This is a genomic window from Bradyrhizobium sp. GW821-FHT12B03 (assembly GCF_058807535.1).
This window is the reverse complement of sequence record NZ_JBXAQU010000003.1, coordinates 115,344-539,692: the sequence shown is the minus strand read 5'-3', so window position 1 is coordinate 539,692 and position 424,349 is coordinate 115,344. Positions and strand designations below refer to the sequence as shown.

Genomic DNA, 424,349 nt, shown 5'->3' with positions numbered 1-424,349 from the left:
ACGGAGAACCCAGCCGCTAGGCCGCTTCGGAGCTGGCGCCAATACATCGGACTACTGCAGCCTTTTTCAACGAAATCGGTCACAATCGGCAATGCGCTGGCCCACCAGAAGATTGATTCGTCCCTCAGGCGCCGACATTGTTCTTATGAGCCACCCTCTAGGTCCTCTCGGCCGACTGCGCCTCGACCGCCTGCACGGCCACATCAGCCACTTGCCGCAGCGCCTTGCGATCCGAGCCCGAGGACGCCATCACGCCCATGCCGACCGCAACCGCCGAGACGTAGCGCGCCAGCGCGGCGGGATCGGCGCTTTCCTTGAGATCACCTTCCGCCTTGGCGCGGACAAAACGTTCGCGGAGCTGGTCTTCGTTCTGGGCTCTGCGGGCTGCGAGCTCGAAGGGGACGTTTTCGGAGCCGGTGCCGCAGGCGATGCCGCCCTGCACCAGCAGGCAGCCGGGCGGATTGGCCGGATCGGTCTGCTTGTCGGCGATGCCCATCAGCATCCGCTCGGCAACCTCGCGAGCGGTCGGCGCCGCCACCACCTCGTCCATCCAGACGCCGCGCAGCTTGGTGTAACGGTCGAGCGCGGCCTTCAGCAGGCCTTCCTTGTTGCCGAAACAGGCGTAGAGGCTGGGCGGATTGATGCCCATGGCCTCGGTCAGCTGGGCAATGGTGGCGCCCTCATAGCCATGGCGCCAAAACACTTCCATCGCCTGATCCAACGCCACATCGGCGTCGAACTCGCGGGGGCGTCCCATGCCCATGTGCCTGTTCTCCTCGAAATCGGCGTCGTCCCTCAACCTAACGCCTGATCCTATCTACTTGTTCTCGCTTTATTTTCTCTTCCGCTTGCCAATTCTTGCGGTAAGCAGCTACAATTTTCTTAGTGAATGGTACATAAGTATCTTGCACTGCGGCATCCAGCTCCACATCTGTAGTGAACACTACATATCTGGAGCGCGCAAATGCATCCCTCGCAAAACTCCCCCCACACCGGCCGTTTCCGCCGCCTTCTCGGCGGCGTCGCCATCGTGGGCGCCCTTGCCGTGGCCGGTTTGATCGCAACCGGCCATTACTTTCGTGCCGCGCAGGCGACCGCAACCGCAGCCAGCGCCGAGCAAGCCGTCTCCGTCACGGTCGCGATGATCGAGCCGCGGCAGACCGTGCTGTGGGACGATTTCTCCGGCCGGCTCGAGGCCATCCAACGTGTCGAGCTCCGCCCGCGCGTGGCCGGTGCGATCCTCAGCACCAACTTCACCGAAGGCGCGCTGGTGAAAGCCGGCGATCTGCTCTTCAAGATCGACCCGGCGCCCTATGCGGCCGAGGTCGACAAGGCCAACGCGCAGCTCGAAGCGGCGAAGGCGCGCGTCGTGTTCACCCAGAGCGAGCTCGAGCGCGGCGCGCAGCTGGTCGGCAACGCGGTCGTCACGCGGCGCGACTACGACCAGCGCGACAATGCCAGTCGCGAGGCCATCGCCAATGTCAAGGCGGCCGAGGCGACGCTCCAGACCGCAAAGCTCAATCTCGGCTACACCGAGGTGCGCGCGCCCGTGGACGGCCGCGTCGGCAAGATCGAAATCACCGTCGGCAATCTCGTCGCCGCCGGCACCGCCTCCCCGGTGCTGACCTCGCTGGTCTCGGTCAATCCGATCTACGCCTCGTTCGATGCGGATGAAGAGGTCGTGCTGCGCGCGCTGAACTCGATCGCAGATAGCACCGGCAAGCGCGGCAATCTGGACCAGATCCCGGTGGAGATGGCGACCTCCGGTGGCCTTTCGGCGAAGGGTCACATCCAGCTCATCGACAACCAGGTCAACGGCCAGAGCGGCACCATCCGGGTCCGTGCGGTATTCCCCAACGAGGACGGTCGTCTGATCCCCGGCCAGTTCGCCCGGGTGCGCATGGGCCAACCGAAGCAGCAGACGCTGGTGATGATCGACGAGCGCGCGATCGGCACCGACCAGGACAAGAAGTTCGTGATGGGGGTCGGCGACGACAGCCGCGCGGTCTACCGGCCGATCACGCTCGGCGGCTCGGTCGATGGTCTTCGCATCGTCACGGCGGGGCTGAAGCCCGGCGACCGCATCGTCGTCAACGGCCTGCAGCGCGTGCGTCCCGGCGCCCTCCTCAAGACCGAGATCGCAGCAATGGGTGCGCGCGGGCAGCAAGCAGCCTCCAACCACAGCAACCAGGACGTGCTGCAACGCTAGTTACGTCATTCCGGGCAGCGCTACGCGCAAGCCCGGAATCTCGAAGGATGGAAACTCCGATCACTTCACCTCTGGATTCCGGGGTCGCGGACGTCGCCCGCGACCCGGAAAGACGGCGGATCGGTCGGAGAGCCGCAAAATATTGCCCAGGGGCAAAGCCATGAATCTCTCGAAATTCTTCATCGATCGTCCGATTTTCGCCGGCGTGCTGTCGGTCCTGATCTTCCTCGCGGGCCTGATCTCGCTGTTCGCGATGCCGATCTCGGAGTATCCCGATGTCGTGCCGCCCTCGGTGCTGGTGCGCGCGACCTATCCCGGCGCCAATCCCAAGGTGATCGCGGAGACGGTGGCGACCCCGATCGAAGAGCAGATCAACGGCGTCGAAGGCATGCTCTACATGTCGAGCCAGGCCACCACCGACGGCGCCATGACGCTGACGGTGACGTTCCGCCTCGGCACCGATCCGGACAAGGCGACGCAGCTGGTGCAGAACCGCGTGCAGCAGGCCGAGCCCCGCCTGCCGGCGGTGGTGCGCCAGCTCGGCATCATCACCAAGAAGTCCTCGCCCGACCTCACCATGGTGGTGCATCTCTTGTCGCCGAACGGCCGCTACGACATGACGTATTTGCGCAACTACGCGGTGCTCAACGTCAAGGATCGCCTCGCGCGGATCGACGGCGTCGGCGACGTCCAGCTCTATGGCGCCGGCGACTATTCGATGCGGGTCTGGGTCGATCCACAGAAGGCCGCCGAGCACGGGCTGACCGCGAGCGACATCGTCAAGTCGATCCAGGCGCAAAACGTCGAGGCCGCCGCCGGCGTGGTCGGCTCCTCCCCGAACGTGAAGGGCATCGATCTCCAGCTCTCGGTCAACGCCGAGGGACGGCTGGCGAACGAGGAGCAGTTCGGCGACATCGTGGTCAAGACCGGCACGCGCGGCGAAGTGGTGCGCTTGCGCGACGTCGCGCGCATCGAGCTCGGCGCGTCCGAATACGGCCTGCGCTCGCTGCTCGACAACAAGCAGGCGGTGGCGATCCCGATCTTCCAGGCGCCCGGCTCCAACGCGCTCCAGATCTCCGACCACGTTCGCGCCACCATGGCCGAGATCAAGAAGAACATGCCCGAGGGCGTGTCCTACCAGATCGTCTACGACCCCACCCAGTTCGTGCGCTCCTCGATCGAGGCTGTCATCCACACGCTGCTGGAGGCGATCGCGCTGGTGGTGCTGGTGGTGATCCTGTTCCTGCAGACCTGGCGCGCCTCGATCATTCCGCTGCTGGCGGTGCCGGTGTCGATCGTCGGCACCTTCGCGGTGATGCATGTGTTCGGCTTCTCCATCAACGCGCTCAGCTTGTTCGGCCTCGTGCTCGCGATCGGCATCGTGGTCGACGACGCCATCGTCGTGGTCGAGAACGTCGAGCGCAACATCGAGGCCGGGCTGTCGCCGCGCGATGCCACCTATCAGGCCATGCGCGAGGTGTCAGGTCCGATCATCGCGATCGCCATGGTGCTGATCGCCGTGTTCGTGCCCCTCGCCTTCATCTCCGGCCTCACCGGGCAGTTCTACAAGCAGTTCGCGCTGACGATCGCGATTTCGACCGTGATCTCCGCGGTCAACTCGCTGACGCTGTCGCCGGCGCTGTCGGCGCTGCTGCTCAAGGGACACAATGAGCCGAAGGACCGGCTCACGATCATCATGGAAAAGAGCCTTGGCTGGTTCTTCCGCGGCTTCAACAAGGCGTTCACGCGCTCCTCGGAGAATTACAGCGGCACCGTCACCAAGGTGATATCGGGCAAGGCTGCGGTGATGGGCCTTTACGTGGTGCTGGTCGGCCTCACCGCCCTGCTGTTCCAGCAGGTGCCCGATGGATTCGTGCCCGGCCAGGACAAGCAATATCTGGTCGGCTTCTCGCGGCTGCCCGACGGTGCAACGCTCGACCGCACCGAAGAGGTGATCCGCAAGATGAGCGACATCGCGCTGACCCAGCCTGGTGTCGAGAGTTCGGTCGCCTTCCCGGGCCTGTCGATCTCGGGCTTTACCAACTCATCCAACGCCGGCATCGTGTTCTCGACGCTGAAGCCGTTCGACGAGCGCAAGGGGGCGGCCCTGAGCGGAAACGCCATCGCGGCCGATCTCAACAAGAAGTATGCCGGGATCCAGGAAGCTTTCATCGCCATGTTCCCGCCACCGCCGGTCAACGGCCTCGGCACCATCGGCGGCTTCAAACTCCAGATCGAGGACCGCGCCGGTCTCGGCTATGAAGCGCTGAACGAGGCGACGAAGGCGTTCATGGCCGCGATGCAGAAGGCGCCGGAGATTGCCGGCGTGTTCTCGAGCTTCCAGGTCAACGTGCCCCAGCTGTTCGCCGACATCGACCGCACCAAGGCGCTCCAGCTTGGCGTGCCCGTGACTGAAGTCTTCAACACGCTGCAGATCTACCTGGGGTCCTACTACGTCAACGACTTCAACAAGTTTGGCCGCACCTACTCCGTCTACGTCCAGGCCGACGCGCCGTTCCGCGCCCGCGCCGACGACATCAGGCAGTTGAAGGTGCGTTCGTCCTCGGGCGACATGGTGCCGCTGTCGGCGCTGCTCACGATCCGCCAGAGCGCGGGGCCGGAGCGCGCGATCCGCTACAACGGTTTTCTGTCCTCCGACATCAACGCGGCGGCTGCGCCCGGCTATTCTTCCGGTCAGGCGCAGGAGGTCGCGACGCGGATTGCGGCGGAGACGCTGCCGCCCGGCTTTGCCTTCGAATGGACCGACCTGACCTATCAGGAGTTCATCGCCGGCAATTCCGGCCTCTGGGTGTTCCCGCTGGCGATCCTGCTGGTGTTTCTGGTGCTCGCCGCGCTCTATGAGAGCCTGACCCTGCCGCTCTCGATCATCATGATCGTGCCGATGGGCCTGCTGGCGGCGATGTTTGGCGTCTGGATCTCGAAGGGCGACAACAACGTCTTCACCCAGATCGGCTTGATCGTGCTGGTCGGCCTCTCCGCCAAAAACGCGATCCTGATCGTCGAATTCGCGCGCGAGCTCGAATTCGCGGGACGCACGCCGATCCGGGCCGCGATCGAGGCAAGCCGGTTGCGACTGCGTCCGATCCTGATGACGTCGATGGCGTTCATCATGGGCGTGTTGCCGCTGGTGCTCTCGACCGGTGCCGGCTCGGAGATGCGGCGGGCGATGGGCGTGGCCGTGTTCTCCGGCATGATCGGCGTCACCGTGTTCGGCCTGTTCCTGACGCCGGTGTTCTACGTGCTGCTGCGGACCGTCACCGGCATGAAGCCGCTGGTGCATCACGGCAGCGGCTCCAGTGTGGCACCGGTCCAGGGGCTAGGCCATGAGGCTGGGCATTAACGCTGGAGCATGATCTTGTCGGAAAACCGCTTCACACTTTTCCGGATCATGCTCTAGATCAGGGAAATCCCCGAGACCAGCAGCAGAACGAGCACGGTCTTGCGAAAGACCGTCTCGTTGACGCGGTGAAAGGCGATCACGCCAAGCGCGGAGCCCGCGAACAGCGCCGGCAGGCTGACCGCGAGGTCGACGAAAACCTTTGACGACAGGTCCTGATGCCCGACCAGCAGCGCGATGGCAAAGAGCTGCATCGCGGCAATGAACGGCTGCACCAGCCCGCGCTGCTCGCTCTTGGGCATGCCGCGCATGTCGCACCAGATCGTCGGGATCGCGCCCGGCATGGCCGTCAGACCGCCGACCAGCCCTCCTCCGAATCCGATCAGCGCGACCCAGTGCCGGCCGACGGCCTCGCCGGCCGTGACCAGCGTCGGCCGCAGCAGCATGTAGGCGGCATAGAGCGCGACGATGATGCCAAAGCCGCGCCTGAGCAGATGCGTGTCGGTGGACTGCAACAACGACACCGCGATGGGAACGCCGATCAATCCGCCGACGATCAGCAGCAGGCTGCCTTCCCAGCGGATGCTGCGCCGAAGCGCCCACAGATTGGTCGCCTGCACGCCGATGCTGCACGCCATCATCAGCGGCACCGCCTCCAGCGGCTGAAACACCCGGAGCAGAATGGCGCCCGCCACCGCCGAAAACGCAAAGCCCGACAGCCCCGAGACGAAGGCTCCGGCGAACACGGCGACGCTGAGCAGAACCAGTGTCATGACATCGGGCACGGACCCTCCTCCGGTCAATCGTAGGGAATTTGCGAGACGGCAGCGTCGACGTTCTCGGAGCAAACCTGCGGTTCGCGCGGAAACGACACATGCATCGCGTGCGCGTGAGAGCGTTCCAGCATCGCGAGGCCGACCAGTTGGAGAGTGACGAGTGCCGCGGTCGCGGCGATCGCAACGATGTTGACGTTACGCACGTTCGAACGTGGGGTGGCCGGCGGCGCGCTCGCACGCATCAGATCCGTGGGCATTTCCTGAAATATCCTCTTTGCTGCTGACCGGAATGATTTCATTCAAAGTCGATGTGTCGTGCGGCTGCGCCAGCAGATGGCGATAGCGCTGCAACGCGCGCTGCGCGTCGATCGCGCGCTGGGCGCGGAGCGCCGCGCCGATGCGCGCGACGATGTCGCGGAATTTGCGAGCCAGAACCGGTGACGTCGTTCGCATGACAATCCCCTCTCGACCTGCACCAGAGATTGACGGAATTCACTTCCGCGAGCTGTGAGTTGCTTCACAAAAAATACGAACGCGTCGAACAACGGAACGTGTGACATCTCCTAGAAGAGATCGCGGCAAGCCGCGTCACCCGAACGAATGACCCGCGATAACTTTCTAATGATGTCTCTGATTGAACCTATTGCCGCCTGCAGCGACTCGTCCCGCGCCTCGAATGCGCGTCAGTGCACGAGCGGATTGGAAAATCCCGCCGCAAGCTTGACGAGATCCGCCTGCCGGGAAACGCCGGTCTTGGCGAACACCCGATGCAGGTGCGTCTTCACCGTCGTCTCCGCGATGCCGAGCGCAACCGCCGTCTCCGGTACGCCGCCGACATCGACAATCGACTGCACGACCCTCAGCTCCGCCGGAGTGAGATCGAACGTGCGGTCGATGAGGTCGGCGCACGAGCGGCCGTCGAGTTCCGCCTTCCAGATGAACAGGGCTCCGACCGCCGACGTGCGCTCCGTCGCTCCTTCGCGCAGCAGCGACGGCAGCGCGATGACGTTGGCGACGTAGTAGGACCCGCCATCCGATATCAGGGGGATCTTCCGGCCGGCAGCCGCGGCGACTGCAACCTCGCCTGCGCCGCGGAAGATATCCCGCAGGGCAAGATTGGCCTCGGAGGATCGTGCCACGAGCCGGCCCGAGACCGACCGCAGGACGTCGGCCGCGGCCAGGAGGGCCTCCGCAGCAGGATTGCTGTGGACGATGTTGCAGGCGGCATCGAGCAGGATGACGCCGGCATTGAGCCGGTCCACGACGTCGGCCAGCGCGATCGCCCGCTGCTGCTTTCGTTCGATCGCCCGGTTGATCAGCAACGCCCGGCTGGCGTGCGCGACCAGCGACTGCATTCGCGCCCGCTGCCCCGCATCGAGCATCTCCCTGCCCGGGATCACGGTCAGCAACATCGGACACGACGACTTCGACTGCTCCAGCACCACGTTCGCCACGTCGACATAGCCCTGGGGACGCAGCCATTCCTGATAGAAGCGGCCGCGGCGATATTCCTCGAAATTCACCAGATCGGGGATGTTGCGCACCTCGCCATACCGGGGGAGCCGGGCGAGAGGATCGTAGCGGGCGTAGGTCTCGGAATAGAGCTGGATGTAGTGCGGATCGACCCCGCAATAGAAATGCGTCGCACCGGACTTGCTGACCGGATCCTTCGAGATCAGGCCGCAGGCCTGGCTGCCGATGAACGCATTGAGCATGACGACTACATCGCCCCACAACTCAGGGTGGAGACCCGCGTCGTATATGCTCTCGATCAACTCGGAATGTTTGGGAGGTCGGGGCATTGGAAGAGTCGATTGTCAAACATGCAGATTGCGAAATGGTCTTCATGCCCGGCGGCTTCTGTGAGTCCATTGCGGCAGCAAAAGGTTCAACGCCGGCGGTGATTTCCCGGTCAGCTGACGCGCGGATTCGAGAATCCCGCAGCGAGCCCGACGAGGTCGGCCTGCCGGGACACGCCGGTGCCGGCGACGATGCGACACAGATGCAAGAGCTGGAGAACTTGCAACCTGGCCGTGTTGCAAGAGCGGATCGAACTTCGCGTCGGTCCTGGAATAGAGCTGCATGTCGTGCATATCCGCTCGGAGATGGATTCGACCGGGTCGGGCAGCTTCGGCGGTCCATGCATGGCTGTAAATGGCCTGAGTGATCAATGTCACCAAGCGTACCATAACCGCCGCACGCGGCATCCTCCGATCGGAGGAGGCGCCGGCCGGGCGGATGGAGCCCGGCCGGCGGGCGTCGCGTTCAGCCGTCAGGGCTGGGTGCCGGCTCAGAACGCGACGCGAACGCCACCCTTTGCGGTGCCGGTGCGGCTCTGGTCGAACATCATCATGCCCTCGACCGCGCCGAACACGGACACGTTCCTGATCGTGCGGTAGTCGAACCCAAAGCCCGCGACCGCGCCGACGGTGCTGCGGCTGCCGGGCGTCACGAAGGACAGGTTCTGGCCGAGCAGCACGGAGCTGATGCTGGTGTCGCCGACGCGCTGGAGCGCGATCACGCCGCCATGGATGTTGGCCTTGAGCTCACCGCCGGCCAGACTGGTGACGCGCGACAGATCCACCTCGCCGCGCTCCTCAAAATCCTGCAGCGTGCGGCCGCCGACGGACAGTCCTTGCGCTGACCCCGTCTCGCTATAGCCATCGAACCGGCCGGCGACGTACCGCAGCCGCGCAGTCGGCGTCAGCACGTAGCCGTTGCCAACGCTCAGACGATAGCCGTAGGCAATCTCGGGACTGACATACCAACCGCTGTAACTGGCAGTCGCTGTCTCCATGCCGCCGACCGCGGCATTGTTCAGCACCAGGCGGCGCGATTTGTTGTCGGCGTTGCCGCCCTGGATCGTGAAATCGAAGAACTGTGCGGCCCATTCGAACCGACTATAGGCGCCGGCAAACACGTAGTTGGTGTCGACCGACTGCGAGTTGAGATCGACCGAGAGCCCGCCCTGCCCGCCGCCGAGGAAGGCGCCGACCAGCCAGTCCGGCCGCACCTTGCGATCGAGGCCGATCGCCCCGCCCCACGCCGTCGAGGTCGCGCGCAGCGTTGACGCCGTCTCGTCCTGGATGCGCTGGCCGCCGAAGCTGTTGGCCCAGACCGTGATCGGCGCCGGATCGGTCCACAGGCTGCGCGGCGCCTTGGTGAAGGGACCCGCCTGCGCGGTCTCCGGCGCATAGGCCATCGCCATCATGTTGCTGCCGGCCGGACCCGCACCACCGCTCAACCGGCCCTGCACCAGCGAGGACACGCCGCCGGTAAAATCCATCAGCGTGCGATCGGTCTGCGCCAGCGCGGTGGAATCGAGCGTTGCGAGCGTGGTGCCGGACACGACCGACGGACCGTTGAAGCTGCCGCCGGAGACGTTGGTGTTGATGGTGCCGTTGAAGTTGATGAAGGTCGGCAGATTGACCGTCGTCAGCGACGACACCCTGCTGCTGATCGGCGACAGGTTGACGTTGACGACGTCGGCGCCGAACCCGAAATCGACCACGCCGCTGATCTTCGAACCCGGCCGCAGCGTCAGCGTGTCAGCCGCACTCGACAGCTTGATCGCGGTACCGCCCGTGCCGGTAATCGTGCCGGAGTTCGTGATCGCCGCCGCGTCCACTGACGTAATGCCGAAGTTGCCAGTGATTGTTCCGGAATTGTTGACGTTGGCATTGAATGCCAGAATGCCCGCGCCGTTGCTCGCCGTGGCTTGGACAAGGCCCGTATTGGTCACGTTGGCTGTGTTCGCGTTGATTGCAGCGCTAGTCCCGATGATCGTGCCTGAATTATTGACGTTCCCAAGGCTCGCGTTGACCCCGCGGCCGCCGCTAACGGTCCCGGCGTTGTCGAGGTTGACGGTGGCGCCACTCAGGGCGAAACCGATCGGCGACGAAATCAGTCCCGTATTGGTGACGTTGACCGTACCCGCAAAGATCGCGACTCGCGTGCTGGAGATCGTGCCGCTGTTGACCACGTTTGCGGTGAGGTTTGCACGGATGCCGGCATCAGCTCCGGAGATCGTGCCGCTGTTGCGAACGGTCGCGTTGCCGGAATCGGCATCGATGCCAACGCCAGTACTTCCGTCGGCGGCGATGATCCCGGCATTGTCGACGACTGCGGACGCACCGAAGACTGCGCTATTGTGTGCGATCACGGTGCCGCCGGCGAGGTTCGTCAACTTGACGTTGTAGCCGGAGATACCGGCTGAACCGCCTTGAATGGTTCCGGAGTTCGTGACGTCGGCAAGGTTGCTGGCGGAGATCACGCTCGCTAGCGACGTGGTCGTCCGGATCAGGCCAGCATTGTTGATCGTGATGTTGCCCTTCCCGGTCGCCCGGTTGGCATTTGTCGTGATGGTGTCGGCGGAAGCGGAAATCGTGCCGGACGCCGCATTGGTCAGATTGATGTCGCCAGTCCGCGACACGATGGCGTTGCCGCTCGACTGGATCAGTCCTGCATTGCTGACGGTCGCGGCTTCATCCGCGATCACGGCATTATCGCCGCTGACGGTGCCGGAGGCCAGATTCGACAGGTTGACGCTCTGGCCGGATACGCCAAACGCGTGACCGGCGATGTTGCCCGCGTTTACCACAGTCGCCAGACCGGTGGCCTGGATGGCACCTCCGCTTGCGGCTATCTGCGAGATGACACCGGAGCCATTATTGGTGATGTTGAGGGTACCACCGGTAATGCCGCTCGCATCTCCCGAGATCGTCCCGGTATTCGAGATCAGGTTCAGCGTGGTTGCTTCGATTCCGATGGTGTCGGGGCCGACTCCGGCGATCGTGCCGGAATTGGTCACGGTGACGTTCCTGACATCGATCCCGCTCCCGCGCCCGCCCGCCTCGCTCTTGATCGTGCCTGCATTGTCGATGATCCCGGAGAACCCCGTGATGCCGTGGAAACCCACGATCGTGGCACCGGCAAGATTGGTGACGGTCACACCGCTCCCCGACGCGATCCCGGCCGAAGTAGCTCCGTCGATCGTACCGGCGTTGATAAACACGCCGCCGTCGCGCGACTTGATGCCAAACGAAAAACCGTGAACGTTGGCACCAGTTTCGATCTTGTAAGTATTGTTGTCGTCAGTAAACGTACCATAGCCGGCTTGGCCGCCCTGCTGCGTGTCGACGTCGCCCGAGCAGACAATCGTCGCGTTGCTGACAGGCGCCACCGGCGTGCAAGCCGCCACAGCCCGCTCGACCATGAACAACGGCATAGCCAGCACGGCCGGCACCAAGAGGCGCGTCGACCGCCGCGCCAGATGCCATCGTGCGATACCGCTCAGAGCCTTCACATTCATTTTTAGTTCCTTGATCGCCGACGCCTCGCCCCACCGGCGACAGGCACGTTGCCACCGGCCTCCTCTGATCGGAGGAGGCCGGCTCGCGCGAATTGGATTCGCTGAACGCCAAGGTAGAAAGGATCGTCGCTTCCGACTTGGACGGCAGCGACCGGGTTTCGGCTCAGAACGAACCGATGCCGTTTCGTGGAGCACTGATGCAGAGTTGCGACACCACGGCCGCAGCTACGCCTGATCCCAGCCTTCCTTGTCCACGGACTCGGACCAGACCGCAGCACGATAGATCTCGTTCCCGCCGGCGTCCCTGACGCGGATCCAGGCATCACGGTCGCGCAGATCGTCGCGCCAGACGAACAGATGCCGCGCCATCTCGTCGGCCACCACGATCGTCGCCCTGGCATGCTCGAACACCATGCCGCCCGGATCGATCTTCACGATATTGCCGACCAGGAGGTCGAAGAAGAAACGGTGCATTCCCAACTCGCGTAGATGAGATGGCAATTGGTTGAATTCAACCGAGGTCCGCTACAGCAGCCCGCCGCTCCTGACGTCGCTTGGTGTCGCGCCATAGGCCCGCCGGAAGCAGCGGTTGAAATAGGAGAGATCGCCGAAGCCGACATCGTAGGCGATCGAGCTCACCGGCCGCTCGGCGAAATCGGGCTCGCGCAACATGCGATGGGCACGCTTGAGGCGCTGCTCGGTCAGGAAGGACGAAAAGGTCTTGCCGTCGGCCTCGAACAGCCGCTGGAGATAGCGCGGGGTCACGCCGAGCTCGTGAGCGACGCTTGTCACCGACAGATCCTGCCGCCAGCAATTATTGACGATGAGGAATTTCGCCTTCTGGAGTCGCGCCGCCTTGACGCCGCGTCGTCCGGTCACTTCCCGGGCATGATCGGTTGCACCGAGAACGAGCGCCAGCAAATCGTGCAGATGCGCGACGCCGAACTGGCGCAAGGCGGGTACCTCCAATGCCTTTTCGCGGACCAGTGCCGTCGCATAGTCGACGAGCAACCGAAGCCCGGTGGCATTCTCCGGGATGACGCGCATCACGGCATCGTCGACATCCACGATCATCGGCGCCAGCACGCGTCTCGGCACGCGCAGCGAGAAGCAGCTGCCCAGCGACAATCGCTCGAACGTCGTGACATCCTCCGCGCTCGTCAGGATCGCCTCTCCTGTCTGAAGCCCCAGATCGTGTCCGCGCTCGGATATCCCGAGAACGCCGGACCTGTTCACGATCAGCGCGAGGCTGTCGTCGCCATCGGCGACCAGTTGCTTGGTGCGGATCACTCGCGCGCCGCACAATCCCCCGATCAGCAACTGGGCTTCCGGCAAGACGTGCGACGTGAAGCTCGCCGCGGCCGGCTTTCCCTCCCTCGGCTCGACCTCCGCCTTCAAGACCCCGCGGCAATAGAAATCGCGAAGCAACGAAATGCGCTCGCCTTCGGGAATCTCGTTCGTTGAAACGTTGAGAACGGAAAAATCAATCATGCTGCTCAATGCAATATCTCCAGCCGACGAGCAGGACCGGTCATGCGCCGTCGTTTCCGCACATGCGCGTTCGACGCCGTCTGCGGGCATGTCTTCGCGGCGCGGGCTGCTCTTTCAGAACCGCCGTATACGAAAGTCTCAAACGACTCGCGTCCTGCGTTCGGAGGACCCGGGAGCCAAGCTCATCACAATGGATTGAGATCGCGGTGCGGTTCAGCGAACCAGGTGAAATGGATCACACGGCATCCGCGTCGTCGCTCGTTCGCCGCGCGAACGGCACGGCAAAGCCGGCGGCGATCTTCACCAGATCGGCCTGCCTGCCGGCGCCGGTCTTCTCGAACAGGCGTCCGAGATGCGTCTTCACCGTCGTCTCGGCGATTCCGAGCTTGGCCGCGATGTCTGGAACGCCGCCAATCTCGACAATGGCCATCAGCACGCGCAATTCCGACGGCGTCAGCCTGAACGCTGCGGCGATCGCATCCGGCACGAGCGACGATGCGATCGCAGCCCTTTGCACGAACAGAACGGTGGCGGCCATATCGCGCGGCAGATGGCGCTCCCGCTTCAGCGCAAAGGCATGGAGCAGATAATGATGCCCGTCAGACGATGTCACGAGTTCGATTTGACGGCGAGCGGTTGAATGAGTTCCGGCGTCCGCAATATTTTCGAACAGGCCGCGGAATATCTTGTCGGCCTGGGTGTTGCGGGCGACGATTCTGTCGCCGACCATCGCGAGGAGATTGGCATCGGCGAAGAGCTGACGGCACGCGACGTTGGCATGCACGACTCTCCCCTCTGCGTCGAGCAGGCAAATTGCCGTGCTCAGTACGTCCAGGACATCGGCAAGATCGTTCACGGTATGCGAGCGCGCCCTGATCTGCCGCCCCATGACTCGCGACCGCTGGATGTGAGGCGCGAGCAGGCGCATCCGCTCGCGCATCGCCTCGTCGACGGTTCCGCGGGACCGGTGACGCAACACCTGCAAGACCGTGGTACGCGCGTCCGACCTCTCGAGCGTAACGGTCGCGAGGTCTATCGCCCCCTGTGGCTCCACCCACTCTCGATAGAAACTGGTCGCCACGAAGTCCGAGTGGGACATGATGTCGGTCACGCCGACCGTCTGTTGCGGGGCGAGCTGGAGCTGGCGGTCGAGCAACGGATCGAGTTCCACATATCTGTCGCGATAGAGCTGGCGGAAGCGAGGGTCCGTGCCGAAATGCTGATGGATCTCGATCGAAAGCCGCGCTGAATCTCTCGACAGGATGGTCGCAGCACATCCGCCGACAAAACTCGAGACCTGCTCCAGCACCGCGCTGCGCAGCGCGGGATTGGCCGCCGCATCGTAAATCTCGCCGACGAGCGACGACAACCGGTTTGCCTGCAGGATCGTCATCGGCCGGACGGCGCGATCTGCGTGTTGCCCGGGTGGAGAGAGGGGCGAGCGCATCGGGAACTGGCGACGTTGACAGACCGGCCAATCGCCACCTTGGACGGGAAAAAAGCACAACAGCGCAATGCTGGAATATCGAACATCGTCCTTGCGTAACGTCAACCGGTGGATGCGGCTTGGACGTTTTCGCCAAAGACTAGGATTAATGCGAACAGCGGCCGGGCTGCATGCCGTGGGTCACAGGCGCTCGCTGCGCGCAGGCTCCGTCGCCACCATATTCCGCCGAGGCCAACGGTCAGGCGCCGGCGCGATTTGCGTTACCATCAACTCTCATAGGGTGGGCAAAGGCGCGAAAGCGCCGTGCCCACCATCTCATGCCGAACGCGAAAGTTGGTGGGCACGCTTGCGCTTTGCCCACCCTACGAGAGCTACGCCCGGCGCGGGCTTCCTACAATTTACTTCCGGTTCTCCTCGCAGAACTTCAGCGCAGCGAGCGCCTCGCCGGCACGCGGGATCTGCATCTCGATGCTGTCGTCGTCATCGTCCTCGAAATCGAGCGTGAGGCGCTTGGCCTTCGAGAGCCGGTCCATGATCGACTGGTCGTACTCGAAGATGCCCCGCACGGTGGTCTTGTCCATGACCTCCCACTTCGCCTTCTTCATGATGTCGGCGTCGTCGGTGCCGACATCGGCGCGGAGGACCTCGCCGACCGTTTCCCATTCCCAGCCGTCGTAGATCATCACGATCACGATCGCCTTCTCGGAATAGGTGATCACGATGACGTAGTCGCGGTTCTCGTCCTCCTTGTCCTTGTAGCCGCGGCTCGCGTTGCAATGGGTGTCCTGCGTACGCTTCTCGATGGTCCAGTCACCGACCTTGGACTGTTGCGCGAGCGCGGGCGTGGTGCTCAAGGCGCCTGCGAGCATTCCGGCGGCCAGAACGAATCGTCTCATGTCAGCCTCCAGCGTGTTCCCCGGGGCCGAGATGACCACCTCTCCCTGCGGCCCGCAAGAGCCTCAGGCCGCGGGCAAGGCCAACGGCGAGCGGCTCGCGTCCTATCCCCGCCGCGGCACGATCGCGATCGGGGTGAAGGTGTAGACCTCTTCGCCGTTCTGGTTGAACATCGTCCATTTCACCAATGCGATGCCCTGTGGCTTCGACTTCGACGGCGTCAGGCTCATGACCTCGCCGACCAGATGCAGGCGGTCATCGGGCCGCACTGGAATGGTCCAGCGCAGGCCGTCGACGCCCGCGCCGATCAGCGGATGCGGGCCGAAGGGCCGGGTCTGGATCGCGAGGTTCATGGCAATCGCGGCGGTGTGCCATCCTGACGCGGCGAGCCCCTTGAACAGCGTGTCCTTGGCGGCCTCGTGGTCGAGGTGCATCGGCTGGGGATCGAACTCGGCCGCGAAGCGCTTGATGTCGGCTTCGGTGACCCGAACCTCGGGGGATTTGAACCGCATTCCGATGCTGAGATCGTCGAACCACTCGACCGGCGCCATGTTTTTGCCTCGCAATGTAGGACCGCCCGCGCAGACGCCGGGCCAAAGGGATTTGAGCTGAAAGCGGGATGTAGCGGGCCGGCGGCGCACAAACCAGCCCAGGGGTTCCCCGCGAAACCTCTTTCCCGGTGCGACGAAACACGCCTGAAACGAATGGCCGGTTATCTGGTTGTCAAAATTATACAGGGACGGCCACCATGCAATTCCTTCTCGACCTGATCCTGGACTATTCCTGCTGCCAAAGTCTCGTCGCCCAGCCGCCACGGGAGGATGAGCTATGATCGAGCTGATCTGCGCGCTCCTCGCCCTTTGCAGCATCGGCGTCTTTGCCGCGCATGCGCTGGATGCCTATCGCACCATGCATTCCTGAGCGCCCTGCGCTGCTCGCGTCAGAACGGCCGCCGGTAAAAATGCTCCGAATGCGTTGCCGGCGGAAACCTGTTGGCCAGCGACAGCGCGGACTTTTCGTCGGTCTCGAGCGCGATCTTCTGCGCGAGCATCACGTCGCCAGGGACCAGGAAGCCTGACGGGACGAAGCACCAGCCCATCGTCGCGATCCCGGCGTCGTCGATCTCGTGGACGTTGGCGGCCGTGCCGTAGTGAATGCGATACCTCTTGCCGCTATCGCAGCCGATCACGTCGAAATACCTGTGCTGCTCGAACTGGACGCGCTGCGCCGGTGACAGCCACTCGGCCAGAAGCCGGCGGCCGCGCGCATCCGGCGTATTCTCGCCGAAGAAGCGACGGTAGAGTTCGCGCAGCGCATGCAAGCGCGCACGCGCCGGCGCGCGGAACCAGAGTGCCGCGAACATGGGCAGCTCAGATCAACCGCCGACCAGGCGGGGATAGAACAGCGTTTCCTGCGCGGTCGGGTCGAACGACTTGATACGGGTCACTTCGCCGGGCCCGGTGCGGAAGGCGGCGGTGAAGCCGGCTCCGGTCAGCTCCCGAAAGCGCTGTTCGGCCCGCGCCAGCGCTTCGGCATTGTCGGGATCAAACTCGTGGCGTGTGTCGCCCGTCTGGTCCATCACGATCTGGGTTGCCATATTGAGTCTCCTCATGCCCAGCCCTGAATCTGATCAAAGCAAACCTCATGCCGTCAGTTCCTGATAGCAACAACTTTCTCGCGCGAGCGCATCACGCCTTGCTGAGCACTTCAGCGCGAGGCAGCGGCCCCGCCCTCGTCGATCTGCCGTCCCATCAAGGCAATTGCCTTCTGATAGACGCCGGCCGCATTCCAGGCCTCGATCGCGACGAAATTCGGCTCGCCCGGCTGGTAACCGGCTCCCGCACGCCAGCCATGGGCCTTCAGGAAATTCGCGGTCGAGTTCAACGCATTGGCGGCAACCTCGAGATTGCCGGTGCCATAGGCCAGGATGTTCTTGGGCATGAACTGGGTCTGGCCGACCTCGCCATGCATAGAGCCGCGGGTCGCCCCCGACAGGGTGCCGCGGTCGATCAGCTTCAGCGCGGCATAGAGCTGGTCGGTGAAGAACTCGGGGCGGCGGCAATCATAGGCAAGGGTCGCGATCGACGACAGCATGTTCTGGTTGCCGCGCTGGCTGCCGAAGCCGGTCTCCATGCCCCAGATCGCGATCAGCGGCCCGGGCGGGACTCCGTAGCGCTGCTGGATCGAGGCGAACAGGGCAGCCTGCGATTGCTTGAGCTGCCGCCCCTTGGCGACGATGGTGGTGGCCCCGCGCTTGGCGAGGAATTGGTCGAGCGAGAGCGAGAAGCTGCGCTGGCCGCGGTCGGCCGCGATGGTGGCGCTGGCGTAATTGGTCTGCATCAGGGCCGAGATCGCGGTCTGGCCAATGCCCTTGCCCTGCGCCTCCGTGCTGAACTCGCGCTTCCAGGTCTCAAAGCCCGCCGGCGAGCTGCCGCATGTGGCAGCGTGGGCGGCGGGTGCCAGCGAGAGAAGCAGCGCAGCAGCGCCAATCATGGCCGTCGCAACGGTCCTGCCCTTGGTCATTCCTCGTACCTCTCGCTTGACGTGCGCGACCGGCTCGCGCGGGCGCATGATCCTACGTCGGCCCTGATGGCTCAAGCCCCACAAGCCGCTCTGGGTGGCTTGACACAGGGGCGATCGCCTACCCTTCGCCGTCCGTTCCGAGCAGGAAATCCACCATGATGCTCTGGTGCTGCTGGTACATGTCGGTGCCGGTCCCTGTGACACAGCCGAGCTTGCGGGCCGCTGCGATAAAGGGCGAGATGTCCGGCTTGGTGATCACGCAGCCGCAATAGGCCGACGGCGCAAGCCGCGCGACCTCGACCGGCAGCGGGTCGCCGTCCTTCATCCCGGCGGGCGTCGCATTGGCGACGAAATCGAAGCCGGCGGGGTCCATGGTGCCGACCCGCACCGGCGCTTTGCCGAGCCCGTTGAGCTGGCCGATCAGCGCATCGCGGCGCTCGGCCGCGCTGTCGTGAATGGCAAGCTCGCGAACGCCGCCCTCGACCAGCGCAAGTGCAATCGCCGAGCCCGCACCACCTGCACCGACAAGGAGTGCCCGCATGCCTCGGGGATCAATCCCCTTCGCCCGCGCCGCACCGACGAAGCCGAGGCCATCCACCATGTCGCCATGCCATGCGCCATCGGCGCGCCGGCGCATCAGGTTCACGGTGCGCAGGACATGCGCGCGCTCGGTCGCGCTGGCGCAGGCCTGGTAACAGGCAAATTTGTGCGGGATGGTCACGACGATGCCGTCGAGGTTCTTCAGCCGCCCCGCCACGGAGAGGAAGTCGGACAAATCCCCCGGGGCGACTTGAGCAGGCACGAGAATGCCGTCGTGCCCCCGGGCGGCGAAGGCGGCGGACACGCCCGCGGGCGAGCGCACCTGTGCAATGGGATCGCCGACGATGACGTAGAGTCGCGTCGCCCCTGTTGGCGCCGGGATCATGCCGCTCAAGCCGGGACCGGGGCGCCGCCCGCCTCCGCGGCGGCCCCGTAAGTCAATTCCAGTCCGTCCAGATTGCCGTCCTTGCGCCATCTGTCGAGCATCCGCAGGAACGCCACCGGCCCGCGCCAGTACTGGCTGTTTCGCGCTGCGACCGGATCGAACACGCCTTCATTGTTGTAATAGCCGGGCGTGCATTCGGCGAGATAGGTCTGGCGGCCGATCGCGGCCTTGACGACCTCGTCGACCCAGGCGTTCTCGGCCGCAAGCGTCGGCTCGAGCGTCCTGGCCCCGCGCTTGCGCGCCTCCGCAATCACATAGGCAATGTGCTGCGACTGCTCGTCGATGATGTGCGGAAAGTTGGCGCTCTGGCCGGCCTGCACCGTGACGATCAGGAAGCAGTTCGGAAAGCCGCGGCTGTAGAAGCCGTGCATCGTCTTGACGCCGTCGCGCCAGCGCTCGGACAGGCTGATGCCGTCGCGGCCATGGATCTCGAAGCCCATGCGGCGAGCGTAATCGGTGCCGACCTCGAAGCCGCTGGCATAGATCAGGCAGTCGAGCTCGTAGGCCTTGCCGTCGACGACAACGGCATTCCCGGTGATGCGCTCCACGCCCTGCCCCTTGGTGTCGACGAGATGCACGTTGGGGCGATTGAAGGTGTCGAGATATTCGTCATGGAAGCAGGGCCGCTTGCAGAACGCCTTGTACCAGGGCTTGAGCGCCGCCGCGGCCGCCACGTCCTTCACCACGGCATCGACGCGCGCGCGGATCTCCTCCATCTTGCGATAGTCGGCCTGCTCGATGACCTTCAGCGCCTCCTCCAGCGAGGTCACCGGCTGTGGCTGGCGGCGCGGCGCCAGCAGGATCTCGCCAAGCAGGCCGGTCCAGCCGTCCTGCACCAGATCCCGCTCGAACGGCTCGCCCGAGATCACGGCGGTGAAATTGTCCATGCGCTCGCGCTGCCAGCCGGGCTTGAGGCTCTGCGCCCAGCTCTGATCCGTCGGCCGGTCGTCGCGCACGCCGATCGCCGACGGCGTGCGCTGGAAGACATAGAGCTCCTTTGCGGACCGGCCGAGATGCGGCACGCATTGAACGGCGGTGGCGCCGGTGCCGATGATGCCGACGCGCTTGTCGGCGAGACCCGTGAGATCGCCCTCGGCGGTGCCGCCTGTGTAGCCGTAGTCCCAGCGGCTGGTGTGGAAGCTGTGTCCTTTGAAGCTCTCGATGCCGGGAATGCCCGGCAGCTTCGGCCGGCTCAGCGGGCCTCCGGCGAGAATGACGAAGCGCGCGCGAATGCGATCGCCGCGATCGGTCTCGACCAGCCAGCGTGCCTCCCGCTCCTGCCATTCCATGCGCGAGATGACGGTCTGAAACAGCGCGCGCTCGTAGAGACCGAAGTGACGGCCGATGCGGCGGGAGTGTTCGTAAATCTCCGGCGCCCGCGCATATTTGCGCACCGGCATGTAGCCGGTCTCCTCCAGCAGCGGCAGGTAGATGTAGCTCTCGGTATCGCAGGCAGCTCCAGGGTAGCGATTCCAGTACCAGGTGCCGCCGAAATCGGCGGCCTTTTCCACGATACGAAAATCCGCGATGCCGGCTTCGCGCAGGCGCGCGCCGCAGAGCAGGCCACCAAAGCCGCCGCCGACGATGAGCACTTCGGTCTGTTCGCTGACAGGTGCGCGCGCAAATCCGGGATCGGCCCAGGGATCGTCGAGGTAACGGCCGAAATCGCCGGCTACCTCGACGTATTGCGCCTTGCCCTCGGCGCGCAGACGGCGATCGCGCTCGTCGCGATAGCGCGCGCGGATTGCCGCAATGTCGACCGTAGCTTCGCCTTCAGCACCGGTCTTGTGTCTTTCCGCTGACATGCATTTCCTCCACGGCGGACGCTGCTTCGCCGGCAGCTCAGCGCAAATTAGCCCTGAAAAAGTGACGCATGCAATCACATCCCTCGCTTTTTGCGTGAACGCCGCATGACGTTCCGCTAACCTCGCGCGCAAATCACCAGCGCGCCATGCAACGACATGGCAATCCGGAGGACACGATGCAGGGATTGATGATGGACATGCCGCTGCTGATCAGCGGCCTGATCCAGTACGCCGCCGACTATCATGGCGAAGCCGAGATCGTCGCGCGCGAGATCGAAGGCGACATCCATCGCTATACCTATGCCGACGCCCATCCGCGCATCAAGCGCATGGCGCTGGCCTTGAAGCGGCTCGGCATGAAGCAAGGCGACCGCGTCGGCACGCTGGCCTGGAATACGCACCGCCATTTCGAGATGTTCTATGCCGCGCCGGGCATGGGCTATGTGCTGCATACCGTCAATCCGCGGCTGTTTCCCGAGCAGCTCGTCTACATCATCAATCACGCCGAAGACCGTCTGCTGTTCGTCGACCGCGCCACGCTGCCGATCGTCGAGGCGATCGCGCCGCAGCTCAAGACCATCGAGGCTTACGTGGTGATGTCCTCGCACGAGCGGATGCCGGAAACCAAGCTTGCGAATGTCCATTGCTACGAGGAGCTTGTGGCGCAGGAGAACGATGCCGGTTTCGCCTGGCCGGCGTTCGACGAAAGGTCGGCTTCCACGATCTGCTATACGTCCGGCACGACGGGCAATCCGAAGGGCGTGATCTATTCGCACCGCGCCGCGATCCTGCAGACCATGACCTGCAGCAGTTTCGACTTCCTGCCCGGACATGCCGAAGGCGTGCGCGAGGTGATGATGCCGATGGCGCCGCTATTCCATGGCAATGGCTGGAACATGCCGTTCACCGCACCCTATACCGGCTCGAAGCTGGTGCTGCCCGGCCGCAACTACGAGCCCGACAAGCTCTATGAGCTGCTCGAAGGCGAAAAGGTCACGCTGTCGGCGGGCGTGCCGAGCTTCTGGCTGATCCTGCTCGACTGGCTGGGACGCACGGACAGCAAATTCTCGACGCTGCGCGCGACGCTGTCGTCCGGGTCGGCCCCGCCGCGCGCGATGGTCGAGAAGCTGAAGCGCGAGTATGATGTCGACTACATCCAGGCCTGGGGCATGACCGAGGCCCTGGGTTGCTCGATGCCGAGTCTGCGGCCGGGCTCCGAGCACCTCAGCGACACCGAGAAGTTCGACCGGCGCCAGGTGTCGGGCCGCGCCTGTTTCGGCACCGCCTTGCGCATCGTCGACGACGGCGGCGTTGAGCTGCCGCGCGATGGCAAGACCGTCGGCCATTTGCGCGCCAGGGGTCCCTGGGTCGCCTCCGGCTACATGAAGTTGGAGGAAGGTCTCGACCGCGACGGCTGGCTGATCACCGGCGACATGGCCGTGATCGATGCTCAGGGTCATGTCACGCTCACCGACCGCTCCAAGGACGTCATCAAATCCGGCGGCGAATGGATCTCCTCGATCCAGCTCGAAGACGTCGCTCTGTCTCATCCCGATGTGCTTCAGGCCGCGGTGGTCGCCATCAACCACGAGAAATGGCAGGAGCGCCCCCTGCTCCTCGTCGTCCGCAAGAAGGGTGCGACCGTCGACGGCAAGGCGCTGCTCGACCACATGCGCCCGAAGATCGCGAGCTGGTGGATGCCTGACGCCGTCGAATTCCTGGACGAGTTCCCGATGACCGGCACCGGCAAGGTGCTCAAATCGGCGCTGCGCGAGAAGTTCAGGGAGTACCGCGTCGCATAAGCCGGCGCGCGACTGCGCAAGGGCCTTTCCGTACGCGATCGTCTTCATCTTTTGGTAGATGCAGGAGCGATATATCTCGGTATCGCTAACCCCTTATCGAGGACACCATGGCGTTTTCCGGATTGGGCCTGCATCTCGGCAATCTGTCGCGCCTGTCGAACGCGCTGACGCGCTCGATCAGCCCCGAGAATTTCACCGGCGAGAAGGGTAAGGGCGGGATGTCCGTCGACGGTCCTGCTGCGCGCCAGGCCCGCGATCTCGGACAAAGCTGGAAGGTCTCGCCCTATGTCGTGATCGAACCCGGCGCGACCTTCACGCTTGCCGACATCCAGGGCCAGGGTGCGATCCAGCAGATCTGGATGACGCTGGCGCGCGGACGTCTGCGCCATTCGATCCTGCGCGTCTACTGGGACGACCAAACGCTGCCGAGCGTGGAATGTCCGGCCGGAGATTTCTTCGCCTGCGGATGGGAGGAGTTTGCGCAGGTGTCCTCGCTCGCGGTCTGCGTCAACCCCGGACGCGCCTTCAACTGCTACTGGGAAATGCCGTTCCGCAAGCGCGCGCGCTTCACGCTGGAGAACCGCAGCGACGAGCAGATCACCATCTACTACCAGATCAACTACGCGCTGACCGACGTGCCCGAGGACTGCGCCTATTTCCATGCGCAGTTCCGGCGAACCAACCCGCTGCCCTACAAGGAGGTCTACACCATCCTCGATGGCGTGAAGGGCGCGGGCCACTATGTCGGCACCTACATGGCCTGGGGCGTCCACAACAATGGCTGGTGGGGCGAAGGCGAGATCAAGTTCTTCATCGACGGCGACGGCGCATTCCCGACGATCTGCGGCACCGGCACCGAGGATTATTTCTGCGGTGCCTATAATTTCGATCCCTACGTCGCCCATTCCGGCCAGGCGCCTTTCCAGCAATCGCGCTACCAGGAATTCACCACGCCCTATGCCGGCCTGCCGCAGGTGATCCGCCCCGACGGCGTCTACAGATCGCAGCAGCGCTTCGGCCTGTATCGCTGGCACATCCCCGATCCCGTTCGCTTCCGATCCGATCTGCGCGTGACGATCCAGGCGCTGGGCTGGCTGCCCGGCGCGAAGGACGGGAAATATCTTCCATTGCAGGACGACATCGCCTCCGTCGCGTTCTGGTACCAGACGCTACCGACGGCGCCCTTCCCGGAGCTGCCCGGGCCGGATTATCTCGAAATCGCATAAGCCCGGCCGCTACTCGTCGATCAAGGAGACGCAAGATGCTCTACCCGATGTCACCCAAGGTCGTCGAGCTCAAGCGCAAGCTCGAAAACTTCATGGACCGGCACATCTATCCGAACGAGGAGCGGTTCTATCGCGAGGCGGAAGAGCTCGGGCCGTGGAAAGTCTATCCCGTCGTCGAGGAATTGAAACCGCTCGCCCGCGCCGAGGGCCTGTGGAATCTGTTCCTGCCGGAGTCCGGCCACGGCGCGGGGCTGACCAACCTCGAATATGCCCCGCTCTGCGAAGTCATGGGCCGCTCGCATCTGGCGCCCGAAATCTTCAACTGCTCGGCGCCCGACACCGGCAACATGGAGGTCCTGGAGCGTTACGGCACCAAAGAGGACAAGGAGCGCTGGCTGAAGCCGCTGCTAGCAGGTGAAATCCGATCCTGCTTCGCCATGACCGAGCCCGCGGTCGCCTCGTCGGATGCGACCAACATCGAGAGCTCGATCGTGCGCGATGGCGACCATTACGTCATCAACGGGCGCAAATGGTACACGACGAACGCGACCGATCCGCGCTGCAAGATCTGCATCTTCATGGGCAAGACCGATCCTGACAATGCCGACCGCCACAAGCAGCAATCCATGATCCTGGTGCCGATGGACACGCCGGGCATCGAGGTGAAGCGTCCCCTGCCCGTGTTCGGATTCTACGGCGTGCCGGACCGCGCCTCCGAAGTCGTCTTCACCAATGTGCGGGTGCCGAAGGAAAACATGCTGCTCGGCGAAGGCCGCGGCTTCGAGATCGCGCAGGGGCGGCTCGGCCCCGGCCGCATCCACCACTGCATGCGCCTGATCGGGCTCTCCGAACGCACGCTGGAAAAGATGTGCCGCCGCGTGCGCAGCCGCGTCGCTTTCGGCAGGCCGGTCTCCGAGCAGACGGTGACGCAGGAGCGAATCGCCGAGTCTCGCATCATGATCGAGCAGGCCCGGCTGCTGACGCTCAACGCCGCCTACGCGATGGACACGGTCGGCAACAAGGTCGCGAAAGCCGAGATCGCGATGATCAAGGTCGCCGTGCCCAATATGGCCTGCCAGATCATCGACTGGGCGATCCAGGCCCATGGCGGCGGCGGCACCTCGAACGATTTTGGTTTGACCCAGGCCTATGCGACGGCGCGCTTGCTGCGGCTTGCGGACGGACCGGACGAGGTGCACCGGAACCAGATCGCACGGTTCGAGCTGAAGAAATATTCGAACGCGTAGAGCGAGTGTTCGCCGAGTACGCAGTACCCTCTTCCCTTCTCCCCTTGCGGGAGAAGGTGGCGCGAAGCGCCGGATGAGGGGTATCTATCCGCACGGTAAGCGCGGAGGCATACCCCTCACCCATGCGAGTATTTGTCGACCAGCGGGGCTGCCCTCTCCCGCAAGCGGAGAGGGCACAATAATGCGCAGCGTCGTCGCTGCAGCCTAGTTCAACACTTCCACCGTCGCCGAGCGTCCCGCAACCAGCGACAGCGCGTCAGGCACCGGATCCAGCGCAATCCGCACCGGGACACGCTGCGCCAGCCGCACCCAGCTGAAGGTCGGGTTGACGTTCGCCAACATGCTGGCACCTTCGGCGCGGTCGCGGTCCTCGATACCGGCGGCGATGCTCTCGACACGGCCTGACAGCGTGACCTTCTCGCCCATCAGGCGGACCTGCACCTTGTCGCCGACGCGGATGCGCGCGAGCTTCGTTTCCTCGAAATAGCCTTCCACATGCAGCGTGTCGGTGTCGACCAGCGCCATCACGCCCTTCCCGGCCGTGACATAGGCGCCGGGGCGCAGATCCATGTTGGTGATCACGCCGTTCACGGAGGCATGAACCTCGCTGCGGTCGAGATTGAGCTGTGCGACGGCGCGGTCGGCGACAGCTGCATCGAATGACGCCTTGGCCTGGAGCTGGGTCGCCAGCACCTGCTCCTGCTTCTGCTGCGACACCGCATCGGTGGTCAGCGCGCTGTAGCGCTTCAGATCGGCATTGGCCTGATCGAGCGTGGCCTGATGGCCGGCCACCGACGCATCGGCCTGCCGCAGCGCCAGCGCAAAGCGCTCGCGATCGATCCGGAACAGCACGTCGCCGCGACGGACCTTCTGGTTGTCCTTGACCAGCACCTCGGTGACGAAGCCAGAGACGTCAGGCGCGACCTGAACCACGTCGGCCCGCACACGGCCGTCACGTGTCCAGGGCGACTCCATGTAATAGACCCAGAGCTCACGGCCAACGCCGAGCGCCGCGACGACGGCAAGGACGGTCAGCGCGATGCGGGCAAGCCAGGCAAAATTCCCCTTCATGAGAGATACTCCGAGAGATAGACGACGCCGCCGAGCAGGCAGACGAAAATGGCAAAATCGAACAGCGCGCGGTGCCAGACCAGCCTGTAGAGGTCGAAGCGCTGCATCAGCCGGCGCAGGATCGCGCTGAGGATGTAGGCGATAATGATCCAGAGCAGCAGCGCCGGCACCAGCACGCCGTAGATGTCGATCACATATCTCATGCCGCAACACTCTCTGCACGCGGCCGATAGGCCGGCGCGTCCGGGAACAGGCCGCGCCTTATGCCGACGAGGCCGATCAGGGCGTCCTCGCGCGCGCTGTCATTTGGATCTTTCACTGCCTGGGCCAAAGCCTTGTCAACGCTTGTGAGCAGCTCGGTCGGCATGCCGTCACCCGCATAGTTGCGGCAGGCGATGGCGAGCCGGTCGAGCATGTCGTCGATGACAGCAATGGTGGATGCCGCGAGCCCATAGCGCGCGCGGCGCAGATCGATGATGTTGATGCCGATACGGAGCTGCACCAGGCTGTCAGCGTCGCGGCGGTCGCTCTCCGAGAGGAAGGCGATGCGCTGCACCAGAAGTCCGAGCCGGTGCAGCATCAGGCCTGCGAACTCCGCCCGGTCGCCCTTGCCGCGGCGCTCGGCGGCGATCGCGATCGTCTTCCAGCTCGACAGCACCAGGCGATTGGCGATCCACTCGGCACCGACACCACGCGCGATCCGCGTCACGATCTCGGCGATGACGACGCCGACGAAGAAGGCGACGGCGGAATTGGCGTAGGACGCAAAGTCCGCGCTGTAGGTCGACTGGATCGCGAGCAAGGTCGCGGTGTTCGCCGCAAGCGCCATGCCGGTGCCCGCCGTGGCGGGACGGCCGATCAGGAAACCGTAGAGCAAAAAGGTCGGCGCCAGCGCGACGATCAGGACCTCGAGATGGGAGATCGCCGGCACCAGCGCAAACAGGTAGATTGCGACGACGACGATGGCGACCAGCGACCACAGGCCAAAGCTGCGGATGAAGCGCGCGGGCTCGTCCTGGGCGGCGAAGAACGAGCAGGCGACCGCCGCCATCATCGGCGCCGATGCACCGTCCGGCCAGCCGGTGCCGATCCAGAATGCGCAGCAGATCAGGATGGCCGTGGCGGCGCCGGCCGCAGACCACAGCGCAAGGCCGCGATCCCTGTGGCGCACGGGCGCGGCGCCGGCTTCGGAGTGAAAAGCCAGGTCGAGGGTCGCAACGTTGCGGCTCTCGGCGATCGCCTCGGTCAGCTCACGGCAGTCGCGCGAGAGGTTGATCAGCTCACGCAGACGCGACAACAGGCTGGTGGTGATGACCCGCTCCCAGTCGGCGCTGCCGTCGAGCACCGCCTGCTGCTCCGCGATCATGGCGCGGATTCGCTCGGCCGGCTGCCGTGCGCTGACGTCGCTCGCGATCCATTGCGCGAGGTTTTCCAAAAGACGTTTCAGCTCGGGTTGCCGGCGCAGGGCATCCTCCCCGAGCGCCGCCAGCCGATCCTCGAGCGAGGCGATCACCGGCAGCAGCATCAGCATGCGCAGCCGGATTTCGCCGAGGCCATTGACGACATTGCGGTCGGTCAGGCGGTCATAGGCAAGATGGGTAGAGAGGGTGTCGATCTCGACGATGTCGGTCGCAAGCTTGAGGCGTTTGCCGCGGCGGGTGTCGCCGGTGCCCTCCCGCAGCAGCACCACCTGGCTGAGGCGGCGCGCATCTGCCAGCCAGGTGTCGACGCGGTGGGCCACCGCAGGCGCGACGCTGCGCGGAAGCACGATGGTCGAGACCAGGCTGGCGCAGATGATGCCGAGCGAGATTTCCTCGAGCCTTGCCACCGCGGTGTCGAAGATGGCGCCGGGCTCGGACACCGAGGGAAAGCCGATCAGCGCCACCGTGTATCCCGCCAGCATGAAGACATAGCTGCGCGGCGTGCCGTCCAGCAGCGAGAGATAAAGACAAAGCCCGACCCAGAGCGCAATCGCGAGGCACAGGAGCTCCGGCGCGTCGATCAGGTTCGGCACCAGCGCGACAGTCATGGTCGCGCCAACCAGCGTGCCCATCACGCGGAAGAACGCCTTCGAGCTGGTCGCGCCGGCCAGCGGTTGCGAGGTGATGTAGACGGTCGCCATCGCCCAATAGGGCCGCGGCAGGTCCATGGCGAGCGCGATGACGAGTGCTAACATCGACGCGGCGAACGTCTTCAACGCAAAAATGAGGTCCGCGTGGCGGACCAGGAACGGCTCACCTTGGCGCATGACTATTTCGCCTCTGGCGTCTTGGCTTCATGCAGGCGATTGGCCCGCTGCTCGATGCGCTGGAGCGTCTCGAAGGTTATCGCAAGTTCATCGGCGCCGATATCCCTGAGCAGGCTCGCCCGCACCCGCCGCAGCACGCGGTTGGTCTCCTCGACCTTGGCCTCGCCCGCCTTGGTGAGATGTAGCGTTTTGGCACGCCGGTCGGTCGGGTCCTCGCGGCGCTCCACCAGGCCCTCGGCCTGAAGCAGGTCGACCAGCCGCACCAGCGATGGCCCCTCGATGCCGAGCTCGTCGGCGAGCACGCCCTGGCGCAAATTCTCGCCCTGACGCGACAGCAGCAGCAGCGGAATTGCGGTCGCATAGGACAGGCCATGATCGGACAGCGCCTGATCCGCCTCGCGCCGCCAGATCCGGGCCAGGCGCGCGATGAGCCGGCCGATTTCGCCGTGGATATGAGCCTGGGACGGAGCCATGCAAATTAGATAGGACACGAACTATTAGCCTACAACTATATAATCCGGCATATTGCGATAGATCACGCAAATGCGAACGAGGACAACGCTGGATGGGACCGGGTTCCACGACCGAGGCACCGGAGACGATCGCGCGCGAGAGCGCGCTGACGCTCGTCCCGACCTTCGTCGTCGTGGCCGTGGATGCCACGGGCATGGGAATCATCCTGCCGCTGCTGCCGTTCTATTCGCAGCGGCTCGGCGCCACACCGTTCCTGATCGGCGCGCTGATCTCCGCCTATGCGGTCTGCCAGCTCATCGCCGGCCCCGTGGTCGGCATGCTCTCGGATCGCTACGGTCGAAGGAAGGTTTTGGTCGTCAGCCAGATCGGCACCTTCATCGGCTTCGTCCTGCTCGCCTTGGCAGGCAACCTGACGCTGGTCTTTCTGGCGCGCATCATCGACGGCCTGACATCGGGCAACATCTCGGTCGCGCACGCCTATGCCGCCGAGCACAGCGCGCCCGCGACTCGCAAGCAGGCGCTCGGCATGACCAGCGGCGCGATCGGGACCGGGCTCTTGCTCGGCCCGGCGCTCTCAAGCTTTCTCGTCCACTACGGCCAGACCGCGCCGGTGTGGGCCGCGGCCGCGCTCTCGCTGATCAGCATTTTCGCGACGATCGCCCTGCTCCCACCCGATCACCCGGCCTCCGAGCCGCTGTACCAGCACCGCGTGCCGGAGCCGACGCTGACCCGCAGCCTGCTCGACATGCGCTACGCCTGGCGCCTGCTTGGCCTGCTCATCGTGTTCTTCTTCGTCAACTCGATGTTCCTGTCGCAGATCGGCCTGTTCCTGGCCGCGCGGTTCTCCTGGGACGGGCATCCCTTCGGTGCGCGCGAGCTCGGCTGGATGTTCGCCTATGCCGGCTTCATCAACATGGTGGTCCAGGGCCTCTTGATCGCACGCGCAAACCTGATCGCCTCCGACCGCAGCATCGTGATGGCGGCGTTTGCCTGCATGGGCCTTGGCTTTGCGGGACTGGCGGCCGGCAACACCATCAGCCTGCTCGCGCTTGAGCTGACGCTGATCATCGTCGGCACCATGTTCGCCCGCAGCACGCTGACGGCGGAATTGTCGCGCGCGACCGCGATCAACCGCCAGGGCATGATCATGGGCCTCAACCAGTCGCTGATGTCGGGCGCGAATATCAGCGCACCGCTTTTAAGCGGCGCGCTGATCGGTCATCGGCTGTTCGCGACCTGGGCACTGGCGATGGCCGTGATTGCGGCGATCGGCGCGGCGCTGGCAGGCCAGTTGCTGGATATGCCTCGGACGCGCTAAGGCTGATCGAACCGAGCTCGCGGCGCATCCTTCGAGATACCCGTCTTCGGCGGGCCCTCAGGATGAGGACGAAATGCGCAGCACTTTCGACAGGCAAACTGCCGCTTAGCCTCATCCTGAGGAGACCGCAGAGCGGTCGTCTCGAAGGACGAGGCGCTTGCTCAGATAGCCCGCGATACCTTCGGGAGAGGTGGAAAAACCGCCCTCGCCTCAGTTCACCACGTAGACGTCAGGATCGAAGCTGGAGCTCGGCTTCTTGAAGGCGCTGCGCAGGGCCGGCGACATCGGGACGTTGTAGTTGAGGCCGTTCGGCGGCGTCGGCGACTCCAGCCACCTCTTGTAGAGGACCTCGATCTCCGGGCTTGCGTAAAGCTCCGCGGTGGCGCGATCGGCCAGCGCCTTGAACGGCGCGTCCTCCCGCCGCAACATGATCCCGAAGGGCTCGGCCTTCGAGAACGTCTCGTCGCTGATCATGAACAGCGCCGGCTCCTTCGAGCGGGCAATCGCCACCGCGAGCTGGACGTCGTCGAGCGCATAGGCCTGGGCGCGATCGGTTTCCAGCAGCAGGAATGCCTCGGCCTGATCCACGGCCGGCATGATTCTGATGCCGAGATTGCGCTCGGTATTGACCTTGGCGAGCTGATTCAGGTTGACCGAGCCGGCCACTGCCGTGACCGCCTTGCCTTTGAGATCGTCGATGGTGTTGATCTTGGCGGCTTTCTTGGCCGCAAAGCGCGTCGCGCTGAGGAAGTGCGTGTTGGTGAACGCGACCTGCTTCTGGCGGTCCGCGTTGTTGGTGGTCGCCGAGCAATGCAGGTCGAGCGTGCCGTTGACCATCAGCGGGATCCGGTTCGACGACGTCACGGCGAGGTAATCGACGGCAATGTCGGGCATGCCGAGCTGCTTCTTCACGGCATCGACGATCTTGAGGCAGATATCCATGGCAAAGCCGATCGGCTTTTGATTGCCGTCGAGATAGCTGAACGGGACCGAGGCTTCCTGGTAGCCCAGCGTGATCTTCTTGGTCTCCTTGACCTTCTGGAGCGTGCCCGACAGGTCTTGGGCTGAAGCTGCGCCCGCAAGACATGTCAGGGCCAGGAGAACGGTGGGAAGACGCATCGGGGGCTCCTTGAGGGGTTACCGGCGGCGCCGGCGCGCAGCCGCGCACGGTGTAGCCCACGGCAGAACCAATCGCCAGACGAGGTTCCGCCTATCAGCTATCGCGGTTTTATATCGGCCGGACCAAAGGCGGCGTCGCACCCTATTCGCAGGTGAGCTGCTGCTCGAACCAGCCGGATAGTCGCTCCGACAGCGGTGGCCACACCCGCTGAAAACTTCCGAGCTTGCCGACATTGGCGCGGTACATCGCCCGCAATTCCTGTTCGATCGCCGGCAAGTCAACGCCAACACAAGCCCCGTCTCTCGCGACCGTCTTGCCGTCGACGACCACCTCCTTCACCAGGGATGCATTGCCGCGCGCGAACAGCAGTGCCATGGGATCGATCGGCATGATCTGGTCGCGGTCGAGACGATCGAGATCGATCACGACATAGTCGGCGGGATTGCCTGTGACGAGCTCACCACTCCCCGGCGCGCCGGTGGCGCGGCGCCCGTTGCGGATGGCGAGAGCGAACACCTCGGCCGGTGTCCATGTCGCCTTGAAGCCGAGGCCGCCGTGGGCCATCTGCACCAGCCGCATCTCGCGCAGGATGTCGTCGTCCTCGTCCAACGCCAGACCATCGACACCGACGGCGATGGCGCAGCCGCATTTGTGCGCGGCCGCAATCGGAGCAAGGCCCGAGCGCAGATGCATGTTCGAGCTGAAATTGGTGACGATGCGCGCGCCCGAGGCCGCGATCATTTCCAGCTCATCGGGTCGGGCGTGGATGCAATGCGCCAGCGTCAGCCGCTCCGAGAGGAAACCGATATCGCGGAGCCAGCGCACCATGTCCGGAAAGTGCTGGTCGGCCCAGGCACGCTGGTACACGGTCTCCAGCAGATGCATGTGGATGCGGCGGCCGGTCAGCGCCGAATTCTCGGCCACCGCCTCCAGCAGCGGCTTCGAGCACCATTGCACACCCGCAGGCCCGAGCTGCACATCGACCATCGGGCCGGCGATGGCGGCGGCAATCGCATCGGTCAGTTCGACATAGGCCTTCGGCGACATCGGTGCGCGAACGAAGAGATCCTCGATGGTCTTGCGGTCGCCACGCGAAAGACCGGAAAACACCGGCTCGGCATCGCCATAGACGATCGGATTCTGGTCACGCACGGCAAGCGCAAAGGCGATGCGGATGCCGACGTCGGATGCAGCCCTCGCAATGGCCTTGGCTTCATCGAGCAAAGGCATCGTTCCGCTCGGGCGGGTGTAATGCACCATCATGGCGGCGCAGCCGGCCTTGGCCGACCGCGCCAGTGCGGAGGCCGCGGTCAGATAGGGATCGACCGGCGTGCCGAGCGCAGTCCGCAGGATCCAGCTTTCCAGCGGCATGCCGACCGCACCGAAGGAGGATGCGGTCGCGCGGGCGTGGTCATGAGCGTTGACGAAGGCCGGAATGACGAAGGAGCGAGGACCGGGTCCCACTCCTTCCGAGATGTCGGTGATGACGCCGCCATCGTGCCGCAGCACGACATTGTCGCTGACGCCGCGGTCAGGGCCACGGAACAGGCTGGCTGCCGAAATCTCCGTGGCCATGACCGTCGCTCCACAATCAGTTGGCGGTATACACCAGCTCCCGCTCCGCGCGCGGCGGCAGGAATTCGCGCGAGAACACTTCGGCCGGCGTCGGCGCGCGGGCGAGCTGATAGCCCTCGACCACGATGCCGATGGCACGCGTCATGCGGTCGTCCTTGATGTCGCCGATGCCGATCTCCTTCATCTCCGGCGAGACGATCAGCTTCTCGAAGGAATATTGCAGCCGGCGTTTCTCGACGGCGGCATCGATCAGATTGTCGTAGTTCAGCGCGGCCTTCATGCCGGCGTTCTGGTCCTTGGCGACCGCGATCGCACCCTTGTTGATGGCGCGCACGAGGCCGGCGACCGCCTTCGGGTTGGAGGCGAGCAGCTTCTTGGAGACCATCACGCCGTTGGAATAGAGATCGAGGCCGTACTCCCCGAACGAGAACCATTTGAAATCCTTGTCCGGGTCCTGGCGGTTGAGCACCAGGTTGAAATAGCTGGTGATGTTGAAGACGAGCGCGGCGTCGATGTCGCCCTTGATCAGCATCGGCTCCTGGAGGTTCGGCGCCATGTTGGAGATCTTGATCTTCTCGCCGTCGAGCCCGTTCTTGCGGGTGAACACCGGCAACAGGCGCGTCGTCGGCGTGCCCTGCGCGCCGCCGAGCGTGTGGCCCTCGAAATCCTTGATGGTGTTGATGCCGCTGGTCTTCTTGGCGACGATCGCGAACGGCGGCTGGTTCCACATCATGTAGACCATGACGGGCGCGTCCTGAGGCTTGGTCGAGGCGTTCTGGATGATGGCGTTGACGTCGCCGAAGCCGGCGTCATAGGCCCCCGACATCACGCGCGTCACGGTGGCGCCGGAGCCCTCACCCTGGTCGATCACGACGTTGAGGCCCTCTTCCTTGAAGAAGCCGTTGTCCTTGGCATAGAAGAACGCGGCATCGCTGCCTTGCGTCTTCCAGCCCAGCGTGAACTTGATCGTGGTTTCTTCGGCCATGGCGGCGCCCGCAGACAGGGCCAATCCCAGCAGCGCGGCAGTTACTTTTCTCAACATCGAGACCTCCTCAAGCTTCGTTGCGTGACGGTTGAAAAATCAGGTGGCGATCACGTCGTTCTTGCGCGTGGCCCAGCCGGTGACCCGCCCCTCGATCAGCGAGAACACGACGTAGAGCGCGACGCCGAGACCGGCGAGCACGAACAGGCCGGCGAACACCAGCGGCACGTTGAAATTGGAGGACGCTGTCATCATGACGTTGCCGATACCCCGATTGGAAGCGACGGTTTCCGACAGCACCGCACCGACGAAGGCGTAGGAAATCGCGACCTTCAGCGATGCGAAGAAGAACGGCATCGTCCGGGGCAGACCGACGTTCCAAAGAATGTCGAACTTGCTGGCGCCGAGTGCCTTCAGCACGTCTTCGAGCTCGGGTTCGGTGGTCGCAAGTCCCGTGGCGATGTTGACGACGATCGGGAAGAAGCAGATCGAGAGCGCCGTCAGCACCGCCGGCACGGTGCCGGAGCCGAACCACAGCACGAAGATCGGCACCACCGCGACCTTGGGGATCGAGGAGAAGCCGATCAGCAGCGGATAGCAGGTGTCATAGGCCGTCTTCGAGACGCCGATGATCGCGCCGAGGGCAACGCCGAGTGCGACGCCGAGGACGAAGCCGAGCATGGTGGTGCTGAGCGTCTGCACGATATGCGGCCACAGCACGGGGAAGCGCTGAAACAAGGTCACGAACACCTGCGAGGGCCGCGGCAGCACCAGGTCGGACATACCCGTCATCAGGCAGAACAATTCCCAGGCGACGAAGAACAGCACGATCAGTCCGGCCGACCACGCCTTCTGCCTGATATCGATCCCGAACATCATGGGCCTGTCCCCTGCTGGGCTCCGCTGCGCGCATCCTCGATGAAGGCGCGCAGCTTCTGGTTCAGCGCGACGAAATCCGGCTCGAAGGTCATGGCGACGGTGCGTGGCCGGGTGAATTCGACGCGGCTGTCGTCGAGGATGCGGCCGGGACGCGCGCTCATCACGCAGATGCGGCTCGCCAGAAAACCGGCCTCGCGCAGATCGTGCGTCACCAGCAGCACGGTCGGCTTGTGCGTGATCCAGAGGTTCTGGAGGATCGCCCACAGCTCCTCGCGGGTGAACTGGTCGAGCGCGCCGAACGGCTCGTCGAGCAGGAGCATGCGCGGCTCGTGGATCAGCGCGCGGCAGAGATTGGCGCGCTGGAGCATGCCGCCGGAAAGCTGCCAGGGGTAACGGTTGCCGAAGCCCTTGAGCCCGACCTGCTCCAGCAGCGCGTTGGCCTTGTCGCGGTATTCGGTCTTGCGCAGCCTGCGAAAATTCGAGCGGAACGGCTCGACGATCTTGAGCGGCAGCATGATGTTCCGCTCGATCGTCATCCACGGCAGCATGGTCGGGTTCTGGAACGCCATGCCGACGCGCAGCGCCCGCGCCGCGACCTCGCGGCCGCCGACGATGACGACGCCGCTGGTCGGCTGCACCAGGCCGCTGACCAGACGCAAAATGGTCGACTTGCCGCATCCGGACGGGCCGACCAGCGCGACAAACTCGCCGTCGGCGATCTTCAGCGTCGTCTTCGACAGAGCCGGCACGGCCCGATCGCCGCGCCCGAAGGTCACGGACGCCTCCGACAACTCGATGGCGGTCGGGGCGGCCGCTTCCGGAACGGGTTGGCCGTCAAACTGGTCGTGGGGCTGCATGCGCATCACAGCAAAAGTGCATGCAAGCTGAGTGCCAGCCGCCAACCTCTGCAAAATCAGGGGGCTGGCCGAACACCGGGTCGGATCGCGGGATTCCATTTAGGCAACTTGAGCGCCAAACTGCATGCAATTGGAGCGCTGGATTGTCGGAACCCTGTGCTAAAGGAGGGTGACGATCCCACTCCAAGGATTCGCCGATGGCGGCGCGTGCAAGCAGCAAGACTTCAGAATCGTCGGACAAGGTCAGCGTGATCTGCCGCGCGCTCCGGCGCGCGATCATCGAGCAGGCGCTCGAGCCCGGCGCAAAGCTGCCCGAGGACGCGCTCGGCGAGCGCTTCGGCGTCAGCCGCACCATTGCCCGCCACGCGCTGGGGCAGCTCGCCGCCGAAGGCCTGGTCGAGCTCCGCCGCAACCGGATCGCGGTGGTGGCGACGCCGAGCTGGCAGGAGGCGCGCGATGCCTTCGATATCCGCATCGAGCTCGAACGGCTCGTGGTCCGCCAGCTCGCGGGCAAGCTGAGCAAGAGCCAGATCGCCGAGCTGAACGCCCATGTCGATGCCGAGGACCGCGCGCGCGGCGGCACGGATGCGGTCTCGATCCGGCTCGCCACCGAATTTCACATCCTGCTCGCGCACATGACCAACAGCCCGATCCTGGTGCGCTATGTCAGCGAGGTCGCCTATCGCTGCTGCCTGACGCTGTCGCTCTACAGCCGGCCGCACTCGACCGAATGCGCCATCAACGAGCACCGCGCCATCATTGCCGCGCTCGCCAAAGGCGACGAAGCCAAGGTGATGGACTTGATGCATCATCACCTCGATTCCGTGGCCAATCGCGCGTTGGTGGCCCCCACCCCGCAGCGCGGCCGCGACCTGCTCGATATTCTCGCGCCCTATGCCGACGAGGTGACGAGCGATCGCGTCGTCAAGCTGCCGAAAGTGGCCCGCAGAGGTTAGGCCTCAATGCCGCGCTGAACCAGAATGCGCTCGGCGCTGTCGTTCCAGACGTCCATCTTCACGATCTGCCCGCCCCTGACGACGAAGCGATCGACATAGCGGTTGCCTTCGAACGGCGTGCCGTCCATCCACTCGCCATAGAGCGTACCGACGCTGTAGACCACGGTCTCGTCCGCACCGGGGCAGACGTCGAACCGGTCCATCCTCTTCTTGACCCAACGATAGCGCTTGGCGTTGAAGCCGGTCGGCCCGCGCGGATGATCGAACTCGCGTCCGCCCGTGAACGTGATCACGGTGCTCGGCTTCATGTAGGCCGCAGCAGCATCCGGATCGGGTATCATCGAGGCCGTCAGGTAGGCCTCCACGATCTCGGCGTCGGTCATGGGGCCTTCGGCTTTGGCGGGAGCGGACATGCTGGGATCTCTTGGCGGGTTCTCCGGAAGCCCCGGCATACTACAATTCGCGACCCAAAGTGCATGCATATTTTTTGGACAATTGACGCCAGAACTGCACACAATCTGGAGCTGCCCGCTCCCGAAGCTTCCGCTAGGCTATCACAGCTGAATTCGATGCCATGACTACTCAGAGCGCCCTCGACCTGATCTTCCGCAACGCGCTGTTGCGATCATCCGCCGCACCCGTCGATATCGGCGTGAAGGGCGGCCGCATCGCCGCGATCGCGCCGCAGCTCGCCTGCGAGGCCGTCGAGATCGACCTCGGCGGACATCTGGCCCTGCCCGGCTTCGTCGACACCCACATCCATCTCGACAAGGCCTGCCTGCTCAGCCGCTGCGGGCACAATCACGGCAGCGTCTCGGAAGCCATCCGCGCGGTTGCCGGAATGAAGAAGGATTTTACGGTCGAGGACGTCTATGCGCGCGGCGCCCGCGTGCTCGAACGCGCCATCGTGCACGGCACGACGCGGATGCGCACGCATGTCGAGATCGACCCGCGCATCGGCCTGCGCGGTTACGAGGCGGTCAAGTCGCTGAAGCGCGACTACGCCTGGGCGATCGACCTGTCACTCTGCGTATTCCCGCAGGAAGGCCTGACCAACGATCCCGGCAGCGACGAGCTGCTGGTGCAGGCGCTGCGCGACGGCGGCGAGGCGATCGGCGGCTGTCCCTATATGGACACCGACCCGAACGCCCATCTCGAACGCGTCTTCGATCTCGCCCAGGAATTCGACGTCGACGTCGACCTCCATCTCGACTTCGATCTCGATCCCTCCTGGTGGCACCTCGACGAGGTCTGCCGGCAGACCGAGCGGCGCAACTACGGGGGACGCGTGGCGGTCGGCCATGCCACGAAACTGTCGGCCCTGCCGCCGGAACGGCTGAAAGCTGCCACCGCGCAACTGGCAAAATCAGGCGTTGCCGTCACCGTGCTGCCCGCGACCGATCTTTACCTCATGGGGCGCGAGGCCACCCACAACGCACCGCGCGGGCTGACGCTCGCCCATAAGCTCGCTGGCGACGGCGTGCTGTGCTCGGTCGCGACCAACAACGTGCTCAATCCCTTCACGCCCTTTGGCGACGCCTCGCTGCTGCGGATGGCGAATTTCTATGCCAATGTCGCGCACGCCTCGGTCAGCGACTTCGACACCTGCCTCGATCTCGTCACCGAGCTTCCGGCGCGGCTGATGAACCTCGGCGATTACGGCCTCAAGGTCGGCAATCCCGCCGATCTCATCGTGCTCGATACCAAGGACAGCCGCTTCGCGATCGCCGAGCTGCCTGACATTATGATGGGCTTCAAGAGCGGCCGGAAGACGTTTGAGCGGCAACGGCCCATGCTGTTTCCGCCACGGAGCTGAGCGGCGCCAATCGTCCAACGGAGGAACCGGATGGCCTTCGACAAGATCTTCCTGAATGCACGGTTCGACGGCGGGGCTCGGCATCACATCGCTGTCAGGGACGGCCGTATCGCCGCGATCACGTCCGTTGACCAGCCACCAGCCGGCACAGAGACAATCGATCTCGACAATGCCCTCGTCGTTCCCGGTTTCGTCGAAGGCCATATCCATCTCGACACCAGCTTCTATGGCGACGCCTGGCGCCCGCACAAGCCGTGCACCAACGGTTTCAACGTGCATGAGCGCGTGGCCTTCCAGGCCCAGAACATGGCCGTATCAGCGCCGATGGACGTGCGGGCGCGCAGCCAGCTCGATCTCTGCATCGCCCACGGCACCACACAGATGCGCAGCCATATCATGGTGGACGGCTCGGTCGGCCTGAAATCGCTCGAGACGATCCTGCGCGTGCGCGAGGAATACAGCGGCCTGATCGACATCCAGTTCGTCGCCTTTCCCCAGAGCGGCATCCTGTCGAGCCCCGGTACGCCGCAACTGCTCGACGAGGCCATCGGGCTCGGTGCCAACCTCGTCGGCGGGCTCGATCCTGCGAGTTTCGATCGCGACGTCGAAAGGCATCTCGACGTCGTGTTCGGTGTCGCCGACAAGCGCGGCGTCGATGTCGACATTCATCTGCACGACATGGGCACATTGGGCGCGTTCGAGATCGAGCAGATCGCGGGGCGCACGCGCGCGCTCGGCATGGAAGGGCGCGTTGCGGTCAGCCATGCCTACGGGCTCGGCGACATCCCGGCGGAATATCTCAAGAAGCTCGCCGACATCCTGGCCCGCTCCGGTGTCGCGATCATGACCAACGCACCCGGCGCCCGGCCGTTTCCGCCGATCCTCGCCCTGCGCAACGCCGGCGTCACCGTGTTCAGCGGCAACGACAACATCCGCGATTCCTGGTGGCCCTATGGCGACGGCGACATGCTGCGCCGGGCCACGACGCTCGGCTATCGCTCCGGCTTCAACATCGACGACGAACTGCGCGCCGCATTCGACGTCGTCACCGCATCAGGCGCACAGGCACTCCGGCTCGAAGACTACGGCCTGCGCGTCGGGGCGAAGGCCGACCTCGTGACGCTGAATGCGGAACACGTGCCCGAGGCCGTCGTCGCGGTGCCGCAGGGACGTTCCGTCTACAAAGACGGGCGGCTTGTCGCAGTGAACGGCAGGGTTGTGGGAAAGTCCGGCTGATATCGGCCACATCCGTTCGATGTTACCGCTCAACGTTCCAAAAATCCGAATCCGGTACTATCCCGGATAGTAGATTCGCTCCGATTCCCGATAGCTGCGCGCATTGCAAGTCCCGCGGTGCCGGTCATAGTGAGACCCGCACTGATGTCTGCAGTCAACGGGGAAGCATGGACATGTTCAGCGCATTCAACAGCATCGACTATCATTCCATTCGAGCGGGAACGCCCAGCGAAGCCGCCGTAAAACGGCTCGACGGCATCGGGCATGTGCTCTCGGACCTCGATCTTGCTGATATCAAGACGCAGGATGATCTCACGCGCGCGCTTCTCACGCTCGATACCGCCGACAAATGCATCCGGGCGATCCGGGCGGAATTCCGCACCGAGATCGCCAGCGATCGGCTGGTCCGCAAGGCCGAGAACCTGATGACATTGATTGAACGCGCCCGCGATGAACTCACGGGCAGTCGCACCGCAAGGTCCTGAACCGGCGACGCCTACTTCGCGCGACTGATCTTCGCCAGGATCCGATCCGCCTCGGTGCGCCAGTCGGCGTTGCGGGCAAACTCCTTGGTACCCCTGACGCCGAACAGCCCTTCATCCGCGAGATCGGCCACCCAGGCCTGCCGCTCGGCCGTGCCCTGCGCCGACCATGGCGTCAGTCCCGCCTCGCGAACCGTCTCGGCAACCTCGCGCACTTCTTCCGCACGGCGGCGGCCGTGCTCGATCACGCGCTGGAAGAAATAGGCGCCCTGCTTCTCCCAGTCGATGGACGGGAAGGTTTCTGCGAGCGACGCCAGCACCGCGTCCTCGACGCCATAGGCGCGTGCGGTGGTGAAGCTTTCGATGACCATGGCCTCGAGGCCCTTGATCATGATGCTGCGGCACATCTTCACCGCCGAGGACACACCGAGCTTGTCGCTGGCGACCTTCGCTGCAAAACCGATCGCATTCAGCAGCGGCTCCAGCTCCCTCGCGCCGGGACCGCCGAGCAGCAACGGCACCTTGATGCGATACGGCGGCACCGAGGTCATGACCGCGCCCTCGACATAGCGCCCGGCAGCGCCGTCGATCAGCGCGGCCGCGCGCTGCTTGGCCCCTGGAGAAGCCGAATTGAAATCGAGGAACCAGGTGCCCTGATTGATCGCGGCGGCGCACGCCTTTGCCACCGGCACGGCCTGGCTCGCCGTGACTGCGGAGATGATGAAATCGGATTTTGCGGTCAGCGCGGCGTGAGAGGCCGCAAGGCCAACACCGAATTTCGTCGCATGCTCCTGCAGCGGCGCGCCCTGCTTGCCTCCGAGCTTGATGTCGTAAGCGGCGACCTTGATGTCCTGCTGGCGCAGATCCTCAGCCAAAATCCTGCCGACCTCGCCATAGCCGACCAGCCCGATCTGCCAGCGCCTGGGATCTGCCATCAGTTCAATCCTCGTGTCGTCGCGTCGAACAGCTCCTCGACCGCATAGCGGCGCGGGATCAGCGCCTGCTGGAACGCGTAGTCGACGATCAGCTCGAGCGGCTTCCTGTTGGCCTCGATCCCGAACGGAACGAGATCGGGCGTCGCCGCCGGCCCCACCTGCACCTTGTTCCGCTTGAGGAGATCATAAACGCCCGCGACCACATCGGGGCGCGCTTTCGCAAGCGTCTCGGTCACGACCACGAGATGATTGACCGGCACGACGCCGCGACGCGCGTACCACTTTGCTGCTTCCGCCGCGGGATCGGGGAATAGCGGCTTGAGCTTGGGATTATCAGAGGCCTCGCCGAGAACGGCATCGAGCTCGCCGTCGATCAGCATCTGCAAAACCTTCTTGTCCTTCGGCGCCCGCTCGGTGGTGTCGACATATTCGGCGACATGCGGGTCCTCGAACGTCACCCATTCGATCCTGTCGAGATTGACGCCATAGTCGTTGGCGAGGATGCCCCTGATCCAGGCGCCGGTCGTCGTCGTGAAGGAGCGGATGCCGACGCGCTTGCCTTCGAGATCACCCGGCCCGAGCATTCCGTGCGCTGGATTGTACAGCGCATAGGAATGCTGGAAGCGACCGAGCATCGTCGCGGGCAGCAGCACCAGCGGCTTGCCGTGCGCCTTCGCCATCAGATAGGTGACGATCGCCATCTCGCAGACGTCGAAGGCCTGCTCGCGCACCATCGGCTTGAACGCCGTGTTGGTCGGCGTGTACGCGATGAAATCGAGGTCGAAAAGATCGGAGCGGAGTGCGCCGCTCTTCACCGCCTCGACATGGGGGTGACTGCCGAGCACGGCCTTCAGCTTGAGACGATCCATCCGCCCGCTCCGCTTCTAGACGTCCTCGGGATTGTCGACATAGACGAGCCCGGCTTTCGCCAGCGCCTCGCGCATGCTGTACATGTCGAGGCCGAGTTCGCCCGAGGCCAGCCGCTTGCGCTTGCCGCCTTCATCCGCGTTCCGCTTCTTCGCCTTCTCGGCGACCTCGGCCGCATAGCGCTTCGGCACCACCACGACGCCGTCGTCATCGGCCACGATGATGTCGCCGGGATCGACGTTGACACCGGCGCAGACCACGGGGATGTTGACCGAGCCGAGCGTGGCCTTGACAGTGCCCTTGGCCGAGACCGCGCGCGACCACACCGGAAAATTCATCTCGTGCAGCGCTTTGACGTCGCGGCAGCCGGCGTCGATGATCAGCCCCTGCACGCCACGCGCCTGGAGCGAGGTCGCAAGCAGCTCGCCGAACATGCCGTCGGTATTGTCGGTGGTGCAACCGACGACGAGGATGTCGCCCTTCCTGCACTGCTCGACCGCGACGTGGATCATCCAGTTGTCGCCGGGCTGCGCCAGCACGGTGACGGCCGGACCGGCAATTGACGCGCCGGCCCAGACCGGGCGCAGATACGGCTTCATCAGGCCGATGCGGCCGTAGGCCTCGTGCACGGTCGAGACGCCGTACTCCGCCATCCCTGCGGGATCGGCACGCCTGATGTTGCGAACGACGACGGGCTTCATGCCAGCTCCTCCGCAACCGTCGGGAACAGCCGCTGATAGGCCTCGCCATAAGTCATGGGCACGCCGGTGTTGCGGCTGCCCTGGATGCCGCGGTTCAGCGCGACGCGCTCGTAATAGCCCCAGAGATGTTTTTGCGCGGCGAGGATCTGGAATGCCTCGTACTTCTCCTTCCAGACCTCGTCGATCTTGAGGAGCAGGTCCGGCTTGTAATTGCACTGCTCGGGCTGGTGCGGCTCGAACAGGAACACGGGCGGGGCCGAATATTTGTACTGCGCGCCGGGCTTGTGGCCCATGGCCTGTGCGACCACGCGGGTCTCCTGGACGAAATGCGCGGCGTTCGGATGGTCGAAATTATAGGGGTCTTCCAGCGCGTGCGTCAGCACGAAGCTCGGATTGAGCTCGCGGTAGATGTCGACCATGCGGTCGAAATGCGCCTCGGTCAGCTTCAGCGGATAATCGCCGCAATCGAAAAACTCGATCTCGGCACCGAGCAGCTTGGCCGCCCGCTCCGCCTCGTCCTTGCGCCCGGCCTTGACCGATTCCAGCGTCGCGCCCTTTTCCTTCCAGGCGAACTGGCTCTCGCCGCGCTCGCCGAAGGACATGCAGACGATCTTCATGCGGTAGCCCTTCTTCGCATGCAGCGCGATGGCGCCGCCGGCGCGCCAGACGAAATCGCCCGGATGGGCCGTCACCACGAGACCTGTTTTCATGGGATCAACTCCCCTCTCTCATTCGTAAGCAGCACAGGCTCCCTGCCTCATGCAGGAAGCCAATTTCATCAGGCGGCAGTCGCCGCTTGTTCCTCGCCGTCGAGCACGCGCTTCAAGCGCTCGCTGTCGAGCGCGCCTTCCCATTTGGCAATCGCAATGGTCGCCACCGCGTTCCCGATCAGATTGGTTGGCGTCAATCCCTGCGACATCAGGCGGTGGATGCCGAGCACCAGCGCGACGCTGGTCACCGGAATGCTGCCGGTGGCCGACAGCGTCGCCGCCAGCACGACGAAGGCGGCGCCAGCGATGCCCGCGGCGCCTTTGGAGGTCACGAGCAGGATCAGCAGCAGCTCGACCTGCTCGGCAAGCCCGAACGGCGTGTTGGTCGCCTGCGCCAGGAAGACCGAGGCCGCAGCGAGATAAAGGCAGGTGCCGTCGAGATTGAAGGAATAGCCTGTCGGGATCACCAGCCCGACCACGCTCTTCTCGCAGCCTGCCTTCTCCAGCTTGGTCAGCATCCGCGGCAGCACCGTCTCGGACGACGTCGTGGCGATGCAGATCAGCAGCTCTTCCCAGATGTAGCGGATCAGCTTGAGCAGCGAGAAGCCGCAGATCCGCGCGACGGGACCGAGCGCCACGATAATGAAGATCACGCAGGTCAGGTAAAAGCCGCCGAGCAGCTTGCCGAGCGAGGCAAGCGAGCCGACGCCGAACTTGCCGACCGTGAAGGCGATGGCTCCGAACGCGCCGATCGGCGCCGCCCACATCACGAAGCCGACGACGGCGAACACCATCTTTGCGGCGATGTCGATCAGATGCACCAGCGGCGCGGCGCGCTCGCCGAGTTGCACCAGTGCAAAGCCGCAGAGCACTGAAATGAACAGCACCTGGAGGATGTTGCCTTCAGCGAAAGCGCCGATGAAGGTCGCGGGCACGATGTTCATCAGGAACGGCACGAAGCCGATGACGCTGGTCTGCTTGACATAGGGCTCGATCGCGCTGGCATTGATGCTGGCGGGATCGATGTTCATGCCGACGCCGGGCTTGAGCACATTCACCGCGATGAGACCGATGATCAGCGCGATCGTGGTCATGATCTCGAAATAGACGATCGCCTTCACCGCGACGCGCCCCACGCGCGCCATGTCGGCCATGTGCGCGATGCCGTGCACGACGGTGCAGAAGATGATCGGCGCGATCAGCATCCGGATCGCCTTGATGAAGGCGTCCCCGAGCGGCTGCATCTTGGCGCCCGCCTCCGGGCTTATGATCCCAAGCGCGATGCCGGCTGCCATGGCGATGAGCACCTGGATCCAGAGCTCCTTCCACCAGGCGCGCCCACGCGGCTTGTCGATCGCGAGCGCCGTCATCGCTCGAACTCGAACAGGCGCGCGGGATTGTCGACGAGGATTTTTTGCTGGAACTCCGGCTCCGGCGCGAACTGCGGGATCAGGTCGACGAGGTCGCCGTCGTTCGGCATCACCTTGACGTTGGGATGCGGCCAGTCGGTGCCCCAGATGATGCGGTCGACCGCGGTCTCGACGATTTTTCGGGCGAACGGCACGGCGTCGGTGAAAGGCGGGCCGGCCGAGGACACCCGCTCCGAGCCGCAGATCTTGACCCAGCACTTCTCGTCACGCTGCATCAGCTCGATCAGGATCTTGAATGGCAGCTGATCGAGCCCCTCGGAGGCCTTCACCCGGCCCATATGGTCGATGGTGTAGCTCAGCGGCAGCCTCGTCAGCATGTCTGCATATTCGGGCAGGTCGATCGCATCGAAATGCAGATCGATGTGCCAGCCGAGCGGCGCGACCATTGCGACGATGCGGTCGAACACGCGCTTGTCGGGAACGCCGCCGAGATGGCGGACGAAATTGAAACGGCAGCCGCGAAAGCCGCCCTCGTGCAGCACGCGCAACTCACGCTCGGTGATGCCGTCGTCGATGTTCGCGACCGCGCGATAGGCGCCATTGCTTTGCGCAATGGCATCGAGCGCGACCGTGTTGTCGGTGCCGTGCACGCTGGCATTGACGATGACCGCGCGCTCCACGCCGAGCTTGGCATGCAGGATGCGGAAATCCTCCAGCGGCGCATCCGGCGGCGTGTAGGAACGGTCAGGCGCGTACGGGTATTTCGCGCCGGGGCCGAAGATGTGGCAATGCGCGTCGCATGACAACTTCGGCAGCTTGAATTTTGGCGTGCGCGTGTTCGGATCGGGCGGCGGAATGGTCGGCGTGTACATCATTGTCATCAGGTGAACTTGAACAGGCGTGCGGGATTGTCGACCAGCAGCTTTTGCCGGACCTTCGCATCTGGCGCGTAGAGCGGGATCAGGTCAACGAGGTCGCCGTCGTTCGGCATGATCTTGACGTTGGGGTGCGGCCAGTCGGTGCCCCAGATGACGCGATCTGGCGCGTTATCGATCAGCGCCTTGGCGAACGGCACCGCGTCGTGGAACGGCTTGCCGGTGCTGGAAGCGCGCTCCAGGCCCGTGATCTTGACCCAGCATTTCTCGTCCTTCTTCTGGAGGTCGAGCAGCGCGGTGAAGCCGGGATCATCCAGCCCCTTCCCCGCCTGCACCGTGCCCATGTGATCGATCACGTAAGACGTCGGCAGCGCGGTGAGGATGGGCGCGAATTCGGCGATCGTGCCGGGCTCGAAATAGACGTCGATGTGCCAGCCGAGCTCGGCGACGCGATGCACGATGCGCTGGAATTTGTTCATGTCGCCGACGCCGCCGAGGCGCTTGAGGAAGGCGAAACGGCAGCCGCAGATGCCGGCCTTGCCGAGCGCCGCCAGCTCCTTCTCGCTCATCTCGTCATTGACGTTGGCAATCCCCTTGTAGGCGCCTTCGCTCTGGGCGATGGCATCGGTGACGACGCGATTGTCGGTGCCGTGCACGGTGGCATTGACGATGACGCAGCGCTCGACGCCGATCCTCTCGTGCACGCTGCGGAACGTCTCCAGCGGCGCATCGGCCGTGTTGTAGGGCCGTTTTTCCGCGAAGGGATAACGGGCCGCCGGTCCGAAGATGTGGGTATGGGTATCGCAAGACTTCGGCGGCAGCTTGAACGACGGCACCTTCGGATCTGGATCCGGCGGCGCGATCGTCGGAATCGCCTTTGATTCGGCCTTGGGGTCGGCCGATTGCGCGCGCGCTTCGCTCGCGAGCGCGGCGCCGGCCAATCCGGTCAGGAGATGCAAACACTCACGCCTGTTCATTTCCTCAACACCCTGTCACACGGTCCGCTTGCGAGCGAAAGCGCTGTGACGCGCCTCCTCTCGGGCGGTTTCTTTAAGTCTTGCTGCTGACGACCGGCCGCCGCTTTGCAGGCACGGCCTGATCGAGCGCCGGCGCCTGGAACGCGGCAACGGTCGCCTGCACCAATTGCTCGATGGCACTGGCCGCATCGCTGCCGTCGGCTTCCCCGCGCGACAGGCGCGAGACGCGGTCCGGCGTCACCAGCGAATAATAGAGTGCGCCGAGCAGGAAGTGGCTGCGCCAGACGATATCGGTGCGCGGAATGTGCGGCAGGCTTTCGTGGACCGCATCGATGAAGGCGTGGCTGGTGTCGTCGAAGGTCTGCGCGATGATTTTTCGCGCGACCTCGTTGCCCTCGGCCGACATCACGGCGCGCAGCCGCGTGAAGCGCGCGCCACCGCCGGCGAGATCGCTGCCCGAGGTGAAGGCCGGCACCACGTAGGCGCGCACGATTGCTTCCAACCGATCCTGGAGGTCGCGGACGCGCTTGGCTGCCGCGAGCAGCTCGGAACGGCGCAGGTTCATCGGCCCGCAATGGCGCCGGTAGATCTCCAGCAGCAGGCCGTCCTTGGTCTTGAAATGATAGGTCACGCTGCCGGGATTGGCCCCGGCCGCTTGCGCGATGTCGCGCACGGAGACGGCATTGAAGCCGTTGGTGGCGAACAGCTCCTCGGCCGCCGCGAGGATCGCCTCGCGCATGTTCGGCTTGCGGGCCGTTTCCTTGCTGGTGGGCTTGCGTACCATGTGATTTGTACTATCGTACAAAAGATCAGGTCTCGTCAACAAAAACCATGGGCGACGTCCGGGACGGCCGAGAGACCCGCCGATAGGCCGCCATTGCCCTCAAGGAGTGCTGGGAAATGCTGGGTTTGAATACGACGATCGGCCGCCTCGCGGTCGGTGCAGGCTTGTTGCTGGCGGCGAGCGCCGCGCACGCCGCCGACACTTATCCGAGCAAGCCTGTCCACATCCTCGTGCCCTACGCGGCCGGCGGTGCGGTCGACGTGCTCGCGCGCACGCTGGGCCAGGCGCTGGCCAAGACCTGGGGCCAGCAGCCGGTGATCGACAATCGTCCCGGCGCCGGCGGCATCGTCGCCTCGCAAGCGCTGACGCAGGCCGCGCCCGACGGCTACACGCTGATCCTGGTCGCGAGCGGTCATCCGCTCAACCAGTTCATCTATCCGAGCGTGCCCTACGACACCTTCAAGGATTTCACCGCGATCACCGAAGTCGCCTCCTCGCCGCTCGCGATCGTGGTGGCCAAGGACAGCCCCTACAAGACGCTCGGCGATCTCCTCGCTGCCGCAAAAAAGGACCCGGACAAGCTCTCTTACGGCATGTCCGGCAATGGCACATCCGCGCATCTCGCCGGCGAGCTCCTGAAATACATGTCCGGCACCAAGATCGTCGCGATCCCCTACAAGGGCGGCGCGCCGGCGCTGACCGCCGTGATCGCCGGCGAGATCCCGCTCAGCATCAATCCGCTCGCGGAAGCCATCGGCCAGCTCGAAGGCGGCCCGGTGCGGGCGCTCGCGGTGACCTCCGCCGAACGCTCCAAGGCGCTGCCTGATGTTCCGACCATCGCCGAGGCCGGCGTATCAGGCTACGACGTCTCGGTCTGGTGGGGCGTTCTTGGGCCGGCAAAGATGCCGCCGGAGATCGTGGCCAAGCTCGAGACCGACCTGAAGGCGGCGCTGCAAGACCCCAGCGTGCTGTCGACCCTCGGCAAGATCGGCGCAGCGCCGGTCGGCTCATCATCCAAGGATTTCGACGCCTATATGCGCGCCGAGGCGGCCAAATGGGAGCCGGTGCTGAAGGCCGCCAACATCCGCGCGCAGTGAGGTGCTTCACATGAGGACCTCTGGACGCTTCGCGCGCACCGCCCTGCTCGCGGTCGCAATCGTCAGCCTGCTCGGCGCGCCGGTGCGCGCCGATGGCGAAGCAAGGCTGCTGGCGCCGGGCGGCACCTTGCGTGTCGGCATCTATCCGGGCAGCCCGACCTCGATGGTGACGGACGCGGCCGGCAAGCCGCACGGGCTCGCCTACGATCTCGGCGGCGAGCTTGCGAAACGGCTCGGCATCGGCGTCGACTATGTCAGGTTTCAGCGCGTCGCCGACATCGTCAGCGCGATTCACGCCGGCCAGGTCGATTTCACCGTGACCAACGCCACACCGGCCCGTGCGAATGAAGTCAGCTTCAGCCAGCCCGTGCTGGCGATCGAGCTCGGTTTTCTCGTCCCCGCGAATTCGCCGATCGGCAAGGTCGAGGACATCGACAAGCCCGGTGTGAAGATCGGCGTCACCAAGGGCTCGACCTCGGAGCGCACGCTGCCGGCGAAGTTCAAGACCGCAACCATCGTTCCCGCCGAAAGCGTCAAGGTCGCCATCGCCATGTTCGGCCGCGGCGAGATCGATCTCTACGCCACCAACAAGCCGACGCTGTTCGAGATGTCCGACCAGATGCCGGGCGCAAAAATCCTCGACGGCAATTGGGGCCTGGAGCACATGGCCATCGCGATCCCCAAAGGACGCGAGGACGCGCTCCCCCTGCTCAACCGCTTCGTGACGGACGAGCAATCCTCCGGCGCGCTGGACACGATCCAGCAGCAGGCCGGCTTGCGCGGCGCGACCAAGGCGACGCGCGAATAGGCCGGAGGCGCCGTTGCTCACCTCTCCCTACGGGAGAGTTGAAGCTAGAACTCAGCTCGCCGCCTGCTCCGCGGTCCGCCAGATGATTTCCGGCGGGTCGCGGAAGGCGAAGCGAACGAGATGCCGTTCGACGACACCTTCGACCTGAACGAGCAGGTCCGCGTTCTCGGCTTCCGCCCTCAACGTGAGCTTGCCGCCTGCCGCCTCCAGCCGGCACGTCCCCATCGAAAACGGGATCGTTCCCTGCTCCGGCGTGAACTCGACCGCCAGCTTGTGCGCAAAATGCTTGCAGAGCTGCTGCAGGTAGATGCTGGCCCGCTCGGTGGTGATCTCTGCCACTGAATGATTCATGTTCCCTTGCCTTTCAGGCAGATTGGTCCGGCGCCCCGACTTGCCGGACCACGTAGCCGGCTTGTATCTTTCCAGCAAGCTATTCGCTGCCAACGATGCCGTGAGAGACCGCCGATGATGCCGCCGTCCGTTGACCTTACCACGCGCCCGGCTGGGCGGGCGGACGGGCGACCGCAACGCCATCGGCGGAGTTCGCCGCGCCATAGGTCGGCACGGCGCCGAAGGCCTGCCGCGCGGCCGCCTGCTTCGTCGTGGTCTTGGCTGCGGCGCTCGTCTTGCTCTGGCCGCCCTCTGCGAAAGCGGCTGGCACGGCGAGGATTGCCGCCGCGGTCAAGGTCAGCGTCAGATATCGCTTCAACATCGATCGTCTCCATTCTTGCAAAAGCCTTCCCGCTCGCGCGCTGGTCCACAGCGCGCGTCGGGCCCGTTTCACAGACTTGCCGGCCGGCGATTGCCGGTCAGATATCTTCCTAGAAAGATATATCGCAACTATCTTTCTGGCAAGACATCCAGGGATGAACTTTACGTAAGGAGGCCCGTCCATGACCGAACCGCGCTATCCCGCGGACAAGCTTCTCGCCATCAAGAAGAAGCATTGGCCCGAATCCGTCACCCCCGTCGGCGAGTTCATGGTGCGCATCTACCGCCTGAACAGCCTGATGCGCGACAACGTGGCCGAGCAGATCGCCACGCATAGTTTGTCGTTCATGGAGTTCGAGGTGCTGATCACGCTGCGCGGCGTCGCCCCGCCCTACGAGATGATCCCGACCGAGCTTTATCCCGCCATCCTGATCTCGTCGGGCGGGCTGACCAAGGTGCTCAATTCCTTGCAGGAGCGCGGCCTCATCACGCGGGCCGAAGGCGCGGCCGACAAGCGCAGCAAGCCGGTGCGGCTCACGGCGAAGGGACGAACGCTTGCCGAACGCGTCATGGCGGAGGTTCTGCAATCGGGCCAGAAGATGATCCTCGGCGGACTCTCGGACTCCGATGTCGAGCGTGCAACGCGGCTGCTGCACAAATTGCTGGTGACGCTCGAACCTGCGAACGATTAGCATTCGCTGCCATTGTTGCGATGCGCGTCGATTCCATTTGCTGCACATCAACGCAACAACATGGAGAAAGCGTCATTTGTCTTCGGCGCCGTGTTGGGCAACCAAAGCGGCGCATCACCGGAGACCGAAAATGAGCAAGCCCGTCCTGTTGACACTGCATCGCTGGATCACACTGGTCTTCGCCCTGCCCCTGCTCGCAATCATCGCCACCGGACTGATCCTGTCCTTCGAGCCGCTGGTGCAAGTCAATGGCGTCAACGGTCCGGCGGTCGACTCCGGGCGCATCGTCGAGCTGGTGAAGCGATATGATCCCGATGGCAAGGCGCGCGGGCTTTCGATCAATGCCGCCAGTCAGCGCATGACACTGCAAGGCGCCGGCGCCCCCGCGATCGACCTCGCAACAGGCGCGCCCGCCGCTGCGGGCTCCGGCCTCCCCGATCTCTTCCGGTGGGCCCGTGTCACGCATGAACGGTTGCTCGGCCAGGCCTGGCTGGTGACGAGCTCGACCGTCGCCATGGTGGCTCTGATGGTGCTCGGCATCCTCATGGGACTGCCGCGGCTGCGCAACACGCTCTCCGGATGGCACAAGGGCACCGCATGGTTCGCGTTGCCGCTGATCCTGCTGAGCCCGCTGACCGGCCTGTGCATGGCGTTCGGCCTGACCTTTCAGAGCGGAGCCGCTCCAGCCGGCGCCGGCCGCCCCGTCGCCCTGCCCGACGCGGTTCGCATGGTCGCGGATTCGCACGAGCTGTCGCATGTGATCTCGATCGGCGTGCGCGGCGGTCGCGTGATGGCGCGGATCTATGATGACGGTGAACTGCGCGCCTACGCCGTCAATTCATCCGGCGTCACAGCGCTGCCGCGCAACTGGCCGCGCCTGATCCATGAGGGAAACTGGTCGGCCCTGATCGCTTCGCCGCTCAACATCATCACCTCGATCGCCCTTCTGACGCTGCTATCGACGGGCCTCCTGATCTGGGCGCGGCGGAAGCTGCGCAAGCCAAGGCGGCGCGTCGGCGGACAGGCCGACGCAGCCGTGGTCGGCGCCGGCTAGTCGCGGCGAGATTCAATTGCGTGCGCTCGCCCGTACCTGCTCCGGCGTGACACGCCGGAGCAAATCGGCATCATCGTCGGCTGAGGGGATCAGGATCGCGCGCTCGCGTGGCAGCGCTTCGGGCATCTCGTCGCGAATGAAGGCGATGAGCCTCTCCCTCATCTCGCAGCGCAGGTCCCAGGATTGCGGTGCGTTCCTGGCGCTGACCAGCGCACGCAGCTCGATCGTGCGCGAATCCGCATCGATCACCTGGAGATTGACCACCGCCCCATCCCAGAGCTTGGACTCCTTCACCGCCCCCTCCAGCCAGCACCGGATGCGCGGCACGTCGGCGCGATAATCGACATGGAGCGCGATCACGCCGATCAGGGACGCGGTGTCGCGGGTCCAGTTCTGGAACGGCTTTTCGATGAAGTAGGACAGCGGCACCACCATGCGGCGCCAGTCCCACAGCCGGATCACGACATAGGTCGACGCGATGTCCTCGACCCAGCCCCATTCGTTCTCGATGATGACCGCATCCTCGATCCGGATCGGCTGGGTGATCGCGATCTGCAAGCCCGCGATCAGATTGCTGAGCAGCGGCCGCGCCGCGAGACCGACGATGATACCGGCGGCGCCGGCGGACGCGAACAGGCTGACGCCGTATTGCCTGACCGAGTCGAACGTCATCAGCGCGGTCGAGACCGTGATGATCACGATGATGATGTCGGCGACGCGCTTGAACACGCGCACTTGCGTGACGTGCTTGCGCGCGACGAAATTCTCGGTGACGTCGCGAAAATTCTGCAAGTACCGCGCCGCGCTCATGTCGACGATCCGGATCGAGATCCATCCGATCAGCGAGATGAAGGCGACGACGAACAGGCTCGTCAGCGGCGTGCGAAACGCGTTGTCGAGCGGCGCAAGCGGCAGCACCAGCGCCACGGCGGCAAGACAAAGCGCCAGTTGGGCCGGGCCGGAGGTGCGCTCGATGAAGACACTTAAGAGCGGAGCCCGGGTCCCGAAGGCGCGGTTGAGCAGCCAGACCGCAAGCCGATAGAACGCCAGCGCAAGCAGGATCGCACCTGCGACCAGGCTGAGCCCGACGAACCATGACGGTATCCACCCGAACATCCTGTCGATGTCGGCCATGAGGGCCTGCCGATCCATTCACGTCCCCGGAATTGCATTCGCTATTGGCCAACGCCTTGCAGCGCGCTTGGCTCCGCCCGCCCAGTGCAATGCAGCATTCCGCTGGTGCAACAGCTGCCAAACTGCGCTAATTTGAGGCACACATGACTCGACGTACCGGCAGCGCCGATCTTCCTCTCCACACCGGACGGGTTCCGCCGTGGCTCGCGAGCCGCATGGCCTCGCTGGGCGCGATCGTCACGCAGGCGATCGTGCATCATTACGGCCGCGATGCCTTCCTCCAGCGCCTGTCGCACCCGTTCTGGTTCCAGTCGTTCGGGGCCGTGATGGGGATGGACTGGCACTCCTCCGGGATCACCACTTCCGTGATCGGCGCGCTGAAGCGCGGGCTCGGACCGCTCCAGGACGAACTCGGCATCTATGTCTGCGGCGGCCGCGGCCAGCATTCGCGCAGGACGCCGGACGAGCTGTTGCAGCTCGGCGAGCGCGTCGGCTTCGACGGCGTGAAGCTCACCCGCGCCAGCCGGCTGGTGGTCAAGGTCGACAGCGCGGCCGTGCAGGACGGATTCGACCTCTATCTCCACGGCTTCTTCGTCACCGCCGACGGGAAGTGGACGGTGGTGCAGCAGGGCATGAACGGCGACAAACGGCAGGCCCGCCGCTATCACTGGCATTCCGAGGCCTTGAAGAGTTTCGTCGACGCGCCGCACAGCGCGATCGACGGGCCACAGCAGGGCGAGATCGTCAATCTCACCGACCATCGCGCCGACATCTCGCGCAGCGCGCAACTCGAACTCCTCGGCGATCTCGGCCCCGATCGCATCGTCTCCGAATTCGAGCGGCTCACCGGGACGGCGCCCGAACCGGCGCAGGGCATGCTGCCGCACCTGATCATGCCCGCGCATCACGATGTCCGTCCCAAGGACGTGTTCGCGCGGCGCCTGCACGGCACGCTGGCTGCGGCAGCCGAGCGCGGCCCGGTCGACTTCCCGGAGCTGTTGCTGACGCCCGGCGTCGGCGCGCGCACGGTGCGCTCGCTGGCGATGGTGGCCGAGGTCGTGCACGGCGCACCCTATCGCTTCGACGATCCCGCGCGCTTCTCGCTCGCTCATGGCGGCAAGGACCGGCACCCCTACCCCGTGCCGATCAAGGTCTACGACGAGACCATCCGCGTGCTGAAGGGCGCGATCCAGAATGCAAAGCTCGGACGCGAGGAAGAGATGCAGGCGCTCAGGCGCCTCGACGACCAGGCGCGGCGGCTGGAGCGGACCGCGCATGGACCGTCGGTCGAGGCTTACATCGCCGGCGAGCGTGCGGCCTCGCCCGATCTCGACGGCCGCTCCGTGTTCGGCTGGGAGCGCGATCTCGTCGCTTCGAAGAAGTCGACCGGCTCCTGAGGCTGTCGCCTAGTCTTCGGCCTCCTCGTCGTCGAGCAGCCGGTTGGCCGCATGATCCTGATACTGCTCGGTCTGAATGAACTTTCCGTCCATGCCGCGAATGTCGGAATGTTGCGCCTTGTCGCGGTTCGACAGGATCATGTTGTCGCCGACCTTGTCCTTTGGGATGTCCGTGAGTGCGCCGGTCCCCGCGCCCTTGCCGTGCGCGCCCGATCCGATATGCGTCTTGCCGCCGTTGGGCATGGACTGCTCCCTTGCTGTTGCGTCATCGGGGCAACGCATGCGCGATGGAGATTGTTTCGCACCTCACGCAAGATGATCCGGGCCATTGTTCCCGGCACGGCGTGCGCGATGTCAATCCGCCAGCAACGGTTCGGCGGCAGCAGCCGGGTTCGGCTCGCGGTTTCCGCCGGCGATCACAGGCAATGTCGCGATCGCACGCATGCCCGGACGCTTGCGCCAGTGGACTTGCGCGGGGTCGACGGCGAGCTCGAGCTTCGGCCATCGCGCAAACAGCGCCTGCAATGCGCAAGTCGCCTCGATCCGCGCGAGCTGGTGGCCGAGACAGAAATGAATTCCCGTTCCGAACGACATGTGGCGGTTCGGCTTGCGCGTGAGGTCGAGCCGCTCGGGCTGATCGTGCACCGCCGGGTCCATGTTCGCCGCAGCAAGCATGACCATGACGCGGTCGCCCTTCTTCAGCCGTACGCCCGCAAGCTCGACGTCCCGCCGCAGATAGCGCGGCTTGGAAAACTGCACCGGCGAGACGAAGCGCAAAAACTCCTCGACGGCGAGCGAGACGCGGCTCCAATCTTCCTCCAGCCAGTCGCGCAGGCCCGGTCTCCTGAGCAGCTCGTAGACCGAGCCGCTGATCAGATGCGTCGTGGTCTCCGAGCCTGCCGCGAGCAGCAGGAACACCATCGACACCATTTCGTCCGGCGTGATCTGGCCGCCCTCGCGCTCGACCTGGACCAGTTCGGCGATTAGGCCCTCGCCGCCCTGCTCGCGCGCGACCTGCAACTGCTCTCCGAGGTAGGCGCGCATCTTGCGGAATGCAAACAGCAGGCGGAAGAAGCTGACGACGTTCGTCAGCGACGACATCTTGTTGGCCCAGGCGATGAAGCGCGGGCGATCGGCCGCAGGCAGGCCCAGCAATTCGCAGATCACCGACACCGGCAGGATGCGGGCGTATTGCTGGACGAGGTCGGCGGGGCTGCCATCGGCAAACAGGTCGTCCGCCAAGCCGTCGGCGATGGCGCGAATGCGCGGCTCCATCGCGACGATCGCGCGGCGTCGGAAGGCTTCGTCCACGATGCTGCGCAGCCTCGTGTGATCCGGCTCATCCATCGTCAGCATGTTGTTGGCGATGGTCGTGACGAGCTTCGGCATCCACCAGCGCAGGCCGGCGACCTCGCCGTCCTCCTTGCGCAGCGTGAAGGTGGTACTGTCCTTCAGCACCTCTGCCGTCGCGTCATGCGTGGTGGTGACCCAGACATCACCGACCAGGGGAAATCGCGTCGCAACCACCGGGCCGGATGCGCGTAGCGCCGCGATCGCCTTGGGCGGATCGCGGAAGAAGGCCTCGCTGGTAAAATCCAGGCGCAGTGCCATGGGATCACCGGATTGGTTGGTGGCGTCTCAACCAGATGGTACGCGCGGGCCAAGGCGCAAGAGCTGGAACCGGCGCGAGGAGACGCGAGCCTATCCCCCTGGCGAGCGCTGGCCGGTCTTGCGCTGCTGCTGACTGGTATAGGCGTCCCAATGGCTCCAGCTGCCGTTGCTGAGGCTCTGCAGGTCCGTCGTGAGCGGACGGCGCGTGCGCTTGTCGTGGTCGGCGATGGCACGCTCCGACTGTGCGATCTTGCGCTTGAGTTCCCCGATCGCCTTCTGGGTCTGGCCGTTCCGCTTCGACGAGGCAATCTCGCCCATCGTGAAGCGTGCGGTCTCGAGCGCCTTCAACTCGGCACGGTTCTTCTTCAACTGGACCCGGTGCCAGGCGATGTTGCTGTCGCTGTCCGCAACCATGTGGGAACTCCGCTGATTCGCACCCACAGTGTATCGTGCGCCGAATCGGCGCCGCAACGCCCATGCGAGGGCGAAAATGCGGTCTTCTTGCGCAAGAATTCCGAACTTACCGCTCGGCGAAGGCCTTTTCGACCACGAACTGGGCCGGCTCGCCATGATTGCCCTCAATGAGGCCGCGCTCGCCCAGGAGCACGCGGGTGTCGGCGACCAGCGCCGGGCTGCCGCAGATCATGACGCGGTCGTGGGCCGCTTCCAGCGCCGGCAGGCCGATATCGGCGAACAGCTTGCCCGAGGTGATGAGGTCGGTGATGCGGCCGCGGTTGCGGAACGGATCGCGGGTCACGGTCGGGTAGTAGATCAGCTGATTGCGGATGTACTCGCCGAGCAGCTCATCCTTCGGCAGATGCTCGGTGATCATCTCGCCATAGGCGAGCTCCTTGACGTGGCGGCAACCGTGCAGCAGCACCACCTTCTCGAACCGCTCGTAGGTCTCGGGGTCCTTGATCACGCTCAGGAACGGCGCCAGGCCCGTGCCGGTGCCGACCAAATAGAGGTTGCGGCCGTCCTCCAGATTGTCGATCACCAGCGTGCCGGTGGCCTTGCGGCTGACGATGATCTCGTCGCCTTCCTTCAGGTGCTGGAGCCGCGAGGTCAGCGGGCCGTCCGGCACCTTGATCGAGAAGAACTCCAGCGTGTCCTCGTAATTGGCGCTGGCGACGCTGTAGGCCCGCAGCAGCGGCTTCTCGCCGACCTTGAGCCCGATCATGGTGAATTCGCCGTTGCGGAAGCGGAAGGTCGGGCTGCGGGTGGTCTTGAAGGAGAACAGCGTGTCGGTCCAGTGGTGGACGCTCAAAACGCTTTCCTGGTTGAAATTGCTCATCTCACCCTTCCGTGTCGCTTGCTTGCGGTTTTCGAGGCGGTCAGCTATGCGTCGTTTGTACACGATCATTCGTATACTAATGAATAATCCGGCTTGATCCCGCGGTCAAGGCTGCCCAAGATCGGAAGCGTTGCAGTTAAGGACAAGGACCCCCTTCCATGGCGCATGACGCACCCCAGGCCACCGGACCCTCGAAGCTCGTGATCCGCAATATCGGCCTGATCCTGTCCGGCGCGCTGGAAAAGCCGATCCTGGACGGCGACACCATCGTCGCCGAGAACGGCAAGATCACCGCGATCGGCCGCTCTAGGGATCTCGACACGGAAGGCGCGACCACCATCGTCGACGCCAACGGCACCACGGTAACCCCCGGCCTGATCGACAGCCACGTCCACCCCGTCGCCGGCGACTGGACGCCGCGACAGAACCAGATCAACTGGATCGACAGCTCCCTCCACGGCGGCATCACCACCATGATCTCGGCGGGCGAGGTGCACATGCCCGGCCGTCCCCGCGACGTGGTGGGACTGAAGGCGATGGCGATCTTCGCGCAGCGCGCGTTCTGGACCTTGCGTCCGGGCGGCGTGAAGGTGCATGCCGGCGCGCCCGTGATCGAATGCGAAATGGTCGAGGAGGACTTCAAAGAATTGGCCGCCGCCGGCGTCAAGCTGCTCGGCGAGGTCGGCCTCGGCGGCGTGAAAGACGGACCGACTGCGCGCAAGATGGTGGGTTGGGCGCGCAAATACGGCATCCAGAGCACCATCCACACCGGCGGCCCTTCGATCCCCGGCTCCGGCCTGATCGACAAGGACGTGGTGCTGGAGGCCGACACCGACGTGGTCGGCCACATCAATGGCGGCCACACCGCGCTTCCCGACGACCAGATCCGCTGCATCTGCGAGGGCTGCAAGCGCGGGCTCGAGATCGTTCACAACGGCAACGAGCGCTCGGCGCTCTACACGCTGCGCATCGCGCGCGAAATGGGCGACCTGCACCGCGTCATCCTCGGCACCGACGGGCCGGCCGGCTCCGGCGTGCAGCCGCTCGGCATCCTGCGCATGGTCTCGATGCTGTCCTCGCTCGGCGAGCTGCCGGCCGAGATCGCGTTCTGCCTTGCCACCGGCAACACCGCACGGATGCGGCAGCTCGATTGCGGCCTGATCGAGGTCGGCCGCGCCGCCGATTTCGTCATCATGGACAAGGCGCAGCATTCACCGGGCAAGAACATCCTGGAGAGCGTCCAACTCGGCGACCTCCCCGGCATCGGCATGACCATCATCGACGGCATCGTGCGCACCCAGCGCAGCCGGAATACGCCGCCGGCCGGCAAGGTGCCGGAGGTGGTGGCGAAGTAGGATTGGACGAAAGCCAGACCCGTCGTCCTGAGGTGCGAGGCATGGGACGCAACGCGTCCCATGGGGAGCCTCGAAGGACGAACGGCCGAGCTGCAGCCGGGCCGTCGCCCTTCGAGGCTCGCCCTGCGGCAAGCCGCAGGACGAGCACCTCAGGGTGACGGTGAGAGAGCGGAATTCATGAAAAAGGCTGACATCCTTCCTCAGCGCTGCCTCGGAATTTCACACCGCACGTAGACTTGCCGCTTGGCCTGGCCCACCGGGCCGTTATCCATCACCAGCCTGCCATCCGCGGCGATGGACACCCGGGGGTTTGAGCGAAACTTCTCGCCCTCGCCTTCGCAGGCGAGCTTCATCTTCCAACCGAGCTTCCCATCCGCGGTGATCTCGCTGGCGCGGCACCGCGTCTCGTACCAATAGAGCCGGTTGCCGCCTTCGATGCTCATGCGGTTGGGGCTGTCATCGTCGCGGCAGTCCTTCCTGGTCGACGCCCAGAAGCCTTCGTAAGGCTGGGCTGCAAAGGCCGGCGCGCATTGGCTGGCGAGCGCCACGCCGAAACCCAAGACGAATGCAAACCGCGTCGCTCTCATGCTGCCAAACCTCGACCAAGCCTTCATCGAGGTTAGTCGTCCGATCCTCCATCATGTTCAACAGGTGGGCAAAGGCGTGAAGCGCCGTGCCCACGCTCTTTTCCTGATTGAGAGAGATGGTGGGCACGCTCCGCTTTGCCCACGCTACGGCACCGTCGTTACCGCAGCTTGTTCAACAGCGCCATCAGTGTCTCGCGCTCCTTGGGCTCGAGCGGCGCGAGCGTCTCGCGGGTGATGGCGATCGCGTTCGGCGCCAGCTTCTCGGCAAGCTGCTGGCCGGCGCGCGTCAGGCTCACCAGCAGGCGTCGTCCATCCTCGGGATCCTGGCTGGTTTCGGTCAGGCCGCGCGCCGTCAGGCGGTCGATCACACCCTTGATGGTCGCGACATCCATCGCGGTCAGCCGTCCCAGCTGGTTCTGCGAGCACGGCCCGGTCTCGGCGAGCTTTGACAGCGCCGCCCATTGGGTCGGCGTCAGATTGGTGCCGATGTCACGGGAGAAGATCGAGCTGTGGCGCTGCCAGACCTGGCGCAGGATGAAGCCGACCTGCTCGTCGAGCACGTAAGGCGGTTTTGCCGGTTTGACGCTCTTCTTTGCCGCAACGCTTCTCGCCATCCGCTCGCCGCCCTTACCTTTGCCCTCACAACGACAGATGCGCGTCGCGGATGTCCGGACGTGCGTCGAGCTCGGCCATCGTGCCGCCGAAGCAGACGCGGCCGCGCTCGATGATGTAGGCGCGATCGGAGATCAACCGCGCGAAATGCAGATTCTGCTCGGAGACGACGATGCTGACGCCCTCCTTCTTCATGGTCAGGATGGCATCGACCATCTGCTCCACGATCTTCGGCGACAGGCCTTCGGAGGGCTCGTCGAGCAGCACCAGCGACGGATTTCCCATCAACGTGCGCGCGATGGTGAGCATCTGCTGTTCGCCGCCGCTCATGCGGCCGCCCGGGCGGTTCTTCATTTCGCCGAGGTTCGGAAACAGCGTGAACAGCTTGTCGCGCGTCCAATAGGGCGCGTTCGGCCGCTTCGGCTGCCGGCCGACTTCGAGATTCTCCTCCACCGTCAGATCGGTGAAGATGCGCCGCTCCTCCGGCACATAGCCGAGCCCCTCGCGCACGATCTCGTGCGTCGGGCGCACCGACACGTCCTTGCCTTCGAACATGATGCGGCCGGTGCGCTGCGCCACCAGGCCGACGATCGAGCGGAACGTCGTCGACTTGCCGGCGCCGTTGCGGCCCAGCAGCGCCACGACCTCGCCCTCACCGACTTCGAAGCCGATGTCGAACAGGATATGCGCCGGGCCATAATGACTGTTGAGACCCTCGACCGTGAGCTTCATGCCGATGCTCCCTCGCGATGACGGGCATCGTAGACGAGCCCCTCGCCGAGATAGACCGCCTGCACCTGCGGATTGCCGCGCACCTCGGCCGGCGAGCCCTCGGCGATCAGCGTGCCGCGGTTGAGCACGATGATGCGGTCGGCATGCTCGAACACCACGTCCATGTCGTGCTCGGTGAAGAGCACGCCGATCGATTTCTCCCGCGCGATCTGCGCGGTCAGGCGCATCAGATCGACGCGCTCGCGCGGCGCCATGCCGGCGGTCGGCTCGTCCATCAGCAAGAGTTTCGGCTGGTTGGCGAGCGCGACCGCAAGCTCGAGCCGCTTGAGGTCGCCATAGGCGAGCTCGCCGCAGGGCCGATCCGCATAGCCGCCCATGCCGACGAGTTCGAGCAAGCGGCCGGCTTCGCCGCGATCGAACTTCGGCGCCGAGCCGAAGAGATTGAACAGCTGCCTGCCGTGCGAGATCAACGCGACCTGCACGTTCTCGCGCACCGTCATGGTCGCGAACGTCGCGGTGATCTGGAAGGTGCGTCCGACCCCGAGCCGCCAGATCTCGCGCGGCTTCTTGCCGGTGGTTTCTTCGCCAAGCAGGCGGACCTGGCCGGTGTCAGGTTTGTTCTGGCCGTTGAGCATGTCGAAGCAGGTGCTTTTGCCGGCACCGTTCGGGCCGATCAGCGCCAGGATCTCGCCGGCGCGGAGCGAGAACGAGACACCGCGCACGGCATGGATGCCGCCATAGGATTTGGTCAGGCCTTCGACCGCGAGAAGTGGGGGTGCGACGCTCATTCGGCGGACTCGATCGGCTTGGCAAGCAAGGGGGATCCCGGCGGCGATGCCTTCCTGCGACGCTGCGCCAGCATCTCGAGCATGCCGACGATGCCTTTGGGGAAGACGACGACGATCAGCACGATGAAGCCGCCGAGCACGAGCTTCGACAGGTCGGTCTGGCTGACCAGCCAGATGTTGAGCGCCTTGTAGACGATGGCGCCGATCACCGCGCCCGACACCGTCTCGACGCCGCCGAGCAGCACCATGACCAGCGCATCGACCGACAGCGAGATGCCGAGATTGTCAGGGAAGACGCTGCCCTTGAGATAGGCGAACAGCGCGCCGCCGATGCCGGCGGTCGTGCCCGCGATCACGAAAGCCGTCCACTGGATGCGCTTGGCGTTGATGCCGATCGCCTCGCTGCGCAGGAGCGAGTCGCGCGTGGCGCGGAGCGCATAGCCGAACGGCGAGAACACCATGGCCCGCAGCGCGATCGTGACGAGCGCCGCGACGCCGAGCGCGAGCCAGTAGAAATGCGACGGGCTCGCCGCCCACTTCTCGGGCCAGACGCCCAGAATGCCGTTGTCGCCGCCCGTGACGCTCACCCACTGGAACGCGATCGACCAGACGATCTGCGCGAAGGCGAGCGTCAGCATCGCAAAGTAGACGCCGGAGAGCTGCACGGCGAAGAAGCCGAACACGGCGGCGCCCATGCAGCCGAGCAGCGGCCCGAGCAAGAGGCACACGATCATCGGCAGCCCCGCCATCTTGGCGAGGAAAGCGACGCCATAGGCGCCGAGCCCGAAATAGGCGGCGTGGCCGAAGGACGCGAGGCCGCCGACCGACATCAGGAAATGCAGGCTGACGGCGAAGATCACGAAGATCGCGATCTCGGAGCCGACCGTCAGCGCGTAGTTGCCGGCGAACAGCGGCAGCGTCGCGGCAACGACCAACGCTGCGAGCGAGGCGAGCCGCTCGTTCGGCGTCAGCGGTCGCCAGGGATTGACGGTGAGACCCGGCGTCTTGCGCGCGGCTGCCTCCGGCTTGCCGAACAGGCCCCAGGGACGCACGATCAGCACCACCGCCATCACCAGGAAGACGAGGATGATGGAAATCTTCGGGAAGATCAGGATGCCGAAGGCGTTGAGCTCTGAGACCAGCACCGCCGCGACGAAGGCGCCGACGATGCTGCCGAGGCCGCCGATCACGACCACGACGAAGACCTCGACGATGATGCGCAGATCCATGGCGTGATGCACGGCGTCGCGCGGGATCTGGAGCGCGCCGCCGAGGGCTGCGAGGAAAACGCCGACCGCGAACACCGATGTGAACAGCCATTTCTGATTGACACCGAGCGCCGCGACCATGTCGCGATCCTGCGTTGCCGCGCGTACCAGCACGCCCCAGCGCGTGCGCTGGAACAGCAACCAGAGAATACCGAGCACGACCGGGCCGAGCGCGATCAGGAACAGATCGTAGCTCGGGATGTTCTGGCCGAAGAAATCGATCGCGCCCCTGAAGCCCGGCGCACGGCGGCCGACGAGATCGTCGGGGCCCCAGATCAGCACGACGAGGTCCTCGACCATCAGGGTCAGGCCGAAGGTCGCGAGCAGCTGGAACAGTTCGGGTGCATGATAGATGCGGCGGAGCAGCACCATCTCGACGAGGACACCGATCAGCGCCACCGCCAGCGCCGCCAGCACGATCGCGCCCCAGAAGCCGAATGCGCCCGACAGCCGCTCCGTCAGCGTGAAGGCGATGTAGGCGCCGATCATGTAGAAGGCGCCGTGCGCAAAGTTCACGATCCGCGTCACGCCGAAGATGATCGACAGGCCCGAGGCCACCAGAAACAGCGACGCTGCGCTGGCGAGACCGGTCAGAAACTGTACGACATAAAAGGCCATCGGCGGTCCGGTTGGTTGAAATCGTAGGGTGGGTTAGCGAAGCGTAACCCACCACCTTTCTCGTGTGGCACCGAAAGTGGTGGGTTACGCCCCGCAGATGCGCTTTGCGCATCCGCAGGGCTAACCCACCCTACGGCAGCGGAGATCAATCCTTCGGCCGCAGCTTCTCGACTTCGGCATCGCTCGGCAGATAGTCGGCGCCTTTCTTGTAGACGGAGTCCACCATCACGCCCTTGCCGTCCTTCAGCGCGGTCTTGCCGACATAAGCGCCGAGCGTCGACTGATGGTCGATCTTGCGGAAGGTGATCTCGCCGAACGGCGACGGCATCGAGAGCCCCTCCGCCGCAGCGATCAGCTTCTCCGGATCGGTCGCGCCAGCCTTGGCAAGGATCGCAGCCGCCGCCTTGATGGTCTGGTAGCCGACGATCGAGCCGAGACGCGGATAGTCGTTGTACTTGGCCTGGTAAGCCTTCAGGAACGCATCATGCTCGGGCGTCTTGATCGAGTACCAGGGATAGCCGGTGACGATCCAGCCCTCCGGCGTCTCGTCCTTGAGCGGGTCGAGATATTCGGGCTCGCCGGTCAGGAACGACACGACCTCGCGCCCCTTGAACAGGCCGCGGGTGTTGCCTTCGCGCACGAGCTTGACGAGGTCGGCGCCGAAGGTGACGTTGAGGATCGCCTCGGGATTGGCCGCGGCAACCGCCTGCACCACCGGACCCGCGTCGATCTTGCCTTGCGGCGGCCACTGCTCGTCCACCCACTGGATGTCGGGGCGCTTCTCCGACATCAGCTTCTTGAACACGGCAACTGCCGACTGGCCGTATTCATAGTTCGGCGCGATCGTCGCCCAGCGCTTGGCCGGCAGCTTGCTGGCGGCTTCCACCAGCATCGCGGCCTGCATGTAGTTCGAGGGCCGCAGACGGAAGGTGTACTTGTTGCCCTTCGACCAGGTCACGGCGTCCGTCAGCGGCTCGGCCGCGAGGAAGAACACCTTCTTCTGATTGGCGAAGTCGCTGACGGCGAGACCGATGTTCGACAGGAACGTGCCCGTGAGCATCGCAACGCCCTCGCTCGAGACGAGCTCGTTGGCCGCGGTCTGCGCGTCCGCCGGCTTGCCGCCGTCGTCCTTGGAGACGACGACGAGCTTCTTGCCGTTGATGCCGCCGGCCGCGTTGATCTCCTCGACCGCGAGCTGCCAGCCCTTGCGATAGGGCTCGGTGAAGGCCGGCAGCAGCGAATAGCTGTTGATCTCGCCGATCTTGATCTCCTGCGCCATGGCCGAATGAGCCATGCCGCCCGCCAGAAGCGCGAAGGCCGCGCCGACGAAAATGTTTCTTGCTCGCATCCCAACCTCCAGTTTTGAACTCTCTTGCGTCTTCAGCGTGATCTTATCGAAGAAGCCGTGCCCGCCTCCCCGGTTCAAGCTCTATCTCAGACCGTCTTCGCCCTTGACTTCCGCAACCGTCAGTCCGCCGACACGCGGCAGCGGACGGCCGCTGTCGGTGACGGCGACCGCAACCATGATCTCGTTGGCGCGCGGCGCGTCGCTGATCTGCACCTCCATGCCGTCGAAATGGCTGCGGACGAAAGCTGCATCCTTGTGCCCCAGGGGAATGTCGAGCGTCGTGCCCGGACCGCTGCGCTTCTTCGACGACGGGATCAGCGCCGCGCCCTTGCTCAGCACCTTGCGCACCGGCGCACCCATCTTCGGGTGAAGGATCGCGGCCGCATGTTCCAGCTCGCCGTTCTCGCCGACGGCCGCGGCCTTGCCATAGCTCTGCGCCTTCGCGCCGTCGATGCCGAGCGCCGCCACCGCGCGCTTCGACAGGAGCTCGCCGAGCTCCTCGCCGATCGCGATCAACGGTGAGAGATCCTCGACATATTTTCCGGCGAATGGATTTTCGATCACGGCGATCGCAGCGGCCCGCCGGGTCGGCGGCGAGACCTGGCGGCCCATCTCCATCTGCGTCTCTTCGACGACGGTGACGATCTTGCGGATGATCGCGCTCATGATTGTTTCCCTTGGGCTCTTCCCTGCTCAGGCATGAACCGCGTTCTCCAGCACAGGCGGGCGCGATCGTTGCCGTTCAATATCCTTCGGTCCGACGACAAGCATATCACCACTGAGCTGCAACACGGCCCCCTCGATCAATCCGCGATCGAACAATTGCCGTGCACATTCCGCGCCAGATTCCAGCGCAGCCGTGACATCAACTTGCGACAATTCACCAACGTCACGGGTGACGAGACGCGCACCGAGATCGCTGTCGGGTTGAAGCTCGTTCGCGGGCCGCCTGACGATGGCGGGATGCCCGGGCAGATCGACGGCATTGGCGATCACCGTCGCAGCCGCATCGGCTTGCGATGCCGTTGCCGCCAGCACCGTCACGGCATCCGCGATCCCAAGCGAAAAACTGCGGCCGTGGCGCCCGCTGGTCGCGATGCCGCGTACGGGATCGTCCGCATCGACCTCCATCGTTCGCATCACGCCGTCGCGATCGGGCCGGTCCATCAGGCCAACGGAAAAATGCTCACCCTTGCCGAGATGCAGCGCGATGTCGCCGCCATTGTTGACGTAGGCCCGATCGAGCGATGCGGCGTTCAACATCGCGCCAAGAATCTCCTCGGCCACACTGCCGGCCACCGCGGCCATCGGCGTGATGAAGCAATCGGGGGCATAGGGCGCAACGGCGGCATACATGCGGCGGGCAACGATGCCCTTCAGTGCGCACGTTCCGGATTCCGCCGCCATGCGCAGCTCCGTCAGCTCCACGCAGAGCTCGTCGAGCAGCCCGGTGAAACGGCGCGCCGCAGCTTCATAAGCCGCGCGCACCTCGCTCACGTCTCCCCTCGCTTCGACGATCAGATCAATCGGACCATCCTGCAAATGCAGCCGCCGACCATCAGACAGCCATGCAATTTGCGGGAGCCGTGTCATGCCCGGGGCCCCGGAATCGGGTTCTGCCAGGGCAACTGCCTGACATCGTCGCCCCCCTGCACCTCTGCGAGCGGCTTCACGTAATCCATGTGCCCGCCGAGTGCGGCATAGTCGGACAGCTTCATCGTGAACTCGATCGGCGCGACCAGCGCAGGGGTCGGCACATAGCCGAACGCACCCGCCGGCATCTGCGTCACATCGACCATGTAGGTGATGCCGCCGCCCGGCCAGACATAAACCGGCGCCCCACCACTGGTGACGCGTGTCAGCGCGTCCTTCACCGAGCGCGTCAGCCGCACCGGATTGTCGGTGACGCCGGCGCGCAGCGATCCGCCGGCACCGGCCATGAACAGCACGGTGCACAGCGCCGGCTCGCAATTTTCCTGGATGCGCTCGACCGAGAACTTCAGGTCATCAGGCATCTCGGTCTCGACCGGCGTCAGGGCCTGGTCGAGCACGTAATAGGACGAATGCTCGCCGGTCGTGGAAACCATCAGCATGGAGAGGCCAGGCTTGGCCTCCTTCGCATCGAACGGCCCGAGGATCGCGAGCGGATCGGAGATATTGGTGCCGCCCCACCCGGTGCCGGGATCGGCGACCTGGAAATAGCGACCAGGCGTCGAGCGCCGGCCCTTCATCTTGATGCCGGTGTCGGCGATGTCGAGCAATTTTCCGGCCTGGTGCTCGCTGAGCACGCCGGTGATGTGGTCGTCGACCACGACGACCTCGTCGACCTTGCCGTGCCATTGCTTGGCGAACATGCCGATCGTCGCCGAGCCGCAGCCGACGCGCATGCGCTCTTCTTTCATCCCGTTGACGATCGGCGGCTGGCCGGCCTGCACCACCACGGTCGCGCCACCGTCGATGGTGAGCTCGACCGCCTTGCAGTTGGCGAGATCCATCAGCATGTCGCAGGTGACGCGGCCCTCCTTCTTGGAGCCGCCGGTCAGATGATGCACGCCGCCGAGCGACAGCATCTGCGAGCCATATTCGCTGGTCGTGACGTGACCAACCGCCTCGCCCTGCGCACGCACGGTCGCGGTTTCCGGGCCGAGATAGCGGTCGGTGTCGATCTTCACCTTGATGCCGCAATAGGAGAAGATGCCCTCGGTGACGACGGTCACCATGTCGACGCCATCGACTTCCGCGGAGACGATGAACGGTGCCGGCTTGTAGTCGGGATAGGTCGTGCCCGCGCCGATCGCGGTGACGAACGTCGAGGGTTCGTGGACGATCTTGCCGTCCCAGTCTTCCGTCCGGCTGAACGGCACCAGCTTGCCGCCATGCGAGACGGTGCGCTCCAGAATCACGTGAGGATCGACGCGGACCAGCTTGCCGTCGTGGTTGGCATAGCGGTCGCAGGCGCCCGCCGCACCCGGCTTGATGTAGCACATCACCGGGCAGGCATCGCAGCGGATCTTGTCGGTGGCGGCGCTCGTCGTTTCAGTCACCATGTGCAAGCCGGCGGACACTGCGGTTATCATTCGTATACGAACGATGTTGCGCGCGGTCCCCTAGGGCTGTCAAGCGGCGGCGCATGTGAAAAGACATCCCTGCCGAATAAAACCTCATTTGCCTCCCGCCCTTGTCCACAAAGCGGGCAGTCGCGCTGCACTGCGGCATGGCCGCTTGCACGTTTGTGTACAAACGGTATCGTCGCGACGTAGATTTTGAGCGACTTGGAATTTCCGCGATCGCGTGGTCGCCAGGACTTGATCAAGCGGCTGGGAAACGAGGATGACGCAGACACCGATCCGCCTCACCGTGAACGGCAGGATCCACGAGATCACCGCGGAGCGCCAGACGCCGCTGCTCTACGTGCTGCGCAACGACCTCGCGCTCAACGGCCCGAAATACGGCTGCGGCCTCGGCGAATGCGGCACCTGTACTGTCCTGATCGACGGCGCCGCGGCGCGCTCCTGCGTGATTCCGATCGGCGGGTGTGCCGGACGCGACATCGTGACGCTCGAAGGGCTTGGCACACGTGACAAACCCGATGTGGTGCAGCAGGCCTTCATCGACGAGCAGGCCGCGCAATGCGGCTACTGCCTCAACGGCATGATCATGACCACCAAGGCGCTGCTTGCGATCAACCCGCAGCCGACCGAACAGGAGGCGCTGGCTGCGCTGCGCTACAATCTCTGCCGCTGCGGCACGCATGTCGAAATCCTGCGCGCGGTGATGCGCGCGTCAGGCCAGCTCGCCGGGGCCGTTGATTGATGGCCTCCCCTGTTTCGAACGGAGCTGAGCGGCCGTCGGGTTCGCTCGTCGTCGTCCGCACCGTGGACGAGATCACATCCGAGACTTTTGTCCGCATCACCGCGGATGGCTCGGTCACCGCCTATAACGGCCATGTCGATCTCGGCACCGGCATCCGCACCGCGCTCGGCCAGATCGTCGCCGAAGAGCTGGATGTCTCCTTTGCGCGCGTCGTCATCGTGCTCGGCGACACCGCCTTGGTGCCGAACCAGGGCGCCACGATCGCCAGCGAAACCATCCAGATTACCGCCGTTCCCCTGCGCAAGGCCGCCGCCCAGGCGCGACACTTCCTGATCGCGCGTGCGGCCGCGTGGCTGGAACTGCCGGCAGCCGATCTCAGTATCGAAGACGGCCTCGTGCGCGGGCACGACAACCGCAGCGTCAGCTATGGCGAGTTGATCGGCGGCGAGACGATCCGTCTCGAGCTTGCCGACGATGTTACGGTCAAGCCCGTCGGCGAATACGCCATCGTCGGCCAGTCGACGCCGCGCGTCGATCTGCCGGCGAAGGCCACGGGCGAATTAACCTTCGTGCACGACATCCGCGTGCCCGGCATGCTGCACGGCCGCGTGGTGCGCCCGCCCTATGCGGGCGTCGATGCCGGCCCGTTCGTCGGCACCAGCCTGATCGCGGTCGACGAATCCTCGGTGCGCGACGTTCCCGGCATCATAGCTGTCGTGCGCATCGGCGACTTCGTCGGGGTCGTCGCCGAGCGCGAGGAGAATGCGATTCGCGCCGCCGAGCAGCTCAAAGTAAGTTGGAAGCCGACGCCTGTTCTCACCGACCTCGCCGATGTCGAGACCGCGCTGCGCGCCAATCCGTCGACGCCGCGGACGCTGATCGACAAGGGCGACGTCGACAAGGCGATATCAGGCGCGGCCAGGCCGATGCAGCGCACCTACGTCTGGCCGTATCAGATGCACGCCTCGATCGGCCCCTCCTGCGCCGTCGCCGACGTCCAGGATGGCAACATCCGCGTCTGGTCGGCTACGCAGAACCCGCATCTGCTGCGCGGCGATCTGGCACTGCTGATCGAGCGTCCCGAGAGCGAGATCGAAGTCATCAGGTTGGAGGCCGCCGGCTGCTACGGCCGCAACTGCGCCGACGACGTCACCGCGGACGCGCTGCTGCTGTCGCGCGCGGTCGGCCGGCCCGTGCGCGTGCAGCTGACGCGCGAGCAGGAGCACGCCTGGGAGCCCAAGGGCACCGCGCAGCTCATCGACGTCAATGGCGGCCTGAACGCCGACGGCGGCATCGCCGGATACGACCTCGCCACGCGCTATCCCTCGAATGCCGCCCCGACCCTGGCGCTGCTGCTGACGGGGCGGATCTCGCCCGATCCGGCCGTGCTCCAGATGGGCGACCGCACCGCGATCCCACCCTACGATTACGACCACATGCGCGTCGTCGCCCACGACATGGCGCCGATCGTGCGTGCGTCCTGGTTTCGCGGCGTCTCGGCGCTGCCGAACACCTTTGCGCACGAATCCTACATCGATGAGGCCGCAACGGAAGCCGGCGTCGACCCGATCGAATACCGGCTGCGCTACCTCAAGGACCAGCGCGCCGTCGATCTCGTCCATGCGGTCGCCGAGCGCGCCGGCTGGACGCCGCGACCGGTGCGCGAGGAGAAGGACGGCGAGGTCGTGCACGGGCGCGGCTTTGCCTATGCGCTCTATGTCCACAGCAAGTTCCCCGGCTATGGCGCGGCGTGGTCGGCCTGGGTCGCCGACGTCGCCGTCAACAAGTCCACCGGCGACGTCAGCGTGACCCGCGTCGTCGCCGGGCAGGATTCCGGCCTGATGATCAATCCGGACGGCGTGCGTCACCAGATCCACGGCAACGTCATCCAGTCCACCAGCCGCGCGCTGATGGAGGAGGTCTCGTTCGAGCGCGGCGCGGTGGCGGCACGGGAATGGGGCGCCTATCCGATCATCCCGTTCCCCGACGTGCCCAAGATCGACGTGCTGATACTGCCGCGGCCGGACCAGCCGCCGCTCGGGGTCGGCGAGTCCGCTTCGGTCCCGAGTGCGGCGGCGATCGCGAATGCGATCTTCGACGCCACCGGCGTGCGCTTTCGCGAGCCGCCGTTCACGCCGGAGCGTATCCTGAGGGGATTGCACGGTGACGCACCGGCGACGCCGCAGGCCCTGCCCGCGCCCGCAACGCCGCCTCCGTCTCGCATCTGGGACAATCCTTTCGCCAAGCGCGCCGGCATTGCCGCGACGATTGCAGCTGTCTGCACCGCCGCAATCGGCATTGGCGCAGCGATGCTGCCCGGACGTGCGATCGCGCCGATCGCGCGTCCCGATGCATCGGTCTATTCTGCCGCAACCATCGCCCGCGGCCAGCAGCTTGCCGCGCTCGGCAATTGCGCGGAGTGCCACACCAGCCTCACGGGCGCGCTCAACGCCGGCGGCCGCGCGTTGGAAACGCCGTTCGGCACGATCTATTCAACCAACATCACGCCCGATGTCGAGACCGGCATCGGCGGCTGGTCCTATCCCGCCTTCGAACGCGCGATGCGCGACGGACTGCATCGCGACGGATGGCAGCTCTATCCCGCCTTCCCCTACACGCATTTTGCCAAGACCAGCGAGGCCGACCTCCAGGCGCTCTATGCCTATCTGATGGCACAGCCCGCGGTGCGCGCGACGGCGCCCGCCAATTCGCTCGCCTTCCCGTTCAATCTGCGTCCATTGCTGGCGGGGTGGAATGCGCTGTTCCATCAGACGCGCGAATTCAAACCCGATCCCGCAAAGTCGGAGCAATGGAATCGCGGCGCTTATCTCGTCGAGAGTCTCGGCCATTGCAGCGCCTGCCATTCGCCGCGCAATGCGCTCGGCGCCGAGCAGCGCAACGCCTATCTCGCCGGCGGGTTTGCGGAAGGTTGGGAGGCGCCGCCGCTGACGTCGCTGTCGCATGCGCCGATCCCGTGGAGCGAGGACGAGCTTTTCGCGTACTTGCGCACCGGCCATTCGCGCTATCACGGCGTCGCCGCCGGCCCGATGGCGCCTGTCGTCAGGGATCTCACGGCCCTGCCCGACCAAGACGTTCGCGCGATGGCGGTGTATCTCAACTCGTTCAACGACGCCGCGACCGAAGCGCAGGACACGCTTGCGGCCCGTCTTGAAAGCGCAACGCAGGTCGCCATCGCCGCCTCAACCGGCGCGCGGCTCTATCAGGGCGCCTGCGCCGTCTGCCACGAAGTCGGCGGCCTGCCGCTGTTCGGCAGCCGGCCCTCGCTCGCACTCAACAGCAATCTGCACAGCAAGACGCCGGACAATCTCGCGCAGGTGATCCTGCACGGGATCGCTGAGCCCGTTTCAAGCGATCTCGGCTACATGCCCGCGTTCAAGGCCAGCATGAGCGATGCGCAGGTCGAGGAACTCGTCGGCTTCCTGCGCAAGCAGTTCGCACCTAGCAAGCCGGCATGGACCGGCGTGCGCGAGACCATCGCGCGGGTGCGATCGTCGGCACACTAAAGGCCTGATGACTTTTGACGGACTCGATCTGGAGGCTGGCTCGGTCACCTCTCCCGCTTGCGGGAGAGGTCGGTGCGCCCCGGGCGATGCGAAGCATCGTCCCGCGCGCCGGGTGAGGGCTCTATCCTCTTGGGGAATCCCACCGCGGAGACACCCTCACCCCAACCCTCTCCCGCAAGCGGGAGAGGGAGCGCACCGCCCTCGCCGTGTGCCTCATTTCATCATGCGTTAGATCAACCGTGCTTCTTGACCTCCACCGGCGGCGTGCCGTGGGTGTGGAAGGATTCGATCGTCTTCAATCCCCAGGCCTGGCCTTTCTTGCGCTCCTCCTCCGTCCACACGATCGGCTTCCAGTCGGGCGCGAGGATGAGGCGGGCGCCGGCGTTAGCGACCTCGACGCGGTTGCCGCCGGGCTCGTAGACATAGAGGAAGAAGGTCTGCTGGATCGCATGCTTGTGGGGGCCGGTCTCGATGTGGATTCCGTTCTCCAGGAAAATATCTGCAGCGCGAAGAATCTCCTCGCGGCTGTCGAGCGCGTAGGTGACGTGGTGGAAGCGGCCCGGCGTGCCTGAGTGGTCGAGCGAATAGGCAAAATCGTAGCTCTTGTTCGACATGGTCAGCCACATCGCGGCTTCACGGCCGTCGTTGAGCACGATCTGCTCGGTCAACCGGCAGCCGAGATAATTCTCGAAGAACTCGCGGTTGGCCTTGATGTCGACGGCGAGGCAGTTGAGGTGGTCGAGCCTGCGGACATTGACGCCGCGCGCGGGAAAACGCTGCGCCTGGTTCTTCAGCGCCGGCTTCAGCTCCGGCGGCGCCTGATACCATTCGGTCTCGTAATAGAGCTCGACGATGTGGCCATCGGGATCGCGGCAGCGGAAGGTCGGCCCCTGCCCCATGTCGCCGTCGATCCAGCCGATGTCGAAGCCGGAGCCTTTCAGCGCGGCAACGCGGCGCTCCAACGCCTGCTGGCTGCGCGCGCGCAGCGCCATGTGCTCCATGCCCGAGGTCTTCGAGGCCGTGAGCTTGAGCGAATAACGCTCGTAATCGTCCCAGCCGCGCAAATAGACCGACTCGCCCTTCTGACCGCTGACGGTCATGCCCATCACGTCGACGAAGAATTTCAGGCTCTCATCGGGTTTTGGCGTCAGCAGCTCCATGTGGCCGAGATGGGCAAGATCGAGGATCGGTTCGGGCTGCATGGGTTCCTCCTGGCACAGCAAGCGATCCGCCGGCCGGATCGCGCATTCGGGCACAGGGCCGCAATTGGCTGAGGCGCCCGGGGGGCGGCATCGAGGCCGCGGGTTCATTTGTACTAATGTACAAATGATTAGGTCCCGTCAACAAATTAGGCCTTGCCGGCCGGACCGAATGGCGCCCGCCCTCGAGAAGACCCGATCTCCCGAACGGCCGACGGACTGCCCGGATGGTAAAGTCTTCCTTAATGCCATTCGGAGGCCGGCGGCCCAGAAAAGCAGCATTTTCCGTCCGTTTCCGCCCACAAGTATGCATTAGGGACAAACCTCTTAGCCGAATTGTCGCGGATTTAACGAAGCGGCCGCGCCCGCCGTTTAACCGTTTATGCAGCCGCGGCCGCGCATAGTCGGGGTTAGATTTCTCGCTCATGCCAGGTTCATTCATCGTGACATCCTTTGGACGCGTGATTTCGGTTCGCGGATCGCTCGCCCGGGTCGGGCTTCTGGCGGCCAGCCAGATGCCGATCTCGGAGGTTCGGGCGACCGTCGGCCGCTTCGTCAGCATTCGCTGCGCCAGTTCGGTCATCGTCGCCATGATCACCGAAGTCTCCTGCGAGAACCTGTCGAGCGCCGACAATTACATCGCCATCGCCTCGGTCGACCTGCTCGGCGAGATCCTCAACGCCGCCGACAAGGCAAAATTCCAGCGCGGCGTCACCAATTATCCGACCATCGGCGATTCCGTCGACCTGATCACCAGCCAGGAGCTGCGCACGATCTATGCGCCGACCGGGTCGGACCAGATCAATGTCGGCTTCCTCCAGCAAGACCGCTCCGTCATCGCCTATGTCGATATCGAGGAAATGCTGTCCAAGCATTTTGCCGTACTCGGATCGACCGGCGTCGGCAAATCCACCGGCGTATCGCTGCTGCTCAACGAGATCCTGAAAGCGCGCCCGAACCTGCGCATCTTCCTGCTCGACGTCCACAACGAATATGGCCGCTGCTTCGGCGACCGCGCGCTGGTGCTCAACCCGCGAAACCTGAAGCTGCCGTTCTGGCTGTTCAATTTCGAGGAAATCGTCGACGTGCTGTTCGGCGGCCGCGCCGGCGTGCCCGAGGAGCTCGACGTCCTCGCCGAGGTGATCCCGATCGCCAAGGGCATTTACACCCAGTACCAGAACACCGATCGCGTCGGCCTCAAGCGCATCGATCCCAAGCAGATCGGCTTCACCGTCGACACGCCGGTGCCCTATCGCCTCGTCGATCTGATGTCGCTGATCGACGAGCGCATGGGCAAGCTGGAAAACCGCTCCTCGCGCATCATCTATCACAAGCTGATCTCGCGCATCGAGGCGGTCCGCAACGACCCGCGCTACGCCTTCATGTTCGACAACGCCAATGTCGGCGGCGACACCATGGCCGAAGTGATCAGCCATCTGTTCCGCCTGCCCGCCAACGGCAAGCCGATGACGGTGATGCAGCTCGCCGGCTTCCCGGCCGAAGTGATCGATTCCGTCGTCTCGGTGCTGTGCCGCATGGCGTTCGACTTCGGCCTGTGGAGCGACGGCGTCTCGCCGATGCTGTTCGTCTGCGAGGAGGCGCATCGCTATGCCTCCGCCGACCGCAATGTCGGCTTTGGTCCCACCCGCAAGGCGGTGTCGCGCATCGCCAAGGAAGGCCGCAAATACGGCGTCTATCTCGGCCTCATCACCCAGCGTCCGGCCGAGCTCGACGCCACCATCATCTCCCAGTGCAACACGCTGTTCACGATGCGTCTTGCCAACGACCGCGATCAGGCGCTGCTGCGCGCCGCGGTGTCGGATGCGGCCGCGAACCTGCTCTCCTTCGTGCCGTCGCTCGGCACCCGCGAGGTGCTGGCGTTCGGCGAAGGCGTCGCATTGCCGACCCGCCTGCGCTTCAAGGAGGTGCCGCCGCACCAATTGCCGCGCGGCGAGGCCACCATCTCGAGCGTGCCGTCGGTCACATCAGGTCACGACATGCATTTCGTCGGCGCAGTGCTCGAACGCTGGCGCGGCGCGACCTCGAATCGCGACGCTGCACCGAACGATCCGATATTCCCGACGCCCCCCGCAAAGACGCTCAGCACCGCCGAAGCCCCGATGCTGCAACCGTCGATGGGGCTGGACCCGGACCGCTTCTCGCTCTTGAAGAAGCCGCTGCGATAATAGCAGAGACCGCTTCCGCAAATTCCGCTGTCATGCCCCGGCTTGACCGGGGCATCCAGTACGCCGCGGCTTCTCGATTCAATCACGGCCGTCTCTGGAATACTGGATCGACCGATTAAATCGGGCGATGACAGCGAGTGTGTGGCACGCGCCCCCTGCATACTTCAGCACATTGAGCCCCAAGCCCGCATCGACTATGGTTGCCGGCCCCAAGCCGGAATCCATGCTCATGACAAGAACCGCCGCGCAACGCTTCCCCGCTCCCGCCCTCGACGCGCTGCCCGACGACATCCGCACACGTCTCCTTGCCGTGCAGGAGAAGAGCGGTTTCGTGCCGAACGTCTTCCTGACACTGGCCTACCGGCCCGACGAGTTCCGCGCGTTCTTCGCCTATCACGACGCGCTGATGGAGAAGGACGGCGGCCTCACCAAGGCCGAGCGCGAGATGATCGTGGTGGCGACCTCTGCGGCCAACCAGTGCCAATATTGCGTGATCGCGCATGGCGCGATCCTGCGCATCCGCGCCAAGAATCCGCTGATCGCCGACCAGGTCGCGGTGAACTACCGCAAGGCCGACATCACGCCGCGGCAGAAGGCGATGCTCGATTTCGCGATGAAGGTCTCAGCCGACGCGCAGCGCATCGCGGAAGAGGATTTCGTCGCGCTCAGCCCGCACGGCTTCAGCGACGACGACATCTGGGACATCGCCGCGATCTCCGCCTTCTTCGCGCTGTCGAACCGCCTGGCGAACTTCACCGGCATGCGGCCGAACGAGGAGTTTTACTTGATGGGACGGCTGCCGAAGAAGTGACCGACGCGCCATGACCGAGCTGGACTGGCCCGAAATCCTGCTGCGCCTCGGCGTCGCGACGCTGGCCGGCGGCGCGATCGGGCTCAACCGCGACCTGCACGGCAAGCCGATCGGGCTGAAAACGCTCGGCATCGTCGGTCTGTCCACCGCAACTGTCGTATTGCTGGCCGGGCAATTCGCCGAAGCCGGCAAGATCACGGATGCAACGAGCCGCGTCATCCAGGGTATTCTCACCGGCATCGGCTTTCTCGGTGCCGGCGTCATCGTCCACGAGAGCGAAAGGTTTCGCGTCCGCGGACTGACCAGCGCCGCCTGCACCTTCCTCGCCGCCTGCCTCGGCATCGCCTGCGGCGTCGGCCAATGGAAGATCGTCGCAGTCGCGCTGACGCTCGCCTTCGCACTGCTCACCGTCGGCCGCCGCATCGAGCGTCGGCTGCACCGGATGCTCGGCGGCAAGGAGGAGCAGCACCCAACGAAGACGGGCTCCCCGGATGGGGGCTAGAATCGAAGCCGCCGGCTCCACAGCGGCTTCAGCAATTCGAGCACCGTGAGCACCAGCAGCCCCGCGCCGAGCGTGATCATCAGATCGTCCGCATGCAGCGGCCCAAAGCGGAACAGGCTGGAGGCCGGCGGCCAGAGCAGCGCGGTGGCGAGAACCAGGGCGACCACTCCGAAAATCCAGGCCAAGGCGCGATTTGGCCGAAAGAATGCGGACGCGAACGACGCGCTGAAGGACCGGTTGACCAGCACGAGCGCGACGATGCAGACGACCAGTGTCACGAAGGCGAGCGTCCTCGCCTCGTCCGCTGCAAGGCCAGCACGAAGCGCACCGATGAATATGACGGCGGTCAGGGCGAATGCGAGGGCGCCCTGAAGCACGCTCCAGCCGATCAGGGCCCACGAGAACAGCGCGGAATCAGGCCGCCTCGGCGGACGCGTCATCGCATCGCGCTCGTCCCGCTCCGCCTCGAACACCAGCGAGCATACGGGGTCGATGATCAGCTCCAGAAACGCGATGTGCACCGGACTGAAAATCAGCGGCAGCCCGAACACCAGAGGCAACAGCGCGAGCCCGGCGATCGGCACATGAACGGCGAAGATGAAGGCCATCGCCTTGCGCAGATTGTCGTAGATGCGGCGCCCGAGGCGAATGGCCGACACGATCGAGGCGAAATCGTCATCGAGCAGGACGATCGACGACGCCTCTCGCGCGACGTCGGTCCCGCGCCCTCCCATCGCGATGCCGATGTGGGCGGCCTTGAGCGAGGGCGCGTCGTTGACGCCGTCCCCGGTCATCGCCACGATCTCGCCGTCACGCTTCATCGCCTGGACGATGCGCAGCTTCTGTTCCGGCAAGACCCGGGCGAACACGTTGACATGCTGGGCGCGTTCCGCGAGCGCCTGATCGTCCGCCTGCTTGACCTGATCGCCGGTCATGACGTCGTCGACATCGAGCCCGGCCTGGTTCGCGATGGCAACGGCCGTTGCCGGATAGTCGCCCGTGATCATGACGACCCGGATCCCGGCGGCGCGGCATTCGCGAACCGCCTCCGGAACATGGGGCCGCAGCGGATCGGCAAGCCCGACCAGGCCGACAAATCTAAACGCGAAAATCTCCTGGGACGCCGGAAGTGCAGCGTCATCGCAGGCGGCAACCGCCATCCCCAGCACGCGAAGCCCATCCTTCGCCATCGCGCCGACAGCTGCTTGCATCGCCCCTTGATCAGCAGCGTTCAGCCTGCACAGGCGCGCGATCGCTTCGGGCGCGCCCTTGGCGCATACGAGGAGGTCCGGCCGGCCGGATGTCCGCCAGACTTGGGACATGGCCAGCAGTTCTGGACGCAGGCCATAAGTGCGCACCAGCGTCCGCTCGCCACCCAGCACATCGCCGTGACGCGCGACGTCGTGCGCGAACAGGTGCAAGGCCTTCTCCATCGGGTCGAACGGTTCCGGCGAGCTCGCCAGGGCGCCGCAGCGCGCCAATTCGACAAGTTCGGGCCTGATATGATCCTGTCCAGCCGCCGCCGGACGCATGCGCGACCCATCGAGCAGCCGCAGTTCGGCAACCGACATCTGGTTCTGCGTCAATGTTCCCGTCTTGTCGGTGCACAGGACGGTCGCTGAGCCGAGCACCTCGATGGCCGCGGCTCGCCGCGTCAGGACGCGGGCTTGCGAAATCCGCCATGCCCCCATCGCCATGAAGACGGTAAGCACGACACCAAATTCTTCCGGGAGCATCGACATGCCGATCGCGATGCCCGCAAGCAGCGCTTGCAGCCAATCCCCGCGCAAGACGCCGTAGAGCGCGACGGCGGCAAGGCTGACCACGGCGCCGCCGAGGAAACAGAGCCGCACCAGTCTTGCAGTCTGTTGCTGAAGCCGGGGCGGCTCGGCCTGCAAGCCGCGCAGCGACAGCCCGATCTTCCCGATCTCGCTGCGCGGCCCGGTGGCCTCGACCAGCGCCAGTCCCTCGCCGCGCACGACGAGCGAGCCGGAATACACGAAGGGCTGGTCCTCGCCGCCGGGCCGGTGATCGACCGGTGCGTTTTTGTCGGCGACCTGCTTGCGGACGGGCACCGACTCGCCGGTCAGCAGGGACTCGTCGATTTGCAGATCGCGCGCGTCCACGAGTGCGGCGTCAGCCGGAATCCGGTCGCCTTCGCCAAGGACGAGGAGATCGCCGCGCACCACCTCGCGGCCCGGGATGCGCCGACGCGTGCCGTCCCGGACCACCAGCGCACGCGGGCTGCTCAGGTCGCGCAAGGCTTCCAGCACGCGCTCGGTCCGGGTCTCCTGCACCACCGTGATCACGATGGACATCGCACCGAATGCCAGGAGGATCAGCGCTTCCCTGAGATCGCCGAGCACGAGGTAGACCAGCCCGCCGCAAAGCAGCAGCACGAGCATCGGCTCGCGCAGCACTTCCATCACGATACGCATGGGGCTGCGTCGTTCGGGCCGGGGCAATTCGTTGGTGCCGTCCTCTTCCAGCCGCGCCCGTGCTTCGGCCTCGCTCAGCCCGGCAGGTCTTGCGCCCTCCGTGCCGCTCACGTCTTCCGCCGCAAGCTCCAGAGACTTCCGGCGAGCAGGACGGCCGTCACGAGCAGGATGGCGACGAAGGTCTGGATGATGGTGAAGTTCAGGGCATCACGCGCAACGAACAGCGCGGTGATGGCTCCGGCCATCACAAACAGAATGCGAAGGATCAGGCTCATCGTGGTGTCTCCAGGTCGGCATGATCCGGAGCCCACTTGGCGAGGCGGGAATGCAACGCAGGTTCGGCAGTCATGCCGGAGAACCATAGCGACCGGCACCAGCGTCGATTTGCGATACGTCAAACTCGCCTGCGCCGTCGGGCCGCAGGTTCGCGCCGGTCCGCCGCCTACGCCTCCTCGACCTCCAGCGTGATCGACACTTTCAGGAACGGCGCGCCCTCCGCGCGGACGTCGACGATGACACGCTACGCGCTGCCCGAGACGAAGACGTCGCGGGCGATGGAGGCGCCGGTCAGCACCGCCTCCTTTCGCGCGTCGCTGCCGTTCAAGAGCTCCTGCCCGTTCTCATCCCGAACAAGACGGCCCTTCTCGTGGATGTCGAAATGGAATCGTGGCATCGGGCGCCTCACAGTCCTGGAGACTGATGCAGGTAACGACCGTCGAAATCCGCAAGTTCCAAAAATCGGGCTTCGTCGAGCACGGTGACGCGACCGCGCTGAAACTCGACGATGCCGTCCTGGCGCAACTGCTTGATCACCCGGTTGGCGTGGACCGCGGTGATGCCCAACGCTTCGCCGATCTGCTCCTGGGTCAGCGGCATCTCGAAACTGTTGCCGTCGGCGCGCCCGATGACCCTGAGGCGTTCGCGCAATTCGATCATGACATGGGCAAGGCGCGCAGGCGCCGGACGCTGTCCGACATTGACGATCCATTCGCGAAACATCGCGGCATCGATCAGCGTGTCCCGCCAAAACATCTCGGCGACGACCGGCCTGCGATGGTGCAATTTTCGCAGCGTGTCGTGGCTGATGAAGCCGAGCGTACAGGGCGTCAGCGTCGCCAGATCGTGGTCCATCACGTGCAGGAACAGGCTCATCAGATCCGGGATTTCGCCGGGGATATGGATGGAGAGGATCTGCCGCTTGCCGCTCGCAATCGTCTTGGAGCGCGCGCAGAAACCATCGGCGATCAGGCAGCAATCGGTCGCACGCTCGCCATCGCGCACCACCGGCGTCTCCGCCGGGTAGTGCCGGACCGCAATCGGAATGGCCTCGATCTCTCCGGCGTCCTCGTCCGAAATACCGGAAGACATGCGCAAACGCCTGACGAGCGCAGCGCGGATCGTATCGCTGGGCACGCGACGTCGCTCCGTTGGCATGAATTGGAACCATGGCGCGCCGGGCGCCGCTGTCATGGAAAACCCGCGATCCGCGCCGCCGGTTCCAACAAAAGTTAAGGACGCCGCTCACGTTCGCATGGTTGGTTTCGCGCCGGAGAGGCCAAGCCATGACCAAGAAACGCAACCGTACGCGACCGGACCTGTCGCTCCAGGAGCGCCTGAACAAGTTCACGCAAGAGGCGCGCGCCGCCGCCAGAAAGCTGCCGGCCGGCGCCGAGCGCCATGCGCTGTTGCAGAAGGTGCGCGACGGCGAGGCCGCCGCCGAGATGGATCGCCTGCTGTCCTCGCCCGGCCCGCAAGCCCCGAAGTGACTTGCGTTGCCCGCGGCCGCGCAGCGCTATGCCGCTAGCGTTTCGCCATCAACTCGAGCGCCGGGGCAAAGCGCTCGGAAAATGTCAACGTCTTGGCGTGGTGAACTGCGGCAAACGAGGCCGAGATCCCTGCTGAAGCGACCGCAAGCAAGGCAACGGCGAAAATCAAACGGCGCATTCCTGCCTCCTGTGTAAGCTCGATCACCAAGAGATGGGACTGCCGTGTTTCAAGACCGCTTCATGGGTCCGGAAAATGATGTCGCTCAAGCAGCTGTGATGAGGTCCGGACCGTTGGGCCGCGTGCCGTCCTGAAGCCAATACCGCGCCTAGTCGTCGTCCGCCGGCCCGCACCAGCCAGGTAGATAGACCGCATCCTTGCTCTTGGCGGCCGACATCGCCTTCTCGAGCGCCTTGTCGAAATTGGCATCCACCGCCTTGCGCGACAGTTTTCGGCGCAGATAGTCGGCCCACAGGAATTCGGAGAACGGCGTGGTGTCCTTGGCGAACCCGCCCATGCGGCGGAGCTCGCCGGCAAGGCTGCGATACGGATCGTCCTTGAGATCGACGACCGATTTCGGCAGGTCGCGGAACGGCCGCCGCTCGCCCTTGGAATCGTAGGGGTAGACCCAGCGCTTGTTGTCCATCACGCCCCAGAAGGCCTCGCGCTCGACCATCCGGAGGTCGCCGACCACGGTCACCAGCACCTTCTTGACGCCCTCGTCGTGCAGTGCGCGGCCGAGATGATGATGGTCGATCACGTAATAGCGTTCGTCGGGTCCGTAGACGACGGGGATCATGTGCTTGCCGAGCAGATCGGCCTGCTTCTCCCCGTCGTGCTCGCGCCAGCGCTTGCGCTTCTCCTTGACCTCGCGCATGCCGACCGTCATCTGCGTCGGCCGAAGCGACAGGATCGGCACCGGATGCACTCTCGGCTCGCGCGCGTTGGTGGTCATGGTCGAAGGGCCCTTCACATTGTTGCAACCGTCCAGGTTCCCATGGACTATGCCACGGGCCCTGTGGCGGCAAAATGTGTTCGGCCCGGACTGAAGATCACAAGCCGATGTTCACGGGGCCGGGGCGATGCGGGCGCCATGGCCGTTGTTGCAACGCACCCCGTTGCATCCTGACGCCGGCGTGACGACCGCCGTCGCGATCCGTCGCGGGCTCCCGTGAGAGGTCGTGCAAAAGCGCAATGCACGGTCGCGTTGAGAAGATTTTCTGCAACGCGTTCATCACGTGTGCTATCAAAATTCGCTGCTTCGGAGTGATCCTCGCACCATGAAAACCCAGCGGCCCATAAGCTCTGATGAGGAGCACCGGGTGCTCCAGTTCAGGCCGCGCACCTCGCCCTCCCCGACGGTCCCCCGGGGCAACGGTACCGTGCAGCCGCTGCGCGTCGCGCCCAAGCCGCTCGACCTGTCGCGCTACGAGCAGCCTCGCACCGAACCGGACGAATTCCGCCACCGCATGCTCGCCAACATTGCCGCGCTCGCCTTCACCATCGCGCTGACCGCGATCGGAATCTGGCTCGCCGTGAGCATCGCCGACCTGCGCCGGACCCAGGATTGCGTGCTGATGGGCCGCCGGGACTGCGCCAAGATCGCGACGCCACTCCTCTAGGCCCGGCCTGCCGTCCGGAGGCCCTGCGGGCGGTATCCCCGGCTTCATCCCTTGCCGTTGCCTTGGCCTGTTAGGCTCCATTGAACTCAGGGCGGCGCTCCGATATACGGGCTCTCGACCCGGCCAGAGGGGGGTTGAGGGCGTCATCAGGGGCGCGATGCCCACCCGCCATACCACTCTGGAACATCTGACAAATACCCGCAATATATCAAAGGCTTAGTGATGTCCTCCACATTCGATCAGGTCGCTACGATCATCGCTGAAACCTGCGACATCCCGCGCGACACGATCACGCCGGATAGCCACGCCATCGATGACCTCGGTATCGACAGCCTCGATTTCCTCGATATCGCCTTTGCGATCGACAAGCAGTTCGGCATCAAGCTCCCGCTGGAAAAGTGGACCCAGGAGGTCAACGACGGCAAGGCGACCACCGAACAATATTTCGTCCTGAAGAACCTGTGCGCGCGCATCGACGAGCTGGTTGCAGCCAAGGGCGCGAGCGCCTAATCGGGCGGTCATGCAACTCGAATACTTCCACATGATCGATCGCATCGTCGACCTCAGGGTCGACGAGAAGACGATCGTCGTCGAGGCCCAGGTCCCCAAGGAGAGCACCATCTTCGAGGGGCACTTCCCGGGCTATCCCCTGATGCCCGGCGTGCTCCTGATCGAATCGATGGCGCAGGCCTCGGGCTTTCTCCTGCTTGGCGTCTTGAAGTTCGAGCGCATGCCGATTCTCGCCGCCGTGAAGGAAGCCAAGGTGCGCGGCTCGGTGTTTCCGGGCGACCTCATGACCCTTGAGGCGAGCCTCACTTATGAGGGCTCGGGCTACGCCATGACCGAAGCCAAGATCCGGGTCGGCGGCAAGCTGCGCGCGAATTCGGCGCTCACCTTCACGCTGATTCCCTTCCCCAATGCGGACATGCGCGGGTACATGACGAAGGTCGCCGAGCGCGTCGGCTTTCCGCTACAGGCCGTATCGCCATGACCGACACCGCTGCGAAGCCCGGCCAGACGGAAGTCTGGATCACCGGCATTGGTCTCGCCACCTCGCTCGGCGAGGGCCTCGACGCCAACTGGGCCGCGCTTCAGGACAAGCGCATCAATGTCGACGAGAAGGGCTTTGCGCCCTACATCGTGCATCCGCTGATGCCTGTTACCTTCGACAGCCAGATCCCGAAGAAGGGCGACCAGCGCCAGATGGAAGCCTGGCAGCGCATCGGCACCTACGCCGCGGGCCTTGCGCTCGACTCCGCCGGGATCAAGGGCAACAAGGACATCCTGTCGAAGATCGACATGGTGGTCGCCGCCGGCGGCGGCGAGCGCGATCTCAACGTCGACACCGGTGTGCTCACGGCCGAGGCCAAGGGTGCGAATGCGCCGGGCTTCCTCAACGAGCGCCTGATGAGCGATCTCAGGCCGACGTTGTTCCTGGCCCAGCTCTCCAATCTCCTCGCCGGCAACATCGCCATCGTTCACGGTCTCGGCGGCACCTCGCGCACCTTCATGGGCGAAGAGGTCGCGGGCGCCGATGCCGCCCGCATCGCGCTGGCGCGCATCGCCTCGGGCGAGAGCGACATTGCGCTCGTCGGCGGCTCGCATAATGGCGAGCGCAAGGACCTGATGGTCCTCTACGAATTCGGCGACTTCAACCTGAAGGACAAGTTCGCTCCGGTGTGGGCGCGCAAGGACCACGCCGGCTTCGCGCTCGGCTCGGCCGGCGCCTTCCTGGTGCTGGAGTCGCGCGCGCACGCCGAAGCACGCGGCGCAAAGCCGTTCGCAAAACTGTCGAGCGTCGTTGCCGATCTCGCCCGGCGCAAGCAGGGTGGCGACATGGCCGCAACGCTCGAGAAGCTCTGGGCCAAGCTGCCGAAGCGCGAGGGCAAGGGCGCGATCATCACGGGCGCCACCGGCGCGGAGCCCGCGACATCCGAGGAACGCGGTTTCCTGAAGGGCCACCCCGACTTCCCGGTGCGCTCGACGGGCACGATGTTCGGCCACACCATGGAGACGCAATTCCCGCTCGGGATTGCGCTCGCTGCGCTCTCGATCTCGCGCGGCGCCCTGTTCCCGCCGAACGATTCCACGGGGACCGAGATTGAAATGCAGGGCGCGCCCACCCAGATTGTCGTGGTGGGGGCTGGACACTGGCGCGGCGAAGGCATGGCGCTGGTCGAGGCGGTCAGCTAATTCTATCGGGGGATCCATGACTGCACCACGCGACAAACTCGGGCGTCCCGTCGTCGTCGTCACCGGCATGGGAATCATGACCTCGCTCGGCGCCGGCAAGGCCGACAATTGGGCGAAGCTCGTCGCCGGTGAATCCGGCATCCGCACCATCACGCGCTTTCCGGTCGACGGCCTGAGAACCACGATGGCCGGCACGGTCGATTTCGTCAGCGTCGATCCGTTCTCCTCCACCGGCCTGTCCGAGCGGATGGCAGAGCTGGTCACGGAGGAAGCGCTCGACCAGGCCGGCATCGGCGCCAAGGGCGACTTCCCCGGTCCCCTGTTCCTTGCGGTCGCGCCGGTCGAGGTCGAGTGGCCGCAGCGCCGCGAGCTTGGCCGCGCCGTCGGCAAGCCCGACTTCACCTATGACGATCTGCTGCGCATCTCCGGCGGCGGCAAGTACAGCGCCTATCATCACCGCTTCATGTTCGGCTCGGTCGCCGCGTATCTCGCCGAGACCTTCGGCACCAAGGGCTCGCCGATCTCGCTGTCGACGGCCTGCGCTTCGGGCGCGACCTCGATCCAGCTCGGCGTCGAGGCGATCCGCCGCGGCGAGACCGACGCTGCGCTGTGCGTGGCAACCGACGGCACGGTCAATCCGGAAGCCCTCGTGCGCTTCTCGCTGCTCTCGGCGCTGTCGACCCAGAACGATCCGCCGCAGGCGGCTTCCCGCCCCTTCTCCAAGAACCGTGACGGCTTCGTCATGGCCGAAGGCGCCGGCGCGCTCGTGCTGGAAAGCTATGAAGCCGCCACGGCCCGCGGCGCAAAAATCCTCGGCGTGATCGCCGGCTGCGGCGAGCTGACCGATTCCTTCCATCGCACCCGCTCCTCGCCCGACGGCAAGCCGATCATCGGCTGCATGAACAAGACGCTGGCCGACGCCGGCATGGAGCCGGGCCAGATCGACCACATCAACGCGCACGGCACCGCGACGCCCGAAAACGACAAGATGGAGTACAACACGACATCGGCCGTGTTCGGCGAGCTCGTCTCGAAGATCCCGGTCACCTCCAACAAGTCGATGGTCGGCCACACCATCTCGGCCGCCGGCGCGGTGGAAGCGATCTTCTCGCTGCTCACGCTCGAGCATCAGCGCATCCCGCCGACGATCAACTACGAGACCCCGGATCCCACGATCCTGTTCGACGTGGTCGGCAACAAGGCGCGCGACGCCCGCGTCACCGCCGTGATGTCGAACTCGTTCGGCTTCGGCGGCCAGAACGCCTCGCTGATCCTGACCCGCGAACCGGCCTGACCGGACGCATGGCGCTGCTTCCTGCGAGCATCAAGGCCCGCGCGCGGGAGGCCGCCAAGTCGATCGGCGGCGGCCTGATCGGCGCGGCCACCGTCGGCATGCTGCGCACCACGCGCTATTTCGATCCGGTCAAGACCTCCGATTTCTTCGCGCGCGTCACCAAGACGATCGGCCCGCGGCTGCGCGAGCACCGCATCGGCCGCGCCAACCTCACCGCGGCCTTTCCGGAAAAATCGCCCGAGGAGATCGAAGCGATCCTGATGGGCGTGTGGGACAATCTCGGCCGCGTCGGCGCCGAATTCGCCCACATGGACCATGTCTGGGATTACGACCGCGCCCATCCGGAGAACAGCCGGATCGAATTGCCTCAAGCCAGCATCGAACGGTTCGACCACATCCGCGACGACGGCAAGCCGGCGCTGATCTTTGCCGCGCATCTGGCCAATTGGGAGTTGCCGGCGCTCGCTGCCGTCGCGCACGGCCTTGATGCCGCGATCCTCTATCGCCGGCCGAACATCGCCTCCGCCGACCGCATCATCCAGGAGATGCGCCAGGTCAATATGGGCACGCTGATCCCGGCGGGCCGCGACGCGCCGCTCCGGCTCGCGCAGGCGCTGAGGGACGGCAAGCACGTCGCCATGCTGGTCGATCAGTATCTGACCGGCGGCGTCGAGGTCACCTTCTTCGGCCGCAAGACCCGCGCCAACCCGATGCTGGCGCGCCTCTTGCGCCAGGTCGAATGCCCGATCCACGGCGTCCGCATCATCCGCAAGCCCGGCGGCCGCTTCGCCGCGGAGCTGACCGAAGAGGTCCAGCCGGTGCGCGATGCCGATGGCAAGATCGACATCCAGGGCACGACCCAGGCGATCACGAACGTGGTGGAAGACTGGGTGCGCGAGCATCCCGAGCAGTGGCTGTGGCTGCATCGCAGGTGGCGGTAGCCGCGCCGTCACTGCGAGGAGCGAAGCCACGAAGCCAATTCAGACTCTCAACGCGGAAAGATTCTGAATTGCTGCGCGTCGCTCGCAATGACGACCGCAGCGCCTCAGCGCCCCGTCTTCACCTTCGTCCACAGCCGGTTGATGACGCGCTGCGTCGCCGGCTCGCGCGCCGTGATGACGAACAATTTTGAAAGCGTCGCCTCGTCCGGATAGATGTTCTTGTCACCAAGGATCTTTGGATCGACCAGCTTCTGGCTGGCGAGGTTGCCGTTGGCGTAGGACAAGAAGTCCGAGTTCTTGGCCGCAACGTCCGGGCGGTAGAGATAATTGATCAGCTCGTAGGCTTCCGCGACGTTCTTGGCATCCGCGGGGATCGCCAGATTGTCGAAGAACATCTGCGCGCCCTCCTTCGGAATGGTGTAGCCGATCTCGATGCCACTCTTGGCCTCCGCCGCGCGGGCACGGGCCTGCATGATGTCGCCGGACCAGCCGACCACGAAGCAGATCTCGCCGGTCGCAAGCGCGCTTAAGTATTCGGACGAATGGAACTTGCGCACGGCGGGGCGGACCTTCGCCACGATGTCAGCGGCCTTCTCCAAATCGGCCTGCTTGGTCGAGTTCGGATCAAGCCCGAGCCAGCTCAGCGCCGCCGGGAAGATGTCGTCGGCGGAGTCGAGCATGTGGACGCCGCAGTCTTTGAACTTGGCAAGGTTCTCCGGCTTGAAGACGATGTCCCAGCTGTCGATCCTGGCGTCCGCGCCCAGGATCTGCTTCACCTTGGCGATGTTGTAGCCGATGCCCGTCGTGCCCCACATGTAATTGGCGGCATAGACGTTGCCGGGGTCGTAGATGCCGAGGCGCTGCGTCACCACCGGCCAGGCATTGGCGAGGTTCGGCAGCTTCGCCTTGTCGAGCTTCTGGAAGATGTTCGCCTTGATCTGACGCTGCAGGAAATAGGCCGTGGGCACCACGACGTCGTAGCCGGACTTGCCGGCCATCAGGCGTGTCTCCAGCGTCTCGTTGGCATCAAAAGTGTCGTAGACCACCTTAATGCCGGTCTCCTTGGTGAAGGCCTCGAGGACGTCAGGCGCCATGTAGTTCGACCAGTTGTAGAAGTTGACGACGCGCTCCTCGGCCCCCGCGGGAGCAGAGAGCAACGTCAGCGCGGCGGCGATTGCAAAACCAAGGCAAAGCCTGGAGCGGCTGACGTTCGTCATCTCAGATCTACCTCTTGCGTCCACGCACCGCGTCCGACAGCCGCTCCAGCGCGGTGTCGAGCGTCTGGTCCTTCTTGGCAAAGCAGAAGCGCACCACCGACGTCACCGGGTCCTGCTCGTAGAACGCCGAGACCGGGATCGCCGCGACCTTGTAGTCCTTCACGATCCGCCAGCAGAACTCGGTATCGCTCTCGTTCAGCCCGAGCGGCGACAGGTCGACGGTGAGGAAGTAGGTGCCCTGCGACTTCAGCACGGGGAAGCCGAGGCTCTCCAGCCCCCTGGTCAGGCGGTCCCTGCTCCGCGTCAGGTCTTTCCGCATCGACAGGAAGTAGTCGTCGGACTTGCCGAGGCCGTAGGCGACGGCGGCCTGGAGGTTCGGCGCGGTCGTGAAGGTCAGGAACTGGTGCACCTTGGCGGCCACCCGCAGCAGCGGCGGCGCGGCGCAGACGAAGCCGATCTTCCACCCCGTCAGCGAGAATATCTTGCCGGCGGAGCCGACCTTGATGGTGCGCTCCCGCATGCCGGGGATGGTGATCAGCGGGATGTGCTTGTGCTCGTCGAAGGTGACGTGCTCCCAGACCTCGTCGCAGATCGCGATGACGTCGAACTCCTGGCAGTAGCGCGCCAGCAGCTCGAGATCCTCGCGCGGATAAACCACCGCGGAAGGATTCAAGGGGTTGTTGAACAGCACCGCCTTGGTCTTTGAATTGAAGACGCTTTTCAGCATGTCCTCATTCAATCGCCAGTGCGGCGGCTCGAGCCGGACGAGCCGCGGAATGCCGCCGGCCTGGCGGATGATCGGCAAGTAGGAATCGTAGACCGGCTGGAAGCAGACCACCTCGTCGCCGGGCTGAACCACCGCAAGGATGGCCGAGGTCAGGGCCTCGGTGCCGCCTGATGTCACCATCACCTCGCTCATCGGATCGAGCTCGAGGCCGTGCCAGTGGCCGTAATGGGTCGCAATCGCCTGGCGCAGCTCCGGCAGGCCCATCATCGAGGGGTACTGGTTGTAGCCGTTCAGCGAGGCCTCGGCCGCGGCGCGGCGGATGTCCTCGGGGCCGGGATCGTCAGGAAAGCCCTGGCCGAGATTGATGGCGGCATTGTCGCGCGCGGCCTGCGACATCGCCTCGAAGATGGTGACGGGAAGGTCGGCGAAGACCTTGTTCAGGGACGAGCTCTTGGTCATCGTGTTAGACATTGGGCCCGATCAGCCACCGACCTTGCTGGGAAGACCCGCCGCCTTCCAGCCGAGCATGCCGCCGGCCAGATGCTTGTCGTAAGGCAGGCCCGCCGCCTGCGCCGCCAGCGAGGCCGTCACCGAGCGCTTGCCGGAGCGGCAGGCGAACACGACCTCCTTGCCTCGTGGATCGGGGATCGCCTTGGGATCGAAGGTCGAGAGCGGCACCACGACGCCATAGGGATAGGCCTCGGCTTCGACCTCGTTCGGCTCACGGACGTCGACGAGCAGATAGCGCCCTTCCGCGACACCCTTGGAGACCTCGTCCGGGGTCAGATCCTGCACCTGGTTTGCCACTTCATCCTCCAACGTCCGAGCCTCGAGCCGGGGCGATCCCGACGGGGCGCAACCTCGCCTCTCGGCAGGCGAAAATCAAGCGCTACAAAGGCTTGAGCCGCACAGCGCAAGTTAAAGCTAAATCGCAGCGACTTGAAGCGCGACCTTCAAACGGAGGATCAGATCGTCACCTGCGTTCCAACCTCGACCACGCGGCCGGAGGGGATCTGGAAATAGTCGGTGGCGTCGTTGGCGGAGCGGCTGAGCGAGATGAACAGCCGGTCCTGCCAGCGCGGCATGCCGGAATGGGCGGCGGGCTTCAGCGCCCGGCGCGACAGAAAGAACGAGGTCGACATGATGTCGAACTGCCAGCCGAGCTTGCGGGCGATCGCCAGCGCCTTGGGCACGTTGGGCGATTCCATGAAGCCGAACTTCAGCGTCACCTTGGAGAAGGTCGGTGAGATCTGCTCCAGCCGGACGCGCTCGGCCGGATCGATGCGCGGGGTCTGCGCAGTCTCGATGGTGAGAATAACGTTCTTCTCATGGAGCACTTTGTAGTGCTTCAGACTATGCATCAGCGCAGTCGGCGCGCTGAGCGGGTCCGAGGTCAGGAACACGGCGGTGCCGGGCACGCGCTGCGGCGGCCGCTTCTCCAGCATCGCCACGAGGTCGGCGAGCGGGAACTCGAGCTTGCGCGACTTCTCGAACAGCAGCCGGCTGCCGCGCCGCCACGTGTACATCAGGATGATCATGAGCGCGCCGAGCGCCAGCGGCACCCAGCCGCCCTCGAACACCTTGAGCAGGTTGGCGGCGAGGAAAGTCAGGTCGAGGAACAGGAACGGCGCGATCAGCGCGGCCGCCGCGAGCGGCGACCAGCGCCAGACCTTCCAGATCACGACAAAGCCCATCATCGCGGTGACCACCATGGTGCCGGTGACGGAGATCCCATAGGCCGAGGCCAGCGCGCTCGAAGAGCGGAACAGCAGCACCAGGAGCACCACTGCGACCAGCAAGAGCTGATTGATGCGCGGGATGAAGATCTGGCCGGAATGGGCTTCAGACGTATGGCGAATTTCGAAGCGCGGCAGCAGCCCGAGCTGAATCGCCTGGCGCGTCAGCGAATAGGCGCCGGTGATGACGGCCTGGCTTGCGATGACGGTGGCGGCGGTGGCGAGCACGACCATGGCGCCGCGGATCCAGCCTTGCGGAAACAATTGGAAGAACGGGCTCTCGATCGCCCCGGGATCGCCGAGCACGAGCGCCCCCTGCCCCAGATAGTTCAGCGCCAGCGAGGGCAGCACGATGAACAGCCAGGCGGTCTGGATCGGTCGCTTGCCGAAATGGCCGAGGTCGGCATAGAGCGCTTCGGCGCCGGTGACCGCCAGAAACACCGCGCCCAGCGTCACGAAGCCGATGATGCCGTGATGGAGCATGAAGGATATGGCGTAGAGCGGGTTCAGCGCGAACAGCACCTGCGGCTGCTCGATGATCGGATGGATCGCCGCCACCGCAATGACCGCGAACCAGACACACATGATCGGACCGAAGAAGGCGGCGACGCGGGCGGTCCCGCGCGACTGCACGGCGAACAGGCAGACCAGGATCACCACGGTCAGCGGCACGATGTAAGGCTCGAACCGCAGGGTGACGTCCTTCATGCCCTCGATCGCCGACAGCACCGAAAGTGCGGGGGTGATGACGGCGTCGCCGTAGAACAGCGCGCCGGAGATGATGCCGAGCAGGACGATGGTCGCCCCGCCGGTGCCGACCGCACGCTGGGCCAGCGCCATCAGCGCCAAGGTGCCGCCCTCGCCGTTGTTGTCGGCGCGGAGCAGGATCACGACGTATTTCAGCGTCACCACGACGATGAGCGCCCACAGGATCAGGGAGAGCACGCCGAGCACGGCCGCCGGCGTGGCGAGCCCGTCGGTGCCGGAGGACGCCGCCGTCACCGCCTCACGGAACGCATAGAGCGGGCTGGTGCCGATGTCTCCATAGACCACCCCGATGCTGCCGAGCGTCAGCGCACCGAAACCGGCTGTGGTGTGGGCCTCGCCATGCCCATTGGCCGCCGCCGTTTCCGGGGCGGGAACTGCTACGTCACTTGTCATGGGGAGAGCCCAATGGCCTCTAAAAATGCTTCACTGCACAACGGCGGAAGAGCGCGGGCTTATAGCCCTGCGCTGCCGGCATAGCCTAGCCCGATTTTGGGCCCGTGCCATGCGCATATTGCATGGGTCCGCCAATCGCGTTCAAATAATGACCTGAGTGCCAACTTCAACCACCCGTCCGGTCGGAATCTGGAAATAATCGGTGGCGTCGTTGGCGGACCGGCTCAGCGCGATGAAGAGATGGTCCTGCCACAGCGGCATCCCCGAATGTGCTGAAGCCTTCAGTGACCGCCGCGACACGAAGAACGAGGTCGACATGATGTCGAACTGCCAGCCCTGCTTGCGCGCGATCGCGAGCGCCTTGGGCACGTTCGGCTGCTCCATGTAGCCGAAGCGCAGGCGGACCTTGAAGAACTTGTCGCTGATCTTCTCCATCCGGAAACGTTCCGACAGATCGACCCGCGGCGTATGCGCGGTCTCGATGGTCAGGATCACGTTGTGCTCGTGCAGCACCTTGTTGTGCTTGAGATTGTGCAACAGCGCGGTCGGCACGAAAGAGGGATCGCTGGTCAGGAACACCGCCGTGCCCTTGACGATGTGTGGCGGCCGCTTCTCCAGGCTCCGGATCAGATCGTCGAGCGGCACCTCGATCCGGCGCGTCTTCTGGACCAGAATTCCCGAGCCTTTCCGCCAAGTCCAGATCGTTCCCGCCATGGCCGCGCCGAACAGCAGCGGTACCCAGGCGCCCTCGAGCAGTTTCAAGAGATTGGCGCTGAAGAAGCTCAGGTCGACGACGACGAAGGGCAGGATCACGGCCGCAGCCGTCGCGGCGCGCCAGTTCCACAATTTCCAGATCACCACGAAGCCCATGATGCCGTCGGCGACCATGGTGGTGGAGACCGCAATGCCATAGGCCGAAGCCAGATTGCTGGGGGTGTGGAACAGCAGCACCAGCAGCATCACGCCGATCAGCAACAGCCGGTTCACGCGCGGCAAATAGATCTGGCCGGCATGGGTTTCGGAGGTGTAGCGGACCTCGAAGCGCGGCAGCAGGCCGAGCTGCACCGCCTGATAGACCAGCGAATAGGCGCCCGTGATCACCGCCTGGCTCGCGATCACGGTCGCCGCTGTCGCAAGTCCAACCAGCGGCAGCACCAGACTTTCGGGCACCATGCGATAGAAGGAATGCTCGATCGCGCTCGGATCTGACAGGACCAGCGCGCCCTGCCCGAAATAGTTGATCAAGAGCGCGGGCAACACGAAGAACATCCAGGCCGACTGGATCGGCTTGCGGCCGAAATGGCCGAGATCGGCATAGAGCGCCTCGCCGCCGGTGACCGCGAGGAACACGGCGCCCAGCGTCACAAGGCCGATCGTGCCATGCGAGAGCAGGAATTGCAGCGCGTAATAGGGATTGATCGCCGCCAGCACCGACGGATCGTCGGCGATGTGGACGGCGCCCATCACCGCAAGAACCGTGAACCAGACCACCATCACCGGCCCGAAGGCCGAGGCCACCAGCGCCGTCCCCTTGCTCTGGACCGCGAACAGCAGCACCAGGATGAAGACGGTGAGCGGCACGACATAGTGCTCGAACGCTGGCGTCACCAGCTTGAGACCCTCGACCGCCGACAGCACCGAGATCGCCGGCGTGATCATGGAATCGCCGATGAACATGGAGGCGCCGACCACGCCGAGCGCGAGCAGGAACCAGCTTCGCCGCCCGAGCGCGCGCTGGCCGAGCGCCATCAGCGAGAGCGTGCCGCCCTCCCCGTTGTTGTCGGCGCGGAGCAGCAGCAGGACGTATTTGGCGGTGACGACGATCAGCAGCGCCCACAGGATCAGCGAGAGCACGCCGAGCACCATGACCCGCGTGACCGGCTCGCCATGGGCCGCGCCCCGCACCGCCTCGTGGAAGGCGTAGAGCGGCGAGGTGCCGATGTCGCCAAAAACGACACCGATGCTCCCGAGCGTAAGCGCCCAAAAGCCTGAGGTGACCGGCCCTTCCTGGGTCTCGGCCTGTGTGATGCTCGCCGTCATGAAGATGGAAAACGCTTCGTCCCTGAATTTGATCCGGCGCCTTTTGACGCTTCCGGCGGGCGTGTCAATCGGCACACCACCTTAGCAGGCGCGGAGCCGAATGCTGTGACGGCGCGGCCACGCTCGTCGCCAGCGCGACGACATGCCTCAGGTAAGATGGTAGCGCAAGAGGCCTATCGTTTGGGCATGATCCCCGCGCGAGCGCGTTTCGCGCTTGTCGCGTCGGAGAACCGGTACCCACTTCTCCGGATCATGCCCTAAGGCTTCAAATTCGGCGGCAGCGGCGGGTCTTCGCGCATCAGGGTGATGGTCACGCGCCGGTTGGCGGCCAGCGAGGGATCGTCCGGAAACAGCGGCTGGGTGTCCGCCTTGCCGGAGACGGCGAAGATGTGCGAGGCCGGCAGGCCCTCGCGCTCGAGGATCTGGCGCACCGCATTGGCGCGGTCGGCCGACAGATCGAAAGCGCCGTAGTCGCTGCGGGTCGGCACGAAGCCGGCCGCGGTGTGGCCGGCGATGGAGACGCGCAGCGGCGTGGCCTTGAGCGGAATCGCGAGCTTCTCGACCAGGCGGCGGGTGCGGTCGTAGGGCACCTTGGAGCCGTCGGCGAACATCGAGCGGCCGTCCTGGTCGACGATCTCGAGATTGAGACCCTGCTTGGTCTCCTCGAACATGATGTGCTTGGACATCTCGGTCAGTTCCGGCATGTCCTGCAAGGCCTGGCGCAGCGAGGCCGCGGCGAGTGCGAAATTGCGGTCGACCTTGATCTTCGCGCCCGACGTGCGGTCGCGATCCTCCTGGTCCGGCGTCGGCGTGTTGGAGGAATCCTCGGGCTGGATGTGGTCGACGTTCTTCAGCCGCGGGCGCGTCGGCAGGCCGTCGGATTCGACGATGCCGGCGTAGCGAGCTTCGCTCTGCACGCCAAAGGCGTCGCGCATCGAGCCGGCGACGATCTTCAGCTTGTTGGCGTCCTGCGTCGAGAATGCGACGAGCATCACGAAGAAGCTCATCATCAGCCCCATCAAATCGGCGAAGGTCACGAACCAGCCGTGACCGCCTCCGTGAGCATCGCCGCGTTTCTTCTTGGCCATCTCTGATTATCCCGGCGGGCGGCGTTAGGCCGGCACCGGCTCGCCTTCGGCGTGACGATGCTTCTCCGGCAGATAGGCCAGCAGCATTTCGCGCACCAGCGTCGGGCTCTTGGAGTCGCGGATCATCAAGATGCCGTCGATGATCAGGGTGCGGTTGGTTTCTTCATCCAGCAGCTTGCCGTGCAGCTTGTCGGCGATCGGCAGACAGAACAGGTTCGCAACCAGCGCACCGTAGAGCGTCGCGAGCAGCGCGGTCGCCATGAACGGGCCGAGCTTGGAGGGGTCGGTCATGTTCGCGAACATCTGCACCATGCCGATCAGGGTGCCGATCATGCCGAAGGCCGGGGCGCAGTCGCCGATCGCGCGGTAGATCTTGCTGCCCTCGTCGAGGTGCATCAGGAAGTTGTCGCGGTCGCGCTCGAGATTGTCGCGGATGAAGTCGAGGTCGTAGCCATCGGCGACGTAGCGGATGCCCTTGGCGAGGAACGGCTCGTCGGTCTCGACCTTTTCGAGGCCGACCGGTCCCTGCTTGCGGGCGATCTCGGCGATGCGGGCGAGCTCGTCGACGAGGTCGTGCGCCGACAGCCGGCTCATGGTGAAAGCGAACTTGGCGCCGAGCGGAAGGCCATGCAGAAGCGCGCTGAGCGGAAAGCGGATCATGGTGGCGGAGATCGAGCCGCCGAAGATGATGATCATGGCATGTTCGGAGATGAACATGTGCAGGTCGCCGCCCATGAAGATCATCATCGTGATGACGATGATGCCTGCAATGAGGCCAACGCTCGTCATAATATCCATGGGATACTCCAACGCGTACGCAACAACGACCGTCCTGGCCGCTGGCGCGGCCCAACCCCGAACCGCATCGGAAACCCTAGAGCGCCGCCCTTAAAGCCGCGTAAAGGTTAAGTTGAGCCGTCGCGCCGGACCGGCGCAACGCGCCGAAAGTCCGCCGGACTTGCCGGCTTCCGGCAGGAATCTCAACGCTTTGATAACCATAACGGGCGCGCTAGGGCGACAGGCCAGTCAATTCCAGGCTGAGCGCACGCAGGCGTCTGCGCGCGTCGGCATCATAAGCCTGCGGATTGGCGCGCGCCTCGTTCATGCCGTTGAAGAACAGGCCGCTTCGGCCTGCGACGTCGTCGCCCTTGACCAGGTGCAGGATCGCCGCGCCGCCCTGCTCCACTGTCGAGATCGGCGCGATGCCGCCGGCACGCACCATCGTCGTGTTCATGTAGGTCGCCGGATGCAGCGAGTTCACGGTGATGGCGGCGCCCTGGAGCTCTTCGGCGAAATCGACCGTGAACATGATCTGCGCGAGCTTGCTCTGCGCATAGGCGCGCGATCCGCTGTAGCCCTTCGTGATCATGACATCTTCGAAATCGATCGGATGCTGGCCGAGCGAAGCGACATTGACGATGCGCGACGGCGCCGCGGTTTTCAGCAGCGGCAACAACAGATGAGCGAGCAGAAAGCCGGAGAGATAGTTCACCGCAAAACGCAACTCGTGACCGTCGGCGCTGACTTGCCGCTGCGGCCCGTCGTTCTGCGAGCCGATGCCGGCGTTACTGATGAAGACGTCGAGACGCTGGTGATCACGCTTCACGGCCGCGGCGAGCGCGCGCGTAGCTGCCATCGACGACAAATCGGCCTGGTAGAAGGTCGGCGCGGCGTGGCCGGCCTTCACGATTTCGTCGATCAGCGTCTTCGCGCGCGCAGCGTCGCGGCCGTGGATCAGGAGCGTTGCGCCGTCTTCGGCCAGCCGGCGAGCGACGTAGCGACCGACGCCATCGGTCGACCCGGTGATCAGGACCGTCTTGCCATTCATCTCCATTGTGCACCCTCCGACTGCGGCCCTGCGCCACACCCGTGACGAGAGATCATGCAGTATTCTATCGCCGTACGGCATGCTCCATCGCAGGAGCCGATTTGCAATGTTGACGTTGTTCAGTCTTCTCACCGCGCTGCCCGCGATGTTGGCGCTCCATCTGCTCGAGCCGGAGCTTGTCCTGCCGGCGTTCAGCCTGCTGCTGTTCGTCGAGGCCGCCTTCGCCGTGATCGCAGCGCGCTTGCTTCACGTCCCAGGCAACGCCGAAGGCATCACGCTGTGGGATCTTGCTGGCGGCTTCACCCTGATCGGGTGCGCCGCCGCAATGTTCGGCGAGCCGGACCAGGCCGCCCTGTTCCTAACGGAACAAGGCGACCCACGGCCGGCGTCGCGGCCGTAGATCGTGCAGTCGCGCCGTCAGTGAATCTCCGCAGAGCGCTTCAGCGCGGCCTTGAGCTTCTCCAGCGAGAAGTCGGGGCTGCGGGCGATCTCCAGAATCGGGGTCTCGCGTCGGCCGCAGAGTTCGGCGGCCTCGGGGAGCTTTGCCGCGACGTCGAGCGGGATCACGATCGCGCCGTGCTGGTCGGCATGGATGAGATCATCGGACTTCACGGTCATGCCGGCGACACGCACCTCGCCACCAAAACTCTCGGCATGCACCCAGGCATGCGACGGGCCGATCGAGCCGGCCAGCGCCTGGAAGCCAGGGGCCCATTGCGGGATGTCGCGGATCGAGCCGTCGGTGATGACGCCGAGACAGCCGAGCGCCTTGTGCACGTTGCTCTGCACCTCGCCCCAGAACGCGCCGTAGCCGACGTCGGGACCGTCGATGTCCTGGATCACCGAGATGCGCGGACCATGGCCGGTGCCGACATATTCGTAATAGTCGATGCGGCGCCTGGACTGCTCCTCCGCCGGCAGCGAGGATTTCAGCACCGAGCGGATCGCAACGGTGCGGGCATAGCCGACGATCGGCGGCAGGTCGGGAAACGGGCAGACCAGTTGCTTGGTGGTATAGCCGATCAGCCGTCGCTCGGGCGCCACGATCTCCATGGCGTTGCAGATCGTCGGGGTGTCATAGCGGCCCAGCGCTTCGAGGACGGAAGCGGGCAGCGGCCCGGTCGCTTTTTCAGTCACAGCGTTCTCTCCCAGATTGGCGGCTGATTGACGCGATGCCGCCGGCACAGGGCGATATAGCCGAGATCGGGCCTCAACCCAACTCAGCGCGCTTTCATGGCAGATATCCGCTGGAAACGCTCAGTGCAGCCGTCCGGGCCGGTCGTCGTCGTCGTGCGGCGGCTCGGACAGGTTCGCCAGCGTCGGCGCCGAAGGCGGCGAGGAGACCTCGCCTCCGGACGGTGCGGCCGCTTCCATCGCACGCGCCTGGTCGCGATAGGATTTGTAGCCGAGCGGCAGGCAGAGCAGATACAGCACCGTGCCGGTCGACAGCACATGCCAGGGATAGGCGATCAGGAGCGCGATGAAGACGATCACCGCGACGAACGCCGGCAGCACCAGCTCGGGCGGTACGCGCATGCGCTTGGTCTTGCCGGAGAACACCGGCAGGCGCGACACCATCAGGAAGGCGATCAGCAGCGTATAGGCCGCCGTCACCGCTGCGGGCCAACGGCCGAGATCGAGGAACGCCGCATAGATCGGCAGCAGCACCGTGATCGCGCCCGCGGGCGCCGGAACGCCGGTGAAGAAATTGGCGGCGAAGGCCGGCTTATTGGGATCGTCCATCGTGGCGTTGAAGCGCGCAAGACGCAGGCCGCCGGAGATCGCGAACACCATGGCGGCGATCCAGCCGGCGTTGCCGAGCTCGTGCAACTGCCAGAAATACAGCATCAAGCCGGGCGCCACGCCAAAATTGACGAAGTCGGCGAGGCTGTCGAGCTCGGCCCCGAACTTGGACTGGCCCTTGATCATGCGTGCGATGCGGCCGTCGATGCCGTCGAGCGCGGCCGCGAACACGATGGCGTAGACCGCCAGCGTCATCCGCCCCTCGATCGACAGCCGGATCGACGTCAGGCCGGCGCAGATCGCCAGCAGCGTGATGACGTTGGGCACCAGCATCCGCACCGGGATCGGACGGAACCGCCGGCGACGGACGTCTTGATCTTTGAAGTCGTAGGGCGTCATTGGCTCGTCCTCACCTTCAGGCGAGATATAGCAAGCCCCATCCCCCTCCGCCATTGCGGCGGAAGGCCCTCAAGGACCGGCTATTGGTTAATTGGCGCGGTAGGCGCGGCTCGGGTCGTCACCTGCAAGGTCGGCCAGGATCGTCTCGCCGGCGATCGCGGTCTGCCCTTCCGACACCAGCGCCTTGGTGCCGACAGGCAGATAGACGTCGAGGCGCGAGCCGAAGCGGATCAGGCCGAACCGCTCGCCGGCGCCGATCGCCTGGCCCTCCTTGACGAAGCAAACGATGCGCTTGGCGATCAGGCCCGCGATCTGGACCACGCCGATCCGCGCATTGGGCGTCGTGATCACGAGCGAGTTGCGCTCATTGTCCTCGCTCGCCTTGTCGAGCTCGGCATTGATGAACAGGCCGGGCCGGTAGGCGATGCGGTCCACCCTGCCCGCGATCGGGCTGCGGTTCACATGGCAGTTGAACACGCTCATGAAGACCGAGATGCGCGGCAGCGGCCGGTCGCCGAGCCCGAGTTCGGCCGGCGGCAGCGCCATGGTGATCATCGAGACGCGGCCGTCGGCCGGCGACACCACGAGGCCCTCGCGCACCGGCGTCACCCGCACGGGGTCGCGGAAGAACAGCGCGCACCACACCGTGAGGATGGTGCCGATCCACCCGAGCGGCGACCACAGCCAGAACAGGATCAGGCTTGCCAGCGCAAAGCCGCCGATGAAGGGATAGCCCTCCTTGTGGATCGGCGGGATCTGACGCTGGATCGAATCGAGAATGGACATCGCTATCTGCCGCTCAGGGTTGATGGCGCAGGTCGTCCCGCGCGGTGGGCTTGTTTAGGCCAGAGTTGGGACCGGAGACAAGGTCACTCCGCAGCCGCAGGCGTCGTCAAGGCGTCCTGGACCGGCGGCGGTGCCCGGTTGGGCGCCTCGCTGGTATCGGCCATCTTGGCCAGCTTCTCGCGCGCGGCCTCCGCCTCGCGCTGCCTGTTCCACATGCTGGCATAGAGGCCGCTCTGCGCGAGCAGCTTGGCGTGGGTGCCGCGCTCGGCGATCCGGCCCTGATCCAGCACGATGATCTCGTCGGCCCCGACGATGGTCGAGAGCCGGTGCGCGATCACCAGCGAGGTGCGATTCTTCGCCACGCGGTCGAGCGCGCCCTGGATCTCGTGCTCGGTATGGGTGTCGAGCGCCGATGTTGCCTCGTCCAGCACCAGGATCGGCGGCGCCTTGAGCACGGTGCGCGCGATCGCAACCCGCTGCTTTTCGCCGCCCGACAGTTTCAGGCCGCGCTCGCCGACCTGGGTCTCATAGCCCTTCGGCGCCATGCGGATGAAATTGTCGATCTGCGCGAGGCGTGCCGCCTCCTCCACGTCCGCATCGCTGGCGTCCCAGCGGCCGTAGCGGATGTTGTAGCGGATGGTGTCGTTGAACAGCACGGTGTCCTGCGGCACCATGCCGATGGACGCGCGCAAGCTCGCCTGCGTGACCTCGCGAATGTCCTGGCCGTCGATCAGGATCCTGCCGCCGGAGATGTCGTAGAGGCGGAACAGCAGCCGCGAGATGGTCGACTTGCCCGCGCCGGACGGGCCGACGATCGCGACCGTCTTGCCGGCCGGCACCTCGAAGCTGATGCCCTTCAGGATCGGCCGCGCCGGCTCATAGGCGAAGCGCACGTCCTCGAAACGCACGATGCCGGCGGAGATGACCAGCGGCTGCGCGTCGGGCGCATCCTTGATCTCGGCCTCGCGCCCCAGCACGCCAAACATCTTCTCGATGTCGATGATCGCCTGCTTGATCTCGCGATAGACCATGCCCATGAAATTCAGCGGCTGGTAGAGCTGGATCATCATGGCGTTGACCAGCACGAAATCGCCGACCGTATTGGTGCCGTTGCGCACGCCGATCGCGCACATCAGCATGGTCGCGGTCAGCCCCAGCGTGAAGATCACGGCTTGTCCCGTGTTGAGCACTGCGAGCGACGTATAGGCCTGGACGCTCGACTCCTCGTAGCGCGCGACCGAGCGGTCGTAGCGCTGCGCCTCGCGCGCCTCGGCGCCGAAATATTTCACGGTCTCGTAGTTGAGCAGCGAGTCGATCGCCTTGGTGTTCGCCTCGGTGTCGGAATCGTTCATCTTGCGGCGGATGCCGATCCGCCACTCGGTCGCGATGTAGGTGTAGTACATGTAGACCGCGACCGTGATCAGCGTCGCCACCACGTAGCGCCAGTCGAACTGCCAGAGCAGCACGGCGAGCAGCAGCGAGACCTCGACGATGGTCGGGATCAGTTGCAGGATCACCATGCGCACGATGACCTCGATGCCCTCGCGGCCGCGCTCGAGCACGCGCGTCAGGCCGCCGGTCTTGCGCTCGAGGTGGAAGCGCAGCGACAGCTCGTGCATATGGATGAAGGTGATGGTGGCGAGCTTGCGTACCGCATGCATGGCAACACGCGCGAAGAGGCCGTCGCGCCATTGCGTCAGCACCGCCATCAGGATGCGCGTCGCACCGTAACTGGCGGTCAGCAGCAACGGCGAGGCGATCACCCAGAGATGCCAGTTGTCGGGCAGCACCGGCGCCGTGTTGGCGCCGGTCAGCGCGTCGGTCGCCCATTTGAAGCTGAACGGCACCGTCAGCGTGATCAGCTTGGCGGCGAGCAGCAGCACCATCGACCAGACCACGCGCATCTTCAGGTCGAGGCGGTCGCCGGGCCAGATATAGGGCCACAGATGCGCCAGCGTGCCCATCAGGGTGGCCCGCTCGAGCGGCCCGGCAGAGGGATCGGGCGCGTCGGGGACGTCTGGCGAATGAGGTGGGCTCATCAAGAAACCTGAAAGGCCTGCCGGATGCGGGCGCGGTGCGATTAACTGTTTTCGCCCGTCATATAGAAGCTTCCAGGGGCGAGCGCACCCCGCCAGATGGCGAATCTTTGATTGTTTGTCGCCATTTACCGGTAGATTTCCGGAAGGTCCGAATCACCGATTGGGCTTGACGCCTCTTCGCTGCAATGCATCATGGCACCAATGAGCACGATCAAAACCGTCTGTGTCTATTGCGGCTCCGGCCCCGGAACCAATCCCCGCTTCACCGAAGGCGCCAAGGCGTTCGGCAAGGCGCTCGCCGAGAACAACATCCGCCTGGTCTATGGCGGCGGTTCGCTCGGCCTGATGGGCTCGGTCGCAACCTCCGTCCTCGATCACGGCGGCACCGTCACCGGCATCATTCCCGAATTCCTGCGGATGCGCGAGAATGCGCTGACGCGCGTGCAGGAGATGATCGTCACCCCCGACATGCACGAGCGCAAGCGGCTGATGTTCGAGCGCTCCGACGCCTTCGTGGCGCTGCCGGGCGGCGTCGGCACGCTGGAGGAACTGGTCGAGCAGCTGACCTGGAAGCAGCTCGGCCGTCACGCCAAGCCGGTGCTGCTCGCCAATATCGACAATTTCTGGGAGCCGCTGTTCTCGCTGCTGTCGCACATGCGCCAGACCGAGTTCATCCGCGCCGGCCTTTCGGTCGACATCCTCAAGGCCGATCGGATCGAGGAGATCCTGCCGAAGCTGAAGGCCGCCGTGGCACAGCTCGCCGAGGCGGAAAAGGAACTCGCCCCGGAAGTGGCGCGCAAGCTCTGACGGTTGGTTCGTTCGATCTGGCCGCGGGCTCTGTCACCTCTCCCGCTTGCGGGAGGGGTCGCCGCGTAGCGGCGGGTGAGGGTTCTCTCCTCATTGGGAATCTCTCTGCGGAGATACCCTCTCCCCAGCCCTCTCCCGCAAGCGGGAGAGGGAGCGCACCTCCGTCGTGGTGACATTAGCCAACTCAATGTCACGCTCTATTCGCTCGGAAACGTCACCGCCTCGATCCGGTTGCCGTCGGGATCTGTAACGAACGCCGCGTAATAGCGCACGCGGTCGTGCGGACGGATACCCGGCGCGCCATCGGAGGCGCCACCGGTCGCAAGCGCGGCAGCATGAAATGCATCGACCTCGCTCGTCGTCTTCGCCCGCAGGCAGATGTGCACGCCGCTCTCCGGCGCGACGGGCGGCATGCCCTCGCGCAGATTGATCCAGAATTCCGGATAGGCCTTGCCGAAACCGACCGTGCGCGGCCGCGTGACGAGGCGCGTGAGACCGAGGGCGGCGAGCGCCGCCTCGTAGAACTTCGCGGAGCGATCGAGATCGCTGACGCCGACGGAAATGTGGTCGATCATTGCTAACGCTCCCCTCCCCAACTGTCATCGCCCGGCTTGACCGGGCGATCCAGTATTCCGAGACGCCCGGGAACTACCGAGAAGCTGCGGCGTACTGGATACCCCGCTTTCGCGGGGTATGACAGCCGTAGCGGATCTTACGCCGGCGCGCCCGACTTCACGAGCTTGTAGATCACCGAATCCATCAGCGCCTGGAACGAGGCGTCGATGATGTTCGGGGAGACGCCGACCGTGGTCCAGCTGTCGCCGTTCTCGTCCTCGCTCTCGATCAGCACGCGCGTGACCGCGCCGGTGCCGCCGTTGAGGATACGCACGCGATAATCAATCAGCGTCAGGCCCTCGATATATTTCTGGTACTTGCCGAGGTCTTTTCGCAAGGCGACGTCGAGCGCATTGACGGGGCCGTTGCCTTCGGCTGCCGAGATCAGATGCTCGCCGGCGACGTCGACCTTGACGACCGCCAGCGCCACCGTGACGCGCTCGCCGTGCGAATTGTAGCGCTGCTCGACATTGACGTCGAACTGCTCGACCTCGAAATAATGCGGCACCTTGCCGAGCGTGCGGCGCGCCAGGAGCTCGAAAGACGCGTTGGCGGATTCGTAGGCATAGCCGGCCGCCTCGCGCTCCTTCAATTCCTCGACGAGCCGTGTCAGCTTCGGATCGCTCTTCTCGTAAGGGATGCCGGCGCGGTCGAGCTCGGCGATGACGTTGGAGCGGCCGGCCTGATCGGATACCAGCACCTTGCGGTGATTGCCGACCAGCTCCGGCAACACGTGCTCATAGGTCTGCGGATCCTTCAGCACGGCGGAGGCATGGATGCCGGTCTTGGTGACGAAAGCGCTCTCGCCGACATAGGCCGCATGCCGGTTCGGCACGCGGTTGAGCATGTCGTCGAGCGTGCGCGACACCTTGACGAGGGTCGCGAGCTTCTCAGGCGTCACACTGACCTCGAAAGCGTCGGCAAATTCCTTCTTCAGTTTCAGCGTCGGGATCAGCGAGCACAGATTGGCATTGCCGCAGCGCTCGCCGAGACCGTTCAGCGTGCCCTGGATCTGCCGCGCGCCGGCGCGCACCGCGGCGAGCGAATTCGCCACCGCCTGCTCGGTGTCGTTATGGGCATGGATGCCGACGTGATCGCCGGGGATGTGCCTGGTCACCTCGGTGACGATGGCCTCGATTTCGTTCGGCATGGTGCCGCCATTGGTGTCGCAGAGCACCACCCAGCGCGCGCCGGCCTCATAGGCGGCTTTCGCGCAGGCGAGCGCGAAGCTGGAATCTTCCTTGTAGCCGTCGAAGAAATGCTCGCAGTCGAGCATGACCTCGCGGCCGGCGGCCTTCGCCGCGGCAACGCTGTCGCGGATCGAGGCGAGGTTTTCTTCCCTGGTCGTCTCCAGCGCGACGCGCACCTGATAGGCCGACGATTTCGCCACGAAGCAGATTGCGTCAGCCTTCGCTTCCAGCAGCCCGGCCACGCCGGGATCGTTGGAAACCGAGCGCCCGGCCCGCCGCGTCATGCCGAAGGCGGTGAAGCGCGCGTGATTGAACTTCGGCTTGGTACCGAAGAACTCGGTGTCGGTCGGATTGGCCCCGGGATAGCCGCCCTCGACATAGTCGATACCGAGCTCGTCGAGCATCGCCGCGATGATCTGCTTGTCTGCAAGCGTGAAATCGACACCATTGGTCTGCGCGCCGTCACGCAGCGTCGTGTCGAAGAGATAAAGGCGCTCCTTGCTCATGGCGTGGCTCCGAGCGTCTTCTTCATGGTGGTGTTGGCGAGCCACTCATCATTGACGGTGATACTGTTGCGCTGCATGGCGACATAGCCGCGCTTGGCGAAAAAGTCTTGCGCGGTGTCACTGGCATCGACCGAGAGGCTGGTCGCGCCACGGCCACCGGCAAGCTTTTCCAGCGCATCGACCAGCATGGTGGCGATGCCCTGCCCGACGACGGCCGGATGCACGTAGAGCATGCGGATGTGATCGGCGCCGCGCAGCGAGGCGAAGCCGACGGGCGAGCCCTCCAGCGTCGCGATCAGCGTCAAATCGGCGGCAAGCCGCTTGCCAAACTCCTCCGTTTCAGCAGCCTCCATCCAGGCCTGCTGCTGCGCCTCGGTATAGTCTTCGCCGGTCAGCTCCTCGATGCTGGCGGCGAAGATCGCGGCGAGCACCGGCACGTCATCCGGCAGGAACGGCCGCAAGCCGGGCTTTGGCAAAGTCTGTCCCATCGTCCTCACCACATCCCATAGAGTTTCAGCGCCAGCGCCACGGCGGCCGCGAGCAGCAGGATCTTCAGCGCGATGTAATAGAGCCAGTGCCGAGGGAAAGGCGTGTCGGGCCGCTTCATCGCACGATCTCCCAGGTCGTTCCGTCCTTGGAGTCCTTGATCGCAACCCCCATCGCGGCGAGCAGATCACGGATGCGGTCGGACTCTCTAAAATCCTTGCGGGCACGCGCCGCCGTCCGCTCGGCGATCAGACGCCCGACCTCCGCGGCATCGACGCCACTCGCCTGTTGCTTGCGTCCCTCCCACTGCGCAGCGCTTTCGGAGAGGAAGCCAAGCAGGCGCAATGACCCGGCCAAGGCGCCTACATCGCTGCTGCGCAGGCCGTGCAGCGCCGCGATCGCCAGGGACGTGTTGAGGTCGTCGAGCAGCGGCTCGACCACGGACGCGGCCGGCTGGCCGGGCGCGACGTCGGCCGCGATGCGATACCAGTCGTCGAGCGTCTTGGCGCTCTCCTCCAGCGACTTCATGGTCCAGTCGATCGGCGAGCGATAATGCGTCTTCAGCATGTTCAGACGCAGCACCTCGCCCGGCCAGTCCGCGAGCAGCTCGCGGATGGTGACGAAGTTGCCGAGCGACTTCGACATCTTCTCGCTCTCGACCTGCAGGAAGCCGTTGTGCATCCAGTAGTTCGCCATGCGCTCTCGGTGGAAGGCACAGCAGGTCTGCGCGACTTCGTTCTCGTGATGTGGAAACACGAGATCGATGCCGCCGCCATGGATGTCGAAGTGCTCGCCGAGATGCTTCCAGGCCATGGCCGAGCACTCGATGTGCCATCCCGGGCGGCCCTCGGCCTTGATGCCGGCCGGTGACGGCCATGACGGCTCGCCCGGCTTGGACGGCTTCCACAGCACGAAGTCGGTATTGTCCTTCTTGTAGGGCGCGACATCGACGCGGGCGCCGGCAATCATCTCGTCGAGCGAGCGATTGGACAGCGCGCCATAGCGCGGCAGGGAGGAGTTGGCCGCGTTCATCGCCTGCGGCGAGAACAGCACGTGGTCTTCGGCGACATAGGCAAAACCGCCCTTGACCAGCCTCTCGATGATCTCGCGCATCTCGCCGATATGCTCGGTCGCGCGCGGCTCGACGCTCGGCCTGAGCGCGCCGAGCGCATCGACGTCGGCGTGAAACTGCCTGCCGGTCTGCTCGGTGACCTGCCGGATCGCCTCGTTCAGCGGCAGCCCGGGAAAATCCCGCGCGGCGCGATCGTTGATCTTGTCGTCGACGTCGGTGATGTTGCGGACATATTTGACGTGCGCCTCGCCATAGAGATGGCGCAGCAGCCGAAACAGCACGTCGAACACGATCACCGGCCGGGCGTTGCCGATATGGGCGAAGTCGTAGACCGTCGGTCCGCAGACATACATGCGGACGTTGTTCGGATCGAGCGGCACGAAGGTGCGCTTCTCCCTCGTCAGCGTATCGTAAAGGCGCAATTCCATATGGATACCCGTCGGCTGTTGGCCGGGCGTCCAGTGCTCTCAATGTTTTTGAGAAAAGACGGCTCCAGCCAGCGAATCGCTAGCTCGTAATCTCGCAAATAGCGCAAATGGCGAGGAGACCGTTCATACGGGAACATATGGGCCACGAGAGGCCCTTGCGTCAAGGGAGCCGCGAAAATGCCGCCTCCTGTCCGCAAGGCGCGGGCGCCCGCCATAACGGTTCCATTATCCTTAACCTTTTGAGCCCATTCTGGAACTGGCGGTTCCTTCTATTTGCCCCCCGGTGATTTCATGCGATCCCTGTTCGCGCTCATTTCCTGCGCCTCCATCCTTGCGGCATCCAGCGCTTTCGCCGAGACCCGCGTCTTCATTATCCCGAACCAGGCGGACGGCTACGGCGTCGACCAGTGCCTGGCCAAGGGCGACAAATGCGGCGCGCAGGTCGCGCGCACCTATTGCCAATCACGGGATTTTGCCCATGCCTCGGCCTATCGCCGGGTCGATCCCGACGAAATTACCGGCTCTGTCCCCAAAACCGGCGCAAACTGCTCCCATGGCCATTGCGACGAATATGTCGCAATCACCTGCCAGCGCTGAATTCGCTCGGAGCTGGCGGACCTTAGGACCAGTCTTTGGCCCCTGAAACGACGTGACGATGCCGCAGGAAGCGGCTATGGGAGGGCGCGCTTCGGCCCCCCAGGTCACGCTGGAAAGTCGCATTGGGCCGTGACCTCGCTAGAATGGCGGATATGCCTGAATTTTTGACTCGCTCCCGTGCCCGCTCGATCCTTGCCTGCACCGTGCTCCTGAGCACCATGGTGCTCGCCAGCAGCGCTTTCGCGCAGGTTGGCCCGCCCGGACCGCCGCCTCAGCCCGGCCAGAATGGGCTCGGGCCAAATCCGATGTGCTCGCGGCTGGAAGGCCAGCTCGCCGCGCTCGATCGCGGTGGCGGCGGTGATCCTGCACGCGAAGACCAGATCCGCCGCTATCAGGATTCCCAAGCCAAGCAGCAGGCCGAACTCGACCGCGTCACCATGCAGGCCAAGCGCATGGGCTGCGATTCCTCCGGCTTCTTCTCGCTGTTCAACGGCCAGTCTGCGCAATGCGGTCCGGTCAACACCCAGATCCAGCAGATGCGCGCCAATCTGGACCAGATCACCGGCAATCTCGAACGCCTGCGCGGCGGCGGCCCCGGCGGCTTCAGCCCGGAGCGCGACAACCAGCGCCGCTCGGTGCTGGCGGCCCTCGCCCAGAACAATTGCGGCCCGCAATATGCCAACGCCGCGCAGTCGCAGGGCGGCGGCAATTTCCTGAGCAATCTGTTCGGCGGCAACAACGCGGGCAATCCGCAAGGCGTCCCGCCCTCCGATCTCGGCCCGCAATCCGGCACCTTCCGCACCGTGTGCGTGCGCACCTGCGACGGCGCCTATTTCCCGGTCTCGTTCGCGACCGTGCCGGCGCGTTTCGCCGACGACGAGAAGACCTGCAAAGCGCTGTGCCCGGCTGCGGAAGCCGTGCTCTACACCCATCGCAATCCCGGCGAAGACATGAACTCGGCCGTGTCCATCAGCGGCCAGCCCTACACGGCGTTGCCGACCGCGTTCAAATTCCGCAGCGAGTTCAACCCGTCCTGCTCCTGCAAGGCGGCGGGACAGACCTGGGCGGACGCGTTGAAGTCGGCCGACGACAAGGCCGCGGCCGAGCAGCAGGGCGACATCATCGTCACCGAGGAGAGCGCCAAGAAGATGCAGCAGCAGCGGCTGGGCAAGGGCGCGCCTGCGAATGCCAAGAAGGGCGCAGCACCTGCGCCGACCACGGCGACCGCACCGGCTGCGACGCCGCCTGCGGATACCGGCACCGCGACGACTTCATCCGAGAACAAGCCGATCCGCTCGGTCGGCCCGAGCTTCCTGCCGCAGCAGCAGAAGTAGGTGTCCGCTGTAAACTCGGCAGCCCGCTCCAAACTCAACTGTCATGCCCCGCGAAGGCGGGGCATCCAGTACTCCGCGGCGGAAATCGTTTCCGGCAATCTCCGCCGCGGAGTACTGGATCATCCGCTTTCGCGGATGATGACGGCGTGTTGTGTGGCAACAGCGTCCGTCTAATTGGCCGCGCCACCCCTACCCTTCAAAAGCATCAATCGACGCCCGGCTCCCGCGCGACACCAGCGTCTCGTCCGGCGCCGCCAGCTGCTCGCCCCTGTCGCGAAAGCGGTTGGTGATGGGATAGCGGCGGTCGCGGCCGAAATTCCTGGCCGTGACCTTCACGCCGGGCGCGGCCTGGCGGCGCTTGTATTCGGCGACGTTGAGCAGATGCTCGATGCGGGTGACCGTGTCGCGGTCGAATCCGGCGGCGATGATCGCCTCCAGCGGCTCCTCGCGCTCCACCAGCCGTTCGAGGATGGCATCGAGCAATTCGTAAGGCGGCAGCGAATCCTGGTCGGTCTGGTTCTCGCGCAGCTCCGCCGTCGGCGGACGCGTGATGATGTCGGGGGGAATGACCTCCCCCGCAGGCCCGAGCGCGCCATCGGGCTTCCAGCCGTTGCGCAAGCTCGCCAGCCGGAACACCTGCGTCTTGTAGATGTCCTTGATCGGATTGAAGCCGCCGTTCATGTCGCCATAGAGCGTGGCGTAGCCGACCGACATCTCCGACTTGTTGCCTGTCGTCACCACCATCAGCCCGGTCTTGTTGGAGATCGCCATTAGCAGCGTGCCGCGGGTGCGGGCCTGGAGATTTTCCTCGGTGATGTCTGGCGGCAGGTTCTTGAAGATGCCGGACAGGATGGTCTCGAAGCCGGTCACGGCTTCGGCGATCGGCAGCACCTCGTAGCGGATGCCGAGATGGCCGGCGAGCTCGCCGGCGTCCGCGATCGAGTGTGGTGCGGTGTAGCGATAGGGCAGCATCACGCCATGCACCTGGTCGGCGCCGAGCGCATCGACCGCAATCGCCGCGCACAGCGCAGAATCGATGCCGCCGGAAATGCCGAGCAGCACGCCGGGAAAACCGTTCTTGGCGACATAGTCGCGCAGGCCCAGCACGCAGGCCGCATAGTCGGCCTTGTCGCCCTCGGGCTGCTCGGCGATCGGCCCGGTGCAGCGCCAATCGTCACCGTTGCGCGTGAAGCGCAAGGTGGTGATGCTCTCCTCGAACGCCGGCAATTGCGCCGCGAGCGAGAGATCGCCGTTGAGCACGAACGAGGCGCCGTCGAACACCAGCTCGTCCTGGCCGCAAGTCTGGTTGAGATAGACCAGCGGCAGGCCGCTCTCGGTGACCCGCGCGACCGCGACCGACAGGCGCACGTCGTTCTTGCCGCGGGCGTAAGGCGAGCCGTTCGGCACGAGGATGATCTCGGCGCCGGTCTCGGCCAGCGTCTCGACCACGTTCTCGTAGTCTTCGGACTCCTCCAGCCAGATGTCCTCGCAGATGGGAACACCAATGCGCACGCCGCGCACGGTCACCGGCCCTGCAGCCGGTCCGCGCGCAAACAGCCGCTTCTCGTCGAACACGCCGTAATTCGGCAGATTGCATTTGAAGCGAAGTGCGGCGATGCGGCCGCCGTCGAGCAGTGCGCAGGCATTGTAGAGCTTGCCCTCTTCGACCCAGGGGGTGCCGACCAGCATCGCCGGCCCGCCATCGGCGGTCTCGCGCGCGAGGCTTTCGATCGCGGCGCGGCAGGCGGCCTGGAAGGCCGGCTTCTGCACCAGATCCTCCGGCGGATAGCCGGCGATGAACAATTCCGGAAACAGCATGAGATCGCTGCCGTCGGCGGCGGCCTGCGCCCGTGCCGCACGCGCCTTGGCGGCATTGCCCTCGATGTCGCCCATGGTCGGATTGAGCTGGGCGAGCGTGACCGCGACTGCGTTGAGACGTTCGGTCATGACCGCTTTGTCCGATCCTGAAGGCTAGAGGAACCCCAAACGCTCGATGATGGCGATGATCCAGAACGCGCCGGCCATCAGCAGCGCAACGCCGACCGCGGCCGAGCCCATGTCCTTGACCCGCCCGATCTGCTTGTCGTGATCCATGGTCAGGCGGTCGGCAAGCTTCTCGATCGCGGTGTTGAGCAGCTCGACCGTCAGCACGAACGCAACAGCGCAGACCAGCTCGACCGCGCGCATCGCGGTCGCACCGATGAACCAGGCCAGCGGCACCGACAGCAGGAGCGCGAAGATCTCCTCGCGGACGGCCTGCTCCGAACGGAACGCAAAGGCCAGACCGTTACGGGAATTGATCGTGGCCTTCCAGATCCGCAGCAAGGTTTTAGAGCCCCGCGGCGGCCGGCATCGGCTTGGCCTTGCCGGCGCGTTCCTGCTTGAGCAGCTCGGCGACCAGGAAAGCCATGTCGATGGATTGCTCGGCATTGAGGCGGGGATCGCAGACCGTGTGGTAGCGGTCGTTGAGGTCCTCGTCGGTGATCGCGCGGGCGCCGCCGAGGCATTCGGTGACGTCCTGGCCGGTCATCTCCAGATGAACGCCGCCGGCATGGGTGCCTTCGGCGGCATGGATCGCGAAGAACGACTTCACCTCGGACAGGATGCGGTCGAACGGCCGCGTCTTGTAGCCCGACGTCGAGGTGATGGTGTTGCCGTGCATGGGATCGCACGACCAGACCACCACCCTGCCCTCGCGCTTCACGGCGCGGACCATGTTCGGCAGATGCTCGCCGACCTTGTCGGAGCCGAAGCGGCCGATCAGCGTCAGCCGGCCCGGCTCGTTGTCGGGATTGAGCACGTCGATCAGCTTGAGCAATTCGTCGGGCTTGAGCGACGGGCCGCACTTCAGCCCGATCGGATTCTTGATGCCGCGGAAATATTCGATGTGGCCGTGGTCGAGCTGGCGGGTGCGATCGCCGATCCAGATCATGTGGCCCGAGGTCGCGTACCAGTCACCCGTGGTGGAATCGACGCGGGTCATGGCCTGCTCGTAGCCGAGCAGCAGCGCCTCATGGCTGGTGTAGAAATCGGTGGCGCGCAGTTCGGGGTGGCTTTCGAGATCGAGGCCGCAGGCGCGCATGAAGTTGAGCGCGTCCGAGATGCGGTCGGCCAATTCCTTGTAGCGGCGGGACTGCGGCGAGTCCTTGAGGAAGCCGAGCATCCATTGATGCACGCTGCCGAGATTGGCAAAGCCGCCGGTCGCAAACGCGCGCAGCAGGTTCAGCGTCGCGGCCGACTGGCGATAGGCCATCAGCTGGCGCTGCGGATCCGGCACGCGTGCTTCCCTGGTGAAAGCGATGTCGTTGACGATGTCGCCGCGATAGCTCGGCAACTCGACGCCGTTGATCTTCTCGGTCGGCGATGACCGCGGCTTGGCAAATTGGCCCGCGATACGGCCGACCTTCACCACGGGGACGGCGCCTGCGTAAGTGAGCACCACCGCCATCTGGAGCAGCACGCGGAAGAAGTCGCGGATGTTGTTGGCGCCGTGCTCGGCAAAGCTCTCGGCACAGTCGCCGCCCTGGAGCAGGAAGGCTTCGCCGGCCGCAACGCGGGCCAGCGCCTTCTTCAGGTTGCGCGCCTCGCCCGCGAACACCAGCGGCGGAAAGGTCGCAAGCTGCGCCTCGACGTCGGCCAAGGCCTTGGCGTCGGGATAGTCGGGCACCTGTAGCACCGGCTTGCTGCGCCAGGACTCGGGCGTCCACCGCTCGGACATCGCAATCTCTCCGTGAAGCAAAAAGCACAACCTGATCTAGGGGTTGCGAGGGCCGCCTTATACACAGGCTGGCAAAGGACCGCCAGTTGTAAATCCGTTTCGCATTGCAAACCCTTGCGGGGAAAGCCAAATTCGCATTTGCTTGGGATGGCTTGAGGAAACTGGCAGGACCTGGGCTGCCCATGGACGCGGCGCGCGACGACGTTTTCATCGACGAGATCAGCTTCCCGGCGACCGACGGGTATGCGCTGAGCGGCACCCTGTTCCTGCCGCGCGGCACCAAGCGCCACGCCGTGCTGATCAATTCGGCCACCGCCGTGCCGCGAAAGATCTATCGCGGCTTTGCCTCCTATCTCGCCCATCGCGGCTGCGCGGTGCTGACTTACGATTATCGCGGCATCGGCGACTCCCGGCTGCCGGCGATGGTCGGCTACAACCAGCCGAAATCGCTGGTCGGCTTCAAGGCCTCGATGTCGGACTGGGCCGCGCTCGACGTCACCGCCGCGGTGAGCTGGATGCGCGAGCGCTACAACACCCTGCCCCTTGCCTATGTCGGCCACTCCTTCGGCGGCCAGGCGCTCGGGCTGATCGCAAACAACAGCGACATCTCGCGCGCCGCCTTCGTCGCCTCGCAGGCCGCGACCTGGCGGCTGATGACCTCGCCGGAAAAATACCGCGTCTTCGCCTTCATGAACCTTGTCGGCGTGCCCCTCGCCCACGCACTCGGCTACGCCCCGGGCTGGGCCGGCATTGGCGAGGATCTGCCCAAGGGCGTCTTCCTGCAATGGGCGGAGTGGGTCTCGAGCCCGCGCTATCTGTTCGATTCAAAGCTGCCGGCACTCAACAACTTCGCCAAATTCAAGGGCGAGCTGCGCGCGCTGTGCTTCTCCGACGATCCCTGGGCGACGCGTCCCGCGGTCGAGCTGCTCGCCGGCGGATTCACCGCGATCAAGCCGGAGGTGTTGACGGTCAAGCCGTCCGAAATCGGCGCCAAGGCAATCGGCCATTTCGGCTTCTTCCGCCCCGAGCACCGCGACACGCTGTGGCGCGGGGTGGCGGAATGGATTCAGGGGGAGTGAGACGCGCCTTCGCGTCCTCGCGGACCGGAAGCGTGGCCCGTGAGCCGGGGCGTAACCACACATGTCGGCTCCCATCGCCAAGCCGAAGTCGACCAGCTTGAGCGTGATCTGCGGCTGGTAACCCCAACCCGACCAAGACGACGGCGGAGCAGCCGCCATCGTCTCATCTACGCCGCTTAGTCGGCAGGTCCAGCGAACAAAATGAGATTGCCATCGGGATCAAGCACGATGAAATTCCTTGCTCCCCAAGGCTCCTTCTTTAATGCCTGATGAAAGCTGACGCCGGCGGATTGAAACTCTAGGAAGAGCTGTTTGATCTCTGCTGCGCTATCGACCGTGATCGAAGCGGACAGAAGGTTTTCGCGCTGCCGAATGTCCCCGACAAAGACCGGTTCGCAAACCAGCCGCAGGCAAAGCCGCGCCTGGTCACGCTTGACGATGCCATAAAACGGCGGCTCTCCGTAAACAAAGTCGACTGCAAATCCGAGCTTGGATGTGAAGAAATCGCATGAGGCTTTGACGTCAGCGACGTACAATTGAGCTTCTGTTCCGCTCAAGATCGGCGGTGTGGGTGTTTGCTTGACTTGAGTATTCATGGCTAGGGCTCCTGCCTTGAGCGCCTGCCATCCTTCGAAACCCGACTGACGCGCGACAAGCTCCTGCGCATCGCCGAGCTTAAACGATGCCTCTAGCACCTGATGATCATCGAGGTGCCGAAACCGAGGCAGCGCAGCTCTGATCTCAGCGGCGACCGGATGGTACCGCTCACGATGCCAACGCAGATACTGCTTGGCCTGCTTCTTTAGGTTTTCAAGGTTCGGCATGGGCGCAATTATGGTGCACGAAACGTAGGTGGGCATTGCCCTTTCGGCTTCGGCCGATGCGCCCTACTGCAACCCTTGTAAAATGCCCTTCCCGGCCCCCGATTGTCAACGGCGGCCATCGCCGATGGCGCGGCCGCCGGACAGCCGATGAATGAGACCAGGCCCTAACGGATGATCGTCGTCAGCGAGGAGTAGCGCTTGTTCGGCTTGGCTTCGCCCGGCGCGAACTGCGCAAAGGCCTCGCTGACGCGGACCGCCGGCGGCGTGTCGCCGGCGAAGCGGAATTCCTTCGGCCGCGGCGCGTAGAAGCTGGCGCTGTAATAGGCGTCGTCGAAGCGGGCCTCGCCGACGCCGAACACTGCGTCGCAGACGAACAGGAGTGCATAGACTCCCGCGACCGCAGCGACGATCTCCCTGAGAATAGACATGCTGATGCCCCACCCTTTTGCAGGCAGCATGCGCATCGGTTCCAAAGCTCTGGTTTAAAGCGCCGTGCTTCTTGTCCGCAGGGTTTGCCGCTGCTGAGCGGAATGCAGACAATTTTATCGATCCCGAAAAGAGAGCCCGCCTGAATGATCAGGCGGGCTCCAGGCGCGGCCGCTCGGGAGGTTATCAGACGGCCAGATCAGACGGCTAAGTTCATCCAGACAGCCTTGGGCTCGGTGAAATTGTCGAGCGCGGCGGTGCCGTGTTCGCGGCCAAGGCCGGAGTCGCGTTCGCCGCCCCAGGGCAGGCGCACGTCGGTGTAGCCATAGGTGTTCATCCAGACAGTGCCGGCGCGAGCCCGCTTGGCAAAGCGCTGGAGCTTGCCGATGTCGCGGCTCCACACGCCGGCCGCGAGGCTGTAGGCGGTGCCATTGGCGATCCGCAATGCGTCGGCCTCATCCCTGAACTTGATGACGCTGACGACGGGGCCGAAGATTTCCTCCTGCGAGATCCGCATCTCGTGCGCAACATTTGCGAACACCGCGGGGCTGATGAAATAGCCGCGATCGCCGACCCGCGTCCCGCCGGTGACGAGGCTCGCCCCTTCCTGCCGGCCGACGTCGACGTAGTCGAGGATCGACTTCATCTGCTTCTCGGAGATCACAGGGCCGAGCACGGTCTTGCGATCGAGCGGATCGCCCATCCTCAGCGACTTGGCGCGCGCGGCGAGGCGCTCGACGACCTCGTCATAGGCTCGCTCCTGCACCAGCACGCGGGAGCCGGCCGAGCACACCTGGCCGGCGTTGAAGAAGACGCCGGAGGCCGCAGCCTTGGATGCCGCTTCGAGATCGGCATCGTCGAAGATGACGTTGGCCGACTTGCCGCCCAGCTCGAGCGAGACGCGCTTGAAGTTGCCGGCCGCACCTTTCATGATTCCGCGGCCGACGCCAGGCGAGCCGGTGAAGGTGACCTTGTCGACATCAGGGTGATTGACGAGGGCGTCGCCGACGACGCGGCCGGGTCCGGTGACGACGTTGAAGACGCCCGCCGGCAGGCCGGCCTGAAGCGCGAGCTCGGCGATGCGCAGCGCCGACAGCGAGGTCAGCTCGGCCGGCTTCATCACGATCGTGCAGCCGCAGGCCAGCGCCGGTGCGAGCTTCCACATGCCGATCATCAGCGGGAAATTCCACGGCACGATCGCCGCGACCACGCCGACCGGCTCGCACACGGTGTAGGTCAGGGCATCATCGCGCACGGGCACGACGTCGCCGCTGATCTTGTCGGCCCAGCCGGCGTAATAGATCAGCGTGTCGACCGCGGCCGGGAAATCCTGGCGCGTCGTCGCCGAGATCGGCTTGCCGGCATCGATCGACTCGAGCTCGATGATTTCGTCGGCGTGCTGCTTGAGCAGGTCCGCCCAGCGCAGCAGGATCAGGCCCCGCTCGGAGGCGCGCATCGTGCGCCACGGGCCCTCGAATGCCCGGCGCGCGGCCGACACCGCATGCGCGACATCGCCCTCGTTGCCTTCGGCGATGGTGGCGATGACCTGCCCGGTGGCGGGATTGAGGGATTTGAAGGTGCGGCCGGAGCTCGCGGGGACGCGGCGGCCGTCGATGAGCAGATGCTGCGGCCGGGCCATGAACTCGGTGGCCGGCGAATGCGCAAAGTCATATGCAACTGACATCATATTCCCTCCTGTTCTGGCATACCAGACTAGGCGCCTATTTGTCGGAGTAAATATGATATGATGTGCCGATGGGCGCCCACTATATGAAGTACACTTCATAAGGATGATCGATGCTTCAGATCGAGATCGAGGCCGTCTGGCGGTTTCGCCGCGACGGCAATCCGCGCACCGCCGTCATCATGCTCGGCGTTCTCAACGAAATCCGGAAGACCGGAAAGATCACCAGCGCGGCCGCCGACGCGCACCTGTCCTACCGGCACGTCTGGAATCTGATCGAGCAATGGTCGGAGTTCTTCGGCACGCCGCTGGTCGAGACCCAGCGCGGCAAGGGCTCGAAACTCACGCCGTTCGGGGAGCGGCTGGTATGGGCCGGCGAGCGCATGCAGGCGCGGCTCGGGCCGCAGCTGGAAAACCTGGCGCAGGAGCTTGCCAGCGAGATCAAGCCGTTCCTCGAGCAGCGCCCCTCGGTGATCCGCGTCCATGCCAGCCACGGCTTTGCGGTGGCCAAGCTGCGCGAATTCCTCGACCGCGAGCCCGGCATCGGCGTCGACCTGCGCTATGTCAGCAATCAGCATTCGCTGGTCTCGCTGGCGCAGGGCGCCTGCGATCTGTCCGGCCTGCATCTGCCGCACGGCGCGCTGCGCGCCCAGGGCATCAAGGCCGCGCGCGAATGGCTCGATCCGCGCGAGGACCGCATCATCAGCTTCGTCACCCGCGAGATGGGGCTGATGGTTGCGCGCGGCAATCCGCTGCGTATCGCCTCTCTGAGTGACCTCACCAATCCAAAAGTCCGCTTCGTCAACCGCGACCATGATTCCGGCACGCGCCTGCTGTTCGACCAACTGCTCGCGGCAAACGGCATCGACGAAGGCAAGATCAACGGCGCGCAGCAGATCGAGTTCACCCACGCCGCGGTCGCCGCCTATGTCGCCAGCGGCATGGCGGATGCGAGCTTCGGCGTCGAGGCGGCCGCCCGGCATTTCGGCCTCGATTTCATCCGCATCGTGACCGAGGATTATTTCTTCGTCTGTAAGCGCGCGTTTCTCGACACCGAACCGATGCAGCGCATCCTCGAGATCATGCGCAGCGCCGATTTTCGTGCCGCCGTTGCGAGCCTGCCCGGCTACGTCCCGTCCGAGACCGGCACTGTCACCGGCGTGAAGGCGTTTCTGGAGATGCATGCCGTGCGATGATGAAGGACGACTCGCTCGCCTTGTCGGTCGCGGGCAAGAGTGGCAATCTCGCCGGCGAACAGATCAAGAGACCCAATCATGTCGCGCGCGAGCGCCAAATCGCTTCCCCAACTGAGCCTTCGCATCGACCTCGACGGCGACGATCGCATCGGCCCCGGCAAGATCGAGCTTCTGGAGCAGATTCGCGAGCACGGCTCGATCTCCGCGGCCGGCCGCGCCATGGACATGTCCTATAAGCGCGCCTGGGATCTCGTGGACGAGATCAACCGCATCTGCGGACATGCCGCCGTCGAGCCGCAGGCCGGCGGCAAGAACGGCGGCGGTGCGATGCTCACGCCGTTTGGCGAGAAACTTGTTGCGCGCTACCGCAAGATCGAGCGCGACGCCGCACGCGCAGTGCACAAGGAGCTGGAAGCGCTCAGGAGCGACATCGCCCGTTCGCGCAAATCGTGAACGGAGCCGCCCTCGGCACCATCGATCAGATCAGCGGCTCGTCCTTGAGCGCCGACACCACCTGCTCGCCGCGATCGGTGAGGCGATAGGTCACCAGCGGACGGCTCGACGGCGGCTTGCGGTCGATCTCGACGATGTAGCCGCGCACCATCAGCGCTTCGAAACTGCCGTAATAGCCGAACATGCTGATCTGGTTCTGCTTGAGCAGCTTGAACTCACGCAGCAGGCGGATCTCGTTGCCCGAGAGCAGCGACCTCCGCACGCGCTGCACGAACCGCGCGCGCTGCTCGAACCACGCCTGGTCGGGCAATTCGTACACGACCGGCGCAGGATCACGCTCGCAGGGACGCGCCTCCGGCACGCCCTCGACCATGACCGGCGGCAGGCACGGCATGCTGCCGACGACGGCGTCCTTGGCGACGTCGAGCAGCGCGATGGGCCAGCGCCGCTTGTTGTCCACCATGACCGGCGGCGGCACAACGTTGTCGCGCACCAATTGCTCGAAACGGCCGGCGGTCACGCCGACATAGGCGGCTGCCCGACGGCGATCGACCAGACGGGTGTCCGGCCCGTGCTCCAGCTCGCAAGCGATATTCTCGTTCACCCCGAAATCCCCTGGCGCGTCGTTGCGCGAGGCCCGGGCGGCCCAATTGGGACCGGCCGAACCGGCGGCGAACCTAGGGGGGACCAGCGCTCTCGAAAAGCAGAGAATTTCGTACATGTTGCTGCCGTTTCGGCAGCGGCTATAGTCGTTGCCGGGGGACCCATGCGCTTTCATTCACCGGCCATCCAATACTTCCACGCTGTCCGCCGCACCGGCTCGATCCGGGCCGCCGCACGCGTCCTGAACGTCGCCTCCTCGGCGGTTAGTCGCCAGATTCTCAAGCTCGAGCAAGAGGTTGGGTCACCCCTGTTCGAGCGCAATGCGCGCGGCCTGACGCTGACGACGGTCGGCGAGATGCTGGCTCGGCACGTCATGAACGTGTTCCAGGACCTCGACCGCTTCCGCTCGGACGTCGCGTCCCTGTCGGGCAACTGGCGCGGCACCGTCAGCATCGCCTGTATCGAATCGCTGACGGAATCCGTGCTGCCGGACCTGATCGCCTCGCATCGCGGCCGCGCCCGCCGCGTCAGCTTCACCACCGAGGTGAAGGGATCGTCGGACGTGCTGGAGGCCCTCAGCCGCGGCGAAGCCGACATCGGCATCGCCATGGCGCTCCGCCATCCGCCGGATTTGCGCCAGGTTGCCCTGAAGCGGTTTCGGCTCGGCGCGGTGGTCTCGCGCGAGCACCCGCTGGCGCGCCGCAAGACGGTGACGCTGGAGCAATGCCTCGCCTTCCCCGTCATCAACGCTCTGCCGGAGCTGTCGATCTATCATCTGCTCCAGCCGCTGATTGCGCAGCTCTCCGAGACGCCGGAGCCGGCGATCCAGGCCAATTCGATCGACCTGATGCGCGAGCTCGCCGCACGCGGCGTCGGCGTCGCCTTCCAGACCCAGCTCGGCATCAACAGGCTGTCGCGCGACGGCCAGCTCGTCTTTCTGCCGCTCGACAACGCCGGCAGCCCGGTCTGGTCCGACCTCGGTATCTATGTGCGCGCCGAGCGCACCCTGCCCGCCTACACCGACTCCTTTCTCCAGGAGCTGGTGCGCGAACTGGGCGAGCGCGAGCGGCGCGAGAACGCGGCCTATCCGCAAACGCCATAGCATCTCGACACAGCACTGCAGTGGCCATGCCCGTGGTCTTGCGGACTTGCGTAAGGCACGGTTGCTCCGGCAACGTTTCCGGCCGATGTCGCACGCGCGAGGTCGAGGACGCGCCGGCACATGCCGAACGCCGCAGACCCCCTGGGACCCCAAGATGCCGGTACGTTGGCTCAAGCCGTCACGAGTCCTGAGCATCGAGCGCTACAGCGACTTCGAGGCTTTTCGTCCGAGCGAGGTGCTGGGCGGCGGCATCAGCACCCCGCTCGAGCCGCGCGAGTTCTCGCTGCACCGCGCCGTCCTGCCGCTCCAGGACGGTCTGTTCGTGCTCCAGCGGACGTTCGCCCGGCGCCTTCAGGCCAATATCGGGATAGACCAGGGCGTCGGCCTCGTCATCCCCCTTGCCTTCCACTCGATCGCCAACGGGCGCGAGATCGACAATTCGATGATCGGAATCGTGCGCGGCAAGGTGCCGACCGAGGCGGTCGAGCATCACGCCAACACCTACCTGATGCTGCGCTTCAACTCCGACATGCGCCATCGCGGCTGGGCGGACTACGAGACCGGGCTCGAATTCGCGCGTCTCAGCGACGGCACGATGGCGCGCCTGCGCGCGACCATTCTCGACATGTTCTGCCTGGCCTCGCAGTGCAACGATCCCAGGCAGTTCGAAGCCATCGACCGGCCGATCCAGGAAAGGCTGCTCGCGAACCTCGATGCCGCCCTTGCCCCCATCGACACGCGCGACGTCCGGCGCGGGTCCTTCGACAAGCATCGCAAGCTGGTCGCAAGGCTGGACGAGGCGGCCACGCTGTCCGGCGGCGTCCCGCTCTACAGCGGCGACCTCGCCAATACGCTCGGCGTCTCCGTCCGCACGCTCCAGAGCGCGACACAAACGGTGCATGGCGTCAGCCTGCATCAGCATCTCAGGCTGAAGCGGCTGTGGTCGACCCGCACGCAGCTCATGAGCGGAGGTAGCGGCATGATGGTGAAGGCCGCGGCGCTCGCGAACGGCTTCTGGCACATGGGCGAGTTCTCGACACTCTACAAGACGACGTTCGGCGAGACGCCATCCGGGACGCTGGCGCGGGCCCGTGATTTTGCGGGCGAGAGTCCGCGCCTCTGAGAGAGCTACGGTCAAACACGGGCACTTTGCCGGTTTCCGACGACTGCCTGCACGCGCCGTTAATGACACGGCGAGTTGCCGGCCTGCGCAGCTGCGGAAATTAGCTACTCGGAAACACCGCTTGGCGATCGTGGCCGGGATCAATCCGGAACAGCCCGATGCCGTCGAAACGTATTCATGCCGAGATCCAGCGTCACCCGACCATGGTCGTCTGGGCCTTCGTCGTGCTGATGAGCGCATGCGTGCTCGGGCTCGTGGCATGGAAGGCGACGCTCGGCCGCGACGCGACGCTGACGCGCAACGAGGAGGACATCCAGAACCTCGTGCATTCGCTCGCCCAGCATGCCGTGCATTCGTTCCAGGCGCCCGACGTCGCGATGAGCGGCATCGTGGATCTCCTGAAATACCGCAAGCCCGAGAGCGCCGCGCGGTTCACGGCCCACCTGGCGAGCACCGTGCGATCGCTGCCCCAGCTCCGCGAACTCAAGGTGCTCGATCGCAACGGCGATACGATCTATTCGAGCGCGACGACGCCTCCGTCCCACAACAATGCCGACCGCGACTATTTCCGCTTTCACCGGGACAATCCGGACTCCGGCCTGCACATCAGCGGACCTCTCGACTCGCGAACCACGGGACAGCCCACCATCGTGCTGTCGAAGCGCATCAGCGACGCCGCGAGCGGCGCGTTTTCCGGCATCGTCATGGGGTCGATCCCCTGCGACTATTTCGGCGAGTTCTATCGTTCGTTCTGGGTCGGGGAGCACGGCGCCATCAGCCTGATCACCGGCGACGGCACTGTGCTGGTCCGCTGGCCGTCGGGCTCCGCCGGCCGCGACCTCTCCGGCACGCCGCTGTTCCAGACCCGCCTGAAGCAGACCCCCGTAGGCTATTACAAGATCACTTCGCCCTTCGACGGGATCAGCAAGTATTTCGGCTACGAGCAGAGCCAGCGCTATCCCATCGTCGTCACCGTCGCACGATCGGAAGCGCAGATCCTCGACGGATGGTACCAGAACCTGCAATGGGACGCCCTGGTGGCCGCGTTCTTCCTGCTCGTGGTCGCCGGGACCGCGGTGCTGCTGGCGCGGCAATTCCGCTACCGCTCGCATCTCGAGCAGTCGCTGCGCGAACGCGAGGAGCGCTACCGCCTGCTCGCCGACAACATCGCCGACATCGTCGTCGTGCTCGATGCCGAAGGGGTCTGCCGCTACGTCTCGCAATCGGTCCATACGGCACTCGGCATGACCGAAGATATGGTGATCGGCCGCTCCTGCCTCGCACTCGTCCATCCCGACGACCGCGAGATGGTGGCGAGGAGCGCGGAATTCCTCGACGACAGCGGCCGTCCGCGCTCGATCAGCTTCCGCGTCAGGCGGCCCGACGGCGCGGTGGTATGGCTGGAATCCAACTTCCGTCCTGCCCACGGACTCGGCACCGGCGGCATCGAGACCGTAGCGGTGCTGCGCGACATCACGCAGCGCAAGCTGCTCGAGGAGGAGCTATCGACGGCGAACCGCCGCCTCGCCCAGCTCGCCACCACCGACGGCCTGACACGGCTCGCCAATCGCCGCAGCTTCGACAGCTTCCTGCGCGAGGCCTATGCGCGCAATTCGATTCTGTCGGTGCTGATGATCGACATCGATCATTTCAAGGGCTTCAACGACACGCTGGGACACCAGGCGGGCGATGCCTGTCTGCGCCAGATCGCGGACGTGATCGAGAGCGTCACCGCCAGCACCAACACCGGCGGTCAGGCCGCTCGATATGGCGGCGAGGAATTCGCGATCGTGCTTCCGGGCATGACGGAGGAGCAAGGGCTGGAGATCGCCGAGCAGTTGCGGCAGTCGATCAGAGCGCTCGACATCCGCCATCCGGCGGCGCCGCGCGGCCACGTCAGCGTCAGCATCGGCGTCGCCGCCAGGGACGCGGCCTGCGACGACGACATCATGCTGGTTCGCGAGGCCGACATCGCGCTCTACCACGCCAAGGACACCGGCCGGAACCGCGCGGTCGCGAGCAGCTCTCTCCGCACCGGTGAAACCGCCTCGCCGCCCCTCGCCGACCTGGATCTGGCCAGCTAGACATTCAAACTCAGCCGTGACCGGCCTCCTTGCGGTGCCCGGTCTCGCCGAGACGGTCGACCCAGGCGATGCCGATCGCCGAGACGATGAAGGTCAGGTGGATCAGCACCTGCCACATCACGCCGGTCTCGGTGAAGTTGCTGCGCGTCGTGCCGAGATTGCCCGCCTCGATGAAGGTCCTGAGCAGCGAGATCGAGGAAATGCCGATGATCGCCATCGCCAGCTTGATCTTGAGCACGCTGGCATTGACGTGACTGAGCCACTCAGGCTCGTCCGGATGGCCGCTCAGATTCAGGCGCGAGACGAAGGTCTCGTAGCCGCCGACGATCACCATGATCAGAAGGTTCGAGATCATCACGACGTCGATCAGCCCGAGCACGACCAGCATGATCTGCTGCTCGCTGGCGTCGAACGAGTGGAGAACCAGGTGCCAGAGCTCTTTCAGGAACAACAGCACGTAGACGGCTTGCGCGATGATGAGGCCGACATAGAGCGGCACCTGCAGCCAGCGCGAGCCAAAGATGACCTGCGCAAACAGGCCGATCGGCGGCGGCACAGGCGCCACCGAAGGTGCTTTGGGTTCAGACGTCATGGATCACTCCGCAGTGCGGGCAAGGGGCGTCGCTTTAGAGGCTTGCGATGACCGGCGCAAGCTCGAGCGAACCGCGATAGATCATCTCGAAGGCAACGTAAACGATGATGGCGAGCCCGATATAGGCGATCCAGCGCTGCTTCTGGAGCACGCGGCCGAGCAGATCGGCGGCGACGCCCATCAGGGCGACCGACAGCAACAGGCCGAAGATCAGGATGTAGGGATGCTCGCGCGCGGCGCCCGCGACCGCGAGCACGTTGTCCAGCGACATCGAGACGTCGGCAGCGACGATCTGCGCGGCGGCCTGGCCGAAGGTCTTTCGCGGCGCCGCTGCGGCGCTTCCGCCGCTGCCATGGCTGAACGCGAGCTCGGTGGAATGCGCGGCCTGCTCGCGCAATTCGCGCCACATCTTCCAGCACACCCAGAGCAGCAGCACGCCGCCGGCGAGCAGGAGGCCGATCACCTGCAAGAGCTGCGTCGCGACGCCGGCAAAGACGATACGCAATGCGGTGGCCGCGACGATGCCGACGACGATGGCGCGCCGGCGCTGCTCGGCAGGAAGACCGGCCGCGGCTAGTCCAATGACGACGGCATTGTCGCCGGCCAGCACGAGGTCGATCAGGACGACCTGAAGCAGTGCGGACAGCGCGTCGGCGGTGATGAATTCAGTCATGATCGATCATTTTTTCGGAGCGGACGGATCCAGCCAATGCGGCTTGCGCCGCTCGATCCAGTCGAAGACCTTTGAACGGGAGGAGCGCAGCGCCGGCACGTCCTCGGCAAGCAGCGCGAGACCGAGCGGCAGCATCCAGACGCCGAGCACCGGCAGGATGGACAGCACGCCGCCGACGACGAGCAGCGCGCCGGAAGGAATTCTCACCCAGCGACTGGACGGCTTGAGCAGGTAGGAGACGGTGTCGCCCATGCGCGGCGGCAGGCGATGGACGAGCTTGTCGAGGCGCGGGTCGCCGCCGGCCATCTGGCCGGTGGCGTCCTCGGTTTTCGCCGTACGCTCGTCCGATGCTACGCTCATGCCTACTCCTTTGGGACGGCGCCTGGCGCATGCGGCCCGACCTGTTTTGCCCGCGGCAGCACCAGCGTCAGCAGGCGCAACAGCTTGATTGCCTGGACTTCATGGGGATGCACATCCTCGTCCGCGGCCGCGACGCGCTCCGACAGTTCCATCAGATGCGACGAAAGCGGAAGATTCGAGACGGGGCGCAGCGTGTCGATCACCACATTGGCAAAGTCCGGCTCTTCCAATCGTTCCGCCAGTTCGTCGAACATCGCGAACAATCGGTCGTCGTCGATATGCGGCGCCAATCCGCGATCCCTGATGAAGCGGATCACCTCGTCGCGCTCGACCGGCGAGACGCGGCGGTCGGCGACCGCAACGAGCGCGCCGGCGATGACCAGCGCCACCGCAGCCTGCTCGTTCAGGCTGGACGGCTCGGTGATCTCGATTTCGATCGGATTGGAAGTGGCAGCGTCAGACATCATAGCTCCTCAAGCTTGCGAAATGACCGCGCGGAGCTGCGATGGGGACGATTGGGTCGGAAGGAACTCGAGAGGGCCCGACGATCGGCCGATCCATCGCATTCGCGCGGGACAGGTCATCCGACATCGCGAGGTTGGCCGACATTCGTCGGCGGCCTCGCCAGAGGGGCCCGGATTCTTGTTCGCTTCACAGATAAAGACGGGCCTGTCGGAATCAAGGCGAGAGGACTGCGACCAGCCGCCGCATCGGTTCCATGTTGTCATTTACGGAGACCGTTCGCTGTCGTTTCGCTTACTCCGTCATCCTTCGAGGCTCGCCCAGCGGCGCGATTGCGCCGCAAGGCTCGCGCCTCAGGGTGACGGTGATCGATTGGTGGCGACGCTTCCTGACGCTAACCCCACCCGCTCCGCAAGATGCGCGCGCGAGGGGGGCGGATCGAACCGGTCGCCGAGATATTGCGTTTCGTGCGCCACCAATACGTCGCGGATTTCCATGATGCTCACGACGTAAGACGGCACGCCGTCACGCGTCAGCACGAACTCGCTGACCCAGAGATCGCCGCCGATCGATCTTTGACCGGCTTCGACACGCCCGCCAAACAGGTGTCACGCAGTCGCTGCGGCTTCTGTCGGGAACACAAACGCCGTCGGGTTTGTTGGTGCACTTCAAATGTAACCCTCGACAGGGAACCTGCATGTGCCGCTGGATCGCATACCGGGGCGAGACCACCTCGTTCGAACCTTACGTCACCGAGCCCGAGCATTCGCTGATCGCGCAAAGCATCCGTTCGCTCCAATCCACTGCGGGATCGAACGGCGACGGGTTCGGGCTCGGCTGGTATGGCGAGCATCCGGAGCCCGGCCTTTATCGTGAGACACGACCGGCCTGGTCGGACGAAAACTTGCGCTATCTCTGCCGCCATTTGCGCTCGCACCTGTTCTTCGCCCATGTGCGCGCCGCCACCGGCACGGCGGTGACGCGGCAGAATTGTCATCCTTTCGCCTGCGGCCACTGGATGTTCATGCACAACGGATTCGTCGGCAGCTGGAATCGCCTGCGGCGCAAGGTCGAGGCGCTGATCCCCGATGCCTATTATCCGTCGCGGCTGGGCACCACCGACTCGGAAGCCGTGTTCCTCGCCATGATGGGCGCCGGTCTCGACGGCGACCCGCTCGGCGCGACGCAAGCCGTGCTGCAATCGCTCGTCGGCTTCGTCAACGAAGGTCAGCTCCGCGAGCGGCTGCGCTTCACCAGCGCGATCGCCAACGGCCGGGATCTCTACGCGTTTCGCGTCTCGGTCAACGACGCCGCCAACACGCTCTACTACCGCGAGGCTGGCGACCAGGTCATTGTCGTCTCCGAGCCGTTCGACAAGGAAACGGACTGGGCGGAAGTGCCTGCGAATCACGCCCTGATCGCGCGCGCGTCCGAAAGCGTGAAAATTGTTCCATTCAACCTTGCGATTTCCAGCGGGGCCGAGGCGGAACCCGCCCCTGTCAGACGGATTATTGCCCGCAGGTAACCACTGCCGGGTGGCGCGATGACATTTGCTTCTGACGTCTTGAAACTGCTGCGCCTCGATTCCTCCGACGACAAGCAGCACCTCGTCATTCGCTCCGCCGGTGGCCGCGGCAGGGCGGCGGAATATTCCTTCGGCATCGAGGAGGAATACTTCCTCGCCGATCGGCGCAGCCTGGAGGTCGCGATCCAGACTCCCAACGCGTTGTTCGAATCGGCGAACTGGTCGACCGGCGGCCAGGCGATGCGGGAGATGCTGCAATCCCAGCTCGAGGTCGCCACCAACGTTCACGTCGACGTCAACGACGCGCGCGAGGAGCTGCGCTTTCTCCGCCGCGAAGTGGCGAACGTTGCCGCCCAGTACGGCTTCGTGATCATGGCCTGCGGCACGCATCCGACCGCCGTCTGGCGCATGTCGCAGCCGAGCCCGAAGCCGCGCTATGAGGAGATGATCGAGGATCTGCGCAGCATCGGCCACCGCAACATGATGTGCGGCATGCACGTGCACGTCCAGCTGCCCGATCCCGAGAAGCGGATGGCGGTGATGCGGGCGATGCTGCCGCATCTGCCGCTGTTCATCGCGCTGTCGGCGTCGTCCCCGTTCTGGAATTCGCACAAGACGGGCCTGAAGGGCTACCGCCTGGCGGCCTATTCCGAGCTGCCGCGCACCGGCCTGCCCGAACTGTTCGAAAGCCGGCAGGATTACGACGAGTATGTCGGCGCATTGCAGCGCTCCGGCGTGATCCCCGACGAGAGCCACATCTGGTGGGCGATGCGCCCCTCCATGAAGCATCCGACCCTCGAGCTTCGCGCGCCCGACACCTGCACCTTCGTCGACGACGCCGTTGCCATTGCCTCGCTGTATCGCTGCCTGACGCGGCGTCTGTATCGACGGCCCCATCTGTCGAAGGAGGTCACGGTCGTCGAGCGCGCGATCGCGGTCGAGAACAAATGGCGCGCCCAGCGCTACGGCACCGATTGCATCTTTGCCTCGAAGGACGGGCCAGTCACCATCTCGGAGATGCTCTCCCGCCTGATCGACGGCATCGCCGAGGACGCGGATGCGCTGAATTGCGTGGCCGAGGTCGAGCATTGCCGCACCATCGTGGAACGTGGCAGCTCGGCGGAATTCCAGCTTCGCACCTACCGTGAAAACGGCGATGACATCACAGCCGTGTCACGATGGATCGCTACATCGACGATATCCGGAACGAGCGCTCCGATCGGACGCAGTGCTCAAGCGCCGACATAGCGCCCGCACAAGCTTTGGGAAGGACAACGGCATCCCGGAATCTGCCGTGCCGTGTCCTGGAGGAATGCATGACCGACATCACCTGTTGCAACGGCTGCGGCCACGGCCTGGTGCCCATCCTGTCCGAGAAGGGCGCGACGGCATCAAGCTGCTTCTGGTGCGAAAGTGTCGACGCACGCACGATGGAGATGGCGAAGTGGGCGGACAGCCCCTCCGGCAAGCCCGAGCGCAGCGCGCATCAGTCGTTTGAATGAGCGGCCTCGGGCGTTTTGCGGAATTCGCCTCCCTCGGCGCTGCAATGTCGTCCGGCTTGCAGGATCACCATGCTGAGCAGGTGAGCCAGGAACGAAAGTTCGGCCGTATGAGCGATCTCGCGCAGCTCGGTGCAGATCTCCGCAATGTAGCGGGCGGCCTCCTGCGGCCTTTCGTAGCCATCTTGCATGGAAACTCCCGGGTTAGGGCCGGACGAGAGCTTCTGTCTCGGTTCAAAAGGACAGCTTAGGACGCCTAATCCCGCCGAGCCGAATGCGTTCCGCGGCAGCCTCGGGAACATCCATTCGCTGCACGCTGGCCGCCAGGGCTTGCCGCCAAATTAGACAGCCTGCGTCAGGTTCGCGAGATCGCAGGGTTTGGCCGGACGGTCAGGCGACCCCGGACAACGTGCGGTCTAACCTTCGGCGGAACCACTGGATTTTCTACATCCCGGTCTCGCCATCCCGAGCCGTGAAGGCCGTTTGTTGCTCCGCAACCGAACTGGCCCAAAATTCGCAGAGCAGCATCAGGCCCTGAGTCCCCGCCCCTCGCCACCAGGGAGAGCCGGGACGAACGGATCAGATCGGAGAATGCCATGAACGTGCATGCTGCGGGCGATCTCAAATTCACCGGCCTCACCCGACCGAATGGCACGCCCCTTCGCCTGAACGATCAGGACTTCGTCGCGATCGACCGCGACAAGAATGCGAAGTTCGAGGCGACCTACCGGCCGCAGGCGCTCTACAATCGCGCCAACGAGGGCTTTCACGCCAACAACGAAACCTTCCTGCTGCACGAGGTCGCGACCAACCTGCCGATCTACCGCCCAGACACGGGCCCCACCGATTTCCACCTGCATCTGCCGCCGGGCGGCTTTCAGCTCGTGCTGGTCACCTCGGGCGCCTTCACCTTCGACTATGACGGCCGCTGGTACAATGTCGGCCCCGGCGCGGTGATGCTGCAAAGCGCGATCGTGCACCGCCAGCTGTTCTACACATGGTCGGGACTGTCGACCGAAGAGAATTTGAAGACGCCGCAGACGGTGGTGCCCGATCCGATCTCGATGGGCTATTCCGGCAAATTCCTCGAAGCCTTCATCACCGATCCCACCACCTTTCCGAACCCGACCATCGTCGGCCCGGAGCAGATCAACGAGGACGAAACGCCGCGCGTGGCCTGGAGCCATCCGCTGCACGACCGCCCGGCCGATGCCGGCTTCTGGCTTCAGGATCCCCTGGCGCTGGATGCGCTGTTCAAGCCGCTCACCGATGGTTCCGTCAAATCAGCCTCGCCCGTTTACGTGCGCGACATCGGCGTCGAGATTCCGAGCGGGCATCTCGTCACCGGCCACATCATCGCGACCGACCCGCGTGGCCACGCGCTGTTGCCGAAGAGCACGTCTGCCGCAGCGGAGGCGAGCTGCTTTGCCAAGGGTGAGGTCGTGATCTATCGCGTCATTCGCGGCACGGCCGAGTTCAAGAAAAAGTCGGGTGAGAGCTTTGAACTCTCTGCCGGCGACGTGGTGACGGCAGGCAAGGAGTCGATCAGCCTCATTGGCGTTGGCGAAAACACCCAGGTCCTCCGCCTGGGCTTGCTCAAAGGCATGAACGAGCTGCGCAGCTGGACCCCGACGCAGCGCGACGAGATCGACGGCCTCGCCGGCCAGATCATCACCCACAAGGACGTCCGCCCCCTCCGCACCGAAGGCAGGCCGGTCGGATATCTCTACGGCTGAGCGCCCGCCCTGCTCCGCCGCCCGACGCACGTGGCGCGCGGTCGGATGCGGCGCGATGGTCGCATCGACATCAGCCCTGGTCGCCTTCATCTCAAGGTAATCGCGACCGCCTGGGTGATCGCGGCGGCGCGATCGCCGACGATGTGGCGCCGGCGGAGCAGAGATCTTTGGCGCGAAGGTGCCTCTTCCGCCCGACAATCCTTCTTTCGACTTCGCCATTCCAGAGGACGGGTCTCTTCCCCTCGACGGCGCAGCGCCTTCGATCATCGACAGGCGCGGCAAGCCGCGCTCCATGGCCGCGATCGCCGATCTCGGTGCACGACTGCGATCCCTCGCGCTCGAGCATCCGGACCCCGCTGCCCTGGAGGCGCTGTACCGCAGGTGGCCCGTGGACCGGGCGCCGGACATCACGCCGGGTGCCAAGCTGCGCTATCGCGCGCAGATCGAAACACCTGCCGGGCTGCGGGAGCTCACCTGAATGCCGCAAGCGACCGCCATGCGTCCTCGGAGACCTGCCCCCGAGCCATGGCCGCTCGTACGCTGCTACTCTGCCGCCTGACGCACATGGCGCGCGGTCGGCGTGCGCATGGTGACGAGCTCTTCGGCCGCGGTCGGATGCAGCGCGACCGTCGCGTCGAAATCGGCCTTGGTCGCCTTCATCTTCACCGCGATCGCGACCGCCTGGGTGATCTCGGCGGCGGCGTCACCGACGATGTGGCAGCCGAGCACGCGGTCGGTCGAGCCATCAACGACCAGCTTCATCAGCACGCGGGTGTCGCGGCCCGACATCGTCGCCTTGATGGGACGGAACGTCGTCTTGTAGATGTCGACATGGCTGAACTGGGCGCGCGCTTCGGTCTCCGTCAAACCAACCGTGCCGACCTCCGGCTGCGAGAACACCGCGGTCGGAATGGTGGAATGATCGACCTGCACGGTGCGCTTGCCGAACACGGTGTCGGCGAACGCATGGCCCTCGCGGATCGCGACCGGCGTCAGATTGTGGCGATGGGTGACGTCGCCGATCGCATAGATGCTGTCGACCGAGCTCTTCGAGAAATGATCGACCGCGATGCCGCCGTTGTTCGGATTGATGGCAACGCCGGCCTTCTCGAGGCCGAGATTGGCGACCGCCGGATGGCGACCGATCGCGAACATCACCTGGTCCGAGGCGATGCTCGACCCGTTCGACAGATGCGTGGTGAATTCCTCGCCGTGACGATCGACCTTCGCCACCGTGCAGCCGGTGAGGATGGTGATGCCCTGCTTCTCCATCTCGCTACGGACATGGGCGCGCACGTCCTCGTCGAAGCCGCGCAGGATATTGTCGCCGCGATAGATCACGGTGACGTCGGAGCCGAAGCCGGCGAAGATGCCGGCGAATTCCAGCGCGATATAGCCGCCACCCTGGATCACGATCCGCTTCGGCAGCTTCTTGAGGTGAAACGCTTCGTTGGAGGAGATCACGTGCTCGATGCCCGGGATCGAAGCGCCGTGATTGGGCGCGCCGCCGGTCGCGATCAAGATGTACTTCGCGGTGACCTTCCTGTCGTTCTCGAGCAGGCGGACGGTGTGGGCATCCTCGATCACCGCACGGCTCTTGACGATCTGCGCACCCGACTTTTCGACATTCGTCGTGTAGGCCGCCTCCAGCCGCGCGATCTCCTTGTCCTTGTTGGCAATCAGCGTCGCCCAGTCGAAGCTCATCGCGGGGATGGTCCAGCCGAAGCCGGCGGCGTCCTCGATCTCGTGACGGACATGCGAGCCGATCACGAACAGCTTCTTCGGCACGCAGCCGCGGATCACGCAGGTCCCGCCCATGCGGTACTCTTCCGCGATCATCACGCGGGCGCCGTGACCGGCCGCGATGCGGGCGGCACGCACGCCGCCCGAGCCGCCGCCGATGACGAAGAGGTCGACGTCGAATTCAGCCATTGTCCACTCCGACCTCTTTCAAGAACGACCCTTCAAATAGGTGCGCTCAGATCTCCTTGCCACGCTTGCGCATCTCGGCGCGGAAGGCACCCATCACGGTCTCGGAGAAGTTCTGGGCCCAGGAGTTCATGAAGGCCATGCTGAGCCCGATGGCGCGCGGCTCGGCTTCGATCAGCTTCTTGCCCAGCGGCGACTTGTAGAAGGTGACGAGATCCTTCAGCTCCTGCTCGGTGAACTCGCTGGCATAGACTTGCGCCATGCCTTCGCCGATCTCGTTCTGGCGGCCGTTGAGCTGCTGGGCAACGACCTGGGCGACCTCGGTGAGATCCTTCTGGTAGTTGAGGTTCTGCTGGATCAGCGCGATCTTGGTCTTTTCGACGAGGCCCGGCACGGCACCGGCATACATCGCGCTGGCATTCTTGATCGTGAGAATCTCCTTGGCCGCCGCAATCGCCGCCGGAGAGGATTTTGGCGGAGCCGCCTGCTGGGCGACAGCCGGGGCGGCCGAGAGGGCCAGCCCCACCGCGAGGGTCGCGGCCGGCAAGAATTTCAAGACGCTCTTCATTCCTAGTCTCCTTTCGGCTTTCGCCGTTCAATCACGCGGATTCCCTCGCCACCCGCCAGAACAGCCGAGCTGGCCAAGCCGATGAACAACCCATGCTCGACCACGCCGGGGATCGTACTCAACGCCGCCGCGAGACGGGCCGGATCCGCGATCCGTCCGAGCTGGGCATCGAGGATCCAGTGGCCGCCATCGGTGACGAAAACGTGGCCGTCCTTGTCCCCACCCCTGGCCTTGCGGACCGCCATTTGCCCGGAAACGCCGCAGTCTGCAAATGCCGTCTCGATCGCCCGGCGCGTCGCCCCGAGCCCGAACGGAATGACCTCGATCGGCAGCGGAAACTTGCCGAGCGTCGGCACCCATTTGGTGTCGTCGGCGATCACGATCATGCGATCCGACGCGGCCGCCACGATCTTCTCGCGCAGCAGCGCGCCGCCGCCGCCCTTGATCAGGTTGAGCTCGGGATCGATCTCGTCGGCGCCGTCGACGGTGATGTCGAGATGGTCGATCTCGTCGAGCGTGGTCAGCGGCACCCCACAGCGCATCGCATCGAGGCGCGTCGCCTCGGAGGTCGGCACGCCGATCACCCTGAGCCCCGTGCGCACCCGCTCGCCGAGCAGCTCGACGAAATGCTTGGCGGTCGAGCCGGTGCCGAGCCCGAGCTGCATGCCGTCTCGCACCTCTTCCAGCGCGCGCGCCGCCGCCTGCCGCTTCAACTGGTCCATGTTCACGTGTGCGCCCGCCTTTGGATTCACGAATGCGCCGCCGGGAGTGGCCGCTTGCGGCGGCCTATGTAGCCTCGTTTTCCGCGCGGGAACAGGCCTATAAGGTGATCTTATGGGCCCGCCCCTTGCGCCGGCGCGGCCGGACCGATAGCGCTGGAATATGACCTCCCCCTACACCCTCGTCTTCGATCTCGACGGCACGCTTGTGGATACGGCGCCCGACCTGATCACCGCACTGAACTATGTGCTCGACCGCGAAGGCCTGCCCCCCGTGCCGATGGCCTCGGCCCGCAACATGATCGGCGCGGGCGCCCGCAAGCTGATCGAGCGGGGCCTGGAGGCCGAGGGCCGATCCGTGACGCCCGCGGACATGGACAGGATGACGGCAGATTTCATCGCCTATTACGCCGAGCATATCGCGGTCGAATCGCGCCCCTTCGAGGGGCTCCTGGACGCGCTCGACCTGTTTGCGGCGCAGGGCCATCGGCTGGCGGTCTGCACCAACAAGCTGGAATGGCTGTCCAAGCGGCTTTTGGACCAGCTGGACCTTAGCAGGCGCTTTGCAGCGATCTGCGGCGCCGACACTTTTGGCGTCCAGAAGCCGGATCCGACCATTTTCCGCGAGACGGTGGCCCGCGCCGGCGGGGAGGTGAAGGCCAGCATCATGGTCGGCGACGCCGGAACCGATGTGGGGGTGGCCCGGCGCGCCGGGGTGCCCGTGATCGGGGTCAGCTTCGGCTATACGGACGTGCCGATCGCCGAGCTGAAGCCGGACCGGCTGATCCATCACATGCGCGACCTGCCGGCCGCAGCCCACAGCCTGATGTCGGCGTAGCCGCCACAACGCATTGACACGCCTTGGTTATTCCAGGGAACCCTGCGTTAACCAACTATTAACTATGCGCCGCCCGCCGGTTGCTTGCCCCAGATGACGCTCCTATGGTCGCGCCGGGGTGTGTGGCGGTTCGTCGCAGTAGAAGTGGATGGTCATGCGTCGTGTCATCGCGATTGCGTTAGCGGGGGCAAGCCTGGGTGGCTGCTCCTCGATGTCTTCAATGTCTTGGGACATGTTCAAATCGACCCCGCCGACCGTCCAGGTCCAGCTCGAATCCAGTCCTCCGGGCGCCGATGCCAAGACCTCGCTCGGCCCGGGCTGCAGGACCCCCTGCTCGGTCTCGGTTCCCGCTCCCGACGCCCCTTTCACGGTCGCTTTCGCGCTGCCCAAGTACCAGCCGGCGAGCGTCCCGGTGAACGTCATCAAGAACCCCGGCGATCTCACCACGCCGGCCTCAGTCACCACCGATCCGAATCCGGTGTTTGCGGAACTCCAGCCGGCCACCCCGCCCAAACCGGTGAGGAAACCGCACCGGCCGAAGAAGCCGAAACCGGCCGCAGCCACGCCCGCAGCAGCCGAACCGGCCGCCGCCGGCTCGCCCTTCCCCGATCCGGGCACGGCCAAGCGCTGACTTCCGTTATCGTCCCCAATTGTCCTCGGGCAGCGCGATGCTTAGATTGATTTCGGAGCACCGCTGAAGCAAAAGCAAAGGTGCGCCCGTCGCCGTAAGTGACAAGGCAGTTGATATGAACGGATCTTCCGTGAGCCCCCGCGCAGCGCTGTCGAGCGCCATGACCGATCCGTTCGGGCGGACCATCAGCTATTTGCGTGTCTCGGTCACCGATCGCTGCGACCTGCGCTGCTTCTACTGCATGTCGGAAGACATGACGTTCCTGCCCAAGGCGGACCTCCTGACCCTCGAGGAGCTCGACAGGCTCTGCTCGGCCTTCATCGCCAAGGGCGTGAAGAAGCTGCGCCTCACCGGCGGCGAGCCGCTGGTCCGCCGCAACGTGATGACGCTGGTGCGCTCGCTCTCCCGCCATCTGACGAGCGGCGCCCTGAACGAGCTGACACTGACCACCAACGGCACCCAGCTGGCGAAGCATGCGAAGGAGCTTGCCGATTGCGGTGTCCGCCGCATCAACGTCTCGCTCGACACGCTCGATCCCAAAAAGTTTCGCGAGATCACCCGCTGGGGCGAGATCGACAAGGTGCTGGAAGGCATTGAAGCAGCGCGCGCCGCCGGCCTCGCCGTGAAGATCAACGCGGTCGCGCTGAAGAACCTCAACGAGGACGAGCTTCCCGAATTGATGCGCTGGGCCCACGGCAAGGGCATGGGTCTGACCTTGATCGAGGTCATGCCGATGGGCGAGATCGGCTCAGGCCGCATCGACCAGTATCTGCCGCTGTCGCTGATGCGCGCACGCCTCGCCCAGCAATTCACCCTGACAGACCTCGCCGAGTCCACCGGCGGCCCGGCGCGCTATGTCCGCGTTGCCGAGACCGGCGGCAAGCTCGGCTTCATCACGCCGATGACCCATAATTTCTGCGAATCCTGCAACCGGGTGCGCATCACCTGCACGGGCACGCTGCACACCTGTCTCGGCCACGAGGATGCCTCGGACCTGCGCAAGCCGCTGCGCGCATCTGACGACGACATGCTGCTTGCCGATGCGATCGACCGCGCCATCGGGCTCAAGCCCAAGGGCCACGACTTCATCATCGACCGCCGCCACGACCGACCCAGCGTCTCCAGGCACATGAGCGTGACCGGCGGCTAGAGCATGCGCCGAACCCGGAGAGGCACGCCAGCACATGTCCTCATGATGCGCCTAGCAGACTGATGTCCGGTCATGCTCCGGCAGCGGCTGAAGAGCGGATATTCTCTGAGGTCGCAGATGGGGCCAAAACCAAAACCGGAAGTGACCATTGCGGCGAAGTGAGCGTGGGGCTAGTTTTACACCTCAGGTTCTGAGCCAGGTCCGGGCTCTTCACTCCGATTATTCCGGTTTCGGATCGTCTGAAGGGTACCCCAGTCAAAATCGTCTGGTCATCATGCATAGCGGCGGACGGTGTGTCTGGCGGCGGGTGTGGCGCTTGCCGACGGTTTGCAGACCGTCGGCAATTCGAACAGTCTCGGCTTTTCGGCGCGGCGGTCGAAACACATTACCTCTTGGTTTGAGGCGCAGCACCTCCAGTTCGCCGCCGCTTCGAAATCATCCGCCGAGTCGCATCGGCTACGTCAAGGGCGTCTGAGCGAACCTACGCGGCTTGGCGTCAACAATGGCATTCGGAGTATTTCCGGTCGTGGACACCGGCGGTTTGATGTCGATCGATCTGGGGTTACGGGGCGCCGTCGTTGCACTGTGCCTGCTGATCGCAGGCACAGCGCTGCGCGATCGCCGCGACAGCACGGCCGCGCTGCTGGGCGCCGCGCTCGCGATCGGCGCCGCGGCTTCGATGATCTGCTCAGCGCCGACGTTCCCGCGGCCATATGCGTGGTGGGGCCTGTTGCTGCTGGCGTTGTCCAGCGCGAACTGTGTCGTGTTCTGGCTATGGGCGCGTGCCGCCTTCGATGACGATTTCGCGCCGCGGCCCTGGCATGGCATCTTGTGGACGGCCGTCGCCGTCGCGCAATGGCTGGACGCCAGCGGCGCCACGCGATCGGCCGCGCTCGAGCGTGCGATCGAACGCACGCTGTCGTTCACCTTTCTCGGCCTGGCGTTGTTGGCGGTGGCGCAGACGCTTCTCACCTGGCGGGCGGACCTCGTGCAGGGCCGGCGCCGGCTTCGGCTGGTCGTCTTGATCGGGGCGTCGGCCCAAATCGTTCTCAACTCTTACTTGAGCTTCTTGCAGCAACCCTCGACTCCCACTTTTTCCTTGGCTAGCGTCGCCAACGCCTTCGCTCTGTTCGTGTTGGTCGGCTTGAGCGCATGGAATCTGCTGGAGGCGGGGACGCGTAAAGGTTCGATCCTGCCGCCCGCGACAGATGTCCCCTTAAGCACGCCAGGGAAGGCGTCTGACGATCAGGGCGAGCCTGCCGCGATCGAACCGGCTCTCTTGCGCCGGTTGGAACAGCTTATGACCGTCGAGCGCATCTACCGGCGCGAGAGGTTGACCATTGGAGCGCTAGCCGCCGAGCTTCGCGTGCCGGAATACCGACTGCGGCAGCTCATCAATGAGGGCCTCGGTTACCGCAATTTCAATGCGTTCCTCAATCATTACCGGATCGGGGAAGCCAAGGCGGCGCTGGCCGACCCCGAACAAGTTGAAGTCCCGGTGCTGACAATTGCGATGGACACAGGTTTCCAGTCGATCGGGCCGTTCAACCGCGCCTTCAAGGCGGCGACAAATTTGACCCCAACTGAATTTCGCCGCCTCGCCGTGGCGGGAAATGCGGCCCCGGTAAACGATCGATTGAAGATCGGCCAGTCGAGTTGAGGATTCGGCCAGCCGGTTTACGGGAATCGGCGAGAAGGAATCGAAAACATTCGACAGACTGATGGCGATCCTTCCTCGCAACAGCTGGGACACGGGGCTGCCCATGCAATATCAGCGATTTGCCGTTTCATTGACCGCGTTGGCGGCGCTCACGCTCTGTCTGACGGGTACGGCGCTTGCCGACGATTTGCAGACTGTCGGCGATCCGGACAGTCTCGGCTTTTCGGCAAAGCGCCTGACGCGCATCACCTCCTGGTTTGAGGCGCAGACCAAGAAGGGCGATCCCTCCGGTTTTGTCGTTGGGATCGCACGAGGCGGAAAGCTCGCTTATTTGCAGCCCACTGGCTTTGAGGACCACGACCAGAAAATTCCGATGCGGCCGGATTCGATCTTTCGCATCGGATCGATGACCAAGCAGATCACCAGCGTCGCCACCATGATGCTGGTCGATGAGGGCAAGCTCGAGCTCGACGCCCCCGTGGCGCAGTATTTGCCCGAGCTCAAGAACATGCAGGTCGTCAAGACCGACCCGGCTACGGGAGATGCGATCCTCCTGGAGCTTGAGCCGGCCAAGCGGGCGATGACCATCCGGGACCTTCTGCGCAATACGTCCGGCCTCGTTTATGCATCGCCCGATTATGCCGATCCCGGATATGGCAATACGGCGATCCACTTGCTTTACGGCGTCAAGGCTCCGTTCCGGCGCGACAAGCCCATCGCCGACTTCGTTGCGAGCCTCGGCACTCTCCCGCTTCTGCACCAGCCCGGCGAAGTCTGGGAATATTCCATCGGTTACGATGTTCTCGGCCGCGTCATTGAGGTCGTATCAGGCCAGCCTTTCGACCGGTTTCTGCAAAACCGCCTCTTCGCGCCGCTCCATATGGTCGACAGCGGCTTCTCGGTGCCGGGGGATAAACTCGACCGTCTCGTCGCCGTGCCGGGCGCGCAGCCCAAACCTCTTTCGGATGGGGACGTCGGGAAGCCGCAAACATTCTTTTCGGGTGGCGGAGGGATCGTCTCGACGGTTCCCGACTTCCTGCGATTCTGCCAGATGCTGCTCAACAGCGGCGAGCTCGATGGCGTGCGTATTTTGAAACCGGAAACGGTCCGGCTAATGATGACAAATTCAATGCCGCCCGATATCCACTTCGCGGGACACGAAGCCGGGCCAGCTTATGGGACGGGTTGGGGCCTCGGCTTCGCCATTCGCACCAATCCGGATTTCAGCTTAATCCCGGGCGCGATCGGCAGCTTCAACTGGCAGGGAAGCTGGGGCACATTTTTCTCCGTCGATCCGGTACAGAAGCTGATCCTTGTCATGATGATGCAGCGGCGGCAGCACAATAACAACGGCCTCTACTTCAACGCCATCCGCCGCCTGCCCTATGCGGCATTGAAGGTTCCCGGAGCCCCCGCGCCGCTCACGCCGGAGCCATTGGAAGCCACCGCTCTCACCGACTACGTCGGACGTTACGGCTTCGGCGGCTCCGTAAGTTCGCTGGACAGACAGGCTTTGGTCGCCGACGGTCACGGCTGGATCGGTCTTGAGTCTGTTGTCGTGGAGACCGCTGGCCTCAGGGTGATCAGGCTGGCCGACACAGGTCCCGCCGCGAGGGCGGGCGTCATGGCGGGAGATGTCATAGCCGCTATCGATGACAAGCCGATCAAAGGCCTGACCCTGGAAGCGGCATTTGGCCGGATTTCAGGTCCGGTCAACGCCGCCATCAAGCTCAAGATCATCCGCGCGACGCAGAGCGATCCGATCGTTGTCTTCTTTGCCCGGGAGGCGGTCCCCGAGCACAGTGTTGCGCTTCAAGTCCGTGTCGCGGACGGCAAGCTCGTCGTCGAGGCAACAGGCGGCTGGTCAATCCTCGATTTCGACAAGGGCCGGCCTATGCCTGTGGCGGTTCGGTCGAAAGATGAATTCTACGTCGAGAGCGGCGATCTTACGCGGATCGCCTTCACGCGCGACGCCGCCGGCAAAGTCAACGGCGCGGTTCTCAATCCGGGACCATGGGAGCAACGCGGCGCGCTCGCCCAATAGGTACACTGATAGCTGATGAAATGGAGGAGGCTTGCGCGGCCCAAACATTAAGGCGTCCGACGATCGCCCAATTTCCGGACCGTCCCGGCCGGTCAGGTCACGTCTGCTATGCCCCCGAAAGCGGGCAATCCGGGATTTTTGAGTAAAGGCCCCAGCGCAAAGTGCGCAGCGGTCTTTCGAAAAGATCATGCTCAAACAATAACTGAAAACCTCACTCCCGAATTCCCGGCGCATAACCGAATCCGACGGCCGGCTCGGCCGCGGTCTCGACCCAGACGCTCTTGACCTGGGTGTATTCGAAGAGCGTTTCGACACCGCTCGAACGGCCATAGCCGCTCATGCCGTAGCCGCCGAAGGGCGATGCGACGCTGATCGTCTTGTAGGAATTGATCCAGAACGTCCCGGCCCTGACCTGTGCGGCGACCCGATGCGCCCGCGCGACGTCGCCGGTCCAGACTGCGCCGGCCAGACCAAAATCGCTGTCATTGGCGAGTGCGATCGCCTCCTCCTCGGAATCGAACGGGATCGCCGCGACGACGGGCCCAAAGATCTCGTCGCGGGCCACGGCCATGCTGTTGCTGACGTCGCGCAGCACGGTCGGCGCGACGAAGAAGCCGCCCTGCGCGGGGCTGCCGTCGCTGCCGGTCGCAAGCGTTGCACCCTCCGCGAGCCCCTGCTTCACCATGGCGAGCACGCGATCATACTGCCTGATATTGTTGATCGGCCCGACCTCGGTCTCCGCCGCATCGGGCGCGCCGACCCTCAGCTTCGCGGCACCTTCTGCGACCATCTTGACGAAGCGGTCGTAGACGGAGCGCTCGACCAGCAGCCGCGAGCCTGCGACGCAGCTCTGGCCGGCGCCGGCGAAGATCGCCGACTGCGCACCGATTGCCGCGCGTGCAAGATCGGCATCGGCGAACACGATGTTGGCGGACTTGCCACCGAGCTCGAGAACGCAGGGCAACAGCCGCTTGGCGGCAGCCTCCGCGATCAGCCTGCCCGTCGGCACGGACCCGACGAACACGATTTTCTTCACGACGGGCTGGCCGAGCGCGGCCTGCCCCGTCGTGTGGCCGTAGCCCGCGAGCACGTTGACGAGACCGGCCGGCAACCCGGCTTGTTCGGCGAGATGCGCGAGCGCCATCGAGGTCAGCGGCGTCAGCTCCGAAGGTTTCAGCAGCACGCCATTGCCCATGGCGATGGCGGGCGCGACCTGCCAGCCGCAGGTGAAGATCGGCGCGTTCCAGGGCGTGATCTGGAGCACGATTCCAACGGGCTCGCGCCGCGTGTAGTTGAGATGGCTCGACGGCACCGGGATCACGTCGCCGTGGAATTTGTCGGCCCAGCCGGCATAGTACTCGAACATCTCGGCGACCTTGGCGACCTCGACGCGCGTGTCGCGGATCGGCTTGCCGGCCGAGAGGGATTCCAGGCGCGCCAACTCCTCCGCTTTGCCGTGAATGGCCCGCGCGATTGCCTGCATGACGCGACCGCGCGCAGCACCCGTGAGCCGTGACCAGCCGGCTTGCGCCGTGACAACCACTGCTGCCGCCTCGGCAACGACCGCCTCGCCGGCATCAGGATAGGCGTAGAGCGGCGCGCCGGTTGCGGGATCGTCGATCGTGACGAGCTCGCCCGTACCAGGAACGATACGACCCGCCACGTAAGAGCCGATCGCCGCGCAGTCGGGCCAGAAGGGAGCGAGCGCTTCGCGCAGCCGCGGGTCGATGAAGGGGGGCATGGTGTCGCTCACATCCTGCCGAGCTGAAGCTCGACGATCCTGTTGAAATCCTCGCCATCGCCGATCGAGCCGGCGCTCTCAGACCAGATCCGCGCGGCCTCCCCGGCGATCGGCAGATCGAGCCCGAGCCCGGCGACGAGTTGTGCGGCGAGGCGCACGTCCTTGCGCATCAGGGCCATCGTGAAGCCGGAATCGAAGGCGCCGTTCAGCACCCAATTCGGCAAATTGACTTGCGTGACGCCGGACCTGCCCGAGCCGGCATTGAGGCCTTCGAGCAGCCGGGCCGGATCGACCTCGGCCGCGCACGCAATGCGCATTGCCTCGGCGGCGGTGAGCAGATGCGCCGCGCACAACAAATTGTTGATCAGCTTGCAGACGTGACCGGCTCCGACCGATCCGACATGGACGCGCTTCGCACTCATGTCGCTGAGGACCGGCTCGACGGCGGCGACGTCGGCATCCGAGCCGCCGATCACCATGGTCATGGTGGCGGTGATGGCGCCCTTCGGACCGCCGCTGACGGGCGCGTCGATCATCGCCATGCCCTGTGCGGCGAGCGCCGCGGCCAAGCGGCGGGTCGTATCAGGGTTGGACGTCGAGGTGTCGACCACGCGCAAGCCCGGCCGCGCATGGGCAATGATGCCGTCCTTGCCGGCCACGACGGCATCGACGATCTCGGCGGTCGGCAGCGACAGGATGAGCAGGTCCGCGCGGGCGCAAAGCGGTCCGACGCCTTCGAACACCGCGATGCCCTCCGATGCGAGCGCGCTGCGGGCCTTTTCCGACGCATCGGTCCCAAGCACCTCATGCCCGGCCCGCATCAGCGAGAGCGCCATGCCGCGCCCCATGTTTCCGAGCCCCACGACGCCGATCACCGCCATAAGCTGTCCCCCGTCCTGATATCGCCGGGACACCATACGGATCGGGCCCGGGCCGGGGCATCAGCGGCGCGGTTGCCTAATGTTGCCTCATGGGCAACACTTGGGGATGATCAATGCACTCGACGAGCACCGGCTTCGCTATCTGTTCGAGGCCGCGCGCTACGGCGCCGTCCGCGCTGCGGCCGACGCGCTCGGGGTCAACCCGTCGGTGGTCAGCCGGCAGATCGCCCTTCTGGAGCGCGAGCTCGACGCCGCCCTGCTCGACCGGCACAGCCGCGGGGTGCGGCCGACCGAGGCCGGCGCGCTCCTGATCGAGCATTATCGCCGCCACACGGTGGACCGCGACGACACGCTGGCCCGGTTGCGGGAACTCCAGGGACTGCATCGCGGTCACATCGACCTCGTGCTGGGCGAAGGCTTTGTCGCCGATCTCATGGGCGGTGCGCTCGACGAGTTCTGGCGCCGGCATCCGCGGCTGACCATGTCGCTGGAGCTGGCGGGCACCAGCGGGGTCATTCGCGCCATTGCCGACGACCGCTGCCACATCGGGCTCGTCTATCACCCGCCGCAGGATCCGCGAATCCGCTCCTGCGCCGCCATCCGGCAGCCGATCTGCCTGATCGCGCGCCCCGACCATCCGCTTGCGAAGCTCCGCCGCCCGATCAAGCTCCGGGAGATTGCCAGGCACTCGCTCGGGCTCATGCATGCCGGTTACGGCACGCGCCAGTTGCTGACGATGGCCGAGACATCCGAGAAGATCGGTCTCTCCCCCAAGCTTACCACGACCTCGATCAGCATCCTCAGGCATTTCGTCCGCTCCGACCTCGGCGTGACCTTGCTCCCGGCCTTCTCGGTGGCGGCCGACCTCGCGGATGGATCGCTGATCGCCATTCCCGTCGACAATGTGCTGCTGGCCTCGGCAGAAGCCCACATCGTCACCCGATTGGGCCGCGAACTGCCGAATGCGGCAAGCCAGCTGCTCAGGTTCTTGAGCGGCCGGATGAAGGCCTTCCAGGCCGGCCGCCGCGACCTTAAGCTTTTGCGATCTTAAGCTTTTGACTCGGCGTCAATTTGTCCATTTTCCGATTGACGGCAGGTGAAGCCGCTGGTTTGGTGCACCCGCCTTTGCTTGCCCGGCAGCAATAAGCCGGCCCGCCCCATTGGCGGTCGCGGTCAAGACGGCAAGGCACGAGGGGAGGACTGACGCCGCAATCGCTTCGGAAAACGAGCCGTGCGGTCGTGTGCTTCTTGCACGCGGGCCGAGCGATGCGTGCTGATGCCTCTCATGAAGTGTTAGGCCGCGACGGAGATGAAGTAAAATGCGTCCATTGCTGGCGGTGAGCAACGCCATCGACCTCCTCAACGAGAAGATCGGGTACGTCTGTAACCTGCTCGTGCTGCTGGCCTGTCTGGTCAGCGCAGCCAACGCCATGATCCGCTACGCCTTCAGCAACTCCTCCAACGGCTGGCTGGAGCTGCAATGGTACATGTTCGCGATCCTGGTGATGTTCGGCGCATCCTACACCTTCAAGCGCAACGAGCATGTGCGGGTCGAGATCTTCTATTTGACGCTCTCGGAGCGCGGCCAGCTCTGGCTCGACATGATCGGCACGCTCTGCTTCCTGATCCCCTCCTGCCTGCTGCTGGCCTATTTGTCGTGGCCGTTCTTCATGCAGGCCTATAGCGTCGGCGAGATGTCCGGCAATGCCGGCGGCCTCGTCCGCTGGCCGATCAAGTTCGTGATCCCCGCCGGCTTCGTCCTGCTGGCGCTCCAGGGTATTTCCGAAGTCATCAAGCGTATCGCGGCTCTCAAGGGCTATGTGACGATCGACGCCAAGTACGAGAGGCCGACCCAATGATTACGCTGGAAATGATGCCGCCGCTGATGTTCGGCGGCCTGGTTCTGGCGATGCTGATCGGCTTCCCCGTCGCGTTCACGCTCGCGGCAGTCGGCCTCTCCTTCGGCTTCCTGGCCATCCATCTCGGCTTCTTCGACCTCAACTTCCTGCAGGCGATTCCCGGCCGCGTGTTCGGCAGCGTGCTCTCCAACGAGCTGCTGCTCGCGATCCCGTTCTTCACCTTCATGGGCGCCATATTGGAGAGATGCGGGCTCGCCGAGGACATGCTGGATTCGATGGGCCAGCTGTTCGGCCCGATCCGCGGCGGCCTCGGCTATTCCGTGATCATCGTCGGCTTCATCCTCGGCGCCATCACCGGCACGGTGGCGGCGCAGGTCATCGCCATGGCGCTGATCTCGATGCCGGTGATGATCCGCTACGGCTACAACATGCGCTACATCACCGGCGTGCTGGCGGCCTCCGGCACCATCACGCAGCTGGTGCCGCCCTCGCTGGTGCTGATCGTGCTCGCCGACCAGCTCGGCAAGTCGGTCGGCGACATGTATCTCGGCGCCTGGGGCCCCTCGGTGTTCCAGATCATGCTGTTCGCCGGCTACACCTTCATCCTCGGCCTGATCAAGCCGGGCCACGTGCCGCCGGTGCCGAAGGAAGCGCGCACACTGACCGGCTGGCCGCTGTGGAAGAAGTGCCTGATGGGCATCATCCCCTCGGCCGTCCTGATCTTCGTCGTGCTCGGCACCATGATGATGGGCCTTGCGACCCCGACGGAAGCCGGCGCCATGGGTGCGATCGGCGCCATCGTGCTCGCCGCGATCCATCACAAGGACTTTTCCTCGAACGACCGCAAGGTGCTGATAACGGGCGTGATCGCCGCCGGCATCGGCACGATCGTCGCGATGCTGTTCACCGAGAACCTGATCTTCAAGCTCGCCTTTGCAGTCACCTATATCGCCGTCGCCTGGGTCTGCATCCGGGCCGCACGCATCCCCGAGCTGCGCGACCTCATCAAGCAGGGCTACGAATCCACCATGCGCCTCACCTGCATGGTCACCTTCATCCTGATCGGCTCGACCTGCTTCTCGGTGGTGTTCCTGGGCGTCTCCGGCGGAGTCTGGCTCGAGCACCTGCTGACGTCGCTGCCCGGCGGCGTGTGGGGCTTCCTGATCTTCATCAACCTGTTCATCTTCTTCCTGGCCTTCTTCCTCGACTTCTTCGAGATCGCCTTCATCATCCTGCCGATGATCGCGCCGATCGCGCAGAAGGTCCTCGCCCCCGTGGTCGGACCTGACGCGGCGCTGATCTGGTTCGGCGTGATGCTCTGCGTGAACATGCAGACCTCGTTCCTGCATCCGCCGTTCGGCTTCGCGCTGTTCTACCTGCGCGGCGTCGCGCCGAAGGAAGTCAAGAGCTCCGACATCTACTGGGGCGCGATCCCCTGGATCGGCCTCCAGATGATCATGGTGCTGCTGGTGATCATCTTCCCGGTCACGGTGACGGGCCTCCTGGACAAGCCGCTCAACGTCGACCTCGACAAGGTCAAGATCGAGGTGCCGCAGATCGACCTGCCGCCGCTGGATCTGGGCCCGCCGCAGAAGTAGCGGCCATCGCCATCGCCGTCATGTCCCGTCCTGGCGGGACATGACCCGCGCGTGACAAGCGGCGTAAACACGGGCATACCGGGCCATCCTCCAGTTGATGGACCGCTGCGCATGCCCCGATCGTACTTTGCTCTGTCGCTGCTCGCCTCGCTCTGGCTGGCATGTGCAGCAACCATGGCGCATGCGGAACCGATCGCCGATATCCATGCGCTGGCGCAAAAGGAGCAGCAGCCGCTGCTCGATACGCTGCGCGATCTCGTCAACATCGAATCCGGCAGCAAGGACATCGACGGCCTGAACCGGATCGCCGAGCGCGTCGCCGGCCAGCTCAAGCAGCTCGGTGGCGCGGTCGAGATCCTGAAGACCAGCGACGTCTATCGCCTCGACGACACCCCCGAGACAATCGGCCCGGCCGTGCATGCCGTCTTCAAGGGCACCGGCAGCAAGAGGATCATGCTGATCGCCCATATGGACACGGTGTACCTGAAGGGCATGCTGAAGGACCAGCCGTTCCGCATCGACGGCGACAAGGCCTACGGCCTCGGCATCGCCGACGACAAGCAGGGCGTCGCGCTCATTCTCCACACCGTGGCGTTGCTGCAGAAGCTGAACGTCAGGGACTACGGCACGCTCACGGTGCTCACCAATGGCGACGAGGAAATCTCCTCGCCCGGCTGGCGCAGCACCATCACCAAATTCGCCGCGGATCAGGACGCGGTGTTCTCGTTCGAGGGCGGCGGCACCGACGGCACGCTACGCCTCGCCACCTCCGGCATCGGCTCGGCCTATCTCACGGTGCAGGGCAAGTCCTCGCATGCGGGCGCGCGTCCCGAGGGCGGCGTCAACGCGCTGTACGAGCTCTCGCACCAGCTGCTGCAGATGAAGGACCTGTCCAGACCCGAGCAGGGCCTGAAGCTGAACTGGACGGTCGCCAAGGCCGGCACCAACCGCAACGTCATCCCTGCCGAGGCCACGGCCCAGGCCGATGCACGTGCGCTCAAGGTGGCGGATTTCGACGAGCTGCAGAAAGCGCTGCAGGACAAGGTCAAGAACCGCCTGCTGCCCGACTCCAAGGTCGACCTGAAGTTCGAGGTGCGTCGCCCGCCGCTCGAGGCCAACGACGCCTCGCGCCGCGTGGCCTCCCACGGCAAGACGATCTATGGGGAGCTCGGCATGTCGCTCAGGGTCGACGAGAAGGCGACCGGCGGCGGCACCGATGCCGCCTTTGCCGCGCTTGGGACCAAGGGCGCCGTGGTGGAAGGCATGGGCCTGTCGGGCTTCGGCGCGCATTCCAACGACGCCGAATATGTGCAGATCAACAGCATCGTGCCGCGGCTTTATCTGACCACCCGCATGATCATGGACTTGTCCACCGACAAGCTGAAATAGCGCGCCGCTTCTCTTCCTTCTCCCCTTGTGGGAGAAGGTGGCGCGAAGCGCCGGATGAGGGGTTCTCTCCGCGAACTTAGATGAGAGTGGGACTCGCGGAGACAACCCCTCACCCGTCTCGCCGCTAAGGCGGCGAGCCACCCTCTCCCACAGGGGGAGAGGGTGCAGCGTCAATGCCGCGCGACCTTCGCTTCCATGTCGCCGACCTTCTCAGCCAGCCTGAACCGCAGCGTGAACTCCGCACCGCCGCCCGGAAGGTTCTCCACCGCCACCGTCGCGGCGTGATCGTCCGCCACGCCGCGCACGATCGAGAGCCCGAGGCCCGCGCCGTCACTGCGCTGGCGGTCGCGGCGCCAGAAGCGCTGGAAGATCAGCTCGCGCTCGGCCTCCGCGATGCCGGGGCCGCAATCGCGCACGCGCACAACTCCGTCGTCGCCGACCTCGACGTCGACCGAGGTGTCCTTTGCGGTGAACTTGATGGCGTTTTCGGCGAGGTTGAAGATCGCGCGCTGGAGCATCTCGGCATTGCCGTGGACCAGCACCGGCGCATCGATGCCCTTGAGTGCGATGTCCTTGTGCTGGGCGAGCGCCAATGGCGCGATCGCGCCGACCACCTCGGCACAGACGGCGCGTAAGTCGGCGGTCTCACCGGGATCGAGCACCAGCGTGTCGAGCTCGGCGATCTCCAGCAGCTGGGCGACGATGCGGCTCATGCCCTCGATGTCGGCATGCAGCGCCTGCCTTGCGGTGCCGTCGCCGAGCGTCTCGATCCGCGTGCGCAGGATCGTGAGCGGCGTGCGCAATTGATGCGCGGCGTCGGCCGTGAACTGCCGCTGCACGCGAAAACCGTCCTCGAGCCGATCGAGCGCCTGGTTGACGGCGATGACGAGCGGCATGATCTCGCGCGGGATCTGCTCCGTCGGCAGGCGGATGTCGGTGCGCGCCGGGCCGATATTGCTGGCCTCCTCGGAGGCCTTCCACAGCGGCGCGACCGCGCGGCGGAAGATGATGATGTCGGCGGCGAGCAGGATCAGCAGGATCGGGATGGTGATCCATCCCACCCGCCGGAAGAAGTTCGAGATGATGTCGTCGATGATGACGTCGCGATGCGAAAGGTCCTCGGCGACGCGGATGCGCACCATCTTGCCCTCGATCACGCGGCTGACGCCGGCGCCGGAAATCGTCTCGGACAATCGCGACGCCGGCCCGGTCTCGCCGGTCTTTCGCCGCGAGGAGAACAGCACGCGTCCGTCGGCATCGCGAATATCGTACTGGTAGCGGCCATAGGCCTCGGAATAGAGCCCCCTGAGACTGTCGGGGAGATTGAACGTCAACGTCCCGTCCACCTGCGGGACGATGCGCTCGGCGAGCACCTCGGCCTGGGCCCGCATGGCGTCGCGATGGAGCTGGTCCACCTCCGAGTTGAGCAGCCAGAACAGCACCAGCGGCAGGAAGATCGCGACCACCGCGACCGCGACGATGTGCATGAACACGATGCGCGAGATCAGCGATTTGAACGTCGGCCTGGCGAATGACCCGGCGCGAAATCCGCCTTGGCCCACGCTACTTCTCCTCAGCCATGAGATAGCCGACGCCGCGGATGGTGTGGATCACGACTTTGGCGCCGTGCTCGGCGAGCTGCTTGCGCAGCCGCGAGACGTAGACCTCGACGGCGTTCGAGGCGACCTCGCCTTCGAGGCCGAAGATGTGGTCCTCGACGTTCTTCTTCGGCACCACCCGCCCCTGCCGGCGCAGGAGGATCTCCAGCACCGACGTCTCGCGCGCGGACATGATCCGCGGCTGGTCGTCGACGAAGATCTGGCGGCTCTCGGTATCGTAGACGAGGTTGGCGAGGCGCAGCGAGCGGCCGAGCAACTGTCCCGGCCGGCGCAGGATCGCCTCCAGCCGCGCCACCAGCTCCTCCATCGCGAACGGCTTTGCGAGATAATCGTCGGCGCCGCTGCGCAAACCGTTGACGCGGTCCTGCAAGCCGCCGCGCGCGGTCAGCACCAGAACCGGCAGCGGTTCCATCTGCCGGCGCAGCTCGCGCAGCACCGACAGGCCGTCGCCGTCGGGCAGGCCGAGGTCGAGGATCATCGCGGCATAGTTGACGCTGCTCACGGCCTCGCGCGCCTCGGCGGCGCTGCCGACGATATCGCTCTCATAGCCCGCCGCCGACAGCCCGCCGGCCACGAGCCGCGACAGCTCGACATTGTCCTCGACGATCAGAAGGCGCATCGCATGTCCGCGGGTGGTCAAATCTTCACACGGCTCGCGCCGTATCATCGCTCTCTTCCACCATTCCGGGCGCCTCGGCCAGCGAAAAAGCACCCGGCGGGCAGATCGTTCCGACGTGTCAGGCTCATGTAAGCCAGTCGGGACACGTCTCACAAAGCTGAGATTGGTCTCCGTTCCGTTGACGAGGCTGCGATCAAACAGCTAAATTGGTTACGTCGGAAAAGGCAGACTTGGTCTGGTGAGCCCAAGTCCTTTCGCTACCAAGTCCTTTCGGTAACGAAAGCTCTGGTCTTTGGCCTCAGGCCTGAGATCCCCACGACGAACACGGTCGCTGTTCAGGCGATCACAGGTTCGTCCGTGAGGTCCTCGGGTCAGGGAAACGCTCCGGTCGAACATCGATAGTCGATCATCGACGACGGAGCATTTCATGCAGACCCCCGACACGATTCCCTATGACGTCATCATCGCCGGGGCCGGTCCCGTCGGCCTCTTTCTGGCTTGCGAGCTGCGCCTTGCCGGCTGTTCCGTGCTGGTGCTGGAGAAGACGCAGGACCCTCGTTCACCGCTGAAGTGCCTGCCGTTTGGTTTGCGTGGCCTTTCGGTGCCGACCATCGAGAGCCTCGACCGCCGCGACCTGCTGGATAGTCTGAAAGCCCGCGCGGCGAGCCGCGACACGCCGGTGGGTGCGCACTGGATGCAGCAGCAGCGTCGCCCGGGCGGTCATTTCGCCGGCATCCAGTTCTTCTACGATCAGGTCGACAGCACGCAATGGCCGTACCGCCTGCCTGGCCCGATCACCAACATGGCCGCCGACATGGTGAGCATCGAAGCCGTCCTTGCGATCCGTGCCAAGGCACTGGGTGCGGAGATCCGGCGCGGCTGCGGCGTCGAGGCGTTCACGCAGTCCATTGATGGCGTTGCCGTTGAGCTGGCCAGCGAAACCGTCCGTGGCCGCTGGCTCGTTGGTTGCGACGGCGGGCGCAGCAGCGTTCGAAAGGCGGCCGGTATTGCTTTCACCGGCACCGAACCGGAATTCACCGGCTATTCGGTGCAGCTCGAGCTGGCCGATCCCGGCACGTTCAAGCCAGGCCGGCATTACACGCCTTCGGGCATGTACACATATGCTGCGCCCGGGACGATCGCGATGGTCGATTTCGACGGCGGCGCCGCCCACCGCGCAGAACCGGGGCGCGACCACGTCGAGGCAGTGCTCCGCAAGGTCTCAGGTCTCGACGTGACGGTGACTGCCCTCTTGCTTGCCACCACCTGGACCGACCGCGCCTATCAAACAACCGACTATCGCAAGGGCCGCGTCTTGCTGGCGGGTGACGCCGCGCACATCCATTCACCGCTGGGCGGCCAGGGCCTGAATCTCGGCCTCGGCGATGCCATGAACCTCGGATGGAAACTCGCGGCGACCATTCGTGGTGATGCGCCGGCCGGCCTGCTCGACAGCTATTCGGCCGAACGGCATCCCGTGGGCGCAAAAATCCTCGACTGGTCGCGCGCACAGGTCGCGCTGATGCGCCCCAGCAAAAGCTCCCGCGCGCTCGAAGCGATCATCCGCGATCTCATCGACACGCGCGACGGTGCGACCTATTTCGCCGAGCGCGTGTGGGGCGTTTCTCTCCGCTACGAACTCGGCGGAGGCCATCCTCTGGTGGGGCGGAGTACCCCCGACTTCGAATTCGCGGACGGGACAAGACTGAGCGAGTTGCTCCAGACAGGGCGAGGACTGCTGCTCGATTTCAGTACCCCGTCACCGCTCCAGGCGCTTGCAAGCCGCTGGGACGGCCGCATCACCTATGTCGCAAGTGACGCCAAGGACCGCCTCGGCCTGAGCGCGCTGCTGGTGCGCCCCGACGGCATTGTGGCCTGGGCCAGTGAGGATGCTCACGACCAAGAGCACGCATCTCGCGCCGCCGCGCGATGGTTCGGCGCGCCAGATGCCGAATGAGCATGACGATAGCAGCGCCTCATCCGGAATAGCAGTGACCTTTAGTGCCGTAGTGTATAGGCTCCGGTCGATTCACCCGGAGGGTATATGAAGAGAGCCCTGCTGACCATCCTCGGCATCTATCTTGTCGGCGTGATTGCGCTGGAAGCGTTTATTTTGGTGTCCGACTACAGGGACGGACTGTTTCACAGCCCTGGCGAATTTCTAAGCCTCGCACTTCATGAGCTTCGCGTGGCCGCCCTCTGGCCCGTTTTTCTGGCAATGATTTTACTGAACGAACTCGGACTCATTGGCCCCATAGAATAGCCTGTTTAATTCAAGTCCTATTCGTCCGAGCCCACCTGTGGCCTGGAGCGGGCGTATCACGACCAAAGGGCAAATATCGCCAGCAATCGCTGGGTGGTCCTTACGCCAGATCCTTTTCGACCCTTTTCCAAGTATGCCAACCCTGCCCCAAACGCTTGGCCCTGTAAAAATCCATGGTGATGACTCCGACGAAAGCGCCTACGCCGAACCCACCAAAACCGGCGAGCGCAAAGAAAAATGGAACGAGAAGGACGTGACCCACACTTGAGCATGAAAGTCCCAAGAACCAGCAGGACTCCGCCCAGAGCATCGCCAACGGCGGAATGACCGCGAATACGGTTATCGACCAAGCCAATGCGGAGCACTTGCGGTCGATCCACGAGATCAGCACCAGTCCGATTAGCAATCCGGCAGTGTTGAAGGTAATGACAGCCATGATCACAAAGCTATGCCAAGTGATTTTAACAACCGTAAATCGCAACGAATGCTGTTGAACAATCGCAGGCCTTCTCGAGGGGCCGAACAGGGCTTCGATGGCGCAAGCGCGGCCGTTGCTCAAATCCGGCCCACCCGTCTATAAAACGAGCTTCCGTCACTGCGATCGATGGCCGCAATCTCTCACATGCGCCACGATCGAATGCCAGCGCGCCGCCAAGGCGGGGATCGACCGGTGTTTCCGTTATGATGTCCCATCAAGACGACAGCCTTGAAGTCCGATGCCAATAGGAAACGGGAAAAGCTTGAAGACGAACTAGCGGAGCTTGGCTAATGAGCGCGGGTATAAAAGTTGGTTGGAGCTTCTTCGGGCTACTCGTGGTCTCGCTGTTCGGCTACGGCCTGACGCGCGGGATCTTCGTGGGATCGATGACAGATTACCAAGCGAGCATGGGTGGTTTCTATACCTACAATTGCCGCTACCTTTATCCGGATGGCGTGAGGCTGAGGTTCGGAGGCGGAACGGGTAAGAGTCCAGACGAAGCTATCACCAGCGCCAGCAGCGTCTGTCCCCTCCTAGACCGCTAGTGGCCCCAAGCTGATACGAAGGCCTCTTCGCTGAACGTCCGCTTTCGGCTGGGCAGTTGCGGCAGACCCGAGGGATCGCGGCTTCCGTCGTCCAACGGGGCTCCGCCAGCCTTGGCGTGGCTGTTGCTCAAATCTGGCTCACCCGTCTAATATAACGAGTTTCCTTCACTGCGATCGATCGCCGCAATCTCCTGCTTACGCCCCGTCGTCGAGCGCAGTCGATCGACAGCCAGCGCTCCGCCGAGGCGGGGGTCGACCGGAGTTTCCTTAAATATGTCCAATCAAGACGACAGCCTTGCCGCGAAGATCGAAGCGTTCATCCGCACCGATGTCATCCCCTACGAGAAGGATCCCCGGACAGGTCCACATGGCCCGAGCGACGAGCTGGTGCAGGAGCTGCGCGCCAAGGCGCGCAAGGCCGGCGTCCTGACGCCGCATATTCTGCCCGATGGATCTCATCTGTCGCAGCGCGAAACCGCAAAGGCCTTGATCAAATCCGGCCTCTCGCCGCTAGGCCCGCTGGCGTGCAACACCATGGCGCCGGATGAAGGCAACATGTATCTGCTCGGCAAGGTCGGAAGCAGCGAGCAAAAGACGCGCTTCCTCGAGCCGCTCGTGTCGGGCAAGGCGCGCTCGGCGTTCTTCATGACCGAGCCTGCGGATACGGGCGGAGCCGGATCCGATCCGTCGATGATGCAGACGACGTGCCGTCTGGACGGCAATCACTGGGTCATCAACGGGCGAAAGAAGTTCATCACCGGGGCCGAAGGCGCCAAGGTCGGGATCGTCATGGCGAAGTCGGACGACGGCGCCTGCATGTTCCTCGTCGATCTGCCCAATCCCGCGATCCGCACGCTGCGCGTGCTTGATACGATCGACAGTTCGATGCCCGGCGGGCATGCCGAGATCGACATCGAAAATCTTCGTGTGCCTGCCGATCAGATGCTCGGCGCGTCCGGCGACGGCTTCAAATATGCCCAGATTCGCCTGAGCCCCGCGCGCCTGTCGCACTGCATGCGCTGGCTGGGCCTGGCGATCCGCGCCAACGAAATCGCCACCGACTATGCCTGCCGCCGCCAGGCGTTCGGAAAACCGCTGGTCGATCACGAAGGCGTCGGTTTCATGCTGGCGGAGAACCTGATCGATCTCAAGCAGTCGGAGCTGATGATCGACTGGTGCGCGGGTGTGCTCGACACCGGCTCCCTCGGGACGAGCGAGAGCTCCATGGCGAAAGTTGCCGTGTCGGAAGCGCTGATGCGCGTCGCCGATCGCTGCGTCCAGGTGATGGGCGGCACCGGGGTCTCGACGGAAACCATCGTCGAGCAGGCTTTCCGCGAGATCCGTGCGTTTCGGATCTATGACGGGCCGACCGAGGTTCACAAATGGTCGCTGGCCAAGAAGATCAAGCGCGACTGGACAGCAGGACAACACTGACCGGCGCGCGGGCGGCTATCGCGGCTCCACGAGCCGCCCGTTGCTAAACCCGTTTGTCTGGGCCCTGTCCATTTGCCTCGTCTCCACCATTGCTTGCTGGATTGTCGCTCGGCTTTGCAATGCCTTGTGGAGAGCATCTCGAAGCTCGCAGGAACGGTAGAGCGCAGCGCAACTCATCACCCGGCGGCCCCGGAGCCTTCGCTCCGGGGTTCGGCATGCGATCGGTGCCGCGCTCAGCCCTGCGAGTGACGCGCCATGAAGATATCGTAGCCGACTTCTCCGACCTGGAACCAGGAATAGCTGTCGTTGGAGAATTTGGTCAGGGACTCGTAGACCTTCTTGAAGTTGGGATTGGTCGCCGAGACCTCGTCGTGCAACTCCTTCGCCGCCTTGTAGCAGGCGTCCATGATCGGCGGCGAGAAGGCGTGCAGCTTGGTACCGTTGGCGAGCAGCTTCTTCAGCGCCAGCGGATTGGCCTGGTCGTAGCGCGCCATCATGTAGTTGTTGGCGCAATGGCCGGCCTGCATGAGCACGCTCTGGTAATATTTCGGCAGCGCGTTCCATTTGTCGAGGTTGACGAAGGCGAGCAGCATGGGTCCGCCTTCCCACCAGCCGGGATAGTAGTAGTGCGGCGCGATCTTGTAGAAGCCGAGCTTCTCGTCGTCATAGGGACCGACCCATTCGGCGGCATCGATGGTGCCCTTCTCCAGCGCCGGATAGATGTCGCCGCCGGCGAGCTGCTGCGGCACCACGCCGAGCTTCTGAAGCACGCGGCCGGCAAAGCCGCCGATGCGGAATTTCATGCCCTTGAGATCATCGGGCGTGTTGACCTCTTTCCTGAACCAGCCGCCCATCTGGCAGCCGGTGTTGCCGGCGAGCAGCGAGATCACGTTGTAGCTCTTGTAGAACTCGTTGAGGATTTCCCTGCCCCCACCCAGCATATACCAGGCCTGGTTGATGCGCATGTTCGGGCCGAACGGCACCGACGAGCCGAAGGTGAAGGTCGGGTCCTTGCCGAAATAGTAATAGGACGCGGTGTGGCCGATTTCGCAGGTGGCATTCTGCACGGCGTCCAGAACCTGAAGGCCCGGCACGATCTCACCGGCCGCAAAGATCTGGATCTGGAATTTGTTGTCGGTCGCCTCGGCAACCATCTTGCACATCATCTCGGCGCCGCCAAACAGCGTGTCGAGCGATTTCGGCCAGCTCGTCGGCATCCGCCATTTGATTTCCGGCATCGACTGCGCGATCGCGGGTGCCGCGAGCGTGGCGACACCGGCCGCGCCAAGTCCTGTGACCTTGATGAAGTCTCTTCTCTTCATGATTTCCTGCCCTGATGGATTGCGATTGTGGGCCTTCTTGCCGAGGCTTGCGGACAAGCATGACGCAAGGGGCTGGCGATTTCCATCGTCATCGCACTGCGTCAAAGAAAAAGCCCGGCTTCCCAGAGGGGCATGCTCGGCCTCGTGGATCGAGACGCGCGGTCAGCAGGTAGGATGGGTAGCGCGGAAGCCAACCCCATCAGCGGCCTGATCCTAACCCGGCTTGGTACGATGCCCCTGAAAAGCGGCTCTGAGTCCAGCCAGTTGGTCGCCTGTTGCTCCCAGTTCCGCGTCCGCCCGATCTGTTGCCACGTCCACGTAAGCGATCGGCCGATCGAACTGGCTCGCCGTGAAGTCGTACCTTTGACCCCCGATCCGATTGTAAAAGTGGTCACCGGCCGGCAGAGGCGTCTTCAGTAACTCGCCGCCGAAGAGCTCGTGGATCAGCAGCGCAGTGACGTTGCATTGCCCCGCCGCGGGATTGTCCGCCGTCCATTGGCTCGCCGTCAACAGCGACCACGCCTTGCGCAGCGCGCGTTGGACGTCATCGGGATCGAAGCTCATCGACAATTCCAGGGACCGGCGCCGCGCGTAAATTTCGGATTATTCGATAATCGCTTTATGCCACTGTTTTGCCCGACGGGTCAAATGCTTTCGTCGAGCATCCATCATCGCGAGCGTAGCGACTTTGTCCGTCGTAGCCTCGGCGAAGGCGGAAGCTGCGCTCGCCATGACGGTGCAAAAACAGCTGCGCCATGATTGCGCGGTCCCGCCGATTTGCCCCGCCCCATCAAACTGTTGGCAGCATCCGCCGAGCAAAGCGCCCTCACCCTGCGTCTACTGTGCATGGGGTTGTTTTCGACATTTTTTGTTTCGGCACCTTCGGACGCGCCCGCGGCAACGAAAAAGCCCGGCCTCTTCTGGAGGCCGGGCTCTGTCGTCTTGCGACCTGCTCGAAGGATCAGCCGCGGGTGCGCGAGCGGATCATGAAGCTGTCGTAGGTGTATTCGGCGACCTGCCACCACAGATATTCGTCGGAGCGGTAGGCCTGCATGGCGTCGATCGACTTCTTGAAGTCGGCGTTCTTGGCCGAGATCTCGCCCCACAGCTCGTTGGTCGCCTTGAGGCAGGCTTCCAGCACCTCGTTGGTGAACGGACGCAGCTGGGTGCCGCCGGCGACCAGACGCTTCAGCGCCGACGGGTTCTGCATGTCGTAGCGCGCGGCCATCCAGCTGTTGGCGTTGGCCGTCGCGTTGGTGAGGATCGCCTGGTAGCTCTTCGGCAGCGCATTCCACTTGTCCAGGTTGGTGAAGGCATGGACGGTCGGACCGCCCTCCCAGAAGCCCGGATAGTAGTAGTACTTGGCGACCTTGGCGAAGCCGAGCTTCTCGTCATCGTACGGGCCGACCCATTCGGCGGCGTCGATGGTGCCCTTTTCCAGCGCCGGGTAGATGTCGCCGCCGGCGAGCTGCTGCGGCACCACGCCGACCTTCTGGAGCACCTGGCCGGCGATGCCGCCGATGCGCATCTTCAGGCCGGAGAGATCGGCAACGGTCTTGATCTCCTTGCGGAACCAGCCGCCCATCTGGGTGCCGGTGTTGCCGCAGGGGAAGCCGATCACGTTCGACTTCTTGAAGAACTCGTTGGCGAGCTCGTTGCCGCCGCCCTGGTAGAGCCAGGAATTCTGCTGGCGCGCGTTGAGGCCGAACGGCACCGAGGCGAAGATCGAGAAGGTCGGGTCCTTGCCGACGTAGTAGTAGGACACGGTGTGGCACATCTCGACCGTGCCGTTCGAGGTCGCATCGAGCGCCTGGAGGCCGGGGACGATTTCACCGGCGGCGAACACCTGGATCTGGAACTTGTTGTCGGTCATCTCGGCGACGTACTTCGCCACCTGCTCGCCGCCGCCATAGATGGTGTCGAGCGACTTCGGGAAGCTCGAAGTCAGACGCCACTTGATCTCGGGCGAGGACTGCGCGATCGCCGGCGAGGCCACCGCGGCGGTCGCCGCCGCGCCAGCTGCCGACACTTTCAGGAAATCACGACGCTTCATCTTAAGTTCTCTCCTTGCTGGGGCGTTTCCCCGAACTTCCTCTTTGCCGCCGCTCATTCCGGCGACGCGTTTGGCTCGCGTCGAACCGAAGGGGCTTGACTGCCGTGGGCGTTTAACACGGAAGCCCGCCTTTCGAAACGCGACAATGGCATGACGGGGCGCTACGAAAGTCGCATGTCCCCAATGGATTGGCCTGAAAACCTCAGGTCGCGGCGATGACGCCCTTGAGCTGGTCCCGGACCTGTCCCGCAATGGAGCGATAGATCGCCGCATGGGGGCCGTCCGGCTCGCTGTCGACGACGGGATTGCCGGCGTCCGAGGTGGCGCGAATCGCCATGTGCAGCGGGATCTCGCCCAGGAACGGTACCCCGAGCTTCTCGGCCTCGTGGCGCGCCCCGCCATGGCCGAAAATGTCCGATTTCGTGCCGCAATGCGGGCACTGGAAGTAGCTCATGTTCTCGACGATGCCGAGCACGGGCACGTTGACCTTCCTGAACATCGCAAGCCCCCGCCGCGCGTCGATCAGGGAGAGGTCCTGCGGCGTCGAGACGATCACGGCGCCCTTCAGCGGCACGTTCTGAGCCAGCGTGAGCTGGGCATCGCCGGTGCCCGGCGGCATGTCGACGACGAGCACGTCGAGGCTGCCCCATGCGACGTCGCGCAGCATCTGCGTCACCGCCGACATCACCATCGGGCCGCGCCAGATCATCGCGGTCTCTTCTTCCACCAGGAAGCCGATCGACATGATGGCGAGGCCGAAGCGCCGGAGCGGAATCATCTTGCGCTCGGCATCCAGCTCCGGCTTCTCGTGCAGGCCGGTCAGCCGCGGCACCGAGGGGCCGTAGATGTCGGCATCGAGCAGCCCGACCTTGAGGCCGAGGTCGCGCAGACCCAGCGCAAGATTGAGCGCGGTGGTCGACTTGCCGACGCCGCCCTTGCCGGAGGCGACCGCGATCACGGCGGCCACGCCCGGAATCTCCGACTGCCGCGCCATCGGCGATTGGGCGCCGCCCTGTGGCGGCGGCTTGTGGGCATGGACCGGCTGCACGCCCGGCGTGCCGCGGCTCGGCTGCGGGGGTGGCGGAGGCGCGGAGCCCGGCTTGCGCTCGGCGGTCAGCGCCACCATCACGGTGGTGACACCGGGAATGGCGCGCACGGCGGCCTCGGCCTCGGCCCGGATGGATTCCCAGGCGCGCGCCTCGGCGGCATCGACGTTGATCGAGAAGAACACCTTGCCGTCGGCGGCGCTGATCGCGCTCAGCACATTGGCATTGGTGAGCGCGACCCCGCGGGGCGACTTGATCCGGGCGAGGCTGTCGAGAACCTGTTGCTGCGTCACGCTCAAAGCGCATCTCCTGACTTCAAGATGTGCCCCATTAGAGCGGAAACGGCCAAAAGGCTACTGCCTGCCGATATCGTCAGCCATCTCCGCGGGGGCGGCCCCCTGCTCCGCGGCCGCCTCGTAATTCAGCTCGATCATCACCCCGTTGGGATCGTGGACGAAGATCTGCCAGAGGTCGCCGCCGGGCACCTGGCGGGAGTCGAATTTCATCCCCTTGGCCGTCAGCCGCTGCTTCATGCCGTCAAAACCGCGGCTGACGAAGGCGACGTGATGGACAACGCCGGAATCCGGCTTTTGTGGCTCGGCGGTCGGAGAAATATCGACGAGGTGCACCACCGGCTTGCCCTCGCTGTACATCCAGGCGCCCGGGAAGGCGAAATTCGGCCGGGCGCCTTTTTCCAGGCCCAACACGTCCTCGTAGAAGCGGACCGTCTCGGCCAGATTCCGGGTCCGGATGTTGAAATGATCGAGGACGCCAACGCTCACGCTGCCCAAACCCACAGCCATGTTTCGCTCCCTTTTTTTGAAGTCCTTAAGTCCTGCCATCCTAGCACAGGGGGCCGCCAAACGAAGCCGTTGCCCTCTGCCCTCAAGGGTTTATGGTGCGCCCCGATCCGCCCTCACGGCGGAACCCGGCGCCCCTCGCCCGGCAAGAACCGTAAAACCCAAGCTACGGACAAGGTACACAATGGCTAAAGTCGCTTTCCTCGGTCTCGGCGTGATGGGCTTCCCCATGGCCGGACACCTCGTGAAAAAAGGGGGCCATGAGGTCACCGTCTACAACCGCACCGCGGCCAAGGCGAAGGAATGGGCGGACAAGTTCGGCGGCAAGACCGCGGCGACCCCGAAGGCCGCTGCCGAGGGCCAGGATTTCGTGATGTGCTGCGTCGGCAACGACAATGACCTGCGCTCGGTCACGATCGGCCCCGATGGCGCCTTCGCCGGAATGAAGAAGGGCGCGACCTTCGTCGACCACACCACCGCTTCGGCCGAAGTCGCGCGCGAGCTCGACGCGGCTGCAACCAAGGCCGGTTTCAAGTTCATCGACGCCCCGGTCTCCGGCGGCCAGGCCGGCGCCGAGAACGGCGTGCTGACGGTGATGTGCGGCGGCGCGCAGGACGTCTATGCCGGCGCCGAGCCGATCATCACAGGCGCCTATGCGCGGATGTGCAAACTGCTCGGGCCCGCCGGAAGCGGCCAGCTGACCAAGATGGTCAACCAGATCTGCATCGCAGGCCTCGTGCAGGGTCTCTCCGAGGGCATCCATTTCGCCAAGAAGAGCGGCCTCGACGTCGCCGCGGTGATCGAGACCATCTCGAAGGGTGCTGCGCAATCCTGGCAGATGGAAAACCGCTACAAGACCATGAACGAGGACAAGTACGATTTCGGCTTCGCGGTCGAATGGATGCGCAAGGACCTCTCGATCGCGCTCGCCGAAGCCCGCCGCAACGGCGCCAATCTGCCGGTGACCGCACTGGTCGACCAGTTCTACTCGGAGGTCGAGAAGATGGGCGGCAAGCGCTGGGATACGTCGAGCCTGCTCGCGCGCCTCAACCGCTGACACCTGACGATCTGAAACGACCTTGCTGATCGCGATCGCCGCAATCTTCGTCCTCGCCTATGTGGCGATCGCACTCGAGCACCCGCTTCGCGTCAACAAGAGCGCTTCCGCGCTGCTCGGCGCGGGGCTGCTGTGGACCATCTATGCGGTTGCGACCGGCGACCACGCGCAGGTCGGTCGCCAGCTCGACGAGTCCGTCGGCTCCACCGCGCAGATCGTCTTCTTCCTGATCGGCGCCATGACCATCGTCGAGGTGATCGACGCCCATGACGGTTTCGAGGTCATCACTTCGCTGATCCGCACCACCAGCCAGGTCGCGCTGATCTGGCTGATCGGCTTCGTGACGTTCTTCCTGAGCGCGATCCTGGACAATCTGACGACCACCATCGTCATGATCTCGCTGATCCAGAAGCTGATTGCCCGCCGCGACGACCGTCTGTTGTTCGCCTCCCTTATCGTCATCGCGGCGAATGCGGGCGGCGCCTGGACCGTGATCGGCGACGTCACCACGACCATGCTGTGGATCGGCGGGCAGATCTCGCCGCTGAAGATCATGAGCGCGGTGTTCCTGCCCTCGCTCCTCAATCTGCTTGTGCCGCTCGCCTTCATCAGCTTCTCGCTCAAGGGCAAGACCATCGCGCCCCCGCCGAAGGACAACGGACTGCTGGCCGTCGACCGGTTCGAGCGCAACCTGATGTTCTATCTCGGGCTCGGCACCCTGATCGCGGTGCCGGCCTTCAAGGCGATCACGCATCTGGCGCCCTTCATGGGCATCCTGTTCGGGCTCGGCGTGCTCTGGCTGGTCGGCGAGATCGTGCACCGGCACAAGGACGAGCACGTCCGCCAGCCCCTCACGCTGGTGCACGCGCTGGCACGGATCGACATGAGCTCGGTCGTGTTCTTCGTCGGCATCCTGCTCGCGGTCGCCTGCCTCGAACATGCCGGCCTGCTTTCGATGCTGGCCAAATGGCTGGATGCGACCATCGGCCGCCAGGACGTCATCGTCGTCGTGCTCGGCCTGCTCAGCGCCATCATCGACAACGTGCCGCTGGTTGCCGCGACCATGGGCATGTACGACCTCGCCCATTATCCGCCGGACAGCTTCCTCTGGGAGTTCATCGCCTATTGCGCCGGCACCGGCGGATCGATCCTGATCATCGGCTCGGCCGCCGGCGTCGCCGCGATGGGGCTCGAACGGATCGAGTTCCTCTGGTACGCACGCCGCATCGCCGGCCCCGCTCTCGCCGGCTATCTGGCCGGCGCGGTGGTGTACATCGCGCAGCATGCGTGGCTGCATTGAGCGACGCATCCCAGGTCCAATCCGGATCCGAATTAACGCCGGGTTAACGTAATTCTTTAGCTCCTTAAGTCACCTCTTAAGGATTTCTTGCCAGAGATAGACAATGCAGAAGGCCCGCGTCCGGCGCGGGCAGGAATCGTGTTGCTTGATGAGTAACCCCGCTGAAAAGCCTGAGGTTGTCCAGCTTCCGGCCGAGCCAATCAGCGCTCCGTCGGCGAGCAGCCGAAGGGCTGCGGCGCAGCGGGTGCGCGAGGCGCGCGACAAGTTAACGTCGACCAGCGGAACCCGGCCGGCTTTCGACGCCGAGATGCTGCGCCAATATGCCCAGACGCGGCTGTCGGCCTCCTATGTCGTGATGCTGCTGGTGGTCGCGACCGGCGTGCTGTTCGGGCTGTGGATGCAGCCGATCCCGGCCGCGGCCTGGACCGCCGGCATGCTCTGCATCCACGCCGCGATGATCCGCAGCTGCCACCGTTTCCTGGCCGAGCCCACCTCGCCGACGGCGACGCGCGCATGGCGGACGCGCTTCGTCGTGCTCGACCTGCTCTATGGCCTGTGCTGGATGGCGATCCTGATTCATCCCGTGCTCGACATGGTCACGGAAACGCTGATGATGTTCCTGATGCTGCTGGTGATCGCAGTATCGAGCATGCTCGCTGCCAATCTGCCGATCGCGGCGCTTGCCGCCACGGCGCCGGTCGCGGTCGCGATGGCGCTGAGCTTTGCGATGACCGGCGCGCTGGACAATTACATCCTGGCGGCGCTCGCGCTCGCAGCCGAAGGATATTTCGTGCTGCTGGCGCACCGTCTGCACTCCTCGACCTTCGCTACGCTGGAGGCGCGCGCCGAGAAGGACGCGCTGATCGGCGAGCTCGAACAGGCCAAGGCGATCTCGGACGAAGCGCGCCACCGTGCCGAAGCCGCCAACGTCGCCAAGTCGCGCTTCCTCGCGCAGATGAGCCATGAGCTGCGCACGCCGCTGAACGCGATCCTCGGTTTCTCCGAGGTGATGAAGAGCGAGATTTTCGGCGCGCATGCGGTGCCGGTCTACAAGGAATATTCCGGCGACATCCATAATTCCGGCGTGCACCTGCTCAACCTCATCAACGAGATCCTCGATCTGTCGCGGATCGAGGCCGGCCGCTACGAGCTGAACGAGGAAGCCGTGTCGCTGGTCGGCATCGTCGCCGACTGCCATCATCTGATGAAGCTGCGCGCCTCCAGCCGCGGCATCACCATCCACGAAGTGTTCGAGCAGGCGATGCCGCGGCTCTGGGCCGACGAGCGCGCGATCCGCCAGGTCGTGCTCAACCTGCTCTCCAACGCGATCAAATTCACGCCGCAAGGCGGCGAGATCTGGCTCAAGGCCGGCTGGACCGCGTCGGGCGGGCAATATCTCTCGGTGAAGGATACCGGCTCCGGCATCCCAGAGGACGAGATCCCGATCGTGCTCGCGTCCTTCGGCCAGGGCTCCAACTCGATCAAGTCGGCCGAACAGGGCGCAGGCCTCGGCCTGCCCATCGCCAAGAACCTGATCGACCTGCATGGCGGCACGTTCACGCTGAAATCGAAGCTGCGCATCGGCACCGAGGTGATCGTCACCTTCCCGCCGGAGCGCGTGATGAGCGCGCTGGCGCCGCTGTCGGATGATTCTCCGCCGCTCCAGCCCGAGGGTTCCGTCGTACCCGACGAGAAGCGCCGGCCGCGCCACAGGCCGATCATGAGCGCAGGCACGGGCTCTTAACGATATGCTTGCAGAAATGCCCGACGATCCCTCACTATATCGAAATGAGCAAAGAAACGCCGTGCGTCGCCGTCTGCATGATCGATCCCAAGACCAAGCTGTGCTTCGGCTGCGGCCGCACATTGCCGGAGATCGCGCGCTGGCACGCCATGGACAGCGCGGAACGCCTCTCGGTCATGGCGCTGTTGCCGGCGCGCATGACGGAGGCTGGACTTGCGCCGATCGCGGGATCGCCCAAACGCAGCTGACTGGCCTGCGCACACATGGAGGTGCGCGATGATCCGCTTCCTGCTCGTTCTCATCATGCTTGCCGGTACCGCAGGCGCCGTCGTCGCCTATGGCGATCCCGATCAGATCGCGCGCGCAAGCAACAAGGTCTCGCACATCTTCCGCGGACAGATCGCCGCCCCGGCCCCCGCCGTGCAGATCCAGCGCGGACAGGGCGGCGAATTCGCGCTGCGCGCGAAGATCAACGGCGTCGCCGCTCCGATGGTGATCGATACCGGCGCGACGTCCGTGGTGCTGACGTGGGAAACCGCAAAGGCGATCGGGCTGCCGCTGGAGATGCTCGAATACGACGTCGATCTGGAGACCGCAGGCGGCCACACCAAGGCGGCGCGGCTCACGCTCGACCGTCTCGCCGTCGGCCATCTCGTCGAGAAATCGGTGCCGGCTCTCGTCGTGCAGCGCGGACAGATGAAGACCAACCTGCTCGGCATGAGCTTCCTCGACCGCCTGGAGAGCTGGGGCGTGCGCGCCGACAAGCTGATGCTCACCGGCTATCCGGAGCTCCAGGGCAGCCCCCGCCGCTCGCGGATGGCGGTCGACTAGGACTGGCGGCGGCGGGAACGGCTGTTCACTTTCGCTGCGAACGCGCTTCGAAGATGTAGCCGAGGAAGTTCATCAGCACCTGCGCTGCAAGAATGCTCGTCACGCCCGCGGGATCGTAGGCGGGAGCGACCTCGACGAGATCGATCCCGACGACATCGCCTCGCTTCGCGAGGCCCTGAAGGATCTCCATCACCTCATAGTATTGAAAGCCGCCATGGCTCGGCGTTCCCGTCCCCGGTGCGATCGAGGGATCGAAGCCGTCGATGTCGATCGTCACATAGTAGCGGGCGCCGTCCGGAATCCGGTCGAGGACGCCCTCGGCGCCGAGCTTGCGTGCCTGGCGCACCGAGAGGATGGTGGAGCCGCGCGCACGGGCATCCTCATAGCCTTCGCGGGCGGTCGAAGACACGTTGCGGATGCCGATCTGGGTCAGGCCCGCGACATGGGCCTGCTCGGCCGCGCGGCGCATGGGATTGCCATGTCCCTCGCGCACGCCATGCCTCACATCCACGAAATCGAGATGCGCGTCGATCTGGACGATGTGGATGGGGGCATGCTCGCTGAAGGCCCTGACGCAGGGGATATTGACCGCGTGATCGCCGCCGAGGACCACGGGCATCGCGCCCCGTTCGAGGATCTTTCGGACGGCGGCTTCTGCATTGGCATGGCTCCTGGACGTATCGGTGTGGACGATGTCGACGTCCCCGACGTCGACGATCCGCACCTTGTCGAGCGGCAGGTAGGTGACGTCGTCCTCATGATCATAGGCCCCGCCATGGCCAAAGGAGAAAAGGGTCGAGGCTTCGCGGATGGCGCGCGGCCCGAACCTCGCGCCCGAGCGGTATTGCGTCCCCATGTCGAAGGGCACGCCGAGCACGGCGACATCGGCGTCAAGCCTGTCCCACTCCAGGCAGACCGGCCGCTTGCCGAAGGTGCAATGCCCCACGAATGGCAGATCCAGTCTGCCGCCTTCATACCCATGTGCCATCATTCGTCCCCTCGGTGAGCAGTTGCGCCGATGGCAAGGCCATTCGCGCAAAGGCCATCCATCTCCCGTGTCGATGCAAGCGGAAGCAGATTCCGTTCCAATTGGCATGACAATTCCGCCCGCCTCGGTCGGCATCAAGTCTATGCGCGATGGACGGCAATGGCATGTCCAATGCATGAGCCCGAAGACCGGTGCCGGCTTCCGAGGAAACTCGGCGTTCGAACGGAAGGAATAGAGTTCGGAGACGACACGAATGATCGCCAACCCCGTCCGCTGGCCCAACGGTGCGAAGTGCGCCTGCTGCCTGACATTCGACATGGACGCCGACAGCCTGATCCATGTCGAGCACCCCCAGGACGGCAACAACCGCGTCTCGGGCATCTCCATGCTGCGCTATGGGCCGACCGTTGCGGTTCCACGCATTGTCGAGACCTATCGGCGGCTCGGGATCAGGCAGACCTTCTTCGTTCCGGCCTGGTGTATCGAGCAATATCCCGCCGCCATCGAGACGATGCTCGCCGGCGGCCATGAGATCGGGCATCACAGCTATATCCACGAGAACCCGCTCGACCAGACACAGGACGAGGAGGCCCATTGGCTCGATCTCGGCATCGACATCATACGCAAGGCGACCGGAAAGGCGCCGCGTGGCTGGCGAGCGCCGCTCTACAATTTCTCGCACCGCTCGCTCGACCTGCTGCTGGCGCGAGGCTTCGCCTATGATGCTTCGCTGATGGGTGATGATGTGCCCTATGTGATCAAGAGCAGGGCGAACGGCGGCGAGTTGATCGAGCTGCCGACCCATTGGGGGCTGGACGACTGGCCGCAATATGTCCAGTCCTTCGACCTCGACTATTTCATGCCCGTGCGCAGCCCCAGTAACGGCTTTGCGGCTTTCCTGGAGGAATTCCAGGCGGCCTACGCTTATGGCGGGTTGTGGATCCCCACGCTGCATCCCTTCGCCACGGGGCGGCTCGCCCGCTGGCATGTCTTCGCCGGCTTCCTGGAGCGAACGGTGGCGCAGGGCGATGTCTGGTTTGCGCCCATGGAGGAGATCGCGGCGCATGTCCGGCGCGAGATCGACGAGGGGCGCCATCTGCCCCGTGTTGAGCTCCTTCCGCAATATCCTGAACCGGTCGGCCGGATCTTTCCTCGACGTCGGCCGTAGGTCGGGAGCGATACGCACAGCTCAACGGTCCGCGCGGTGATGGCGGGCATCGCTGGCCGGACAACAGGCGAAGGCCGCCGCCGCCGACCTTTCAATCTGCACGTTTGATGCTGCGCTACCGTTTGAGGCTACACAACGTCGCAAAGGAGCCCGGTGTGGCATTTCCGCTATTTACAAACCGCCCGGTCGGTTTATAAATGAGCCATTCCCGGATCGGGGTTGGACAAGGGCTGCCTCCGGACGGAGACGGCCAAGTGGGAGATTGAGTTATGACCGCCAGAGCCGTCTTACGTCGCACGGTGTGTGCCCTGCCCTTCGCGGCAGCATTCGCCGCAGGTAGCGCCAGCGCTGCGGACCTGTCGCCGCGCTATGCAGCGCCCGCCTCCGCCTACACGGCACCGCAGCCGGTGTATTCGTGGACGGGTCTCTATGCGGGCTTCAACGCCGGCTATGCCGAGAGCGGCGACGACGCCTTCAACAATCTCGTCGGCACGAGCGGCGGCAAGGTCAAGGGCGCCGTCGGCGGCGTACAGATCGGCTACAACTATCAGCTCTCGCCGATGCTCGTCGTGGGCATCGAGAACGACTTCGAGGGCGGCGACATCAAGAACCACGACGCGCTCAACAGCGCCGCGGTCAGCCTGCCCTGGTACATGACCGGCCGTGCCCGCGCCGGCATCGCAACCATGGATTCACGCCTGCTGTTCTTCGGAACCGCAGGTCTTGCTACAGGCGAATTGAAGGACGGTCCGATCAACAAGATGAAGATGGGCTGGACGGCCGGCGGCGGCGTCGAATGGGCGTTCCTGCCGAAATGGTCGGCCAAGGCCGAATATCTCTACACCGAGTTCAAGCATGACGATCTGCCGGACTGGAATGCCGCGAAATTCCACACCTTCCGCGTCGGCGTGAATTATCACTTCGACCTGTTTCGCTGAGACCGACCGACGGAGAGCCGGATTTCATGATCCGGCTCTTCATGGTGATTACAGCTAGGCGGCCGCTTCCGCCGGCGCGCGCGCACCGACGCGCGCGATCGCATCGCGCAGCACGTCGAGACCGGCGCCCGGCTTGACACCCTGCTCGGCAAGATGGCGACGGAAGGCGCGCGCGCCCGGCACGGCGTGGAAGGCGCCGACGAAATGCCGCGTGATGGCGTGCAGGCGCGTGCCGCGCGCAAGCTGCGTCTCGATATAGGGCATCATCGCCTCGAGCGCGTCCTGCATCGTCGCATGCGGCGCCGCCTCGCCAAAGACATCGGAATCGACGGAGAGCAGCCGCCACGGCTCCTGGTAGGCGGCGCGGCCGAGCATCACACCGTCGACATGTGCGAGATGCGCTTTCGCCTCGTCGATGCTCACGATGCCGCCATTGATGATGACGGGCACATCAGGCATCGCGCGCTTGAGACGATAGACGCGATCATAATCGAGCGGTGGAATATCGCGGTTCTCTTTCGGCGACAGACCGTTGAGCCAGGCTTTCCGGGCATGCACGATCAGCGCATCGCAGCCCGCGGCGACCACCGCCCGCGCGAGCGTGTCGAGTGCGACTTCCGGATCCTGGTCATCGATTCCGATGCGGCACTTCACGGTGACGGGCACGGCAACTGCGCGCTTCATCGCCTCGACGCACCTCGCGACAAGCTCCGGCTCCGCCATCAGGCAGGCGCCGAAGCGGCCATCCTTCACGCGATCGGATGGGCAGCCGACATTGAGATTGATCTCGTCATAGCCGAACGCCTCGCCAATCCGCGCAGCCTGCGCGAGCTCACGCGGATCCGACCCACCAAGCTGAAGCGCCACCCTGTGCTCCGAGCCGTCGAACCCGAGCAGTCGCTCCCGGTCGCCATGAAGGATGGCGCCCGTGGTCAGCATCTCCGTATAAAGCAGCGCCCGCCGCGTGAGATGACGGTGGAACACCCGGCAATGCCGGTCAGTCCAATCCATCATTGGCGCGACGGAGAAAAGAAAATCGTAGGATTTCGTAGTTTTTTCGGTCATTTCAGTTACTTATGGAGATTTTTGAATTCCTGTTGTAGCCCGTTTTTTAGCCATTTTCGTCCATTTTGATACCCTCGGTACTGCGGCGCAGTACCGAAGACGTCCATGCAGTACCAGTAGTGGAGCCTCCAAGATGGGAACCGTCGTACCACGCAAGCGAAGCAATGGCTCTACTGGATACCAGGCCCAGCTCCTCATCAAGCGAGGTGGTAAGATCGTTCATCGAGAAAATCGAACGTTCGATCGGCAGCAGGCTGCCTCTGCTTGGCTCGAAAAGCGGGAGAAGGAACTCGCCAAACCGGGTGCCCTCGAGCGCCTCGAAGCGCCTGATCCGACTCTAGCCATAGTTATCGACCGCTACACAGATGAATCGATCAAGAAGATCGGTCGTACAAAAGCGCAGGTACTACGGGCGATCAAGAAGTACGACATAGCCAACAAGAAGTGTTCTGAAATCACGAGCAACGATGTGGTCGGATTTGCCAATGAACTTATAATTAACGTCGCTCCGTCGACAGTCGGCAACTATCTCTCGCATTTAGCAGCCGTATTTGCCGTAGCCAAGCCGGCATGGGCATATCCACTTGATCAAACCGCAATGAAGGACGCCTTCGTAGTTGCGAAGCGCCTCGGCATTGCGAGCAAGAGCCGCGAACGTGATCGCCGGCCGACACTCGAAGAGCTCGATAAGATCATGGAATATTTCGGCGAGCGGCTGAACCGCCGACCATCCTCCATTCCGATGCAGAAGGTCATCGGGTTTGCGATATTTTCGTCGCGTCGACTGGAGGAGATTACACGAATCTCGTGGAAGGATCTTGACGCTGAAGGAAGTCGTGTTTTGGTCCGTGATATGAAGAACCCCGGAGAGAAGAACGGGAACGACGTATGGTGCGATCTTCCGCCCGAAGCGCTTCAGATAATTCTCTCAATGCCGAAGAGGCGCGAAGAAATCTTTCCGTATTGCGGCGACACTATTGGGACCAATTTCACCCGCGCGTGTCAGTTCCTTGAGATCATCGACTTGCATCTACATGATCTTCGTCACGATGGTATTTCGAGGCTATTCGAAATCGGTCGGAATATTCCTCAAGTAGCCGCTGTGTCCGGTCATCGCTCCTGGTCAAGTCTCAAGCGCTATACACATTTGCGCCAAACCGGCAACAAATATGCGGGATGGAAGTGGTTCTCAGTGCTGACAAGGTCAACCAGCTCTCTCCGCGATCCACCGAAGTACGCCTTTACTGAAGACTTCACGACTGGGTGGTTAGATCCCACAGCGTGTGGATGATGGCTCGATATCAAAGAGAGCCATGGCATGCGGCAGGTTACGAGAAGCTGGCCAGACCCCGGGAAAACAGCCGCTATGGTCGACGTGGCGGCGAACAGCCACCAAATGCATGATAGCGTGTTCGGTAGCGTCTTCTCACTTTTCTTTCGCGAGACGGCCTGCCGTTCGGGAGTGCCAAAGAGATGCCCGAAGAGCGAACAGCTGCAACCAACGCTGCTCCCGAAGAAGCCGCAGACGGGCGGCTCGAGGATAACAGCGCAGCAGACGGCCATGTTCTGAGCGACCATAGCGACCTTGCCCGTTACTTCGCCCACTCACTCGCCAACAACCCTCAGATCTTTGGTGGCAGCGATATTGTCACGCTTGAAATTTTTACGCCGGCAGAACGTGCGGGAGTTTTAGCGGCTGCGCTCGCGGGACTGGTCGACCAGAACGGCAAGCGGGCGGTCAGACGATTTGTGGTCATCCTGCCGCCCGGATCGGACATCGATGCCGCACAGGCGCAATCCCGTGAGACAATGATTGCCGCCATCAACCTTCTGGGCGGGCACAAGTTATCGGAAGAACAGAAGACAGCATTGCGAAAACGGCTCCATCTGGTTTTCGCTGCGGATCTGCGCACCTCGTCGGTGCTCGATGTCATCCGCCGGCAAGACGAGAGAGCGGCTGTCATTGTCACCGAAGCTGCGGGCTATCGGGACGAGACGGTCCAGCCGTACATTCCCCCAGGTGCACAGGCGCCCCTTCTCCACCAGGATTTTTGGGTGCCGCAGTTTCATGCGCTTGCTGCCGCAGCGACAACGATTGCGCGGGAGCGCGGCCTGTATGTTGCGTTGGACGCGAATGAGCTGAACCCGGGCCGGGAAGAACTTTTGAAATTGTTGATGTCGATCGACCATTGCGGGGTTTTGGCGGGAAGTCGAGACGAAGATCCGGAAATATTCCTGGCTCAACATGTCGGCGAATGGGATGCCTGGACGCGCGAAGGCCGACTCGGCCGCGTGCTCCGCGACCTGGAACGCCTGCCGGCGGGCCTTGCCAGTCAGAAGGCGCTGCTTCAGATTCAACTGACGCACCGGGCCGGGCATTACCCGCAAGCCTTGCAGGCGATCCGTGAGGAAATGTCGTCTGGTCGCGAACTCGAAGCAACGATGCGCGTCAAGCTGGCGCGCGTGGCGCTGGATGCGAATGCCTCAAGGCTCGCGAGAGAGGTGCTGGCGCCGGCCATCGCGCAGCTCTATCGTCTTGAGGAGCTCGAGAGCGCGCTTTCTGTTGCCCATGACATTGGATCCAGCGATCTTGAGCAGAGCGTCGCCGACCGGATGACAGCCCTTTTTGTGGACAGCCCCGGCCTGCGCATGCGCCAGCGGCGCGTGCTGCGTGAGGCCGGCGACTACGCCGGCGTTGCAGCATCGCTCTCAATGGAAGCCGGAACTGAGGCAAGAGTCGACTATTATGAGCGCCTTGCCAAATACCTGTCGGTGGCGGGCGTCCCAGACTATCATGCCCTGATCGCCTCGGCCAAGGGCGAGGCCGAACTGGCCGAGACACTTCGGCTTGCCTGCGTGCGCGACGCGCTTCGCCGTCAGCTTATCTTCCACGCGTTCGAATTTGTTTTGCCTGCCCCGAAGGCAACGTCTTTGTTGGTGCAATGGGAGGACCTGTTGCTGGAAGGCCTGGAGCGCGTGTTTTTGCTCTCAGGCCAGGGAGGATCGCGCATCTTGCCGATTGAGCGCGTCGAGACCGCGTTGACCGCACTGGTCGACCGTCTCGGCGCCGATCCGGCAAACCAGGCGTTGAGGGTGCGTCTGACGGCGGTCTTGGGACCGTCGATAGCGGGCATGACGGGGCTTGCGCTAGCAGCGTCAATTGCAATGAAGCTGGCGTCGCGTTCGCTCGAAGTCGAACCGACGATCACGCTCGGCACCGCCGGTGTCGACTGGCTCACTGAGCATGAGCCATTCTTGCAATCCGCCTTCGACTGGCTCAAGGGCGAAGAGCCGCTCGTGATCGGCCGGACGGTTCTTCCGGCGGAGCTTATCACCGAGCCGGCTGACGAGATCATATCCGCCGTGACGCAGTATCTCTCGTTCGCGCCGATCGGCTCGGCCGCTGATGCAGCGGATATCCAATTCTGGCTGACTTTCGGCGCATCGGTTGCTCCGCACGGCTCCGACCCGGATATCGACCTGCGACTGATCCGACTTGTCGCGGAGCGGTTGGTGGGAGCCGGCTTTAGCCAGCTTGCCCGTGATCTGGCAGAACAGGCCATCCTGAACAGCACGCGTACGCCACGCCGCCGGCGCCTTGGCTGGTTCACGATGGCCGAGGTGTACCACCGCTGCCACAATCATCTCGAGGGATTGCTAGCGTTGGCCTGCACATTGGCTGCGGACAGCAAGGGCGACAGCGAACAAGTTTGGCAGGAAATGACAGCGCTCGCACGTCTGCTGCGGGACTGCGGACTGTTCAGCAAGGCGAAGATCGCGATCCAGCACGCGAGGGAGCTGATCGAACCGCTTGGCCTGTCGGACCGCTATCGCAATCGGTTGGACACGCTCGAACTCCAGACGCGCATGAAGGAAGTGACGATCAAGGGCTTTAGCACCGATGAACTTGAACGCCTGCTCGCTGACGCGGTGCGTAACGGCGAAGATGTGCTGGTGGTTGGCGAACGGCCAGAGCCGGCTGCCGCGATGATCGGTCAGCTTATGCGCATCGCTCGTAGCAAGGGCGCGGCCATTCCAGCGCAAGCCGAGGCGATCCTGTCCCAACTCAACGACAAGATGGACGGGAATACCGGCATGCTGGTGAGGACTGCATCGGCGGAGACTGTTTCGGCACAGGACTTGCTCCGTCTGCTGAAAACCAAGGATGAGTCGCGCTATTCGGATGATATCGGATATGATCTGCATCATATCGCGACGATTGCTGGACAAGCGCTCAGCGGTGACGCGTTTATCAACAATCCGACAGAAACGTCATTTGCGCTCGAATTGTTGGCCGACCGCGGTGTCGCCACCCCCGGATGGGACGAGGCAGCGGTGCCGCCTCCCCTTCCCAAGCAGATCGGGGAACCAGCCGAGATCGCGCGCTCGATTTCTCTGGACGGATTGAGTGTCGTCCAGATCGGTTTTGACGCTAGCGGGAAGCTGGTGCGGGAGACGACTGTTAGCGGTCAGCTTCAGCCAGCAGTGCGAGAACATGACGATGTCTTTCACCGTGAGCGCTTTGCCCGCTGGGCATCGGATTACCCTTACGCTTATGGCATCGACGAGAGCACAGCCAATCTGTTCTACACCACCACCGCCGATTTGAGATTTTCGGGCCTGCCGGAAGGGCCAGTGATTGTGGTTGCGGATGCGACCCTGCAACAATTCCCGCCGAACATCGTCTATGTCGAGGACGAGTTCGCGGGTAGAACGCGCCCCATTGCAGCCGCGCCCTCGCTCGGCTGGCTGAGTGCGGCGCGATCAATCGGGCCGATCGGCGACGGCCGGCTGTGCGCATGGATTTCCACGGCTGCGAGCCAGGGCGAAAGCCAGACCTTGTCGATGATTGCGCAACGTCTTGAGCCAAGCTTCGACGCCTACGGTTTCGAGGTCGACCATGGCGCAGAGGTTCCGACATCGTTTGCAGGCGCGACAATGGCTGTGATCGCCGCGCACGGCAGCGTCAACCCGGAGGGACGCTACTTCCAGCTTGTCTCCGATGAGGGAAGCCTGAAGGTATCAGCGGCCGATTTGGCCGGGGCACACAGGAACGTTGACGTCGTGGTGCTTTTCGTCTGCAGCGGCGGAAGAGCTGACAAGCACCCTGCTGCGAACACGACTATCGGACTGGCCAGGCAGATCCTGGATCGGGGCTGCCAAGCCGTGATTGCGTCGCCTTGGCCTCTAGACGCGCGGGTGCCCTCACACTGGCTTCCTGCCTTTCTTGAGCGATGGAAAGCCGGTTGTTCGCTCGTTGAGGCGAACTTCGAGGCGAACAGGATTGTCGACCGTAACTTTGCCTACGATCCAGCCAGAGGATTGGCGATGACGGTCTTCGGCAACGCAACACTCCGACTTCCAACTCAATTCCGTTAGCCGAATCACGGCGTGTGTCTCGCCGACGATCGTTCCAGGGGAGCAAGATCGTTGGACGGAAGCGAGCTACTTCATCTGAAGAGTTGCTGACGATGTACTCAGTTTGGAAGTCGTGGAATCTGCAAGCAGGTTCAATAGCCATTCCGACATTTTGCAGCCTTGCAGATGATTGAGACCGCTACAGAACTTCCTGTTGTCGGAACGGCGACGCGCACAGCATCAGGAAAGTTGGCAACAGGTCAGTAGATGCTCAGCCCATCTGCAGTGAGGTGAACGCCATCGGTTGCGGCAAGCAGCAAGACCAACTCACCTATTCCGTTAAACTCATCGAAGTTTTTCCACTCACCGTACTTGCTCCAGATTTTCTCAAGGGTCTTGTCGAGATCAATGACGTACTTTGCGAGCCAGTTACCGGACTGCAGGAATTCCTTGAACTTCGGCGCACGGTCGATGTCCTCGCCCAGGCCATTCAGGTGCCCTAGGAGATATGAGGTAAATGTGAGAAAGCGATCGTACTCTCCCGTAACCGTCCTGAAGCACTTCCAGCCATCGTTATCGTCTCCAAAGGCATCCATCGCGGCTTCAACACGGTCATCGAGCCCTTCGAGTGCTGCGAAGAAGGTCTCTTCAAAATGGGCTACCTGCTCCGGATAGAACGACGCGCTCAACCTCGTCGCCGCATATTCACACCAGCTTCCCCAACCCAGACTGAACTGGATGCGGGCGAGCTCAGTCCCAAAATCGTAAGGCCGCTGCAGAAGCCCGGGGATCGCGACATCGAATGCTGTGCGATCGTGAACGTGGCCACATTCATGCGCGAGCTGGTAATAGACTTGGGAAAAGCTTTCACCCTCCCCATCCATCAGATGCATCAGCACGTTTGCATTGAACGCCAAGTGGGTCTTGAGCACTCCATCACGGAAAACGCCAGGCGCCATCGCGACACCATGCGCGATCTCGGTTGAAGCTGTCAGGACGTGTGCGGTTTCATATCCGCGGTCGATCTCAGTCAGGGCTTTAGCGTAATCATACGCGACCGTGACGCCGTCCAAGTCCTCCAGATTCATCCGCGTACCGATATACCTGATGAAGGCTACCGTCCTATCGGCCAAATCCTTCGCCGTTTTCTCGTCAGCGAAGTCTTTCAGATGAATTGGAATGCTGGCTGGCGCGGTGGAGGTGGCCAACAATTCCTCTATCGTTTGTTCTGGTGCCTCACTCACGATCCACCCCTAACGAATCAGCGGTTTGTCATCATATGAGAGGCTGCCTCAGTCGTCCCGCTCCATGTTGCGCCGGAAGTTCTCCTCCATCTCCTCGTCGTCGTCACACGTGCCTTCCAGGCCGGGATCATCTACCAGAAACTCGGCAGCGCCGCTCTCGTAGTACTTTTCGACTTCGAGGTATGCCTTGCCGAGATCATTAACCCAGACATGCAGCCGTGAACGCAGCACTCCCATTCCGCCGGGTAATATCTCGTGGCCTTCTAGGAAACTGAATTCGAGCCACGGCCACTTGTCCTGAAAGAATTCGCCAATCTCGGTCGCGATGGTGGAGACCGGAAGCACCAGGTCAGGTTCCCCCTTGAAGTCATCGAAGAAGATGTTGACGGTCCAGGGCAGGTCGTGGTTCTGGGTATCCCTGTCGATCTGGAAATAGGCGTCATTCTTTTCCAACACCTTGATCAGCGGGTAATCTAGCGCGAACAGCAGCTTGCGCTCGACGGACGCGTCCGCCACGCCCTTCTCTAGCTCCGCCTTCGCGGCCTTGTTGAGGACATTCGCCTTCGGCACCTTGGTCGACCATCCGCCCTTCTTGCCGTGCTTCACGTTCCAGGGATCGATCCGCACCCAGAGGGTTTCATCGGTCTCGGGGTTGTGCAGGACCAAAGCAACGGGCAGCGAGTTGTTCTGCCAGTACCAGAGGTGCTTCCCCTTGCCGTAATAGACGTAGTGGTCCTTCTTCTCGTGCTCGAAGTAAGATGGGCCTGACTTGATCTGCAGCGCCAACAACCGGCCTGTCGCCCTGCCGTTGACCTTGACCTCGACATGGGCATCCACACCCCAATCGGAAAACGTCTGCGGCCGGAAGAGCCAGCCGAAATCCTTCAGGAAGATCCCCTCAACCGCGTTGACGCCAACCAAGCCTGTCTGCTCCATACCCATTCCTATAGTTTTCAGTCGTTCAGACCGTGAAGACAGCTACCTATAATTGTTCCAATCTACCAGCACGCCTTAAAGACGTATATAAACAACGAGAAGACGCCAGCATGGTCGCGTCATTGCCGCAGCAGCCCTCATCGTGGGCTCTACAAATATGGGCTTCCAGCAGGGGCAAGCAAACCCGGATGTGAAGAGCTTTTTCTAAAGCAATTCCCCACATCAACTGACAGCCAAGGATATGAGCGGACCTGAGCAGGCGGGAGAGTTAGGGATGGCTCAAAACTTTGGATCAAGCGAAGCTGGCGGCTTCAACGAGGTCACGAAAAAATACAAGGCAGACCCCTCGATCGAGAATTACGTGAGGCTTCGGCGCGAAAATCCGGAGGCCGAGATCGAGGTCAGCACGGTCGGCGGCTTCGAGTCGATGTTCTACATGCGGGAAGAGCTAGCTCGGTACGGCATCGATCCCGAACTGCTCGGAGGTATCCTTGACGCTGATCAGGACACGATCAGCGAAATGGCTCTTCGGCTCATGGAGAAGATCATCGAGGCACGGGAGATTGCCGCCGATGGCGAAACTCACTTGATTCGACGTGGGCTAGCTATTCCAGAAAAGCTGATCGATTGGATCATCTGCTGCTCACTTGATGCGCTCAGCTGGAATGATGACCTGATGACCCCACGTGACCTCATCGTTCTTGTGCGGGAGCGGCTGGGTGGATCTAACTTGCATTATGAGAAAGAGGGAGAAATCCGGCAGAACAAACAAAATGCTGGGCTGATAGCCGGACAGCTGATGGCGCGAGGCGTCAATCCCACATTCAAAATTATTGGTGAAGCGCTCGGGGTGGCGCCAAGTACTGTCAAGCGTTGGTTTGGGCCGGGAGAGTTTGAGCGGGAACGAGACGTTCATGCCAAATGGTTCGACAAGGACGGCAATATGCTTCCACTAAGTAAGCATAGAGAGTGAGCGTTGCGCGCGATTGTACGTGCGCAACGGCGACGTACCGGGCATCGTCCGTGCGACCAACCATTTAGCAGTCGAGCCATGGCAAACAAAACCAAACTAAAAGTCCGGATCCCGTTTCTTTTGGAGGCTGCGGCCGAAGGCGACCTTGCCACTATTCTGCTGTTTGCACTTGCGCTGGTAACGATCACTTTGATCGGGGTTTGGCGTTAGGGAAGCGCCGGCAGACACCGTTCTGCTTGCGCCCAACAAAAAGCGCGAGAAGCTTCCCTCTCGCGCCTTCCGTTAAGTCAGAAGCAGAGCAAGCAAAACAATCAAACGGCTGATTGCATGCAGATCTGCGGTCACCTCGATACGAACCTTAAACATGATGTTTCCATGTTCTGAGGTCCGTGGCCACAGACGGTTAAGTCGGCAGCATGATCATGCAGTGAGTATTCCTGGGCCTAGTGCCTCCGGCCGGAAGACGGCCCTAGTTGTCATTGATCTTTGAAATTTTGCTGCTGTTTGCTGATTCTGAGATGTTGCTGCTGTTTGCTGTTCTGCGTTGATCTGTTCGCTGTCTGACTGTTTTGCGTTTGCTGATTTTGCGTTTTGCTGATGTGTCTGTTTGCTGTGCGATGTTTCAGTTTGCCATATGCGTGCCCCCTAGGGCGCACTCAACCTATAAACGATTTCCAATTATGCAAGAGCAGCCACAAAGGCTGATGCTCTATCAAGAACTCAAAAACTTGCGGAAAAAAATTGCGCCCGATGTGCGCCCTAGAAAAAAGGGCGCACAACTTTTTCGGACTCTCGACCGAGTCCGCACCCCATGTAACACACTGACTCTGCAGTGATATTCGCGTTACGGAGATGGAGCGGGTGAAGGGAATCGAACCCTCGTATTCAGCTTGGAAGTCGAGAAATCTTGTAGTGTTTTCAAAAGCCATTCTGACATTTTTAGCCTTTTTGGACCGCGCAGATCGTTACAGAACTGCTCGTTGTCAGAATGGCGTTTGCCCATCAAGCCTCACCCCTTTCCAAACCCTTGGCCGCGGTTACCGGGCAGTAGCGCCCGGGACGGCGCTTGTATCGGCGCCACGGGGATAGCACCTTCAGGCCCCCAGGAAGCCGCGCTTGAGAAACGATAATAGCGCTCTTTCGAGCTGCCTGCTGTCACCGCTATCAGCTTTGCCTTTCGATAACTTCTTGAGGCGGTTGTGTTTGTCGCGATCGGTCGCGGTCAGAATCACGGTGTTGACCATGAACGAGTACCGCCAAAATATCTCGACCGAAGGCAAATTCGGGCACGCCTCCGACAAGGCATCGATAAATCTTTTGGCGAGATGATCAAGATGCCTGTCGTACAGGCTTTGAGTCAACGCAGTAGGCCTGAGCCTGTGCTCCAGGATCAACCTCGCCAACAGCAAGCCACTTTTTTCGTACCCGGGATCAAGATACGGCCGCACGAAGCTTGCCAGTATCGCTTCGAGATCTGGCTTGCGCTTCAGGCGTTTCGCCTTGGCGAGACACTCATCAAGCTCCTTGAGGCGAACAGAATTTATTCGATCGCACAGATTGCTGTAGACGGTATCTGTCAGCGCTTCCTTCGAACCGAAATAGTAGTTCACCGCACCCAGGCTGACGCCGGCGATCGATGTCAGCTCCCGCAAGGACACTGCATCGACGCCTTTCGCCGCAAAGAGGTCTTCGGCAGCGGCCACGATGCGGTCCGGGATGTCACCGCTTAGCTCGATCGTCACTTTGTATTGCATGCCGGTACGAAGCCGATTCTGGGGTTAAGTGGACTTAGCCGCCCTCAATACGGCAGACGCAAAGTTGCCGCCGCAAGGGCGTATCGAAGATATCAACACAATCCGCGTCAGGCCACAGTGGCGAAGGGATGGACCATTTCAGCTTCCGGCCAGGTCGCGATCGTCATCCAGGCGCAGCAGACGTCGTGCGTTTCCTGACAGGATCTTGCGCCGGTCGTCCTTGCTCAGCGCAACCTTCTTGATCCACTCGCTGCCGGCCTCGTTGCGGGCAAACGGCCAATCCACCGAGAACATGATCCTGTCGACGCCCATTTCCTGGATGCAGCAGAGTAACGCAGGATCGGAAAAGAAGCCGCTGGTCGTAATGTAGAAGTGCTTACAAAAGTACTCGCGAAAATTCTTCATGGGAGTGTCCCGCGACAACGCCTCGTCAATTCGCGCGAGCAGAAAGGGAATCGTTTCGCCGAGGTGACCGAGAATAATCTTCAGTCCCGGATGCTTGTCAAAAACACCTCCCAGCACCATTCGCATGGCCTGCGTTCCGGTCTCAATTGTGAAGCCCCACGCCGCGCGGGTAAACATGGGATGGGTCTCGGCGTAGCTACCAAAGTAGGTTTTCAGCACCAGGGGGTGCGGGTCGGCAGGATGGACATAAATCGGGACATCGAGCGCTTCCGCCACCTCAAATATCGGCCAGAACTTTCGGTCGTCGAGAAACGATCCGTCGGTCAGACCGTGGATCATCGCACCTTTGAAACCGAGCTGGGTCACCGCGCGTTCCAGCTCCCTGGCTGCCGCGACGGGATCAATGGTGGGCAGTGAAGCAAATCCGGCAAACCGGTCGGGGGCTATCTGGATCGCGTTCCAGAGCCGATCATTCACCCGCCTGGCCATATCCTGGGCAAACTCCGACGACACTTTCTGAAGACCGGGCGGGGCGTGTGACAGGACCTGCATCTGGATCCCGCAACGGTCCATATCGTCCAAGCGCTCTCGGCCGACCTCCTTCATTTTCCGATTGAGCAAAGTCTCGCCGCTTTCGCCCAGATATTCCAGGAGCTCCGGATCGACGTAGTGCTCTTCTATCGCGACGGCTCTTAGCTGATCGTTTGTCATCACGGCGTCCTCGTTTTTGCTCGATATGCCCGATTTGACATCAACAGGCTATCGACGGAGCGCTCGATACCTTGCCGACGGCGCGGCTCGCCGCCACCGCGACGATATGCGCGCGAAACTCCGCACTCGCGTGCCAATCACTCAACAGATCGTTCGGAGAGACCGACAGACCAGCGATCGCACCGGGATCAAAGCTGCGCTGCAGGGCCGCTTCGAAATCCAGGAGCCGGAATACGCCGGCTGCACCCGATCCTGTAACCGCCACGCGAACGGAGAGGGCCTGACGGGAAACAAAGACACCGGCCAAGGCATATCTCGACGCGCGGTTTCTGATCTTCACATATGCAGAAGCCAGACTTATCGGAACCCTGATCGCTTTTATGATTTCATCACCCTCGAGCGCAGTTGTGAAAAGCCCTTGAAAGAACGCTTCGGCACCCAACTCCCGCTTGTTGGTCACAATCGTGGCGTTCAGCGCCAGGCATGCCGCCGGATAATCCGCGGCCGGATCGTTGTTCGCCAACGATCCACCTATCGTCCCCGCATTGCGCACCGCCGGATCGCCAATAGTCGATGCCAGATATGATAGCGCGGGGATCGCCTTGCGCACCAAGTCGGAGGATGCGATCGCCGCGTGTCGAACCATGGCACCTATTGTGAGATAGTCCCCGTGCAGTTCGATATTCTGCAGATTTGGGATCAGCGACAGGTCTACGAGATGAGATGGTTTCGCAAGGCGCTGCTTCAGGACCGGGACGAGCGTATGCCCGCCTGCTATGATCTTTGCTTCCGGGAAAGATGCTAGAATATCGGAAGCGGCTTCCACGGAGCGAGGTCGGCTCAATTCAAAATCGTACATCAGGTCGTCTCCCCGGCATGCAGCGACGACGGTTTGTCTGGCACCAGTTCAGCCATCGCCTTCGCTCCGGCGAGAACCGCCTTCACGATGTTCTGATAACCGGTGCACCGACAGAGGTTACCTTCAAGCCCCTCCCTGACTTCTTTCTCGGAGATCGAGGCACCGTACTCCCGCGCGAGGTACACGGCGGTCATAATCATTCCCGGCGTGCAGAATCCACACTGTAACCCATGATTGAGCCGAAACGCCTCCTGCATCGGATGCAAGCACCCCTGCGCCGGCGCCAACCCCTCAATCGTTGTTACCGAACGGCCCTCCATCAGCACGGCCAGTGTTGTGCAGGATCTCATCGTTTTGCCGTCGATATGCACCGTGCAAGCGCCGCATTGAGAGGTATCGCAGCCAACGTGCGTGCCAGTCAGCCGCAGGTGCTCACGTAGCAACTGAACCAACAATGTTCGCGATTCAACGTCAGTTCTAACGGCTGCACCATTTACCGTGAGGTTTACGATCGTCATTTCGACATTCCTGGCTTCACGCTGGCAAAAATCCGGCATCCATTCGATGAAGGCCGGCCTGCTTCACAAATTCCCTGAAGAATTCATCGGATAGCTTTCTTGCGGTACCGACGATAAGGCGCTGGCCGAGTTGAGCCAGTTTGCCGCCGATCTCCACGTTCACGACATAGCTTAGGGAGGTTCCACCGTCCGACTCTGCAAGCACAATCGAGGCGTCTCCCTTCGCAAACCCCGCGATCCCACCCTCGCCCTGGCCCGAGATTTTATAGCTGGCAGGCGGATCGAGATCCGTGAGAGCCACCCGGCCCTTGAACCTGGCGGAGACCGGACCGATTCTGATCCGGACTACAGCGGCGAAGCCCTTGTCATCGCATTTTTCGAGCGCCTCACAACCGGGGATGCATGCCTTCAGCGTCTCGGGATCGTTCAACTTGTCCCAAACCGACTGCCGCAATGCGTCGATCTGCTGAGAGCCTGAAATTTCAATTGGCACGTCATGGGCTCCGCTGGGTATTCAGGTCGAGATTTCGATCAGCTTCAAGCCGCAGCTTCAATCGTCGAGGATTGCAATGGCGCGAGTCCATCCTGCGGATGCCCGCCTGATCTTGATCGGCAGGCACGATACGGTGAAGCCGAAGGGCGGAAGCTGCTCCAAATTCGAGAGCTTTTCGATGTGTGAATAGCATCCGGCCATCCCGGCCCGATGCCCTTCCCAGATGATCGACGCATCCTTGGTATTGGCGTAACGTTCCCTGGTGTGAACGAACGGCGCGTCCCAGCTCCAACCGTCGATGCCGGTGACGCGTACGCCACGATCGAGAAGATACATGGTCGCAGCCCGCCCCATTCCGCAGCCTGCGTTCAAATAATCATCATGTCCCAATCGCGATCCGGCGCGGGTATTTACCAGCACGATATCGAGCGGCTTGAGCGTGTACCGGATGCGCTTGAACTCTGCTTCGACGTCGGCTTCGGTTACGACATAACCGTCGGGAAACGAACGAAAGTCCAGCTTGACCCCGTCGCTCAGACACCATTCGAGCGGCACCTGATCAATCGTGATCGCCTTCTCGCCGCCGTTCATCGTCGAGTGATAGTGGTAGGGCGCATCCAGATGCGTCCCACTATGCGTGCTCAGATGCATCTTCTCGTTTGCCCAGCCTTCACCATTGGGCAGGTCGGCTTCGGTCAGCCCGGGAAAGAATTGCAGCAGTTCATGCACGTTATCCCGATGGTTCTTGTACTCGATCACCGGACGAAAATCCGGCGGATCGGTCACGACATCGTCTCGAAGGGGAATTGACAAGTCTATGATGCGTCTCGGCATGCTTTATCTTTCAGGACAGGGCTTTCAGTAGCCGGCGGATTGCGAGACGAACTTCGTCGTCACATACGCCTCGAGCGCCTCGCTGCCTCCCTCGGACCCGTAACCCGAATCCTTGACACCGCCGAACGGCGTTTCCGGAAGAGCGAGACCGTGATGGTTGATCGACAGCATGCCGGCTTCAACAGAGCGTGCAATTTTCTGAGCGTTTTTTGTGGAGCGAGTGTAGGCGTACGACGCAAGACCGTACGGCAGCCGATTCGCTTCCAAGACTGCTTCCTCAAGTTCCTGGAACGGATTGATGATCGCGAGCGGCCCGAAAGGCTCTTCGTTCATCATCCGGGCCGAGATCGGCACGCGCGACATCACCGTTGGTTCGAAAAAGTTTCCCTTGTTTCCGATCCGCTTGCCACCGGTCTCGATCTTCGCACCCTTGCCAACGGCATCGGCGACAAAGTCATTCATGGCATCCACCCGGCGCGAATTTGCCAGCGGGCCGATCGTCGTACCGGCGGCAAGACCGTCTCCGACACGAAGCGCCTTGGCGGCGTCCGTGAAGCGGCCCACGAACTCGTCGAACACGCTGTCATGAACCAGGAATCGGGTTGGAGCGACGCAGACCTGCCCGGCATTTCGGAATTTATTGGCCGCCAGTATCCTGCTCGCGGTCTCCACATCGGCGTCCGCGCAGACGATCGCAGGAGCATGACCGCCCAGCTCCATCGTTACCCGCTTCATATGCAATCCCGCAAGGGAAGCCAGCTGCTTGCCTACGGACGTTGAACCCGTGAATGTTATCTTCTTGACTATCGGGTGGACGATCAGAAAATCGGAGATCTCTGCCGGATTTCCGAACACCAGATTGATCAGCCCGGCCGGTGCGCCGGCGTCGGCGAACGCGCGAACCAGCTCGGCGCAGGATGCAGGCGTCTCCTCCGGCCCCTTGAGGATTATCGAACACCCCGCCGCCACGGCGGCCGAAATCTTTCTTACTGCCTGGTTGATCGGGAAATTCCACGGAGAGAATGCCGCGACAACCCCGACCGGCTCTCTGAACACGATCTGATCCACGTCGTTCAGGCGCGCAGGTATCACGCGGCCATACACTCTGCGGCCCTCCTCGGCGAACCAATCGATGATGTCCGCCCCCGCGAGGGTTTCCATTTTCGACTCCAGCAGGGGCTTGCCTTGCTCGAGCGTCATGTATCGCGCCGTCGTTTCGGCACGTTCGCGAAGCAGATCCGCCGCGCGGCGCATTATTTTCGAGCGTTCAAACGCGGAAGTATCGCGCCATTTTGCGAAGGCTGCCGACGCGGCATGCAGCGCATCATATAGATCCGCTCGGGAGGCGCGGGCAACGGATCCGATGACCTCTCCGCTTGCCGGGTTTAACACCGGCAGGGAACCCACATCGGAGCTATTCCTCCACCGCCCATCGATAAATAGATTCGTATTGACGTATTCAGACATGAATATGGTGCTCCGATGAACTTGAGGCTGCTTATTTCCTGGCAACGAGTGGGCATTCGCTTTCGGCAAGAGGCCGGAAGGCTTGTTCCGCCGGGGTGGTGGCCACCAGTTTGTAGTAGTCCCACGGCGCTTTCGATTCAGAGGGTGATTTGACCTCGAACAAGTACGCCGGATGGATCTTGCGACCGTTTGCCTGGATGACACCTTTTCCAAAAAGGGGGTCATCGGTCGGGATGTCCTTCATCTTCGCGACGACCTTGGCGCCGTCACGGGCATTGCTGTCCAGTGCGACGACGGCCTTCAGATAATGAAGGAGGCTTGCGTATACTGCGGCGTGAACCATGCTCGGCATCGCCTTCGTCTTCATCCGTTCGGAGAACCGGCGGGAAAACGCCCGTGTTTCGTCATTCATGTCCCAGTAGAATGACTCGGTGAGGTTCAGGCCCTGGGCCGTAGCGAGGCCAAGAGAGTGAATGTCCGTGATCAGAACCAGCAACCCCGCGAGCTTTTGGCCCCCCCTGTTGATCCCGAATTCCGACGCCTGCTTGAGCGCGTTGGTCGTGTCGTTGCCGCCGTTGGCAAGCCCGATGATCTTGGCCTTGGATGCCTGGGCTTGCAGCAGGTACGATGAGAAGTCCGAGCTGTTCAGAGGATGCTTGACGCTGCCGATGACTTTTCCACCGTTTCTCTGAACCACGGCAGCAGTATCGCGCTCCAGCGCCGCGCCGAACGTGTAGTCTGCGGTCAGGAAGAACCACGTGTCTCCGCCGGCCTTGGCGAGGGCCGAGCCGGTGCTATTGGCCAGCATGTAGGTGTCGTACGCCCACTGCACGGTATTGGGAGAGCAGGAAGCGTTGGTAATATCGGAGGACGCGGCTTGCGTCAGGAGGACGGAATTCTTCTCCTTGACGATGTTGGCAACGGCCAGCGCCACTCCCGAACTGACGACGTCGACGAATACATCGACCTTGTCGATATCGAGCCAGCGGCGCGCAATCGAAGTTGCAATATCGGGCTTGTTCTGATGATCGGCCTCGATCACATCGATCTTCCAGCCCTTCTGCAGCAGTCCGGAATCTTCTATTGCCATCTGTGCAGCCACAGTCGAACCGGGACCGCCGAGGTCGGCGTAGAGGCCTGACATATCGCTGAGGTTACCGACCTTGAGTACTTTCTCCTGAGCAGAGGCCTGCAACGTCGAGCAGGCCAGTGCGGCAGCTATCCAGATCGCCCTTGAATTTGGTCGCATTCTATCCCCCCGTTTTGCGTTATTTTTTCGCTTGTTGTTTGGCGCTTCCAAGCGCGAGCCACACGCGCTCCATCGTGACCGGCATCTCGATATGTTTGACGCCATAGGCGGACAATGCGTCGACCACTGCGTTGACAATGACGCCGAGCGCCGGAGTTATGCCGCCCTCACCCCCGCCTCTCATTCCCAGCGGATGGGTCGTCGAGGGAATTTCGCTGATCGCAGTTTCGAACCACGGAAGATCGCCCGCCCTCGGCATGGCGTAATCCATGAAGGATCCACTCAGGAGTTGAGCATCCTCGCCATAACAGCAGTGCTCCATCATCGCTTCGCCAAACCCCTGGACGATTCCACCATGCGTCTGGCCGTCAAGAATGAGCGGATTGACCGCGAGGCCGACGTCATCGACCGTGGTGTATCGGACAAGGTCCACTTCGCAGGTGACTGGGTCTATCTCGACTTCACACACATGCGCGCCATATGGAAACGAAGCCACGCGTGAGTCGACTTCTCCCGCACCCGACAACGGCCCCTGGAGCTCCGGCGGCAAGTGATCTTGCTGTCGAGCCGCGCGGGCGACTTCAAACAATCCCACGTGACGGTCGGTTCCGGTTACGGTGAACTTCGCGCCTTCGTAGGTGACGTCTAGCGGCGACGTTTCCAGCAGGTGGGCTGCGATGATTTTTCCTTTGGCAATGATTTCCTTTGATGCAAGGGATATCGTGGTGCCGGCATGTCGCATGGAGCGGCCCGAATGCGAGCCGCCACCGGCTTTGACGACGTCGGTGTCGCCAGTGACCAGAATCAACGTCTCGGGCAGTACGCCAAGATATTCGCTAAGGAGCTGGGCAAAACTGGTCTCATGGCCCTGTCCCGCCGAAAGCGTACCGATCACGACCTCGATGCGGCCGTCGGGTCGCACGGTGACGCGCGCTCGCTCGTGCGGGTAGCCGCTGGCGGATTCGATGTAGCATCCCACGCCGATGCCGCGCTCAAGCCCCCGCCGCTTTGACTCTGCTTTGCGCGACCCGAAGTTTGCGAAATCGGATAGCTTCAAGACTTGTTCGAAAACACCTCGATAGTCGCCGCTGTCGTAGAGCATGCCGTATGGATTCGGATACGGCATGGCTTCGAGTGGAATCAAGTTGCGGCGGCGGAGCTCCAGCCTGTCGAAATGGTGCTCTCGCGCGGCGAGATCGATCAGGCGCTCGATCACGAACATGGCCTCCGGCCTGCCGGCGCTCCGATAGGGAACGGTGGGCGAACTGTTGCTGAGGACGGCACGGGCACGGGCCGACGCCAACGGGATCCGGTAGATGCTCGACATCAACTCGGTCCCCTTGGTCAGGGGGATGTGGGAGACCGGGTATGCGCCGAGATTGCTGAGGTTCGACGACCGCAGCGCCAGAAAATTGCCCTCGGCGTCGAGCGCCAGTTCGGCCGTCACGGCCATATCGCGGCCATGGAAGTCGGTCAGGAACGACTCGCTGCGTTCGCAGACCCACTTGACCGGGCGGCAGAGACGCCGGGCTGACCAGGCGGCAAGGGCGAATTCCGGATACGACGAGTTTCGTGTGCCGAAATTGCCACCGACGTCCCGGGCGATGACCCTTATCTGGTCTTCGGTCACCCCGAGCATTGCCATGAGGTCTGATTTTGGCCTGGTTACGCTGCCACCTCCGGCGTGAAGTGTATACTTTCCCGTGTCCGGATCGTAGCTCGCGACCGCAGTACGCGGCTCCATCGGTACGCCGGTGACGCGAGGCACATGCGTCTCAAGGCGAACGACATGGGCAGCCGAGCCGAACGCCTTCGCCACTGCTTCGACACTACCCACTTGCGCGTCGAGCACCACATTGGATCCGGCCTCGTCCCATAACACCGCCGCTGAAGTTTCGGCGGCGGCCCTGCCGTCAGCTGTTGCCGGCAAATCCTCGTATTCGATTTCAACCAGTTCTCCGGCTGACTTGGCGTCGTTCAGCGTTTCAGCAACGATCCAGGCAACGCCCTCTCCCAGGAACCTGACACGGTCGAGCGCGAGCGGATAATATTTGGGCACGAAGATGTCCGAACCGTCAGCGTTGGTGAGCTTGATGTCGGGCGGCGTCATCGCCTGCGGGGTCAACGGCATGGGGCGCAGCCCATCGGACAAATAGTCCGCTCCGACCAGCACCTCCAGCACGCCGGGCGCGCACCGCGCCGCCTCAACGTCGATGCTGACAAGCCTGGCATGCGGATGCGTGGAGCGGACAACGGTCGCGTACGCCAGTCCCTGCGGCGCAATATCATCGCCGTATGAGCCCGCTCCGGTAACGAGCCGAGCGTCCTCTAATCTTGGCAGAGACTGTCCTATTCCGGACTGCTTCACGGTGCCTCTCGATTGACTGGGATCCGCCGGATCAAATTCGTACAGACATGTTGAACGCGTGTATTAATGATACATGCATATTGAACAAGCGTTCGTCAATCACAAATCGCGCCGTCTCCGGCCCATTGGTCAATGCGAAGGGCAAGCCGAACTGCTCCCCGCAGCCAATTTGGTTGCGGGGACAGAATTTGAATCTGTGAGCTTCACTTGTGAGTCGACGAGCCTGGTTCGCGATTGGTCAAATCCGAGCGGCTCACCTTCAGTTCAGAAACCGCGGTGCAGATCACCATCGCAGAAGCTACCGCGGACTAATCGTCTGATCGCTTCATCTGCACAGATCGTCCCAGGCCTTGGGTTCGAACTGTCCTATTTTTGCGCCATAGTCGCCGATTTCTCACGACCTCTTCTCCAAACCAGGATATTCCGTTTTGATGAGGTCACATCTCGGGCGATCTATCGAGCAGTGCGTGGAATACGACGGCGTTCAAGCGGCACGCGAAACCGTCGATCGGAAAGCGAGCATCGGAGCGCGCGAACCAGCCGATTTGTCGGAATGAAATGCGAGCCTCTAGCGAGGTCTCTGAAAAGGCTGGAGCGGGTGAAGGGAATCGAACCCTCGTATTCAGCTTGGAAGTCTCCAAATATCGTAGTGTTTTCAAAGGCCGTTCTGACTTTTTCGGTGTTTTTGACCCCTTGAGATCGCTACGGAATTTCTCGCAGTCAGAATGGCGGTTGCGAGCACCGCGGTCACAGTCAAACGCGGCCCTCATGGAAATCCATGAAGTATCGGTGGCAGCGCCTGTATGAGCAAAACCGCGCTTCCGCCCAACACGCTGGCCCCCACGACGAACAGGGACAGGACGCGCTCCCAAAGTATCGCGTTGCTGGCGACGTCATTTGAGTTTGGCATCTGTGTGCACCCGCACTTTTTGTGGGACCAAGACGTCATAGACTGAGTCGCGGGGGCGCCACGCGGCTAAATTTGCCGGAAAATTAACTCCTGATTCACCGACTCGGGGAGCCTCTCGCAGCGACCTTCCTATGGATGCGATAGAGCAGCGCGAAGAGCGGCTCGGAACTTCCATATTTCGCACATATGTGCTAATATTGTTCTGAGTGGGTGGGCATCGACCAGAATGAGAGCTGATGAGGCAGAGCACAGTGCATTAGATTCCTGCCGCCACGCAATAATCTTGTCCTGACCGGCCAACCAGCACCCAAATAACTGAGCCCGGCGTTTAGCCAAGCAGCTAGCGCAGCTCCCGAGCGTCGCCCTAATACCCCAGGATGGTTCCGATGCCGTTACCCGAAACGATGATTGCGATACGAGCGAACGTGCCCGGTGGCCCCGAGGTTCTCTCGCAAGAGGTAAGGCCTCTTCCCGTCCCCGGACCACACGAGCTTCTCATCAAGATTGTCGCCGCCGGATTGAACCGGGGGGACATCGTGCAACGAAAGGGGTTCTATCCCCCGCCGCCAGGCGCTAGCGATATATTGGGGTTGGAAGTGGCGGGCGAAGTCGCTGCTACTGGATCGAAAGTAACCCGCTTCAGGCCGGGCGACAGAGTCATGTCGTTGATGGCCGGAGGTGGTTACGCACAATATTGTACCGCTCACGAAGCCCACAGTTTTGCTATTCCTGACGGTCTGGACATGGTCTCAGCGGCCTCCATACCCGAGACATTTATGACCGTATGGCAAAATGTGTTCGAGCTTGGGGCATTGCAGGCCGGCGAGACCCTTCTCGTCCACGGCGGTACCTCCGGAATCGGCGTGACGGCGATCCAAATCGCCAAGGCTTTCAACGCCAATGTGATCGCCACTGCCGGATCCAGGGAAAAGTGCGACGTTTGCTGCAATCTTGGAGCCGATACCGCAATCGACTACAAGAACGAGGATTTCGTCCAAAGGGTTCTCACCGCCACGGGGGGAACCGGCGCCCATGTCATCCTGGATATGGTCGGCGGAAGCTACATCGAAAAGAATTTCGAAGCCGCGTCCGTCCAAGGACGCATTGTTCAGATCGGCTTTATGGACACGCCGACCGCGACGGTCAATTTCCGGCGCCTGATGATGAAGCGCCTCGTCTACACCGGGTCAACTCTCAGGGCGCGCTCGACCGAAGACAAAGCGCGTCTAGCGAGTGCGGTTCAGGCAAACGCCCTGCCCATCATCGGGCAAGGACGCTACAAGTGCATCATCGATCGCACTTTTCCGCTCGCCCAGGCGGCCGATGCACACCGCCGACTGGAAAGTGGCCAGCATATCGGAAAAATTGTTCTGACCGTCACTTGAAGAACAACTCAGTTATTCGATTATTTACTGATAGATCATTGCATTTCTATCCGCGTTATTGTGGCTGCGTTCTTTGACAAGAATCACAGCCGCCTTTTCGTCGAGGCCGAACTTGCTCAAAAGCGACTCACACTCGCTCAATAATGATGGCCGGCGCCATGCCGCCGGCGGCGCACATTGTCACTAGGCCGCGCTTGAGATCACGTCGTTCAAGTTCATCGAGCACGGTACCGATCAGGATCGACCCGGTCGCACCAATCGGATGGCCGAGCGCGATCGAGCCGCCATTGACGTTGACCTTTCCGCGGTCGATCTTGAGGTCGCGAATGAATTTTTCGGCGACAACTGCAAAAGCCTCGTTGATTTCGAACAGATCGATGTCGTCGAGCGTGAGGCCTGCCTTGGCTAGCACCTTGCGCGCGGCCGGCACCGGCGCATTCAGCATCAGGGTCGGCGAGGCCCCCATGTTCGCCATCGCGACGACGCGGGCACGCGGCTTCAGGCCGTGCGCCTTGGCATAGCTCGGCGAGGCCAGCAGGATCGCGGCAGAACCGTCGACGACGCCGGAGGAATTGCCGGCGTGGTGCATGAAGTTGATGTCGAGGCCGGGATATTTCTCGAGGATCAGGTTGCGATAAGTCGTGCCCTTGTCGTCGAGCGGATAATCCGCGACCGCGGTGAAGGCCGGCTTCAATCCAGCCAGCCCTTCGAGCGTGGTCTGCGGACGCGGATATTCCTCGCGATCGAGCGCAAGGCTGCCGTCCTCGCGATGAACCGGCACCAGGCTCTTGCTGAAATGGCCGCCCTGGATCGCGGCGGCGGCCCGCTTCTGGCTTTCGAGACCCAATGCATCGACGTCCTGCCGCGTGATGCCCTCGAGGGTCGCTACCGCATCGGCGCAGACGCCCTGGTGCGACTGCGGGTGCCGGGCGCGCAGACGAAGATTGCCGTTGTCCATCATGAATGGACCCTCGCCGCGGCGGCCTTCCATCGACATCATCTCGGTACCGCCGGCGATCACGAGATCCTCGGAGCCCGACATGATGGCATTGGCCGCCATGTTGACGCTGGTGATGCCGGAACCGCAGAAGCGATCCAGCGTGACGCCGCTGGCGCGGACGTCATAGCCCGCGTCGAGCGCCGACATGCGGCCGAGATCGCCGCTCTGCGGGCCGCGTTGCGAACTGGTGCCCCAGATGATGTCGTCGACGTCGGCGGTATCGATGCCGGTGCGATCGGCCAGCGCCCGCAAAACCGTTGCGCCGAGTTGTTGCGGGTGGATATCCGAAAGCGCGCCTTTGCCGGCCTTGCCAATGCCCCGCGGCGTCCTGCATGCATCGATGATCAAAGCTTCAACCATGTACTCTTCCTTCAGTGTTCGGATCCGACGTACGGCGCCCCGGTGGCGACAGAGTCGCAACGTTTCCTGTTGCGCAACCGCTCAAGGTCGCACGGCTCGATTTGACGTGACCGTAGCCACAAAACTCTGCCGCTTTTCGGCAAGTCCAGCTCCTGCCTCACTTCACTTGGCCTAAATTCTGCGCCCAGTGTGCGCCCAGAAGGGTTCGCGGAGTTTACGCTTGAATATCTTTCCGGAGTCCTCGCGGGGCAGCTCAGCCCGGAACTCAATAACCTTCGGCACCTTGTATGCCGCCATGCGTTCCCGCAGGTAGTTCCGAACTTCGCCGGAAGTAAGGATGGCACCGAGCTGAACCTGCACGACGGAACATACCGCTTCCCCGTACTCTTCGTCTGGAATGCCGAAGATGGCGCAATCGGCGACACCTGGCATCTTGTGCAGTACTCCTTCGATCTCCGCGGGGTAGATATTTACGCCTCCGGATATGATCATGTCCTTGGCCCGATCACGAAGGAAGAGAAAGCCGTCTTCGTCGAGATATCCGATATCACCGGGGACGAAGAGGCCATTTCGATCGGATTGTCGGCGCTTGTCCTCGTCGCGGTGGTAGGTAAAGTCTGCGACGGTTTTTACCCTTGCCGCGATTTCACCCAGCGCTCCAGCCGGCAGCGCCCGGCTGTCATTGTCCAGGATGAGGAGCTCGGTTTCTGGCAATGGCTTGCCTACCGTGCCGGGGTGGGCCAGCCACTCCTGCCCGGAGCAGTACGTGAGCATGCCGGTTTCGGTCGTACCGTAATATTCATGGATGATCGGTCCCCACCATTCAATCATCGCTCGCTTGATCGGCGGCGAGACGGGCGCCGCAGCGTGGATAATGTACTTCAGCGACGATAGGTCGTATTTGTCGCGTACGGTATCCGACAGTTTCAGAAGCCGATTGAACATGATGGGGACCATGTGAATGTGAGTCACGCGGTATCTTGCAATCAGGCGAAGCAGTTCCTCGGCATCGAAACGTGGCTGAAGGATCACATCGCCGCCGAGCTGCGCGGCGACAACACCGTAAGCGTTTGGCGCTGAGTGATACATCGGCCCCGCTACGACGGTGACGATCCGTTCCGTCGTATTTTCCAATCCCGCAAAGCCGAAACCTCGGGCCAATATCGCGCGATAGGATGTGGCCTGCTCGTGCGTCGGTGGCAAACGCCGGACGCCTTTCGGTCGACCGGTCGTACCCGATGTGTAGATCATCGAACCCGGCGGATCGAACGATCGCAGAGGCTTTGGGGGAAAGGACTCGAGCCAGCCGTCCCAGCTTGACAAGCCTCCGGGCACCTTGCACAGCTCGGGCGGCACTCCATAGGCGTGGGCTATTTCTGGCGGCGTCGGAACGACTAGCACCTTCGCGTCCTTCGGTAGAACCGAGCGGACAACCGGAACGAAATCCGCATGAACGACGACTAGTTTTGCGCCCGAGTTCTCGAAGAGGTACTGCGCTTCGTCCGTCGTGTAGTGCCAGTTTGCTGGGACGGAATAGGCTCCGATCAGACCGGCCGCCAGCGTTGCCTCCAGAAAGGCGAAATCGTTGCGGAGATATACTACGATCGTGTCGCCGGGGCCGATGCCCAGTGACGTCATGCCAACGGCAGCACGGGCCGCCCGCTGCTGCAACTGGTCGACTCCAAGGCAGCGATCGCCGCTTCGGATCTCACCCATCAAACTTCTCCTTGGTCTCGCAATTGTCGTCCGGTCTTGTCACTGCTGCAATTGCAGTGCGCCGGTTTGATCCAATCGTTTTCGCTATTCGAGCAGGTTCAGCGCTCGCTGGAACAGCTTGATGCTTGAATTGTGCAGTCGCTCTCCAGTCGCTGGCGGAGCCAGTCCGGCGCAGGCTCTCGCATACGTTCCTTCGAGTATGAGGCCGAGCTTGTAGCAGGCAAGCACTCCGTACCAAGAGAGACGCGACGTATCCCGATTGCTGTGCGCCGCATAGTGCTCGACGAGTTCTTCGATCGACGGAAAGCCGACCCACGGCTCGACCCCAATCTCTGACGTTGTCCCGCCATTTGCATCGGGCCATGTCGCGATGACCCATCCCATATCCAGGAGCGGATCTCCGATGGTTGCGAGCTCCCAGTCGACGATCGCAGCCAGCTCCGCGCTATCGAGGCGGAACATGACATTGGCCAGATGGTAGTCGCCGTGCATAAGCCCGGGAACAAACCCCGGGGGCTGATTTCGGGACAACCATCGAGCGACTTCCTCCAATCCAGGAATCGAAGCCGGTCCGGGCCAATCCTGGTAGTCACGATAGCTTTCCAGCAGAGCCCGCCAGCGCGGTACCTGTCGCTCGAGGAAACCGTCCACTTTTCCGAAGCCGACGAGGCCGGCGGCGTCGTGATCCACTCGTCCCAGCGCAAGTGCACCTTCGACCAACGCAAACCCCATACGACGACGGATCGCGGAGTCGCCGGCGTGCAATGGCGGCAAGCCGACCGTCGCATTGAAGCCATCGATCGGCTCCATCAAATAGAACGCCGCACCTAGTACATCGGCTGATGAACAGGCCGCAATCAGGCGCGGATGCGGGACATCGGTTTGCGAAAGCGCACCCAGTACACGTGCTTCGCGGCGGTTCGTGATGTTGCCGTCGCTGCGAGGGCTGCGCGGCGAGCGACGCAGTACGAAGGAGCGACCTCCCCGGTCGAACCGCAACAATACGTTCTGTGTTCCACCGGTAAGCTGCGCAACATTCTCGATCGATCCAGAACCAAGGGCGTGCTCGTCCATCCAGAACTGCAATCGTCCGAGATCAATGAGATCCTGCCAGACTTCTTCGCTCATTTGCAAACATCGCCTAAACAAAGCATGGGGGGCTAGCTGCGGTTCGCGAGCTGGGCGACATGCTGGACAGCCCGCTCGCGCACCTGCGGCAGATGGTAACTTGGAAATAGTGCGTTGGTCGGCTTGTAATCGCGCAGCACCTGCTTTGCGACAGTCACTTTATGGACTTCGGTCGGGCCATCCGCGAGGCCGAGGAAATAGGAATCGACGACCTGCTGCGCAAATGGCATTTCGCGCGACAGCCCGAGCGAGCCGTGCAGCTGCAACGCCCTACCTGCCACATCGTGCAATACCTTGGGCATCGCCGCCTTTACAGCGGCGATATCCTTCAGAACGCGCCGGTAGTCCTGGTGCTTGTCGATCAGCCACGCCGTGCGCAGCACAAGCAGTCGGAATTGTTCGATTTCCAGCCAAGAATCTGCGATCTTCTCCTGCACCATCTGCTTGTCTGCGAGGATTTCACCTTTTGTCCTGCGCGACAGTACGCGCTCGCACATCGCGTCGAAGGCCGCCTTGGCCATTGCGATGGTTCGCATCGCGTGATGAATACGTCCACCACCTAGCCTCGTTTGCGCAACGATGAAGCCACCTCCTTCATCGCCAAGCATGTGGTCGGCCGGCACGCGGACGTTCTGCAGGCGCAAATATGCATGTGTATCGGCATGGTCGCCGTAACCGACGTTGCGAACAATCTCGAGACCCGAAGTACCAGCCGGAACGATGAACATGGATGTTCGCGACGCGAGCGGAGCGCCCGGGTCCGTGACCGCCATGACGATGAAAAAGGCCGCGAAACGCGCATTCGAAGCGAACCATTTCTCACCATCGATTCGCCACTCGTCTCCCACCCGTGTCGCGCGGGTCGTGAATACGCTCGGATCCGCCCCTCCCTGCGGTTCAGTCATAGCGAAGCAGGATACGATCTCGTTGTTCAGAAGAGGCCAAAGGAAGGAGCGCTTCTGGGATTCGGTGCCGAAGTGCGCAAGGATTTCCGCGTTGCCGGAATCAGGCGCCTGACATCCGAACACGGTCGGTCCGTACACCGAACGACCGATGATCTCGTTCAGCAATGCGAGCTTAACTTGGCCATATCCTTGCCCCCCTAACTCGGGGCCCAGGTGGCAGGCCCACAATTTGCGCGTCCTTACCCTCTCCTGGAGCGGTCGAACGAGGCGATTGCGATTTTCATCCCTCGTATCATAGGGGCTCCCGAGGACATGATCGAGCGGTTCAACCTCCGTTCGCACGAACTCGTCGACCCAATCCAGCTCCATCTGGTATTTCTGATCCGTTTCAAAGTCCCAAGCCATGAATTCCGTCCCTTATGGATCAATTGTTGCACAGGGCTAGAGCAGTAGCCCGCCGTCGACGATGATCGTTTGTCCGACGACGTAGGACGCAAGCGGCGAAGCGAGAAACAGCGCCGCGCCCGCCATGTCTGACGGCGTTCCCAGCCGTTTCGCCGGGATCTTCTCCAGAGCTGCCGCCAATCTCCCCGGATTGCCCGTCGTCACCCTAGTCAACTTGCTGTCCACCAACCCGGGGGCGATGCCGTTGACCCGCACGCCATCTTCCGCCCAAGCTTCCGCGAGCGTGCGGGTGAGACCCACAGCGCCGATTTTCGAGGCGTTGTACGCGGGATTGCCTTTGGTCGAATGATAAGCTGCTGTCGAGCTCACGATGATGAGCGAACCCTTACGCGCTCTGAGCATCGGGAAAAACCTGGTGCTGCACGCCATAAGACTGACGAGATTGACCTCGAGCACGTGGCGAAAGCCTGCCATTTCGAATTCGCCTCGCTTGTAAATGACGGTACCTTGCGCCAACACCATCACGTCCAGCTTCTGAAAAGCAGGCTTCAGGGCATCGATGGCCCCTCCGTCCGCAACATCCAATTGGGCATAGTGCAGCCCCTCGAGATCTGAGCCCTCTTCCCGGGCGTAGTCGGTCGCCTTGGCGCGGGTACCGAATACATGGACGTCGGCGCCCTTCGCGCGAAACGCCTGGGCAATGCCGTTGCCGATTCCGCTCGAGCCGCCCACCACCAGGACCGTCTTATCTCGGTAGTCGAGTTCGTCCACGATCATCACCCCCGAATTAGGTCGTCCGCCTAAATCATTTGACCTAATCTTTCCGTTATGGCAACTTTTGTCAATAATGAATGACATGAATACCCGCGATTTGCTGAAGCTGGCCGCACGTCGGCTATTCGCCGAGCGAGGAATAGATGGCGTAGGTGTGCGCGACATCGTGGAGGCTGCGGGTCAACGAAATAGTGGATCGCTTCATTATTATTTCGGAAGCAAGGAGGAACTTGCTCGCGAACTGGTCGCCGACGGCGCAAAGCTGATTGACGAGCGCCGCAACCGGCTCCTCGACAAGATCGAAAAGGCGGGAGGCCCCCGCAACTTGCGCCAAGTCATCGAGGTCCTGGTCTGGCCTTCCACCGATCTCGACGAACAGGGGGCCGAGGACACCTACATTCGTTTCATTAGCAATCTTCAAATCAGTCATCGACAGCTTTTCATCGACGCCCTTGAGGGGAAGTGGGCCTCCGGCTTTGAGCGCAGCCTCGTGCACATCAGACACTTGCTGCAAGGGATCGATCCGGAAATCGTCAATCAGCGATTGGTCTTCATGTCGCTATTTATGCGCGCCGCCATGTCGTCGCGCGAGGCGGCCCTGGAGGGCGGCCGGACCCACCACTTCTGGAGTCCTGCCTTCACCATGGAGAATCTGATCGACAGCATTGAAGGAATTTTAAAGCCACGGCCATCGAAACAGACCCGGTCGAAGTTAATGGCTTACCGAGACGCTTCGATCGCGACATATGGAAGATCGGGTGACGGCGGAGGGCGAGAACAGTCTCGCGGCGAATTTGAAGGACCCGAGAACGACATCTACTAGGACGCTCGCCGTTCCGGGAGCTAACTGCCAGGATCCACTTGGACCGAACTGCTGCGCTCTAGGACGCTAGAAAAGCTCGGACGGATCGCGCCAATTTCGATTGTCCCCTCTTGCGACACAAGCCTGGCCATTCAGGGCCGGATCGGGCGCGGATTTGGATACGGACGACGGCTCCGATGGAAACACACTAGGCTGCGCGTATCTTTCCGAGAAAAGCGTCGACCTGCCCCCGCAGCTGCTGGGTCTGGACAGCGAGCATTTCCGAGGCTGTCTTTACGTTCTGGGCCGCGGCACCGGCAGCATCCGCACCGGCGCTGACGCCAACGATGTTGTCGGAAACATTCTTGGTGCCCTGAGCCGCCTGTTGGGTGCTGCGGGTGATTTCCTGGGTCGCAGCGCCCTGCTCTTCGACGGCCACGGCGATTGCCGTTGCCACCTCGTTTACCTCGCCGATGATACCGCCAATAGCGTGTATCGCCTCTATGGCTTCTCTAGCCACCTTCTGAATGTCGGCGATTTGTTCCGAAATATCGTCGGTCGCCCTCGCTGTCTGGCTTGCCAGAGATTTGACCTCGGACGCCACCACAGCGAACCCGCGCCCGGCCTCGCCAGCGCGGGCGGCTTCGATGGTGGCGTTCAGCGCCAGTAAGTTGGTTTGCGATGCGATGTCGTTGATCAGTCCGACTACTTCTCCTATTCGGTTGGCGGTCTTAGCTAAGCCCTGGACCGTGCCGTCGGTCGACCGCGCTTGGTTCACCGCGCGGCTGGCGATGCCAGCAGCGTGCGCGGCCTGCCTCGATATGTCGTTAATCGAAGCGCTCAGCTGCTCGGCCGCGGATGCGACGCTTTGGACATTTATCGACGCCTCGCCAGAGGCCTTCGCCGCTACCTGGATGCTGAAATTTGTTTGGGTCGAAACCTGCGACATACTGTCGGAGGTCGTTCGCATTTGACTGGAGGCGTCGCCAAGCTGCTGCAGCATCCCGCCCACATGGCTCTCGAACTCACCGATATGACCTTCGATGGCCTGCTGCCGGGTCGCTGCACCGGCATTGCGCTCCCGCTCCTGCTGCTCGATCCGCAGCTTTTCCATCGCCTGCTGCTTGAATGTGGCCAGCGCACCGGCAAGCGATCCAATTTCATCACGACGTTCGGCGTAGCCAGCATCCACCGACAGATCTCCCGCAGCGACCTGCAGCATGCTATCGCGAATAGCATGCAGCGGCTTGATCGCACGGCGAGCCACCAGGATCATGCTGCCAATTGCAAGCACCACAGCTGCGGCGAGCAATGTCACATTGAGGACCAGTGAACGCTGGGCCGCAGACCATTGCGCCGACGCGTGTCGCTTGGCCTCATCGAGCGCGCGCTCCGCCAGGGTGACCGCGACACCCAGCCGCCGAACCGCTTCGGGCCGCCATTGGTTCGACGAAACTTCCAATTTCTCGCCGGCGATTGCCGCATTCAGCAATCGCTCGGAAAACGCCACATATTGCGGCTCGAAATAGGCCATCTTTGTCGCCGCCATGGCCTCAACCAGGCTGGCGGGTAGTGGCGCGCCTCCCACCACCGTCTCCAGCGAGATCCAAGCGTACTCAGCACCGATCATGAATTTCGTGAACTTTTGGCGCGCCTCTGGTGGAAGTCGGCCTGTGGCAAAGCCGTTCGAAAGCAGCAGAATGGCCTGACCACCAGTATCGCGAATCAACCAAGCGAGCTGCTTGATCGACAGCAATTGATCGATCACCGGGTCCTCGTGGCTCACAACGGCAGCAAGCAGCGTAGCCAACTTTTCTAACGTCTGGAGCAGTGCGGTGGTGGTATCGACATATTCCTTTGCCAGCGTGGGGCGACGCGATGCCTTGGGCGCACCCATCGCCTCCATGCTTTCGGTCTGCAGCGCCTTGAGCGTATCCACCTGCCGGCTCAAGTTGGGAAGCTGTGTGCTCCGATCGGTTAATTCCACCGTTGCGATGATGTCCACCAGCGATCCCAACGCGGGATTTATGACCGCGCGATACTCCTTGAGAGCTTGAACAGAGTCTGAGTCGATGACCTCAGCCGCCAAATTCTGATTCGTCGTTGCGCGGTCGGTCCGCAGATTGTGCATCGCCTTGAATGCATGTGTGGATGCATCCGCGATGACCAAAATGCGAGCGGCCGTCTGCAGGCGCCCCCAGGAATCCCATGCTGTCCCGATCAGAAACGCCACAACACAGGCGGCCATTGCGGCGATCACGGACTTGAGCAAAGCAGAAATGGTGAGACGATTCAGCATGATGCCTCCAGTCGAAGCAACATGAAGCTCAGTGGTAAATATTCAGTCTCTAAATTCGCCGATTTGTGCGATTTTTCAAAATACGGGCAGACGAACGTCTCAGGAAAGACCAAACGGCGCATTCAATGGCGACGAATGACGGGGTCATCACATGTCCGGAACGGATCGCGACGCGAATATTTATTCTTGTCTAGCATCGGGCCACGGCGTAAATTGCACATCTGTGCGATAATTGGAAAGTCCGTACAATCCGCCGTCGAAGTGAAAGTGCGCCGCAACAAGACGTTGGTTCGCGCCTTGGGTTGCACGTACAGAATCACAGGGTAACGATTATGCCGGTCGAAGAGCCCGAGGCGATTTTCCTATGGGTGCCGCATCACCAATATGAGGAGGCGCGCCGCTTCTATGAAGAGGGCTTGGATCTTCCACTGCAGGAGGTAGGCGGCGTAGACGGTGTCCGCTCCTTCCTTGTCGGCGGTCGGGAGCTAAAGCTGGTGTCGGTACCAGGCCCTCTCGTTGAAACATATACCGGCTTGAGCTTCCACGTTCATCGCCTGAGCGATTTTGTCAGGCACTTAGTGGAAGATGGCTTTCTTCATCGCGATTTTCTGTCGCGTATCGACGAGACCACGTCTCAGCTCGAAATATGCGATCCGGCCGGCAACCGGCTGTTGTTTTTGCAGGAAATGCACTGACTGTTTCCGCGGTCGGCGGCATCAACACCGCGCTGCCGGCGCGTATCACAGCGTGAAAAGGACTCGCCTAGGTTCTAATTGGCCGCCTGGGAAAGATTTTGAATAGAGGAACGCAGAAATCGGGTTCCTCGTCGATCCTCGCTGTTGCCGCAGCGCCCCTCGAACCGTTCGCTCCGGGCTTGGGAGGCGATTGACCTAGCGAGCCTGAGCCGTCCGGCGCGTCGGCATATCCTGCTTCACGGCCCCCTTTTTTCGGGCGATCTTCGAGAACTTGGTGTCTAGAATCGCCTTAGCTGCCTCGCGCATACCGGGTGTCGGCGACTGAATCTGCCGTATCACCAAGCCATGCGCCGTCAGCAGGAGATCATCTGCCGTTTCCTGCGGATCGATACCGGGATCGACCTCACCTGCCCGGACGGCGGCACGCAGCAATTCTACCCAAAACTTCCGTTGTTTCTCGTATCGGTCGTTTTGACGCCGACGCATTTCTTCATCGCGCGAACTGTGCGCGGTATAGTTGATCCAAAAAAGCCAGAAGCGTTCGCGAGCCGATCGAAACACATAGCCCGCAGCCAGTTGCTGAAGCTGCGCGAACGGCGCCCCTTCATGAGAGCTCCACTCTTCCGGCAGTTCGTAAGCAGCCTCAAGCGCCAGAATTACGAGATTGTGCCTGTTCTTAAAATGGTAGTTGATCGTACCGGTACTGATCTCGGCGGCTTCAGCGATTTGCCGCATCGTAACGCCGTCAATGCCATGCTGCGAAATCAGTTCGTAAACTACACCAAGCAATTCCTTGCGGCGTTGAAGGGTCTTGGGCCGGGACGATTCAACGCTCCCAATGGCCTGCTTCTTCTTGCGTGGAGCCACGAGGTACCTTCAATTTTGAAGAATCTGAGAGATTCCCTTTTATGGCATATTGCGGGCAGCATGTCAGCCCACCCTACAGTGCGCATCCGGAAGGTGCGAAACTTCCCCCCGGGACAGCCTTCATGCCGGTTCGAATACCGGAACGTTGAAATCGTCGCTAAGCTTCTCCCAGGCAAGCTTCACGGGCATCGCATCGCTGAGCTTCGACGCATCACAATTTATCAGGTTGACGAGGATCCGGACTCCCTCATCGAGGTCCACAAGCGCGCAGATGTACGGCACTCGGCCTTCGTGTCCCGGCCATGGAATCAAGGTATTGGTCCAAGTATACAGCCTTCCTTTGCCGGACGCCTCGCGCCAATCGAGATTCCGCTTGCCAGAATAGATGCTGACCGGGCGGGGCACCCACTGATATTGATTCGTGTCAGTGCAGTACTGAAGAAGAAGTTTGTTCTCCTTCGCAGCGTCCCAAAACTGACGCGTCTTCATATAGATGTCCGGACGGGGAAGCGGACGGGTCGGGGCTTTCTTCGCTTCGGTCATTTCACTTCTCCAGAATCATGACGTTCGAGACGCCCCAGTTGCGTCCGTAGGGAATGACACCAATCCCCGTGGTCATGGCGTTCTTCAGGTCGGGGATCTGCCGCTCGCCGGCTTCGCCGAATAGTTGTCGGACCGCCTCGACGAGATTGAGGCCGCCGCCCGCCAGACCTGGCTGCCCGGCGGAGATCTGGCCGCCGCTGGTATTCAACGGCAACTTCCCCTTGTAAGACATGTCCGTCTTCAGAATGAAATCGGAGCCTTCGCCGCGACCGCAAAATCCGATCTGCTCGAGCTGGATCAAAATTGCGATGAGGAAGTCGTCATACGGGCAGAATAGCTGGATGTCTTTCGGCGCAAGGCCTGCCTGCTTCAACGCCTTGGGACCTGCGACCGTAAAGCCTGTTTCGGTGATATCCGATTGCGCCTTGTCTCCATTGAAGTTCGCGATTTCGCCATATCCCGTGGGATAAACCGCTTTTTTCAAACCGAGACGTTTGGCGTTTTCCGTCGACGTGACCAATACGCCGTTGGCGCCATCGCAGACCATTACGCTGTCAAGCATACGCAACGGCTCCGAAACGTACTTCGACTTCAGATAGTCCTGCTCGGTAATCGGAGACTTGAGCTTCGTGCAGGCGTTCGGGTTCAGGAGAGCGTGGTTGCGCTGGGTAACGGCGAGCTTCGCAAGCGCTTCGTCTTTAAGGCCGTGCTGGATCCGATAGCGTTGGCTGAGAAGCCCGAACACGCCGACGGGACCGCGTAGGCCGGTCGGATACTGGAACTCCCAACGATATGCTCCCTGCTCCGTCGCCGGATAGCTCGACTGCGCGTCGGAAGCGATCACCAACACCGTATTGCACAGCCCATCACGAATGGCCGACGCGGCGCGTGATATACCTGCGATAGTGGACGCCCCGCCAAGACCGTTGATCTGCGTCCAACTGGGCACTAAACCGAGCATTTCGGCCATAAACACGGCCCAAAACGGATTCGACGTCTCGCTCATCGTCTCTGAGACGCAGATGCCATCAATCTCGCTCTTGGGAACACCTGTCGAGTTCAGGATCTGCTCAAACACTTCGCCGGCGAGATCGTACGAGCTGCGCCCGCCTCGAAGTTCAACCTTTGTTTCGCCGTAACCGACGATCGCTATGTCACGCTTTGCCATGCTAGATGCCTTACCTAATTGCCCGTAAATTTCGGAGACCGCTTCTCACGGAACGCTGCCAATCCCTCGTTCCGATCATTCGAGAAGCTGAGTGCGAAGAAGGCATCGGCCTCGACGAGCATTCCTTCCGATAGCGCGCCATCGAATCCACGTTCAATGACTGACTTGGTGAACATCACCGAAAGAGGTCCTTGCTCGCCGAGCGCGGTCATGATTTCTCGCGCCTTCTCTATCGCCTTGCCCTGTGGCGTCACATGATTGACGATGCGAAGCTGGCGTGCCTCTTCGGCCTTTACCCGGCGTCCGGTCCAGATCAATTCCTTGGCCAAGGGTTTGCCGACGATGCGCGATAGCGTTTGCGTTCCCGCCCCACCTGGCATCAACCCGAGCTTCGCCTCGGGAAGGCCGAACTGGGCCGTCTCGCCCGCGATGATGAAATCACACAAGAGCGCCACCTCGAATCCGCCGCCCAGCGCATAGCCTTCGACCGCCGCAATGACCGGCTTGGTGAATTCAGGAAGGGCTCGAAACAGCTGGTTGACCTTGCGCGACCGCTTGCGGCGACGCCAGAGCTCGAATGCCTCATCGGGCTCGTTCTTCTGCTCGCTGGTGTCGACCCCGGTGCAAAACGCCTTATCGCTGCCCGTAAGAATAAGGCCGCGCAGCTGCCGGTCTCCTTCCACCTCGCTCATGACATCGAGGATTTCAACGGCTGTCTGCTCACGGATCGCGTTCAACTTCTCAGGCCGATGAATCGTCACCTCGGTCCAGCCGTCCCGACGTTCGATCTTAATATCTTCTGCCATCGTTCATATCCCCTCAATTGCGCCGAGCCGACCGCACCGCTCCCCAAGGTCACCCGAGGATAACCAATGGATTTCACAACATTTCCCCGGCGTCAACTAAATTAGCACATTTGTGCTAATTCATGTTCAGAGGCCCCCCTCCTGACTTGGCGGACACTTTCGATTCAAGCTACCGATGCCGCCGGTGCCCACAAGTGACAAAACGCGTAGGTGCCTGCTCCTGGCCTCACAGCCGCGGCGCGAAACCGCTTACGAAAGATCGGCGCCTCGCTGTCGTCGATCGAGCAGCTGCTTGGCCACAATGAGTTGTTGAATTTGACTTGAGCCCTCGTAGATCCGAAGAACACGGACATCTCGATAAATCTGCTCGATCATGTAATCGGCGATGTAGCCATTCCCGCCGTGAACCTGAAGCGCTCGATCAGCCACCCTGCCTACCATCTCGGTCGCAAAGAGCTTGCACATGGACGCCTCACAGGTAATCGGGCTTCCCGTGTCGACTAAACGAGCGGCGTTGCGGACCATTCCCTCCGCGGCGAAGGCTTCCGTCAGCGAATCCGCAAGCAAGGCCTGGATGAGCTGAAATTTTGCAATGGGCTGGCCGAACTGGACCCGCTGTAGGGCATAGTCCGCTGCGTCTTCGATGGTGCGGTAGGCCAGTCCAGCGCAGCAAGCCGCGATAAAAAGCCGCCCCCGATCAAGTCCGGCCATCGCCGCCGCAAAACCAGTTCCGGGGGTCCCTCCAAGCAGCGCATCACTGGGTATGCGGCATTCATCGAAGACGATATCGCAGATCGGCGCGCCGTGTTGCCCCATTTTGTTTTCGGCTCGGCCAACGATCATGCCGGGCGTGCCTGTTTCGACCAGGAAGGCGGTCATTTCACCGGTCTTCGGTCCTGGCGTCTTTGTCATTACCGTAAACAAGCCTGCGAACGGAGCGTTTGAAATGAATCGCTTCCGTCCGTTAACGACCCAGCCTCCCTCGCACGGCTCGGCCCGCGTGGTAATGCCGCGGGCATCGGAGCCAGTATCCGGCTCCGTCAATGCGAATGCGCCAATCAGCTCGCCTGCGGCCAGCCGAGGCAAATATTTCGCCTTCTGCTCCTCAGTCGCGCCATGGACAATGGCCTGACCGGCAACGCCGTTGTGTATGCTAATATAGTTGCGCATCGCCGGCGTGGTACGGCCAAGAATCAGGCCCACCTCGACCTCCTGGGATGCGCTTAGCCCCAAGCCGCCGTAACGCTCGGGATACGACAAGCCAAACAGGCCAAGTTCACGCACTTCGGCGAGCAGGTCCGCCGGAGGCCGATCCAACTTGTCGATCTCCTTCTCACGCGGAATGAGGCGTTCGCGCACAAAGCGCTTAAGCGTTTCACGGAAAAGCCCAAAACTAACGTCGTCGACTGCCATTCGGCGGCTCTCCCACTGCAAAAAGAGGCCCTACCCTTTTTCGCACATTTGTGCAAGATTTGAGTTGTCAATTTAGACTGCCGCAGCTAGGCCGGCTGATCAAAACTGGGAAAATGCCCGCAGGAACAACGAGGGAGGTTGAATCGTGAGACTCAAGGACAAGGTCGCCATCGTGACCGGTACGAGCCCGAACATCGGAGGCGGAATTGCCGAGGAGCTGGCAGCCCAGGGCGCAGCGTTGGTGTGCATTGATACCAATGCCGAGAACGCAGCCGATTGCGCAAAGGCCATCGTTGGAACTGGTGGCCGGGCAGTCGGTATCGTCTGCAACGTTTGCGACGAAGCCGACGTTGCCAAAGCTATCCGTGAGGCAGAAACGGCATTCGGCAGGATCGATATCCTGGTAAACAACGCGGCTTTCTTCAACAAGAAGGGCGTATTGGACATGCCGCTCATCGAATGGAGCAAGCAAATCGATGTCATCCTGACGGGGGCATTCTTGTTCACTAAGCACGCCGCACACTCAATGATCGAGCGAAAGGTTCGCGGCAACGTTATCAACATAATCTCGACCGCCGGTCATCAGGGCGAGCCAGGCAATGTCGCCTACAGCACCGCGAAATGCGGTTTGTTAAATTTCACACGCTCGGTGGCAATGGAGCTCGCCGCCCACGGCATTCGTGTGAACAGCTTGACGCCTACTGCGACCGATCCATCGGAATCCTACGACCGGGCGAGACGATGGGGGCGCACCGTCAAACAGGGAACTGGCGCTCATCCGATCATGGAGACTTTCCGCCGCCGTATCCCGATGCAGCGCCTTCCAGTAGCCAGCGACTACGGCCGTGCTGCCGCTTTCCTTGCGTCAGATGACGCGGCCATGATCACTGGCACCGACCTCCGTGTGGACGCAGGCGCCGTGGCCCGCTATTGGGCATGGGAGCCGCCAACAAGCTAATCGCTTCACGCGAGTTTTGTCTCGGGAGCGGAAACAGGCAGGCCGTCTCGAGACGATCCTTGAGTAAAACGAACTGTCGTTGCACTCGATACAGTCCGTTATCGCTGAATTCCGATAGATTGTTGCGAGCCTATTGCCGGGAAGCCGGGCTCGCTATGCGCTTGTAGGCCCGGTCCGTCAGGGATCGCAATAGCCGTCAGGATCATCCATTTCGGGAAGTAGATCCGGAGCGTCCTCGCATGGAATATCTCCCGAAGTTGATCGTTGATCGCGGTGATCTTATCACCGAAAAGCCTCCGGCGGGCATGCCGGAGGCTTCGGAGGTAACACGAAGATATCTGCGATTTCTCCTTCTGCCAGTTTAAGGTGTGGTTTGATCAAAAGTTGCGCTGAACTTGAACCGCGAGGGACACCGTGTCCTGATCCTTGTACTCGTAGACGGCCGTCGGCTTGGGAGCCGTTGCAGCCAGAACGGAGGCGCCGGTGAACTTCTGGTCGAGGTGGAACCAAACGACTTCGGCCGAAAACGTCAGGTTCTTGACGGGTGTCCAACGGGTGACCAAACCAAGTTGCGAGACGTTGTAATCCGGATTGCAGGAGTAGTCAGCGGATTTGCCCGCAAGCCCTCCCGTGGCGGCGCCGTTGGTGTAGGCTTGGCAGTACGCACCCTTCGCTGTAGTCAGATCGCCCACGGTGCCGCCGTAACGAACAGCCGAGTAACTGCCGAACAAGCTCGTCGACCAATACGGATCCCAGTTGTGGTTGAACGCGCCACGGATACCATAGGCTTTGGTCAGCTTCAGGACGCCATCGCCACCGGCGAACGGCCCGGTAGTAGCGCCGGCGGGAAGCCAGACAGCATCGGTTGTCGCACCGAAGCCGACACTCTGATACGCCCCCGCACGGCCGGTGCCGCCGAACATTGCGAAACTTGGCGAAGGCCCACTGGTGGAGATCACGTTCTTCGTGTCACCCACCGCATACGTCGCGTCGATCTTGAAGTCGTCGCCCGCACCGGTCGGGAGGTTCTTGATCTGCAACGCGGCCATCACCGACCCGCCCCACTTGCTGTCGGGATGTCCGCCGATTTCCGACAACGACGTTGGAGCTGCGCCTGCAAGGCCGGTAGCGCCGGCAGGAGCAGCGACGCCGTTGAGGAAGTTGTAGGAGCCGCTAACCTCGTGGGCTGCAGCTGAGATCTGGAACAGACCCCAGGCCTGGTCGACGCGAATGTTGCCGACAACATCGGGAGCATGGACGCCAGCATAGGCATTACCGCCCAGACCGATCGCATTGAGATTATAGGCCAGGTTGAAGACCGCGGTGCGGTTGAACACAACCGGATCATCGAGACCGACGCTCGCCGACACGCCGTTGCCGAACTGTGCGGTGTACTGGATATTGTTCACACCGATAACGGTGTCATGGCCGCCGAGCAAGAAGGACGTGTTGTTGCCTGGATAACCATTCCAAGGCGTCGCATAGGCGGAGGTGGATTTACCAAAAGTGAAGCCGGCGAACTGCAAGAACAGCAGATCGGCGGAAAGAAACCCTCCCCCAGGCACGTCAAGCAAATTAGAGCCTCCGACGGGAGAAACAGCGTTGATATTGGCCGGATTGTAGGTGGTGCTACCCAAAGTGCTGAAATTCCAGGAAGTCATGCCGAATGTACGAACCACGCCGTATTCGGTCGCCGTGCGCGTATCAATCTGGAAATTCAAACGCGAGCGGGCCCCCCAATAATCGCGATAGCGATCTTGCGCGCCGATATCTCCGGCCCACGCGGGCCCACCGTACGCGGCACCGTTGAACGTGGTGTTCACGCGCAGATAGCCACCCAGCTTGACGCATGTGTCGGTGCCCGGAATATAGAAGAAGCCGGCTCCGTAGAGGGAACAGACCCTCACGTATTCGATTGCTTTGGCCTTCACCGGAAGATCGGCTGCCTCTGCCCCACTGATCGCGACGAGGCCTGCTGCTGAGCCGAGAATTAGGCTCTTGATCGTATTCATTTAAAACCTCCAAGTTTGCTTTATCGCGAGAAGCCCAGTCCAGCAGTTGCGCGATCGCGCTTTAGGAATAGGAAATCTCTCGCCCCCAGATTCACCCTCGTTCGGTTCAGCAGCAGATCGACTGTGATCCAACGAGTGTGGCGAAACGGGAATGTCCCCTCATCGCGTCATGACATTGACTGATTGTGCGGAGAACTTGGGAGGAAACACTGTACGCTAGCGGACGAAGAAGCAGTTCAATTGCGAACATGTGCTCTCGGAGTCTCAGAAGCGTACGTTTTCGTACAATCGAAGCAACGCGACACTAAGCGACCGCTCGTTACTTGAATCGGCAATGCACATTCGAGAAATGCGTCATGGACTGTAGCGCGATGACGCGCCTACATCGCCGACCGGTCACAGCTCTGGGGATATCGGCCTATGTTCAATGGGGATTTCAGGCACGAAGAGCTGCGATTGGCTTGTTGGCTTGTACGCATTTTCAATAATTCGGAAGCAACAGCACGCTTGTCGCTCAAGCATAACGCGATCGCGTATCTGCAAACTTCCACGCGTCTTCCGAACCAATCCCTGCTCTTCGAATCGCCTCAACGCTTCAGTGACACCTGCTCGACGGAATCCCAAAACTAAGGAAAGGTGATCATGTGTTATCGGGAGTACATCGCCGTCCAGTGCTTCGCAGGTCAAGCAAAGCCAGGATGCCAGTCGCTGTTCGAGGTGATGTCGCACGCCACATAGCGCGATCTGCGAACCATGTATCATAAGTGATTGCACGTATCGCAGGAGCCGTTCCCGAATCTCCGGACACTCACGCATTGAGCGCTCCAAGTCGTCAGCGCAAATCCTTAACGCGGTTCCGGCAACGAGTACTGTTGACCGATGTCCGCTTGTTCTGGTTCCGAAAATGACTGACACTGGTGTGACCCCGCGTGAGCCCACCATCGCGGTTTCAAGGACACTTCCGGTTGCGAGCGTCATCAGCGAGACGACACCCGTTTCGATGAAGCTAACGTGCTCAACGTGCCTGCTAGCCTCCTGCAACACAGTCCGCTCCTTCAATCCAACAGGTTGGAGATAGGCGCGAATGTAGTCAAAGGCCGGTGGGGATAGGCTCGCCAGAATGCGATTTCTAAGTACCCGGCGTTGCCCCCAATGACTAAGCATGGAGGTGTCGCCTACAGACCGGGAATAATGCTGCGCCACATAAAATAGTCCCGCGCGCACCCTCCGACCCAAATCTCACGCGGTCACCTCCGCTAGTGGAAAGCAGATTGCATTTCTGCGAATGAAGAGCGTAGTCCTCGCTGTCAGACACGGTCATATCGCCGTCGAGGTTGAGTTTTCTCGTTAACGTGACCGTATGCTCGGCCGGCAGTCCTCTCTAGGTTCGTTCGGAATGTCGAGAGTGCCTTTACCTCATCCGTTCATGACGATAGCGTCAGCAGCGCGCAGCATCAGTACCGCGCCGCGACAATATCGGTGACAAGCTCCCACTTGGTGCCGTCGAACCGCCCCATCCTTGCCGTATGCCAGGGCGTATGGTTTTTCGACACGTCAATTTTGATCCCGGGCAGAAACATCGATAATTGAAGCCCTTTCACGCTCACCGCCTGCTTCATGAGATTTTCGCGCGTCAGGTTATCTCCGCAATTCTTGATTACCTCGACGGTCATCTGAGCAGTCGAATATGCCATCACCGCCCCCGCATCATCAAATGGCTCAGCCGGCGCCCATTGCTTCATGAAGGCGAGATAATCGCGCATGTCGGCGTCATTGTCCCAGGTCGGATCGCCTGGAAACTTCAAGAAAATGGAAGTGAGGAGGCCAGTCGATGCTTCCAGGCCCGCGGGACGCAAGACCGTCGCGATCGACGAACCGCCCGTTGGAGCAACCTGCAGCGGCCTCCACCCGATTTCGAAGGCCTTGCGGATAGCCTGCGCGGTGAATTTGGGTGTGGTACCCTGAAGAAAAGTGTCGGCACCAGATGCCTTCAACGAGACAATTTGGGAATCTATCGTGGGATCGGTTATTTCGTAGCTCAACTCCTTTACGATCATCGTGGCGGCCTTTTCACCGAGTCCGGATTTCAGCCCGTTTAGGTAATTCCGGCCTGTATCGTCGTTCTGATAAAGAACCGCGATCTTTGCGGTAGGCTTGTTGTCAAGAATGTACTGAGCATAGATTCTTGCCTCGACCTCCTGCGTCACTAGGAACGGCATTGTCCAAGGATAGGTGGCGGGATCCGATAACTTGGGAGAGCCCGCGCCCAACAGGATTTGCGGCACCTGCTTGCCGTTCAAGTATTTGGCGACAGCAAGACCCGTCGGAGAGCCGACCGAACCAACAATAGCCAGCACTTCGTCTTGCTCGACCAATTTTCGGGTTTGCTCAACCGTCTTCGGCGGGCTGAAGGCATCGTCCAGAGAGATCAGATTTATTTTTCTTCCGTTCACGCCTCCTTTATCGTTGATCATCTTGAAGTAGGCGACGTGCACTCGCCCGATGATGCTGAGGGCCGAGGCGGGGCCGCTATAGGGCACCGTCTGCCCGATCTTGATTTCGGTGTCGCTCGCACCGGTATCGTACTTCTTCTGCGCAAGAGCCGGGCAGACCATACTTACCAACAGAGCTGATGACAGCACAGCGATTCTCTTGAGCATTGGTCCCCATCCTTTAGATTATGAACGACTTGATCTGCGATGTGTCGATGATGCCGGCCCCGAAGATCACAATGCTACAGCCCCGAGCGTGAAGCGGATCGGAACCGACTTCGGTCCGCCCGCGAAGTTACCAATAGTGCGCTTGGGCTTGCCAGCAAGCTCAAGCGTCTGCAGCCGGGGCAACAGCTCCTGGAAGAAGATACTCATTTCCATTCGCGCCAGATGCATACCCAGACACATGTGTGGGCCATAGCCAAAGCCGATCTGCCGCTTCTGAGGGCGGTCGAGACGAAACTCAAAGGGGCTTTCGTAAACTTCTTCGTCATGGGCGCCGGACGGATAGCAAAGGATCACCTTGTCTCCTTTGGCGACTTTCTGGCCGCGGATTGTATAGTCCTGTGCGGCCGTGCGGGTGAACTGAAGGACCGGCGTAGTCCAGCGCACCGCCTCTTCGATCAGGTTAGGGATCAGCGCAGGGTTGGATTTCACCGCCGACAGCAGTTCAGGCCGCTCGGCCATCGCCCATATGGCGTTGGCGATTGTCGAAGAAGTCGTGTCATGGCCCGCGACAGCGATCGTGATGTAATAGCCCAGCGTATCGGCGTCGTTGATCGGGTTGCCGTCGATCGTCGCGTTGGCGACCACGCTCGCTACATCGTTGGTCGGTTCATGGCGGCGCGCTTGCGCCAGTTTGAGAAAGTAGCCGAAGTACTCCTCCACAACCAGCTGCCTGGCCTTGGCGACCTCTTCCGGTGATTCCACCGCCGGATTCCGCGCCAAGTCGGGGTCGTTATTGCCGAAGAACTGCTGGGTGAGCCGCAGTAGCAAGGGCTCATCTTCTATGGGGGCGCCCAGGATCGACATGATCACCATCAGCGGGTAGTGCACCGCGACGTCGCGGACGAAGTCACACTCACCGCCGGTCGCGGCGAGCCTTTCCACATGCATCTTGGCGAGGTTGCGAAACCGCCCCTCCAGGTTGCTAATGTTCTTGGGCTGGAACCAGGACTGAGTCAGTAGCCGATACTTGGGGTGCTCCGGCGCATTCATTGAAACGACGCTGCGAAACATGCTGCGGGACGCCGCATTCAATTCGAATTCATTGCGAGACTGCATGGCGCCCAGGCCACTCAGGAATACTTCGCTGCGCAAAGCGACTTCTTGGATGTCTGCGAACTTTGCCGCGATCCAGAACGGATCATAGCCTTCGAGATCCGCTCGTGCGAAGGGATGCTCCCGCCGAAGCGTTGCCAGTTTCTGGTGGAGGTCGTGCCATTCGCCGTAGGCGCGCGGGTCAAGCACGGCGCGGGCGATATCTTCGGGCACGCGATCGATATCCGCCTGCTGGTCCATCTGCTCCTCCACTACAGTCGACGATATTTATTACCGGCACATTGTACGAACCGGTTTCGGTAACAAAGCAGCGCAGAGGCGCGTGAAGGCCTTACCAGCCGGGCGCTCAATTCCTAGACAATGAAACTTAGATTATCGATGTAATCGTCGTTGTTGATGAGGGTGACCTTCTTGCGGATCATTTTGAAGCCCGTGCCCACCACCTTGAGCGACACGTACTCACGGCCGGCAAAAAGGTCCTGCCGACTACTTCTCAATTCGGCGATCATGAGGCTCGCCGAAGCATCAACGGTGTCTTTTGATACGCCGTCGATGACTACATTGCTGACAACTCGCAGCATCCGTGACTTGGGATGCTGCGAATAGGCCGCCCGGCTCTGCAATCGTATAATCCGCTCCTCGATTTCACGCCTCTTCTCATTGATTATCGAAATGTGGCGCGCTGGATCCATGTCGTTTGTGTTGGCCGGAACCCAATAGTGTGCGTCTTGTTCGTCCCAAAGGGCCAACCATTCGTCGTAGCGGTTCTCATCGGCGCATCTGGCTTCGCGGTAGAGGAATTCCTCGACCCGGCGCAGCAGCCGCAATGAGTCTTCCTGGGTCAGATCGCCGGATGCCGCAGTCGCAGGCGACGCCACCGTGTCAGCAATACTCGCCATGATCAGATCGCCCCGGACATGCACTTTTTCCATTCATTAAGCTGACCGCGTTGGGTCACCTCATCCGTTATCGCTCCGACGATCGAACCATCCGGCTCGATCTTTTGGCGATGAAGGCCACGCGAAAGCAATATCCAGGGATCGACCGTGGCCATCAGGCCACGTTGCGTCCGTTCCGACGCCTCGGCATCGTCGGGTACACCGTGGCCTGCGGGGCCGTAGAACGCCTCGTGGGCGCGGAGACGCTGCTGGTTGATAGGTTCCGGAACGTCAACGAGCGTGGTCGGGAATATCAACGTTTCGGTGTGGTCCACCGCAATCGGACGGATGATGGTAATCTGCGCGCCTATCAGTTGCAGGTTCGGATAGATTCCGACATGCGGGTCTCCGCCCCAGATGATCATTTCATCGGCCTTTTCCTGGCCATAGGCATTGATCAGGGCGGTGTAGTATTCATCGAACCCCGGCGAGCCCCGGCGAGATTTGAGATAGGCCTCGTAGTTGTTGCGGCGCACCGGCGAGACGTCCAACAGGACGTGGCCGTTGAGCACGTCGCGCGTCAGGTTGCCCGACTCATCAAGGTAGGCCCGGCCAAATATCGCAGGCAGGCCACCCGGCCTGTTGCGGCTCGACATGTCAAAGAACGTCTTATGGAGGATGCTGGGATGATATCCGTCCATGCCAAAGAACTTCCAGTTGCCGCGAAAGAAGGCCTTGTTCGAACCGGAGCGCGCCTCGATTTCTCCTTTAGGTGAGGCATCGACGAAGATATCGATGTAGGCCTTGGCCAGTCCCAAATGCTGATCCAGCGTTGGGCCGGAGGGTGCGAGGCTGGCGAATACGAAGCCGCGGTAGATGCCCTGCCTGGGCGCCGGCGTGAGCCCGTAATCGGCGAAGTTCAAGTTGTCATATCCATTCGCTTCAGGAACCGCGACTAGATCGCCGGTGTTGTCATAGGACCAGCCGTGATAAGGGCAAGTGAAACGCCGCGCACAGCCTTGCTCGTCGGAGGTCACCGTGGAGCCGCGGTGCCGGCACCGATTCATCAGCACACGGACAGCCTTGTCGTGGCCACGTACCATGATCGCGGACTGCCGCCCCATCAGCAGCACTCGGTAGTCGCCCGGGTTCGGAATTTCCGAGGCATGACCGACGCATAACCATGTGCGATGGAAAATCCGTTCCATCTCCGCCTCGAAGATCGCCGGGTCGGTGTAGATCGAGCTGTGTACCCGACCTTCTTCGACGAGGTCGGCATAGCTCGAGACCGGTTCAACGCGCTGCAATATGGTCATCGGTTCCCATCCCTCATGGGACGCTTCATTTCGGATGAGCGTCCGCAATTTGCCAATCGATGGTGCAGCTGCTGAACCGCGCGCCCTTCGTTTGTGACGCTTGGTCCAGCAAGCAGCGGCCCCAGCGCTCAAGCACGCTCCCATCGAGGGTAATAACCGTCAACAAAAGCCTGCTATAATTTCCCACATGGTGGACATTCTTTCTTCCACTCCGGGCGAGCGGTGATTCAATCGTCGCGATAGAGCAGGACAATTCTACAATGTTCGCCCCTTAGCCGGGCTGAAATCAGTCTATCGCCGGAAGGTTTAGGTCATCCCGCCTGCACCGTTTTCTCAATCGTCAACGCGCTGCTCTTCAGTATTCGAACGTGTTCCGCCACGCGAACGAGAGGGATCCGTTGGCTTGTGCTTGCGACGGTAAGAGCCCCGACGGGACTGTAGGGCGTAGATCGTATTACGACCGAAATGCAACGCGTGCCCGAAGGTAAGCCGGCTTCGCGCAAAGCGTATCCCCTGACTTCTACGTTGCGGGCGGCTTTCATCGCTCTCGTCAAGTCGAACGCGAAGGGAGCGAGATGATCCCTATTTGCAATCAAACGTTCCCGGCGCTCGCTCTCTGGCATGGTCGCCAACACTGCCATACTGCCAACTCCAACACCAAGTGGAAGTCTCCTTCCCACCTTAAGCATCAGCAATTGTACGGGATGACTACCCAAGCGGCGAGCGACACACAACATGTCAGCTCCGTCGAGCACACTAAGATACACTGTGTCGCCAATCATATTGGCGACACGACGAATTTGGGGCTCCGCAGCCTGCATAAGCGGCGACAGGAGCGGCTGGTCCAAGAGAGCCGTCAGAAACTCTCCCAAGAGAACGTACCTCTTGGTACCAAGCCTCTGTTCCACGATTCCCTCTTCTACCAATACGTGCAGAATTCGATGGGCGGTTGATCTGCTTAAACCCGTAGCGTCGATGATCGGGCCAAGCGCCGCTCCGACGTCACCGCTGAGCGCGAGCGTCTTCAGGACAGTGAGCGCACGACGGATGCTCTGTGCCCCATCGGTCTTTGGCTTTCTCGCTTCCGTCGACTCGCGATCGTCGAACATTTTGGACCTGATGGCGCTACCTCTGATGTAGTCAATGGAAATCAGACTTCCGATCGGAGCGCTTTGGCTTCCGGCAAGTTGCGAATGAGGCGATACGGCGTCGAACCATTCATCGGGATCTGGCGATACGCGCGGTAATCGAGACTCAGGCAGCTAGAATATCTGGATCCTGCTCGAGCAAACGGATCAGCTGTTCGCGCTGGTGTCGCGGGGCGCCCAACAACTCCGCATTTGCGCGAGCTCTCTTATAGTAAAGATGATTCGGCATCTCCCAGGTGAAGCCAATGGCGCCGAAGATTTGAATGTTGCGGTGCGTGACCTCTCGATAGGCCTCGCTCGCATAGCTCTGGGCCATTGCGGCGGCAAGCGAGGCACGGGCGTCGTTCTCCGTCAGGGCCCAAGCGGCATAGTGCACCGCTGCAGTGGCACATTCGCTAAGCCCGGCAAGTTCCGCCAGTTGATGTTTGATGGCCTGGAAAGACCCGATCGGTCGACCAAAGGCGAGACGCTGCTTGGCGTAGTCGATCGCATCGGCCAGAGCTCTTTGCGCTCCGGCGGCGCTTTCCGCGGAAAGTACGAGATACAGCCGGTCGCGCACCCATGGCCAAGTCTGTGCATCGCTTTTGGCCAAAAGCTCGGCGCTTACGTTATCAAACCGCACAGAGCACACCTGCCGCGTGATGTCGCGCCATTCGAGTACCTCGACGCTTATCCCTTTTGCGTTGCGGTCGGCCACAAAGAATTTTCGCGCCCCATCGGCCTCCGCCGCGACGACGATCTTGTCGGCACCATCCGCGTCGACGACAAAGGATTTGCTACCGGTCAGTTGCCATCCGCTCGCGCTTGACACGGCTCCTGTATCTGAACGCGGTCCGTCAGGGCTGCCATCCTCATCCGAGACAGCCAGCGCCAGCTTTAGCCTGCCAGAGGCGACCGCACCCAGCAGAGCCGCCTTCTGCTTGTCCGAACCCGCCTTCTCGATTGCCCACGCGCCCGCCAGTGTTCCAAATAAGGGCGCCGGCGCCAACGAACGCCCGATCTCTCCTGCGACCATCGCCAGGTCGAGGTAGCTCATACCGAGCCCGCCGAACGCCTCGGGGACGACAATGCCGGGCCAGCCGAGTTCGACCATCCTAGCCCAGCTGCGATCATACTCGGCGTTGTGGATCGTGGCGCCAGGTACTAACAGCTTCGATAGGTTGACCTCTTTGGACAAGAAAGCCTGCGCCGCATCCCGCAGCGACTCATGTTCAGGGCTTAACGCAAAGTTCATTGTCGTGCTCCATTCACCTTCGCGTACCTAGCCTGCGGCCTTGAGCGGTGTCCGGCCGATTTGGTTGAAAGGCGTGCTTGCTGTTGGATCCACGTCACGCGGTAATCCCAGCATCCGCTCGGCGACTGAATTTTTCAGAATTTCCTGAGTGCCGACACCAAGGGTCGCGGCCGGGCCAAACCAGTAGGCATAGTCCCAATTGTCGAAAAGACCATACTTCTTCTTATTGGGCAGAGGCAGCACTTCCGGGTTACGGATCATTCCGGCGGGCCCCTGGGAACGCTTGGCGAGATCGGACAGGCGTTGACCGTGCGGTGAGGCCACCATCTTGCCTATGTTGCCTTCGAGCCCCGCCGGCTTGCCATTGATGCGATTGCTGAGATTACGGTAGGTTAATAGCCGCAGAAGTTCGCCTTCGATATATAGTCGTGCGGCTTCATCGCGGATGAGCGGATCCCTGATCTTGCCGGTTTCGATCAAGCCGCTTACGAGTTCGCGAGCCGTCGGGCCGCTGCCCCATACCGCACCCGGCATGGTCATGCCCATCCGTTCGGTCTGCAATTGCTCCATCACGATGCGCCAGCCCTCGCCCTCTTTGCCGAGAAGGCGGTCCGCAGGAACGCGCACGTCCGTCAGGAACACTTCGTTATATTCAGGCTCCTCGGCGGTCATATCGACGATCGGACGGATCTGGATGCCCGGCGTCTTCATATCGATAAGAAACACCGATAGGCCACGATGCTTGGGTAAGTCCGGATTAGTGCGAGCAATCAAAACGCCAATCGTTGCCTTGTTGGCCAGCGAATTCCAGGTCTTCTGACCATTGATAATGTAGTGCTCGCCTTCCCGACGCGCCGTTGTGCGCAGTCCGCCGAGGTCCGAGCCGCCCGATGGCTCGCTGAACAACATGCACCATTTGTCCGTGCAAGCCAGCGCTCCCGGTAGAAACCTCTGGCGCTGTTCCTCGGTCCCGTACGTCAGTAGCGATTGGCCACATTGATTGACCGCGATCGCGTTAACCTTAGTCGGGTGCGTGATACCTGCCCGCTCAATCTCCTGATCGATAATTAACTGCAGTTCCGGCTCTGCCTGAAGGCCCCATGGCGCAGGCCAGTGCGGTACGACATAGCCTTGCTTCGCCATCGCCGCATAACTCGGCGACGGGTTCGCCTCGAACCACTGTCGGATCGGAACTCGCCTAGGGTCGTCCTCTGACGGAAGGTTGAAATCCATAGCATTTCTCCATTTCGCCGCGCCTTGACTGTTAAAGCGGATTGAACAAACGATTTAGATTCAGAGAATACGAACCTCAGGCTCGTCGGCGGAGGCGAGCCTTTTGCAAAGACTTTCAACTGCGGAACCCATCTCAGGCCGATACCTTCGATTTGAGTCTCTGCACAAAAGTCTGGCCGATCAGCAATGAAGGCGTCTCGAGCGCGCTCGGCATCATGAATGATTTGAGCATGGCCTCCCGATCTTTCGGTCGATCCCGGATATTTTGAAGGATACGCGCGGTCGTCACTTCATCATCCAACTCGAACACGAGCCTGAAGCTTGCCGTCGATATCGGCGACGTCACCTCGTCGAATACTTTCTTGCGAAGTTCGGAATAACGGTCGAGGATTTCGTCGTCGGCTTCGTCCTGCACTACCGCGGCGAGGGCTTCGCTCAACACGAATGCATCATTCAGTCCTCCCATCAAACCAAATCCACTTGTTGGATTGGTGACGTGGGCTGCATCCCCTGCCAACAAAACCCGACCGACCCGATAGGTCGCCGCCGACCGTTGGTGCATATTGTAGGCAGTGTGTAGCGCGAGCTCGTATTTCTTGTCGCCAGGAAGCGCAGCCTGGAGAAACTCTGGAATTCGATCCTCTACCGTTTCTACCGGCAGTCTCGCATCTTCAGAGAACGTGAAGCGCCAGAGCCCTTTCGTGTTGATCTTGAAGATAATCGTGCCGTACTTCCGATCGATCAAATAGCCGGAATTCCATCCATGCTTTTCGAAGTCAAAATAGATATTCGTCACCACGAACCGTTGGGGCCAGGTAAATCCGTCCAACGTTAGTCCGGCGCTCTGCCTCACTCGACTGCGACCACCGTCTGCGCCGACTAGCCATTTGGTCTGCAATTCAATCGCGCCGTTGGGGGTCTCGGCCTTGACCGTCACGCCATCCGCTGACTGGGTCATTCCTGTGAACTTCGTACTCCAGCGTACGGTCACGTGGGGATAGCGGTCGAGATGCTTCAGTATGACGCCGGCGAGAAGATCCTGGCCGAGCGTCAGGTTATACGGCCGGTCGGTGACCTCCTTTAGTATATCCTGCGTGTGAATGATTGTTTCGCCGGTCTTGAAGATGCGCCAGCACCGCTGCATTGTGGTGTGACCTGCCGCAAGCATGTCGTCGAGCACACCAAAATATTCGAGAGCGGGTAGAATCGTCCACGCATAAGAAATGGCACGGGGCGAATAGACGATACTATCCTCCGCCTCGATGACGGTCACGCTCACCCCAGCTTGCGCGAGTCCCAGGGCCGTCATCAAGCCAACCGGTCCAGCACCTACAACTACGACGTCAGTCATCGATTTCCCCGTGCGCTCTTTGCGACTTCGTACCCCGAATGATCAGCGGACGACCTGCGCGGCCCGTAATCGCTCAATGTCGTCACTTGCGAATCCCTGCTCGGCAAGAATCTCGTCCGTTTGCTCGCCAAGCTTGGGCGCGCGCGACCGTAGTTCGAGCGGCGTTCCCTCGAACGTGGCAAAGAAACTAAGACCACGGATATCCCCGAACTCCGGGTCATTGAATGTTGGAAAGGTTTCGTTGTGTCTCGCCTGAGGATGCTCGAAGAACTCTTCGAGAGAATGTATCTTCGCCATGGGCACCCCGTGCTCACGAGCACCCGCGAGGAAGTCATCGGTCGCCATCGCCGCAATTGATGACGCAAACTGCTCATTTAACAGTTCGATGTTCTGCAAACGGTTGCGTAGCTTCTCGAACCGGATATCGGACAGCAGATCCGGCCTCCTGACTACCTCACATAGCCCGCGGAACTGATTGTCCTGGATAACTAATCCCATGACGTACCCGTCCAGCGTCTTAAAGGTCCGATAGAGATTGCGTAACGGGACCGGCGAGACCTCTGGATTCAGGAACGTGTAGTTCTTCAGTTCCTCCTGGGAAATGAAGGCTGTCCAAGCGTCCATCATCTTCACGATGACTTTCTGCCCCCTTCCTCCGTTGCGCTCCCGCGACCACAGCGCGGCGAGCCCGGACATCGCCCCGGACATGGCGGAAATCTTGTCCGCCACGACATTTCGGATCGGTACAGGGTCTCCCGCTCCCCCCTGAGCCATGGTGAATCCGGTCAGCGCCTGGATGACGGGATCATACGCGGGCTGATCTCTATCAGGTCCGTCCTCGCCGAAACCCTTGACCGAGATATAGATCAGGCCCGGGTTCTCCGATCGAAGACTCTCGTAACCGAGCCCCAAACGTTCCATGACACCCGGACGAAAGTTCTCGATCAGGACGTCCGTCTTGATCGCAAGGTTGCGCGCTATCGCCCGCCCCTCCTTGGATTTCAGATCGACCGCGACGCTTCGCTTGTTTCGATTGTAGTGTGCGAAGTAGGCGCTGAGTCCCTTGTGGTGCGGAAACACTTCGCGCATCGTGTCGCCAGAAATAGACTCGAGCTTGACGACATCCGCGCCAAGATCGCCGAATACCTGGCCGCCCATTGGGCCAGATACCATGGTAGAGAGATCCAGGACCTTAAGTCCGACACATGGTCCTATACGATCTGATTGTCTTGGAGCCATTGTCGCCTCACTTGGAGAAATGTACCGCGATCGGGCACGCCTCGAAGATCGTCACGGAGAACGATCGCGCCTGCCCTAATTGGTGCCGTCGATCGGGATCATATCTCCGAGGCGCTGCCATTGCGTTCCGTCGAACTGCGCGAGTTGCATGTCATGGAACGCGTCGTAGTTGGTAGGTGAGTTGTGAACCCGTACACCCGGCAGAATGAGAGGTGGCACGAAATCTTTCAGGCTGGTGGCTTGCTTGAGTAGATTAGCGCGCGTGAGTTCGTTGCCGCATTTCCTCAGCACATGAACGATGGTCGCGGCATTATTGTAACCCGGCACAGGCGTCGTATCGTCGACGTTGACACGCGGTAGATACTTCTGAAGAAATTCCTTGTACGCCTTGACATCCGGATCTCCCGCCTCTGACGGGTCCGAAACGTTCTTCTCCCATCGGGCGGTAATGATGCCCTTCGCATTCTCAAGGCCACCAGGAACCAACGTTCCACCTATCGAACTCGCGTTGGAATTTATTATATACATCGGCTTCCAGCCTATATTGGCTACCTTGCGGATGGCTTGTGCGGCAAACTTCGAAGTGGAGAGTTGCACGAACGTATCCGCGCCGGTCGTCTTGAGATCGACGATCTGACTCTCGATCGTCGGCTCGGTGATCTCATGGCTCAATTCTCTGATGATCATCGTGGCCGCACGCGCGCCCAGACCTTGCTTCAACCCCCGTAGGAAGTCCTTTCCGAGATCGTCGTTGAGATATTGAACAGCTATCTTCGCGTCCGGCTTCACCCGAAGGATGTATTTTCCAAAGACAGACCCTTGCGCAACGTAGGTCGGGTAAAGGGGCACGATCCAAGGGAAGCTTTTCGGATCGTTGAACCGCTCGGCGCCCGACGTCAAAAAGAGGCTGGGAACACCTCTTGAATTGAGATACTTCGACACCGCAGCGTTCGGCGCGGTCCCCAAGAATCCGGCAATCGCAAACACCTCGTCCGATTCAACCAGCTTGCGTGTCTGCTCAATCGCTTTCGGTGGACTGTAAGCATTGTCCAGCGAGATAAGATTGATCTTGCGTCCGTTGATGCCACCCTGCTCGTTGATCATTTGAAAATACGCGGATTGGGCCTGACCATAAACGCCATATGCTGACGCCGGACCGCTGTAGGGCGAGGTCGTTCCCAATTTGATTTCGGTATCGGTGACACCGGGATCGTTTTCCTTTGCTCGAGCACGTCCGATCATGCCATTGGCGAACGCTGAGGCGCCGAGGCCAACCATCATTGCGCGCCGTGTCACTGCGTTTTTCATCTTCTTCCCTCCCTAAATTACTACTAAACACCGCAAAGCTTCGCCCTTCGGCTAAGCGCCTTCGCTTGGCCGTTATTCTGTCGAACAGGTGTGTATTCAGTCGCCGCGACGGCCTAAGCCATCGAGGGCAGTCCTTCGCGTCCCCGGCTCAATTCACGTCGCAATTGCGCCCGCGCGGCGTCTGTTCGATCCCCTCTCTTCAGTTGCCTTGCGCGACGCGTTTTGCGCCCCACATGCAAATGCTACTTGGCTCGAATCCGAAACTGCGAGGCCTATGCGTCGCCTCATCCTCAATCTCGTCGACGCCGACCGAATACTCGAATGTCATGCCGTCCGGTCCCTCGAAGTACAGGAATCGCGCTCCAGACGTGGGGTGTCGACCGGGGCCGAAGACGATCGGCACGTTTTGGTCGCTCAGGAAATAATAGGACCGCAGCACATCATCATTGCTGGCAACCTGGTGATTGACATGCTGGATTCCCGCCTTCTTCCCGGGCGCCATCGCCAGCGTATGGTGAATGGCCGTAATCCGCATCAACGCGATGTCGCCTATGCGATCGCTTACCCGTGCGTTACAGACTTGCGTCCAAAACTTCTCGTCGCGCACCGGGTCGGTCGTAAACAGTCCCACGTGACTGAAGCCGGTAATTCCGACGTCGCGTGTTGGGAAGTATCGCTTACCGCTGCGTGCGGGCCTCACAACCAGCTCGATTTGATTGCCGGTCGGGTCCTTGAATCCGATAAAGGCCTTGACCATGCGGGACGCACACTCCGCCGGCGTTCCGGCGTGAACTGGATGGCCAAGCGCCTCAAGTGTTCCGGCTGCCGCCTGAAGCTGCGTTTCGCTTTCAACCTCGAAACCAACGGTCTGATCCGCGGGATCGCCTTCCGAATAGAACAGCGTATGTGCCCTGTCGTCCGAGCGGAGATAGAGGCCCTTTGCGCTACGATCTCCAACCTCTAGGCCGAGGCACCGTGTGGCAAACGATTCCGCTGTCTCGAGGTCCGGCGTCCCCAGCCTCACGTACGTGATTTCCTTTAGTTCAATCATGTAAGCCTCCTTGCCAGTGTGCCGACCTCAGATCGACGACGGTGGTGCCAATTCGGGAATATCGGTGCACTCGCTTCCCCACGCGCAAAAAGAATCGCGCTTCGACTCGAACTGACGTGGGCGGACTTTCGGGTCGATCTCGCGCATCCCGTGTACGTACGAGAATACGCGCCCCTCGGGACCTTCAAAGCGAAGGAACATTTGATCCGAGGCGGTTTCCTTTCCCGGACCATGAACGATCTTGATCTGCCGTTCACGCAGGAAATAATGACTTTGCATGACGCAATCCAGACTTTCGACATCGAGCGAAACGTCGAGAATGCCCCTACGTTTTGAAGGGTATAGCGCAATGCGATGATGGCGCGAATCGATCCGCAGATACGTCACCTCGCCGACGCGATCGCTGACAGAAACATCGAAAACACCCGTCCAGAACTCCGTGTCGCGTTCCATGTCGGTGGATCGCAGGCCTACCCCCTGGAATCCAACGACGCCCGCATCGCGCGACGGAAAGTAGCGGCGTCCGCTTCGCGCCGGCCTAGTGACCAGTTCGATCGCGTTTCCTGATCCGTCGGCCGTGATAATCGCCTGACGAACAAATCGACGCTTGCATTCTTCGGCCGTAGCTTCGCGGACCGGAAAGCCACGGAGCTGCAACGCAGCCTTCACCGGCTCAAGATAGGATTCGTCTGGCAGCTCTAGTCCGACGCTCTGCTCATCCGCGGCCCCGTGTGTCAGACAAATGCGATGGAAGAGATCATCCGATCTGAATAGTGCTTCGCCGTTATCCGTCTGTACGCGCTGCAGCCCGAGAATGTCGGTTGCGAACCGAGCGCTTTGCTCGACTTCCCGCGTCCCGAGCCGCACGTAGCAGACTTGTGCCAGAGGAATTTGTGTCATGAGCCTTTCTTTCTCGGCTTAGCCGAGGTCTTCGACCCCTTCCGCGTGCCGGACGAGCCGATCACGGCGATAGCCGCAACCGGTCGTGTCTTCACTCCGGTCGACGTTTCGCGAGTAGGGACATTTTTTGCAAGACGCTCCTCACCCAAGCGATTAACCAGATAGTAGCGAACCATGTCCTGCCAGACCTTCATCAGATGCGCCCGCCTCGACGGATCGTCGTCCAGAAAGCGGCGAACGAAAAAGCCACGAACCGCGTTCAACGTGAGGTCAAGCACATCACTGGCGATGTCGGACGGCAATCCCTGGCTCTCAAGAGCCTCGCGCCAGCTCTCTTCAACAGCAAATCTGGAAGTGCGCGACAACCGGTTGGTCGCGCGCCTGAGCTCAGGAACGGCTTGCTGGAAAGCCAGAGAGAACTCGACAAAAAATCCCTGACCAAAAAAGAACTCCGTAGCGTCGGCAACCACGGCATCGATCACTTCAGCGACGCTGCGCGCACGCATTGCGAACTGCGTTCTCTCACGGCTTCTTTCTAAAGACCGCTCGTTGACGTACTCGAGCGTCGCAAAGACCATGTCCTGCTTGGTCGCGAAATGATGCAGCAGAGCGCCGCGGGATACGCCTGCTTGCTGTTCAACGTCCTCCATCCGCAGACCAGCGATGCCGAGCTTCATCATGGTCTCAACTGTCGCGTCGAGAATTAGCTTGCGGGTTGCTTCGCGGCGCTCGGCCTGGGTACGACGCTCGGTCGGCACCCTGGTGCCGGTCTTGCTGCTTTTTTGCGAACCTCGCTTAGGACTCGACATAGATTTTTCCATCGATGATATGAACCGGATAAGTTTTCAGCGGAACGGTACAAGGTGAGGTCTCCGCCTTTCCCGTCGTGATGTCGAACGTTCCGAAATGCCAGGTGCACTCGACGATTCGTCCCGTCTGAAGTCCTTCTTCGGACAGAGACGCCTCTCCGTGAGTGCATATATCCGATGTCGCGTAGATCTTGCCCGCATAATTATAGAGAGCGATCCGCTCGCCGCTTGGCAGAGCGGCGCCCTTGATTTCACCCTCTACGACATCCGCAACGCTGCACATCTCGACCAGATTGCGATTCTCCGTCTGCATCACAGCATAGTACTCCCACCGTTCACGCTGATGACCTGGCCGGTAACAAAGGAAGCTTCGGAAGAAGCAAGATAGGCCACCATGGACGCTACTTCCGCCAGCTCTGCCGGCCGCCCCATTGGCACGACATCGACATATTTTTTTATCGCGTCAGGGGATCTGGCGATCGCCGCTTGGACGTTTTCCGTATTCACAATGCACGGCGCGACGACATTGAAGGTTATGCCGTCTAGGGCGAATTCTCGTGCAAGACCCGTGGTCATGCCGTGCACTCCACCCTTGGCTGCATTGTAACCCGCATGGTTCCACAATCCGTTGCGAACCGAGTCTGCGCCGACGCTGACGACACGTCCGTATTTGTGGCGACGCATCTCAGGCAAGGCATGATAGATGGCCCACACGGTGGTCCAAAGGTTCCGATCGACGGTGGTTCGCAGCGACTCTGGCGTATGATCGACGAACGGCTGAATGACTCCGCCGCCGGCGTTGTTGACCAGAATGTCGAGCTTACCGTGCTGTCTTACGGTGGTTTCGATCAGGACACGTGCGACACGCTCGTCCGCAAGATCGCCCGCGCAGACCGTTGGACGGCCGAGCTCCGTCGACGCCAGCCGATCTGCCGCCACATTCGCCAGCCTTTCATCGAGATCTGCCAGCACCAGCCGTGCTCCTTCCAGCTTCAAACGCTCCGCAATCGCAAAACCGATCCCTTGCGCCGCACCCGTGACGACTGCGACTCTTCCTTGCAGAGTTGTTGCCCTCACCGACATGCCACCATTCCAAGCCGACCTTCTCGATTAAGACGACCGTTTGGGGTCACAGGATGATGCTGATGCGGCCTGACGGCCGCAGGGCATCGCTGTCCAGTTGACACCGTTTACTGCGAATCTTGAAGCCGCCGTCTGCCGACTTAAGCTTGTAATCACTGGTCCCAACGTAAATGTCGGTCACGCCATCTTTAGTCCGATAGGTAGCAAATACCGCCGTGACGTCCAGTTCATCGTCGTCCGCCGGCTTCACGCGGACGTTGCTGATCATGTGCCGGGTTTTCGAATGCGGAAATTCGACGTGCGCGGTGCGCTTCATGAGCCTCTTCACGCGCTCTCCGAGCCGAAAGCGATCGTCTGCGACGTAGAACAAACACTCATCCGGCGAGGCATCGGCCGGCAAGTCCATGGTGGGGATGTGATAGACGGCATCATCCGTAAACAGCGTGAGCCATTCAGGGAGCCGCCACTTGTCGAGGAGATCCGCTTCCTCGAAAAGGAAGTCTTCGACATCAGCGCGCGAAATCTTGACCATCCGTCACCCTTTCCTAAGCTGCTCTGAAGGATTTCTTCGAAGCCGGCGCAGGGAACATCTGCTTGTTCCACTGGGTCCAGAACGCCCGCATCTGCAACTCGTCCGAACTGGAGGGACGGTCCTTGTTCATACCCTTCGAGATATCACTCCATGGCACGTCCTGATGGTTGCTGAAGCCGCGCTGACAATGCTCCAGTGCCTCGGCATCGTCCGGCGTCGCGAATCCCCCTGGGCCCAGGAATTCGAGGAAATTGTTCAGCCGGTATTTGCGTGACCAATCGCTTTCCTGTAGGGGCGCGAGCGCCCACGAGTTGACCGTCATGTAGTCCGGCGCGCTCGGATAATAGGTACGAACGACGATCGCCATGATGTCGTTGATCACCAAATTCGGATAGATGAAGAGGTTTCGGCCGGTCTTGGCAATTCGGAACGCCCGCTCTTCTCCGAACCGTTCGACTAATCGCGCATATATCCGATCAATCTCCTTGCGCCCGTCTTCGCCCCAGGCGGGGATCCAGTCGGCGACCGGTCGACCCCATGGAGCTCGCCCCTCAATCACGGCATGGCCATTGCCTAGATCATAACCGAGTCCGCCGCCGCTCTTGAAATTCGCACCGCCATTGCTTTGCATCAGAATATCGAAGTACGAGGCATGCGTCGTTGCCGCGTGATAGCCGTCGATGCTGTTCTCCGTCAGCAACTTCCAGTTGGCGCGAATGCAGTATTCATGCGTCCCCTGGACTATTGCCATGCCCTCTTCTGATTGATCACAAATGACATCCAGGTAGTCTTTCGCGCCTGCGAGATACTCGACCAGTGGCACGATCTCCCTGTCGAAGCACACGAAATAGAAGCCGCGATAGCCCTCGAACCGCGGCACCGGCGTCATATTCGACGTGTCGCGCGATTTGAAATCGGGGTCGTAGGAATCCTCGCCGGGCTGACTGCGCAGTTTTCCGTCAAGGCCAAAAATCCATCCATGATAGAAGCACTGGAACGACTTCGCATTGCCCTTGCGTTCGCGACATACCTGCATTCCTCTATGGGGGCAGGTATTAAACAGCGCGACCGCCTCTCCGGCAGCATTTCGCGTGAACAGGATGCTTCGTCCCGCAACTGAGCGAGTGACGAAATCTCCGGGCTTCTTTAATTCGGAGTCATGCCCCAAATAGACCCAGTTGCGTTCGAAGATGCGCTCCTTCTCCATCTTCAGAATGTCCGGATCGATGAAATTGCGTCGGGCAACCTTGAATACATGTTTTTCTTGATCAACGAAGATGCCAGAGTCACCGGCTGATGAATTCGAACTCATGGGATCCTCCTCAATTGCTCTTGTTGAGACAGCGTTTTAGATCGAATTCTGGATTTTCGAGGTCGCCCTTGGCCACACGTCCCCGCGCACCTACGATACGCCGCAGTAGCGCCATATCCTTTGGGGCATTCACTGTTGCGGCGCCGACGACTTCGCCATCTCGCAGCCCAATGACACTGAAGCGGTCTCTGGCGACATCGCCCCGAACCACTTCTTCGACCTCTGAAAGACTCCCCACGACCTGCAGATTCGTCTTGTACTGATCGGACCAGAACCACGGCGCGACGTCGTAAAGTTCCCCCTGCCCCAGCATGGACCTAGCCGTGGCGATCGCTTGGTTTTGGGCATTCGCCCAGTTCTCGATTCTCATCCAACGATTGGAGCAGCGGTTCCATTGCAGCGCGACATCGCCGGCCGCGTAGACGCCGTCTAGCTCCGTCGCGCCATTCCGATCGACGCGAATTCCCAGCGGCGACGACAGGCCCAGCGCAGCGCCCAGATCGTTAGCGGGTTCTACGCCAACACCCACGACAAGAAGATCGGCGGGATGCAGAGAGCCATCGGACAGCTCGATCGCGCCCTGAACGGGCTTCACCGCTGTTACACCCGTGAGGACGGTGACGCCGCGATCGCGATGCAATCCGGCGAAATACCTACTGATCGTCGCGGACCCAACTTGGGCCAGAACCTGCGGCATGGCCTCAACGACCGTGACGGAACAACCGCGCTCAACGGCAGCCGCCGCAACCTCCAATCCAATCACACCCCCGCCCACGAGCATGATCCGCGCCCCCTCACGCAACCGGACCCTAAGGGACAGGGCGTCGTCCATTCCTCTCAGGTAATGGACGGGAACAGCCCCCGCTTCGAGAAAATGCAGTCGACGCGCTCGTGTACCCGTCGCAAGTAGAAGTTTATCAAATCGAAACTCTCGCCCATCTTCCAAGGCCACCAAACGTCTTTCGAGGTCGCAGCCGGTCGCATTGACCCCCGTCAGAACATTTACTTCCAGCGCGCCCCATTCTTGCGGCGACCGCAGATATGTGGGCTCGGCCGATTGATCGAGAAGGATGGACTTCGAGAGTTGCGGCCGCTCGTAGGGTAAATGCGCCTCGCCCCCGATCATCGTAACCGAACCTTGGAACCCGGCGGCGCGCAGCGCCTCGGCCGCTCGACCACCAGCCTGGCCTGCCCCGACAATCACAATCGCTGCTGAATCAAGGCCCTGCACAAAACCTCCCTGGGTCGCATCGTGAAATTCGCACGTTGGTGCAATTATCGTTGACAAGACGATATAAACAGTCCAACGAGATTGTAAAGAAGAAACCGTCTGACGAAACTGTAAATGTCATGCTGCACTGCGGCGTAGTCGGATCGGACAATTTACGGGACGGAAGCGTGCAGAACATCGACCTTCATACTCACGTTGTGCCTGCCACGCTGCCTGCCGACGGCCGCCGCAGCGACGCCTGGCCCAGCATCGAGAAACGCGGCGACAACGATGCAGCCGTGATGGTTCGCGGCAAAATCTTCCGCGCCATCGATTCCCGTTCCTGGAACGTCCAGCGGCGCCTCGACGATATGCGCAGCGACGGTATCGACGTCCAAGTACTCTCGCCTATGCCAGAACTACTGTCGCACTGGCTCCCGGCCGCAGATGCCGATGACCTCAGCAGCATCATGAACGAGCAGATCGCGACGATGATCGCGGAATCCCCGGCGAACTTCCGCGGCATCGGAATGGTGCCAATGCAGGATCCGGAGCTTGCCGCGAAACGTCTTCACGACGTTCGGAAGCTGGGGCTGTGCGGGATTGAAATCGGCACACATATAGATGGCATTCCGCTGGGCGATCGGCGGCTCGACCCGGTCTTCGCGACTGCGGAGGCCCTCAATCTGGTGGTCTTCGTTCACCCGCTGCATCCGGTCGGAATGGAGCGCATTGGTGCGCCACGCGAACTCGCGGCGATAGCGATATTCCCGCTGGAGACGGCAATGGCAACCGTCTCCCTACTGGGCGGACAGGTTCTTCATCGCTTCCCCAAGCTTCGCATCTTGCTGAGTCATGGTGGCGGCGCCGCTCCGTGGATAGTTCCACGGATCGACTTTGCGCATGCTTCGACAACACTGTTGAAGGAGGCTTTACCCGAAGCTGCAGGGCTGACGCTGAAGCGCTTCTGGTACGACACGATCACCTACGACGCAGAGGCACTTCGGTATCTGGGTAACCGGGTCGGAACCGCTCGCCTGGTCGTCGGCTCCGACTATCCGTTTGCAATCAAGCAGGGCAAACCGGCGGCCTTCGCTAGACAAGCACTGGAAGAAGTCGACTTCACCGCAAATGCGACATTGCTACTCGCGACGTCCGAGACCGTTCGAGCGTGATCGCATGATGCATTCACTTGTTCGATCGAGGTCCCCTTCTGTATTTTGCCGGACGAAAGAGACATCATGACTAGATGCCGATCAGAACCTCAGCTTTCATTGCTTGGCCGGATTCCACCGCGCACACCCGGTAGATCCGATGCCCAAGTCCCGCAAGAAGGATCACTGGGCGAAGCGCGATATGCACGTTTTGCGCACCTATATTTCTATGCCGAGCCCGGCGGAGCGGATCCCGCCTACGGCCTTCTCGACATCGAGATCTCGATTCAGCGGCGGCGCGACGGCGTGGTGTGGCTCGAAGCCTACTGCGTCGGCGACGGCTATCAGAGTGGGCATGGGTCGGGTCAGAAGCATCCCTTGATCGTTGAGATAGCATCCGGTGACCTTACCCTTGCGAGAATCGATTGGCACTACCCCTCCGTGTTGTGCGGCCATTTCGACCCCATGATCTTCGAAACGAAAACTGGCTTGTCCGTCGAAGATTTCGAACGCGCCGACCGGGTCTACTTGCCCTCGATTACTGCGGAAGCAGAAAGCTGCAGCGGCGCCCCGGTGGCGATCAGCAATATCGCTGGACATTGATCATTCAACTTTGAAAGCCCTGGAGAACAGAAGTATGACATCGAAGAACGAAGCGCGGTTTGTCGACGTGAGCGGAGCTCGTACTCGGTATTTCGAGTCGGGGGACGGAGAACCCGTAATCTTGCTCCACGGCGGCGGGCCAGGCGCTTCAGGAATCAGTAATTATGGCAAGAACATCGGCCCACTGTCGGTGGGGCGACGCATAATCGTGCCAGACCTTCCGGGATTTGGAGAAACTGAGAACAAACTCCCTGAGGGTAAAGTCTTCGACGCCATGGGAACGTTCGTTCGTCAGTTCATGGATGCCATCAAGGTCGACAAGGCAAGCTTCGTCGGCAACTCGATGGGTGGCGGTACGGCACTCAACGTCGCGCTTCGCGCGCCGGACCGCGTAAACAGACTCGTGCTGATGGGCACCGGAGGCAGCCTTGCCGTATTCTCCCCCATGCCGACCGAGGGTCTGCAGAGGATGCGGAATTTCTTCCTGGGCGACGGTCCCACCATGGACAAGCTGAAAAAGGTGATCGAACTTCTTGTGTTCGACCCCTCTTCCATCACGCCGGAACTGATGGAGGAGCGCCTCAAAGCAGCGAGCCGTCCGGATCTGCAGAAAAATTCGGTGTTTCACCGCCCCGTGTGGGGGGACATCTGGCGTGAAGAATTGTCCAGTCTCGCGCACAGAACCCTCATCGTCTGGGGCCGCGAAGATCGGGTCGTGCCGCTCGACTCGAGCTTCCTGTTGCTCAAGGTGCTTCAAAACGCCGAGCTTCACGTCTTCCCGAAGTGCGGTCACTGGGCACAGTGGGAAAAAGCTGAGGAATTCAACACCCTCGTCGTCAACTTTCTGGATCGCAAATGAGTTCGGCTGTTTCAAAAGTCGCGGACGCTTTGGCGAAAGCCGAAGCGCACTGCAAGCAAATCGCACCGATCGTCCCTCAATTGGGGGACGGCAACGTAGAAGCCGCCTACCAGGTACAGGCCGAACTAACTCGCCGCGGTCTTGCGGCGGGTCGGAGGTTGGTTGGCCGCAAAGTCGGACTGACGTCCGTTGCCGTTCAGCAGCAACTCGGCGTCAACGAACCGGATTTCGGCGCGCTCTTCGCCGACATGGAGATCGAAAGCCTCGGCTGCGTCAAGACCGAGCGCTTGATCCAACCCCGGATCGAGGCCGAAATAGCACTCGTCCTCGACCGAGACCTGTCAGCCCCGGACACCACTGTCTCCGAATTGATGCGGGCCGTGGCCTTCGTCGCGCCCGCGCTGGAGATCGTGGATAGCCGCATCGCAGACTGGAAGATCAGCATCGTCGATACCATCGCCGACAATGGTTCGAGCGCTCGATACGTCCTCGGCAATGCGATCCGCAGGCTTACCGATCTCGATTTGCTGACATGCGGCATGGTAATGACGCGAAACGGAGACACCGTCTCGGTGGGCTCGGGAGCAGCATGCCTCGGACATCCGATCCGGGCAGCGCTTTGGCTCGCGCGTAAGCTTGCGAATGCAGGCGAACCGCTCCGCGCCGGAGACGTCGTGTTGACGGGCGCGCTTGGGCCAATGGTCGCCGCCCACACTGGCGAGATCTACGAAGCTCGGATTTCGGACCTAGGCATGGTCCGGGTTCGATTCGACTAGAGATGCTTGGCCGAATGGGGCCGTTCGACCAACGCGAGGAGGTAGGTCATGCAATCTGTGAATGTCGCCATTATCGGTTCGGGAAATATCGGCACCGACTTGATGATCAAGGTCTTGCGGCACAGCAAGGCGTTAAAGATGTCCGCCATGGTCGGCGTCGATCCGGGATCGGACGGATTGGCGCGCGCCGCGCGTCTCGGCGTTTTTGCGACGTCGGACGGACTGGAGGGCTTGCGGAGCTGGGAGGGATACGGGGACATCGGTCTGATCTTCGATGCAACCTCGGCAAAGGCGCACGAACATCACGCGGCCGTCCTAAGGAAAGATGGCAAGCTGGTGATCGATCTCACCCCCGCCGCGATTGGCCCCTATGTGATCCCGCCCGTTAACCTGGGCAAGGTGATCCGCGAACCAAATCTCAACATGGTCACCTGCGGCGGACAGGCGACCATCCCGATGGTCGCGGCCGTCAGGCGCGTAGGCAAGGTGCCATATGCCGAAATCGTGGCATCGATCGCTTCCCTTTCCGCCGGTCCCGGAACAAGAGCAAATATCGACGAGTTTACCGAAACCACCGCCCGAGCAATTGAGCAGGTCGGCGGCGCCGACCGTGGCAAAGCCATTATTGTTTTGAACCCGGCTGAACCGCCGCTGGTGATGCGCGACACTGTCTACTGTCTCGTCGAGAGCGACGATGTGGAGGCCATCCGCGCCTCCATCCACGAGATGGTCGCGCGGGTCCAGGCGTACGTTCCGGGATATCGGCTCAAACAGGAGATCCAGTTCGAACCGGTGCCTGCTTTCGCCGGATCCAAAGCATCCAATCTAACCAAGGTCAGCATCTTCCTCGAAGTGGAAGGCGCCGGCCACTACCTCCCTGCCTATGCCGGCAACCTTGACATCATGACGTCCGCAGCGCTTGCGACGGGCGAGCAGCTCGCATCCCAGATAATGATGGAGAAAGTAGCATGAAGCCACGCATCTATATCCAGGACGTCACGCTTCGTGATGGCATGCATGCCATCCGCCATCAATACACGATCGAGCAAATCAAGAGCATCGCGAGCGCTTTGGATGCCGCGCAGGTCGATGCCGTCGAAGTCGCCCACGGCGACGGTCTGACCGGTTCATCATTCAATTATGGCTTCGGTCGTCAAACGGATCTCGAATGGATCGAAGCCGCCGCATCAGTGCTGAAGCATGCCAAGCTTACCACCCTGCTCATTCCGGGGATCGGAACCATTCACGACTTGAAAGAAGCAGCGAAGGCCGGCGTTCGTTCAGTCCGGATCGCGACGCACTGCACCGAAGCCGACGTCGCCAAGCAACACATCGAGGCGGCGCGTAAGCTCGACCTCGATGTTGCAGGCTTCCTCATGATGGCCCACATGAATACGCCGCAAGGCCTCGTCGAACAGGCCAAGCTGATGGAATCATACGGGGCCCATTGCATCTACGTCACCGACTCGGCCGGCGCCCTCCTCGTCAATGATGCTGCAGATCGCGTAAAGGCGCTACGCCAGGCTCTTCGCCCGGACACCCAGATCGGCATTCATGCCCACGAAAATCTATCGCTCAGCGTGGCAAATTCGCTGATCGCCGTCGAGCACGGTGCCACGCGTGTCGATGGATCGCTCGCCGGCATGGGGGCTGGAGCCGGCAATACGCCGCTCGAAGCCTTCGTCGCGGTGGCAAACCGGCTGGGCCTCAACCACGGCGCCGACTTGTTCAAACTGATGGATGCGGCGGACGATTTGGTGCGACCTCTCCAAGACCGGCCGGTCCGTGTCGACCGAGAAACGCTCTCGCTCGGCTATGCAGGGGTCTACTCGTCGTTCCTGCGACACGCCGAAAAGGCTGCCAAGGCGTATAACGTCGACCCGCGTGAGGTTCTGATCGAACTTGGGCGGAGACGTATGGTCGGCGGTCAGGAAGACATGATCATTGACGTGGCTCTGGATCTGTCGGGACGCGCAAACGAAAAACGGCGCGCAAGCTGATCCGCCGTGGATTGGATTCGTAGTTGCTGCTGGCGGATCCGGCGGCAGCAACGCTTAGCAATTCGCGCGAGCGCGGGCTAAGGTGGGTGTGATAGCCTCGCGGATCGGAACTGATGCCTGAAAGCCGCAAGTAATGATCGACGGGCGCGACGGCCGCCCCTTGCTCTCAAAGTCGTCGAGTGCTCGTTGAAGTTGGCGTATCGGGCCACCTCTTCGCCGGCACCTCGGCTGAAGAAGTCGCCCGCCCCTTGTTAGTCCTGCCCCCGCCGCGCAGTCGCGACCACTTCGGCATCCACGTCCGACAGGAGCATTCAGCGGGCGGCCCCGGCGAACTGCTGTATTGCTCAGCAGTTCTGTCGCGGCCGACCTGCGCTTCCGCCGAGCGCTCATCAGGCTCTTTTCGCCGTGCAATATGTCAGGTTAGTCCGGCGACGCCGGGCTAGCCTGAGAGACGAATTTCGTTGCGAGATATGCCTCGACCGCCTCCACACCACCCTCGGAGCCGTAGCCGGAGTCCTTCACTCCGCCGAAGGGTACTTCGGGAAACGCAAGCCCATAATGATTGAGCGACAGCATTCCGCTTTCGATGGCTTCAGTCACGGCGGTCGCGGTTCGGATTGATCGAGTATATGCATAAGCCGCCAGACCATAGGGTAACCTGTTGGCTTCGGCGATGGCGTCGTCGAATTTCTCGAATCGCGACACTAGCGCCAAGGGCCCGAACGGCTCCTCGTTCATCGCACGAGCCTGCAATGGCACGTCGGTTAGCACCGTGGGCTCAAAGTAGTAACCTTTGTTCTGGACACGCTTGCCCCCCGCTGCAATTGTTGCGCCGCGCTGGACGGCGTCATCGACGAAGGACCCGAGTGCGGCTTGACGGCGGTTGTTCGCGAGCGGCCCGATCGTGACACCCTCCTCGGTGCCGTTACCCATCTTGAGTTGCTTAGTTTTGGCTACGAACTCGTCGACGAACTGATTGTAGACTGCGTCCTGCACGATGAAGCGCGTCGGCGCGATGCAGACCTGACCCGCATTGCGGTACTTGCCCGCCGCCAGTACCGACGCAGCCACCTTGACGTCGGCATCACTGAATACAATAGCCGGTGCGTGGCCGCCGAGCTCCATCGTGATACGCTTCATGTGCTGCCCCGCCAGCGCCGCAAGCTGCTTTCCGACCGGCGTCGATCCCGTGAAGGATATCTTGCGGATCACCGGATGCGGAATCAGGTAGGACGAAATTTCTGAAGGCGCGCCATACACCAGATTGATGACACCGGCGGGCAGCCCGGCGTCGGCCAGGGCGCGTATCAGTTCGGCCGGAGACGCAGGCGTCTCTTCGGGCGGCTTTATGATCACCGAACATCCTGCCGCCAATGCCGCCCCCAATTTACGTACGGCCTGGCTAATCGGAAAATTCCAGGGTGTGAACGCCGCGACCGGACCAACGGGCTCCTTGATGGCGAGATTGTAGATGCCCTGGGCTCTTGCCGGTATCACCCGGCCGTAGGTGCGGCGGGTCTCCTCGGCGAACCAGTCGAGGATGTCCGCAGAAGCGAGTATCTCGGTACGGGACTCGCCGAGCGGCTTGCCTTGTTCAGTCGTCATCAAGCCTGCGATCGTTTCGATCCGCTGGCGCAACAGATCGGCCGCCTTTCGAATGATGCTCGACCGTTCGAGGGGGGAAACCTTTTTCCACGTACGAAAGCCCTTTTCGACGGCGACCAGAGCCAGATCGAGATCGGCCTGGTCCGCAAATGCCACGGCACCCACGTTCTCCTCTGTCGCAGGATTAACGACAGGAATGGTCCTTCCTGAAATGCTATCGCGCCATTTGCCGTCGATGAACAGTTGCACGTCAGGGTACATATTCAGATCCATACTTTGAGTCGTTGCCCACGCTGCTGTCAGTTCCGGAGAGAGCCTGCCGCAAGTTGTTTCAGCCGAACCTTCATTATTTTCCCGGTGGGTCCGACGGGTAGCTCGGCGCTCAGAATGATTTCGGCGGGGCGCTTGTAAGGCGCCAGTCTCTCGTTGGCCCAACGCGACAATGCTTCGGCGTCGAGGATGGCGCCTGGCGCAGCCTGCACAAAAGCGACCACTTCCTCGTTACCCGGGACCTCCCTGCCAACGACGGCGACCTGGGCGACGCCAGGAAAAAGCGAAAGAACCGATTCGACTTCAACTGGGTAGACGTTGAATCCGCTACGGATGATGAGATCTTTCGAGCGTCCGACAATAAAGAGTTTGCCGTCATCATCCATTCGGGCAAGATCCCCGGTAGCGAGCCAGCCACCCTCCTTGAGCACGGAGGCGGTCGCCGCTTCGTTGCGGTAGTACCCCAGCATCCGGCATGGTCCCTTTGCCCAGATTTCCCCGCTCTCGTTGGACAGAGCGTCTTGCCCATCCTCACGCACGATCCGAATCTCAACTCCGGGCTGAAGCTCTCCGACCTCGTTAGTCTCGACGCCGCCTGCAGAACGCGCAACCGGGTTGCATTCCGTCATGCCGTACGAATTGCCCATCCGGACACCGAAGGCGTCTTCAATACGAGCCTTCAACGCAAGATCGAGAGGCGCACCGGCGGTAGCGATGATGCGCAGGCGCTTCGACCGCAGCGAAATGCCCTTCTCGTCCGCAAATTCGACAATACGTGCGAACAACGTCGGAACGGCGGTTACGCCGGTAATACGCTCGTCCTTCAGCGCCTCGACAAAGTGCGCCGGCGTGAAGCGCGCTACCAACTCCGCACTTGCGCCGGCCCAGAAGGCAGTCATGAGCACGGTGCCAAGGCCAATCGCATGACTGACCGGCGACGAGTTGTAGAACGCGTCATGGCTGGTAATCTTGCGGACTTCCACCATGTTGGCACCCATATAGATGAGCGCTTGATGGCTCAACATCACGCCTTTCGGCTCGCCCGTCGTGCCCGAAGTAAAAACGAGGACAGCCGTCTGCCGGGCCTTGTCCGAATAGACGGGTTCCGGTTTGGCAGTCTTGTTAGGAGTGCTCACAGCGACGGCACCGGAAAGAAACACCTCCTGTTCGATCTCGTCAGCTTCCGCATGTCCGGTTGCGGATGGTGAATCGCCCACGCAATACAGGGCTCGGCGACAATCGCTGAAGGCGCGAATAGTTTCGATTTCGCGTCCGGACATTCGGGCATTCAAGGGGACGGCCCAAGCATCCAACTCGCTGACGGCCAATAGCAGGGGAACAATTTGCAGTCCGTTCTCTGCCACCAGCAGCACTCGGTCGCCGGCACCGATGCCGAGTTTCTGCAGAACTCGTTTCGCCTCGCTCGTCGCATCCCAGAGATCGCCATAGCTCATCAAGCTGGCCCCAGATCTCAAGGCAAGTCGCGAAGGCTCCCGGTCGGCCCAGTTACGAACGACATGACTGTAGCGTTCGGGCATTTGCTCCAACAGTGGAGTCGGATCGGCACCCCTCATGGCCTCCCTGCGGCTGTGCCGGGCTAACGGCCGACCTACTGAATCCATCGCAGCACTCCCTCGGATCACTGTTTATGTCGCGCGCAATGCCGGCATTGTCACGCGGCTTGCCTTCCATCCTCAATTTACAGAAGCAAGGGAGGAAGGACCAGACAAATTCGCACAAGTGTGCGCTTTATCTCGTAATGCGGCCGCGCGCATTTCGCTTGCGTATCGTATGAAAAAAAAGGCCGCACCTTTTTGCAAGGCCGGCCCAAGTCTGGGAGAAACCGCCCCAATTGGGACGGTCAGGTAATAACCTCGATCGGATCGTTGCGCAACCATTTTCGTACATTTGTGCGAATATCTCTAATTTGCGCCCATCACCCTAGTGCACCAACGCTAAGACCTTTCGAATTTCGTCGCGGGTGTTTCACTCTCGGTTTCGATTTAGCCTTTCCTAGCGACGAGCACCGGCAATGACGTCGGGCTTTGTGCTACAATATTAGTGATGGACGCGGAGACATCGAATATTTGTTCGCTCCCCAACTATTCGTACCGCTAGAGGTGACTAATGAACTCCCGAACGCTGATCGCAAAGGCGTCTGCCGCCTCGACGGACGAGATGTGCGCGGCATCGAGTGTGATCATGTCAGCGTGCGGGATCGCCGCGACAATCTCGGTGCCGCGGCTCGGCGGAGTAGACGGATCGTGTTCGCCCGCGATGACTCGCACAGGACAGACTATCCGGCCAATCTGCGACGTCATATCCGCGTCAGCCAGCACTTCACAGCATGCCGCGTAGCCCTCTGCCGTCGTTGAGGCGACCATTCGCCCGATCTCAGCGACGCGCGCCGGCGACGCTGCTTGAAAGCGTCGCGTAAACCAACGGTCTAGCGTCGGTTGCACGAGCGGCAACAATCCGCCGGCGCGGACAGAAGCGGCACGCTCCGTCCAGAGGCGCGGCGGAGGAAAATGCGCCGCGGTGTTCGCAAGCACCAGACCGGCGAAACGATCGGGCGCGTTGGCGCCGAGCCACATTCCGGACAGTCCTCCCAACGAGAGGCCACAAAAGGCCGCCCGCTCGATGTTGAGGTTGTCCATTATCTTCAGGACGTCGCGCCCCAATCGCTCCAACGTCAGCGGTCCGTTTGGTGGATCCGAGTTGCCGTGCCCACGGGTGTCATATCGCACGATACGCGCGAAGGGATTTAACTGCTTGACAAGCTCGTTCCACATGCCGCGGCTTGCGCCGATCGAGTTGCTAAGCACGAGAGGCGGCTTATCCTTCGCACCTGAAACCTCGACCGCGAGGGCGACGCCCGGCTCAACCGCGACGCGAAGGGCGCAACCGCAGAAGTCCGCCATCGCTACTGTACTCCCAGCAACGGTGAGTCGAGCTCCTTGCGCAACGCCACGAAAAAGCGGCCGACAAGATGTTTCGAGACGCTGGAAAGGATGCGCTGGCCTACGCCCGCGACCAGGCCGCCAATCTCGCCCGATCCCTTGTACACTAGACGAGAGCTGCTTTCACCATCAGGCTCGATATCGAACCGGGCTATGCCGTTGCCGTGGCCGAGCGTGCCGGCGCCCGAAACCTTAATGCTGCAGGATTTCGGCGCATCTTTGTCCGACAGTGCAATCTCGCCTTCGAACGAGCCGCCGACAGCTGCCACACGCAGCTGCATCTCGACCTTGTAGGCGTCAGGTGCGATCTCGGTCATCGCTTTGCAGCCGGGAATGCAGCGCGTCAGCACCGCCGGATCGTTGAGCGCGACCCATAGCTGGTCGACCGGTACGGAAATCTTTTCGTCGCCGCCGATGTCGAGTTTCATGGTGATACTTTCAGATGCCGAACAGCTTGGCGGCGAGGCCACCATTGATAGCGGCGCGCTCTGCTGCGGAAAATTTAGTCTCCTCGACAATCTTGAGCGGCGCGAGGTCGCCGATCGGGAACGGCATGTCCGACCCCATCATGATGCGGTCGACGCCGACAACGTCAGCAAGGAAGCGAAGCGCGCGCGGATCCTGCACAATGGTATCGTAATACATCGCGGCAAGTGCGGCATCGGGATCGCCGAGCCTTTCCTTGTCGAGCGAGTAATTGCGTCGAAGTCGTCCGATCACATAAGGCAACGCGGCGCCGCCGATACCGGCGACGATCTTGGCGTTGGCATAGCGCGTAACGTGGCCAGCATAAATCAACCGCGACATCGCGATCAGCGTATCGGTGATGCGGCCTACAGCGTTAGCCATGCCGTAGTCATGGACACGGTCGTCGCCGCTCTCAAACACGGGATGGATGAAAATCACCGATCCCAATTCATCGGCCGCCTGCCAGAACGGCGTTAGAGAGGGTTCATCAAGTACACCGCCTTTGCCTTTCGGCTGGGTACCGATCATCGCGCCCTTGAAGCCGCCCCTATGCGCCTCGCGCAGGACCTCGGCAGCCAGCTTTCCGTTCTGCAACGGTACTGTAGCGAGCGGGACGAACCGCGGTTCGGACTTTGATATCTTGCTGAGGCCGTCATTGATCATCAGCGACCAACGCGCGCCCTCATCGGCCGGCAGTTCGTAGCCGAACATATCGAGCCAACCGGCCACGACCTGGCGTTCGATCTTGTTACTGTCGAGCCAATGCAGCCGCGCGGTCACATCGGTCAACGGCTTCGAGACTGGACGGGTCGGCTTGCCCCCCGCAAAGGAGAAACCCAGGCTTTCACCCTCTTCGATCAGCTTGACCGAGGGGAATTTCAATCGCGCAGCGCGGATCGCATCTAGCAGCGCCGGGGGCACCAAATGGGCGTGACAGTCAATGATCATTGGTCTTCCTTAGGTCGATTGGGTAGCTGCGATCGCATCACTGATCGCTGAAATCCGAATAGGCAGTTTCGAGAACGAGATCCCGCGCGGCGCCACGGCATCATTGATCGCGCCGGAGATCGCCGCTGGCGCGCCGAGATAGCCGCTTTCACCGGAACCCTTCTGGCCGAACACAGTGTAAGGCGACGGGGTGCAATGATGCACGATCTCGACATTGGGCACCTCATGCGACGAAGGAAGCAGGTAATCCATGAAGCTCTGCGTCATGAGGTTGCCCTCGCCGTCATAGACGAATTCTTCCAGCAGTGCGGCGCCGAGGCCGTGCGCAATACCGCCCAGCGTCATGCCTTTGACGATGTGCGGATTGATCACTGTGCCGCAGTCATGCCCTATGACGTAGCGTCGGATCTCAGGCTTACCGATCACCGGGTCGATCGCAATCAGCACCAGATGGAATTCAAACGAGTGGCACGGATACATCTGAACCCGGCCGTTCTCGGGTAACTTGTCGCCGGTCGGTACCTGCATCACATGTGTGGTCTCAAGACCTGGCTCCATGCCATCCGGCAGGAGGTGGAAGTTGCGGTGTGCGAGGTTGACCAGATCGGCCCAGGTGATGACGTTGCCCGCGCCCTGAGAAACCTCACCACCGGCATAGGTCACATCTTTTTCGTTGCAACCGAAACGATGCGCGCCTAGCCGAACCAACTTTGCCTTGATCTTTTGCGCGGCGTGGTAGGCCGCGCCGCCGAGCATGATCGCCATGCGGCTTCCGACCGGCGTGTTCGACGGCAGACTCGACAGCGAATCCGGTCGAACGACGCGGATCAAGTCCGGATCGATTTCCAGCACTTCGCCCACGATCGTCGCCGCTAACGTTTCATGCCCCTGCCCGGCCGACGTGGTATGAATGGTCACAGTGACGAAGCCGAGCCCATCCACCATGATTCGGCAAGAATCCATCCAGGTCGTGGTGGTGTTCTTTTCATTCAACAATGGCTCAAACGACGAGTTACCGCCGCTCGGCTCCAGGCAGGCGGCGATGCCGACGCCGGCCAGCATGCCTGAGGCGCGAAGCCGATCTCGCTCGGCCACCAACGCCGTGTAGTCGGCGTGATCGAGCACCTTGGTAACCACCGTATGGTAGTCGCCACTATCGTAGCGCGTTCCGCTCGGGATCAGATAGGGAAACTCCTCCTTACGGATAAAATTGCGACGGCGCACCTCGATGCGATCAATCCCGACGGCGTTCGCTACCCTGTCGATCGCAGTTTCAATCGCATAGTTGGTCGGCGCCTGTCCGAAGCCACGCACCGCTTCCTGCGCCGCCTTGTTCGACGTCACCGCCTGCGCGCGATACTGCACGCTCTCGATTCTATAAGGGCCGACGATCGCACCGATCGGTTTGCCAAGCTGGAACGGTGAGCGGCCGGCATAGCCGCCTACATTGTCGAGCGCGCGCATCTTCATTGACTTGACAATGCCGTCGTCGTTGAAAGCGACCTCTACATCGAAGATTCGCTCCGGGCCGTGCGCGTCTCCAGCGCGCATGTTTTCCAGCCGGTCCTCGATCAGCCGGACCGGGCGACCAATCACGCGGGCGAGGTGCGACACCAGTACGGTATGCTTGATGCCGCGCTTGACGCCATAGCTGCCACCGACATCGACATCCTGATGAACGCGGACATTATTGGTCGGGATGCGCAGCGCGCGGGCGATTTGATCGGGATATTTCGGCATCTGGATCGACCCCCAGACGTCGAGGATTTGGCGCCACGGATCCCACTCCGCCAAGACGCCGAAGGTCTCGATCGGTACTGTCGAGTTTCGGCCCCACACCACGCGAAACGACAGACGACGCGGGCTCTCCGCGAAATGCTTGTCGACGTCACCCCAGACGAACGTCTTGTCGAGCAGCACGTTAGTGCCATGCTCGGGGTGCACAGGCGTGCTGGCGGGATCAACGGCATCTTCGGCATCCAGCACGAACGGCAGGGGCTGATAGCTGACGCGCACCTTCTCGGTGGCGTCTTCTGCTTGCGCGCGGGTCTCGGCGATCACCGCGACCACCCACTCACCTGCGTAGCGCACCTGACCAACCGCAAGCGGAAAACGACGAACATTCGGCGTGTCGAGGCCATTCATCAGGGGATCGACAGCCTTGGCGAGCTCATCGCCAGTCAGCACGTAACGCACGCCAGGCATCTTCAGCGCCTCGGACGCATCAATCTCAAGAATTTTCGCGGCTGCATGTTGCGACGGCAGCAGCGCGACATGCAGCATTCCTTCTCGCACGATATCGGCGACGAAGTTGCCACGGCCGACGACGAAGCGCCGGTCCTCGCGGACCCTGCGGTTGGACGAAACAAAGCGCAACGGGAGAGGAATCGGAGCTGTCACCGGCCGCCTCTATGTGGGGTACCGGATTCGCCGGCCACGAGAATACCTTCCTGCGTTGCATCTTGCGGTGCGGCCACGTCATCGACGGGCAGGTTGACGCGGCCTGCACGCCGCGCATTGGCCTTGCGCAGGCGATCAGCGGCAAATTCGACGGCTTCGATAATCTGGCCGTAACCCGTACAACGACAGATATTCCCGGAGATAGCCTCGAGGATGTCATCGCGGCTTGGATTGTCGTTGTGCTCAAGCAAAGCGTGCGACGAGAGGATCATGCCTGGCGTGCAGTAACCACATTGAAGGCCATGCGTTTCACAAAATGCATCCTGAATGATGCTGAGTTCCCCGGGCGCCGGCGCCAGTCCCTCAATGGTCGTGATGTCGTAACCGTCGGCCTGAACCGCGAACATCAAGCAGGAGCGTACCGGCTCACCGTCGAGCAGCACTGTGCAGGCCCCGCAGACGCCGTGCTCGCAGCCAGCATGGGCGCCGACCAGCAGCAGGTCTTCGCGTAATGTATCGAGCAGCGTCTTGCGCGGTTCGACCTCGGCGGTACGGACGTACCCATTGACCTTGAGTGACAGTTTCATCGGACCTGCTCGGTCAACGGCTCGCGTGGACGGACGGCATCGGTGACGGCGTCTTGCAGAGCGCGGATGCCCAGCGCGACGGCCACACGCTTACGGTAATCTGCCGATGCATGCAGATCGCTCGAAGCCTCGATGTCTCGGCAGGCTTCCCGAACGACCTCGGCGATGGACTCCTCGTCAAGCCTTCCGCCCACCAGCGACGACGTCTCAAGGCGGGTTGCGCAGTCTCCGACGCCGCCAAGACCCAATGCGACCTGAAGGCAGTTACCTTCCTCATCCACCGCCACCTGGGCCGCAGCCGCGGCGAAAGCGAAGTCCGACTTGCGGGCGCTGATCTCGTGGAACCCAGTGCCGACCCGCTTGTGCATCCACACCGGAAACCGCACTGCAGTCACGCAGTCGCCCGGCATCGTCGAAGTCACCATCGCACCAATGAAGAACTCTCCGGCCGGAATCGACGTCTCCCCATCGGGAGTGGCGATTACGATTTCCGCGCCGAGCGTGACCGCAACAAGGGGAATTTCAGCGGAAGGATCGGCATTTGCGATCGAACCTCCCACTGTGCCGCGGTTTCGGGTTGGCGGATGTCCGACCCAGGGAAGCGCCCGCGCAAGCAGTGGCAATGCATCATACACCAAGACGCTGCGCTCGGCCTGCACCTGCCGGGTGGTTGCTCCAATCAAAACGGTGTCGCCATCCCGCGTGATGCAGTTCAGCTCTCTGATGCGGTAGATATCAACGAGCTTCGATGGGCGCGCCAAACGCATGGCGAGCATCGGGATCAGCGTCTGCCCGCCCGCCACTATCCTCGCGTTGTCGTCCGCAGCGAGGAGCTCGCACACTTCCGGCACCGTTTCCGGCCTCACATATTCGAATGGTGCGGACTTCATCGTGCAGTCTTCTTTTCGATCCACGCCGACACCGGATCGTCCTGGCGCCAAACGACTTTCAAGCGAGCATCAAACCAGAAACGACCGACGAAAGGACGGAAATGGACTGGCTCTTCATCAGCGGCCCGTGAACTTCGCTGGCCGCTTTGATTCTTGCCCATTCCGGGTCGGCCGCGAATGCAGCCCAAGCTTTCTGCCGCGCCTCTTCACTGGTGAACCGCGTCATGTAAGTAAGGTGCCCGTCCTCGGTCGCACCCACAAAAGCCCCCAGAAGCTCGATGCCGTGACGAGAGAAGAACTTGGGCGCGACCTCATCGATGAAGCGACTTCGGAGCGCCGAGGCCTTCCCTTCTGCGGCTTCATAGATCCTGATTTCGTAGATCATCTCTCGTTCCCCGCGGACGCGCCAACAGACATACGACACTCCGCAAGATGCATTCTGGAATGAAGGGCAAACAACGATGGCTCTTCTGATACACCGTCGATGCAGCCGTCATATTCGCACATTTGTGCGGCTTTTGCAACTCATAAACACACTGACCCGCGCGAGATGCATTTCGGGGAGAAAATGGCGAGCGCCGGTGGGATCGCCCCCGCCCCCCTGGACGCTGGAACTTTCGACCTCCCGGCTCGCTACGTAACGCCGCAAATCTGCCGGCAAGAGCACCCGGTCAGCGGCGGCGCGGTGACGACCGGCGGGCTTCAAGGCGAAAGGCTAGCGTCCGCGGAGACTGCTGGCGGCGATCCTCAATTCCAACGCTAGCCCCTGAAATCTTCAACCGGGCATGTTAACGACCTGGAGTTGGGTGAACTCGGCCAACCCCTCTTCGCCGAATTCTACGCCCATTCCAGATTGCTTTGAGCCTCCGAAAGGGATCTCGATAGCAAGATCGGAGTGCTTGTTAATCCACACCGTTCCGGAATCCATGCGTACCGCGAGCTTATGTGCGCGGTCGGGATCAGCGGACCAGATTGACGCGCCTAATCCATACGGGGACGCATTCGCCCGACTGACTGCATCCTCCGGATCGGAATAGCGGATCACCGGAAGAACCGGACCGAATTGTTCTTCATCTACGAGTCGGGTGCCGTCTGCAATATCGCGCACAATCGTCGGCCGGATAAAGAAACCCTGCGGCTCTGTCGATTCCTCACCTGCGATCACCGTACCGTGTCGCTTGGCATCAGCAATGATTTCCAGAACTTTCTCGTATTGCGCCCTGTTTTGCAGAGGCCCTAGCTGCGTCCCTTGCTTCAGCCCATCTCCCACTACCGTATTTTTTGCAAGAACCGCGAGTTGATCGCACATTTCTTCATAAATCGAATCATGCACGTACAGACGTTTGATGGCCATGCATATTTGGCCGCTGTTCCGGAACGCGCTTTGAAAAAGCTTCGGCGCCACCGTCTTCGGATCGACGTCATCAAGAACGATGGCCGCATCGTTTCCGCCGAGCTCGAGCGTGATACGTTTCAGCGTGCTGGCCGCTCCAACCATCACCTTCATTCCGATCTCGGTGGAACCAGTGAAGGAGATCTTGCGAATATCCGGATGGGCCGTCAGCCAGGCACCGAGTTCATTGGTGCCAGTGACAATGTTCAATACGCCCGGCGGCAATGCATCCTTGATGAGTTTACCGAACATGAGGGTAGAAAGCGGCGTCGAGGGCGCCGGCTTAAGGACAACGGTGTTGCCGGCAAGAAGGGCGGCGGGCACCTTCATCGCCATCAGGGCGATTGGAAAATTCCATGGCACGATGGCGCCGACGACGCCCAGTGGCTTGCGATAGACCTTGACCTCCCGACCCTCGCTTTCGATACGACGCATCGGCATCTCAAACTTGGTCAAACTGCGAAAGAAGATCGAGGCCGCCATGACTTCGCCCGTCGCATCCGGCAGCGGCTTGCCTTGTTCCTGCGTTAGCAGTCGCGCAATGAGCGGAGCATTCCGTTGGATGATGTCGGCCACGGCGCACATGGCGTCCCTGCGAACAGCCGGTGGCGTCTCGCTCCAATCGGGAAACGCGGCTTTTGCCGCCGCGACAGCCTGATCGAGCTGCGCTCGCGAAGCGACCGGGCACTGCGCCAGCACTTCCTCGGTTGCGGGATTGATGACGTCCATGGTTTCCACCGTCGAAACCAGCTGCCCCCCAATCAGAAGCTTATACTCCATATCGTGACTCCAATTGAACAAGGGAACCAAAAGCGGATCATCAGGTGACCAAAGGCGCGCGTCTCGGACAAATGCCGTCCACACTAGGCCTCCTCTGCAGCATTGCATCTGCACCAGCCTTGCGGTGCGCCGCGCGGGCGGGAGGCGGCGGGAATCAGATTCGATCGAGCACTTTCCGAATGCCTATGGCATGACTAGTACGGGCTTCACCACCTCGCCGGCATCCATGTCACGGATCGCTTCATTGATTTGAGCAAGACGATAAGGCCGAACGAGCCGTTCGAGCGGAAGCTGACCTTCCTTATAGAGGCCGACCAAACGCGGAATAAATGACTTGGGATCAGAGTCACCTTCCACAACGCCGCGCCAGGTCAGCCCGCCGCCAACCAGCACGTTTGCGGGAATGCAATACATCGTTCCACGAGGTGGCGCGGCTACATGGGCACCGGTTCCAAGCTTTCGCAGGCAATCCGACGCATTGGTGATCACCTTCGGGTTTCCCGTCGTATCCAGGCTGTAGTGTGCGCCACCACCGATGATCGCTCGGATCTGATCCGGGATAGCCTCCGAGCGGCCGTCGATCACGTGGGTCGCGCCCACCTCGCGCGCGACTTTGAGGCGCTGGTCAAGAAGGTCCACCGCAATGATAGTAGAGCAGCCGACAATTCGGGCCGCGATGACGGCTGCAAGGCCTACTGCACCGGCTCCAAAAACAACGAAAGAGGTCCCTGGGGACGGCTTCAAAGCGAGCATGACCGTACCCATGCCGGTTTGGATTCCGCATCCCAATGGCGCCAATATGTCGAGCGGCAAATCATTATCTATCCGCACGAGATTCCGTGGGGTCGCGAGCGCATGCGTCGCGAAACTCGATTGTGCAAAAAAATGGGCTCCAAGCTTCAGGCCATTTTGATGAAACGGCGGCCCTCCTGGCCGTAAGCCCATGATATTGATCTCGACCATACGATCGCAGTAGCTCGGTAACGCCTCCAGGCAATTGGAGCACGAGCCGCACGAGCCGAAGGTCATCAGAACGTGGTCACCGGGTTTGAAGCCGCTGACGTTCTCTCCTACCGCCTCCACAATTCCCGCACCTTCATGCCCCAGAATTTGAGGAAACGGGATCGGAATATGCTGAAGCTTGACCGCCAGATCCGTATGACAAACTCCGCAAGCGTGGACTTTCACCAGGACTTCATCAGCTCCCGGCGCAGATAGCTCACAAGATTCGATGCTGAACGGAGCTTCAATTGAACGGGAGACCGCCGCCTGTATCTTCACCATATTCGCGCCGCCTTGTTTGAAACCAAGAGTTAGATCGTTGAGCGTCGATCTGTCGATCTGCCCGCAACGTGCTCCGACGGAGGGATGCATTTAACGACCCCTCCAATGAGCTTTCCGGCTACCGCATTAGTTGCGCGCACCTACAATGCCCGTCACGAACTCCCACTTAGTGCCGTCGAACCGCCCCATCCTTGCCGTCTGCCACGGGGTATGATTTTTCGACACGTCAATTTTGATCCCGGGCAGGAACATCGGCAGCTGAAGGCCGTGCACGCTGACAGCCTGCTTCATGACGTTTTCGCGCGTCAGATTCTCTCCACAATTCTTGAACACCTCCACCGCCATCTGAGCCGTTGAATAGGCCATCACTGCCGATGGGTCGTCGAGTGGCTCGCCAGGTGCCCACTGCTTCATGAAAGCCAGATAGGCCAGCATGCTTGCGTCAGTGTCCCAGGTCGGGTCGCCGGGAAATTTCAAGAAAATGGAGGTGAGCAGGCCGGTCGAAGCCTCAAGGCCGGCTGGACGCAAAACCGTGGCGATCTGCGATCCGCCCGTTGGAGCAATCTGCAGCGGCTTCCAGCCTATTTCAAACGCCTTGCGAATTGCCTGAGCTGTAAATTTTGGTGTGGTGCCCGGAACAAAGGTGTCTGCACCAGATGCTTTCAGCGAGACAATCTGAGAGTCTATCGTTGGATCGGTGATTTCATAGCTCGCCTCTTTTACGATCATCGTGGCGGCTTTTTTACCGAGTCCGGATTTCAGCCCGTTCAGGTAATTTCGGCCCGTATCGTCATTCTGATAAAGAACTGCGATCTTTGCGTTAGGCTTGTTTTCGAGAATATACTGGGCATAGATTCTTGCCTCGACGTCCTGTGTTACCAGGAACGGCATCGTCCAGGGATAAGTGGCGGGATCTGATAGCTTGAGAGAGCCCGCGCCCAGGAGGATTTGCGGCACCTGCCTGCTGTTCAAGTATTTGGCAACGGCAAGACTAGTCGGCGAGCCGACCGAACCAACGATAGCCAGCACTTCATCCTGCTCCACCAACTTTCGGGTTTGCTCAACCGTCTTTGGCGGGCTGAAGGCATCGTCCAGAGAAATCAGATTGATTTTCCGTCCGTTCACGCCTCCCCTATCATTGATCATCCTGAAATAGGCGACCTGCACTCGCCCGATGATGCTGAGCCCCGAGGCCGGACCGCTATAGGGCAACGTCTGCCTAATCTTGATTTCAGTATCGCTCGCGCCCGCACTATATGTCTTCTGGGCGAGCGCTGGAAAACAGGAAACCGTCAACAGAACGGTGGCCAGAACAAGGGCTTTCTTGATCATAAGTTCCTCCTCCTCACTACCGAACTCGAGCGATCGCCTTCAATGGGCGATTTGGAGCGTCGGTTTTCCGGGACAATTTCGAGGCGATGAAGTTGCTTATCCTCATTGCGCTCGAAATCGGATCGGCACCGTTTTAGGACCGCCAATGAAACTTCCTACCGTTCGTTTCGGCTCGCCGGCGAGTCCCAACGATCGAAGCCGGGGCAAGAGCTCCTGAAAGAAAATAGAGAGCTCCATTCGAGCCAAATGCATCCCCAAACACATGTGAGCGCCATAGCCAAAGGCGATCTGCCGATTGGGTTTTCGATCAAGACGGAACTCGAACGGATGCTCGAAAACCTCCTCGTCGCGATTACCCGACGGGAAGAGCAGGATGACGCGGTCACCCTTCTCGATCTGCTGGCCACGCACCGAGCAATCCTGAGCGGCGGTGCGGACAAACTGATAGATCGGCGTGGTCCACCGGAAGGCTTCTTCGACAAGTGCCGGGATCAGCGAAGGGTCATCTTTCACGCGCTGGAACTGCTGCGGATTATCGCATAGCGCCCAGATCGCGCCGGCAAGCGACGACGAGGTGGTGTCGTGGCCCGCCGTTGCCACGGTGATGTAATAGCCCATGGCCTCAAGGTCATTGATAGGACGGCCGTCAATCACGGCGTTCGCAATAACAGTGGCCAGATCGTCCGCCGGGTTGAGTCGGCGCTGTTCGCTGACACCGCGGAAGTAGCTTTTGAAGTCCTCAATAACCTTGTTGACGACAATAGCAGTCTCAATCGGAGACAGGGTGGATTTGCTTCGATTTAGCTCCCTATCCTTGCTACCAAAAAATTCTTGGGTCAGCCGCAGCATCAACGGCTCATCCTTCTCCGGGATGCCCAAAATCGACATCAGGACGCGAAGTGGGTAATACGACGAAATCTGCGTCGCGAAGTCGCATTCACCTCCTGTGGCAAGAAGCTTGTCCACGAATGTTTTCGCAATTCCGCGGATGCGGTCCTGCAGCGGCAGCAGGTTTTTGGGTTGAAACCATGCCTGGGTGAGAAGCCGGTATTTCCTATGATCCGGTTCATTCATCGAAACGACGCTGCGAAACAGTTTGGGCATTCCGGCCTTAGCCGCAAATTCCTGGTCCGCTTGCGTCTGCATCCCCTGCACGCCGGTCATCCCGCTGAGGAATAGATTGTTCTGCCGCGCCACAGCCTGGATGTCATCGTGTTTCGACGCGACCCAGAAGCGGTCATACCCCTCAAGTTCGCCACGAGCGAATGGGAAGTCGCTACGTATAACAGCGAGCGTCTTGTGCAATTCATCCCAGTTCGCGTAGGAGAACGGATCCACGACAGTGCGCGCAATTTCACCGGGTAAAACCGAAGCATTCATTTTACGCAGCTCCAATAGGCCATGGCAGGCATTTCGCCGTGCAATGGCAGGTCTTCAACGGACAGGGACGATGTTTAAAGGGATGAATATTGCCATTAGATCCGGGAGGCGGACCTTAGTGCCGGCACATTCCGCGAGCGGCTGTCTTGTGCACCGTGTAGCCGATCGGAAACGTTTCTGCTGATCACACTCGCCGCACCCTTGGCCGGCTCGACGATGACGTCGTCCAGCGTCCGCATTGGCATCATCCGTCCCTTCATTCCATTTTGTTTTTTTGGTCTTCGAAGATAGATCCGGCGGCGAGCCGTCGTCTGGTATGACCGTGCAAGAATATATGAAATGCGTGCAATTTCGGTGGACGCCTCGATCCTCGCCTGTCCGGATCGGCGGCAAAATGACGCCCACACTTGGGTGCGCGGCCGTTCTTTCACCCATGGATCCGATCTCGTAGATCCATGCCCTCTCCTCCTAGAACGGAGCGGATTGGCCTCGGTGGTTAGTTCGGCTTGAGGCCCGCGGCCGCGATGATCGGCATTAGGCGCTCCTCCTCACGGTCCCGAAATGCGGTCAAATCGGACGGCGATATCTGCCATGGGACGGCTCCCAATTCCGCGAATCGGCTGACGATCAGAGGGTCGGCGAGCGCCTTGTTGGTCAAGGCGTTGATGATCTGCACAACATCCGGATCCATTCCCGCCGGCCCACAGATCGCCGTCCATGCGGACATTTCGAAACCGGGCAACACTTCGTCCATCGCAGGAACATCCGGCAAAGCAGGGCTTCGCGACTTCGTCGTCACCGCAATAGCCTTCACCGATCCTTCTTTGATGTGAGGCAACCCTCCGGATATCACATCGAAAACCAAATCGAGCCGACCGGCTATTAAATCCACGATCGCCGGATTGCCCCCGCGGTAGGGTACGTGTTGAATTTGAACTCCGGCCATGACTTTCATCAACTCGGCTGCCACGTGAAGCGTCGTACCGATGCCCGGAGACCCGTACGTGTATTTGTCCGGCTCTCTTCGTAAGAGACTCAAAAGCTCTTGCGGCGTGGACGCAGGAAAGTCTTTGTTGGCAAGGATGATGTTCGGGACCTGCGAAATTCCAGCAAGGTAGGTGAAGTCTCTGCCCGCATTGTACGGCCGTTTCGCGAGAATTGCAGGCGCGAGGACATTGGCAGAACTCGCCGCCATCCCGAGCACATAGCCATCTGGCGGAGATTTGACAACGCCCTCGAGGCCCACCGTACCGCCTGCACCGGCTCGATTCTCAACGACAAACTGCTGGCTGGTCGCTTCGGTCATCTTTTGGCAGACCAGACGAGAGGTAATGTCCGGTCCACCCCCCGGCGCAAACCCGACAACGAATTTCACGCTTCGTGAAGGCCAGTTCGATTGCGATTCCGCACGAAACGGCACCATAGCGGGGATTGCTCCCAGAAAGGCTAACGTCTGCCTACGCGACCAAAATTCCTGGTTAGCCACTTTCGCTCCTCGTTTTGCCCGGTCTTCGCCGAACCTGCGGGCGCAAGGTAAGCAGACCTTTTGGAAGATGCTACATTTTCGCACATCCGTGCGCTTTTCATATTCGGGCCGTCGCGCCTCGCTTGCGGCCTCGTTTTGATCCCGCCTGCTTGCTCCAGTTTGAGCGCCAACATCGGCACGCCCAACACCCGGCACCCGCAAAAACGGCCGCGGCCAGCGTCTCGACTGTGGTCGAAACGACCGTCCAAAAAAGATTCGCCAGACGGCAATATCGCACAGTTGTGCGATATTGCATGGGCAACCATCAAAGTTCAACAAATTTTTGCACATCTGTGCGACAACACTCGGCGCTGCGGACGATGAGCGAGGGCTGCCCGCCTCATGCCATTGCCGGCGCTGCACTGCAGCACAATCCTTACGTCCCGCTGCTCAGTTCCACGATAGGGCGAGAATTGATTATTCGCACAACTGGACGAAAATGCTATTATCTGGCGGACCGGACACCGTCTTCACTCAGCGGTCTCTATGGGGAGAGAGATATTATGCAAGAGCATGGAATGTCCCGCTATAGGTGCATCAGCTCTCGCGATGAATGGGTCGATGCCATCTCTCCACATTTCGTCGGTGCGCGCATTGCAGAGCGGCGCGCCCGACTCTCGTTGAACGTTCGAGTCGAAATGTTGGCGCGAACGACGGTTTTTGACGTAGACATGCGCTGCTCCGGACTCGAGGCGGGACAGTATGGAATGTCAGCCGAGTCTGCTGCGCAGCATCGCTATTTGGCCCTATTACAGGTCAGCGGCGCCAGTAAAGTCGAGCAAGGCGGGAGAGTCGTCACCCTGATGCCTGGGGATTGGGGATTGTTCGAAGGACAGCTTCCGTGTTCGTTCAGCCTCAGGGATGGCAGCAGAATGGTCAACCTGCTATTGCCGGACTACGAACTCGGGCGATGGGCAGACTTGATCGGTAGTAGCGGGCGGCTCATTTCGCGCTCGGACGACGGAAACATGGCGGCAACTCTGCTGATGGAGTTTCTATCGCGATCCACGGAGCCAAGGGAACGTCTGAAGTTCTTGGTCGAGACGCTGTTGGTCGATCTTCTGACCGAGGCAATGGAGCGGCCACTCGGCCCATCGAAATCAAATTGTGCGGCAGACCCGGCAAAATTGCGCCGGGCCAAGTCTTTTATTTCGGACGAACTCACGAATCCGGCATTGCGGCCTGACGACATTGGCCGTGCGATTGGCATGTCACGAAGGGCTCTATTCGATCTTTTCGGCCAGGTCGGCCAAACTCCGATGGGCTACGTTCGCGCGCAGAGGCTCGATGAAGCAGCCCGCCGCCTGCGTGGCGCCAAAAGCGAGAGCCGATCGGTGGCTCGTATCGCCCACGATCTCGGATTCGCCGATGCGTCGCATTTCAGTCGACTGTTCCGTTCACAATACGGAATGAGCCCACGCCAATGGGCAGTTTCACCCCATGAATGATGCATTGATGGAATGAAATCTTGAACGCTCGTTAGAGAGGCCGTGTCGCATCGCAAGCTTCGCCCCGTGTGGCGAGCTCTGCATGGATCAATCGCTGTCACGACTGGGTCAAGAGTAGGGCTTCGTCCCAATGCACCAAATTTTTCAAAGGTTCATTGATCTTTTGTCGACCGCTGAGGATTCGGCTGGATTTTCTGACGCAATGGCCGTGACAGCGGAAGCTCTCGATCTATCTTGCTTTGCGTATCTGAGGCTGCCGCGCCAGCTGCACGATAAACCACGTTTGATCACAACATACCCGGAGAAGTGGACATCACATTACCTTCGGAGTCGATATGAACGCATCGACCCTGTCGTCGCGCAAGCGCTCCAAAGCCCAGAGCCTTTTAAATGGGGGGCTGGCTATCCATCACAGTATAGTTCGCCAGAGCAGCAGCGGCTCCTGGATGAAGCTTCTCAGTTTGGGATCCGAACTGGCTTCACTGTTCCCATTCACGACGGTCGTGGTCCGATTGCAGCGCTCACCTTTGCTGCCAACCAACGAGAGGCGCCGTTTGAAATCTGTATCAACTCGCATGCACGAGTCCTTCAGCTTATGGCAATGTATTTTCATGCCCACGTTCGCCGTAAGCTCACTGACGAGCATAGGTTAGGCGTGAAACTTCTCTCTCCCCGCGAATCCGAATGTCTCGAATGGGCTGCACAGGGCAAGAGTGCCTGGGAGATCGGACGCATTCTTGATATCTCACGTCACACCGTGGCCTCTTATCTTGATAGTGCGAAGCAAAAGCTTGGCGTGCGTACAATCGTGCAAGCGGCGGCACGTCTGGCGGCTGCAAAAGGAGAGTAGCACAATTAAGGCGGGGCTCCCCCTGCAACTAAGGGTAATGCACGCGATCACGAAGCAGGCTTCCATAAGGCATCAAAAATGCTGTTTGGAGGCAATCATGATTCAGCTCATTACAGAGCGGTGCTACGGTGAGTTTGCCGAAACTCTCATCGCGATGCACCAACTTCGCTACCGAGTTTTCAAGGAGCGTCTGGATTGGGAAGTCCACACCAGCGGGGATATGGAAGTTGACAGTTTTGACGCGCTCCATCCTGCCTACCTTGTGCAGCTAGCAACCGACGGCCGAGTGCAGGGCTGCGTTAGATTACTTCCATCCGTCGGACCTACCATGCTGAATGACACTTTTCCCGTGCTGCTCGCTAATCACTGTGCACCGTCAAATTGCTCAGTATGGGAAAGCAGCCGATTCGCACTGGATGTAGCGTCGGATGCGCCTAAAGGGAAGCACGCTATAGCTTGCGCGACATATGAATTGTTCGCTGGCATGATCGAGTTCGGCCTCTCGCGACGACTTACCGATATCGTCACAGTAACCGACGCACGAATGGAGCGCATCCTACGCCGCGCCGGCTGGCCCTTACGACGCCTTGGCGATCCGTGCAATCTTGGGAATACCCTGGCCGTTGCAGGTTATCTCGATATATCCGCTGAGATGCTAGCTGGGGTCCGTGACGCCGGTGGTTTCACCGGGCCCGTCCTTTGGGAGCCGGTCGTTCTAGCCGTCGCTTAAGGTCAATCTAAAGACGACAGCTCTGTTAGCTCTCAAGCGGCAGCTACCTGCAGCGCGACACAATGCATCTGCTCACCTCGGAGAACGAGATGATGGACCAGCCACGCGTGCTCCAGATGCACGCTGTTGATCTGAAGCAGCTCCGATTCGCAATCACAGCCGCAGATTGCGGGAGTCTTCGGCAAGCTGCGGAATTACTGTCCATTCGACACTCGATCCTGAGCCGATCTATTCGTCAGCTTGAGCACCGGATCGGCGTCACTGTATTCGAGCGCTCAGGCGGAGGAGTAAAGCCAACGCCGGCAGGACGAAGCGTTCTGAGGATGGCCCGGTTAGTTCTAGAGCAAGTCGATGTGCTTGTTGCAACAGCAAAATCGAATGGGCGAGGCGAAGCAGGCCGCCTTTCGATCGGCTTCTGCACCTCCATATCCGCCGGCAATCTGCGAGCGACACTGACCGAATTCAAGAGCCGGTTTCCGCAAGTCGAACTCGCAACGATCGAGCGGTCGCGAATACGCCTGGCAACTGCGTTACGAAACGGCACGATCGACATTCTGGTCGTAACTGGGGAGGTGCCGCTGCCCGACAATAACGTTCGCCCCCTCTGGAGTGAGCGGATCCTGGTCTCCTTGGCCGAAGATCATCCATTGGCGGCGCGCAGCGCAATCTATTGGACGGACCTGCAGAACGAGACCATTCTGTTGAGCCAGCACGATCCCGGACGCGAACTCGAGGATCTCCTGATATCAAAGCTGGTTTCACCTGAAGATCGCCCTCGGATCGCGCGCCATGACGTCAGTCGAGGCATTATTAAGAGCCTTGTCAGCATGAAGCTTGGGATCACCTTGGTCCTGGAATCAGATGTCGGCGCAAGCTTCGCTGGTTTGGCCTATCGCGATTTGCGCGATGGGACTGGGTCGACCCGCTTTGATTTTTCGGCGCATTGGCGGGCCGACAATGACAATCCTGCCCTCGGCGGCTTTCTCAACCTATTGACCGAACGCTATCCTTCATTGACGGGTGGTGAATGAGTCATACGACGCCGTTTTGCAAATCCACGATCCGTGGCCATGAATCGCGCAAGCATGGGCGCAATCAGCTTACTTGGATCGCTAACCGGCTGCCCCGTCTCTCGCCCAAGGGCCGCCGCGTAAGCGACGAGATCTCGGTGCACGGAGGCCGGCAATTCAATGTTGACCTTGACTGGTCTCTCGTCGGGAAGCGCCCCAATCTTGAGCTTGGTCATGTCACCCTCTGTAAGGCTCGAGAACGAGATCGCGATTGACGATGACGCGCACGGGAAATCCCGGACGGATTGTCAGCGTCGGCTGAATATTCAGACTGCGCCGGACGACTTGCTGGCCAGTCTGATTCAGTGAGTCCCCTGCCCCGCGCCGCAGTGCCTGGATGATTGCACTGTCGTTGCTGTTGGTGTCAGAGCCCGCGCCAAGCTCGGTGCCGACAGCCAGCAGCGTCGAAAGGGCCGCGGCCTTGAACAGCGCGCCCCAATGGTTGTCGACTTCATCTTCCAACCCTGAATTTCCTGCCGCATCCGCGCCTGGCTGTCGCTCCAGAACGATCGAACGACCATTCGGCATAATCAGGCGAGTCCAAACCAACAGGACACGAGACTGGCCGAACGCGACCTGGCTGTCGTAGACGCCTATCAAGCGCGCTCCCTGCGGGACGAGGAGAAGGCGCCCGGTCGGCGAATCGAAAACGCTTTCTGTTACCTGTGCGGTGATCTGGCCTGGAAGGTCCGAGCGGATCCCGGTGATCAGGGCTCCCGGAATGACAGTTCCAGCCTGCACAATATACGGTGAAGCCGGCCTAGTGACGCGGTCAGGGCTTACTGTACGTCGATCCACGGATGCGTTGACGAAGGCGAGCTTCCTGTCCTGACCGCTCTGCGCGGATCCTTCCTCGCTATTGGCGGTCGAGATCGATGGAGCATTGCGGTCGCTTCCCTGAGCGACAGCAGGCGGACGCACTTCTCTCCCATTGGTCGAAGCGAACACATGGCTCACGCGGGCTGCTTCGGTTTCCTGATCCCGGCGCTGCTGCTCCGCATCTGGAGCCGTAGCGCCGATCGTCGGCGACTGGCCCTGAGCAGCAAGAATTGGTCGGCCGAGGTCTCCAGGGAGCGGCGGGCCGAGTTGCGGGACCGCTTGGCGTGCCACACCCGCGTAGTCTTTCGGCAGCATCGTAATGCCATCGGCAATATTGTGATGCTCGGTGCCATGGAGCTCATCGGCCGCCTGGTTTCGAGGGCGATTGCTCTGCAACGACCACAACACAGCTCCACCGATGACAAGCAAGGCAACCGCGCTCCCTCCCACCAGTACCTTCCGCGACAACCGTGACACGCGCGGATGCTCCGCTCTTAACCGGAAGCTCCCGGACTGCTCGTCCTGTGTTTGCGGCGGAATGGCCTGCTCGTGATCGTTTCCATTCTGGGTATTCATGACGACGGCCTCCCGTCAGTCCTGACAATTCTGACCTTCTGCTGGTGCTCACCGCCGAGCCGCAGTTCTGCGGCCGCAAATAGCCGATCTACGATCAACACATTGCCGTAGGCGCGGTAGTTGACGAGTTGGGTCTTTCCGTCGGGGCCGATGACGAAGAGCGGCGGCATCTCGCCTTGCACAATCCCTTGCGGGAATTCGACATAGACCTTACGGCCATCATCATACGCGGTAAGTGGCCGCCAGGGTGGGCTGTCCCCTTCAATCGCGTAACGAAAGACGCGTTGGGCCGAATCGGGAAGAACGGGTCGTAGCTTAGCCGATCGCGATCGTTCGCGAACCGTCTCCGGATAGTACCAGGCAACGGATGGCATGTATGGCCGCTCGCGAGAGCGGAGCTCGATCAGGTAAGTGCGCCGATCCGTGTTGACCACGAGGTTGGTCTCGATCGACGCGCGGGTCGGCTTCACCAGGATGTGGACCCGCCGCGTGTCACCACTCCCGCTCTCGGTATCACCCACAACCCAGCGCACTGTGTCTCCGGCCGCGATTGGACCTGATCCCGTCAACAGCTCTCCCTCTTCGAGGGCAATATCAGTGATCTGGCCGGGCGCGGCGTAAACCTGGTAGAGCGCCCCGGGGCTGTACGAGTAGACCTGGGCCGCGTTGAAATATCCTTTCTTGCGCGGTTCGACGCGCGCTGCAGTGTTTGCCGTCTCAACCCGAGTCACAGGTTCAGCCTCTTCCTTGCCTCCCACCTTGCCGCCAAGAACTGGTTTCCAAAGCGGTGGAATGTGAAGCGGCCGCTGTCTTTCGTCGAGAGCCACTGGAGACGCCGGCAACGGCGGAAGCTCCTTGTCATAGCTAATCTCCGGCGGAATGTAGGTCGCGCACCCACCGAGAGCCGACGTACAAAGCAGAACCGCGGACAGGAGCATGCGCTTCGAGCTCACGACTTCGCACCAGATCGGGCTTAACCTACGATGTGTGAGGGGAAACTTCGAATACGCGTCGGGCGTGGTCTTGGTCACTGACCCAACTCCTTTGACCAGTTGATGGCGCGGACGTAGACGCCAAGAGGATTTTTGCGCAGGCGCTCGGCATCGCGCGGCGTCTCGATGACGACCGTGAGTATCGCGGTCCAGCGTTCGGTCGAGCTCAACGAGCCGTTGTCGTAAATGCGTTGGGTCCACGCGACCCGAAAGCTGTCTGGTGAGGCGCGGATGACGCTGGAGACATCGACGGAGATTTGCGCTTTACCCAGCTTGGCGAAGGGATCGTTGTTACGCGCGAAGTCGTTGAGGGCGGCCGCGCCGCGGTCGGTCGCAAAGTCGTAGGCCCTGAGCCAATTCTGGCGCAGAACGATGCCATCGGCCGGCAGCCCTCTGACATCTTCGATAAAGCGCGCCAGATGGTAGGCGATCTGCGCGTCGGTGGGTTGATAGTCGAAATTGGCGGGCGCAACCCTCTGGGCCTGGCCGAGCCGATCAACTTCGACCACCCAGGGCGTGATCGACCCATGCGCCGATTGCCAGACAAGTCCACCGGCGAGGCCCGCCGATAACATGAGGCAGCCGAACGCCATCAGGCGCCAGTTTTTGGCCTGCACGCGAGCTGATCCAATGCGTTCGTCCCAGACCTGTGCTGCCTTTTGATAAGGCGTGATCGGGCCGGGCATGCGCCCGTAGTGAACGGAAGGTCGTTTGAACATCGATGTTGCCCCATTGGATCGAGTGATCGGTGTGATGTCGTGCGGCATCGTGGTTTGAGACGTCGCTTCCTTAGCCGGTGGCTAAGGCAACGATTGGCTGCGTTTCAGCGCTCTCCTTCGGACAAATCGACGGAGGAGCCGCTGCCGCCATGATCGCCGGAGCGAACCGCGTGGCCGGCGGTCGACGCGCCGTGTTGGATGGTCTGGGCGCGTTTCATGCGCCGCGCCCAATCAGGCTGCCCGTCGGCGGAAGCGCTCACGGCCGGTTCATTAGCCTGCCCGGTGCTGGTGAATGCGGCGGCCGCTCGACGTAAAGGGCTCGTGGCAGCCGAGCTACCGGCTTCAGCGACGCCGGCGAGACCGCCGCTTCGATAGGCTGCGGACGCGCCGGTCAAGACGGCGCCCCCACCGCGCGCAGCACCTGCGATCGCGCCACCGGCGAGGCCAGCGCCACCGGCGGCAAGACCTGCGCCGGCCGCAACAACGCCCCCAGCAGCAAGGCCCGTCCCAATCGCGGCGCCTGCGCCGAGTTGCGGTCCGCCGGAAACCAGGCCGTTTGCGATTCCCGGACCGAAGATGCCAAGGCCCAACAATGAGAGGGCCGCGAGCACTAGCGTCATTGCGTCTTCAATTGTCGGCTGCGTGCCGCCGAAGCCCGAGGTGAACTGCGAGAACAGGGTCGAGCCGATACCGACGATGACGGCCAGCACCAGGACCTTGATGCCGGAGGATATGACGTTGCCCAGCACCCGCTCGGCAGCGAATGCAGTTTTGCCAAACAGACCAAACGGAATGAGCACGAAGCCGGCCAGCGTCGTCAGCTTGAACTCAATCAGGGTGACGAAGAGCTGGATCGCCAGGATGAAGAAGGCGAGCAATACAACGACCCACGCGAACAAGAGAACGACGATCTGAACGAAATTCTCGAAGAAGCTGATGTAGCCCATCAGGCTCGAAATCGAGTCGAGCAGCGGTCGGCCGGCATCGAGCCCAACCTGAGCGATCTTTCCCGGTCGCAAGAAATCTGACGCGGACAGACTTGTGCCAGACGCTTTCAGCCCAAGACCCGCAAAGCTTTCGAAGACGATGCGCGCCAGACTGTTCCAATTGCTAATCAGGTAGGCAAAGACGCCAACGAACAGTGTTTTCTTGACGAGGCGCGCGATGATGTCCTCGTCCGGTCCCCAACTCCAGAACAACGCGGCGAGCGTGATGTCGATCGCGGCTAGCGTAGTTGCGAGATATCCGACATCGCCACCCAATAGCCCGAAGCCATTGTCGATGTAGCGGGTAAACGCCTCCAGAAACCGGTCGATAATGCCGGTACCGGTCATGGCCTGCTCGCTTCAGGTATCGCCGCGAATGGATACCCTTGCGGCATCCGGCTCTCGTCCTTTGCCGCGGGCGTCAGGCTGGCAGCCGGATCGGGGCGGCGACCATCGTCCTTCCTGGCAAAGAATCGGCGCCGGTTTTCGGCCCAAACTTTCTGGCAATGCTGATAATCTGCCGCATCCTCCGAAGTGACCGTGCGGCAGCGGGCGAGATCGGAACCGTCGACATCCGAGGTCCGCTCTGCCTTTGGCGGTGCAGACGTCTCTTCTCCGCCACGAAGCTGGATCGTGCAGGCTGCGACGACCAGTATCCCGATTGATGTGAGTAGCGACAACGCCTTGAATGGGCCTGTATCAGCCATCAGTGAAACATCTGTACGTTGGAGGATTGATAGCCCTGTCCCGGCGTCAGAAACCGTCGAAGTTGTTCTCGGCCCTGGTCTTGAGCTGAGGCGCGCTGCGCCGCTTCAAGGCTCTGCGCCCTCCCCTGCGCCGTCACGACAGCCGTAAGGTCGGCGAGTTGCTGCGCGTGTAGTGCGAGAATCTGATTACCAGCCTGCGTCGCCTGCAGGGCACCGCTGGCGCTTTGGCTTGACGTTACGAGCGCGGACGTCTGGATGCGATTGGTATCGAGGTTACCGACGATGCCAGCTTGAACCCGGAGCGCGTCCTGTGTTGCGGCGTAGGAATTTTGCCAACGCGATTGAGCGTTGGCGACCAAAAGCAGATTCGACTGGCTGCCCGTGGCCGGCGAATAGCTGGTCGAGAATGCGCGATCGATCTGCTGGACGTCGTAGGCGATCCGCTGAGCCTGGGCCAGCAATTGCTGGGTCCGTTGGATCGATGCTTGCAGTTGCTGCAAGGACGAATACGGCAGGCTTGCGAGATTCTTTGCCTGATTGATCAGCATCTGCGCCTCGTTCTGCAACGAGGTGATCTGATTGTTGATCTGTTGCAGCTCCCGTGCGGCGGTCAGGACGTTCTGGACGTAATTGTTGGGATCGAAGACGATCCACTGCGCCTGTGCAGGCGCTGTGACGCCAAGCGTAGTGGCGACGGCGCCAGCCGCCAGCAAAGAGTTAAGACGCCTCATTGCGATCTCTCCAGATTGCTGAGATTGGGGATGAGGTCTGTGGCCCAGGCGACGCCACGGTGCTGGAGCCAGGACGGCACGAAGCCGTCGCTTCCATGTTCCGCGAGGAGTTGCCCGATAGCAGCCTGATCGGTCTTGGAAGAGGCTGCCGTAAAGGCCAGTGCAACCTCGCCCAGACCGAGTTCGAACATTCGGTTGCCGCGGCGCGACTGGCAGTAGTAGTCACGCTTCGGCGTGGCCCGGCTCAGAAGTTCGATCTGGCGGTCGTTGAGGCCGAAGCGACGGTAGATCGCGGTGATCTGCGGCTCGATCGCCCGCTCGTTTGGCAGCAACAATCGGGTCGGACAGCTTTCGATGATCGCCGGCGCAATTGCCGAGCCATCGATGTCCGACAGCGATTGGGTGGCGAAGATTACGGACGCATTCTTTTTGCGAAGCGTCTTCAGCCATTCCCGGAGTTGGCCGGCAAAATCCTCGTCGTCAAGGGCAAGCCAGCCTTCGTCGACGATGAGAAGTGTCGGCCGACCATCGAGACGGTCTCCGATCCGATGAAAGAGGTAGGCTAGCACTGCCGGGGCCGCGCTGGTTCCGATCAACCCTTCGGTCTCAAATGCCTGGACCGAGGACTCGCCAAGACGCTCGAATTCGGCATCGAGCAGGCGCCCGGACGGACCGCCTAGGCAATAGGGTTGTAAGGCCCGTTTCAGGGAATTGGATTGCAGGAGAACCGACAGGCCAGTCAGAGTGCGTTCCTGCATCGGCGCCGAAGCGAGAGAAGTGAGTGCCGACCACAGATGATCCTTGACCTCCGGGGTGATCTCGATCTTTTCCCGTGCCAGGATCGCGCCGATCCATTCCGTCGCCCATCCGCGCTCTGAAGCATCGTCGATCCAGGCCAATGGTTGCAGGGCGACGGGGCTTTCGTCCCCGTCGGGCAATGCACCGCCGAGATCATGCCAATCGCCCCCCATGGCGAGCGCGGCAGCCCGGATCGACCCACCGAAATCGAACGCAAAGACCTGAGAGTTCGGGTAACGCCTGAACTGCAGCGCCATCAGAGCGAGCAGGACCGACTTGCCAGCACCGGTCGGCCCCACCACAAGGGTATGGCCGACGTCGCCGACGTGGAGCGAGAACCGGAATGGGGTTGATCCCTCCGTCTTGCCGAACAGGAGCGGCGGACCCTTGAAGTGCAGGTCCCTCGCCTCGCCCGCCCACACCGCCGACATCGGAATCATGTGGGCGAGGTTGAGGGTCGAAACGGGTGGCTGCCGCACATTGGCATATGCATGTCCCGGCAGACTGCCGAGCCAGGCCTCGACGGCATTCACCGTCTCGATCATGCAGGTGAAATCGCGGCCCTGAATGACTTTCTCGACCAACCGCAGCTTTTCGTCGGCTGCACCGGGATCGCCGTCCCAGACGGTGATGGTTGCGGTAACAAAGGCTTGTCCGATCTGATCCGAACCCAGTTCCTGCAGGGCGGCGTCGGCGTCTATGGCCTTGTTGTGGGCGTCGGTATCGAGCAGCATCGACGCCTCGTTGGTCATGACCTCCTTGAGAATGGCGCCAATCGACTTTCTCTTGGCGAACCACTGACGGCGGATTTTGGTCAGCAGCTTGGTGGCATCGGTCTTGTCGAGCATGATAGCACGGGTCGACCAGCGATACGAAAACGCCAGGCGATTCAAGTCATCCAAGATTCCTGGGGTCGTGGTGCCCGGAAAGCCGACAATCGTGAGAACTCGCACGTTGGCTGAGCCCAACATCGGCTCGAGCCCGCCGGTCAGCGTCTGATCGGCCAGCAGCGCATCGACGTACATGGGAATTTCGGGCACTCGAACACGATGACGCCTGGTTGAAATCGTTGAGTGCAGGTAGGTCAGCGTGTCCTGATCATCGAGCCAGCCGCACTCCGGCATGAACCCTTCAAGGAGCTGAAGCACACGGTTGGTTTGATCGACAAACCCGCGGAGCACCTCCCGAGCGTCAGCTCCCACGGTTCGATCGCGGCCCTCATAGAGCAGTCGCTCTGCCTTGGCCGCTCCTTCCTCCGGCGGCAAATAGAGGAACGTCAGAAAATAGCTGGACTCGTAGTGCGCGCCTGCCTCCTCGAATTGTGCTCTGCGCTCGGCGTCGACCAATGCAGACGCGACATCCGGAAAGGTGTTCGGCGGGTAAACACCTGCAAAATGGCGCTGCGCCTCGACGAACACGGCCCAGCCGGATCCCAGACGACGCAAGGCGTTGTTCAAACGCCCTGCGACGGCGACAAGTTCAGCTGGCACCGCACTGTCGAGGTCAGGTCCCCGGAACTTTGCTGTCCGTTGGAACGAGCCATCCTTGTTCAGGATGATTCCCTCGTCGACCAAGGCTGCCCAAGGCAGGAAGTCCGCAAGACGAGCATTGGAATGGCGATATTCGGCAAGGTTCATCATGACTGGGAGCTCAGGCGTTAAGATGACCGGGAATGCGCAGATGTCGGCGCACCACATCGACGAAGGCGGGATCGCGCTTGGCGGCCCAGACGGCGGCCATGTGACCGATGAACCAGAGGACCAGACCCGCGATCCACAGCCGCAGTCCAAGTCCGAGGGCGGCTGCCAACGTGCCGTTGACGATCGCGACCGATCGCGGCGCACCGCCCATCAGGATCGGCTCGGTGAGCGCGCGGTGAACGGGAACGACAAAACCCGCGACAGGGTCATCCATCAGATCACCACGCCGCCGCCGAAGGAGAAGAACGACAGAAAGAAGCTCGAGGCCGCGAACGCGATCGACAGACCAAACACGATCTGGATCAATCTGCGGAAGCCACCGGAGGAATCGCCGAATGCGAGCGTGAGGCCGGTGACGACGATGATGATGACGGCGATGATCTTCGCGACTGGACCCTCGACTGACTGCAGGATTTGATTGAGTGGCTGCTCCCACGGCATGTTCGAGCCAGCCGCCCAAGCCGGCGCCGTCGTCAGAAGGACCGTGCCAGAAGCTGCCAACGAAGCGGCTTCTCGAAGAAAGCGAAATTGCAGACGCATGTCAGTCTCCTGCTGGTGAAAGGCTGTAGTCGCCGGCGGACCCAAGCCCCGAGACGAGGGCGAGTTCGGCGAGGCGACGATCGGTACCGCGGCCGGCAAGCACGGCGATGAGGTTGATGGTCTCCGCGATCAGGGCGCGCGGAACCGTTATGACCGCTTCCTGGATGAGCTGCTCGAGCCGCCGCAGAGCACCGAGCGCGGTACCAGCATGGATGGTGCCGATGCCACCGGGGTGACCGGTGCCCCAGGCCTTGAGCAAGTCGAGCGCTTCGGCGCCGCGGACCTCGCCGATCGGGATGCGGTCAGGACGCAGTCGAAGCGAGGATCGGACAAGGTCAGATAGGGTTGCTACGCCGTCCTTGGTCCGCAGGGCGACAAGATTGGGCGCCTTACACTGAAGTTCGCGGGTATCTTCAATCAGCACGACCCGATCGGAGGTCTTTGCCACCTCGGCCAGAAGCGCGTTGGTCAACGTGGTCTTGCCAGTCGACGTGCCACCAGCTACGAGGATGTTCTTGCGCGCGGCGACCGCAGCCCTTAAGGCGCTGGCCTGATCCGATGTCATGGTTCCCGCGGCGACATAGTCGTCGAGTGTGAACACGGCGACCGCGGGCTTGCGGATAGCGAAGGCTGGAGCCGCAACGACTGGAGGCAAGAGGCCTTCGAAGCGCTCACCGGTCCCGGGCAGTTCGGCAGAGACGCGTGGCGAGCCTGCATGCACCTCCGCGCCTACATGGTGCGCCACCAGACGAACGATGCGCTCGCCGTCCGCCGCAGACAAGGTTTCGCCGGTATCAGTGAGTCCACTCGACAGCCGATCAATCCACAACCGCCCATCTGGATTGAGCATGACCTCGATGATCGCGTCATCTTCCAGGTAGCCCGCAATCGCCGTGCCAAGCGCACTACGAAGCATTCGCGCGCCGCGCGAATTCGCCTCCGATTGAAACGAATGGATTGCCACCGCCGCCCCCACCGAATGAGGACGTCTAAAGAGCGTCCTCAGGTGGGATGATTAAGAAAGCCACCAATCGACCTAGCGCAACAAGCGCTTTCGGTGATCGTAGACCGGCGTAGAAAAAGAAAGACGGCAACGGTTATTTGACGCACGCTCGAACGACCAGTTCGATAGCGATGAGTCTTGATCAGCGCTCGGCGAGAAGGCCTTACACGCAACGTCGCGGGTCGCGGGTCACCACTCCGCATCGCCATCCACCGGCATTAGTACGACCATTTGCTCATGCGAAATGACCGGTTCGACAGCGACGGAAACGCTAACCCGCGTGAAGAGGGTAATTGAACCGATCCACCGGGCGAAGGATCGGACCCAAGGTAGCGCGAACCAAACGAACGCCACGATCTGCACCGCCACGTTGAAACCAAACGCGACCTGATAGGCCAGGATGCTCCTATGGCCGCTCTCCGTGGACCATTGCTCCAGAATCAGGCCCGTCCCGTATTGGGCCAGGAATGCCCAACCGAAGTGCAGCAGGTTCAAGGCACCGTTGGCGCGACCGGCGAGCTCTGGCGGAAAGTAATCAGCTATCACGGCGAAGCTGACCACGGTCGCTGTTCCGACAATTGCGACGACGGACCACGGCAAAATGGACGGAAAAGGCACTCGCAGGATCAAGGCAAGCTCGGCTGCGATGAAGAGCATCGCAACCACTGCCACTATTGTCTCCGCACCGGCTCCCCTTCGTCTGATGCAATGGACCGTTGTGCCGAACAACCAGGCACCGCCGCAAAGTACGATCGACATGATGAACAGCTGTCCGACGAGCCTCTCACGATCAACTCCCTCTACGTCCGCCAGCCACGGTGCCGCCCACAGTCCCTGCAGGGACCAGGCTGAACCCACGCACGTCGCCGACAACGGGGCAATTCGCCAGAAGCGGCTGTCGCCAAAAACGGAGCGAAGGGTGGCGGGGACTGATCCTATTGATGGGACGATGACACGTTCAGGGACCACGATGTAGATGAGCACGGAGGTGACACCGGTCGCGGCCGCCAGGATTTCAAAGAGCTGTCGCCAGCCCATCCAGGCGAGCAAATGCTCGGCGGGTACCGTGGCGGTCACTGCTCCCAGCGACCCCAGCATGATCATGTAGCCGTTCAGCAAGGCCACCCTTTCCCTGGGAAACCAGAGAACAATGGATTTCAACCCGGCCGTCAGCGCGGCTGCCACCCCAAGGCCAATCATTGCTCGCGAAATCAAGAGCGACGGCAAGCCTGTGGACCTCGCGAATAGTCCGGCACCTACGGCGGCGACCAAGAGCAATGCACTTTGGACGCGACGCGGGCCAAAGCGGTCCAACAAGATACCGATGGGGATCTGGGCCGCCGCGAAGACCAGGAAGTAGACTGACGTGAGTAACCCGAGGTCGGCAGTATCGAGCCCAGTATCCGTGATGAGATGGCCCGAGATCAGAGCGTTGATCGTTCGGAACAGGTATGAGAGATAGTATCCGGCAGCAAATGGGAGAAAAACGCGCGCGATGAGGCGCCATGCCATTGAGATTTGCATGCTGGCCCTTCTTGCTCGTTCAGCTCATTCGAGCCGATAGCGCGTCCAGCTTTTTGTCGGCTCGGCTAAATTGCTGCGGTCGTGGGCTGGCGTAGAAAAAGAAGGACCGGCGAAATGGCTAGCCGACGCGTTCAATCAGGTTTGACTGTCCGTCTCCTGACGAACGATATCTTCTGGAATCTCCCGCAGGAAACTCTGCCCCTTTTGCAAACGGCGGCCCAGCGCTTCGACAAAGCCTTCAAAGCGCTCCCGACCCTTCAGTTGCGCCGCGGCCTGCGCGTCGTTGGGCAACGGGGGCGTGATCGTCAGCCAGAACCGGATGAATAGGGCTAGGGTCTCGGCCGTCAAACCAACGTCACGCTCCAGCCTCTGCATCTGACGCGACAGCCGGTCCAGCCGACGGGTAAATGCCGCCTCCTGCCTGTCCAATCCATCTGGTGACAGAAATGAAGCGACTGCCGCTTCCACGATGGCGGACCGGGAAAGCTTCCTGCGATCGGCAAGGTCCGTGATCTGCTTTAGAAGCTCCGGCGGGAAATAAACGTTCATCCGGTCACGCATGGATGCCTCACAGTTCCATGCCATCGTTCGGGTCCATGGAGACCTGACGGGCGACGCCGCGCATCTGCTGACGAAGAAGTCGAGACTGGCGGACGGCATCCTCGTCATCGTCAAGAACGGCGGCAAATTCTTCTGTAGGCGTCAGCTCCGTCGTCTCCTTGACGATGGCGACATGATCAGGGAGTTCAGGCTCACGGCGAAGACCGCTGTTGGCCGTGTCTTCTCCTGCCTGCTCTGCTCGGTCGGTAGGAAGCGTCGCCGGCGTGAGCGTTCCAAGCGTCGACCATCCATCGGTTCGCGATGACCGGCCGGAGGCCGCAGGATCGGGTGGCGGCAAGATCCGCTCGGTGAAACGCCGATCCTCATAGTAGCGGACCTTCTTGGCCCGGATCGGCGGCGTGCCCGCCACCATGACGATTTCGTCTCGCGGTGGAAGCTGCATGACCTCACCGGGGGTGAGCAGCGGCCTCGCGGTTTCCTGCCGCGAGACCATGAGGTGCCCCAGCCAGGGGTTCAACCTGTGCCCGGCATAGTTCTTCATCGCCCGCATTTCGGTCGCCGTACCCAGCGCGTCGGACACCCGCTTTGCGGTCCGCTCGTCATTGGTCGCGAAGCTGACGCGAACGTGGCAGTTATCGAGAATGGCGTTGTTCGATCCATAGGCCTTCTCGATCTGATTAAGCGATTGCGCGATCAAAAAACTCTTGATGCCATAGCCCGCCATGAACGCGAGCGCGGACTCGAAGAAGTCAAGCCGCCCCAGCGCCGGGAACTCGTCGAGCATCATCAGAACACGGTGCTGGCGGTCGCTGGCGAGCAAGTCCTCGGTCAAGCGCCGTCCGATCTGGTTCAGCACGAGACGGATTAAGGGCTTGGTGCGCGAGATGTCGGAAGGCGGCACCACGAGGTAAAGCGACGTCGGGCTGATATCGGCGATCAGATCTGCAATCCGCCAGTCGCACTGGCGGGTCACCTTGGCCACGACGGGATCGCGGTAAAGTCCGAGGAATGACATCGCGGTGGACAGGACGCCGGAGCGTTCATTCTCTGATTTGTTGAGGAGTTCGCGCGCAGTCGAAGCTACCACTGGATGAGCGCCGTGCTCGCCAAGGTGCGGCGTGGTCATCATCGCCTTCAACGTCGCCTCGATCGGCCGCTTCGGGTCTGACAGGAAGGCGGCGACGCCGGCCAAGGTCTTGTCCGCCTCGGCATAGAGGACATGGAGGATGGCGCCGACCAGGAGCGAATGACTGGTCTTCTCCCAATGGTTCCGCTTGTCGAGTGAACCCTCTGGGTCAACCAGGACGTCGGCTACGTTCTGGACGTCGCGCACCTCCCACTCCCCGCGCCGGACCTCCAGCAGCGGATTGTAGGCTGACGACTTTGGGTTGGTCGGGTCGAACAACAGGACGCGGCCGTGCTGCGAGCGGAAACCGGCAGTCAGTTGCCAGTTCTCTCCCTTGATGTCGTGGACGATAGCTGAACCCGGCCAGGTCAGCAGCGACGGAACCACAAGCCCGACGCCTTTGCCGGACCTGGTAGGAGCAAAGCACAACACGTGCTCCGGTCCATCATGGCGAAGGTATTCATGCTCTAGCTTTCCCAGCACGACGCCATCCGGGCTAAGAAGTCCGGCCGCTCTGACCTCTCGCGGATCGGCCCAGCGTGCCGAGCCATAGGTCTCGACATTCGTGGCCTCGCGCGCCCGCCAGACCGACATGCCGATCGCCACCGCGATCGAAATGAAGGTTCCCGACGCGGCAATGAACGCACCCTCGACAAAGACCTGAGGCGCATAGGCGTCGTAGACGAACCACCACCAGAAGAAGATCGGCGGGTAATAAATCTTCCAGCCGGACAATTCGAACCAGGGGCGACCAAGCTCCGGTTGGAAGGCGAGCCGCCAGGCGGTCCACTCGGTTGCTCCCCAGATGGCGAGCAAGACGATCAGACCGACAACGATCACTTGTCCCCAGAGGATTTTGGTTGCGGACATCCCGAACATCCTTTGCGCAAATGAATTGGCGAGCTCCAGCTAAAGGCCCAGGTCGCGCTTGCGGCCAAAACCCCATTCAATGCCGCCGCCGTCCTTTACGATGCCGGTGACGTGCTGGCCGATCCTCTTTTCGAGCTCGCGCGACCAGGGCACGAGCTGGAAGCCGAGCCCGTCATCGATCATGGCGAAGCGTCCCGAGGCGAGCGTCAGGCGCTGGCGATAGGTGCCCGCCACGTGTTCACCCGAAGCCCCCTTCACGTGCGGGAGCCCGGTGTCGGCAGCGATCCTTGTTCCCATCTCGTCCAGCTCGCGTCGGCGCAGCGTGTCCAGGAGGTCGCGCTGCAGGATAATGCGCTGTCCCTGCCGCCGTGCCAGACCTTCCCGAACCAGGTGCTCGGCACGCGCTTCCATGGCATCGCGGGTCTCGCGGCCGAATCCGCCCATAGCGAGTGGCATCGGATCACGCTCGACCAGGCGGTGGTCGAGCCAGGTCGCCCCTTTCGCGGTGATCTGTTCACCGAGATCGAGATCCGCTCGGGACGCAAGTACCACGGTGGGACGCAGATCGCCGGCTTGACCGAAGCGTCGCACTTCAACGATCCCCCCGACCGGCGGTGCATGTTCGAGGGCCTCTATCCCCCGGAAGCGGACGTGGTGCGCGCGTCCGTCTGTTCCGTCGATCACGGCATAGGTCTCACCGGTCAGCTCGTCATGCAATCCCAGATCGACCAGCCGTCCGATGGTCTGGGACGTCGGCTGTCCACTTTCGATGACGTAGTCGGAAACGCCGCGCGCTTCCCCGCGCTCGGCGAAGGCGCGATGCATGGTCTTGATGATATCGCCGCGCATTCCCAAATCGCGGAGATTACGCTCGGCCTCGAGCCCCACCATCCATTCCCCTGATGCAGCTGGTGCAGCGAGGCCCATCTTTTCCAGATGCTGAAGGCGGCCAACCATCAGGCGCCGGATCTCAGGATCAGAGCTGCCGGGATTCACGGGACGAAGATCGACGTAGCCAGTTTCATCCGCTGCCAACCGGATCTCCTGATCGAGCCGCGTCCATCGCTCTGCCGTGACTTCGCTCTCCAGCGAATTGCGGATTTCATGCTCCGGCTTTGGGCCGAGTTCGATGGAGACAAGCTCCTCGGCTCGCGAGCGCAAACCCCGGCTGATGTAGTCGCGGGAAATGACGAGATCAGTGCCCTCCTCATCGATTCCTCGAACGAGAAGATGGACGTGAGGGTTGTCTGTGTTCCAGTGATCGACAGCCACCCAGTCGAGCCGCGTGCCGAGGTCGATCTCCATCTGCCTGGCCAAGTCGCGGCTGAAAGCTCTGAGGTCGGTCATCTCGCCGGCATCCTCGGGCGAGACGATGAACCGAAAATGATGCCGATCGTCCTCGCACCGCTCCGCGAAAGCCGCACTATCGGCACGGTCGCTGCCGGCATCGAACATCTCGGCCCGCTCGCCACTCCGGGTCACGCCATCCCGCTTAAGGTATGAAAGATGGGTCGACAGCGGCGCCGAGCGGAAGGCTCGTCCTTTGTGACGGACAACGCGCGCTTTCACCACGACGCGCCGTGTCGTGCTGAACAACCGGCTGCGGCTAAACGCGAGTCTGCCGCGGCCAAACGTCGAGCGCCCGTAAGCCGTAGAACGCTTGCCAGCCGCAGCTTGACCCGAGGTGTGTCCGGCTTTCTTCGCGGCGCGTAGCACCTGGTTGATGAAGCTCTTCGGCTTCGGAGCGCGGGTGCTTCGGATCCGCCCGGGTCGAATGCGCAGTTCGCTGTCGCCTGTGGTCACAGCGGGGCCTCCAAACGAGCAAAAGCGCCTACAGTGCCGAAAATGTCCTTGATTGCATTACTCAAAATGCATGGCGCGGCACGCGCCCCGACCGACCGGCACGGTAGAACCCAAGCCATGCCAATGGCTTGCGGTTCGACCGGCGAGCCCCTTTTATCTCGCCGTCCTGCCGTCGTGTTTGGTGGATCCTCCAATAGCGTTTGCCAGAACACGTCGGCTGGCTGTTCATTGCGAAAGAGCCGCCGCGACTTGGCAGTTGACTTGCGAAGCCCCCACCGTTTGCGAGCGTTTGCGATAGCGATCGTTACCCGAAGGGCCGAGACACCCGTAGGGTGGCTCGGTGAGGAGCGAAGCGACGAGTAGAGCGCGGGCCGAAGGCATCGCCCGCATGCCATCAGCACGTTATTATCGCGCTCCTCCGCGAACTCTTGCCGCGTGAGCGACGGTCCTTCAGTAGCAAACCCGAAATTCTTAGCGTCATGATCGTGTTGCAGCATTTCGAATGCAAACCGAATGTCCGTCACGGGGCGCCCGCGGACCTGGAAACTGACGACTGATATCACGAGCTGCCCGATGTGCAGCCGCCGGACGCTTACTCGTGATTCCCCACTGCTCTCTCCATTGCGTCCGTTCCTCTCCAGAACACGCCAATGCTTGCGAGCTTGCGCATCGGTCATCGCGGGCCTCCCGCATCAGATCTCGCGACGAACAACCCTGTCGCCTGTGGCACGATGGCCGAGATGTCGTGAGCGGAAGCGGCCGTCGGCGCCCGGTTCGGCGGGCGCGCAGGCTGCAGCCGTGCAGCCGTCTTTGAGCTTTCAGACCGCACAACGAAGAGCACCGCTGCCGATGGCTGCAGCTTCGCAACGGCCTTGGAACCTGCGATGTCGCTGCCGACCACCAGCCCAAGCTTGTCCAAATAGGCCTGGGTCTCGGCTGGCAATGGACGGCCGGCAAGATGCTCCTCATAACGAGCAGGCCCCGCGTTGTAGGCTGCAAGGAAGCCCGGCGCACCGTACCGGTCGCGCAGTTCGCGCAGGTACGCGGTACCCGCAAGAATGTTGTCATGGGGATCGTAGGGATCGTTGCCGAGGTCGTACCGCAGACATAACTCCGCCCACGTCTCTGGCATGATCTGCATCAGCCCCATGGCACCTTTCGATGACCTGGCGCGCACGTCTCCGGCGCTTTCGACGTCTATGACTGCGCGTATCCAGCGAACCGGAACGCCGAAGCGACGCGAGGCGTCTTCGACGAAATCCGCAAATAGATCGCTAGTCGCATACGTTGCGGGAGGGTCCGCGGGTCGCATTTCGGCGACAGCAGTAGCGTTACTCACGATCACCGCAACGAACAACGGTACGACTGCGCGCAGGCTCCTCTCGAACAAGCACAAGCATGCCGCCGTGCTCGCCCCCGTCCAGGGTAAAGCTGCTTCGCGCCGGCCTTTCGGCCGCCCTGGACCGCCGCTACGCGCGACGGCTGCGCAATCGTTGGTCGGGACGGAGGAATGGTGCCGCACTCGGTCGAACAGAGGAATGGCAGATCGAACTCCCAACACGCGCACGGTCAGTCCTCCCAAGTCCACACAGGGAACGCTCGGCCAATCACGGCCGATGTCGGCAAGAACCCGAAATAGCGGCCATCCAGCGAGTCCGCGGACTGCCAGTTCATGACAAAGAGTTCGCCCTCGCCGACGACGCGGCAGCCCTGCCATTTCGGGAGCGGCCGGCCGCGGCCATCGCGCTCCCGCGCCTTCCCCATTTCGATCGCATCGACAGAAACTGTGAGCCCGCTTCGGCAGACGGTCTGCCCCGGAAGCGCCAGCACGCGTTTAAGCATCGGCACCCCGGCCGGCAGATAACCGTTCAGGTCTAGGAAGGTCGCAAGCGGCTCCGGTGGCCGTACGGCGAGGAGTTCCGTGACGAACAGGTTGTCAAACGGTCGCAAACGATAGAGGCCGAGCGGTAGGCTCTCGGATGCATTCCAGATGTAGATCGGCGTGATCTCCAGAACGATTGGCGCGATAAGAGCCGCGGCACAGCCGAGCATTGCGGTCAGCGTCTTGAACCGGCTGGTCATCGCATGACCCTCTGCCGGTGAAGCCACGCCTGGTGACGCGCTTTCGTGTAAGGGCGCGGGTTCTCATTGACGGACAGCCGGTTGTGAACGTGATGCCAATAGTCCGGTGCAGCGTCTGCCGGATTGATGTCCAGTGCTTCGACGGCATCGATCAACTGGAGCGCCCGTTCGACTTTCGGCCAGCCGGACAGCCGTAAAAGAATCTCACCGCCCGGCTTTACATAGGGCACGGTCGAGCACCGCTGTCCCGGCGCGACCGCGCGCAGGATGTCCATCCGCGAGATCGCGGTTCCGAAGTCGCTCGACGTCCAGCGAACGAACGCAAAGATGCTGCCTGGCGCAAATGACAGCAGCCGCCGGCGGCGATCGAGGATCTTCTCCTCGACAGCACGTCCGAAGCGAATGCGGTTCTCAATGCGCTTCTCGAGCCAAAGGAGTTCGACTTCGGTGAGGTCGCTCATGAGACGCTCCGAGCTTGAAAGATGATCCCATTGCCCGGCTGGAGCGCGCTTGCGACAGCGCATCGTCGTCGTCCTCGACAGGCGAGGCGGGGCAGAACTGGCGGATGGATGTTGGTGGTTATTCCCGGCAGCGCGAATGGCGCGGTCCGTTAGAAGAAATCCGAAGGATTTCTGGTTAGTAAAGTTACGGCGGCTGGAACGCGCTAGGAGACAAGGACTTAGGCCCGATTTTGGTCCCCGATAGCACGAGGATCCGGTCCCTGATGGCACGAGGGTTGTGGTCCCCGATAGCACGAGCTGATTCACAGGCTATCTCCCGACTTCGGAATGAGACCGCGCCGGCAAAGCCGCTTGGTGAATGGATCGACGGGTGTGAGCGCGAAATTCAATCGCTCGGCGCCATTGGGGTCGCGCGTGAGCACCAGTTGGTAGCCGGGCAACGTCTGCCGCTGGACGATCTGGCGCACGTCGTACGCAAAATGCTTGAGTGGCGAGAGGCTGCCGGACTTGGCATGGAGGTGCACAAGATCAAAACTCCAGCCGCCCTCCTGGCGGCCGCCGTGCTTGCGCACGAGCCGGTAAAGCCAGCGCTCAAGTCCACCCGTCAGATCGAAATACGCGCGATCAATGGTGAGCACGAGCGCATCATCGATCACGCCGGCATAGAACCAATCAGGCAAGATCAGTTCGATACCGAACGGGCGTCCGTTTGCGTCCGCCGTCTCCTTCCACTCGTTGATCCAGGAGAACCGGTGTCGCCGCCGCTCTGCAGGCTGACGGATCGAGGTCAGCACGGTCGTTGATTGCAATCTGTCGAGACCAGCTTTCAATCGATCATAATCGCGCGCGCTGGTTCCGCGGCCGACGAACGTCAGAATCTCGTAGGGAGTTGCACCCATCAGGCGCGAGGTCTTCAAGCCCGCGTCCCGCGCTTCGACGATCTGCGACGCGGCCCAGATCAGGACATCGGCATCCCAGATGGTTGCCATCCCGTGTTCCGGCACGGCCTCGACACGAATGGAGATTACGCCAGCACGGAAATCAATCGGAACAACTCGCTTGGTCTTTGCGAGAGAAAAGAACGGATAGGCCATCAGATCCTGTGCGTCGCGCGGCGCCAAATCGCCGGGCAACGCACGAAAAAGCTCAAGCTGATCGCGCTCGGACAGGTATTTGCGCCGCATCGCCATTGTCCTTTTTGGCAATTAGCGGCGTTCCTGGCCCGCATACGGGCGCAGGGTCGGATGTTTTTTGGCGGGCAGTACCGTGCCCTTGCCGGGATCGGAGGTCGACGTCTTGGCGCCGAGATCGGCCCACGCTTTCAGATCGTCCAGCGCGTAGACGACGCGACCGCCAATCTTCCGATAGGTCGGTCCTGTGCCGTACGTCCGGTGCTTTTCGAGGGTGCGGCCGGAAAGGCCCAGATATCGCGCAGCCTCTGGCGTGCGCAGGAATCGCGGGGGTAAGCCGGCTATTGGATCGGGCATTTGAAAACTCTGTGGTGACAACGCGTACCGGCGGTGGTGCCGGCGGGTGTGCGGTCATCATGGAGGAGCAGACCCTCGCAGGGGGATGCCGATGATCGGGGGGTGGACTTTCGATACCCCCGGAGAAGCACTACTTGTCTCTGCGCTTGGGCCGCAGAAGATCGCGATAGCCGCCGCGCATCAATGCGAGGCCGCTTTGCACAAGACGGATGGTTCGATTGCGGAGATCGTGCGTTTTCCACGCGTGATCCGGGATGCGCTTCTTGCCGAACAGCGCTTCGGCGATCTCACGATAAGTGCTGTCGGCTGCACGAGCGTCAAGCGCGCGAATGGCTGCGCCTAGCCGCTCGCGCCTTTGTTTGGATAGCTCATGAAAAGCAGGCCCCGGCGTGCGCCCATTCATTGCGCGCCACAGCCGTCGGGCAGCGTACGCGCGTGCGTCGAAATCGCCGTCAAACGGCAGCTCCGCCACGTAGTCGGCGCCGATAGCTGGCGGCTTTTTCAGCCAGACACGATGCCCGACTGCGCCGACACGAAGGATGGCGTGCCACCCATCGGAGGCGCGCCGCACTTGACCGGCTGTAAGATCTAGCAGCGGCTGAGGCGTCTCACCCTTATGGGGCGACGACGTCGCTGCGACTGGAACGACAGTTGGCAGAACCTCAGGCGCCCAAAAGATGGTCTGCTCGCCACAGGACCCTTGGGGGTCATGCGCGAAAGCAGATGCCCCACCTCCTCCTAAATTCCGTGGTTACCTCGCCATCCGGACTGTTGGCGATCATCGCTTCGTAGTCACGTCGATAGTCGACATTACGACGCAGACATTCCCAGGCGATGTCGGTGATTTCAGCATTTTGCAGGCTCTTGTAAGATTCCGGCGACCGCCAGTCTAGTTCAGGCATTGCTTCCGCCCCATTCACGTAGCTAACGAGGATTGCGGCGCAATAATTCTGATCGATTGGGTTGCAGGAAGCCCCTACTTTGGCACCACGTGGTGCCCAGAGATGACCACCAATCAGCTGGAGAAAACTATGTTCTCGACGGACACTTGGTCGGCGAATTTCTTCTAATTCGACCCGGCACCGCGCAAGAGACGGCCCTGTTCGGTAACCCACTTAGCGCGCTGCAGATGACTCAGGTATGCATTCCACGCACGATCAAGTTCGTGCTCTGGATCGATATGCAAGACTACTCGCGCGACCTCTCGCCAGTCAGCCCCTTCGCTTTCGGCCTGCAAAAGGCGCGCGTACGTCACGACATGCTGCTGGTCATAGGTCGTCAGCGCCGAATCGGTTGGCGCGACATCCGCGACGTCTGGGTCTAGCTCCGGCTTCTTCATGAATCTCCCAGCGAACAACGAATGACACTGACGCCATTGATCCCACGTCTCACTTTAGCCTTATTCCGGCCAAAGCGACCAGCGGGCCGAACCAAATACATATTATAGGAGATAAACCTCATAGTATGTAAAGCCGCAATTTGCGCGCATGGACATGCGCAAGTTAGTCGGTCGGAATTTCGCAAGACTGCGGAAGCAGAAGCGCTTCACGCAGGAGAAGTTCGCCGAAGTGTCCGGCTTTACCCAACAATACATCAGTGATTTGGAGCGCGGCCGCCGTAACCCGACGGTCGTAACCCTGTTTGAGCTCGCCAGCACATTGGGCGTTAGTCACGTCGATCTCGTTCTGCCGGATGAAGAGGCGCGAACCGATAGAACTAAGCCTGCCAAACGGAAGTAATTGGATCTGAAGCCTATCGCGATAGTTGTAGGCTCTCACTTTCGCGAGCCGGGCCGAAGGCCCGGCGAGCGCCGGACGCGGACACGCGTCATCGCCGCCGGTCCGGCTTGCCGGTCCGGCGGCGACGCATAGGCTACCGGGAAGTAGCCGCGCAACCGATCCCGATTGCGCGGCTTGCGTCTCAGATCGCGCGTTCCATCAAGCGTTTTGCCTTCCCCTCCAGTTCAAGCCTCGCATCCTGATGAGATTTGGTGCGGGCAAGCGCCGTAATCCCCTGCACGAAATCAAAGATGCTTTCAGGCTTGCGGTTTTCCTCGCCTAGAACGGTCTCGATGACCTTCGTCGTCTCTGACTTGGAAAACCCGCCCCTGCGGAGAAAGCTCTCCCGGTCCTCGTCGGTGCGGGCAACGATCCGCTCCCGTGCGGCCTTGATACCGGCCACAAATGGCGCAGGAGAGGAATTGGCAAAGCTCGTCAGCGCTGGTGCGGCCTCATACGCAAAACGTTGCGCGGCGAATTTCGAGTGCCGGATCGTGATTTCCTCGAAATTCTCGACGCCCCACAGATTGCGGTTCATGCAGACGGCGCGGAGATAGAAGCTTGCGATGCCAAGCGTCTTGCTCCCCACCTCGCTGTTCCAGCAGTAAAATCCCCGGAAATACAAATCCGGTGATCCGTCCGCCAAGCGCCCCGCCTCGATCGGGTTGGTATCGTCAACCAGAAACAGGAACACGTCCCGATCGCTGGCGTAGAGCGTTGTGGTGTCCTTCGTGACGTCCACGAAGGGATTATGGGTCATGGTGGCCCAATCCAGCACACCCGGCACCTTCCACCGCGCATCGCCCGTGCCATTGCCTGCAATCTTCATCACGGCGGCAACGAGCTCATGGTCCCAGATACGGCCGTAGTCAGGGCCGGTCACGGCGCGAAGCTCGACACGGCCGACATCGGCTTCCAAGGTCTTCACAAGTTCCGCGCGATGCGTCAGCAGGCCATGTTGCAGATTGATACCTGACAGCGTTGCCGGGAGTTGTCGCAGATACGATGTTGGTGTCCCGACAAGGGTGCACAACTGCCCAAAGCTCCAATGGGTCGGGGCCACCGGCTCGGTACGTCCCGGCACGATCAAGGCCAGCCGCTCGACACTGTCGCGGCTTGCCTCCACCCTGATGGCCCGGCTCTCCACCGTCCGCGCTTGCGCGTGCTCAGCGCGGCTGCGGACAGCATCGTATAAGTCAGGTAAGTTCAGATATCGCTCGTCGTCTGGCCGCGAAAACCATTCCGACGACACGCGGCTAACACGCTGGCCGCGCGATACATCCACGCGAAAGCCGCCGGAAACAGGCTGTTCGTTCTGGGTCAGGGTCATCATCGTCATCGCTCGTTCTCCTTTGGGGCTGGGTTAAAGCGCAGCGCTGCGCTGCAACCCTGCCCGTCGGCGAGACCGGGGTAGCAAGGGCAAGGGCGGCCGGAGTGGAGGGGGATCACCCGCCCAAGGGGGGCGCGCGACAAGCGCGCGTCTGCACGCGCCTGGCGCTCATGGCTTCATGACGATTCTGCGATGGCGCGGAAGACCGGGGAGACCACTCCGGCCGGCGCCGGCTCCGGCGCTTCACCCTTGCGCGCGCGAGGGCGGAGCCCTTAGCGGCCAATATGCGAACAAGGAGGCCGAAGGCCTTCCCTGCCCTTCTTGCTGCGTCGTTGTGGTCATGAGCGCAGGAAAAACCCCACCTCCGAGGAGGCGGGGTCTGTCGATCCGGTTGGATCAGTCGCCGTTGCGGCGGGACCAGATCAGCGTGAAGCTGTCGTCGCCCTCACCCTTCACCAGCGAGGCGTAGATCGGGGCCGGGAAGCTCGGGTCGTCGAGTTTGACCGAGAGATATTCGCGATCGGTCTCCCGCGCGGTCTTCTTCCAGGCGGCGCCGAACTCGGTGGCGCCGGCGAAGATGCGATAGTCGGGCGCCTTGTCGTTGTCCTTCTCGGTCGCGACGAACTTCGCCTTGACATTGAGCGTGAGCGTCTTGACCGATCCGGTGTAGCCGTTGTCCGCTGCGGTGAAGGTTCCGATGGTAGCCATGGTGGTCTCCGTTCTGTTGTCGGGCCGCGACCATCGCAGCCTCGATGGCGGTCCTTGGCCCGGGGAGCGATCGGCCCGCAGCCGTGAGGCCCGCAGCGCAGCGGAGGACGGCGGTAGACGGCTTTTTTGCCTCGCGAGGAATGCCGCCACTTCGCGGTAGGGGAAAAAAGCCGGCGTAGCCGTTGCGGGAAGGCGATCGAGGCGAAGCCGCCCCTCGGGCTTGATCCGTCCATTCGAGGTTGCGTGGGACGCGCCCCATCAAACAGACTGATGGAGACCACCATGACTGCCATCATCGTCGGCGCACAAGGATAGGGATCACCGGTCGCACAAAGACGTGCGTCCGCGCATCGCCGAAAGGCGAAGGCGTGACCCAACGAACGATGGCGTAGGATTTCGTATCGCGGCGGGACCGACCGCGCCGCCTTCGACCCAGAACCCGCGGAGTCGAACTTGCGATCTCGATGTCAGAGATGGCCGATAGGTCCGCCCCGATCTACGCCTCGCTGGTGAAGGGTGAGGGCGACGACAGCTCCACGCTGATCTGGTCCCGCCGCAACGGCGACTGATCGAACCGGATCGACGCCCGCCACTTCTTCGAAAGCGGGGTTAACGGGCGCTAACCACAACACGCCCTTCCCCCACGGGCTTCGAGCCAAAAAGCGTCTAGCCTTCGTTAAAGAATGCACCCGGTCGACGGCATGAGTATCATGAGGTTGGCCGCGCGCCCAAAGGCGCGCGGCCAAATTTCGAAGGTCGCACCATGACAAGCTGGGACCGCGCGAGCGGTCCCGGCTTGTCGTTTACTCGGCGGCGACAGAGTACGCGTCGGGGTTAGACTCCGTGACGGCATCCGCCTGCGGGTGTTCGGCAGGCTCTTGGCCGGCTCGCGGCGTCCGCATCAACGTGGGCAGCCAGCCGGTTCCGACAAGCGCCTGCTCGGCGGCTTCCGCCATGTCGTGCTTCTTCATGTCCGCCATCCGGTCAGCGGCCTCATCGCTGACCGCTTCCCGCACGGCGGCAAGAATGTGCGGCTTGGTGACACGACCGAGATAGGTCCGCACGGTCGGCCTCCAATACGCGGTCATGTCGAGCGACACGGCCTCCGACAACCTGTCCGCCGTCGCCACCGCACGGGGCCTACGCTCCGACGGCAGTCTCACGGCGTTGATCGTGAGCGCAACGCAATGCGCAAACAAGGCCATGCGGCTGTCATGGTCAAGCTCCACGACAAAAGCCCACAGATCGGCCGCGTCGCGCGGCATCTGCGCCGCCCAACGCGTGTGACGATCCGCCCACGCCCTCCCCGCTTTGGTGTCCTCGATACCATCCGCATGGGAGGCCAGCACCGTACTGACCGGGCGGATATCGAGGACGTGGGCGTCCGCGCCGCGATAGAAGATTTGCGCAGCAAACGCATGGGTGACGGCAACGACGGCGACTTCCGGGTGCTCACCCAAGGCGAGGCGAAGCCCAAGGGTACGATGCGCCGTGAGATCGCGGATCAGGATATCCGATAGCGGCTTGTGATCGTCGTTTTCATCTTCCGCATCCAAGGTCTCACGACCCGGCTCTTGGTTCGGGCCGGTTCCTCCGTCCTCACTGGCAGTGTCATCGACCTCCCCTTCGTCGCTCCTGTTCTGCGTTTCCGGCTCCGGTTTCTCGTCCTCGGCCAGGATAAAACCGCGTTCAACCCGCAACGACCCATCATGGCCGAGGATGACGAAGGCCCCGCATCGGACGATGTCGGCGGGGTCGTAAGCCACGCGTTTCGCCTCAAGCCGCTCGATCTCGGCCTCAAGCTCGCCGAAACGCGCATCGACCTCATCGGGCAGTTCTTCGGCGCTCTCATATTGCTCCGTCAGGCCGTTGAATTCGGACTGCGCGACATCCAAGGCTGCTTGATCTTCCGCCGAAAGGTCAACCGGCTGCGGATAAGTCCTGCGTAGACCGTGGCTGTGGGGGTAGTCGAGGAAGACTTGCGCCCATTTCCACCCCTCTGCCTCCATCAGGGCATTGGCCTCCCGCCCGAGTTTCGCCAAGACCAGCATATCGAGAAGCGCCACGTCCTCGAAATAGCCACCGCGATCCTCGGTGAAGAGGTCGCGCAGGATCGTACCGCCAACCTCCGTATACTTTTCTGGGCCGACAAAGATCGCGCGGCGATCCGTCGCGGCGACATGGGTTTCGGTGAGCAGGCGGCGGATCGTGCTGGCGTCCCGGTTATAGGACAGCCGCTCGAACGCGGCTTCCTGCCGGGCATGGTCCTCGGTGATCGCAAAGGCCATCAACTGGTCGAGCGCCAGATCGCCGTTGCGATAGATTTCCATCAGCTTGGGCGAGACCGCACCCAAGCGCAGGCGCTGGCGCACCACGTGCGGCGTGACGCCGAACCGGGCCGCGATCTCCTCTGCGCCGAAACCGCGTTCATCGGCGAGCTTCTTGAACGCCTCGAACTGATCGGCGGGATGCATGTTTTCCCGGGTGACGTTTTCGTCAAGGCTGATCTCGTGCGGGTCGTTCGCCGTATCGACGATACAGCGGATCGGCTCGGTCTTCTTGATCTCCTTGCGCTTCACCCGCAGAAGCTGGGCAAGCCGCCTGCCCTCGCCGATGGTGACGGAATAGAAGCCGGTAGCGGCACCATCGCCGTCCAATTCCGGTTCGACGACCAGATTTTGCAAAATGCCCTTCGCGGCGATGCTCGCCGCATAGGCTTCGATCGCCGCCTCGCTGTGCGGCGTCTTGCGGGCGTTCTTTGGGGACTTCTTGAGCTTGTTGAGCGGGATGAATACCTCCGTCCCGCTCTCCACAATGTTTTCTGCGTGCTTGGCCGACATGATTGATCTCCTTTGGGTTAGGGGCGCAGAGCGCGCCTGCGCCTGCGCCCCTGCCCGTCGGCGAGACCGGGGGTAGCAAGTGCCAGGGCGACCCGAGTGGAGGGGGATCGCCCGCCCTTAGGGCCGCTCGAAGAGCGGGTCTGCACAAGCGCATGACTGGTCGCGACGATTCAGGATCTGAGGAAGCGCGGAAGACCGGGGATACCGCTCGGGTCGGCGCCGGCGTTTGCCGGCGCTTCACCCTGGTGCGCGCGAGGGGCGGAGCCCATTAGCTTCCTGCGAAAGGAAGAGACCTGTTGGTTGGTGCAAGCCATGCCCGGGAGAAAGAGGCAGCCGCAGGAGCGTCAGCATAGCGCCGACGCGGAACGCGGCGGGACGCGGGACCGACTGCAGTCGCGAGACCGGTTAACAAGGCACCCGAACGCGGGACAGTGATAGCGACGCCGGCATGTAATGACGGCGGGGCCCGCGAGCGAGTGCCTCCGGCGAGCGACTCAAGAACGACTTCACGATGCGTTGGCATTAATTTTGCATTTGTGATATCGTCTCAATGTTGTGCATGTCGATCCACGGCGTGCGCATGTTCACTGAGCGAGTTTTTTACAGAGGACGACATGGCCAAGAAAGCGAAGAAGGAAAAGAAGACCGCGAAGGCAGCCACCAAGAAGGTGGCAAAGAAGACCTCAAAGAAAAAGAAGTAGTCGCATCCACGACTGAGAGATTGCGCCTCCGGGTCGCAACCCGGACGCAAAGCGGAACCTCTCCCAAAGGATATGAAGTGTCCTTTGCAGCCGTCCAGTATCGCGGCAAAGCAAGATAAGGCCGGACCTTTGTGCAGATGGCTACTGCATAAAGGTCCGGTTTTTCGTTTCTGCCCCGGTGGGCATGATCTGCTCTTGCGCGAAGGATCGATGCCGCATGGCCGCGACGCTCTTGCGGCGCGGTTCACGAGAGCCTGGTCCGCGAATGCGGACGCGCCCACGATCATGATTTATTTGAAGCTATGGCGTGGGCGCAGCCGCACCTGTCGCACCACTTTCTCACGCCGCCGCGCGGTCTTCCTTATCGGCGCCACGGGCCACAATCCGCAAGGCGTCATCCGGCAGTGGCCGCTGCAAGACCTTGGCCTCGTCCCACGGCGCCCGCATCCATACGTCGCGTTCTTCGTCGGTCGTCAGGATGACCGGCATGGCCTTGGGATGGATCGGTTCGACGACCGCATTGGGCGCGGTGGTCAGAAAGCCGTAAACAAGGTGAGGTCCGGGGATCGGCTTTGATTTGGTCCCGCGGTCACCTTTGAATTCGGTCCAAAGTCCGCCGAAAGCGAACAGGGGCCGGTCGTCGTTCAGGGCGAACCACACGACATCCTTCTTGCCGGTCGCAGGATTGGGCTCAGGCGCATATTCGGCGAAGCTGTTGGCCGGAACCAGACAGCGGCTCTCCGGCTTCAGCCAGCCGCGCCAGTGTGGTGATGTGGTGTTGCGAATATTCGTAAACGGGAAACCGCCGGCACGCGGCGGTGACGGCATGCCCCAGCGCATCATGACCAGTTCACGATCGGCAGCCGCGTTGCGCACCACGGGAGCCGGATAATCTGGAAACACGCCAGGCATCGACGGCAGGTTGCCGACATAGCGGTTCATCACGCGAAAGAGCCTGATGATGGCCTCCTGGTTGGTCGAGATCGAATAGAGATTACACATCCGTGATCCTGCGATTTTCACCGTGTGTCGCGCGGGTTGAACTTCGGCCAGTTCTGAAGCGGTTTCAAGGACGGCAGATTGGTCGGGCGTTCGGGATAATGAAACTCGGTGCCGCGCAGCCAACGGCCCTTGAAGCGATCCCAGAACAGGATGGCGTCCATCTGCCAGGTGAACTCGTAGACTTTCCACACCCCGTCGCTCTGGATGGTCTCGCCGGTTGAGTTGAACGGCAGGCTGTTGAGCCTGCAAAGCGCGTCAATTTCGGCCCAGTGGGCGCGAATGTAAGTGTCCTCCAGGGCGACATGATAGGGCCGATCGGCCCGCCAGCGCGGCCCGCCCCCACGCGGATGAAAGCCCTGACGCTGCGTCATGAACTCGGGAATACGGCTGATGGCCTTTCCAATCCGGCGGGCTTCCTCCGATGTGAGCTTGCTGACACCAAAGCTGTAACGCTGTGAATCGTCGCGGCAAAACAGCCAGGCCACCGTCACGCCATTGGCGTCCCGGACCACGTAGCGCTCGGAATTCTCCCGGATCAGGGTCCAGGGTGGCTTGAAACGGCGGCTTGACTCCATGAGAACAAAATAGGAACATAGGCCCTCGCCGGTCAACCTGGAACAGCGTCATGTCCTCTGGTTCACAACCGAACGCACAGGACGCGGACGAACTGGAGGCTGCGGTCGATCAAGCCATTGCTGCGTGCGGGGGCGACATGCGGTCGACCATCCGCGCGCTGATTGTCGCGAATGAATATTTGAAAACCGAGGTCGGTGAATTGATGAAGGCTGTCTCCCACGCCTATGTGCGCGGAAGATTTCACACCTATTCCGGCTAGGAGCGAACCATGACGGAAGTAACCTACTTCGTGGCGCTGCCGTTCGTCGTCGCCGACGATGGCATTGCGGCCGGCGAACCGACGGAGTGCTTCAACCCGGTCGCGGTCGTCGTGCGGGCGGAAGCTCTATCGCGCAAGCCAGGGCATGTTGGAGCCGTGGCCTTCAGTCGGACGGGAGATCCCGCAACAGGCAACTTCGGCGATGCAGAGGTCATCAAAAAATTCGGTGAAGTGCCAGACGATATGAGTACGTTGTAGAGGAGCAGACCATGTCGCCTGGCCCAAGGCCGCGTTTTGCTCTCCCCGCGGCCTCGAGGAGGGAATAATTCAATGCCCGTCCATTTGCTCACAGGTGCCGGATTCAGCCGAAACTGGGGTGGGTGGCTCGCCAATGAAGCGTTTGAGTATCTCATTGGTTACCCGCAAATCACCTCCGAGCTGCAACGGAGGCTTTGGCACGGCAAGAAGGAAGGCTTCGAGAGAGTTTTGAATGAACTCCGCGTGATCCAACAAAGTCAGCAGGACGAGCTCTCCAAAACCGAGGTAGCGCTTTTTGAGCGAATGCTTGAGGACATGTTCAACGCCATGAACTTGGGCTTCAAGCAGGTGGAATTTGATCCCCTCTTCGATCCTCATCGAATTGGCACTCAACCAGATCTTATCAGACGGTTTCTCGCCCACTTCGACGCAATCTTCACCCTCAACCAAGATTGCCTGCTGGAGATGAGGTACCAGACGTCAAGTTTCAGTCAGATCTCTGAAAATCGTTTCCGAGATATGTACTGCCCCGGCATCGAGCCGGTTCGCGATACATCAGGCAAGCAATACATGCCGCCCGGCCTCTTCAAGCCTGGGCCTAAGCTGTTCCAGCTGGAGCACCACAGACAGCCCTACTTCAAACTTCACGGTTCGAGTAACTGGCGCGATGGCGATTCGACTCTCTTGATCATGGGAGGAAATAAAGGGCCAGATATCCAGAGCAACTGGCTACTCCGAAACTACCGTGATCGGTTCACGCACAGTATCTCGCAACCAAACTCGAAGCTGGTCATCATCGGCTACAGCTTTCAGGACGGCCACATTAATGAGATACTAGAGAATGCTGCAAATGCTGGGGCAAAATTCTTCATCATCGACCCAACCGGGGTCGACGTACTCGACCATGCAATAAATACATCGACTAGCACCCAGCCTTATCGCCATAAGATCCAAGAAAGCATAGCCGGAGCGTCGCGGCGACCACTTCTGACGACGTTCTCGACTGACCACGTCGAAAATGGCAAGATTTGGAGATTCATTAATCGCCTTGGACCCGAAAGCTAGCGCATTTGCTCGACGACGGGTGACGAATTGATCTCGCGCGCAATGGCAGAGCCCATGAACCAGGACGATTTGCACGAAGACCGCGATGACTTTCCGGAGTATCGCGACGAAGAAGAAATACAGCCATACGAGCTGTCGGAGGCCCTCACATCGTTACATCTTTTCGACGGCGACCCATACTTAAGAACACAGGCGTTCAACTTGGCTATCGTCGACAAGTTTATCATGCAGCTGGAGTACGCTGCACTCAAGGGCTTAAACGCAGACAAGCGCGCGCCGATAGCCGACAGATTGTTTCTGTCGGCACAATCTCAAATGTGGATTTTTGCGGCTTATGAGATGGTCCGAACTTGGCGCGAACGGGCTAAAGACATCATGAAATGGCACGACAATGGCGGCCTGAAGCTCAAGATCGATGCTCTGCGGCGAGATGTCGGCTTCCGTCATGTTGGACGGGAGCTGCGTGCTGAGCAGCTTCAGAAGGTATTCGACGATCCCAGTCTTGTAACAAGAATTCAGGAAGATCTTCGTGCAAGTCACATCACGTTCGCGCGGCTCGAATATATCCGCGTCGCGTTGGCCAAACACGAAGTAGGTGGACGCAAAAACTCTATCGCTTATGCGCCTGGTTATGGACGCATCAACAGGTGGTGCGGATCCTTGGAATACGAACTTGAAAACAATGGGGTCATTCTCGGAACACTCAGCCGCCGGGACATTGCCGACGAGTTGCGCCTGTTGGCCGATCGAACCAATCTTCCCACTGATGAGGATTTAGACTCTTTCGACGCCTCTATGAAAGTATCTCCTCCCAATCCATTCCTTAAGGAAGACGACTAAGCCTGATAGCCGGTGCATGGCTAGGCTGGAAGCCTCCGATCTGATGCGCTAGGCAACCCTGCCCCCGCCTTCAACTGAAACTGCTTGAACCAAGAACTTCGCATTCTTATGCAGGTCAGCAGCCTTTGTATCCTCTGTCAGAAAATCGTCGAAATAGGTCGCGAAGGCGGCCAAGTTAGCGTCGATCGCGTCATTGCGGAATTTTGCATGGTCGGTCTTCGAAGGTGGGCCTCCCACGGCGATCCACGAAAGTGATAGAATATGAGCGCATATAGCGTATCGAAAGATTAGCGAGTTAGACAACTTTATCGCAGGAGGCAATGCCTTGACGTTGCAGGCTTCGAACATCTTCAACGCAAGAGCAAAGACGTTGTCGACGAGCTTGTCGTGTAACTCTAGCGTCCATGCCTGCCCCGAACGAATGATCTTCAGCTCCGCTAGGGTGTAGCCTTTGGCAGCTTCATGCATGTTGGCCGCATAGGTCTCCATATCAGCGATCAGCAATTCCAGCTGAGCAGCGGCATCTCGTTTCGTCGCCAAAACCTCCTTTTCAGCCTGTTTGTCGCCTCCTCGTGCGGCGTCCAGCTTTTTACAGAACGCTGGGAAAACTGCGGTTTGGCTGCGATCGATCAACCGCTTCTGCAACCCGCGACTGCGCTTGCGGGTCTTGAGCTTGCATACGGCGGACGTGGTCTTTAGGACGATAACCTGACTGGGATGCTTAGCCAGTATCGCCAGGGATTGAGCGACGGAAGTCACATCACCTCCTGCAAGTGTCTCCATGAAAACATAGTCAGGTACGGCCGCGACGTTCGACGGCTCCCGTAGATATTCGGTCAACTTGGGCGACATAAGAAAGTTTGTATCGACGACCTTACGCATTTTGCGCCTTTGCGATTTCTGACTTCCTGGTTCACCTCGTTACGAACGTCATTACTGGTGAAGGTGCCTCGGGTGGTCCAAATTTGCCGTTTCTACGCCGAAGCCGCCAAATCCCCCATCCACCGTTGTTGCGGCTCTGCATGTTGAGCGTTTTTTGGTCTGATGGCGACCTCGCTCGGATCGGCCAGGGTACCACAGCAACATGAACACCACTTTTCTTCTCTTGGCTCAGTACGGAGGAAAGGCCATTATCCCGATCGAGGACGTGTGCAGAGACTATTTCACGCATCTCAACGCAAACAAATTAATCCAGAAGATTAGCGCAGGTGAAATTCCCATCCCCCTGATCCGGATCGAGGCCAGCCAAAAATGTGCAAAGGGGGTCTATCTTGTCGACTTGGCCAAATATCTCGATGAGCGAATTGCCGCGGCGAGAAGAGAGATGACCGCCCTCACTAGCTGATCTGAGCGTCACCGAAATAGCAATTCCCTTACGTTGCTCCCTGGTCGGGATTATGTGTGTACTGGGCGCGAATCGGATTGACCTACGTCGCTGGGCTCACCAAGCAGAGCGCCGACCTCGCGCACGCATTTTTCGACGTTTTGGAAAATCTCATGTCCTGTAAAGCGAATGACGAGATAGCCAGACCGGGTAATCGATCTCTCTCGCCGTCTATCCCAAGCGGCCTGGGCCTTGGTCTTCTCGTGAAATTCATGGCCATCGAGTTCGATTGCCAGTGGTAACGAGCCGCTTTTTCGTAGGTCAATGACGAAATCTATATCGAACTCACCGATGTCGGTTGAGAGCTTCTTCTGTGGTTGGAGCTTGACGCCATATCGCTCCTCCATCTGCTGATAGTGCCACTCCATAACGAAAAGCTGCTCAATCGGCGATGCAACACCAAAACCTGAGAGCGTTTCTCGTACAGTGCGCTCGAATCGAGCGGAAACTCGCGATTTATACCAATAGAGCCGTCGCTCGATATCGACCGGAATAGACGAGCCGGGAATACCCAGCGAGTCGCCGAACATCCAGGCGACCAATTCGAGTTTTTCTCGTTCGCCTTCATATCGCTTCAGGACTGTATTCGTGGACATCATCACGTCCACGTATTTTTCCCATTTGGCGCGATAGTAGAGCTGCTCCAGGATATCTACGGTCGGGACTCGCGCCCGGTCTTGATCAAGTTCGTCGATCGCGAGCTCCAGCCACTTCTCAAGTACGGCACGGTAGGAGTCCAGCCAGCGTTGGTTTTCCTGGCACGTCTTTTCGTCGGGGATATCCATAGCATTCGCCAAGCTAGTGGTGAGAAACGGTAGAACCGACACTGTGGCCTGCCGGAACCAAGAGGACCTCTATCTGTATGTTTTCCGATAGAGACCCATCGACTTTTTAAGTTAGCGATCGACTTGAGCGCATGCGCGCACATCTTTCCGCCAAGCTGGCGTCGGTACGACGTTATTGATTAGTTATTTCGATATCCTGATTGATCACTGCGCTCTCGACAAAGTTACCGAGCATCTGTGCAGTTGAGTTGTAGATCGACGGCTCCTCGCCCGGTCCCCGCAAGGTGAGCACGAATGCGACCTCTTGCGGGCCAACGTCGCTATTGGTTTTCCAACCGAATTGGAAGAGATCGCGCGCGAAGACACGTGCATAAAGGCGGAGTTGGTTACCAGAGAAGGCCAACCCGCCGCCTTTCGCGAAATCGCGGCAATGCCTTCGTATTGGCTGCCACTTCTTCAAATTCTCACGTGCATCGTTCTCGGGAAGTGTCGACTCCATCATCGAGCCCAACAGGGACTTCCACTCATCTTGTTTCGTCGGATGCTGGTACGAGAGCGACGTTTCGAGGCGCGTAGCAAAGTAGTTGGTTTCGGCAAAGGGCGACACAACGGGTTTGAGCACGGCCGTGAGGCTCGCCCGGCCGAGCAATTTACCGTTATGGATCATCTCTGGAGGAATCGGGATACCGGTCCAGTAGTACGCCGTTCCTGGCTGCAGCTGAGCCGTCCAGGTTAGCGCCACGGTGCCCGGCGCACATGTCCATGGCATAGTTCCCTGGTATGGCGTTCCCCACCCGAGTTGCGGGTGGTGCTCATCGAGTTCGCTCGCGCTGACCAAGAGCGCCTTCACGAGATCGGGCGTCGGGTTACGGAGGTTAGCGAACGTATGCGCCGCCAACGACGACACCAGCGTCGTCGGATAACTGCTGCCGGTGTCGGTGACACCGCCGATCATCCGAAGCTCAGAAAACCAGGATACATCCGGCTTGAGCATCCCGTCGGGACCGGGGCCTCCAAGGCACGTAGGGCAAGGCCCTGCAGGGCCGCCGCTTGCATTCGCCTGACGGCCGCCCACTACGATGGCTGCTTCACAGTCAGCCGGTGGCTCGGGCCGAGTCGTCCCCCCCGGAGAAACGTTGCCAACCGATACGACCGGCAGAACGCCGAAGTGGCGGCTTAGGGTGGCCAGTTCATGGCCAAGCAGGCTCACCGCGTCCGGGCTAGCACCAGGTTGGTTGGCAGAAATATTCCAGACCTTTGTATCCGGGTGGGCCCGCATAACGTCGGCAAGGTGGTCGATGAGGTCTAGTTCGTCGATCCTGGCATTGGTGTTGCGCGCGGGAACAGCCTGAACGGTTCCGATACGGCAGTCGAGATCAGGTAAGACACGGTTTGTGTTCCAAGCATGCCCTTGAACGACCAGTGAGCTGATGGCGCTACCGTGAACACGGTCCGCCTGTGCATCGGTGACGAACTTGCGCGCGCGCCACGCTTCCGCGCCTGCATAACTCGGTGCGTGAAGGCCACCGTCGACCACACCCACAATCGGGGCGTCAGCCACATTAACCGGCGTAGTGGGATGAGCACCTTCGCCGGGCGCAGCGACCCTGATAGGACGCACCGGATCGATCCGGTAGGATGCCCCCGAGGCTAGCAACTCGAAGAGGGCCTCGCGGGTCGCGATGCGCACGGTTCCACGACCAATTCCCGTGTTGCGATAGTTGCGCATCGCGCGAGCGATGCCAGACTGTCGCTGCGCAGAAGCTACCTCTCGCGAAGAATCAACCGAACCGGGCAACGCGGGGCCGGTGGGGCCAGAAAGCAGCCTCGTGTGAGGGAATGTCGGCAGCAGAATCTGCTGCTGCGAGAGCATCTCGACTCGCTCTAGTAGAAGCTCGCGGGCCTGCCGTGTGCGAAACGGTGCAAGCCAAACCACAAAGAGGCGCCCGCCATCATCCTCCGGCGCTGACTGCCATAGATCTTCAATCGATCGGCCCCGCGCGCGGTCGGCCGGGCTAAAAGGCGTCAGGCTTTCAACCCGTGAGATGTCAGCCTGAACCGGATAGTTGACGGGATTATCGATCGCGCGGGCAAGCCGACCAAGCTGCTCAAGGTCAGCCTCGATAAGGTATCCGCCATGGTAAGGCGCGACGAGACGACAACCGTTGACCGGGCTGAAGAGGTCATCGGGCGTATGCGTTGGCGCCAACGAATCCTCCGCGAACATGCGCACCACGAGGTGCGCCGTGCCGGCAAATGACGGGAGATCGCTTCGCGAACTGAACAGACTCCGGGCTGAAGCAGCAAGGACCCGCTGCTGGGTTGGGAGGCGCGCGACCACGACGCTTCGCTGGCCCTTGCCGCGCGCGCTGGGCGACTCCGGTTTTGGGTCCATTTGCAGACTCAGAACCGGGTTCAGTAAAGGAGGCGCTCTCTCGGCCACGGATTATTCCTCCTGCTTAAAGTATTGGTACACGGCTTGGCGGGTTACCCCAAGCAAACGTGCAATATTGGCTGCTGATACCTTATCTTTCAACCCCAACGCGAGCTGCTTCTTTTGGTCAGGTTCAAGCGGGGTTCGCTGCGGCATAGAAGACTGCCCTGCCCGGAAATTGAGGACCGCGAGCGCGACCGCGCCGAAATCGAGATCTCGCTTGTCGAGCAAAGCGTGTCGCCGCGCGCTGTGCGCGATGGTCTCGATGTCTGCGCCGGACAGACCCTCCGAGAGGACTGAAAGGGGGTCGGCAATTTGTTCGCCGTCCTTATCCTCAAACAGAAAGTGCTTCCAAAGATCTACACGCACCTCGGCTTCTGGTGCACCAAACTCGATCTTGTACGGGAAGCGGCGCCATATCGCCGGATCGAGCAAATGCGCATGGTTCGTGGCAGCGATGACAACAGCGTGCTGGTCGAGCGAATCCAGACCCTGAATGACCGTATTCACCACGCGCTTCAACTCACCAAGCTCGTTCCTGTCGTCCCTTAGCTTGGCGATCGCGTCCATCTCATCCAGGAACAGCACCGCGTTCTTCGATGGCACGAAGTCAAAAACTGTTCTGATGTTTTTGCCGGTGTCACCAAGCAGCGACGTGATAACTGAATCAAGGCGCACCACGTAGAATGGTCGGCCGAGATTCGCTGCAATATGACCGGCGAGCAAGGACTTGCCCGTTCCGGGAGGTCCGGACAGCATTAGATTGAGCCGAGAAGCGAGCCCCTTGGCGTTGAGTTCGTCGACGTGTTGGACATCGGTGAGGAAGTCGCGGAACACGCGATTTCCGGCTTCATTCAAGAAAATTGGATTGTGCGGCCATGGCTGCTCTTCGACCAGCGGCAAGCGCGATTTTGTGTCGACCGGAAGCGACTCGACATACCCAGAGGCGCGCAGCGGCACGCCGCGCTTCCGAACCAACGCCCTTAGCTCCTTTGCCGCTTCCTCATTGCCTGCCTTCGCGAGTTCCCGCGCAAGGTTGCCTGCGATTCGGCGAACGCGGGTGTAGTCCGCCGAAAGCGCTGCGTCAGTGAGTTCAATGAGGTGTTTGGGATCGAGGGGCACGCTATTTTCTCCGGTTTTTCGTTGGCTTTTTGTAAAGCAATTTTGTTATATTGACAAGTGATATCTTACTTTTGTAAAGTGATCTAATCAAACTGACAAAGGATATGAACATGTTGCAAAATCAAGAAGTTAGCGCCCACGGCGCACCCCATCCGGTTAAATTTGAGATTCTGGTCGCTGGAACTGACCTTCAGTTCCGTCCCCTGAGCCTGACTGACTCCGAGCCCACCGGCCGTCAAATCATCGACGCCGCGGGCGGCCGCCCCGTCGATGAATACGCAGTGCTGCAGTGGCCCGCTAACGGCACCCTCGAACGTCTGGGTCTCGATGAGACTACCGACCTGCGCAAGCCGGGTGTGGAACGGTTCATCGTGGCAAAGAGTGACCGCGATTATCGCTTCGAGATCGACGGCAAGGAGCAGGAATGGCCCGAGGCGGCCATCACCCGGGAAGTGCTGCTGGCGCTGGCCGGCCAGGACCCGGCCCAGTTCTCGGTCTGGCAGGAGTTCAAGAACTCTCCCGACAAGGAGGTGTTGAGCGGTCACCCGGCAGACTTGGCCGAAAAGGGCGTCGAGCGGTTTTACACGGTCATGAAACATACCACGGAGGGCAGTGATGGCAGTCCTTCCCATTCGTGATCGCGCGTACCTCGTTGAGCACGGCGTCACGTTCGAGGAGGTGGACGGCAACGAGAAGGGCGTGATCTTCCGGGATTACATCCTTCCGGCCGGCCGCTTTGATCAGACCAAGGCTGATATCCTGGTGTTGTTGCCGCCGGGATATCCGGACGTTCGGCCAGACATGTTCTTCGCGACTCCCTGGATCAAGCTCTGCAGGTCTGCGCAATATCCGCGCGCCGCTGACCAGGCGCACGACTTCCAAGGCAGCCGATGGCAGCGCTGGTCACGGCATAACGACCAGTGGCGGCCCGGCGTTGACGGCATCTGGACCATGCTCCGGCGCATCGACACGGCACTGGAGGCGGCAGCGTGAGCAACTTTAACCTCGTTTTCATCGAGCAGCAGGAAGCCGAACTGCGCGACCAGTTGTTTGCCGTGAAAGACGTCGAAGGCGCCGCCTACGTGCTGATGCGCGAATGCAAAATCGCGGGCGACCCTTGGGAGCGACGGTCGCGAACCAAGTTGGTGGTGCGCGAGATCATCCCGATTCTGGAGGAAGACAGGGTTTCGTCCAGCGCCCAGCACGTGACCTGGGGCACGAAGGGGTTCGTGGCGCTCTTGCAGCGCTGCCAGCGCGAGGAACTCGTGCTCGGCATCGCTCACTGCCATCCCCACGGCCCGCAGGACTTCTCCGAGCAGGACGACGTGAATGAAACGGAATTGCTAAGAACCGCCTGCAACCGAAACGGTCCTTCCACCAAGCTGGTCAGCATTCTCTTCTATGAAGACGGCGGCATCCGTGCCCGCGTTTGGCAGTTTCCCAAGCACAAGGCCGAGTGCAAATCTGTTGCGGTCTTCGGTGAGCGCTTCCGGTTTCACTTCCCCGCCGCGCCCTCACCCGTCTCCGAGGTGTTCGCGCGACAAGTGCTGGCCTTCGGGCCATCTCTCATGTCGCAACTCAAGGCCTTGCGGGTCGGCATCATCGGCGCGGGCGGCACCGGCAGCGCGACCGCAATGCTGGCGGCAAGGGCCGGCGCCGGACAAATTGTCGTCGTGGACGACGATATTGTTGAGCGGACCAACCTGAACCGCCTCCACGGCGCCACCCAATCAGATGCCGACGCTATGATGGGCAAGGCGGATGTCGCTGCCCGCGAAATTGCCCGAATGGGCTTAGGTGTTCGGGTTGTACCCCTTAGAGGTTGGGCCAATGCGCCTCACGTGCGGGACGCGCTTAAGTCCTGTGATGTTATTTTTTGCTGCACCGACGACAACGCGGGCCGCATCTTCCTCAACCGGCTGGCCTACTTCTACTTCATCCCCGTCATCGACATGGGCCTGGCGATGGCCGTCGCTATACCGCCTGCCGCGGGCATGGCGGACATCTCGGCTCGGGTCACGACCGTTCTACCCCCCGAGACCTGCCTGCTCTGCCGCGATGCGGTCGATACCGAAGTGGCCCGAGAAGAAGATCTGCGGAGGCGCAATCCAACCGAATACGATCGTCAAAAGCGCGAAGCCTACGTCAGGGGTGAAGGTAATCCGAACCCCGCCGTGGTCACGTTCACCACCGAGGTCGCCTGCATGGCCGTCAACGAACTTCTGAACCGCATCGTTGGCTATCGGAAGCGCGAAATGGGAAGCGAGCATCGGCGGCGCTTTCTCTTTTGCGAAGATCGAGCCACCTCGGCCTCGCCGCGGAATACCTGCCCCATCTGTGCCAGCAAGCTGTATTGGGGCATGGCAGATGCTGAACCATTTTTGGATCTTGTCGGATGAATGCAATCCTCCGCATCATTCTGCTGCTTCTCGTCTGGCTCGGCCTCGCCAAGAAGCCGCGCTACCTGGCGCGCTATTCTAAACAACACCCGACCGTTGCCGAGCTAGCGGACGATGACCTTGTTGTTGTCCGTTCAGGCGGCTTCACCAAATGGGCCTGCTTCAAATGCCCGTGCGGATGCGGCCAGAAGATTGCACTGTCCCTACAGAAGGAACGACGGCCATCATGGTCAGTTGTCGTCGATTGGCTGCAGCGGCCAACTATATCGCCTTCTGTCAATCAGCTTGCCGGTTGTTTTTCCCACTTCTGGGTCAAACGCGGCGATGTCGAGTGGACCGGCAGTCCACGCTAATTCAACCCGAGGAGAAGCCAATGACGAAACTTCGAAAATTCACCCTTTCGCACAATGACGACCGCGACAGATGGGAACTCAGGCAAGATAAGACCCACAACTTTGTCAGAGCGTTTGATACCAAGGCCGAAGCCACCGCCGGCGGGGTCTTGTCCCGCACCCTTGGCAAAGTGGGCGGCTCGGTCAAGATCGAGAAAATATCGGGCGGCTACCAGGAAGAACGCACTTTCCCCCGCAGCGCAGATCCGCGCAAGTCGAAAGGCTGAGCACAAACCATGCGCTTCGAGCTTCCTTCTAATGCAGGCTCATTCGAGATCCCGGATGATTGGTGGCGCTTCGCCGAAATGGAGCGCTTCCGGCCCAGTCCTGGCGGCTACTACCCATACCAAGTTCGCCGCGAACATGACGTGGAGCTAGTGCCTATTGCCGTCGTCGCGCCGCCCCTCCGCAATCCCGGCGTGGCGATGTTGAAGAAGTTCAAGATGATGCCAGTACTCTTTGCGTTTCAGTCTCCAGAGTGTTCGCTCCCAGCCGTCGAAGTCTACCCCGCGACCTCCGGTATATATCGCTTCACGGTGCACAACGGCTTCCATCGATTCTACGGCTCCGTGGCAGCGGGATACAACTTTTTACCCATTCTCGTTTGCGAACCGTTCGACTTTTGATCGTGTCATCATGATTGAATATCTGTACCGCTTTCGTCCCTTGAAGCGCCTCTTGGAGCAGGATGAACTCCGCAACCAGGAGATCTATTTTGCAGAGCCAGAACAACTGAACGACCCGATGGAGGGATTCCGGGATATCTTCTGGAAAGGCGATGCGATCGTCTGGAAAAACTTTCTAAGGCACTACGTTCTCTGCCTCGAGAACGCGTTCTCGCAATGGATGCTTTGCGGTGAGACGGAGCCGCTCAACTGGGGCAATATCCCCGTGTTTAACTATGGGGATATAAACAATGGCCTCCCCCGCAAGAAGCTGGAAGACGAGATCCTTGCCGCTCTCTTCGGTGAGGCCTGCATCACGGTCTTCATTGCGGCGCTGGCAGAACGGTCCTTTCCGGTCCGGCGCGACGAGCTGGCGGCGCATCTACGCAACTTTCACATGCTCGCGCTTCATCATATCCGGCAGGCCCATGTCCACCTCGGTTTGCAGCCCGAGACCCCCGACGCCGACGTCCAGGCGGAAGCATTCCGCCAGGCCATTCTTCTGATGACGCAATCTATCGGCAAATTTCAGGAGATCGAGAAGCAACACCCCATCAATGAGCACCAGATCGATGCCTTCTACGTCGCCCAGAGAAAAATGGTCGCCGAAATCGACCTCATCCATTTCTATAATGGTGATATTGACATCGCACAGGCCAACCGCAGTTTTGTCTGCATCACCTTCCCAGAGGAGTTCGTTCGAAAGGTCGAGAACCTCGTCTATCCCGAGTGGTACACGGCCTGCTTCATGCGCGATTGCCGGAATTCGGCAGTATGGGGAAGCTACGGAGACAACCATACGGCTGTCTGTCTGAAATTCAGGGTTGGCGGGACCGGCGCGGAACCTGGCTTACGCCTGAGACGCGCAAACGGGCTCAATGCCGACGGCCCGATCCTCAACTTCGTGAATCATGAACTTCATCAAATCGCTTACGAGAGCGAGCATCTGCCAGTTGACTTCTTTCGCTCTCTTGGCCGCTTTCCGATCCCGGTGCTGCGCCGGCGCTGGTATTCAGACGAGGCCGGGAACCACAGCGCCTGCGGTGACGATATATTTCGCGCGGATGCGGAATGGCGAAACCGATATTGGGACGTCTTCTATCACGGCATCACGCGCAAGCTGAAGGATTGGAGCTACGAAGAAGAATACCGGCTCATTCTCGACAATACGTACTGGGATTTTCGCGAGGCGGGAAAACGCAAACTTCCATATCAGTTCGCCGACTTAAGCGGCCTCATCTTCGGTATCAAGACCCCGATGAAAGCCAAGATCGCGATTTGCAAGATCATTGAAGAAAGATGCCGGAAAGAAGGACGCAGCGATTTCAAATTTTACCAAGCCTACTATGCGCGATCGTCGGGAACGATCGAACATGCAGAGATGCGCCTTCTGAGATTCGCACCCTAGCCGCTTGGCCAGCGCTTAGAAATAATTCGAAGTGAATCACCAATAGGAATTGCGCCAAACGTCCTCAAGCGACGCCTCACTGCTGCGGCCAGTACCGCGGCGCTAGACGCCAACTACGCCTCATCGCAGCGATCCTGTTAGCGTCGAACTAGCGACTGGAATACCGATCAAAGTCAGAAGCAAAGTAACGTTGCGCTTTGCCGGTGCCTAGGCCCGCAATACTGCGATCGCAGTTTCGGTCGCCACGTCATACGGAAAGTGGCGCGTGGCGGGGCTTGCGATCGTACGTATCGGCTACGCCAATTGAATCAACAACGATGCGGATGGAAAAGCGGACGAAAGCTTTACCAATAGGCAAGATTGTAATGAAGCCATACGCCTCGAAAGCTAGAGACACCTGACGATCCGGTTTCGCAACACCCCCAACCTCTCTACCTCCAATTCCACGACGTCACCGGACTTCAGGAAACGTTCCAATTCCAGTCCGCAGCCATTGCCGACAGTACCCGATCCAAAAAATTCGCCCGCGTGCAGTGTCTCCTCGCTCGATGCGTGAACCAAGATGTCTTCAAATTTGTGGTGCATCTCAAAAGAATTCCCTCGCGACCATTCCTCTCCGTTTACCCGAGCAATCATGGACAGACTATAGGGATCCGGAATTTCGTCCGCGGTCACCAGCCAGGGTCCGAGAACGTTTCCGGTATCGAAGTCCTTGCCCTTGGCCGGCCCGAGTTGGCCCTGCATTTCACTCATTTGGACGTCGCGTGCGCTGAAGTCATTGAAGATGCAATAGCCGAAGACGTGTTTACGAGCGTCCTCACGGCGAATATTCTTGCCGCCAGTGCCAAGGAAGATGCCGAACTCCAGTTCATAATCGAGCATCTCGCAGTACCGCGGCCAATGGACATCTTGACCTGATCCGATAACGCTGAAGCGGTTGCACTTATAATAAATTGGCTGCTCGTACCAAATCGCCGGGACTTCGACGCTGGCCGGATCCAGTGCCTTGTCGCCAATCCCGAACAAGTAACGATTGGCGCGCGCCTGCCGGAGATGTTTCTCAAAGCATAGGAAATCTCGCATCTGGCGGGGTTCGGGAATGGGCGCCAGGAGACGCACCGCAGAAAGAGATAACCGAATTTTTGGTCGAGCAACCAGATCGCGAGCTTCCGCGACACCTTCAGCGCCGGCATCAATCAACGAAAGCATGTCGCGAAAGTGGGGAGCGGAGGGTTCCGACGCCGTGAAATCCGAAATAGTCCTGCTATCGGCAAGCAATGCGCCGATGTGACGATTACCATTGTGTTCGAACGTCAGAAGCTTCATGTGACCCCTTACTGTGGTTCAGCAGATGTTTCGGTCGCACGGGCTTCTTTGGCGACAGGCTGGAAGGCGGGACGGCGCAAGCATTGCGCGGCGCTGCAAGCGATCTCTCCATGCGGCTCGGCTATCAAGTGCCCGACCAATTCAAAAGAGAGCCTTAGAGCGCACCGAGATAGGCGGACTGCAGTCGCTCGTCGGCCAACAGCGCCGCAGCCATTCCTTCCGCGATCAAGCGTCCGCTGTCAAGAACGTAGCCTCGGTCGGCGAGGCGCAGCGACGCATGCGCGTTTTGGTCGGCGAGAAGGATTGTTGTCCCGGTATCGCGCAACGTGGACAACACACCCAGCATGTCCCGCACCAGCTTCGGCGCCAGACCCAATGACGGCTCATCGCAGAGCAACAGGCGCGGATTGGACATCAGCGCGCGACCGATCGCCACCATCTGCGCTTCGCCGCCTGATAGGCTTCCGGCCATTTGGGCTTCACGCTCGTGCAGACGCGGAAAGGTGGCGAAGACACGTTCCAGCGAGTCCGCGATCGCTCCGCCAGGAAAGATGCCTAGACGGGGATATGCACCCAAGACCAAGTTCTCTCGTACGCTCATGTCCGAAAACAGCTGTCGTCCTTCGGGGATTGCACCGATTCCCGCTTTGATACGGTCTTTGACACTCATCTTGTCGATCGGCTGATTGAGAAACCGAATCGTCCCCGAATCGTGGCCTTTAATCCCGGCAATGGCCTTCAGAAGCGTGGTCTTGCCGGCGCCGTTCGCTCCCAGTACCGCGATGAACTCGCCCTCCTCCACTCGAATGCTGATGTCGCCGATGGCAGGGATAAATCCGTACGATGCCGAGATGCCGGATAGCTGAAGCACGTCAAACTCCCATATAGGCTTCGATGACGGTCGGGTTTCTGGCGATCTCGGACGGCGTGCCTTCGGCGATCTTGATTCCGAAATCGAGCACGACGATACGATCGGCAACGCCCATGACGAGTTTCATGTCGTGATCCACCAGCAGCAACGATCCGTCCATCCCGGCCGCAATCTCCTTCAGCAATCCGCCAAGTTTGATTTTTTCCGCCGGGTTAAGTCCGGCGGCCGGCTCGTCGAGTAAAATCAGCGACGGCGAACTCATCAGCGCCCGCCCGATCTCGGCGACACGCTGCAGACCAAGCGGAAGCGAGGTTGCCTTGGCGTCTGCATATCCCAAAAGACCTAGCCGAGCGAGCCAGTCGTCGGCACGCTCGCCGGCCTCGCGGTCAGCCCTCGCATGGCGTGGCAACCGCAGCATCGACGCGACGAGTCCGCACTTGGCGGCGACATAGCCACCCATGATCAAATTCTCCCGCAGCGACAGGTCGCCAAAGAGACGGACATTCTGAAAGGTGCGGGCCATCCCAGCCTTCGCCATTCGGTACGGCGGAAATCCGGTCGTGTCAGTGTCTCTGAAATGGATCGAACCCCGTGTCGGTGAGACTGCCCCCAGGATCGCGTTGAATGTTGTGGTCTTGCCTGCGCCGTTGGGCCCGATAAGGGCCAAGATCTGTTTTGGCTGAACGGAAAAGCTGACGTCGTTGACGGCGCGAAGCCCACCGAACTGAACGTTGAGGTCGCGGACCTCCAATAGCTGGCTCATGACTGCCCCGCTGGTACATCGCGCGAGCCGCTGCCGGTCTTGCCTATCTCTCGCAACCACGCCAGCGGCCTTTTCAATTTCCATTCGCTTGATTGCACCACGACCACCGCCGACAATAGAAAGCCAAAAACGAGATATTGCAAACCCGCGACCTGCTGGCTGCCGGACGATCCGGTCAGCGCCACGATGAAACTCGGCAGCAACACGACCAGAAGGGTGCCGAAGAAACTACCCCACAGTGACAGGACGCCGCCCAATACCAGTGCCGTCACCTGCATGATCGTGGCATCGATGCCGAACGGCGCCGGATTGGCGATACCGAGATGATGCACGTAGAGACTACCCGCGATACTTGCCAGGATCGCGCTGAACACGAAGACGCTGGTCTTGAGTCTAGACGTCTCAACGCCGCACGCCAGCGCTGCTGCCTCGTTGGAACGGACCGCGAGCAGCGCGCGCCCAACCTGCGATCGAGTCAGACTGAGGGCGGCCAGCAACGCCACGCCGCAGAACGTGAACAGCAGAAAGAAGAAACTTCGCTCCGAGACGAAGGCATATCCGAAAATCGAGAACGACGGGATACCGGGGAGACCGTTCGGACCGCCCGTGATCCACGCAAGTTCGCGCGCGAAGTTGAGCGTGATGAGAAGCACGCACAGGCTTGCCATCGACAGATAGTAGCCGCGCAACCGGAAGATGAGGCGGCCCAGCGCCCAGGCGAGACATGCCGCGAGCAACGACCCCAGGATGAGTGCAGCGATCGGCGGCCACCCCATCGTCAACGTTAGATAACCGGACGCATAGCCGCCGACCATCATGAACGTCCCCTGCCCGAGTGACAATTGCCCGGCGTATCCCGTCAGCAGGACCATTCCGAGAACTACAAGCGCGTCGATTCCTGCGAAGACAGCGGTAGTGAGCAGCGTGCTCGGCAGATAGAGGCCGCAGGCCAGGACAATGATGACGCCCGCGAGAACTCTCACTGCGTCGGCCCGCGCGAATTTGAGCGATTGCAGCCTATCGGAGACAGCCTCGACGATTTCCTCCTTCACCTGAATCGCCGACGACAGCAGCCCCTGAGGGCGCAAGGCCAGTGCCAACAACAACAGACAGTAGGTGATCGCTTCTTGATAACCCGATGACAGATATCCGGTCACCATCGCTTCAATGAGGCCGAGAATGAGCCCGCCGGCGATCGGCCCGAACGACGTCGCGAGCCCCCCGAGCACCGCAGCGGTAAATCCTTTGATCCCAAGTGCGACACCGAGATCGACCTGCGGATAAGAAATCGGAGCCCAGACTGCGCCGCCGAGGCCGGCAAGCGAGCCCGCGATGACGAAAGCGACGAAACCAAGACGCCGCTTGTCGATCCCGACATAGGCTGCGCCGAGCGCGTTCGATGCCCCCGCCCGCAACGACAGGCCAAGCACCGTCCGGTTGAAGAAAAGCGCTATCGCTCCGCTGACCAGTGCCAGCATCCCCAGCAGCCACAGTTCCTGCGGAAGAATACTCACCCCATAAACGTCGAATGGCCGCTCGCCCGAGAACGGCGGGACAGACACCGGCGAACTGCCCCACAACGTGGTCATGCCGCCGCGAATTAGGATCGAGAAGCCGATGGTGACGATGACGAGTTGGGACATACTTGCCCGCTTGGCCGGCAGAATCGCCAAAACGAAGAACGCTCCACTCAAGGCACCGCACGCGGCGATCGCAATTGGAACAGCGATGAAGACCGGAAGACCGACGGTGCAGAGAAGCGAACTGATCATCGCTCCGAGCATGGCGAGGTCACCTTGCGCGAAATTGATGATCCCCGTACTGCGCCCGATAAAGGCAAAGCCAAGCCCGATGAACGCGTACAGCGCGCCATTGGCGACGCCAGAAAATACCGTCTGGAACAGGATATTGAGGTCGATCAGGCTTCCAGCATTCATTCGAGCGGCCTCATACTCAACTCGTGAAAAGTTGACTCGTGAAACCACTGCTGACCATTGGTCAACATGTACGTGGCTGCACGACTCACTCCGGCTTCCAGTGGCCCTTGTTGTAGCTTGCCACCGCCATTCCCTTGGTCAGTGGCGTCCCATGGGACGTGGGGGAGAGAGTCCATATGCCTTGTATGGCCGGGAAATTGTTGGTCTTCTCGATTTCCGCCAGCAGCTTGTCGCGGTCTGCCGCATCCTTGCCTAGCGTCTTTGCCGCGTTTTGAGCAATGAGGATGCCGTCGGCGGCGACAACCGACAACGACAGAGCATTATCCCTCGGATAGCGCTTGCCAAATTTGCTTCTGAAATCGGCGATCACAGCTGAGGTTGGATCATCCTTTGGGATGCTCTCAAAGACGACTTTCGACGAGATAAAGACCATGTTATCGGCCGTGTCACCGGCCAGCGTCAGGAACGTATCAGTCTGGAGATTGGGACCAATTACGATCGGCGCGCTGATCCCAAGCTGGATGATTTTCTTTGAAATCGCAGCGCCGGCCTGCTCGGAAGGAGCAAGATTGATGACAGCGTCAGCCTTGACCGCTCGGATGCGAGTGATCTGCGCGGAGAAATCCGTGTCGGTCGGCGCATATTTCTCAAGAATGGCGATCTCGATGCCGGATCCCGGGAATTGCTTGTTGATCTGATCGACTACATCGCTGCCATAGGGTCCAGTGTCGGCGAGAACGGCAACCTTCTTGAAGGACTTCTTCTTGAGATAGTCGAGCAGCGGCGGCATGAAATCATCGTTGCCGAAATGCCCCTTGAATACCCATTTCTTCAACGGATTGTAGGTCACCGCACCGCCTGCGAGACTGAAGAGCGGCGTGCCGCTCGACAACGCGGTGGGTATGATTGCCATCGTCTGGGGCGTGACCCCGGCACCCAGCAGCAAATTGACGTTTTCATCGGACGTCAGGCGCCTGGCGCAAATCACGGCCTGTTGTTCCTGCGACTGGCTATCGCAAACGACGATCCGCGCTGGTAGTCCGCCGAAACCGCCGGTGGCATTGACCATGTCCACCGCGACATAGGCGCCGGTCAGTGCATATTTACCGTTAGCCGCAACCGGACCGGTCAGGGGCAGGACGACACCGATCTTGAACTCGGACACACCGGTTTGGGCTGACGCCGTGACAAGCGCCGACGAGGCAAAAGCGAAAAGCACAGCAACTGAAGGCGCCCGGACCCTGAACATCGAACGAATTCTCCCTGCCCGCCGGTGGCCGGCTCGTTGGCTGTTGGTTTCTGAGACAGCCTAAGGCCTTGCCGACGCCCCGTCTGTCCCCCCGGCGGGGACAGCAAGAGGCGGCGGCCAAAGCCCCAGCGAGGGTCTTGGACATCGCGGCATTTTGTAAGACGCCTTCAGATCGGCTATTGCCGCAGCGACCGCGCCGAATTTTCGCCGCGCGCCTGCCATAGCGCCAGATACCACAGCATCAGGTCGCGCCGGCTGGCGACGCCCAGCCGCTGATATGCACGCTTGCGGTAGGTGGCGACGCTCTCCTCACCGATGCCAAGGTCCGCGGCGATCGCCGCCGATGACGGCCCGAACAGAATACGGGCACAAACCTCTATCTCCCGCCTCGGCAACGACTCGGGAGCGGCGGCTATGCACCTTTCGACGTCGGGTATCGATGTCAGCGCCGCCGCCACGGACGGATGCTGCGCCGCAACCTCTTCGTGCTTCTCGATGGTCGAGACCAGAACATCGGAAAAGTTCTCCAGCCGCAAGACGTCATCGGCAAGGAACGGACCGAGCCGCGCCGATCGCACAACGCTCAGAATACTGAACGCCCGGCTGTCATCGTCCGCGCGCTGGCAGACAATTATCCGCTCCATGATGTGGGTTCGACCATAGATCAGATCCCTCAAGTAGGGATCGGAGAATTTTCGCGTGTTGAAGCGCAACAGGATCGGATGCCCTGTCACAGGGCGGTGCTGGGCTTCATGGATCATGTGATCCCTGCGCCAGTGCTGTTCGTCGATGTAGCGCTTTGCCTGCCGCAACGCGGTATCGGTTCCGTCGAGACTGAGCGCGTAGAGACCGTGGAGCTCATTGCTCTTGGACCGGTAAATTGCGCAGTGATCCGCACCGCAGGTTTCGTAGAGGAAGCTGAACAGCTGCCGCTCGAAGCGATTGGTACCAATCGCACTGACGAGGCTTGCCAGAGCGGAACCGGCGCGCGCGGGAACGGTGCCGCCCATCCGGGTCTCGGTGTTCACCATCCAAGCCTCCCTTTAGCCTTCGGTCATCCGCCGCCGTCCGTTTTTGGTCCCCGGATCGGGGGACAGATCGGCACGTATTTTGAGCATAAAATAGCAGCTTGATACAGGTTTTCCTTCTGAAAACCGCGCGCCCCGGGGCCGATACCCAAAGATCCAGACACAGGTGACACCTATGAACAAGACCGTAAGCCTGAAAGGTTTGAACCACGTCGCGTGGCGATGCATCGACGCCGAACAAACTCGTCATTTCTACGAGGACATCCTTGGCCTGCCGCTCGCGCACATCGTCAAGTCGGATCATGTGCCCTCGACCGGCGAATTCGCACCATTCTGCCATCTGTTCTTCGAATTCGCCGATAACTCCTACCTCGCCTTCTTCGACATTCGTGACGGCAAGGGCGCGACCCTAAGCGAAGACATGCCGAAATGGATTCATCACTTTGCCATGGAGGTTGACACTATGGACGAGGTTCTTGCCATGAAGAAGCGGCTGGAAACTGGCGGCATCGAGGTCCTTGGCGTGACCGACCACCACTTCATCCAGTCGATCTACTTCTTCGATCCCAACGGGCTGCGCCTCGAAATCACCATGCGCTCCGAGACCAAAGAGTACATGGACGAGGCCAAACGAAACGCGCACGCTCAGCTTGCCGAGTGGACAAGAGAAAAACGGGCCACTGCAAATGCGGCGGCTTGAACCGGTGTCGGCTGAAAACCCTACCACGCGAATTGACCGGTCCGCGCTGTTCCTCAAGGCCTACCCTCGATGAGCGGCGCGCCATATGAGGTCGATCGAATCTGGGTACATATTCAGTACCAGGAGACGTCGACCTTTACCGAGACATACGGGTTTTCGGGAAACCAGGGAGCAATCAACCTCGAGGGAATTCTGATGACCCCGAGGGGTGTGCCGTCGCGCACTCTTCTGGTCTTCATGCATCCGGCGTCTACTCTTCAGTTACTTCCGGTTCCACGAGCCGTCGCCGCACTAGGTCTCCATGTTCTGTGCGCGGCGAGCCGTTACGCCAAGAACGATACGGCCCTGATCTACGAGAAGGTGCTGATCGATCTCGGCGCTTACATTCGGCACGCGAAGCAACAGTGGGGCTACGACAAGATCGTTTTGGTAGGCTGGAGCGGCGGCGGATCGTTGGCGCTGTTCTACCAGTCGCAAGCCGATAATCCGACCATCACGCAAACCCCTGCCGGCGATCCAGTCGATCTCAAGGCCGCGGGACTCATTCCGGCCGACGCGCTGGTGTTTCAGGCCGCGCATGTCTCGCGCGCACGCTTTTTGCTAGACTGCCTGGATCCGTCGGTCAGAGACGAACTCAATCCGGACGACCGCGACCCGGAACTGGATCTCTATGATCCCAGCAATTTCGCGCGTCCACCCTATACTCAGGATTTTCTGACCCGTTACCGCGAGGCGCAGGTACGCCGCATGCGAAAGATCACGGTATGGGTGAAGCAAACACTCGACGAATTGAGCCGACGAAACAACGGTGAAGTCGAGCGCGGCTTCATTACCCACCGCACCATGGCCGATCCGCGTTATCTCGATGCGACGGTCGATCCCAATGACCGCCGCCCCGGGTGGTCCTATCTCGGGAATCCGGGAACGGTCAATAACGGTCCGGTCGGCATGGCTCGCTTCTCCACACTGCGCTCCTGGCTGTCGCAATGGTCGATCGACGATTCCCGCGCCGACGGCATTACCTGCGCCGCCGATCTGACCGTGCCGTTGCTCGCGATCGAGAACAGCGCCGATGATGCGGTGCCGCAGCGACACACCGGATGGATCTACGAAGCGGCGAAAAGTCCAGACAAGACATTCAAGGTGATTGAAGGTGGCACCCATTACTATGCCGGGCAGCCCGAACATCTGAAAGAGGCGACTGAGCTAGTCCGCGATTGGCTGAGAACCAGAAATTTTATCGACGCGTGAACCATCGTGGGTCACGCCATATAGCTCTTGCTTGTTCGCTCGAATCATACGGATAGAAACATGAAGGAATCGCGCGTACCGGTTTTGATCGTTGGCGGCGGGGGTTGTGGCCTATCCTCGTCAATCTTCTTGTCGCGACTTGGAGTCGAATCCCTCCTGGTCGAGCGACGCGACAAGCCCGGACAGCTGCCAAAGGCCCGCTACATAAACCAAAGGACGATGGAGATTTTTCGCCAATACGGCGTTGCCGACGCGATCTATTCAAGATCAATGCCGTTGAAGCATATTTCGCGGATCCGGTGGTGCACGAGTCTCGCGGGCGACGGACCACTGGACCGACGGACGTTCCATGTGATCGACTCATTTGGCGGCGGCTCGCTTACCGATTACGCGAAGGACAGCCCGTGCGAGAGCACGCTTTATCCCCAGGTCCGCCTTGAACCATTGTTGCGGGGCGAAGCCGAAAAGCATGGAGCAGGCCGAACCCTGTATGGCCACGAACTCGTTGAGCTGGTCCAAGACCGCAATCGGGTGACGGCGACAATCGTCAACCGAGGAACCCAAGAGCAAATGAGGGTCGTCGCGGATTACGTGATCGCCGCGGACGGAGGCAAAACCGTTGGTCCGATCGTCGGTGCCAAGCTTGCTGGCCAGACGGACCTGGTCCACATGGTGACCGTCTATTTCCGCGCGGATTTATCGCAATGGTGGGATGACGACTACGCTATGACGACATGGTTCGTGAATCCCGATGGCGGATCGTGGAGCAGTGGCGTGTTGGGCCAACTCGGACCCACGCGATTTGGGCGGCACTCCGAGGAGTGGATGTTTCATTTTACATTTCGCCCCGATGATCCCTCGCGTTTTGACGAAAATTCATTGCTGCCGCGAATGCGCGAACTTCTGAAGCTGCCCGATCTCACGCCCGACATTATCGGCATCGGCCATTGGGTAGTAGAAGGCGTTCTCGCGGATCGCTACAGATTTGACCGGATCTTTTTGGCCGGCGACGCGGCGCACCGGCACCCGCCGACCACCGGGCTCGGTCTCAACTCAGCGATCCAGGATGCCCACAATCTGGCGTGGAAGCTCAACGCCGTCTTGCGCAGGGTGGCGCCCGATGCGTTGCTGAATACGTATGAGACCGAACGCCGTCCGATCGCGGACCGCAATGTGAAGTGGGCGCTGATGACATTTCAAAACCACCAACTCACCGATGTCGGCATCGGATTGGTGCGCGGTAATGCGGAAGTGAGCGTCGCAAACTTCACGGCATTTTTTGCTGACGATGATGAAGGCCGCACGCGCCGCGCGCGCCTCGCCAAGGTGCTCGAGGTCCAGCGCATGGAATGGCAAGCGCACGATATCGAAATAGGATTTCGCTACGATCACGGCGCGCTGGCATCAGACGGGACTCCACCACCCGAACGCGACCCCATGGGCGGCATTTATCTTCCGACCACGCGTCCTGGACATCGGCTACCTCACGCGTGGTTAATCGACGGACGCCGCACCTTATCGACTCATGACCTCGGAGATCCGGACGGCTTTTTGCTTATAACGGGGGCCAATGGTTCGGCGTGGAAAGCGGCTGCCGACGCAGCCTCGCGAGAGCTTAGCTTGTCGCTCAAGACCGTCTCAATCGGAGACGAAGACGAATGCGATTTCCGATCAACCGATTGGCTCAGCCTGCGTGAAGTAAGCAATAACGGAGCGATCCTGATCCGTCCCGACAATCACGTCGGCTGGAGGACTATCGACATGCCGTTGGATCCGGCTCTGGAATTGGTCAATGCCCTCGCCCTGATTTTGCAATTGCCGATCACCGGCCTGTCGTGTTCCTCGTCGAAGGCTCGAACAGAGACTCTTCGAGCTGACTTTCATTCATACTCAATATGAGTTTTACAAAATGAAATTGAGCAGATGTTGTCGCGAGCCGCGTCAGCTAAGCCTGACTTCAGTGCTCGACCGCCGGGTTGGGGTCCTCCGGCGGGTCGGTCGGACTGACCTCCCACCAGGCTGAAACCAGTCCCTTTGCGTTGTCGAGGCCGGCGGGCACCAGCGCGCCGCCGACCGAACTGCAATTCGACGCGCCAGTGACCCAATGCACACCAAATTGCGACATCACTCGCTTGCGTACGCCTCAAGCCAGATCAGTACTGCATTTGGTACTGCATGGCGCTCAACGACCGGGCCTAAGCGCTGATTGCGCTTCGCTTTTCGAGAAGTCCCAGTCCAATCCATCATGGGTGCAATGCAAAATCGATGCGATAACATATTGATGTTATTTCGCTTTATCATCTCGTCTGGAATAGCTGATTTTTGGGCCGACAGAAATTCAAAGCTGACTATTGGGGCATTTTCCTTTCATTTCAAGTTCTTAAGTCGATCGCTTGTTCGTCCCTCTATGACGCCGCACCTGCTCCGGTACAGCATTGCAGTACCGAATGAATTCATGCAGTACCGCGCTCGTTCCGACCCTCCTCACCAATCCCGTGCAAAGTAACGTGCCGCTCAGGCCAGGCCTAGGATAGAACAAGCACCATCGTAGATTTGGCGGCGATAGAGCAAGGAAACCTGTGGGCGGCGATCCCGAGGTTAGCGTTTGCGCTATCAGAACCGGCCGGCTTGCGAAGGCTTCGACCCATATTGGGCTCCTGCGCAGCACCACGTCAGGTGACGGTCGCCCGTTCGATGATGGCACGCAGCGATGACGCGGATTTAAACGAGCCGAATGTCAGATGCGGAGCTTCGATCCTGCTCACCCGAAACGTTTCTGAGACGATCTCCGGTGCGTGCCTCAGCAACAGCGAATACTGCACCGCTATCGCGATCTGTTCCGCGAGACGCCGTGCTGCCCTTTCGTGCGATGCGGCTTCGTCGATAAGATCGTCGATCTCGTCCCAGAGACGGTCGAGTACAGCAGAACCCTCCACTCTGATTTCGTTCCGAAGTGCCTCGCGGATCTCGGGCTCGCGACGAAGCACACGCAGCAGATCCAAACAGATGACGTTGCCTGACCCCTCCCAGATCCCGTTCAAAGGTGCCTCGCGATACAGTCGCGCCAGCACGCCTTCCTCGACGTATCCGTTGCCTCCCATGCACTCGAGGAGTTCGACGATCGCGACCGGCGTCCGCTTGCAAATCCAGAATTTGGCCAGCGGAACGAGGAAGCGGGACAGAAGCCTTTCGGTTTGATTCGTCTCGCTCAGGTCGACCGCTTGCGCTGCACGCATGGCCAACGAGAGATGCGCCTCGCTCTCCACGGCGACGTCGGCAATGACGGCCTCCATAATCGGCTGATCGATCAAAGCCCGCTGAAAGGCATAACGCGTCCGCGTGTGCTGGATTGCCTCGGTCAATCCGCGGCGGATGATAGCTGCAGAGCTTATCGCGGTCTCAAGCCGCGTCAAATGGGCCATTTCGATCAGCGTGGGAATGCCGCGGCCTTCCTCCCCGACGAGGATGGCGCGTGTACCCGAATACTCGATTTCGCTGCTGGCACTAGAGCGGTTTCCAAGCTTCTCTTTCAAGCGCTGGATAAGAAACGTGTTTCTCTCGCCATTGGCCAGCGAGCGCAGAACGAAGAAACACGTCACTCCCTTGTCGGTCCTCGCCAGAGTAAGAAATCCATCGCACATCGGAGCGGAGCAGAACCACTTGTGACCGGTTAGTTCGAATTCCGGACCGAACTCACCATCGCCGACCGGTGTGGCGACCGTAGCCATTGCTCGCAGGTCGGAGCCGGCGTGTTTTTCGGTCATTGCCATGCCGACCGTGATGCCCTTCTTTTGGCTGAAGTGGATCGGTCGCGGGTCATAGCTGGTGGAGAATATTTTGGGTTCGAGCGCCGCCGCCAAGGCGGGAGCATTGCGGATGGCCTTGACGGAGGCATACGTCATGGATGTCGGACAATTCACACCTGCATCCGCCTGATTCCAGATGTAGCTCAGCGCCGCGCGTGCCGCGTGCCCACCCTCCTTAGCCGTCCAGGCAAGCGAGTGAACGCCACTTCCGAAAGCCAAGCCCATCAGCTCGTGATAGGCGGGATGGAATTCCACCAAGTCGGTCCGGTGACCGAAGCGATCGAACGCACGCAACTCCGGAGAATATCGGTTGGCCAAGCGGGAAAGATCCTGAACGTGCACATCACCCGCTTGTTTGCCGGAACTCATAAATGACTTTTCGAATGCGGCGGCTCCGGACCACTGGACGACATCTCTTAACGCAGCATCGCCGTCGAAAAAATTAACCGACGGGAGCGGAACAGCCTGGTTCGTGACTTCGTGAGTGGGTCCTGCCTTAAGTGCCATTTCAGCCATCGTGACGTCTCCTCGTTCGCTAACTATTTTTGTTGATGTCATGGTCGTTCAGATTCAGTTCGACGAGCGCCAACGCGTCGATTTCTCCAGCGATGTTCGTGTCGCCACTCGCCACCATTTGCAGAGCGATGCCCGTAATCGTCGCCCAGAAGTTTCGGGCGGCCACTTCGGGGCTGGTCTTCATCGACCAGCCTTTCCGGGAAGTGATTTCTGCAGAGGCTCTCGCGCCTTCTTGATGCAGGCGATCGAGCGTGCCTTTGATCTGGGCTCCCAGATCAGGACGCCTTCTTGCGATCAACATCGCCTCGATGAACGCAAGAACGGCGGGCAGGCCCGCGCCGAGGACCGAAGTGGCAAGCGTCCGATTGTACTCCCGCACCGATGCCGCTTCGCGCGCTTCCGTTTCCGCGTTGAGGCCCGCTTCGAGGATCATTCGTCCGGCGACCTCGACGAAGAGGCCATCCTTTCCCCCGAAGTAGTAGGTGACCTGGTTAGGGAAGACCCTGGCGGACGCAGCGACCTCGTTGACCGAAACGTCGGCAAAGCCGCGGTCTGCGAACAGACGTGACGCCGTAAGCAGAATTACCCTTCTTGTATTCTGGGATCCCGTCCTGACGGCTCGTTCCATGGCTTTCATCACGAGACTAGACCATATTTTTGTTTGTTACACAAACAAAAATATTCTTGAACGATTGTTCATTTAACACAAAGGGTTATGCCCCATTGATCCATCGCATGAGTGACCGACCCCTCTGATTTGGCGCTGCGATAGCGTCGAACCAGACAGGCTCAAGCAGAGCTGGCGTCAGTCGCTTCTCGAGCACGAAGCCGAAGCACTGAACACGGCAGCCTATGCCTTCGAGGACAGCGCTTCGGTTATCAAGATCGAAGCCCTCAGTGATCGACCAGTCCCAAGGCCGCCTTATGGAGGCGTTCACCCTGAATGGGAGTGCTTGAAATGGCGCCCTCGATCGCCGTGAAGTCGGACATGGTCAGTTGGACATCGACGGCGCCGAGGTTCTCTTCGAGCCGGTGCAACTTGGTGGTGCCCGGGATCGGAACGATCCAGGGCTTCCGCGTCAGAAGCCAGGCGAGCGCAACTTGCGCCAGCGTTACACCCTTCCGTTCCGCGACCTGTTTCAATGCGCCGACCAGGACCAAATTCGCTTCGCGCGCTTCCGGAGCAAAGCGCGGAACGTTGCTGCGGAAATCTGAAGAATCGAGCTTGGTGTCCGCGGTGATTGCACCCGCAAGAAACCCTGCGCCCAGAGGGCTCCAGGGAACGAAGCCGATTCCCAGCTCATCGCAGGCCGCGAGAACACCGTTATGTTCAACATTTCTCGTCCATAACGAATACTCGCTCTGGACGGCGGTGATCGGTTGAACGGCGTGAGCGCGGCGAATGGTTCCTGCGCTCGCTTCGGAGAGGCCGTAGTGCTTCACCTTGCCTTGCTCGATAAGCTGACCGAGAATCCCAGCCACGTCCTCGATCGGCACTGCGGGGTCGACACGATGCTGATAGTACAGGTCAATAACATCCGTCTTGAGCCGCTTGAGCGATTGCTCGACTGCGCCCAGGATGTGTTCCGGACGACTGGTGAGGCCATAGCGGGTACCGTCGGGATTGATGCCGAAGCCGAACTTGGTTGCGATAACCACTTTATCGCGGAAGGGGGCGAGACCGTCACCCACGAGTTCTTCGTTCGTGAATGGCCCGTAGACCTCGGCCGTGTCGAAGAAGGTGACGCCGCGGTCAACCGCTGCGTGAATCATCTTGGTGGCTTCGGCGCGCTCCAACGGTTTGCCGTAGGTCGAATCAAGCCCCATGCAGCCGTAGCCGAGAGCGGACACCTCAAGCCTGCCCAATTGACGTTTCTTCATTGGAATCTCCTTCGCGTTCATCGCTTCAGAACGGCGCTTAGCTCGCTGATTGCATGCCCCAGATATGCACCGACAAACGTACGTTGATTAGACATTCAATTCTGCATGCCGTGATGCTTGAAATTCACAAGTAGATTCGACTTGCCGAAGTTGGGGCTGGGACGAGCTAACTGAAGGCCAAGGGTATGGAGTGGGGAAGCCCGCGGCTGAAAGGACACCCGGCGCGGGAAAGGGTTTTATGACGCCCCTTCCCTGCCTGGATACCGCAACGAAGGACGCCTGTCAGGCCGACGCTAGATGCTGGCCGAAGAACTCGGCCAGCTTCGAGACGGCCGGTCCAACGAACTGTGGTTTGTCGTAGAGATCGACATGTGTCGCACCGTCGACCACGAACAGTTGCTTCGGCTCCTTGGCCTTCTCGTAGACCCGATCGCTCCAGAACTTCGTCTCGGCCTTGGAACCTGCGATAACCAGCAAGGGCCGAGGTGAAATCGTCTCGATCATCTCAAACGGGTAGAACGCCATTTGCTGGGGAAGACTCGAGAACACATAGCGGTTCACCGAGTTGGGATGCTGCCCTCGTGCCGTGCGGTAATACTCGTAGCCTTCCCTGTACATGACTGGAGTCGCCGCAGTGAAATCAGCCGGCGAGTTAGCTACGACGGGCACGAGGCGTACGGGCTCGCCGCGCGCCTCGCGGCTGCGCTGTTCGCCGGCATCCTTGAGCCGCTTGATCCGTTCTTCATAAGAAATCGAACCCGAAAGACCTTCGCGGCGGCCTTCGCCAATATCGAATGTGCTGACGGCCGCAACTGCCTTCACACGATGTTCGTGCTGGGCGTGGTTCAGCGCGTAACTGCCGCCGATGCAAATGCCCAGCGAACCGATACGGGCCGGATCGACCTGGGGGTGCTGAACGAGGAAATCGATGGCGCAACTGATGTCGTCCACGCGTTGCCCTGGCACCTCCATGAGGCGCGGTTCGCCGCCGCTTTCACCTTGATAGGACGCATCATAGGCCAGACCAATAAAGCCCGCCTCGGCGAGACGCTGGGCATAGAGGCCGGAGGACTGTTCTTTGACGGCGCCGAACGGATGGGTCACAATGATCGCAGCATACTTCCTGCTGCTGTCGAAGTTCGCGGGCTTGAACAGGTTGGCGACGATGTTCGTCCCCATATTCCTCGCGGGGTAAGTGACGCGTTCGATCGTCACGCCTTTCTCGTTGGGATAGTTGACCACTGCCGGCCCCTTCGCAGCGGCGGATTGAGCCGATGCCGAAGTGGCGCCAACCAGCGCCGAGCTGGCCACGACAGCACCACACAGAGCAAACGCAGTGGTTCCGAGGAACTGGCGTCTCTTCGCATCGAAGGTTCTATCAGCCATCGCATATTCCCTTGTTTGAAGAAGTTCGAACGGCGGCGTGTCACCAGCCCAAGACGCATCGACGAAATGCACTTCCATGCATCTGCGGATGCTCAAGGGCTTGCCACGATCCAGCGACGTCTCAGTCCAAATCTAGTGCAACTTGGACACCGCGATTAGCCTGCAAGATTGGCATGCAGTCTTGAACAGGATTCATGAGTGTGGGGCGCCTGCGACATAACGGGGCTTCTTGCGGTCGCTCGGGCGCGCAGCTGCGCAAAAGTGGCTGCCAAACCCGGCTTTCACGCAATCCCTCAGGCAGACGTGTGGGAATCGATCTTTACGACGCCAATTCTCTAACTAGTGGTCCATCTAGCGCAATTGGATTGGTCGCACTAGATTGCATAATTAGCGAGCAGTGCTGAATGGGATTCAAGAATGGCACGAGACAATATGAGCGACTTGACCACATTTCTCGTTGTCGCCCGGGAGCGCAGTTTCACGAAAGCGGCTGCCCAACTCCGCCTGTCGCCGTCGTCCCTTAGCCATACTATCCGCGGCATGGAAGAACGACTCGGTGTTCGACTTTTAACGCGGACGACAAGGAGCGTCTCACTGACCGACGCCGGCGAGCGCCTGCTCCAGACAGTGGGCCCCCATTTCGAAGAAATCGATGCCGCGCTGTCGGCGCTGACCGAACTCAGGGATAAACCTGCTGGCAGCGTCCGCATCACGGCTGGTGAACACGCTGCCGTCGCGGTCATCTGGCCTGCCGTCGAAACGCTCCTGCCGGATTATCCCGACATCAAGGTGGAGATCGTCATCGATCACGGCTTCACGGACATCGTTGCTGAACGCTTCGACGCCGGCGTGAGGCTCGGCGAGGAGGTCGACAAGGACATGATCGCGGTGCCCATCGGTCCCGAGATGCGGATGGCTGTGATCGGCACACCATCCTATTTTACCCGACATCCAAAACCACTGACCCCGCAGGATCTCACCGCTCACCGCTGCATTAACATTCGCCTGCCAACTTTCGGCGGCTTTCATGCTTGGGAATTCGAGAAAGACGGGCGCGAGCTGCGGGTGCGTGTGGAAGGACCTCTTGCATTCAACGGATCCCGATTGGCGTTGGCTGCGGCGCGCAGCGGCGCAGGATTGGCCTACCTCTTTGAAGACCATGTCCGGGAGGACATCGCCGACGGGAGGCTGATACGCGTCCTGTCCGATTGGTGTCCGCCGTTTTCCGGTTATCATCTCTATTATCCAAGTCGCCGGCAACTCTCACCAGCCTTCGCCGTTCTGGCGGACGCTTTGCGGCGTCGATCAACCATAGGAAGCTAAGGTTCGGAATTGCGGCAATCGAAGAAACGTCCAATTCGCGAGTTGTTCCTCCTGCTCAAACCGGAACGACACGCTAGTGATGCCGCAAGATCAGACGAAAAAGCAACAAATTGAACGTCAGACTCGCTAAGCTCGGCAGATCAGAAAACGATGGTTGATCCGGACGACCGAGGTTTTGAGGGCAACGAGGATCATGCCTGTGGGAGGCGCGAGCCCCGGATGGCTGGGGTGGGTTCAGCTGACCGCTGCAACACATTCTGCGAATTGTGCTCTGGCGACGACGATACGCTGCGCTCTGCGCGGGCGATCCAATGCACGCCAAACTACGACATCAATCGCCTGCGCGCGCTTCAAACTAGATCGGTACTGCATTTGGTACTGCACGGTTCTCGACGACCGCGCTTAAGTGCTGATGTTGCATTTCTTTTTGAGAAGCCCCGGTCCAATCCATCATGGGGGCCACGGAAAAGCGATAGTCCTGATATTTCAATTGATTACAACATCCTCTTCGCAGTCGCCCCTTTATACTATTTCCGCGAAAATAGTATAGCCGCCGGTGAGCGCCGTGCTGTCTATGACTAGCGATACCAGTATCGCGTTCTGATCCAAACGAGGCAATGCGACGCCTCCACGCCGGCTCATTCGCTGTGCATTGGCGCCGTTGTGGTGGAACGGCAACCCAAAGGCCAGTGTCGATTCGCAACGAACCGTATTTCGACACCCTCCAACGAGAACTAGCGGCTCACGCAGACATCTATTCGCAGATCGCCGGCTGACCGGTCGTCATTGAATGTAATGCACTCTCAAACGCACTTAGCGTGGCCAGGATGTCCTCCTGCGGTACGGGGTACGGCGATCCGCCACCGACTGCATCTGCAAAGGCCGCTAGCTCATTGGCGAGCACGTCAACGCGAGGATGGACAATCGTCTCCGGTGATGCTCCAGAACGACGTCTCACAAGCGTCAGGTCATCAAGCACCTCGGCGGAACCTTTCGTTCCGAACACGTGAACCCGCCAAAACACCGGTGTCGCGCGAACTGTCGCGAGCGTGCCTGTAACCCCGCTTGCGAAATCGATAGCCAGCATGGCGCTGTCGAGGGGCGGAGGCCCCACTTCGCGAGGACTGAGGCGCGCATAAACGCGCCGTGCTGGCCCAACCAAACTGACGAACGCATCGAGCACGTGCAGGCCGGCCCCGGTCAGGCCACCACCCGGCGACTCCTCGGACGACAAGCGCCAACCAGAGGTGATGGCTTGAGAATTCTCATTACTATTGTGCCCTTCAATGTGCAGGATCGTGCCGAGCTCGCCGCTGCTCACAATCGCCCGTAGAGCCTTCAATGACGGCCAGAAGCGGCGATTGTGACCCACCGCCAGCAGAACACCCGCCGAGTGGCATGCATGGAACATTCGAGCCGCGTGCTCACGGCGAAGCGCGAGCGGCTTTTCGCAAAAGACATGCTTTCCGGCAGACGCGGCAGCGATCACTTGCGCCAAGTGTTGGGAGTGCGGAGTTGCCAGAAGCACGGCCTCGATCGCGGGGGCAGCGAGAACGGCCTCCAAGCTTCCCGAAAGCGCGAGATCATGCTTCAAACAAATGTCTCGCGCGCGCTCCGCATCCGGCTCGATCGCGTGCGTGATCCTGATTCGGCCATCGCGGTGCGCCGCCTCGACGAGGCTTTGCCCCCAGCGCCCGAGGCCTGCAATTGCACATTTGATCATCGCGTAACCCATCAACGATTCATGGCCAGCAACAGAGACCAAGATTGAGCGGTCGCAGTTTTGATCATATAAGACAACACGGTCATCAAGGCGGGATATCCCATGGTCGATGTCAGTGATCTCTACGCGCGCGGTCTCGAACGACGCAAGCGAATGCTAGGCGCAACGCAGGTGGAAAACCGCATGGCTGCAGCTGGCGATTTCGGCGCACCACTACAAAACATCATCAACGCCTATGTCTACGGCGATATCTGGGAACGCAACGGCCTGTCCGACCCGATGCGTAGCCTGGTGATGCTTGCCATTACCGCGGCCAGCGGCAAGGCCACCGAATTCCGCGTGCATGCCCAAGGCGCGCGAGCGAACGGCTGTACAGCTGATCAGGTGCAGGACGTCCTGTTGCTCGTGGCAACATATTGCGGCATCCCAGCGGCGATCGAGACCACCAGAATCGCGGCAGAAATCTTTGCCGATACTCCGCCAAACACGGACACGCGAACCGCCTGACATCCACCGCATGCTTTTCAGATCCGATAGAGGCGCGCGGCGGTATCGTGAAGGATTGCCCGCTGCTGCCGCTCATCGAGAAGCGAGATCGCGTCGCGGAACGTCGCGTAGAGACTCACATAATCGGTCCAGAGTTTCTCGATCGGGAAGTTGCTGCCGTAGAGACATCTGTCGGCGCCGAAAATGGCGACCGTCTCGCGAATAATCGGCGTCATGACATCGGCGCGGCAGGCATGCACGAATGTCCCCAGGCCAGACAGCTTCACATTCACATTGGGCTGCTCGGCAAGAGCGAACATCCCTGCCCGCCATCTCTTCCAGCCCTCGTCGGTCATGTCTTCGAGCATTCCCGCGTGCTCGAGAACAAATGTCGTGTCTGGAAACGCTCGCGCCAGGGCCGCCCCATTCCGCATCTGATCGGTGAACACCTGCAGCTCGAAGAGCAGATTGTGCGTTGCTAGAAGCGCGAGGCCGCTACGCCACGCGGGATCGTTCATGACGTCAGGCCTTGGAGCAAATCGATACTGCTGCTTCTCATGCCAATGCAGTTGCTGGCGGATACCGCGCGTGGCCGGTAGAGCGGCCAACTGCTTGATCAGGCTTTCGCAGTCCGGATCGGCAAGATCAGCATAAGCAACGTTGGCATGAGGCCAACCGCGTTCATCGATGACCGACTGGACCCATTTGGCTTCATCGTAGCTCTTCCCAGATGGCCAATTGGTCTGAACGTAGATGGATTTGACGATATTGCAGCCTTCCGCGTCTGCAAGAAATTCGTCGATAGGGTAGTCCCGGCAGATCGGCTCGTAAGGCCCGAATATCCGCGGAACCTGAGGTCCCGACAACCAAGCCAGATCATTCAGGCGCCAGATGTGATGATGACCGTCGATGGTTGGAATTGCCTTCAAGGTTGATCCCCACTCTCTTGGGCGTCCGGTCGCGCCGATTGTTACTTCTTGGGCGCCGGCAATCCAGCCATCGCCGCGATCACCGCGGCTACGGCCGCTGTATCCTGCTCGCCGTAGCCGGAGGCCACAGCCGCATTGAACAGCGGTACGGCCGCAGAAAACATCGGGGTCGGGCAGGCCAGTGCGCTCGCGAAATCTGCGATCACCTTCATGTCCTTGCGCCAGAGCTCAAGCGGCATCGTCCTGATCTCTTTGTAGTCGTCGTCGATCAGCATCTGACCTCGAACTGTCAACGCGCGCGAATGGGCAGCACCGTCGCTGACCACCGCGAACATCTGCGCGGGATCAAGCCCTGCCTTGCGCGCGAATGCGAAGGCCTCGCCGGCCACGGCCGTGTGCACGGCGACCATCAGATTGGCCACGTATTTCATCTTGGAGCCGTTGCCAAAGGCTCCGAGGTAGTGAGGTGCGCGCGAAAAGCCGTTGAAGACTGGAAGACAGCGGTTATACGCACGTCTGTCCCCGCTTCCATAGACCAGGACGTCGCGTTCGAGCGCCTGGCTGCCAGAACCCGAGAGCGGGCAATCAAGCATCACTATTCCGACTTCGGCGAGCGACACACACGCCTTCGTCTTGTCGTCGAGCGTAAGCGTGCTGGTTTCGGCGAGGACACGATCCTTTCGATCAAGCGTCCGCAATTCGTCCACGACCTCAAACAATGCTTTTGCCGAGGGGAGTGATGTGATGAGTATTTCCGCGGACTGGCCAACATCGGCAACTGATGCTGCCACCTGGCCGCCAATGGCTCCGAACGCATCGGCGGCGCGCGACGAAATGTCGTAGCCCACGACGGAGAATCCCGCAGCAATCAGGTTCTTGCTCATGGCATGCCCCATGATGCCTAACCCGATCATGCCGACGACGGTGTCACGTTGAGTTGTCACTGAAGGATCTCGCCCCTTTCTGCGAAACTGGACCTACACCTTGTGGCTGCTAGACCAGAAGGCGGGGATTTCCGTGCAATCCTTGCCACCCCATCCAGCCTTGCTCGCCTGGTCGAACAGCGATAGCGCCTGCTCGGTCAGCGGTAACCCGAAGCCAAGAGACTTGGCCTCTGCGACCATCGTGCGAAAGTCCTTGCGGATGCCATCGCAATCAAACGTGGCGGACCCAGACGGCTTCGACTGCAAAGCCAGGGCGACGGCAGAGCCGCGGGCTTTCAGCACGTTCGTGCCGCCGGACGTATCGGCGAATAGCTCCACCAACCACGCCGGATCGAGATCCAAATGCCGGCACAGCGAAAACGCCTCGCCGAAGGCCAACCAAAAGACGCCAAGCGGCAGGTTGATCGCAAGCTTCATGCTGGCGCCCGCTCCGATCGGACCGACCAGATCGACGCGCCGGCACATCTGCTCCAGCAGGGGCCTGGCGCGCTCGAAGTCCTCCTTGTTTCCGCCGGCGACGCCCAGCAGCTTACCAGTCAGCGCGGGCCCAACCGTGCCACCTACCGGGCATTCGACCATAACGGCACCCTTGGCCCTGATCTTCCCGGCCAACGCCACTTCGGTGGCTGGCTGGACCGTGCTCATCTCCACGAACAGCTTGCCTTTGACATCCCCACCCAAGAGGCCCGAATTGCCTTCGTAGACGCTCGCGATCGCCGCGGCATCAGTCAAAATCGTAATAATCGTGTCGACGGCCTTGGCGAGCTCACTTGGGCTCTTCGCGGCAATCGCCCCCGCTTGGGTCAGCGGCGCGGCCTTGTCCGCGTTCCTGTTCCAGACATGAACCTCATGTCCGACCTCGAGCAACCGCTTCGCGATGGCTGCTCCCATGCGGCCCAAGCCAGCGACACCAACCTTCATCGTATTCTCCCGTCTCGTTTCTTCTTTGTGTTCGAGGATCTACACGATCTGATCGGTTTCCGGATCGATCAGATGCATATGGGTCATATTCGCCGCCAGGCGTATCTTCTCGCCCGCTTCGGGCACGGAAGCGCCGGTATCCACCCGGCCGGACACCACGGTGTCGCCGAGCCTGAAGAACACCATGGCTTCCGTTCCCATGGGCTCGACAACATCGAGCACCGTGTCGAACTCCGAATAGCTTCCACGGTCGGCACTGCGCACCTCCGTGATGTGCTCCGGCCGTAAGCCGAAGATCAACGATTTCCCAACCAGCGGCTGATATCGCCGAAGCCGACTGTCCGGCACGGGAAACACAGAGCCATCGCCCAGCCGGATCGACAGGGCCGCGGCATTTTGCTCGATCGTGCAGCGCATGAAATTCATCGCCGGCGATCCCATAAAGCCCGCAACGAAGCGCGTCTTCGGCGCATGGTAGAGCTCATGCGGCGTACCGACCTGTTCGATGCGACCGCGATTCATCACCACCACATAGTCGGCCAGCGTCATGGCCTCGATCTGATCGTGCGTGACGTAGACGGTCGTGGTCTTGACCTGCTGATGAACCCTCTTGATCTCCGTCCGCATCTGCACACGCAATTTGGCGTCGAGATTAGACAGCGGTTCGTCAAACAGGAACACTTTGGGATTACGAACCATCGCACGTCCCATCGCGGCGCGCTGCTTTTGGCCACCCGACAATTCCTTCGGACGCCGGCCAAGGAGATCATAGATATCAAGGATCCGCGCGGCATCTTCGACGTTCTTCTTGATGTCGGCCTTGGACATGCCGCGCATCCGCAGCCCGAACGCCATATTCTGGAAGACAGTCATGTGCGGATAGAGTGCATAACTCTGGAACACCATTGCAATGTCGCGGTTCTTCGGAGCGACATCGTTCACGAGCTTGCCGCCGATCCGGATTTCGCCTGCGCTGACATCCTCCAGCCCGGCGATCATCCGCAGTGTCGTTGTCTTGCCGCAGCCGGAAGGGCCGACCAGAGCGACGAACTTGCTGTCAGGAATCTCGAGGTTGATACCGTGTACGGCCTGATAGGCACCGTATCGCTTCACCACATTTCGCAAGAGTACTTCGGCCATCGAACGCCCTCACGCCGTTGCCGCGGTCGCCACCGCTGACGCACCCATCAACCTGTCGAAGAACCCTTCCCGTTCCAGCTGGATCACAGGTCCCTGATCAACCGCGGCTTCTGGTGCCACGAGCCCCGGCAAGGCGCCGACCCTGTGAAGGATTGCGGATGCGTTGCGCATCCCCTCCAGATTCGGGAACATCATGTCGCTCATGTAACGGGCAAACAACACCCAGGTCGGACGAAGGATTTCGATATCGTTTTCACCGCTGTACTTCCGCAGCACATGGATTCCGAACTCCGCATCACTCCTGAAGCGATGAACCGCCTGACAGAAGGCTTTAACGTAACGCAGGGTCACGTCCGGGTGGTCCTTCATAAATTTTCGTGTGCCGGCGGCACAGCTGTTCTGAAAGGCAACGCCGAGCCGGCCGAAATCCTCGACGATGTGGTAGCCATATCTCGATGCCTGATAGGTCTCAGGTGCGTGCATGATGGCGACGTCTACTTTGGACTGATCCAGCAACAGGTCGAGACGCTTGCCTTCATTGCCGACGACAACGATCTCGATATCTTTTGCGACGTCCCAGCCCCAGCGGTCGAATGCTATCGTGATCGCGCATTCGTCGGCGTCACTGCGGAAGGTGACGCCCCACCGCTTGCCGCGAAGATCCGCTCGCGAATTGATGCCCGGGCGCGCGGCGACCTGTTGGGCGCTGCAAGCAATTGCCGAGGCCAAGACCACAGCATCGCCGTTGTGACGGTGGTTCGCCAGCAAAAGCTCCGCCCCCACTGCATTGGTGAAATCCGCCTCGCCGGCGATCAACGCCTTCAGGGAATTCGAATGCCCGTGATAGAAGACGAGCTCGGGCTCAAGCCCGTTCTCGCGGTAGTAGCCTCCTTCAAGAGCCGCAAAGACCGGGGCAACCCCGGCTCCGCGATGCGCCATCGCGATTTTGATCTTGTCCACGTCTGCCGCCTTCCCTATTTCAGGCCGCTCAGGCCAAAACCCTTGTTCACGGAGCGCTGAAGGACCGCGAACAGCAGAAACACCGGTATCGTTGCGAGAACCGCGATCACCATCTGCTCGGTCGGCGGATTGCCGTAGTCCTCGCCGAACTGCACCAGTCCCAGCGGGAATGTCCGGAGCTCATCGACCGACACCACCGTGAGCGGCCAAAGGAATTGATCCCAACTGTCGCGAAACGAGAAGATCGCAAGCACCGACAGGGCCGGCAGACATTGCGGCAGGATGATTTGAAGCAGGATCCGGAGTTCGCCAGCGCCGTCAATGCGCGCGGCCTCGATGAAGTCCTTGGGTATCGAGATCATGGATTGCCGCATCAGAAAGATGCCGAACGCGTCAATCAGAAGCGGCGCGACGATGCCTTGATAGGTGTTGATCCAATCGAACTTGTGCACGACGAGGAAGGTCGGAACCAGCGTCACCTCCAGCGGCAGCATCATCGTGCTCAGGATGAGAAGCAGCAGCAGAGACGACCCGGGAAAGCGAAACTTGGCGAGCCCGTAGCCCGCAAGCGTGCAGAAGACCACGTTCGTGATCATCACGACGATTGAGACGATCCCGCTGTTGAGGAAATACTGCGCAAACGGCGCCCTGCTCAAAGCGTTCGGATAGTTTTCGAAATGCCAGACCGCCGGGATCCATTCGGTCCGAAGCTGGAACATCTTCTCACCAGCCTGGAACGACATCATCAGCATCCAGACGATGGGGAGGATGAAGACAGCCGTCAGGGCAAGCAGGAGAAGAAGGCCCAGAGACCGTCGCAGCATCGGCAGATGCCGGCGAAGGCGTGGCGAAGGGGGCGTCCAATCGGACTGATCGATGACGGCCATCAGAAGTAAATCCTCTCGCTGCGCGTGAACAGCGTGATCTGCAATGACGTGAAGACGAGCATGATGGCGAACAGCACGACCGAAATGGCCGCGGCTTGTCCCATCTTGAGGTAAGAGAAGCCAGTCTCGTAGATCAGCATGGAAAGCACGCGCGTGGCGTTGCCCGGCCCGCCACCCGTAATCAAATAGGGGTAGAGGAAGACCCGCGCGCACAGCAACGCCGATACCACGACGACGAAGAAGATCGTCGGCATCAAAAGCGGCAACGTGATGTGGAAGAAGCGACGGATCGGTCCGGCGCCGTCGATCTCCGCAGCTTCGTAGTAGTCATCAGGCAACGCCAGAAGCGCCGCGAGGAACACCACCATGAAATACGGCGCAAAACGCCAGACGGTGACCATGATGATCGACGGCATCGCGGTCCATTCGCTGGTCAGCCAGTCGATCCGGCCAAAGCCGACATGTTGCAACAGCTGGTTCACGACCCCATAGGGGTGCAGCAGAATGCGCCAGACCAGACAAACCGCGATCACGGGCATCAGGTTGGACAGAAACATCGCCGTCATACAGTGCCGCGCACCGGGAATACCAGTGTTGATGGCGAGCGCCAGAAACAACCCAATGACGGTCAGCAACGTCGTCGTACAGGCAATGTAGATCAGCGTATTGAAGAGCGTCGATCGGAAGATGGGGTCGGCGATCAGATCGCGGTAGTTTTCCAGCCCCACGTAGCGGGGCGCCGAGATCATGTCATAGGAATGGAAGCTCAGCTCGATTGCCCACAACATCGGGCCGTACTTGAAGATCGTGAAGAAGATGATGGTCGGCAAAACGAATGCAATTCCCCAGAGGGCAATCTTGCGACGGTGGTGCAGATGCCAGGCCCGGCGCTCCGCAGGCGCAAGCTCATCTGGTTGAATGGTCGCCAATTCCGCCATTTTCACTTCCGGTCGAAAGATGTGGAGGCCGGCGCTGTTCGCGCCGGCCTTGGCAATTTGGTCAGGCTTTCTTGTAGGCAGAAGTCGCACGATCCACCTCGGCGGCGACTTCGTTCAGCGTCGACTTGATGTCGGCCTTGCTCAACATGATCTTCTGCACAGCCCGGTGCATGGAATCAGCTAGTTCGTTGAAGACGAGCGTGCGTGGCAACGCGACACCATTGCTGCCGGCTTTGATGATCTCGTTGACGTAGGGGAACTTCTGGACCTCAGCGTTGTCCTCCCATCCGCCTTTCTTGGCGAATGTGAAAGGCGCCGCGTCCTTCCAGGCGTCGACAAGGTCGCTCATCATGAATTTATAGAGATCGTGCAGGACTTCCTGCTTGTCAGGCGAGGCCCCGGCGTTGATGACGAGGTTAAAGCCGTAGGCCGTCGAGATGCCCTTCCCCGGCGTACTTCCCGGATACTGGACGGGACGAAAGTAGTTACCCTCGAGCATCGCCGGGTTCTGGGCCTTGACGAGCTCGAGCGGGAGCGGATGGCAAAAGAACATCGATGCCCGCTCCTTCAGGAAGTCCATGCCGGGGATCGGATTGGTCGCAATCGAATCGGCGGGATCCTCCGCGCCGTATTTCTGCGCGATCGATGCGCGGATGGTCATGGCCCGAACGCCGGCATCGTCGTTGACGACGCATTTGCCGGACTGATCGAACCAGCTGCCGCCGGCGCCGACCAGGATCGGGTTGAACTGAATCATCGTCCATTGCGCCGCGTGCATCGCGAACTTGAAGCCCTGGCGAACGAACTTGTCGCCGTCCTTGACGGTCAGCTTCTTGGCGACTTCGCCAAGCTGGTCCCATGTCTGCGGCCAATCCTTGTCGGGATCGAGCCCGACCTCCTTGAACTGCTTGGTATTCAGGTAATTGCAGTAGCCATAGAACCACATGGGATAGCCGTAGGCCTTCCCGTTCACCGTCGCGCCTTCGATAAAGGCCGGCGCGAAATCGCTGGCGAACGCCTGATAGTTGCTATAGCCGAGCTTGCCAAGATCGAGCGGCGCCAGGAGGTTCTTGTCGAGCCACACCGGCATGAACCAGTCCTGGCTGACGAAGCCATCGGGCGCCGTGCCGGTCGCAAAGCCGACGCTTAACTTCTTGCCGAGATCGCCGAACGCGAACCACTGGAAATCCACCTTCACATGTGGATTCTGCTCCATGAACAACTTGACGCGCTTGTTGACCCAGGGGCGTTGCTGAGGATTGTCAAAGGTCCAGAAACTGACCTTGATTGGCTTCTTCTCCTGGGCATAGGCCCGCGGCGCCAGGACAGAATAGGCCGCGCCCAGTCCGGCCGCGCCCATGCCGCCAATCACCCCCCTGCGCGTCAACTGCTTCGAGTCAGACTTCGCCATTCGTTTCCTCCTTGATATGGATCGGTCTTCGCCGCTTCCATTTTCGCACGTTTATTCGTGCCGAATTTTCTGAGCTGTCGTCTCCAGATTTCCTTTCAGTGCACAGTCGTCGAAGCGCGAGGCAGGCGAGCACTCTCGCGCAAAATAAAATCGTAGGTGAGGCCGAGATCGGGATCGCTGTTCGGTCCGTCCAACCCGCGCTCGATGAATGCACCAAGGCGGCGACCGAACTGCACGGCGTCGAGACCGGGCTGGAGCCGCTCGTCTTCGTACCCACGCAATGCGCCGGAAACAGATTCGTTATGGTTCAGGCGTTGCGTCAGCGACACCGCATCCAACGCGGCCTTGAGAACGCCGATCCCGACATGCGGACGAGCCACAAAGGCAGCGTCTCCAAGCAGCGCGACCCGGCCGAAGGAGATCTGCTTCGACTGCACGTCGTAGATCGGTTGGATCATGAATTGATCTGCGCACATCGCCGCATCACAGAACTGCTGCGGCAGACGCTCCTGCGCGGTCCGTCGAAACGTGTCGATATGCTCTCGCCTGATCGAAGGTGGCGGGATCGAATATTCGTGCCGGCGTCCATCCGCGTCAGTCAGCAGATCATCGAAATCCCGGCCTTCCGGCACACGGTAGTACCAGAGGAAGTTGTAGCGGCGACGCCCGCGTTGGCCATCACGGCCGAGCAACGGGTAGCCGATGAGCTGACCGCCCTTCGGAAAGCAAAAGCTGAAGCGCGCGACGAGGTCCGCATCAAGCTTGCCGGGATCATCGACGATGCCGCGCCAGGCAACATATTGGGCGTAGCGCGGGATAATGTCCGGCGCGAGCTTCGAACGGATGCGCGATCGGATGCCGTCAGCTCCAACGACAAGGTCTGCCGATAGACTGCGGCCATCTGACAACGACACCGAAGCTTCGTCTTCGCCCTGCACGACATCCAGCACTTCGACGCCTGAATGATAGGACGCAGCGGGAAATGCGTTGCGGATTTGGCCGAACAGGACATTCCAGGACGTCAAATATTGCGGAAAGCTGTGCCGTGCGACCACACGCCCGGTGTGATCGATCGCATACCGCTGCGCGACGTAGATCCGGTCGAAGTCGGCGTCTGATCCGAGAATTGACTTGAGGATGGGATCAAGCTCGGAATGACCGGCGATGCCGGCGCCACGCTCGAGCAGCCCCTCCGAGGCACGCTCGAAGATATCGACCTGCCAGCCCGATCTCACCAGAAGATTGCCGAGAAACAGGCCACCAACTGAGCCGCCCGCGATGATCACCCTGCGCTGGCGCCCCAAATTTGTCATGCGATCACATCACTTGCGTGCGTGAAGCACTGCTTGAGATCCGCAAACTCCCGCCGTTTCTCGGCGATGTCGTGCGCACCTGACATGCACATTCCCCTGGGGCTGCCTCAAGCCTAGTCGGGCTGCAGATATTCAGTCAAGGATTTTCGAAACTATTGCCTTCAAGACAAAAGTCGGGGAAGATTGCCAAATGATCGCCATTGGGGACGTTACGCGCACGCTTGCCGACGAGGCCTACACCCGTATTCGCGACGCCATGCACAACGGCAAGCTCCAACCCGGGCAAAAACTGCGCTTCAGTGAATTACAGGAGCTAACCGACACCAGCGTCACGCCGGTACGCGAGGCGCTGACTCGCCTGACCGCCGAGGGATTTACTGAGCTGGAAGGCCATCGCGGCTATCGCGTAGCGCCGGTATCTTCCGAAGACCTGTGGGACATCCTGCGCAATCGTCAGCGCCTTGAAGGCGAGGCTCTGCGTCTATCGATCCAGCACGGCGACGAAAATTGGGAAGCGCAACTCATCAGCGCCCACCATTTGCTGACCCGTATGGATCGCGAACGGGCAGATTTGCCGACCGCCGCTGACGAGCAATGGGAAAGCCGCCATACCGCTTTCCACGAAGCCTTGATTGCGGCCTGCCGTTCGAAAGTCCTGCTCGGCTTCTGCAGTCAATTGTCTGGACGCGCGAACCGCTATCGCCGCCTCTCGGTCGGCGTGGAGGACGTCCCACGTGATGTCCGCGGCGAGCACCGCGCCATCCTGGAGGCAGCGATCCGCCGCGACGCGGAAACTGCGATCGATTTGCTGCAAGAGCATTTCGAACGCACCGCGCGCATGGTCGACGAATTTCTTCGTCACAAATGGTGAGTGCCTCGACGACAAACGAAAATCCATAGCCGCGCCAAGCGGCAATAATCCCAGGGAGTGAACGATGAAGCATCGTCCGTTTGGTCGCACCGGCCTCTATGTCTCTGAACTCTGCCTGGGAACGGCGACCTTCGGTGGCCAAGGTTGGTGGAAGGTCTGGGGCGAAGTCGATCAGCAAAGCGCAAACGTGCTGGTCGAGCGCGCGCTGACTGCCGGCGTCAACTTCATCGACACGGCAGATGTCTATGCGGAAGGACACTCGGAGCGCATTCTCGGCCAGGCCCTGCGTGACCTGAAGGTCAATCGGGACGACGTGATCATCGCCACCAAGGTGCGTGGCCGGACCGGCTCCGGACCCAACCATGTTGGACTCACGCGCGGCCATATCATGCAGGGGGTCGAAGCCAGCCTGAAGCGCCTTGGCCTTGACTATATCGATCTCTATCAGGTGCACGGCGCAGACCTCGTGACGCCGCTCGAGGAAACCATGCGCGCGCTGGACAATCTCGTCTCGCGCGGACTGGTTCGATACATCGGCGCCTCGAACATGTCGGCCTGGCAGATCATGAAGGCGATTGGGATCTGCAATCAGCACAATTACGCGCGGTTCGAATCGACGCAGAGCTACTACACGATCGCGGGCCGCGATCTCGAACGCGAGATCATTCCGATGGTCAGTGACCAGCAATTGGGCCTTATGATCTGGTCTCCCCTCGCAGGCGGCTTCCTATCAGGCAAATTTACCCGCGAAGGTGCTGCCGCCTCGAACAATGCCAGGCGCCTGTCGTTCGACTTCCCGCCCGTCGACAAGGAACATGCTTACGACGTGATCGACGCTATCAAGCCGATCGCCGCGACCCATGGCGTCTCGGTCGCACGCATTGCTCTGGCGTGGCTCCTGCATCAAAAGGCCGTATCAAGCGTGATCATCGGCGCCAAGTCCGTTGAACAACTCGATGACAATCTCGCCGCGACGGAGATTCAACTCTCGACCGAAGAGCTCGCGATCCTGGATAAAGCGAGCGCCTATAGAGCTGAGTACCCGCAATGGATGCTCGCGAGGCAGCACGGAGATCGACTGCCGGCCACACTACGCTGACGGGGTCTGATCAATGTCGCCCGCCATAAGCGTTGCGGGCTGCAGCCCAGATCCATCAGCACCTGTCGATCAGAGTTCAAAAAGCAGCAACTCCAAGCGCTCCGCGACAGCTGCTTCCGCCACATCGTGCACAGGGGTAACTTAGGCGCCTGCTGGGACTACATGATCCACTTTCTCGATACGCGGCGCACGATCATCGTCCTGTCGATTGATCCGGACCCACCACCTCCCGTGAGGCGCCCGTGCCCGGTTCAGAACGCCTGATCACACCAGCTATCATGAGATCTTTCTTGAACTTCCGGTGCACACGTCGTGCATACGGCGCCATCTAACCGATTGAAAAACTTGAACTCTCGCTCCAATCCATCATAAGCCAATTTGAGCTAACACTCGCCAAATAAAGCGAACTTCGTCAAGAATTGACGCGGCAGCGCGCCTCAACTGCAACACCCTGAACCTGCATTTGGGGCACGACCAACCCGGCACATACAAGCCGCCTCGATGGTTGTGTCGGACAACACTTTTGCCGCGGACAATCTGAACTCGATATCTTTTATTTCGCCTACGACGCCACGAACCTGCAGGCATTCTGCGAGCCCTTGAAGCGCCCAAATGTTGTTAGGATGTTGCGCGCACCTCTGAATACCTGGAGCCAGACCGAGATCGGCACGGTAACATCTTTCCGCCTCCGAAAAGTGTCCTTGCTCGGCGAGCAACGCTCCTAGTGCATGTCGGGGAGGATGCATCCAAGCCCACGGTTCGACATACTCCAAGCTATCATCCCTCAGGACTGCCTCCCGCAAATGGGCAAATGCAGCCTCGTACTCACCTTTGTGGTAGGCCAGCTCACCCTCCAACATACTCTCCGCCACCGAAAGGATGCTCTTCGCGGTGTTGTTGAAGACCTTCCGGTCCACCGGAATGCGCGACACGCACTCCAGAAAGAGCGTTCGTTCCCTTTCTGCCGCAATAAAGTCTCGAAGAGTGGCATGAGCGACGCCCTTGGCATAGTGAAGCATCGCAGTCGTGACTGGATACATCGCCGGCGTCGCGGGCATAGGCTCGTTGACGATATCCCTCCATTTTCCAAATCGCACCAGCACGTGAACTCGCATGGAGTTATAACCCTCGAGGCTTGTCACGAATTTGGGGCGATCCCGGACAGAGAGAAGGTCCTCGGTCACAAGGCCGCCGAGCTTGTCGGCCGCTCCAATCGCACCGCCATATGCTCCCAGAAACATACAGGCATGCATCATCAAGAGGAGATCATGAGCACATGCGGTCGTGTAGGGCGACATTGTGCCCGCGTAAGCGAGAAATCGATCGTTGGCCGCAATCGCCAATTCGCTGGCCTGCCTGGCACTCTGGTAGTCCCCGACGAGCATGTGAACATGTGCCGGCATATGGTTCAGATGACCGCCGTCCGGGCATAGAGGAGCAAGCTCTACCGCCGACGTCAACGCTCTCTCGGGTTCGTTCGACATCTCCAGGATATGGATGTGCAGATGCAGGAGTGCCGGATGCGGCTGGCCACTCGTCGACCTCACGCCGTCGATGCCGCGTTCGCAAACGGAAAGTGCTTCGAGCACGTCGGAGTTCTTCGCGGGCCTGCCCGTCCTGACATCCCACAACCGCCGCGGCGTCCTGCTTATGAGCGCTTCGGCAAAGAGCGCCGCGACATCGACGTCATCAGGATATTCGGAGTAGACCCTGCGCATCTCTGCCGCGTAGTCGTCGTCCCAATGATCGAACTCTTCAGGCGCAACCGCATGCGGCTTCTGGACACGGCGGGCCTGAGCTTCGATCAGCCTGGTCTCGACGTCGCTCGCCTTGTGCGTCAACGCTCGCGCCATCGCGATGTGCCTGAATGCAGTGGCCGCGGCAGCGTTTGCCTCGCGCTCACCGTGATCGCGCCATGTCAGGTTATAGAACGGACCGCTCCCGTAGGCCACGCCCCAATGGGCCATGATGCATTCAGGATCGTGCTCCAGCGCCTTCCTGAAACAATTCACCCCTTCGGCCCTATTGAAGGCGTAGCACCAATTCAGGCCTGCATCGAACCAACGCTGCACTTCGGCCGAATTGGTCGAGATCCGTCGTGTGTAAGCACCGAGATCGAAGCGCTGCATCGTGCCACCTCCCGGCAATGCTATGGATCCTTCCAGCGGGATACCACGCCAAGATCGATATCGTAGAGATCCAACACGCGGCCAACTGTCTGATCGATCATCTCGTCGATATCCGCTGGATTGGTATAAAACGCCGGTACGGGCGGATAGATGATTGCACCCAGCTCGGACAGCGTCGTCATCGTTCTCAGATGCCCGGTGTGAAGCGGTGCTTCGCGAACCAGCAACGTCAGTCGACGGCGCTCCTTGAGGACGACGTCTGCCGCGCGCGACAGAAGCGAAGATGTTACCCCGGTTGCAATCTCGGACATTGTTCTGACCGAACATGGCGCAATGATCATGCCCTGCGTCCGAAACGATCCGGACGAGATGGGCGCCGCCACGTCGTCAAACTTGTACCATCGGTCCGCCAAATCTCGGACATCCGATACCTTGAAAGGACCCTCATGCGCCATGGCGATCTCGGCCGCCCGCGACACCACGAGGTGAGTTTCAATCGGCGTCTGCCGCAGCAATTTCAAGAGGCGAACACCGTAGGCGATGCCCGACGCCCCGGTTATTCCAACGATCAATCGCACTTCGCCAGACATTGAAACTCCCTCTCTCTTGCAAATGCTCTGGCTGCAATACCCTGTCAACGGCTTCGACGCGCAAGACCGCTCGGGACGACTTTTCTGATAGCTGTTTCCGGAAAGGATTATTGGCGCAAGGGCTCGGCGGCCTATTGAGGTAGGGAATGCCGTTCGATCCAAGCACGTCGAGCATTGACGCCGACCGCCTCTGGGGCGACCTCATGGCGCTCGCCGCGATTACGGAGCCGGATCGTCCCTGGACCCGCCGGTCGTTTACACCTCGGTTTGCCGAGGGGCGGACCTGGCTCAGCGACCTCTTTATTCAAGCGGGCTTGACGGTCAGGACGGACGCCGGCGGCAATCTGATCGGCCGGCTGGAAGGGCGTCGTACGCTCCCCCCCATCGTACTCGGATCGCATTCGGACACGGTTCCCTCGGGTGGTCGATTTGACGGAGCAGCCGGCCTCCTCGCGGCCCTAGAGGTTGCGCGAGCTGTGATCCGATCCGGGCAACGCCTCGATCACCCGCTCGAAATCGTGGACTTCCTCGCCGAGGAGCCCAGCGACTACGGCATCTCCTGCATCGGCAGCCGGGCAATGGTCGGGGCCCTGAGCCCCGATATGCTGTCACGGACAGATGCCGGCGGGGAGTGCCTCGCAGACGCCATTGCCCGGGTCGGAGGCACTCCCTCCGCTTTGGGGAAGATCGCACCGCCAAAGATCGAGGCCTATCTCGAGCTCCACATCGAACAAGGACGCGTCCTTGAGAGTGGTCGCATCGAGCTCGGAATTGTCAGCGGCATCGTTGGGATCGCACGGGTTGAGCTGATGTTTCTCGGCTCCGCCGATCACGCCGGTGGCACCCCGATGAGATTGAGACGTGATGCGGCCGTCGCAGCCGCCGAGATCGTTTCATGGATCGCCAAGCAGGGCGCGCTGAAGGCGATTGGCGACAAGGGCCACTTCGTGGCGACCACGGGAATCATCGAGATCTCGCCGAACGCTGCGAACGTCGTGCCGGGACGGGCAAGGCTGGTTCTGGACATCCGTGCGGAGGACGCGGGAGAGATCGACGACTTCATCAAGCTGCTCGATCGGCACAGTCTCGAAGCGACCGAGAAATCCGGCGTCGAGCGCGAGCGCTTCGCGATCATCTCAAGGACGGATCCAACCAAATGCGATCCGCACCTTCGAAGCGTCCTGGCTCGCAGTGCCTCGAAGCTCGGTTACAGTACGACCGAACTGGCGTCAGGGGCCGGCCACGACGCCGCCTTCGTTGCGCGGATCGGCCGCTCGGCCATGCTGTTCATCCCCTGCCTGGAGGGCAAGAGCCACAGCCCCGAGGAGTGGGCGGATCCGGACGCGTTGGCGATGGGGACCGCCACGCTCTATGATGCGGTTCGATCGCTCGATAATGCAGATAATGCCAACTGAACGACCATGAGAGCCTGAGCCTATGACTGATCAAAGCATGCGTGGATTCCTGTCGCTGCTGGATACGTCGGGAGCGCTTCATCGCGTGAAGCGGCGAACCGACCCGAAGTTCGAAATCGGTGCCGTGCTGGCGCTGAAGGATCGCGGTCCCGCAATCCTCTTCGAGCAAACCGGCTCGCTGCAGGTCGTCGGAAACCTCCTGGTCTCGCGCGAGAGGTTCGCGCTTGGGCTCAATGTCGAACCCGACAAGCTCGACGATCTCTGCATGCGTGCGCTCGCCGAGCCCATCAAGCCTGTGATGGTGGAGTCAGGTCCCGTGCAGGACATCGTCCAGTCCGGCGATATCGACCTCCGGGCTGCCCTGCCCGTTCCTACCTGGTTCGAGCGCGAGACAGCGCCATACGTCACCGCCGGCGTGATCATCGCAAAAGATCCCGAGACCGGGCGCCGCAACGTCTCGATTGCGCGGCTTCGGCTCGAGGGTGGAGGCAGGGTCATGGCCGGTATTGCGAAAAACCATCATCTCAACCTCCTGGCAGAGAAGGCCAAGGCGCTCGGTCAGCGCCTCCCCATCGCGGTTGCTATCGGAAATCATCCGGCCGTGCTGTTGGGTTCGCAGCTTTATCTTGGTCTCGGCGACGACGAATTCGACAACATCGGCGGCATGCTTGGCGAGCCGCTCAAACTGGTCAAATGCAAGACGGTTGATCTGGAGGTGCCGGCAGAGGCGGAGATTGTTCTGGAGGGCGAACTCTACCCGGAAGAGCAGATCGAGGAAGGCCCCGTATCCGAATTCCACGGGTTCTACGTCAGCTACGGCGCCGGAATGGGCGGCCGAATAAATTGCGTGACCCGGCGCAAGGACGCCATCTATCAGGCGATCTTGCCTGGATATGCCAGCGAGCATTGTCTGCTCGGTGGCATTGCGATCGGTGCCACGCTGCGCCAAGCCTTGCAGCGCATGATCCCGGCCGTGCGGCGCGTGCTCATCACCGAGGGTGGCATGGGTCGCCTGCATGCGATCATTTCCATGCACAAGCCGAGGCTGGGTGAAGGCAAACGGGCAGCCATGCTCGCAATGGGACAGGTCAACCTGCTGAAGCTCATCACTGTCGTCGACGATGATATCGACATTGAAAATCCGCGCGAGGTGGAGTGGGCCTTGGCTGCGCGCTTCCGCGGTCACGAGGACCTGATGGTTGTCGAGGGCGTCAAGGCCGATCGCTGCGATCCCATCCACGAGGATCTGACCGTAACCAAGATCGCGATGATCGCGACGACGCGCCCGGGCGACGGCGAGCCGCTGAGCCGGTCAGAATTCGTCAGCGCGCCGAAGGACGTTATGGCTCGCATCGCTGCGGAACTAGACCAATATTGAGCCTCCGCACGATCTAACGTACGGAGGTTCGCTGTCATCGCGCTCAGGCGGCGACAGATTCGTTCTTGGCGAGCGCAGGCCGGAGCGTCGGAGGCCGGACGAAGGCACCCGTGCCGGGTTCGGCCAACACACTCTTGCCGTCGAACACCAACTCGCCGCGCAGATAGGTCGCCACAGGGCGATAGGGCAACTCAATCCCCGCATATGGACTCCAGGTTACAAAATTGTGTCCCGACTCGTCCGGGTTGTAGCGATGGGGTGCGTGGGCCATGACCACGACGTCCGCGTCGCGGCCGCGCTCCAATGCTCCCTTGCGGTGCCCGAACCTGAACAGCCGGGCAGGATTGGCCGCAAGCAGCCTTGCGGCAAGGGTAATATCGAGACGACGCTCGACTAGCCCCTTCACAAGCAGCGGATAAAGAACCTCCAATCCAGGCACGCCGGAGGAATTCTTCAGCATGACCGGGTCTGCCTTGCGGTTCTCCGACCAGCTGACGTGATCTGTGGACACGACCGTGACATGACCTGCCGCGAGGTGCCGCCACAGCGCCTCGACCTCGGCACGCGGCCTGACGGGCGGGTTGATCTTGGCCTTTCCGCCAAGGCGTGCGACGTCGTTCTCTTCGTCCAGGGTCAGATAATGAATGCACGCTTCGACGGTCGTGTCGAAGCCCTGTTGGCGGTAGGCTTCACACAGGTCGTAGCCCCGTCCGACTGAACAATGGACGACATGGGTTGAACATCCCGACTGGGCGCCGAGTTCATACACTTCCGCCATGGCAAGCGTTTCCGTGACCGGCGGTCGAGACAGCGCGTGGGCGCGATAATCCGTAATTCCGCTGGCTTCGACGCTGGCCACCGCGGCCCGCACCATCTCATCGTTTTCGTTGTGCACACCGGCGGCCAGGCCGAACCGGCCGATCTCGGTGAAGCAGGCGTAAAGATCCTGTGGCGGTATGCGGGGAAAGCGCTTTGAATCCGTGTTGAAAGTCGAGAATTTGAACGCAGACACTCCGGCCTCGACCATTCCCGCGATGTGCGTCGGCCCGTCACCGGGATCGATCGTACCGTAGAGCGCATAATCCACACGGGCCTGCTCGCCTGCTTCCTTGATTTTTTGCCGAACCCGGTCGCCCGTACAAACCAGAAAGCCGGCATCGTAGGGCATATCGACGACAGTCGTGACACCGCCTGCCGCCGCCGCGCGCGTCGACCAGATGAAATCCTCCTGGCCGAGCTGCGACTTGGAATGGACCTGGGCGTCGATCGCGCCCGGAAGCACGTAAGAAGCCCCAAAGTCCTGGCGCTCGCGGGCCGCGGGAGGTTCACCGCTTCCCACCAGTTCGACGGTCCCTCCCCGGATTGCCACGTAGCCATTCTCTATCACCCGGTCGGTTCTCACCACCTGCCCGGTCAGGACGAGATCGAAGTCGCTCATGAACACACCTTTTGCAGCTTGTCGGTTCTTGCGCCATGGGCGCTTGTCTTCAGGATTGCTTGCCGATTCCCCAGAACGAATTGATCGGCTGGCGCGTGACGCCAGTCAGCTTCTTGCTGTAGGCAATCGGTGGGTATGAGTAACAAATCGGAATATAGGGAAGCGTCTTGAAGGCCTCGACCTGGATCTCGTGAGCAACCTTGACCCTTTCGTCCGCATTGGTCAGGAGGAACCACTGGTTGCGCAGCTCCTCTAATCGCGGATTGGTCGGCCAGCCGAACCAGGATTGCTCTCCCGCGCCGCGCAGCAGCGAATTGACTGAGGGATTGCGAAGATCGACCGCGCCATAGGTGCTGTTGAAAGCGCTCCATCCACCCTTGTCGACCGGGCCTTTGTTGACGCGGCGCTGGATCATTCCGGCGAAGTCGGTGGTCACGAACTCGACGTTGAAACCCATGCGCCTGAGAAGATCGTCCGAGACCTGCGCGATTGCCGCTAGCGCAGGCGGCTCGGTTGCTCCGATGAATACGACCTTCTCGCCGGCATAGCCGGCCGCCTTCAGAGCCGCCTTCGCCTTCTCGATATTTTTTTCTTTCAGCACAGTGGCGCCGACTTCGCTCGCGTAGGGTGAGTCGCACGTATAGAAACTCGGACAGGCCCCGCCATTTTCAGGAAGACCGGCGGTTGCGGCCAGCAGATAGTCCTTCTGATCTATCGCCATGGCAACAGCCTGTCGGATCGCCGGATTGTTGAACGGCGGCTGAAGATGATTCATGACGAACGTGTAGTTCGTGGCGCTCAGACTTCTCGGCCCCACGATGAGGTTCTTGTTCTCCTTGAGGAGAGGCACGAGATCGACCGGCAGACCATCCCAATAGTCGTGCTCGCCCGCTTGCATGGCGGCCGCCGCCGTTGCCGCGTCACTGATGAACGACCATTCGGCACGGTCGACCATGGCGGCGTGATTTCCGGCGAGACCACTAAAGGGCTCGGCGCGCGGGATGTAATCGGCGAATTTGACGAAGGACGCCTTCTGTCCGGGCACCCATTCACTCGTCAGGAACTTGAACGGACCGCTGCCGATCGCCTCGGGTATCTGCTTGAATGGATCCGTCTTGGCGATCCGCTCAGGCATGATGATGCAGCTCGCGGGACTGAGCTTGCCGAGAGCATCGAGCAGCAGCGGAAACGGTGACTTCAGGCGCATCCTGAAGGTGCGATCGTCGATGACATCGACGGAATCCGTCACGCCTGCCACCATCTGCCCGGCAACGTCACGCGCCCACCAGCGCTTCATCGACGCGATGCAGTCGACCGACCGGACCGGTTCGCCGTCGTGGAATTTGAGACCCTCACGAAGTTTGAACGTATATGTCCGGTCGTTGTCTTCGATCGTCCATCCCTCGGCCATCTGTGGTTTCGGCACGAAATCGGCGTCCGCGCCAACGATCGTGTCGAAGACCATGAAGCCGAAGTCCTGCGTCGCGGCCGCGGTCGTCCAGATCGGATCGACGCTGCCAAGATTCTGGCTCTTGATAATCTTTAACGTCGTGGTCTTGCCCTGCGCGAAAGCGGGCAAAGGTAACGCGCTTGCGGCCACGCCCTTCAGGAAATCTCGTCTACGCATGTTTCGCCCTCTCTGATCACCCTATCGATCAATCGGTTCAATCCTGCGGATCCCAGACCGGAGCCCAGGCAGGTGAGAAGTACCGCTTTTCCGGGCCGACGCCGCCGAGCACCGCCATGTCGTCCGGGGAGAGCTCGAAGTCAGAGAGCTCGAATTGCGCTGCGATCTGTGCCGGCTCCCCCGTGTCTGGAATAGGCACGGGAAAGACACCGCTTTGAATGTGCCAACGGAGCACGATTTGGGCCGGGCTTCGCCCTCTGCGTTCAGCAAGACCCAACACCGAGGCGTGATTGAGATCTTCGCGTCCCATCGGCGAATAGGCGATCGGACGCACACCGCGCGCGGCGCACGCCGCGACAAGCCGCCGCTGTGGAAGCGATGGATGAACCTCGATTTGGTTGGCGAACAGCTCTGTTCCAGCTCGACCAGCCGCCGCGATCGCCTCGTCGAGCATCGCGATCGGGAAGTTAGCGACCCCGATATGGGCAATGACACCAGACAGTTGGAGTTCACTCATCGCCGAAAGTGTTTCCGCAATCGGAACGTCGGCGTTCGGCCAGTGAATGAGCAGAAGATCGATTCGATCGAGACCGAGCGTATCGAGGCTCCGCCGCGCCGACGCCAACAGGCGTTCGGGGCGAAGGTCCTCGCGCTCCACCTTGGTGGTGACGAACATCTCGCTGCGGTTGATCCCGGAGAGGCTGATGGCCCGGCCGGCAGCGTCCTCATTGCCATAGCTTGGAGATGTATCGATGTACCGGTATCCGATGTCGATGGCCTTCAGAACGACCTCGGTGCATTTGTCACCGAGAAGCAGTCTCGTGCCGAGCCCGACCGGTGGCGGCGCTGCGCTTGGCTGCGTGGTCGTCAGCCTGACGGTCATGCCGCACCGAAGGTACCGTTGAACACGAGCGCCGAGAGGGCCTTCCGCTCGCTCGGAATTTCCCGCACCTTGAGATGATCGGGTAATGACGAGCTATCGCCCAGCCTGCCGATCGCCACGACTGCGTTGATGGCGAAATCGTCGGGGACTTCCAGCTCGATCGCGAGCTTCTCCGCATTGAAGCCCGCCATGCCATGCGTGTACCAGTCCGAAAGGTTTGCCTGGAGCGCGAAACTCATCCATGCGGCGCCCGTGTCGAAGCTGTGTGTCGGCGATGGGAATTCCTTGCCGTCGAATTGCAGGGTCTTCTTCGACACAAACGCAATCAGCGCGGCGGCATGCACCGACCAGGACCGGTTTGTGTTCGAAAGCGTGTCCAGAAATGGTTGCCACTTCGGTTGCCCGCGCCTGACATAGACAAATCGCCATGGTTGCGCATTCATGGACGATGGCGCCCACCTCGCTGCCTCGAACAACGACATCAGGGTTTCGTCATCAATCTCACTTGTCGAGAATGCCCTGGGCGACCAGCGATCGATGAACATCGGCGCGACCTCACGTTCGGGCTTGCGAGGTGAGAGCAACTTGTACTGTCCTTCGTGATAGACGAGCGGCGGGACCGTTGAGACATCCCCGCTCGTCACATGCCCAACGAAAATCGTGTGAGTTTCAACGTCGAGTTCATAATAGGTCGAGCATTCGAGATGCGCCGCGGCGCCGACAATGATGGGATTGCCATTCAGCCCGATCCGATGTTCCACGGCAGAAAACGGGTTGTCCTGCTTTGAGGCAAAAAGCCCACTGATGTCCTGCTGATCTTCGGCGAGGATGTTGACTGTAAACTGCTTGGTCGAGGATATGATCGGGTGACTGCGCGTCGATCGGTTGACGACGATCAGGATCGTCGCAGGGTCGGCGCTGACACTGCAGACCGCCGTGGCGGTCATTCCATGAAGCCGGCCCTCGTTGCTCGTCGAAATAACCGCCACGCTCGAGGCAATGTTGCGCATCAATGCCTTGAAAATTTCGCCATTCATGAGCGCCGGGTTCTCGTATCCGTTCACGTCTCACTCCTCATCGAACGTAGCGGCGTCATGCTTCCACCGCCCCGGCAAACCTACCGCGATAGATCGCAAGCGATAGAACGGTGCCCATGACCAAGGCGAGAGCGATCGCAGTCCAGGCAACGGCCGTCCAACCTAATTCCGTTCTCATGAGACCACCTGCCAGGAGCGATCCAGACGCCGTGGTGCCGAAGACGAGGAAGTCGTTAAGTCCCTGAACACGCGGGCGCTCGATCGGATCACAGCAGTCCGCGACCATGCTGGTTGCCCCGACGAAGCCCAGGTTCCAGCCTACGCCGACCAGGATGAGGCAGGCCCAGAATCCCCAAAGACCGGTATGGAAGAGCGCAGCAATCCCGCTCAGAACAATCAACGATAGACCGGTCAAGGTAACGGGCGCCTCTCCGAACCGGGCGATCAGGACGCCCGTGACGAGGCTCGGCGCGAACATCGATAGCACGTGCCATTGAATGCCGAGCGCAGCTTCGCCGATGGTATGGCCGCAACCAGTCATCGCGATGGGAGCCGCGGTCATCAGAAAGCCCATCGTCCCGTAGGACACCATGCCTGTGACTGCAGCGAGGAGAAACTTCGGGGTTCGCGCGATCTCGATGAGCGGCCGTCCTCCAGACCCGAATTTGGCCGCCGGCGGAACTTGCAAGGGCAACAGCACGATGAAGGACAACAAGGCGAACAGTGCCTGCGTGAGAAAGCTGCCCGCGAATGCGAAGCCCGGCAGAGAGTCCCTGGTCCAAATCACAGCCTGCGGCCCAATGACCGCCGCAACGAACCCGCCCATCATGACGAGGGAGATCGCATTCGCGCGCCGAGCCGCCGGAACGGAATCGACCGCCGCAAAGCGGTAGGTTTGCACGCAAGCCCCGTTCAGTCCAGCCAAGACGGTCCCGATGCAAAAGACGACGAAGGACGCCGTAATAATGCCGTAGGCCGCGGTCAGGCCGGCAAGGATCGCCAGCACAGCTCCCGCAAGATAGACGGATCTACGCCCGAACAATCCAATTCCGCGAGATACCGGGATCGTGGCGAGCGCGAGACCAACGGTGTAGAGGCTGACCGGGAGCGTCGTGAGCGCCTTGTAGGGTGCCAGCATCTGGCCGACCAGACCACCCAGGGAAATCACGATGGGCGGCCCAGCGGCTCCGAACGCTTGAGCACTGGTCAACGCGAGCACGTTGCGCTGGAAGATAAGGGATCTTGTCACGGAATGCCTCCAGACCGCATTGGTTCGGCCTAGAACGCCATCACATTGTCCCTCAGATGCTCATGGCTGTACTCTGATCGCGTCAGGCCGCGCTTTTGCAAGACGGGAACGAGCTCGTCGGTGACGCTGTTGATGTATCGCGGCGTGACAGGCCCGGTGACGAGGAAGCCGTCTCCGCCAATCTCCTCCATCGCCTCCTTCATCATCGAGGCGATCTCGTCCGGCGTTCCGATCAGCTCCCAGCCGGGAGGGCGCATTCCGATATCGCGCAGTGTCGCCTTGGGTCCGGCATCCTTGAACATGCGCAGCATGGTCTGCATGCCGTTGGTCTTGATCTCAGGAAGCGGGGTGTCGAGCTCGAACTTGGAGAAGTCGATACCGGAAAGGAACGACAGCGAAGCCAGATGCGCCTCGAACCGCCGCTGCCGCACCTTCGGCAGATTTTCCTTGATCTCCTCGACGCCCCTCTTGTCGCGCGCGACGAAGACACCGGCGATGAACATCGTCTTGATCTTGTCGGGATCGCGACCATAGGCCTTCGCGTGGGCGCGGACTTCCGCGCGATACTCCTTCATCTCCGCGATGGAATCGCCGCCGGCGAGCACGACCTCAGCATTACGACCGCTGAATTTGCGCCCGCGCGGAGAGCCGCCGGGGGCGACGTACAAGGGCTTGGTCTGCGGCGAACGCGGTACGTTAAGAGGTCCGCGCGACTTATAATACTTCCCCTGGAAATCGATCGCCTTCACCTTGGATGGATCGACGAAGGTCTGGCTCTCGAGGTCCATGCGAACGGCATCGGGTTCCCAAGCCTCCCAGAGCTGCGCGGCGAGGTCGATATATTCATCGGCCATGTCATAGCGCTGATCGTGCTCGAACTGCTTGTCGTATCCAAAGTTCTGCGCGGCAGCATCACTGGTTGCCGTCACGATGTTCCACCCGATGCGACCCTTCGAATAGTGATCGAGCGTTGCCATCTGTCGCGCCAGGATCCACGGCGGATAGAATGTCGTCGTCAAGGTCAGCGCTACGCCCAAGCGCTTGGTGGCAGCGAGAATGTAAGGAGTCAGGACCGCCGGATCGAGCTTCGGCGTCATCGTTGCGTTCTTCAGGTAAAAATCCATCGAGCCCTTGTAGGCATAAGGGACCGCGCTCGTATCCTCCAGGATCAAGAAGTCGAAGCAGGCTCGCTCGAGCGCCTTTGCCGCATCCTGGTAGATGTCTGGCTGCGTCCAGTCGTAGCTTGGAGCATAGTTCGGCGTATTCCAGCCCTGGACCGTGATGCCGGGACCGAGAAACCAGCCCAGATGAAACATGCTCATGACGACTCCTGCGTTCCGATTCCTGCGGAATAATCTCTCGAAAGCAGGGAACCACGACCGTCGGACCGCCGATAATTCAATCTTCCGAAACCGCCGATAACAATTGCCGTTGCGATTTCAGCCGCCCGACAACGCGCAAGCGCTCTGTCGCACAACGATCGATCCACTCGACGTCGCGTTCCAGGCGCATCCTTGGCAGTGTTCATGCAGTGAGTTTAGACGCGGCCAGCACATCCTCTTCTTCGGCGGAGATGCGCTCTCCCGCGGAGGAAAACGCACTCCGCAACTCTTCGATGAACTCCTGGGCAGCCGGATCTGGTATCTCGCTTCGCATTCTGACCAGGCAAATGCTGCGCAGAATTCGTGGCGCACGGATCGTATGAATCGAAAGACGGCGTCGATCGGTGCTCTTGTGGATCGCTCCGGTCGGCAGGATCGTCGCGTATCGTCCGATCTTCACCAGACTGATCGCCGCGGCCATAGAATCGACCTCGATCCTCGGATTGAGGCTGAACCCTGCTTTTTGCAGCGGCTGCGCGATGATTGAACGCAGACCATGTCGGCTGGACGGAAGCACCAGCGGCAATTTTGAAGCGGTCTCCAGCGTGACAGGCCCCGGCGGCAAGAGTTGCGTGGACCGCTCGACGACGACCGCCATTTCGTCCTCTGCAATCAGATCGAATGACATGTCCGGGCTCTCGACCACGCGATCAGTCAGAGCGAAGTCGATCCGTCCAGACGAAAGCCATTGGAGCAGCTTGGCCGAGTAGGCCTCAAGAACCTGGACGATCGTTTCGGGATAGCGCACCGACCAGCGATTGAGCGCGTTCGCAAAGTATTCGGCAGTCTCGCTCTCGGCATCGAGAGCGGGAATGAGACCGAGACGGAGGCGCCGCAAACGCCCGCCGATTGCACCCGCTCGGAGCGTCTGAACCGCATCCTCGAATTCCGACATGAGCGGCGCAAGGAGGCCGTACAGAAAATCGGCGCGAGAAGTTGGCTCAAGGCCACGATGAGAGCGCTCGAAGAGCTGCGTGTCCAGCAGTTCCTCGAGGCCGTGCAGTTGGACCGTGAGTGCCGGTTGCACAATGCACAGACGCTGCGAAGCGCGCCGCATATTCCGTTCGTCGTACAGCGCCAGGAACGACCGGCACAGCTTCAGGGAAATTCGCTCCGGCTCGGTATCGCTTCCCGAGGCCGCCGGCTCGGACGCGATCGCCGCAGCGAGGGACTTTCTGTATTGCTCGCATATGTCCGGGCCGAACGTCGAACTGTGTTCGCCGGAGATAGCGATCGTCGGATCGAAGTCGCTCCTTTCAAGCAGAGCGCATTCGAAATGCTCAGCCACCAGGCTCGGGTTCAGTTGTGCGGCCGGAATCAGGAAGTTGAAACTCCTGCTTGTACTAACATCGGCCAGACTCTTTTGCGGATCCTGGCTAAGACAGTTGATCCGCGCCTGCGTCTTGTCGGCCACGGCAAGCAGCAATGCGAGCTGGTTCTCAGGCAGCTCAGGCACGGCGAAAGTGTTGTTGACCAATTCGGACAGCGGCACGTCTTGAGGTAACCAACCCTTATTTGGTCCCGAGCGGACGAGAACCCATCGATCCGCGATCATGTGAACGTCAGCCGTTCCGGCCCGCTTGTCCCCGAAACTGACGACCAGGCCGTTCGTTTCGGCTTGCTCGGATCTACCGTATGCAGGCGATATCCAGTGCGAACTCACGCGCGTCATCGCAGATCTTGCGACCTGAACAAGCGCTTGATCAAACATCGCTCCCGCATAGCCCTGCGGCAGAACAACCTCGATGCGTGCGGGAGCGGCTTCCTGGCCACTGTGAAAGAAGGCCAGACAATGGGCCGCGTGTTCCATGAACGGGCGGAGCAGTCTGTAGGCCTCGCGTCCGGCCGGAGTAACGGCCAAACCACCCTGGAGGCGCGTAACCAAGCGCTGAGCAAGTTCATCGCTGAGCGACTTCACGTGCGCACTGAGCGAAGAACGGCCCAAGCCGAGGCGCTTCAACGCCGGCGCAACGCTTCCCTCTTCAACCAAGGCCAGGAAAGTCTCGATCTGGCTTAAATTGATGCCGGAGGTGCGGTCGCGAAGTTCTGCAACAGGCATACAGGGGCTCTCACCGGGGCTTGAGGCTGATCCAGCAAGATGCGTGCCAGCTCGGAACAAGAGCCCTAGGACATACCCTGCTCCGAAATATCCAGATGGCAGGCCACCATCCGGCGCTCGCTGCCAACCGAGCGCAATTTGGGTTCCTCTATCTTGCAGCGGTCGAAGGCCTTCGGGCACCTGGTATGAAAGCGGCAGCCCGACGGCGGATTGACCGGGCTGGGAACGTCTCCAGCAAGGACGATACGCTGGGAGGCTTCTCCTTTTGCCTTTGGCACCGCTGAGATCAGCGCCCGCGTATACGGGTGGAGTGGACGATCAAGGATGAGATCCCGGTCGCCAATCTCGACCATGACTCCCAAATACATCACCGCAATGCGATGCGTGAGATGTCCGACAATGGCGAGGTCGTGGCTGATGAAGAGCAATGACAAACCGAGCCTGTCCTGAAGGCTCACCAGCAGGTTGACGATCTGCGCCTTGACCGACACATCGAGCGCCGACACCGCCTCGTCACACACAATGAGGCTCGGTTCCGGCGCCAGCGCCCGCGCAATACAGATTCGCTGACGCTGGCCGCCGGAGAACTCATGAGCAAAGCGGACCGCTGCATCGCGCGGGAGGCCCACCATGTCGAGGAGTTCGCCAACCCGTTCGTCGACGGCCTTGCGGCCCCTGACAAGACCGAAATTGACGAGCGGCTCGGCGAGAATGTCGCGGACACGCATCCGCGGACTAAGGCTCGCCATCGGATCCTGGAATATCACCTGAAAGTGGCGCCTGATCTTTCGCAGTTGCGGTTTCGCCAGACCATCAACGCGCCAGCCATCGAACCATACGGCGCCCTCGCTCGGCGGGGTCAGGCCGAGGACCGTTCTGCCCAATGTAGACTTGCCGCAACCGCTCTCACCCACGATGGACAATGTTTCGCCGCGCGCGACCGTGAACGAGACGTCGTCGACAGCCCTAACGACCTCGCGGGGCCCAAACCCGACACGCGGTCGCGGGAAATGCTTCCTGAGCGAAATGACTTCGAGAAGCGCAGGTTGGCTCATGAGAGCGGCGCCCCAATCTTGTGATGGCATGCGACGGCATGGCGGGGAGAGACATCCTCCAGCGCAGGCTCGCTTTCGAAGCAGATCGACGACGAGAGAGTGCATCTGGCGGCGAAAGCGCACCCAATCCTGGCTTGACTGGCTGATGGCACCTGCCCCGGAATTTCCGTGAGCGGCCCCTCATTCCGATTGCGATTAAGGCTCGGGATGGCTCCCAACAGTCCCACGGTATAGGGATGCGCAGGCTGCGAAAAAATCTCCGCTGTCGTCCCCTCCTCCACCTTGACCCCGGCGTACATGATCACGACGCGGTCGGCCAGTTCGGCAACGACACCCAAATCGTGCGTAATGATGACGATCGAAGCTCCCGTCCGCGCCTTGAGCTCTCGCATGAGATCGAGAATCTGCGCCTGCACCGTCACATCGAGCGCCGTCGTCGGTTCATCCGCGATTAGGATTTCGGGATCGCAAGCAAGCGCCATTGCGATCATCACACGCTGACGCATCCCACCGGACAATTGATGCGGGTACTCCCGCATCCGGCGTTCGGGATCGGCGATGCCAACCTGGATGAGGAGCCGCAAAGCGCGTTGCCTGGCCTCACCGCGAGGCACGTCCTGATGCAGCAGAATTGCTTCGGCGATCTGACTTCCGATCTGCATGAGCGGGTTCAGGGAGCTCATCGGCTCCTGGAAGATCATGCCCATCTCGTTGCCTCTGACCGCTCGCATTTCGGCCTCGGACATCTGAAGAAGTTCGGCGCCCTTGAATTTCACACTCCCCGAGATCTCGGTACTTTCCGCGTCATGCAACCGCATCAATGACAGGGCGGTGACGCTCTTGCCCGATCCGGATTCACCGACGATAGCTAACGTTTCCGATCGCGCGACCGAAAATGAAACCCCGCGAACGGCCCGAACGCTTCCCGAAGCCCCCGCGAACGAAACATTCAGGCTTTGAACATCCAAAACGTTTGTCACGACCGCTCTGCCAGTCTCGGATCGAGCGCGTCCCTCAGCCCGTCACCCAGCAGATTCACGCCAAGGATCGTCACGCCGAGAAATACGGCCGGGATGAATACCAAATGCGGCTTGACCTGCCAGAGCGCCTTGCCATCAGCCATGATGTTCCCCCAGGAGGGAATGGTCGGCGGCGTACCCGCGCCGATGAACGACAGACTTGCCTCGATGATGATCGCGGCCGAGCCGACGAACGTTGCCTGCACCGTCAACGGCGACACGACAGCCGGAAGCAGATGTCGAATAAGGATTTTCGGCGTCGTCGAGCCGGCCGCAATCGCCGCCTCTACGAAGGGCATCTCCCGAAGCGCCAGCATGACGCCGCGTATCACGCGCGCAACACGAGGAATTTCGACCACCGTGATCGCGGCGATCACAGTTCCGACGGACCCCCGCGTGGCGGCCATCAAGGCGATGGCCAGCAACATGGACGGGATCGACATGAATCCGTCCATGATCCGCATCACGAAGGAATCCGCCCATCGCCCAGAAGCAGATACCATCCCGACGATGGTGCCACCGACGCAGGACAGAAATGCGCACGATACGCTCACCCCTACGGAGATTCGTGCGCCATAAATCACACGCGAGTAGAGATCGCGTCCCAAAGCGTCGGTGCCGAACCAGAATTCCGCCGACGGCGGCCGCAATCTCTTGGTCACCGAGATGGCCCGCGGGTCGACAGTCCCGAGCATCGGCGCAAATATCGCGATAAGCGTAACCGCAAATAATATCAGAGCGCCGGCGCAAATTTGCGGATGGCGCGTCAGGAAACGAAGCGCGCGCCACTCCGAGTTCGCTCGGCGAGCCGGAAACGCGGCGGCCTGCAACGGACCGGCAATGCTCGAGGTCGGCGCTTGATGATTCAATATCGGATCCTCGGATCCACGACTGTGTAAGCAAGATCGGTCATGAGGTTGATTGCGACATAGGTGGCGCTGAACAGCAGGACGACGCCCTGGATCACCGGATAGTCGCGATGAAGGATTGCATCGAGCGTGAGACGTCCGAGCCCGGGGATCGCAAACACGCTTTCCGTGATGACGGACCCGCCCATGAGCGTTGCAATTCCGATGCTGATGACCGTAACGATCGGCACCGACGCGTTTCTAAGCGCGTGCTTGTAGAGGATGACCCGCGGGCCTGCGCCCTTGGCGATCGCGGTTCTCACATAGTCCTGAGTGAGCACGTCAAGCATCGCCGCCCGCGTTGTCCGCGCAAGGATGGCAGCGTAGGACACGCCCAGCGTCAGCGACGGCAAGATCAGATGCGAAATGTAGGGGACGAAGCCATCGGCAAGAGGGACATAACCTTGTACCGGTAACCAATGGAGCGACGTCGAGAAGGAGAACGCGAGCAAATATCCAACGACGAATACCGGCAGGGAGAACGCAAGCACGGTGAACGAGGTGATGATCCTGTCAATCGCATGGCCGCGCCGCCAGGCCGCCAACACTCCGACAGGAATGGCAATTGCTACGGAAACAGCGAGGCTGAACATGACCAACGAAAATGTCGGCCCGATTCGTTGACCGATCATCTGTATGACCGGCTGATTGGCGAAGATCGACGTACCGAGATCGCCGTTCATCAGCTGCCATATCCAAAGGCAGAACCGGATATAGAATGGCTGATCGAGCCCCATCGAGACACGAATGCGCTCGACCTCGTCGGGAGTCGCCTGATCGCCGGCGATCATCGCGGCGGGATCTCCAGGCGTGACGTAGAGGAGGCCAAATACGATGAAAGCCACAATCAGCATGACTGGCGGCAGCATGAGCAGGCGGCGAAATACGTAGTAGACCATGTCGTCTCCCGAACCGCGCGTTTGCCATGCACGAACCTTGCGAACGGCTCGGTTGGCCACCGACATTGCGCTGCTCGACTACCTCGGCCAGACTAGTCCGACAGGTCTGGGACGGCCAATAGCCATTGATGTCTCAGGCGATAGATTCCGCGGTCAAGAGCTTGGAAAGCGAACTGGTTAGTCAGTTTGCTCAAAACGCCATCAACAAATGCAATGAATTTGCTCGCCTATCGTCGACGGTGTGGATTGAGGCGGTTCCCGATACTCGCGGTCAGCCTGGTTCGGGGTATCCTGCCAGACGCGCTTCCGCGTCCCACTGCAGACTGACCTCATAATCGCGGATATCCACTTTCGTAAATCCGCGAAGACCCAAGCGATCCCTCAGAGACTCACACTCAGTTGCGTCGCTGACCTCTTCAAGAGCGCCCTGCAATCTCGCGACCATTTTGTCTGGGCAATCTGGGGCTGCGACCAGCGGCGGAATCGGAGCTGCGTCCGTCGTCGCAATGACCCTGATCTGCCCACGTAGAACCTCGTCGTAGCGCAACATCAGGTCCAGCGCGTAGCTGTCGAGCGGTCCGACATCGATACTTCCGCTCAACAGCGCATCGATGACGCGCCGCGGTGTCGTGAGCGGACCGACGCTTTCACGAAACAGCTTGGCGCCACGGTGCCGATAGTACGGCAGCAAGTGATGACGCAGCGCGTTGTAGCCCGAATGTGAATCGTGAACGGTGTAACCCAGCCGGCCGCCGAAAGTGTCCTCCAGGCATTGAAAGTCGGAGTCCGAGCGAACCACGAGCCGCGTGGCATAGACGGGCCGATCTGCCAGAGGAGCATCGACCGGAATCGGGGCCGCAACGAGCTTCGGACGCCGCTCAGATAACATGAGGGGAAATCCGCACATGAAGGTGCAGGCGAGATCGTCTCGCGACCAAAGATCAGACAATTTGAGCGGGAAGGCGTGGTCGATAATATCGAGCTCCACACCGCTTGCACCCGCAAGCCAGCTGAACAGCTCCTTCCAGGCTGCTGCAGCCTGGGGATTGACCGAATACATTCTCGCGTTAGCGACGAGGTGCATCTACGGAAATTCCCCTCAGGCAAACCGCAAGCGTTGTCCGACCCCAATGCGCTCGGCTTTCTCGAGCATCGTATGCCCGAGCGCGATGTCGGATAGCGATAACCCACGATGCCAAAGCAGATTGGTCTCATCCTCGCTCTCGCGGCCTGGCTTGAGGCCGGCCACGATCTGTCCCAGCTCCGCGTGCAAGGTCGCCTCGGAGAGCTTACCTGCCTCGACGTGAGCGCGCAGGCTGCCAAACTTGCCGCCCTTGCACTGTCCCCAATCGTCGACAACCAATTTCGACATGACATCGGTCCGTGATCTTGAGTTCCTCAATATCGAGACGATTGAGGTAGGCGATATAGATCGGTGGCACGACATGTCTCCAGCCACGGAATATGTCTAGACATTATCCGCTGCCTTGGGAGTGTCAACGTCATGCGCGGCGCGAGAGCGCCGCATTCATTCTCATCAATGCTCCAACATTAGGCATTTTCACGCGGCGAGTATTCCCGCCGTTTCAAGCTGCCTCATCTCGCAGATGATACCAGCGATACAGCATCCGCTGGCCGATGCGGCGGAATGGAGAGAAGGTGTGGGTCGGCAGCGGCGAGTTGAAGATCGGCAGATCCTGGCCCTCGAAGCTCTGCCCTGCGATCATCTGTGCCATGCGTCGTCCCGCCTGCGCCGAATAGGATACGCCGTTGCCGCCGTAACCGAGCGCGTAGACGAGCTTGCTGCTTCTGTCAGGCTGAACGATCCGGGGCATCATGTCGTGGCTGACGTCGACCCAGCCCCACCACGAATAATCGATCTCGATGCCCCGCAGCGCCGGAAACTTGCGGTGCAGCCCGTCGATCAACAATTGCAGATGCTTGGGATGGTCGGCGTCGGCGCCGGTGATCGAAGAACGGCTGCCAATTTGCACACGATTGTCGGGCAAGAGCCGATAGTAGAACCGCAGCGTCCTGGTGTCGGTCAGTACGAGCTTCGTCTTGAACCCCGTCGCCTCGAGCTCGGCCGCGGTCAACGGCCGCGTTACGATCGAATTCGACAGGATCGGCATGCAGCGACCGCGCAGCAGCGGCGTCATGGCGGGTGCGGTGTAGGCGCCGGTGGCGATGCCGACCGCGCGCGCCTTCACCGTTCCGCCCGGCGTGCGCAGATGAAACGCGCTGCCGCGTTGCTCGATTTCAAGCACCGGACTACCCGGATGGATCTTGGCGCCGGCCGCACGCGCCACCTGCTGATAGCCGAAGGCGAGCTTGGCGGGATGCACGCCGGTGCCGCGCGGCTCCAGCACTGCGCCGACCGCTTCGGCCTCGTTGAGATAATCTCGGCGCAGCTCGTCCGCGCCAATCACGCGGGTCGGCTCGCCAAACACGTCGGTCAGGACCTTTGCTTCGGCGGCGATCTTGTCAAGATTGCGCTTGCGATGTGCGATGTAGAGATGCCCGCCGCGTTGCGGCTCGCAATCGACCGGGCTCTGTCGGACCATATCCTCGAACGTGTCGAAGCCATCGCAGATCTCGGCGTGCATCCGCTTCGCAACATCGATGCCCCAGCGCTCGATCCATTGTGAGCGGGTTAAACGGCCGGAGGCGTTCTGGCCCTGGCCACCATTGCGCGTGCTGCAGCCCCAGGCAACACGATTGGCCTCGAGCACCAGCGGCTTGACGCCGTGCTCGCGGGCCAGGAAGGTCGCGCAGGCAAGACCCGTGAATCCGGAACCTACGATCGCGACATCAGTGTCGACATCGCGCGTGATGGCGCCGTCGTCTTCCGGCGGCGCGCCAGCGGTCGCCAGCCAGTAAGTCGGTGCGTAGTCTCGGTTGCGGCCGGGACCTTCGCTGACGAGCGGATCGTAATGTGGATCGTAGGCCGTAAGCGGCGGGGTCCTGACCGGTTTGTTCATCACGCGACCGCCTTGTCCGTCTTGGCGGGCTGCTGAGGCCGATCTTTGCGGAACGCGCTCTTGCTGCAGATCTTGGCGCCGCGGAAGCCGAACAGGTCGCAACCCTCGGCCTCGATCCTGCTGCCCTCCTTTGTCGTTGCGCGGAAAATCCATTCCGAAATGCCGCGATCACCGAACACTGCGTGGCGCGTGCACTCCCAGGTGACTTCCACAAACATCGCGAAGGTACTTTCGAACGCGGCGCGGACGTCGGCGGCGCCTTCGATGCGGCGGCCGCAGATCTCCGGCCCGGCGGCTGCATCGAAAACGACGTCGTCGGTCATTCCAGCCATCACACCGGCGCCGTCGTGGCGATTGAACGCATCGAACACGTGTCGCAGGGTCTTCAACCGCTCGTTTTCCAAATCGGACATTGGAATCCCTTATTGACGGACGATCACGGCGATCGCCGCGACGGACCGCGGTCCTTCCCGCGGCTTCGCGGGCAATCTGTCACGACGCGCGGCCGCGCCCTTAGAACCAGATGGGGCACGTTCTGCGGACCAGAACGCGTACGTCCGGAACTGGCCCAATCGCTTGCCGCGGGCTGGACCTTCGCGAAGGCGGCGAAATGGCCAAGGTGGCGCGATGATCAATATCGCCACACGCATCAATCCCGCCGTTACGGCCGTGATCTCGCAGCTTCAAGGCCGCCATCTCATCGCCAATCAGCTAGTTCCGGCGGCCGCCGGTGCCACGCTCGACGTGATTGATCCGGCCACGGGGCAGGTCATCGGTGTGGCTCCCGCCGCTCAATCGGCGGACGTCGCGCGCGCGGCGGACGCTGCGGCGACAGCGTATCCAAGCTGGGCTGCGACGCCGGCGCGGCAGCGCGGCAGACTGATCGCCGACGCCGTCCACCGGCTGGCTGACCGCGTTGAGATCATTGCGACCGTGCTGGCGCTGGAGACCGGCAAAGCCATCCGCACCGAATGCCGCGGCGAGGTCGCCACCGCAATCGACATCGTAACCATGTATGCAGGCCTCGCCTCCGAGCTCAAAGGCGAGACGCTGCCGTTCGATCCGCAGATCCTCACTTACACCAGTCGCGAGCCGCTCGGCGTGGTGGCTGCGATCCTGCCCTGGAACGTGCCTCTCGTGCTGATGATGCTCAAGATCGCGCCGGCCTTGATCGCGGGCAATACGGTCGTGGTGAAGGCCTCCGAGGAGGCGCCCTTTGCCACGATCGAGATGGCGCGACAGCTGGCGGAGCTGTTGCCCGCCGGCGTCATCAATGTGATCTGCGGAACCGGGCGCGACTGCGGCGCGGCGCTGATCGAGCATCCCGCGGTGGCCAAGGTGACCTTCACCGGCTCGCAGGCGGTCGGCGAATTGATCTATCAGACCGCGGCACGCAAGATCATTCCAGTCAGCCTTGAGCTCGGCGGCAAAAGCCCGATGATCATCTATGCCGATGCCGACCTGCCCCGCGTCGTTGCCGGCGCGATCGCCGGCATGCGCTTCACCCGGCAAGGCCAGAGCTGCACCGCGGCGAGCCGAATCTATGTGCATGCTTCGTTGTTCGATGCTTTTGTCGCCGCGTTGCGCGAGGCTGCGGCGAAGCTTGTGATCGGTGATCCGCTCGACGAGGCGACCGATATCGGCACGGTGATCTCACAACGCCAGAAAGCCAGGATCGAGTCTTATCTTGCGATCGGCGAGCGCACGGCCGGCGCGAAAGTCATGCGCTGTGGCGAACTGCCTAGCACGGGCCACCTCGCCGACGGACTTTATTTGCAGCCGACCATCGTCACCGGGCTCGACGAAGACAGCCCGCTGATGCGCGAGGAAATCTTTGGGCCGGTCGTCTGTATCCAGCCATGGGACGACGAGGACGACGTCATCGCCCGCGCCAATAACAGCGATTTCGGCCTAGCGGCGACCGTGTGGACGCACGATTTACGCACAGCCTTGCGCGCCGTGGCGCGGATCGACGCCGGCTATGTCCAGGTCAACCAGAACCTGACGATCCAGCCCAATCTCAGCTACGGCGGCTTCAAGAAATCGGGTCTTGGCAAGGAGGCCTCGCTCGAAGCCATGCTCGAGCATTTCACCAGGAAAAAGACCATAGTCATCGATATGAGATGACAATTGCGATGGAGACGCTGATCGCCGCGACGCAGACGAGTTTTCTGGCCAGCCTGCCGCCGCTCCCGACAATCGCCGCCACCATGACCGCAGTGCTGATCGCAGCGGTGCTGCGGGGTTTCACCGGCTTCGGCTTCGCGCTCGCGGCGGTCCCGCTGATGGGACTGTTGTCTGCGCCCTCCAAGACGGTGCCGGTCGCGGTGCTCCTGCAGGTTCTTGGCGGCCTCAACGATCTCAGGCGAAACCATGGCGACTGTCATTGGAGGTCCCTGCGCTGGCTCATCGTCGGCGCGGTGATCGGCTCTCCCTTCGGCGCATTGGCGCTTAGCGTCGCGCCGGCGCCGGTGGCGCGCATCGTCATCGCCGTGATCACCGCGGGCGCAGTCTATGTCCTGGGCCGCGGCTTCGCGCTGGAAGAGGCCCCGTCGCGGCTGGTGACGACCGGGGTCGGCGCCGTCGCCGGCGTTTTCAATGGACTTGCGGCAATGCCGGGCCCGCCGGCCGTGATCTATTACATGTCCGGTCCATTCCGCGCGGTCGCTGCGCGCGCCTCACTCCTCGTCTTCTTCCTTGCCACCTCGATCGCCGCTTTTGCCAGTATCGCAATGGTTGGGCTCGCAACCGCAAATGTGGTGTGGCTGTCGATCCTGGCGCTACCTGTCATGTTTGTCGGCACCTGGATCGGTGAGCTCGGTTTTCGCCACGGCAGCGAGAGCCTGCACCGCCGCGTCTCGATCGCAAGCCTCGGCGGCGTGGCGCTGCTCAGCGCACTCAAGGGCGTCAGCGAATTGATGTGAGAGCTCTACTCAGGTCCGCTTTCCGAGGTAATCGGCAATGACCCGACCGAGCTTCTCGATCCCGACCTCGATGCGATCGGTACGGATTGACGAGAAGCCGAGCCGGAAACAATGCCGGCTGACAGTCTCATCCATCGAGAACACTGCCCCAGGCTCGATCACGACGCCCTGGGCGAGCGCGACCTGCGCCAGCGGGGTCGTGTCGGTCCCTTCAGGACAGGCGACCCAGTAATTGGTCGAGCCCGGCCCGCGCGAGAATGTGCAATCGGGCAAATGGATCGGCAGCAAACGATCCAGGATTTTGGCTCGTTCGAGCAGCACCCGGCCGACTTGGGCGAGATGCGTGCGATAGTGGCCGAGACCAATGAACAACGCGGCGACGCGTTGATTGTTCAGCGGTGGGTGGCGCAGCATCAGCCGCCGCAGCGCGCGCAATTCTCGGATGACCGGCGCCGGTGCGACGACGTAACCAAGCCGAAGGCCCGGCGCCAGCGCTTTCGACAGGCTGCCGACGTAGAGCACACTGTTGTCGCGGTCGAGGCTCTTCAACGGCGGCAGCGCGTCCGATTCCGGCATCAACTCACCCTCGTAGTCGTCCTCGACCAGCACCACATCACCGGCTTTTGCGGCCTGAAGCAACTCCAACCGCCGTTGCAGCGGCATCACGGAAGCGGTCGGGCACTGATGGCTGGCGGTCACGTAGGCCAGCGCGCAGTTTGCGAAGTTTTCGTCTGGCAGAAGGCCGTAAACGTCGGAGCGCAGCGGCATCACATCCGGCGTCAGCATCCGAAAAATGTTGCGGGCATCGGGATAACCGGGCTCTTCGATGCCGACCTTGGTCTGTCCACTGATGAACAGCGTCGCGATCAGATACAGCGCGTGCTGAGCGCCGATCGTCATCATGATTTCGTCGGAACGAGCATGAATTCCACGGCGCGGCAACACCTGGAGCTGTAGCTGCTCGATCAGCGCGGGATCGTCGCCGTCGATCAGGTCGCGGGCCCAATTATTGATCTCGGGCACGCTGAGTGCGGCGCGCGCACTTTCACGCCAGTCGTTGGTCGGGAACAGGCTCGGGTCGAACTGGCCGAAGATAAAGGGATAGGGCTGCGCCTGCCAATCAGCGGGCTTGCTGATGTTGCGATGCGCCGATGGCCGCACCGCGAACCGCGTCGACCAGTTCAGGTCGTCGCGACTTGCGGCTTCCGACGGCCTCGGTCGCGCGGAGGCGACCTTCCTGGACAGGCCTGCGACGAAATAGCCACTACGCTGGCGGGATACCAGGAAGTTCTGGTCGACCAGCTGTTCGTAGGCAATCACCACCGTATTTCGCGCAACCCTCAGCACGGCCGCGAGGTCACGGCTTGACGGCATCCGCATGCCGAGCGGCAACCGGCCGTCCTCGATCGCGGCGACGATGGTCTGCCGTATCTGCAGTTGGAGAAAGGCGCCGCCGCGGTCCATACCTCGGAACAACGCGCCCCAAAACAACTCGTCACTGCCCAACGTCGAGGCAGTTCCATGGGCATTTGCCGCGTTTGCGTGCGATGCGTCAGAATGGGTATCGAGCTGCAGCAGTTTTCCCAAGATCATAACCTGCAAACTGGGGGATCCCTGGCGGGCGCCGGAATTCAAACATGTCGGGTTTGCAGCTGACACGCAAGAACCCTGCCACCGAGCCCAGCGCCGTGCGAATGGTGCTGGCCCCATTCGAGCCGACCATCTGGCGCTAGTGCGGTCTCGTCGACCGCTTCACCTTAGCATCTGCAAAATTAACCTTAGGGGACTCGACCTCGTGACCACTGGCACCGTCGTCTTCGCCGCCTGCAAGATCATCACGATGAACCCGTCGCGGCCGTTCGCGACGCACGTTGCGGTGCGGGACGGTCGTATCGTCGCCACAGGCACGGCCGATGAATTGTGCGTCGGCGGCGCGAAGCTCGACACCAGCTTCGCTGACAAGGTCTTGATGCCCGGCTTCGTCGAAGGCCACAGCCACATCATGGAAGGCCTGATGTGGCTGATGCCGTATGTCGGCGCCTTCGATCGCCGCTCGCCGGAAGGCCGCCTCGTCGAGGGTGTCGGCGATATCGATGCGATCGTCGCACGGCTGCGGGAAGCCGAGGCCAAGCTGCAGGACGATCGCGCGCCGCTCTATGCCTGGGGCTACGATCCGCTGCACATCGGCGGCAAGATGCTGAGCCGTCACGATCTCGACCGCGTCTCGACCAAGCGGCCGGTGATCGTGGTCCACGCCTCGTTCCACATCAACAACGTCAACACCCACACGCTCGAACGCGCCGAGCTGCTGAACGCCACTAACATCTCCGGCGTCGTTGCCGGCCCGGACGGACTTGCCAGCGGCGAATTGCAGGGCATCCCGGCGCGGATGCGGCTGTTCAGAGCACTCGGCAATAATCCGCAGGCCGGCAACATCACCGAGGCCGATGTCAACCGCTACGCCGCCTCCGCCTGCGTGCAGGGCGTGACGACGATTACAGACCTGCATAACGATTTGACTGACCAGACCGTCGAGGTCTACCGCAGCGCAACGCAGGCGCCCGATTTCGGCGTGCGCCTGGTGCCGGCCCTGGCCTCGGCGTCGCACAAGCCCGAACAAGCGATCGCCAAGCTGGAGATGCTGCGCGAGCACTGCAACGACAAGCTCCATTACGGCATCGTCAAGCTGGTGGTCGACGGCTCGATCCAGGGCTTCACTGCACGGCTGCGCTGGCCCGGCTATCACAACGGCGCCAACAACGGGCTTTGGTACATTGCGCCCGAAGAATTGCCGCGGCTGGTCGACGCCTATCACCGTGCCGGCATCCAGCTCCACATCCACACCAATGGCGACGAGGCCACCGAGCTGGCGCTTGACGCGGTCGAGACTGCGCAGACGGCGATGCCCCGGCCGGACCATCGCCACACGCTGCAGCATTGCCAGATGGCCGACCCAGCCCAGTTCCGGCGGATGAAGACGCTCGGCATGTGCGTCAATCTGTTTTCCAACCACATCTACTATTGGGGCGACTCGCACTACGAGCTGACCATGGGGCCTGAGCGCGCCGCACGGCTCGACGCCACCGGTACGGCGCAGCGGATCGGCGTGCCGTTCGCGATCCACTCGGATGCACCCGTGACGCCGCTGGCACCGCTGTTCACCGCCTGGTGCGCAGTGAACCGGACCACCTCCGGCGGCCGCGTACTCGGCCACGACACGGAAGCACTCACCGTCGAGCGAGCCCTCGCTGCGGTGACGATCGGCGCCGCCTATACGCTGAAGCTCGACCATCTGGTCGGCAGCATCGAGACCGGCAAATACGCCGATTTCGTCGTGCTGGAAGACGATCCGCTGTCGATCGACCCGAAGGCATTGAAGGACGTCGCGATCTGGGGCACGGTGCTCGGCGGTGTCGCCAGAAAGGCCCCGCGCGCATGAAGCCGTCGTCCGCGACCATTCCTGTCACGGTGATTGGCGGCTTCCTTGGCGCGGGCAAGACCACGTTCGTCAACCATCTGCTCGCAACCGGCACCGCGCGAACCGCGGTCCTGGTCAACGACTTCGGCGAGGTCAATGTCGACGTTTCACTGATCGCGAGCCATGACGGCGACACGATGACGCTGACGAATGGCTGCATCTGCTGCAGCATCGGCACCAGCTTCATCGATACGATGTGCCGGGTTCTCGATGCGCCGGTGCCGTATGAGCGGATCGTGATCGAGGCGAGCGGCGTCGGCGATCCCTGGAAGATTGCCGAGATCGCGCTGATCGAGCCGACGTTGCGGCTCGACCGCGTGATAGTCCTCGCGGACGCAAGCCGGATCGCCCAGCTCGTCAACGATGCCCGTGTCGGCGACACCGTGCGCGGACAGTTCGATCGCTGTGACGTCGTACTACTGAACAAGAGCGATCTCGTTGATGCGGACGACCTCGCAATGGCACGCGCCGCTATCCACAGGCTGCGGCCGGGGCTGCGCATCATCGAGACCGCGCGCGGCGCAATGCCGACGCTAGCCCAACTCGAGACCGGACGGCCGGTGAGCGCGTTTCGCGTCGATTCGCCGGCGCTCGACGGGATCGATCATGGCGCACAGTTCGCGAGCTGGTGCTATCGCCGCAACGGCGCGTTCGATCGCGCTGCGCTCACCACCGCACTCGCCGACATGCCGCCACAGCTCCTGCGCCTGAAAGGCTCATGCCGGCTCGCTGGCGAGGACGGCATCGCCGTTTTCCAGATGGTCGAACAGGCCTGGTCGGTGACACCAGGCGCGGCCGACGAGATCGATCGCACCGCCGACATCGTTCTGGTCGGCGTCGGCACGGCTGACCTGCCGCCGGCTGCGACACTCGAAGCCATTCTCGACCGCGCGCTCGCCGCCGAACCCGTTTCCTCTTGCTCACCTCATCCAGCGGAGTCCTGATCCATGATGTTGTCCAAGCGATCCTTCCTCACCAGCGCCCTCGGCGGAATGGTCATGGTCGGACTGCCGTTCGAGACGCGCGCACAGTCCGCTGGCGCAAGCGGAGGCACACTGGTGGTCGGCAGCAGCCAGGTGCCGCGGCACTTCAACGGTGCGGTGCAGTCAGGCATCGCCACTGCGATGCCGAGCTCGCAGATCTTCGCGTCGCCGCTGCGGTTCGACGAAAACTGGAAACCCCAGCCATACCTAGCGAAATCCTGGGAGGTCGCGGCGGACGGATTATCGGTCACGCTCAAGCTGGTCGATGACGCCGTATTCCATGACGGCAAGCCGGTGACGTCGGACGACGTTGCGTTCTCGGTCATGACGATCAAGGAGAACCACCCCTTCAAGACCATGCTGGCCGCGGTGGACAAGGTGGAGACGCCCGATCCGAAGACTGCGGTGATCAAGCTCGCCCATCCGCATCCAGCGCTGCTGCTGGCGATGTCGCCGGCGCTGATGCCGATCCTGCCGAAGCACGTGTATGGCGACGGACAGGATATCAAGACCCATCCGGCCAACCTGAAGCCGATCGGCTCGGGCCCCTACAAATTCGTCGAATACAAGCAGGGTGACTATTACACGCTCGAGAAGTTCGACAAATTCTTCATCCCGGGCCGGCCGAAGCTCGACAAGATCGTGGTGCGGCTGATCTCGGACCCGAACGCACTGCTGGTCTCGACCGAACGCGGCGAGATTCATGCCGCTCCCTTCATCACCGGCGTACGCGACATCGAGCGCCTGGAAAAGGTGCAGGACCTCGTCGTCACAGACAAGGGATTCGCCGGCATCGGTGCGCTGAACTGGCTCGCCTTCAACACCAAGAAGAAGCCGCTCGACGACGTACGCGTGCGCCAGGCGATCGCCTGCGCCGCGAACCGCGACTTCATCGTCAAGAAGCTGATGGGCGGCAAGGCGACGCCTGCGACGGGCCCCATCGCCCCGGGATCGCCGCTCGACGAGACCAATGTCGAGCAATACAAATTCGACCTGGAAAAATCCAAGAAGCTGCTCGATGAGGCCGGGCTGAAGCCTGGTGCCGACGGCACGCGCGCCAATCTCACGATCGACTACATCCCCGGCGGCGACGAGCAGCAGCGCAATGTCGCGGAATATCTGCGTTCCGCGCTGAAGCGCGTCGGCCTCAATCTCGAGGTCCGCGCCGCGCCGGACTTCCCGACCTGGGCGCAGCGGGTATCGAACTATGATTTCGACTTGACCATGGACAATGTCTACAACTGGGGCGACCCTGTGATCGGCGTCGACCGCACCTACCTGTCTTCGAACATTCGCAAGGGCATCATCTGGTCGAACACCCAGCAATATTCCAACCCCAAGGTCGACGACATCCTCGGCAAGGCCGCGGTCGAGACCTCGCCGGAGAAGCGCAAGGCGCTGTACTCCGAATTCCAGAAGATCGTCGTCGAGGACGTGCCGATCTACTTCATCAACGCGACGCCCTACTATAATGCGTTCGCCAAAGGCCTTGGCGGCCTGCCGACCACGATCTGGGGCGTCGCCTCGCCGCTCGACGAGCTGTACTGGGCGACGCCGCCGAAGACTTGATACGGAACACAAGACACCACGCCGATGACCCTGCTCACTCATTTATTCGGAAGGCTCGCCAACGCCGTCATGCTGCTGCTGGCGGTGCTGGTGCTGAATTTCTGCCTGATCCACGCTGCCCCGGGCGACCCGGTGCAGGTGATCGCCGGCGAGATGGGCGGTGCATCGGCGGAGGTGGTCGCAGCGCTGCGCGCCAAATACGGGCTCGATCACAGCGTGCTGGAACAACTCTTCACCTATCTGCACAACGTGCTGCTGGGAGATTTCGGCTACTCTTACTACTTCAACCAGCCTGTGCTCGGGCTGATCGCACAACGGCTGCTGGCGACGCTCTATCTGGCGTTCGCCTCGGTCATCGCAGCGGTGGTGATCGGAACACTGCTCGGCGTGGTCAGTGCACGGCGACCGAATGGCGTGCTCAGCCACGCCGTGACCGTGCTGTCGCTCGCCGGCTACGCGGCGCCGATCTTCTGGACCGGCCTGTTGCTGCTGCTGCTGTTCGGACGGGTCTGGCCGGTTCTCCCGGTCAGCGGCATGTCCGACGTGGTCCACCCGAAGGCGGGCTTGGCTTACGCGCTCGACGTCCTGACCCACCTGATCCTGCCGGCGACGACCCTGGCGCTGGTGTTCGTCGCGCAATATTCGCGGCTGGCGCGCGTCAACATGATTGACGTGCTGTCGGCCGACTACGTCCGCACCGCGCGCGCCAAGGGGTTGCCCGAGCGCGTCGTTATCTTCAAGCACGCGCTGCGCAATGCGCTGATCCCGATCGTCACCGTGGTCGGCCTGCAGTTCGGCAATCTGTTCGCCGGCGCCGTGCTGGTCGAAACGGTCTACAGCTGGCCGGGCATGGGCCGGCTGGTGTTCGATTCGATCCTGCGCCGCGACTATCCGACCCTGATGGCGGTGCTGTTCTTCTCCGCGGTGATCGTGATCGCCGCCAACATCGTCACCGACCTCGTTTACCGCCTGATCGATCCCCGCATTCGCGGAGGCGCACGATGAGCGCGATGGAGCAAACCCTGATCGTGGCCCGGACCGAACCATCCCACGTCGAAAGCGCCACAGACACAGTCGCCCCGCGGACGCCTTCAACACCGGCACAGCCCGTCGCAACAGCGGCGTCGCCGGCGCGCGCGGCCCTGCGTCAATTCCTGCGCAGCCCCTCAGGCGTGGTGGGTGCAATCCTGCTTCTGCTGTTGATCCTCGCCACGATCTTCGGACCGATGCTCTACCCGACCGATCCGCTCGAGATCGTCGGCTTGCCGTTTTCGCTGCCGGACGCCGACGCGCTGTTCGGGACCGATTATCTCGGCCGCGACGTGCTGGCCGGGCTGATCTATGGCGGGCGCGCAACGATGACGGTCGGCGCGGTCGCTGCGCTCATCACCATCGTCATCGGAGTCAGCATCGGTGCGCTCAGCGGCTTTTTCGGCGGCTGGATTGATACGCTGCTGACGAAGATTTCCGAATTCTTCCAGGTGCTGCCGCCGCTGCTGTTCGCGATGGTGCTGGTGACGCTGTTCGGGCCGAAGCTGACGACCATCACCATCGCAATCGGCGGGGTGAGCTGGCCCGCGGCGGCGCGGCTGACGCGCGCGGAGTTCATGCGGCTGCGCGATCTCGACTTCATCAAGGCCTCGCGGGCCGCCGGCGCCGGCAACTTGCACCTGATCATGCGTGTCGTGCTGCCGAACGCGCTGCCGCCGATCATTGTGTCGGCGACCCTGGCGATCGGCGTCGCCGTTCTGTTCGAGGGCGGCTTGAGCTTCCTCGGCCTCGGCGACCCCAACACCATGAGCTGGGGCCTGATGATCGGCCAGAACCGCAACTACGTGCTCGACGCCTGGTGGGCGGTGACATTCCCGGGCGCGGCGATCTTCTTAGCGGTGCTGGCGGTAAGCCTTGTCGGTGACGGCATCAACGACGCGGTCAATCCGCGGTTGCGACGGAGGTGATGATGGCGCCGGTGCTTTCGGTAGAAGATCTCAGCGTCAGCATGACGGACCGCCACGGCGAGCTCGTCCCGGTGCTGGAGAAGCTCTCCTTCACCGTGGACAAGGGTCGCACCATTGCGCTGGTCGGAGAATCCGGCTGCGGCAAGAGCATGACCGCGCTCGCAATCATGCGGTTGCTGCCCGAGGGTTTTGTCGTGACGTCGGGCCGCATCCTGCTCAAAGGCGAGGACGTGCTGACCGCGCCCAACCGGCGCATGCGTGCGCTGCGCGGCGATGCGGTTTCGATGGTGTTCCAGGAGCCGATGACCGCGCTCAATCCACTCTACACGGTCGGCGACCAGATTGCCGAAGCGCTGTATCATCACCGTAACCTCAGCCGCAGGGAGGCCGCCGAGCAGGCGGTCGAATTCCTGAAGGCCGTGCAGATACCGGCCGCCGAGCAGCGCGCCAAAGCCTATCCGCACCAGATGTCCGGCGGCATGCGCCAGCGCGTGATGATCGCGATGGCAATCGCATGCAAGCCGAAGCTCCTGATCGCCGACGAGCCGACCACAGCGCTCGATGTCACCGTGCAAGCGCAGATCTTCGATCTCCTGGCGAAGCTGCGGGACGAGACCGAGACTGCGATCGTGCTGATCACCCACGATCTCGGCGCCGTCGCCGAGCTCGCCGACGACATCGCGGTGCTCTACGCTGGCCGCTGCATCGAGACCGGTCCGTCGCAACAGATCGCGGACCGCCCCCGTCATCCCTATACCCGCGGCCTGCTCGCCTGCGTGCCGCATCTCACCGTGGGCCATCCGAAGCCCTCTGCCTGGGTCGATCTCGGCGAGATCCCCGGCATGGTGCCCGCACTTGGCAACCGTGGCCCCGACTGTGCCTTCCTGGCGCGCTGCGCCAATGCATCGGAGGTGTGCCGGTCGCAGCCGCAGCCGCCGCTCGGAGACGTTGATTCAGGACATGCGGTGTCGTGCTGGCGTGCCGGGGAGATCGCGGCATGAGCGTGCAGGAGGCCATGCAGCCGGCCGACGGCAGTCCGTACCTGCTCGACGTCAACGACCTCTTCGTGCACTTCGGCACCGGCCGGCAGCGGCCGTGGGCGAAGCGGTCGGTGGTTCACGCCGTCGACGGCGTCAGCTTTCGGGTGAAGCGCGGCACGAGCTTTGGCATCGTCGGCGAAAGCGGCTCGGGCAAGTCGACCACGGCGCAAGCGATCATGCGGCTGGTACCGGCGACCTCCGGTCAGGTCGTGTTTCGTGGCGAGAACATCATGCCGCTGACCGGCGAGCCGTTGCGGCAGACACGCAGGCATCTGCAAATCGTGTTCCAGGATCCGTTCTCTGCGCTCGATCCGCGTCGCCGCGCCGGTGACCAGATTCGCGAGCCGCTCGATCTCCTCAACATCGGCACACGCAGCGAACGCAATGACCGCGTACGCCGACTGCTCGCCGAGGTCGGCCTGCCGCCGGAAGCCGCGGATCTCTTTCCGCATCAATTCTCCGGAGGCCAGCGTCAGCGGCTCTGCATCGCGCGCGCGCTCGCACCGGAGCCCGAGCTCATCGTATGCGATGAGGCGGTGTCAGCGCTCGATGTCGCCATCCAGGCCCAGATCCTCAACCTGCTAAAGAAGCTGCAGCGCGAACGCGGGCTGACCTACATCTTCATCTCGCACGATCTCGGCGTGATCCAGCAATTCTGCGACGACGTCGCGGTGATGTATCTCGGCAAGATCGCCGAGCAGGCGCCGGCCTCGACGCTATTCACCGCGCCGCGCCACCCCTACACGTGGTCGCTGGTGTCGGCGGCCGTGCCCCCAGGCCCGTTGCGCAACGCCTTGAAGGCGAAATATCTGGTCAAGGGCGAACCGCCCTCGCCTGTCAACCCGCCGCCGGGCTGCCGCTTCGCCGGCCGGTGTCCATTCGCGGTCGACCGCTGCCGGACAGAACAGCCTCATCTCGACACGGCCGGGCCAGAGCACTTCGTCGCCTGTCACCGCAAGGATGAACTCGGCATCCCGGATTTCACACCGCAGGCGGCGTAAGCTATCCGCGCAAAAAGCGCCTCCGCTGCGCCACCCTCGAAGATTTCTCGCCGCAGTGACGAGTGATTATTCGCGGCCAGCACTCTTCGGGATTTGCGCCTCTTTGAAACATCACGTGCTACTTGCCTACCCATGCGAGCGAGCTTCGTTCGATGGGGCTGTCAGCTGCTCTCGCGGATTTCGGAACAATCTATCGGACCCAATCTCGACTCGGTCACCAAGGTACATGCTTCAATTTTTGTACTAGGAAATCAGAGAACACCCTAACCTTTGGCGCCAGATGCTTGCTGCTGCTGTAAGCCACGTAGACCCCGGCTTCCGGCACGCTAGTCCATTCCGGCAGCAAATGAACGAGATCGCCCTTCTGGATACTCTCATGGCAAAGATAGCTCGCTACCAAACCAATTCCGCGATGACGTAGCGTGGTCTCGTAGATTGCTTCCGAATTGTCCGATCGAAACTCCCCAGACACCTTCACTTCGTCGATCCGCTCCTCACGCTTGAAACGCCATACGTTTCCCGATGCGGAGTAGTGGCTGAAGCTGAGACAATGATGCGAGGCGAGTTCCGAGGGCTCCTGCGGCGTACCGTGCCGCTCGAGATAGCAGGGCGAGGCGACGACGAACCGGCGATTGTCGGAAATCTTGCGCGCGATCAGCGTGGAGTCGGGCAGGCTGCCGATCCGCACCACGGCATCGTAGGATTCCTCGATCAGATCGACGAAGCGATCGGTGTAGTTGGCTTCAACCCGAACCTTCGGATAGGCGTCGAGGAATTCGCTGATGATCTCGGACAATTTGAGCCGGCCAAAGGCGACCGGGAAACTGACGCGCAACAGGCCGCTCGGCTCAGAATTCAGCGATGCAATCATCGCATCTGCGTCGGCGAGATGGTTGAAGATCTGCACGCATTGCGCGTGATAGAGCCGCCCTGCTTCTGTCAAAGCGACCCGCCGCGTCGTCCGCTCGAACAACCGCAATCCCAATGCGTCCTCGAGGCGCGACACTTTCCGGCTGACAGTCGAAGGCGATGTGCCGATCACGTTCGCGGCGGCAATGAAGCTCAGATGCTCGGCCACTGACACAAACGAAGCAATCAGATTCAATCGGTCGACATCGATCGATGATCTGGCACTCGAATCCACATTCCGCATCGCCACCTCTTGCTCTGGAACCCTCCTCTCCCTTTCTTCGTTCCTGGAGAAGGTAAGCAAGTCGTGTGCCATGCACGCACCGTGGTGGGATGCCAGGCGTCGAGCGATAACAGCGCCAATCGGTCAGCACTCCCATCACATTTTTCGACGCCCGTCGCAGCCGTCACATCGTCATGTCGCCCGCAAATGTCGCAATTGCTTCCGCATCACGCGCGATGAGGAGGCATGCATTATGGGCAGCTCACCTCTTCCCAATCGACATCACGTTGCGATGTACACGCGCGCCATGGTTCCTTCGAACCCCTCTGCATCGGTGGTATGATCCTTGATCTTGGCTTGACCGATGGTCAGCCAGGAGGGCTGCGCGATCGGAAAATTCGGCACCTCGCGCATCACTATGTCCTGGATCTTCTTCCACTTCGCGATGCGGTCCGCCTTGTCGAGCGACACCGCGGAGGCCTCGAGCAATTCGTCGACCTCGGGATTGCTGTAGCGCGTTCCGTTGGAGAACGGCACACCCTTGATATAGTTTTTCGACCAGTACAGCCGTTGCACGCCAACCTGCGGGTCGAACAGATTGCTGATTGAGGCGAGATGGAGCGCGAAGCTACGGTCGGTGTAGACGCGCTTGACGAGCGTGCCCATGTCCTGGCCGCGGAGTTCGACACCAATCCCTGCGCGTCCGACCGACGCCCGGAGGAATTCGGCGAGCACACGCTGCTCTTCGCTGGTGTAGTCCAGCGTCAAGGTAAACCGCATGGCGCTGCCCTGCCGCTTGTATCCGGCTTCGTCGAGCAGCTTGTTCGCGGCAGCGACATCGAACGGATAGGGCGTCGGCTGCTCGCTGTGAAATTCCTTGTGGTACGGCACGACCGGCGCGGCCGACGGAATGGCGTTGCCGAAGAACACGATCTTGCAGATCGCCTCGCGGTTGATGCAGTGAGCAATGGCCTGCCGCACCTTGAGGTCCTTGAGGTAGTCGTTATCCAGATTGGCTTCGAGGATGATGATGTTGGGCGGGTCGTATTCGTAGCCCTTTTCGTCGAAGCTGATCTTCGGGTTCGCCTTCAAGCGATCGACGTCGCGGTACGGCACCGGCGTGCGGTAGCCGAGATCGACGTCACCGACCTCGAAGGCCACGGTGCGCGCCGCGGGATCGGGAATGAAGCGCGAGACGATCCGGTCGATGTATGGCAGACCCTTGTTCCAGTAATTCGGATTGCGATCCAGGATGACGTGGCTGCCGCGGACCCATTCCTTGAACACGTAAGGACCGGTGCCGATCGGCGCGGTGTTGTTGGGATGAACCAGCGGATCGGCATCGCCGTAACGATGTTTCGGCACGATCGGTGATTCCGCGGATGACATCGCCGTCAAAAGATAAGGCGTCGGCTTTTCCAACCGGAGAATGACCGTGTATTTGTCCGGCGTCTCGATCGCCTTGACCTGACCGAAGGTCGTTCGGCCGCGCGGATGCAGCTTTTTCAGGACCGAGATCGAGAAGGCGACGTCCTCGGAGGTGAAATCCTCGCCGTCGTGCCATTTGACGCCCTGGCGCAAGGTGAAGGTGTAGGTGAGGCCGTCCGCAGCGACCTCCCACGCGGTTGCGAGCAGAGGCTGCGGTTTCATGTCGAGATCGAACAGAAGCAGGCCCTCCGAGATTCGGGGGCTGAGCACGAGGCTGGCCGTATTGACCAGCGAGAGCAGCGCGGGCGGATCGCCATACTGCACGATGGTCAGCACCCCGCCTTTTTGCGGACCACTTGCGGCGTGCGCAACCTGCGGGTCGATCATCGTTCCAAGGCTGAAGGCCGGCAGCGAGCAAAGTCCCGCAAGCACGCTACGCCGATCCGGATTCATCTGACCCAATTTTCCACTCCTTGCTTAATTTGGCTTGCTCGATTTGGCTTGCTCGATTTGCGCTGCACCGATCGTCATTCAGCGGCGGACAGCGCCAGCCCGTACAGATCTCGTGCGACCTCTGCAGAGATCAGCTCGTGGGCAAGATCGGCTTCGACCAGCTCGCGTGCGCGCGCCCTGGGATCGCCGATGCCCCCGCCGCCGGGCGACATGATGATGACGCGGTCACCAGCCGGAATCCGGTGCTGCCCCTTGCCAGCGAGCTTCGCGCCGGACCGAAGCCGGATGATGCCGGCCGCGCCGAAGTCGCCGCCATCGATGCCGCGCGCCGGATGGTCGACCCGCTCATAGGTCGTGTTGTAGAGGAACGTCTCGTCGATGGTGTTCTCGATTTCGATGAGCTGGCCGAGACCGCCGCGCGTACGTCCGGCGCCTCCGGAATCCTGCCGGTATTGCTTGCGCCAGACAATCACCGTGGACATCGATTCGAAGATCTCCACCGAGCCACCGCGCACGCCGCTCGGAAAGCCGGTTGCGGACATGCCGTCGCGGAACGGCAGCGCACCCATGCCGCCGGTCGTGGTGATCTGGACCTGGAAACGCTCGTTGACCTTGGGCGGGCTGGTGCGCGGACCCATGATCGTGATGTTCCATAGTGCGCAGGCGCCCTCCGCAGGAACCCGGTCTGGAATGGCCTGACGAAGGCAGCCGAACACCAGATCCGGCAGCATCAGGCCGACCTGACTGCGGGAGATCACCGCCGCGGGCTTGATGGCGTTGAGGATACAGCCTTCTGGCGCGAAGATGGTGCGCGGCTCCAGCGAACCGGCATTGTTGGGGATGTCGCGGGCAATGATGCAACCGAGCGCATAGGAGGTGTACGCCAGCGTGTAGCAGTACGGCACGTTGAAATTATGCCGGGTCATGCCGACCGTGCCGGTGTAGTCGACGTGAATGCTATCGTCGGAGATCGTAAGTGCGGCCTTCAGCACGATCGCCTCGCCCTGCCCGTCCAGCGCCAGCGACGCGTGCCAGGTGCCTTTCGGAAGCTTCGCGATCTGCGCCTTCACCGCGGCACGCGAGGCATCGATGATGTGGTCTGCGAGCTCATCGAGGTCGTCGAGCGCAAACTCGTTCATCATCTCGAGCAGGCGCAGGCAACCCACGTCATTGCAGTTCATCAGCGAATAGACGTCGCCGACGGTCTCGACCGGCTGGCGCGTATTGGCGCGGATCACCGCCATCAAGGCTTCGTTGAGGACGCCGCCGTCGACGATCTTGAGGATGGGCAGATACAGCCCCTCCATGAAGACGTCGGTCGAGCTGTGCCGGTCGACCAGCCCGCCGATGTCCATCAGATGGCTGTTGCAGGCCAGAAAGCCGACCAGCTCGTCGCCGCGAAAGCATGGCGTGGTCAGCGAGATGTCGTTGGTATGCCCGGTGCCCATCCAGGGATCGTTGTGGATGAAGACGTCACCGGGCTGCATAGTCTGGATCGGGTAGTGATCAATCACATGGCCAACTGCCAGCGCCATCGAGTTGATATGACCTGGCGTACCGGTCACGGCCTGGGCGAGCATGCGGCCCTTGGCGTCGAACACACCGGCGGCGAGGTCGCCAGATTCACGGACGATGGTGCTGAAGGCGGTACGCTGCAACGCCTGCGCCTGCTCCTCCACCACCGCGATCAGGCGGCTCCACATGATCTGCTTGTCGATGAGACTCGTGCTCATTGGCCCATCCCTGCGTGCATGATTATTTCGCTGCTTCGACCAGTTGCGGCTCGGGCCGCGCCTGATCGAGCCCGTAGAGCTTGCGCGCCGCATCCTGTGAGATCAGCCCCTTGGCGAGATCGGCCTCGACCAAGGCGCGCTCCCGCGCGTGCGGGTCGCCGATGCCGCCGCCGCCCGGGGATGAGATGATCACGCGTTCGCCGACCGGTACCAAATGGCGGCCCTTGCCCGGCAGCTTCTTGCCGGACGACAGGCCGACATAGCCGGCCGCGCCATCCAGACCGTCATCGAATCCGCGCGGCGCGAACTTGATGCGCTCGAACGCGCAATTGAAATAGAACGGCTCGTCGATGCCGTTCTGCATCTCGATCGCCTGCCCAAGCCCGCCGCGCGTCCGGCCGGGCCCGCCAGAGTCCTGCCTGTATTCCTTCCGCCAGACGATGACGGTTGACATCGATTCGAAGATTTCGATCGGACCACCCCGCACGCCGCTCGGAAAGCCGGTTGCGGAAAGGCCGTCGCGGAACGGCAGGGCGCCCATGCCGCCGGTTGTCACCACGCCGACCATGAATTCCTCGCCAAAGCGCGGCGGGCTGGACTTCGGGCCGCTGGCGCCGATATTCCACAGCACACCCGCACCCTCGGCCGGCACGCGGTCGGGGATGGCCTGCCGCAGGCAGCCGAACACGAGATCGGGCAGCATCAGCCCGATCAGATGGCGGGCCACAACGGCCGCCGGCTTGATGGCGTTGACTATCGAGCCTTCCGGCGCCGACACCGTCCGCGGCTCCAGCGAACCGGCGTTGTTGGGAATGTCGCGCGCGATGATGCAGCCGAGCGCATAGGACGTGTAAGCCAGCGTGTAGCAATACGGCACGTTGAAATTATGCCGGGTCATTCCCGACGAACCGGCGTAATCGACGTGGATGTTGCCGTCGGAAACCGTCAGGGTTGCCATCAGCTCGATCGGATCGGCGTGTCCGTCGACCATGATCGAGGTCCGCCATGTGCCTTTCGGCAGCTTCGCGATCTCCGCCCTGACCGCCTCGCGAGATGTGCTGATAATGTGGTCAGCGAGCTCGTCGAGCTCCTCGAGCCCGAACTCGTCCATCATTTCGAGAAGACGGGTGCAGCCGACGTCGTTGCAGTTCATCAGCGAATAGACGTCGCCAATGGTCTCCATGGGCTGGCGGGTGTTGGCTCGGATCACCGCCATGAGCGATTCATCGAGCACGCCACCGTCGACCAGCTTCAGGATCGGCAGATACAAGCCTTCCATGAAGACATCGGTCGACGCGGACATGTCGCGCAGACCGCCGATGTCCATCAGATGGCTGTTGCACGCCAGGAAGCCGACCAGTTCGTCGCCACGAAAGCATGGTGTGGTCAGCGAGATGTCGTTGGTGTGCCCGGTGCCCATCCAGGGATCGTTATGGATGAACACGTCTCCGGGCTGCATGCCGTGTGCCGGATACTGGTTGATGACATGCCCCACGGCCAGCGCCATCGAATTGATGTGACCGGGCGTTCCGGTCACGGCCTGGGCCAGCATGCGTCCCTCGGCGTCGAACACGCCGGCGGCAAGGTCGCCCGACTCGCGGACGATGGTGCTGAAGGCGGTTCGCTGCAGCGTCTGTGCCTGCTCCTCGACGACGGCGATCAGGCGGCTCCACATGATCTGCTTGTCGATGACGTTGAGACCTGGCTTGCTCACGCGTTCATGTCCTTGCGTTCCATCACGATCGATCCGAGACTGTCGATCCAGGCATCGAAGCTTTCGGTGATGAAAGTCGACGTTTCCTCCTCCGCGATGATCGCCGGGCCCGCCAGACGCGCCCCGACGGGGAGCTTGTCACGGCGATAACGCGACACGTCGATGGGCTTGCCGGCCTTGCCGTCGAAGATCCGGATGCTTTCGCCGGCCTGAGCCGAGGAGAATTGCGAAACGTCCTTGACCTGCCCGGGCAATCGCGAAATCGTCGAGACGTTGACGGACCAGGCCATGATCTCGATCGCCGCCGCCGGAATGGCGCGGCGGAACAGTTTCTCGTAGTCGGCTTCATAGCGCGCGCGCAGCGCCGCAGTGTCGGTCGGATCGAGATCGCGCAGAGGCAATTCGACTGCAATCTCGTGCCCCTGGCCGACATAGCGCATGAAGGCGACCCGTCGCTCCGCGACCGGCTCGCCTTGCGCGGCCGGCTCGACCCAGGCACGGATGTCGCGCGACATGCCGGCCAACAGTTCGGTCGCAGCCGCGGCGTCGAAGCTTTCGAGCCGCATGTATTTGGTCTTGACCATCTCGTAAGAGATCGGCGCGGCCAGGAATCCGACCGCCGAACCGACGCCCGCGTTCGGCGGCACGATGACGCGCTGCGCACCGATCTTTTCCGCCACCCGGGCGACGTGAAGTGGCGCGGCGCCACCAAACGCGATCACGGTGTGATTGCTCGCGACCACGCCGCGCTCGACGGTATGAACCCGCGCCGCGCTCGCCATGTTCTCGCAGACCATCTCGTAGACGGCATAAGCCGCCATTTCGGCGTCCAACCCCAGGGGCTCCCCGATGGTGTTCTGAAGCGCGGTCTTGGCGAGATCGGGATAGAGCTTGATCGTCCCGCCGGCGAACGTCGCCGGATCAATGAGGCCGAGCGCGACGTCAGCGTCGGTCACCGCGGGATTCGATCCACCAATATTGTAGCAGACAGGTCCGGGCACCGAAGAGGCGCTCTCGGGGCCCACCGTCACGCGCTTCAGATTGTCGAGCCTCGCAAGCGAACCGCCGCCGGCACCGATTTCGACCATCTCGATGACGGGAATGCGGACCGGCAGACCACTGCCCTTGAGGAACCGCGCTGCACGGTCGACCTCGAACACTCGCGAGGTCTCGGATCTGTACTCGTCGATGATCGACACTTTTGCCGTGGTGCCTCCCATGTCGAAAGCCAACACCTTGCGCTCGCCGAGCCGCGCCGCCACCTGGGCCGCGAACACCGCGCCGCCTGCCGGCCCGGACTCTACCAGTCGCACCGGAAATTTGCGAGCGGTGTCAACGGACGTCAATCCGCCGCCCGACGTCATCAGGCACAGCGCGCCGTGAAAGCCCATCGTGTCGAGCTTCGATTTCATGCGCGCCAGATAGCTGTCCATCAGCGGTTGCACATAGGCGTTCGTCACAGATGTCGAGACTCGTTCATATTCGCGGATCTCGGGGCAGACCTCCGACGACAACGTGACATAGAGGCCAGGGATAATCGATCGCAACAGCTCGGCGGCGGCCTTCTCGTGCGCCGGATTGGCATAGGAATGCAGGAATGCGATCGCCACGCTCTCGATCTTTTCGGCTTTCAACTGCTCCGCCACGTGCCGCACGTCTGCTTCGTTCAGAGCGAGACGGATTACGCCACGGGCATCGACGCGCTCGCGAATCGTGAATCGCAGCGGCCGCTCGACCAGCGGCTTCGGGCGTATCAGCGCGAGCTCATATTGATCGTAGCGGCTCTCAGTGCCGATCTCGAGCACGTCCCGGAACCCGTCCGTCGTCAACAGCGCCAGCTTCGCGCCGCGACGCTCGATGATCGCATTGGTCGCGAGTGTCGTGCCGTGGACAAAAATGTCGACATCGGAAATCGATTTTTTGGCACGCGTCAGGATCTCTCCAACACCGCGCAACACGCCCTCTTCAGGCGAAGCAGGCGTCGTCAGCACCTTGCCGGTCCAACGCTGCGCCCCATGCTCGAGAACCACGTCGGTGAAAGTTCCGCCAACATCGGCAGACAATTTGAGCTTCGCCTCGCTCATCGATCTCACGCCCTCCATCATTGCGGCACGACGTCGCAGCACTCACGGTGTCGTTCCTCATAAGCGAATCTCTGACACGAGCAGCGGCGCGATGAATAGTTTCATTTTTGGAATGATCTTTTGCAAAAGACCCAGCAAAGCGGCGCCGAAAGCGATGGCCAATCGGGCCAGCATTTGCACTAATCGTCGGCGCGGGAGCGACACTGTCACACCAATCCCGCCTCCTTGTTGGCCAACGCATGCGGTTCGCTTTCCATATGACGCAATTGATCGAATATTATTTCTCCATCAGCTCACCGTGGGCCTATCTGGGTACGCAACGACTGATCGCATTGGGCCAGCGCACCAATGTCGGCATCGAGCCGCTTCCGATCACGACCATCGACGAACACGGCTGGATTCCGATGAAGCACAAATCCGCGGCGCGCCAACGCTATGGCCGCGCCGAGATCGGACGCTGGAGCCGGCGTCTCGGCATCGCCATGCAGCAGGACCGGCCGATCGACATCAAGGATCCGACGCCGGCCGCCCGGATGGTCGTTGCGGCAAGCGTCGAAGGACAAGATGCACTGGCGCTCTCGTATGCCCTGCAGCGCGCGTATTGGGAACGCGCCGCCGACATCGGCATGCCAGCGGTCCGCGGTGAGATCGCCGATGCGATGGGCTACGACGGTCAGCGACTGCTCGACGCGGAGAGCAGCCCCGCGGTGAGCGAGAAATGGCAGGACAACAGAACCCGCGCGATCGAGCTCGGCGTGTTCGGATCCCCCACCTACGTGTTCGAGGGCGAATTGTATTGGGGCCAGGACCGGTTGGACTTTCTCAGACGTCATGTCGTCGAGGGCGCTCCGGCATGACCACGGCAAGTATTTTGGCGTCGCGCGGCCGCGCAGGGAGCCGCTAAGCGTATGGCACTCGGCCCCGCCCGACGGATGTTCCAACGCGTCGCAGTCCAGGCGATCCCGACGATATTGGGAATCATCGCCCTGAATTTCGTGCTGCTCAATCTGATGCCCGGAGATGCCGCCGATGCGATCGCCGGCGCATCGGGATCCGCGACCGTCGAGACGATGGAGGCGCTTCGCCGCACCCTCGGGCTCGATCAATCGTTGCTGACCCGATTCATCAACTACGTCATCAACGTCGCCTCGCTCAATTTGGGAACGTCGAGCAATTACGGCACGCCGGTGATCCAGGTGATCATGGAGCGCCTGCCGAACACGCTGCTCCTGATGTTGTCGGCCTTTGTCATCGCGGTCACGCTTGGCATCGTGCTGGGCTGGATCATGGCCGTATTCGCCAACAAATGGCCCGACCGCCTCCTCACCACGATCGTGCTGTTATCTTATTCCGCGCCGGGATTCTGGATCGGCCTCATGGCAATCGTCTTGTTCTCCGCGCGGCTCGGCTGGCTGCCGTCCGGCGGCAACGAGACGATCGGCGTCGGCCTGAAGGGGCTGGCAATGGTGCGCGATCGCGCCGCGCATCTGGTCCTGCCAGCCTTTGCCCTGGCAACGTTCTTCATCGCGATCTATGCCCGCCTGACACGCGCTGCGATGCTCGACGTGTTGCGACAGGATTTCATGCGCGCCGCAACGGCCAAGGGCCTGCATCCCCTCGTCCTGCAGTTCCGGCACGCCCTGCGCAACGCCTTGATCCCGGTGACGACGGTGGCCGGACTGCATCTCGCAAACCTGCTGAGCGGCGCCGTCGTGGTCGAGACCGTGTTCAATTGGCCGGGGCTCGGTCGCCTCACGATGGACTCGCTGGTGGCTCGCGACTTCAACGTGCTGCTCGGCATCCTGCTGCTGTCGTGCATCGTCGTGATCGTCACCAATGTCGTCATTGACTGGATCGTGATGTGGCTCGATCCGCGGATCGAAATGTGAGTTCCAACCGTTGGCAGATGATGCATGACAGACGCCGTCGCTGAGAGATCCGGCGCATCGCCCTCGCCTGCAATCACCGTCGCTCCGCCGGTCGCGAGCCCGGCACGGCGCCTGCTGCTCAACTGGATTCGCGATCCCTTTCTTTGCGCGGCCACGTTGCTGCTCATCGGCGTCATCGCGGCTGCGGTCGCCGCCAACATGATCTTCCCCGGCGATCCCCTCGACATGGTCGGGTCACCCCTGCTCTGGCCCGGACAGGACTGGGAGTTTCCACTCGGCACCGACGCACTTGGCCGCGATCTCGCCGCCGGCATCGTCCACGGCGCCCAGGTCTCGCTGCTGGTCGGTTTCTTTGCCGCGCTGATCGGCCTGTTCATCGGCACGACGATCGGAGCCCTGGCCGGTTATTTCGGCGGCATCATCGACAATATTCTCGTGCGGATCACCGAACTGTTCCAGACCATCCCGGCGATCCTGCTGGTGATCGTCATTCTGGCGATCGGAGACCCCTCAGTGTTCCTGATCGTGCTGTCGATCGGCATCGCATCGTGGCCGATGATCGCGCGACTGGCACGCTCGCAATTCATGGCGTTGCGCGACGCCGATTTCGTGATGGCGGCGCGCGGGCTTGGATATAGCACGCCCCGCATCATCATCGGTGAAATCCTGCCTAACGCTTTGCCGACCCTGGTGGTCGCGACCTCCGTGCTGGTCGCGAACGGCATTCTCGCCGAGGCCGGCCTGTCGTTTCTCAATCTCGGCGATCCCAACCAGGTCAGCTGGGGAAGCCTGATCGGCAGCGGCCGCACCATGCTGCGCAGCGAATGGTATATCAGCGCGCTGCCCGGGCTTGCGATCGTCCTCACTGTGCTCTCGATCAATGTCATCGGCGACCGCCTGACCGACATCCTCAATCCACGATCGGGGGCGAGATGAATTCGTTGCAGCGGCGTCACCCGGTTCTCGAAGTGCTGGACCTCAAGATCGGTTTTCCCCAGAGTACCGCGGTTCACGGCATCACGTTCGCGATCGAGCACGGAAAGACGATGGCATTGGTCGGCGAGTCCGGCTGCGGCAAGTCGCTGACGGCGTTCTCGATCCTGCGGCTGTTGCCGCCGACGGCTGCGATCCTCGGCGGCCAAGTCGTGTTCGACGGCCAGGACCTCGCCACCGTGTCCGCGCGCGAGCTGCGCCGGATCCGCGGCAAGGGCATCTCCATCATCCTGCAGGAGCCGATGACGTCGCTGAACCCCGTGCTGACGATCGGCGCGCAGATCTGCGAGATCATTCGGCGGCACGAAGGCCTGTCGCGCGCCAAGGCCAGGGCGCGCGCACTCGAGCTGCTCGACCTCGTCGGGATCGCCGAGCCGCAGCGCCGCTTCGATCAGTTTCCGCATCATTTTTCCGGGGGCATGCGCCAGCGCGTGATGATCGCGATCGCGGTCGCCTGCAATCCCCAACTGCTGATCGCCGACGAGCCGACCACCGCGCTCGACGTCACGATCCAGGCCCAGGTGATGGAGCTGTTGAACACGCTGCGCCGCCAGCTCTCGATGGCCATGCTGCTGATCACGCACGATCTCGGTGCCGTCGCACAATGGGCCGACCGCGTTGCCGTGATGTATGCCGGCCGGATCGTCGAACAGGCCGACGTCGCGGAGTTCTTTTCGGATCCCAAGCATCCCTATTCCAAGGGATTGCTGGCGTCATCGGTCGGCGACGAGGCGCATTACACCGAGCGACGCCTGACCGAGATCAAGGGTTCGATTGCCTCGGCGGCTGGCACCACGGGATGCGCGTTCGCGCCGCGGTGCCCGAAAGTCGCGCCGGCCTGTCACCGCGCGCCACCCGCACTCGAAATGATCGACGGCGGCATCATCCGCGGCGGCTGGTCGGTCGCGTGCTGCCAACTCCATGCCACGGAAGGTCATCGCGATGCCGTTGCTGTCGGTTGAGAATCTTCGCACCAGCTACACGTCGCGCGGCCATACGTTCCATGCCGTCGACGGCGTAACGCTCGACGTCGCCGAACACGAGACGGTCGGGCTGGTCGGCGAATCCGGTTGCGGCAAATCCACCCTCGGCAAGACGGTGGTGCGGCTGCTGCGCCCGAGCGCAGGCGCCATCCGGCTGGCCGGCGAGGACATTAGCCAGCTCGGCGAACGCGCGCTGCAGCCGGTGCGGCGCCTCGTTCAGATGGTCTTTCAGGATCCGTTCGGCTCGCTCAATCCGCGCCAGACCGTCGGCACCATCCTCGATACGCCACTGAAGGTCCACGGCATCAGGGATCGGGAGGCGCGGCGGCGCCGGGTGCTGGACATCGCCGGCAAGATCAGCATTCCGCAATCGGCGCTGCAACGTTATCCGCATGAATTCTCCGGCGGTCAGCGCCAGCGCATCGGAATCGCGCGGGCGCTGATTCTCAATCCGAAGCTGCTGGTCTGCGACGAGCCGGTGTCGGCGCTGGATCTGTCGATCCAGGCCCAGATCCTCAATCTGCTCGTCGACCTGAAGAAAGAGCTCGGGCTCGCCTACCTCTTCATTTCACACGATCTGTCGGTGGTGCGCTATTTTGCCGACCGCGTGCTGGTGATGTATCTCGGCCGCATCGTCGAGAGCGCCGATCACGCCACGCTGTGGCATGACCCGCGTCATCCCTACACGCGCGCATTGCTGGCCGCGATCCCCTCGGCCCATCCGAACCGCAAGCCCGCGACTGCCCTCGCCGGCGACGTCGGACAGGGCATCCCCGAACGTGGCTGCCGGTTCCGGATGCGCTGCCCGATCGCCGTCGAGCAATGCAAGACCGAGGATCCTCCGTTGCGCAAGCTCGCAAATGGCAATGCGGTGGCCTGTCATCTCGGCTAGGCTACCGTATCTCCCTTCTTCCTTGTTCTCATTGAAAGCGTTGTGACCGCCATCATGATCCATCCCGAACCGATCCACTTCGAATTGTCCGAGACCGCTTTGCGAGCGCGCCGCAATGCCAAGTGGAACCAGTACGAGCCGGGCGTTCTGCCGGCCTTCGTCGCCGATATGGATTTCGCCGTCGCCGCGCCGATCCAGGCGGCGATCGAGAAGATCGTGCACGCCGGCGACTACGGCTATCCGATGCGCGACGGATTGAAGCCCGATCGCAAGGTCGCCATCGCCTTCTCCGAGCGCATGAAGTCCCGCTACGGCTGGGAGCTGTCACCGGACCTGGTGCTGCCGCTTGCCGACCTCGTGCAGGGGACTTATGCGCCGATCCTGGCATTCTCCGATCCCGGCGACGGCGTCGTGCTGCAGGTCCCGAACTATCCGCCGTTCCGGGATGCCATCACGACCACGGAGCGCCGGCTGCGGCCGCTTGCGATGCGGGACAACGGCAGCCGCCATGCCGTCGACATGGGCGAACTGGAAAAGCTGGTGGACGCGCGCACCCGCATCTTCATCCTCTGCAATCCGCAAAACCCGACGGGGCGCGTGTTCACGCGGGACGAACTGATCGCCTTGAGTCATTTCGCGGAAGTGCACGACCTGATCGTGATCTCGGACGAGATCCACTCCGACCTCGTTTATCCCGGTCACGAGCACATCCCGTTCGCCTCGCTCAGCCCGGAGGCCGCAGCCCGCACAATCACGCTCAATTCGGCGACCAAGAGCTTCAATATTCCCGGCCTTCGCTGCGCCGTGATCGCGTTCGGCAGCGCCGCGCTCCGCGACCGCTTCCACAAACGGATTCCACTGCGGTTGACTGGTTCCGCCAATGTCGTCGGTGCGGATGCCACGATTGCCGCCTGGACCGAAGGCCAGCCCTGGCTCGATGCCGTGCTCGCCCATCTGCTGAAGGCGCGGAATCGTGTCGCCGACGTGCTGGCGAAGGAAGCGCCCCAGATTCGCTTTCACGCGCCCGAGGCGACCTATCTGACATGGCTCGACTGCAGCCGCCTCGAACTCTCAGCCTCGGCGTTCGACTATTTCCTGAACAGCGCAAAGATCGGCTTTTCCGCGGGCGAGACCTTCGATCCGGAGTGCCCGAAATTCGTCCGCTTCAACTTCGCAACCTCGATGCCGATCCTAGATGAGATGCTGGACCGCTTCGTCACGGCCACAAGGCGAAACGCGCGTTGAGTGTGCGCCACGGGCGAAAGCATATCGCCCCTCTTGGCGGGCCTATGGCTCTACGTGCCAACCTGCTCGAAAAAGCTGCGTTCGATCGAGTAGCCAGGTTGCTCCGGTTCGGCGAAGCACCACTATAAAAAGCTTGCTCACGCTGGCTGCCTCCAGATTTTCCTGGATCTACCGGTGCACACGACGTGCACACCGCGCCCACTAAGCTACTGAACAAATTGAATTCTCGCTCCAATCCATCATGGGGGCGCTAGAAAATTTCTAGCCTAAGGCACTAATTTAATTGATCTAATTTGTTTCATTCCCATACGGGTTGGACTTGGGAAATCCAGCGCGAACGAGCCTTGATACATTTTGACTCTTTCCAGAATGATACCCCTCGGTTGGAAGCCCAAAAATGGCAGATCTGAATTCTCAGTTCACACATGAAGCACACCAAAGCCCGAGTGCACACGTACGACAGCGTCCACTCGGTGCCTCTAAAAATTGGTGCTTTTCCGCTGGAGCCACTCCCGCCTCCATTCACATTGCGACCCGAACAGACAAAGAGAGCGCTAGGAACGACCCACATTCAATCGGAATTGGCAAACAGCTTTAGCAATGAAGTCAGCGTTGATCCAACGTCCCAACGAGTAAACTACATGCGCCGCAACGTGAGGGCAGTTAAGGAAACGCCTCAATAGAGCGTAAGGGACATGATGAAATTGGATCACTTCATGCAATCGCGTCGCCGGACCACGACGACCACTCGCCTTTATAGCAAGACCAGGAAGACGACCCACAGCCACATCATTCGACCTGTATGTGAACGCCGCCACGCGCGGTCTGCTCGACGACGGCGTCGATGCCATAGACCTGCCTCAGCGTCGGCGTCGTAATCACATCCCGTGGGTGGCCCTGCGCGAACAGCCGCCCCCCGCTCAATACCGTCACCGTATCGGCCCATGATGCGGCGGCCTGGAGATCGTGCAGCACCATGATCACGATCATGCCCTTGCGCGCCTCCTCACGCACATTGCCTATCACCTGCTGCTGATAGCGTAGATCGAGCGCGCTGGTCGGCTCGTCCAACAGCAGGAGCCGCGGCTGCCGCACCAGCGCCTGCGCGAGGCTGGCCAACTGACGCTGGCCGCCGGAAAGCGTGTCGAACGGCCGAAGCGCAAGATCGAGGATTTTCAGGCGATCCAACGCTTCGAGCGCACGCTGCTGTGTATCGACACTCGTTCCATCCGTATCCATCGGCGAGGCGCGCTGGGCCGCGATGACGGCCTCGACGACCGTGAGCGACAGCCGCTGCGGCACGACCTGCGGCATGAAGGCGACCTTGCGCGCCCGCTCGCGGGTCGGAGCATTCAGAAGGTTTAATCCATCCAGCCGCACGCTGCCGCTGGCCGGCAACAGCCCCGCGAGCACACGCAGAAGCGTGGTCTTACCTGCGCCGTTCGGCCCGACCAGTGCAGTGATACACCCCTGCTCGATCGGCGGCAGCGACAGGTCCGTCAGCACCTCGCGCCCGCGATAACCTGCCCGCACATTTTCGATGTCAAGGCCGGCCATCGTCAGACCGTCCGGCGCCGACTGAAGATCAGCGAGAAGAACACGGGCAGCCCCACCATCGCAGTTACGATCCCGATCGGAAGCAGCACGCCCGGAATGATCGTCTTGGACGCGACCGAGGCCAGCGACATGATGGCCGCCCCGGTCAAGGCGCTGGCGGGCAACAGAAGCCGGTGATCTTCACCGATCACAAGCCGTGCGATGTGCGGGCCCGCAAGCCCAACGAAGCCGATCGTGCCGACGAAGGCGATCGCCGTCGAGGTCATCAGGCTGACGCGCAAGAGCGCCATCAGACGCAGCTGCGTGATATTGATACCAAGACTGCGCGCGCGGTCTTCGCCGAGCCGCAGCGCCATCATGGGCCAGGCCGCGCGCTGGGCGAACGGCAAAGTGATGAGCAGCGCCAGAGCGAGCACGCGCACCTTGTCCCAGCTTGCGCGCGACAGGCTGCCCATGGTCCAGAACACGAGCTGCTGAAGCGCCTGTTGGCTCGCCAGAAACTGCGTCAACGCGACCAGCGCGTTGAAGGTGAAGAACAGCGCGATGCCGCACAGCACAAGGATGTCCGTCCCCGAGCCGCGCCAGCGCACCACCAATTGCAACACCACGACGACGATCGTCGCGAACACGAAGGCGTTGGCCGAGATCAGCCAGGCCTGCGGCACGCCGGGAATGCCGACACCAAGCACGATCGCCAGCGCCGCGCCGAATGAGGCGGACGACGACACGCCGAGGGTGAAGGGACTTGCGAGCGGATTATCCAGGATCGTCTGCATCTCGACGCCCGCGGTCGCGAGTGCCAGCCCGACCAGGACGGCCAGAACGGCCTGCGGCAGGCGAACCTCCCAGAGGATCGCGACCTCCGACGCGCCGAGCGAGTCCGGCCGAAAAATGCCACCGAGCGCACCGGCAAGCCCGAGCCGTGACGGGCCGGTGCCGAGATCGGCAACGAAAGCCGCGAGCGCAACCAGCGCCAACAGCGCAAGCCAGGCGAGCCGGCGCCGCATCCGCGCGCGATACACAACAGCCGTCTTCGCCAGCAGGTCGGGCGATGTATCCCCCTGCCCCCGGCCCAATTGCGGCGACACGGAGTTCATTTCAGATCAATCCAGTACACACCTTGCAACGGCACGGCGAGGAAGCGGGTATTGAGCTCCGCAATCGTCGAGTCCGGATCAATATCACGTGCAGTTTGCGGGTTGATCCACCGCGCCAGTGCTTCGGCCGCGACGACGTTGAGCGGCGTCGCGATGATGTTGTGGAACAGGCCGTAGACACGGCCGTTGCGCACGGCGTTGAGGCCGGCGAAGCCCGGCCGCGCCACCACCGCGGCAAGCCGGTCGCGAATGGTCGCGGCGTCGAAGCCGGGACCGATGACGAGCCCACCCGATGCTCTCAGGTGCGCACCGCCCGTGCCGATATAGACTTCGGGATTGGCCGAAATGACATATTCAAGACTGAGCTGCGCCGTCGGCCCGGGCGCGACGGAGGCCGAGATGCTGTCGCCGCCGGCAAAGGTGACGAAGCGGCCGATATTGCCGGCGCCCGGCGCGTGGCAACAATCGGTGACGCCGGCATGCGTCTCAAGCAGCACGCGTGGACGCGGCCCGGTGGCGTGCGCGACATGCTCCGCGATGCGCTTCATGTGCTGTTCGTAGAATTCGGCAAATTCATTGGCCCGCGCGTCCCGCCCGATCACCCGGCCGAGAATGCGCACGCTCGCGACCGTGTGCTCGAATGGTGCGACGAAGAAGTCGGTGAACACGACCGGAATGCCGGCAGCCTCGAGCTGCCGCGCCACATCGTTGGCGCGCCCGCCGGGCGCAAAGCTGACGCCGAGCACGGCGACATCGGGCTTGATTTCGATGGCGCGCTCGACAGGGAACGTGCCGTCGCTGCCGATTCCGAGCACCGGGACCTGGTCGATCTCCGGGAACTTTTGGCGGTATTGCGCGTAGCTCTCGCTGTCGTTGCGGCGGAACTCGCCGAGCCACGCCGCCATGAAATCGACCGGCTTCGGATCGAGCAGCGAGAGTGCGATGATCTGACGGCCCTCCGCGAGCAGCACGCGCTTTGCCGGACGCGGAAGAGTGACCGTCCGTCCGGTGACATCGGTGACGACGACCGGCTCATCCGCCGCCGTAGCCGGCTGCGGCGCAAATGCGAGGTGCGCAGTTGCGAGTACAGCAAGAGCGATGGTCACAAAACGGCGCATGATCTCACTTCGGAGGTAGCGCAAATCGGAGCGCAAGGCTGATGGCGGATGGAACGACAGAGGCATGGTTTTCCTCCCCAAACATCCGAAACGAGACGTCGAGCGATTCGTCCGCGGTCCGCGTGAGCGCGGCGGTAAATTCGCGGGCATTATCGACCATCCGGTTGCGCCTTAGCCATGATCCATAATCGTCGGCATCGGCGTCACCCGACGACATCCCGCCCTGCTCCAGGCTGCCGACGGTGACGAGCACGCGGCGACGCGCCAGGCTAGGTGCCGCAAAGGTCTTCAGCCGCTCCGTGAGCGCATCGGGCGCGAACCAGATCGACGGACTGGCGGCGACGTAGCTACGGACCAGCGCCGGCCGGGTCAAGAGCGCGTAAAGCCCAAGCAACCCGCCAAAGGAGTGGCCGAACAGCGCGGTGCGGTCAGGATCGATGGCGAACTCGTCTGATATGGCCGGCGCCAGCTCGCGCTGGATGAAATCGAGGAACGCGTCCGCGCCCCCGGTCTCGTCCCATGCACGGTTGCCCGGCCGCCGTGCCAGACGATCGGTCGCGACCGGCGGCGTGTAGTCGTAGGTGCGCCGCTTCGCATCGATCCAGTGCACGGTCGGATAACCGATGCCGACGATGACGGACGGCGTCACGCCGGTGCGCTCGGCGCGGCGCGACTGGAGCGCCAGCGCCGCCGTCGCAATCGGAAACATGCCATTGCCGTCCAGAAGATAGAGCACCGGCAGCGGCCCGCGCGGGCGCGGCTCCGGCCGCCAGACGAAGATCCGATAGTCGTGCCCCGCGGCCGAGTGCATGTCGTGCACCGAAGCACCGGGCAGCATGCCGTCGGCCGTGCGCTGGTCGTTGTTCCCTACCACTGGTATCGGATCGTCCCCATGGTCGAGCGGCCATTGCCATAGAAGCACTGCGTCGCGGAGGCGCAGGCCGACACGTAGGTCTTGTCGAACAGGTTGGTGACGTTCAGCGCCAGCTTCCAGCCCTTCAACTGCGGTGACAGGCCGTAAAGGTCGTAGTGCAGCATGGCGTCGGCGAGGATATAGGCCGGCACGATCATCGCCATGGAGTTGATGTTGTCGCCGAAGGATTCGCCGACATAGCGGACGCCGCCGCCGAAGCCGAAGCCCGCCATCCTGCCGCTCTGGATGGTGTAGTCGGCCCACAGCGAAGCTGTGTTGGCGGGCGCGCCCACCGGCGCCTTGCCCTGGATCGAGATGCCGCTGACCACTTGGGTGCTCCTGGTGATCTCGATGTCGTTGTGGGCGGCGGCCGCGATGATGTCGAGGCCGGGGATCGGCGTCAGCTTGGCACTGAACTCGATGCCCTTGGAGCGCACCTGACCCTGCTGGATCTGGCAGTTGACCCCGGACTGGGTGCAGGCCGGATAGGCGGCGTAGAGGTGCGCCGTATCCAGGGTCAGCACGTTGTTCTGCGTGATGTCGTAGAGCGACAGCATGAAGAAGCCGTTGAAGCCATTGGGCTGATATTTGACGCCAGCCTCATACTGCTCGCCCGTCGTCGGCACGAAGGCCGTGCCGGTGTAGTCCGTGCCGATGGTCGGCTCGAATGAGGTCGCATAGCTGACATAAGGCGCGAAGCCGTTGTCGAACAGATAGGTCAGGCCGGTGCGCCAGGTCGTCGCGGAATCGGACGGATGGCTGCGGTTGGTGTAGACGCCGGTCGCGATGGTGCGCGTGTCCGAGGTCGCATTGGCCCAGTCGTTGCGGACGCCGATCACGGCGGCGAGCTTGCCGAGCCGGATCTGGTCCTGGAGATAGACGCCGGTCTGCTCACGCTCCTGGAGCGTCTGCGTCGTCAAAGCCGGCGCGGCGATCGTGCCGTAGTTCGGATTGAGATAGTTGATGTAGGTGGTGGCGCCGTTGCCGAAGGTCGCATCCGACGAACTCTTCTGGAAATCGACGCCAGCCAGCACGGTATGCTGGAGCCAGCCGGTGGCGAACTTCGCCTCGGCCTGGTTGTCGATGGTCGCGGCCTGAAGATTCTCGATGTAGTGCGTGCTCGAGCGGCCGATGCACAGATTGGCCGTGGTGCCCGCACCGCAAGTCGAGCCCGCGCCGAAGCCGGTCACCGAGAGCGCCTTGAAGTCGCTCGACAAGTTCATGTAGCGGAAATTCTGGCGGACCGTCCACGTCTCGTCGAAATGATGCTCGAATTCGTAGGCAATGGAGTCCTGCGTGCGGCTGTAGCTGTTGTAGTCCGGATGGCCCGCGAAGAAATTGCGGGGGATCTGTCCGTTCGCGTTGATCTGGAGCGTACCGAGGGCCGGCAACCAGTTCGGCTGGTAGCTCGAGGGGTCGCGGTCGTGCACCGCGCGCACGGTGAAGGTGGTATCGGCCGTCGGACGCCAAGTGATCATCGGCGCGATGAACTCGCGCTCGGTGGTGGTGTAATTGACGTCGGTGTCGGCCTTGCGGCCGAGCCCGATCACCCGATAGAGCAACTGCCCGTCCTGGGTGATGGGACCGCTGACGTCGAAGCCGCCTTCGATGCGGTTGTGATCGCCGAAGCGCGTGAACACCTCGCCTTGCGGCGTCGCCGACGGACTCTTGGTGATCAAATTGACCATGCCACCGAGATTGTTCTGGCCGTAGAGCACCGAAGCCGGACCGCGCAGGATCTCGACCCGCTCCAGGAGATACGGATCGACCGACGGCATCGCATAAGAGACGCCGCGCGGAAGGCGCAGGCCGTCCCAGAAGTGCAGATAGTTGGCGTTGGCGCCGAAGCCGCCGAAGCCGCGAATGAAGACGTTGTCGAAGCGGTCGCCGACGCGGGTCTCCGCAACGACACCTGGCTCGTAGCGCAGGGCTTCGGCGACCGAGCGGGCGCCCTGGGTGGTCATCTGCTCACGGGTCACGACCGTGATCGACTGCGGCGTTTCCATGATCGAGCTGTCGGTCTTCGATCCGGTGCCGGTGCGATGGGCGACGATACCCCGTACCGGCCCGCGGGCCGTTTCCTTCGGTGCAACCGATGCCGCGGCCGGCTTCGGCTGGCTCATGGCGGCTGCGCGCGGAGCCGAGGACGTGGCGCGCACCGGACGGCGCGGAGCTCGCGGCGCAGGACTCTCGACCACGACCGGCGGAAGGCTTGCCCCATTCGTCGATTGCGCATGAGCAACATGGATAGCACCAGGCCACTGACCAGCGACAACCAGCGCCGAGGCACAAATGATCCACTTTCCGCGAGAAACTGTCATCATCCCCATTGTCCAAGAACCAGTCCAAGAATTCGCCGCGGCACCTCGCGCTGCTCTGCATCCGGTGTTGCACGATGGAACAACTGGACCTAGGGGCGAACTTTCGTTCGCCGGACTCTCGCTTTCGCTCAAAGTTAGGAGACTTAAAAACTGGGACAGGATGTGGTCCCGCCGTCAGCGCAGGCTGCTCGGCGAGACGCCGAAGCGCTTGCGGAAGATGGTGGCGAAATGGGCGGCGCCATAACCGACGTGGAAGGCCGCTCCCGACACGCTCATTTCGCCGGTCGAGATCAGCTTGTAGGCCTGCTCCAGCCGGTATTCCTGGAGGAAGCCGAACACGCTCGCGCCATAGACCTGGCGGAAGCCGGACGAGAGCTTCCGCACATTGAGTCCGACCTGCTGCGCCAGCGCGTCGAGGCTTGGCGGCTCGCGCATGGAGTCCACCAACAGATCGCGCGCCTTGCGGATGCGCTCGACGTCGCGCGCCGCGAGCCGGCTGTCGGCATCGCCCGCCTGGGTGGTGCAGGAGGAGATCGCGAGCGCCACGAGCTGCATCGCCTTGCCGCAAAGATAGAGTTCGCGCTCGGGCCCACGGATCGGACAGTTCGTGATCTGCGACACCAGCACCTGCAGCGCGCGGTTGGCAGGACAGGAAGCGAGCTGCGCACCGCGATGGCTTGCGCCTCCGATTGCGGCGAACGACCGGTCGAGCGCATCCGTCATCTCGGCGCCGAGCACGCTCTCGTTCATCTGCACGATCAGGTAGCGGATCGGCGCATTGGCCGCGAAGACCTGGTCTCGTTCGGCATCCGCAGAGCTGCGGATCAGCAATACGGTCGGCCCGCACACTTCGCGCCCGCGGTCGCCCCCGACGCTGATCTGCAAACGGCCGCTCAAGAGCACCACGGTCTTGATACCCGCAGGCAGCGCCGTATTGACCCGCTTGGGCTGATCGAAGCGGTTGATTCCAGCCGACAGGACGAACCCGCCCGACATCATTATCAGCCGCTCATTCAGATCCACTCCTTCGGTGGCCATCGGTTCCGTCGCAATTCTCCCGTTCTCGAAACCACCGCATCTCAGGCCTGCGATGGCGATCCTCAAAGATGAGGCACAGGTACAACTTAGACTCACTGCTCGGCAGGGGGCTACGATCTAGCACTCAGATTAAATGACTTCTAAACTCGCTCATGATGATTGCGCACAGGAGCACAACGTCCAGAAACAATCGTGCCCCATGGACACATGGCGCCGCCTCCTTGACCAGGGTGGGGCGACGATTCCGAGACGATTCCGCGTCTACTGCGGCAAAAGCGGCGTGCGCCGGACCGGCGAACATGTCGTTCCGCTGTCGCCGGGCGGACAGCATATCCTCGAGGGCGCCAGCTGCGATGACCGCACCGTTCAAGCGCATCGCTGCGGACCTTGCAAATGTCCGCTTTCAAGGAGCAAAAGCGTTCCCGGCAAACCGGAGAGCATGACAAAGCATTGCTGTGACGATGGTCGCATGATCGTCGTTCTCGCCGAGTTCAAACCGCACATCTGCCTGCGCTCCGAACGCCGCACGGACTTCACCCGAAATTTCGCGCGCATTGTCGATCATGCGGCGAGCTTTGCGGATATCATGATACTGGTCGCCGAAGTTTTCCATCGCCTGCCATGGCGCGAGTTCCTGCTCCCAGCGGCCGACCGCCGTAAAGAGGCGGATCGGCCGCGTGATGGCGTTCGCTGACGCCAACGCCCGCGACAGGCCCGTTCTGTCCCACCAGACCGAGGGGCTGAAACTGATATACCCGTTGAACATGTCCGGCCGCTGCGACAGTAGGCCCAGCACGAAATAGCCGGCGAGAGAGTGTCCCAGTAGAATGCGACGGTCCGGATCGACGTTGAGCCGCGACTGGACATGCGGCAACAACTGATTTCCAAGGAAACGGATATAGGCGGCCTGGCCGCCGCACGCATCTATGGTCTTGTCCGGAAATACACTCGCATCCGCGGGCCCACGCGTGAAGTCCAGATGGCGGCGGTTGGTGTTGTATCCATTCGTATTGGGATAGCCGATGCCGACGACAATCGCCGGAACGATGCCGGTCGCCTTTGGACGCCGAGAGACGCGTCGCACGGTCTCAGCGACGGTGATGAAATCCGAATTGCCGTCCAGCACATAGATAACCGGAAAGCCGCCGACGGGCAGCTCTATTTCCGGGATATAAACGAAGATCTCGTAAGGGAGCCCTGTTTCTGACGAGCGCAACGCGAATCTCGAGCAACCCGGCATGACCAGCGGTTCAGGGACCGACATGCCCGCCAGGTCATTGCTCGTTGGCACGCTCCGTGGGATCTCTCTCAAGGCTTTCTCATGCATGCAGCGTTGCGCCTCCGTCGACATAGATATCGGCCATCGTGATGTGCCCTGCCTTCTCCGATAACAGGAACAAGATCGAATTGGCGACATCCTCCGGGGTCGCGAGCTTGCGAAGCGGAATGCCGGTCTTGAAATTTTCAAGGGAGCCCTCAATCACCCGCTCGCCACCGTGCCCGTCGCTCCACATGCCCGTCTGCATCGGCGTCAGCGTCGATCCGGGAGCCACGATATTGCAGCGAATGCCATACTCGGCCAATTCCAGGCCGAGGCAACGCGTGAACATGGTCGCAGCCGCTTTGGAAGCGGCATAGGCCGCCATATTCTTGCGCGGAATGCCTGCGGCATTGGAGCTTACCGTGACGACACTGCCCTTACGCCGCGGCACCATATGGCGGGCAAGCGCCCGAGAAACATGAAACACCCCGGCCACGTTGACAGCAAAGACTCGTTCCCATTCTGCATCGCTCGTTTCCACGACCGCGGTCGTGGAAAGCACGCCAGCGACATTGACGCCGAAGTCGATGCCACCGCATTGTGCGGCCATCTCTCCGACAACGCGTTCCACATCGGCGCCATTGGTCACGTCGAGCGAACGAGCGAAGAGATTGTCGCAGGCAAGCTCGACCAGCGCGCGCGTCGAATGATCGGTGGCAAGGACTGTCGCGCCCTCCCGCAACAACGCCTTGACCACCGCAAGCCCGATTCCGCCAGCTGCGCCCGTCAGGAACACCGTCTTGCCTTCGAACTCGCTCACGGCTCATCTCCCTTTGCTCTTCCCGTCTCGTGCTCCAGAAGCGCCGCCTTCAACAGCGGCGCGACATGGAGCACGGCTTCAGCGCCCGTCATGTGTGCGTGAATGAGAGGGACGTCGCGGATATCAAGTGATCCGATGTAAGGCATCCAGCTTTCCGGCCGGAGGCCCGTCCCGTCGTTGGCTCGATCCTTGGTCGAATCCTTGGCCGCCCGAAAATGCAACACCGGACCATCGTAGCGGCCATGGCGATGCCCGCGCACCAGGCGATTGTTGAGAGCCACCAACCGGACCATGCCATCAAGCGCCGCCGGGGGCAGCCGACCGAGCGGACTTTCGCTTTCGGCAAGAAAAGTCATGACCGCCTCGCGCGTCAGCGGCAGTTCCGGCAGTCCGTCGGGATCGTGGCCGCCGATCGCAAGCAGTGCCTTCAATTCGGCACCCGGCCCCGGATCTGGCTCATCGCGCCAGCAATCGCAGGGATAGGCGTCCAGCATGGCAACAACGCCGACCTTCTGCCCCATCTCGATCAAATGCACCGCGATCGCCTGCGCCAGGATACCGCCGATCGACCAGCCGACGAGGTGAATGATCTGTCGATCTGCGATGAACACGATGCGGCGCGCATAGTCGCGTGCCATATCATCAAGGCTTTCCGGCGCTTGCTCATCAGGATCGAGCGCCAGAGCCTGAACACCCCAGGCGGGCCTGTCGGCACCGAGCGCTCGGGCTAGTCCATTGTAGCACCAGCAAAGCCCGCCGGCCGGATGGAGCATGAAGACCGGTGCCCTGCCCGGCTCAGCCGCGTTCAGCTTAACCAGCGGCTGCAGTCCCGCGCCTTCGCTCGCTGCCCCTCGATCCAGATATTTGGCGAGCCTGCCGATGGTGGAATGCTCGAACAGAACGCCGATGCCCGGTTCATGACCAGTCGTTTCGCGCAAATGCAGCATGAGCTCCACCGCCAGGAGCGAATGCCCGCCGAGATCAAAGAAATCATCATCGACCTGGAACGGCCCCTCAGCCTGCAAGACCCGCTCGAACAGCAAGGCAACGAGCTTTTCATTTTCAGTGGCAGGCGCGTGACCGCTACCGCCGGCGAAGACAGGCGCCGGCAACTGCTTGCGATCGAGCTTACCGTTAATGCTCACCGGCAACGCGTCGAGCACGACGACCGCTGAAGGCATCATATAGTCCGGCAGAAAGCGCCTGGCGTGGGCGAGAATGTCATTCTCGGCTCCATTGTCCGCCTCGCCACCTTCCAGGGTCGCATAGGCAACGATGCGTTTTTCTCCCGCCTGATCCGTCCGCAGGTCAACCACCGCCTGTGTCACCACCGAATGAGACAGGATTGCCGTTTCGATCTCGCCGAGTTCGATGCGCAGGCCGCGCAGCTTGATCTGATGATCGGAGCGTCCGAGATAGAGGATCGCGCCATCGGCGCGAACACGCGCGAGGTCGCCGGTACAATACATCCGCTCGCCGGGATGGAAGGGATCGGCGATGAAACGCTTCGCGGTCAACTCCTTCTGGCCGAGATATCCGCGCGCCAGTTGAACTCCGCCAAGGTAGAGATGCCCCTCGACGCCAACCGGCACAGGTCGCAGATAGTCGTCAAGCACGTAAAGACGTGTGTTCCAGACCGGGTAGCCGATCGGGATCGGGCGCGAGGAATCGCCCGCGGCAGCCGGCCAATAGCTGACGTCGACCGCAGCTTCGGTCGGACCATAGAGATTGTGGAGCTCGGCTGTCATCCGCTCATGAAAGCGATCGCGCAGATCGGCCGTGAGCTCCTCGCCGCTGCAGAAGACCCGCTTCATCGCGATATCGCGCGAACCCGGTTCCGCCAAAAAGGCCGACAGCATCGAGGGCACGAAATGGATCGTCGTGATCCTTTCGTCGCGGATGATCTGCGCTATCGCCCTCGGGTCCTTGTGCGCCTCGGGCGGGGCAATCACGAGGCTTCCGCCGGAAAGGAAGGCAAGGAAGAATTCCCAAACGGAAACGTCGAAGGTCATCGGGGTCTTTTGCAGGATGACATCGTGACAGCTGAAGTCGTAATGCTGCCGCATCCATTCGAGCCGGTTGACGATCGCCGTATGCTCGACAACGACGCCCTTCGGCTCGCCAGTGGAGCCGGACGTATAGATCACATAGGCCGCACTCTCGCCGGTTGTGTGCCCGAGAGCGCAACCTTGCGGCTTGGTCGGCCAGGCCGGCGGCGAAAACATCTCGATCGTTACGAGCGGCTCGCTGCCCTCAGCGCCAAGGACGAGAATCGGACGCGACGATGCCAGGATTCTGTCCAGCCGCTCCCGCGGATGACCGAGATCGAGCGGCATATAGGCCGCACCCGCGCGCAGGATCGCGATCAGCGCCACGATGAGATCGAGCGAGCGCGGCAGCGTCACGGCCACGATCGCATCCCGTCCGGCGCCGCGCGCGACAAGCGCCTCCGCCAACGCCGCCGTATGGCGATCAAGTTCGGCGTAGGTGAGAGATCGGCCACCGAAGCGTAGCGCCGGCCTGTCCGCAAAGGAAGCGAAGCTGTCCTCCAGCAGCTGCGACAGCGTCCTGTCCGTGACCGGATGCGCGGTATCGTTCAGACGCTCGAGCAGCCAGCAACGCTCCTCGTCCGTGACCGTTGCAACCTCGCGCAGCGACCGGCCCGCTAGGGCCGCCTCAACGGCCGCGCCGACGAAATTCGCAAGGCGCCTGGCGTGCCCCTCGGTCTCGCCTGCCTCGTAGAGAAGGGGATTGGTATCGACTTCGAGGCTGAGACACCGGGCCGCCGGGTCGCCGCGAAAGGTGAAGGTGATGTCGTCGACCGGCCCGGTTCCCAGAGTAGTAAGCCTTGTTTCCAGGCCAGCAAGCCTTGGGAGTGCATCGAAGGGCAGAATGTTGACAAGAGGACCGTAGAGCCGCCGTTGGCCGCCAAGGAGTCCAAGGCCGCGACGCATCTGTTCGCCACGATGACGCCCGTGGCGGCGATCTCGCGCCATTCGGCCGGCCGCCTTGGCCAGCCAATGGACAAGCGCCTCCTCCTCATCGACCTCGAGACGCAGCGGCAATATGTTCATCAGCATCGTCGGGACACGGGCGGCCGGCGAGCCGAAACGTCCCATGAACGGCACGCCGATCGTGATCTCGTTGCGCCTGACATGGCGGGCGACATAGGCCCCGGCCAGCGCCGTCAGAAGATCGGCCCAGGACAATTGCGTCGTGCGAGCAAGGCGCAGCAGGCTGTCGCAAATATCCTGTGCAAGCATTCTTTCGACGTGGTCATAGGATGATGCGGAGCGCGCCAGCCCCGCCTTCAGACCCGCCACCTCCGGCATATCGCGCAAGGCTTCGTGCCAATAGCCCGCATCCCGCCCGGACCGCTCCGATCCTCGATACGCCCTCTCTTCGTCAACGGCGACATCGAGAGCGGCCAGCTCTGCCCCTTTCGGTCCGCCGGCGACCTTAGCGTTGTAGATCTCCGCGATGCGCTGCGTGACGAGACCCGTCGCGAACCCGTCCGTCACCACATGATGCATGCGCTGATACCAGATGTAGCGCTCCGCGCCGAGGCGAAAGAGCACCTGCCGCGCAAGCGGTCCGTTTGCCAGGTCGAGAGCGCCGTTCATGTCCGTTTGCATGGCCGTCAGGGCATCGCCCTTCGGATCGCCGCGAAGCGCCAAATCTTCCACTTCGAGCAGCGGTCGATTGCGCTCCTCCACGACCTGAACATCCTTGCCGGTGATGCGAACGGACAGGCCATCGGCCTCCATCGCGAGCTGTCGCACCGCGGTCTCGAATGCCGCTACGTCGAGCTTTCCGTCGATTTCGACATATTGCCCGGTATTGAAGACCGGATTGGCCGGATCGATGCTCTGTGCGAACCAGATACCCGACTGCGCCTGCGTCAAGGGAAGCTCGCACACCGGCCGGTTGAGGGCGGCCCTCACGCTCTGTGCGGTCATGATCTTGCCTCCGCGATCTCGTTGATGCGCCGCTTGACGAGCTGCCACCAGCCGGCCAGCGTCGGCCGTGTGGCCATCTGGGAGAAATCCAGATCCACGCCCCGTTCCTGCCAGATCAGCAACAGGTTCATGGCACGCATCGAGTCAAGTCCGAGGTCCATCAGATTGTCATCGTCACCGATCTCCGCGGAGTCGATATGGATCATGGCGGCGACGTCTTCGCGCATGAGATCGAGGCTGACCGGCTCCGTCATGCATCCGTCCTCCCGTTCATCGCGCGGATGAGCGCCTCGACAGACACGGGAATTCCACAAGTCGCGGCGACGTAGCTCAAGGCCATATCGTGTTGCGCACGCGAAAAGTCGGCAACCGCATCAGCGGCGAAGAATGGCTTGATGTCGCGCTGGAATGCCTCGCCCGCCGTCATCAGGCAACCGATATGCGCGTAGATCCCGCTGATGACGACCTGGTCGCGGCCGCGTACCCGCATCAGGTGAGCAAGATTGCTCTGCTGAAAGGCGCTGTAGCGATGCTTGACGAGAACGACGTCGTCCGCCGCCGGGCGCAGCAGATCGATGATGGGCTGGTGCTCCGGCATGGTGGTCATGCCCGGCCCCCAAAGATCGGCTTGAAGTCCCCGATCGCGGCGATCCTGATTGCCATTCTGCGCCGTATAGAAGACGGGCATTCCCGCCGTCGCCGCCGCAGTTTTCAGGCGAAAGATGTTGGCAATGACTGGAGTGATCGGTGAGGTGTCCGGCTCGAAAGCACCGACGAAGTAGTGCTGCATGTCATGGATCAGCAGCGCGGCACGGTCGGGATCGAACGCCCATTTGGCGCGCGCGAACGGAATCTCTGCGACGCAAGGAAGCTCGTAACTCGCTATTTTCGGTAGTCCCATATCAAGCCTCTGTCGGCACGGTCTCGAGAAATTGCGCGCGAAGCTGCTGACGCAGCACCTTGCGGCTGACTTTGCCGACCGCCGTCGTCTGAAAGGCGCCGACGAAGACGATCTCGTCGGGCACCTTGAACTCGGCGAGACCACGTCCACGCACGAAAGCCTTGAGTGCCGCCACTCCTGGCCTCTCCCCCTTCGGTATGACGAAAGCGCAACTTCGTTCGCCGAGATAGGGATCCGGGATCGAAACCACCGCTGCGTCGAAGACGCCGGGATGAGCCAAAAGATGATCCTCGATCTCTTCGGCGGAAACCTTCTCGCCGGCACGGTTGATGTGGTCTCCCACTCGTCCCCGCACCACGAGATAGCCTTCTCCGTTGCGCGAAACGATGTCGCCTGTGCGATAATAACCGTCCTGCGTGAAGGCACGCGCGTTCGCGGCATCGTCGTTGTGGTAGCTCCGGATGGTATAGGGTCCGCGTGTGAGCAATAGACCAGGCTCGCCGTCGGCAACCGGATTGCCGTGATCGTCGACGATCAGCACCTCGTCGTCGAGGCTGATCGGCCTGCCCTGCGTGTTGACGATGATGTCGTCGGGATCGTCGAGCCGCGTATAATTCACGAGTCCCTCGGCCATGCCGAAGACCTGCTGCAAGGTGCAGCCGAGCGCGGCACGGACACGGGACGCCGCCTCGGGCATGAATTTCGCGCCGCCGACGAGCAGGACTTCGAGGCTCGAGATGTCGTACCTGGACGTCGAGGCTGCTTGCATCCATAATAGCGCCAGAGGAGGGACGACGCCGGTCATCGTCACACGCTCCTGCTCGATCAGAGCAAAGACCGTCTCCGCGCTGGGAGACGGACACATGACGATACGGCTGCCGGCATAGAGAGCACCGAAAACGCCCGGCGAACTCATTGGAAAATTATGGGCGACCGGCAAGGCCGCCATGAAGACGCTGTCTTTGCCCAGGCCGCAGATATCGGCGCTGGCACGGAAGCTGTAGATATAGTCGTCGTGAGTGCGTGGGATGAGCTTCGGCAGGCCTGTGCTGCCGCCTGATATCTGCAGAAAGGCGACTTCGGCCGGCGAAGGGAGCGGCGGAAGCGCCTGCTCGCTACGGGGTATATCGTCAAGCGCACGAAATTCTTCCGCTTCGCCGATCACCACGACGTGGTCAAGGCCGCCGGCCCGCGCCCTCACCTCGCGGGCGAGGACTCGGTAGTCGAAGCCTCCATCCACGGCCTTGATCACGTAGGCGCTCGCCTGCGCCTTCTCCACGAAATGCGAGATCTCGGTGACGCGATGGGCGGGAAGCGCAAAAACCGGGACGAGATTGGCGCGAAAAAGCCCGAAAACGACGGACAGGAATTCCGGTATGTTCGGCAATTGCACCACAACCCGTTCGCCGGGACGAAGCCCGAGCGCGAGGAAGCGCGCGGCGTTTTCATTAGCCCGCTCGAGCAGCCCCGCATAGGTCCATCGCTGCCCGCCGCCGATGACGGCAATATGATCGGGGGTCTCACGGGTGCGCTGCGCGAGGAAGCCGAACATGGTTTCTCCGCGCCAATAGCCTTTCTCGCGGTAGCGCAGAGCGTATTGCTCCGGCCAGACTTGCTTCAGCTCCAGCATGGCGGGCCTCACTCGTCAAACCTGCCGCTATCAATGCCGAAGGCATCCAGCATTGCGCGGAACTTGGCGGAGGTCTCGATCACCTCGCCCGCCGGCGTAGATCCCGGCACGATGCCGGCGCCGGCATAGAGCCGCGCGTGATTGCCGTCGAGTTCGGCGCAACGGATGGATACATGCCATCGCCCGTCACCGGCCGAGTCGCACCAGCCGACGGCGCCGGCGTAGAACTCGCGATCATAGGGCTCGAGTTTCACGATCTGGTCGTTTGCGAGATTGCGCGGCAGGCCGCAAACCGCAGGCGTCGGATGCAGGAGGCCGGCGAAATGGGCTGATGACAGCGAGGCGTCCTTGAGCTGACCGACGATACGCGTGCCGAGATGCCACATGCTTGCCGTTGCCCGCAAACAGGTGCCCTCGGGCGCTGAAAGATCGGCGCAATACGGCGCGAGGATGTCCAGAATGGCCTCGACCACCATTGCATGCTCGCGGCGATCCTTGTCGGAGGCGAGAAGTCGGGCACCAGCCTTGCGGTCCTCCTCCGTGTCCCGATGGCGACGGGCCGAGCCCGCGAGCGGATGAGAGATGACATGCCCGCCCCGCTTCTCGAGAAGGAGTTCCGGCGTTGCGCCGATGAGGCTGCGGAGCCGATGCGAACGTGCCGGCAAAGGGGTCGCAAAGACCGTGACACTTTCATCCGCGGAAAGCTTGCGCATCAGGTCAGCCGCGGAGAAATCGCGGTTCGCCGTCACCTTCAGGCTGCGTGACAGGACGACCTTGCGCAAGGTGGCGCTCGGCGCGTTCAACTGGTCGAGAGCGACAGAAACCGCTTTGGCAAACTCGGCAGCAGACGGGTCCGGATCGACCGACAGGACCCTGGAGGCGACCGCGTGCGATGATGCGCCGCCGCCGAGACCGGGGATGGCACCGATGTCATGCTTCCCCTGGACGCGAAGAACGCGTTCGGGCTGAACAAGATGCGATGTCTGCTTTGGATCGAATGGCAGAGCGCCAACGAGAACATCTGGCCCTTCCGTTTGCTTGTCGAAGAAATCGGCCGTGAGCTCCGCAAGGTTGGCAAGCGCACCATCGCCCAAGGTCGCAATCTGTCCGAGCGCGAGCATCGTCTCGCCAGCCGTCTTCAAGACAAAGGGAATTGGACGGGCGAGTGCAGGCTCCGCCTGCCCCTCGTCGTCGATCCAGATAAGTGGAGTTGCCATGCTGCGCTCCGGCGTTCGTTGTGGATGGAATATCTGTCGCCTCCCGACACCGCCCCGGCGATCATCAATCGGTCCGGCAGATTCCTGTAAGCGGTGCGGTCGCGAAGCTGTCGCGTGTCCGTCGCGTCACCTCGATACCCGGATCCACCAGCCGCTCAGGATCGGCGGCGAACCAGGGTCATCCCGTCGCCAAGCGGCAACATGGACATGTCGACCCGCTCATCGTCGCGGATCTTCACATTGAGGCGGCGCATAGCCACGGTCTCCGAGCTGTGGTCTTGAGGATCGGCGACCGATCGCCCCCAGAACACGTTGTCGAAGCAAATCAGTCCAGCCGGCCGGACAAGACGCAGGCTGTACTCGTAATAGGTGTCGTAATTTTCCTTATCGGCATCGATGTAGACGAAATCGAAAGTTCCCTCGCCTTCATCGCCAAAAAGGCGCTCGAGCGATGCGATGGCATCACCGAGCTTGAGCGCGACGCGGTCTGTCACCCCCGCCTTCCGCCAGTAAGAGCGCGCGACCGCCGTCCATTCCTCGCTTGCATCCAGCGTGATGAGCCGACCGCCCGGCGGCAACGCGAGCGCCATGGCAAGCGCGCTGTAGCCGGTGTAGGTGCCGATCTCCAGCACCCGCTTCGCACCGATTGTCTTCATCAGGAAAGCGAGCAACTGGCCGGCAGGAGGCGATGTCACCATGTTGCCTTCGGGCAGCGCCAGGGTTTCCTCGCGCAGCTTCCGCTGCACTTCGGTTTGACGCGTGCCGAATTCGACCGCGTACTGCCGTATCTGGATGTCCGTCACGTGCTTCATGCCCGATCCTCAGGTCCGTTGCGCGCTCGTCACGACCTCAAGGAAGCCATGGCCACGCTTGTCCGAGCGCCTCCTCAGAAGCACTGATGGGCGGAGCGCAGGCGGAGACATATTTTTCATTGAGCAGGTTGGTCGCACTGACAGTCGCTTCCAGCGCGCGGCAAGAAGCGCCGCCGAATTCCTTACTGGCACGGTGCCCGCGTGCGACCTATTGGCAGGCTTTCGTTCGCCGGACTCTCGCTTTCGATCAAGATTAGTAGACCTACAAACTGCTTGCCATGTGCCACCCGCCATCAGCGCAGGCTACAGGGCGAGACACCAAAACGTTTGCGAAAATGGTTGCAAAATGGGCGGGGCCATACCGACATGGAATGCCGCCTGCGACACACTCATTTTTCCGGCCTATCTCAGCTCGTGTGACGCGCCGCTGTTCTTGTAAGCATTCTAGTCCACGACGGCTCCTCGCCGTTGACGATCGTTGATGTTGCAATAAGGATTGTGAGGCTCAACTCCGCGATCGGATGCAGCACACACTTGCAAACTGGCGCTGGTTCGTAAGTGCCGCTTTGCTTTTAGCGACCAAAGAGCCCAGTGAGGGCGTCATCCGCAAGGCCGGTGCCTCGCGTAAGAAGCTTGCGACTTCGCACCAGCCGCCTCCGGACCCGCGATGACCGAGTGTCGCCGAAAACTCCACAACCCCGACCAGCGCGACTTCGCGGTCGAGTAGGTTGAGCGGCGGCGTTCCTGCGCAGTGACTTACGCGTTAGCGCTTCGCCTCCATCGTCGTAGGCGCGCGTTGAAATCGACGAACCGCGGGACCGCGTTCAGTGCCGGCCATTCAAAAATCTTGCGACTCTGTGTCCGCCCGGAAGGACGGCGCCCCGAAGGGCGGGCTCAATCGCCGATTTTATGCGCACCAAGCTGCGGCCGCGGCGCCTCGGAGGGTAACCGCAAGTGTAGCTGCGCCAATGCGTGGCAAAGAAATGGCGCTCTCCGCGACCGCCCGATCCACTTCACAGAGCTTGCTCACGCTGGCTGTCGCAAGATTTTTCTTGATCTCCCGGTGCACACTTTGTGCACACGACGCCATCCAACCAATTGAAAATCTTTAACTCTCGCTCCAATCCATCATCGGGGCCACGGAGAAACGACAGTCTAAGCCATTCATCTCATTAATCTTTTATGCCTCAAACCGATCTTATAAAGAGTTGGACCGACTGGCAAATTTATCCCGAGCGACCTCGTTTACTTCGGGTTCTTCTAGGATCATATCCGCCACCATTGGAAGCCAAATCGTCACAAATGCATTCTGAGTGCACACATGGGTGCACACGAAGGCCCGGGTACATACGAGCTTCCGCTGCCTCGTCATGCGTCGATGACGAGATCGGAAAGTGGAACCGCCTGACAAGTCAGGCAATGCCCCTCATCCAACTCCGAGCAATCGACGAGATGGCGGACCTCGCCGGTTTTAATTGGCACGGCACAGCTCTCGCATTGTCCGACACGGCAGCCGCTCGGAATCGCAATGCCGGCGCTTTCGGCTGCCGCGAGAATACTGGGGAGCGGCGCCTGCGGAGACCACGTCAGTGTGCGCCCCGAGCGGGCAAAATGGATCTGGCGCGACATGAGATCATCGAGCGCGGGCGGCACAGGCGTGCGGAAGCGCTCCTTGAAAATCTCGAAGACCGGTACGCCGCGCGCTTGCAGAGCCTGGCCGACTTCGTCCATCATCGCATCCGACGCACACAGGTAGAAGCGCGCGCGCTTGCGCAGCAATTCCGCGTCAATATCCGCAACGGTGAACCGGCCGAACCGGTCGAAACGGTCGCCGCTCTGCGGGCGACTGAGATGGGTCACCAGCGTCAGGTTCGGCAACCTCTGCCGCAACGCTTCAAGCTGGTGGTGGAAGGGCCGGCTTTCGCCATCCCGGCAGCCATAGTGCAATGTGACGCGCGGCTCGTCGGCACCACCCTCGAGCGTTTCGAGATAGGACAGGAACGGCGTGATTCCGATACCGCCGGCAATCAGGACAACCGGAAACTCGTTGTGCAACGGCAGCACGAAGCCGCCTTTCGGTGACTGCAATTCGACGGTGTCGCCCGCTGCGAGAGCGTGCCTGACCGTCGTTGACACCTGCCCGCCCTCGATGTGCCTGACGCCGATGCGATAGGCATCGGGCGCTGGAATCGCGGCCCCGGTGAGCGAATACGACCGGATCGCCCCACCGATCCGGACGCCAACATATTGGCCTGGCCGAAACGCCGGAAGTGAACCGCCGTCGACGGGCCGTAATGTCAGCCCCACCACATCGGCACATTCCGCGCGGCGCTCCGCCACGACGAAGGAACGCCAGCCCTGCCATGCGGTGCTCTCGTCACGTTCGATATCGCCGGCAAAGGAGCGCAGCGCCAGCGATCCGCTGAGCGGATCACGCCCGCGTTCCGAGATGATGGCGTTGAAGCCAGCGCCGACAGGCCGGGTCTCGTCCGGCAGATAGCCCGGCAGGCCGAGATCCGGCGCAGGCTGCCACCAGCCATAATCGCTCGCCACCACATCCTGCGCGAGCGCATCGTCAAAGACGGCGCGCATCCGGATTGTGCCGAACCGGCTGCGCACCAGCATCCAGTCACCCTCCAGGATATTCTTGCGACGGGCGAGTTCGGGATGGATCTCGGCGGTCGGCTCGGCGCGTTTGCGGCGCAGTGCGTTGATGCCGCGATGCTGGCTGTGACAGAAATAGCCGCTATTGGCGGAAAACAGCGTCAGCGGAAACGCATCATCACGCCGCTCGGCGGGCTCGACGAAGCGCGGCACCGCCGGATAGCCATGGCGATGCAGCAGTTCCGAATAGAGCTCGGCCTTGCCGGTTTGCGTGGCAAATCCGGTCGACTGGTATTTGCGATTGGTATGCTTGAGCGGCACGCGAATGCCTTCGGGCCTGGCCCGTAGCGTCGCAAGATCGAGGCCGAGCGGAGCGAGCAGATGTTCAAAACCCTTCTCGACATCGCCGTCAAAGAACAGCTCGCCCATGCCGAGCCGCTTGGCGAGCTGGAACACGATCCACATGTCCGAGCGCGCCTCGCCCTGGCGCGGAATCATCTGCGGGCGCAACTGCACCAGTTCCTGCGCCTCCGGCGAGATCTCGAAACCGAGGCGGAGCGCCTCGTGCTCCCAGGGACTCGACACCGGCAGCACGATGTCGGCCATCTCGGCAGTCGGGTTCAGGAACAGATCGCAATGGACCTGGAAGTCGAGCGCCTTCAGCGCCTCGCGCCCGCGCTCCGGCGCCGGATGCGAGACCAGCAAATTGGAGCCGAACGCAAACAGCGCGCGCACGCGATAGGGTTTTCCGGTCAGGGCCGCGTCGTAGAAATCGCTGGAGGTGATCCAGCCGTCGACCGGCGGCCCGAGCGGGCGCTCCGAAAGCCCGAGCGTGCGTGCGCGTGCCTCCGGCGGGATCATCGCCATCGAATGCAGCGACGGGACCGGAAGGCTCGGCATCCTGACATTGCCGCCCGGCGCATCGAAATGGCCGGTCAATGCATAGAGCGTGGCGACCGCGCGTTCGGTCTGCGACGCATTGCTGTGCTGTCCGAGCCCGGTCCAGCCATGATAGCAGACCGACCCCGCAGCCGAGATCGTGGCCGCGAGTTGCTCGACCTGTGCCGCCGGAATGCCGGTGATGCACTCCACCATCGCGGGATCGTAGGGTTCGGCTGCCGCGACATAGTGATCGAACCCGGTGCGGCAGGCGATGGGGCCGTCGAGACCGGCGATGTCGAAGCTTCCTTCGAGCGCAGCTGCCGCGAGCCCCGCCTCAGCCAGGACCGCCCTGCCCGCGGCCTCGTCCCAAACCAGAAAACCGTCGCCTTCGAGCCCGACATCGCCGGCGCGCAGGAAGCAGCCGTCGCTGTTGCGGACCAGGAAGGCAGCGTTGGTCCAGTGCCGCACGAAGTCGGCGTCATAGGCCCGGTTGACGATGAGCCAGCGCGCGAGCCCGAGCGCCAGCGCCGCATCGGTGCCGGGGCGGATGCGCAGCCACAAATCAGCGTCGCGCGCCGAGCCGGTCCGGCGCGGATCGATCACGGCGAGCTTGGCGCCCCGCGCCCGCGCGGCGCTGATCGCTTCCGCTTGCGCGAGCCAGACATTGGCGGGGTTGTGGCCCCAGAGCAGGATCAGTTCTGAGTTCCGATAGTCTGCTGTCGGCAGGCCACAGCCGAAGGTGAAGGCGTGCGCGTGGTCCTTGTGCCAGTTGCAGATCTCGGTGGAAAAGCAGTTGTTCGGGCTGCCGAAGCCGCGGATGAAGCGCTGGATCCAGTCGAGACTGTCGGATGTCGAGGACGAAGAGCCGGAGGTCACCGCAAACGCGACCGATTCCGGCCCGGTCTCCTCGCGGTAGCGCCCCATCCGTTCGGCGATCTCGCTCAGTGCCTCGTCCCAGGATATCGGCACGAAGCCCGGATCGACGGCCCCCTTCGGCGCGGTGCGGCGCAATGGCGTCTTCAGGCGCCGTGCCGAGTGCGCGATCTCCGGAGCCGCCCTGCCCTTTGGGCACAACGCCTTGCCGGTCGGATGGGCCGGATTCGGCCGCACAGCGACCAGCCTGTCATTCTCGACCACATTGATGGTACCGCAGCGGGAGCGGCACAACGTACAGAAGCCGAGCTTTTCCTGCTTGGACATCGTCAGCCTTCGTTGTCGCGCACCCTCACGCGGGAGACCTTATGGAAGCACTCGGACTGGCCAGCAGGCTGGCAGCCGTGAGATCCTCGATCGCCGCACCGACCGATTTGAACAGGGTGATCTCGTTGCGATCAAGGCGGCCGGGCTTCGTGCCATTTGTCAGTTCGTGGAGATCGCCGCAGATCCTGTCGGCGCTCCAGCTTCCGGCGGCGATGGGTTGCAGCAGGTCCCCCGCCTCGGCGAGCGCTCCGGCGTAAGTGTCAACGAAGACGCGGCTGCGCAAGACGGCCTCATCGTCGCTTTCGCGCATCTGCGGCCTGAACGCACCGACGAGGTCGAGATGGGTTCCCGGCCGCAGCAGCGCCCCCTTGACCAGAGGCTCGGTCGAGGTCGTCGCGCAGCTGACGATGTCAGCCAGCGGCAGGGCTTCGGCCAGGTCTGCCGCAGGGGCCGCGTTGATGCCCTGCCGGACGAGCGTGTCGGCCAGGGCTCGCGCGCGCTCAGGATTGCGTCCCCAGACCAGCACCCTCTCGAGCGGACGTATGGCGCAGTGGGCTGCGACGAGGTGGGGCGCGAGATGGCCAGTTCCGACGACAAGCAGCGTGCGGCTGTCGGCGCGCGACAGATAGTCGGATGCCAGCGCCGAGGCGGCCGCAGTGCGCCGGTTGGTCAGGGCTTCGCCGTCGATCATGGCGCGCGGCTGGCCGGTCTGGCCATCAAGCAGGAAATAGAGCGACGACACCGCCCCGAGACCACGTTCGGCATTCTGCGGAAACACCGTGACGAGCTTGACGCCAAGCGCCTCACCGCGAATCCAGGCCGGCATCGTCAGGAGACTGGCGGGCGCGCCGTCGACGCCGACCTCGTAGGCCTGCCGTAACGGCATCGGCTCGCTATCGCGCCTGAAGGCTTCGCGCAATGCCTCGATCAACCTGGGAAAGGCAAGCGCGGCATGGACGTCGGCAGCGGAGTAACTGCGCAGCATCGGTATCATTCCGTCCTAATCATGAAAGTGCGCTGATGCCGGTGCAAATCCAGATGACTTCGGCATCCTCCTTGCTCAACGACACGATGGCGTGGCCCATCTTGCTGTCGAAATAGGTGCTGTCGCCTACTTCGAGCGTGACGGGAGCATAGAACTCCGTGAACACCCGGACGGTTCCGGACAGAACGCACAAGAACTCCTCGCCCTCGTGGCGCACCCAGCCGGGGAAATCGTCCAGGCTGCGCGCCCTGATCCGCGCCTTGAATGGCAGGATGTGTTTTTGCGAAAGGTCGGTCGCCAGCACCTCGTAGTCGTAGGTATCGGTCGGATGCGGCTTGCCCTCGCCGCGACGGGTGACGCTGCGGCGCCCAAAGGGCGCGCTCTGGCGACGCTGGTCGAACAGCTCGACGATGTCGAGATCGACCCCGCGCGTGATCTTCTGAAGCACGTCATAGGTCGGCGACATCTGGCCGTTCTCGATCTTCGACAGGGTCGAGCGCGCGACCCCGGTGCGCTCGCTCACCTCTTTTAAGGTCCAACCCTTGTCGATCCGTACGCGCTTCAGCCTCTGACCGAGATCGTCGCTTGCCTTGGCCGGCGCGACGTCAGTCGAGAAACGCGCCGGAACGATCTCGGCGGCCGCGGTCTCCCTCAGCGACGGTCGCGTCGCAGTCTTCTTCATCGCGGCCCTCTCCCTCTTATTGCGTATGTGCAGCCCCGGCGGCGCGACGTCGCCGGGGCCTCGCCTCACTTCTTTACGAGCGGGCATTCACTCTGGGCAAGAGATTGAAAGGCCTGCTCCCCGGGCACGGTCGCCACCACATTATAATAGTCCCATGGCTGCTTCGATTCGGAAGGTTTCTTGACCTGGACCAGCAACATGTCGTGGACCATGCGGCCGTCCTCGCGCACCTTGCCGCCCTTGGCGAAGAAGTCGTCGACGGGCAGTTCGCGCATCTTGGCAGCCACGGCCTTGGCTTCATCGGTGCCGGCGGCCTGGATCGCCTTGAGATAGTGCCGGATCGAGGAATAGACGCCGGCCTGGGGTGCGGTCGGCATCGCTTTGCGCACCTCGAAGAAGCGCTTGGCAAAGGCGCGTGTCTCGTCGTTCTGGTCCCAATAAAAACCCTCGATGAACGAGATCCCTTGAGCGGTCGACAGGCCAAGGGCGTGGACGTCGGTGATGAACACCACCGGCGCCGATATGGCCTGGCCACCCGCAATGATACCGAACTCATTGGCTTGTTTGATCGCCGTCGTCATGTCCTTGCCGGCAGTGGCGAGCACAATGACCTTGGCTTTCGACGCTTGCGCCGGCAGCAGGAACGCCGAGAGATCGTTCGCGCCGAAGGGATGGCGGACGGTACCCAGAACCTTGCCGCCATTCGCCTTGATCGCCTCGCTCGCAATCTTCTCGAGCGAGTGTCCGAAGGCGAAGTCGGCGGTGACGATAAAGAACGTATCGTTGCCCTTGTCGATCAGGGCCTTCATCGGTCCGACCGCGTTGGAATAGTTGTCATAAACCCACTGAAAGCCGGTCGGCGAGCACTGCTTGCCGGTCAGATCCGTCGTGCCGGGCGACGAGAACAGCACGACGCGGTTGGTGTCGCGCGTGAGCTGCTGCACCGCGAGCGCAATCGCGCTGTTGGTCACGTCCGAGATCGCATCGACTTTCTCGTTCTCGATCCAGCGCCGCGCGATGCCGATGCCGATGTCGGCCTTTTGCTGATGATCGGCGCCAATGATCTCGATGGGCTTGCCGAGAACCTTGCCGCCAAAATCGGCCGCCGCCATCTGAGCGGCCAGGAGCGAGCCAGGTCCGTTCAGGTCGGAATACTGGCCGGACATGTCGGTCAACACACCGATCTTGACCACGTCGTCGCTGACCTGGGCAGCGGCCTGACCGCCGACGGCGAACGAGCCCAGGCAGAGCGCGGCCGCGATCCCGCGCAAGGATTTGGAAGGCGTCTGTCGCATGATCTATTCCCTGTTGTCAGATCCGCTCGTCGGAGCGGGTTTTGGCCCGGTCTTGTCTCGCTTCGCCGGACGGCGAGGCCTTTGTTCGAAAATGTCTCCGCTCACTCCTGCGGTGCGACCGCCACCTCGCGGAGTGCGGCGGGCACCGCCGCCGGTGTCCGGCGCAGGCGATGCCAGAGCTCGATCCATTCGCCGACGATACCGCGCCGGAAGGCGAGCACGCAGAGCACGAAGATCAGGCCGTGAATGACGGTGACCCATTGCCCGAATGCCGCCAGATAGTTCTGCATCGCAACGACGATGAAGGCGCCGACCAGCGGGCCGTAGAGCGTGCCGACGCCGCCGAGAAATGTCATCAGCAGCACTTCGCCCGACATCGACCAGTGCACGTCCGTGAGGCTGGCGAGCTGGCTGACGATCGCCTTGGTCGACCCCGCAAGCCCCGCCAGCGCCGCGGAGAGCACAAAGGCGACAAGCTTGTAGCGATTGGTTTCAAAGCCCAGCGACTGGGCACGCACGTCATGATCGCTGATCGCCTTCAGCACGCGCCCGAACGGCGAGCCCACCAGCCGCATGATGAGGAAGAACCCGCCGAGGAATATCGCCAGCACGAAGCCGTAGAGATTTTCCGGTCGCGAAAGGTCGATCAGGCCGAACAGCATGCCACGGGGAACCGCCTGCAACCCGTCTTCGCCGCCGGTGAAACGCGCCTGAAGCGCCACGAAATAGACCATTTGCGCGAAAGCGAGCGTCACCATGGCGAAGTAGATGCCGCTGCGACGAATGGCGAGCCAGCCGGTGACGAGGCCGAGCATTGCCGCCGTTACAGTCCCGGCAAGGATCGCAAGTTCGGGAGACAAACCCCAGATCTTCGCGGCATGGCCGCAGACATAGCCGGCCGAGCCCAGGAACATCGAGTGGCCGAAGGAGACTAGCCGCCCATATCCGGCGACCAGATTGAAGGCGCAGGCGAACAGCGCGAAGATCATCGCCTTCATCATGAAGCCGGAATAGACGACGAGCGGCGCGGCCGCGAGACAGCAGGCGAGCGCCAGGAACATCAGCATCTGCGTACGCATTGACGGCGCAGTCGCCGACAGGCTGGACTGCGGTTGCCCCTGCGCCGCCTCGAGACTGGAGCCGAACAATCCGGCCGGACGGATCAACAGCACCACCGCCATCACGACAAAGACAACCGTCGTCGAGGCTTCGGGATAGAAGGCCTTCGTCAGCCCCTCGATGATGCCGACGAGGAATCCGGTCACGATCGCGCCCATGATCGACCCCATGCCGCCGATCACCACCACCGCGAAAACGACGATCAAGAGATCTGCGCCCATCAGCGGACCGACCTGGTAGACCGGTGCGGCCAGCACGCCCGCCAGCGCGGCGAGCGCGACGCCGGCGCCGTAGGTCAGCGTGATCATGCGCGGGACGCGGATGCCGAAGGCCTGAACCAGCATCGGGTTTTCGGTCGCGGCGCGCAGATAGGCGCCAAGCTTGGTGCGCTCGATGACGTACCAGGTGCCGAGGCAGATCACGACCGAGGCGGCGATCACCCAGGCCCGGTAGTTCGGCAGGAACATGAAACCGAGATTGCGGCCTCCCGTCAGCGCCTCCGGAATCGCATAGGGCTGACCGGAGGATCCGAACCAGTTGCTGAAGGCGCCCTGCACCATCAGCGCGAGACCGAAGGTGAGCAGCATGCCGTAGAGATGATCGAGCTTGTAGAGGCGCCGCAGCAGCAACACCTCGATCACGATGCTGATCGCGCCGACGATGAGCGGCGCCAGGATCAGCGCCCACCAATAGCCGACGCCGAGATAATTGAGCAGCAGCCACGCGCCCATCGCGCCCATCATGTATTGCGCGCCATGCGCGAAGTTCACGATGTTCATCATGCCGAAGATCACCGCGAGCCCGAGGCTCAGCATGGCGTAGAAGGCGCCGTTGATCAGCCCGAGCAGGAGCTGGCCATAGAGCACTGCGGAAGGGACGCCGAAGATCGTGGTCATGATGCCCTTTAAAGTCCGAGATAGCTCTTGAGCGCGCCCGACCTGCCTTCGAACTCCGCGCCCGGAATTTCCTCGACGACGCGGCCGAGCTCCACGATGTAGTGGCGGTCGGCAAGGCCGGCGGCGAAGCCGACATTCTGCTCGACCAGCAGGATGGTGAAGCCGAGCGCCTTCAATTCGGTGATCGTCCGGCCGATCTGGCGGATGATCACGGGCGCGAGCCCCTCGGTCGGCTCGTCGAGCAGCAGGATGCGCGCGCCCGTGTGCAGAATGCGCCCGAGCGCCAGCATCTGCTGCTCGCCGCCGGACAGCTTGGTGCCCTGGCTGTCGAGACGCTCCTTCAGGTTCGGAAACAACTTGAGGATCTGCGCGACCGTCATGCCGCCGGCGGCGACTTTCGGCGGCAGCAACAGGTTTTCGCGAACGCTCAGGCTCGCGAAGATGCCGCGCTCCTCCGGACAGAAGGCAATGCCCTTGCGCGCGATGTCGTAAGGTGCAGCACCGATGAGTTCGTGGCCATCGAGTGCGATCGAGCCCGAACGCCTGTCCAGCAGCCCCATGATCGCCTTCAGCGTCGTGGTCTTTCCGGCGCCGTTGCGGCCGAGCAGCGTCACCACCTCGCCGGCGCGGATGCTGAAATCCATCCCGTGCAGGACTTTGGACTCGCCGTACCAGGCCTGGAGATTGCCGACCGCGAGGCTCTCACGCATGCGCCTGCCCCGTATAGGCAGCCATCACGTCGGCGCGCGAGGACACTTCGGCATAGCTTCCTTGCGCCAGCACTTCGCCGCGCACCATCACGGTGATGGTGTCGGCAAGCTCGGCGACCACACTCATGTTATGCTCAACCAGCAAGACCGTACGGCCCTTGCCGGCCTCGCGGATCAATTGCGTCACCCGCCCGATATCTTCATGACCGAGCCCCGCCATCGGCTCATCGAGCAGCAGCACGCTGGGCTCCAGTGCGAGCGTCGTCGCCAGTTCGAGCACGCGCTTGCGACCATAGGAAAGACTACCCGCCATCGTCCCGGCGCCGTCGGACAGGCCGAAGCGCTCGAGCAACGCGTCCGCCCGCTCCAGCACGCCACGATGATGCGAAATCCGGCCGAGCAGATTCCAGGCAATACCATGCTCGCGCAGCAGCGCGAGCTCGATATTCTCGCGCACAGTCAATCCGGCGAAGACCGCGGAGATCTGGAAGGAGCGCACCACGCTGCGCTTGGCCATCGCCGACATGCTGAGGTGGGTGACGTCCTGGCCATCGAGCAGGATCGTGCCGGCTGAAGGCGGAAGGAATTTCGTCAGAACGTTGAACAGGGTGGTCTTTCCGGCCCCGTTCGGGCCGATCACGGCGTGCATGCTGTTGCGGGCAAGGCGAAAGTTGACGCCGTTGACGGCGAAGAAGCCGCCGAACTCGCGGCTCAGGCCGCGCGTCTCCAGAGCGTACTCGGGGCCGTCCGTCATGCCTCTGCCTGCTGACGTCTGGATCGCAGATTAACGGGTTCGGACCAGACCGCAGATCCATCCTTGATCAAAAGTTTCCTATCGTCAACTTATTTCCGATAGGATTATTTTGTCGCACTTCGGAATTCCTGCTCTACAGCCGCGCCTCGATCAGATGGACGAACTGCGCCCCCACCTCGTACAGCGCCGTCCTCACGCTCCGGAAGTTCGGCTTGATCGGGGGCGATGCCGGAAGCGGCAGGTCTTTCTCGTCGAGTTGTCCGAGCGCATAGAGGGCGAGCAAACGCCCGAATGTCGTGCCGGGCGCAATGCCGCGCCCGTTGTAGCCGCTGAAGCCGAACACGTTTTCGGCGAGCTTGTGGAAGCGCGGCAGGTGATCGTCGGTCATGCCGATCAGGCCGTACCATTCCGCTTCGAACCTGACGTCGCCGATTTGCGGGAAAAGCTTCTTGAGCGCCCGTCGTGCCCAGGACCGATGAACCGCAGCACCCGTCCCGCGCAGCGCGCCGCAGCTTCCGAACACGAGGCGGCCCGCGCGATCGAAGCGAAACGAACTCAGCACCTCATTGGTATCCCAGGCGCCCTGCCGTTCGGGAAGAATGGATGCGCGAACGTTGTCGGACAATGGCTGGGTGGCAAAGTTGAAATAGGGCAGATGGATCTGCTCCGTTCTGACTTCGGACCAGGGCCCCGTCGCATAGGCGTCCGTCGCCACGATGACGCGATCGGCGACGACGTGGCCGTCTCCAGCGTGCAGCTTCCACTTTCTATCAACCCGCTCGGCCGAGGTGACCGCGCTGCGGGTGAATATCTTCGCGCCGGCATTCACAGCGCTGCGGGCAAGGCCACGCGCATAGGCCAGGGGCTGGATCGTGCCTGCGCGCCGATCCCACAACGCCCCTTTATAGGCCGACGAGCCAATTTTCGCGGCAGTGTCGGCAGCGTTGAGCAACTCCACCGGCGCGCCGCGACGGCTCCACTGCGCCACACGCTGCTCCAGCTCCCTCAACCCGTTGAGACCGACGGCGCAATGGAGCGTGCCAGCACGCTCCAACTCGCATTCGATGCGGTGGCGCTCGATCAGATCGAACACCAATTGCGGGGCGTCGCCCAGCAATTCGAGCAGGCGCTCGCCATAGTCGCCACCAAGCACGTCGCCAAGAACATCCGGCATCACCCACATGCCGGCATTGACCAGGCCGACGTTTCGGCCGGCCCCGCCAAAGCCGATCTCCACCGCCTCAAGCAGTGCGATATTGGCACCTGCCTCGGCGAGATGGAGTGCAGCCGACAGACCGGTATACCCGCCGCCGACGATGGCCGTGTCGACCCTGATCGGTCCGTTCAGTCTGCTGGTTTCCGGTGCCGGTGGCGCGGTCAACTCCCAAAGACCGTGGGATCTGGCGTTGTCTAGCATCGGCTCCGACGTCCTCGTCTGTTTCTGCCCGCAGGGTCGCGTTGTCCGAGGCGCATTGACTGGTTCATTCCAATTCGGCAAGTGAGATGCCGATCGTTGCAGGGGTGCCGAATGGCTGGACTGCGGGTCCGGGTGGCAATCTAGCGTTGCCAGTTGCGCCGGGCCAAGCCATGTTTGGTCAAGACTTCATGCGGCTGGAGAATGACGTGCAAGGCCCCCGTCGCTTCTTACCATCACTGCCCCTGCTAGCCGCGTTTGAAGCGGCGGCGCGGACCGGGAGCATCACGGCCGCGGCCAGGGAGCTGTCGCTGACGCAGGGCGCGGTGAGCCGCCAGGTCAAGGCCCTGGAGGAACAACTCGAGGTCGAGCTGTTTCATCGCGAGCGGCAGACCATCCGCCTGACCGTGGGTGGCGACGCCTATGCCCGCGAGATACGCGATGCGCTGCGCAAGATCAGCACGGCCTCGCTCAATCTGCGCGCTAATCCGTTCGGCGGCACGCTGACTCTCGCAATCCTTCCGACCTTCGGCACACGATGGCTGGCACCGCGGCTGCCCAAATTCCTCGCGGTCAACCCCGGCATCACCATCAATCTGGTCACGCGGTTGTCGAGCTTCGACTTCCGGCTGGAGCCTGTCGACGCCGCCATCCATTTCGGGCGCCCGGAATGGCAAGGGGGTGAACTGGCGTTACTGCGGTCGGAGACCGTCATCCCGGCCTGCAGCGCCGAGCTGCGACGTCAATATGATTTCGCGCGCGCAAGCGACCTTCGGAAGGCTCCACTGCTGCACCTGACGACGCGGCCGGACGCATGGGAACAATGGCTGACGCTGCACGGCGTGGATGCCCATGCCGTGCATGGCATGCTGTTGGACCAGTTTGCCACCGCATCGCAGGCGGCAATTTCCGGGTTGGGCGTAGCGCTGCTTCCCGAATTTCTCATCGAGGAGGAGCTGAGCACCGGCAAGCTGGTGCGCGCGCTCGATCTGCCGATGAAAAGCGCCGAGGCCTACTATCTGGTGTGGCCGACCGACCGGGCGTCTCATCCGCCACTTGTTGCCTTCCGCGAATGGCTTCTTCTGGAAACGGCGCCAGATCGCTGAAGGCCGCCCCCTGACAGGGGCGGGTGTGCCGGCTGATCGCCCCCTCCGCGCTCAACTCCCCTATCATTCGCCATCGGAATGACTTGTTGAGCTTCTATCGTTTGAAAACGCCTGACCATTGTCCTCTTTATGAGGTGGGACATACCGCCGTTGAGCAAATCCGCCGACGACGCCGTGGCCCATTGCTGACAGCCAGCCCCATGAACCAACGCCAGCCTTCGGAAAGATCCCCTCATGTCCGCCACCTTATCCAGTCAGACCGGCAACCTCTCGCTCAAGGCCGAGGTCGACGCGCTGCTGGTTGAACTCGGCGTTGACCGCGCCAGCTACGGTAATGGCACGCTGGCGGCGAAAACCCCGATCACCGGCGAGACCGTGACCCATGTCAGGGAAATCGATGCCGCCGGCGCAGCCTCGGTCATCGACAAGGCCCACGCAGCATTCCTGCAATGGCGCCTTGTCCCCGCCCCCAAGCGCGGCGAACTCGTTCGGCTGCTTGGCGAAGAGCTTCGCGCCAACAAGCGCGCGCTCGGCCGGCTCGTGTCCATCGAGGCCGGCAAGATCGAGTCCGAAGGTCTTGGCGAAGTCCAGGAGATGATCGACATCTGCGACTACGCCGTGGGGCTTTCCCGGCAGCTCTACGGCTTGACGATCGCCACCGAACGCCACGAGCACCGCATGGCGGAGACCTGGCATCCGCTCGGCGTCACCGGCATCGTCTCGGCGTTCAATTTCCCGGTCGCGGTCTGGGCCTGGAATGCCGCCCTGGCACTCGTTTGCGGCAACAGCATCGTCTGGAAGCCATCGGAGAAGACTCCTCTCACCGCACTGGCGACGGACGCGCTGCTCGGACGCGCGGTGGAGCGCTTCAAGGCCGACGGCGGCGCAGCGCCCGACGGCTTGTCCCCCGTGCTGATCGGAGGACGCGAGATCGGCGAGGCCCTCGTCAACAACGCCAAGGTGCCCCTGGTCTCGGCAACGGGTTCGACCGCCATGGGACGCGCCGTCGCCCCGAAGCTCGCGCAACGCTTCGCCCGCGCCATTCTGGAGCTCGGCGGCAACAACGCGGCGATCGTGACGCCGACGGCCGATCTCGACCTGACGCTGCGCGGCGTTGCCTTTGCGGCCATGGGCACGGCAGGCCAGCGCTGCACCACGCTGCGACGCCTGTTCGTTCACGAGAGCGTCTATGAAAGCTTCGTCCCGCGTCTGAAGAAGGTCTATCAGTCCGTATCGGTCGGCAATCCCCTCACCGGCAATCTGGTCGGCCCTCTCATCGACGGCCTCGCCTATGAAGCGATGCAGCGTGCACTGAGCGAAGCCAAGGCCTCAGGTGCGGCCATCGTCGGCGGCGAGCGCGTCGCCGTCGCTGGTGCCGACGCGGCGTTCTATGTACGCCCGGCGCTGGTCGAGATCGGCGCACAGACCGCAGCGGTCGAGCGCGAGACTTTTGCGCCGATCCTCTATGTCATCAAATACAGCAACTTCGACGCCGTGCTCGAATTGCACAATGCCGTCCCGCAGGGCCTGTCGTCTTCGATCTTCACCAATGATCTGCGCGAAGCCGAAGCCTTCCTGTCGGCGCGCGGCTCCGATTGCGGGATCGCCAACGTGAACATCGGCCCCTCGGGCGCCGAGATCGGCGGCGCATTCGGCGGCGAAAAGGAAACCGGCGGCGGACGTGAATCCGGCTCGGATGCCTGGAAGGCCTACATGCGCCGCGCCACCAACACGGTCAATTATGGCCGCACGCTGCCGCTCGCCCAGGGCGTCAAGTTCGATGTCGATTGAACCACCCGGCTGACGCCGTACGCAGGGGCACCGGAATTGAGAGCTCCATCCTGCGGGCTCGGCCGACCCTGCCGGGGCAGGAAGTCCAGCCGCCGAGGCGCAGGATGAGCGAGCACTCCGGCAAAACAAAATCGAAAACAACCCCATGCACAGTAGCCGCGGCCTGCGGAATCAATGATTTACGCCGGTGACGGCGCCGTTTGACTCGTCGGGCAAAACAGGGGCATTATGTCACCTTCGGAAAATCCGTCGGAGGCGTTGCCGGAGCTCCTAATGTCGGGCCCCCTGCCCCGACGAGCAGCGATTGCTTCTTGTCATCCGCCTGTAGCGGCTTGAGCGTGGGGGGACCGGGCTTGGTCTAGGGCTTACGATTCAATCCCTCTGGCCCACCGGCCTCCCCGCCTTGATCCACTCATGCAGGAGCTCGCATCCCCGGAAATGCCCTGTTACCGAGATTATCGTGTCGGGAGGGGCGAAGTCTGAAAGGCTGCGGCGCAGAACCGTCCTCAGGGCGTGATCTTGCCGTCGAGGATGGCAAGCCGAAAGGGTTTCACCTCGACGCTCTGCCAGACCCCTTCTCTGACGTAAGGCTCCTGGGCAAGCCAGGCATCGAGATGACCGCGGCTCGGAAAATCTGCAAAGACGACGGACCCGATCATATCACCGGCAGCATCGAGTATTGCTCCGGCCGCGCGCAACTCGCCGCGCGCAACCATCGGCTCGATTCCGGCAAAATGTGCCGGACGCGCAGCCAGTCGACGTGCCTTGGCGCCCTCATCGGTGGCATCATGAGCCAGCACGAGAAACTGCATTGTTAGCCTCCTTTCGTCCGCCTCGACGACACGCAACCGACGCCTTGCCGCGCGAAACGCCGTCGTCGGCACTTCGACAAGATGGCATCTGGCGAGCGAAGCGATATTGTAGAAATTTGAGGGCCGATGTCGCCATTGCAGCCCTGGGATGCAGACGCGCTCAACGAGCGGCAAATCTCCGCTGCAGAAGCCCGCGTCCCTACCGTCTCGACGGCGCGCGGTCGGCGCGGCCTTCTTCGAGCCCCACGCTCAAGCCAGTAGAGAAAGTTCGACTCGGCGGGATCGGGGTGCGGATGCCCCAGTCGGCTTCCGCGGCGAATTTGAGCTGATCGCTTCGCAACTCACCCTTTCGGCCACAAGTCTTCTCCCGGTCATGTTTCGGCTTGACCTTGGGAAGCTGATGTAGACCAATCAATATAGTTCTGGCCCACGAGAGGGAGACGCCATTGCCGGCTGTTCCGAAACACCGCCAGCCCATCATCAATGCAGCGCTCACCCTGTTCCGTCGGCAGGGATACGCGCGAACAGGCTTGAACGACATTGTCGACGTCAGCGGAGCGCCCAAGGGCTCGCTCTATCACTATTTTCCAGATGGAAAATCCTCGATCGCCGCGGCCGCGGTTGAGGAGGCAGCCGCCCGGGTCGTTACAACCCTCGAGAAGCTGGCGTTGGAGCACAGCTCGACCGGAGAGCTCCTGCGCGCGCATGCCGGCCTATTGGCAGGATGGATGCGCAGCTCCGGCTTCCGCAACGGATGCCCGATCACGACGGTACTCCTCGAGCTCGCGCCTATCGAGCGTGCGGTCACCGATGCCGGACGCAAGGGTTATGCCGCGCGCATATCGATCCTGAGCCGCAAGCTGATCGAAGACGGGTTTTCCAAGGCGCGCGCGGACGCCTTGGCCGTCCTCTGCACCTCCGCGCTTCAGGGAGCTTTAATCCAGGCGCGGGTCGAGCGCAGCGGAAGACCGATCGAGGTCACCGCAACGGAGCTTGCCCGGCTGCTGGAGGCGGAAGCGAAGACGTGAGTGAGAGACGGCCGTGACGCCACGGCCCGTATTGCAAAAAATTGTCCGCCATGCCGGCCGGGCTGAAGCCGGACATTCAAGGATGTCCGATGCCCTGCATCAATGAGAGCCGATCTTGCTCTCGTCCTGGTCCGCCGCTCGGGAACCGGTCCGCCTGCCTATTGGGCAAAAATTGCAGAGACCGGGCAAAACGCGATACTTGATTTTGGCAATAATATAATTGACTTCGGCAATTATTGCTCCGAAGATCGCGAAGAGCCCCGACATTCGACGCGAGCATGTCCGGTGAGTGCTAGTCATGGCCCGCTACGATCCACGTAATGTCGCCCGCTACTGGAACGACCAGGCGACGCCTGGCCTGTCACTGATGCGCGCGGAATTCACGACCCAGGAATTCGCGCCGCATGTCCATGAGGGCTTCGTCGTGGCGGCGACCGAAGCGGGCGGCGCCGAAATCAAGAGCCGGGGCGTGCTCGGCCGCGCCCAGACGTCCAAGCTGCTCGTCTTCAATCCCGGTGAACCTCATTCGGGATGGATGGGCCGAAGCACGGAATGGCGCTATCGCGCATTTTACATTCCGAAGCGCGCCATTGACGAACTCGTCAACGGCCTCGGAACCGACAGGCTCGGCTATTTCTGCCACAACGAATTCGGCGACGAGGATCTGATCGGCCGCTTCTTGCACTTGCACGGCGAGCTTGAAAGCAACATCGACCATTTGCGAACTCGTGAACTTCTTCTTGAAACATTCGCCGTGCTGTTCGAGCGCCATGCCGACGGCAGTCCGCCGCCCCCCGCCGCGCCAAAGGACCGTACATTGTTCGCGACCGTCGATGCGATGATGCGGGAGCGCTACCATGAGCAGCTCCTGCTCGACGATATCGCGGCGGAGGTCGGACTGACTCCGTTTCAACTGATCGGCCTGTTCAAGCGGACGGTGTCTCTGACGCCGCATGCCCATCTGACCCAGATCCGCCTGTCGCGCGCATGCGATCACTTGGCAAGAGGCGACGCCATCGCGCATACCGCCATCGCCTGCGGCTTCTATGATCAGGCTGCCTTTACCCACAGTTTCAAGCGTTGCTACGGGATCACGCCCCGGCAATACGCCCGGGCCGCCGGCTGACGCCGTCCGCGATCAATTTTTTCCAATACCGCGAGCGGATTGCGTCCGAGATATGCGCTGGCTCCACTCCGAAGGTGAAACGCATGTCGCGACCGTTCTACCATCTGAACCCGGAAACGCTGACGCTCGAGACAGAGATTGTCCAGGCCGAGCCTGGACGGGCGATGTTGGCCGGATCCCCCTTCTTTCCGGGCGGCGGAGGGCAATTGCCGGACCGAGGGTTCATTCGCTGGCAAGGCCGGGATGTGGCAATCACCGGCTTCGAACCCTACGGCGGACGGATATGGGTTCTGCTGGCTGACGACGTGGAGCTGGCGGGCCCCGTGGAGGCGGTGGTCGATCCCGACTTCCGCCAGATGATGCGTGAGCTCCACACCGACACCCATCTCCTGAATGCCTTCGTCTATCAACAGTTCGACGGGGCACTCGTCACCGGCGTACAAATGAACCCCGATGGCACCGCACGCATGGATTTCGACCTGCCGGATGCGGACAACGATCGGCTCCGGGCTCTCGATGGCCCAATCAACGATGCGATCCGCCAGGATCTCGTCGTGGGCGACAGTTACATGCCGATGGACGACGCCATCGACGAGCACGGCCTCATCCGGACCCGCAGCGTCGCGCCGCCGCCAACCTCGGACGGCATGATCCGCATTGTCGAGATTGCAGGGCTCGACCGACAGGCGTGTGGGGGCACTCACCTCGCCACCACCGGACGATCGCGCCCGGTGCGGGTGCTGAAGATCGACAACAAGGGCCGGCACAACCGCCGGGTCAAGATCGGACTGGTAGGGCTCGCACCCGGAACCTGAGGGGCATCCCCTCCGATGTCGACGGTCCACGGCCATCATCTTCGATGCGGACGCTGACGCACCGCATGGGTCGTCTAGGACGGCGCTGTCGCGCTAGCCCCCACCCGCGAAAGAAACTCGCTGGCCGCCAGCAGTTCGCTTACGGCGATCCACTCGTCCGGCTGGTGCGCCTGGGCGATCGACCCCGGGCCCATGATGACCGTCGGAATGTCGGCCGCCTGAAAATATCCGGCATCCGTTCCAAAGGGCACTGACGCTGGCGGCGCGGCGGCGCCGGTCAGACTTTCGATGAGCTGCTCCGCCGCGTTTCGCGGCTGCCTACTGAGCGGCAGAACCGTCCCAACCCGCTCCATGACGACATCGGCATGGCTAACACTCGCCTTCATTTCGTTTCGAAGATGGTCCACGAATTGATCAATGCGAGCGCAGATGGCGTGTCCGTCCACTTCGGGGATCGGCCGGAACTCCCATGTCAGCGTACAATTCGGCGCAAGCGTATTGAGCGAAGTGCCACCCTCGATCATACCGATGTTCAGCGTGGTGTATGGCGGCTCAACACCCGAAGAGCTGCGATGCTGCTTCAGATCGGCGGCCAGATCGAACAGAAACGACATGAAGCGATGCGCATGGTCAATGGCGCTCAATCCCGCCGACGGGTTGCTCGAATGCGCCGCATGGCCGCGAAACGAGGTGCGAAGCACAAAGGCACCCTTGTGGACGCTGACCACCTTCATTTCCGTCGGCTCACCGACAATCGCAAGGGCGGGCCTCGGGAAATGCCGCATCATTCCGGCGATCAGGCTGGGGACTCCAACGCAGCCCAATTCCTCGTCATACGACAATGCCAGATAAAGCGGACGGCGCAAGCGATCGGGAGAGAGCCCGCTCATCTGCTCGATACAGCAGGCAATGAATCCCTTCATGTCGGCAGCGCCACGGCCGTACAAGCGACCACCATCCTCGCGCAGCACGAAAGGATCGCTGCTCCAGGACTGCCCGGCGACGCCGACGACATCCGAGTGGCCGGAAAGAACGATGCCGCCCTCCTCGTCAGGCCCTACCGCACAGACAAGGTTGGCTTTGGTTCCGCTTTCATCATGAAATATCCGGATTCGGCAACCCGGGCGATCGAGCATATCGGCAACGCGCTGCACGAACGGCAAGTTCGAAAACTGCGCCGACGTATCGAACGCAACCAACTCCCCGAGGATCGACTGCGCTCGCATCGTACGCTCGCTCATGCCGCCACCCGGCAGGGCTTCAGCCTTCGCTCCGCCAGTCGATCAGCGGCGATATTCGTGGCGATATTTTCCGCGTCGGCCATTCGATACACCGACGCGAGCGTGCTTGCGATATTCCGTACGCGTCGCTCGGTCTCCTCGCGGCCGCGTCCCAACCGCTCCATTGCGAGCTGGATCATGCCACCGCCATTGAGCACATAATCCGGCGCATAGAGGATTCCCCGCGCGCGCAACGCGTCGCCGTGACGAGGATGCTCGAGCTGATTGTTGGCGCCTCCGGCGACGATGCTGACGCGCAATCGATCGATGCTGTGATCGTTGATGACACCGCCAAGCGCGCAAGGGGCATAGATATCGGCCGGCGTGTCGATAACTGCCTCGGGATCGACGGCGACCGCGCCGAACCCATCCACGCATTTCGCGATGAGATCACGCCTGACGTCCGAGACCAGAAGCGTCGCACCGGCGTCCGCAAGCAGGCGGCAAAGCTTGTATCCGACATTGCCGAGCCCCTGCACCAGCACGCGCAGGCCGCGGACATCCGTCGTGTTCCAGATGTGATGGACGCTCGCTTCGATCCCGACAAAGCAGCCGAGCGCCGTGCGCGGCGACGGATCGCCGCTGCCGCCCTGCTCTTCCGGCAGCCCCATCACGTGCTTCGTGCAGCGTCTGATCTCCGCCATATCCAGGGCGGTGGTGCCGACGTCCTCGCCAGTGATGTAGCGGCCTCCCAACCGGTCGATCGACCGGCCCAACGCCTGCAACAGCTCGGGGGACTTTTGCGTCGATGGATCGGCCAAGACAACCGTCTTGCCCCCGCCGAACGGCACATCGGCCGCCGCCGCCTTGTACGCCATGCCCCGCGTGAGGCGTAAAACATCGCGCAAAGCGCTACTCTCGTCGGGGTAAGGCAGGATGCGGCACCCGCCGATTGCGGGTCCAAGCACGGTGCTATGCACGGCAATCAAGGCACGCAGCCCGCAGCTTTGATCAGAAACGAACACGACCTCCTCGTGGGAGTCGTAAGCATCGCACGAAAAGACCATTTTGTGCCGCCCCGCGATCGCATTGCACGTCCTGGACAGGCGTATAGGGGTCGACGTCAGCCGTATTGTAGAAATTTGCAAGAGCGCTTCGACACCGACCGCCGGCATCAGATGGCGGAGGTGGCGATGGAGCGAGAGAACATCTCCTACGAGGAGGAACGCGCGCGGGAGGTTGCGTCGATCGCCGCCCGACGTCCCGGCGATCCCGAACTGGGATTCCCGTCCAACATGGGCCAGTCTTTGAATGTGGCGCCGGTGCAGCGACGGTCAGGCCACCACCGGCGTTCGCGCGCGCTCGAACACGAAGTCGCGATACCCGGCCTGGATCGCAGCAGCACAATACTCCCGGTATTTCGGGAAGCCGCCGGTGAAGAGCGTCAATCCCTGGGCTTTGCCCTCGACGTTGGTGCCGACGTACCAGGTCTTCGCCTTCGACAACAGCGAGCGATCGGCGAGCCTGAGCACGAGCTCCATCCAGTCGTCTTCGGCCTTCCTGGTCGGCTCGATGCTGTCGAGGCCATGGTCGGCCATGTGGGTGATCGCGCTCGCGATCCAGTCGACATCGTTCTCACTGATCCTGACGATGTTGGCGAGCGCGGCGGGGCCGTTGGGCCCGGTGGTCATGAAGAGATTCGGAAAGCCTTCCATCATGAGACCGAGATACGACCGTGCTCCCGCTTTCCATTTCTCATTGACCGTTTGACCGTTGCGACCAACGACGTCGAAGGCGGTCAGCGCGCCCGTCAGCCCATCATAGCCGGTCGCGAAGATGAGCATGTCGAGTGCCGTCTCGCCTGACTGCGTGCGCACACCGCGCTTCGTGATCTCCGCGACGGGATCGGTCACGCAATCGATCAGGTGCACGTTCGACTGGTTGAAAGTCTCGTAATATCCGGTGTCGAGGCACGGGCGTCGAGCAAAGATCGGATAACCACGCGGTTTCAGTGTTTCAGCGGTGACGGAATCCGCAACGACGCCGTTGATCTTGTCGCGTACGAACTCGGCCACGTGCTCGTTGGCCTCCTCGTTGCTCAGGAGGTCGGTGAAGGTGCCGAGCATGGCCAGCCCGCCGGCCTTCCAGGCATCCTCCAGCAGTTCACGCCGGCGCGACGGCGTCACGCTGAAGAAGGCACGCGTGGTCCACGGTCGCACGCCGCCATTCGGGCTGTTGCGCGCCGTCTCGCGAATGCCCCTATAGTTGCGCTTGACCTCCGCCACGTAGTCGGGCTCGAGCTTCTGGTTGCGCATCGGCATTGTGAAGCTCGGCGTGCGCTGGAACACGAACAGCTCGCCGGCCTGCCGGCCCACCTCCTGCACGATCTGGATGCCGGTCGATCCGGTGCCGATCACGCCGACGCGCTTGCCGTCATAGCTGACGGGATGATGCGGCCATCGGCCGGCACGCAGCAGCTCGCCCGCGTAGCGTTCGATGCCGGGGATACCCGGATCCCTGGGCACCGAGAGCGGGCCGGTCGCCATCACGCAATAGGTGGCCTCGACCGTCTCGCCACGGTCCGTCGTCACCTTCCAGAGCTTGCGCGCCTCATCCCAGACGGCGCTCACGATGCGCGTATTGAACTGGTAGTGCTTGCGCAGGTCGAGGCGGGCGGCCACGAAGTTGAAATAAGCCAGCAGCTCCGGCTGCGAGGCGAACTCCTCCGACCAGGTCCATTCCTGCTCGATCTCGGGCGAGAACGAATAGCTGTAATCGATGCTCGGCAGGTCGACGCGCGCGCCGGGATAGCGGTTCCAGTACCACACGCCGCCGACATCGCCACCGGCCTCGAACGCAGCGATCTTGAGTCCCATCTCGCGAAACTTGTAGACGGCGTATAGACCGCCGAATCCCGCGCCGACGATGACGACGTCCAGCCGTGGTCCCTTCGCATCAGCGTTGTTCATGTCGGCATTTCCTCGTCATGGGATTGTTGAAGAACGCGTCCGCTAGTTCCGGCGGAGAAGTTCGTAGATGGGATCCTCCGGATACCGCGCGCCCAATGGCAGCCGCGGGCCGAAGCGGGCCGCCTCTGACTCTGTCGCAGCGGCCTGCTCGTCCACCCAGTCATAGGCGACGATCCGACGCGCAACGCGCCATTCGCCGGCGCGCTGTTCGAAGACGTCGCAATAGCGGCCAGCGATCAGAAACTGTCGAACCCTGCCGTCCTTTGCCGGTCCGCGCTGCAAAGCAACAAAATAGGTTTCGACGACAGCTTGCTGCGGCGCAGTGAATTCGATCAGGATATTGCCGACCATATGGACGTTGCGTGCATCACTCTTGAAGACTTCGCCGGCCCATTGGAAGAAGCCTTCGACCGGTCCCGAATACGGGCCGTGCTGATCGGTGGCATCCGGCCAGTAAGCGCTGCGGAGTGCGGCTTCATCGGCCCGATCGACCCCGCGGCAATAGCGATAGATGCAGTCGCGGATCGCTTCCCTGTCGAGCAGCTCGGCGATCCTCTCGTGAGGTATGGTCATGCTGGAGCCCCTCTCAGCCCCGGCGCGATGCGTGGATGCGCCGGCCTCTCCCTTGACGGGGGCGACCATCTCATGTGCAGTGGACGCAACCAACAAGACTTCATATGTGAAGCCGAATTTCACATTCGTGAATTTGCCGCGCCCAGGGGAGGATCAATTGCGATCGCAGCCGACGACTTCAGCCTCGATTTCCGCGGCCGGGTCGACCGTCAAATCCGCCCTGCGTGCGATCGAAATCCTCGAGCTCTTCATGCGTGCGCGACAACCGCGCGCGATGTCCGAGATCGGCGCGGCCCTAGGCTATCCGGCGTCCAGCACCACGGTCCTGCTCAAGACGCTGGTCAGCCTCGGCTACCTGAATTTCGACCGCCGAACGCGGGTCTATTTCCCGACACCGAAGGTAACGTCACTGGGCGACTGGATTCCGAAATCCCTGTTCGGTGACAACCGCGTGCTGGAGGCGATGCATGACGTTCATGCCGCAACCGGTGAAACCGTTGCGATCGGGACGACCAACGACGTGTATCTGCAATACGTCAAGATCGTGCAGTCGATCCACCCGCTGGGCTTTCACGTCGATGAGGGAACGCTGAGACCGCTGACGCAGTCCGCCCTCGGCTGGCTTCTGATGTCGACGATGTCCGACGAGAAGGTCGACAGCATCGTACGCCGCGCGAACATCGCCACGCCGAACGCGGCCGACAGAGTCAAGCTTCCGGACATGATGAAGCGGATTCGCCAGATCCGCGGCAAGGGCTATTGCTCCACGGAGAACGTCCCCATGCTGGGTGGCGCCACCATTTGTGTCCTGCTGCCGATCACGATCCAGAACCAGCCCGTTGCCTTGGGGCTCGGCGGCGTTGCCGAGCGGATCAAGCAGAATGCCAGCCGCTATCTCAGCGCTTTGCAGCAGGCCGCCCGATCGGTGAAGATCAACGACGTGTCGGGCGCGCCGCTCGACTGCAGCGCGTGACGCGCGCCGACCCGGCGAAACTCACCCTCTCACTCCTGCAGTGCCTCCTCCCGCCGCGTGCGGATCGTGGGCAACATGATCAGGATCACGGCAATCGCGGCCGCGGCCAGCAGGCCGGCCGACAATGGCGAGGTCAGGAACACGCTGACGTCGCCGCGCGACAGCACCATCGCGCGGCGGAAGTTCTCCTCGATCGCGGGTCCGAGCACCAATCCCAGCAATAGCGGCGCGGCCGGCAGTTGCAGCTTGATCAGGGCATAGCCGAACACGCAGAACACGGCGGCCTCGTGAAGCTCGAAGGTGCCGCTGTTGATCGAATAGACACCGATCGAGCAGAACACCATGATCGCCGGGAACAGATAGCGATAGGGAATGGTGAGAAGCTTCACCCACAGCCCGACCAGCGGCAGATTGAGGATCAGCAGCATCAGATTGCCGACCCACATCGAGGCGATCAGGCCCCAGAACAGGGTCGGGTTCTTGGTCATCACTTCCGGACCGGGCTGGATGTTGTGGATGTTCATGGCACCGACCATCAGCGCCATCACGACGTTCGACGGCACGCCGAGCGTCAGCAGCGGAATGAACGAGGTCTGGGCGCCTGCGTTATTGGCAGATTCCGGACCGGCAACACCCTCGATCGCACCCCTGCCGAACTGCTCCGGATGCTTGGACAGCTTCTTCTCGAGCGTGTAGGAGGCGAACGACGACAGCACTGCGCCGCCACCCGGCAGCACGCCAAGCAACGTGCCGAGCGCGGTGCCGCGCAGCATCGCCGGAACCATGCGCCGAAAATCCTCTCGCGTCGGAAACAGGTTGGCGATCTTCTGCGTCACCAGCGACAGCTTGTCGTCCTGTTCGAGGTTCTTCACGATCTCGGCGAAGCCGAAGATCCCCATCGCCAGCGGGACGAAATCGAGGCCGTCGAACAGCTGCGGGATACCGAAGGCGAAGCGCTGCGTTCCCGTGCTGAGGTCGGTGCCGACGAGGCTCAGGAGCATGCCGAGCACGACCATGCCGATGCCTTCAATGAATGGCCCGCTCGACAGCACCGAGGCCAGGATGAGACCAAGGATCATCAGCGCGAAGAATTCCTTCGGCCCGAACAGCAGCGCTGCCGCGGTGAGCGGCCCGGCCAGCGCCGCAAGCGCCAGCGTCGCCACGCAACCGGCGAAGAACGATCCGATCGCCGCCGTCGACAGAGCGACGCCGGCCCGTCCCTGCTTGGCCATCTGATAGCCGTCGATCGTGGTGACGACGGAGGAGGACTCGCCGGGCAGATTGACCACGATCGCCGTGGTCGAGCCGCCGTACTGCGCGCCGTAATAGATGCCTGCCAGCATGATCAGAGCCGAGTCCGGCTGCAGCGCATAGGTGATCGGAAGCAGCATCGCGATGGTGGCGAGCGGGCCAAGGCCCGGCAGCACGCCGATCAGCGTCCCCAGCAGGCAACCAAGGAAGGCATAGAGGAGATTGGCCGGCTGGGCCGCGGTGGAGAATCCGATTGCAAGATTGTGAAAGAGATCCATCGGACCAAGCCTTCAATTGAACAGCGCCGGCCAAACCGGAAGCTGCAGGCCGAGACCGTAGACGAACACCAGCAGGCACAGCGCGATCAGGACGGCCGCGTTGGCCAGCGCGCCCTTCCAGGAGAATTCGGGACTGGCCTTGCTCGACACCACGATCAGCACGAACAGGGCACCTACGAGACCGAACGGAAACAGCAGGCAGGCAAACAGGACCACCGAGCCTGCGACCCAAGCGAGACCCTTCACGTCCCAGCGCTGCAACCCCTGTCGCGCTGCCGTCCGCCTCGCCGCTCCCAGCATCACGGCAACTCCGATTGCGGCCAGCACAATGGCGAGCAGACGCGGAAAATAGCCCGGTCCCATCCGTGCCGCACTGCCGGCCGGGTAGTTCAGCGCCGTCACGAAGAAGAAGAGTGCAAAAGCGAGGAACAACGCGCCCGCGGCAAAGGCACGCTGGTCGCGAATGGTCGGTCCCGTCATCGTCATCGGCCTCCCTGCTGGCTCGACGCGCCCACAGAAGACGGATCGCCTGCTGCCGGATCGATCGCATCCATCAGAACCGGCATGCCGATGGCGCAAGCATGCACGCCCAGATGCGCAGTCATCTGCAGAACCTGAAGGATCTCTCGCTTGTCGATGCCGAGCCGCACCGCCCGCCTGATCTGCAAGCGAAGTCCGTGCGGATTGAGCGCGGTGAAACATCCGTTCAAGGCCAGCGAGATCAGGCAAGCCGAGCGCTGGTCAAGACCGCCGGCCTTCTGCCGAACCGTCAGCAGATCGAGCATCACCGCGAAATAGCCGGGATCTGCGCGCAGCCAGAGATCGCAGAAGTTCGGCCAATCGCCGAATTGCGCGACATAGGCGTCGCGCAGCACCGCCTGCTCGTGCGAGAGCGCCGCCTGTTCCGTATCCAACCCGGCCAGCGCCAGCTCCTCGGCGAGAATGCCGACACCGAGATTGCAGCCGTCGAGCCCCTGCGCCGTCGCCAGCCGCAATACGTCGACAATCTCCTGCGCGGTTGCGCCCTGCTCAAGCGCCAGCTGCGTGTGCAGGGCGAGGCCCGAGCGGAACAGATGCGTGGCCGATCCATCCAGCGCCACATAGATCAATTCGCACATCTTGCGCGACAGCGGACCGGTTTCGGCGGGATAGCCGCCATAGCGGGCATAGGTTGCGAGAAAGTCCGGATCGAGCCGCAGCAAGCCTTCGGTCCACGGCCGCCAGTAGCCGCGGGCGCGGATGAATTCTTCCTTCAGGGCCTGCTCTTCGGAGGTAAGAATCATGATGGGCGTCCTGTAACGGCACGATCGGAGCCGGCATGGACGCTGAGCCCGCCATCGACAACGACGACGCTGCCCGTGACATAGCCGGCGTCCGGGCCAAGCAGAAACGCCGCCGCCTCAGCGACATCCTGCGCCGACACGGCGCGCCACGGCGGTACCCGGCCAATCGCAGTCGACGTCCCCTCGATCGGGCCGGCGGCGATGGCGTTGACGCGAATGCCGCGCCCGCTCCATTCACACGCAAGGGTGCGCGTGAGCATCGCGACCGCGCCGGCGCTAGCCGCGGCCTCGACGTCATCACCAAGTGCGACATCCCCGCCGATCGACGTCAGATTGAGCAGCGTGCCAAATCCCTGTCGCTGCAGGACAGGTCCAACCGCCT

The 424,349-nt window shown here is 62.1% G+C and carries 387 protein-coding genes and 3 pseudogenes (1 of these 390 only partly in view); 125 read left to right on the top strand and 265 right to left on the bottom strand.

The window, feature by feature from the left end; all coding sequences use genetic code 11:
• Positions 1 to 157: 157 nt before the first annotated feature.
• The gene (locus AC1RUR_RS09605; protein WP_492843120.1) at positions 158 to 763 is read right to left on the bottom strand and encodes a TetR/AcrR family transcriptional regulator; all 606 of its coding nucleotides are present in this window, start codon (positions 761 to 763) and stop codon (positions 158 to 160) included.
• A 201-nt stretch (positions 764 to 964) separates the two neighbouring features.
• Here AC1RUR_RS09605 and AC1RUR_RS09600 point away from each other — a divergent pair, with 201 nt between their 5' ends.
• Positions 965 to 2,209, top strand: coding sequence for an efflux RND transporter periplasmic adaptor subunit (locus AC1RUR_RS09600; protein ID WP_492843118.1), 1,245 nt, complete (start codon positions 965 to 967; stop codon positions 2,207 to 2,209).
• 160 nt (positions 2,210 to 2,369) lie between these two features.
• Entirely contained in the window at positions 2,370 to 5,570 is a 3,201-nt protein-coding gene (locus tag AC1RUR_RS09595; protein ID WP_492843116.1) for an efflux RND transporter permease subunit, read from the top strand.
• 53 nt (positions 5,571 to 5,623) lie between these two features.
• Here AC1RUR_RS09595 and AC1RUR_RS09590 read toward each other — a convergent pair whose 3' ends face one another.
• From AC1RUR_RS09590 to AC1RUR_RS09520, 15 genes are all read right to left on the bottom strand, one after another.
• Positions 5,624 to 6,340 carry a sulfite exporter TauE/SafE family protein gene (locus tag AC1RUR_RS09590; RefSeq protein WP_492843178.1) on the bottom strand — a complete coding sequence of 239 codons (717 nt, stop codon included), beginning with the start codon at positions 6,338 to 6,340 and terminating at the stop codon, positions 5,624 to 5,626.
• Between the two features lie 26 nt (positions 6,341 to 6,366).
• Positions 6,367 to 6,546 carry a hypothetical protein gene (locus tag AC1RUR_RS09585; protein WP_492843114.1) on the bottom strand — a complete coding sequence of 60 codons (180 nt, stop codon included), beginning with the start codon at positions 6,544 to 6,546 and terminating at the stop codon, positions 6,367 to 6,369.
• Entirely contained in the window at positions 6,539 to 6,796 is a 258-nt protein-coding gene (locus tag AC1RUR_RS09580) for a hypothetical protein (RefSeq protein ID WP_492843112.1), read from the bottom strand. The genes AC1RUR_RS09585 and AC1RUR_RS09580 overlap by 8 nt, the downstream gene beginning before the upstream one ends.
• Before the next feature lie 230 nt (positions 6,797 to 7,026).
• Positions 7,027 to 8,145, bottom strand: a complete 1,119-nt coding sequence (locus tag AC1RUR_RS09575; protein WP_492843110.1) for a helix-turn-helix transcriptional regulator — start codon at positions 8,143 to 8,145, stop codon at positions 7,027 to 7,029.
• A gap of 488 nt (positions 8,146 to 8,633) precedes the next feature.
• Positions 8,634 to 11,654 (bottom strand): autotransporter outer membrane beta-barrel domain-containing protein, encoded by a 3,021-nt coding sequence (locus tag AC1RUR_RS09570; RefSeq protein ID WP_492843108.1) that lies wholly within the window; start codon positions 11,652 to 11,654, stop codon positions 8,634 to 8,636.
• A 225-nt stretch (positions 11,655 to 11,879) separates the two neighbouring features.
• Positions 11,880 to 12,128: a DUF6894 family protein gene (locus AC1RUR_RS09565; protein ID WP_492843106.1), complete on the bottom strand. Its 249-nt coding sequence runs from the start codon at positions 12,126 to 12,128 to the stop codon at positions 11,880 to 11,882.
• A 51-nt stretch (positions 12,129 to 12,179) separates the two neighbouring features.
• The gene (locus tag AC1RUR_RS09560) at positions 12,180 to 13,145 is read right to left on the bottom strand and encodes a helix-turn-helix transcriptional regulator (protein ID WP_492843176.1); all 966 of its coding nucleotides are present in this window, start codon (positions 13,143 to 13,145) and stop codon (positions 12,180 to 12,182) included.
• A gap of 235 nt (positions 13,146 to 13,380) precedes the next feature.
• Positions 13,381 to 14,538: a helix-turn-helix transcriptional regulator gene (locus AC1RUR_RS09555; RefSeq protein ID WP_492843174.1), complete on the bottom strand. Its 1,158-nt coding sequence runs from the start codon at positions 14,536 to 14,538 to the stop codon at positions 13,381 to 13,383.
• 452 nt (positions 14,539 to 14,990) lie between these two features.
• Positions 14,991 to 15,488 (bottom strand): hypothetical protein, encoded by a 498-nt coding sequence (locus AC1RUR_RS09550; protein ID WP_492843104.1) that lies wholly within the window; start codon positions 15,486 to 15,488, stop codon positions 14,991 to 14,993.
• Positions 15,489 to 15,590: 102 nt separating this feature from the next.
• Positions 15,591 to 16,037, bottom strand: a complete 447-nt coding sequence (locus AC1RUR_RS09545; RefSeq protein WP_492843102.1) for a MaoC family dehydratase — start codon at positions 16,035 to 16,037, stop codon at positions 15,591 to 15,593.
• A gap of 389 nt (positions 16,038 to 16,426) precedes the next feature.
• Positions 16,427 to 16,849: a hypothetical protein gene (locus AC1RUR_RS09540; protein WP_492843100.1), complete on the bottom strand. Its 423-nt coding sequence runs from the start codon at positions 16,847 to 16,849 to the stop codon at positions 16,427 to 16,429.
• A gap of 12 nt (positions 16,850 to 16,861) precedes the next feature.
• Complete coding sequence (locus AC1RUR_RS09535; protein ID WP_027543198.1) at positions 16,862 to 17,083, bottom strand: hypothetical protein; 222 nt, start codon at positions 17,081 to 17,083, stop codon at positions 16,862 to 16,864.
• A 110-nt stretch (positions 17,084 to 17,193) separates the two neighbouring features.
• On the bottom strand, positions 17,194 to 18,009 hold the full coding sequence (locus AC1RUR_RS09530) for a lytic murein transglycosylase (protein WP_492843098.1): 816 nt from the start codon (positions 18,007 to 18,009) through the stop codon (positions 17,194 to 17,196).
• Positions 18,010 to 18,127: 118 nt separating this feature from the next.
• Positions 18,128 to 18,934 (bottom strand): shikimate dehydrogenase family protein, encoded by an 807-nt coding sequence (locus tag AC1RUR_RS09525; protein ID WP_492843096.1) that lies wholly within the window; start codon positions 18,932 to 18,934, stop codon positions 18,128 to 18,130.
• A 5-nt stretch (positions 18,935 to 18,939) separates the two neighbouring features.
• Positions 18,940 to 20,799 carry a flavin-containing monooxygenase gene (locus AC1RUR_RS09520; protein ID WP_492843094.1) on the bottom strand — a complete coding sequence of 620 codons (1,860 nt, stop codon included), beginning with the start codon at positions 20,797 to 20,799 and terminating at the stop codon, positions 18,940 to 18,942.
• Between the two features lie 176 nt (positions 20,800 to 20,975).
• On the opposite strand from AC1RUR_RS09520, the gene AC1RUR_RS09515 reads away from it, so the two are divergent.
• From AC1RUR_RS09515 to AC1RUR_RS09505, 3 genes are all read left to right on the top strand, one after another.
• Entirely contained in the window at positions 20,976 to 22,601 is a 1,626-nt protein-coding gene (locus AC1RUR_RS09515) for a long-chain fatty acid--CoA ligase (RefSeq protein WP_492843092.1), read from the top strand.
• A gap of 107 nt (positions 22,602 to 22,708) precedes the next feature.
• On the top strand, positions 22,709 to 23,827 hold the full coding sequence (locus AC1RUR_RS09510) for a glycoside hydrolase family 172 protein (protein ID WP_492843090.1): 1,119 nt from the start codon (positions 22,709 to 22,711) through the stop codon (positions 23,825 to 23,827).
• 35 nt (positions 23,828 to 23,862) lie between these two features.
• On the top strand, positions 23,863 to 25,074 hold the full coding sequence (locus AC1RUR_RS09505; RefSeq protein ID WP_492843088.1) for an acyl-CoA dehydrogenase family protein: 1,212 nt from the start codon (positions 23,863 to 23,865) through the stop codon (positions 25,072 to 25,074).
• A gap of 204 nt (positions 25,075 to 25,278) precedes the next feature.
• Here AC1RUR_RS09505 and AC1RUR_RS09500 read toward each other — a convergent pair whose 3' ends face one another.
• The 4 genes from AC1RUR_RS09500 to AC1RUR_RS09485 are packed head-to-tail and all read right to left on the bottom strand — an operon-like array spanning position 25,279 to position 28,866.
• Positions 25,279 to 26,145: an efflux RND transporter periplasmic adaptor subunit gene (locus AC1RUR_RS09500; protein WP_492843086.1), complete on the bottom strand. Its 867-nt coding sequence runs from the start codon at positions 26,143 to 26,145 to the stop codon at positions 25,279 to 25,281.
• Complete coding sequence (locus AC1RUR_RS09495) at positions 26,142 to 26,348, bottom strand: DUF1656 domain-containing protein (RefSeq protein WP_492843084.1); 207 nt, start codon at positions 26,346 to 26,348, stop codon at positions 26,142 to 26,144. Before AC1RUR_RS09495 ends, AC1RUR_RS09500 begins: the two co-directional genes overlap by 4 nt.
• Positions 26,345 to 28,393: an FUSC family protein gene (locus tag AC1RUR_RS09490; RefSeq protein WP_492843082.1), complete on the bottom strand. Its 2,049-nt coding sequence runs from the start codon at positions 28,391 to 28,393 to the stop codon at positions 26,345 to 26,347. The genes AC1RUR_RS09495 and AC1RUR_RS09490 overlap by 4 nt, the downstream gene beginning before the upstream one ends.
• A 2-nt stretch (positions 28,394 to 28,395) precedes the next feature.
• Positions 28,396 to 28,866, bottom strand: coding sequence for a MarR family winged helix-turn-helix transcriptional regulator (locus AC1RUR_RS09485; protein WP_492843172.1), 471 nt, complete (start codon positions 28,864 to 28,866; stop codon positions 28,396 to 28,398).
• A gap of 92 nt (positions 28,867 to 28,958) precedes the next feature.
• Here AC1RUR_RS09485 and AC1RUR_RS09480 point away from each other — a divergent pair, with 92 nt between their 5' ends.
• Positions 28,959 to 30,185 carry an MFS transporter gene (locus AC1RUR_RS09480; protein WP_492843080.1) on the top strand — a complete coding sequence of 409 codons (1,227 nt, stop codon included), beginning with the start codon at positions 28,959 to 28,961 and terminating at the stop codon, positions 30,183 to 30,185.
• A gap of 210 nt (positions 30,186 to 30,395) precedes the next feature.
• Here AC1RUR_RS09480 and AC1RUR_RS09475 read toward each other — a convergent pair whose 3' ends face one another.
• The 5 genes from AC1RUR_RS09475 to AC1RUR_RS09455 all read right to left on the bottom strand — a co-directional run bounded on the left by AC1RUR_RS09475 (position 30,396) and on the right by AC1RUR_RS09455 (position 35,598).
• Positions 30,396 to 31,304, bottom strand: coding sequence for an amino acid ABC transporter substrate-binding protein (locus tag AC1RUR_RS09475; protein ID WP_492843078.1), 909 nt, complete (start codon positions 31,302 to 31,304; stop codon positions 30,396 to 30,398).
• Between the two features lie 142 nt (positions 31,305 to 31,446).
• Positions 31,447 to 32,880 (bottom strand): amidohydrolase family protein, encoded by a 1,434-nt coding sequence (locus AC1RUR_RS09470; RefSeq protein ID WP_492843076.1) that lies wholly within the window; start codon positions 32,878 to 32,880, stop codon positions 31,447 to 31,449.
• Positions 32,881 to 32,896: 16 nt separating this feature from the next.
• Positions 32,897 to 33,922, bottom strand: coding sequence for an ABC transporter substrate-binding protein (locus AC1RUR_RS09465; RefSeq protein WP_492843074.1), 1,026 nt, complete (start codon positions 33,920 to 33,922; stop codon positions 32,897 to 32,899).
• Positions 33,923 to 33,961: 39 nt separating this feature from the next.
• The gene (locus tag AC1RUR_RS09460) at positions 33,962 to 34,738 is read right to left on the bottom strand and encodes an ABC transporter permease (RefSeq protein WP_492843170.1); all 777 of its coding nucleotides are present in this window, start codon (positions 34,736 to 34,738) and stop codon (positions 33,962 to 33,964) included.
• Positions 34,738 to 35,598: an ABC transporter ATP-binding protein gene (locus AC1RUR_RS09455; protein ID WP_492843072.1), complete on the bottom strand. Its 861-nt coding sequence runs from the start codon at positions 35,596 to 35,598 to the stop codon at positions 34,738 to 34,740. Before AC1RUR_RS09455 ends, AC1RUR_RS09460 begins: the two co-directional genes overlap by 1 nt.
• Before the next feature lie 197 nt (positions 35,599 to 35,795).
• Between AC1RUR_RS09455 and AC1RUR_RS09450 the strand changes: the two genes are divergently transcribed.
• The gene (locus AC1RUR_RS09450; protein ID WP_492843070.1) at positions 35,796 to 36,554 is read left to right on the top strand and encodes a GntR family transcriptional regulator; all 759 of its coding nucleotides are present in this window, start codon (positions 35,796 to 35,798) and stop codon (positions 36,552 to 36,554) included.
• Here the strand turns inward: AC1RUR_RS09450 and AC1RUR_RS09445 are convergent.
• Positions 36,551 to 36,967 carry a nuclear transport factor 2-like protein gene (locus AC1RUR_RS09445; protein WP_492843068.1) on the bottom strand — a complete coding sequence of 139 codons (417 nt, stop codon included), beginning with the start codon at positions 36,965 to 36,967 and terminating at the stop codon, positions 36,551 to 36,553. The two genes, AC1RUR_RS09450 and AC1RUR_RS09445, sit on opposite strands and share 4 nt — an antisense overlap.
• A 161-nt stretch (positions 36,968 to 37,128) precedes the next feature.
• Here AC1RUR_RS09445 and AC1RUR_RS09440 point away from each other — a divergent pair, with 161 nt between their 5' ends.
• The 3 genes from AC1RUR_RS09440 to AC1RUR_RS09430 all read left to right on the top strand — a co-directional run bounded on the left by AC1RUR_RS09440 (position 37,129) and on the right by AC1RUR_RS09430 (position 40,091).
• Positions 37,129 to 38,370: an amidohydrolase family protein gene (locus tag AC1RUR_RS09440; RefSeq protein ID WP_492843066.1), complete on the top strand. Its 1,242-nt coding sequence runs from the start codon at positions 37,129 to 37,131 to the stop codon at positions 38,368 to 38,370.
• Between the two features lie 30 nt (positions 38,371 to 38,400).
• On the top strand, positions 38,401 to 39,606 hold the full coding sequence (locus AC1RUR_RS09435; protein WP_492843064.1) for an amidohydrolase family protein: 1,206 nt from the start codon (positions 38,401 to 38,403) through the stop codon (positions 39,604 to 39,606).
• A gap of 173 nt (positions 39,607 to 39,779) precedes the next feature.
• The gene (locus AC1RUR_RS09430; protein WP_492843062.1) at positions 39,780 to 40,091 is read left to right on the top strand and encodes a hypothetical protein; all 312 of its coding nucleotides are present in this window, start codon (positions 39,780 to 39,782) and stop codon (positions 40,089 to 40,091) included.
• An 11-nt stretch (positions 40,092 to 40,102) separates the two neighbouring features.
• Here AC1RUR_RS09430 and AC1RUR_RS09425 read toward each other — a convergent pair whose 3' ends face one another.
• The 8 genes from AC1RUR_RS09425 to AC1RUR_RS09390 all read right to left on the bottom strand — a co-directional run bounded on the left by AC1RUR_RS09425 (position 40,103) and on the right by AC1RUR_RS09390 (position 47,307).
• Positions 40,103 to 41,023, bottom strand: coding sequence for a DUF1932 domain-containing protein (locus tag AC1RUR_RS09425; RefSeq protein ID WP_492843060.1), 921 nt, complete (start codon positions 41,021 to 41,023; stop codon positions 40,103 to 40,105).
• On the bottom strand, positions 41,023 to 41,892 hold the full coding sequence (locus tag AC1RUR_RS09420; protein ID WP_492843058.1) for a substrate-binding domain-containing protein: 870 nt from the start codon (positions 41,890 to 41,892) through the stop codon (positions 41,023 to 41,025). The genes AC1RUR_RS09425 and AC1RUR_RS09420 overlap by 1 nt, the downstream gene beginning before the upstream one ends.
• 15 nt (positions 41,893 to 41,907) lie before the next feature.
• Positions 41,908 to 42,591: a 4-carboxy-4-hydroxy-2-oxoadipate aldolase/oxaloacetate decarboxylase gene (locus AC1RUR_RS09415; RefSeq protein ID WP_492843056.1), complete on the bottom strand. Its 684-nt coding sequence runs from the start codon at positions 42,589 to 42,591 to the stop codon at positions 41,908 to 41,910.
• Positions 42,588 to 43,301, bottom strand: a complete 714-nt coding sequence (locus AC1RUR_RS09410; protein ID WP_492843054.1) for a PIG-L deacetylase family protein — start codon at positions 43,299 to 43,301, stop codon at positions 42,588 to 42,590. The genes AC1RUR_RS09415 and AC1RUR_RS09410 overlap by 4 nt, the downstream gene beginning before the upstream one ends.
• Before the next feature lie 68 nt (positions 43,302 to 43,369).
• Positions 43,370 to 44,671: a C4-dicarboxylate transporter DctA gene (gene dctA / locus AC1RUR_RS09405; protein WP_492843052.1), complete on the bottom strand. Its 1,302-nt coding sequence runs from the start codon at positions 44,669 to 44,671 to the stop codon at positions 43,370 to 43,372.
• On the bottom strand, positions 44,668 to 45,552 hold the full coding sequence (locus tag AC1RUR_RS09400; RefSeq protein ID WP_492843050.1) for an amidohydrolase family protein: 885 nt from the start codon (positions 45,550 to 45,552) through the stop codon (positions 44,668 to 44,670). Before AC1RUR_RS09400 ends, dctA begins: the two co-directional genes overlap by 4 nt.
• A complete protein-coding gene (locus AC1RUR_RS09395; protein WP_492843048.1) occupies positions 45,552 to 46,523 on the bottom strand; it encodes an amidohydrolase family protein in 972 nt (323 codons plus the stop codon). Before AC1RUR_RS09395 ends, AC1RUR_RS09400 begins: the two co-directional genes overlap by 1 nt.
• 73 nt (positions 46,524 to 46,596) lie before the next feature.
• The gene (locus AC1RUR_RS09390) at positions 46,597 to 47,307 is read right to left on the bottom strand and encodes a TetR/AcrR family transcriptional regulator (protein ID WP_492843046.1); all 711 of its coding nucleotides are present in this window, start codon (positions 47,305 to 47,307) and stop codon (positions 46,597 to 46,599) included.
• A gap of 116 nt (positions 47,308 to 47,423) precedes the next feature.
• Between AC1RUR_RS09390 and AC1RUR_RS09385 the strand changes: the two genes are divergently transcribed.
• Entirely contained in the window at positions 47,424 to 48,404 is a 981-nt protein-coding gene (locus tag AC1RUR_RS09385) for a tripartite tricarboxylate transporter substrate binding protein (protein ID WP_492843044.1), read from the top strand.
• Positions 48,405 to 48,414: 10 nt separating this feature from the next.
• A complete protein-coding gene (locus AC1RUR_RS09380) occupies positions 48,415 to 49,212 on the top strand; it encodes an ABC transporter substrate-binding protein (RefSeq protein ID WP_492843042.1) in 798 nt (265 codons plus the stop codon).
• 51 nt (positions 49,213 to 49,263) lie between these two features.
• On the opposite strand, the gene AC1RUR_RS09375 is transcribed toward AC1RUR_RS09380, so the two are convergent.
• Positions 49,264 to 49,563, bottom strand: coding sequence for a DUF2218 domain-containing protein (locus AC1RUR_RS09375; RefSeq protein ID WP_492843040.1), 300 nt, complete (start codon positions 49,561 to 49,563; stop codon positions 49,264 to 49,266).
• A gap of 136 nt (positions 49,564 to 49,699) precedes the next feature.
• On the bottom strand, positions 49,700 to 49,924 hold the full coding sequence (locus AC1RUR_RS09370; protein WP_492843038.1) for a hypothetical protein: 225 nt from the start codon (positions 49,922 to 49,924) through the stop codon (positions 49,700 to 49,702).
• A gap of 181 nt (positions 49,925 to 50,105) precedes the next feature.
• Between AC1RUR_RS09370 and AC1RUR_RS09365 the strand changes: the two genes are divergently transcribed.
• A complete protein-coding gene (locus AC1RUR_RS09365; RefSeq protein WP_492843036.1) occupies positions 50,106 to 50,615 on the top strand; it encodes a MarR family winged helix-turn-helix transcriptional regulator in 510 nt (169 codons plus the stop codon).
• 130 nt (positions 50,616 to 50,745) lie between these two features.
• Positions 50,746 to 51,669 carry a PepSY domain-containing protein gene (locus AC1RUR_RS09360; protein WP_492843034.1) on the top strand — a complete coding sequence of 308 codons (924 nt, stop codon included), beginning with the start codon at positions 50,746 to 50,748 and terminating at the stop codon, positions 51,667 to 51,669.
• 12 nt (positions 51,670 to 51,681) lie between these two features.
• Here AC1RUR_RS09360 and AC1RUR_RS09355 read toward each other — a convergent pair whose 3' ends face one another.
• Positions 51,682 to 52,821 carry a mechanosensitive ion channel family protein gene (locus tag AC1RUR_RS09355; protein ID WP_492843032.1) on the bottom strand — a complete coding sequence of 380 codons (1,140 nt, stop codon included), beginning with the start codon at positions 52,819 to 52,821 and terminating at the stop codon, positions 51,682 to 51,684.
• A gap of 125 nt (positions 52,822 to 52,946) precedes the next feature.
• On the opposite strand from AC1RUR_RS09355, the gene AC1RUR_RS09350 reads away from it, so the two are divergent.
• A complete protein-coding gene (locus AC1RUR_RS09350; RefSeq protein ID WP_492843030.1) occupies positions 52,947 to 54,200 on the top strand; it encodes a DUF763 domain-containing protein in 1,254 nt (417 codons plus the stop codon).
• 9 nt (positions 54,201 to 54,209) lie between these two features.
• On the opposite strand, the gene AC1RUR_RS09345 is transcribed toward AC1RUR_RS09350, so the two are convergent.
• From AC1RUR_RS09345 to AC1RUR_RS09330, 4 genes are all read right to left on the bottom strand, one after another.
• Positions 54,210 to 54,443 (bottom strand): hypothetical protein, encoded by a 234-nt coding sequence (locus tag AC1RUR_RS09345; protein ID WP_492843028.1) that lies wholly within the window; start codon positions 54,441 to 54,443, stop codon positions 54,210 to 54,212.
• 111 nt (positions 54,444 to 54,554) lie between these two features.
• Entirely contained in the window at positions 54,555 to 55,811 is a 1,257-nt protein-coding gene (locus AC1RUR_RS09340; RefSeq protein WP_492843026.1) for a cytochrome P450 family protein, read from the bottom strand.
• A gap of 90 nt (positions 55,812 to 55,901) precedes the next feature.
• Complete coding sequence (locus tag AC1RUR_RS09335) at positions 55,902 to 56,225, bottom strand: hypothetical protein (protein WP_492843024.1); 324 nt, start codon at positions 56,223 to 56,225, stop codon at positions 55,902 to 55,904.
• A gap of 106 nt (positions 56,226 to 56,331) precedes the next feature.
• A complete protein-coding gene (locus AC1RUR_RS09330; RefSeq protein ID WP_492843022.1) occupies positions 56,332 to 57,105 on the bottom strand; it encodes a ferredoxin--NADP reductase in 774 nt (257 codons plus the stop codon).
• A 158-nt stretch (positions 57,106 to 57,263) separates the two neighbouring features.
• Here AC1RUR_RS09330 and AC1RUR_RS09325 point away from each other — a divergent pair, with 158 nt between their 5' ends.
• Positions 57,264 to 58,460, top strand: a complete 1,197-nt coding sequence (locus AC1RUR_RS09325; RefSeq protein WP_492843020.1) for an amidohydrolase family protein — start codon at positions 57,264 to 57,266, stop codon at positions 58,458 to 58,460.
• Positions 58,461 to 58,660: 200 nt separating this feature from the next.
• Here the strand turns inward: AC1RUR_RS09325 and AC1RUR_RS09320 are convergent, their stop codons facing one another.
• From AC1RUR_RS09320 to AC1RUR_RS09280, 9 genes are all read right to left on the bottom strand, one after another.
• Positions 58,661 to 59,047, bottom strand: coding sequence for a hypothetical protein (locus tag AC1RUR_RS09320; RefSeq protein WP_492843018.1), 387 nt, complete (start codon positions 59,045 to 59,047; stop codon positions 58,661 to 58,663).
• Positions 59,048 to 59,205: 158 nt separating this feature from the next.
• Positions 59,206 to 59,661, bottom strand: coding sequence for a MarR family winged helix-turn-helix transcriptional regulator (locus AC1RUR_RS09315; RefSeq protein ID WP_492843016.1), 456 nt, complete (start codon positions 59,659 to 59,661; stop codon positions 59,206 to 59,208).
• Positions 59,662 to 59,686: 25 nt separating this feature from the next.
• Complete coding sequence (locus tag AC1RUR_RS09310; RefSeq protein WP_492843014.1) at positions 59,687 to 60,391, bottom strand: ABC transporter ATP-binding protein; 705 nt, start codon at positions 60,389 to 60,391, stop codon at positions 59,687 to 59,689.
• The gene (locus AC1RUR_RS09305) at positions 60,388 to 61,179 is read right to left on the bottom strand and encodes an ABC transporter ATP-binding protein (protein WP_492843012.1); all 792 of its coding nucleotides are present in this window, start codon (positions 61,177 to 61,179) and stop codon (positions 60,388 to 60,390) included. Before AC1RUR_RS09305 ends, AC1RUR_RS09310 begins: the two co-directional genes overlap by 4 nt.
• The gene (locus tag AC1RUR_RS09300; protein WP_492843010.1) at positions 61,176 to 63,065 is read right to left on the bottom strand and encodes an ABC transporter permease; all 1,890 of its coding nucleotides are present in this window, start codon (positions 63,063 to 63,065) and stop codon (positions 61,176 to 61,178) included. Before AC1RUR_RS09300 ends, AC1RUR_RS09305 begins: the two co-directional genes overlap by 4 nt.
• A 145-nt stretch (positions 63,066 to 63,210) precedes the next feature.
• The gene (locus tag AC1RUR_RS09295; RefSeq protein ID WP_492843008.1) at positions 63,211 to 64,413 is read right to left on the bottom strand and encodes an ABC transporter substrate-binding protein; all 1,203 of its coding nucleotides are present in this window, start codon (positions 64,411 to 64,413) and stop codon (positions 63,211 to 63,213) included.
• A gap of 81 nt (positions 64,414 to 64,494) precedes the next feature.
• Positions 64,495 to 65,079 (bottom strand): amino acid synthesis family protein, encoded by a 585-nt coding sequence (locus tag AC1RUR_RS09290; RefSeq protein WP_492843006.1) that lies wholly within the window; start codon positions 65,077 to 65,079, stop codon positions 64,495 to 64,497.
• A gap of 27 nt (positions 65,080 to 65,106) precedes the next feature.
• Entirely contained in the window at positions 65,107 to 66,006 is a 900-nt protein-coding gene (locus tag AC1RUR_RS09285; protein ID WP_492843004.1) for a UPF0280 family protein, read from the bottom strand.
• Positions 66,003 to 67,460, bottom strand: coding sequence for a 6-hydroxynicotinate reductase (locus AC1RUR_RS09280; RefSeq protein WP_492843168.1), 1,458 nt, complete (start codon positions 67,458 to 67,460; stop codon positions 66,003 to 66,005). The genes AC1RUR_RS09285 and AC1RUR_RS09280 overlap by 4 nt, the downstream gene beginning before the upstream one ends.
• A 283-nt stretch (positions 67,461 to 67,743) precedes the next feature.
• Here AC1RUR_RS09280 and AC1RUR_RS09275 point away from each other — a divergent pair, with 283 nt between their 5' ends.
• Positions 67,744 to 68,226: a (2Fe-2S)-binding protein gene (locus tag AC1RUR_RS09275; RefSeq protein ID WP_492843002.1), complete on the top strand. Its 483-nt coding sequence runs from the start codon at positions 67,744 to 67,746 to the stop codon at positions 68,224 to 68,226.
• Positions 68,226 to 71,750 carry a molybdopterin cofactor-binding domain-containing protein gene (locus AC1RUR_RS09270; protein ID WP_492843000.1) on the top strand — a complete coding sequence of 1,175 codons (3,525 nt, stop codon included), beginning with the start codon at positions 68,226 to 68,228 and terminating at the stop codon, positions 71,748 to 71,750. Before AC1RUR_RS09275 ends, AC1RUR_RS09270 begins: the two co-directional genes overlap by 1 nt.
• Before the next feature lie 233 nt (positions 71,751 to 71,983).
• On the opposite strand, the gene AC1RUR_RS09265 is transcribed toward AC1RUR_RS09270, so the two are convergent.
• Positions 71,984 to 72,952, bottom strand: coding sequence for a catechol 2,3-dioxygenase (locus AC1RUR_RS09265; RefSeq protein ID WP_492842998.1), 969 nt, complete (start codon positions 72,950 to 72,952; stop codon positions 71,984 to 71,986).
• A gap of 422 nt (positions 72,953 to 73,374) precedes the next feature.
• Between AC1RUR_RS09265 and AC1RUR_RS09260 the strand changes: the two genes are divergently transcribed.
• The 3 genes from AC1RUR_RS09260 to AC1RUR_RS09250 all read left to right on the top strand — a co-directional run bounded on the left by AC1RUR_RS09260 (position 73,375) and on the right by AC1RUR_RS09250 (position 76,448).
• On the top strand, positions 73,375 to 75,135 hold the full coding sequence (locus AC1RUR_RS09260) for an ATP-binding protein (protein WP_085969660.1): 1,761 nt from the start codon (positions 73,375 to 73,377) through the stop codon (positions 75,133 to 75,135).
• A gap of 229 nt (positions 75,136 to 75,364) precedes the next feature.
• A complete protein-coding gene (locus AC1RUR_RS09255; RefSeq protein WP_492842995.1) occupies positions 75,365 to 75,946 on the top strand; it encodes a peroxidase-related enzyme in 582 nt (193 codons plus the stop codon).
• Positions 75,947 to 75,956: 10 nt separating this feature from the next.
• Positions 75,957 to 76,448 carry an MgtC/SapB family protein gene (locus AC1RUR_RS09250; RefSeq protein WP_492842993.1) on the top strand — a complete coding sequence of 164 codons (492 nt, stop codon included), beginning with the start codon at positions 75,957 to 75,959 and terminating at the stop codon, positions 76,446 to 76,448.
• On the opposite strand, the gene AC1RUR_RS09245 is transcribed toward AC1RUR_RS09250, so the two are convergent.
• The 4 genes from AC1RUR_RS09245 to AC1RUR_RS09230 all read right to left on the bottom strand — a co-directional run bounded on the left by AC1RUR_RS09245 (position 76,445) and on the right by AC1RUR_RS09230 (position 80,254).
• The gene (locus AC1RUR_RS09245) at positions 76,445 to 78,997 is read right to left on the bottom strand and encodes an HAD-IC family P-type ATPase (protein WP_492842991.1); all 2,553 of its coding nucleotides are present in this window, start codon (positions 78,995 to 78,997) and stop codon (positions 76,445 to 76,447) included. The genes AC1RUR_RS09250 and AC1RUR_RS09245 overlap by 4 nt on opposite strands.
• A complete protein-coding gene (locus AC1RUR_RS09240; RefSeq protein WP_492842989.1) occupies positions 78,994 to 79,161 on the bottom strand; it encodes a hypothetical protein in 168 nt (55 codons plus the stop codon). Before AC1RUR_RS09240 ends, AC1RUR_RS09245 begins: the two co-directional genes overlap by 4 nt.
• A 245-nt stretch (positions 79,162 to 79,406) precedes the next feature.
• Positions 79,407 to 79,559 carry a DUF6894 family protein gene (locus tag AC1RUR_RS09235; protein ID WP_492842987.1) on the bottom strand — a complete coding sequence of 51 codons (153 nt, stop codon included), beginning with the start codon at positions 79,557 to 79,559 and terminating at the stop codon, positions 79,407 to 79,409.
• An 8-nt stretch (positions 79,560 to 79,567) separates the two neighbouring features.
• Positions 79,568 to 80,254: a Crp/Fnr family transcriptional regulator gene (locus tag AC1RUR_RS09230; protein ID WP_492842985.1), complete on the bottom strand. Its 687-nt coding sequence runs from the start codon at positions 80,252 to 80,254 to the stop codon at positions 79,568 to 79,570.
• Between the two features lie 194 nt (positions 80,255 to 80,448).
• On the opposite strand from AC1RUR_RS09230, the gene AC1RUR_RS09225 reads away from it, so the two are divergent.
• A complete protein-coding gene (locus tag AC1RUR_RS09225; protein ID WP_492842983.1) occupies positions 80,449 to 80,652 on the top strand; it encodes a hypothetical protein in 204 nt (67 codons plus the stop codon).
• A gap of 34 nt (positions 80,653 to 80,686) precedes the next feature.
• Here the strand turns inward: AC1RUR_RS09225 and AC1RUR_RS09220 are convergent, their stop codons facing one another.
• A complete protein-coding gene (locus AC1RUR_RS09220) occupies positions 80,687 to 80,860 on the bottom strand; it encodes a hypothetical protein (protein ID WP_492843180.1) in 174 nt (57 codons plus the stop codon).
• 118 nt (positions 80,861 to 80,978) lie between these two features.
• Positions 80,979 to 81,605 (bottom strand): ParB-like protein, encoded by a 627-nt coding sequence (locus tag AC1RUR_RS09215; protein WP_492842981.1) that lies wholly within the window; start codon positions 81,603 to 81,605, stop codon positions 80,979 to 80,981.
• A gap of 325 nt (positions 81,606 to 81,930) precedes the next feature.
• Here AC1RUR_RS09215 and AC1RUR_RS09210 point away from each other — a divergent pair, with 325 nt between their 5' ends.
• From AC1RUR_RS09210 to AC1RUR_RS09185, 6 genes are all read left to right on the top strand, one after another.
• On the top strand, positions 81,931 to 82,272 hold the full coding sequence (locus AC1RUR_RS09210) for a hypothetical protein (RefSeq protein WP_492842979.1): 342 nt from the start codon (positions 81,931 to 81,933) through the stop codon (positions 82,270 to 82,272).
• Positions 82,273 to 82,494: 222 nt separating this feature from the next.
• A complete protein-coding gene (locus tag AC1RUR_RS09205) occupies positions 82,495 to 82,782 on the top strand; it encodes an acyl carrier protein (RefSeq protein WP_007592476.1) in 288 nt (95 codons plus the stop codon).
• Between the two features lie 10 nt (positions 82,783 to 82,792).
• The gene (locus tag AC1RUR_RS09200) at positions 82,793 to 83,263 is read left to right on the top strand and encodes a 3-hydroxyacyl-ACP dehydratase FabZ family protein (protein ID WP_492842975.1); all 471 of its coding nucleotides are present in this window, start codon (positions 82,793 to 82,795) and stop codon (positions 83,261 to 83,263) included.
• Positions 83,260 to 84,465: a beta-ketoacyl-ACP synthase gene (locus AC1RUR_RS09195; RefSeq protein WP_492842973.1), complete on the top strand. Its 1,206-nt coding sequence runs from the start codon at positions 83,260 to 83,262 to the stop codon at positions 84,463 to 84,465. The genes AC1RUR_RS09200 and AC1RUR_RS09195 overlap by 4 nt, the downstream gene beginning before the upstream one ends.
• A gap of 16 nt (positions 84,466 to 84,481) precedes the next feature.
• Positions 84,482 to 85,759, top strand: a complete 1,278-nt coding sequence (locus tag AC1RUR_RS09190; protein WP_492842971.1) for a beta-ketoacyl-ACP synthase — start codon at positions 84,482 to 84,484, stop codon at positions 85,757 to 85,759.
• 8 nt (positions 85,760 to 85,767) lie between these two features.
• Positions 85,768 to 86,700, top strand: coding sequence for a lipid A biosynthesis lauroyl acyltransferase (locus AC1RUR_RS09185; protein ID WP_492842969.1), 933 nt, complete (start codon positions 85,768 to 85,770; stop codon positions 86,698 to 86,700).
• 104 nt (positions 86,701 to 86,804) lie between these two features.
• On the opposite strand, the gene AC1RUR_RS09180 is transcribed toward AC1RUR_RS09185, so the two are convergent.
• The 8 genes from AC1RUR_RS09180 to AC1RUR_RS09145 form a co-directional block, all read right to left on the bottom strand.
• Complete coding sequence (locus AC1RUR_RS09180; protein ID WP_492842967.1) at positions 86,805 to 87,917, bottom strand: polyamine ABC transporter substrate-binding protein; 1,113 nt, start codon at positions 87,915 to 87,917, stop codon at positions 86,805 to 86,807.
• Positions 87,918 to 87,924: 7 nt separating this feature from the next.
• Positions 87,925 to 89,103, bottom strand: coding sequence for an aminotransferase (locus tag AC1RUR_RS09175; protein ID WP_492843166.1), 1,179 nt, complete (start codon positions 89,101 to 89,103; stop codon positions 87,925 to 87,927).
• 21 nt (positions 89,104 to 89,124) lie between these two features.
• Positions 89,125 to 89,451: a rhodanese-like domain-containing protein gene (locus AC1RUR_RS09170; RefSeq protein WP_492842965.1), complete on the bottom strand. Its 327-nt coding sequence runs from the start codon at positions 89,449 to 89,451 to the stop codon at positions 89,125 to 89,127.
• Positions 89,452 to 89,609: 158 nt separating this feature from the next.
• Positions 89,610 to 91,541, bottom strand: a complete 1,932-nt coding sequence (locus AC1RUR_RS09165) for a potassium transporter Kup (RefSeq protein WP_492842963.1) — start codon at positions 91,539 to 91,541, stop codon at positions 89,610 to 89,612.
• Positions 91,542 to 91,682: 141 nt separating this feature from the next.
• Positions 91,683 to 93,581 (bottom strand): potassium transporter Kup, encoded by a 1,899-nt coding sequence (locus AC1RUR_RS09160; protein WP_492842961.1) that lies wholly within the window; start codon positions 93,579 to 93,581, stop codon positions 91,683 to 91,685.
• 257 nt (positions 93,582 to 93,838) lie between these two features.
• Positions 93,839 to 94,669 (bottom strand): flagellar motor protein MotB, encoded by an 831-nt coding sequence (locus AC1RUR_RS09155; RefSeq protein ID WP_492842959.1) that lies wholly within the window; start codon positions 94,667 to 94,669, stop codon positions 93,839 to 93,841.
• A 24-nt stretch (positions 94,670 to 94,693) separates the two neighbouring features.
• On the bottom strand, positions 94,694 to 95,467 hold the full coding sequence (locus tag AC1RUR_RS09150) for a motility protein A (RefSeq protein ID WP_018320941.1): 774 nt from the start codon (positions 95,465 to 95,467) through the stop codon (positions 94,694 to 94,696).
• Between the two features lie 211 nt (positions 95,468 to 95,678).
• Positions 95,679 to 96,503, bottom strand: coding sequence for an SDR family NAD(P)-dependent oxidoreductase (locus AC1RUR_RS09145; RefSeq protein ID WP_492842956.1), 825 nt, complete (start codon positions 96,501 to 96,503; stop codon positions 95,679 to 95,681).
• Positions 96,504 to 96,603: 100 nt separating this feature from the next.
• Here AC1RUR_RS09145 and AC1RUR_RS09140 point away from each other — a divergent pair, with 100 nt between their 5' ends.
• Positions 96,604 to 96,897 (top strand): hypothetical protein, encoded by a 294-nt coding sequence (locus AC1RUR_RS09140; protein WP_492842954.1) that lies wholly within the window; start codon positions 96,604 to 96,606, stop codon positions 96,895 to 96,897.
• Positions 96,898 to 96,914: 17 nt separating this feature from the next.
• On the opposite strand, the gene AC1RUR_RS09135 is transcribed toward AC1RUR_RS09140, so the two are convergent.
• The 4 genes from AC1RUR_RS09135 to AC1RUR_RS09120 form a co-directional block, all read right to left on the bottom strand.
• Positions 96,915 to 97,634 carry an RraA family protein gene (locus tag AC1RUR_RS09135; protein ID WP_492842952.1) on the bottom strand — a complete coding sequence of 240 codons (720 nt, stop codon included), beginning with the start codon at positions 97,632 to 97,634 and terminating at the stop codon, positions 96,915 to 96,917.
• Positions 97,635 to 97,754: 120 nt separating this feature from the next.
• Positions 97,755 to 98,639 (bottom strand): CDP-alcohol phosphatidyltransferase family protein, encoded by an 885-nt coding sequence (locus AC1RUR_RS09130; RefSeq protein ID WP_492842950.1) that lies wholly within the window; start codon positions 98,637 to 98,639, stop codon positions 97,755 to 97,757.
• Positions 98,640 to 98,726: 87 nt separating this feature from the next.
• Positions 98,727 to 99,431, bottom strand: coding sequence for a phosphatidylserine decarboxylase (locus AC1RUR_RS09125; protein ID WP_492843164.1), 705 nt, complete (start codon positions 99,429 to 99,431; stop codon positions 98,727 to 98,729).
• 77 nt (positions 99,432 to 99,508) lie between these two features.
• Positions 99,509 to 101,464, bottom strand: coding sequence for an ABCB family ABC transporter ATP-binding protein/permease (locus tag AC1RUR_RS09120; RefSeq protein WP_492842948.1), 1,956 nt, complete (start codon positions 101,462 to 101,464; stop codon positions 99,509 to 99,511).
• Between the two features lie 201 nt (positions 101,465 to 101,665).
• Here AC1RUR_RS09120 and AC1RUR_RS09115 point away from each other — a divergent pair, with 201 nt between their 5' ends.
• Positions 101,666 to 102,271 carry an LOG family protein gene (locus AC1RUR_RS09115; protein ID WP_492842946.1) on the top strand — a complete coding sequence of 202 codons (606 nt, stop codon included), beginning with the start codon at positions 101,666 to 101,668 and terminating at the stop codon, positions 102,269 to 102,271.
• Positions 102,272 to 102,468: 197 nt separating this feature from the next.
• On the opposite strand, the gene AC1RUR_RS09110 is transcribed toward AC1RUR_RS09115, so the two are convergent.
• From AC1RUR_RS09110 to cysS, 4 genes are all read right to left on the bottom strand, one after another.
• Positions 102,469 to 102,846 carry a VOC family protein gene (locus AC1RUR_RS09110; RefSeq protein ID WP_492842944.1) on the bottom strand — a complete coding sequence of 126 codons (378 nt, stop codon included), beginning with the start codon at positions 102,844 to 102,846 and terminating at the stop codon, positions 102,469 to 102,471.
• Positions 102,847 to 102,983: 137 nt separating this feature from the next.
• Positions 102,984 to 104,582: a citramalate synthase gene (gene cimA, locus AC1RUR_RS09105; RefSeq protein ID WP_492842942.1), complete on the bottom strand. Its 1,599-nt coding sequence runs from the start codon at positions 104,580 to 104,582 to the stop codon at positions 102,984 to 102,986.
• Complete coding sequence (locus AC1RUR_RS09100) at positions 104,579 to 105,070, bottom strand: GNAT family N-acetyltransferase (RefSeq protein ID WP_492842940.1); 492 nt, start codon at positions 105,068 to 105,070, stop codon at positions 104,579 to 104,581. The genes cimA and AC1RUR_RS09100 overlap by 4 nt, the downstream gene beginning before the upstream one ends.
• A gap of 115 nt (positions 105,071 to 105,185) precedes the next feature.
• Positions 105,186 to 106,568, bottom strand: coding sequence for a cysteine--tRNA ligase (gene cysS, locus AC1RUR_RS09095; protein ID WP_492842938.1), 1,383 nt, complete (start codon positions 106,566 to 106,568; stop codon positions 105,186 to 105,188).
• A 291-nt stretch (positions 106,569 to 106,859) separates the two neighbouring features.
• Between cysS and AC1RUR_RS09090 the strand changes: the two genes are divergently transcribed.
• Together AC1RUR_RS09090 and AC1RUR_RS09085 are read left to right on the top strand one after the other, a co-directional pair.
• Entirely contained in the window at positions 106,860 to 107,165 is a 306-nt protein-coding gene (locus tag AC1RUR_RS09090) for a hypothetical protein (RefSeq protein ID WP_492842936.1), read from the top strand.
• Between the two features lie 143 nt (positions 107,166 to 107,308).
• Positions 107,309 to 108,499 (top strand): DUF2865 domain-containing protein, encoded by a 1,191-nt coding sequence (locus tag AC1RUR_RS09085; RefSeq protein WP_492842934.1) that lies wholly within the window; start codon positions 107,309 to 107,311, stop codon positions 108,497 to 108,499.
• 189 nt (positions 108,500 to 108,688) lie between these two features.
• Here the strand turns inward: AC1RUR_RS09085 and AC1RUR_RS09080 are convergent, their stop codons facing one another.
• From AC1RUR_RS09080 to AC1RUR_RS09070, 3 genes are read right to left on the bottom strand one after another with little or no spacing between them, the layout of a single operon-like run.
• Positions 108,689 to 110,446, bottom strand: a complete 1,758-nt coding sequence (locus AC1RUR_RS09080; protein ID WP_492842932.1) for an NAD+ synthase — start codon at positions 110,444 to 110,446, stop codon at positions 108,689 to 108,691.
• Positions 110,447 to 110,470: 24 nt separating this feature from the next.
• Positions 110,471 to 110,824 (bottom strand): diacylglycerol kinase, encoded by a 354-nt coding sequence (locus AC1RUR_RS09075; RefSeq protein ID WP_247554342.1) that lies wholly within the window; start codon positions 110,822 to 110,824, stop codon positions 110,471 to 110,473.
• A gap of 4 nt (positions 110,825 to 110,828) precedes the next feature.
• Positions 110,829 to 112,217 carry a class II 3-deoxy-7-phosphoheptulonate synthase gene (locus AC1RUR_RS09070; RefSeq protein ID WP_492842930.1) on the bottom strand — a complete coding sequence of 463 codons (1,389 nt, stop codon included), beginning with the start codon at positions 112,215 to 112,217 and terminating at the stop codon, positions 110,829 to 110,831.
• 182 nt (positions 112,218 to 112,399) lie between these two features.
• Here AC1RUR_RS09070 and AC1RUR_RS09065 point away from each other — a divergent pair, with 182 nt between their 5' ends.
• The gene (locus AC1RUR_RS09065) at positions 112,400 to 113,296 is read left to right on the top strand and encodes an alpha/beta hydrolase family protein (RefSeq protein ID WP_492842928.1); all 897 of its coding nucleotides are present in this window, start codon (positions 112,400 to 112,402) and stop codon (positions 113,294 to 113,296) included.
• A gap of 176 nt (positions 113,297 to 113,472) precedes the next feature.
• On the opposite strand, the gene AC1RUR_RS09060 is transcribed toward AC1RUR_RS09065, so the two are convergent.
• From AC1RUR_RS09060 to AC1RUR_RS09050, 3 genes are all read right to left on the bottom strand, one after another.
• A complete protein-coding gene (locus AC1RUR_RS09060; RefSeq protein ID WP_492843162.1) occupies positions 113,473 to 114,120 on the bottom strand; it encodes a VOC family protein in 648 nt (215 codons plus the stop codon).
• 164 nt (positions 114,121 to 114,284) lie between these two features.
• Positions 114,285 to 114,548, bottom strand: a complete 264-nt coding sequence (locus AC1RUR_RS09055; protein WP_492842926.1) for a hypothetical protein — start codon at positions 114,546 to 114,548, stop codon at positions 114,285 to 114,287.
• Positions 114,549 to 114,745: 197 nt separating this feature from the next.
• Complete coding sequence (locus AC1RUR_RS09050) at positions 114,746 to 116,230, bottom strand: aldehyde dehydrogenase family protein (protein WP_492843160.1); 1,485 nt, start codon at positions 116,228 to 116,230, stop codon at positions 114,746 to 114,748.
• A 113-nt stretch (positions 116,231 to 116,343) separates the two neighbouring features.
• Here AC1RUR_RS09050 and AC1RUR_RS09045 point away from each other — a divergent pair, with 113 nt between their 5' ends.
• Together AC1RUR_RS09045 and AC1RUR_RS09040 are read left to right on the top strand one after the other, a co-directional pair.
• On the top strand, positions 116,344 to 117,426 hold the full coding sequence (locus tag AC1RUR_RS09045; RefSeq protein WP_492842924.1) for a substrate-binding domain-containing protein: 1,083 nt from the start codon (positions 116,344 to 116,346) through the stop codon (positions 117,424 to 117,426).
• 78 nt (positions 117,427 to 117,504) lie between these two features.
• Positions 117,505 to 117,879, top strand: coding sequence for a winged helix-turn-helix domain-containing protein (locus tag AC1RUR_RS09040; RefSeq protein WP_492842922.1), 375 nt, complete (start codon positions 117,505 to 117,507; stop codon positions 117,877 to 117,879).
• Positions 117,880 to 117,904: 25 nt separating this feature from the next.
• On the opposite strand, the gene AC1RUR_RS09035 is transcribed toward AC1RUR_RS09040, so the two are convergent.
• Positions 117,905 to 118,483, bottom strand: coding sequence for a hypothetical protein (locus tag AC1RUR_RS09035; protein WP_492842920.1), 579 nt, complete (start codon positions 118,481 to 118,483; stop codon positions 117,905 to 117,907).
• 162 nt (positions 118,484 to 118,645) lie between these two features.
• Between AC1RUR_RS09035 and AC1RUR_RS09030 the strand changes: the two genes are divergently transcribed.
• From AC1RUR_RS09030 to AC1RUR_RS09020, 3 genes are all read left to right on the top strand, one after another.
• The gene (locus AC1RUR_RS09030; protein ID WP_492842918.1) at positions 118,646 to 119,584 is read left to right on the top strand and encodes a LysR family transcriptional regulator; all 939 of its coding nucleotides are present in this window, start codon (positions 118,646 to 118,648) and stop codon (positions 119,582 to 119,584) included.
• A 154-nt stretch (positions 119,585 to 119,738) separates the two neighbouring features.
• Positions 119,739 to 120,707, top strand: coding sequence for an AraC family transcriptional regulator (locus AC1RUR_RS09025; RefSeq protein ID WP_492842916.1), 969 nt, complete (start codon positions 119,739 to 119,741; stop codon positions 120,705 to 120,707).
• A gap of 158 nt (positions 120,708 to 120,865) precedes the next feature.
• Complete coding sequence (locus AC1RUR_RS09020; RefSeq protein WP_492842914.1) at positions 120,866 to 122,791, top strand: sensor domain-containing diguanylate cyclase; 1,926 nt, start codon at positions 120,866 to 120,868, stop codon at positions 122,789 to 122,791.
• A gap of 10 nt (positions 122,792 to 122,801) precedes the next feature.
• On the opposite strand, the gene AC1RUR_RS09015 is transcribed toward AC1RUR_RS09020, so the two are convergent.
• From AC1RUR_RS09015 to AC1RUR_RS08995, 5 genes and pseudogenes are all read right to left on the bottom strand, one after another.
• Positions 122,802 to 123,383 carry a TIGR00645 family protein gene (locus AC1RUR_RS09015; RefSeq protein ID WP_492842912.1) on the bottom strand — a complete coding sequence of 194 codons (582 nt, stop codon included), beginning with the start codon at positions 123,381 to 123,383 and terminating at the stop codon, positions 122,802 to 122,804.
• 34 nt (positions 123,384 to 123,417) lie between these two features.
• Complete coding sequence (locus tag AC1RUR_RS09010) at positions 123,418 to 124,056, bottom strand: TerC family protein (protein WP_492842910.1); 639 nt, start codon at positions 124,054 to 124,056, stop codon at positions 123,418 to 123,420.
• Between the two features lie 6 nt (positions 124,057 to 124,062).
• Positions 124,063 to 124,416, bottom strand: coding sequence for a hypothetical protein (locus tag AC1RUR_RS09005; RefSeq protein ID WP_492842908.1), 354 nt, complete (start codon positions 124,414 to 124,416; stop codon positions 124,063 to 124,065).
• 2 nt (positions 124,417 to 124,418) lie between these two features.
• Positions 124,419 to 124,880 (bottom strand): TerB family tellurite resistance protein, encoded by a 462-nt coding sequence (locus tag AC1RUR_RS09000; protein WP_492842906.1) that lies wholly within the window; start codon positions 124,878 to 124,880, stop codon positions 124,419 to 124,421.
• Between the two features lie 351 nt (positions 124,881 to 125,231).
• Positions 125,232 to 125,444 (bottom strand): annotated as a pseudogene (locus AC1RUR_RS08995) (hypothetical protein); the annotation flags it as partial.
• A gap of 131 nt (positions 125,445 to 125,575) precedes the next feature.
• On the opposite strand from AC1RUR_RS08995, the gene AC1RUR_RS08990 reads away from it, so the two are divergent.
• The 3 genes from AC1RUR_RS08990 (at position 125,576) to AC1RUR_RS08980 (ending at position 127,905) form a co-directional block, all read left to right on the top strand.
• Positions 125,576 to 126,403, top strand: a complete 828-nt coding sequence (locus tag AC1RUR_RS08990) for a class II glutamine amidotransferase (RefSeq protein WP_492842904.1) — start codon at positions 125,576 to 125,578, stop codon at positions 126,401 to 126,403.
• Positions 126,404 to 126,421: 18 nt separating this feature from the next.
• Entirely contained in the window at positions 126,422 to 127,651 is a 1,230-nt protein-coding gene (locus AC1RUR_RS08985; protein WP_492842902.1) for a carboxylate-amine ligase, read from the top strand.
• A 68-nt stretch (positions 127,652 to 127,719) separates the two neighbouring features.
• Positions 127,720 to 127,905, top strand: a complete 186-nt coding sequence (locus tag AC1RUR_RS08980) for a hypothetical protein (RefSeq protein ID WP_492842900.1) — start codon at positions 127,720 to 127,722, stop codon at positions 127,903 to 127,905.
• On the opposite strand, the gene AC1RUR_RS08975 is transcribed toward AC1RUR_RS08980, so the two are convergent.
• Positions 127,890 to 128,093 carry a hypothetical protein gene (locus AC1RUR_RS08975; RefSeq protein ID WP_492842898.1) on the bottom strand — a complete coding sequence of 68 codons (204 nt, stop codon included), beginning with the start codon at positions 128,091 to 128,093 and terminating at the stop codon, positions 127,890 to 127,892. The genes AC1RUR_RS08980 and AC1RUR_RS08975 overlap by 16 nt on opposite strands.
• 405 nt (positions 128,094 to 128,498) lie before the next feature.
• Between AC1RUR_RS08975 and AC1RUR_RS08970 the strand changes: the two genes are divergently transcribed.
• Positions 128,499 to 129,638, top strand: a complete 1,140-nt coding sequence (locus tag AC1RUR_RS08970; RefSeq protein ID WP_492842896.1) for a hypothetical protein — start codon at positions 128,499 to 128,501, stop codon at positions 129,636 to 129,638.
• A gap of 178 nt (positions 129,639 to 129,816) precedes the next feature.
• Entirely contained in the window at positions 129,817 to 130,116 is a 300-nt protein-coding gene (locus tag AC1RUR_RS08965; RefSeq protein WP_492842894.1) for a hypothetical protein, read from the top strand.
• Positions 130,117 to 130,181: 65 nt separating this feature from the next.
• Here the strand turns inward: AC1RUR_RS08965 and gor are convergent, their stop codons facing one another.
• The 3 genes from gor to rpiA are packed head-to-tail and all read right to left on the bottom strand — an operon-like array spanning position 130,182 to position 132,863.
• Positions 130,182 to 131,570, bottom strand: a complete 1,389-nt coding sequence (gene gor / locus AC1RUR_RS08960; RefSeq protein ID WP_492842892.1) for a glutathione-disulfide reductase — start codon at positions 131,568 to 131,570, stop codon at positions 130,182 to 130,184.
• A 46-nt stretch (positions 131,571 to 131,616) separates the two neighbouring features.
• Positions 131,617 to 132,135 (bottom strand): DUF2059 domain-containing protein, encoded by a 519-nt coding sequence (locus tag AC1RUR_RS08955; protein ID WP_492842890.1) that lies wholly within the window; start codon positions 132,133 to 132,135, stop codon positions 131,617 to 131,619.
• A gap of 2 nt (positions 132,136 to 132,137) precedes the next feature.
• The gene (gene rpiA, locus AC1RUR_RS08950; protein ID WP_492842888.1) at positions 132,138 to 132,863 is read right to left on the bottom strand and encodes a ribose-5-phosphate isomerase RpiA; all 726 of its coding nucleotides are present in this window, start codon (positions 132,861 to 132,863) and stop codon (positions 132,138 to 132,140) included.
• Positions 132,864 to 133,017: 154 nt separating this feature from the next.
• On the opposite strand from rpiA, the gene AC1RUR_RS08945 reads away from it, so the two are divergent.
• The 5 genes from AC1RUR_RS08945 (at position 133,018) to AC1RUR_RS08925 (ending at position 139,177) form a co-directional block, all read left to right on the top strand.
• Entirely contained in the window at positions 133,018 to 133,692 is a 675-nt protein-coding gene (locus tag AC1RUR_RS08945; protein ID WP_492842886.1) for an HAD family hydrolase, read from the top strand.
• Between the two features lie 154 nt (positions 133,693 to 133,846).
• The gene (locus AC1RUR_RS08940; RefSeq protein WP_492842884.1) at positions 133,847 to 134,323 is read left to right on the top strand and encodes a hypothetical protein; all 477 of its coding nucleotides are present in this window, start codon (positions 133,847 to 133,849) and stop codon (positions 134,321 to 134,323) included.
• Positions 134,324 to 134,438: 115 nt separating this feature from the next.
• On the top strand, positions 134,439 to 135,473 hold the full coding sequence (moaA, locus tag AC1RUR_RS08935) for a GTP 3',8-cyclase MoaA (RefSeq protein WP_492842882.1): 1,035 nt from the start codon (positions 134,439 to 134,441) through the stop codon (positions 135,471 to 135,473).
• Positions 135,474 to 135,975: 502 nt separating this feature from the next.
• Positions 135,976 to 137,133 carry a helix-turn-helix domain-containing protein gene (locus tag AC1RUR_RS08930; protein ID WP_492842880.1) on the top strand — a complete coding sequence of 386 codons (1,158 nt, stop codon included), beginning with the start codon at positions 135,976 to 135,978 and terminating at the stop codon, positions 137,131 to 137,133.
• Between the two features lie 61 nt (positions 137,134 to 137,194).
• On the top strand, positions 137,195 to 139,177 hold the full coding sequence (locus AC1RUR_RS08925; RefSeq protein WP_492842878.1) for a serine hydrolase: 1,983 nt from the start codon (positions 137,195 to 137,197) through the stop codon (positions 139,175 to 139,177).
• Positions 139,178 to 139,388: 211 nt separating this feature from the next.
• On the opposite strand, the gene AC1RUR_RS08920 is transcribed toward AC1RUR_RS08925, so the two are convergent.
• Together AC1RUR_RS08920 and AC1RUR_RS08915 are read right to left on the bottom strand one after the other, a co-directional pair.
• Positions 139,389 to 140,918, bottom strand: a complete 1,530-nt coding sequence (locus tag AC1RUR_RS08920; RefSeq protein ID WP_492842876.1) for an aldehyde dehydrogenase family protein — start codon at positions 140,916 to 140,918, stop codon at positions 139,389 to 139,391.
• An 8-nt stretch (positions 140,919 to 140,926) separates the two neighbouring features.
• Positions 140,927 to 141,799 (bottom strand): NAD(P)-dependent oxidoreductase, encoded by an 873-nt coding sequence (locus AC1RUR_RS08915; RefSeq protein WP_492842874.1) that lies wholly within the window; start codon positions 141,797 to 141,799, stop codon positions 140,927 to 140,929.
• 106 nt (positions 141,800 to 141,905) lie between these two features.
• Between AC1RUR_RS08915 and AC1RUR_RS08910 the strand changes: the two genes are divergently transcribed.
• The 4 genes from AC1RUR_RS08910 to AC1RUR_RS08895 all read left to right on the top strand — a co-directional run bounded on the left by AC1RUR_RS08910 (position 141,906) and on the right by AC1RUR_RS08895 (position 146,645).
• Complete coding sequence (locus AC1RUR_RS08910; protein WP_492842872.1) at positions 141,906 to 142,850, top strand: LysR family transcriptional regulator; 945 nt, start codon at positions 141,906 to 141,908, stop codon at positions 142,848 to 142,850.
• Between the two features lie 268 nt (positions 142,851 to 143,118).
• Positions 143,119 to 143,658, top strand: coding sequence for a TRAP transporter small permease subunit (locus AC1RUR_RS08905; RefSeq protein ID WP_492842870.1), 540 nt, complete (start codon positions 143,119 to 143,121; stop codon positions 143,656 to 143,658).
• A complete protein-coding gene (locus tag AC1RUR_RS08900; RefSeq protein ID WP_492842868.1) occupies positions 143,655 to 145,256 on the top strand; it encodes a TRAP transporter large permease in 1,602 nt (533 codons plus the stop codon). The genes AC1RUR_RS08905 and AC1RUR_RS08900 overlap by 4 nt, the downstream gene beginning before the upstream one ends.
• 111 nt (positions 145,257 to 145,367) lie before the next feature.
• A complete protein-coding gene (locus AC1RUR_RS08895) occupies positions 145,368 to 146,645 on the top strand; it encodes a M20/M25/M40 family metallo-hydrolase (RefSeq protein WP_492842866.1) in 1,278 nt (425 codons plus the stop codon).
• Between the two features lie 170 nt (positions 146,646 to 146,815).
• Here AC1RUR_RS08895 and AC1RUR_RS08890 read toward each other — a convergent pair whose 3' ends face one another.
• Together AC1RUR_RS08890 and AC1RUR_RS08885 are read right to left on the bottom strand one after the other, a co-directional pair.
• Positions 146,816 to 148,132: a sensor histidine kinase gene (locus AC1RUR_RS08890; protein WP_492843158.1), complete on the bottom strand. Its 1,317-nt coding sequence runs from the start codon at positions 148,130 to 148,132 to the stop codon at positions 146,816 to 146,818.
• 76 nt (positions 148,133 to 148,208) lie between these two features.
• Positions 148,209 to 148,883: a response regulator transcription factor gene (locus tag AC1RUR_RS08885; RefSeq protein WP_492842864.1), complete on the bottom strand. Its 675-nt coding sequence runs from the start codon at positions 148,881 to 148,883 to the stop codon at positions 148,209 to 148,211.
• Positions 148,884 to 149,310: 427 nt separating this feature from the next.
• Between AC1RUR_RS08885 and AC1RUR_RS08880 the strand changes: the two genes are divergently transcribed.
• Both AC1RUR_RS08880 and AC1RUR_RS08875 read left to right on the top strand, forming a co-directional pair.
• On the top strand, positions 149,311 to 150,840 hold the full coding sequence (locus AC1RUR_RS08880; protein WP_492842862.1) for an FAD-dependent monooxygenase: 1,530 nt from the start codon (positions 149,311 to 149,313) through the stop codon (positions 150,838 to 150,840).
• Positions 150,841 to 150,927: 87 nt separating this feature from the next.
• Positions 150,928 to 151,146 carry a hypothetical protein gene (locus AC1RUR_RS08875; protein ID WP_492842860.1) on the top strand — a complete coding sequence of 73 codons (219 nt, stop codon included), beginning with the start codon at positions 150,928 to 150,930 and terminating at the stop codon, positions 151,144 to 151,146.
• A gap of 100 nt (positions 151,147 to 151,246) precedes the next feature.
• On the opposite strand, the gene AC1RUR_RS08870 is transcribed toward AC1RUR_RS08875, so the two are convergent.
• Positions 151,247 to 151,705, bottom strand: a complete 459-nt coding sequence (locus AC1RUR_RS08870; protein WP_492842858.1) for a hypothetical protein — start codon at positions 151,703 to 151,705, stop codon at positions 151,247 to 151,249.
• A 737-nt stretch (positions 151,706 to 152,442) separates the two neighbouring features.
• Here AC1RUR_RS08870 and AC1RUR_RS08865 point away from each other — a divergent pair.
• Complete coding sequence (locus AC1RUR_RS08865; RefSeq protein ID WP_492842856.1) at positions 152,443 to 153,603, top strand: acyl-CoA dehydrogenase family protein; 1,161 nt, start codon at positions 152,443 to 152,445, stop codon at positions 153,601 to 153,603.
• Between the two features lie 233 nt (positions 153,604 to 153,836).
• Here AC1RUR_RS08865 and AC1RUR_RS08860 read toward each other — a convergent pair whose 3' ends face one another.
• The 5 genes from AC1RUR_RS08860 to AC1RUR_RS08840 form a co-directional block, all read right to left on the bottom strand.
• Positions 153,837 to 154,925, bottom strand: a complete 1,089-nt coding sequence (locus tag AC1RUR_RS08860) for a TRAP transporter substrate-binding protein (RefSeq protein WP_492842854.1) — start codon at positions 154,923 to 154,925, stop codon at positions 153,837 to 153,839.
• A 213-nt stretch (positions 154,926 to 155,138) separates the two neighbouring features.
• Positions 155,139 to 155,489: a YunG family protein gene (locus AC1RUR_RS08855; RefSeq protein ID WP_492842852.1), complete on the bottom strand. Its 351-nt coding sequence runs from the start codon at positions 155,487 to 155,489 to the stop codon at positions 155,139 to 155,141.
• A gap of 397 nt (positions 155,490 to 155,886) precedes the next feature.
• A complete protein-coding gene (locus tag AC1RUR_RS08850; RefSeq protein WP_492842850.1) occupies positions 155,887 to 156,978 on the bottom strand; it encodes a TRAP transporter substrate-binding protein in 1,092 nt (363 codons plus the stop codon).
• A 202-nt stretch (positions 156,979 to 157,180) separates the two neighbouring features.
• On the bottom strand, positions 157,181 to 158,323 hold the full coding sequence (locus AC1RUR_RS08845) for an Mrp/NBP35 family ATP-binding protein (protein WP_492842848.1): 1,143 nt from the start codon (positions 158,321 to 158,323) through the stop codon (positions 157,181 to 157,183).
• 54 nt (positions 158,324 to 158,377) lie between these two features.
• On the bottom strand, positions 158,378 to 158,827 hold the full coding sequence (locus AC1RUR_RS08840; protein ID WP_492842846.1) for a VOC family protein: 450 nt from the start codon (positions 158,825 to 158,827) through the stop codon (positions 158,378 to 158,380).
• Positions 158,828 to 159,008: 181 nt separating this feature from the next.
• Here AC1RUR_RS08840 and AC1RUR_RS08835 point away from each other — a divergent pair, with 181 nt between their 5' ends.
• From AC1RUR_RS08835 to AC1RUR_RS08815, 5 genes are all read left to right on the top strand, one after another.
• The gene (locus AC1RUR_RS08835) at positions 159,009 to 159,881 is read left to right on the top strand and encodes an NAD(P)-dependent oxidoreductase (RefSeq protein WP_492842844.1); all 873 of its coding nucleotides are present in this window, start codon (positions 159,009 to 159,011) and stop codon (positions 159,879 to 159,881) included.
• Positions 159,882 to 159,903: 22 nt separating this feature from the next.
• Complete coding sequence (nhaD, locus tag AC1RUR_RS08830; RefSeq protein ID WP_492842842.1) at positions 159,904 to 161,181, top strand: sodium:proton antiporter NhaD; 1,278 nt, start codon at positions 159,904 to 159,906, stop codon at positions 161,179 to 161,181.
• A gap of 148 nt (positions 161,182 to 161,329) precedes the next feature.
• Entirely contained in the window at positions 161,330 to 162,925 is a 1,596-nt protein-coding gene (locus AC1RUR_RS08825) for a sensor histidine kinase (RefSeq protein WP_492842840.1), read from the top strand.
• Between the two features lie 44 nt (positions 162,926 to 162,969).
• Positions 162,970 to 163,173: a DUF1289 domain-containing protein gene (locus AC1RUR_RS08820; RefSeq protein ID WP_492842838.1), complete on the top strand. Its 204-nt coding sequence runs from the start codon at positions 162,970 to 162,972 to the stop codon at positions 163,171 to 163,173.
• Positions 163,174 to 163,201: 28 nt separating this feature from the next.
• Positions 163,202 to 163,756, top strand: a complete 555-nt coding sequence (locus tag AC1RUR_RS08815) for a TIGR02281 family clan AA aspartic protease (protein ID WP_492842836.1) — start codon at positions 163,202 to 163,204, stop codon at positions 163,754 to 163,756.
• Positions 163,757 to 163,781: 25 nt separating this feature from the next.
• On the opposite strand, the gene speB is transcribed toward AC1RUR_RS08815, so the two are convergent.
• On the bottom strand, positions 163,782 to 164,747 hold the full coding sequence (gene speB, locus AC1RUR_RS08810; protein WP_492842834.1) for an agmatinase: 966 nt from the start codon (positions 164,745 to 164,747) through the stop codon (positions 163,782 to 163,784).
• Between the two features lie 250 nt (positions 164,748 to 164,997).
• On the opposite strand from speB, the gene AC1RUR_RS08805 reads away from it, so the two are divergent.
• The gene (locus tag AC1RUR_RS08805) at positions 164,998 to 165,912 is read left to right on the top strand and encodes a polysaccharide deacetylase family protein (protein ID WP_492842832.1); all 915 of its coding nucleotides are present in this window, start codon (positions 164,998 to 165,000) and stop codon (positions 165,910 to 165,912) included.
• 269 nt (positions 165,913 to 166,181) lie between these two features.
• The gene (locus tag AC1RUR_RS08800; RefSeq protein WP_492842830.1) at positions 166,182 to 166,850 is read left to right on the top strand and encodes an outer membrane protein; all 669 of its coding nucleotides are present in this window, start codon (positions 166,182 to 166,184) and stop codon (positions 166,848 to 166,850) included.
• Between the two features lie 54 nt (positions 166,851 to 166,904).
• Here AC1RUR_RS08800 and dusA read toward each other — a convergent pair whose 3' ends face one another.
• Positions 166,905 to 167,915, bottom strand: coding sequence for a tRNA dihydrouridine(20/20a) synthase DusA (dusA, locus tag AC1RUR_RS08795; RefSeq protein WP_492842828.1), 1,011 nt, complete (start codon positions 167,913 to 167,915; stop codon positions 166,905 to 166,907).
• A gap of 133 nt (positions 167,916 to 168,048) precedes the next feature.
• Between dusA and AC1RUR_RS08790 the strand changes: the two genes are divergently transcribed.
• Positions 168,049 to 169,206 carry a site-specific integrase gene (locus tag AC1RUR_RS08790; RefSeq protein WP_492842826.1) on the top strand — a complete coding sequence of 386 codons (1,158 nt, stop codon included), beginning with the start codon at positions 168,049 to 168,051 and terminating at the stop codon, positions 169,204 to 169,206.
• A 182-nt stretch (positions 169,207 to 169,388) separates the two neighbouring features.
• A complete protein-coding gene (locus tag AC1RUR_RS08785; RefSeq protein WP_492842824.1) occupies positions 169,389 to 173,294 on the top strand; it encodes a CHAT domain-containing protein in 3,906 nt (1,301 codons plus the stop codon).
• 239 nt (positions 173,295 to 173,533) lie between these two features.
• Here AC1RUR_RS08785 and AC1RUR_RS08780 read toward each other — a convergent pair whose 3' ends face one another.
• Positions 173,534 to 174,517, bottom strand: coding sequence for a hypothetical protein (locus AC1RUR_RS08780; RefSeq protein ID WP_492842822.1), 984 nt, complete (start codon positions 174,515 to 174,517; stop codon positions 173,534 to 173,536).
• Positions 174,518 to 174,565: 48 nt separating this feature from the next.
• Positions 174,566 to 175,453 carry a DUF4365 domain-containing protein gene (locus AC1RUR_RS08775; RefSeq protein ID WP_492842820.1) on the bottom strand — a complete coding sequence of 296 codons (888 nt, stop codon included), beginning with the start codon at positions 175,451 to 175,453 and terminating at the stop codon, positions 174,566 to 174,568.
• 274 nt (positions 175,454 to 175,727) lie between these two features.
• On the opposite strand from AC1RUR_RS08775, the gene AC1RUR_RS08770 reads away from it, so the two are divergent.
• Complete coding sequence (locus AC1RUR_RS08770; protein WP_492842818.1) at positions 175,728 to 176,426, top strand: hypothetical protein; 699 nt, start codon at positions 175,728 to 175,730, stop codon at positions 176,424 to 176,426.
• 78 nt (positions 176,427 to 176,504) lie between these two features.
• Complete coding sequence (locus AC1RUR_RS08765; RefSeq protein ID WP_492842816.1) at positions 176,505 to 176,636, top strand: hypothetical protein; 132 nt, start codon at positions 176,505 to 176,507, stop codon at positions 176,634 to 176,636.
• An 884-nt stretch (positions 176,637 to 177,520) separates the two neighbouring features.
• Here the strand turns inward: AC1RUR_RS08765 and AC1RUR_RS08760 are convergent.
• From AC1RUR_RS08760 to AC1RUR_RS08720, 9 genes are all read right to left on the bottom strand, one after another.
• Complete coding sequence (locus AC1RUR_RS08760) at positions 177,521 to 178,180, bottom strand: TetR/AcrR family transcriptional regulator (protein WP_492842814.1); 660 nt, start codon at positions 178,178 to 178,180, stop codon at positions 177,521 to 177,523.
• Between the two features lie 138 nt (positions 178,181 to 178,318).
• Positions 178,319 to 179,296, bottom strand: coding sequence for an amidohydrolase family protein (locus AC1RUR_RS08755; protein WP_492842812.1), 978 nt, complete (start codon positions 179,294 to 179,296; stop codon positions 178,319 to 178,321).
• 40 nt (positions 179,297 to 179,336) lie between these two features.
• A complete protein-coding gene (locus tag AC1RUR_RS08750; protein WP_492842810.1) occupies positions 179,337 to 180,155 on the bottom strand; it encodes an FAD binding domain-containing protein in 819 nt (272 codons plus the stop codon).
• Complete coding sequence (locus AC1RUR_RS08745) at positions 180,155 to 180,673, bottom strand: (2Fe-2S)-binding protein (protein ID WP_492842808.1); 519 nt, start codon at positions 180,671 to 180,673, stop codon at positions 180,155 to 180,157. The genes AC1RUR_RS08750 and AC1RUR_RS08745 overlap by 1 nt, the downstream gene beginning before the upstream one ends.
• A gap of 16 nt (positions 180,674 to 180,689) precedes the next feature.
• Complete coding sequence (locus AC1RUR_RS08740) at positions 180,690 to 181,166, bottom strand: SRPBCC family protein (RefSeq protein WP_492842806.1); 477 nt, start codon at positions 181,164 to 181,166, stop codon at positions 180,690 to 180,692.
• A gap of 57 nt (positions 181,167 to 181,223) precedes the next feature.
• Complete coding sequence (locus AC1RUR_RS08735) at positions 181,224 to 182,000, bottom strand: cyclase family protein (protein WP_492842804.1); 777 nt, start codon at positions 181,998 to 182,000, stop codon at positions 181,224 to 181,226.
• 24 nt (positions 182,001 to 182,024) lie between these two features.
• On the bottom strand, positions 182,025 to 183,467 hold the full coding sequence (locus tag AC1RUR_RS08730) for an NAD-dependent succinate-semialdehyde dehydrogenase (protein ID WP_492842802.1): 1,443 nt from the start codon (positions 183,465 to 183,467) through the stop codon (positions 182,025 to 182,027).
• Between the two features lie 31 nt (positions 183,468 to 183,498).
• Complete coding sequence (locus AC1RUR_RS08725) at positions 183,499 to 184,716, bottom strand: ABC transporter substrate-binding protein (RefSeq protein WP_492842800.1); 1,218 nt, start codon at positions 184,714 to 184,716, stop codon at positions 183,499 to 183,501.
• Positions 184,717 to 184,735: 19 nt separating this feature from the next.
• Positions 184,736 to 187,084 carry a xanthine dehydrogenase family protein molybdopterin-binding subunit gene (locus AC1RUR_RS08720; protein WP_492842798.1) on the bottom strand — a complete coding sequence of 783 codons (2,349 nt, stop codon included), beginning with the start codon at positions 187,082 to 187,084 and terminating at the stop codon, positions 184,736 to 184,738.
• 1,296 nt (positions 187,085 to 188,380) lie between these two features.
• Between AC1RUR_RS08720 and AC1RUR_RS08715 the strand changes: the two genes are divergently transcribed.
• Positions 188,381 to 189,379, top strand: a complete 999-nt coding sequence (locus AC1RUR_RS08715) for an NAD(P)H-quinone oxidoreductase (RefSeq protein WP_492842796.1) — start codon at positions 188,381 to 188,383, stop codon at positions 189,377 to 189,379.
• A 127-nt stretch (positions 189,380 to 189,506) separates the two neighbouring features.
• On the opposite strand, the gene AC1RUR_RS08710 is transcribed toward AC1RUR_RS08715, so the two are convergent.
• The 5 genes from AC1RUR_RS08710 to AC1RUR_RS08690 form a co-directional block, all read right to left on the bottom strand.
• On the bottom strand, positions 189,507 to 190,739 hold the full coding sequence (locus tag AC1RUR_RS08710; protein ID WP_492842794.1) for an acetyl-CoA C-acetyltransferase: 1,233 nt from the start codon (positions 190,737 to 190,739) through the stop codon (positions 189,507 to 189,509).
• Between the two features lie 171 nt (positions 190,740 to 190,910).
• The gene (locus tag AC1RUR_RS08705; protein WP_492842792.1) at positions 190,911 to 192,455 is read right to left on the bottom strand and encodes an acyl-CoA synthetase; all 1,545 of its coding nucleotides are present in this window, start codon (positions 192,453 to 192,455) and stop codon (positions 190,911 to 190,913) included.
• 84 nt (positions 192,456 to 192,539) lie between these two features.
• Positions 192,540 to 193,583, bottom strand: a complete 1,044-nt coding sequence (locus AC1RUR_RS08700; protein WP_492842790.1) for a phosphotransferase family protein — start codon at positions 193,581 to 193,583, stop codon at positions 192,540 to 192,542.
• Positions 193,584 to 193,615: 32 nt separating this feature from the next.
• The gene (locus AC1RUR_RS08695; protein ID WP_492842788.1) at positions 193,616 to 194,893 is read right to left on the bottom strand and encodes an acyl-CoA dehydrogenase family protein; all 1,278 of its coding nucleotides are present in this window, start codon (positions 194,891 to 194,893) and stop codon (positions 193,616 to 193,618) included.
• Between the two features lie 36 nt (positions 194,894 to 194,929).
• Positions 194,930 to 195,670 (bottom strand): SDR family NAD(P)-dependent oxidoreductase, encoded by a 741-nt coding sequence (locus AC1RUR_RS08690; protein WP_492842786.1) that lies wholly within the window; start codon positions 195,668 to 195,670, stop codon positions 194,930 to 194,932.
• Positions 195,671 to 195,749: 79 nt separating this feature from the next.
• Between AC1RUR_RS08690 and AC1RUR_RS08685 the strand changes: the two genes are divergently transcribed.
• Entirely contained in the window at positions 195,750 to 196,490 is a 741-nt protein-coding gene (locus AC1RUR_RS08685; protein ID WP_492842784.1) for a TetR/AcrR family transcriptional regulator, read from the top strand.
• 187 nt (positions 196,491 to 196,677) lie between these two features.
• Here the strand turns inward: AC1RUR_RS08685 and AC1RUR_RS08680 are convergent, their stop codons facing one another.
• Positions 196,678 to 198,768, bottom strand: a complete 2,091-nt coding sequence (locus tag AC1RUR_RS08680; protein WP_492842782.1) for a methyl-accepting chemotaxis protein — start codon at positions 198,766 to 198,768, stop codon at positions 196,678 to 196,680.
• A 332-nt stretch (positions 198,769 to 199,100) separates the two neighbouring features.
• Between AC1RUR_RS08680 and AC1RUR_RS08675 the strand changes: the two genes are divergently transcribed.
• On the top strand, positions 199,101 to 199,463 hold the full coding sequence (locus AC1RUR_RS08675) for a hypothetical protein (RefSeq protein WP_492842780.1): 363 nt from the start codon (positions 199,101 to 199,103) through the stop codon (positions 199,461 to 199,463).
• A gap of 195 nt (positions 199,464 to 199,658) precedes the next feature.
• On the opposite strand, the gene AC1RUR_RS08670 is transcribed toward AC1RUR_RS08675, so the two are convergent.
• The 5 genes from AC1RUR_RS08670 to AC1RUR_RS08650 all read right to left on the bottom strand — a co-directional run bounded on the left by AC1RUR_RS08670 (position 199,659) and on the right by AC1RUR_RS08650 (position 204,260).
• Positions 199,659 to 200,330, bottom strand: a complete 672-nt coding sequence (locus AC1RUR_RS08670; RefSeq protein ID WP_492842778.1) for a TetR/AcrR family transcriptional regulator — start codon at positions 200,328 to 200,330, stop codon at positions 199,659 to 199,661.
• Positions 200,331 to 200,450: 120 nt separating this feature from the next.
• Positions 200,451 to 200,873: a Zn-ribbon domain-containing OB-fold protein gene (locus AC1RUR_RS08665; protein ID WP_492842776.1), complete on the bottom strand. Its 423-nt coding sequence runs from the start codon at positions 200,871 to 200,873 to the stop codon at positions 200,451 to 200,453.
• A 1-nt stretch (position 200,874) separates the two neighbouring features.
• Positions 200,875 to 202,041, bottom strand: coding sequence for a thiolase family protein (locus AC1RUR_RS08660; RefSeq protein ID WP_492842774.1), 1,167 nt, complete (start codon positions 202,039 to 202,041; stop codon positions 200,875 to 200,877).
• Between the two features lie 14 nt (positions 202,042 to 202,055).
• The gene (locus AC1RUR_RS08655; protein ID WP_492842772.1) at positions 202,056 to 202,847 is read right to left on the bottom strand and encodes an enoyl-CoA hydratase/isomerase family protein; all 792 of its coding nucleotides are present in this window, start codon (positions 202,845 to 202,847) and stop codon (positions 202,056 to 202,058) included.
• A 249-nt stretch (positions 202,848 to 203,096) separates the two neighbouring features.
• Positions 203,097 to 204,260, bottom strand: coding sequence for an acyl-CoA dehydrogenase family protein (locus AC1RUR_RS08650; protein ID WP_492842770.1), 1,164 nt, complete (start codon positions 204,258 to 204,260; stop codon positions 203,097 to 203,099).
• A 145-nt stretch (positions 204,261 to 204,405) separates the two neighbouring features.
• On the opposite strand from AC1RUR_RS08650, the gene AC1RUR_RS08645 reads away from it, so the two are divergent.
• The gene (locus AC1RUR_RS08645) at positions 204,406 to 205,218 is read left to right on the top strand and encodes an SDR family NAD(P)-dependent oxidoreductase (RefSeq protein WP_492842768.1); all 813 of its coding nucleotides are present in this window, start codon (positions 204,406 to 204,408) and stop codon (positions 205,216 to 205,218) included.
• Between the two features lie 377 nt (positions 205,219 to 205,595).
• Here the strand turns inward: AC1RUR_RS08645 and AC1RUR_RS08640 are convergent, their stop codons facing one another.
• The 20 genes from AC1RUR_RS08640 to AC1RUR_RS08545 all read right to left on the bottom strand — a co-directional run bounded on the left by AC1RUR_RS08640 (position 205,596) and on the right by AC1RUR_RS08545 (position 227,628).
• Positions 205,596 to 207,230: a porin gene (locus AC1RUR_RS08640; RefSeq protein WP_492842766.1), complete on the bottom strand. Its 1,635-nt coding sequence runs from the start codon at positions 207,228 to 207,230 to the stop codon at positions 205,596 to 205,598.
• A 396-nt stretch (positions 207,231 to 207,626) separates the two neighbouring features.
• Complete coding sequence (locus tag AC1RUR_RS08635; protein WP_492843156.1) at positions 207,627 to 207,992, bottom strand: Crp/Fnr family transcriptional regulator; 366 nt, start codon at positions 207,990 to 207,992, stop codon at positions 207,627 to 207,629.
• A 692-nt stretch (positions 207,993 to 208,684) separates the two neighbouring features.
• The gene (locus AC1RUR_RS08630; RefSeq protein ID WP_492842764.1) at positions 208,685 to 209,890 is read right to left on the bottom strand and encodes an ABC transporter substrate-binding protein; all 1,206 of its coding nucleotides are present in this window, start codon (positions 209,888 to 209,890) and stop codon (positions 208,685 to 208,687) included.
• Between the two features lie 66 nt (positions 209,891 to 209,956).
• Positions 209,957 to 211,243: a cytochrome P450 gene (locus AC1RUR_RS08625; protein ID WP_492842762.1), complete on the bottom strand. Its 1,287-nt coding sequence runs from the start codon at positions 211,241 to 211,243 to the stop codon at positions 209,957 to 209,959.
• A 113-nt stretch (positions 211,244 to 211,356) separates the two neighbouring features.
• The gene (locus AC1RUR_RS08620) at positions 211,357 to 211,935 is read right to left on the bottom strand and encodes an aromatic-ring-hydroxylating dioxygenase subunit beta (RefSeq protein ID WP_492842760.1); all 579 of its coding nucleotides are present in this window, start codon (positions 211,933 to 211,935) and stop codon (positions 211,357 to 211,359) included.
• The gene (locus AC1RUR_RS08615) at positions 211,905 to 213,197 is read right to left on the bottom strand and encodes an aromatic ring-hydroxylating oxygenase subunit alpha (RefSeq protein ID WP_492842758.1); all 1,293 of its coding nucleotides are present in this window, start codon (positions 213,195 to 213,197) and stop codon (positions 211,905 to 211,907) included. Before AC1RUR_RS08615 ends, AC1RUR_RS08620 begins: the two co-directional genes overlap by 31 nt.
• A 311-nt stretch (positions 213,198 to 213,508) precedes the next feature.
• Positions 213,509 to 214,306, bottom strand: coding sequence for an IclR family transcriptional regulator (locus AC1RUR_RS08610; protein ID WP_492842756.1), 798 nt, complete (start codon positions 214,304 to 214,306; stop codon positions 213,509 to 213,511).
• A 145-nt stretch (positions 214,307 to 214,451) separates the two neighbouring features.
• Positions 214,452 to 215,579, bottom strand: a complete 1,128-nt coding sequence (locus AC1RUR_RS08605; RefSeq protein WP_492842754.1) for an acyl-CoA dehydrogenase family protein — start codon at positions 215,577 to 215,579, stop codon at positions 214,452 to 214,454.
• A 27-nt stretch (positions 215,580 to 215,606) separates the two neighbouring features.
• On the bottom strand, positions 215,607 to 216,812 hold the full coding sequence (locus AC1RUR_RS08600) for an acyl-CoA dehydrogenase family protein (protein ID WP_492842752.1): 1,206 nt from the start codon (positions 216,810 to 216,812) through the stop codon (positions 215,607 to 215,609).
• Positions 216,813 to 216,945: 133 nt separating this feature from the next.
• The gene (locus AC1RUR_RS08595) at positions 216,946 to 218,163 is read right to left on the bottom strand and encodes an FAD-dependent oxidoreductase (protein WP_492842750.1); all 1,218 of its coding nucleotides are present in this window, start codon (positions 218,161 to 218,163) and stop codon (positions 216,946 to 216,948) included.
• Between the two features lie 42 nt (positions 218,164 to 218,205).
• Positions 218,206 to 219,402 carry a CaiB/BaiF CoA transferase family protein gene (locus AC1RUR_RS08590; protein ID WP_492842748.1) on the bottom strand — a complete coding sequence of 399 codons (1,197 nt, stop codon included), beginning with the start codon at positions 219,400 to 219,402 and terminating at the stop codon, positions 218,206 to 218,208.
• 75 nt (positions 219,403 to 219,477) lie between these two features.
• The gene (locus tag AC1RUR_RS08585; protein WP_492842746.1) at positions 219,478 to 220,710 is read right to left on the bottom strand and encodes an ABC transporter substrate-binding protein; all 1,233 of its coding nucleotides are present in this window, start codon (positions 220,708 to 220,710) and stop codon (positions 219,478 to 219,480) included.
• Positions 220,711 to 220,909: 199 nt separating this feature from the next.
• Positions 220,910 to 221,761, bottom strand: coding sequence for a VOC family protein (locus AC1RUR_RS08580; RefSeq protein ID WP_492842744.1), 852 nt, complete (start codon positions 221,759 to 221,761; stop codon positions 220,910 to 220,912).
• Positions 221,762 to 221,788: 27 nt separating this feature from the next.
• Positions 221,789 to 222,661 carry a VOC family protein gene (locus tag AC1RUR_RS08575; protein WP_492842742.1) on the bottom strand — a complete coding sequence of 291 codons (873 nt, stop codon included), beginning with the start codon at positions 222,659 to 222,661 and terminating at the stop codon, positions 221,789 to 221,791.
• The gene (locus AC1RUR_RS08570; protein WP_492842740.1) at positions 222,658 to 223,470 is read right to left on the bottom strand and encodes a TetR/AcrR family transcriptional regulator; all 813 of its coding nucleotides are present in this window, start codon (positions 223,468 to 223,470) and stop codon (positions 222,658 to 222,660) included. The genes AC1RUR_RS08575 and AC1RUR_RS08570 overlap by 4 nt, the downstream gene beginning before the upstream one ends.
• Positions 223,457 to 223,783 carry a non-heme iron oxygenase ferredoxin subunit gene (locus AC1RUR_RS08565; RefSeq protein ID WP_492842738.1) on the bottom strand — a complete coding sequence of 109 codons (327 nt, stop codon included), beginning with the start codon at positions 223,781 to 223,783 and terminating at the stop codon, positions 223,457 to 223,459. The genes AC1RUR_RS08570 and AC1RUR_RS08565 overlap by 14 nt, the downstream gene beginning before the upstream one ends.
• A complete protein-coding gene (locus tag AC1RUR_RS08560; protein WP_492842736.1) occupies positions 223,783 to 224,553 on the bottom strand; it encodes an SDR family oxidoreductase in 771 nt (256 codons plus the stop codon). Before AC1RUR_RS08560 ends, AC1RUR_RS08565 begins: the two co-directional genes overlap by 1 nt.
• Positions 224,554 to 224,599: 46 nt before the next feature.
• Complete coding sequence (locus tag AC1RUR_RS08555) at positions 224,600 to 225,085, bottom strand: aromatic-ring-hydroxylating dioxygenase subunit beta (RefSeq protein WP_492842734.1); 486 nt, start codon at positions 225,083 to 225,085, stop codon at positions 224,600 to 224,602.
• A 13-nt stretch (positions 225,086 to 225,098) separates the two neighbouring features.
• Positions 225,099 to 226,397: an aromatic ring-hydroxylating oxygenase subunit alpha gene (locus AC1RUR_RS08550; RefSeq protein ID WP_492842732.1), complete on the bottom strand. Its 1,299-nt coding sequence runs from the start codon at positions 226,395 to 226,397 to the stop codon at positions 225,099 to 225,101.
• A gap of 10 nt (positions 226,398 to 226,407) precedes the next feature.
• The gene (locus AC1RUR_RS08545; protein ID WP_492842730.1) at positions 226,408 to 227,628 is read right to left on the bottom strand and encodes an NAD(P)/FAD-dependent oxidoreductase; all 1,221 of its coding nucleotides are present in this window, start codon (positions 227,626 to 227,628) and stop codon (positions 226,408 to 226,410) included.
• Positions 227,629 to 227,795: 167 nt separating this feature from the next.
• On the opposite strand from AC1RUR_RS08545, the gene AC1RUR_RS08540 reads away from it, so the two are divergent.
• The 6 genes from AC1RUR_RS08540 (at position 227,796) to dmpG (ending at position 232,999) form a co-directional block, all read left to right on the top strand.
• Entirely contained in the window at positions 227,796 to 228,782 is a 987-nt protein-coding gene (locus AC1RUR_RS08540; protein WP_492842728.1) for an amidohydrolase family protein, read from the top strand.
• A 66-nt stretch (positions 228,783 to 228,848) separates the two neighbouring features.
• Positions 228,849 to 229,364 carry a hypothetical protein gene (locus AC1RUR_RS08535; protein WP_492842726.1) on the top strand — a complete coding sequence of 172 codons (516 nt, stop codon included), beginning with the start codon at positions 228,849 to 228,851 and terminating at the stop codon, positions 229,362 to 229,364.
• 34 nt (positions 229,365 to 229,398) lie between these two features.
• A complete protein-coding gene (locus AC1RUR_RS08530) occupies positions 229,399 to 230,223 on the top strand; it encodes an alpha/beta fold hydrolase (RefSeq protein WP_492842724.1) in 825 nt (274 codons plus the stop codon).
• Positions 230,220 to 230,999 (top strand): 2-keto-4-pentenoate hydratase, encoded by a 780-nt coding sequence (locus tag AC1RUR_RS08525; RefSeq protein ID WP_492842722.1) that lies wholly within the window; start codon positions 230,220 to 230,222, stop codon positions 230,997 to 230,999. Before AC1RUR_RS08530 ends, AC1RUR_RS08525 begins: the two co-directional genes overlap by 4 nt.
• A gap of 48 nt (positions 231,000 to 231,047) precedes the next feature.
• A complete protein-coding gene (locus tag AC1RUR_RS08520) occupies positions 231,048 to 231,971 on the top strand; it encodes an acetaldehyde dehydrogenase (acetylating) (protein WP_492842720.1) in 924 nt (307 codons plus the stop codon).
• Positions 231,968 to 232,999 (top strand): 4-hydroxy-2-oxovalerate aldolase, encoded by a 1,032-nt coding sequence (gene dmpG, locus AC1RUR_RS08515; protein ID WP_492842718.1) that lies wholly within the window; start codon positions 231,968 to 231,970, stop codon positions 232,997 to 232,999. The genes AC1RUR_RS08520 and dmpG overlap by 4 nt, the downstream gene beginning before the upstream one ends.
• A 420-nt stretch (positions 233,000 to 233,419) precedes the next feature.
• Here the strand turns inward: dmpG and AC1RUR_RS08510 are convergent, their stop codons facing one another.
• From AC1RUR_RS08510 to AC1RUR_RS08445, 14 genes are all read right to left on the bottom strand, one after another.
• The gene (locus tag AC1RUR_RS08510; protein ID WP_492843154.1) at positions 233,420 to 234,871 is read right to left on the bottom strand and encodes an NAD-dependent succinate-semialdehyde dehydrogenase; all 1,452 of its coding nucleotides are present in this window, start codon (positions 234,869 to 234,871) and stop codon (positions 233,420 to 233,422) included.
• Between the two features lie 32 nt (positions 234,872 to 234,903).
• Entirely contained in the window at positions 234,904 to 236,412 is a 1,509-nt protein-coding gene (locus tag AC1RUR_RS08505; RefSeq protein WP_492842716.1) for a class I adenylate-forming enzyme family protein, read from the bottom strand.
• 576 nt (positions 236,413 to 236,988) lie between these two features.
• Complete coding sequence (gene pcaD, locus AC1RUR_RS08500) at positions 236,989 to 237,795, bottom strand: 3-oxoadipate enol-lactonase (protein WP_492842714.1); 807 nt, start codon at positions 237,793 to 237,795, stop codon at positions 236,989 to 236,991.
• Positions 237,796 to 237,797: 2 nt separating this feature from the next.
• Positions 237,798 to 238,262 carry an SRPBCC family protein gene (locus AC1RUR_RS08495; protein WP_492842712.1) on the bottom strand — a complete coding sequence of 155 codons (465 nt, stop codon included), beginning with the start codon at positions 238,260 to 238,262 and terminating at the stop codon, positions 237,798 to 237,800.
• A 10-nt stretch (positions 238,263 to 238,272) separates the two neighbouring features.
• Positions 238,273 to 239,250 carry an amidohydrolase family protein gene (locus AC1RUR_RS08490; protein ID WP_492842710.1) on the bottom strand — a complete coding sequence of 326 codons (978 nt, stop codon included), beginning with the start codon at positions 239,248 to 239,250 and terminating at the stop codon, positions 238,273 to 238,275.
• A gap of 9 nt (positions 239,251 to 239,259) precedes the next feature.
• Complete coding sequence (locus tag AC1RUR_RS08485; RefSeq protein ID WP_492842708.1) at positions 239,260 to 241,650, bottom strand: xanthine dehydrogenase family protein molybdopterin-binding subunit; 2,391 nt, start codon at positions 241,648 to 241,650, stop codon at positions 239,260 to 239,262.
• The gene (locus AC1RUR_RS08480; RefSeq protein WP_492842706.1) at positions 241,647 to 242,237 is read right to left on the bottom strand and encodes a (2Fe-2S)-binding protein; all 591 of its coding nucleotides are present in this window, start codon (positions 242,235 to 242,237) and stop codon (positions 241,647 to 241,649) included. Before AC1RUR_RS08480 ends, AC1RUR_RS08485 begins: the two co-directional genes overlap by 4 nt.
• The gene (locus AC1RUR_RS08475) at positions 242,234 to 243,127 is read right to left on the bottom strand and encodes an FAD binding domain-containing protein (protein WP_492842704.1); all 894 of its coding nucleotides are present in this window, start codon (positions 243,125 to 243,127) and stop codon (positions 242,234 to 242,236) included. The genes AC1RUR_RS08480 and AC1RUR_RS08475 overlap by 4 nt, the downstream gene beginning before the upstream one ends.
• 58 nt (positions 243,128 to 243,185) lie before the next feature.
• Positions 243,186 to 243,512 carry an NIPSNAP family protein gene (locus AC1RUR_RS08470; protein ID WP_492842702.1) on the bottom strand — a complete coding sequence of 109 codons (327 nt, stop codon included), beginning with the start codon at positions 243,510 to 243,512 and terminating at the stop codon, positions 243,186 to 243,188.
• 390 nt (positions 243,513 to 243,902) lie between these two features.
• The gene (locus tag AC1RUR_RS08465; protein WP_492842700.1) at positions 243,903 to 245,300 is read right to left on the bottom strand and encodes an aldehyde dehydrogenase family protein; all 1,398 of its coding nucleotides are present in this window, start codon (positions 245,298 to 245,300) and stop codon (positions 243,903 to 243,905) included.
• Positions 245,301 to 245,483: 183 nt separating this feature from the next.
• Entirely contained in the window at positions 245,484 to 246,674 is a 1,191-nt protein-coding gene (locus AC1RUR_RS08460) for an NAD(P)-dependent alcohol dehydrogenase (protein WP_492842698.1), read from the bottom strand.
• 36 nt (positions 246,675 to 246,710) lie between these two features.
• The gene (locus AC1RUR_RS08455) at positions 246,711 to 247,916 is read right to left on the bottom strand and encodes an ABC transporter substrate-binding protein (protein ID WP_492842696.1); all 1,206 of its coding nucleotides are present in this window, start codon (positions 247,914 to 247,916) and stop codon (positions 246,711 to 246,713) included.
• A 102-nt stretch (positions 247,917 to 248,018) separates the two neighbouring features.
• The gene (locus AC1RUR_RS08450) at positions 248,019 to 249,296 is read right to left on the bottom strand and encodes a cytochrome P450 (RefSeq protein ID WP_492842694.1); all 1,278 of its coding nucleotides are present in this window, start codon (positions 249,294 to 249,296) and stop codon (positions 248,019 to 248,021) included.
• A gap of 496 nt (positions 249,297 to 249,792) precedes the next feature.
• Positions 249,793 to 250,719, bottom strand: coding sequence for a Bug family tripartite tricarboxylate transporter substrate binding protein (locus AC1RUR_RS08445; protein WP_492842692.1), 927 nt, complete (start codon positions 250,717 to 250,719; stop codon positions 249,793 to 249,795).
• Positions 250,720 to 251,075: 356 nt separating this feature from the next.
• Between AC1RUR_RS08445 and AC1RUR_RS08440 the strand changes: the two genes are divergently transcribed.
• The 4 genes from AC1RUR_RS08440 to AC1RUR_RS08425 all read left to right on the top strand — a co-directional run bounded on the left by AC1RUR_RS08440 (position 251,076) and on the right by AC1RUR_RS08425 (position 254,880).
• Complete coding sequence (locus tag AC1RUR_RS08440; protein WP_492842690.1) at positions 251,076 to 252,269, top strand: helix-turn-helix domain-containing protein; 1,194 nt, start codon at positions 251,076 to 251,078, stop codon at positions 252,267 to 252,269.
• A gap of 130 nt (positions 252,270 to 252,399) precedes the next feature.
• Complete coding sequence (locus tag AC1RUR_RS08435; protein ID WP_492842688.1) at positions 252,400 to 253,119, top strand: helix-turn-helix transcriptional regulator; 720 nt, start codon at positions 252,400 to 252,402, stop codon at positions 253,117 to 253,119.
• 97 nt (positions 253,120 to 253,216) lie between these two features.
• On the top strand, positions 253,217 to 253,849 hold the full coding sequence (locus tag AC1RUR_RS08430; RefSeq protein WP_492842686.1) for an acyl-homoserine-lactone synthase: 633 nt from the start codon (positions 253,217 to 253,219) through the stop codon (positions 253,847 to 253,849).
• 92 nt (positions 253,850 to 253,941) lie between these two features.
• Entirely contained in the window at positions 253,942 to 254,880 is a 939-nt protein-coding gene (locus AC1RUR_RS08425; RefSeq protein ID WP_492843152.1) for a LysR family transcriptional regulator, read from the top strand.
• Here the strand turns inward: AC1RUR_RS08425 and AC1RUR_RS08420 are convergent.
• The 23 genes from AC1RUR_RS08420 to AC1RUR_RS08310 form a co-directional block, all read right to left on the bottom strand.
• Positions 254,853 to 255,095, bottom strand: coding sequence for a DUF2274 domain-containing protein (locus AC1RUR_RS08420; protein ID WP_492842684.1), 243 nt, complete (start codon positions 255,093 to 255,095; stop codon positions 254,853 to 254,855). The genes AC1RUR_RS08425 and AC1RUR_RS08420 overlap by 28 nt on opposite strands.
• 1 nt (position 255,096) lies before the next feature.
• Positions 255,097 to 256,314 (bottom strand): TraB/TrbI/VirB10 family type IV secretion system protein, encoded by a 1,218-nt coding sequence (locus tag AC1RUR_RS08415; RefSeq protein ID WP_492842682.1) that lies wholly within the window; start codon positions 256,312 to 256,314, stop codon positions 255,097 to 255,099.
• Positions 256,311 to 257,345 (bottom strand): P-type conjugative transfer protein TrbG, encoded by a 1,035-nt coding sequence (gene trbG / locus AC1RUR_RS08410; RefSeq protein WP_492842680.1) that lies wholly within the window; start codon positions 257,343 to 257,345, stop codon positions 256,311 to 256,313. The genes AC1RUR_RS08415 and trbG overlap by 4 nt, the downstream gene beginning before the upstream one ends.
• Positions 257,342 to 258,025, bottom strand: a complete 684-nt coding sequence (trbF, locus tag AC1RUR_RS08405) for a conjugal transfer protein TrbF (protein ID WP_492842678.1) — start codon at positions 258,023 to 258,025, stop codon at positions 257,342 to 257,344. The genes trbG and trbF overlap by 4 nt, the downstream gene beginning before the upstream one ends.
• A 104-nt stretch (positions 258,026 to 258,129) precedes the next feature.
• A complete protein-coding gene (gene trbL, locus AC1RUR_RS08400) occupies positions 258,130 to 259,359 on the bottom strand; it encodes a P-type conjugative transfer protein TrbL (RefSeq protein ID WP_492842676.1) in 1,230 nt (409 codons plus the stop codon).
• Positions 259,356 to 259,718, bottom strand: a complete 363-nt coding sequence (trbK-alt, locus tag AC1RUR_RS08395) for a putative entry exclusion protein TrbK-alt (protein ID WP_492842674.1) — start codon at positions 259,716 to 259,718, stop codon at positions 259,356 to 259,358. Before trbK-alt ends, trbL begins: the two co-directional genes overlap by 4 nt.
• Complete coding sequence (trbJ, locus tag AC1RUR_RS08390) at positions 259,718 to 260,449, bottom strand: P-type conjugative transfer protein TrbJ (protein WP_492842672.1); 732 nt, start codon at positions 260,447 to 260,449, stop codon at positions 259,718 to 259,720. The genes trbK-alt and trbJ overlap by 1 nt, the downstream gene beginning before the upstream one ends.
• A complete protein-coding gene (trbE, locus tag AC1RUR_RS08385) occupies positions 260,446 to 262,887 on the bottom strand; it encodes a conjugal transfer protein TrbE (protein ID WP_492842670.1) in 2,442 nt (813 codons plus the stop codon). Before trbE ends, trbJ begins: the two co-directional genes overlap by 4 nt.
• 10 nt (positions 262,888 to 262,897) lie before the next feature.
• Complete coding sequence (locus AC1RUR_RS08380) at positions 262,898 to 263,161, bottom strand: VirB3 family type IV secretion system protein (protein ID WP_492842668.1); 264 nt, start codon at positions 263,159 to 263,161, stop codon at positions 262,898 to 262,900.
• A complete protein-coding gene (locus AC1RUR_RS08375; protein WP_165127947.1) occupies positions 263,161 to 263,487 on the bottom strand; it encodes a TrbC/VirB2 family type IV secretion system protein in 327 nt (108 codons plus the stop codon). Before AC1RUR_RS08375 ends, AC1RUR_RS08380 begins: the two co-directional genes overlap by 1 nt.
• 1 nt (position 263,488) lies before the next feature.
• Positions 263,489 to 264,403 carry a P-type conjugative transfer ATPase TrbB gene (gene trbB / locus AC1RUR_RS08370; RefSeq protein WP_492843150.1) on the bottom strand — a complete coding sequence of 305 codons (915 nt, stop codon included), beginning with the start codon at positions 264,401 to 264,403 and terminating at the stop codon, positions 263,489 to 263,491.
• 276 nt (positions 264,404 to 264,679) lie between these two features.
• Positions 264,680 to 266,014: an MFS transporter gene (locus tag AC1RUR_RS08365; RefSeq protein WP_492842665.1), complete on the bottom strand. Its 1,335-nt coding sequence runs from the start codon at positions 266,012 to 266,014 to the stop codon at positions 264,680 to 264,682.
• A gap of 135 nt (positions 266,015 to 266,149) precedes the next feature.
• Positions 266,150 to 266,575 carry a ribbon-helix-helix domain-containing protein gene (locus AC1RUR_RS08360; protein WP_492842663.1) on the bottom strand — a complete coding sequence of 142 codons (426 nt, stop codon included), beginning with the start codon at positions 266,573 to 266,575 and terminating at the stop codon, positions 266,150 to 266,152.
• 7 nt (positions 266,576 to 266,582) lie between these two features.
• Complete coding sequence (locus AC1RUR_RS08355; RefSeq protein ID WP_492842661.1) at positions 266,583 to 268,571, bottom strand: conjugal transfer protein TraG; 1,989 nt, start codon at positions 268,569 to 268,571, stop codon at positions 266,583 to 266,585.
• A gap of 39 nt (positions 268,572 to 268,610) precedes the next feature.
• Entirely contained in the window at positions 268,611 to 270,374 is a 1,764-nt protein-coding gene (locus AC1RUR_RS08350) for a relaxase/mobilization nuclease domain-containing protein (RefSeq protein WP_492842659.1), read from the bottom strand.
• A 673-nt stretch (positions 270,375 to 271,047) separates the two neighbouring features.
• Entirely contained in the window at positions 271,048 to 271,764 is a 717-nt protein-coding gene (locus tag AC1RUR_RS08345) for a lytic transglycosylase domain-containing protein (protein ID WP_492842657.1), read from the bottom strand.
• Between the two features lie 179 nt (positions 271,765 to 271,943).
• On the bottom strand, positions 271,944 to 272,456 hold the full coding sequence (locus tag AC1RUR_RS08340) for a S26 family signal peptidase (RefSeq protein WP_492842655.1): 513 nt from the start codon (positions 272,454 to 272,456) through the stop codon (positions 271,944 to 271,946).
• Positions 272,453 to 272,917 carry a DUF2840 domain-containing protein gene (locus AC1RUR_RS08335; RefSeq protein ID WP_492842653.1) on the bottom strand — a complete coding sequence of 155 codons (465 nt, stop codon included), beginning with the start codon at positions 272,915 to 272,917 and terminating at the stop codon, positions 272,453 to 272,455. The genes AC1RUR_RS08340 and AC1RUR_RS08335 overlap by 4 nt, the downstream gene beginning before the upstream one ends.
• Before the next feature lie 302 nt (positions 272,918 to 273,219).
• Positions 273,220 to 274,101, bottom strand: coding sequence for a replication initiator protein A (locus AC1RUR_RS08330; RefSeq protein ID WP_492842651.1), 882 nt, complete (start codon positions 274,099 to 274,101; stop codon positions 273,220 to 273,222).
• Positions 274,102 to 274,122: 21 nt separating this feature from the next.
• Positions 274,123 to 274,404 carry a helix-turn-helix transcriptional regulator gene (locus AC1RUR_RS08325; RefSeq protein WP_492842649.1) on the bottom strand — a complete coding sequence of 94 codons (282 nt, stop codon included), beginning with the start codon at positions 274,402 to 274,404 and terminating at the stop codon, positions 274,123 to 274,125.
• Between the two features lie 130 nt (positions 274,405 to 274,534).
• Positions 274,535 to 274,975 carry a DUF2285 domain-containing protein gene (locus tag AC1RUR_RS08320; RefSeq protein WP_492842647.1) on the bottom strand — a complete coding sequence of 147 codons (441 nt, stop codon included), beginning with the start codon at positions 274,973 to 274,975 and terminating at the stop codon, positions 274,535 to 274,537.
• Positions 274,976 to 275,111: 136 nt separating this feature from the next.
• The gene (locus tag AC1RUR_RS08315) at positions 275,112 to 275,306 is read right to left on the bottom strand and encodes a transcriptional regulator domain-containing protein (RefSeq protein ID WP_492842645.1); all 195 of its coding nucleotides are present in this window, start codon (positions 275,304 to 275,306) and stop codon (positions 275,112 to 275,114) included.
• A gap of 164 nt (positions 275,307 to 275,470) precedes the next feature.
• Positions 275,471 to 275,743 carry a DUF2285 domain-containing protein gene (locus AC1RUR_RS08310; protein ID WP_492842643.1) on the bottom strand — a complete coding sequence of 91 codons (273 nt, stop codon included), beginning with the start codon at positions 275,741 to 275,743 and terminating at the stop codon, positions 275,471 to 275,473.
• A 148-nt stretch (positions 275,744 to 275,891) separates the two neighbouring features.
• Between AC1RUR_RS08310 and AC1RUR_RS08305 the strand changes: the two genes are divergently transcribed.
• Positions 275,892 to 276,143: a helix-turn-helix domain-containing protein gene (locus AC1RUR_RS08305; protein ID WP_492842641.1), complete on the top strand. Its 252-nt coding sequence runs from the start codon at positions 275,892 to 275,894 to the stop codon at positions 276,141 to 276,143.
• Between the two features lie 181 nt (positions 276,144 to 276,324).
• On the opposite strand, the gene AC1RUR_RS08300 is transcribed toward AC1RUR_RS08305, so the two are convergent.
• The 3 genes from AC1RUR_RS08300 to AC1RUR_RS08290 form a co-directional block, all read right to left on the bottom strand.
• Positions 276,325 to 277,515 (bottom strand): DUF932 domain-containing protein, encoded by a 1,191-nt coding sequence (locus AC1RUR_RS08300; protein ID WP_492843148.1) that lies wholly within the window; start codon positions 277,513 to 277,515, stop codon positions 276,325 to 276,327.
• A gap of 393 nt (positions 277,516 to 277,908) precedes the next feature.
• Positions 277,909 to 278,220, bottom strand: a complete 312-nt coding sequence (locus AC1RUR_RS08295; protein ID WP_100175901.1) for a DUF736 domain-containing protein — start codon at positions 278,218 to 278,220, stop codon at positions 277,909 to 277,911.
• An 803-nt stretch (positions 278,221 to 279,023) separates the two neighbouring features.
• Positions 279,024 to 281,060 carry a ParB/RepB/Spo0J family partition protein gene (locus AC1RUR_RS08290; protein WP_492842639.1) on the bottom strand — a complete coding sequence of 679 codons (2,037 nt, stop codon included), beginning with the start codon at positions 281,058 to 281,060 and terminating at the stop codon, positions 279,024 to 279,026.
• 559 nt (positions 281,061 to 281,619) lie between these two features.
• Here AC1RUR_RS08290 and AC1RUR_RS08285 point away from each other — a divergent pair.
• Complete coding sequence (locus AC1RUR_RS08285) at positions 281,620 to 281,880, top strand: hypothetical protein (RefSeq protein ID WP_492842637.1); 261 nt, start codon at positions 281,620 to 281,622, stop codon at positions 281,878 to 281,880.
• Between the two features lie 220 nt (positions 281,881 to 282,100).
• Here AC1RUR_RS08285 and AC1RUR_RS08280 read toward each other — a convergent pair whose 3' ends face one another.
• Positions 282,101 to 282,763, bottom strand: coding sequence for an SOS response-associated peptidase (locus tag AC1RUR_RS08280; protein ID WP_492843146.1), 663 nt, complete (start codon positions 282,761 to 282,763; stop codon positions 282,101 to 282,103).
• A 17-nt stretch (positions 282,764 to 282,780) separates the two neighbouring features.
• Positions 282,781 to 283,374 carry a hypothetical protein gene (locus AC1RUR_RS08275; RefSeq protein ID WP_492842635.1) on the bottom strand — a complete coding sequence of 198 codons (594 nt, stop codon included), beginning with the start codon at positions 283,372 to 283,374 and terminating at the stop codon, positions 282,781 to 282,783.
• Between the two features lie 14 nt (positions 283,375 to 283,388).
• Between AC1RUR_RS08275 and AC1RUR_RS08270 the strand changes: the two genes are divergently transcribed.
• From AC1RUR_RS08270 to AC1RUR_RS08255, 4 genes are all read left to right on the top strand, one after another.
• Positions 283,389 to 283,598 carry a hypothetical protein gene (locus AC1RUR_RS08270; RefSeq protein ID WP_492842633.1) on the top strand — a complete coding sequence of 70 codons (210 nt, stop codon included), beginning with the start codon at positions 283,389 to 283,391 and terminating at the stop codon, positions 283,596 to 283,598.
• A gap of 9 nt (positions 283,599 to 283,607) precedes the next feature.
• Complete coding sequence (locus tag AC1RUR_RS08265; RefSeq protein ID WP_492842631.1) at positions 283,608 to 283,856, top strand: hypothetical protein; 249 nt, start codon at positions 283,608 to 283,610, stop codon at positions 283,854 to 283,856.
• 72 nt (positions 283,857 to 283,928) lie between these two features.
• Positions 283,929 to 284,921: an SIR2 family protein gene (locus AC1RUR_RS08260; protein WP_492842629.1), complete on the top strand. Its 993-nt coding sequence runs from the start codon at positions 283,929 to 283,931 to the stop codon at positions 284,919 to 284,921.
• 54 nt (positions 284,922 to 284,975) lie between these two features.
• The gene (locus AC1RUR_RS08255; protein ID WP_492842627.1) at positions 284,976 to 285,761 is read left to right on the top strand and encodes a hypothetical protein; all 786 of its coding nucleotides are present in this window, start codon (positions 284,976 to 284,978) and stop codon (positions 285,759 to 285,761) included.
• Between the two features lie 48 nt (positions 285,762 to 285,809).
• On the opposite strand, the gene AC1RUR_RS08250 is transcribed toward AC1RUR_RS08255, so the two are convergent.
• Positions 285,810 to 286,643: a hypothetical protein gene (locus tag AC1RUR_RS08250; protein WP_492842625.1), complete on the bottom strand. Its 834-nt coding sequence runs from the start codon at positions 286,641 to 286,643 to the stop codon at positions 285,810 to 285,812.
• A gap of 202 nt (positions 286,644 to 286,845) precedes the next feature.
• On the opposite strand from AC1RUR_RS08250, the gene AC1RUR_RS08245 reads away from it, so the two are divergent.
• On the top strand, positions 286,846 to 287,106 hold the full coding sequence (locus AC1RUR_RS08245) for a pyocin activator PrtN family protein (RefSeq protein ID WP_492842623.1): 261 nt from the start codon (positions 286,846 to 286,848) through the stop codon (positions 287,104 to 287,106).
• Between the two features lie 50 nt (positions 287,107 to 287,156).
• Here the strand turns inward: AC1RUR_RS08245 and AC1RUR_RS08240 are convergent, their stop codons facing one another.
• The 3 genes from AC1RUR_RS08240 to AC1RUR_RS08230 all read right to left on the bottom strand — a co-directional run bounded on the left by AC1RUR_RS08240 (position 287,157) and on the right by AC1RUR_RS08230 (position 291,486).
• A complete protein-coding gene (locus AC1RUR_RS08240; protein ID WP_492842621.1) occupies positions 287,157 to 287,930 on the bottom strand; it encodes an endonuclease domain-containing protein in 774 nt (257 codons plus the stop codon).
• 172 nt (positions 287,931 to 288,102) lie between these two features.
• The gene (locus tag AC1RUR_RS08235) at positions 288,103 to 290,373 is read right to left on the bottom strand and encodes a S8 family peptidase (protein WP_492842619.1); all 2,271 of its coding nucleotides are present in this window, start codon (positions 290,371 to 290,373) and stop codon (positions 288,103 to 288,105) included.
• Positions 290,374 to 290,376: 3 nt separating this feature from the next.
• On the bottom strand, positions 290,377 to 291,486 hold the full coding sequence (locus AC1RUR_RS08230; RefSeq protein ID WP_492842617.1) for an AAA family ATPase: 1,110 nt from the start codon (positions 291,484 to 291,486) through the stop codon (positions 290,377 to 290,379).
• Between the two features lie 110 nt (positions 291,487 to 291,596).
• Here AC1RUR_RS08230 and AC1RUR_RS08225 point away from each other — a divergent pair, with 110 nt between their 5' ends.
• The 7 genes from AC1RUR_RS08225 to AC1RUR_RS08195 are packed head-to-tail and all read left to right on the top strand — an operon-like array spanning position 291,597 to position 296,350.
• The gene (locus tag AC1RUR_RS08225) at positions 291,597 to 292,124 is read left to right on the top strand and encodes a multiubiquitin domain-containing protein (protein WP_492842615.1); all 528 of its coding nucleotides are present in this window, start codon (positions 291,597 to 291,599) and stop codon (positions 292,122 to 292,124) included.
• A complete protein-coding gene (locus tag AC1RUR_RS08220; RefSeq protein ID WP_492842613.1) occupies positions 292,102 to 292,479 on the top strand; it encodes an E2/UBC family protein in 378 nt (125 codons plus the stop codon). The genes AC1RUR_RS08225 and AC1RUR_RS08220 overlap by 23 nt, the downstream gene beginning before the upstream one ends.
• Positions 292,476 to 293,885, top strand: a complete 1,410-nt coding sequence (locus AC1RUR_RS08215) for a ThiF family adenylyltransferase (protein WP_492842611.1) — start codon at positions 292,476 to 292,478, stop codon at positions 293,883 to 293,885. The genes AC1RUR_RS08220 and AC1RUR_RS08215 overlap by 4 nt, the downstream gene beginning before the upstream one ends.
• A complete protein-coding gene (locus AC1RUR_RS08210; protein WP_492842609.1) occupies positions 293,882 to 294,238 on the top strand; it encodes a ubiquitination-like system serine protease family protein in 357 nt (118 codons plus the stop codon). Before AC1RUR_RS08215 ends, AC1RUR_RS08210 begins: the two co-directional genes overlap by 4 nt.
• A gap of 20 nt (positions 294,239 to 294,258) precedes the next feature.
• Positions 294,259 to 294,504 (top strand): DUF2188 domain-containing protein, encoded by a 246-nt coding sequence (locus AC1RUR_RS08205; RefSeq protein ID WP_492842607.1) that lies wholly within the window; start codon positions 294,259 to 294,261, stop codon positions 294,502 to 294,504.
• A 9-nt stretch (positions 294,505 to 294,513) separates the two neighbouring features.
• The gene (locus AC1RUR_RS08200; RefSeq protein WP_492842605.1) at positions 294,514 to 294,903 is read left to right on the top strand and encodes a hypothetical protein; all 390 of its coding nucleotides are present in this window, start codon (positions 294,514 to 294,516) and stop codon (positions 294,901 to 294,903) included.
• 10 nt (positions 294,904 to 294,913) lie between these two features.
• Positions 294,914 to 296,350, top strand: a complete 1,437-nt coding sequence (locus AC1RUR_RS08195) for a hypothetical protein (protein WP_492842603.1) — start codon at positions 294,914 to 294,916, stop codon at positions 296,348 to 296,350.
• 387 nt (positions 296,351 to 296,737) lie between these two features.
• On the opposite strand, the gene AC1RUR_RS08190 is transcribed toward AC1RUR_RS08195, so the two are convergent.
• The 6 genes from AC1RUR_RS08190 to AC1RUR_RS08165 form a co-directional block, all read right to left on the bottom strand.
• Complete coding sequence (locus tag AC1RUR_RS08190) at positions 296,738 to 297,676, bottom strand: fumarylacetoacetate hydrolase family protein (protein ID WP_492842601.1); 939 nt, start codon at positions 297,674 to 297,676, stop codon at positions 296,738 to 296,740.
• 154 nt (positions 297,677 to 297,830) lie between these two features.
• A complete protein-coding gene (locus AC1RUR_RS08185) occupies positions 297,831 to 298,547 on the bottom strand; it encodes an ABC transporter ATP-binding protein (protein WP_492842599.1) in 717 nt (238 codons plus the stop codon).
• A 1-nt stretch (position 298,548) separates the two neighbouring features.
• Positions 298,549 to 299,310, bottom strand: coding sequence for an ABC transporter ATP-binding protein (locus AC1RUR_RS08180; protein ID WP_492842597.1), 762 nt, complete (start codon positions 299,308 to 299,310; stop codon positions 298,549 to 298,551).
• Positions 299,307 to 301,247 (bottom strand): ABC transporter permease, encoded by a 1,941-nt coding sequence (locus AC1RUR_RS08175; RefSeq protein ID WP_492842595.1) that lies wholly within the window; start codon positions 301,245 to 301,247, stop codon positions 299,307 to 299,309. The genes AC1RUR_RS08180 and AC1RUR_RS08175 overlap by 4 nt, the downstream gene beginning before the upstream one ends.
• A gap of 85 nt (positions 301,248 to 301,332) precedes the next feature.
• Complete coding sequence (locus AC1RUR_RS08170; RefSeq protein WP_492842593.1) at positions 301,333 to 302,496, bottom strand: ABC transporter substrate-binding protein; 1,164 nt, start codon at positions 302,494 to 302,496, stop codon at positions 301,333 to 301,335.
• Positions 302,497 to 302,672: 176 nt separating this feature from the next.
• On the bottom strand, positions 302,673 to 303,527 hold the full coding sequence (locus AC1RUR_RS08165; protein ID WP_492842591.1) for a helix-turn-helix transcriptional regulator: 855 nt from the start codon (positions 303,525 to 303,527) through the stop codon (positions 302,673 to 302,675).
• A 172-nt stretch (positions 303,528 to 303,699) separates the two neighbouring features.
• Between AC1RUR_RS08165 and AC1RUR_RS08160 the strand changes: the two genes are divergently transcribed.
• The 3 genes from AC1RUR_RS08160 to AC1RUR_RS08150 all read left to right on the top strand — a co-directional run bounded on the left by AC1RUR_RS08160 (position 303,700) and on the right by AC1RUR_RS08150 (position 307,374).
• On the top strand, positions 303,700 to 304,224 hold the full coding sequence (locus AC1RUR_RS08160; RefSeq protein ID WP_492842589.1) for a VOC family protein: 525 nt from the start codon (positions 303,700 to 303,702) through the stop codon (positions 304,222 to 304,224).
• 69 nt (positions 304,225 to 304,293) lie between these two features.
• Positions 304,294 to 305,475 carry an alpha/beta hydrolase family protein gene (locus AC1RUR_RS08155; protein ID WP_492842588.1) on the top strand — a complete coding sequence of 394 codons (1,182 nt, stop codon included), beginning with the start codon at positions 304,294 to 304,296 and terminating at the stop codon, positions 305,473 to 305,475.
• Between the two features lie 60 nt (positions 305,476 to 305,535).
• Positions 305,536 to 307,374, top strand: a complete 1,839-nt coding sequence (locus tag AC1RUR_RS08150; protein ID WP_492842587.1) for an FAD-dependent monooxygenase — start codon at positions 305,536 to 305,538, stop codon at positions 307,372 to 307,374.
• 58 nt (positions 307,375 to 307,432) lie between these two features.
• Here the strand turns inward: AC1RUR_RS08150 and AC1RUR_RS08145 are convergent, their stop codons facing one another.
• The 5 genes from AC1RUR_RS08145 to AC1RUR_RS08125 form a co-directional block, all read right to left on the bottom strand.
• Positions 307,433 to 307,600 (bottom strand): hypothetical protein, encoded by a 168-nt coding sequence (locus AC1RUR_RS08145; RefSeq protein ID WP_492842586.1) that lies wholly within the window; start codon positions 307,598 to 307,600, stop codon positions 307,433 to 307,435.
• Between the two features lie 547 nt (positions 307,601 to 308,147).
• Positions 308,148 to 309,797, bottom strand: coding sequence for an acyl-CoA dehydrogenase family protein (locus tag AC1RUR_RS08140; RefSeq protein ID WP_492842585.1), 1,650 nt, complete (start codon positions 309,795 to 309,797; stop codon positions 308,148 to 308,150).
• Positions 309,798 to 309,816: 19 nt separating this feature from the next.
• Entirely contained in the window at positions 309,817 to 310,425 is a 609-nt protein-coding gene (locus AC1RUR_RS08135) for a TetR/AcrR family transcriptional regulator (RefSeq protein ID WP_492842584.1), read from the bottom strand.
• A gap of 266 nt (positions 310,426 to 310,691) precedes the next feature.
• Positions 310,692 to 311,678 carry an aldo/keto reductase gene (locus AC1RUR_RS08130; RefSeq protein WP_492842583.1) on the bottom strand — a complete coding sequence of 329 codons (987 nt, stop codon included), beginning with the start codon at positions 311,676 to 311,678 and terminating at the stop codon, positions 310,692 to 310,694.
• Positions 311,679 to 311,960: 282 nt separating this feature from the next.
• Complete coding sequence (locus tag AC1RUR_RS08125) at positions 311,961 to 313,142, bottom strand: alpha/beta fold hydrolase (RefSeq protein ID WP_492842582.1); 1,182 nt, start codon at positions 313,140 to 313,142, stop codon at positions 311,961 to 311,963.
• Between the two features lie 339 nt (positions 313,143 to 313,481).
• Between AC1RUR_RS08125 and AC1RUR_RS08120 the strand changes: the two genes are divergently transcribed.
• Together AC1RUR_RS08120 and AC1RUR_RS08115 are read left to right on the top strand one after the other, a co-directional pair.
• Entirely contained in the window at positions 313,482 to 314,387 is a 906-nt protein-coding gene (locus tag AC1RUR_RS08120; RefSeq protein WP_492842581.1) for a LysR family transcriptional regulator, read from the top strand.
• Positions 314,388 to 314,537: 150 nt separating this feature from the next.
• Positions 314,538 to 314,969: a hypothetical protein gene (locus tag AC1RUR_RS08115; protein WP_492842580.1), complete on the top strand. Its 432-nt coding sequence runs from the start codon at positions 314,538 to 314,540 to the stop codon at positions 314,967 to 314,969.
• Between the two features lie 172 nt (positions 314,970 to 315,141).
• Here AC1RUR_RS08115 and AC1RUR_RS08110 read toward each other — a convergent pair whose 3' ends face one another.
• Positions 315,142 to 316,122 carry a Gfo/Idh/MocA family protein gene (locus AC1RUR_RS08110; protein ID WP_492842579.1) on the bottom strand — a complete coding sequence of 327 codons (981 nt, stop codon included), beginning with the start codon at positions 316,120 to 316,122 and terminating at the stop codon, positions 315,142 to 315,144.
• A 90-nt stretch (positions 316,123 to 316,212) separates the two neighbouring features.
• Here AC1RUR_RS08110 and AC1RUR_RS08105 point away from each other — a divergent pair, with 90 nt between their 5' ends.
• On the top strand, positions 316,213 to 316,617 hold the full coding sequence (locus AC1RUR_RS08105) for a carboxymuconolactone decarboxylase family protein (protein ID WP_492842578.1): 405 nt from the start codon (positions 316,213 to 316,215) through the stop codon (positions 316,615 to 316,617).
• Positions 316,618 to 316,634: 17 nt separating this feature from the next.
• Here AC1RUR_RS08105 and AC1RUR_RS08100 read toward each other — a convergent pair whose 3' ends face one another.
• The 9 genes from AC1RUR_RS08100 to AC1RUR_RS08060 form a co-directional block, all read right to left on the bottom strand.
• Positions 316,635 to 317,525: an amidohydrolase family protein gene (locus AC1RUR_RS08100; RefSeq protein WP_492842577.1), complete on the bottom strand. Its 891-nt coding sequence runs from the start codon at positions 317,523 to 317,525 to the stop codon at positions 316,635 to 316,637.
• Positions 317,526 to 317,566: 41 nt separating this feature from the next.
• Positions 317,567 to 318,439 (bottom strand): NAD(P)-dependent oxidoreductase, encoded by an 873-nt coding sequence (locus AC1RUR_RS08095; protein WP_492843144.1) that lies wholly within the window; start codon positions 318,437 to 318,439, stop codon positions 317,567 to 317,569.
• A gap of 63 nt (positions 318,440 to 318,502) precedes the next feature.
• A complete protein-coding gene (locus tag AC1RUR_RS08090; RefSeq protein ID WP_492843142.1) occupies positions 318,503 to 319,429 on the bottom strand; it encodes an NAD(P)-dependent oxidoreductase in 927 nt (308 codons plus the stop codon).
• Entirely contained in the window at positions 319,430 to 320,530 is a 1,101-nt protein-coding gene (locus AC1RUR_RS08085) for an ABC transporter ATP-binding protein (RefSeq protein ID WP_492842576.1), read from the bottom strand.
• 9 nt (positions 320,531 to 320,539) lie between these two features.
• Positions 320,540 to 321,490 carry an ABC transporter substrate-binding protein gene (locus AC1RUR_RS08080; protein WP_492842575.1) on the bottom strand — a complete coding sequence of 317 codons (951 nt, stop codon included), beginning with the start codon at positions 321,488 to 321,490 and terminating at the stop codon, positions 320,540 to 320,542.
• Between the two features lie 14 nt (positions 321,491 to 321,504).
• On the bottom strand, positions 321,505 to 322,377 hold the full coding sequence (locus AC1RUR_RS08075; RefSeq protein WP_492842574.1) for a carbohydrate ABC transporter permease: 873 nt from the start codon (positions 322,375 to 322,377) through the stop codon (positions 321,505 to 321,507).
• Entirely contained in the window at positions 322,377 to 323,405 is a 1,029-nt protein-coding gene (locus AC1RUR_RS08070) for a carbohydrate ABC transporter permease (protein ID WP_492842573.1), read from the bottom strand. Before AC1RUR_RS08070 ends, AC1RUR_RS08075 begins: the two co-directional genes overlap by 1 nt.
• Positions 323,377 to 324,726: an extracellular solute-binding protein gene (locus AC1RUR_RS08065; protein ID WP_492842572.1), complete on the bottom strand. Its 1,350-nt coding sequence runs from the start codon at positions 324,724 to 324,726 to the stop codon at positions 323,377 to 323,379. The genes AC1RUR_RS08070 and AC1RUR_RS08065 overlap by 29 nt, the downstream gene beginning before the upstream one ends.
• 95 nt (positions 324,727 to 324,821) lie before the next feature.
• Positions 324,822 to 326,039: an FAD binding domain-containing protein gene (locus AC1RUR_RS08060; RefSeq protein ID WP_492842571.1), complete on the bottom strand. Its 1,218-nt coding sequence runs from the start codon at positions 326,037 to 326,039 to the stop codon at positions 324,822 to 324,824.
• A gap of 190 nt (positions 326,040 to 326,229) precedes the next feature.
• On the opposite strand from AC1RUR_RS08060, the gene AC1RUR_RS08055 reads away from it, so the two are divergent.
• Together AC1RUR_RS08055 and AC1RUR_RS08050 are read left to right on the top strand one after the other, a co-directional pair.
• Entirely contained in the window at positions 326,230 to 326,910 is a 681-nt protein-coding gene (locus AC1RUR_RS08055; RefSeq protein WP_492842570.1) for a GntR family transcriptional regulator, read from the top strand.
• A gap of 64 nt (positions 326,911 to 326,974) precedes the next feature.
• Positions 326,975 to 328,009, top strand: coding sequence for an aldo/keto reductase (locus AC1RUR_RS08050; RefSeq protein ID WP_492842569.1), 1,035 nt, complete (start codon positions 326,975 to 326,977; stop codon positions 328,007 to 328,009).
• A 437-nt stretch (positions 328,010 to 328,446) separates the two neighbouring features.
• Here AC1RUR_RS08050 and AC1RUR_RS08045 read toward each other — a convergent pair whose 3' ends face one another.
• Both AC1RUR_RS08045 and AC1RUR_RS08040 read right to left on the bottom strand, forming a co-directional pair.
• Positions 328,447 to 330,138, bottom strand: coding sequence for a tetratricopeptide repeat protein (locus AC1RUR_RS08045; protein WP_492842568.1), 1,692 nt, complete (start codon positions 330,136 to 330,138; stop codon positions 328,447 to 328,449).
• Between the two features lie 20 nt (positions 330,139 to 330,158).
• Positions 330,159 to 330,728: a UbiX family flavin prenyltransferase gene (locus AC1RUR_RS08040; protein WP_492842567.1), complete on the bottom strand. Its 570-nt coding sequence runs from the start codon at positions 330,726 to 330,728 to the stop codon at positions 330,159 to 330,161.
• 146 nt (positions 330,729 to 330,874) lie between these two features.
• Between AC1RUR_RS08040 and ertE the strand changes: the two genes are divergently transcribed.
• The gene (ertE, locus tag AC1RUR_RS08035; RefSeq protein WP_492842566.1) at positions 330,875 to 332,143 is read left to right on the top strand and encodes an N-carbamyl-l-glutamate amidohydrolase ErtE; all 1,269 of its coding nucleotides are present in this window, start codon (positions 330,875 to 330,877) and stop codon (positions 332,141 to 332,143) included.
• A gap of 22 nt (positions 332,144 to 332,165) precedes the next feature.
• Positions 332,166 to 333,521: a UbiD family decarboxylase gene (locus AC1RUR_RS08030; protein WP_492842565.1), complete on the top strand. Its 1,356-nt coding sequence runs from the start codon at positions 332,166 to 332,168 to the stop codon at positions 333,519 to 333,521.
• A gap of 43 nt (positions 333,522 to 333,564) precedes the next feature.
• Here the strand turns inward: AC1RUR_RS08030 and ertD are convergent, their stop codons facing one another.
• The 15 genes and pseudogenes from ertD to AC1RUR_RS07955 all read right to left on the bottom strand — a co-directional run bounded on the left by ertD (position 333,565) and on the right by AC1RUR_RS07955 (position 350,471).
• Positions 333,565 to 334,959 (bottom strand): hydantoin-5-propionate amidohydrolase, encoded by a 1,395-nt coding sequence (ertD, locus tag AC1RUR_RS08025; RefSeq protein WP_492842564.1) that lies wholly within the window; start codon positions 334,957 to 334,959, stop codon positions 333,565 to 333,567.
• A gap of 49 nt (positions 334,960 to 335,008) precedes the next feature.
• A complete protein-coding gene (locus AC1RUR_RS08020) occupies positions 335,009 to 336,559 on the bottom strand; it encodes an ABC transporter substrate-binding protein (RefSeq protein ID WP_492842563.1) in 1,551 nt (516 codons plus the stop codon).
• A gap of 64 nt (positions 336,560 to 336,623) precedes the next feature.
• Positions 336,624 to 337,469: an aldo/keto reductase gene (locus AC1RUR_RS08015; RefSeq protein ID WP_492842562.1), complete on the bottom strand. Its 846-nt coding sequence runs from the start codon at positions 337,467 to 337,469 to the stop codon at positions 336,624 to 336,626.
• Positions 337,466 to 338,533: a flavin reductase gene (locus AC1RUR_RS08010; RefSeq protein ID WP_492842561.1), complete on the bottom strand. Its 1,068-nt coding sequence runs from the start codon at positions 338,531 to 338,533 to the stop codon at positions 337,466 to 337,468. Before AC1RUR_RS08010 ends, AC1RUR_RS08015 begins: the two co-directional genes overlap by 4 nt.
• A gap of 28 nt (positions 338,534 to 338,561) precedes the next feature.
• Positions 338,562 to 339,755: an MFS transporter gene (locus AC1RUR_RS08005; protein ID WP_492842560.1), complete on the bottom strand. Its 1,194-nt coding sequence runs from the start codon at positions 339,753 to 339,755 to the stop codon at positions 338,562 to 338,564.
• 29 nt (positions 339,756 to 339,784) lie between these two features.
• Positions 339,785 to 341,077, bottom strand: coding sequence for an NtaA/DmoA family FMN-dependent monooxygenase (locus tag AC1RUR_RS08000; protein WP_492842559.1), 1,293 nt, complete (start codon positions 341,075 to 341,077; stop codon positions 339,785 to 339,787).
• Between the two features lie 202 nt (positions 341,078 to 341,279).
• Positions 341,280 to 343,196: a LysR substrate-binding domain-containing protein gene (locus AC1RUR_RS07995; RefSeq protein WP_492842558.1), complete on the bottom strand. Its 1,917-nt coding sequence runs from the start codon at positions 343,194 to 343,196 to the stop codon at positions 341,280 to 341,282.
• 65 nt (positions 343,197 to 343,261) lie between these two features.
• Positions 343,262 to 344,251 carry an ABC transporter ATP-binding protein gene (locus AC1RUR_RS07990; RefSeq protein ID WP_492842557.1) on the bottom strand — a complete coding sequence of 330 codons (990 nt, stop codon included), beginning with the start codon at positions 344,249 to 344,251 and terminating at the stop codon, positions 343,262 to 343,264.
• Positions 344,248 to 345,231, bottom strand: a complete 984-nt coding sequence (locus tag AC1RUR_RS07985; RefSeq protein WP_492842556.1) for an ABC transporter ATP-binding protein — start codon at positions 345,229 to 345,231, stop codon at positions 344,248 to 344,250. Before AC1RUR_RS07985 ends, AC1RUR_RS07990 begins: the two co-directional genes overlap by 4 nt.
• On the bottom strand, positions 345,228 to 346,100 hold the full coding sequence (locus AC1RUR_RS07980; RefSeq protein WP_492843140.1) for an ABC transporter permease: 873 nt from the start codon (positions 346,098 to 346,100) through the stop codon (positions 345,228 to 345,230). Before AC1RUR_RS07980 ends, AC1RUR_RS07985 begins: the two co-directional genes overlap by 4 nt.
• Before the next feature lie 35 nt (positions 346,101 to 346,135).
• Entirely contained in the window at positions 346,136 to 347,077 is a 942-nt protein-coding gene (locus AC1RUR_RS07975) for an ABC transporter permease (RefSeq protein ID WP_492842555.1), read from the bottom strand.
• 271 nt (positions 347,078 to 347,348) lie between these two features.
• The gene (locus AC1RUR_RS07970) at positions 347,349 to 348,161 is read right to left on the bottom strand and encodes a phosphate/phosphite/phosphonate ABC transporter substrate-binding protein (protein WP_492842554.1); all 813 of its coding nucleotides are present in this window, start codon (positions 348,159 to 348,161) and stop codon (positions 347,349 to 347,351) included.
• Between the two features lie 15 nt (positions 348,162 to 348,176).
• A pseudogene (locus AC1RUR_RS07965) lies at positions 348,177 to 348,464 on the bottom strand (ornithine cyclodeaminase family protein); the annotation flags it as partial.
• A 199-nt stretch (positions 348,465 to 348,663) separates the two neighbouring features.
• Positions 348,664 to 350,058, bottom strand: a complete 1,395-nt coding sequence (locus tag AC1RUR_RS07960; protein ID WP_492842553.1) for an NAD(P)/FAD-dependent oxidoreductase — start codon at positions 350,056 to 350,058, stop codon at positions 348,664 to 348,666.
• Positions 350,058 to 350,471 (bottom strand): nuclear transport factor 2 family protein, encoded by a 414-nt coding sequence (locus AC1RUR_RS07955; RefSeq protein WP_492842552.1) that lies wholly within the window; start codon positions 350,469 to 350,471, stop codon positions 350,058 to 350,060. The genes AC1RUR_RS07960 and AC1RUR_RS07955 overlap by 1 nt, the downstream gene beginning before the upstream one ends.
• Positions 350,472 to 350,685: 214 nt before the next feature.
• Between AC1RUR_RS07955 and AC1RUR_RS07950 the strand changes: the two genes are divergently transcribed.
• Together AC1RUR_RS07950 and AC1RUR_RS07945 are read left to right on the top strand one after the other, a co-directional pair.
• Positions 350,686 to 352,185, top strand: a complete 1,500-nt coding sequence (locus tag AC1RUR_RS07950; RefSeq protein ID WP_492842551.1) for an aldehyde dehydrogenase family protein — start codon at positions 350,686 to 350,688, stop codon at positions 352,183 to 352,185.
• On the top strand, positions 352,182 to 352,982 hold the full coding sequence (locus AC1RUR_RS07945; protein WP_492842550.1) for a sulfite exporter TauE/SafE family protein: 801 nt from the start codon (positions 352,182 to 352,184) through the stop codon (positions 352,980 to 352,982). The genes AC1RUR_RS07950 and AC1RUR_RS07945 overlap by 4 nt, the downstream gene beginning before the upstream one ends.
• Positions 352,983 to 352,991: 9 nt before the next feature.
• Here AC1RUR_RS07945 and AC1RUR_RS07940 read toward each other — a convergent pair whose 3' ends face one another.
• Positions 352,992 to 354,446 (bottom strand): aminotransferase-like domain-containing protein, encoded by a 1,455-nt coding sequence (locus AC1RUR_RS07940; protein ID WP_492843138.1) that lies wholly within the window; start codon positions 354,444 to 354,446, stop codon positions 352,992 to 352,994.
• Between the two features lie 331 nt (positions 354,447 to 354,777).
• Here AC1RUR_RS07940 and AC1RUR_RS07935 point away from each other — a divergent pair, with 331 nt between their 5' ends.
• From AC1RUR_RS07935 to AC1RUR_RS07905, 7 genes are read left to right on the top strand one after another with little or no spacing between them, the layout of a single operon-like run.
• Positions 354,778 to 356,421 carry an amidohydrolase gene (locus tag AC1RUR_RS07935; protein ID WP_492842549.1) on the top strand — a complete coding sequence of 548 codons (1,644 nt, stop codon included), beginning with the start codon at positions 354,778 to 354,780 and terminating at the stop codon, positions 356,419 to 356,421.
• Complete coding sequence (locus AC1RUR_RS07930; RefSeq protein ID WP_492842548.1) at positions 356,418 to 357,404, top strand: CobW family GTP-binding protein; 987 nt, start codon at positions 356,418 to 356,420, stop codon at positions 357,402 to 357,404. Before AC1RUR_RS07935 ends, AC1RUR_RS07930 begins: the two co-directional genes overlap by 4 nt.
• 3 nt (positions 357,405 to 357,407) lie before the next feature.
• On the top strand, positions 357,408 to 359,012 hold the full coding sequence (locus AC1RUR_RS07925; RefSeq protein ID WP_492842547.1) for an ABC transporter substrate-binding protein: 1,605 nt from the start codon (positions 357,408 to 357,410) through the stop codon (positions 359,010 to 359,012).
• Between the two features lie 24 nt (positions 359,013 to 359,036).
• A complete protein-coding gene (locus AC1RUR_RS07920) occupies positions 359,037 to 360,017 on the top strand; it encodes an ABC transporter permease (RefSeq protein WP_492842546.1) in 981 nt (326 codons plus the stop codon).
• A complete protein-coding gene (locus tag AC1RUR_RS07915; protein ID WP_492842545.1) occupies positions 360,014 to 360,970 on the top strand; it encodes an ABC transporter permease in 957 nt (318 codons plus the stop codon). Before AC1RUR_RS07920 ends, AC1RUR_RS07915 begins: the two co-directional genes overlap by 4 nt.
• A gap of 2 nt (positions 360,971 to 360,972) precedes the next feature.
• Positions 360,973 to 361,971, top strand: a complete 999-nt coding sequence (locus AC1RUR_RS07910) for an ABC transporter ATP-binding protein (protein ID WP_492842544.1) — start codon at positions 360,973 to 360,975, stop codon at positions 361,969 to 361,971.
• Positions 361,968 to 363,011, top strand: a complete 1,044-nt coding sequence (locus tag AC1RUR_RS07905; RefSeq protein ID WP_492842543.1) for an ABC transporter ATP-binding protein — start codon at positions 361,968 to 361,970, stop codon at positions 363,009 to 363,011. Before AC1RUR_RS07910 ends, AC1RUR_RS07905 begins: the two co-directional genes overlap by 4 nt.
• A gap of 214 nt (positions 363,012 to 363,225) precedes the next feature.
• On the opposite strand, the gene AC1RUR_RS07900 is transcribed toward AC1RUR_RS07905, so the two are convergent.
• From AC1RUR_RS07900 to AC1RUR_RS07880, 5 genes are all read right to left on the bottom strand, one after another.
• Positions 363,226 to 364,164 carry a LysR family transcriptional regulator gene (locus AC1RUR_RS07900; RefSeq protein WP_492842542.1) on the bottom strand — a complete coding sequence of 313 codons (939 nt, stop codon included), beginning with the start codon at positions 364,162 to 364,164 and terminating at the stop codon, positions 363,226 to 363,228.
• Between the two features lie 261 nt (positions 364,165 to 364,425).
• Positions 364,426 to 366,024, bottom strand: a complete 1,599-nt coding sequence (locus AC1RUR_RS07895) for an ABC transporter substrate-binding protein (RefSeq protein WP_492843136.1) — start codon at positions 366,022 to 366,024, stop codon at positions 364,426 to 364,428.
• A 74-nt stretch (positions 366,025 to 366,098) separates the two neighbouring features.
• Entirely contained in the window at positions 366,099 to 367,757 is a 1,659-nt protein-coding gene (locus tag AC1RUR_RS07890) for a hydantoinase B/oxoprolinase family protein (RefSeq protein WP_492842541.1), read from the bottom strand.
• 22 nt (positions 367,758 to 367,779) lie between these two features.
• Positions 367,780 to 369,471 carry a hydantoinase B/oxoprolinase family protein gene (locus AC1RUR_RS07885; RefSeq protein ID WP_492842540.1) on the bottom strand — a complete coding sequence of 564 codons (1,692 nt, stop codon included), beginning with the start codon at positions 369,469 to 369,471 and terminating at the stop codon, positions 367,780 to 367,782.
• Positions 369,468 to 371,555, bottom strand: coding sequence for a hydantoinase/oxoprolinase family protein (locus AC1RUR_RS07880; protein WP_492842539.1), 2,088 nt, complete (start codon positions 371,553 to 371,555; stop codon positions 369,468 to 369,470). The genes AC1RUR_RS07885 and AC1RUR_RS07880 overlap by 4 nt, the downstream gene beginning before the upstream one ends.
• Before the next feature lie 239 nt (positions 371,556 to 371,794).
• Here AC1RUR_RS07880 and AC1RUR_RS07875 point away from each other — a divergent pair, with 239 nt between their 5' ends.
• The 6 genes from AC1RUR_RS07875 to AC1RUR_RS07850 are packed head-to-tail and all read left to right on the top strand — an operon-like array spanning position 371,795 to position 377,557.
• Positions 371,795 to 372,412, top strand: coding sequence for a 2-hydroxychromene-2-carboxylate isomerase (locus tag AC1RUR_RS07875; RefSeq protein ID WP_492842538.1), 618 nt, complete (start codon positions 371,795 to 371,797; stop codon positions 372,410 to 372,412).
• Between the two features lie 51 nt (positions 372,413 to 372,463).
• A complete protein-coding gene (locus AC1RUR_RS07870; RefSeq protein WP_492842537.1) occupies positions 372,464 to 373,444 on the top strand; it encodes an ABC transporter permease in 981 nt (326 codons plus the stop codon).
• 24 nt (positions 373,445 to 373,468) lie between these two features.
• Positions 373,469 to 374,380 (top strand): ABC transporter permease, encoded by a 912-nt coding sequence (locus AC1RUR_RS07865; RefSeq protein WP_492842536.1) that lies wholly within the window; start codon positions 373,469 to 373,471, stop codon positions 374,378 to 374,380.
• On the top strand, positions 374,377 to 375,399 hold the full coding sequence (locus AC1RUR_RS07860) for an ABC transporter ATP-binding protein (protein ID WP_492842535.1): 1,023 nt from the start codon (positions 374,377 to 374,379) through the stop codon (positions 375,397 to 375,399). The genes AC1RUR_RS07865 and AC1RUR_RS07860 overlap by 4 nt, the downstream gene beginning before the upstream one ends.
• Positions 375,380 to 376,312 carry an ABC transporter ATP-binding protein gene (locus tag AC1RUR_RS07855; protein WP_492843134.1) on the top strand — a complete coding sequence of 311 codons (933 nt, stop codon included), beginning with the start codon at positions 375,380 to 375,382 and terminating at the stop codon, positions 376,310 to 376,312. The genes AC1RUR_RS07860 and AC1RUR_RS07855 overlap by 20 nt, the downstream gene beginning before the upstream one ends.
• A gap of 54 nt (positions 376,313 to 376,366) precedes the next feature.
• The gene (locus tag AC1RUR_RS07850) at positions 376,367 to 377,557 is read left to right on the top strand and encodes a MalY/PatB family protein (protein ID WP_492842534.1); all 1,191 of its coding nucleotides are present in this window, start codon (positions 376,367 to 376,369) and stop codon (positions 377,555 to 377,557) included.
• Between the two features lie 789 nt (positions 377,558 to 378,346).
• Here AC1RUR_RS07850 and AC1RUR_RS07845 read toward each other — a convergent pair.
• The 23 genes and pseudogenes from AC1RUR_RS07845 to AC1RUR_RS07735 all read right to left on the bottom strand — a co-directional run bounded on the left by AC1RUR_RS07845 (position 378,347) and on the right by AC1RUR_RS07735 (position 408,745).
• Complete coding sequence (locus tag AC1RUR_RS07845; RefSeq protein ID WP_492842533.1) at positions 378,347 to 379,114, bottom strand: ABC transporter ATP-binding protein; 768 nt, start codon at positions 379,112 to 379,114, stop codon at positions 378,347 to 378,349.
• A gap of 2 nt (positions 379,115 to 379,116) precedes the next feature.
• Positions 379,117 to 380,121 (bottom strand): FecCD family ABC transporter permease, encoded by a 1,005-nt coding sequence (locus tag AC1RUR_RS07840; RefSeq protein WP_492843132.1) that lies wholly within the window; start codon positions 380,119 to 380,121, stop codon positions 379,117 to 379,119.
• 86 nt (positions 380,122 to 380,207) lie between these two features.
• Positions 380,208 to 381,329, bottom strand: coding sequence for an ABC transporter substrate-binding protein (locus AC1RUR_RS07835; protein WP_492842532.1), 1,122 nt, complete (start codon positions 381,327 to 381,329; stop codon positions 380,208 to 380,210).
• Between the two features lie 4 nt (positions 381,330 to 381,333).
• Positions 381,334 to 382,203: an alpha/beta hydrolase gene (locus tag AC1RUR_RS07830; RefSeq protein WP_492842531.1), complete on the bottom strand. Its 870-nt coding sequence runs from the start codon at positions 382,201 to 382,203 to the stop codon at positions 381,334 to 381,336.
• Complete coding sequence (locus tag AC1RUR_RS07825; RefSeq protein WP_492842530.1) at positions 382,197 to 384,365, bottom strand: TonB-dependent siderophore receptor; 2,169 nt, start codon at positions 384,363 to 384,365, stop codon at positions 382,197 to 382,199. Before AC1RUR_RS07825 ends, AC1RUR_RS07830 begins: the two co-directional genes overlap by 7 nt.
• A gap of 372 nt (positions 384,366 to 384,737) precedes the next feature.
• Positions 384,738 to 385,601, bottom strand: coding sequence for a helix-turn-helix transcriptional regulator (locus tag AC1RUR_RS07820; RefSeq protein WP_492842529.1), 864 nt, complete (start codon positions 385,599 to 385,601; stop codon positions 384,738 to 384,740).
• 403 nt (positions 385,602 to 386,004) lie between these two features.
• The gene (locus AC1RUR_RS07815) at positions 386,005 to 386,928 is read right to left on the bottom strand and encodes an alpha/beta hydrolase (RefSeq protein ID WP_492842528.1); all 924 of its coding nucleotides are present in this window, start codon (positions 386,926 to 386,928) and stop codon (positions 386,005 to 386,007) included.
• Complete coding sequence (locus tag AC1RUR_RS07810; protein WP_492842527.1) at positions 386,921 to 387,682, bottom strand: 2,3-dihydro-2,3-dihydroxybenzoate dehydrogenase; 762 nt, start codon at positions 387,680 to 387,682, stop codon at positions 386,921 to 386,923. Before AC1RUR_RS07810 ends, AC1RUR_RS07815 begins: the two co-directional genes overlap by 8 nt.
• Positions 387,679 to 391,641: an amino acid adenylation domain-containing protein gene (locus AC1RUR_RS07805; RefSeq protein ID WP_492842526.1), complete on the bottom strand. Its 3,963-nt coding sequence runs from the start codon at positions 391,639 to 391,641 to the stop codon at positions 387,679 to 387,681. Before AC1RUR_RS07805 ends, AC1RUR_RS07810 begins: the two co-directional genes overlap by 4 nt.
• Complete coding sequence (locus tag AC1RUR_RS07800; protein ID WP_492842525.1) at positions 391,638 to 391,895, bottom strand: phosphopantetheine-binding protein; 258 nt, start codon at positions 391,893 to 391,895, stop codon at positions 391,638 to 391,640. The genes AC1RUR_RS07805 and AC1RUR_RS07800 overlap by 4 nt, the downstream gene beginning before the upstream one ends.
• Positions 391,892 to 392,542 carry an isochorismatase family protein gene (locus tag AC1RUR_RS07795; protein ID WP_492842524.1) on the bottom strand — a complete coding sequence of 217 codons (651 nt, stop codon included), beginning with the start codon at positions 392,540 to 392,542 and terminating at the stop codon, positions 391,892 to 391,894. Before AC1RUR_RS07795 ends, AC1RUR_RS07800 begins: the two co-directional genes overlap by 4 nt.
• Position 392,543: 1 nt before the next feature.
• Positions 392,544 to 394,172 (bottom strand): (2,3-dihydroxybenzoyl)adenylate synthase, encoded by a 1,629-nt coding sequence (locus AC1RUR_RS07790; protein ID WP_492842523.1) that lies wholly within the window; start codon positions 394,170 to 394,172, stop codon positions 392,544 to 392,546.
• A gap of 8 nt (positions 394,173 to 394,180) precedes the next feature.
• Positions 394,181 to 395,293, bottom strand: coding sequence for an isochorismate synthase (locus tag AC1RUR_RS07785; RefSeq protein ID WP_492842522.1), 1,113 nt, complete (start codon positions 395,291 to 395,293; stop codon positions 394,181 to 394,183).
• 251 nt (positions 395,294 to 395,544) lie between these two features.
• Positions 395,545 to 396,201: an O-methyltransferase gene (locus tag AC1RUR_RS07780; RefSeq protein ID WP_492842521.1), complete on the bottom strand. Its 657-nt coding sequence runs from the start codon at positions 396,199 to 396,201 to the stop codon at positions 395,545 to 395,547.
• Positions 396,202 to 397,569: 1,368 nt separating this feature from the next.
• Entirely contained in the window at positions 397,570 to 400,887 is a 3,318-nt protein-coding gene (locus tag AC1RUR_RS07775) for a molybdopterin-dependent oxidoreductase (RefSeq protein WP_492842520.1), read from the bottom strand.
• Between the two features lie 25 nt (positions 400,888 to 400,912).
• Complete coding sequence (gene lhpI, locus AC1RUR_RS07770; RefSeq protein WP_492842519.1) at positions 400,913 to 401,881, bottom strand: bifunctional Delta(1)-pyrroline-2-carboxylate/Delta(1)-piperideine-2-carboxylate reductase; 969 nt, start codon at positions 401,879 to 401,881, stop codon at positions 400,913 to 400,915.
• A gap of 10 nt (positions 401,882 to 401,891) precedes the next feature.
• On the bottom strand, positions 401,892 to 402,554 hold the full coding sequence (locus AC1RUR_RS07765; RefSeq protein WP_492842518.1) for a helix-turn-helix domain-containing protein: 663 nt from the start codon (positions 402,552 to 402,554) through the stop codon (positions 401,892 to 401,894).
• Between the two features lie 65 nt (positions 402,555 to 402,619).
• Positions 402,620 to 403,849, bottom strand: a complete 1,230-nt coding sequence (locus tag AC1RUR_RS07760; RefSeq protein WP_492842517.1) for an ABC transporter substrate-binding protein — start codon at positions 403,847 to 403,849, stop codon at positions 402,620 to 402,622.
• Between the two features lie 101 nt (positions 403,850 to 403,950).
• Positions 403,951 to 404,847, bottom strand: a complete 897-nt coding sequence (locus AC1RUR_RS07755; protein WP_492843130.1) for a branched-chain amino acid ABC transporter permease — start codon at positions 404,845 to 404,847, stop codon at positions 403,951 to 403,953.
• Positions 404,848 to 404,988: 141 nt separating this feature from the next.
• Positions 404,989 to 405,864: pseudogene (locus AC1RUR_RS07750) on the bottom strand (branched-chain amino acid ABC transporter permease); the annotation flags it as partial.
• Between the two features lie 8 nt (positions 405,865 to 405,872).
• Positions 405,873 to 406,574 (bottom strand): ABC transporter ATP-binding protein, encoded by a 702-nt coding sequence (locus tag AC1RUR_RS07745; RefSeq protein WP_492842516.1) that lies wholly within the window; start codon positions 406,572 to 406,574, stop codon positions 405,873 to 405,875.
• The gene (locus AC1RUR_RS07740; protein WP_492842515.1) at positions 406,567 to 407,328 is read right to left on the bottom strand and encodes an ABC transporter ATP-binding protein; all 762 of its coding nucleotides are present in this window, start codon (positions 407,326 to 407,328) and stop codon (positions 406,567 to 406,569) included. The genes AC1RUR_RS07745 and AC1RUR_RS07740 overlap by 8 nt, the downstream gene beginning before the upstream one ends.
• A 133-nt stretch (positions 407,329 to 407,461) precedes the next feature.
• A complete protein-coding gene (locus AC1RUR_RS07735) occupies positions 407,462 to 408,745 on the bottom strand; it encodes an NAD(P)/FAD-dependent oxidoreductase (protein WP_492842514.1) in 1,284 nt (427 codons plus the stop codon).
• Positions 408,746 to 408,915: 170 nt separating this feature from the next.
• Between AC1RUR_RS07735 and AC1RUR_RS07730 the strand changes: the two genes are divergently transcribed.
• A complete protein-coding gene (locus tag AC1RUR_RS07730) occupies positions 408,916 to 409,848 on the top strand; it encodes a LysR family transcriptional regulator (RefSeq protein ID WP_492842513.1) in 933 nt (310 codons plus the stop codon).
• Between the two features lie 234 nt (positions 409,849 to 410,082).
• The gene (gene amaB, locus AC1RUR_RS07725; protein ID WP_492842512.1) at positions 410,083 to 411,639 is read left to right on the top strand and encodes an L-piperidine-6-carboxylate dehydrogenase; all 1,557 of its coding nucleotides are present in this window, start codon (positions 410,083 to 410,085) and stop codon (positions 411,637 to 411,639) included.
• 506 nt (positions 411,640 to 412,145) lie between these two features.
• Here the strand turns inward: amaB and AC1RUR_RS07720 are convergent.
• Entirely contained in the window at positions 412,146 to 412,451 is a 306-nt protein-coding gene (locus AC1RUR_RS07720) for a YciI family protein (RefSeq protein WP_492842511.1), read from the bottom strand.
• Between the two features lie 446 nt (positions 412,452 to 412,897).
• Between AC1RUR_RS07720 and AC1RUR_RS07715 the strand changes: the two genes are divergently transcribed.
• From AC1RUR_RS07715 to AC1RUR_RS07705, 3 genes are all read left to right on the top strand, one after another.
• A complete protein-coding gene (locus AC1RUR_RS07715) occupies positions 412,898 to 413,479 on the top strand; it encodes a TetR/AcrR family transcriptional regulator (protein ID WP_492842510.1) in 582 nt (193 codons plus the stop codon).
• Between the two features lie 298 nt (positions 413,480 to 413,777).
• Complete coding sequence (locus tag AC1RUR_RS07710; protein WP_492842509.1) at positions 413,778 to 414,605, top strand: helix-turn-helix transcriptional regulator; 828 nt, start codon at positions 413,778 to 413,780, stop codon at positions 414,603 to 414,605.
• 83 nt (positions 414,606 to 414,688) lie between these two features.
• The gene (locus tag AC1RUR_RS07705; RefSeq protein ID WP_492842508.1) at positions 414,689 to 415,420 is read left to right on the top strand and encodes an alanyl-tRNA editing protein; all 732 of its coding nucleotides are present in this window, start codon (positions 414,689 to 414,691) and stop codon (positions 415,418 to 415,420) included.
• Positions 415,421 to 415,494: 74 nt separating this feature from the next.
• On the opposite strand, the gene argE is transcribed toward AC1RUR_RS07705, so the two are convergent.
• From argE to AC1RUR_RS07685, 4 genes are all read right to left on the bottom strand, one after another.
• Positions 415,495 to 416,661 (bottom strand): acetylornithine deacetylase, encoded by a 1,167-nt coding sequence (argE, locus tag AC1RUR_RS07700; protein ID WP_492842507.1) that lies wholly within the window; start codon positions 416,659 to 416,661, stop codon positions 415,495 to 415,497.
• A complete protein-coding gene (locus tag AC1RUR_RS07695) occupies positions 416,658 to 417,665 on the bottom strand; it encodes a Glu/Leu/Phe/Val family dehydrogenase (RefSeq protein ID WP_492842506.1) in 1,008 nt (335 codons plus the stop codon). The genes argE and AC1RUR_RS07695 overlap by 4 nt, the downstream gene beginning before the upstream one ends.
• A gap of 309 nt (positions 417,666 to 417,974) precedes the next feature.
• Complete coding sequence (locus AC1RUR_RS07690; protein ID WP_492842505.1) at positions 417,975 to 419,609, bottom strand: flavin-containing monooxygenase; 1,635 nt, start codon at positions 419,607 to 419,609, stop codon at positions 417,975 to 417,977.
• 42 nt (positions 419,610 to 419,651) lie between these two features.
• Complete coding sequence (locus AC1RUR_RS07685; RefSeq protein WP_492843128.1) at positions 419,652 to 420,176, bottom strand: nuclear transport factor 2 family protein; 525 nt, start codon at positions 420,174 to 420,176, stop codon at positions 419,652 to 419,654.
• Here AC1RUR_RS07685 and AC1RUR_RS07680 point away from each other — a divergent pair.
• Positions 420,175 to 421,155, top strand: coding sequence for an IclR family transcriptional regulator (locus AC1RUR_RS07680; RefSeq protein WP_492842504.1), 981 nt, complete (start codon positions 420,175 to 420,177; stop codon positions 421,153 to 421,155). The two genes, AC1RUR_RS07685 and AC1RUR_RS07680, sit on opposite strands and share 2 nt — an antisense overlap.
• 29 nt (positions 421,156 to 421,184) lie before the next feature.
• On the opposite strand, the gene AC1RUR_RS07675 is transcribed toward AC1RUR_RS07680, so the two are convergent.
• The 4 genes in view from AC1RUR_RS07675 to AC1RUR_RS07660 are tightly spaced (at most 12 nt apart) and all read right to left on the bottom strand, a layout consistent with a single transcriptional unit that may run on beyond the window.
• Positions 421,185 to 422,684: a tripartite tricarboxylate transporter permease gene (locus AC1RUR_RS07675; RefSeq protein WP_492842503.1), complete on the bottom strand. Its 1,500-nt coding sequence runs from the start codon at positions 422,682 to 422,684 to the stop codon at positions 421,185 to 421,187.
• A 12-nt stretch (positions 422,685 to 422,696) separates the two neighbouring features.
• On the bottom strand, positions 422,697 to 423,164 hold the full coding sequence (locus AC1RUR_RS07670; RefSeq protein ID WP_492842502.1) for a tripartite tricarboxylate transporter TctB family protein: 468 nt from the start codon (positions 423,162 to 423,164) through the stop codon (positions 422,697 to 422,699).
• A gap of 2 nt (positions 423,165 to 423,166) precedes the next feature.
• Positions 423,167 to 423,967 carry a carboxymuconolactone decarboxylase family protein gene (locus AC1RUR_RS07665; protein ID WP_492842501.1) on the bottom strand — a complete coding sequence of 267 codons (801 nt, stop codon included), beginning with the start codon at positions 423,965 to 423,967 and terminating at the stop codon, positions 423,167 to 423,169.
• A protein-coding gene (locus AC1RUR_RS07660) for an SDR family oxidoreductase (protein ID WP_492842500.1) crosses the window boundary here: on the bottom strand, positions 423,964 to 424,349 show its final stretch. The gene runs 1,147 nt beyond the window's last position; 386 of the gene's 1,533 nt are visible here — the last part of the coding sequence; the start codon falls outside the window, past its right edge — the gene reads right to left on this strand; its stop codon occupies positions 423,964 to 423,966. Before AC1RUR_RS07660 ends, AC1RUR_RS07665 begins: the two co-directional genes overlap by 4 nt.

Excerpts from the sequence above, each read along its gene's own strand:
- AC1RUR_RS09605 (WP_492843120.1), bottom strand. The coding sequence starts at position 763 with ATGGGCATGGGACGCCCCCGCGAGTTCGACGCCGATGTGGCGTTGGAT.
- AC1RUR_RS09600 (WP_492843118.1), top strand. The coding sequence starts at position 965 with ATGCATCCCTCGCAAAACTCCCCCCACACCGGCCGTTTCCGCCGCCTT.
- AC1RUR_RS09595 (WP_492843116.1), top strand. The coding sequence starts at position 2,370 with ATGAATCTCTCGAAATTCTTCATCGATCGTCCGATTTTCGCCGGCGTG.
- AC1RUR_RS09590 (WP_492843178.1), bottom strand. The coding sequence starts at position 6,340 with ATGACACTGGTTCTGCTCAGCGTCGCCGTGTTCGCCGGAGCCTTCGTC.
- AC1RUR_RS09580 (WP_492843112.1), bottom strand. The coding sequence starts at position 6,796 with ATGCGAACGACGTCACCGGTTCTGGCTCGCAAATTCCGCGACATCGTC.
- AC1RUR_RS09575 (WP_492843110.1), bottom strand. The coding sequence starts at position 8,145 with ATGCCCCGACCTCCCAAACATTCCGAGTTGATCGAGAGCATATACGAC.
- AC1RUR_RS09570 (WP_492843108.1), bottom strand. The coding sequence starts at position 11,654 with ATGAATGTGAAGGCTCTGAGCGGTATCGCACGATGGCATCTGGCGCGG.
- AC1RUR_RS09565 (WP_492843106.1), bottom strand. The coding sequence starts at position 12,128 with ATGCACCGTTTCTTCTTCGACCTCCTGGTCGGCAATATCGTGAAGATC.
- AC1RUR_RS09560 (WP_492843176.1), bottom strand. The coding sequence starts at position 13,145 with ATGATTGATTTTTCCGTTCTCAACGTTTCAACGAACGAGATTCCCGAA.
- AC1RUR_RS09555 (WP_492843174.1), bottom strand. The coding sequence starts at position 14,538 with ATGACGATCCTGCAGGCAAACCGGTTGTCGTCGCTCGTCGGCGAGATT.
- AC1RUR_RS09550 (WP_492843104.1), bottom strand. The coding sequence starts at position 15,488 with ATGAGACGATTCGTTCTGGCCGCCGGAATGCTCGCAGGCGCCTTGAGC.
- AC1RUR_RS09545 (WP_492843102.1), bottom strand. The coding sequence starts at position 16,037 with ATGGCGCCGGTCGAGTGGTTCGACGATCTCAGCATCGGAATGCGGTTC.
- AC1RUR_RS09540 (WP_492843100.1), bottom strand. The coding sequence starts at position 16,849 with ATGTTCGCGGCACTCTGGTTCCGCGCGCCGGCGCGTGCGCGCTTGCAT.
- AC1RUR_RS09535 (WP_027543198.1), bottom strand. The coding sequence starts at position 17,083 with ATGGCAACCCAGATCGTGATGGACCAGACGGGCGACACACGCCACGAG.
- AC1RUR_RS09530 (WP_492843098.1), bottom strand. The coding sequence starts at position 18,009 with ATGACCAAGGGCAGGACCGTTGCGACGGCCATGATTGGCGCTGCTGCG.
- AC1RUR_RS09525 (WP_492843096.1), bottom strand. The coding sequence starts at position 18,934 with ATGATCCCGGCGCCAACAGGGGCGACGCGACTCTACGTCATCGTCGGC.
- AC1RUR_RS09520 (WP_492843094.1), bottom strand. The coding sequence starts at position 20,799 with ATGTCAGCGGAAAGACACAAGACCGGTGCTGAAGGCGAAGCTACGGTC.
- AC1RUR_RS09515 (WP_492843092.1), top strand. The coding sequence starts at position 20,976 with ATGCAGGGATTGATGATGGACATGCCGCTGCTGATCAGCGGCCTGATC.
- AC1RUR_RS09510 (WP_492843090.1), top strand. The coding sequence starts at position 22,709 with ATGGCGTTTTCCGGATTGGGCCTGCATCTCGGCAATCTGTCGCGCCTG.
- AC1RUR_RS09505 (WP_492843088.1), top strand. The coding sequence starts at position 23,863 with ATGCTCTACCCGATGTCACCCAAGGTCGTCGAGCTCAAGCGCAAGCTC.
- AC1RUR_RS09500 (WP_492843086.1), bottom strand. The coding sequence starts at position 26,145 with ATGAAGGGGAATTTTGCCTGGCTTGCCCGCATCGCGCTGACCGTCCTT.
- AC1RUR_RS09495 (WP_492843084.1), bottom strand. The coding sequence starts at position 26,348 with ATGAGATATGTGATCGACATCTACGGCGTGCTGGTGCCGGCGCTGCTG.
- AC1RUR_RS09490 (WP_492843082.1), bottom strand. The coding sequence starts at position 28,393 with ATGCGCCAAGGTGAGCCGTTCCTGGTCCGCCACGCGGACCTCATTTTT.
- AC1RUR_RS09485 (WP_492843172.1), bottom strand. The coding sequence starts at position 28,866 with ATGGCTCCGTCCCAGGCTCATATCCACGGCGAAATCGGCCGGCTCATC.
- AC1RUR_RS09480 (WP_492843080.1), top strand. The coding sequence starts at position 28,959 with ATGGGACCGGGTTCCACGACCGAGGCACCGGAGACGATCGCGCGCGAG.
- AC1RUR_RS09475 (WP_492843078.1), bottom strand. The coding sequence starts at position 31,304 with ATGCGTCTTCCCACCGTTCTCCTGGCCCTGACATGTCTTGCGGGCGCA.
- AC1RUR_RS09470 (WP_492843076.1), bottom strand. The coding sequence starts at position 32,880 with ATGGCCACGGAGATTTCGGCAGCCAGCCTGTTCCGTGGCCCTGACCGC.
- AC1RUR_RS09465 (WP_492843074.1), bottom strand. The coding sequence starts at position 33,922 with ATGTTGAGAAAAGTAACTGCCGCGCTGCTGGGATTGGCCCTGTCTGCG.
- AC1RUR_RS09460 (WP_492843170.1), bottom strand. The coding sequence starts at position 34,738 with ATGTTCGGGATCGATATCAGGCAGAAGGCGTGGTCGGCCGGACTGATC.
- AC1RUR_RS09455 (WP_492843072.1), bottom strand. The coding sequence starts at position 35,598 with ATGCAGCCCCACGACCAGTTTGACGGCCAACCCGTTCCGGAAGCGGCC.
- AC1RUR_RS09450 (WP_492843070.1), top strand. The coding sequence starts at position 35,796 with ATGGCGGCGCGTGCAAGCAGCAAGACTTCAGAATCGTCGGACAAGGTC.
- AC1RUR_RS09445 (WP_492843068.1), bottom strand. The coding sequence starts at position 36,967 with ATGTCCGCTCCCGCCAAAGCCGAAGGCCCCATGACCGACGCCGAGATC.
- AC1RUR_RS09440 (WP_492843066.1), top strand. The coding sequence starts at position 37,129 with ATGACTACTCAGAGCGCCCTCGACCTGATCTTCCGCAACGCGCTGTTG.
- AC1RUR_RS09435 (WP_492843064.1), top strand. The coding sequence starts at position 38,401 with ATGGCCTTCGACAAGATCTTCCTGAATGCACGGTTCGACGGCGGGGCT.
- AC1RUR_RS09430 (WP_492843062.1), top strand. The coding sequence starts at position 39,780 with ATGTTCAGCGCATTCAACAGCATCGACTATCATTCCATTCGAGCGGGA.
- AC1RUR_RS09425 (WP_492843060.1), bottom strand. The coding sequence starts at position 41,023 with ATGGCAGATCCCAGGCGCTGGCAGATCGGGCTGGTCGGCTATGGCGAG.
- AC1RUR_RS09420 (WP_492843058.1), bottom strand. The coding sequence starts at position 41,892 with ATGGATCGTCTCAAGCTGAAGGCCGTGCTCGGCAGTCACCCCCATGTC.
- AC1RUR_RS09415 (WP_492843056.1), bottom strand. The coding sequence starts at position 42,591 with ATGAAGCCCGTCGTCGTTCGCAACATCAGGCGTGCCGATCCCGCAGGG.
- AC1RUR_RS09410 (WP_492843054.1), bottom strand. The coding sequence starts at position 43,301 with ATGAAAACAGGTCTCGTGGTGACGGCCCATCCGGGCGATTTCGTCTGG.
- dctA (WP_492843052.1), bottom strand. The coding sequence starts at position 44,671 with ATGACGGCGCTCGCGATCGACAAGCCGCGTGGGCGCGCCTGGTGGAAG.
- AC1RUR_RS09400 (WP_492843050.1), bottom strand. The coding sequence starts at position 45,552 with ATGACAATGATGTACACGCCGACCATTCCGCCGCCCGATCCGAACACG.
- AC1RUR_RS09395 (WP_492843048.1), bottom strand. The coding sequence starts at position 46,523 with ATGAACAGGCGTGAGTGTTTGCATCTCCTGACCGGATTGGCCGGCGCC.
- AC1RUR_RS09390 (WP_492843046.1), bottom strand. The coding sequence starts at position 47,307 with ATGGTACGCAAGCCCACCAGCAAGGAAACGGCCCGCAAGCCGAACATG.
- AC1RUR_RS09385 (WP_492843044.1), top strand. The coding sequence starts at position 47,424 with ATGCTGGGTTTGAATACGACGATCGGCCGCCTCGCGGTCGGTGCAGGC.
- AC1RUR_RS09380 (WP_492843042.1), top strand. The coding sequence starts at position 48,415 with ATGAGGACCTCTGGACGCTTCGCGCGCACCGCCCTGCTCGCGGTCGCA.
- AC1RUR_RS09375 (WP_492843040.1), bottom strand. The coding sequence starts at position 49,563 with ATGAATCATTCAGTGGCAGAGATCACCACCGAGCGGGCCAGCATCTAC.
- AC1RUR_RS09370 (WP_492843038.1), bottom strand. The coding sequence starts at position 49,924 with ATGTTGAAGCGATATCTGACGCTGACCTTGACCGCGGCGGCAATCCTC.
- AC1RUR_RS09365 (WP_492843036.1), top strand. The coding sequence starts at position 50,106 with ATGACCGAACCGCGCTATCCCGCGGACAAGCTTCTCGCCATCAAGAAG.
- AC1RUR_RS09360 (WP_492843034.1), top strand. The coding sequence starts at position 50,746 with ATGAGCAAGCCCGTCCTGTTGACACTGCATCGCTGGATCACACTGGTC.
- AC1RUR_RS09355 (WP_492843032.1), bottom strand. The coding sequence starts at position 52,821 with ATGGATCGGCAGGCCCTCATGGCCGACATCGACAGGATGTTCGGGTGG.
- AC1RUR_RS09350 (WP_492843030.1), top strand. The coding sequence starts at position 52,947 with ATGACTCGACGTACCGGCAGCGCCGATCTTCCTCTCCACACCGGACGG.
- AC1RUR_RS09345 (WP_492843028.1), bottom strand. The coding sequence starts at position 54,443 with ATGCCCAACGGCGGCAAGACGCATATCGGATCGGGCGCGCACGGCAAG.
- AC1RUR_RS09340 (WP_492843026.1), bottom strand. The coding sequence starts at position 55,811 with ATGGCACTGCGCCTGGATTTTACCAGCGAGGCCTTCTTCCGCGATCCG.
- AC1RUR_RS09335 (WP_492843024.1), bottom strand. The coding sequence starts at position 56,225 with ATGGTTGCGGACAGCGACAGCAACATCGCCTGGCACCGGGTCCAGTTG.
- AC1RUR_RS09330 (WP_492843022.1), bottom strand. The coding sequence starts at position 57,105 with ATGAGCAATTTCAACCAGGAAAGCGTTTTGAGCGTCCACCACTGGACC.
- AC1RUR_RS09325 (WP_492843020.1), top strand. The coding sequence starts at position 57,264 with ATGGCGCATGACGCACCCCAGGCCACCGGACCCTCGAAGCTCGTGATC.
- AC1RUR_RS09320 (WP_492843018.1), bottom strand. The coding sequence starts at position 59,047 with ATGAGAGCGACGCGGTTTGCATTCGTCTTGGGTTTCGGCGTGGCGCTC.
- AC1RUR_RS09315 (WP_492843016.1), bottom strand. The coding sequence starts at position 59,661 with ATGGCGAGAAGCGTTGCGGCAAAGAAGAGCGTCAAACCGGCAAAACCG.
- AC1RUR_RS09310 (WP_492843014.1), bottom strand. The coding sequence starts at position 60,391 with ATGAAGCTCACGGTCGAGGGTCTCAACAGTCATTATGGCCCGGCGCAT.
- AC1RUR_RS09305 (WP_492843012.1), bottom strand. The coding sequence starts at position 61,179 with ATGAGCGTCGCACCCCCACTTCTCGCGGTCGAAGGCCTGACCAAATCC.
- AC1RUR_RS09300 (WP_492843010.1), bottom strand. The coding sequence starts at position 63,065 with ATGGCCTTTTATGTCGTACAGTTTCTGACCGGTCTCGCCAGCGCAGCG.
- AC1RUR_RS09295 (WP_492843008.1), bottom strand. The coding sequence starts at position 64,413 with ATGCGAGCAAGAAACATTTTCGTCGGCGCGGCCTTCGCGCTTCTGGCG.
- AC1RUR_RS09290 (WP_492843006.1), bottom strand. The coding sequence starts at position 65,079 with ATGAGCGCGATCATCCGCAAGATCGTCACCGTCGTCGAAGAGACGCAG.
- AC1RUR_RS09285 (WP_492843004.1), bottom strand. The coding sequence starts at position 66,006 with ATGACACGGCTCCCGCAAATTGCATGGCTGTCTGATGGTCGGCGGCTG.
- AC1RUR_RS09280 (WP_492843168.1), bottom strand. The coding sequence starts at position 67,460 with ATGGTGACTGAAACGACGAGCGCCGCCACCGACAAGATCCGCTGCGAT.
- AC1RUR_RS09275 (WP_492843002.1), top strand. The coding sequence starts at position 67,744 with ATGACGCAGACACCGATCCGCCTCACCGTGAACGGCAGGATCCACGAG.
- AC1RUR_RS09270 (WP_492843000.1), top strand. The coding sequence starts at position 68,226 with ATGGCCTCCCCTGTTTCGAACGGAGCTGAGCGGCCGTCGGGTTCGCTC.
- AC1RUR_RS09265 (WP_492842998.1), bottom strand. The coding sequence starts at position 72,952 with ATGCAGCCCGAACCGATCCTCGATCTTGCCCATCTCGGCCACATGGAG.
- AC1RUR_RS09260 (WP_085969660.1), top strand. The coding sequence starts at position 73,375 with ATGCCAGGTTCATTCATCGTGACATCCTTTGGACGCGTGATTTCGGTT.
- AC1RUR_RS09255 (WP_492842995.1), top strand. The coding sequence starts at position 75,365 with ATGACAAGAACCGCCGCGCAACGCTTCCCCGCTCCCGCCCTCGACGCG.
- AC1RUR_RS09250 (WP_492842993.1), top strand. The coding sequence starts at position 75,957 with ATGACCGAGCTGGACTGGCCCGAAATCCTGCTGCGCCTCGGCGTCGCG.
- AC1RUR_RS09240 (WP_492842989.1), bottom strand. The coding sequence starts at position 79,161 with ATGAGCCTGATCCTTCGCATTCTGTTTGTGATGGCCGGAGCCATCACC.
- AC1RUR_RS09235 (WP_492842987.1), bottom strand. The coding sequence starts at position 79,559 with ATGCCACGATTCCATTTCGACATCCACGAGAAGGGCCGTCTTGTTCGG.
- AC1RUR_RS09230 (WP_492842985.1), bottom strand. The coding sequence starts at position 80,254 with ATGTCTTCCGGTATTTCGGACGAGGACGCCGGAGAGATCGAGGCCATT.
- AC1RUR_RS09225 (WP_492842983.1), top strand. The coding sequence starts at position 80,449 with ATGACCAAGAAACGCAACCGTACGCGACCGGACCTGTCGCTCCAGGAG.
- AC1RUR_RS09215 (WP_492842981.1), bottom strand. The coding sequence starts at position 81,605 with ATGACCACCAACGCGCGCGAGCCGAGAGTGCATCCGGTGCCGATCCTG.
- AC1RUR_RS09210 (WP_492842979.1), top strand. The coding sequence starts at position 81,931 with ATGAAAACCCAGCGGCCCATAAGCTCTGATGAGGAGCACCGGGTGCTC.
- AC1RUR_RS09205 (WP_007592476.1), top strand. The coding sequence starts at position 82,495 with ATGTCCTCCACATTCGATCAGGTCGCTACGATCATCGCTGAAACCTGC.
- AC1RUR_RS09200 (WP_492842975.1), top strand. The coding sequence starts at position 82,793 with ATGCAACTCGAATACTTCCACATGATCGATCGCATCGTCGACCTCAGG.
- AC1RUR_RS09195 (WP_492842973.1), top strand. The coding sequence starts at position 83,260 with ATGACCGACACCGCTGCGAAGCCCGGCCAGACGGAAGTCTGGATCACC.
- AC1RUR_RS09190 (WP_492842971.1), top strand. The coding sequence starts at position 84,482 with ATGACTGCACCACGCGACAAACTCGGGCGTCCCGTCGTCGTCGTCACC.
- AC1RUR_RS09185 (WP_492842969.1), top strand. The coding sequence starts at position 85,768 with ATGGCGCTGCTTCCTGCGAGCATCAAGGCCCGCGCGCGGGAGGCCGCC.
- AC1RUR_RS09180 (WP_492842967.1), bottom strand. The coding sequence starts at position 87,917 with ATGACGAACGTCAGCCGCTCCAGGCTTTGCCTTGGTTTTGCAATCGCC.
- AC1RUR_RS09175 (WP_492843166.1), bottom strand. The coding sequence starts at position 89,103 with ATGACCAAGAGCTCGTCCCTGAACAAGGTCTTCGCCGACCTTCCCGTC.
- AC1RUR_RS09165 (WP_492842963.1), bottom strand. The coding sequence starts at position 91,541 with ATGACAAGTGACGTAGCAGTTCCCGCCCCGGAAACGGCGGCGGCCAAT.
- AC1RUR_RS09160 (WP_492842961.1), bottom strand. The coding sequence starts at position 93,581 with ATGACGGCGAGCATCACACAGGCCGAGACCCAGGAAGGGCCGGTCACC.
- AC1RUR_RS09155 (WP_492842959.1), bottom strand. The coding sequence starts at position 94,669 with ATGGCCAAGAAGAAACGCGGCGATGCTCACGGAGGCGGTCACGGCTGG.
- AC1RUR_RS09150 (WP_018320941.1), bottom strand. The coding sequence starts at position 95,467 with ATGGATATTATGACGAGCGTTGGCCTCATTGCAGGCATCATCGTCATC.
- AC1RUR_RS09145 (WP_492842956.1), bottom strand. The coding sequence starts at position 96,503 with ATGGAGATGAATGGCAAGACGGTCCTGATCACCGGGTCGACCGATGGC.
- AC1RUR_RS09140 (WP_492842954.1), top strand. The coding sequence starts at position 96,604 with ATGTTGACGTTGTTCAGTCTTCTCACCGCGCTGCCCGCGATGTTGGCG.
- AC1RUR_RS09130 (WP_492842950.1), bottom strand. The coding sequence starts at position 98,639 with ATGACGCCCTACGACTTCAAAGATCAAGACGTCCGTCGCCGGCGGTTC.
- AC1RUR_RS09120 (WP_492842948.1), bottom strand. The coding sequence starts at position 101,464 with ATGAGCCCACCTCATTCGCCAGACGTCCCCGACGCGCCCGATCCCTCT.
- AC1RUR_RS09115 (WP_492842946.1), top strand. The coding sequence starts at position 101,666 with ATGAGCACGATCAAAACCGTCTGTGTCTATTGCGGCTCCGGCCCCGGA.
- AC1RUR_RS09110 (WP_492842944.1), bottom strand. The coding sequence starts at position 102,846 with ATGATCGACCACATTTCCGTCGGCGTCAGCGATCTCGATCGCTCCGCG.
- cimA (WP_492842942.1), bottom strand. The coding sequence starts at position 104,582 with ATGAGCAAGGAGCGCCTTTATCTCTTCGACACGACGCTGCGTGACGGC.
- AC1RUR_RS09100 (WP_492842940.1), bottom strand. The coding sequence starts at position 105,070 with ATGGGACAGACTTTGCCAAAGCCCGGCTTGCGGCCGTTCCTGCCGGAT.
- cysS (WP_492842938.1), bottom strand. The coding sequence starts at position 106,568 with ATGGAATTGCGCCTTTACGATACGCTGACGAGGGAGAAGCGCACCTTC.
- AC1RUR_RS09090 (WP_492842936.1), top strand. The coding sequence starts at position 106,860 with ATGCGATCCCTGTTCGCGCTCATTTCCTGCGCCTCCATCCTTGCGGCA.
- AC1RUR_RS09085 (WP_492842934.1), top strand. The coding sequence starts at position 107,309 with ATGGCGGATATGCCTGAATTTTTGACTCGCTCCCGTGCCCGCTCGATC.
- AC1RUR_RS09080 (WP_492842932.1), bottom strand. The coding sequence starts at position 110,446 with ATGACCGAACGTCTCAACGCAGTCGCGGTCACGCTCGCCCAGCTCAAT.
- AC1RUR_RS09070 (WP_492842930.1), bottom strand. The coding sequence starts at position 112,217 with ATGTCCGAGCGGTGGACGCCCGAGTCCTGGCGCAGCAAGCCGGTGCTA.
- AC1RUR_RS09065 (WP_492842928.1), top strand. The coding sequence starts at position 112,400 with ATGGACGCGGCGCGCGACGACGTTTTCATCGACGAGATCAGCTTCCCG.
- AC1RUR_RS09060 (WP_492843162.1), bottom strand. The coding sequence starts at position 114,120 with ATGCCGAACCTTGAAAACCTAAAGAAGCAGGCCAAGCAGTATCTGCGT.
- AC1RUR_RS09055 (WP_492842926.1), bottom strand. The coding sequence starts at position 114,548 with ATGTCTATTCTCAGGGAGATCGTCGCTGCGGTCGCGGGAGTCTATGCA.
- AC1RUR_RS09050 (WP_492843160.1), bottom strand. The coding sequence starts at position 116,230 with ATGTCAGTTGCATATGACTTTGCGCATTCGCCGGCCACCGAGTTCATG.
- AC1RUR_RS09045 (WP_492842924.1), top strand. The coding sequence starts at position 116,344 with ATGCTTCAGATCGAGATCGAGGCCGTCTGGCGGTTTCGCCGCGACGGC.
- AC1RUR_RS09040 (WP_492842922.1), top strand. The coding sequence starts at position 117,505 with ATGTCGCGCGCGAGCGCCAAATCGCTTCCCCAACTGAGCCTTCGCATC.
- AC1RUR_RS09030 (WP_492842918.1), top strand. The coding sequence starts at position 118,646 with ATGCGCTTTCATTCACCGGCCATCCAATACTTCCACGCTGTCCGCCGC.
- AC1RUR_RS09025 (WP_492842916.1), top strand. The coding sequence starts at position 119,739 with ATGCCGGTACGTTGGCTCAAGCCGTCACGAGTCCTGAGCATCGAGCGC.
- AC1RUR_RS09020 (WP_492842914.1), top strand. The coding sequence starts at position 120,866 with ATGCCGTCGAAACGTATTCATGCCGAGATCCAGCGTCACCCGACCATG.
- AC1RUR_RS09015 (WP_492842912.1), bottom strand. The coding sequence starts at position 123,383 with ATGACGTCTGAACCCAAAGCACCTTCGGTGGCGCCTGTGCCGCCGCCG.
- AC1RUR_RS09010 (WP_492842910.1), bottom strand. The coding sequence starts at position 124,056 with ATGACTGAATTCATCACCGCCGACGCGCTGTCCGCACTGCTTCAGGTC.
- AC1RUR_RS09005 (WP_492842908.1), bottom strand. The coding sequence starts at position 124,416 with ATGAGCGTAGCATCGGACGAGCGTACGGCGAAAACCGAGGACGCCACC.
- AC1RUR_RS09000 (WP_492842906.1), bottom strand. The coding sequence starts at position 124,880 with ATGTCTGACGCTGCCACTTCCAATCCGATCGAAATCGAGATCACCGAG.
- AC1RUR_RS08990 (WP_492842904.1), top strand. The coding sequence starts at position 125,576 with ATGTGCCGCTGGATCGCATACCGGGGCGAGACCACCTCGTTCGAACCT.
- AC1RUR_RS08985 (WP_492842902.1), top strand. The coding sequence starts at position 126,422 with ATGACATTTGCTTCTGACGTCTTGAAACTGCTGCGCCTCGATTCCTCC.
- AC1RUR_RS08980 (WP_492842900.1), top strand. The coding sequence starts at position 127,720 with ATGACCGACATCACCTGTTGCAACGGCTGCGGCCACGGCCTGGTGCCC.
- AC1RUR_RS08975 (WP_492842898.1), bottom strand. The coding sequence starts at position 128,093 with ATGCAAGATGGCTACGAAAGGCCGCAGGAGGCCGCCCGCTACATTGCG.
- AC1RUR_RS08970 (WP_492842896.1), top strand. The coding sequence starts at position 128,499 with ATGAACGTGCATGCTGCGGGCGATCTCAAATTCACCGGCCTCACCCGA.
- gor (WP_492842892.1), bottom strand. The coding sequence starts at position 131,570 with ATGGCTGAATTCGACGTCGACCTCTTCGTCATCGGCGGCGGCTCGGGC.
- AC1RUR_RS08955 (WP_492842890.1), bottom strand. The coding sequence starts at position 132,135 with ATGAAGAGCGTCTTGAAATTCTTGCCGGCCGCGACCCTCGCGGTGGGG.
- AC1RUR_RS08945 (WP_492842886.1), top strand. The coding sequence starts at position 133,018 with ATGACCTCCCCCTACACCCTCGTCTTCGATCTCGACGGCACGCTTGTG.
- AC1RUR_RS08940 (WP_492842884.1), top strand. The coding sequence starts at position 133,847 with ATGCGTCGTGTCATCGCGATTGCGTTAGCGGGGGCAAGCCTGGGTGGC.
- moaA (WP_492842882.1), top strand. The coding sequence starts at position 134,439 with ATGAACGGATCTTCCGTGAGCCCCCGCGCAGCGCTGTCGAGCGCCATG.
- AC1RUR_RS08930 (WP_492842880.1), top strand. The coding sequence starts at position 135,976 with ATGGCATTCGGAGTATTTCCGGTCGTGGACACCGGCGGTTTGATGTCG.
- AC1RUR_RS08925 (WP_492842878.1), top strand. The coding sequence starts at position 137,195 with ATGGCGATCCTTCCTCGCAACAGCTGGGACACGGGGCTGCCCATGCAA.
- AC1RUR_RS08920 (WP_492842876.1), bottom strand. The coding sequence starts at position 140,918 with ATGCCCCCCTTCATCGACCCGCGGCTGCGCGAAGCGCTCGCTCCCTTC.
- AC1RUR_RS08915 (WP_492842874.1), bottom strand. The coding sequence starts at position 141,799 with ATGGCGGTGATCGGCGTCGTGGGGCTCGGAAACATGGGGCGCGGCATG.
- AC1RUR_RS08910 (WP_492842872.1), top strand. The coding sequence starts at position 141,906 with ATGATCAATGCACTCGACGAGCACCGGCTTCGCTATCTGTTCGAGGCC.
- AC1RUR_RS08905 (WP_492842870.1), top strand. The coding sequence starts at position 143,119 with ATGCGTCCATTGCTGGCGGTGAGCAACGCCATCGACCTCCTCAACGAG.
- AC1RUR_RS08900 (WP_492842868.1), top strand. The coding sequence starts at position 143,655 with ATGATTACGCTGGAAATGATGCCGCCGCTGATGTTCGGCGGCCTGGTT.
- AC1RUR_RS08895 (WP_492842866.1), top strand. The coding sequence starts at position 145,368 with ATGCCCCGATCGTACTTTGCTCTGTCGCTGCTCGCCTCGCTCTGGCTG.
- AC1RUR_RS08890 (WP_492843158.1), bottom strand. The coding sequence starts at position 148,132 with ATGCACATCGTCGCGGTCGCGGTGGTCGCGATCTTCCTGCCGCTGGTG.
- AC1RUR_RS08885 (WP_492842864.1), bottom strand. The coding sequence starts at position 148,883 with ATGCGCCTTCTGATCGTCGAGGACAATGTCGAGCTGTCGCGGCTCGTG.
- AC1RUR_RS08880 (WP_492842862.1), top strand. The coding sequence starts at position 149,311 with ATGCAGACCCCCGACACGATTCCCTATGACGTCATCATCGCCGGGGCC.
- AC1RUR_RS08875 (WP_492842860.1), top strand. The coding sequence starts at position 150,928 with ATGAAGAGAGCCCTGCTGACCATCCTCGGCATCTATCTTGTCGGCGTG.
- AC1RUR_RS08865 (WP_492842856.1), top strand. The coding sequence starts at position 152,443 with ATGTCCAATCAAGACGACAGCCTTGCCGCGAAGATCGAAGCGTTCATC.
- AC1RUR_RS08860 (WP_492842854.1), bottom strand. The coding sequence starts at position 154,925 with ATGAAGAGAAGAGACTTCATCAAGGTCACAGGACTTGGCGCGGCCGGT.
- AC1RUR_RS08855 (WP_492842852.1), bottom strand. The coding sequence starts at position 155,489 with ATGAGCTTCGATCCCGATGACGTCCAACGCGCGCTGCGCAAGGCGTGG.
- AC1RUR_RS08850 (WP_492842850.1), bottom strand. The coding sequence starts at position 156,978 with ATGAAGCGTCGTGATTTCCTGAAAGTGTCGGCAGCTGGCGCGGCGGCG.
- AC1RUR_RS08840 (WP_492842846.1), bottom strand. The coding sequence starts at position 158,827 with ATGGCTGTGGGTTTGGGCAGCGTGAGCGTTGGCGTCCTCGATCATTTC.
- AC1RUR_RS08835 (WP_492842844.1), top strand. The coding sequence starts at position 159,009 with ATGGCTAAAGTCGCTTTCCTCGGTCTCGGCGTGATGGGCTTCCCCATG.
- AC1RUR_RS08825 (WP_492842840.1), top strand. The coding sequence starts at position 161,330 with ATGAGTAACCCCGCTGAAAAGCCTGAGGTTGTCCAGCTTCCGGCCGAG.
- AC1RUR_RS08820 (WP_492842838.1), top strand. The coding sequence starts at position 162,970 with ATGAGCAAAGAAACGCCGTGCGTCGCCGTCTGCATGATCGATCCCAAG.
- AC1RUR_RS08815 (WP_492842836.1), top strand. The coding sequence starts at position 163,202 with ATGATCCGCTTCCTGCTCGTTCTCATCATGCTTGCCGGTACCGCAGGC.
- speB (WP_492842834.1), bottom strand. The coding sequence starts at position 164,747 with ATGATGGCACATGGGTATGAAGGCGGCAGACTGGATCTGCCATTCGTG.
- AC1RUR_RS08805 (WP_492842832.1), top strand. The coding sequence starts at position 164,998 with ATGATCGCCAACCCCGTCCGCTGGCCCAACGGTGCGAAGTGCGCCTGC.
- AC1RUR_RS08800 (WP_492842830.1), top strand. The coding sequence starts at position 166,182 with ATGACCGCCAGAGCCGTCTTACGTCGCACGGTGTGTGCCCTGCCCTTC.
- dusA (WP_492842828.1), bottom strand. The coding sequence starts at position 167,915 with ATGACCGAAAAAACTACGAAATCCTACGATTTTCTTTTCTCCGTCGCG.
- AC1RUR_RS08790 (WP_492842826.1), top strand. The coding sequence starts at position 168,049 with ATGGGAACCGTCGTACCACGCAAGCGAAGCAATGGCTCTACTGGATAC.
- AC1RUR_RS08785 (WP_492842824.1), top strand. The coding sequence starts at position 169,389 with ATGCCCGAAGAGCGAACAGCTGCAACCAACGCTGCTCCCGAAGAAGCC.
- AC1RUR_RS08775 (WP_492842820.1), bottom strand. The coding sequence starts at position 175,453 with ATGGAGCAGACAGGCTTGGTTGGCGTCAACGCGGTTGAGGGGATCTTC.
- AC1RUR_RS08770 (WP_492842818.1), top strand. The coding sequence starts at position 175,728 with ATGGCTCAAAACTTTGGATCAAGCGAAGCTGGCGGCTTCAACGAGGTC.
- AC1RUR_RS08765 (WP_492842816.1), top strand. The coding sequence starts at position 176,505 with ATGGCAAACAAAACCAAACTAAAAGTCCGGATCCCGTTTCTTTTGGAG.
- AC1RUR_RS08760 (WP_492842814.1), bottom strand. The coding sequence starts at position 178,180 with ATGCAATACAAAGTGACGATCGAGCTAAGCGGTGACATCCCGGACCGC.
- AC1RUR_RS08755 (WP_492842812.1), bottom strand. The coding sequence starts at position 179,296 with ATGACAAACGATCAGCTAAGAGCCGTCGCGATAGAAGAGCACTACGTC.
- AC1RUR_RS08750 (WP_492842810.1), bottom strand. The coding sequence starts at position 180,155 with ATGTACGATTTTGAATTGAGCCGACCTCGCTCCGTGGAAGCCGCTTCC.
- AC1RUR_RS08745 (WP_492842808.1), bottom strand. The coding sequence starts at position 180,673 with ATGACGATCGTAAACCTCACGGTAAATGGTGCAGCCGTTAGAACTGAC.
- AC1RUR_RS08735 (WP_492842804.1), bottom strand. The coding sequence starts at position 182,000 with ATGCCGAGACGCATCATAGACTTGTCAATTCCCCTTCGAGACGATGTC.
- AC1RUR_RS08730 (WP_492842802.1), bottom strand. The coding sequence starts at position 183,467 with ATGTCTGAATACGTCAATACGAATCTATTTATCGATGGGCGGTGGAGG.
- AC1RUR_RS08725 (WP_492842800.1), bottom strand. The coding sequence starts at position 184,716 with ATGCGACCAAATTCAAGGGCGATCTGGATAGCTGCCGCACTGGCCTGC.
- AC1RUR_RS08715 (WP_492842796.1), top strand. The coding sequence starts at position 188,381 with ATGCCGTTACCCGAAACGATGATTGCGATACGAGCGAACGTGCCCGGT.
- AC1RUR_RS08710 (WP_492842794.1), bottom strand. The coding sequence starts at position 190,739 with ATGGTTGAAGCTTTGATCATCGATGCATGCAGGACGCCGCGGGGCATT.
- AC1RUR_RS08705 (WP_492842792.1), bottom strand. The coding sequence starts at position 192,455 with ATGGGTGAGATCCGAAGCGGCGATCGCTGCCTTGGAGTCGACCAGTTG.
- AC1RUR_RS08700 (WP_492842790.1), bottom strand. The coding sequence starts at position 193,583 with ATGAGCGAAGAAGTCTGGCAGGATCTCATTGATCTCGGACGATTGCAG.
- AC1RUR_RS08695 (WP_492842788.1), bottom strand. The coding sequence starts at position 194,893 with ATGGCTTGGGACTTTGAAACGGATCAGAAATACCAGATGGAGCTGGAT.
- AC1RUR_RS08690 (WP_492842786.1), bottom strand. The coding sequence starts at position 195,670 with ATGATCGTGGACGAACTCGACTACCGAGATAAGACGGTCCTGGTGGTG.
- AC1RUR_RS08685 (WP_492842784.1), top strand. The coding sequence starts at position 195,750 with ATGAATACCCGCGATTTGCTGAAGCTGGCCGCACGTCGGCTATTCGCC.
- AC1RUR_RS08680 (WP_492842782.1), bottom strand. The coding sequence starts at position 198,768 with ATGCTGAATCGTCTCACCATTTCTGCTTTGCTCAAGTCCGTGATCGCC.
- AC1RUR_RS08675 (WP_492842780.1), top strand. The coding sequence starts at position 199,101 with ATGCCGGTCGAAGAGCCCGAGGCGATTTTCCTATGGGTGCCGCATCAC.
- AC1RUR_RS08665 (WP_492842776.1), bottom strand. The coding sequence starts at position 200,873 with ATGACCGAAGCGAAGAAAGCCCCGACCCGTCCGCTTCCCCGTCCGGAC.
- AC1RUR_RS08660 (WP_492842774.1), bottom strand. The coding sequence starts at position 202,041 with ATGGCAAAGCGTGACATAGCGATCGTCGGTTACGGCGAAACAAAGGTT.
- AC1RUR_RS08655 (WP_492842772.1), bottom strand. The coding sequence starts at position 202,847 with ATGGCAGAAGATATTAAGATCGAACGTCGGGACGGCTGGACCGAGGTG.
- AC1RUR_RS08650 (WP_492842770.1), bottom strand. The coding sequence starts at position 204,260 with ATGGCAGTCGACGACGTTAGTTTTGGGCTTTTCCGTGAAACGCTTAAG.
- AC1RUR_RS08640 (WP_492842766.1), bottom strand. The coding sequence starts at position 207,230 with ATGAATACGATCAAGAGCCTAATTCTCGGCTCAGCAGCAGGCCTCGTC.
- AC1RUR_RS08635 (WP_492843156.1), bottom strand. The coding sequence starts at position 207,992 with ATGATACATGGTTCGCAGATCGCGCTATGTGGCGTGCGACATCACCTC.
- AC1RUR_RS08630 (WP_492842764.1), bottom strand. The coding sequence starts at position 209,890 with ATGCTCAAGAGAATCGCTGTGCTGTCATCAGCTCTGTTGGTAAGTATG.
- AC1RUR_RS08625 (WP_492842762.1), bottom strand. The coding sequence starts at position 211,243 with ATGGACCAGCAGGCGGATATCGATCGCGTGCCCGAAGATATCGCCCGC.
- AC1RUR_RS08620 (WP_492842760.1), bottom strand. The coding sequence starts at position 211,935 with ATGGAAAAAGTGCATGTCCGGGGCGATCTGATCATGGCGAGTATTGCT.
- AC1RUR_RS08615 (WP_492842758.1), bottom strand. The coding sequence starts at position 213,197 with ATGACCATATTGCAGCGCGTTGAACCGGTCTCGAGCTATGCCGACCTC.
- AC1RUR_RS08610 (WP_492842756.1), bottom strand. The coding sequence starts at position 214,306 with ATGTTCGACGATCGCGAGTCGACGGAAGCGAGAAAGCCAAAGACCGAT.
- AC1RUR_RS08605 (WP_492842754.1), bottom strand. The coding sequence starts at position 215,579 with ATGAACTTTGCGTTAAGCCCTGAACATGAGTCGCTGCGGGATGCGGCG.
- AC1RUR_RS08600 (WP_492842752.1), bottom strand. The coding sequence starts at position 216,812 with ATGGATTTCAACCTTCCGTCAGAGGACGACCCTAGGCGAGTTCCGATC.
- AC1RUR_RS08595 (WP_492842750.1), bottom strand. The coding sequence starts at position 218,163 with ATGACTGACGTCGTAGTTGTAGGTGCTGGACCGGTTGGCTTGATGACG.
- AC1RUR_RS08590 (WP_492842748.1), bottom strand. The coding sequence starts at position 219,402 with ATGGCTCCAAGACAATCAGATCGTATAGGACCATGTGTCGGACTTAAG.
- AC1RUR_RS08585 (WP_492842746.1), bottom strand. The coding sequence starts at position 220,710 with ATGAAAAACGCAGTGACACGGCGCGCAATGATGGTTGGCCTCGGCGCC.
- AC1RUR_RS08580 (WP_492842744.1), bottom strand. The coding sequence starts at position 221,761 with ATGATTGAACTAAAGGAAATCACGTACGTGAGGCTGGGGACGCCGGAC.
- AC1RUR_RS08575 (WP_492842742.1), bottom strand. The coding sequence starts at position 222,661 with ATGACACAAATTCCTCTGGCACAAGTCTGCTACGTGCGGCTCGGGACG.
- AC1RUR_RS08570 (WP_492842740.1), bottom strand. The coding sequence starts at position 223,470 with ATGTCGAGTCCTAAGCGAGGTTCGCAAAAAAGCAGCAAGACCGGCACC.
- AC1RUR_RS08565 (WP_492842738.1), bottom strand. The coding sequence starts at position 223,783 with ATGCAGACGGAGAATCGCAATCTGGTCGAGATGTGCAGCGTTGCGGAT.
- AC1RUR_RS08560 (WP_492842736.1), bottom strand. The coding sequence starts at position 224,553 with ATGTCGGTGAGGGCAACAACTCTGCAAGGAAGAGTCGCAGTCGTCACG.
- AC1RUR_RS08555 (WP_492842734.1), bottom strand. The coding sequence starts at position 225,085 with ATGGTCAAGATTTCGCGCGCTGATGTCGAAGACTTCCTTTTCGAGGAA.
- AC1RUR_RS08550 (WP_492842732.1), bottom strand. The coding sequence starts at position 226,397 with ATGAGTTCGAATTCATCAGCCGGTGACTCTGGCATCTTCGTTGATCAA.
- AC1RUR_RS08535 (WP_492842726.1), top strand. The coding sequence starts at position 228,849 with ATGACTAGATGCCGATCAGAACCTCAGCTTTCATTGCTTGGCCGGATT.
- AC1RUR_RS08530 (WP_492842724.1), top strand. The coding sequence starts at position 229,399 with ATGACATCGAAGAACGAAGCGCGGTTTGTCGACGTGAGCGGAGCTCGT.
- AC1RUR_RS08525 (WP_492842722.1), top strand. The coding sequence starts at position 230,220 with ATGAGTTCGGCTGTTTCAAAAGTCGCGGACGCTTTGGCGAAAGCCGAA.
- AC1RUR_RS08520 (WP_492842720.1), top strand. The coding sequence starts at position 231,048 with ATGCAATCTGTGAATGTCGCCATTATCGGTTCGGGAAATATCGGCACC.
- dmpG (WP_492842718.1), top strand. The coding sequence starts at position 231,968 with ATGAAGCCACGCATCTATATCCAGGACGTCACGCTTCGTGATGGCATG.
- AC1RUR_RS08505 (WP_492842716.1), bottom strand. The coding sequence starts at position 236,412 with ATGCCCGAACGCTACAGTCATGTCGTTCGTAACTGGGCCGACCGGGAG.
- pcaD (WP_492842714.1), bottom strand. The coding sequence starts at position 237,795 with ATGGCGGACTTCTGCGGTTGCGCCCTTCGCGTCGCGGTTGAGCCGGGC.
- AC1RUR_RS08495 (WP_492842712.1), bottom strand. The coding sequence starts at position 238,262 with ATGAAACTCGACATCGGCGGCGACGAAAAGATTTCCGTACCGGTCGAC.
- AC1RUR_RS08490 (WP_492842710.1), bottom strand. The coding sequence starts at position 239,250 with ATGATCATTGACTGTCACGCCCATTTGGTGCCCCCGGCGCTGCTAGAT.
- AC1RUR_RS08480 (WP_492842706.1), bottom strand. The coding sequence starts at position 242,237 with ATGAAACTGTCACTCAAGGTCAATGGGTACGTCCGTACCGCCGAGGTC.
- AC1RUR_RS08475 (WP_492842704.1), bottom strand. The coding sequence starts at position 243,127 with ATGAAGTCCGCACCATTCGAATATGTGAGGCCGGAAACGGTGCCGGAA.
- AC1RUR_RS08470 (WP_492842702.1), bottom strand. The coding sequence starts at position 243,512 with ATGATCTACGAAATCAGGATCTATGAAGCCGCAGAAGGGAAGGCCTCG.
- AC1RUR_RS08465 (WP_492842700.1), bottom strand. The coding sequence starts at position 245,300 with ATGGAGTATAAGCTTCTGATTGGGGGGCAGCTGGTTTCGACGGTGGAA.
- AC1RUR_RS08460 (WP_492842698.1), bottom strand. The coding sequence starts at position 246,674 with ATGCATCCCTCCGTCGGAGCACGTTGCGGGCAGATCGACAGATCGACG.
- AC1RUR_RS08455 (WP_492842696.1), bottom strand. The coding sequence starts at position 247,916 with ATGATCAAGAAAGCCCTTGTTCTGGCCACCGTTCTGTTGACGGTTTCC.
- AC1RUR_RS08450 (WP_492842694.1), bottom strand. The coding sequence starts at position 249,296 with ATGAATGCTTCGGTTTTACCCGGTGAAATTGCGCGCACTGTCGTGGAT.
- AC1RUR_RS08445 (WP_492842692.1), bottom strand. The coding sequence starts at position 250,719 with ATGGTGCCGTTTCGTGCGGAATCGCAATCGAACTGGCCTTCACGAAGC.
- AC1RUR_RS08440 (WP_492842690.1), top strand. The coding sequence starts at position 251,076 with ATGGGCAACCATCAAAGTTCAACAAATTTTTGCACATCTGTGCGACAA.
- AC1RUR_RS08435 (WP_492842688.1), top strand. The coding sequence starts at position 252,400 with ATGCACCAAATTTTTCAAAGGTTCATTGATCTTTTGTCGACCGCTGAG.
- AC1RUR_RS08430 (WP_492842686.1), top strand. The coding sequence starts at position 253,217 with ATGATTCAGCTCATTACAGAGCGGTGCTACGGTGAGTTTGCCGAAACT.
- AC1RUR_RS08425 (WP_492843152.1), top strand. The coding sequence starts at position 253,942 with ATGGACCAGCCACGCGTGCTCCAGATGCACGCTGTTGATCTGAAGCAG.
- AC1RUR_RS08420 (WP_492842684.1), bottom strand. The coding sequence starts at position 255,095 with ATGACCAAGCTCAAGATTGGGGCGCTTCCCGACGAGAGACCAGTCAAG.
- AC1RUR_RS08415 (WP_492842682.1), bottom strand. The coding sequence starts at position 256,314 with ATGAATACCCAGAATGGAAACGATCACGAGCAGGCCATTCCGCCGCAA.
- trbF (WP_492842678.1), bottom strand. The coding sequence starts at position 258,025 with ATGTTCAAACGACCTTCCGTTCACTACGGGCGCATGCCCGGCCCGATC.
- trbL (WP_492842676.1), bottom strand. The coding sequence starts at position 259,359 with ATGACCGGTACCGGCATTATCGACCGGTTTCTGGAGGCGTTTACCCGC.
- trbK-alt (WP_492842674.1), bottom strand. The coding sequence starts at position 259,718 with ATGGCTGATACAGGCCCATTCAAGGCGTTGTCGCTACTCACATCAATC.
- trbJ (WP_492842672.1), bottom strand. The coding sequence starts at position 260,449 with ATGAGGCGTCTTAACTCTTTGCTGGCGGCTGGCGCCGTCGCCACTACG.
- trbE (WP_492842670.1), bottom strand. The coding sequence starts at position 262,887 with ATGATGAACCTTGCCGAATATCGCCATTCCAATGCTCGTCTTGCGGAC.
- AC1RUR_RS08380 (WP_492842668.1), bottom strand. The coding sequence starts at position 263,161 with ATGGATGACCCTGTCGCGGGTTTTGTCGTTCCCGTTCACCGCGCGCTC.
- AC1RUR_RS08375 (WP_165127947.1), bottom strand. The coding sequence starts at position 263,487 with ATGCGTCTGCAATTTCGCTTTCTTCGAGAAGCCGCTTCGTTGGCAGCT.
- trbB (WP_492843150.1), bottom strand. The coding sequence starts at position 264,403 with ATGCTTCGTAGTGCGCTTGGCACGGCGATTGCGGGCTACCTGGAAGAT.
- AC1RUR_RS08365 (WP_492842665.1), bottom strand. The coding sequence starts at position 266,014 with ATGCAAATCTCAATGGCATGGCGCCTCATCGCGCGCGTTTTTCTCCCA.
- AC1RUR_RS08360 (WP_492842663.1), bottom strand. The coding sequence starts at position 266,575 with ATGCGTGACCGGATGAACGTTTATTTCCCGCCGGAGCTTCTAAAGCAG.
- AC1RUR_RS08355 (WP_492842661.1), bottom strand. The coding sequence starts at position 268,571 with ATGTCCGCAACCAAAATCCTCTGGGGACAAGTGATCGTTGTCGGTCTG.
- AC1RUR_RS08340 (WP_492842655.1), bottom strand. The coding sequence starts at position 272,456 with ATGACCAGCCGGTTCAAGACGCTGACCGCAATGCTCGGCTGTGCCGCG.
- AC1RUR_RS08335 (WP_492842653.1), bottom strand. The coding sequence starts at position 272,917 with ATGAGCGACCTCACCGAAGTCGAACTCCTTTGGCTCGAGAAGCGCATT.
- AC1RUR_RS08330 (WP_492842651.1), bottom strand. The coding sequence starts at position 274,101 with ATGCGGCGCAAATACCTGTCCGAGCGCGATCAGCTTGAGCTTTTTCGT.
- AC1RUR_RS08325 (WP_492842649.1), bottom strand. The coding sequence starts at position 274,404 with ATGCCCGATCCAATAGCCGGCTTACCCCCGCGATTCCTGCGCACGCCA.
- AC1RUR_RS08315 (WP_492842645.1), bottom strand. The coding sequence starts at position 275,306 with ATGCCTGAACTAGACTGGCGGTCGCCGGAATCTTACAAGAGCCTGCAA.
- AC1RUR_RS08310 (WP_492842643.1), bottom strand. The coding sequence starts at position 275,743 with ATGAAGAAGCCGGAGCTAGACCCAGACGTCGCGGATGTCGCGCCAACC.
- AC1RUR_RS08305 (WP_492842641.1), top strand. The coding sequence starts at position 275,892 with ATGGACATGCGCAAGTTAGTCGGTCGGAATTTCGCAAGACTGCGGAAG.
- AC1RUR_RS08300 (WP_492843148.1), bottom strand. The coding sequence starts at position 277,515 with ATGATGACCCTGACCCAGAACGAACAGCCTGTTTCCGGCGGCTTTCGC.
- AC1RUR_RS08295 (WP_100175901.1), bottom strand. The coding sequence starts at position 278,220 with ATGGCTACCATCGGAACCTTCACCGCAGCGGACAACGGCTACACCGGA.
- AC1RUR_RS08290 (WP_492842639.1), bottom strand. The coding sequence starts at position 281,060 with ATGTCGGCCAAGCACGCAGAAAACATTGTGGAGAGCGGGACGGAGGTA.
- AC1RUR_RS08285 (WP_492842637.1), top strand. The coding sequence starts at position 281,620 with ATGTCGATCCACGGCGTGCGCATGTTCACTGAGCGAGTTTTTTACAGA.
- AC1RUR_RS08280 (WP_492843146.1), bottom strand. The coding sequence starts at position 282,763 with ATGTGTAATCTCTATTCGATCTCGACCAACCAGGAGGCCATCATCAGG.
- AC1RUR_RS08270 (WP_492842633.1), top strand. The coding sequence starts at position 283,389 with ATGTCCTCTGGTTCACAACCGAACGCACAGGACGCGGACGAACTGGAG.
- AC1RUR_RS08265 (WP_492842631.1), top strand. The coding sequence starts at position 283,608 with ATGACGGAAGTAACCTACTTCGTGGCGCTGCCGTTCGTCGTCGCCGAC.
- AC1RUR_RS08260 (WP_492842629.1), top strand. The coding sequence starts at position 283,929 with ATGCCCGTCCATTTGCTCACAGGTGCCGGATTCAGCCGAAACTGGGGT.
- AC1RUR_RS08255 (WP_492842627.1), top strand. The coding sequence starts at position 284,976 with ATGAACCAGGACGATTTGCACGAAGACCGCGATGACTTTCCGGAGTAT.
- AC1RUR_RS08250 (WP_492842625.1), bottom strand. The coding sequence starts at position 286,643 with ATGCGTAAGGTCGTCGATACAAACTTTCTTATGTCGCCCAAGTTGACC.
- AC1RUR_RS08245 (WP_492842623.1), top strand. The coding sequence starts at position 286,846 with ATGAACACCACTTTTCTTCTCTTGGCTCAGTACGGAGGAAAGGCCATT.
- AC1RUR_RS08240 (WP_492842621.1), bottom strand. The coding sequence starts at position 287,930 with ATGGATATCCCCGACGAAAAGACGTGCCAGGAAAACCAACGCTGGCTG.
- AC1RUR_RS08225 (WP_492842615.1), top strand. The coding sequence starts at position 291,597 with ATGTTGCAAAATCAAGAAGTTAGCGCCCACGGCGCACCCCATCCGGTT.
- AC1RUR_RS08220 (WP_492842613.1), top strand. The coding sequence starts at position 292,102 with ATGGCAGTCCTTCCCATTCGTGATCGCGCGTACCTCGTTGAGCACGGC.
- AC1RUR_RS08210 (WP_492842609.1), top strand. The coding sequence starts at position 293,882 with ATGAATGCAATCCTCCGCATCATTCTGCTGCTTCTCGTCTGGCTCGGC.
- AC1RUR_RS08205 (WP_492842607.1), top strand. The coding sequence starts at position 294,259 with ATGACGAAACTTCGAAAATTCACCCTTTCGCACAATGACGACCGCGAC.
- AC1RUR_RS08200 (WP_492842605.1), top strand. The coding sequence starts at position 294,514 with ATGCGCTTCGAGCTTCCTTCTAATGCAGGCTCATTCGAGATCCCGGAT.
- AC1RUR_RS08195 (WP_492842603.1), top strand. The coding sequence starts at position 294,914 with ATGATTGAATATCTGTACCGCTTTCGTCCCTTGAAGCGCCTCTTGGAG.
- AC1RUR_RS08190 (WP_492842601.1), bottom strand. The coding sequence starts at position 297,676 with ATGAAGCTTCTGACGTTCGAACACAATGGTAATCGTCACATCGGCGCA.
- AC1RUR_RS08180 (WP_492842597.1), bottom strand. The coding sequence starts at position 299,310 with ATGAGCCAGCTATTGGAGGTCCGCGACCTCAACGTTCAGTTCGGTGGG.
- AC1RUR_RS08175 (WP_492842595.1), bottom strand. The coding sequence starts at position 301,247 with ATGAATGCTGGAAGCCTGATCGACCTCAATATCCTGTTCCAGACGGTA.
- AC1RUR_RS08170 (WP_492842593.1), bottom strand. The coding sequence starts at position 302,496 with ATGTTCAGGGTCCGGGCGCCTTCAGTTGCTGTGCTTTTCGCTTTTGCC.
- AC1RUR_RS08165 (WP_492842591.1), bottom strand. The coding sequence starts at position 303,527 with ATGGTGAACACCGAGACCCGGATGGGCGGCACCGTTCCCGCGCGCGCC.
- AC1RUR_RS08160 (WP_492842589.1), top strand. The coding sequence starts at position 303,700 with ATGAACAAGACCGTAAGCCTGAAAGGTTTGAACCACGTCGCGTGGCGA.
- AC1RUR_RS08155 (WP_492842588.1), top strand. The coding sequence starts at position 304,294 with ATGAGCGGCGCGCCATATGAGGTCGATCGAATCTGGGTACATATTCAG.
- AC1RUR_RS08150 (WP_492842587.1), top strand. The coding sequence starts at position 305,536 with ATGAAGGAATCGCGCGTACCGGTTTTGATCGTTGGCGGCGGGGGTTGT.
- AC1RUR_RS08145 (WP_492842586.1), bottom strand. The coding sequence starts at position 307,600 with ATGTCGCAATTTGGTGTGCATTGGGTCACTGGCGCGTCGAATTGCAGT.
- AC1RUR_RS08140 (WP_492842585.1), bottom strand. The coding sequence starts at position 309,797 with ATGGCTGAAATGGCACTTAAGGCAGGACCCACTCACGAAGTCACGAAC.
- AC1RUR_RS08135 (WP_492842584.1), bottom strand. The coding sequence starts at position 310,425 with ATGGAACGAGCCGTCAGGACGGGATCCCAGAATACAAGAAGGGTAATT.
- AC1RUR_RS08130 (WP_492842583.1), bottom strand. The coding sequence starts at position 311,678 with ATGAAGAAACGTCAATTGGGCAGGCTTGAGGTGTCCGCTCTCGGCTAC.
- AC1RUR_RS08125 (WP_492842582.1), bottom strand. The coding sequence starts at position 313,142 with ATGGAAGTGCATTTCGTCGATGCGTCTTGGGCTGGTGACACGCCGCCG.
- AC1RUR_RS08120 (WP_492842581.1), top strand. The coding sequence starts at position 313,482 with ATGGCACGAGACAATATGAGCGACTTGACCACATTTCTCGTTGTCGCC.
- AC1RUR_RS08115 (WP_492842580.1), top strand. The coding sequence starts at position 314,538 with ATGGTTGATCCGGACGACCGAGGTTTTGAGGGCAACGAGGATCATGCC.
- AC1RUR_RS08110 (WP_492842579.1), bottom strand. The coding sequence starts at position 316,122 with ATGGGTTACGCGATGATCAAATGTGCAATTGCAGGCCTCGGGCGCTGG.
- AC1RUR_RS08105 (WP_492842578.1), top strand. The coding sequence starts at position 316,213 with ATGGTCGATGTCAGTGATCTCTACGCGCGCGGTCTCGAACGACGCAAG.
- AC1RUR_RS08095 (WP_492843144.1), bottom strand. The coding sequence starts at position 318,439 with ATGATCGGGTTAGGCATCATGGGGCATGCCATGAGCAAGAACCTGATT.
- AC1RUR_RS08085 (WP_492842576.1), bottom strand. The coding sequence starts at position 320,530 with ATGGCCGAAGTACTCTTGCGAAATGTGGTGAAGCGATACGGTGCCTAT.
- AC1RUR_RS08075 (WP_492842574.1), bottom strand. The coding sequence starts at position 322,377 with ATGGCCGTCATCGATCAGTCCGATTGGACGCCCCCTTCGCCACGCCTT.
- AC1RUR_RS08065 (WP_492842572.1), bottom strand. The coding sequence starts at position 324,726 with ATGGCGAAGTCTGACTCGAAGCAGTTGACGCGCAGGGGGGTGATTGGC.
- AC1RUR_RS08060 (WP_492842571.1), bottom strand. The coding sequence starts at position 326,039 with ATGACAAATTTGGGGCGCCAGCGCAGGGTGATCATCGCGGGCGGCTCA.
- AC1RUR_RS08055 (WP_492842570.1), top strand. The coding sequence starts at position 326,230 with ATGATCGCCATTGGGGACGTTACGCGCACGCTTGCCGACGAGGCCTAC.
- AC1RUR_RS08050 (WP_492842569.1), top strand. The coding sequence starts at position 326,975 with ATGAAGCATCGTCCGTTTGGTCGCACCGGCCTCTATGTCTCTGAACTC.
- AC1RUR_RS08045 (WP_492842568.1), bottom strand. The coding sequence starts at position 330,138 with ATGCAGCGCTTCGATCTCGGTGCTTACACACGACGGATCTCGACCAAT.
- AC1RUR_RS08040 (WP_492842567.1), bottom strand. The coding sequence starts at position 330,728 with ATGTCTGGCGAAGTGCGATTGATCGTTGGAATAACCGGGGCGTCGGGC.
- ertE (WP_492842566.1), top strand. The coding sequence starts at position 330,875 with ATGCCGTTCGATCCAAGCACGTCGAGCATTGACGCCGACCGCCTCTGG.
- AC1RUR_RS08030 (WP_492842565.1), top strand. The coding sequence starts at position 332,166 with ATGACTGATCAAAGCATGCGTGGATTCCTGTCGCTGCTGGATACGTCG.
- ertD (WP_492842564.1), bottom strand. The coding sequence starts at position 334,959 with ATGAGCGACTTCGATCTCGTCCTGACCGGGCAGGTGGTGAGAACCGAC.
- AC1RUR_RS08015 (WP_492842562.1), bottom strand. The coding sequence starts at position 337,469 with ATGACCGTCAGGCTGACGACCACGCAGCCAAGCGCAGCGCCGCCACCG.
- AC1RUR_RS08000 (WP_492842559.1), bottom strand. The coding sequence starts at position 341,077 with ATGAGCATGTTTCATCTGGGCTGGTTTCTCGGTCCCGGCATCACGGTC.
- AC1RUR_RS07995 (WP_492842558.1), bottom strand. The coding sequence starts at position 343,196 with ATGCCTGTTGCAGAACTTCGCGACCGCACCTCCGGCATCAATTTAAGC.
- AC1RUR_RS07990 (WP_492842557.1), bottom strand. The coding sequence starts at position 344,251 with ATGAGCCAACCTGCGCTTCTCGAAGTCATTTCGCTCAGGAAGCATTTC.
- AC1RUR_RS07975 (WP_492842555.1), bottom strand. The coding sequence starts at position 347,077 with ATGGTCTACTACGTATTTCGCCGCCTGCTCATGCTGCCGCCAGTCATG.
- AC1RUR_RS07970 (WP_492842554.1), bottom strand. The coding sequence starts at position 348,161 with ATGCACCTCGTCGCTAACGCGAGAATGTATTCGGTCAATCCCCAGGCT.
- AC1RUR_RS07960 (WP_492842553.1), bottom strand. The coding sequence starts at position 350,058 with ATGAACAAACCGGTCAGGACCCCGCCGCTTACGGCCTACGATCCACAT.
- AC1RUR_RS07955 (WP_492842552.1), bottom strand. The coding sequence starts at position 350,471 with ATGTCCGATTTGGAAAACGAGCGGTTGAAGACCCTGCGACACGTGTTC.
- AC1RUR_RS07950 (WP_492842551.1), top strand. The coding sequence starts at position 350,686 with ATGATCAATATCGCCACACGCATCAATCCCGCCGTTACGGCCGTGATC.
- AC1RUR_RS07945 (WP_492842550.1), top strand. The coding sequence starts at position 352,182 with ATGACAATTGCGATGGAGACGCTGATCGCCGCGACGCAGACGAGTTTT.
- AC1RUR_RS07940 (WP_492843138.1), bottom strand. The coding sequence starts at position 354,446 with ATGGACCGCGGCGGCGCCTTTCTCCAACTGCAGATACGGCAGACCATC.
- AC1RUR_RS07930 (WP_492842548.1), top strand. The coding sequence starts at position 356,418 with ATGAAGCCGTCGTCCGCGACCATTCCTGTCACGGTGATTGGCGGCTTC.
- AC1RUR_RS07925 (WP_492842547.1), top strand. The coding sequence starts at position 357,408 with ATGATGTTGTCCAAGCGATCCTTCCTCACCAGCGCCCTCGGCGGAATG.
- AC1RUR_RS07920 (WP_492842546.1), top strand. The coding sequence starts at position 359,037 with ATGACCCTGCTCACTCATTTATTCGGAAGGCTCGCCAACGCCGTCATG.
- AC1RUR_RS07915 (WP_492842545.1), top strand. The coding sequence starts at position 360,014 with ATGAGCGCGATGGAGCAAACCCTGATCGTGGCCCGGACCGAACCATCC.
- AC1RUR_RS07910 (WP_492842544.1), top strand. The coding sequence starts at position 360,973 with ATGGCGCCGGTGCTTTCGGTAGAAGATCTCAGCGTCAGCATGACGGAC.
- AC1RUR_RS07905 (WP_492842543.1), top strand. The coding sequence starts at position 361,968 with ATGAGCGTGCAGGAGGCCATGCAGCCGGCCGACGGCAGTCCGTACCTG.
- AC1RUR_RS07900 (WP_492842542.1), bottom strand. The coding sequence starts at position 364,164 with ATGCGGAATGTGGATTCGAGTGCCAGATCATCGATCGATGTCGACCGA.
- AC1RUR_RS07895 (WP_492843136.1), bottom strand. The coding sequence starts at position 366,024 with ATGAATCCGGATCGGCGTAGCGTGCTTGCGGGACTTTGCTCGCTGCCG.
- AC1RUR_RS07890 (WP_492842541.1), bottom strand. The coding sequence starts at position 367,757 with ATGAGCACGAGTCTCATCGACAAGCAGATCATGTGGAGCCGCCTGATC.
- AC1RUR_RS07880 (WP_492842539.1), bottom strand. The coding sequence starts at position 371,555 with ATGAGCGAGGCGAAGCTCAAATTGTCTGCCGATGTTGGCGGAACTTTC.
- AC1RUR_RS07875 (WP_492842538.1), top strand. The coding sequence starts at position 371,795 with ATGCGGTTCGCTTTCCATATGACGCAATTGATCGAATATTATTTCTCC.
- AC1RUR_RS07870 (WP_492842537.1), top strand. The coding sequence starts at position 372,464 with ATGGCACTCGGCCCCGCCCGACGGATGTTCCAACGCGTCGCAGTCCAG.
- AC1RUR_RS07865 (WP_492842536.1), top strand. The coding sequence starts at position 373,469 with ATGACAGACGCCGTCGCTGAGAGATCCGGCGCATCGCCCTCGCCTGCA.
- AC1RUR_RS07860 (WP_492842535.1), top strand. The coding sequence starts at position 374,377 with ATGAATTCGTTGCAGCGGCGTCACCCGGTTCTCGAAGTGCTGGACCTC.
- AC1RUR_RS07855 (WP_492843134.1), top strand. The coding sequence starts at position 375,380 with ATGCCGTTGCTGTCGGTTGAGAATCTTCGCACCAGCTACACGTCGCGC.
- AC1RUR_RS07850 (WP_492842534.1), top strand. The coding sequence starts at position 376,367 with ATGATCCATCCCGAACCGATCCACTTCGAATTGTCCGAGACCGCTTTG.
- AC1RUR_RS07845 (WP_492842533.1), bottom strand. The coding sequence starts at position 379,114 with ATGGCCGGCCTTGACATCGAAAATGTGCGGGCAGGTTATCGCGGGCGC.
- AC1RUR_RS07840 (WP_492843132.1), bottom strand. The coding sequence starts at position 380,121 with ATGCGGCGCCGGCTCGCCTGGCTTGCGCTGTTGGCGCTGGTTGCGCTC.
- AC1RUR_RS07835 (WP_492842532.1), bottom strand. The coding sequence starts at position 381,329 with ATGCGCCGTTTTGTGACCATCGCTCTTGCTGTACTCGCAACTGCGCAC.
- AC1RUR_RS07825 (WP_492842530.1), bottom strand. The coding sequence starts at position 384,365 with ATGAGCCAGCCGAAGCCGGCCGCGGCATCGGTTGCACCGAAGGAAACG.
- AC1RUR_RS07820 (WP_492842529.1), bottom strand. The coding sequence starts at position 385,601 with ATGGCCACCGAAGGAGTGGATCTGAATGAGCGGCTGATAATGATGTCG.
- AC1RUR_RS07815 (WP_492842528.1), bottom strand. The coding sequence starts at position 386,928 with ATGCATGAGAAAGCCTTGAGAGAGATCCCACGGAGCGTGCCAACGAGC.
- AC1RUR_RS07805 (WP_492842526.1), bottom strand. The coding sequence starts at position 391,641 with ATGACCGCACAGAGCGTGAGGGCCGCCCTCAACCGGCCGGTGTGCGAG.
- AC1RUR_RS07800 (WP_492842525.1), bottom strand. The coding sequence starts at position 391,895 with ATGACGGAGCCGGTCAGCCTCGATCTCATGCGCGAAGACGTCGCCGCC.
- AC1RUR_RS07795 (WP_492842524.1), bottom strand. The coding sequence starts at position 392,542 with ATGGGACTACCGAAAATAGCGAGTTACGAGCTTCCTTGCGTCGCAGAG.
- AC1RUR_RS07790 (WP_492842523.1), bottom strand. The coding sequence starts at position 394,172 with ATGCTGGAGCTGAAGCAAGTCTGGCCGGAGCAATACGCTCTGCGCTAC.
- AC1RUR_RS07785 (WP_492842522.1), bottom strand. The coding sequence starts at position 395,293 with ATGCTCGCGCTCGGACAGATTGCGACCTTGGGCGATGGTGCGCTTGCC.
- AC1RUR_RS07780 (WP_492842521.1), bottom strand. The coding sequence starts at position 396,201 with ATGAAGCACGTGACGGACATCCAGATACGGCAGTACGCGGTCGAATTC.
- AC1RUR_RS07775 (WP_492842520.1), bottom strand. The coding sequence starts at position 400,887 with ATGTCCAAGCAGGAAAAGCTCGGCTTCTGTACGTTGTGCCGCTCCCGC.
- lhpI (WP_492842519.1), bottom strand. The coding sequence starts at position 401,881 with ATGATACCGATGCTGCGCAGTTACTCCGCTGCCGACGTCCATGCCGCG.
- AC1RUR_RS07765 (WP_492842518.1), bottom strand. The coding sequence starts at position 402,554 with ATGAAGAAGACTGCGACGCGACCGTCGCTGAGGGAGACCGCGGCCGCC.
- AC1RUR_RS07760 (WP_492842517.1), bottom strand. The coding sequence starts at position 403,849 with ATGCGACAGACGCCTTCCAAATCCTTGCGCGGGATCGCGGCCGCGCTC.
- AC1RUR_RS07755 (WP_492843130.1), bottom strand. The coding sequence starts at position 404,847 with ATGAAGGCGATGATCTTCGCGCTGTTCGCCTGCGCCTTCAATCTGGTC.
- AC1RUR_RS07745 (WP_492842516.1), bottom strand. The coding sequence starts at position 406,574 with ATGCGTGAGAGCCTCGCGGTCGGCAATCTCCAGGCCTGGTACGGCGAG.
- AC1RUR_RS07740 (WP_492842515.1), bottom strand. The coding sequence starts at position 407,328 with ATGACGGACGGCCCCGAGTACGCTCTGGAGACGCGCGGCCTGAGCCGC.
- AC1RUR_RS07735 (WP_492842514.1), bottom strand. The coding sequence starts at position 408,745 with ATGCTAGACAACGCCAGATCCCACGGTCTTTGGGAGTTGACCGCGCCA.
- AC1RUR_RS07730 (WP_492842513.1), top strand. The coding sequence starts at position 408,916 with ATGTTTGGTCAAGACTTCATGCGGCTGGAGAATGACGTGCAAGGCCCC.
- amaB (WP_492842512.1), top strand. The coding sequence starts at position 410,083 with ATGTCCGCCACCTTATCCAGTCAGACCGGCAACCTCTCGCTCAAGGCC.
- AC1RUR_RS07720 (WP_492842511.1), bottom strand. The coding sequence starts at position 412,451 with ATGCAGTTTCTCGTGCTGGCTCATGATGCCACCGATGAGGGCGCCAAG.
- AC1RUR_RS07710 (WP_492842509.1), top strand. The coding sequence starts at position 413,778 with ATGGCCCGCTACGATCCACGTAATGTCGCCCGCTACTGGAACGACCAG.
- AC1RUR_RS07705 (WP_492842508.1), top strand. The coding sequence starts at position 414,689 with ATGTCGCGACCGTTCTACCATCTGAACCCGGAAACGCTGACGCTCGAG.
- argE (WP_492842507.1), bottom strand. The coding sequence starts at position 416,661 with ATGAGCGAGCGTACGATGCGAGCGCAGTCGATCCTCGGGGAGTTGGTT.
- AC1RUR_RS07690 (WP_492842505.1), bottom strand. The coding sequence starts at position 419,609 with ATGAACAACGCTGATGCGAAGGGACCACGGCTGGACGTCGTCATCGTC.
- AC1RUR_RS07680 (WP_492842504.1), top strand. The coding sequence starts at position 420,175 with ATGGTCATGCTGGAGCCCCTCTCAGCCCCGGCGCGATGCGTGGATGCG.
- AC1RUR_RS07675 (WP_492842503.1), bottom strand. The coding sequence starts at position 422,684 with ATGGATCTCTTTCACAATCTTGCAATCGGATTCTCCACCGCGGCCCAG.
- AC1RUR_RS07670 (WP_492842502.1), bottom strand. The coding sequence starts at position 423,164 with ATGACGGGACCGACCATTCGCGACCAGCGTGCCTTTGCCGCGGGCGCG.
- AC1RUR_RS07665 (WP_492842501.1), bottom strand. The coding sequence starts at position 423,967 with ATGATTCTTACCTCCGAAGAGCAGGCCCTGAAGGAAGAATTCATCCGC.